This is a genomic window from Glaciimonas immobilis, from assembly GCF_011947285.1.
GTDB classification, from domain to species: Bacteria; Pseudomonadota; Gammaproteobacteria; order Burkholderiales; family Burkholderiaceae_D; genus Glaciimonas; species Glaciimonas immobilis.
The window spans coordinates 115,344-576,716 of sequence record NZ_JAAOZT010000006.1 but is presented as its reverse complement, the minus strand read 5'-3'; the positions used below and the strand labels follow the sequence as shown (position 1 = coordinate 576,716).

At 50.5% G+C, this 461,373-nt stretch carries 358 protein-coding genes, 5 tRNA genes, 1 other RNA gene and 2 pseudogenes (2 of these 366 running past the window's edge); 130 read left to right on the top strand and 236 right to left on the bottom strand.

Going from position 1 to position 461,373, the window contains the following annotated elements; all coding sequences use genetic code 11:
• From HAV38_RS11630 to HAV38_RS11595, 7 genes and pseudogenes are all read left to right on the top strand, one after another.
• Positions 1-845, top strand: the 3' portion of a protein-coding gene (locus HAV38_RS11630) for an ABC transporter substrate-binding protein (protein ID WP_168055505.1). It extends 334 nt beyond the left edge of the window; only the last 845 of its 1,179 coding nucleotides appear in the window; the start codon falls outside the window, past its left edge; the stop codon is at positions 843-845.
• A 63-nt stretch (positions 846-908) separates the two neighbouring features.
• Positions 909-1,829, top strand: a complete 921-nt coding sequence (locus HAV38_RS11625) for a branched-chain amino acid ABC transporter permease (RefSeq protein ID WP_168055504.1) — start codon at positions 909-911, stop codon at positions 1,827-1,829.
• 4 nt (positions 1,830-1,833) lie between these two features.
• Positions 1,834-2,865, top strand: coding sequence for a branched-chain amino acid ABC transporter permease (locus tag HAV38_RS11620; RefSeq protein ID WP_168055503.1), 1,032 nt, complete (start codon positions 1,834-1,836; stop codon positions 2,863-2,865).
• On the top strand, positions 2,862-3,614 hold the full coding sequence (locus tag HAV38_RS11615; protein WP_168055502.1) for an ABC transporter ATP-binding protein: 753 nt from the start codon (positions 2,862-2,864) through the stop codon (positions 3,612-3,614). The genes HAV38_RS11620 and HAV38_RS11615 overlap by 4 nt, the downstream gene beginning before the upstream one ends.
• Positions 3,611-4,321, top strand: a complete 711-nt coding sequence (locus HAV38_RS11610; protein WP_168055501.1) for an ABC transporter ATP-binding protein — start codon at positions 3,611-3,613, stop codon at positions 4,319-4,321. Before HAV38_RS11615 ends, HAV38_RS11610 begins: the two co-directional genes overlap by 4 nt.
• A 213-nt stretch (positions 4,322-4,534) precedes the next feature.
• Positions 4,535-5,500 (top strand): PDR/VanB family oxidoreductase, encoded by a 966-nt coding sequence (locus tag HAV38_RS11605; RefSeq protein WP_168055500.1) that lies wholly within the window; start codon positions 4,535-4,537, stop codon positions 5,498-5,500.
• Between the two features lie 375 nt (positions 5,501-5,875).
• A pseudogene (locus tag HAV38_RS11595) lies at positions 5,876-6,016 on the top strand (IS5/IS1182 family transposase); the annotation flags it as partial.
• Between the two features lie 138 nt (positions 6,017-6,154).
• On the opposite strand, the gene HAV38_RS11590 reads toward HAV38_RS11595, so the two are convergent.
• From HAV38_RS11590 to HAV38_RS11575, 4 genes are all read right to left on the bottom strand, one after another.
• A complete protein-coding gene (locus HAV38_RS11590; protein WP_168055574.1) occupies positions 6,155-7,387 on the bottom strand; it encodes an ice-binding family protein in 1,233 nt (410 codons plus the stop codon).
• Positions 7,388-8,466: 1,079 nt separating this feature from the next.
• The gene (locus HAV38_RS11585) at positions 8,467-8,817 is read right to left on the bottom strand and encodes a hypothetical protein (protein ID WP_168055499.1); all 351 of its coding nucleotides are present in this window, start codon (positions 8,815-8,817) and stop codon (positions 8,467-8,469) included.
• Positions 8,807-9,250: a hypothetical protein gene (locus HAV38_RS11580; RefSeq protein ID WP_168055498.1), complete on the bottom strand. Its 444-nt coding sequence runs from the start codon at positions 9,248-9,250 to the stop codon at positions 8,807-8,809. Before HAV38_RS11580 ends, HAV38_RS11585 begins: the two co-directional genes overlap by 11 nt.
• Entirely contained in the window at positions 9,247-9,636 is a 390-nt protein-coding gene (locus HAV38_RS11575; RefSeq protein ID WP_260326359.1) for a response regulator, read from the bottom strand. The genes HAV38_RS11580 and HAV38_RS11575 overlap by 4 nt, the downstream gene beginning before the upstream one ends.
• 617 nt (positions 9,637-10,253) lie before the next feature.
• Here HAV38_RS11575 and HAV38_RS11570 point away from each other — a divergent pair.
• From HAV38_RS11570 to HAV38_RS11540, 6 genes are all read left to right on the top strand, one after another.
• A complete protein-coding gene (locus HAV38_RS11570; protein WP_168055496.1) occupies positions 10,254-10,679 on the top strand; it encodes a response regulator in 426 nt (141 codons plus the stop codon).
• Between the two features lie 327 nt (positions 10,680-11,006).
• A complete protein-coding gene (locus HAV38_RS11565; RefSeq protein WP_168055495.1) occupies positions 11,007-11,738 on the top strand; it encodes a response regulator transcription factor in 732 nt (243 codons plus the stop codon).
• A gap of 522 nt (positions 11,739-12,260) precedes the next feature.
• Positions 12,261-13,676, top strand: coding sequence for an undecaprenyl-phosphate glucose phosphotransferase (locus tag HAV38_RS11560; RefSeq protein WP_168055494.1), 1,416 nt, complete (start codon positions 12,261-12,263; stop codon positions 13,674-13,676).
• 194 nt (positions 13,677-13,870) lie between these two features.
• Positions 13,871-15,289, top strand: coding sequence for a mannose-1-phosphate guanylyltransferase/mannose-6-phosphate isomerase (locus tag HAV38_RS11555; RefSeq protein ID WP_168055493.1), 1,419 nt, complete (start codon positions 13,871-13,873; stop codon positions 15,287-15,289).
• 300 nt (positions 15,290-15,589) lie between these two features.
• Complete coding sequence (locus HAV38_RS11545) at positions 15,590-16,078, top strand: phosphohexomutase domain-containing protein (protein WP_311734809.1); 489 nt, start codon at positions 15,590-15,592, stop codon at positions 16,076-16,078.
• A 265-nt stretch (positions 16,079-16,343) separates the two neighbouring features.
• The gene (locus tag HAV38_RS11540) at positions 16,344-16,979 is read left to right on the top strand and encodes a phosphatase PAP2 family protein (protein ID WP_168055491.1); all 636 of its coding nucleotides are present in this window, start codon (positions 16,344-16,346) and stop codon (positions 16,977-16,979) included.
• A 160-nt stretch (positions 16,980-17,139) separates the two neighbouring features.
• Here the strand turns inward: HAV38_RS11540 and HAV38_RS11535 are convergent, their stop codons facing one another.
• The 22 genes from HAV38_RS11535 to HAV38_RS11430 form a co-directional block, all read right to left on the bottom strand.
• Positions 17,140-18,303: a DUF1972 domain-containing protein gene (locus HAV38_RS11535; RefSeq protein ID WP_209216721.1), complete on the bottom strand. Its 1,164-nt coding sequence runs from the start codon at positions 18,301-18,303 to the stop codon at positions 17,140-17,142.
• A 99-nt stretch (positions 18,304-18,402) separates the two neighbouring features.
• On the bottom strand, positions 18,403-19,518 hold the full coding sequence (locus tag HAV38_RS11530; RefSeq protein ID WP_168055490.1) for a glycosyltransferase family 4 protein: 1,116 nt from the start codon (positions 19,516-19,518) through the stop codon (positions 18,403-18,405).
• Positions 19,519-19,785: 267 nt separating this feature from the next.
• Positions 19,786-20,979, bottom strand: a complete 1,194-nt coding sequence (locus HAV38_RS11525) for a glycosyltransferase family 4 protein (protein WP_168055489.1) — start codon at positions 20,977-20,979, stop codon at positions 19,786-19,788.
• Between the two features lie 317 nt (positions 20,980-21,296).
• A complete protein-coding gene (locus tag HAV38_RS11520; protein ID WP_168055488.1) occupies positions 21,297-22,502 on the bottom strand; it encodes a glycosyltransferase in 1,206 nt (401 codons plus the stop codon).
• Between the two features lie 315 nt (positions 22,503-22,817).
• A complete protein-coding gene (locus HAV38_RS11515; protein WP_168055486.1) occupies positions 22,818-24,677 on the bottom strand; it encodes a right-handed parallel beta-helix repeat-containing protein in 1,860 nt (619 codons plus the stop codon).
• Positions 24,608-25,381: a glycosyltransferase family 2 protein gene (locus HAV38_RS11510; RefSeq protein WP_168055484.1), complete on the bottom strand. Its 774-nt coding sequence runs from the start codon at positions 25,379-25,381 to the stop codon at positions 24,608-24,610. The genes HAV38_RS11515 and HAV38_RS11510 overlap by 70 nt, the downstream gene beginning before the upstream one ends.
• Positions 25,381-26,601 carry a glycosyltransferase family 4 protein gene (locus HAV38_RS11505; RefSeq protein WP_168055482.1) on the bottom strand — a complete coding sequence of 407 codons (1,221 nt, stop codon included), beginning with the start codon at positions 26,599-26,601 and terminating at the stop codon, positions 25,381-25,383. The genes HAV38_RS11510 and HAV38_RS11505 overlap by 1 nt, the downstream gene beginning before the upstream one ends.
• On the bottom strand, positions 26,598-28,106 hold the full coding sequence (locus tag HAV38_RS11500; protein WP_168055480.1) for an oligosaccharide flippase family protein: 1,509 nt from the start codon (positions 28,104-28,106) through the stop codon (positions 26,598-26,600). Before HAV38_RS11500 ends, HAV38_RS11505 begins: the two co-directional genes overlap by 4 nt.
• Position 28,107: 1 nt before the next feature.
• Entirely contained in the window at positions 28,108-29,517 is a 1,410-nt protein-coding gene (locus HAV38_RS11495; RefSeq protein WP_168055478.1) for an O-antigen ligase family protein, read from the bottom strand.
• Positions 29,518-29,523: 6 nt separating this feature from the next.
• Positions 29,524-30,519, bottom strand: a complete 996-nt coding sequence (locus HAV38_RS11490) for a GDP-L-fucose synthase family protein (RefSeq protein ID WP_168055476.1) — start codon at positions 30,517-30,519, stop codon at positions 29,524-29,526.
• A 7-nt stretch (positions 30,520-30,526) separates the two neighbouring features.
• The gene (gene gmd, locus HAV38_RS11485; protein ID WP_168055474.1) at positions 30,527-31,612 is read right to left on the bottom strand and encodes a GDP-mannose 4,6-dehydratase; all 1,086 of its coding nucleotides are present in this window, start codon (positions 31,610-31,612) and stop codon (positions 30,527-30,529) included.
• Positions 31,613-31,697: 85 nt separating this feature from the next.
• A complete protein-coding gene (gene epsI / locus HAV38_RS11480; protein WP_168055472.1) occupies positions 31,698-32,378 on the bottom strand; it encodes an exosortase-associated protein EpsI, B-type in 681 nt (226 codons plus the stop codon).
• Positions 32,375-33,289, bottom strand: coding sequence for an exosortase B (gene xrtB / locus HAV38_RS11475; protein WP_168055470.1), 915 nt, complete (start codon positions 33,287-33,289; stop codon positions 32,375-32,377). Before xrtB ends, epsI begins: the two co-directional genes overlap by 4 nt.
• Positions 33,289-34,164, bottom strand: coding sequence for a chain length determinant protein tyrosine kinase EpsG (gene epsG / locus HAV38_RS11470; RefSeq protein ID WP_168055468.1), 876 nt, complete (start codon positions 34,162-34,164; stop codon positions 33,289-33,291). The genes xrtB and epsG overlap by 1 nt, the downstream gene beginning before the upstream one ends.
• A 15-nt stretch (positions 34,165-34,179) precedes the next feature.
• A complete protein-coding gene (gene epsF, locus HAV38_RS11465; protein ID WP_168055445.1) occupies positions 34,180-35,586 on the bottom strand; it encodes a chain length determinant protein EpsF in 1,407 nt (468 codons plus the stop codon).
• A 361-nt stretch (positions 35,587-35,947) separates the two neighbouring features.
• On the bottom strand, positions 35,948-36,745 hold the full coding sequence (gene epsE / locus HAV38_RS11460) for a polysaccharide export protein EpsE (protein ID WP_168055443.1): 798 nt from the start codon (positions 36,743-36,745) through the stop codon (positions 35,948-35,950).
• 169 nt (positions 36,746-36,914) lie between these two features.
• On the bottom strand, positions 36,915-37,883 hold the full coding sequence (locus tag HAV38_RS11455) for an EpsD family peptidyl-prolyl cis-trans isomerase (RefSeq protein WP_245182331.1): 969 nt from the start codon (positions 37,881-37,883) through the stop codon (positions 36,915-36,917).
• A gap of 50 nt (positions 37,884-37,933) precedes the next feature.
• Entirely contained in the window at positions 37,934-39,208 is a 1,275-nt protein-coding gene (gene epsL / locus HAV38_RS11450; protein ID WP_168055441.1) for an XrtB/PEP-CTERM-associated polysaccharide biosynthesis outer membrane protein EpsL, read from the bottom strand.
• Between the two features lie 174 nt (positions 39,209-39,382).
• Positions 39,383-40,111, bottom strand: coding sequence for a PEP-CTERM sorting domain-containing protein (locus HAV38_RS11445; RefSeq protein ID WP_209216719.1), 729 nt, complete (start codon positions 40,109-40,111; stop codon positions 39,383-39,385).
• A gap of 306 nt (positions 40,112-40,417) precedes the next feature.
• Complete coding sequence (locus HAV38_RS11440) at positions 40,418-42,103, bottom strand: ShlB/FhaC/HecB family hemolysin secretion/activation protein (RefSeq protein WP_168055439.1); 1,686 nt, start codon at positions 42,101-42,103, stop codon at positions 40,418-40,420.
• Positions 42,104-42,204: 101 nt separating this feature from the next.
• The gene (locus tag HAV38_RS11435; protein ID WP_168055437.1) at positions 42,205-50,499 is read right to left on the bottom strand and encodes a YDG domain-containing protein; all 8,295 of its coding nucleotides are present in this window, start codon (positions 50,497-50,499) and stop codon (positions 42,205-42,207) included.
• Positions 50,500-51,116: 617 nt separating this feature from the next.
• The gene (locus HAV38_RS11430) at positions 51,117-51,677 is read right to left on the bottom strand and encodes a PEP-CTERM sorting domain-containing protein (RefSeq protein WP_168055435.1); all 561 of its coding nucleotides are present in this window, start codon (positions 51,675-51,677) and stop codon (positions 51,117-51,119) included.
• Positions 51,678-52,183: 506 nt separating this feature from the next.
• Here HAV38_RS11430 and HAV38_RS22280 point away from each other — a divergent pair.
• The 4 genes from HAV38_RS22280 (at position 52,184) to HAV38_RS11410 (ending at position 55,877) form a co-directional block, all read left to right on the top strand.
• On the top strand, positions 52,184-52,633 hold the full coding sequence (locus HAV38_RS22280; RefSeq protein ID WP_168055433.1) for a phytanoyl-CoA dioxygenase family protein: 450 nt from the start codon (positions 52,184-52,186) through the stop codon (positions 52,631-52,633).
• Positions 52,634-53,130: 497 nt separating this feature from the next.
• Positions 53,131-53,580, top strand: a complete 450-nt coding sequence (locus HAV38_RS11420) for a class I SAM-dependent methyltransferase (RefSeq protein ID WP_168055431.1) — start codon at positions 53,131-53,133, stop codon at positions 53,578-53,580.
• 920 nt (positions 53,581-54,500) lie between these two features.
• Positions 54,501-54,917, top strand: coding sequence for a Cache 3/Cache 2 fusion domain-containing protein (locus tag HAV38_RS11415; protein WP_168055429.1), 417 nt, complete (start codon positions 54,501-54,503; stop codon positions 54,915-54,917).
• Positions 54,918-55,469: 552 nt separating this feature from the next.
• Positions 55,470-55,877 carry a cupin domain-containing protein gene (locus tag HAV38_RS11410; RefSeq protein ID WP_168055427.1) on the top strand — a complete coding sequence of 136 codons (408 nt, stop codon included), beginning with the start codon at positions 55,470-55,472 and terminating at the stop codon, positions 55,875-55,877.
• Between the two features lie 352 nt (positions 55,878-56,229).
• On the opposite strand, the gene HAV38_RS11405 is transcribed toward HAV38_RS11410, so the two are convergent.
• On the bottom strand, positions 56,230-58,080 hold the full coding sequence (locus tag HAV38_RS11405) for an alkaline phosphatase family protein (protein ID WP_168055425.1): 1,851 nt from the start codon (positions 58,078-58,080) through the stop codon (positions 56,230-56,232).
• Between the two features lie 673 nt (positions 58,081-58,753).
• Here HAV38_RS11405 and HAV38_RS11400 point away from each other — a divergent pair.
• Positions 58,754-59,170: a cupin domain-containing protein gene (locus tag HAV38_RS11400; RefSeq protein WP_168055423.1), complete on the top strand. Its 417-nt coding sequence runs from the start codon at positions 58,754-58,756 to the stop codon at positions 59,168-59,170.
• A gap of 296 nt (positions 59,171-59,466) precedes the next feature.
• On the opposite strand, the gene HAV38_RS11395 is transcribed toward HAV38_RS11400, so the two are convergent.
• The 6 genes from HAV38_RS11395 to HAV38_RS11370 form a co-directional block, all read right to left on the bottom strand.
• Positions 59,467-59,541, bottom strand: a tRNA-Val gene (locus tag HAV38_RS11395).
• A 139-nt stretch (positions 59,542-59,680) separates the two neighbouring features.
• A complete protein-coding gene (locus tag HAV38_RS11390) occupies positions 59,681-61,945 on the bottom strand; it encodes a RelA/SpoT family protein (RefSeq protein ID WP_168055421.1) in 2,265 nt (754 codons plus the stop codon).
• A 7-nt stretch (positions 61,946-61,952) separates the two neighbouring features.
• Entirely contained in the window at positions 61,953-62,303 is a 351-nt protein-coding gene (locus tag HAV38_RS11385; protein ID WP_168055419.1) for a RidA family protein, read from the bottom strand.
• 143 nt (positions 62,304-62,446) lie between these two features.
• Entirely contained in the window at positions 62,447-63,325 is an 879-nt protein-coding gene (locus HAV38_RS11380; protein ID WP_245182327.1) for an alpha/beta fold hydrolase, read from the bottom strand.
• A 224-nt stretch (positions 63,326-63,549) separates the two neighbouring features.
• The gene (locus HAV38_RS11375) at positions 63,550-64,203 is read right to left on the bottom strand and encodes a CoA transferase subunit B (RefSeq protein ID WP_168055417.1); all 654 of its coding nucleotides are present in this window, start codon (positions 64,201-64,203) and stop codon (positions 63,550-63,552) included.
• Positions 64,204-64,297: 94 nt separating this feature from the next.
• Positions 64,298-64,993 carry a CoA transferase subunit A gene (locus tag HAV38_RS11370; RefSeq protein ID WP_168055415.1) on the bottom strand — a complete coding sequence of 232 codons (696 nt, stop codon included), beginning with the start codon at positions 64,991-64,993 and terminating at the stop codon, positions 64,298-64,300.
• Positions 64,994-65,237: 244 nt separating this feature from the next.
• Here HAV38_RS11370 and HAV38_RS11365 point away from each other — a divergent pair, with 244 nt between their 5' ends.
• Positions 65,238-65,798, top strand: coding sequence for a LuxR C-terminal-related transcriptional regulator (locus HAV38_RS11365; RefSeq protein WP_168055569.1), 561 nt, complete (start codon positions 65,238-65,240; stop codon positions 65,796-65,798).
• A gap of 124 nt (positions 65,799-65,922) precedes the next feature.
• On the opposite strand, the gene HAV38_RS11360 is transcribed toward HAV38_RS11365, so the two are convergent.
• Positions 65,923-66,324: an acyl-CoA thioesterase gene (locus HAV38_RS11360; protein ID WP_168055413.1), complete on the bottom strand. Its 402-nt coding sequence runs from the start codon at positions 66,322-66,324 to the stop codon at positions 65,923-65,925.
• Positions 66,325-66,536: 212 nt separating this feature from the next.
• Here HAV38_RS11360 and HAV38_RS11355 point away from each other — a divergent pair, with 212 nt between their 5' ends.
• A complete protein-coding gene (locus HAV38_RS11355) occupies positions 66,537-68,216 on the top strand; it encodes an electron transfer flavoprotein-ubiquinone oxidoreductase (protein WP_168055411.1) in 1,680 nt (559 codons plus the stop codon).
• Between the two features lie 236 nt (positions 68,217-68,452).
• Here HAV38_RS11355 and HAV38_RS11350 read toward each other — a convergent pair whose 3' ends face one another.
• The 21 genes from HAV38_RS11350 to yaaA form a co-directional block, all read right to left on the bottom strand.
• On the bottom strand, positions 68,453-69,781 hold the full coding sequence (locus HAV38_RS11350; RefSeq protein ID WP_168055409.1) for a PQQ-dependent sugar dehydrogenase: 1,329 nt from the start codon (positions 69,779-69,781) through the stop codon (positions 68,453-68,455).
• Between the two features lie 153 nt (positions 69,782-69,934).
• Positions 69,935-70,489, bottom strand: a complete 555-nt coding sequence (locus HAV38_RS11345) for an NUDIX domain-containing protein (RefSeq protein WP_168055407.1) — start codon at positions 70,487-70,489, stop codon at positions 69,935-69,937.
• A 286-nt stretch (positions 70,490-70,775) separates the two neighbouring features.
• The gene (locus tag HAV38_RS11340; RefSeq protein ID WP_168055405.1) at positions 70,776-71,084 is read right to left on the bottom strand and encodes a DUF2818 family protein; all 309 of its coding nucleotides are present in this window, start codon (positions 71,082-71,084) and stop codon (positions 70,776-70,778) included.
• 1 nt (position 71,085) lies between these two features.
• Positions 71,086-72,597 (bottom strand): NADH-quinone oxidoreductase subunit NuoN, encoded by a 1,512-nt coding sequence (gene nuoN / locus HAV38_RS11335; protein ID WP_168055403.1) that lies wholly within the window; start codon positions 72,595-72,597, stop codon positions 71,086-71,088.
• Between the two features lie 68 nt (positions 72,598-72,665).
• On the bottom strand, positions 72,666-74,156 hold the full coding sequence (locus tag HAV38_RS11330; protein ID WP_168055401.1) for an NADH-quinone oxidoreductase subunit M: 1,491 nt from the start codon (positions 74,154-74,156) through the stop codon (positions 72,666-72,668).
• Between the two features lie 27 nt (positions 74,157-74,183).
• The gene (nuoL, locus tag HAV38_RS11325; protein WP_168055399.1) at positions 74,184-76,223 is read right to left on the bottom strand and encodes an NADH-quinone oxidoreductase subunit L; all 2,040 of its coding nucleotides are present in this window, start codon (positions 76,221-76,223) and stop codon (positions 74,184-74,186) included.
• A gap of 235 nt (positions 76,224-76,458) precedes the next feature.
• The gene (gene nuoK / locus HAV38_RS11320; RefSeq protein WP_168055397.1) at positions 76,459-76,767 is read right to left on the bottom strand and encodes an NADH-quinone oxidoreductase subunit NuoK; all 309 of its coding nucleotides are present in this window, start codon (positions 76,765-76,767) and stop codon (positions 76,459-76,461) included.
• 12 nt (positions 76,768-76,779) lie between these two features.
• Positions 76,780-77,415 (bottom strand): NADH-quinone oxidoreductase subunit J, encoded by a 636-nt coding sequence (locus HAV38_RS11315; RefSeq protein WP_168055395.1) that lies wholly within the window; start codon positions 77,413-77,415, stop codon positions 76,780-76,782.
• A gap of 84 nt (positions 77,416-77,499) precedes the next feature.
• The gene (nuoI, locus tag HAV38_RS11310; protein ID WP_168055393.1) at positions 77,500-77,988 is read right to left on the bottom strand and encodes an NADH-quinone oxidoreductase subunit NuoI; all 489 of its coding nucleotides are present in this window, start codon (positions 77,986-77,988) and stop codon (positions 77,500-77,502) included.
• Positions 77,989-78,005: 17 nt separating this feature from the next.
• Positions 78,006-79,073, bottom strand: coding sequence for an NADH-quinone oxidoreductase subunit NuoH (gene nuoH / locus HAV38_RS11305; protein ID WP_168055391.1), 1,068 nt, complete (start codon positions 79,071-79,073; stop codon positions 78,006-78,008).
• The gene (nuoG, locus tag HAV38_RS11300; RefSeq protein ID WP_168055389.1) at positions 79,073-81,418 is read right to left on the bottom strand and encodes an NADH-quinone oxidoreductase subunit NuoG; all 2,346 of its coding nucleotides are present in this window, start codon (positions 81,416-81,418) and stop codon (positions 79,073-79,075) included. The genes nuoH and nuoG overlap by 1 nt, the downstream gene beginning before the upstream one ends.
• 118 nt (positions 81,419-81,536) lie before the next feature.
• The gene (gene nuoF / locus HAV38_RS11295) at positions 81,537-82,832 is read right to left on the bottom strand and encodes an NADH-quinone oxidoreductase subunit NuoF (protein ID WP_168055387.1); all 1,296 of its coding nucleotides are present in this window, start codon (positions 82,830-82,832) and stop codon (positions 81,537-81,539) included.
• Positions 82,829-83,332 carry an NADH-quinone oxidoreductase subunit NuoE gene (nuoE, locus tag HAV38_RS11290; RefSeq protein ID WP_168055568.1) on the bottom strand — a complete coding sequence of 168 codons (504 nt, stop codon included), beginning with the start codon at positions 83,330-83,332 and terminating at the stop codon, positions 82,829-82,831. Before nuoE ends, nuoF begins: the two co-directional genes overlap by 4 nt.
• Before the next feature lie 380 nt (positions 83,333-83,712).
• The gene (locus tag HAV38_RS11285) at positions 83,713-84,966 is read right to left on the bottom strand and encodes an NADH-quinone oxidoreductase subunit D (RefSeq protein WP_168055385.1); all 1,254 of its coding nucleotides are present in this window, start codon (positions 84,964-84,966) and stop codon (positions 83,713-83,715) included.
• The gene (locus HAV38_RS11280) at positions 84,966-85,562 is read right to left on the bottom strand and encodes an NADH-quinone oxidoreductase subunit C (RefSeq protein WP_168055383.1); all 597 of its coding nucleotides are present in this window, start codon (positions 85,560-85,562) and stop codon (positions 84,966-84,968) included. The genes HAV38_RS11285 and HAV38_RS11280 overlap by 1 nt, the downstream gene beginning before the upstream one ends.
• Positions 85,563-85,571: 9 nt before the next feature.
• Complete coding sequence (locus HAV38_RS11275; RefSeq protein WP_014005578.1) at positions 85,572-86,048, bottom strand: NuoB/complex I 20 kDa subunit family protein; 477 nt, start codon at positions 86,046-86,048, stop codon at positions 85,572-85,574.
• Positions 86,049-86,051: 3 nt separating this feature from the next.
• Positions 86,052-86,411 carry an NADH-quinone oxidoreductase subunit A gene (locus HAV38_RS11270; protein WP_108439673.1) on the bottom strand — a complete coding sequence of 120 codons (360 nt, stop codon included), beginning with the start codon at positions 86,409-86,411 and terminating at the stop codon, positions 86,052-86,054.
• Between the two features lie 222 nt (positions 86,412-86,633).
• A tRNA-Leu gene (locus HAV38_RS11265) sits at positions 86,634-86,718 on the bottom strand.
• Positions 86,719-86,801: 83 nt separating this feature from the next.
• A complete protein-coding gene (gene secG / locus HAV38_RS11260; protein ID WP_168055381.1) occupies positions 86,802-87,239 on the bottom strand; it encodes a preprotein translocase subunit SecG in 438 nt (145 codons plus the stop codon).
• Between the two features lie 260 nt (positions 87,240-87,499).
• Positions 87,500-88,246 (bottom strand): triose-phosphate isomerase, encoded by a 747-nt coding sequence (gene tpiA, locus HAV38_RS11255; RefSeq protein ID WP_168055379.1) that lies wholly within the window; start codon positions 88,244-88,246, stop codon positions 87,500-87,502.
• Positions 88,247-88,395: 149 nt separating this feature from the next.
• On the bottom strand, positions 88,396-89,172 hold the full coding sequence (gene yaaA, locus HAV38_RS11250) for a peroxide stress protein YaaA (RefSeq protein ID WP_168055377.1): 777 nt from the start codon (positions 89,170-89,172) through the stop codon (positions 88,396-88,398).
• A gap of 48 nt (positions 89,173-89,220) precedes the next feature.
• Between yaaA and HAV38_RS11245 the strand changes: the two genes are divergently transcribed.
• The 3 genes from HAV38_RS11245 to HAV38_RS11235 all read left to right on the top strand — a co-directional run bounded on the left by HAV38_RS11245 (position 89,221) and on the right by HAV38_RS11235 (position 91,742).
• Entirely contained in the window at positions 89,221-89,673 is a 453-nt protein-coding gene (locus HAV38_RS11245; RefSeq protein WP_168055375.1) for a putative toxin-antitoxin system toxin component, PIN family, read from the top strand.
• Positions 89,674-89,802: 129 nt separating this feature from the next.
• The gene (locus HAV38_RS11240) at positions 89,803-90,987 is read left to right on the top strand and encodes a pyridoxal phosphate-dependent aminotransferase (protein ID WP_375791658.1); all 1,185 of its coding nucleotides are present in this window, start codon (positions 89,803-89,805) and stop codon (positions 90,985-90,987) included.
• Positions 90,988-91,049: 62 nt separating this feature from the next.
• Positions 91,050-91,742, top strand: coding sequence for a glutathione binding-like protein (locus HAV38_RS11235; RefSeq protein WP_168055373.1), 693 nt, complete (start codon positions 91,050-91,052; stop codon positions 91,740-91,742).
• Between the two features lie 99 nt (positions 91,743-91,841).
• Here the strand turns inward: HAV38_RS11235 and HAV38_RS11230 are convergent, their stop codons facing one another.
• From HAV38_RS11230 to greB, 6 genes are all read right to left on the bottom strand, one after another.
• On the bottom strand, positions 91,842-92,573 hold the full coding sequence (locus HAV38_RS11230) for an acid phosphatase (protein WP_168055371.1): 732 nt from the start codon (positions 92,571-92,573) through the stop codon (positions 91,842-91,844).
• Between the two features lie 107 nt (positions 92,574-92,680).
• A complete protein-coding gene (locus tag HAV38_RS11225; RefSeq protein ID WP_168055369.1) occupies positions 92,681-93,373 on the bottom strand; it encodes a TonB family protein in 693 nt (230 codons plus the stop codon).
• Positions 93,374-93,379: 6 nt separating this feature from the next.
• Positions 93,380-93,778: an ExbD/TolR family protein gene (locus tag HAV38_RS11220; RefSeq protein ID WP_168055367.1), complete on the bottom strand. Its 399-nt coding sequence runs from the start codon at positions 93,776-93,778 to the stop codon at positions 93,380-93,382.
• Position 93,779: 1 nt separating this feature from the next.
• On the bottom strand, positions 93,780-94,463 hold the full coding sequence (locus HAV38_RS11215) for a MotA/TolQ/ExbB proton channel family protein (protein ID WP_168055365.1): 684 nt from the start codon (positions 94,461-94,463) through the stop codon (positions 93,780-93,782).
• Positions 94,464-94,561: 98 nt separating this feature from the next.
• Positions 94,562-96,856, bottom strand: a complete 2,295-nt coding sequence (locus HAV38_RS11210; RefSeq protein WP_245182326.1) for a TonB-dependent receptor — start codon at positions 96,854-96,856, stop codon at positions 94,562-94,564.
• A gap of 117 nt (positions 96,857-96,973) precedes the next feature.
• Complete coding sequence (gene greB, locus HAV38_RS11205) at positions 96,974-97,534, bottom strand: transcription elongation factor GreB (RefSeq protein ID WP_168055363.1); 561 nt, start codon at positions 97,532-97,534, stop codon at positions 96,974-96,976.
• A gap of 332 nt (positions 97,535-97,866) precedes the next feature.
• Here greB and HAV38_RS11200 point away from each other — a divergent pair, with 332 nt between their 5' ends.
• Positions 97,867-98,784: a methylglyoxal synthase gene (locus tag HAV38_RS11200; protein ID WP_168055361.1), complete on the top strand. Its 918-nt coding sequence runs from the start codon at positions 97,867-97,869 to the stop codon at positions 98,782-98,784.
• 153 nt (positions 98,785-98,937) lie between these two features.
• Here HAV38_RS11200 and HAV38_RS11195 read toward each other — a convergent pair whose 3' ends face one another.
• The 4 genes from HAV38_RS11195 to HAV38_RS11180 form a co-directional block, all read right to left on the bottom strand.
• Positions 98,938-99,843, bottom strand: coding sequence for a 23S rRNA (adenine(2030)-N(6))-methyltransferase RlmJ (locus tag HAV38_RS11195; protein ID WP_168055359.1), 906 nt, complete (start codon positions 99,841-99,843; stop codon positions 98,938-98,940).
• A gap of 382 nt (positions 99,844-100,225) precedes the next feature.
• Positions 100,226-100,765: a hypothetical protein gene (locus tag HAV38_RS11190; protein ID WP_221313778.1), complete on the bottom strand. Its 540-nt coding sequence runs from the start codon at positions 100,763-100,765 to the stop codon at positions 100,226-100,228.
• 615 nt (positions 100,766-101,380) lie between these two features.
• Entirely contained in the window at positions 101,381-103,120 is a 1,740-nt protein-coding gene (locus tag HAV38_RS11185) for a ClcB-like voltage-gated chloride channel protein (RefSeq protein WP_168055357.1), read from the bottom strand.
• Between the two features lie 195 nt (positions 103,121-103,315).
• On the bottom strand, positions 103,316-103,687 hold the full coding sequence (locus HAV38_RS11180; protein WP_168055355.1) for a winged helix-turn-helix domain-containing protein: 372 nt from the start codon (positions 103,685-103,687) through the stop codon (positions 103,316-103,318).
• A gap of 403 nt (positions 103,688-104,090) precedes the next feature.
• Here HAV38_RS11180 and modA point away from each other — a divergent pair, with 403 nt between their 5' ends.
• From modA to HAV38_RS11165, 3 genes are read left to right on the top strand one after another with little or no spacing between them, the layout of a single operon-like run.
• Positions 104,091-104,846, top strand: coding sequence for a molybdate ABC transporter substrate-binding protein (gene modA / locus HAV38_RS11175; protein WP_245182340.1), 756 nt, complete (start codon positions 104,091-104,093; stop codon positions 104,844-104,846).
• 45 nt (positions 104,847-104,891) lie between these two features.
• Entirely contained in the window at positions 104,892-105,563 is a 672-nt protein-coding gene (gene modB / locus HAV38_RS11170; RefSeq protein ID WP_168055351.1) for a molybdate ABC transporter permease subunit, read from the top strand.
• A 6-nt stretch (positions 105,564-105,569) separates the two neighbouring features.
• Positions 105,570-106,250, top strand: coding sequence for a sulfate/molybdate ABC transporter ATP-binding protein (locus tag HAV38_RS11165; protein ID WP_168055349.1), 681 nt, complete (start codon positions 105,570-105,572; stop codon positions 106,248-106,250).
• A gap of 137 nt (positions 106,251-106,387) precedes the next feature.
• Here HAV38_RS11165 and HAV38_RS11160 read toward each other — a convergent pair whose 3' ends face one another.
• Positions 106,388-108,754, bottom strand: coding sequence for a TonB-dependent receptor (locus HAV38_RS11160; protein WP_168055347.1), 2,367 nt, complete (start codon positions 108,752-108,754; stop codon positions 106,388-106,390).
• A gap of 290 nt (positions 108,755-109,044) precedes the next feature.
• Between HAV38_RS11160 and HAV38_RS21640 the strand changes: the two genes are divergently transcribed.
• Positions 109,045-109,233 (top strand): hypothetical protein, encoded by a 189-nt coding sequence (locus HAV38_RS21640; protein ID WP_209216717.1) that lies wholly within the window; start codon positions 109,045-109,047, stop codon positions 109,231-109,233.
• A 443-nt stretch (positions 109,234-109,676) separates the two neighbouring features.
• Positions 109,677-110,207, top strand: a complete 531-nt coding sequence (locus HAV38_RS11150; protein WP_168055343.1) for a PaaI family thioesterase — start codon at positions 109,677-109,679, stop codon at positions 110,205-110,207.
• A 59-nt stretch (positions 110,208-110,266) separates the two neighbouring features.
• Here HAV38_RS11150 and HAV38_RS11145 read toward each other — a convergent pair whose 3' ends face one another.
• Together HAV38_RS11145 and HAV38_RS11140 are read right to left on the bottom strand one after the other, a co-directional pair.
• Positions 110,267-110,647, bottom strand: a complete 381-nt coding sequence (locus HAV38_RS11145) for a cupredoxin domain-containing protein (RefSeq protein WP_245182325.1) — start codon at positions 110,645-110,647, stop codon at positions 110,267-110,269.
• 2 nt (positions 110,648-110,649) lie between these two features.
• The gene (locus HAV38_RS11140; RefSeq protein WP_168055339.1) at positions 110,650-111,549 is read right to left on the bottom strand and encodes a metallophosphoesterase family protein; all 900 of its coding nucleotides are present in this window, start codon (positions 111,547-111,549) and stop codon (positions 110,650-110,652) included.
• A gap of 188 nt (positions 111,550-111,737) precedes the next feature.
• Here HAV38_RS11140 and HAV38_RS11135 point away from each other — a divergent pair, with 188 nt between their 5' ends.
• Complete coding sequence (locus HAV38_RS11135; RefSeq protein WP_168055337.1) at positions 111,738-112,415, top strand: sigma-70 family RNA polymerase sigma factor; 678 nt, start codon at positions 111,738-111,740, stop codon at positions 112,413-112,415.
• Positions 112,412-113,221: an anti-sigma factor family protein gene (locus tag HAV38_RS11130; RefSeq protein WP_245182324.1), complete on the top strand. Its 810-nt coding sequence runs from the start codon at positions 112,412-112,414 to the stop codon at positions 113,219-113,221. The genes HAV38_RS11135 and HAV38_RS11130 overlap by 4 nt, the downstream gene beginning before the upstream one ends.
• A gap of 125 nt (positions 113,222-113,346) precedes the next feature.
• On the opposite strand, the gene metE is transcribed toward HAV38_RS11130, so the two are convergent.
• Complete coding sequence (gene metE, locus HAV38_RS11125; protein ID WP_168055335.1) at positions 113,347-115,650, bottom strand: 5-methyltetrahydropteroyltriglutamate--homocysteine S-methyltransferase; 2,304 nt, start codon at positions 115,648-115,650, stop codon at positions 113,347-113,349.
• A gap of 142 nt (positions 115,651-115,792) precedes the next feature.
• On the opposite strand from metE, the gene HAV38_RS11120 reads away from it, so the two are divergent.
• The 3 genes from HAV38_RS11120 (at position 115,793) to HAV38_RS11110 (ending at position 118,661) form a co-directional block, all read left to right on the top strand.
• A complete protein-coding gene (locus tag HAV38_RS11120) occupies positions 115,793-116,713 on the top strand; it encodes a LysR family transcriptional regulator (RefSeq protein ID WP_168055333.1) in 921 nt (306 codons plus the stop codon).
• Between the two features lie 68 nt (positions 116,714-116,781).
• Positions 116,782-117,948 carry an elongation factor P maturation arginine rhamnosyltransferase EarP gene (earP, locus tag HAV38_RS11115; protein WP_168055331.1) on the top strand — a complete coding sequence of 389 codons (1,167 nt, stop codon included), beginning with the start codon at positions 116,782-116,784 and terminating at the stop codon, positions 117,946-117,948.
• 137 nt (positions 117,949-118,085) lie between these two features.
• Positions 118,086-118,661, top strand: a complete 576-nt coding sequence (locus HAV38_RS11110) for an elongation factor P (RefSeq protein ID WP_168055329.1) — start codon at positions 118,086-118,088, stop codon at positions 118,659-118,661.
• A 256-nt stretch (positions 118,662-118,917) separates the two neighbouring features.
• On the opposite strand, the gene mmsB is transcribed toward HAV38_RS11110, so the two are convergent.
• The 3 genes from mmsB to HAV38_RS11095 form a co-directional block, all read right to left on the bottom strand.
• The gene (mmsB, locus tag HAV38_RS11105) at positions 118,918-119,811 is read right to left on the bottom strand and encodes a 3-hydroxyisobutyrate dehydrogenase (protein WP_168055327.1); all 894 of its coding nucleotides are present in this window, start codon (positions 119,809-119,811) and stop codon (positions 118,918-118,920) included.
• 140 nt (positions 119,812-119,951) lie between these two features.
• Complete coding sequence (locus HAV38_RS11100) at positions 119,952-121,460, bottom strand: CoA-acylating methylmalonate-semialdehyde dehydrogenase (RefSeq protein WP_168055325.1); 1,509 nt, start codon at positions 121,458-121,460, stop codon at positions 119,952-119,954.
• Positions 121,461-121,609: 149 nt separating this feature from the next.
• Positions 121,610-122,845, bottom strand: coding sequence for an ABC transporter substrate-binding protein (locus tag HAV38_RS11095; RefSeq protein ID WP_168055323.1), 1,236 nt, complete (start codon positions 122,843-122,845; stop codon positions 121,610-121,612).
• A 125-nt stretch (positions 122,846-122,970) separates the two neighbouring features.
• On the opposite strand from HAV38_RS11095, the gene HAV38_RS11090 reads away from it, so the two are divergent.
• Entirely contained in the window at positions 122,971-123,894 is a 924-nt protein-coding gene (locus HAV38_RS11090) for a LysR family transcriptional regulator (RefSeq protein WP_168055321.1), read from the top strand.
• 118 nt (positions 123,895-124,012) lie between these two features.
• On the opposite strand, the pseudogene HAV38_RS11085 reads toward HAV38_RS11090, so the two are convergent.
• Positions 124,013-124,120, bottom strand: a pseudogene (locus HAV38_RS11085) (LysR family transcriptional regulator); the annotation flags it as partial.
• Between the two features lie 57 nt (positions 124,121-124,177).
• Positions 124,178-126,322, bottom strand: a complete 2,145-nt coding sequence (gene ovoA / locus HAV38_RS11080; RefSeq protein WP_245182323.1) for a 5-histidylcysteine sulfoxide synthase — start codon at positions 126,320-126,322, stop codon at positions 124,178-124,180.
• 787 nt (positions 126,323-127,109) lie between these two features.
• Here ovoA and HAV38_RS11075 point away from each other — a divergent pair.
• The gene (locus HAV38_RS11075) at positions 127,110-128,822 is read left to right on the top strand and encodes a peptide chain release factor 3 (RefSeq protein ID WP_221313783.1); all 1,713 of its coding nucleotides are present in this window, start codon (positions 127,110-127,112) and stop codon (positions 128,820-128,822) included.
• A gap of 118 nt (positions 128,823-128,940) precedes the next feature.
• Here HAV38_RS11075 and HAV38_RS11070 read toward each other — a convergent pair whose 3' ends face one another.
• The 6 genes from HAV38_RS11070 to hemC all read right to left on the bottom strand — a co-directional run bounded on the left by HAV38_RS11070 (position 128,941) and on the right by hemC (position 137,086).
• Positions 128,941-130,272, bottom strand: coding sequence for a dicarboxylate/amino acid:cation symporter (locus HAV38_RS11070; RefSeq protein ID WP_168055319.1), 1,332 nt, complete (start codon positions 130,270-130,272; stop codon positions 128,941-128,943).
• A 451-nt stretch (positions 130,273-130,723) separates the two neighbouring features.
• Complete coding sequence (locus tag HAV38_RS11065; protein WP_168055317.1) at positions 130,724-132,028, bottom strand: hemolysin family protein; 1,305 nt, start codon at positions 132,026-132,028, stop codon at positions 130,724-130,726.
• A gap of 653 nt (positions 132,029-132,681) precedes the next feature.
• Complete coding sequence (locus HAV38_RS11060; RefSeq protein WP_168055315.1) at positions 132,682-133,878, bottom strand: heme biosynthesis HemY N-terminal domain-containing protein; 1,197 nt, start codon at positions 133,876-133,878, stop codon at positions 132,682-132,684.
• Positions 133,879-133,882: 4 nt separating this feature from the next.
• Positions 133,883-135,094: a uroporphyrinogen-III C-methyltransferase gene (locus HAV38_RS11055; RefSeq protein ID WP_168055313.1), complete on the bottom strand. Its 1,212-nt coding sequence runs from the start codon at positions 135,092-135,094 to the stop codon at positions 133,883-133,885.
• Positions 135,091-135,879 carry a uroporphyrinogen-III synthase gene (locus HAV38_RS11050; RefSeq protein WP_168055311.1) on the bottom strand — a complete coding sequence of 263 codons (789 nt, stop codon included), beginning with the start codon at positions 135,877-135,879 and terminating at the stop codon, positions 135,091-135,093. The genes HAV38_RS11055 and HAV38_RS11050 overlap by 4 nt, the downstream gene beginning before the upstream one ends.
• Before the next feature lie 253 nt (positions 135,880-136,132).
• Complete coding sequence (hemC, locus tag HAV38_RS11045) at positions 136,133-137,086, bottom strand: hydroxymethylbilane synthase (RefSeq protein WP_168055309.1); 954 nt, start codon at positions 137,084-137,086, stop codon at positions 136,133-136,135.
• 376 nt (positions 137,087-137,462) lie between these two features.
• Here hemC and ppc point away from each other — a divergent pair, with 376 nt between their 5' ends.
• The gene (ppc, locus tag HAV38_RS11040) at positions 137,463-140,345 is read left to right on the top strand and encodes a phosphoenolpyruvate carboxylase (protein ID WP_168055307.1); all 2,883 of its coding nucleotides are present in this window, start codon (positions 137,463-137,465) and stop codon (positions 140,343-140,345) included.
• A gap of 61 nt (positions 140,346-140,406) precedes the next feature.
• Here the strand turns inward: ppc and HAV38_RS11035 are convergent, their stop codons facing one another.
• The 9 genes from HAV38_RS11035 to HAV38_RS10995 form a co-directional block, all read right to left on the bottom strand.
• Positions 140,407-141,555 carry a hypothetical protein gene (locus tag HAV38_RS11035; protein ID WP_209216715.1) on the bottom strand — a complete coding sequence of 383 codons (1,149 nt, stop codon included), beginning with the start codon at positions 141,553-141,555 and terminating at the stop codon, positions 140,407-140,409.
• 128 nt (positions 141,556-141,683) lie between these two features.
• A complete protein-coding gene (gene tssM, locus HAV38_RS11030; protein ID WP_168055303.1) occupies positions 141,684-145,622 on the bottom strand; it encodes a type VI secretion system membrane subunit TssM in 3,939 nt (1,312 codons plus the stop codon).
• A gap of 11 nt (positions 145,623-145,633) precedes the next feature.
• On the bottom strand, positions 145,634-147,010 hold the full coding sequence (gene tssL, locus HAV38_RS11025; RefSeq protein WP_168055301.1) for a type VI secretion system protein TssL, long form: 1,377 nt from the start codon (positions 147,008-147,010) through the stop codon (positions 145,634-145,636).
• Positions 147,007-148,356 carry a type VI secretion system baseplate subunit TssK gene (gene tssK, locus HAV38_RS11020; protein ID WP_168055299.1) on the bottom strand — a complete coding sequence of 450 codons (1,350 nt, stop codon included), beginning with the start codon at positions 148,354-148,356 and terminating at the stop codon, positions 147,007-147,009. The genes tssL and tssK overlap by 4 nt, the downstream gene beginning before the upstream one ends.
• A 3-nt stretch (positions 148,357-148,359) precedes the next feature.
• Complete coding sequence (tssJ, locus tag HAV38_RS11015; RefSeq protein WP_245182320.1) at positions 148,360-148,839, bottom strand: type VI secretion system lipoprotein TssJ; 480 nt, start codon at positions 148,837-148,839, stop codon at positions 148,360-148,362.
• A 201-nt stretch (positions 148,840-149,040) separates the two neighbouring features.
• Positions 149,041-149,523: an Hcp family type VI secretion system effector gene (locus HAV38_RS11010; RefSeq protein ID WP_168055295.1), complete on the bottom strand. Its 483-nt coding sequence runs from the start codon at positions 149,521-149,523 to the stop codon at positions 149,041-149,043.
• A gap of 301 nt (positions 149,524-149,824) precedes the next feature.
• On the bottom strand, positions 149,825-151,324 hold the full coding sequence (gene tssC, locus HAV38_RS11005) for a type VI secretion system contractile sheath large subunit (RefSeq protein WP_168055293.1): 1,500 nt from the start codon (positions 151,322-151,324) through the stop codon (positions 149,825-149,827).
• A gap of 56 nt (positions 151,325-151,380) precedes the next feature.
• Positions 151,381-151,917: a type VI secretion system contractile sheath small subunit gene (gene tssB / locus HAV38_RS11000; RefSeq protein ID WP_168055291.1), complete on the bottom strand. Its 537-nt coding sequence runs from the start codon at positions 151,915-151,917 to the stop codon at positions 151,381-151,383.
• A 357-nt stretch (positions 151,918-152,274) separates the two neighbouring features.
• The gene (locus tag HAV38_RS10995) at positions 152,275-155,199 is read right to left on the bottom strand and encodes a type VI secretion system ATPase TssH (protein ID WP_168055289.1); all 2,925 of its coding nucleotides are present in this window, start codon (positions 155,197-155,199) and stop codon (positions 152,275-152,277) included.
• Between the two features lie 613 nt (positions 155,200-155,812).
• Between HAV38_RS10995 and HAV38_RS10990 the strand changes: the two genes are divergently transcribed.
• The 8 genes from HAV38_RS10990 to HAV38_RS10955 all read left to right on the top strand — a co-directional run bounded on the left by HAV38_RS10990 (position 155,813) and on the right by HAV38_RS10955 (position 165,738).
• Entirely contained in the window at positions 155,813-156,805 is a 993-nt protein-coding gene (locus HAV38_RS10990) for a TagK domain-containing protein (protein WP_168055287.1), read from the top strand.
• 273 nt (positions 156,806-157,078) lie between these two features.
• Entirely contained in the window at positions 157,079-157,588 is a 510-nt protein-coding gene (gene tssE / locus HAV38_RS10985; RefSeq protein ID WP_245182318.1) for a type VI secretion system baseplate subunit TssE, read from the top strand.
• An 84-nt stretch (positions 157,589-157,672) separates the two neighbouring features.
• Positions 157,673-159,553, top strand: a complete 1,881-nt coding sequence (gene tssF / locus HAV38_RS10980; RefSeq protein WP_168055285.1) for a type VI secretion system baseplate subunit TssF — start codon at positions 157,673-157,675, stop codon at positions 159,551-159,553.
• Positions 159,550-160,812, top strand: coding sequence for a type VI secretion system baseplate subunit TssG (tssG, locus tag HAV38_RS10975; protein ID WP_168055283.1), 1,263 nt, complete (start codon positions 159,550-159,552; stop codon positions 160,810-160,812). Before tssF ends, tssG begins: the two co-directional genes overlap by 4 nt.
• Before the next feature lie 3 nt (positions 160,813-160,815).
• Complete coding sequence (locus HAV38_RS10970) at positions 160,816-161,952, top strand: type VI secretion system protein TssA (RefSeq protein WP_168055281.1); 1,137 nt, start codon at positions 160,816-160,818, stop codon at positions 161,950-161,952.
• Between the two features lie 380 nt (positions 161,953-162,332).
• A complete protein-coding gene (locus HAV38_RS10965) occupies positions 162,333-163,016 on the top strand; it encodes a DotU family type IV/VI secretion system protein (protein WP_168055279.1) in 684 nt (227 codons plus the stop codon).
• A 3-nt stretch (positions 163,017-163,019) separates the two neighbouring features.
• Positions 163,020-164,771: an OmpA family protein gene (locus tag HAV38_RS10960; RefSeq protein ID WP_168055277.1), complete on the top strand. Its 1,752-nt coding sequence runs from the start codon at positions 163,020-163,022 to the stop codon at positions 164,769-164,771.
• A 283-nt stretch (positions 164,772-165,054) separates the two neighbouring features.
• Positions 165,055-165,738 (top strand): response regulator, encoded by a 684-nt coding sequence (locus HAV38_RS10955; protein ID WP_168055275.1) that lies wholly within the window; start codon positions 165,055-165,057, stop codon positions 165,736-165,738.
• Between the two features lie 190 nt (positions 165,739-165,928).
• Here the strand turns inward: HAV38_RS10955 and HAV38_RS10950 are convergent, their stop codons facing one another.
• Positions 165,929-166,411, bottom strand: a complete 483-nt coding sequence (locus tag HAV38_RS10950; RefSeq protein WP_168055273.1) for a GNAT family N-acetyltransferase — start codon at positions 166,409-166,411, stop codon at positions 165,929-165,931.
• Between the two features lie 185 nt (positions 166,412-166,596).
• Here HAV38_RS10950 and HAV38_RS10945 point away from each other — a divergent pair, with 185 nt between their 5' ends.
• From HAV38_RS10945 to HAV38_RS22275, 3 genes are all read left to right on the top strand, one after another.
• Positions 166,597-167,652 (top strand): adenosine deaminase, encoded by a 1,056-nt coding sequence (locus HAV38_RS10945; RefSeq protein WP_168055271.1) that lies wholly within the window; start codon positions 166,597-166,599, stop codon positions 167,650-167,652.
• Positions 167,653-168,207: 555 nt separating this feature from the next.
• Positions 168,208-168,465: a hypothetical protein gene (locus HAV38_RS10940; protein ID WP_168055269.1), complete on the top strand. Its 258-nt coding sequence runs from the start codon at positions 168,208-168,210 to the stop codon at positions 168,463-168,465.
• 232 nt (positions 168,466-168,697) lie between these two features.
• On the top strand, positions 168,698-168,952 hold the full coding sequence (locus tag HAV38_RS22275; RefSeq protein WP_168055267.1) for a DUF1488 family protein: 255 nt from the start codon (positions 168,698-168,700) through the stop codon (positions 168,950-168,952).
• A gap of 212 nt (positions 168,953-169,164) precedes the next feature.
• On the opposite strand, the gene HAV38_RS10930 is transcribed toward HAV38_RS22275, so the two are convergent.
• Positions 169,165-169,407 (bottom strand): hypothetical protein, encoded by a 243-nt coding sequence (locus tag HAV38_RS10930; RefSeq protein WP_168055265.1) that lies wholly within the window; start codon positions 169,405-169,407, stop codon positions 169,165-169,167.
• A 298-nt stretch (positions 169,408-169,705) separates the two neighbouring features.
• On the opposite strand from HAV38_RS10930, the gene HAV38_RS10925 reads away from it, so the two are divergent.
• The 7 genes from HAV38_RS10925 (at position 169,706) to leuA (ending at position 176,260) form a co-directional block, all read left to right on the top strand.
• On the top strand, positions 169,706-170,110 hold the full coding sequence (locus tag HAV38_RS10925; RefSeq protein WP_168055263.1) for a DoxX family protein: 405 nt from the start codon (positions 169,706-169,708) through the stop codon (positions 170,108-170,110).
• A gap of 250 nt (positions 170,111-170,360) precedes the next feature.
• Positions 170,361-170,786, top strand: a complete 426-nt coding sequence (locus tag HAV38_RS10920; protein WP_168055261.1) for a MarR family winged helix-turn-helix transcriptional regulator — start codon at positions 170,361-170,363, stop codon at positions 170,784-170,786.
• Positions 170,786-172,603 (top strand): chloride channel protein, encoded by a 1,818-nt coding sequence (locus HAV38_RS10915; RefSeq protein ID WP_168055259.1) that lies wholly within the window; start codon positions 170,786-170,788, stop codon positions 172,601-172,603. Before HAV38_RS10920 ends, HAV38_RS10915 begins: the two co-directional genes overlap by 1 nt.
• A gap of 140 nt (positions 172,604-172,743) precedes the next feature.
• Positions 172,744-173,094, top strand: coding sequence for a hypothetical protein (locus HAV38_RS10910; protein WP_260326375.1), 351 nt, complete (start codon positions 172,744-172,746; stop codon positions 173,092-173,094).
• 555 nt (positions 173,095-173,649) lie between these two features.
• Positions 173,650-173,787 (top strand): DUF3096 domain-containing protein, encoded by a 138-nt coding sequence (locus tag HAV38_RS10905; protein ID WP_168055257.1) that lies wholly within the window; start codon positions 173,650-173,652, stop codon positions 173,785-173,787.
• 450 nt (positions 173,788-174,237) lie between these two features.
• Positions 174,238-174,462 carry a hypothetical protein gene (locus HAV38_RS10900; protein ID WP_168055255.1) on the top strand — a complete coding sequence of 75 codons (225 nt, stop codon included), beginning with the start codon at positions 174,238-174,240 and terminating at the stop codon, positions 174,460-174,462.
• Positions 174,463-174,550: 88 nt separating this feature from the next.
• On the top strand, positions 174,551-176,260 hold the full coding sequence (gene leuA / locus HAV38_RS10895; protein ID WP_168055253.1) for a 2-isopropylmalate synthase: 1,710 nt from the start codon (positions 174,551-174,553) through the stop codon (positions 176,258-176,260).
• Positions 176,261-176,489: 229 nt separating this feature from the next.
• On the opposite strand, the gene HAV38_RS10890 is transcribed toward leuA, so the two are convergent.
• Positions 176,490-177,107 (bottom strand): FMN-dependent NADH-azoreductase, encoded by a 618-nt coding sequence (locus tag HAV38_RS10890; RefSeq protein WP_168055251.1) that lies wholly within the window; start codon positions 177,105-177,107, stop codon positions 176,490-176,492.
• A 221-nt stretch (positions 177,108-177,328) separates the two neighbouring features.
• Between HAV38_RS10890 and HAV38_RS10885 the strand changes: the two genes are divergently transcribed.
• Positions 177,329-178,240: a LysR substrate-binding domain-containing protein gene (locus HAV38_RS10885; protein WP_168055249.1), complete on the top strand. Its 912-nt coding sequence runs from the start codon at positions 177,329-177,331 to the stop codon at positions 178,238-178,240.
• 62 nt (positions 178,241-178,302) lie between these two features.
• On the opposite strand, the gene egtB is transcribed toward HAV38_RS10885, so the two are convergent.
• Both egtB and HAV38_RS10875 read right to left on the bottom strand, forming a co-directional pair.
• Positions 178,303-179,583 carry an ergothioneine biosynthesis protein EgtB gene (gene egtB, locus HAV38_RS10880; RefSeq protein ID WP_168055247.1) on the bottom strand — a complete coding sequence of 427 codons (1,281 nt, stop codon included), beginning with the start codon at positions 179,581-179,583 and terminating at the stop codon, positions 178,303-178,305.
• A gap of 2 nt (positions 179,584-179,585) precedes the next feature.
• Positions 179,586-180,623, bottom strand: coding sequence for an L-histidine N(alpha)-methyltransferase (locus HAV38_RS10875; RefSeq protein WP_245182317.1), 1,038 nt, complete (start codon positions 180,621-180,623; stop codon positions 179,586-179,588).
• A gap of 305 nt (positions 180,624-180,928) precedes the next feature.
• Here HAV38_RS10875 and HAV38_RS10870 point away from each other — a divergent pair, with 305 nt between their 5' ends.
• Entirely contained in the window at positions 180,929-182,719 is a 1,791-nt protein-coding gene (locus tag HAV38_RS10870) for an ABC transporter transmembrane domain-containing protein (protein ID WP_168055245.1), read from the top strand.
• Between the two features lie 50 nt (positions 182,720-182,769).
• Positions 182,770-183,879: an NADH:flavin oxidoreductase/NADH oxidase gene (locus tag HAV38_RS10865; RefSeq protein WP_168055243.1), complete on the top strand. Its 1,110-nt coding sequence runs from the start codon at positions 182,770-182,772 to the stop codon at positions 183,877-183,879.
• Between the two features lie 139 nt (positions 183,880-184,018).
• On the opposite strand, the gene HAV38_RS10860 is transcribed toward HAV38_RS10865, so the two are convergent.
• Positions 184,019-184,954 (bottom strand): LysR family transcriptional regulator, encoded by a 936-nt coding sequence (locus tag HAV38_RS10860; RefSeq protein ID WP_168055241.1) that lies wholly within the window; start codon positions 184,952-184,954, stop codon positions 184,019-184,021.
• 334 nt (positions 184,955-185,288) lie between these two features.
• Here HAV38_RS10860 and HAV38_RS10855 point away from each other — a divergent pair, with 334 nt between their 5' ends.
• The 3 genes from HAV38_RS10855 (at position 185,289) to HAV38_RS10845 (ending at position 188,503) form a co-directional block, all read left to right on the top strand.
• Positions 185,289-185,894: a TetR/AcrR family transcriptional regulator gene (locus HAV38_RS10855; RefSeq protein ID WP_168055239.1), complete on the top strand. Its 606-nt coding sequence runs from the start codon at positions 185,289-185,291 to the stop codon at positions 185,892-185,894.
• Positions 185,895-186,091: 197 nt separating this feature from the next.
• Entirely contained in the window at positions 186,092-187,249 is a 1,158-nt protein-coding gene (locus tag HAV38_RS10850) for an iron-containing alcohol dehydrogenase (RefSeq protein WP_168055237.1), read from the top strand.
• Between the two features lie 225 nt (positions 187,250-187,474).
• Positions 187,475-188,503, top strand: a complete 1,029-nt coding sequence (locus HAV38_RS10845) for an NADP-dependent oxidoreductase (protein ID WP_168055235.1) — start codon at positions 187,475-187,477, stop codon at positions 188,501-188,503.
• Between the two features lie 147 nt (positions 188,504-188,650).
• Here HAV38_RS10845 and upp read toward each other — a convergent pair whose 3' ends face one another.
• From upp to dnaQ, 19 genes are all read right to left on the bottom strand, one after another.
• Positions 188,651-189,301 carry a uracil phosphoribosyltransferase gene (upp, locus tag HAV38_RS10840; RefSeq protein ID WP_168055233.1) on the bottom strand — a complete coding sequence of 217 codons (651 nt, stop codon included), beginning with the start codon at positions 189,299-189,301 and terminating at the stop codon, positions 188,651-188,653.
• A 313-nt stretch (positions 189,302-189,614) separates the two neighbouring features.
• Complete coding sequence (locus HAV38_RS21900; RefSeq protein WP_245182316.1) at positions 189,615-190,079, bottom strand: MerR family transcriptional regulator; 465 nt, start codon at positions 190,077-190,079, stop codon at positions 189,615-189,617.
• The gene (locus HAV38_RS10830) at positions 190,076-190,501 is read right to left on the bottom strand and encodes an integration host factor subunit alpha (protein WP_168055231.1); all 426 of its coding nucleotides are present in this window, start codon (positions 190,499-190,501) and stop codon (positions 190,076-190,078) included. Before HAV38_RS10830 ends, HAV38_RS21900 begins: the two co-directional genes overlap by 4 nt.
• A gap of 366 nt (positions 190,502-190,867) precedes the next feature.
• Entirely contained in the window at positions 190,868-193,294 is a 2,427-nt protein-coding gene (pheT, locus tag HAV38_RS10825) for a phenylalanine--tRNA ligase subunit beta (RefSeq protein WP_168055229.1), read from the bottom strand.
• A 104-nt stretch (positions 193,295-193,398) separates the two neighbouring features.
• Positions 193,399-194,415 carry a phenylalanine--tRNA ligase subunit alpha gene (gene pheS / locus HAV38_RS10820; protein ID WP_168055227.1) on the bottom strand — a complete coding sequence of 339 codons (1,017 nt, stop codon included), beginning with the start codon at positions 194,413-194,415 and terminating at the stop codon, positions 193,399-193,401.
• A gap of 412 nt (positions 194,416-194,827) precedes the next feature.
• Positions 194,828-195,187: a 50S ribosomal protein L20 gene (gene rplT / locus HAV38_RS10815; protein ID WP_168055225.1), complete on the bottom strand. Its 360-nt coding sequence runs from the start codon at positions 195,185-195,187 to the stop codon at positions 194,828-194,830.
• A gap of 23 nt (positions 195,188-195,210) precedes the next feature.
• Positions 195,211-195,408: a 50S ribosomal protein L35 gene (gene rpmI, locus HAV38_RS10810; RefSeq protein WP_168055223.1), complete on the bottom strand. Its 198-nt coding sequence runs from the start codon at positions 195,406-195,408 to the stop codon at positions 195,211-195,213.
• A gap of 241 nt (positions 195,409-195,649) precedes the next feature.
• Complete coding sequence (gene infC / locus HAV38_RS10805) at positions 195,650-196,171, bottom strand: translation initiation factor IF-3 (protein ID WP_108439777.1); 522 nt, start codon at positions 196,169-196,171, stop codon at positions 195,650-195,652.
• Between the two features lie 59 nt (positions 196,172-196,230).
• Positions 196,231-198,138, bottom strand: a complete 1,908-nt coding sequence (thrS, locus tag HAV38_RS10800) for a threonine--tRNA ligase (protein WP_168055221.1) — start codon at positions 198,136-198,138, stop codon at positions 196,231-196,233.
• 499 nt (positions 198,139-198,637) lie between these two features.
• Complete coding sequence (locus tag HAV38_RS10795; RefSeq protein WP_168055219.1) at positions 198,638-200,146, bottom strand: efflux transporter outer membrane subunit; 1,509 nt, start codon at positions 200,144-200,146, stop codon at positions 198,638-198,640.
• 74 nt (positions 200,147-200,220) lie between these two features.
• Positions 200,221-203,316, bottom strand: a complete 3,096-nt coding sequence (locus tag HAV38_RS10790; RefSeq protein WP_168055217.1) for an efflux RND transporter permease subunit — start codon at positions 203,314-203,316, stop codon at positions 200,221-200,223.
• On the bottom strand, positions 203,309-204,472 hold the full coding sequence (locus HAV38_RS10785; protein WP_168055215.1) for an efflux RND transporter periplasmic adaptor subunit: 1,164 nt from the start codon (positions 204,470-204,472) through the stop codon (positions 203,309-203,311). Before HAV38_RS10785 ends, HAV38_RS10790 begins: the two co-directional genes overlap by 8 nt.
• Positions 204,473-204,611: 139 nt before the next feature.
• Complete coding sequence (locus tag HAV38_RS10780; protein WP_209216713.1) at positions 204,612-205,055, bottom strand: hypothetical protein; 444 nt, start codon at positions 205,053-205,055, stop codon at positions 204,612-204,614.
• Positions 205,056-205,373: 318 nt separating this feature from the next.
• Positions 205,374-206,831 carry a sensor histidine kinase gene (locus HAV38_RS10775; protein WP_168055211.1) on the bottom strand — a complete coding sequence of 486 codons (1,458 nt, stop codon included), beginning with the start codon at positions 206,829-206,831 and terminating at the stop codon, positions 205,374-205,376.
• Complete coding sequence (locus HAV38_RS10770; protein ID WP_168055209.1) at positions 206,828-207,496, bottom strand: response regulator transcription factor; 669 nt, start codon at positions 207,494-207,496, stop codon at positions 206,828-206,830. Before HAV38_RS10770 ends, HAV38_RS10775 begins: the two co-directional genes overlap by 4 nt.
• A gap of 475 nt (positions 207,497-207,971) precedes the next feature.
• Positions 207,972-208,217 carry a hypothetical protein gene (locus HAV38_RS10765; RefSeq protein WP_168055207.1) on the bottom strand — a complete coding sequence of 82 codons (246 nt, stop codon included), beginning with the start codon at positions 208,215-208,217 and terminating at the stop codon, positions 207,972-207,974.
• 85 nt (positions 208,218-208,302) lie between these two features.
• A complete protein-coding gene (locus HAV38_RS10760) occupies positions 208,303-208,620 on the bottom strand; it encodes a hypothetical protein (RefSeq protein ID WP_168055205.1) in 318 nt (105 codons plus the stop codon).
• A gap of 227 nt (positions 208,621-208,847) precedes the next feature.
• Positions 208,848-208,924: transfer RNA gene (locus HAV38_RS10755), tRNA-Val, on the bottom strand.
• A gap of 140 nt (positions 208,925-209,064) precedes the next feature.
• A complete protein-coding gene (gene dnaQ / locus HAV38_RS10750; protein WP_168055203.1) occupies positions 209,065-209,811 on the bottom strand; it encodes a DNA polymerase III subunit epsilon in 747 nt (248 codons plus the stop codon).
• Between the two features lie 563 nt (positions 209,812-210,374).
• Here dnaQ and HAV38_RS10745 point away from each other — a divergent pair.
• The 3 genes from HAV38_RS10745 (at position 210,375) to HAV38_RS10735 (ending at position 214,848) form a co-directional block, all read left to right on the top strand.
• Positions 210,375-211,139, top strand: a complete 765-nt coding sequence (locus HAV38_RS10745; protein WP_168055201.1) for a 4'-phosphopantetheinyl transferase family protein — start codon at positions 210,375-210,377, stop codon at positions 211,137-211,139.
• Positions 211,140-211,495: 356 nt separating this feature from the next.
• The gene (locus tag HAV38_RS10740; RefSeq protein ID WP_245182315.1) at positions 211,496-214,663 is read left to right on the top strand and encodes an acetoacetate--CoA ligase; all 3,168 of its coding nucleotides are present in this window, start codon (positions 211,496-211,498) and stop codon (positions 214,661-214,663) included.
• Positions 214,660-214,848, top strand: coding sequence for a hypothetical protein (locus HAV38_RS10735; RefSeq protein WP_168055199.1), 189 nt, complete (start codon positions 214,660-214,662; stop codon positions 214,846-214,848). Before HAV38_RS10740 ends, HAV38_RS10735 begins: the two co-directional genes overlap by 4 nt.
• A 218-nt stretch (positions 214,849-215,066) precedes the next feature.
• Here the strand turns inward: HAV38_RS10735 and HAV38_RS10730 are convergent, their stop codons facing one another.
• From HAV38_RS10730 to epsL (HAV38_RS10665), 14 genes are all read right to left on the bottom strand, one after another.
• Complete coding sequence (locus HAV38_RS10730; protein WP_168055197.1) at positions 215,067-216,188, bottom strand: GumK N-terminal domain-containing glycosyltransferase; 1,122 nt, start codon at positions 216,186-216,188, stop codon at positions 215,067-215,069.
• A 19-nt stretch (positions 216,189-216,207) separates the two neighbouring features.
• Positions 216,208-217,062, bottom strand: a complete 855-nt coding sequence (locus HAV38_RS10725; protein WP_168055195.1) for a DUF535 family protein — start codon at positions 217,060-217,062, stop codon at positions 216,208-216,210.
• A gap of 252 nt (positions 217,063-217,314) precedes the next feature.
• A complete protein-coding gene (locus HAV38_RS10720; protein WP_168055193.1) occupies positions 217,315-218,733 on the bottom strand; it encodes a mannose-1-phosphate guanylyltransferase/mannose-6-phosphate isomerase in 1,419 nt (472 codons plus the stop codon).
• Positions 218,730-219,953 carry a nucleotidyltransferase family protein gene (locus HAV38_RS10715; protein WP_168055191.1) on the bottom strand — a complete coding sequence of 408 codons (1,224 nt, stop codon included), beginning with the start codon at positions 219,951-219,953 and terminating at the stop codon, positions 218,730-218,732. Before HAV38_RS10715 ends, HAV38_RS10720 begins: the two co-directional genes overlap by 4 nt.
• Positions 219,954-220,029: 76 nt before the next feature.
• The gene (locus tag HAV38_RS10710) at positions 220,030-220,767 is read right to left on the bottom strand and encodes a WecB/TagA/CpsF family glycosyltransferase (protein WP_168055189.1); all 738 of its coding nucleotides are present in this window, start codon (positions 220,765-220,767) and stop codon (positions 220,030-220,032) included.
• Positions 220,768-220,867: 100 nt separating this feature from the next.
• The gene (locus HAV38_RS10705) at positions 220,868-222,364 is read right to left on the bottom strand and encodes a lipopolysaccharide biosynthesis protein (protein ID WP_245182314.1); all 1,497 of its coding nucleotides are present in this window, start codon (positions 222,362-222,364) and stop codon (positions 220,868-220,870) included.
• 154 nt (positions 222,365-222,518) lie between these two features.
• Entirely contained in the window at positions 222,519-223,661 is a 1,143-nt protein-coding gene (locus HAV38_RS10700) for a glycosyltransferase family 4 protein (RefSeq protein ID WP_168055187.1), read from the bottom strand.
• Positions 223,651-224,985, bottom strand: a complete 1,335-nt coding sequence (locus HAV38_RS10695; RefSeq protein WP_168055185.1) for a polysaccharide polymerase — start codon at positions 224,983-224,985, stop codon at positions 223,651-223,653. Before HAV38_RS10695 ends, HAV38_RS10700 begins: the two co-directional genes overlap by 11 nt.
• 137 nt (positions 224,986-225,122) lie before the next feature.
• Positions 225,123-225,998, bottom strand: coding sequence for a chain length determinant protein tyrosine kinase EpsG (locus HAV38_RS10690; protein WP_168055183.1), 876 nt, complete (start codon positions 225,996-225,998; stop codon positions 225,123-225,125).
• The gene (gene epsF / locus HAV38_RS10685; RefSeq protein ID WP_168055181.1) at positions 225,995-227,419 is read right to left on the bottom strand and encodes a chain length determinant protein EpsF; all 1,425 of its coding nucleotides are present in this window, start codon (positions 227,417-227,419) and stop codon (positions 225,995-225,997) included. The genes HAV38_RS10690 and epsF (HAV38_RS10685) overlap by 4 nt, the downstream gene beginning before the upstream one ends.
• Positions 227,420-227,560: 141 nt before the next feature.
• Positions 227,561-228,349 (bottom strand): polysaccharide export protein EpsE, encoded by a 789-nt coding sequence (gene epsE / locus HAV38_RS10680; protein ID WP_168055556.1) that lies wholly within the window; start codon positions 228,347-228,349, stop codon positions 227,561-227,563.
• A gap of 362 nt (positions 228,350-228,711) precedes the next feature.
• A complete protein-coding gene (locus tag HAV38_RS10675; RefSeq protein WP_168055179.1) occupies positions 228,712-229,044 on the bottom strand; it encodes a hypothetical protein in 333 nt (110 codons plus the stop codon).
• Positions 229,045-229,174: 130 nt separating this feature from the next.
• Positions 229,175-230,557, bottom strand: coding sequence for an undecaprenyl-phosphate glucose phosphotransferase (locus tag HAV38_RS10670; RefSeq protein WP_168055177.1), 1,383 nt, complete (start codon positions 230,555-230,557; stop codon positions 229,175-229,177).
• 12 nt (positions 230,558-230,569) lie between these two features.
• Positions 230,570-231,796 (bottom strand): XrtB/PEP-CTERM-associated polysaccharide biosynthesis outer membrane protein EpsL, encoded by a 1,227-nt coding sequence (epsL, locus tag HAV38_RS10665; protein ID WP_184013388.1) that lies wholly within the window; start codon positions 231,794-231,796, stop codon positions 230,570-230,572.
• Between the two features lie 1,341 nt (positions 231,797-233,137).
• Here epsL (HAV38_RS10665) and HAV38_RS10660 point away from each other — a divergent pair.
• Positions 233,138-233,848, top strand: coding sequence for a phosphatase PAP2 family protein (locus tag HAV38_RS10660; RefSeq protein WP_168055175.1), 711 nt, complete (start codon positions 233,138-233,140; stop codon positions 233,846-233,848).
• Positions 233,849-234,398: 550 nt separating this feature from the next.
• Here the strand turns inward: HAV38_RS10660 and rnhA are convergent.
• Together rnhA and HAV38_RS10650 are read right to left on the bottom strand one after the other, a co-directional pair.
• On the bottom strand, positions 234,399-234,833 hold the full coding sequence (gene rnhA / locus HAV38_RS10655; RefSeq protein ID WP_168055173.1) for a ribonuclease HI: 435 nt from the start codon (positions 234,831-234,833) through the stop codon (positions 234,399-234,401).
• Between the two features lie 120 nt (positions 234,834-234,953).
• Positions 234,954-235,808, bottom strand: coding sequence for a class I SAM-dependent methyltransferase (locus HAV38_RS10650; protein ID WP_168055171.1), 855 nt, complete (start codon positions 235,806-235,808; stop codon positions 234,954-234,956).
• Between HAV38_RS10650 and gloB the strand changes: the two genes are divergently transcribed.
• The 5 genes from gloB (at position 235,807) to HAV38_RS10625 (ending at position 242,180) form a co-directional block, all read left to right on the top strand.
• A complete protein-coding gene (gloB, locus tag HAV38_RS10645; RefSeq protein ID WP_168055169.1) occupies positions 235,807-236,610 on the top strand; it encodes a hydroxyacylglutathione hydrolase in 804 nt (267 codons plus the stop codon). The two genes, HAV38_RS10650 and gloB, sit on opposite strands and share 2 nt — an antisense overlap.
• Positions 236,611-236,935: 325 nt before the next feature.
• On the top strand, positions 236,936-238,519 hold the full coding sequence (locus HAV38_RS10640; RefSeq protein ID WP_168055167.1) for a transglycosylase SLT domain-containing protein: 1,584 nt from the start codon (positions 236,936-236,938) through the stop codon (positions 238,517-238,519).
• A 256-nt stretch (positions 238,520-238,775) separates the two neighbouring features.
• On the top strand, positions 238,776-239,558 hold the full coding sequence (gene fabI / locus HAV38_RS10635) for an enoyl-ACP reductase FabI (RefSeq protein WP_168055165.1): 783 nt from the start codon (positions 238,776-238,778) through the stop codon (positions 239,556-239,558).
• A 472-nt stretch (positions 239,559-240,030) separates the two neighbouring features.
• Positions 240,031-241,449 carry a DEAD/DEAH box helicase gene (locus HAV38_RS10630; RefSeq protein ID WP_168055163.1) on the top strand — a complete coding sequence of 473 codons (1,419 nt, stop codon included), beginning with the start codon at positions 240,031-240,033 and terminating at the stop codon, positions 241,447-241,449.
• A 374-nt stretch (positions 241,450-241,823) separates the two neighbouring features.
• Entirely contained in the window at positions 241,824-242,180 is a 357-nt protein-coding gene (locus tag HAV38_RS10625) for a hypothetical protein (RefSeq protein WP_168055161.1), read from the top strand.
• A gap of 515 nt (positions 242,181-242,695) precedes the next feature.
• Here HAV38_RS10625 and HAV38_RS10620 read toward each other — a convergent pair.
• The 6 genes from HAV38_RS10620 to edd form a co-directional block, all read right to left on the bottom strand.
• Positions 242,696-243,817 (bottom strand): osmoprotectant ABC transporter ATP-binding protein OsmV, encoded by a 1,122-nt coding sequence (locus tag HAV38_RS10620; protein WP_168055159.1) that lies wholly within the window; start codon positions 243,815-243,817, stop codon positions 242,696-242,698.
• Entirely contained in the window at positions 243,817-244,467 is a 651-nt protein-coding gene (locus tag HAV38_RS10615; RefSeq protein WP_168055157.1) for an ABC transporter permease, read from the bottom strand. Before HAV38_RS10615 ends, HAV38_RS10620 begins: the two co-directional genes overlap by 1 nt.
• A gap of 10 nt (positions 244,468-244,477) precedes the next feature.
• Positions 244,478-245,392 (bottom strand): glycine betaine ABC transporter substrate-binding protein, encoded by a 915-nt coding sequence (locus HAV38_RS10610; protein WP_168055155.1) that lies wholly within the window; start codon positions 245,390-245,392, stop codon positions 244,478-244,480.
• Between the two features lie 87 nt (positions 245,393-245,479).
• Positions 245,480-246,196: an ABC transporter permease gene (locus tag HAV38_RS10605; protein WP_168055153.1), complete on the bottom strand. Its 717-nt coding sequence runs from the start codon at positions 246,194-246,196 to the stop codon at positions 245,480-245,482.
• 502 nt (positions 246,197-246,698) lie between these two features.
• Positions 246,699-247,349, bottom strand: a complete 651-nt coding sequence (gene eda / locus HAV38_RS10600) for a bifunctional 4-hydroxy-2-oxoglutarate aldolase/2-dehydro-3-deoxy-phosphogluconate aldolase (RefSeq protein ID WP_245182313.1) — start codon at positions 247,347-247,349, stop codon at positions 246,699-246,701.
• A gap of 97 nt (positions 247,350-247,446) precedes the next feature.
• Positions 247,447-249,300: a phosphogluconate dehydratase gene (edd, locus tag HAV38_RS10595; protein WP_168055151.1), complete on the bottom strand. Its 1,854-nt coding sequence runs from the start codon at positions 249,298-249,300 to the stop codon at positions 247,447-247,449.
• Between the two features lie 439 nt (positions 249,301-249,739).
• On the opposite strand from edd, the gene pgi reads away from it, so the two are divergent.
• The 5 genes from pgi to HAV38_RS10570 all read left to right on the top strand — a co-directional run bounded on the left by pgi (position 249,740) and on the right by HAV38_RS10570 (position 256,883).
• The gene (gene pgi, locus HAV38_RS10590; protein ID WP_168055149.1) at positions 249,740-251,470 is read left to right on the top strand and encodes a glucose-6-phosphate isomerase; all 1,731 of its coding nucleotides are present in this window, start codon (positions 249,740-249,742) and stop codon (positions 251,468-251,470) included.
• A gap of 65 nt (positions 251,471-251,535) precedes the next feature.
• Positions 251,536-253,008 (top strand): glucose-6-phosphate dehydrogenase, encoded by a 1,473-nt coding sequence (gene zwf / locus HAV38_RS10585; RefSeq protein ID WP_168055147.1) that lies wholly within the window; start codon positions 251,536-251,538, stop codon positions 253,006-253,008.
• A gap of 16 nt (positions 253,009-253,024) precedes the next feature.
• Positions 253,025-253,879: an SIS domain-containing protein gene (locus HAV38_RS10580; protein WP_168055553.1), complete on the top strand. Its 855-nt coding sequence runs from the start codon at positions 253,025-253,027 to the stop codon at positions 253,877-253,879.
• 155 nt (positions 253,880-254,034) lie between these two features.
• Positions 254,035-255,246, top strand: coding sequence for an AGE family epimerase/isomerase (locus HAV38_RS10575; RefSeq protein ID WP_168055145.1), 1,212 nt, complete (start codon positions 254,035-254,037; stop codon positions 255,244-255,246).
• 536 nt (positions 255,247-255,782) lie between these two features.
• Positions 255,783-256,883, top strand: coding sequence for a porin (locus HAV38_RS10570; RefSeq protein ID WP_168055143.1), 1,101 nt, complete (start codon positions 255,783-255,785; stop codon positions 256,881-256,883).
• Positions 256,884-257,319: 436 nt separating this feature from the next.
• Here the strand turns inward: HAV38_RS10570 and HAV38_RS10565 are convergent, their stop codons facing one another.
• Positions 257,320-259,308 (bottom strand): glucokinase, encoded by a 1,989-nt coding sequence (locus HAV38_RS10565; protein ID WP_168055141.1) that lies wholly within the window; start codon positions 259,306-259,308, stop codon positions 257,320-257,322.
• A 164-nt stretch (positions 259,309-259,472) separates the two neighbouring features.
• Entirely contained in the window at positions 259,473-260,948 is a 1,476-nt protein-coding gene (gene zwf / locus HAV38_RS10560; protein ID WP_168055139.1) for a glucose-6-phosphate dehydrogenase, read from the bottom strand.
• Between the two features lie 561 nt (positions 260,949-261,509).
• Between zwf (HAV38_RS10560) and HAV38_RS10555 the strand changes: the two genes are divergently transcribed.
• The 4 genes from HAV38_RS10555 (at position 261,510) to HAV38_RS10540 (ending at position 266,171) form a co-directional block, all read left to right on the top strand.
• Positions 261,510-262,775, top strand: coding sequence for an ABC transporter substrate-binding protein (locus HAV38_RS10555; RefSeq protein ID WP_168055137.1), 1,266 nt, complete (start codon positions 261,510-261,512; stop codon positions 262,773-262,775).
• 276 nt (positions 262,776-263,051) lie between these two features.
• Entirely contained in the window at positions 263,052-264,014 is a 963-nt protein-coding gene (locus tag HAV38_RS10550) for a carbohydrate ABC transporter permease (RefSeq protein WP_168055135.1), read from the top strand.
• Entirely contained in the window at positions 264,004-264,903 is a 900-nt protein-coding gene (locus HAV38_RS10545) for a carbohydrate ABC transporter permease (protein ID WP_168055133.1), read from the top strand. The genes HAV38_RS10550 and HAV38_RS10545 overlap by 11 nt, the downstream gene beginning before the upstream one ends.
• A 116-nt stretch (positions 264,904-265,019) precedes the next feature.
• Positions 265,020-266,171 carry an ABC transporter ATP-binding protein gene (locus HAV38_RS10540; RefSeq protein ID WP_168055131.1) on the top strand — a complete coding sequence of 384 codons (1,152 nt, stop codon included), beginning with the start codon at positions 265,020-265,022 and terminating at the stop codon, positions 266,169-266,171.
• 592 nt (positions 266,172-266,763) lie between these two features.
• Here HAV38_RS10540 and HAV38_RS10535 read toward each other — a convergent pair.
• The 8 genes from HAV38_RS10535 to HAV38_RS10500 all read right to left on the bottom strand — a co-directional run bounded on the left by HAV38_RS10535 (position 266,764) and on the right by HAV38_RS10500 (position 284,024).
• Positions 266,764-268,914: a two-component system response regulator gene (locus tag HAV38_RS10535; protein WP_168055129.1), complete on the bottom strand. Its 2,151-nt coding sequence runs from the start codon at positions 268,912-268,914 to the stop codon at positions 266,764-266,766.
• A complete protein-coding gene (locus HAV38_RS10530; RefSeq protein ID WP_168055128.1) occupies positions 268,911-270,512 on the bottom strand; it encodes an ATP-binding protein in 1,602 nt (533 codons plus the stop codon). The genes HAV38_RS10535 and HAV38_RS10530 overlap by 4 nt, the downstream gene beginning before the upstream one ends.
• Complete coding sequence (locus tag HAV38_RS10525; RefSeq protein ID WP_168055126.1) at positions 270,513-271,076, bottom strand: heme NO-binding domain-containing protein; 564 nt, start codon at positions 271,074-271,076, stop codon at positions 270,513-270,515.
• Positions 271,077-271,494: 418 nt separating this feature from the next.
• The gene (locus HAV38_RS10520) at positions 271,495-271,746 is read right to left on the bottom strand and encodes a hypothetical protein (protein ID WP_168055124.1); all 252 of its coding nucleotides are present in this window, start codon (positions 271,744-271,746) and stop codon (positions 271,495-271,497) included.
• Between the two features lie 358 nt (positions 271,747-272,104).
• Positions 272,105-272,263 carry a hypothetical protein gene (locus tag HAV38_RS10515; RefSeq protein ID WP_168055122.1) on the bottom strand — a complete coding sequence of 53 codons (159 nt, stop codon included), beginning with the start codon at positions 272,261-272,263 and terminating at the stop codon, positions 272,105-272,107.
• A gap of 175 nt (positions 272,264-272,438) precedes the next feature.
• Positions 272,439-272,747 carry a hypothetical protein gene (locus tag HAV38_RS10510; protein ID WP_168055120.1) on the bottom strand — a complete coding sequence of 103 codons (309 nt, stop codon included), beginning with the start codon at positions 272,745-272,747 and terminating at the stop codon, positions 272,439-272,441.
• 12 nt (positions 272,748-272,759) lie between these two features.
• The gene (locus HAV38_RS10505) at positions 272,760-282,110 is read right to left on the bottom strand and encodes a hemagglutinin repeat-containing protein (RefSeq protein ID WP_168055118.1); all 9,351 of its coding nucleotides are present in this window, start codon (positions 282,108-282,110) and stop codon (positions 272,760-272,762) included.
• A gap of 117 nt (positions 282,111-282,227) precedes the next feature.
• Complete coding sequence (locus tag HAV38_RS10500; protein ID WP_245182312.1) at positions 282,228-284,024, bottom strand: ShlB/FhaC/HecB family hemolysin secretion/activation protein; 1,797 nt, start codon at positions 284,022-284,024, stop codon at positions 282,228-282,230.
• Positions 284,025-284,605: 581 nt separating this feature from the next.
• On the opposite strand from HAV38_RS10500, the gene tal reads away from it, so the two are divergent.
• Positions 284,606-285,541, top strand: coding sequence for a transaldolase (gene tal, locus HAV38_RS10495; RefSeq protein ID WP_168055116.1), 936 nt, complete (start codon positions 284,606-284,608; stop codon positions 285,539-285,541).
• 230 nt (positions 285,542-285,771) lie between these two features.
• On the opposite strand, the gene HAV38_RS10490 is transcribed toward tal, so the two are convergent.
• The 5 genes from HAV38_RS10490 to HAV38_RS10470 all read right to left on the bottom strand — a co-directional run bounded on the left by HAV38_RS10490 (position 285,772) and on the right by HAV38_RS10470 (position 290,255).
• On the bottom strand, positions 285,772-286,623 hold the full coding sequence (locus HAV38_RS10490; RefSeq protein WP_168055114.1) for an ABC transporter permease: 852 nt from the start codon (positions 286,621-286,623) through the stop codon (positions 285,772-285,774).
• Between the two features lie 128 nt (positions 286,624-286,751).
• Positions 286,752-287,585 (bottom strand): ABC transporter ATP-binding protein, encoded by an 834-nt coding sequence (locus tag HAV38_RS10485; protein ID WP_245182311.1) that lies wholly within the window; start codon positions 287,583-287,585, stop codon positions 286,752-286,754.
• Positions 287,586-287,724: 139 nt separating this feature from the next.
• Positions 287,725-288,762 (bottom strand): ABC transporter substrate-binding protein, encoded by a 1,038-nt coding sequence (locus HAV38_RS10480; RefSeq protein ID WP_168055112.1) that lies wholly within the window; start codon positions 288,760-288,762, stop codon positions 287,725-287,727.
• Positions 288,763-289,200: 438 nt separating this feature from the next.
• Entirely contained in the window at positions 289,201-289,797 is a 597-nt protein-coding gene (gene recR, locus HAV38_RS10475) for a recombination mediator RecR (protein WP_168055110.1), read from the bottom strand.
• 137 nt (positions 289,798-289,934) lie between these two features.
• Entirely contained in the window at positions 289,935-290,255 is a 321-nt protein-coding gene (locus HAV38_RS10470) for a YbaB/EbfC family nucleoid-associated protein (protein ID WP_168055108.1), read from the bottom strand.
• 367 nt (positions 290,256-290,622) lie between these two features.
• On the opposite strand from HAV38_RS10470, the gene HAV38_RS10465 reads away from it, so the two are divergent.
• From HAV38_RS10465 to HAV38_RS10455, 3 genes are all read left to right on the top strand, one after another.
• A complete protein-coding gene (locus HAV38_RS10465; protein ID WP_168055106.1) occupies positions 290,623-290,973 on the top strand; it encodes a hypothetical protein in 351 nt (116 codons plus the stop codon).
• Positions 290,955-292,400: a hypothetical protein gene (locus HAV38_RS10460; protein WP_168055104.1), complete on the top strand. Its 1,446-nt coding sequence runs from the start codon at positions 290,955-290,957 to the stop codon at positions 292,398-292,400. Before HAV38_RS10465 ends, HAV38_RS10460 begins: the two co-directional genes overlap by 19 nt.
• Before the next feature lie 133 nt (positions 292,401-292,533).
• Positions 292,534-293,904 (top strand): hypothetical protein, encoded by a 1,371-nt coding sequence (locus HAV38_RS10455; RefSeq protein ID WP_168055102.1) that lies wholly within the window; start codon positions 292,534-292,536, stop codon positions 293,902-293,904.
• A 140-nt stretch (positions 293,905-294,044) separates the two neighbouring features.
• Here the strand turns inward: HAV38_RS10455 and HAV38_RS10450 are convergent, their stop codons facing one another.
• Complete coding sequence (locus HAV38_RS10450) at positions 294,045-296,276, bottom strand: DNA polymerase III subunit gamma/tau (RefSeq protein WP_168055100.1); 2,232 nt, start codon at positions 296,274-296,276, stop codon at positions 294,045-294,047.
• 245 nt (positions 296,277-296,521) lie between these two features.
• Here HAV38_RS10450 and HAV38_RS10445 point away from each other — a divergent pair, with 245 nt between their 5' ends.
• Both HAV38_RS10445 and HAV38_RS10440 read left to right on the top strand, forming a co-directional pair.
• Entirely contained in the window at positions 296,522-298,174 is a 1,653-nt protein-coding gene (locus HAV38_RS10445) for an isovaleryl-CoA dehydrogenase (RefSeq protein ID WP_168055098.1), read from the top strand.
• Positions 298,175-298,625: 451 nt separating this feature from the next.
• Positions 298,626-302,957 (top strand): AAA domain-containing protein, encoded by a 4,332-nt coding sequence (locus tag HAV38_RS10440; protein WP_168055096.1) that lies wholly within the window; start codon positions 298,626-298,628, stop codon positions 302,955-302,957.
• A 101-nt stretch (positions 302,958-303,058) separates the two neighbouring features.
• On the opposite strand, the gene HAV38_RS10435 is transcribed toward HAV38_RS10440, so the two are convergent.
• Positions 303,059-303,841 (bottom strand): ankyrin repeat domain-containing protein, encoded by a 783-nt coding sequence (locus HAV38_RS10435; protein WP_168055094.1) that lies wholly within the window; start codon positions 303,839-303,841, stop codon positions 303,059-303,061.
• 349 nt (positions 303,842-304,190) lie between these two features.
• Here HAV38_RS10435 and HAV38_RS10430 point away from each other — a divergent pair, with 349 nt between their 5' ends.
• Positions 304,191-305,162 (top strand): cupin-like domain-containing protein, encoded by a 972-nt coding sequence (locus tag HAV38_RS10430; protein WP_168055092.1) that lies wholly within the window; start codon positions 304,191-304,193, stop codon positions 305,160-305,162.
• On the opposite strand, the gene HAV38_RS10425 is transcribed toward HAV38_RS10430, so the two are convergent.
• From HAV38_RS10425 to HAV38_RS10285, 29 genes are all read right to left on the bottom strand, one after another.
• The gene (locus HAV38_RS10425; RefSeq protein ID WP_168055090.1) at positions 305,141-306,853 is read right to left on the bottom strand and encodes a tannase/feruloyl esterase family alpha/beta hydrolase; all 1,713 of its coding nucleotides are present in this window, start codon (positions 306,851-306,853) and stop codon (positions 305,141-305,143) included. The genes HAV38_RS10430 and HAV38_RS10425 overlap by 22 nt on opposite strands.
• Positions 306,854-307,273: 420 nt before the next feature.
• Positions 307,274-307,347 (bottom strand) — tRNA-Cys (locus tag HAV38_RS10420).
• Positions 307,348-307,543: 196 nt separating this feature from the next.
• A tRNA-Gly gene (locus tag HAV38_RS10415) sits at positions 307,544-307,619 on the bottom strand.
• Between the two features lie 120 nt (positions 307,620-307,739).
• Positions 307,740-308,312, bottom strand: a complete 573-nt coding sequence (gene pgsA, locus HAV38_RS10410) for a CDP-diacylglycerol--glycerol-3-phosphate 3-phosphatidyltransferase (protein WP_168055088.1) — start codon at positions 308,310-308,312, stop codon at positions 307,740-307,742.
• A 132-nt stretch (positions 308,313-308,444) separates the two neighbouring features.
• Positions 308,445-310,301 carry an excinuclease ABC subunit UvrC gene (uvrC, locus tag HAV38_RS10405; RefSeq protein WP_168055086.1) on the bottom strand — a complete coding sequence of 619 codons (1,857 nt, stop codon included), beginning with the start codon at positions 310,299-310,301 and terminating at the stop codon, positions 308,445-308,447.
• Between the two features lie 44 nt (positions 310,302-310,345).
• Positions 310,346-311,437 carry a beta-N-acetylhexosaminidase gene (gene nagZ / locus HAV38_RS10400; protein ID WP_245182310.1) on the bottom strand — a complete coding sequence of 364 codons (1,092 nt, stop codon included), beginning with the start codon at positions 311,435-311,437 and terminating at the stop codon, positions 310,346-310,348.
• Positions 311,434-311,826 (bottom strand): holo-ACP synthase, encoded by a 393-nt coding sequence (gene acpS, locus HAV38_RS10395; protein WP_168055084.1) that lies wholly within the window; start codon positions 311,824-311,826, stop codon positions 311,434-311,436. Before acpS ends, nagZ begins: the two co-directional genes overlap by 4 nt.
• 9 nt (positions 311,827-311,835) lie before the next feature.
• Entirely contained in the window at positions 311,836-312,597 is a 762-nt protein-coding gene (gene pdxJ / locus HAV38_RS10390) for a pyridoxine 5'-phosphate synthase (protein WP_168055082.1), read from the bottom strand.
• A gap of 123 nt (positions 312,598-312,720) precedes the next feature.
• The gene (locus HAV38_RS10385; protein ID WP_311734822.1) at positions 312,721-312,999 is read right to left on the bottom strand and encodes a benzoate/H(+) symporter BenE family transporter; all 279 of its coding nucleotides are present in this window, start codon (positions 312,997-312,999) and stop codon (positions 312,721-312,723) included.
• 12 nt (positions 313,000-313,011) lie between these two features.
• Positions 313,012-313,914: a DNA repair protein RecO gene (recO, locus tag HAV38_RS10380; RefSeq protein WP_375791662.1), complete on the bottom strand. Its 903-nt coding sequence runs from the start codon at positions 313,912-313,914 to the stop codon at positions 313,012-313,014.
• 273 nt (positions 313,915-314,187) lie between these two features.
• Positions 314,188-315,099, bottom strand: coding sequence for a GTPase Era (gene era / locus HAV38_RS10375; RefSeq protein ID WP_168055080.1), 912 nt, complete (start codon positions 315,097-315,099; stop codon positions 314,188-314,190).
• Between the two features lie 45 nt (positions 315,100-315,144).
• Positions 315,145-316,212 carry a ribonuclease III gene (gene rnc, locus HAV38_RS10370; RefSeq protein ID WP_168055078.1) on the bottom strand — a complete coding sequence of 356 codons (1,068 nt, stop codon included), beginning with the start codon at positions 316,210-316,212 and terminating at the stop codon, positions 315,145-315,147.
• A gap of 20 nt (positions 316,213-316,232) precedes the next feature.
• The gene (locus tag HAV38_RS10365) at positions 316,233-316,625 is read right to left on the bottom strand and encodes a DUF4845 domain-containing protein (RefSeq protein ID WP_168055076.1); all 393 of its coding nucleotides are present in this window, start codon (positions 316,623-316,625) and stop codon (positions 316,233-316,235) included.
• A 35-nt stretch (positions 316,626-316,660) separates the two neighbouring features.
• Positions 316,661-317,578 carry a signal peptidase I gene (gene lepB / locus HAV38_RS10360; RefSeq protein ID WP_168055074.1) on the bottom strand — a complete coding sequence of 306 codons (918 nt, stop codon included), beginning with the start codon at positions 317,576-317,578 and terminating at the stop codon, positions 316,661-316,663.
• Positions 317,575-319,368, bottom strand: coding sequence for a translation elongation factor 4 (gene lepA, locus HAV38_RS10355; protein ID WP_168055072.1), 1,794 nt, complete (start codon positions 319,366-319,368; stop codon positions 317,575-317,577). Before lepA ends, lepB begins: the two co-directional genes overlap by 4 nt.
• A 338-nt stretch (positions 319,369-319,706) precedes the next feature.
• On the bottom strand, positions 319,707-320,000 hold the full coding sequence (locus HAV38_RS10350; protein ID WP_168055070.1) for a glutaredoxin family protein: 294 nt from the start codon (positions 319,998-320,000) through the stop codon (positions 319,707-319,709).
• A gap of 301 nt (positions 320,001-320,301) precedes the next feature.
• The gene (locus HAV38_RS10345; RefSeq protein WP_375791663.1) at positions 320,302-321,795 is read right to left on the bottom strand and encodes a DegQ family serine endoprotease; all 1,494 of its coding nucleotides are present in this window, start codon (positions 321,793-321,795) and stop codon (positions 320,302-320,304) included.
• 20 nt (positions 321,796-321,815) lie between these two features.
• On the bottom strand, positions 321,816-322,832 hold the full coding sequence (locus HAV38_RS10340; RefSeq protein WP_168055066.1) for a MucB/RseB C-terminal domain-containing protein: 1,017 nt from the start codon (positions 322,830-322,832) through the stop codon (positions 321,816-321,818).
• 1 nt (position 322,833) lies between these two features.
• Complete coding sequence (locus HAV38_RS10335; protein WP_168055064.1) at positions 322,834-323,472, bottom strand: sigma-E factor negative regulatory protein; 639 nt, start codon at positions 323,470-323,472, stop codon at positions 322,834-322,836.
• A 59-nt stretch (positions 323,473-323,531) separates the two neighbouring features.
• The gene (gene rpoE, locus HAV38_RS10330) at positions 323,532-324,152 is read right to left on the bottom strand and encodes an RNA polymerase sigma factor RpoE (protein WP_168055062.1); all 621 of its coding nucleotides are present in this window, start codon (positions 324,150-324,152) and stop codon (positions 323,532-323,534) included.
• Positions 324,153-324,225: 73 nt separating this feature from the next.
• Positions 324,226-324,765, bottom strand: a complete 540-nt coding sequence (locus HAV38_RS10325; RefSeq protein ID WP_168055060.1) for a hypothetical protein — start codon at positions 324,763-324,765, stop codon at positions 324,226-324,228.
• A 52-nt stretch (positions 324,766-324,817) separates the two neighbouring features.
• Positions 324,818-326,059 carry a beta-ketoacyl-ACP synthase II gene (gene fabF / locus HAV38_RS10320; protein WP_168055058.1) on the bottom strand — a complete coding sequence of 414 codons (1,242 nt, stop codon included), beginning with the start codon at positions 326,057-326,059 and terminating at the stop codon, positions 324,818-324,820.
• A 30-nt stretch (positions 326,060-326,089) separates the two neighbouring features.
• The gene (acpP, locus tag HAV38_RS10315) at positions 326,090-326,332 is read right to left on the bottom strand and encodes an acyl carrier protein (protein ID WP_168055056.1); all 243 of its coding nucleotides are present in this window, start codon (positions 326,330-326,332) and stop codon (positions 326,090-326,092) included.
• A 326-nt stretch (positions 326,333-326,658) separates the two neighbouring features.
• Positions 326,659-327,423, bottom strand: coding sequence for a 3-oxoacyl-ACP reductase FabG (fabG, locus tag HAV38_RS10310; protein ID WP_168055054.1), 765 nt, complete (start codon positions 327,421-327,423; stop codon positions 326,659-326,661).
• Positions 327,424-327,492: 69 nt separating this feature from the next.
• A complete protein-coding gene (gene fabD, locus HAV38_RS10305; protein WP_168055052.1) occupies positions 327,493-328,425 on the bottom strand; it encodes an ACP S-malonyltransferase in 933 nt (310 codons plus the stop codon).
• 193 nt (positions 328,426-328,618) lie between these two features.
• Positions 328,619-329,605, bottom strand: a complete 987-nt coding sequence (locus HAV38_RS10300) for a beta-ketoacyl-ACP synthase III (RefSeq protein WP_168055050.1) — start codon at positions 329,603-329,605, stop codon at positions 328,619-328,621.
• Entirely contained in the window at positions 329,602-330,729 is a 1,128-nt protein-coding gene (plsX, locus tag HAV38_RS10295; RefSeq protein WP_168055048.1) for a phosphate acyltransferase PlsX, read from the bottom strand. The genes HAV38_RS10300 and plsX overlap by 4 nt, the downstream gene beginning before the upstream one ends.
• A 308-nt stretch (positions 330,730-331,037) precedes the next feature.
• A complete protein-coding gene (gene rpmF, locus HAV38_RS10290) occupies positions 331,038-331,220 on the bottom strand; it encodes a 50S ribosomal protein L32 (protein ID WP_014006864.1) in 183 nt (60 codons plus the stop codon).
• Positions 331,221-331,439: 219 nt separating this feature from the next.
• On the bottom strand, positions 331,440-331,934 hold the full coding sequence (locus tag HAV38_RS10285) for a YceD family protein (protein ID WP_168055046.1): 495 nt from the start codon (positions 331,932-331,934) through the stop codon (positions 331,440-331,442).
• Between the two features lie 122 nt (positions 331,935-332,056).
• Between HAV38_RS10285 and HAV38_RS10280 the strand changes: the two genes are divergently transcribed.
• Together HAV38_RS10280 and HAV38_RS10275 are read left to right on the top strand one after the other, a co-directional pair.
• Complete coding sequence (locus HAV38_RS10280; protein WP_168055044.1) at positions 332,057-332,743, top strand: Maf-like protein; 687 nt, start codon at positions 332,057-332,059, stop codon at positions 332,741-332,743.
• A 77-nt stretch (positions 332,744-332,820) separates the two neighbouring features.
• Entirely contained in the window at positions 332,821-333,573 is a 753-nt protein-coding gene (locus tag HAV38_RS10275) for an SAM-dependent methyltransferase (RefSeq protein WP_168055042.1), read from the top strand.
• A 618-nt stretch (positions 333,574-334,191) separates the two neighbouring features.
• On the opposite strand, the gene HAV38_RS10270 is transcribed toward HAV38_RS10275, so the two are convergent.
• From HAV38_RS10270 to HAV38_RS10255, 4 genes are all read right to left on the bottom strand, one after another.
• Positions 334,192-335,142 (bottom strand): S49 family peptidase, encoded by a 951-nt coding sequence (locus HAV38_RS10270; RefSeq protein ID WP_168055040.1) that lies wholly within the window; start codon positions 335,140-335,142, stop codon positions 334,192-334,194.
• Between the two features lie 66 nt (positions 335,143-335,208).
• The gene (locus HAV38_RS10265; RefSeq protein WP_168055038.1) at positions 335,209-335,577 is read right to left on the bottom strand and encodes a Rieske (2Fe-2S) protein; all 369 of its coding nucleotides are present in this window, start codon (positions 335,575-335,577) and stop codon (positions 335,209-335,211) included.
• A 38-nt stretch (positions 335,578-335,615) separates the two neighbouring features.
• Complete coding sequence (locus HAV38_RS10260; RefSeq protein ID WP_168055036.1) at positions 335,616-336,275, bottom strand: HAD-IIIA family hydrolase; 660 nt, start codon at positions 336,273-336,275, stop codon at positions 335,616-335,618.
• A gap of 110 nt (positions 336,276-336,385) precedes the next feature.
• A complete protein-coding gene (locus HAV38_RS10255) occupies positions 336,386-337,471 on the bottom strand; it encodes an RluA family pseudouridine synthase (protein ID WP_375791659.1) in 1,086 nt (361 codons plus the stop codon).
• Positions 337,472-338,151: 680 nt separating this feature from the next.
• Here HAV38_RS10255 and HAV38_RS10250 point away from each other — a divergent pair.
• The 4 genes from HAV38_RS10250 to moeA all read left to right on the top strand — a co-directional run bounded on the left by HAV38_RS10250 (position 338,152) and on the right by moeA (position 345,124).
• Positions 338,152-341,415: an Rne/Rng family ribonuclease gene (locus HAV38_RS10250; protein ID WP_168055034.1), complete on the top strand. Its 3,264-nt coding sequence runs from the start codon at positions 338,152-338,154 to the stop codon at positions 341,413-341,415.
• Positions 341,416-341,915: 500 nt separating this feature from the next.
• Complete coding sequence (moaA, locus tag HAV38_RS10245) at positions 341,916-343,022, top strand: GTP 3',8-cyclase MoaA (protein WP_168055032.1); 1,107 nt, start codon at positions 341,916-341,918, stop codon at positions 343,020-343,022.
• A gap of 102 nt (positions 343,023-343,124) precedes the next feature.
• On the top strand, positions 343,125-343,769 hold the full coding sequence (gene mobA / locus HAV38_RS10240; protein ID WP_168055546.1) for a molybdenum cofactor guanylyltransferase MobA: 645 nt from the start codon (positions 343,125-343,127) through the stop codon (positions 343,767-343,769).
• On the top strand, positions 343,766-345,124 hold the full coding sequence (gene moeA, locus HAV38_RS10235) for a molybdopterin molybdotransferase MoeA (RefSeq protein ID WP_168055030.1): 1,359 nt from the start codon (positions 343,766-343,768) through the stop codon (positions 345,122-345,124). The genes mobA and moeA overlap by 4 nt, the downstream gene beginning before the upstream one ends.
• A gap of 606 nt (positions 345,125-345,730) precedes the next feature.
• Here the strand turns inward: moeA and HAV38_RS10230 are convergent.
• A complete protein-coding gene (locus HAV38_RS10230; protein ID WP_209216708.1) occupies positions 345,731-346,171 on the bottom strand; it encodes a bifunctional ornithine acetyltransferase/N-acetylglutamate synthase in 441 nt (146 codons plus the stop codon).
• 411 nt (positions 346,172-346,582) lie between these two features.
• Complete coding sequence (locus tag HAV38_RS10225) at positions 346,583-350,374, bottom strand: bifunctional diguanylate cyclase/phosphodiesterase (protein ID WP_168055026.1); 3,792 nt, start codon at positions 350,372-350,374, stop codon at positions 346,583-346,585.
• Positions 350,375-350,659: 285 nt separating this feature from the next.
• Here HAV38_RS10225 and HAV38_RS10220 point away from each other — a divergent pair, with 285 nt between their 5' ends.
• Positions 350,660-350,962: a type II toxin-antitoxin system VapC family toxin gene (locus HAV38_RS10220; protein ID WP_209216706.1), complete on the top strand. Its 303-nt coding sequence runs from the start codon at positions 350,660-350,662 to the stop codon at positions 350,960-350,962.
• Between the two features lie 374 nt (positions 350,963-351,336).
• Here HAV38_RS10220 and HAV38_RS10215 read toward each other — a convergent pair whose 3' ends face one another.
• From HAV38_RS10215 to HAV38_RS10185, 7 genes are all read right to left on the bottom strand, one after another.
• Positions 351,337-351,726, bottom strand: a complete 390-nt coding sequence (locus HAV38_RS10215; RefSeq protein WP_168054729.1) for a hypothetical protein — start codon at positions 351,724-351,726, stop codon at positions 351,337-351,339.
• Between the two features lie 449 nt (positions 351,727-352,175).
• Complete coding sequence (locus HAV38_RS10210; RefSeq protein WP_168055024.1) at positions 352,176-352,343, bottom strand: transposase; 168 nt, start codon at positions 352,341-352,343, stop codon at positions 352,176-352,178.
• 301 nt (positions 352,344-352,644) lie between these two features.
• Positions 352,645-354,138 (bottom strand): DNA recombination protein RmuC, encoded by a 1,494-nt coding sequence (locus HAV38_RS10205; RefSeq protein ID WP_168055022.1) that lies wholly within the window; start codon positions 354,136-354,138, stop codon positions 352,645-352,647.
• A gap of 80 nt (positions 354,139-354,218) precedes the next feature.
• Positions 354,219-354,662 (bottom strand): group II truncated hemoglobin, encoded by a 444-nt coding sequence (locus HAV38_RS10200; protein WP_168055020.1) that lies wholly within the window; start codon positions 354,660-354,662, stop codon positions 354,219-354,221.
• A 171-nt stretch (positions 354,663-354,833) separates the two neighbouring features.
• Complete coding sequence (locus HAV38_RS10195) at positions 354,834-357,335, bottom strand: ABC transporter permease (protein WP_168055018.1); 2,502 nt, start codon at positions 357,333-357,335, stop codon at positions 354,834-354,836.
• Positions 357,332-357,916: a DUF4126 domain-containing protein gene (locus HAV38_RS10190; protein ID WP_168055016.1), complete on the bottom strand. Its 585-nt coding sequence runs from the start codon at positions 357,914-357,916 to the stop codon at positions 357,332-357,334. Before HAV38_RS10190 ends, HAV38_RS10195 begins: the two co-directional genes overlap by 4 nt.
• Positions 357,917-358,118: 202 nt before the next feature.
• Complete coding sequence (locus HAV38_RS10185; protein WP_168055014.1) at positions 358,119-358,880, bottom strand: sulfite exporter TauE/SafE family protein; 762 nt, start codon at positions 358,878-358,880, stop codon at positions 358,119-358,121.
• A gap of 27 nt (positions 358,881-358,907) precedes the next feature.
• Between HAV38_RS10185 and HAV38_RS10180 the strand changes: the two genes are divergently transcribed.
• Entirely contained in the window at positions 358,908-359,132 is a 225-nt protein-coding gene (locus HAV38_RS10180; protein ID WP_168055012.1) for a hypothetical protein, read from the top strand.
• 200 nt (positions 359,133-359,332) lie between these two features.
• Here HAV38_RS10180 and aroC read toward each other — a convergent pair whose 3' ends face one another.
• From aroC to HAV38_RS10145, 6 genes are all read right to left on the bottom strand, one after another.
• A complete protein-coding gene (aroC, locus tag HAV38_RS10170) occupies positions 359,333-360,424 on the bottom strand; it encodes a chorismate synthase (RefSeq protein ID WP_168055010.1) in 1,092 nt (363 codons plus the stop codon).
• Positions 360,425-360,498: 74 nt separating this feature from the next.
• On the bottom strand, positions 360,499-361,071 hold the full coding sequence (locus HAV38_RS10165) for a GDYXXLXY domain-containing protein (RefSeq protein WP_168055008.1): 573 nt from the start codon (positions 361,069-361,071) through the stop codon (positions 360,499-360,501).
• The gene (locus HAV38_RS10160) at positions 361,064-362,233 is read right to left on the bottom strand and encodes a DUF4401 domain-containing protein (RefSeq protein ID WP_168055006.1); all 1,170 of its coding nucleotides are present in this window, start codon (positions 362,231-362,233) and stop codon (positions 361,064-361,066) included. The genes HAV38_RS10165 and HAV38_RS10160 overlap by 8 nt, the downstream gene beginning before the upstream one ends.
• Positions 362,230-363,270 (bottom strand): DUF2157 domain-containing protein, encoded by a 1,041-nt coding sequence (locus HAV38_RS10155; protein ID WP_168055004.1) that lies wholly within the window; start codon positions 363,268-363,270, stop codon positions 362,230-362,232. Before HAV38_RS10155 ends, HAV38_RS10160 begins: the two co-directional genes overlap by 4 nt.
• A gap of 2 nt (positions 363,271-363,272) precedes the next feature.
• Positions 363,273-365,168 carry an MFS transporter gene (locus HAV38_RS10150; protein WP_168055002.1) on the bottom strand — a complete coding sequence of 632 codons (1,896 nt, stop codon included), beginning with the start codon at positions 365,166-365,168 and terminating at the stop codon, positions 363,273-363,275.
• Between the two features lie 406 nt (positions 365,169-365,574).
• Complete coding sequence (locus tag HAV38_RS10145; protein ID WP_168055000.1) at positions 365,575-366,030, bottom strand: CBS domain-containing protein; 456 nt, start codon at positions 366,028-366,030, stop codon at positions 365,575-365,577.
• 355 nt (positions 366,031-366,385) lie between these two features.
• On the opposite strand from HAV38_RS10145, the gene HAV38_RS10140 reads away from it, so the two are divergent.
• The 3 genes from HAV38_RS10140 (at position 366,386) to HAV38_RS10130 (ending at position 369,562) form a co-directional block, all read left to right on the top strand.
• On the top strand, positions 366,386-367,717 hold the full coding sequence (locus HAV38_RS10140; RefSeq protein ID WP_168054998.1) for an O-acetylhomoserine aminocarboxypropyltransferase: 1,332 nt from the start codon (positions 366,386-366,388) through the stop codon (positions 367,715-367,717).
• On the top strand, positions 367,718-368,560 hold the full coding sequence (locus HAV38_RS10135) for an alpha/beta fold hydrolase (protein WP_168054997.1): 843 nt from the start codon (positions 367,718-367,720) through the stop codon (positions 368,558-368,560).
• Between the two features lie 528 nt (positions 368,561-369,088).
• Positions 369,089-369,562 carry a DUF3761 domain-containing protein gene (locus HAV38_RS10130; protein WP_168054995.1) on the top strand — a complete coding sequence of 158 codons (474 nt, stop codon included), beginning with the start codon at positions 369,089-369,091 and terminating at the stop codon, positions 369,560-369,562.
• A gap of 189 nt (positions 369,563-369,751) precedes the next feature.
• On the opposite strand, the gene HAV38_RS10125 is transcribed toward HAV38_RS10130, so the two are convergent.
• Complete coding sequence (locus HAV38_RS10125; protein ID WP_168054993.1) at positions 369,752-371,047, bottom strand: YihY family inner membrane protein; 1,296 nt, start codon at positions 371,045-371,047, stop codon at positions 369,752-369,754.
• Between the two features lie 110 nt (positions 371,048-371,157).
• Here HAV38_RS10125 and wrbA point away from each other — a divergent pair, with 110 nt between their 5' ends.
• From wrbA to HAV38_RS10100, 6 genes are all read left to right on the top strand, one after another.
• The gene (gene wrbA / locus HAV38_RS10120) at positions 371,158-371,790 is read left to right on the top strand and encodes an NAD(P)H:quinone oxidoreductase (RefSeq protein WP_168054991.1); all 633 of its coding nucleotides are present in this window, start codon (positions 371,158-371,160) and stop codon (positions 371,788-371,790) included.
• Between the two features lies 1 nt (position 371,791).
• Positions 371,792-372,262: a DUF2069 domain-containing protein gene (locus tag HAV38_RS10115; protein WP_245182308.1), complete on the top strand. Its 471-nt coding sequence runs from the start codon at positions 371,792-371,794 to the stop codon at positions 372,260-372,262.
• A 13-nt stretch (positions 372,263-372,275) separates the two neighbouring features.
• The gene (locus HAV38_RS10110; RefSeq protein WP_375791660.1) at positions 372,276-373,721 is read left to right on the top strand and encodes an FAD-binding oxidoreductase; all 1,446 of its coding nucleotides are present in this window, start codon (positions 372,276-372,278) and stop codon (positions 373,719-373,721) included.
• A gap of 240 nt (positions 373,722-373,961) precedes the next feature.
• On the top strand, positions 373,962-374,333 hold the full coding sequence (locus tag HAV38_RS21895) for a DUF1800 family protein (RefSeq protein ID WP_245182306.1): 372 nt from the start codon (positions 373,962-373,964) through the stop codon (positions 374,331-374,333).
• On the top strand, positions 374,281-374,544 hold the full coding sequence (locus HAV38_RS21890) for a DUF1800 family protein (protein WP_245182304.1): 264 nt from the start codon (positions 374,281-374,283) through the stop codon (positions 374,542-374,544). The genes HAV38_RS21895 and HAV38_RS21890 overlap by 53 nt, the downstream gene beginning before the upstream one ends.
• 326 nt (positions 374,545-374,870) lie before the next feature.
• Positions 374,871-377,288 (top strand): catalase, encoded by a 2,418-nt coding sequence (locus HAV38_RS10100; protein ID WP_168054989.1) that lies wholly within the window; start codon positions 374,871-374,873, stop codon positions 377,286-377,288.
• Positions 377,289-377,337: 49 nt separating this feature from the next.
• Here the strand turns inward: HAV38_RS10100 and HAV38_RS10095 are convergent, their stop codons facing one another.
• Positions 377,338-377,487: a hypothetical protein gene (locus tag HAV38_RS10095; protein WP_168054987.1), complete on the bottom strand. Its 150-nt coding sequence runs from the start codon at positions 377,485-377,487 to the stop codon at positions 377,338-377,340.
• Between the two features lie 373 nt (positions 377,488-377,860).
• Here HAV38_RS10095 and HAV38_RS10090 point away from each other — a divergent pair, with 373 nt between their 5' ends.
• Positions 377,861-378,340, top strand: a complete 480-nt coding sequence (locus HAV38_RS10090; protein WP_168054985.1) for a hemerythrin domain-containing protein — start codon at positions 377,861-377,863, stop codon at positions 378,338-378,340.
• A gap of 286 nt (positions 378,341-378,626) precedes the next feature.
• Here HAV38_RS10090 and HAV38_RS10085 read toward each other — a convergent pair whose 3' ends face one another.
• Positions 378,627-379,517, bottom strand: coding sequence for a LytR/AlgR family response regulator transcription factor (locus tag HAV38_RS10085; RefSeq protein ID WP_168054982.1), 891 nt, complete (start codon positions 379,515-379,517; stop codon positions 378,627-378,629).
• Positions 379,518-379,587: 70 nt separating this feature from the next.
• Positions 379,588-380,628, bottom strand: a complete 1,041-nt coding sequence (locus HAV38_RS10080) for a histidine kinase (RefSeq protein ID WP_168055543.1) — start codon at positions 380,626-380,628, stop codon at positions 379,588-379,590.
• Positions 380,629-381,075: 447 nt separating this feature from the next.
• Here HAV38_RS10080 and argH point away from each other — a divergent pair, with 447 nt between their 5' ends.
• From argH to HAV38_RS10050, 6 genes are all read left to right on the top strand, one after another.
• Entirely contained in the window at positions 381,076-382,470 is a 1,395-nt protein-coding gene (gene argH / locus HAV38_RS10075; RefSeq protein WP_168054980.1) for an argininosuccinate lyase, read from the top strand.
• 317 nt (positions 382,471-382,787) lie between these two features.
• Complete coding sequence (locus tag HAV38_RS10070) at positions 382,788-383,945, top strand: ABC transporter substrate-binding protein (protein ID WP_168054979.1); 1,158 nt, start codon at positions 382,788-382,790, stop codon at positions 383,943-383,945.
• 250 nt (positions 383,946-384,195) lie between these two features.
• A complete protein-coding gene (locus HAV38_RS10065) occupies positions 384,196-385,077 on the top strand; it encodes a branched-chain amino acid ABC transporter permease (RefSeq protein ID WP_168054977.1) in 882 nt (293 codons plus the stop codon).
• 3 nt (positions 385,078-385,080) lie between these two features.
• Complete coding sequence (locus tag HAV38_RS10060) at positions 385,081-385,968, top strand: branched-chain amino acid ABC transporter permease (RefSeq protein ID WP_168054975.1); 888 nt, start codon at positions 385,081-385,083, stop codon at positions 385,966-385,968.
• Complete coding sequence (locus HAV38_RS10055; protein ID WP_168054973.1) at positions 385,968-386,729, top strand: ABC transporter ATP-binding protein; 762 nt, start codon at positions 385,968-385,970, stop codon at positions 386,727-386,729. Before HAV38_RS10060 ends, HAV38_RS10055 begins: the two co-directional genes overlap by 1 nt.
• Positions 386,726-387,439: an ABC transporter ATP-binding protein gene (locus HAV38_RS10050; RefSeq protein ID WP_168054971.1), complete on the top strand. Its 714-nt coding sequence runs from the start codon at positions 386,726-386,728 to the stop codon at positions 387,437-387,439. The genes HAV38_RS10055 and HAV38_RS10050 overlap by 4 nt, the downstream gene beginning before the upstream one ends.
• A gap of 174 nt (positions 387,440-387,613) precedes the next feature.
• Here the strand turns inward: HAV38_RS10050 and pmbA are convergent, their stop codons facing one another.
• Complete coding sequence (pmbA, locus tag HAV38_RS10045; RefSeq protein WP_168054969.1) at positions 387,614-388,978, bottom strand: metalloprotease PmbA; 1,365 nt, start codon at positions 388,976-388,978, stop codon at positions 387,614-387,616.
• Between the two features lie 438 nt (positions 388,979-389,416).
• On the opposite strand from pmbA, the gene yjgA reads away from it, so the two are divergent.
• The 3 genes from yjgA (at position 389,417) to HAV38_RS10030 (ending at position 391,571) form a co-directional block, all read left to right on the top strand.
• Positions 389,417-390,016, top strand: coding sequence for a ribosome biogenesis factor YjgA (gene yjgA / locus HAV38_RS10040; RefSeq protein ID WP_168054967.1), 600 nt, complete (start codon positions 389,417-389,419; stop codon positions 390,014-390,016).
• A complete protein-coding gene (gene mog / locus HAV38_RS10035; protein ID WP_168054965.1) occupies positions 389,997-390,692 on the top strand; it encodes a molybdopterin adenylyltransferase in 696 nt (231 codons plus the stop codon). Before yjgA ends, mog begins: the two co-directional genes overlap by 20 nt.
• Before the next feature lie 210 nt (positions 390,693-390,902).
• Positions 390,903-391,571, top strand: a complete 669-nt coding sequence (locus HAV38_RS10030; protein WP_168054963.1) for an alpha/beta hydrolase — start codon at positions 390,903-390,905, stop codon at positions 391,569-391,571.
• Between the two features lie 174 nt (positions 391,572-391,745).
• Here HAV38_RS10030 and HAV38_RS10025 read toward each other — a convergent pair whose 3' ends face one another.
• On the bottom strand, positions 391,746-391,943 hold the full coding sequence (locus HAV38_RS10025) for a heavy-metal-associated domain-containing protein (RefSeq protein WP_209216704.1): 198 nt from the start codon (positions 391,941-391,943) through the stop codon (positions 391,746-391,748).
• Positions 391,944-392,114: 171 nt separating this feature from the next.
• Here HAV38_RS10025 and HAV38_RS10020 point away from each other — a divergent pair, with 171 nt between their 5' ends.
• The 4 genes from HAV38_RS10020 (at position 392,115) to HAV38_RS10005 (ending at position 396,373) form a co-directional block, all read left to right on the top strand.
• The gene (locus HAV38_RS10020; RefSeq protein ID WP_209216702.1) at positions 392,115-394,712 is read left to right on the top strand and encodes a heavy metal translocating P-type ATPase; all 2,598 of its coding nucleotides are present in this window, start codon (positions 392,115-392,117) and stop codon (positions 394,710-394,712) included.
• A gap of 4 nt (positions 394,713-394,716) precedes the next feature.
• The gene (gene cueR, locus HAV38_RS10015; RefSeq protein WP_168055540.1) at positions 394,717-395,157 is read left to right on the top strand and encodes a Cu(I)-responsive transcriptional regulator; all 441 of its coding nucleotides are present in this window, start codon (positions 394,717-394,719) and stop codon (positions 395,155-395,157) included.
• A gap of 1 nt (position 395,158) precedes the next feature.
• A complete protein-coding gene (locus tag HAV38_RS10010; protein WP_168054961.1) occupies positions 395,159-395,611 on the top strand; it encodes a DUF411 domain-containing protein in 453 nt (150 codons plus the stop codon).
• Positions 395,612-396,004: 393 nt separating this feature from the next.
• Positions 396,005-396,373, top strand: a complete 369-nt coding sequence (locus tag HAV38_RS10005) for a copper-binding protein (RefSeq protein ID WP_168054959.1) — start codon at positions 396,005-396,007, stop codon at positions 396,371-396,373.
• 166 nt (positions 396,374-396,539) lie between these two features.
• Here the strand turns inward: HAV38_RS10005 and purU are convergent, their stop codons facing one another.
• Positions 396,540-397,409 (bottom strand): formyltetrahydrofolate deformylase, encoded by an 870-nt coding sequence (purU, locus tag HAV38_RS10000; protein WP_168054957.1) that lies wholly within the window; start codon positions 397,407-397,409, stop codon positions 396,540-396,542.
• Positions 397,410-397,882: 473 nt separating this feature from the next.
• A complete protein-coding gene (locus HAV38_RS09995) occupies positions 397,883-398,434 on the bottom strand; it encodes a bactofilin family protein (protein WP_168054955.1) in 552 nt (183 codons plus the stop codon).
• Between the two features lie 553 nt (positions 398,435-398,987).
• Between HAV38_RS09995 and HAV38_RS09990 the strand changes: the two genes are divergently transcribed.
• Positions 398,988-399,962, top strand: a complete 975-nt coding sequence (locus HAV38_RS09990; RefSeq protein ID WP_168054953.1) for a thymidylate synthase — start codon at positions 398,988-398,990, stop codon at positions 399,960-399,962.
• 219 nt (positions 399,963-400,181) lie between these two features.
• Here HAV38_RS09990 and HAV38_RS09985 read toward each other — a convergent pair whose 3' ends face one another.
• The 4 genes from HAV38_RS09985 to HAV38_RS09970 all read right to left on the bottom strand — a co-directional run bounded on the left by HAV38_RS09985 (position 400,182) and on the right by HAV38_RS09970 (position 407,921).
• Positions 400,182-401,651 (bottom strand): efflux transporter outer membrane subunit, encoded by a 1,470-nt coding sequence (locus HAV38_RS09985; RefSeq protein WP_245182303.1) that lies wholly within the window; start codon positions 401,649-401,651, stop codon positions 400,182-400,184.
• Between the two features lie 11 nt (positions 401,652-401,662).
• Positions 401,663-403,096 carry an efflux RND transporter periplasmic adaptor subunit gene (locus tag HAV38_RS09980; protein ID WP_168054947.1) on the bottom strand — a complete coding sequence of 478 codons (1,434 nt, stop codon included), beginning with the start codon at positions 403,094-403,096 and terminating at the stop codon, positions 401,663-401,665.
• A 491-nt stretch (positions 403,097-403,587) separates the two neighbouring features.
• Entirely contained in the window at positions 403,588-406,344 is a 2,757-nt protein-coding gene (mdoH, locus tag HAV38_RS09975; protein WP_245182302.1) for a glucans biosynthesis glucosyltransferase MdoH, read from the bottom strand.
• 20 nt (positions 406,345-406,364) lie between these two features.
• Complete coding sequence (locus HAV38_RS09970; RefSeq protein WP_168054945.1) at positions 406,365-407,921, bottom strand: glucan biosynthesis protein G; 1,557 nt, start codon at positions 407,919-407,921, stop codon at positions 406,365-406,367.
• A 118-nt stretch (positions 407,922-408,039) separates the two neighbouring features.
• Between HAV38_RS09970 and HAV38_RS09965 the strand changes: the two genes are divergently transcribed.
• The 3 genes from HAV38_RS09965 (at position 408,040) to HAV38_RS09955 (ending at position 411,593) form a co-directional block, all read left to right on the top strand.
• Complete coding sequence (locus tag HAV38_RS09965; RefSeq protein ID WP_168054943.1) at positions 408,040-408,273, top strand: hypothetical protein; 234 nt, start codon at positions 408,040-408,042, stop codon at positions 408,271-408,273.
• A 232-nt stretch (positions 408,274-408,505) separates the two neighbouring features.
• Positions 408,506-409,012 carry a dihydrofolate reductase gene (locus HAV38_RS09960; RefSeq protein ID WP_168054941.1) on the top strand — a complete coding sequence of 169 codons (507 nt, stop codon included), beginning with the start codon at positions 408,506-408,508 and terminating at the stop codon, positions 409,010-409,012.
• Positions 409,013-409,313: 301 nt separating this feature from the next.
• Positions 409,314-411,593, top strand: coding sequence for an arginine/lysine/ornithine decarboxylase (locus tag HAV38_RS09955; RefSeq protein ID WP_168054939.1), 2,280 nt, complete (start codon positions 409,314-409,316; stop codon positions 411,591-411,593).
• 97 nt (positions 411,594-411,690) lie between these two features.
• Here HAV38_RS09955 and dcd read toward each other — a convergent pair whose 3' ends face one another.
• From dcd to HAV38_RS09940, 3 genes are all read right to left on the bottom strand, one after another.
• Entirely contained in the window at positions 411,691-412,257 is a 567-nt protein-coding gene (gene dcd, locus HAV38_RS09950) for a dCTP deaminase (RefSeq protein WP_168054937.1), read from the bottom strand.
• Between the two features lie 562 nt (positions 412,258-412,819).
• The gene (gene hrpA / locus HAV38_RS09945) at positions 412,820-416,908 is read right to left on the bottom strand and encodes an ATP-dependent RNA helicase HrpA (protein ID WP_168054935.1); all 4,089 of its coding nucleotides are present in this window, start codon (positions 416,906-416,908) and stop codon (positions 412,820-412,822) included.
• A 218-nt stretch (positions 416,909-417,126) separates the two neighbouring features.
• Positions 417,127-418,197, bottom strand: a complete 1,071-nt coding sequence (locus HAV38_RS09940; protein WP_168054933.1) for an XdhC family protein — start codon at positions 418,195-418,197, stop codon at positions 417,127-417,129.
• Between the two features lie 399 nt (positions 418,198-418,596).
• Here HAV38_RS09940 and argA point away from each other — a divergent pair, with 399 nt between their 5' ends.
• From argA to HAV38_RS09925, 3 genes are all read left to right on the top strand, one after another.
• Positions 418,597-419,907, top strand: coding sequence for an amino-acid N-acetyltransferase (gene argA, locus HAV38_RS09935; RefSeq protein WP_168055537.1), 1,311 nt, complete (start codon positions 418,597-418,599; stop codon positions 419,905-419,907).
• 58 nt (positions 419,908-419,965) lie between these two features.
• Entirely contained in the window at positions 419,966-420,238 is a 273-nt protein-coding gene (locus tag HAV38_RS09930; protein WP_168054932.1) for an oxidative damage protection protein, read from the top strand.
• 426 nt (positions 420,239-420,664) lie between these two features.
• Positions 420,665-423,424, top strand: coding sequence for a M16 family metallopeptidase (locus HAV38_RS09925; RefSeq protein WP_168055536.1), 2,760 nt, complete (start codon positions 420,665-420,667; stop codon positions 423,422-423,424).
• A gap of 196 nt (positions 423,425-423,620) precedes the next feature.
• Here HAV38_RS09925 and rpiA read toward each other — a convergent pair whose 3' ends face one another.
• The 7 genes from rpiA to kdpF all read right to left on the bottom strand — a co-directional run bounded on the left by rpiA (position 423,621) and on the right by kdpF (position 434,110).
• Positions 423,621-424,292 carry a ribose-5-phosphate isomerase RpiA gene (rpiA, locus tag HAV38_RS09920; protein WP_168055535.1) on the bottom strand — a complete coding sequence of 224 codons (672 nt, stop codon included), beginning with the start codon at positions 424,290-424,292 and terminating at the stop codon, positions 423,621-423,623.
• Positions 424,293-424,473: 181 nt separating this feature from the next.
• A complete protein-coding gene (gene kdpE / locus HAV38_RS09915) occupies positions 424,474-425,172 on the bottom strand; it encodes a two-component system response regulator KdpE (RefSeq protein WP_168054930.1) in 699 nt (232 codons plus the stop codon).
• A gap of 10 nt (positions 425,173-425,182) precedes the next feature.
• Complete coding sequence (locus tag HAV38_RS09910) at positions 425,183-428,005, bottom strand: DUF4118 domain-containing protein (protein ID WP_168054928.1); 2,823 nt, start codon at positions 428,003-428,005, stop codon at positions 425,183-425,185.
• Between the two features lie 1,409 nt (positions 428,006-429,414).
• Positions 429,415-429,999 (bottom strand): potassium-transporting ATPase subunit KdpC, encoded by a 585-nt coding sequence (kdpC, locus tag HAV38_RS09905; RefSeq protein WP_184013396.1) that lies wholly within the window; start codon positions 429,997-429,999, stop codon positions 429,415-429,417.
• A 59-nt stretch (positions 430,000-430,058) separates the two neighbouring features.
• On the bottom strand, positions 430,059-432,149 hold the full coding sequence (gene kdpB, locus HAV38_RS09900; RefSeq protein WP_168054926.1) for a potassium-transporting ATPase subunit KdpB: 2,091 nt from the start codon (positions 432,147-432,149) through the stop codon (positions 430,059-430,061).
• 51 nt (positions 432,150-432,200) lie between these two features.
• Positions 432,201-434,021 carry a potassium-transporting ATPase subunit KdpA gene (gene kdpA, locus HAV38_RS09895; protein ID WP_168054924.1) on the bottom strand — a complete coding sequence of 607 codons (1,821 nt, stop codon included), beginning with the start codon at positions 434,019-434,021 and terminating at the stop codon, positions 432,201-432,203.
• The gene (gene kdpF / locus HAV38_RS09890; protein WP_168054922.1) at positions 434,021-434,110 is read right to left on the bottom strand and encodes a K(+)-transporting ATPase subunit F; all 90 of its coding nucleotides are present in this window, start codon (positions 434,108-434,110) and stop codon (positions 434,021-434,023) included. Before kdpF ends, kdpA begins: the two co-directional genes overlap by 1 nt.
• Positions 434,111-434,446: 336 nt before the next feature.
• Here kdpF and HAV38_RS09885 point away from each other — a divergent pair, with 336 nt between their 5' ends.
• Positions 434,447-436,618 carry an FUSC family membrane protein gene (locus HAV38_RS09885; protein ID WP_168054920.1) on the top strand — a complete coding sequence of 724 codons (2,172 nt, stop codon included), beginning with the start codon at positions 434,447-434,449 and terminating at the stop codon, positions 436,616-436,618.
• A gap of 52 nt (positions 436,619-436,670) precedes the next feature.
• Entirely contained in the window at positions 436,671-436,943 is a 273-nt protein-coding gene (locus HAV38_RS21635; RefSeq protein ID WP_184013389.1) for a hypothetical protein, read from the top strand.
• 154 nt (positions 436,944-437,097) lie between these two features.
• Here HAV38_RS21635 and HAV38_RS09875 read toward each other — a convergent pair whose 3' ends face one another.
• From HAV38_RS09875 to HAV38_RS09865, 3 genes are all read right to left on the bottom strand, one after another.
• Positions 437,098-438,420 carry a serine hydrolase domain-containing protein gene (locus tag HAV38_RS09875; RefSeq protein WP_168054918.1) on the bottom strand — a complete coding sequence of 441 codons (1,323 nt, stop codon included), beginning with the start codon at positions 438,418-438,420 and terminating at the stop codon, positions 437,098-437,100.
• A 649-nt stretch (positions 438,421-439,069) separates the two neighbouring features.
• Complete coding sequence (locus HAV38_RS09870; RefSeq protein WP_168054916.1) at positions 439,070-439,972, bottom strand: SMP-30/gluconolactonase/LRE family protein; 903 nt, start codon at positions 439,970-439,972, stop codon at positions 439,070-439,072.
• Between the two features lie 24 nt (positions 439,973-439,996).
• The gene (locus HAV38_RS09865) at positions 439,997-440,779 is read right to left on the bottom strand and encodes an SDR family NAD(P)-dependent oxidoreductase (RefSeq protein ID WP_168054915.1); all 783 of its coding nucleotides are present in this window, start codon (positions 440,777-440,779) and stop codon (positions 439,997-439,999) included.
• Between the two features lie 210 nt (positions 440,780-440,989).
• Between HAV38_RS09865 and HAV38_RS09860 the strand changes: the two genes are divergently transcribed.
• Positions 440,990-441,931, top strand: a complete 942-nt coding sequence (locus HAV38_RS09860) for a LysR family transcriptional regulator (protein WP_168054913.1) — start codon at positions 440,990-440,992, stop codon at positions 441,929-441,931.
• A 277-nt stretch (positions 441,932-442,208) separates the two neighbouring features.
• Positions 442,209-443,531 carry an MgtC/SapB family protein gene (locus HAV38_RS09855; RefSeq protein ID WP_245182300.1) on the top strand — a complete coding sequence of 441 codons (1,323 nt, stop codon included), beginning with the start codon at positions 442,209-442,211 and terminating at the stop codon, positions 443,529-443,531.
• A 114-nt stretch (positions 443,532-443,645) separates the two neighbouring features.
• Here HAV38_RS09855 and pabB read toward each other — a convergent pair whose 3' ends face one another.
• Positions 443,646-445,628, bottom strand: a complete 1,983-nt coding sequence (pabB, locus tag HAV38_RS09850; RefSeq protein WP_168054911.1) for an aminodeoxychorismate synthase component I — start codon at positions 445,626-445,628, stop codon at positions 443,646-443,648.
• Positions 445,629-445,973: 345 nt separating this feature from the next.
• On the opposite strand from pabB, the gene HAV38_RS09845 reads away from it, so the two are divergent.
• Positions 445,974-447,368 (top strand): MFS transporter, encoded by a 1,395-nt coding sequence (locus HAV38_RS09845; RefSeq protein ID WP_168054910.1) that lies wholly within the window; start codon positions 445,974-445,976, stop codon positions 447,366-447,368.
• Between the two features lie 50 nt (positions 447,369-447,418).
• Here HAV38_RS09845 and HAV38_RS09840 read toward each other — a convergent pair whose 3' ends face one another.
• The 9 genes from HAV38_RS09840 to rplS form a co-directional block, all read right to left on the bottom strand.
• The gene (locus HAV38_RS09840) at positions 447,419-448,045 is read right to left on the bottom strand and encodes a DUF938 domain-containing protein (RefSeq protein WP_168054908.1); all 627 of its coding nucleotides are present in this window, start codon (positions 448,043-448,045) and stop codon (positions 447,419-447,421) included.
• A 126-nt stretch (positions 448,046-448,171) separates the two neighbouring features.
• Complete coding sequence (locus tag HAV38_RS09835) at positions 448,172-448,702, bottom strand: M48 metallopeptidase family protein (protein WP_168054906.1); 531 nt, start codon at positions 448,700-448,702, stop codon at positions 448,172-448,174.
• 172 nt (positions 448,703-448,874) lie between these two features.
• On the bottom strand, positions 448,875-453,026 hold the full coding sequence (locus tag HAV38_RS09830; RefSeq protein ID WP_168054904.1) for a translocation/assembly module TamB domain-containing protein: 4,152 nt from the start codon (positions 453,024-453,026) through the stop codon (positions 448,875-448,877).
• A gap of 261 nt (positions 453,027-453,287) precedes the next feature.
• On the bottom strand, positions 453,288-455,078 hold the full coding sequence (locus HAV38_RS09825; RefSeq protein WP_168054902.1) for an autotransporter assembly complex protein TamA: 1,791 nt from the start codon (positions 455,076-455,078) through the stop codon (positions 453,288-453,290).
• Between the two features lie 357 nt (positions 455,079-455,435).
• Positions 455,436-456,845 (bottom strand): class II fumarate hydratase, encoded by a 1,410-nt coding sequence (gene fumC, locus HAV38_RS09820; protein WP_168054900.1) that lies wholly within the window; start codon positions 456,843-456,845, stop codon positions 455,436-455,438.
• A 664-nt stretch (positions 456,846-457,509) separates the two neighbouring features.
• A complete protein-coding gene (locus tag HAV38_RS09815) occupies positions 457,510-457,854 on the bottom strand; it encodes a DUF3579 domain-containing protein (RefSeq protein ID WP_168054898.1) in 345 nt (114 codons plus the stop codon).
• A 312-nt stretch (positions 457,855-458,166) separates the two neighbouring features.
• On the bottom strand, positions 458,167-459,123 hold the full coding sequence (locus HAV38_RS09810) for a CobD/CbiB family protein (protein ID WP_168054896.1): 957 nt from the start codon (positions 459,121-459,123) through the stop codon (positions 458,167-458,169).
• 566 nt (positions 459,124-459,689) lie between these two features.
• Positions 459,690-460,361: a CoA pyrophosphatase gene (locus HAV38_RS09805; RefSeq protein ID WP_375791661.1), complete on the bottom strand. Its 672-nt coding sequence runs from the start codon at positions 460,359-460,361 to the stop codon at positions 459,690-459,692.
• Positions 460,362-460,784: 423 nt separating this feature from the next.
• A complete protein-coding gene (gene rplS, locus HAV38_RS09800) occupies positions 460,785-461,168 on the bottom strand; it encodes a 50S ribosomal protein L19 (RefSeq protein WP_108439945.1) in 384 nt (127 codons plus the stop codon).
• Positions 461,169-461,324: 156 nt separating this feature from the next.
• On the opposite strand from rplS, the gene HAV38_RS09795 reads away from it, so the two are divergent.
• Positions 461,325-461,373, top strand: a non-coding RNA gene (locus HAV38_RS09795) — sX9 sRNA (it continues 26 nt past the right edge of the window).

Sequence of the window (461,373 nt, the reverse complement as noted above, 5' to 3'; positions counted from 1 at the left end):
AGATTACCGAAAAAGAAGTATTTTTGCTATCGACCAATTCGGGGCCGTCTCCCCTGGCCGGCGCACAATGTTCGCCTTACCAGTTCGTCGTCTCCTGGCAGAGCGATTTCATTTCAGAGGTAGTGGGTAAGTATGCTACCGACAAGGGCTATAAGAAGATGGTCTTGATGGCCCCAAACTATCAAGGCGGCAAAGATGTCATCGCTGGATTCAAACGTTTCTTCAAAGGGGAGGTATTGGATGAATATTACACTCCACTGAACCAGCTTGATTTCTCCGCTGAAATTGTGCAACTGACGGCCAAAAAACCAGACGCAATCTTTGCCTTCTATCCCGGTGGACTGGGGATTAACTTTGTGCGGCAATACCAACAGGCCGGTCTGCTCAAAACTTTACCTTTACTGACCACCGGCGTGGTAGACGGTACAACACTGCCGGCTCTAAGGGACAGCGCACTGGGAATCGTTGGGGGCGGTTTCTGGTCTCCAGATTTTGACAATCCGGTGAACAAACAATTTGTCGAAGCGTTTGAAAAAAAGTACCAGCGGATTCCGTCCAACTTCGCGGCCCAAGCCTACGACGGTGCCCTGCTGCTCGATTCTGCGATCGCAAAAGTTCAAGGCAAGGTAGCGGCAAACAAAGCGGCCTTTGGGACAGCGCTTAAAGCTGCTGATTTTAAGTCGGTGCGGGGGAACTTCAAGTTCGGTACCAACAACTTTCCTGTGATCGATATGCATATGTTTGAGGTGGTTAAAGATTCCAGGGGGCGCATCAACTTAAAAAGCTTCGCCACTCCCCTAAAAAATCATGGCGATGTTTACGCTGCACAATGCCCTTTAAAGTAGGCAATATTCGCTCCGTGCTCATTAGCTCCGGTGCATACGAATTTGGTACCTTTTGATAAAAATATGACGACATCTCTTTTCTTTGCACAGGTACTGAATGGCTTTCAGTTTGGTGTACTGCTGTTCTTACTCTCTGCCGGCTTAACGCTGGTGCTAGGGATTATGAACTTCGTAAATCTTGCGCACGGCTCCCTGTACATGATGGGTGCTTACTTCGCCGCAAGCGCTTTTGGGTGGACCGGCTCGTTCGTGTTAGCGGGGCTGTTTGCTGTGACAGCTACACTGGTGATGGGCATGTTGTTAGAGCGTTTTATTCTTGGTAAGTTGTATTCACGAAGTCATCTCGACCAGGTGTTGGCGACATATGGACTCATTTTATTGCTGAACGAAGTAGTACGCGGTGTATGGGGTCAGTCGCCGAGGTACATGAGCTTGCCTGATGCACTAACCGGAACAATCAATTTATTTGGGATTTCCTATCCAACCTACCGATTTTTTATTATCGCAGTCGGAGTATTGGTGGGCTTAATCCTTTACCTGGTAATTAACAAGACCCGTGTCGGCATGTTAATCCGTGCCGGTGCGTCCGATCCGATAACCGTCGCAGGCATGGGAGTGAACATTCGACTTATTAACGGACTGGTTTTCGGCGGTGGTGCGGCGTTGACCGGATTGGCTGGATTCATGGCTGCACCGATCCTTTCAGTGCAGCCCGGAATGGGAGAGCCGATCATGATCCTCACCCTGGTGGTCATTGTGACCGGTGGAATCGGGTCAATACGCGGCGCGTTTTACGGTGCATTAATTGTGGGGATTGTCGACACGGTAGGCCGGATCATGTTGCCTACTCTTTTACGCGGGGTATTCGAGCGTAGCACGGCCCAGGCGGCAGGGCCTGCTCTGGCTTCGATGTTGATTTATATTTTGATGGCGCTGGTGCTAGCCTTGCGTCCGCAAGGTCTGTTTCCGGTCAAACATGGGTAAGGTAATGAACACGCACATAATAAAAGAATACCTGGCTAAACATAGTCCGTCAGGCACCTCCCAACCGATACAACTGATCGCGGTAATCTTGATTGTTACGCTTCTGGCTCTCATGCCGGTGGTTGCAACACTGACCGAACAATCGTTCTATCTCACCATTGTCACGCGCATTATGATTTTTTCATTAGCAGCCCTTGGCCTCAATCTGATTCTCGGGTTCGGTGCCATGGTCAGCCTGGGACACGCCATGTATGTGGGCATTGGTGCGTACTCTGTAGGAATATTATCGTTCCATGGCATCGGAAGTGGGTGGGCGCATCTGGGTATCGCCCTTTGCGTCGGGACGCTGTCTGCGCTGCTGGTTGGTGCAATAAGTTTGCGCGTGACCGGCGTGGCCTTCATCATGATCACCCTGGCTTTCGCGCAGATGTTTTATTTCTTAGTGGTTGGCCTTAGGGAATACGGTGGGGACGATGGTCTGCCCATCTCGTCACAAAGCAACTTTGGTATTTTCAGTCTGACCAACCCCACAACTTTGTACTACACGGTATTCGCCATACTTATGGTCACTCTGTATGGATTTCACCGTCTTGTGAATGCGCGCTTTGGCATGCTTATTCGAGGATGCAAGTCCAACCAACGCCGCATGCTGGCACTCGGTTTTCCGGTTTTTCGTTACAAGCTTACTGCCTATGTACTGTCCGCGCAGGTATGTGTCGTGGCTGGCGTGCTGTTAGCCAATTTAACGCGCTTTACTTCGCCTTCGTATATGTCGTGGTCTGCTTCGGGCGAGTTAATCGTCATGGTGGTACTCGGGGGAATCGGCACATTAATTGGGCCAGTGGTCGGTGCAGCCACATGGCTCATTCTGGAGGAATTGCTCACCTCGTTTCGCACTGCGCTACCTTGGGGAATTGATGCAATGATTCGCGATTACTGGCTCGCTGTGTTCGGCATCCTGATCATTGTGGTGACGCTGACACTCAAACACGGTTTGTATGGGACGCTGCTGCGGCGCAGAGAGCATAAACAATGAGCTTGCTATCGGTAAAAGGGCTGGTCAAACGGTTTGGTGGCTTCCTGGCCACTGATCACCTGGATTTTGAGGTGGAACCTGGAGAACTCCATGCCATCATTGGACCCAACGGTGCTGGCAAGACGACACTTATCAATCAGTTGTCAGGAGAACTGCAACCGAGCGAGGGAAGAATTCTGCTCAACGGGCGGGACGTAACCAGGTTACCGGTTAATAAGCGTGCGCTCTCGGGCATTGCACGTTCATACCAAATTACCTCCGTATTTATGGAGTTCACCGTCCTCCAGAATGTCGTGATGGCAGTTCAGGCTGCCGAAGGACACAGTTTTATGTTTTGGCAACCGGTTCTTTCTGATGCGCGTCTGGTGGAACCTGCGCGCGAACTGCTTGCCACGGTGGGATTGGAACAACAAGCAAACATATGCGTGGGAATCCTCGCACATGGCGCACGCCGTCAACTTGAAATTGCTATGACACTCGCGATGCGCCCAAAGCTACTCTTGCTGGACGAACCCATGGCAGGCATGAGCCGCCATGAGTCACTGGCGGTCGTGGAATTGCTGCAAAAACTCAAAGGACGCTATGCTATTGTGCTTGTCGAGCATGACATGGATGCAATTTTTGCCTTGGCAGATCGTATTTCGGTATTGGTCTATGGTAAGCGCATCGCCTGCGGGACAGCTGAAGAGATACGCTCCAACGCCGACGTACGAACGGCATATCTGGGCGATCAGGAGGAAATGATATGACGGCGCTTTTGAATGTCGAAGCAGTCAATTCTGCTTATGATGCAAGTCAGGTCCTGTTTGGTATTTCCCTCGAAGTTCAGGCTCGGGAAGTGATCACAATAATAGGACGGAACGGCATGGGCAAAACGACCACGGTTAAAACGATCATGGGGATGCTTGTTCCTAGTAGTGGATCGGTAACTATGGCCGGCGCGAAGCTTAACGGCAAGCCAACCTACAAAGTTGCGCGCAGTGGGATCGGTTTGGTGCCTGAAGGTCGCCATGTATTTCCCAACCTATCGGTGCGCGAGAATCTCGTTGCCACTGCGCAGAATCGCCATAAGGTCGCGCAACCGTGGACGCTTGATAGGGTGTACCAAATGTTTCCACGCCTAAAAGAGCGCGAGCGCAACCTCGGTGTTAACCTTTCAGGTGGCGAACAACAGATGTTGGCAATAGGTCGTGCGTTGATGACAAACCCTAAGCTGCTCATTCTCGATGAAGCTACTGAAGGCCTCGCTCCTCTTATCAGGGCCGAAATCTGGGATTGTCTGCAACGTTTAAAGGACAACGGTCTTGCGCTCATCGTGATCGACAAAAACATTGGCCCTTTGCTACGCCTTGCAGACCGCCACTATGTCATCGAAAAGGGGAAAGTCGTGTGGAGCGGAACCTCGCAGGCTTTACGTGATAATCCGCAAGTCCTGCATGAATATGTTGGTGTTTAAAATTATGGGTGCTTAGGTGTAATGACAGGCGTTCTTCAAAGTCCGACATTACAAAGCACCTTCGATGCACTAAAAATCAACCAATGAAAAAATTTGAAGTCCGAACTCGACGCCGGGGCTCCGTGCAAATACGTGCTTGATCCACATTCTTTGCTTGAGCGTACTACCTGAGCAGTGTCAATATTTTCGAAAAATGATCTAAGGCTTGCCAATATGAGCGTTCCATTAATTACCGTCAGAGTCGCCCGCAAGACGCAGGAAGCGGTCGATATTTTTACTTTTGAACTTGTCAGTACCGACGGCATACAGCTGCCTGCTTTTTCCGCAGGCTCTCACATCGATGTCCATTTACCGAACGGCCTAATACGCCAGTATTCGCTTTGCAATGACTCTGCAGAGAACCATCGATACGTCATCGGCGTATTAAAGGATTCTTCTACGCGTGGAGGTTCAAAAACGATGCACGACGTTGTAAAAGAAGGAGATATACTTCACATCAGTCTGCCGAAAAACCACTTCCCCCTGACGCATGGGGCTCGCCGAAGCCTGCTAATTGCTGGCGGAATTGGCGTAACGCCGATCCTTTGCATGGCCGAGCGACTATCCATCGCTGGCGCTGAGTTTGCCATGCACTACTGTTCCCGCTCGAAGGAGCGCATGGCTTTTTACGGCCGGATCAAAGATTCCGCATTTACAGATAAGGTTAAGTTTCATTTTGATGATGGTGCTCTGCAGCAGAAGCTCGACATGCAAGCGCTACTCGGAACACCTCTGACTGAAACGCATTTGTATGTTTGTGGTCCTAAAGGATTCATGGACGCAGTGCTTAATACAGCGCGCGCTGCAGGTTGGCCAGAGGATCAATTGCATTATGAGTTTTTCTCAGCCGAGGTGGTCAGATCAGACAGCGACGGCAGTTTTGAAGTCAAGTTGGCGAGGTCAGAAAAAGTGGTACTGGTTCCAAAGGATATGACGGTAATAGAGGCATTGGCTGCTGTCGGGGTATATATCCCGACCTCGTGTGAACAAGGTGTATGTGGGACATGCCTGACGCGTGTGCTTGAAGGAATACCGGACCATCGTGACGTGTACTTAACCGCCGAAGAGCAAGTCAAAAATGACCAGTTTACCCCTTGCTGCTCTCGATCAAAGTCACCGATGTTAATCCTCGACATTTGATGAGAGAGTGAACGAAATCGTCGGTCTGTGAAGTTGCTGGATGGACAAATTAGTGACAGGATTTCCATTCCAGTATTGTACATACCAGTCATAATCGTGGGTCCATTCACGCGCAACAAACAAAATCACGAATTCGCTTAAGCTATTGCCGATGGCAGAGTTGTAGCGCAGATAATCGCCCATAGCTGGGCGGCATATGCACGGCGCTGTGGATGTTGGCGATCATCGTAGGGCTTGGCGTAGTGAGTTTATTGCTGCCTCTGCGTTCGGCGAGATACTTCCGCTCTCGCCGCCCATCCGGCTATGTTGCGCGATGCGTCGGCATAGTTTTGTAGCGTGGCACGGCTTTGTTGCATAAGTCCACCCAGAGTTTCCAACAGCATCGGTGACGCACTGATGCTACCAAAGTTACCCGGCCAAATTCCAGCTACAGAAACCATTATCGCCGTCAGTGGGGATGGTGCGTATGACACCAAAGGCTGCCATGCCGCGATTGCGGCATGCGGTGCAGCAGCGCCATTCGTGTGGCATAAATTGGCACCATGATTCAGGCCTGCGGCGACCAGCATTAGGGTGAGCACAGAGTTGAGAAAAATCCTTAGCGTACTATTTTTCCGAATTCTGTGGCTCTCCAGTTATTGCTTAGTTGGCGAGTTATGAGAGCTTGCGGGCACGGACCATGCAGCCTATTAATGCCAGGCCGCCCAATAGCATGCCGGAGGTGCCCGGTTCTGGCACTGGTGAGGTAACCGCGCTGAGGTGGACTGCAGTGCCACCATCTATTCCAAAATGAGCGTTTATGCCTGTGCCTGAGCAACCGCTTCCGCCGATTTTAGCCGTGTCACCTGCTTCAACATACGAAGTTGCCGAAAATACGCCGCCGCAGGAAGCCGTATCCGCCCTTGTAACCACTGCATTCGCACCTACACTAATGTAAGTCCTGGCAAGAATTGTGCCGATCACATGCGCGCCATCGCCCAGCGATGCATATCCGTTGCTAACGTTCCAGATCACGCTGTCCCCTACACCGGGATTGGACAGCACAATATTGGTAGTGCCACCGAACGCCAGGATGTCAGCAATATTAAAAACCCAAAATTGATTGGCCTTACCGCCCCCATCAAGAGTAAGGGTCGTACCGGCAGTCGTTGACAGGCTGGCCGCGCTATACACCCCGGGCGTCAGTGACCCGCTGGTCACCAGCGTGGGTGTCAGCAGCGTACCCCCTCCCATCTTTTCAAACGCGGTTTGCGCCGTAGTCACTTGTGCCGCGGTCGAGGTGACAGTGTTCTGGATTGATGCTTTAAAATCTGACGGCACGATAGGAGAAGAAGCTAACGTGGTTTTTGTTCCGGTATAACTTGGTGCAGTAATCAGGCCGGTTGCTCCGATAGTGCCCAGGACCGTACCCGATGCACTGACGGTGGCAGTGCCTCCAGACAGCAAATTTCCCTTCAGAACAGCGTTTGCACCAACCGTAGTGACACCGCCCGATGTCATGTTGCCGCTTACGTTCGCACTGTCCCCTATGGTTCCCGCACCGCTGGACTTCAAACTTCCGCCAGTGATGGAGCTCTGGCCCGTAGTCAGCACCCCACCGGACCAGATATTTCCGGTGACTTTTGAAGCCGCACCACCAGCAGTGTTGGCACCTACTGAAACTTCATTACCATAGACCGTCCCGGCGGCACCGACGGTGGCGACATCGCCGGATAAGACGTTCCCGTAAACAATGGAATTGGCACCCTGACTTGCGTAAGTATTTGCAAAAACTGTCAGGCTATCCGCGTTCAAATCGAACATGGTAGCAGTCGTAGCAGTTTGGGAATGGGCGGGAGTGTAGGCAAGCAAGATGAACAAAGGCAGTGCTAATTTGATCGTTTTCATATTATTCGCAAGTTAATTTACTACTACTACTTTTTATTGAGGGACGTTGTTTAAAGTAATTACATCGATTCTTTGCGCGGCTGAAACCTGAACTCCGGTTACAAAGGCTCCTCACTTATTGAAGATGATCGACATCCTTAACTCTTAACTTTTTCCCTGATACAAGCGAATTGTGATTTTTCAATAATAACAAAAAAAGTTATCAAAAAATTGCTCATTTATAATTTTTTACATTGCCTACTGTCTGATTTTTTCTGGTATGTTTCATCCCTTCTCAAAATACGTGCATCGCGCATTCTTAGTTAAGCAAAATTTCCACTTAAACGCTTGTCTCAATTTTTAACACCACCCATGTCGGCATGACCGCAGCGGTCGCACCTGATGATTGTGGCGGCTCAACAAATCAACATTCTGTCATGCACCTTAAAACGCTACACCTGAAAGCGCGGCGATATCTAATGTTTACCAAGGGGGGTCAACGATCAAATCGCTATCAAATCGAATGTGTCCTTAAAACTGTCACATCAGACATCAAGGTCGAATTGTTAATCGGGTGGTAGCGCTCAATGCATTCCTTATCGATGCCAAAACACGCTCCGGTCACACACAAAACCACATGCATCAATGAAGCGCAGATACGTTTGCAGGAAACAGACACGCATTAATCTTGCGTAGCAAAGTAGCTTTATTGACCGGCTTGCACAGCAAACCAGGCACCTTGTATTTCTAATCGTTATCGATTACTTCTTTCACCGCTAGCAAGGTGAGGACGATGACCGGCATCGCGCTTAACGATTCGCAATTATTTATTGGGGTCAAAGCTGAAATACCGTCGATACAAGGTAAAACGATAGCGAGCAAGGTCAAAGATAGTGCACAGTTCGCAACAAGGCTCGCACTTGCAAGCCATCGGGCGCGCGCATCACATCATAGCCGCTGCTATGCAGCGTATGCTCTGGAAGAGCTCCCATAGGTCTCGTCGTCGATAATTAAAATTAATTTTATTTCAGCGGCGCGCGCAAGGCTTCGCTCGCTAATGACAAAAAACCTTTTTTTGATCGCCGCTTATACTGCTATTTTTAGTGCCATCCCATCGGGTAATGGCGGAGCGGGAAGGCAGGCATCAAATGGGCCACCGGTGTAAAGGGTCTTTGCCGACAACAACTGATCGTCACGGCCAAGTAATAATATCTGGCATGTAGCCGATAAAAAATCACTACATTCCGACTCAGCATAAGAATAAATTGCGCGGCCAGGTGCACGTGCCAAAACGACAAAAGTAACGCCTCCGGACGCTCACCCGCAAATATCCTAAGCGCTTGCGGCGCACACCAACTCGACCAGACAGCCAAGCCCTGATCAGCTAAGGTGCTGTGCAAAGCGCTTGCTTCGACCGCCTTATCGGTAACGATCAGCGCTTTAGAAGGCATCGCTATTCCTTGCCAATCTGGGCATGGTCGCGCTAACAGAACCCAGTCCAGGCAGCGCCGCGCTCACCGCTTTTTCCACATCACCAAAAGCTCTTCCAATATGCTCGAAGAGCAAGACTCTTGGATCGTTAGCCGGGGTCATTCCATTAACGCTGGGTACCACCGCTAACTTTTCCATCGCTTCACACAGCGCCGCAAATTGAAATGCACCGATAGCCAGGGCCGAGGTCCGGAGATTATGGGCAAGGATTGAAGTATCCCGCCATTGCTGCAACAAATGCATGCGTCGCATATCCAGCATACCGTCACGTAATGTTTCAAAAAAACGCCCTAAAAAATATACGAGGATCTCCGCATCGGCACCGACAAAATCTCGCAAAATATCGATATCAATGGCGGGTTGCACTTTATGATAGACGCCAGCGATAATCATACTTTAGCAATCAAGCATGCAACGATGCGGCGTATGGCCGCAATTTGGGTAGGTTTCGGTAAATAATCATCCATGCCAGATGCGAAACAAAGTGCCTTGTCAGATTCCGTTGCACTTGCAGTGATGGCGATAATAGGGAGATGTCGACCGGTCATTTTTTCTTCTCGTCTGATTTCTCTGGTCATTTCATACCCATCCATATTCGGCATCTGGCAATCGGCAAATAGCACCAGACATTCATTTTTAGAAAGCCATGTAAGCGCGCTCTCACCGTCCTGCAGCACAATTATTTTCTCGAAACCAATACGCTTTAACTGAAACACTAACAATTGCTGATTCATCTGGTTATCTTCGACCACTACAACCGGAAGTCCGCGGCGCCTCATGGCCCGTCGAAGCGCCGATTGCAACTACCCGTGCAGGTGGGCGCGACACATCGGCCGAGTATTCCCCTTGCGCTTACTCCTTCGCCATGTATTGATTTCATTACCGTAACTCCACTATTTCTATCCCAACTCGCCACTTCCGGGCCTGCTTTCCTGGAAACGATTCGAATGCCGAATTTCTTAAAGAATGCACCTTAGATTCAAACATCCCGGGCGACCCGGGTTATACACACGAAGCAAGCTCAACGGCAACGCTTTACTGTAGCGCTAGTCATTCAAATAGCTGATGTACTTAAAACCGGCAATGTGACTGGCGCATTTTTTTTCGCAGATCAACCATGGCATTCTTGCCTGCGCATGACTCGATTTAGCATAACCTTCAGGTCACGTCTGCCTTTCGGTATTTAGGCTTACTTTATTATATGAATTTTTTACTTAATTAATATACAATAGTAAAATTGTTATTTAAACAAATTTTTACAATTGCCGATTTTATCAAATTTATTAAATTTGTCAATTATGTTAAATAAATTTTTGGCAAACTACTTTGCAGTGTTGTTTTTTTAATAAAGCAAAGATATTCGCCCTACCCTCGCGGTATCGACTCATAACGCTAGATGGTGAAGATCATTAATACTGAAGCGTCCACAACGTCGCCTTGTACCGTAGTGATAGGGGGAAGACAACCCCTTGCTGGTTGTTCTCTGTTGAATGCGCTGGCAGATTTAATGGAAGTGCGCTTCATCATTGCCGACGATGGCCGTCAAGAACTCATCCATGCTGCTTATGATGAGAGCCATGACATCATCATCGCCGACCTTGATATGTACGGACTCGATAATTTCAGGACAATGAATATTTTACGACTCGATCCCATTTATCACGATGTACCAATGGTGGTTAACTCCGGACTAAAAGAGCCCGTTATTAAAAACCGTGGCGGATTAACGCCCAACGTTGCGTATATTCGGAAAAAGAATTTATCGCCCGTTACCCCGCGTAACCTAATAAAGAATAAAAGCGAAAAATGGATAAAGCAATAAAGTACGCATGGCAGGTCGGGTGTTGCACAGACCCGCAACCCCGCCCCGAATGATGCACAATCACAGGTCACTCGCACACCGCCTAAACACTCTTGCCGCGGAAGCAGGACCGCTTGTGGAGGGCAATCTCGTCACATCCACTAGCCGACGCTAGCGAGGAAGGCTGATGTAGCGTTTACTAAATATTACTAAGTTCATAGAAAACTGTGCATAAAACACACTTCCTATTATGCAATAATGTCATGTTTGACGAAATTCGATATTGACGGATATTGGCATCCGAAATACCGTAAGACTTTCACAGCGCACATAATTGGATGGCTTCAAATGTATACGCAGGCTAAAAACACTACGTCAAAGAGAATCCGCATTGTCGTGGTAGAGGACGACGATGCTTTCCGCGAAATAGTAGTCCTCAGTCTCCTCAATCGCGGTTATCAGGCCAGAGGCGTGCACGACAGCGCTGCCCTGTACCGAGACCTCCTGGAGAGACCTGCAGATATCGTGGTACTCGATGTCGAGCTCTCGGGCGATAATGGATTTATGATTGCCCAGCAGCTACGGACCATGCAGCGTACCCGCTTGTTGGGAATTATCATGCTGACCTCGCATAGTGATTTGCAGGCGCGTGTCGACGGACTCGAGAGCGGCGCCGATATGTTCATCACCAAACCGGCCAATCCACGGGAAATTAGCGCTTCCATCGATAGCCTGTATCGCCGCTTGAATCTGAATGTAGAAGTGCAAGGCAGCACGCCATGGAGGTTTGTCCGAACCGAATGGAAACTGATCGCTCCATCAGGTGCTGAAATCACGCTTACCCATCTCGAAACCCTGTTGGTCGATATCCTGGCCGAAGGTGACGGCCGCCCCGTCAGCCGGCGTGCAATCATCTCAACCGCACTCAAGCAAGATCCGCTGGCCTACGATGAACGCAGACTGGAGGCAGTGATCAGCCGGCTGCGAAGAAAAATTGCCAAGTCCTACGGATCCTCCCAGCCGATCAAGGTAGCCCACTCGGTGGGCTATATTTTTGCCGATCCCATTACCCGAGAATAGTAGCGCCGACTACCACCGCTGCACCGCCCCCTCGGCGCCATTCTGCTTAAACAGTGCTGGCTTGAAATCTGGCTGCTAACCACCACTGGCCTTGCCTGGAAAAAGACAAGGCCGCCTTCCTATTCCGCTACTCAATCCCCGGCATCGCCACTTCCTCCCTGGCTTCCCACTCTGGCACGATCCGCCTTCCATCCCCATCCGGGGAGCACTTGCATTAACGGTTCGCATGCAACAATTGTGTCAATAACCGTACCTCCCAACACCCCGCGTCCAAAAATCATCATTTCTTATGTAAATGTCAGCAATCGTAAGAATTCGTAGAGTTGCTGACACTTTGAACGCCTCAAACTTGCTACAAGCTGTCACGAAAAGTATCCCATCATATTTCCCCCTGAGTGCCGTCAAAAGCACATCGACAAAGCAGTAATTCGGGATGGTGTAAACAGAAACGTCACCCGACCAATTACGAACATTTGCTGCACAACGACCCGGCAACCGTCACCAAGAGGGACTTAACATCATATGCCAACTTCAAGCGGCCTTATTTTCAAGCAAGCCTTTGAACTGGAACTATTACGGCGTTTAATCGACGTGGTAGTCCTGGCGGGCGCGGCATTGCTAGCCAATTATTTGCGCTACGGCAGCGCTTTCGGTCCGATTCCACCGGTGCATCTCGTCTTACTTTACCTCAGCTGCGCTATGGTGTTATTTGGATTTCCTCAAAAAGGAATCAGCACCCGCGGGCGCCTCATGCCGCAGATGTTTGTGCGCTTCGCCACCTCTTGGGCAATGATCTTGCTGGCGGGTCTGCTGTTGACTTTTTTCGTTCACCGGGCCAGTGAATTATCGCGACTGTGGCTGCTTTACTGGTACGTGACCGGTTTCGTGTTTTTATCGCTGTACAAGATATTTACCCACGGCGTACTCAGCATCATCCGCAGGCGGGGTTTGAATAGCAAACGGATCATGATCGTAGGTTACGGCCGCACCGGTCAGGAAATGCATAAGCGCGCGCTGCAACACCATGGCTATGGCTATGACGTGACCGCCATCTATGCCGACCCAGCAGACCAGGCAAGCATAGATCTCGACGCGAACTCGCCTACATGCATCAAAAGCCTGGATGCAATCAACGATTATCTGCAAGAAAACGATATCCACGAAATCTGGATAACCTTGCCGATCAGTGCATCGGCGCAACTGCTCGAACTGCAATACCTGCTGCGTAATGCTTTAGTGGACGTGCGCTGGGTTCCCGATATGCTGGGATTCCAGATGGTCAACCATCAGATGGTCGACTTCCTCGGCCTTGCCACGGTGGAATTGAATCGTCCGGTTTCGCATGGCATGCGCGGCGTAATCAAACATCTTTTCGATAAAGTCTTTGCGACGGTAGTGCTGACCCTGTTGCTGCCTGTATTTGCTGTGATTGCAGTAGGAATCAAATGTTCTTCATCCGGCCCGATATTTTTTAAGCAGGCACGGTTAGGTTTTAACGGCAAGAAATTCATGGTCTACAAATTCCGCTCGATGACGATGCACAAGGAAACCGGGGAACTTTGCCAGGCCACACAGAATGACGTACGCATCACGCCGTTTGGACAATTTTTAAGACGCACCAGCCTGGACGAACTTCCCCAGTTCATCAACGTATTGTTAGGCGATATGTCGGTGGTTGGCCCACGACCGCACGCGCTGCAACACAATGTCAAATATGAAGAAATTCTGGAACTCTACATGGCGCGCCATCGGGTCCGGCCCGGCATTACCGGTTGGGCGCAAATTCATGGTCTGCGCGGCGAAACCGATACCTTGGACAAGATGGAAAAGCGGGTAGAGTTCGACATGCACTATATCCACAACTGGTCGCTGCTGATGGATTTACGGATCGTGATCTGGACCGCCTTCAAGGGATGGACGGGTAGTAACGCTTATTAATAGTCCCGCCCCTTCGGGGCCTGTCGCGCACGAAACATCGTTTAACAATTAAAAACGCGTTTAACGCTACCGTGTGGTCGCCGTAACGCTCACTGCACCGATATAAACAGGGACCCCTTACGACCTTCCAGGCTGACCTGATGAAGCAAAAATAGCATTAACAGAATTCTTTACTCTTTTTCGAATCGAATCCCATGAGTCTTCCTCTTATACCCGTCGTACTATGCGGCGGCTCTGGCACGCGTTTGTGGCCCTTGTCGCGCGACACCTATCCGAAACAATTTCTGCCACTGCTGGGGGAAGAAACGCTGCTACAGCAAACCATGCAGCGACTGAGAAAAATTGACGGGATGGGCGCCCCGCTACTGGTATGCAACGAATCTTCGCGCTTCATTGCCGCCGAACAACTACGGGAAATCGGCATAACTGACGCCAACATCCTGCTTGAACCGATGCGCCGCAATACGGCCCCCGCCATTGCGGTGGCAGCGCTGCAAGCAATGGCCCACGGCGATGATCCTATTTTAATGGTCTTGCCGTCCGACCATGTGATCAAAAATCAGGCCACGTTCAGCGCCGCGGTAAATATAGCGAAGCAGGCCGCCGAAGAAGGCAAGCTGGTCACCTTCGGCATTAGCCCGCTGGGGCCTGAAACCGGTTACGGTTATATTCGCGCCGGCACCGCCTCTGCCGGCCAAGCCCAGCCGGTCCTGGAATTCGTCGAAAAACCGGACCGTGCTACCGCCGAAAAATATCTCGCCAGCGGCAATTATTTCTGGAATAGCGGTATGTTTGTATTCCGCGCCAGCCGCTACCTGGAAGAACTCTCGCGCTTTCATCCAGAGATCGTCGCCGCTTGCCAGAATGCGCTAGCGCTGGCAAAAAACGACCTAGACTTTATCCGGCTTGACAGCGCATCCTACATCGCCAGCCCGGATAAGGCGATTGATTATGCAGTGATGGAACGCACCGAATATGCGTGCGTCGTTCCACTTGATGCTGGCTGGAGCGATATCGGTTCATGGACAGCGGTATGGGAAGCTGCGGCGAAAAACGCCGATAACAATGCCACCCATGGCGACGTGATCCTGCAAGATTGCGATAATTGTCTGGTGCATGGTACTACCCGCCTGGTCAGCGCCATCGGTTTGCGCGACATCGTGATTGTAGAAACTGCCGACGCCGTCCTGGTCATGCACAAAGACCATGCGCAAAACATCAAGCAGCTGGTTGAAAAGCTAAGCACCACCCAACGCCCCGAGGTTTTGCAGCACCGCGAAGTAGCCCGACCATGGGGTTCGTACGACTCCATCGGCAAGGGCCCACGCTTTCAGGTCAAGCGCATTACCGTCAAACCAGGTGCCAAGCTCTCGCTGCAAATGCATCATCACCGCGCTGAGCACTGGGTAGTAGCCACTGGCACTGCCAGGATTACCAACGGCGAACAAGTTTATTTGCTGACAGAAAATCAATCCACGTATATTCCGGTCGGCGTTGTCCACTCTCTGGAAAATCCCGGAAAAATCCCACTTGAACTCATCGAAATACAATCCGGCACCTATTTAGGAGAAGACGATATCGTGCGCCTGGAGGATAGATATGGTCGTACCTGAAACTAAAAATGCGCTGAACCAGCAGACTAAAAATCATTGAAGCACCCACAAGTAGGCGAGGAATTTCGTCGCTTGCTGCAGGGTTTACCGCTTAAGTTGGCCGCCATACCTGCCGCCCACAGTGTAGCTGCGCTTGAAATCGATACAGCGGCGGCGTTACTGTCGGCAGCGAACGCATAAACTCTGACCATCGGGTGTGAAGCATCGACTTATTGTCACGTCACCCCAACGCCAACATTTATACGACGAAAATGTACCTGCCGCCCGGCGCCGTGGATTGCCGAACGTGGCGGCAAGCCGATGATGTGCCAGACCGGGCATTCGCTGGTCAAGGCACAAATGCGCGCGATCCGGGCACCGCTAGGCGAAAAAATGAGCGGGCATATTTTCTTCAAAGATCGCTGGTATGGTTTTGACGACGGCATGTACGCCGGCACGCGACCGCTGGTACTACTAAGCGCCACTGACGACCCGTCAGCAACGCTGAACCTATCGCCGCAATCGGTCAGCACACCGGAATTGCATATTGCACTTGCCGAAGGCGAAAATTTCGCACTCATCTCCGACCTGCTGGGCAGAGCGGTCTTCCCCGGTGCCGTCGAATTGATCGCCATCGATGGCTTGCGCGTCGAATACCCGGACGGCTTCGGACTGGCAGTAGCCTCGAATACGACACCGGTAACCGTGATACGGTTCGAGGCAGAAACTGCTGAGGGAGTAATGCGCATCCAGAACGAACTCAAGCGCTTGATTTTGGAAGCCCGGTCGCATGCAATCCTGCCCTATTAGTACAGCGCCCGCACAGGAAGATGTGCGGGACCGTATTTTCAAACTTTGTTGCCACCTCGGTCGCAAGCAACGCTGCACAGTGGCGACCCTTTCAATTTCCCTCTCCTGACTTTTCAGAACCTCGCCTCTCAGTTTGTTTTCAGCAGCAGAAGATCGGGTTCCATTAAAACGGTATACTCAGCTACCGGATGAGGCAGCTTCAAATGATTCATCAATGCGTAAATGTTTCTGACCTGATCGCGGAAATCAAAGCCCGCCTGAACGTATGCTCCCATGGATAAGTATCACCCAACTTGCCGATACCACGGTAATGTTACCGCTTGCAGCAGCATGTGCCGCATGGCTGGCATGTGCACGCGCATGGCGTATGGCGCTCTGGTGGTGTTTCTTGCTCGCGCTCGGACTGGCGCTTGTTACCCTTAGCAAAATCGCTTTCATCGGCTGGGGCATAGGTATTCCAACGCTCGATTTCACCGGTTTCAGCGGCCACGCGATGCGTACGACTGCCGTCATGCCCGTACTGTTTTATTTGCTATTGCAAAAATCGACGGTCGCTACCCGTATATCCGGGGTCATATTGGGGATGGCTCTGGGCGTATTCATGGGCATATCGCGGCTGGCCGTGCATGTACATTCAATGTCAGAAGTCGTCAGCGGGTGCCTGCTGGGCGCATGTGTCAGTATCGGCTTTATTTGGATTTCCCGCACTTTCCCCAAACCCGTCTTGCATCGCTGGCTAATCGTGCTCAGTTTGGTGGTATTGATACCAGCCCCGATGGCCAATCCGGCGCCTACCGAAAGGTGGCTCAACACTATCTCCCTGCTAATATCGAGACATGATAAGCCGTTTGAACGGGGATACTCCGGGAAGACGGCGTGTTGCGGGTTAGAATCGGATTAATCAGGCCACCCCAGCAGTCACGTGCAGCCCGCAACAGAGCAGCTAACAGAGACACAATCGGTGCTACCGGATCGTCTTCTTTCCCATAAACCGGCGAGTGCGAGGTACGTATCCTGATGAAACTGATACACCAGGAAACTGGATTATTGGTTCTCTTTTCCTATGGAACAGCAGTTACATTTTCTTCAATATCTGAATCAGGAATGGTATCGCCCATCGGAAGATACCGTTCGAGCAAGTGTTGATATTGCTTTAAAACGTCCGGCCAGGTGAAAGCGTCTTGAAAGCGCCGCTGCCCATGACGGCGCAAGTCTGCCAGCTTTGCCGGATCTGCCACCAGCGCATCCATAGCGTGACCGAAGTCTGTGGCCCCGTTGAAATACACTGCGCCATCCCCCGCCACCCAGCGGTTAAAACGGTTGTCATGCGCGATGACCGCATTACCCGCACCCATGGCTTCGACCAATGAAGGGTTGGTGCCCCCCACCTGGTGGCCATGCACATACGCGGCGCTATGAAAACGTAAGGCCTGTACCACCGTTTTGTCGTATATCGCTCCCACGAAACGTACTTCATTGCTGGCAGCAGCTAACACCGACTGATGATAGGGATTATCTTGTTGGTAATTACCCAGAACAACCAATTGATAGCCGCGTGGTCGCGCAGAGAAACCTTGTACCACCTCCAGAATTGAATTCTCCGGCTCGGCCCGCGCTATCACGGTCAAAAATCGACCCGACTCCAACCCCAGCGCAAGCACCGGCGCAAGCGGCGCACTGGTCACGCTATCGGCCCCGTAAGGGATGGTAGTGATCTTGTCGGCCGCTACCCTTGACTCTAAATGAGTTTTAATCTGCGGGTGATCGGCCACCAAATGGTTTCCAAGCCAGCAGCCCGCCCAATCGTTGAGCCAGAACCAGATTTTGGCTAATTTTCCCCACTTGACGCGCGACCATTCGATCCCATCCATATTGATCAGATTAGGCACGCCCTTCAAACGCAACAGGCTGCAAAATATCGCCGTGTTGTATCCAAGCGTGAGACACAAATCCCCACGCCTGGAAGCGTGCGCAGTGGCCTTCCAGTCAAATATCATGGTGCATCTGGACCCGCTTTTCGCCACCGGAATACGAACGCGCTCCACCCCATGCCATACATCCTCAACTTTTGTTCCAGCACCCTCTTCCTGGCAATACACCACCACGCGCCAGCCTTGTGCCACAAGATATAGGGCGAGATGTTCGGCAAAAGTTTCAAAGCCACCGTGCGCTGCAGGAATACCACGCGTACCGAGAATACGTAGGGTCCGAACCAAACCACTCATAGTTTCTTACTCCAAAAAAGAATTTTTTATGCTGCTCTACACGACTTACTCAATGTTTTCTACATCACTCAGGCAAGTGCAAACGGGAGCGCACTGCAATTAGCGCCCCATTGCTGCTAGGTAGCGCTCGCGTACCTGACGTGCTGGCGCGTCCCAATTGAACGACAATGCCCGTTCATGGCCAACACAAGAAAGTCGAATACGTTCTAACGGATCAGCGAGCAATTGCTTCATGGCCGCGGCCAGTGGAGCGACCTCATACGGAGAAATCAGCACTCCTGCGTCACCGACAACCTCGGGAATAGCCGTTGTATTACTCACGATGACGGGGACCCCAGAAGCCATTGCCTCAAGTGGGGGCATCCCAAATCCCTCTGCAAAAGCGGGATAGACAAACAAACAGGCATGCCGGTAAAGCACCGGGAGTTCGATATCGGAGACATCCTCGAAAACATGTACGCGACCCCAAAGATTTAACCGGGTAATCGTAGTGAAAACATCGTCAAACTGAAAATCCGGTTGTCCAATTAGTACAAGGGGTAATGCTTCCTTATCGAGCATTGCGTAAGCTTCTACCAAGAGGCGATGGTTCTTCCGTGGCTCCAGACGACCAACAGAAAGAATATAGCCCCCCGAAACTAATCCCCGTTTTTTCAGTAAGTGTTCACCTTCTTTGCCGGGAATAAAACGCGTGAAATCCGCTCCGTTTAACGCAACCGAAATACGACTTTCAGGAATGCCATATAGTCGCTTAATCTCTGAACGCGAAAATTCACTTACCGCAAATACATGCGCGGCATACTTTGCCGCTACCCGCATCAATACGCGGGAACGCAGAACAAATATCCACTCAAAGTATTCTGGATGTGTCTCAAATAACACGTCATGAATAGTCACTATTCCAAGACAAGACAATGGCCACGGAAGAATGTATTGCGTATGAAGGATATCCAGTTCGTACTTACGAGCAAGCCGGGGAAGCTGCCAATAAAGTCTTTTTAACGGATTAGCCTGAGGCATCCTGATACGATGTACGTTTGATGCAGAAAAGGTTGAAGACAAGGTTAGTAATAATTCAGGCTTATCGAGAAAGAGATAAAAATCGATATCCGGCGACTGCGCAATTAGCCTGGAAAACAATTCCAGCACATGCGTGCGGGAGCCTTGAAATTTCCCATCCAAAACATGAAAATCAATACCAATTTTTAGCCTCATAGAGCACTCCGGTCAAATAAGGCCACATTTAGCAGCAAAATATCCGCACAAATAAAACCCTCCTGAACACGAAACCTCCCATGCCAGCGCAAGGCCGCCAGGTTAGAGGATGAAGACATCGAAGCGGCCACGATCTGCCACCACTGAGCTACAAAATAAAGTTTAAGGCAATCAGCAAAACGCTTGAGGCCGCTACGCGTTGCAGGGATTCTGCATGCGCCGGGGCTATGTAAAATCTGCACTAAATTACTCACAATTTTTTCTTCCCTAGGATGTTGGTGTACGGCTTCGTTGTCGATTGTGCGAGGTAGACCAAATCACTTCATTCATTTGCGTCTCGTAGGCAGCTAATGAAAATCGTTCTAGCTGACGAGCGCGACCTGCGTCCCCCATGCGTTGCCGTAAATCCGCGTCGTTAATCATTTTCTCCATCGCCGCGGCAAGCGCGTCCACATCACAGGGATTCACCAGATAACCCGTCTCGCCATGCACCACGATTTCCAAAAGCCCTCCATGGGCCGCAGCAATGACCGGTCGGCCGAACCCCATAGCCTCAATGGCTACCCGACCAAAAGGTTCAGGGCTGGTAGACGGCACGACGACTATGTCGGCAGCAATCCATACCCGTTCAATATCTGCGTGATAGGGAATCAGTACTACCCGCTCAGCGCAATTCATGCGCGTGATGCAGGCGTCCAGATCCCGCTCGTAATGTTCCTGCCCAACGGGCGCCGAACCAACGATGGCCAACCGACCGCTACAAGCTGTTTTAGCAATCAATCGCGAAAATGCATGCACCAGCAGTTGTTGACCTTTCCAGGCGTTGATACGACCCACTAGCACAAACAGAATGTCGCGCTCTCCGGCACCTAGGCTGGCTCGCTCAATCTGACGGTGGACTTTAACTTCAGGTGCTTCATAACCATTCCAGATGACGCAATATTTTTCTGCTGCACTAGGGACGCTGATCCAATCCCGAGTATGGGCGGAGTTGCAAACAACTACCGCAGACAGTTTTGCCACCAGATGGCGAAAACTCCAAGTAAGCGCTCTTGATCCTTCTAGCAGTTCGCGTACATGCCAGACATGGGGAATGCGCCATAAGCGGGCACAAAATGCACCACCCATCACCGCAACCGTATTCGAATACACGAGGTCGAAACTAATGTTGCGGTGTACTCTGGTTAGAAAAAAGACAGAACGTACAGCCCGCTTGGTAAGTCTTAACATACCAAGCGGAGATAACATCGCACGTTCTATTTTGCATACCTCCCCCACTATCACCATTGCTCCCGCGTTTTCCAGTTCCCGGACCAGAATCCCATGTTCAGGCAAGGCAACCGTGAACTCCATATCGGGATTACGATTTCTTACAAAATCCAGTAGTGAGCGATCCGATCCATATAGCTCGGCCGATGAATGGACGACCAATACACGCAATTTTTTTGCTTTGAATTCCATTTACTTACTCGTCTCCGAACTCCAGCCAACCAAAATTACCTTAACCGTCAAATTGCTTTTACGCATTTCCAATAAAAGAAATAGTAATTTTTTTCCCAATAGAAGAGATATAACTACCCTTTCTGGTGCCTTTACAAACAAAATATTTAAAAGGACATTGCATCAATTCTTTTGCCAATTGCATCCACTTTTTCAATCGAAAATCTAACATCCGACCCTTCCGTAAGCACCAGAAGATCGTCCGGTAGCAATCAATAATAATATTTTTAAATTGGCCAACTTGCCATGCGTGACCGGGTAAGCTCTAACAAAAATTATTAAACACCCGTAGCTCTAACCCATTGTGGGACGCCTACCTCAAGCGCATGACCGACGGCGGCAACCGAAAATGTTTCCCGAGCTTCTGCGCGGTCGGCAGCGCTTACGGAGGAAGCATGCAACTCTTCACATACCGCCTTCGCAAACGCTACAGTGCCATCGGCAATCCGAAACAATAATTTAAAAGAGAAAGGTAGCCCGCGCGTACCCTGAGATGTGGTCACGATAGATGTATCAGTCATCAACATATCCAACATCTTCACCTGCACGCCACTACCTGTCATGACAGGATTAACCAGTACCCTGGCACCGAAAAGATAAGGAGTTGAATCTGGTACATCTGCGCAAAGCTCGACATTCGAAACCTTCTGGAGTATTTGACGAACAAACATGGTCGGGTTTGATCCCACTATGCGGCAGGAAATATTCGGAAATTGTTCACGTATTAATGGTAAGACTTCGTTGACTAACCATTCCACGCCACGAACGTTATTCGGTGTTGCAAGATTACCGACGAAAACCAGATCGCAAGGAAAAGTGTTTTCTGGCTTTCCTCTGAAGGCGAGCTCAGGAAGAGGTGGGAGCCAATGCATATGCTGCATTCCCTTTTTTTTCCAAAAATTCAAATCATCAACAGAGATATCAAAAACTGCAGTGGCACGCTGTAAAATTTTTTGCTCAAAATTTCTTAAGCCAATACAAGAAAGATGTAGTGCCAGTCTGTCGCGCCGCCTTACCGCAACGCAGGCTTGACCGCGCATATATATCGACTCCACATTATGCGAGCGATAAAGAAGAGGAATTTTAAAAGCATCCGAAAATCGTTCCGCCAGTACGCCGAGCCAAGGCCCGTCTAACCACAAGGCGTCGGGCTTGAACGTGCGAACGGACTCAAGCATTTTGTTATACGTGTGCGTATCTGGCACCCTGGTTGCGGTGTGCAAAGGACGCCAAAAAGATCCAAGCAGTCGCTTGACGGTTAAGACAAAATTACGTTTGATTGGATATAGAAACTGCGTCGTAACTACGCTTGCAATGACGTCATGCACTTCCTTGGAAGGAAAATCATGTTCGCTGTTAATCGATGCGACAAGCATGACTTCATGTCCTAATGAAGACATGGCCTGAATACGACGCCATATATCGGCGCGCCCGCCCCTGTTCGCAGGAAACGGGATATCGGGAGAAAGTACGACTATTCGCATGAATTACTCCAAACAAGATACGCTTTGCATCTTTGTGGCTTTAAATGAGATTTTGATGTGTCAAACAGCAAAAACCGGCTATTGATGCAATGTTCTCTTATGACCGCAGTAACTAAAACTAACTCGCGTTAAACGTAACAAGTCTCTAAAGTGAATTAACACTAAAGGGGCAAAATTTGTGTGTAATTCCGGTTAGTTCCCTAACTGCGTATAAGGGATGGCTCGGAGCAAGCCTTAAAAGCCATTCTTTTAAAATTATTTGTATGGCTTACATTCCACATGTAGTACGTTCAAATGTATTCTGTTATTTGACATTTATTTGCAACGCCGCACAAATGCTAATGAGCGCGTAGGATCTTCGTTATTTGAAAGAAATGCATTCTTTACTGAATTACATCCAAGCACCAATTCATTTGCACCATTATTTTTTTCTGATGTCACTTTTAATCGTATTTCCATTAAGGTGTCGCGTGTAATTTGATCCGACACAGGTTTCTGTTTAACGAAAGACCAGACAACCTTTTTAGTGAAAATTTCATTATTTTTTATGCTATTAAAAAGCAGTTCTCCGTCAGGAAAATTACCTGAAACTATGGAAACCAATAAGGGCTGATCGGTACCGCCAATAATATTTTGTTCAACAATATTTTGGACCGCATTATGCAGATAAATACCCTGGCTCGCGTCAAATATCACGTTATTTTTAACGTTGACATTTCTTGTAAATTCGTCGAGATAAATTCCAGAAAAATAGTCCGTAACACCAAACTTCACGCTCGTATCACCCCTGACATCGACTATGAGGTTACCGGCAACTTCGACAGGAGGGCGGCGATCTTCCACATTTTGTCTCCATGTATATATGGCGCTACAATCGCTCATATAGCGACAGCTTCCTTTGATAAAGTTTCTGCGTATTTTCGCATCGCCAGAAAATCTTATTCCGATATAAGATGATCCCGAGACTTCATTTTGATCGATAGTCGCAGCCTGCGTTCGATGAGCATTGATGGCAGCAAGGCTAGGTGCTGGCCCCAGGTAAAGACCGGCATTAACAATCTTATTGTGCGATACCATAACCCGCGCTACTTCCGCAAAAAATATTGCATCCAGCCTTACGTCCTGTACACGTGAATTGGTAACTTCCGCATAACTGGCACCGGCAATCGAAATACCATTGCCAGCAGCGCGCATAATCACTACATCGCTAATAATGGCGGTGCTATCCAATTTCAAACTGATCGCATCGCCACCCGCAGCATCGAATGCAATTCCCCTGATTGATACAGACCCTTTGCCGGTAATCTGTAGCAGAGGTCCGGCAGAAACCAACGATACCGGCTGGGCTTTTGTGTTCCGTACAGTTAGAGACCGCCTGCTCTGATCATAGGCCCATCCATCTTCCTCCCCGATCATCCAGGCTTTGCCAGTCAGATAGGCACCCGCTTTAGGCCGCAATGGATACTGCAAAGGCGAGTCAAGCAAACCACCAACCCCATTTACAATTTTTTCTTCGATAAACCATTCTTGCGTTCGAGCGTGAAGGACGGAACCTGCTACATCCTTGCCATTCAATGACAAATGAGCAGGAATACGATCAAACGCGCTCACCGTTTCCGGCGTAAAAATCAAATATCCTTCTTTTGGAAATCGCGCTCGCAGGATCGGGGTATTGCCTGAAAATACCTGCACTACAGGCTTTTCCTGTTTTATCGTTTTTAAACCAGTACCGTTCAGTAACTCAGCCGGTAACCGACCATCAATCACAGGGCGCTGACCAGGATTACAGGTTCCAAACCCATTGATTGCCAAGTTTGTGGCAGCACTTCCTTGGAGCGACAACTGTAATGGCCCCTGAAAACGCTGGCCGCAAGCCAAAAAAATGCGGTTGCTGTCCCTTAACGAAAGCTTCATGAGTGGCGCGAATGTAGCAAACGGACCAGTACTACTCAACGCTGAATTAGCTTGCGCGGCAAGTCCGTCTGCTGCGTCACTTCCCTGGTCTGAAATGTAGTAGTCCATTGACCATGTTGACTGGCAACACAGCCACAGCATCACGGCGGCAAACCACAACCATGAAACTTTGGGTTGTTGTACCGCATTTCTCATGTGGTTTGTCCAAACATGCGCCTTAGCTTTAACTCTACGCGCAACAACAAGTGACCAAGTACCCATTTAGGTCTCGGACAATACCGCGCGCGTACACCGTCACGTTCTGATTCACAACTGACATGGTTCGTAACATGGGTGCCCGCATCGTGAAAAAGTGCAATATCCCTCGGCACATATAGCAGCGGCTTTTGTGCCTTGAAAACCCGGACAAACCAGTCAAAATCTGCGTTGTAGCGCAGGCTGATATCAAAATTACCAAGGTTTGCGAACAACGGCCGTGCAGCAAAAGCAGCTTGGTGGCATAAATCACCAAAGATTAAACGATGGCGCGTGAGCCAATTGAAGCGCTTGCGACGTTGACCCTGCATACCAAAATAAATAACATCCCCATAAACCAACTCTGGGGGGGTGGCAAGAACATTGGCTGCATCGATGGCTGCGGCTATGTCATGAAGCACACCAGAATCCGCAAAGCGATCACCTGCATTCAAAAAAAACAGCCAATCGCCGGTGGCCATGGCAATGCCTTTGTTCATGGCATCATAAATACCTTTATCAGGCTCGCTGACAAAAATATCAGGAGACTGGATGGTTAACCAATCTAGCGTTCCATCATTGGAGGCGCCATCAACTACTATCCATTCATAGTCATCAAAGGACTGTCCCTTTAATGAAGCAAGCGTATCTGGTAAAACGGTTAACGCGTTGTAACAAACTGTAATTATCGAAAATCGCGGCATATCGAAAGGTTTGGATACTAGCTCCATCACGCACTCCTTTTGTTACGCGCATACACTGGCAAGAGCTTTAGCACATGCAGGCGAACGTCGGCAGATTCACCGCCCGTCCGATCTGTAAAGTCATTAGCGGTAAGTAGTGCATCAGTTAAAGTGGTTAAATCATCGAATAGCCGAAGTTGATTACTTTGGCCATAACTTGCCAGTTCAGAGGTACCACCTCGTCTTAACGCATAACAAATTTTTCCTAACCGTAAAGCCTCGATAATAGTGGTGCCGCAAGCCTCCTCCCACATTGAGGGGACAACCACAACATTGGCATTGCGCGTGGCAGCAACCACTTCTGGATATGAGCAATATCCGTGTATCCGGACCAAGCTATCGACATACTTTGCGTCTATCATTTCGCGTAGCGGACCATCCCCATACACATCTACGCGCCAATTTGAAGGCAATCTCGGCTCAATCAAATCCAAGAAGGTAGAGATGCCTTTCCCCGCATCGAGTCGCCCTGCGACATGAATGTGAAACGTTGTGGTGTTCATTTCAGTTTGTTTTGTGAACAAACTCTCACCCAGTAAATCCTCGTTAACAAAATTGTGAATAACGATAGTCTTTTCGAGTAATACTTTTGGCATCGTTAAAGCATAATTTTTTCGCAAAAATTCTGATACAAACACGACTGGATGCAATTCGAAAGCGGCCGAAGTTTCATCGCGATAGCGTTGCACTGCATGCGCACTAAGTTTCGTATGTACCAAGCCAGGGCTGGGATGAATACACTTTGCACATTCTGCAGGAGAACGCTCGACGCAAATTTCACCATGTCTAAACCTTACGTTAGTAATGCAGTCACCGCCTTGATCGTGTCGGGTTTGGACAAAGTTCACCCAAGGCGCGATATAACGGCCGACCATTGGCTGGTGCCCGTGATAATGCACGACGTCAAAACTCTTCGCATAGGACTGGATTTTTTTAGCCATTTTTTTGGCAAAGTAAGGACGCTTCCACGAATTAAAAAAGCCGAGTTGTGACTCTTTCCAGCCCCTTAAAGGGTTTCCAAAAGCCGCTATAAATTTGCCCTGGAATCCCATTTCCTCAGCGCATAAAATATAGCTCGGTGTGTCACAACCCATCAAAGAAACTTCGTGTCCGGCTGCGATAAGGGCATTTCCCAGCGCTATAACGTGCTTGCCCAGGCCACCGAGTGTCTTTGATGGAATGTCCTCTGAAACTAATAAAATTTTCATATCTGGTTCGATTTGCAAAATAGTGCGAGCCGGGAAAAAACGATATTACGGTGCTGTGGAAGGCAAACTTTACAAATGCCACCCACTAATATTAATAATCCCATCAGAGTTCCACAGGCCAGAAGATTCAACCATCCACGGCTTGCAAAGGACGTCAATAAAACCCCAACGATCCCTACAGGTACCAGCACAATTAGCGGCACCAAATATGCTTCATAAAACAAACTGTTAAGCGATACGGGTACCGTACGACCATGAACGTAAATCACAAATGATAAGGACATCACGGCCGACGCTAGCAAATGAGCACCGGCTGCACCTACTATTCCATATCGCCATACGCCTAAAAAAATCAGACCCAATCCAAGTACGGCACGCGCCAAGGCAAATATTCCACTAATCTTTGGATGCCCGATGCCATCATTAATAAGTGTCGGCAAATTAGTCAAAGAATCAATCCATTGTGTAAAGGCGATCATGACCATGACTGTAGTGCCGACACGGGCGAACTCCGTACTCATCCATAACGACAGGATGGGATGGGCAAGCGTGGCCAGCATTAACGCGATTCCGCCGTTAATAAAGAACATATATCGGGATGCCAGTAAGTAATCGCGCTTCAATTCAACCAGACGCCCTTGTTCGGCCAGCGCACTTGCATGGGGAAACATTACCCCTGAAAATCGGAACACCAGCGACATCACGCGATTGGCCAACGTAGCAGGTACGACATAAAATGTTAATGCTGTGACACCAGCACTAGCTCCTATAATGAGTTTGTCGGCAGTGTTATAAGTCAGCGCTGCCAATTTACTAAGAAAAGAATAGGCACTAAACGATAGCAAAGTATTGCGAATTTCAATACTGGGCACTGCCCAGTTAATAAACGGCATAATCTGGATCAGCTTTCGCCATACGACGACGGTCTGCAATATGCTCATAGCCACGCGAAGAAGCACCAGGTCCACCAAATCAAATCCAAAATAAAGCAAGGCGACTGTAGCGAGCGGCACCATGGTGCCAAACACAGCTTCGATTCGTCCAGATATATCAAACCGCATCAAAGCACCGGGTAGGCTCTGCACATAAGCTTGCACTTGTCCGGTAGCAAAGCCGAACGCAGCAATTTGAAGCGCTAATATGGCCTCAGCCTGTTTGTTAGCCGATACTGTAAATACATGCGCCACTAAAAATCGTGCAGAAAAAAACAGGCCCATCATTCCGACAACACCGATACCTACATAGATAAGGAGGCCAAAACAGATTGTTTCATTTAGACGGTGGGTATCGCCGGAGGCATGGTATTGCGCCACATACTTGGTAGACCCTGCTGTAATATTTATATCCAGTAACGCAAAATAACCCACGATGGATGTGATCAGTATCAACAGTCCATAGTCTCCGGTGCCTAGAACCGAAATAATATAAGGAATGGTCGCAACAGCAAGTACAGCAGGAGCAGCTGCTCCCAAAAAATTGAATCCAGCATTGCGTATTAACGTCATGCTATCCCTTTATTTTTTGTGAGATTGTGTAGGCCATATAGGGAAGCGCAAACGTAAATGCCATCAACTGCATCGTTCTAAATTCAATAACCGGCGTTCCGATTAACCAATTTGGTAGCATAAACAATATTCCGGCCAGCCCCCCCATCAGTAGACAAAGTTCAAAAGATGCCATGCCACCTTTTACTTTTAACGAAAAACGTATAACACCAACAAAAGCTGCAAGTGAAATCGCGACACCGAGTAGGCCGCTTTTAAGCGCAAGATGCATCACGCCACTATGCATCCATCCGAAATTACCGTGATGCCAAGCTAATTCTGAAAATCGAAAACCGCTGTATCTGCCCCAAGCGCCCAATCCTAGCCAAGGACTTTCTTTCCAGGTTAAAAAAGCGGCAAAGAGTTCTGAAAAACGACCTGTCGTAAAGTTTAAGCCACCTCCAGATGCGACATCAGGAAACAGTCGCTCTATAAGGGAACCCTGATGAACACTTTGTACAGAACGCTGCAACATTTTATATACCAGCAGCGGTAATCCGCCTAACAAGTAACCAGCGATTAAACGATAGCGCACGTTTTTTTTCTGACAAAAAGAGAACAGCAATGCCGCAAGCGCCAGCCCTCCCCATGCCGTACGACGGCAGGAAAATACGATAATGAATAGCTCAAGCCCGACAATAGCGTAATACGCGATGCGAATAGGTGTTTTAGATATTTGATCGATAGAGAGACGCCAAGCAATAATGAAAAGAGCGAGCATGGCAATCAAGGTATCGTTGATATCGAAGAACGTTAACTTGACATCAATATGCTGAAAATTGGAATAGAAGTTTGCTGGATCCCCACCCAATGCAACAAAACGAACAAGGCCCCAAATTCCGCGCGTTACAGCACAAAAAAGCAAAACGTTAATAAGCTTTTTAAGGTCTTCAGCCTCTTTTACGCAAGAGGTAAAAACGTAAAAGGCAAACATGAAATTGGCGACATTCATCAAACCGCTGTACGCAACAATATCGTACCAATGAACCTGATCGTACATACTGCCGATCAAGATATTTCCCAGTAATATCAGCCCAAAAAGCAAAGCGGGAATTTTCAAATTGTGTGTAATTGGAGGCGTATTAGTCCAGGTGCGTCCTACAAAAGTCTGAACTACCAGGCCGAACAAAAAAATATTAATAGCCGAGAAAAAAAATATACCCGTGCCCCTATTGTAAAAACTCGAATTATCTATCTGATCAACGATACCCCAAGATGCATTTGGAAAATAAAAAAGCAGAGCGAGATAGGCAGCAACGCCCCACCATGGTTTTGTTGCACCGGTGACGACCAAAGTAGCGCCCGCTAAGGCAACAAATAGCGCTAAGAAAAATGGAGCGGCAGATAGTAAATAGGATAAAGTCGCGTTCATGGAAAATTACTCTTTGCCGCCAATGTGACCAGCTATCTTAAAATCCTGGTAAGCCATTGCTAACCCATCCAACAATGTAGTTGTTGCGGTCCAACCCATCCTAGTGAGTTTGGAAACACACATCAGCTTTCTGGGGGTGCCATCCGGCTTAGATACGTCAAAAGTTATATCGCCTTGATAGCCAACAACCTGCCCAATAATTTGTGCGACTTCAGTGATCGTCACATCATGACCAACACCGATATTGATCAACGGGGGCGCGAAAAGACTGCTCTCGATGTCAGCACTTCCAAGCGAATTAGTGTAGGTTTCCTCGTCCTGATTCATCAAAAAAACGCAGGCATCTGCCATATCCTCGCTATACAGGAACTCTCTTCTCGGTGTGCCTGTACCCCAGACTACGACTTCGCTCGCATTCGCTAGTTTTGCCTCATGAAACTTTTTGATGAGTGCAGGTATAACGTGACTGTTAGAGAGGTCGTAATTGTCACCGGGGCCATACAAATTGGTGGGCATTACCGCCAGATATTTAGTCCCGAATTGGCGGTTATAACTCCAACACATTTCAATGCCAGCTATTTTGGCCAAAGCATAAGGCCGGTTTGTCGCCTCTAGCGATCCGGTTAATAAATATTCTTCCTTCATCGGTTGCGGCGCCAACTTAGGATAGATACAGCTGGATCCAAGAAATATCAGACGCTTGACGCTATTTTTGTATGCCGCATGGATAACATTGGTTTGTATCGCCAGATTATCGCGGATAAACGTGGCCGGAAAACTCTGGTTGGCGAGGATGCCCCCGACCTTCGCTGCAGCTAGGAAAACGTACTCTGGCTTTTCGTCGGAAAAAAAAGCCTCTGTAGCGGCCTGATCGGAAAGATCCAGTTCGGCATGGGTGCGCGTATGGGTATTTCCAAAGCCTTTATTTTTAAGGTTGCGCAGTATGGCCGAGCCCACCATACCGCGATGGCCCGCTACATAAATTTTGGCGTTATTTTCCATAGCCCCATTACTCATGATAATCAAAGGTATCAAATCCGTGCTTCTTAACCAATTCGTCGCGCTCTGCACTCTTCATGTCTTCACGAACCATTTCGGAAACTAATTCCTGGAAAGTGGTTTTCGGCGTCCATCCCAGTTTCTCTTTCGCCTTAGTTGGATCTCCGAGCAGCGTTTCTACCTCTGTTGGACGGAAATAACGTGGATCCACTTTGACTATGGTTTTGCCATTTTGATCGATGCCGACCTCATCGATACCTTGACCTTTCCATTGGATTCGCATACCAAGTTCATGCGCTGCGGCATCAACAAAATCGCGTACGCTGTATTGCACGCCTGTAGCAATTACAAAGTCTTCCGCCTGTTCTTGCTGCAGCATTAACCACTGCATTTCGACATAGTCTTTTGCATGTCCCCAGTCACGTAAAGAATCCATATTGCCGAGATAGAGACAATCTTGTAGACCCAGCTGTATGCGGGCAAGTGCACGGGTAATCTTGCGGGTAACGAAAGTCTCTCCACGCAATGGACTTTCATGATTGAATAGGATGCCATTGCAAGCATACATTCCATAAGCTTCGCGGTAGTTGACCGTGATCCAGTAAGCGTAGAGCTTGGCGACGGCATACGGACTGCGCGGATAAAAAGGCGTGGTTTCTTTTTGTGGCGTTTCCTGAACCAGTCCATACAGCTCAGAAGTTGAAGCCTGATAAAAGCGTGTTTTCTTTTCAAGGCCAAGAATTCGAATCGCTTCCAGAATCCGTAGCGTTCCAATACCGTCCGCATTCGCCGTATATTCCGGCGTATCAAAACTGACGGCAACGTGACTCATCGCGGCGAGGTTATAAATTTCGTCGGGCTGTACTTGCTGGACGATGCGTAACAAATTGGTCGAATCAGTCAGGTCACCGTAATGTAAAATAAAATTACGGTTCGATACATGCGGATCCTGGTACAAATTATCAATACGATCGGTATTGAAAAGAGAGGATCGCCGCTTGATGCCATGGACTATGTAACCTTTTTTTAAAAGGAACTCTGCCAAATAGGCACCATCTTGGCCGGTGACGCCAGTAATTAATGCAATTTTAGTCATATGCGATATGTGGATTTTAAATAATACGGATAGAAATAGAGTACTAAGTTTATCGACATCAGGTGCGTCAATAAAAAAAGTTGAACTAACCCAACCCCATTAACCGTTTCGTATTTTGTGATGACAGTTCAATGAAAAGAGAATTGACAAATAAATCTTGAGTCGAAAATGCCCGAGTAGTATCTTTATCTACAGAAGAGACTCTAAAAAGAAGTCCGTCGGGAATGACACCCTTGAGTCCGAATCGGAGTTCAAGCATTTTTTTATCGATCCCGCCGGTAGTAACCTTATCACCAATCGTAGTCCAATAAGTAACTGGTTCAGATCGGCCTATCCGGCTCGTTTCCAGACGGGTAACGACAATTTCACCTTTCGGTGTGGCCAAAACACTTAGGCGATTTGAGTTAATCTGAAAACCCTGTGACGGATAGCACACTTCAGGACGGTGCAATTCCAGGCCGTTTCGCTGATCGACTCCATATGCGATCGATAGCATGACCCTCTCACCTTTATCATTGACGTAAGTCCGCGACAGCGTTTGCGCGTAGAGCTTATTCATAAGTTCCACAGCCTCCGGGTCTACGACCGCCGTCACTGCATTCTTTTCCTCTACCCATCGTCCAAATTTAACTGGGACGATATTCTCAAGATCGAAAGCGGGACGATTTTTTGACAGGAAGTGGGTCGGTGTCATGATCCGCGTAGCACCTGCAGATACGATCATCAGGCAACCTAATATTAGACAAATGAAGAATGGCCGGCTCATGATTGGAGCCTTTCGAGCGCGACATGTTTCGAGGTATGCACTTTCACCATAAATTGCAGCAATGTATCCACACCGACAATTAGCGCTAAAGCGCTGAGAAACAACAGAATTCCCGCAAATCCATGCAAGAACCCTTGCCCGATCGCATCACCAAAATGGTAGGTTATTAAGGTCAACGTCATAACGCGAACGACATTGGCAGTAAACGAAATAGGTATTATCAGAAGGCCCAGCGTTACATTTCGGAAAACCGAAGTGTGCCGTGTGATGTTCAGATAAAACAATCCAAGCGCTTCAAGGCTTAGCAAGGTTTGCAAGCCAGCGCACGCGTCCGCCACCATTAATTGGTATTGTCCGATTTGCAAAATCACCCCGCTGCGTCCAATCGGATATCCCGCATAAAACAAAATATTTTCCGTCACGTACGAAACAGCTATCTTCATGGGCAAAGTCAGTGTCGCAACAATTCCTCCAAATAGTGGAATCATGAATAGCATAAAAAAAAATGGAAACCATTGAACTTTTATCGCACTTGCTCCCCATATGATCAACACAATACCTACTAATAGCACAATAAAAGAAGCTATCTCAAACATCAAAATACCTTGAGAGCGTCCAACGCAGTAGAGCAGCAAACCCAATATGCTGATTGGCCAACCGGCCACTGCGCCCGATTTCCCTTTGCTGGCCTTCAACATGGCGGGCCAGTTTCGGACAATCATCCACAGTGACAGACTGAGAATGATGGGGCCATGCGCATAACCTTCAGTACTCCATATGCCGGTTGCAAGACCAAAAAAAGTTGGGACGTACAGCACCAGCAAACCCACTATCAGGGGCCACCACGCCAACAGCATTTCTTTCCATGGCGAGCAGGTCGTCACACCTTTAAAAGTCTGCGCTTGTGACATTAGAAATCGACCATCACCGAGCCAACCACCTCGACACCAATACGGCTAAACTGATCCGCGGCTGCCTTGATATCGGCATACCTGGTCCGATCTTTACACGCTAACAGCAGGACGCCACCAGCCTTGGCAGCTATCCCTAAGGCATCCGCACCTACCGAGAAGGTTGGAACATCGTAAATGACGATATCAAATAATTTGCTTACACTGGTATTGAAAGCATCAAACGTTCTGCGACTAATCAGCTCCTGTGGATTGGGTGGCAATGTGCCAGCCTGCAGTACGGATAATTTATCAAAGTAATCCACTTCGGCAATCGCGTCCAGATCTGCCCGTCCGCCCAGAATATCCGACAGACCTTGCTTGCCTGAAAGGTTGAATATTTTATGCTGGCGCGGCGTGCGCAAGTTGGCATCCACCAGTAACGTTTGCTCGCCTAGTTGAGAAAAAACGACCGCGAGGTTGGCTGCAAACAAGCTTGAACCGTCACCCGAATTGACACTGACGATAGCCAGAGTTTTGCGGGCGCCGGTGAACCAGCGCAGCATTAGCTGACTCCGGATAGTGCGCAGTATTTCAGCTTGTTCACTAAATGGCTGGTAAATAGTGACCAGTTCAGGCGCGAAGTTTGCCAAGCCAGGTTGTAGATAGGAATAATCAAATTGTCGCGCCAGGACCAGCTGAATGTCAGCCTCGGTAATGAGACCCAGACTTTGCGCCGCTTCACCGAAGCGCATACCCGTTTCTTTTTGCTTGCGCACGATCTCCTCTACATCCGCAAAGGTAATCTTTCCAATGTCGAGCAAAAGGTGGCCTATGCTCGATTCACGTACTGGATTGAACGGTGAGACTAAATCACTCGCGATAGGTTGGTTCATCTGGCGATCCATGATTCAATTGAGTTTTGGGTTGTGGCCCAATACCCGTTTATAAAATTTAATGCGCTGTGGCTGGGGCGAACTCCACTGCAGCACACCGAGTACCGGCACATTTAATATCTCCATCAGATCGTCTATAGAGCGTATGCGCCGGTTCCTTAGCTCGGCCAGCAAACTAAAGGCCAGTCCTAACAGAGTGCCTAAAAAGACCGCAACCAGGGTATTGAGCAAGACTTTAGGACCTGCTGGCAAAATGGGGGCAATTGCAGTAGTAAGTACCGCAATGTCGGACTGGTTAGATTGCCCTTCCATATTGGTCTGGTTATAGCGCAGCGCAGCGCCTTCGTAGGCCCGTTGCGCACTTTCCATCTCGGCCGTCAGGACCTTGAATTCATCCCGCGTGCCATTCAAAGCGATGACCGTACTCTTTTGTGCCGCAAGGGCAGCACGAATTTCCGCTTCACGTTGCTGGAAAATACGGGCATTGCCAGCAACACCACCGCTTGCCAGTTTTATTTGTTCGTCTAGATTTACGCGCAACTTTTCAATTTCGGATTTGGCCGATTTATATTGCGGATGATTGGATCCCAGTTGTTGCGAGGTATCGGCAAATTTAGCTTCTGCAAGCGACAAGGTGGATTTGAGGTTCTGAATTAACGGGTTGGCCAATACATCCGGAGAAACATTGCCATTGCCTTGCGTCTGACGTTGGCGTGAACTGGCTTCCATGGACTGTGCCTGCGCTTGCACCAATTGACTGGATAAATCGCCAAGGCGGGCCGCTTCAACATCAATGCGATTATCTGCGTTCACAATACCGTGCAATTTCTGGTAAGCCGATAATCTGTTTTGCGTGATTTCCAGCTTCTGACGTAACCCTTTGATTTGGTCAGTGATATAACCGGATGCTTTTTGCGAGGGCTCGACCTTGAGCTGGGTACTAATTTGCAAATAAGCTGCAGCAAAAGCATTGGCGATAGTTGCCGTAAATTGGGGGTCAGATCCCTTGAAACCGATTTCGATCACACTGCTTTCTCGCGAAGGTGCAACCTCCATCTTCTTCTGTAGTGCCTCTGCAAGCCAGTCCCGAATAGTGCCCTGTCCCTTGGTTGCTGCAAAAAATTGCGCCTGCACGGCAGGACTATCGATTAGCTTAAGATCGTCGACCACTCTTAAAGCCACAGTGCGGCTGCTGATAATATCGACTTGTGTCGCCATATATCCTGGCATCAGCAGCGCTGGCAGCGCAATTCCTGTCACAGGGTCTATCCCCTTATAGTTGAGAACCAGTGAAGTGGTAGCTTTATAAGTATTGGGCATGATCAGACTCACTAACAACGTAATGACGACGGTGGCCGCCAACGTGATGAGAATGATTTTGTAACGGGCGCGCAGGATAAGCAAAAATTGGGTGAAATTCATTATTTACTCTCGAAACATAAAGGTGCATTCAGGCGGATATAAGACTTAAAGCAACATCAAAATGTTTGAAAAATGCGTGACTTGTATCAATCGCCGATAAGAATTTCAGAAACAAAATGGGCAGTCAGATGCGGTAGCGTGTCATATAGCGGACCTCCGCATTAAGCCTCGCCCATGACAGTGATGTTGATATACGAAAGGATTTAATTATAGGAAATATAAGTATCAGTAAACCTACCAATACCTACCTTTCCTGATATTTCTTCTATTAGCCATGCCTACAATTTATTTACGTTGCGGGTGTCGGTGCGCGGCGTAGCTTTAAGAGTTGGCATGAGAGATTGCCCGCCCTTGCAAACAATCAAAACAAGCTTTCTTGTACATACACGACGTCGTCAGGACCGACCAGATCATCATGCTTCGCAACAATTTCATGCAGCACGCCTTTTTCATCACGGCGTTTCAAACGCACACCGCGTGCGGTTCCGCGCTGGTTCAGGCCACCACCGACCGATAGCGCCTGCAATACTGTCATGTCACGCTCCAGGCGATACGTGCCTGGACGCTGAACTTCCCCATAAATATAGAAGCGCGGTGCGCGCTCGACGTAAATAATATCGCCGCCCGCCAGGTCCTGGTTGGTTTGCATGTTGGCGGAACGGACCATCTCGATCAGATCGATGATTTCTTTGGTGGTTTTGCCGTCACGTGTGCGTAGCAAGGTAACGGTATCCGCTGCATCTGCATTGCCACCACCGGCCAGCGCCAGAATGTCGGTAAGGCTGCGGCGCCCGTCTATCGGATAGCGGCCCGGACGATTGATCTGCCCTAGTACCGATACCTGCTGACTTTGCATCAAAGTGACGATCAAATTGACTTGGGCGTTGTGGATAAAGCTGCCGGTCTCCAGCAAGGTGGCGATTTTTTTTTCTACCTGTGAGGAGGAGACGCCGCCAACCAGAACCTCACCGATCAATGGAAAGGAAATGCTGCCCGCTTCGCTAACGCGGGTTTCGAGTGTCAGATCGGGATGATCAAAGACGGATATTTTGACAACGTCACCGGCACCCAGCTTAACGTCAGCAGCAAAAGCGCTCACGGATGCGCCGCTGATGATACTAAGCAGTAGCGCGAGTATTACAAGGCAATTTTTTTTCATGTTGACCCATTCCATTTCAGCTTTAAATAAGTTAACTGCATATCTTGTTGCGCAAAAAAAGCGCATTTGCTTTCTGAATTTGCATTCCGAATTTGCATTCCAAATTTGCATTCCGCATTTGTTTTCCGCATTTTTTTTCTTTAGATAGTGCGCATATTTACGTAAGCAATCACTTCAGTCCCGCTACACCGCGTGCGATATTACCTGCTGCGTCCGCCTTCGGAACTGGCGCGGCAGCAGCAGCAGCAGCAGCAGCAGCAGGGGCTGTTACATCTTTGTTGATGAGGCCATCGTTGAGATAGGCGATTTTGGCGCCCATGTGCAAACGCGCAATTTCTGCGATTTCAGCTTCCTTGTTTTTTTGGTTGATCAAAAAACGCTCAATCTGCGCTGAAGCAGCTGGTCCGGTGACTGGCGTGTCTTTGATATCTTCAATCGCAATCAAAATGCTGCGCTGACCTTCCTTTAGCGTAAACAACTGTCCTTTGCTCATCGACTTCATGGCTTTGACCACATCGTTGGGCAGGTCTACGCTGGTGCGCGTGACATGGGTAGGTGCAAAGGCAATTTTCTTACTGTCCAGCCAGCTTGCCACCTCATTCAGGGACTTTGCCGTACCCATCAACGCGGTTAGTTCAGGACTCAGATTTTTGGTATCAATGACCAATTCTTTTAATTCAAATTGTTTGCGCAGCGAGAATAAATCAGGATTTTTCTGGTAAAAGCTATCGATATCCAAAGCCGATGGCCTGCCATTATTTGCGATTTTTCTTTGCAAATACGCTTGCGCCAGTATCTGGGCTTTATCGCGCTCGATGGCTTGCATTACCAGAGGATCGCGCTCCAGCTTTTCTGACTGCGCTGCGGTCACCAGTAACTGGCGATCGATCAATCCTTCGAGCACCTGCTTTTTGGTGAAGGTCTGCTGATCACCTGTGCGTTGCAATTCGTCGTTGAGTTGCAATATCGTAATATCTTCACCATTGACGCGCGCCAACGACTGGCCGGGGGCTTTTTCTGTATCGCCGCATGCGGACAAAGTGGCTGCCAAAAATACCAGCAACGCACTACCCACCATACGTCTTGCAGGCAGAACGGCATTAGATAAGCGGAACAGTGCACTAAGGGAATTCGTCAAAACTTCACTCCTTCAACGAGGTAATTAAATCGGGACTGACCATGGCAAATTTAAAACTCATAGTGAGCGTTAACATGCGCGCCATTGGCACGAAAGCCCAATTGGGGGATGGAAGAATTAAGGGTTTCATGGGATATTGCAGCACCTAATTGCAGATGCGAATAAGGCAGGTAAGTCAGCGCCAGCATGGCTTTGCGGTCGCTGTCATTGCGCGTGGACGGCGTCAGGCCGCGTAGAATGGCCACACCGTTATAGGCGCGCTGCTCGACGTTATAAGAAGCATCTAGCCGGACCTTCGACGCCACCGCCCATCCAGCGGTCAGATTCACGCCACGGACCAGTGCATAGTTGGCCGTCAGATCGTAGACCGCACCGATTTCACGCCATACACTCAGGCTTAAGCCGACCTTTCCGGTAAGTGCTAAATTTTCGACCAGGCGGGCATTCACACCATTAAAATTTTGCGCGGTAAACGTGTCATAAGTCCGCTGTACCCAGCCGCCGAGAAACTGTAACCGCGTTTTTCCAGTGGCCTGCCAATCGATTTTACCTTTGACTTCGTTCTGAACATAATTGATACCTAGCACTGCGCCAGTACAGTAACTATCGGGACAACCGCCATGAATATGGCGTAATTGCACACCAACGGTACTGCTGCTGGCAGCCAGGTAATCCAACCCTAGCTCGGCGGTATCCTGGGCCTGATCGCCGCCGCGCAATGCCGCCAGATCGTAGGTCAACAGGTAGCGAGTAAGAGCGCCACGGGCACGCCAGTCTGCACCGAAGCGCCAGGCGGCATCCACCGAGTTGGTCCACTGGCGACGTACATTTTTTTGACGCAGCAGATCAGTTTGACTGGTACGAAATGCGTCAAACGGGGTCAACGATTCCGAATAACTGGTCGATAGATTGCCCTCTATATCGTTACCTACGTGCCAGTTCCAGTTCGCCAGCGCATCCACGCCGGTATTATCAAACTGCTTGAAGTGATTGTAACTGGTGCGATTCAGACTGAGGTCAGCGGTGAAATGTTGCAGACTAATTTGCTTATCTAAGCGTAAGCCACCGGCTGCGCGTCTGACGGTGTCTGCCATCTGATCGCTTCCTTTAGCCGAATTGGCAGCGGAATCATTATGAAAGCGTAACAGGTTATCCTCGTAAAACAGGCCGTAATCTGCGTAAGGTGTAACAACGTTAGGGAGACTGCCGTCGCCCATTGCAGCAGATGCGGGAGTAGCAAAAAGAGAGCTTAAAATGATGGCGCAAAGTGACAGCGCAAAGGAACGAGGAGTATTTTGAAGCGGATACATAATAAATGTGTGCATTGAGTCCAACTGCAAGACTGAAAACCGATCTATGCGTCTGTGCGTGTTTTTACTGACTAGTCAGAAACGACTGATGAGGTAGCGCAAATTGGTAAAAATCTGCGACACCCCCGGTTTACTCGCGCTCACCAACTGTTATGTCGGTTGGCGCTAGCGTCAACCTCACAACGAAAATTATGCGTTTGTTTTTTTCGATGATTTTCGACGTGCCTTGAAGCTGATAAACCCGAGACCCAGAAACATCATCGCGTAGCTGGCTGGCTCGGGAACGGGTGGCGTAGCAATAGGCAAATCCTGGTTAAAAGTTCCTACGGCAGTTCCTAACGTGAAACTGGTCGCAAAAGTTTGGTTTTTTCGAAAACCACTAATGGCCAATGAGATATCACTCTCTTGATTTGGTTTAAAGGTCAAAAAATCTGAGGTATAGGTAATAATTTGGTCAGGCGTTGCCGGATCAAAGTTCAGGATGCGACCACGAGCTGCAATTTCAGGCGAACCTGCACCACTGTTCGGATCCGTTTTAATCGTTACGGTCAGCAGGTTGTTTTTACCATTTAAACTGACATCACGCGTGAAGTGCAGCACTGTGTCGCCGGTGATCGCCAAAACGCCATTGGTACTCGTGTCCGTTGTCGACGACGTCATGGTCAAATGCGCCGCCTGATTTCCGGTCAGTGCTGTAGAAAGGCCTGTGATCAAATATTGAAAATTGACGGCATCGTTGAGCGTTCCAAACGTGCCACCAGTGCTGGTTTTAGTAAAAGCAAAGTGGCTATTTGAGGCGATGTCAGCAAAGTTTGCAAATGACGAGCCTCCGCTATCATCCGCAAATGCCATCGATGTGGCCGTGCTCAACGGAATTGCCAGTAAAAGCAGCAAGAACTTTTTTAAGGTCGGTTTCATATTTTTTCCAAATTTTATTGAAGCATCAATACTGCAGAATCGCTGGCCATGCCATTAACGCTGCACTTTTTTTATCGGGCTTTATGGTCAAATTCGGGTAGTCAATATCAACAATCGATCACCCCATTCAAGCTAAGCGCATATGAATGAAATAAACGCATACCCTTTTTCATTTCTTGAGTATATGCATGAAAAATGTCAGCATTTCTACAAAAACCTACATTTCCTGACATTTGCTAATCGAAGGACAGTGCGATTTTCAGTATGGTGAGAGGCCGCCAATGTTTTCGCACCGCTGGGCGGACTCTACTCAAATCCCTTCTGTATCTGCATCCATAAGCGGGCCGAGTTGTTCGTCCCCACCAGCTTTGGGGTCGCGCCTATAGCGACTGCGACACCCGATGTGATATTCCAGCCTTCGGCCTGGAACCAGTTCAAACCCACGCCGGTACCAGAGATAGTGCCGGCGTTGGTGCCGCTGCCAAACACTGCCTTGTCCACCAGTACCCGGCCACTATCGATAAATGCAATAACCTGCCAGGTTCCGGCAATCCGCAGGCTTAGATTATGGCGCAGTTCCAACGTCGTAAAAATCCCCTGCGCTCCCGCCAGTGCACTTACGTCATAGGCGCGTACGCTGTTAGGTCCGCCCAAGATGAATTGCTCGGAAGAGTCCAGATTGGTGCTGGCCAGCTGTCCAGTGACAGCTACATATAAAGTGTTGGAAGACGACAGTTGCTGCAGTCGCGCCAAGGAAAAAGTCAGCCGGGCATAACCACCCTGCGTGCGCGCTCCGGCAGCGTCGCCGATCTGGGCTAGCGCATTGTCGAACGCGAGATTACCAATTGTGGCACTCAGGTTGAAGTTGCTCACGCCACTGTCATCGCGGCGATCGCCCGCCACGGTCGCAATCACCGCGTTGGTGTGGCGATCAGTGTGGGTATCGATCACGTCGACGTGGTCGCGCAACTGTTTGTGGTCGAGCTCCAGCTGGCCGTAAAGGCTACCGCTGATGCTACGAATGAAAGGGTGGGAAATCTGCAGCGTTTCCACTTCTGCAGTGCCATGCGCCCCCAGAGCTGATAAGCCATTTGACAAACGATAATTCAAGGTAGAAACCGCCCCGCTTACCCGCGTTCCCTGACCGTCTACCAAAAACTGGTATCCCAGGCGGCCATAGTTCAACCCAGGTCCCGAGCTAAGACCGTTGAGCGTGAGCGCATCTCCTTGGCGGAAGGGACTGTTAAGGTTCAGACCGGCGCTTAAGCGTACGCGACCGGTATACCGGCTGCCGGCATTATCAAGGCCAACGTTGCTGCTATACGGTGACCCCGGACTGACATCCACCAGCAAATCGGAACTGCCCACTGTGGCGCCCGGGCGCAAGATAGAATTGACGCGGACCCCGGGTATATCTGCGAGTAGTAACAGGCTGCGATCTAGCGTCTGCTGAACCACCGGAGCACCGGCTTGCAGCGGACTCAAAGTCGCCTTCAAAGGACGTTCAGAGACGCTGCTTGTATTTTGTAATGTGACCACTCCATAGCGGGCCTCCAGTACGGCGATCTGCACAGTCCCGCTGTTAAGCGTCTGGGCTGGAATATAGGCTTGCGCCAACAGGTAACCTTGGGCGCGGTAGTATTCCGTGATGCGGGCGGCCAGCGCATTTAGTTCGGCCAGCGTTAGCAATTTTCCTTCACCCGACGCCACCAGCGCATGTAAGGTAGCCGCAGGCAAGGCGGTATTACCGGTGATCTCGATATGACTGACCAGAAAGGCCGGCGTATCGGGCACCGGATTGAGCACGGGTTGCTCCACGCTCAACTCTCTGCGCAAGGCAGGCAGCGGTGCCGCCGGGGGCCGCACTTCCTGCAATATCTGGCCGCCCCCTATCGGCGCCGCTGCATAGACCGCGCCAAATGGATATACCAACGTCAGGGCAAGCGCCAAACTAAGACGCCAACTCGAACTATCAGGGGTGGCAACGCGCATAGAACGCGTACCTTTACAAAGTAACAGAGTCATGAAATGGCTAGCAGAGGATGGTGGAAACCGTTGATCGCGCATGGATAGCACTCGACAATACCGGAGGATCATGGTTCGACACCATTGGGCAAACGGACCCCGGACTCCAGCACCTGAAGGTCAAGGCCGGATTTGAAATCGGCAAGAGTGCCGTTCGCTTCTATTGGGTTATAACGATTCTTTTTATGATTGCCGGTAAAGTTTGCTACCGCACTTGCCACGCCCACGCCGTAGGGCGTCGGGATGGCATTATCGGTGTTAATGAATGACTCAATGAATGCCACCAGCATCATTGGTCTTGGCGCAGGAATAATGGTAGCGCTGTCGATGCCGCCGATTAAAGTGTAATTACTGGCCAGGCCTGCGCCATCGGCGAGTGCCAGATTGCCGAATCCCACTAGCGGCTGCGTGCCAAGTTCTTTACCAGCGAGAGTGCCGCTGCCGGTCAGGGTCAGGGTTTCGCCCTTTACGCCGGATACTATCCCGCTGGCACCGAAGATACTGGCTTTGGCGGTGCTGGTCCCATCAATAAAGCGGGTGCCGCTGAGATTGACAATAGCAGGGGTGATGCTGGCAGTAGCCGTGGCAGTGCTGTTGACCAGATAATTGCCCGCATCGATCCCGCTGTCAGCGATACCGCTGAGGTTGACGGTTTTTTGCTGCCCTACATTCTTGTTGTTGAAATTGGCGGCAAGCGCCGCAAAAGTCACGTTATCCGTTCCTATCACACCGTTACTGGATAATGTCACGGCAGCGTTCATGGTGCCGTCGTAGACTTTATCGGTCCCGGTAGCGCTCACCGTTATCGCCAGAGGCGTGATAGCGGCGCGGGTCGTGGTCGCGGTATTGATGACGTAATTATTTACATCGCTTCCGCTAGCGGAAATGCCGGTCACGTTCACGAGCTTGCTTTGCCCCACGTTTTTATCGATGAAGTTGGCACCCAGGTTAGAAAACGTCAGCACGTCGTGGTCGAGCACGCCAGTGCTACCCAACGTCACCACATCCGTGGTGTTGGCGTCGTAGATTTTATTGGTCCCGAGCGCGTTGACCGTGATGCGCAATGGCGTGATATTCGCCGTCGTGGTGGTCGCATTATTGATGCTGTAGTTACTGGCGTCGGTGCCACCTATGGTGATCCCTGTGACGCTGACATTCTTATGCTGTGCGACATTCTTGTCGATGAAGCTGGCGGCATTAGCAGCAAAGTTCACCACGTCCGTACCGAGGACGCCAGTACTACTCAGGGACACCGTATCAATGGCGTTGGCGTTATAGACTTTGTCGTGACCCAGGGCATTGACGGTGATGGCGTAAGGCGTAATGTTCGCAGTCGTCACTGCAGTGCTATTACTGATTACGTAGTTGCTGGCATCGTTGCCGCTGGCGCTGATACCGCTGACGTTAACCGTTTTAACTTGCCCAACGTTTTTGTCCGTAAACGTGGCCGCCGTGCCAGCAAACGCCACCTGGTCACCACTATATATGCCAGCACTGGCCAGGGAAACGCCGGCGGTGGCATTGGCGTTATAGACTTTATCGATTCCCGTGGCGTTAACAACGATCGTCAATGGCGTGATGTTGGCAGCGGTCGTGGCTGTCGGGTTAAAAGTATAGTTACCTGCGTCAGTACCACCGGCAGTGATGCCCGTGACCGAAACGGCTTTTTGCTGACCGACATCCTTGGTAGCGAAGGTGGCACTTGCATCATTGAAGTGCACGATATCCGCTGCGAACACACCGGTACTGCCCAATATCACGTTAGTGGCGGTAGTCGCGTCATAGACCTTGTTTTGGCCCACGGCACTGACCGTAACAGCCAGTGGCGTAATGATGACGCTGTCGGTGCCGCCCACCAGCGTGTAATTGCTGGCCGTACCGGTTCCGCTCACGATGGTGAGTGTGTCCAAAGTATGGATATTGCGCTGCCCTACCGACTTGCTGACCAGAGTGCCGCTACCAGACAGCGATAAGTTTTCTTTATTAACACCGGCTAGCAAGCCATTTGCGGTGAAAACGCTGGCACTGGCATCCGCCAGGCCATCATAGACACGGGTGCCGCTAAGGTCGAGCACTTTGGGCGTGATGCTGCCGCTGCCATTATCGCTAGCAGGCAAAGTGTAATTAGTAAGCAAGGTACCGGCATTGGCAACCAGATTGCTGGCACTTAACGCGCCGCTGCTTATGTTCAGGGAGCTGCCGACATTGGCTTGCGAGAAAGTGCCGGTGACACCAGTGGTGACACTGGCGCCCTGACCCACGACGAAACCGCTCAACACGGTGTGCGTGCCGCTGAGGTCAGCAATCGTGGTGCTGTCATAGACTTTGGTTGCGTTCGATGTGGCAGTCAAGGCGGCCGGACTGATCACCGCTGTTAATCCGGCAGGTTGGGTGATGGCATAATTGCCCCCACTTGTCCCCGTCACGGTCATGGCCGTCGTGACCGTGTCCGTGCCGACATTGCCGTAATTACCGAGTATGCCGGTACCGGCATTGCCCAGCGTCGGCGTATCTCTGTTATATAAAGTACCGCTTAAGGTTGCGCCAGTGAGGGTGTCAACGGTCGTGCCATTGTAGACACGCGGCGAGGTTACGACATTTATGACGGTCAGCGGTGCAGGGGTAATTGTCAGTGCGGTGTCGTTGGAAGGTGCCTGAATCAAACTATAGTTACCGTTATTTGCACTCAGGCCGCTTCCGGTAATCGCGTACGAACCCACATTAGTAGTGCTGTTGGCCGTGGTACTGAAAGCCAGAATGCCGGTGGTGGCGCTGTTAACGGACTCGTTATGCACAAAACCCGTTACGGTGCCAGCCTGCACTCCGGGTATCGACAATCCGTACTGATAGGTCGCAGGAGTCGCTACGTAACGCAATATGGCAGGCGTAATATTGCCGATACCGTTATCGCTGGTCGGCAGCGTGTAATTGGTGAGCAAGGTGCCAATATTTGCGATCAGATTACCAGTCGTTAAGGGGCCGGCGCTGATGACCAGGTTATTGCCGACATTAGCCTGCGAGTAGGTCCCGGTCACGCCGCTGTTGACACTAGCCCCCTGGCCGCTGATGAAACCGCTGAAGGTGGTGTTGGCGGCGCTCAGGTCTGCCACGTTGGTGCCGTCATAGGCTCTGCTGGCAACAGAGGTGGCGCTCAGGGTTGCAGGACTGATCAACGCTGTAAGGCCGGTCGGTTGGATAAGCTGATAATTACTGCTGCCGGGACCGGTCAAGGTCATGGCCGTGGTCACTGAATCCTTGCCGGCATTGCCACTGGAGCCCAGCGTTCCGGTTGTAAAGTTCGCCAGTTGCGTGACATCACTGCCATACAAAGTGCCGCTCAAGGTGGCACCGGTTAATGCGTCTGTCGTGCTGCCGTTATAGACCCGGTCCGTGGTGTGGACGTTCAGCACTGTAAGCGATGCCGGCGTGATGGTGCCGTTGCCGGATGCCGATATGGGCAAAATATAGTTATTTAAATTAGTTCCGGCAGCGCTTACAAAGTTGTTTGTGGCTAAGCTTGCCGATACCGGTTCGCCACCTGCGCCCGGCGCAGCATAGCTGCCGACGCTCTGACTGACGGTACCGCCCTGCGATCCGACGAAGCCGGACAGTTGGTAATTGGCGCTGGTTAATGCGGCCGAGGTGGTGCTGTCGTAAGTCTTGGTCGGATTGCCGATGATGATGGCCGTGAGGAGTGCGGGCGTAATCGTGCCAGTTCCGGTGCCGGTCGACGGCAACGCGTAATTGGACAATTGCGTGCCAGGTTTTGCCAGGAAATCGGGCAATACCAGCGTCGATGTGATGCCAACGTTGGTACCGGCATCCGGCGCTACGTAGCTGGCCGTAGCCGATTGCGGCAGCGTAGCGTTTTGACCTGCCACAAAACCGCTCAAGGTGTAATTGGCTGCGGTCAGGGTGACTGAGGAGGAACCGCTATACGCTTTGGTCGGATTACCGATAATGGTCGCAATGATCGGTGCTGGCGTAATATCGGCCGCCAGACCGGTGGGTTGACTTAATACGTAGTTGCCGGCTTGCGCGCCGGAAAGCGAAAATCCGCTGGCGCTGACCGTCAATTGCTGGCCGACATTGACTGAGCCAAAGGCGCCGCTCACGCCTGTTGTGGTCAATGTCACGTTATCCGGTCCTGCTGTGCCGCTCAGTACGCCGGATAAGATCGCGCTTGCATCATTTAAGGTCGCCGCACTGGTGTTATCGTACGGTTTGTTATTCGCACTGACCCCGGTGACGTGTAAAGGTGCCGCAGTGATATTGGCGGTCAGTCCCGTGATGGGTTGCAATACATAGTTACCGAGCGCGCTGCCGGAAATAGAAAATCCGGCTGGCCTCACCGCCAGATTGCTGCCCACGTTGGCATTGGAAAAAATGCCGATAGCGCTGCCATCGACCAACACTATATTGGCAACATCGCTGGCCACCACACCGTTCAATAATGCACGGGCTGTATTGAGGGCATTTGCGGTCGTGGTGTTATACACCTTGTCGGTTGCCAGGACCCCGGTCACAAAAATCGAAGCGGGAGCGATCCGGGCGGCCCCGAAGGCCGTCGCAGGTAACACATAGTTGGTCAGCAGCGCGCCGTTCGGGGTGTAATCGGACGACATCAGCGTGGCGGTGATAGTCTGGTTCCCAACGTTCGTCCCGGAGTAATTAATCAATGCAGACTGATTGATTTGCGCGCTTTCATTGCCAATGAATCCGGAGATAAGATAATTCGAAGCGCTTAAGGTACCGGTGGTCACGCCGTTGTAGGTTTTGGTAGGACTATTAACAATCGCCACGGACAGTGCTACCGGTGTAATGGTACCGGTCCCGTAGGCCGTCGTCGGCAATGTGTAATTATTTAAATTGGTGCCGCTATTGGCGGTAAAGTCCGCGTTTGTCAGCGCTGCGCTCACCGGCTGTGTTCCGGCGTTGACGGTCACGTAATGCCCGGTTGACTGGGTCACCGTAGCACCCTGACCGCTCACAAATCCGGTTAGCGAATAATTGGACGCGCTCAATGTCGCCAATGATGTACCGTCATAAAATTTTGATGGGTTATTGACGATATCGGCGTGTACGCTCATTAAAATGGGCAGAGGTGTAATCGTTCCGAAACCGGCTACGCTGCCCGGCAGCAGGTAGTTCGACAGCAACGTGCCGGGCGCAGCAGTATAGTCGGCCGAAACCAGACGGGTGGACATCGCCTGGATGCCCACGTCGGCGCTAGCGTAGCTGGCATTGGCGTGGTTAACGGTCGCGCTTTGTCCTACAACGAAACCACTTAATCCATAACTGGCGCTGCTTAAAGTACTGGTGGTGGTGCCGTCATATACTTTGACCGGATTATTAATGATGCCAACCACCAACGGCGCAGGCGTGATGATACCGCTGCCGTTAACGGTGGTCGGGAAAGTATAATTTGATAGCAGTGTGTTGCCAGCCGCAGCAAAGTCGGGTGACGATAAAGTCACATGCACTCCCTGCGTGCCGGCATTTGCCGTGCTATAGGTAGCCGACGACGTTTGCAGCACTGTTGCAGCTTCGCCCGGCATAAATCCGGACACAGAAAAATTAGCTGATCCTGGCGTAGCGGTCAAGCTGCCGTTATACACCTTGGTCGGATTACCGGTCAACGCAATCGCCAGGGCGGCTGGCGTAATATCGGCGACCAGGCCAAGTGGCTGCACGATTTGATAATTCGACGCTGCCGACCCGGCAATGGCGAAACCGCTCGCGTTGATCGCCAACGCGTTACCCACGTTGGGCGAGGCAAACGTACCGGTCGCATTCGAGGATGAAAGTACTACCGCATCGTTCAACACGATCCCGGAGAGCACAGCAGCGTTGGTCACCAGCGTGTCGAGACGGGTAGCGTCATACACTTTATTGGTGGTCGTCACGCCGGTGACCATGAGGGATTTTGGCGTAATGCTGGCAACCAGATTCGATGGTTCCACGATTTGATAATTGCCTGCGCTTGCGCCCGACAGGGTAAAACCGCTAACGCTAACCGCCAGCTTGTTACCCGCATCTGGGCTGGAAAACTGTCCACTAGCGCCGCTGCTTACTAAGCTGACCTTGTTTACATCCGCCGGAATAATCCCATACAGCCCTGCATTGGCAATATTAAGCAGGTTCGCGCTGCTACCGTTGTAAATCTTGTCGCTGGAGAGAACCCCGGTCACCTCTAGGGGCGCTTTCCAAATAACGCCGGCACCGGTCGCCGACGCAGGCAAGATGTAGTTGAGTAAGTTAGTGCCACTGCCCGCGCTAAAATTCGGCGAGGAAAAACTTGCTGTCAACGTTTGCGTCCCTGCGTCAGACCCACCATAAGCTATGCTGGAAGGCTGATTCACGGTTGCGGTTTGCCCCGTAACAAATCCGGAAAGCAGGTAATTGGATGCCGAAAGCGTCGCGGTGGTCGTGCCGTCATAAACCTTAGCCGGTGTGCCAATAATCGATGCCCCAAGGACTGCGGGGGTGATGGTACCAATAAGTGCGCTCACGCCGGGGCCACTCACGCCATAACCATATACGGCGATACCAGAAGCATTTTTTGCCAATACCTCTGCGGCTCCGGTCGAGGACGTGACCGCCATGTTGACACCTGCATCCGATGATCCGTAGGTCCCCGCCATGGAAACCAGGCTGTCGCCGTTGATCAGGCCGGTGACGCTGACATTCGAGGCAGTTAACGAAGCGCTAGCGTTTCCGTCATAGGTTTTGCTCACCCCGCCTGCCAGCGCGCTAACGCGCAGAGAAGGCGTTGCGCTATACAGAAATGCATTACCTGCGGCTAGCACCGGCGTGGTTTGATAAGGGGCTGCATATTGAAGAAAATCGGACGTCAGGCCGCCCGTAGTATCGAGTCCAGCACTGGTAGAGTAAACCAACCATCTGCTGCCCGGTGCCGTGACCGCTGCGGCACCTGCCTGATTGATAAAATTGGCCCCGGTCGCGAGGCGCACCCCCGCGTTACCGCTAATCGATGCGCCGCTCGCGATAGTTAAATTTCCACCAATTGCATCCATCACCACAGTACCGGAACCATGCACCGCCGCGTTGACGTTGATTGCATAGTGGGCCGACAGCGTCAGCGTGGTAGTAGGGTTGCTCCAGTTGATGGCAGCGTTAACATTGATATCTCCGGCACCTGGGGCTTGCGTACCAGTTCCACTTGCGCCGTTTGTACCGGTTTGCTCGGTGACATTAGTGCCCAGTGTTAATGCACTGGCGATCGCCGCTGCAGCACTAGTGTCGATGGTCAGATTAGTCGGGTCAATTAACCAGGTGCCGGACTTTCCTTGTCTGGCGCTGGCGGTAATGATGGCATTGTCTGCAATCTTAATTTGCCCGGCACTGGTTTCGATGGCACCTCCATGGCCGCCATTCGGCGCGCTGGCATCTAGTGTGCCGCCGACATTGACCTGACCCGCCTGCATGCCACCGAGTAGCGTAATGACGCCATTATGATCGTTTACGCTACGCGCATAAATAATTCCGGTGTTATTGACCGCGCTGGCCAGCACCGAATTTTTTGCGCCCGCCGTCATGCTGACCTGCCCACCGTCTGCCTGAATCAGCTGGTTATTTTCAACCAGGTTGTTCAGGGTACTTTGATCCACTTGCAGATGCAGCAACTGGTTCGCGCTAAAAGTCAATGTTGCGGCATTACCGCCCGCCAAGGCCACCGTGCCCAGCGCAGCCGTTATAACACCCTGATTCGACACTGTATTGCCGAGCAATGCTACATAGCCCCCGCCGGTGGCCGTGAGCGTTCCTTTATTGACGATAGCGCCAATCCCGGCACCGCTGAAACTAACCGCATTCGCCCCAACCGCGCTGTCGGCTACCTCCAGGGTAGAGGCCACCAGCCCCCCTACGTTGACCTGCGCACTTTGCCCGAAAAGGATACCGTTGGGGTTAATCAGCCATACCTGGCCGTTGGCATTCAGATGCCCGAATATTTCGCTGGCGCTACTGCTTTTAATCCGGTTGACGGCGATCGAAGTCGTTCCGGGCTGAACAAAATTGACCGACTCACCGGCAGCGACGTTGAAACTCTGCCAGTTCAGCGCCAGATTCTGACTGGATTGCTGAATGGTTGTGGTCGTAGCCGTATGACTAACAACGCCGCTGCCGGAGGTAATCTGAGCGCCGAACGGAGCCGCCTGCGCTATGCTCGCGAGGCTCAACGACAGGGACAGCACCACAGTACCCAGACTGTGAGTGCGGCGGCATGCGCGACCGGTGCGACCGGTACGACTAGCCCCGCGCTGCGTACTGCGTGCAAATTCACCAGCGACTATCCATTGGTTAATCGCACGGTTCCAGACCAGACGGTAAATGTTATTCATGGTGATTTTTCAAAAACGTACTTTTAAAATGGAGCACACGTCCGCTCCATTTTAGAAGCTATCCAGCGCGTGCCGATTGCCTTGCGGCCTCGTTCTGTTTGCCTTTTATTACTTTCGTTGACATACAAAATAGATAAAAGACCGATACGAGGGAAGAAAATTTAAGCACATTGTTACCTCGGCGGGTAAGCGTACGCAGCACTGCTATCGGGCATGCTACGGAAAAAAAATCGACCGTTACATAGCACTTGATGTGCCCGGAATGCGCATCGAAATTTTTGGATATGGCAATAATTATATAAATGAAATATTGTCAGCAAACCTACCAATACCTACATTTACTGACAATACGGAAAGTGGGGAGAATTTTTGAGGGGCGAATGAGAAGTGGAAACCAGGCGGGGATACCTTACCCGACACGCATCAACGCTGGCGGGGCGATCAGGTAGCCTAAAGCCGGAACACTGCACAAATTGGACATGCTCAACTTAAAAGGATGTGTTTGGCGATCGATGACAAAAACACGATGACGTTCGCCAACCAATTTTATGCGTTAGCAAAACAAGTCCGTCCAGTTTGACGGGGACAGTTCCTTAACGAAAATTGTCCCCTTTTGGTCAGCAATGCGACATTAGAACCGCCTTACGGCGGCGTGACATGAAACCGAAAAGCCCTAAACCAACCAATAGCATCGCATAGCTTGCTGTCTCGGGGACAGGGGTGATCGCGTGTAAAGTCCAGCTCGCGGAGTTGTTGGAGTAATACTGAGCCGGTGAGCCATTCAGCCAAACATTATTGGCATTGGTTGTCGAAGAATATTGAGCAAAGGAAGCCAGCTCACCTGAATATTGCTGATTGGCGGGATAGTTGACGTCCGTAAATTGGAAATTATTATGCTTCCCGTCGATAGAAGCGACGGCACCGCCATTTTTCCAGGTGCCATTACTCCAGGAAGCGGCATACAAATTTCCATTGTTATGGAATGCCACCCCGTTGAGGCTGGCGGTAATATTTGACAGGCTGGTAATCAAATCACCATTTGCTTCCCCGGTAAATGTCCCTGATGCAATAGCTTTTGGCGAAAATGTAATTGTATACGCATAGGTTTGGGCTGCTTGAGACGCAGAACTGGCCGCTAGAACGCAAATCAAAGTGATGTATTTAAATAAATTTTTCATGTTGGCATTATGAAAAGTAAATTCATAAAATGCAACTTATTTCTGTATTGTATTATTAATATTAGCTGCTGAACTTACGCAGGTACGGCCGTCTGGTGCCTTTATAAATTCCGCGATTCAGTGCCCCATCTGAAACGCTTGCTGTCGGATTGACGTCGGATAAAGGCAAATTTAAAAACGCGGATTCTGAGAAGATGTGATGAGCCGACAGCGGCTAGCTACTTTATTTTTTGCGAATTGCTGAAAGGAGTTGATCAGCCTGCACCGTCCGCTACCAACTCGCTAATAATATGAAATGGATTAAAAAATGAGAAATCTAAGTTATGGATTGATGGCCGATTGTCCGTGAGTGGTTGGTGACGGCTCCCTTGGTCGCTAGTGACGGTTCGGTTCATCCACATTTACACGCAAGGTACGCCATACGTGCTTACCAAACGCCGCGTGAGATGGTATAGAAGCTCCGGCTGGCAGCCGATTACATTGGATGCAAGCCCACCATTTCCGTCATGGGGCTGCGCTGGTCTTTCCCAAACATTGAAACGGGATCGGGTTTGCAGGCGTTCCATCGCGACTACGATGACTGGCGCTTTATTAAAGTCTTCGTGTACCTGACTGATGTAGACAATGACAGTGGCCCGCATGTGTTTGTGCAAGGAACGCATCATGAACACTGCGCCATGCGGCTACGTGGCTACGGTGACGCAAAAATAATGGAGGCGTACGGCGAGGACAAAATCGTAAGCATTACGGGTACTGCGGGATTTGGCTTCGCGGTAGATACCCACGGCATACACAAAGGCATAGTCCCTCGCCAGCGGCCGCGATTGCTACTGCAAATTCAATACTCCTTGCTGCCAGTCTATCTTTATCATTACCGGCCAGGGACGAGCCAGCGGGCATTGCCTTTAGACCGTTATATCAACCGGCTCTTTCCGTCAGATGTGAAAAAATATTGACGAAATAAATTCCCTGTAAGGCAATTATGAATAGGAAAGTACACTGCGTGAAGAGCAGTATTTTCAATCCGTCAAGCCAACATCTTTGCGCTTAGCATCGTTGCTTGCATCATTTTTTCTGGCGTTCCTCGCCTTATATAACGGAGTCAAATCCAATGAAATCTTTGGCAGCGAGCATGCTCATCCAACGACACTAGATTAATGTCAACCCTCCGAATTGAGTCCGTTGTGAACTACTTTGCCAAAAATGGTCATAACAATATAAGGCGGGCCTTTCTGGCGATTTTATTTAAGCGCTGTTCGGATTAGGGGGTTAATTAATCACAAGCTAGGTTGGAGCCGTACATGAAAAATCTTACAGCGCTGACCGAACGTCAAAAAACGAACTTGAGTACCATCGCGCTCATGCAAGAGAAAACGAGAACATAATGTCTTAGCTGTTCTCACTGGACGTTCCAAAAAATCCGACTCGGCGATGGTGGAATACTTACTGGCAAATGTACGACTATCTGATGACGCTCGATTTTAGAGGTAAGCGAGTGCTGATAGTGGGGTGCGGTTTTGGCGAAGATGCACTTCGCATTGCCATGCTCGGTGCCGAAGTATACGCATTTGACCTTAGCCCCGAATGCTTGAACATCGCACGGCAATTGGCGGCCCGTGAAGGCATAAGGGTTCACTTTGCTCAAATGCCTGCCGAGGAGTTGAGCTACGACGATAATTTTTTCGATTATGTTGTAGCCCCCAATATTCTGCATCATGTGGATATACCGCTGGCAATACGAGAAATCAATCGTGTGGCTAAGTCTGGCGCGATGTTAATTGTGGACGAAATCTATTCGCACACTTTCACCAAATTTAATACGAAAGTCCAGACTAGTCGAATGCCTGTATCCAAAGGTGCAAAAATTCATATATGGCAAGCCAAATCCCTACATCACTGTTGACGAGCGCAAGTTGAGTGAAAGGGATATTTTACTGATCACCGCGCCAGTTGCGAAATTTACGATGTTCAAACACTTTAATTTTTGCATTACGCGTATTGTGCCTGAGCGCCATGTGGCCTTAGCCAAAATCGACCGGCTGCTAATGTGGCTCTTAAAACCAATCGGCCGATTTCTGGCGGGCCGCATATTGTTTGCCGGTCTCTTACCCAAATAAAATATTGGACCGGAATGGGACTTAAGGGAGCGGAGTTTGATAAGGCTTACGTCGATAATAAAAATTTATCTTCAGGCTGTCCTGGACGCAATCGACAAGACCTTGGTACCGAGAGTAAGAAAAGCTGATTTGGCGCACCTGCGAAAGAAAGTTGGTTCAGCGAATGATGCGCACTTGAAGCATGCGAAGCATATTCAGCAAGGGTTTCCAAGTATAGAGTCGGAAAATCTATTGCAAGGTCCGGTGGTTTACCGCGGCACGTGGCACGTAAACGTGACCGATTGGCCGGCCAGCATATTCCATCAGCGCTAGAGGTGAACACCTCATAGACACTCCGACATATGGCTACAATTTTCACCAGCTTTCTTATCGATTAAATGCTTGGAAAACCAAGGGCGAACATGTATGCACCAATCCTAACCTATAATCTTGCGTGCCTGAAAGTGCATAAGAAAGGCAGACATTGACAGGCAAAGCGCCGCATCCGATAACACAATTAGACGCATGAGTAACCGGCTACCCGGTGGCTCCAGCATCTATAGCGATCTATAGCAATCGATGGCAATCGAAGGCTGACATGAACTCGAACAACTCGCAAAAGCGTTTCATCGCGCGTACGGTTGCGCAGGTGGTATGGGCATTGGCATGTTTGATTTTTTTCCCTGCTATATCTCAGGGGTAGTCGTTAGAAAGCGTAAAACAAGCAATGGCATCATTGAAGTCCAAGACCGAGAAATTAGGGGCGGCAAAGATAGAGGGGGAGGACATGGTTGTTGGAAAATCCGTCCCCGCATTGTACTTTGGAACTAAAAAAATGAATAACAACTATGCCGTTGTTGATGAAGTCAAGAACGAGGTAAGCAGCACTGCGACGTTATTCGTTAAGAGTGGCGAGGACTTTGTTCGTGTAGCAACGAATGTGCAAAAAGATGATGGATCGCGGGCCATCGGCACCGTATTAGACCCGCAGGGCAAGGCCGTCGCGGCCATTCGCTCTGATAAGTCATACTACGGTGAAGCGAATATCCTCGGGAAGCCTTATGTGACAGGCTATGAGCCGATACGGGACTTAAGTGGAAAGGTCATTGGGATTTATTACGTTGGGTATGCCAAAACGCAATGAATTGGCGATGATTTTGAAGCCAAGCGGTCATTAATTCCCGTCCTTGTTGACGCCCTCGCGCACCTTCATAACCGACTGGGAGTGAAGCGGAAGGTGGTCGGCATATTGGCCAATTAGTCCATGGCCAATAAGCTGAGCCCGGTCCTGCGGCACCCTCAAGTAAGTCTCATTGTCGTTGGGTAAATGTCGCGGCGCCACGGCTTAATATTTTGGAATTTTTCAATGGCGAGTGCGCCCTCCCTGGCCCTTAAACGTTCTAAGCCAATTCCGGTTGTTTGATCCGAGGCTTCCACTGCTCGGATGTGCGGCCGACCTGCATGCGCTTGTGTTTCCACTATGCAGCCCTCGCGGCACGATCATTAATGAAAGTAACATTGACGTCCGCACCTGAATTCAAACTCAAAGTAAATTGATTAAGATCAGCTTTTTTACCTTTCTCGCGGCTGTTTTCTATTGCCTAAGTGCTTATGATGAAGTGAGTAAGTCATTTAATTGACGTGGTGAACAGGGAGTAAAGGGGCAATAATTCAATAATTAAGAAGAGGTAATCAAATGACCGACCTTACCAAAAGGAAAACTTTGATGACGGGACTTGGGGCTATTTCGGCGTGGGTGGTTTGTTCTCCTACCGCAGCGATAGCAGCAGTAGGAGAACAAACAAAAGTTGGAGACGGGGTGACACTAAAAACCTTGGGAGAAGGAAAATCTATGATTCCAGGTTATTCTAAAGTGCAGCTTCGGGAAATGACTTTTCAGCCTGGCGCGGTCTTCGAGATGCATCCCATGACAAATGCAATGATCTGTCACATGCGGGAAGGCGAACTGCGCGTTGACCAAGGGGCTGGAGAATTCCTCGTGAAGAAAGACACAATATGGACTTGTATGGCAGGAGGGAAAGAAGGAGCAAAAAATACAGGGAAAACCGTGGCAATAATGAGCATATCTGACCTAATGACTTGATAAATTTTCATTCAGGCTTGAGCTAACAGTTACCCAATTTCAGGTTGATTATTGTGGGATTAAAACTAAATGAACGAAGAGACTGTAAAACGATTTATGTAATTGCCCATCCTTGATACCGTAACGGGTAAAAACCAACGATGGGCAATTTTATGGACCACGATAAATTAAAAGCATGAGCGCCCGAATTCGCCACGAGCGAAAACGCTGTTAACTCAGCTGGCGCTGAGTGCGGCGGAAGCCGCACTTATTGCAGAACGTATACGCATGAACATCAGCATCGTTAAAAAACTTCAGGTATTCCCGGATATCACGTGAGTATCGGGGTTGTAACCAAATATCAGGCCTAAGGCTATTTAGCGAAACTGATGTCTTCCAGGCCAACGGTCTTGCCAGGAAAACCGGCAGCATCAAAATATCGAGTTTTACCGACCTCTTGATACATCAATATCGTACGCAATCCTTCATCCGATGCAAGCGACCTACGCGTTGTTTTAATCACCCGTGGCATTTTTCCGCTGGGCATTGCCTCGGTCACTACGCGTCCAACCAGTTTTCCTTGATTCGGAATCTTCAACTTAAGGATTGCGGCAATGGTCTTTCCTATATCAGCGTTACTTACCGGTGCAGTGTCCACAAATTGCTTCTTGAAGTCCGGTCCATAACCGGCATTAAAATTGAATGTGTCAGCTCGACTGAAGCTGCCATGCATACCTTGTCCCTGTTGCAGGCCTGTATCGGCAATTTCTACCGCACAGATATTGGCGATATCGCAGCCCGTTGAAAACGATTTGAAATTCACGGCAATCGCGGGCATCGGTGTAATCGCTGAACCTTGTAGGTTAATGTCTTTCAGCGTTAGTGTGCCGGGGAATGTGCCCAGGCGGCTATCGACGAACACGCCACTTACATAATCCTGCGCAAGTAAAGCTCGTACTACTTTTTCGGCTAATTTTTGCGAATCAGCTTGGCCTGAGGTCGACGGCAAATAAATCAGATCAGAGCCACCATTCCCGGCCACGACCACTAATGGCACGTCTGGGTTGTCACCGAGCACGCCATTCGCAAATTTTGAATGAGCATTGGTCGGAATCGGAGCATTCTGCTGGTCTGGATCCCACAAGGCGAAACCAAGTGCATGGGCAAGATCTTTAGCAAGAAAACCTGGCGGCAAGAATCCTTCTGGAACGTCCGGGTAACGTTCCTTCGCGGCAAAGCTAGTAGAACTTTGCTTTGAGATCGTTGAAAAACCATGATCCGCAGAGATCACAATATCGGTGTTTTTGTCCAACCCTAATTCAATTAGCGCGTCACGTATTTCTCGCAAGTTATCATCTGCATTCTTGATCGCGGTAAGTGATGTAGGTCCGTTGATCCCGGGAACCAACTTATTTAAACTATCGCCTTGATTGTGTTGCGTACCATCGGGATCGCGAGACCAGAATACTGCAACAAATGGCTTCTGGTCTTGCTTGAATTTCTTGAGCACGACCTTAGTAAATAACTGGGAAAACCATTTTTGCTGTTCTACGTTTGCAGAAAGCGTTCCTGCCGTGACCGCCGAACCTGACTTTCCGTTGTCTCCACGCGATGGCGCCGTTAATGGCAACCCGGCGGCCAATAGGCCATCTGCTGCCCATTTCGCGATTGGGATTCCATTTTTTGATCCAGTTGAATCATCGGCAATAATGGTTTTTTGTCCTGAACGCTCTGTATGATCAAAAATCAACACTGGCCCAAGTTTGCCAATAGAGGCCGTATTAAACCCTGCCTTGCGTGCCGCCTTCAAAATTGTTTCGGCGTTCAGATAGTCGCCGGCAAAGTGTTCATCAACGTCGCCGAGTACGGGATCGCTTTCCAGGAAGGGCGTAACCGATGCACCAGCGCCAGGTACCGGGTAGCCAGTGTAGATCGTATTACTGAAGTTTCCGGTGTCTCCTAAATAATGTCCTGTTGCCATCGCCGACGCATTTGAAGTCGTAAAGGTGGGAAACAACGAATGACTGTTCGCGAAATTCACCCCAGCATCACGTAGGCTTGACATAGTCGGCGCCGTATCTGGTCGGACCATCTGCGCCCGCAGTCCATCCGGCACAAATAAAATCACATTGTGTGCTTTGTCGGCGGCTTGTGCCCCGTTTGTAGCGACGATGATACTAATGCCAAGAACAATTTTTAACAGCTGTTTAATTCGAAACCTCATTGTGGTTCTCCCGGGCGCGAAAATGTGTTTGGAACATTTCTGCTAAGTGTGATTGGTACACTAAAGTGCATAACGGGGTAATATCCGGCAAAAAAGTAGCGAAATCAAGGGAAATAGAAATCCGGATTGATAAAATGTTTCATTTTTTTAAATAGCACTGCTTGTTATATCTATGTCATGAATAATTGTTAGGCTATGCGATTTGCGAGAACTTTTTTGATTGGCTATGCGACTGTAAGCGCACTATTTTTTATAGCACGACAGCTTAACTACTAAGCCAGAATGGCGAACAACTCTCAATTACTCGATCGGCATTGTCATTCCGCATGATAAAGAGACTGTTAAAAACAGTAAGGTTTTCAGAACATATAACGCAATTTTTGAGGCCCCTGCGCCGAGTGACGACCTAAATCCCCAGCCTTTTTAACAGTCCCAACGCATGAAGCTTATCTTATAAAAGTAGGGTGAAAAACTTGGAAGAAATTGCTTTCGTCTACGAACCACGAGTGGTGTGCTGTACAAAGTGCTAAGCAAAAGGCTCCCATCCGAGGCCGTGCAAACCGTTCGGTGTACAATTTCACATCAGGCAGTCAGGGTTTCGAAACGCCTCATTAAGCGTTGAAGCGGAGTGAGTTCAAGGGCAGCGTCTACTCGGAATTCGGGAGGAGCACACATGCAGGACGGCTTAACTGATGCGGAAGCGATTCTGGTCACGGTGCACCCCAATCGGGAAATTGCAACGAGCCAACGCTTGCCCTACTTCGTGGGCATTTCAGCAATCACCGCTGGAGCTAAAGCCTTATCGATGTACCTCGTCGTCGTACCGCCAGGGGGCCACGCCGCACCTCACGTGCACTGCGGCTACGAGACAGGAATCTACGTGCTGGAGGGGAGTGTCGAGACACGATATGGACCCGGACTATGCCAGTCGGTCATAACCGAAGCAGGTGACTTTCTGTTTATTCCCCCAGGCGTGCCACACCAACCATTCAACTTGAGTGCGACGATACCCGCGAGAGCGATCGTCGCGCGCAACCAGCCCGATGAACACGAGCAAGTTTTACCGTACGATTCGTCTAACGAAGTGTAACAACGGCGACTATGGCATTGATGTGGCGACTAAGAGGGGACGTGCGATACCGCAAACCCACCCGGCACACATTCGCCTCAAGCTTGTTGATGCTGGGCGCGAACCCACTGTACGTTGCAACGCAAATGGCGCACGTGGACACGACGATGATTACGAAGCATTATGAAAAATGGATTGAAAACGGCATTGACGTAGACAAACTGTAGCGAGTTAAAAAAATTTACTGCCAAATCACTGCTACATGACGTTAGAGATCAAGGAGTTATAGGTTAAGTCCTTGATTTATTGAAAAATTCTGGTGGAAAGTGCAAGTTTCGAACTTGCGACCCTCGCAGTGTGAGTGCGATGCTCTACCCCTGAGCTAACCTTCCGTTTGGCAGTTTATGTATCTGTCGGCATCGAAAAATTTCTCGGTATGGTTCTGATGAGTTGCCGAAGACGTAAATTATCGCACAAATCATAGTACGCAACAGCATTGGCATGCACTGTACCGTTGCGTGTTGCCGCACTTTATTGTCGCTTGGCTTCCAAAACCCCAGTGACTTCACGTATCACCGTCAACGCCTTTTGCAATTGCGCAGTGGAGGCAATTTCAGCCGTAAATGCCATTCTCGCGTGGGCTTTAGCGCTTTGCGTACTGACCCCGATTACATTAATTTTTTCGCGTAGAAAAATTTCAGAAATATCACGCAGCAGTCCTTGGCGATCACTAGCCAACACAAAAATATCGACCGGGTACACAGTCTCAATGGCTGGAGCGCCCCAAGTAGTCTGAATGACGCGCTCGGGTGCTTTGATGCGCATTTCAGCGAAGTTTTTGCAGCTTTCGCGATGTATGGAAACGCCTTTACCCCGGGTGATAAAACCGACGATCGGGTCCGGTGGCGCAGGCTTGCAACATTTGGCCAGTTGCGTCATTAAACCATCTGTACCGACCACCAGAACGCCCGTCTTACCGCCATGCTCTACACTGGATGGGCGACTCTTACGGGTGATAGCGGCTTCTTCTTGCTGGGTATCACCGGGCGCTGATTTAACGGCTTCTTCATCGTGCAGCCCTTGTTCTACATGCCGTAAGCTGAATTCGTCCTTACCCAACGCTAACAACAATTCTTCCAGTTTGGAAAAACCTAATTTGCGCGCCAACTCTTCAAGATTGACCGCTGTCTTACCTTCGCGTTGGAGCGTTTTATCAAGAAGCCCGCGACCGGTCGACAGCGTTTCTTGCTGTTCAATTGCATTGAACCATGCGCGTACTTTGGAACGCGTGCGCGTGCTGATAGCATAGCCGGGCGTCAACCAGTCCCGTGATGGCCCAGCATTTAATGCGCCAGTTTTAGCCGTGATGATCTCAACGGTCTGACCATTTTTGAGCACCGTATTCAGCGGCACCATCACGCCGTCCACCCGCGCGCCGCGACAGTGGTGTCCGACGTCTGTGTGCAGGTGGTAGGCGAAGTCAATGGGCGTTGCACCGTTTGGCAATTCGATCACGCGTGCTTGCGGCGTCAATATATAAATATGCTCATCCAGCGTCGCTGATTTCAACTTTTCCAGCCATTCGCGACGGCTATCTTCGTGCCCGGCAACGGCGTCTGCTACTTCGCTTTTCCAGGCTAGCAACTGCCGAAGCCACGCAATTTTTTCATCATATTTTTGGGCGGAAAAGTTTGACCCGCCCGCCTCTTTGTAGCGCCAATGTGCGGCGACGCCGTATTCCGCAAAATGGTGCATGTCGTTAGTGCGAATTTGCACCTCCAGCGCGCGCTCATCCTCCGCCATCACCACTGTATGCAATGACTGATAGCCGTTTGGCTTGGGGCGCGAAATATAGTCGTCGAACTCTTTCGAAATCGGCTCCCATATATTGTGAACGATCCCCAATACCGTGTAGCAAGTCTTGACATCTTCAACGATGACACGAAACGCGCGCACGTCGTAAAGCTCAGAAAAGTCGAGCTCCTTGCCGCGCATTTTGTGCCAGATACTATAGATATGTTTTGGTCGTCCGGATACCTCTGCCTTGATACCAGCGTCGGCCAGTTCGCTCCGCAAACGGGTGATCGCAACCTCAACAAAGCTTTCACGCTCTATACGGCGCTCTTCCAGCATCCTTGCGATGCGCTTGTAGGTGACCGGATCAATGAAGCGAAACGAGAGATCTTCCAGCTCCCACTTCAATTGCCAGACACCCAGACGGTTGGCTAAGGGGGCGTAAAGATCCAGGGTTTCACGGGCATACTGGCAGGTTAAGTCGTTCTCCAGCTTTTGCTCTGCAAAATAACGTAACGCAGCCAGGCGCGATGCTAACCGCACTAACACCACGCGCATGTCGCTGGCCATCGCCAACAACATTTTGCGCAACGTTTCTACTTGAGTAGCGGCTTGTTGTGCAGCGTTCTTGCCGCGCATGACCTCTTGTGGCAAGGTAAAAGTGAACCCGTGCAGGCGCATTAATTGACGCACACCAATAACTAATTCGTGGATTTCTTTACCAAATAACGGTTCTATCGTTGCTAGATTAGCGGGATCAACCAGCGGTAGTTCAAATATCAGACCAGCGATGCGGGTTTCAACATCGGTATTGAGGATCGCTAAAATGTTGGCAACACTTTGGGAGAATTCCAAGGCGGTCTGACCGGTCGTGATGACGTTACCTTCATACAAAGGCGTGACAAACGCCAGCGCCTTTAATACGCGCGCGCTGTCGTCGTCACTCAGCCCAGCGCAAAGCTGGACCTGAGCGGCGTCTTGGGTTGAGGCAATGGCGACCATCGACTATCTACTTTTGAGCGGCAACAATGACAATCTCGACCAAAATTTCTGGTCGCGCCAACTTGGCTTCGACGGTGGCCCGCGGAGGTGAATTTCCTGCAGCGACCCATTCGTCCCATGCCACGTTCATGCCAGCGAAATCTTTAATATCAGCCAAATAAATCTGGCACGAGAGTATATGATCCTTGTCGCTGCCAGCCTCGGCTAACAAGCGATCGATATGGCCTAACGTCTCACGCGTTTGCGCCTCAATATTTTGACTGACGTCTTCCGCCAACTGCCCTGCAAGATAAATCGTTCCGTTAAATATCGCTACTTCTGACAATCGTTTTCCTACATGCAACCGGGTGATGCTCATATTATGTCCTTAATACAAAAAAACGATACCGCTAAAGTATAAAAGTTGAGCTGAAAGCACACGTATAGTAAGCCATCAAATCCTTTGCTGGACGCCATCACCTTAGGAGCGGCGTTACGCATCACCTGCCCAGAAATCAGAACTCAAGCGTAATTTGCGGCAAACAAAAAATCGCTGACTACTGCAATCTGATCTGCATGTACGAACGTCGGCGCATGCCCTACATTGGCAAATTCGACCAGTTTTGCATTAGGACCGCGCTGTGTCATCGATAGCGCGGTTTCGTGCGGCAACAGGTCGGACTGTGCGCCACGTATCAATAATGTGGGGCATTTAATAGCATCATACGCTGCCCACATCATGGTTTCCGCGGCCTTGTAATTCTCGATCGTAGACGTTGCAAAGGGGACTGCCAGACCCAGATCGTAATGGCGTACCCACTCTCCATCTGCATTTTGGCGAAGAACGTCGGCCGCTAACTTATGCCACTCAACATCAGTATGCTCGCCAAAAGTGAGAGAAATCGATTTAATGTAAGCCGCCGCCGTCTCAAAAGTAGCGAACCGCATATCGGCACCGATATAGGCAGCAATTCGCTTCAGTGCGTCGGGATTAAGGTTGGGCCCGATATCGTTGAGAATTAATTTATGGATTGGCGTATCTGGCAGCGACGCGAGTCCAAGACCGATAAGACCACCCATCGAAGTGCCTACCAAATCGACCGTAGTTGCATCCAATCTGGCTAATAAAGTCACCATATCGCTGACATATTGCGGAACGACATAATAGCGTGGATCATGCAAGCGCCCTGACCGGCCACGACCAACCACATCAGGACATACCACGCGATAAGTGTCACATAATGAGCGCGCCAATTGATCAAAATCGCCGGAAACGCGGGTCACACCGTGCACACATAGCAACACGTTTGGATTATGAGGATCGCCCCATTCTTGATATGCCATTGAATGCAGGCCGACGGGAGAAATACATTGAACAGTCTTATGCGAAGGTAAGGTCATTAGCGACGTCCGGTTGGGCATACAAAGGAAAGCCCCTCTATTCTACCGTCGCTAGCGTATAAAATGCTCCAAAATGGCTAATGACCGAATTATTCGCTCTGTTTATCGCCCTAAAAGCACGTGCTACCGCGTAAATTGAGGTGACGAAGTTGCTATGCGGCAGAAGATAAAAGGCAAAAAAAAGCCGACATACATTGTCGGCCCTTGTATTGCAGTCAAAAAGATTAGTTCAAGCTGCTGAAATCCAACTCTGCACCTGTTTTCTCTATCAATTCTTCTTTTGTCACGCCGGTTGCCAGTTCAACCACTTTTAAGCCCTGTGGTGTCACGTCCAGCACCGCAAGATCAGTGATAATGCGGTTAACAACCGCGATACCCGTCAATGGCAAATCACACGCATTCAGAATTTTATGGGAGGTTGTGCCATCTTTAGCTTTAGCTACGTGTTCCATTAACACTACCACGCGCTTGACCCCTGCGACCAAATCCATCGCGCCGCCCATTCCCTTGACCATCTTCCCGGGAATCATCCAGTTTGCTAAATCGCCAGTCTTTGATACCTGCATTGCGCCCAAGACGGCAAGATTGACTTTTCCGCCGCGGATCATGGCAAACGAGTCGGCCGAGCTAAAATAAGACGAGCCTGGCAACGACGTCACCGTTTGCTTACCGGCATTAATCACATCAGCATCGACCTTGTCTTCGGTTGGAAAAGGGCCGATACCTAATAGGCCGTTCTCTGATTGCAACCAGACTTCCATCCCTTTAGGGACGTGATTTGCCACTAACGTCGGCAAACCGATACCCAGATTGACGTAAAAACCGTCCTGCAATTCTTGCCCCGCACGCGCGGCCATTTCATCACGAGTCCATGCCATATCTATTCTCCGTTCTTATACTATTTTTTATCCGAATTGGTGGAATCAAGGCATTGTATGCCTTGAGGCCGAGGCCTTCAAAGACCCAAAAGCCCTACTTGCTGACGGTGCGTTGTTCGATCCGCTTTTCCGGCGACGCATTGACCACGATCCGATGCACAAAAATACCCGGGGTATGGACTTCATCTGGATCGATTTCACCGACTTCGACCAAATATTCAACCTCAACCACAGTGATCTTTCCGGCCATGGCAACGTTAGGATTGAAATTGCGCGCTGTTTTGTTATAGACCAGATTGCCGCTACGATCTGCCTTATAGGCCTTGACCAGAGAGATATCAGCTACAAGCGATTTTTCCATGATGTAATTTTCGCCATCAAATTCGCGTGTTTCCTTACCTTCGGCGATTAAAGTACCAACGCCAGTCTTGGTGAAAAATGCAGGAATACCAGAGCCGCCAGCACGAAGTTTCTCGGCCAGAGTACCCTGAGGCGTAAATTCAAGCTCCAGTTCGCCAGCCAGGTACTGCCGTTCAAACTCTTTATTCTCACCGACGTAGGATGCAATCATTTTTTTTATTTGACGCGTGCTCAGCAACTGACCGAGACCGAAGCCATCAACGCCCGCATTGTTCGAAATCGCCGTCAGATTTTGTACGCCAGAATCGCGCAGCGCTGCGATTAATGCTTCTGGAATACCACATAATCCAAAACCGCCAACAGCGATGGTCTGGCCGTCGCTCACAATACCTGCCAACGCGCTGGCCGCGTCAGGATAAACTTTATTCATACCGCTATCTCCTTTTGAGTAAACTCAGACTATTATTGCTCTTTGATTCGCCTGATAGCATATGATGAACTGGCTGATTCGACAATACCGTAAAAATACGGACCTAATACTCTGGTGAAACAAGTAACGTTAAAATCGCAGACTACAGCGTGACATGTTTCGCGTCATGAATATAATCACACGGCAGCAAGGTGCCCTGCTACAAAGCGCCCTAAATTACCGCCACCTGCCCCGCCTATTGCCAATGAATGCATCCCCAGAAATTGATTATCAAGTCATTTTTGACCACGCGCCGGTTGGCATGTGCGTCTCTAAACACCGTATTATGCAAGTCTGCAATGCAGCGTTAACGCAAATGTTTGGTTACGAACGCGGTGATTTGAATGGCGAGTCATTTCAATTACTTTATCCCACCCCCGATGAATTTGAACGAACCGGTGCCCGAATAGTGCCAATAATGAATGCAAAAGGAAGCTATTCGGATGAACGTATCATGCGCCGTGCCGACGGCGAACTTTTTTGGTGCCACGTTATCGGTCACACATTAGTCCCAGACAATACTCACGCAGCGGGAATCTGGACTTTTGAAGACTTGAGCGGAAAACGCAAGGCATCAGCAGTGTTATCGCCACGCGAGCGTGAAATTGCCGCGCTACTGGTGGAAGGAAAAACAAGCAAGCTGATCGGCAAACAAATCGGCCTGAGCCCACGCACCGTCGAAATGCATCGGGCTAATCTGATGAAAAAATTTACTGCAGCGACGTCGAGTGAATTGGTGCATCGGTTGCTTGGTATAAATGGCTAATTTGTGGGTATCAGAGTTGGGTGCCGCATTGAGACCTGGCCTTTTGCGAGCTGGCACGTCGTGTAATTCAAATTACATCAGGTCCTTAAGTCCGTTGCGAAAACTCCTTTGAAGGTCACGCAAATTACGCCAGCAATGCGCGGACGTGATCCGGCAAAGGAACAGACTTTTCCATCTTAAAATCGATCCATACCAGTTTTGCGGATCCCTCGGCGAAAATAACCTCTGGAACATCAACGCGGCGAATTTCATACGTCATTTCGAAGCTGGAACGACCAATGACACCCATGTAACAAGAGACTTCGACGTCGCCAGGGTACTTGAGCTGGCGCAAAAAACTACATTGCGCATTCACTAGCACCGGCCCTTGCGCGCCGCCAAGCGGATTGTTCAATGATTCCATCCATGCCACGCGCGCCTGTTCCATGTACCGAAAATACACCGTATTATTCACGTGTCCGAGTGCATCCATGTCACCCCAACGAATGGCAACCTTACTCCGATGGACTAATTTTTTACTTTCCATACATTCTTTCTACATTATTTAAACAGCGACAGGTGTGAACGGATGAAGAGTGCATACGCGCCCTTGATGCTTGAACGCAACGTTCGGCGCACGTAAGGCGTCGCGCTTGCTACACGCATATGGCAAAGTCTGGTATTTTGCCGCAATATCCCCGACAATTAGCACAAACAATTAGCACAAACGTTCGAAAATAAAATATAGGTGAAGATACAATGACCGACCAGACGCAAAGTATACTTGAACAATACGGCCCAAGAGAGGCCATGGAATACGACGTGGTTGTAGTCGGAGGCGGCCCCGCTGGCTTGGCCGCGGCGATTCGCTTAAAGCAGTTCGCCTCCGAAAAAGGGAAAGAAGTGTCGGTCTGCGTCCTGGAAAAAGGCAGTGAAATCGGTGCGCACATTTTGTCAGGTGCAGTCATGGATCCGCAAGCATTGACTGAACTGATCCCCCAATGGAAAGAGCTGGGAGCACCGCTAAACACCGAGGTGAGCGAGGACCGGTTCCTGTTTTTGACCGCTACCAAAGCATTTAAAACCCCTAACTGGATGCTGCCGGGTTGCTTCCAGAATCATGGTAATTACGTCATTTCACTGGCGAACGTGGTCCGTTGGCTGGGCCAGCAGGCAGAGACATTGGGCGTAGATATATTTCCCGGCTTTCCTGCCGCCGAGGTGCTTTACAATGATGATGGCTCGGTAAAAGGCGTAGCGACCGGCAACATGGGTCTTGGGCGCGACGGAAAACCGACCGATGCGTTCCAGTTGGGCATGGAACTGCACGCCAAATATACGTTGTTTGCAGAGGGTGCCCGCGGCAGCCTGGGCAAGCAAATCATCGCAAAATACGACCTCAACAAAGATAAGGATCCGCAAACTTACGGTTTGGGGATCAAAGAACTGTGGGAAATCGATCCTAAGCTGCACAAACCCGGCCTGGTGATCCATACGGCAGGCTGGCCACTCGATACCAAGACCTATGGCGGATCGTTCCTCTATCATCTGGAAAACAATCAGGTTGCGGTTGGTTATGTAGTCGGACTTGCCTATGAAAATCCGTACATGTCGCCGTACGAGGAATTCCAACGCTACAAAACGCATCCGGAAATCAGCAAATTTTTCGTCGGCGGCAAACGTCTTTCTTACGGCGCGCGTGCGATAGCTGCCGGTGGTTTGCAGTCACTGCCCAAACTAACGTTCAATGGCGGCGCTTTGATCGGTTGCGAAGCCGGCTTTTTAAACGCCAGCCGTATCAAGGGCAGCCATGCAGCGATTAAGACAGGCATGTTGGCTGCGGAGGCCGCCTTTGCCGCCATCGTCAGCGAGCGCCAGCATGATGAATTAACCGCTTACGCGGACGCGTTCGAAAAATCATGGCTATACGAAGAATTGTATAAAGCCCGCAATTTCAAACCGTGGATGAGCAAGGGCCTGTATCTCGGCACATTAATGGTCGGTATCGACCAGGTGGTATTCGGCGGCAAAGCGCCGTGGACCTTGCATCACACCCACGCAGACCATGAGTGTCTGAAGCCTGCAGCTAACTACGCGCCGATCAAATATCCTAAACCGGATGGAAAACTGACCTTCGACCGTTTGTCATCGGTTTTTATCTCCAATACCAATCACGCAGAAGAGCAGCCGATTCATCTGACATTGAAGGACCCATCGGTACCGGTGGACGTCAATATGGCGCGTTACGCGGGACCAGAGGCACGTTATTGCCCGGCGGGGGTGTATGAATTTGTGACCAATCCGGATAATACCGAAAGGCTACAAATCAATGCGCAAAACTGCGTCCACTGTAAAACCTGCGACATCAAGGATCCGACTCAAAATATCGTTTGGGTTACGCCAGAAGGTGGCGGCGGCCCGAATTACGCGAATATGTAATCCACTTATAGCTATAGTTGGTTATGGTTTCAACTACAGCGCAAAAGAAATAAAAAATAGCGGCCGACTTACCAAAACATGAAATATACACTTCATGTTCTGGTAAAACTGGCCATTATTTTTACGCGGTCTACTTTAGCATTTTGCGCAACAAATATTGTTTAGCCGTGGCTAAAGCCTATACCGAATGTGCCTGGTGAAAATCCGCACGATAAGCAATTTATTTGACATAGACGTTACTTCGCCGGTGTCACCCTCCATATAACGTTGCCAACATCGTCCGCGACCAGCAACGCGCCATGACGATCAACCGCTACCCCTACCGGGCGACCCATCGCGTCGCCGTCGGCGTTGAGGAAACCGCTGAGAATATCTTCGGGCTTTCCGGCCGGAAAACCATTTGCGAACGGCACAAAAATTACCTTATAGCCACTACGTGGTTTGCGATTCCAGGAACCGTGCTGGCCGATAAATACGCCTCCTAAAAAACGCTTGGGCAGTAAGTTACCTTCGTAAAAAGTCAGACCGAGCGAGGCCGTATGCGCGCCTAACGCATAATCCGGTGCGATAGCGCGCGCCACCAAAGCAGGCTGCTGCGGGGTCACCCGAGTATCGATATGCTGACCGTAATAGCTGTAGGGCCACCCATAAAAAGCGCCGTCTTTTACGGACGTCATGTAATCGGGCACCAGATCGTTACCGATTTCATCGCGCTCATTAACGACGGTCCAGAGCGCGCCGGTACGCGGCTCCCATGCCATGCCGTTTGGATTGCGCAGGCCCGACGCAAAAACCCGGGAGCTGCCAGCCGTAATATTGAATTCCAAAATAGCCGCGCGATTGCGCTCGTTCTCGACGCCATTTTCACCGACGTTACTGTTCGAGCCTACCGTGACATATAAACGCGATCCGTCAGGGCTGGCAACCACATTTTTGGTCCAGTGATGATTAATCGGACCTGCAGGCAAATCAAGCACCTTTACGCCAGGCGCAGTTATCTGGGTGTCTCCGGTGCGATAGGGAAATCTTAGTATTGCATCGGTGGTGGCGACATACAAATTGCTCCCAACCAGCGTCATGCCAAACGGCGAGTTCAAATCTTGCAAAAATACGCTGCGGGTAACGATGCCGTCGCCCTGATTGTCGCGCAGCAATGTAATCCGGTTCGCGCTCGGGGTTCCCGCGCCGGCACGCCGCATGACCAGTTTCATGACCCAGCCTTTGATTCCTTTTGCATCCTCTGGTTTAGGGGGCGCATTGGTCTCGGCAACCAAAACGTCGCCATTTGGCAAGGTATACAACCAGCGTGGATGGTCGAGCCCCGACGCGAAGGCACTGACGCTCAAACCTTGACCAGCTTTAGGAGTAGTGCCAGAGGGCCACCCCTTAGCAGGCGCGATATTCACGGTGGGAAACAAGCTATGATGCGGCGCTGGCAAAACTGGCTTGGGGCCGAAACCATCTTGCTCTGGCAAGGTAGCCACTTCCCCGCATGCGCTCAGGGTCACCGCTAGCAGACAAAATGAGATGAGAATCGAGAGGACTGAGCGATAAGGTGAATGCATGGAGCAACTCCGTTTAGCGGGACTTTTTATTATCGAATAAATGCGAGACCTGCGCTAGCGCGAATTGCGACTAGTGCGCCGATCCGCCTTATTGCCTTTTCAGCAAAACCTTGTAAACGGCTAGATAATACGGACTTTTTATCAATTTACTTGCTACAACTTCCAATCACCGGCAACGATTTTCTCAAGCCAGAAAGTGCCAATCACCGTTTTGACGTCAGTGATTTTCCCCTCCTTTACCCACGATAACAAGTCATCCAGTGGCGCTTTGAAGACATCCAGAAACTCTTCATCGTCAAGCCGACGTTCGCCCACTGTCAGTCCGCGTGCGAGAAAAATATCCAGATGTTCGTCCGCGTAAGCAATCGCATTATGAATGGTGGAAACGTACTGCCAGTCGGTAGCTGTGTAACCGGTTTCTTCTTGCAACTCGCGCTTGGCACACTCGAGGGGATCTTCGTTTAGATCAATTTTACCTGCAGGGAACTCAATAAATACACGGTGCAGCGGATAGCGGAACTGGCGCTCCATTAGCACCGAGCCGTCCTCGAACAAAGCCAGAACTACAACAGCACCTGGATGTTTAATGTACTCGCGAATGGTCGGCTTGCCATTTGGCAATGCTACCGTATCACGTTGCACCTTCAAAAAACTCCCGTCGTAGACCAAAGTACTATCGATCTGCGTTTCTTTGAGGTGTTGGTCCATATGAATACTCCGGCAAAAGAAAAAATCGTGGAAGCTCTCAGGACTGGTAATCAGTGTCACTGAAATGCAATGTGAGTGTAATCAACTTGAAACGAACAGATACGCTACAAAGCGTTCACGACTATCCTACTATCGGATAGTCGTGCAACGCATCTGGACGCCAGTTTTACGTTGCAAAAAAAGAGATGCGTCAATCAAGTTGCCGCACCCACCTAGGTCGCCAATGACAAAAACGCGGGGATCGCCTTAAAAGCAAAAGCCGACTGATCGTCGGCTTCATTTCAAGTCAGGCACGTTTTTTCCGCAGATAACGATGTACATAACCGGGAAATGCAAACACCAAAAATAGACATCCCGTTACAACGTAGAACTCCCAGGTTTGCGAGAAGGCATTACCGATACGTGATTCAAGTAAGCGCCCGGTTCCGCCGACAACCCAATACCACACGAACAACTCCACCAGGCGCACCCAGACCGGCTTAGCTGCGCCTGCCTTAAGCGGGAGCACCGCCATCAATCGCTCGTTGACGAACGGCAAATTAGCTGCCAGAAGCGCCAGGACTATGACGGTCAGGCTAGAAAAAGATGCGTTCACTTTAAGACGTCAAACGGCCGACAAAACTGGCCAGCGAGCGAACGATAGCAGTCTGGCTAATGTTCATTAACGTTTGCGGCCATATTCCCAGTGCTAACACTGCGATGCCATTCAGGCTCAGCAACACGCGTGCGTCGCCTTTTGCCACGATCTTTTGCGTGTCTTGTGCGTCATCAAAATACATCACTTTAATCACGCGTAAATAATAGTATGCGCCAATCAACGAGAACAATACCGCCACGATAGAAAGCCAGATTTGGCCAGTGCCTAACACCGCCCGCAGTATCGATAATTTACCGAAAAAACCTATCAAAGGCGGCACGCCTGCCAGCGAAAGCATCAACAACAACATGATCCCCGCAAACCATGGACTACGCTGGTTCAGGCCTTTAAAGTCGTCAATATTTTCAGCTTCAAATCCTGAGCGTGCCAGCAACATGATCACCCCAAACGTCCCCAGCGTGGTGAGTACATAGGTGATCGCGTAAAACAGTGCCGCGCCGTAAGCGCCCGTGGCAGAGTACATGTTGCCATTAACGACGCCGGACATTAGACCCAGCAGCAAGAAGCCCATGTGCGAAATCGTCGAATAGGCCAGCATGCGTTTGATGTTGGTCTGCGCAATGGCGGTTATGTTACCAATCGCCATGGATAATATTGCAAGAATCATTAGCATTTGCTGCCAGTCAACTGCCAACAACAATAAGCCCTCAACCAGCAGACGGAAACAGATAGCGAACGCGGCGAGCTTTGGCGCACCCCCCAATAGCAGTGTCACGGCTGTCGGCGCACCCTGGTAGACATCCGGAACCCACATATGAAAAGGAACGGCGCCCAACTTAAAGGCTAGTCCCGCAACCAGGAAAACCACGCCAAATACCAGCGTGTTGTGCTGGGTTTCAGTCCCGCCACCAGCAATGGCACGGGTAACTTCAATCAGATCAAGCGAACCGGTCGCGCCGTATAACATCGACATACCATAGAGCAGAAATCCGGAAGCCATTGCGCCAAGTACAAAGTACTTCATCGCGGCTTCAGTTGCGCTGGCATTATCTCGGCGTAGTGCAACCAGTGCATATAACGACAACGACATCAGCTCAAGACCGAGGTAAATGATCAGGAAGTTATTGCCTGAAATCATGACCATCTGCCCGAGCAGCGCAAATAGCGCTAGCGGATAAAATTCTCCGCCAAGATGATTATTCACCATCTCGCGCTCACCAATATAGTCACGCGAATAGACTAAAGTCGCAAAAACCGCAATGTAAGAGCAAAGCTTCAGCAGGTGCGCTAAAGGATCACTGACGAACATGTTATGAAACGTGTAGGCCGTCGCGCCCGCATTGAAATCAACGAGCGTCAACCCGAAGCAGACCACCAGCACCAGCAACGTCAAATAATAAGTGATGTGACGTTTTGCATCCGAAACGAACATGTCGATCAGCAGAATTGCGGAAGTCGCAATCAGCAGAAAAATTTCCGGATACACGGGGATCAGATTTATATTATTCATTTATTTGCCGCTTATTTTTTTCGCTAGAGCTAAACGCTATTTGTTTTCTGCTTAGGGACATGGCGTAATCAATTCAATTTGGAGATGGCAACGTGTTTCAACAGGTCAGCCACCGATACTTGCATCGCATCGGCAAACGGAGCCGGGTAAAGACCCATGGCTATCACAGCAATCGCCAGCAAGCCGAGCATGAAAAATTCACGTTTGTTAAGGTCAGTCATTTCTTTGACATGTGGATTGGTAATGACACCAAACACAACCCGCTTCACCAGCCACAATGAATACGCAGCGCCTAGAATCAATGCCGTTGCAGCTAATAGACCGATCCAGAAGTTAGCTTTGACTGCACCCAGAATCACCATGAATTCACCGACAAAACCGGAGGTGCCAGGCAGTCCGCTGTTAGCAAGGGAGAATAATACGAACAGCGCTGCAAAGCGCGGCATCACATTGACCAGGCCGCCGTACTGGGAGATTTCGCGTGTGTGCAAACGGTCATACATGACGCCGATACACAAGAACATCGCTCCGGAAACAAAGCCATGAGAAATCATCTGTACTATTCCGCCCTGCACCGCCATGTCATTAAACACGAAGAACCCGAGGGTAACAAAGCCCATATGCGCAATCGATGAATACGCTACAAGTTTTTTCATGTCGTTTTGCACTAGCGCGACCAAACCAATATAAATCACCGCGATCAATGACAAGGTAATCATGAAGCCGGCCAGATAATGACTAGCATCCGGTGCGATAGGCAACGAAAACCGCAGGAAACCGTATCCGCCCAATTTCAGCATGATCGCCGCCAGCACCACAGAACCGCCGGTAGGTGCCTCAACGTGGGCATCCGGCAACCAGGTATGAACCGGCCACATCGGCACTTTGACAGCAAACGCCATTAGGAATGCCAGGAAAATATAAATCTGAGCTGCCATTGACAAAGGCACCTGATGCCACGCAAGGATATCGAAGCTACCGCCTGAGACAAAGTACAAATACAGCAGAGCAATCAGCATCAATAACGAACCGAAGAACGTGTAGAGGAAAAATTTGATCGCTGCATAGACCCGATTAGCGCCGCCCCAAACACCGATAATGATAAACATCGGCACCAGCGTGGCTTCAAAAAATACGTAAAACAGCATGCCATCCAGTGCGCAGAACACACCGATCATCACACCTGACAATATCAGGAACGCGCCCATGTATTGCGCCACACGCTTTTGAATTACTTCCCACGCCGAGACAATCACCATCACGTTGATGAAAGCCGTCAATGGAATAAACCAAAGTGACAGGCCATCAATTCCAAGTGAATAGTTGATGCTGAAGCGTGGTATCCATGCCGCTTTTTCGACAAACTGCATGCCATGGAAGCTGTTATCGAAATTAGTCATCAACGGCACGGTGACTGCCAGACTGACCAAGGCGCCAAATAGCGACAGCCATCGGACCAGTTGCGGATTATCGTCACGGCCGATTGCCAAGACGAGCACACCAAACGCGATGGGGCACCAGATCGCGAGGCTAAGAAGAGGGAAAGTTGACTGAATCATGGTTATTATTTACTTTACTTCGCCAACTTATTTGGCAAACGGAGACGGCATGAACCAAACCAGGAAACCCAGCACACCAATAATCATCACAAAAGCGTAGTGATAGATGTAACCGGACTGCCAAAGGCGAGTAATTTTCGAGAACCAGTTGACGGCCTTGGCGCTACCGTTCACAACCAGACCATCAATCAGACTACGGTCGCCAACGTTCCACAAACCACGACCAATCAACCGGGCGCCGCCTGCGAAGACGACTTCGTTGAATTTATCCAGATAGTACTTATTGTCCAACAACACAAAAATCGGATGCAACTTTTGCTTGATCGCCGCTGGCACACGCGGATTGACCATATAGAAATAATAGGCAACAACCACGCCTGCAATGGCGAGCCACAACGGTGCTGTAGTCAGACTATGCATGACCATGCTTAACGGACCGTGGGATTCGCTTCGCAATTCTTCCATCGCATGGTGCGCATTATCAACAACGATTACGCCGTTGAAAAAATTACCGTACAACATAGGTTCGATCGCAAAGAATCCGATAACTGCGGACGGAATCGCCAACAAAATCAGGGGCACGGTCACTACCCATGGCGATTCATGCGGCTTTTGTCCGGGAGCGAGACCGTGATGTCCGTGATCGTCAGCCTCTTCTTCCTCATGATGATCATGATGATGGGCCTTACCAAAGCGCTCTTCGCCATGAAACACCATAAAATACATACGGAAAGAATAAAAAGCCGTAACGAAAACGCTTGCCAGCACAGCGAATTTAGCAAATCCGGCACCATACAAATGGGTGGCCTGGACCGCTTCAATGATACTGTCTTTGGAGTAAAACCCGGAGAAGAACGGCGTACCAATCAATGCCAGCGACCCGATCAGGGACGTGATCCAGGTAATCGGCATGTACTTACGGAGACCACCCATGTTGCGCATGTCCTGATCATGATGCAGGCCGATGATGACGGAACCCGCACCCAAAAACAGCAGTGCTTTAAAGAATGCGTGCGTCATCAAATGGAACACTGCGACGGAGTACGCCGAAGCACCCAGAGCAACCGTCATGTAACCCAATTGCGACAACGTTGAATAAGCAACCACGCGTTTGATGTCCGTCTGGATCATGCCCAGAAAACCCATGAAAAGCGCAGTAATAGAACCGATGATCAGAATGAAAGACAATGCCGTATCCGACAACTCGAACAACGGCGACATCCGCGCCACCATAAAGATACCCGCAGTCACCATCGTCGCAGCGTGAATCAGCGCAGAGATAGGGGTCGGACCTTCCATGGAATCGGGCAACCAGACATGCAACGGGAACTGAGCTGACTTACCCATCGCGCCAATAAACAGACAGATACATGCAACCGTCAGCAACATCCAGTCGCTGCCCGGCAATGTCAATTGGGCAAGCGAACCTTTTTGGGCAAACACTTCGGCATAATTCATCGAACCGGAATACGCCAGCAACAAACCAATGCCGAGGATGAAACCGAAGTCTCCGACACGATTGACCAGAAATGCCTTCATGTTGGCGACAATCGCAGTCGGCTTGGTGTACCAGAAGCCAATCAGCAAGTACGACACCAGCCCTACCGCCTCCCAACCAAAAAACAGTTGCAGGAAGTTGTTGCTCATCACAAGCATCAACATCGCAAACGTAAAGAGAGAAATGTACGAGAAGAAGCGGTTGTAGCCTTCATCATCTTTCATGTAGCCGATAGTGTAAATATGCACCATCAGCGACACAAAGGTGACTACACACATCATCATTGCGGTCAGGCTATCGACTAAAAACCCGACTTCCAGCTTTACGCCACCCACGGTCAACCAGGTGTAAAGCGTGCCGTTAAACGATGCACCATCGATCACTGCCAGCAAGGTCTGGACTGAAATGATGAACGCGATTAACACACCTAAAATTGTCACTGTGTGCGAAGTCTTGCGTCCTATCAAATTGCCGAAAAATCGCGTGCCAAACAAGCCTGCTATCGCGGCACCAACAAGAGGTGCCAACGGTACGGCCAGAAGTAATTGTGGGTTAAGTTGCCCCGCCATGATGAACCTTATCTTTATTCGTTGTTCGCTTTAGTCGCGATGAGCGCGCCATTAATCGGCCGTACTTTACGCTGTTACTAGTCTTAAAATCGGCTACCAAAAACGATCATTTGCAACGATCGTTTATTTTGATCATTAATATGGCCTGCTTGATGCTGAGTGTCTATTTTAAACACTCGGCATCAAGCATCTTCTACTCAAAACTTGTATTGCAATGCTGTGCAAAAATGCGGAATTACCCTTTAAGACTATCGAGATCTTCCACATTGATGGTATCGAGATTTCGGAATAGTACGACCAGAATAGCCAGGCCAATCGCTGCTTCGGCTGCTGCAACGGTCATAATGAAGAATACAAAAATCTGTCCTGCGGCATCGCCCAGATAGTACGAAAAAGCGATGAAGTTGATATTCACCGACAACAACATTAATTCAATTGCCATGAGCAATACGATAATATTTTTGCGATTCAGGAAAATACCGACAATCGCGATCGCAAAAAGAATCGCGCCCAGGATCAAATAATGTGACAGTGATAAAGTCATGCGGCGTTCCTTTTATTTTTTCTCTAGCGGCATCGTCGCGGGCGCGTCAAACGGCCGCTGCTCGGATTTCATTTTCACCAAACGTATCCGGTCAGTGCTTTTCGCTTTAACGGCTTCAGACGGTGCCATGCTTTTGGTATCTTTTCTACGACGCAAAGTCAACGCAACAGCGGCGACGATGGCGACCAGCAAGACGACAGCGGCGATCTCAAACGCATAAACGTATTGGGTGTAAATGAGTAAGCCAAGCGCTTTTGTGTTGCCTATGTTAGCGGAGATGGCTGGCACTTCGCTTTCTGGCGCCCAAAATCCCCGTAATAACACTGCGGCCATTTCGAGCACGATAATTACGCCGACGGTCGCCGCAAGCGGAAAGTAGCCCCAAAAGCCTTCTCTCATTTTATCCAGATTGACATCCAGCATCATCACGACAAATAAGAACAACACCATCACGGCACCGACATATACCAGCACCAGCACAATGGCCAGAAACTCGGCCTTAAGCAACATCCAGATACCAGCTGCAGAGAAGAACGCCAATACCAGAAACAAGGCTGAATGCACTGGATTGCGCGCTGTAATAACACGTAAGGCAGCCATAACAAGCACGACCGAAAACGCGTAAAACAAGAATGTCTTAAATTCCATAATCGACCAAAAAAAGTCAGCTAAATAAGCTTCATATTCAGGCGTGAGGATAAACCATCTTCCTCAAGCCAGGAGCAATACCGATTAACGGTATGCAGCATCCGCAGCACGTGCAGCAGCGATTTCGGGTTCGTACCGATCACCGACTGCGAGTAACATCTCTTTGGTGTAGTACAAGTCGCCGCGCTTTTCGCCGTGATATTCGAGAATATGCGTTTCGACGATAGAATCTACCGGGCAGGACTCTTCGCAAAATCCACAAAAAATGCATTTGGTCAGGTCAATGTCGTAACGCGTAGTACGGCGCGTTCCATCATCGCGTTGTTCGGATTCAATCGTAATCGCCATTGCCGGACACACCGCCTCGCACAGTTTACAGGCAATGCAACGCTCTTCGCCATTTGGATAGCGACGTAACGCGTGCAGACCACGAAATCGCGGGGACTGCGGTGTCTTTTCTTCCGGGAACAACACCGTGATTTTGCGCGCAAACAGATAACGGCCGGTCAGCCGTAATCCCTTGAGTAGCTCCAGTAGCATCAAGCTACCGAAAAAATCCTTGATCGCTTCCATTTACAATAAACCTTCCATTACTTCCAGATATTCCACGGACTTTGAATCCAGGCTGCGACGATCACCAAATAGGCTAGCGTCAACGGGATAAATACTTTCCAGCCAAGACGCATGATCTGGTCGTAGCGATAGCGCGGGAAAGACGCACGGACCCAGATAAACATCGATACCACCAGGAAGGTCTTCGCACCGAGCCAGATCCATCCAGGAATGAAATCCAGCAACTGCACGGGCGACGCCCACCCACCCAGAAACAGCAATGTCGTCAGAATCGAGATCAAAATCATGTTGGCATATTCAGCGAGGAAAAACATCGCAAACGACATGCCTGAATACTCGATCATATGACCGGCGACAATTTCGGACTCACCTTCGACCACGTCAAATGGATGACGATTAGTTTCGGCAATACCCGAGATGAAATAGATCACGAATACCGGCAGCAACGACAACCAGTTCCAGGACAGGAAGCCAATCCCTTTGTCGTAGAAGTAACCCTTACTCTGCCCCATGACGATATCAGTCAGATTCAGACTACCCGACACCATCAGCACGATTACCAGTGCAAAACCCATTGCGATTTCATACGACACCATTTGGGCCGACGCCCGCATCGCACCGAGAAAAGCATATTTGGAATTGGAAGCCCAACCCGCAATGATCACACCGTAGACTTCCATCGAAGTGATGGCCATCACAAATAGCAAACCTGCGTTGACGTTAGCCAACACTGTTTCGGGTCCAAACGGCACCACCGCCCATGCTGCAAGCGCTGGCATGATCGTCATGATCGGTGCAATAAAAAACAAATATTTGTTTGCCTTCGAAGGAAGCGTGACTTCTTTAAGCAGTAATTTCAGGGCATCAGCGATCGGTTGTAACAAGCCAAAAGGACCAACACGATTGGGACCAAGCCGGATGTGCATCCAGCCGATCAGCTTACGTTCCCAATACGTCAAATAGGCCACACATAACAGCAAGGGTACAACAATGATGACGATCTTGATAACGCTCCAGATCAAGGGCCAGATGTGCCCTAGATTAGCTACACCGGCGGCATTAATAGTGGAGATAAAATGATCCATTACGCTTTCTCCACCGCGATAGAGCCGAACATCGGCCCGAGTGCTGCAGTCGATGCATGCGCGGCGGCTACGCGCACAACGTTATCAGGCAAACCGGCATCCACTACTGCAATTAACATTGCTATCCCTCGTCCTTGCTTGACGGTGACGCGGTCACCGCTAGCAATGCCTAGCTTTTCGGCCAGCGTTACGGACAACCAGGCTTGCGGATTTTGCCCATCTGCCGTCTTTTGCAATGATGGTGCGCGACGGACTACCGCATCGGAAAAATAGATAGGCACATCTGCGATACGCTCTATACCTACGCTCTCCTGCGATTGTGTCGCCACCGGCATATCGAGGTCCGTCAGATTGTTTAAACGACTTTGAAAGTTTGCTTCTGCAGGATTGCTAGTACCGAGGACTTCCGCACGAATTGCTTCCGAAGTATCGTAATCAAAACCTGTCAAGCCGAGCAGGTTACCTAAAACGCGTAGTACTTTCCACGCAGGTCGTGCCTCACCCAAGGGGCGAACAGTACCATTGAAACTTTGCGCACGACCTTCGCAATTGACGAAGGTACCCGAAGTTTCGGTAAACGGTGCAATTGGCAGCAACACGTCTGCGTAGTCGGTAGCGTGCTTGAACGCAGACAGCATGACAACCATCTCGGCTTGGTCTAAGGCGGCACGTACTACCTGCGGATTAAAGCTGTCAAGTTCAGGCTCAACGTTTAACAAAACATATGCCTTACGCGGTTGCGCGAACATTGATTGTGCGTTGGCGCCCTTGCCTGCCGCGGGAATGGCTTGCGCAAGATAACCACCCACGGTATTACCCGCTTCGGTCATGTAGCCAAAACGTGCGCCCGTTTCTTGCGCGATCCATTGCGCGGCGGCGTGTAATTGGGACGCTTGCGGATGCTGAGCAGCCGCATTGCCTAACAGGACAGCTTTGGCCGAGCCAGATAACAAGCTGGCGGCCGTTTGCGCTGCCACAGCCGACGGAGTCACGTTTTCCAGACCTGCAGGTATCGCAACATTTTTAGCTTGTGCGACTGAAACTGCAACTTCGCCTAGCAAAGCCAACCAAGCCGACGGTGCAGCGATAATCTTGTTGGCAACTGGCATCAGCAAATCGTCATCGGTCGCATGCAGGATACTCAACTTAGCACCGCTCTTGACACTCAACCGTAACCGCGCCGACAGCAACGGATGATCTTTACGCAAAAACGAACCGATCAGAAATGCGCGATCAAGCTCAGCGAACTCGTTGATCGACATACCTAGCCATGGCGTGACCTTGCCATCAAGAGCGAAGTCGGACTGACGCGTGCGGAAATCGATATTCTCGGAACCAAGGCCACGCACAACTTTTTGCAGAAGCGATAGCTCTTCCAGGGTTGAATACGGGGTGCCTAGCGCGGCAATGGCATCTGGGCCGTGTTCATGACGGACATTGCGCAAACCATGCGCAACATATTCCAACGCTGTCTGCCATTCCACTTCTTGCCATTTTCCGTCTTGCTTCAACATTGGCTTGGTCAAGCGCTCGGCGCTATTCAAACCCTCGTAAGCAAAACGATCTTTATCAGACAACCAGCACTCGTTTACATCGTTGTTTTCCAACGGAAGTACGCGCATCACTTTGCCAGACTTAACCTGAACAATCAGATTGGCGCCGAGACCATCGTGCGGGCTGATTGATTTACGACGGGATAACTCCCATGTACGTGCGCTGTAACGAAACGGTTTGGAAGTCAATGCACCAACAGGGCAAAGATCGATCATGTTGCCGGACAGTTCAGAGTTAACCGTCTTGCCAACGAAGGTCGTAATTTCCGAATGTTCGCCACGGCCAACCATCCCGAATTCCATAACGCCAGCAATTTCCTGGCCAAAACGAACGCAGCGCGTGCACTGAATGCAACGCGTCATTTCCTTCATGGAGATTAGGGGACCCGCGTCTTTAGGAGAAACGACCCGCTTTTCCTCTTCGTAACGAGATGAGGACTTACCGTAACCAACTGCCAAATCCTGCAATTGACACTCACCACCCTGGTCGCAAATTGGGCAATCAAGCGGGTGATTAATCAGCAGGAATTCCATCACGCTTTTTTGTGCAGTCACAGCTTTTTCACTTGCCGTGCGCACGATCATGCCCGCGCTCACGGGTGTCGCGCAGGCAGGCAATGCCTTCGGCGCTTTTTCCACCTCGACCAGACACATGCGGCAATTGGCCGCAATGGAGAGTTTTTTGTGATAGCAAAAATGGGGGATATAAGTACCAATTTTATTGGCAGCATCCATTACCATGCTGCCCTCTTGGACTTCCACTTTTTTGCCGTCTATTTCGATTTCGACCATGGCTTTTACTTTTCTTGCCTAAGTATTTTGCTTACTGTTCTGAATTGCGCCATCACAAACACATCATTCCGTTGAATCAATCGTGTCATGGTCACGCATTAAATTTTAGCGCAGTGCCTTAAATATAAGCTGGCACGAGGCAATGCTTATGCTCAATGTGATACTCAAACTCTTCGCGATAATGCTTCAGGAAACCGCGCACCGGCATTGCTGCTGCATCACCGAGCGCGCAAATCGTGCGTCCCATGATATTGCCCGCAACCGTATCCAGCAGCTCGATATCTTCAGGTCGGCCTTGACCGTTTTCAATCCGGTGTACCAAACGGTATAGCCAGCCGGTACCTTCCCGACATGGCGTACATTGTCCGCAGGACTCTTCAAAATAGAAATATGACAAACGCTGCAATGCTTTGACCATGCAGCGCGTATCATCCATCACGATGACTGCGCCGGAGCCGAGCATCGAACCAGCCTTCGCGATGGCATCATAGTCAAGATCGGTATCCATCATGATGTTGCCCGGTATCACCGGTGCCGACGAGCCACCAGGGATGACAGCTTTAATCTTTTTACCGCCGCGCATACCACCCGCGAGTTCCAGCAGCTTGGCGAATGGCGTGCCCAACGGCACTTCATAATTACCCGGCAGCTCAACATCGCCTGAGATAGAAAATATCTTGGTACCGCCATTGTTAGGTTTGCCCAATCCAGCGTAGGCCGGACCACCCATGTTTAACAAAAACGGGACGGCTGCAAATGTCTCGGTATTGTTAATGGTGGTGGGTTTGCCATACAAGCCGAAGCTGGCCGGGAATGGTGGCTTAAAGCGCGGCTGCCCCTTTTTTCCTTCCAGGGACTCAAGCAATGCGGTCTCTTCGCCGCAAATATACGCGCCATAACCGTGAAATGCGTGCAACTGAAAGTTGAAAGCGCTGCCGAATATATTATCGCCCAACGCACCAGCGGCGCGCGCCTCTTCCAGCGCTTCTTCAAAGCGCGTGTAACCGGCCCAAATTTCACCATGAATATAGTTGTAACCAACCGTAATGCCCATCGCGAACGCACCGATCGCCATGCCTTCAATCAGTGCATGAGGATTATAGCGAATGATGTCACGATCTTTGAACGTGCCCGGCTCGCCTTCATCCGTATTACACACCAGATATTTCTGACCGGGGAATTGGCGCGGCATAAAGCTCCATTTCAACCCAGTAGGAAAACCTGCACCACCACGGCCGCGCAAAGAACCGGCCTTCAGTTCTGCAATGATTTGCTCGGGCGTAACGCCGTCGTTAAGGATGCGCTTTAACGCAGAATAACCGCCCCGTTTGACATAATCTTCGTAGTGCCAGTTGGCGCCGTCTAAATCCGCAAGGATAAGTGGGTTGATATGACGATTGTGCAAACTGGTCATTTTGGGCTCGCTTCCGACAACTCCGCTAGCAACCCGTCGATTTTATCGTTCGACATCCAGCTGCACATGCGCTTGTTATTGACCAACAATACCGGTGCATCACCGCAAGCGCCCATACATTCGCCTTCCATTAGCGTGAACTGGCTATCTTCGGTTGTTTCACGGTAATCGATACCTAATTTGTGCTTCAGGTGTGCAGCGGCTTTTTCGCCACCGGACAGCTGGCAGGGCAAATTGGTGCAAATCGTAATCTTGTGCTTGCCGATTGGCTTGGTGTTGTACATATTATAAAAGGTGGCGACTTCTTGCACCGCGATTGCAGGCATCCCGAGATAATCGGCAACATCCTGCATCGTTTCTGGCGAGAGCCAGCCTTTTTCGTCCTGCGCGATCGCCAATGCGCCCATCACCGCAGACTGTGATTGGTCTGAGGGAAATTTCGCTACTTCGCGATCGATCTTTTTATACGTATCTTGACTTAACAACATGTTGTTGACCATTCGTACGCGGTGGTATGCGCTAGTTATTGGTAAATTCACGGAGCACGGCAAAGCGTGCTATTTTAACGAATCCCTGCTTTCACCGCTGGCAATCCTACGGCGCTTCTGAAACGGACTTCGCTTTGTGTTGCGTACGGTATCTTCATATGTTTGCAAAACTTGCAATATTTGCCACATCATCAAATTGGTCCAATCCGTCTTAGATTCCCTCTTAGGGCACTTAGTAGTCTTTAAACCTGCCTTAGAAACCGATTACGCAATGAATATACGTGCTTGTAACGCAACCCTGGTCAGGTAAAAAACCGTTATTTGAAATCATGGGATTAACATATCATGACTTTAAAAAAACCCTCAGATTACCCTGCGATCTAACCGCTTTCTTAGCGATCAATTTCACCAAAAACAATGTCCTGCGTTCCAATGATCGTGACGGCATCGGCAATCATGTGGCCTTTAGCCATCTCGTTCAAACCTTGCAAATGCGGGAAGCCCGGTGCACGGATTTTTAAACGGTAAGGTTTGTTGGCACCGTCGGAAACGATATATACACCAAATTCACCTTTTGGATGCTCGACAGCCGCGTAGGCCTCGCCCGGTGGCACATGGAATCCTTCGGAAAAGAGTTTGAAGTGATGGATCAACTCTTCCATATTGGATTTCATATCGACGCGTGACGAAGGTGCGACTTTATGATTGGTCGTCATTACCGGCCCTTCGTTATTCCGCAACCATTCTACGCACTGTTTGATAATGTGATTTGACTGGCGCATTTCTGCAACGCGCACCAAGTAACGGTCATAACAATCACCATTTTTCCCCACGGGAATATCAAAGTCCAGCAGGTCGTATACTTCGTAGGGCTGCTTCTTGCGCAAATCCCATTCGATACCTGAACCACGCAACATTGGGCCAGTGAAACCCATCGCTTTAGCGCGCTCAGGCGATACGACGCCGACGCCGACAAGGCGCTGTTTCCAGATACGGTTGTCTGTCAGCAAGGTTTCGTATTCATCGACATACTTAGGAAATCTCACCGTGAAATCTTCGATGAAATCCAGCATCGAACCTTGACGGTTTTCGTTAAGCGCTTTGATCGCTTTTGCGTTACGAACAATCGATGCTTTGTGCTGCGGCATCTGGTTCGGAAGGTCGCGATAAACACCACCTGGTCGATAGTAAGCAGCGTGCATACGCGCGCCAGAAACAGCTTCGTAGCAATCCATCAAATCTTCGCGTTCGCGGAACGCATACAACAATACGGCCATGGCACCAACGTCCAGTGCATGCGCGCCAATCCACATGAGATGGTTCAGCAAACGCGTAATTTCATCGAACATGACGCGAATATATTGCGCGCGCAAGGGTACTTCGAGACCGAGCAGACGCTCAATTGCCATCACGTAACCGTGCTCGTTACACATCATCGAGACGTAGTCGAGACGATCCATGTAAGGAACGGACTGCAAATAGGTTTTTTGTTCGGCCAGCTTCTCAGTACCGCGATGTAACAGGCCAATATGCGGGTCGGCACGCTGGATCACTTCGCCGTCCAACTCCAGCACCAGGCGCAGAACGCCATGTGCAGCGGGATGTTGCGGACCGAAGTTCAGCGTGTAATTTTTGATTTCTGCCATTATTTGATCCCGTAATTGTCTTCGCGAATCACGCGTGGCGTGATTTCACGCGGGTCTATCGTAACAGGCTGATAAATCACGCGTTTTTGCTCTGGGTCATAGCGCATCTCGACATAGCCGGAGACAGGGAAATCTTTGCGAAACGGATGGCCGATAAAACCGTAGTCCGTCAAAATACGACGTAAATCGTTATGACCTTCAAACAGTATACCGAAGAAGTCGAAAGCCTCGCGCTCATACCAGTCAGCAGAAGACCATATGCCTGTCAGTGACGCCAAAATGGGCATTTCATCGTCCGGTGCGAAGACGCGAACCCGCAAGCGCCAATTATGCTCAAGAGACAACAGATGCGAAACCGCGGCAAATCGTGCACCATCCCAAATACCGTCACCATAGGTTGAGTAATCAACGCCACATAAATCGATCAGCTCTTCAAAGCGGGTGTCTGCATGATCGCGGAGCACACGCATTGCCGACAGATAATTTGACGCTTTGACTATGATAGTGACCTCACCGAAGGCCACAGCAAGACTTTGAAGGTCATCGCCTAGCGCATTGCGCACGGCGGCTTCAAGGGTTTCAAGTTTGGTCGTCATTCTGTTCTCTTAGCGCGCAATTGTATTGGTGCGGCGAATCTTATTTTGCAGCTGAATGATGCCATACAGCAGCGCTTCAGCCGTGGGAGGGCAACCGGGAACGTAGATATCGACCGGCACAATACGGTCGCAACCGCGCACCACCGAGTAGGAATAATGATAATAGCCGCCGCCATTGGCACACGAACCCATCGAAATCACCCAGCGTGGTTCTGGCATCTGATCGTATACCTTGCGTAACGCTGGCGCCATTTTGTTGCATAGCGTGCCAGCGACGATCATTACGTCAGACTGCCGTGGCGAAGGACGGAAGATTACACCAAAACGATCCATGTCGTAGCGCGAGGCACCGGCGTGCATCATCTCGACAGCACAGCAAGCCAGGCCGAACGTCATCGGCCACAAAGAGCCGGTGCGTGTCCAGTTAATGAGTTTGTCAGCCGTAGTGGTAACAAAGCCTTCGTTTAATACACCTTCAATTGACATGACTTACTCCCAATCCAAAGCGCCCTTCTTCCATATGTACCAGAAGCCGACGACAAATTCAGCGATGAATACCATCATCGTGATGAAGCCAGCCCAGCCGAGGTCACGCATGGCGACACCCCAAGGGAAGAAAAAGGCAGTTTCCAGATCGAACAAAATGAACAAAATGGCGACAAGGTAATACCGCACATCAAACTTCATGCGCGCGTCTTCGAATGCTTCAAAACCGCATTCGTATGGAGAATTTTTTTGAGCATCGGGCCGGTGTGGCCCAAGGATACGACCCAGCAATTGCGGCATAACACCTACCGCAATACCGATCAAAATAAATAATAGTACGGGGAAATAATTTTCGAGGTTCACGATTTTTTGCCAATGGTTTGAACGGTTAGCAGCGTGATAAAATATCCGGTGAGAAGATGTGGCTCCTTAATGTGGTTACATAAGCGCGTTACATAAGCTCATTACATAAGCGCGTTACATAAACCGCAACTCATTTCATCTCGTCACAATCAACTAATCAAACACTACAAGTTCCTCGATAAAAAAACCAGCGTAGGAACAACTTTGCGGACTTCAATAACTTGGTGCCGACGGCGAGACTCGAACTCGCACAGCTTTCGCCACTACCCCCTCAAGATAGCGTGTCTACCAATTTCACCACGTCGGCATAAGGGCATATTTTAACCTGTTTTAGCATTTTTGTTCAATGCACAATTTGATTAAAACCCTGTAATTCGTTTCTTTTTAAACTTATTTCGGGATTTGATTCGATGGATCGGTGCTATGCCCTGCTGAGGCCGCGTTTGACGCTGCCGCTGCAGCACTTGCGGCAACGGTCGCCGATGCAGTAGCCGCTGAATTCGGTGTTGGGACAGTTGTCGATGGGATGGCAGCCGCGGGTGCCGACGCCGCTGGCAAACTATCCATTACACCGCCAGTTGCTGCAGTGCGATGACTACCCAAATACACCAGACCCAGCGTCGCGCAGAAAAAAATCAACGCGGCCAGTCCAGTTGACTTTGACAGAAAATTCGAAGATCCGGTCGCACCGAACAAACTACCTGACGCGCCCGAACCAAACGCGGCACCCATGTCGGCACCTTTACCGTGCTGCAATAAAACGAGTCCGATAATCGTTAACGCAGACAACACTTGAACGACAACGATGATAGTAAGTACTGAGTTCATTTAATGATTTTCCAATGAAGAGATAATTATATTTTTTGCTTTTTTATAGCTTTAGTAAATACTTAAGTAACTGCTGCATGATCGCCAATAATTTGCCGCTATTGCAAGCCGCGTACAAATCGGCAATCACTTTAAAACTAACTGCGACTGCCTTTATTTCGGCATGGTCTTGCTCGCAATTTTTCACTGTTTGCCGATTGCTATCGCCATGTTGTGACCAGCAAAGAAACCGTTGTCGAAGCTTTGGCACCACTCTCTATTTAAGCGGAAGCCGCAATAGAAAGAAAATCTGCAGCTTTTAACGCAGCACCACCGATCAAGCCGCCATCAATATCCGGCATCGCCATTAATTCGGCTGCATTATCCGGTTTCATGCTCCCACCGTACAAAATCTTTACAAGCGACGCAGAATCGCGGTTTTTCAGTGCCACCCGGCTCCGTAGCGCAGCATGTACATCCTGGGCCATCTGCGGGGTCGCGGTCATGCCGGTGCCAATTGCCCAGACTGGTTCGTAAGCGATCACGATGCCGGTTAAGGCTGAAATATCTAACAGCGCCAGAACTGCTTCCAATTGCTCGCTCACCACTGCATCGGTCTGACCAGCCTGACGTTCTGATAAGGTTTCGCCAACACAAACAATCGGCGTCAGACCCGATTTCAATGCAATAACTGCTTTTTGCGCTACTACCTGACTGGTTTCGCCATGATACGCGCGTCGCTCGGAATGGCCGACGATGACGTATTTACATGCAAAGTCTAGCAGCATTGAGGCGGCAATCTCACCCGTATAAGCACCAGCGGAATGCACGGAGACATCCTGCGCGCCCCATGCCAATGGCGTGCCGGTCAACGCGGCCTGACACTGTGCGAGATAGGGCGATGGTACACAGACTGCGATATCGCAATTAAAGTGCCCCAGACCGGCCTTAAGTTCGGCCAGCAACGACGCGTTGGCAGCTAAGCTGCCATTCATTTTCCAATTTCCAGCTACGAGGTTGCGGCGCATTATCGGCGAGCCCACTATTTTAATAACCCGACATTCTAACGCGTGCAGGGTACGACGGTCAAACCGCCGAACTATTAAAGGTTTTTGCCGATCGCCGGAGTACGCCGCAACATGGGCGCCATATCGTCCAAACCCATTTTTACCCTAAGTTAAACGTCAATTCGTCGTCTAAACACCCAACGACCAGCATCAGAATCTTTGGCAACAAATTGATAGCCTTCGACGTTAAAATCCTTTAATTGCTCGGGATTAGTTACTTTATTGACCGTCGCATAGCGCGCCATCAATCCGCGAGCACGTTTTGCGTAAAACGAGATAATTTTGTATTTTCCATTCTTCCAGTCCTCAAAGACCGGTGCGACAATACTCGCTGCCAATACCTTCGGCCTAACTACTTTAAAATACTCGTCCGATGCCAGATTAACAAGAATATCGGTTTTCAGCTTTGCTAGCTCCTCGTTTAAGCCCAAGGTGACGGTGTCGTGCCAGAATGCATATAAATTTTTTCCTCCAGCATTAACTAACTTCGTTCCCATTTCCAGCCGATACGGTTGCATCAGATCAAGGGGGCGCAACATCCCATATAATCCAGACAAAATTCGTACATGCTTTTGGGTATAGGCCAACTCTTTATGACTTAAGGAACCGGCGTCGAATCCGGTGTAGACGTCGCCGTTAAATGCCAAAATTGCCTGTTTAGCGTTTGCCTTGCTAAAAGTCGGCGACCAGGAAGAAAATCGGGTCGCATTTAAGTGCGCCAAGGCGTCGGAAATATGCATCAGACCACCGACTTCAGCGGGCGACAACCTCTTCAACACCTCAACCAGCTCTGCGGAATGCGAAATATAATCTGGCAATGTGTGCAAATCGGTGGTTGGTGGCGTCGTGTAATCCAGCGATTTAGCAGGCGATAAAACAATTAACATAGATAATGTGCATTCAAAAAATAAACTTAGCGAAAAGAATTGTTCACCATGATACCGAAGCGCTTAGTAATCGACACAAATGTCTGCCTGGATCTGTTTGTTTTTCGCGATCCTCGTTGGGCAAAACTATTAAATGCACTGCAATCGGGCGAGGTTGAAGCAGTGACGCGGGCCGACTGTCGCATGGAATGGCAGCTAGTTTTGCATTATGCGCACTTACCTATTACCGACGAGACGCGCCCGGGCATCAATGCCGAGTTCGAGACGCTGATAAAATATATGGATTCCGACCTTTTATCCCCGCGCACCGACATCCGCCTGCCTATTTGCTCAGACCCGGACGACCAAAAGTTTTTAGAACTTGCCTTGGGCGCAAACGCTGCCACCCTCATCACCAAGGATAAGGCGCTACTAAAACTTGCCCGCAAGACCGCTAAAACAGGACTTTTTTCCATCGTTACACCGCAGGCCTGGATCATGCCGTCGGGACAAGCGCTGTAAATGTAGGCTCCCTGTGGCGTTATCGATAAACCGCTAAAATAATCCACTCAATGCGTAGTGTCGTTGCGCTGCTAAAACACCTCCCCTGCACTTATTACGTTGTTGAACCAAGCCAGACACGAGAACCTAATGACCAAGCCAGCGCACCTTAAGCCTATGACACCCCTTGCATTACAGTCAAAACTGCCAGCTGTCGGCACCACCATTTTCACGACCATGTCGGCGCTAGCGAGCGAGAAAAATGCTGTCAATCTGGGACAAGGGTTTCCTGATTTTAATTGTGATCCAGCGTTGGTCGAGGCGGTCAGCGACGCAATGAAAAGCGGGCTAAATCAATATCCCCCAATGGTAGGCATCCCTTCGTTACGCTTGATTATTGCCGAAAAAATTAAAAAATTGCACGGATACGCTTATGATTCGACGACAGAAATCACGATCACGGCTGGCGCTACGCAAGGATTGCTGACAGCGATCATGTGTGCGGTGCATCCGGGCGACGAAGTGATTGTCATCGAACCTGCCTATGACAGCTATGTGCCAGCGATCAAATTAGCCGGCGGAAAGCCCGTTTTCGTTCAAATGACGTTGAGCGCCGATGGCTATACAGTGCCTTGGGACCAAGTCTCGGCAGCGGTGACATCGCGCACGCGTCTTATCATGATCAATTCTCCGCACAACCCTACCGGCAGCGTATTAAGTGCGATCGATATTGCGGCATTAACAGACATCGTACGCGACACCGATATATTGATTTTGTCAGATGAAGTCTATGAGCACATGGTGTATGACGGTCTTGTCCATGAATCCGTCAGTCGTCATCCTGAGTTGGCCGAGCGCGCCTTTATCGTTTCCAGCTTCGGTAAAACCTATCATGTGACGGGTTGGAAAATCGGTTTTGTTGCCGCGCCCGCTGCGCTCTCGGTTGAGTTTCGCAAGGTCCATCAATTCAATGTCTTTACCGTCAATACGCCAGTCCAGCATGGAATTGCCGCATATATGAAGAACGCGGCACCTTATCTGGAATTGTCGGCGTTTTATCAGCGCAAACGCGATTTATTCCGGGCCGGACTGCAAGATTCTCGCTTCAAATTACTTCCTTCGGATGGCACTTATTTTCAGTGTGTCGATTATTCGGCGATCTCCGCGTCCAGCGAAGTAGATTTCGCTACTTGGTTGACGAGCGAAATCGGCGTGGCTGCGATTCCGGTATCGGCTTTTTATTCGACCCCGCGCGAGTCCGGTATTGTTAGATTCTGTTTTGCGAAGCAGGATGAGACCTTGCATAAGGCACTTGCACGCCTGAATACCATTTAGAGCTGCCCCCTACCCACCCGTATTGTTCAAAAAATGATTGCTCACAAGCAAAGGAAATAGCGATGATAGACGTCTATAGCTGGCCAACACCGAACGGACATAAAATCCATATTATGCTGGAAGAATGCGGCCTGCCTTATCGGGTGCATGCCGTCGATATCGGGGCTGGCGACCAGTTCGCTGCCGATTTTTTGTCGATTTCGCCCAATAATAAAATTCCGGCCATCCTGGATGAAGACGGTCCTGACGGAGCGCCTATTTCGCTATTTGAATCCGGCGCTATATTAATCTACCTGGCGGGCAAAACGGGACAGTTCCTTGGCAATACCGACCGTGAGCGGTTTAAAACACTGGAATGGTTGATGTTTCAAATGGGTGGCGTTGGGCCTATGCTGGGTCAGGCGCATCACTTCCGTCTGTATGCGCCGGAGCAGATTGCATACGCGGTGGATCGATATACTAATGAAGCCAAGCGAATATACGGCGTGATTGACAAACAGCTTTCTGAAAATGCCTATTTAGCCGGGAGCGAATATACCATTGCTGATATTGCGACCTTCCCGTGGCTACGGTCATGGAAAAACCAAGGCGTTGAATTAAGTGATTTTCCACACCTGCAGCAATGGTTTAATACCATCAGCCAACGCCCGGCAGTCATGCGCGGCGTGGAAGTACTGGCGAGCCTGCGCAAGCCGCTAACCGGTGACAAAGAGCGTAGCGTTCTATTTGGCAATCAACAGTATGAAAAAAGATAGCTGACGCGATTCTGGACAATCTGTGGCGCTTCCCTATTGATACCGATGGGGAAGGCCACCTTTATCGATAGCACCGTTGTACAGCGGACAGAGCGGAGGTCATTTTTCCTTCTTAAGCTTATCGTCGGTCAGACCCAACTCCTTCCGTAACTCAGCCCTGGCGGTCGCAAATTCTGCATTAAAATCTTCGCGCGTCATTAAATTCGCCGCAATCAATGTTCCAGCAATCCGACCCGCCTCGATATCGGACGGATAGTGCACCCCAGCCACGATCCGATTGTGCGCATATTCGCGCGCGCGCAGCATGATTTCGCTCCGTTTTTCCGGCACCATGTTCGCCAGCACGATACCCATCAATGTCCCGGCTGTGGCATGTCCTGAGGGATAAGATCCTGATGCTGTCATCTTGACTACCGGCTTCACCAGATCACTCGCCAGATAGGGCCGTGGACGCTGCCAGAACTTTTTTGGTGCATCCACAACCGCGCCTTCCGAACTCACGACTCGCGCAAAAAAGGCAGAAAATTTCGGCAAATTCTCGACGTTAAAACGTGGTCCCAAAATATCGGAAAATCGCCCGATATTTTCTACTGCGTCTGCTTGAGCGCGGGCGACCATTTCCGGCGTACGTGTCACCTGTACAGTCAATATTTCGCCTAACTCTGCCTTGGTTTGTGATGATTCACTGGCTGGTGGCGGGGGCAATAGTTTGGCAAGGTCTATCTCCTTTGCGGAAATAAACGGCTCGGCGCCCTTTGCGTGAGTGGGTGCGCTGACGACGCTGAGCGCTGTAATGATAATGAAAACCAACGATGCTGAAAATCGACGCATAGCAATGACCTTAAAAAAATTAACGTAACGTGGACCCAAAAGGCACTGTCGCTGATTTGATATCAAGCCAGCGTTAGTAATTTAATAAACAACCTTAGTCAACATATTTAACGCGTGAACTCGACCCATATCTGGTACAACTTATCGCTGCCGCGCATATCAGAAGGCGGCTCTGGATAGCGCGCGCTCTGTACCGACTGCAATGCAGCCCGATCAATCATTCCAATGGCGCTCGATATCACTACACGGGATTGTGAAGGGACGCCATCGCGCAGATGAAATTCAACCCGAACACGACCAGAAAAATGTAACGCTGCCGCCGCAGGTGGATAGGCAACCGCAGCCTGAACCGCAGCACGAACCTTGGCTGCATATTCAAGACTGACGTCCGTTTTTCCACTTGCTACCGCAGGTGGCGGTGCTGGCGTAGTCGGCACAAACGCGGGTTCAGACATAGCGCTCGGTGCCGGGGAAAGTGGTAGTGGCTCTGCAGTTGCGATTGCCGCCTTTGGTGGCTGGGGCGTTTGTATTTGCGGTTTTGGCGGAACTACTTTGGTAATGGGTTTTGGCTGCGGTCGTGCCACAGGCTTAAGCGGTTCAGGGGGTTTAGGCGTTGGTGGTGCCTCTGCTGGCGGCTTGTCCTCACTGATCAACGTGATCGGCACCGGCTCAGATAACGCAGGTTTTGAGGGTGTTGTCACCAGAAAAATAACGACAACCGCCACCAGCGCAGCCTCAACCAGAACAGCCAGACCAAAAGCTTGAACGGGGAAACGGTGGGTGCTGATAAGTGCAGACATAACGGCCTATTTACCGGTGGCGTTACGCGTAGCAAGACCGATTTCAGTCGCACCACCGTTGCGGATCGCATCGATCACTTCCATCACCTGCTGCAACGACGCGGTCTGATTACCAGCGATGGTGACCGAAGTTTTGGCGCTATCACGCTGCCTGAGTAGCGCGGTTAGTTGTACTGCCGTCAGGGTGTGATTCTCAACCAGCAGCGCGCCATCCGGTGCAATTTCTACCAGCAATTTTGGCGGTGGAATTGTCACCGCTGTCGAACTGGTCGGCAACCTGGTGACATGACCAGACGATGGAATCATGCGTAATGTCAGCATCGCGAAAAATACCAGCAGAAACAGCATGATGTCGATCATCGGAATGATCTCTATTCGGGCTTTTCTTGTTTCAAGATAACGCATTTCAGGCCCTAACCGGCATAACGAATGATTTAACATGAGAGGTACCCGACGAAACCAGCGAAGTCACATTCGATGCCAAACGATCATGGCGGTTCACGAGCATGATCTTGATGGTTTCAAGTTGATGTAAAACGATCCGGACGCGGGTGTGCAACGCATTAAAGAATACCAGTCCGATCATCGCAATCAAGAGACCAGAGGCCGTCGCAATCAGCGCTTCGGCAATGCCGCCGGTAATTTGTGCCGCACCGTTTTGGGCATCACCGAGAACATGGAACGCGTTAAACATCCCTATGATGGTGCCAAACAAACCCAGCAAAGGCGCCAATGTAATCACCGTATCCAGCACCCATAGCGAGCGATCAAGAATAGGGACTTCATGCATGATGGCCTCTTCCAGATGACCTCCGAAAGTCTCACGATCAGTACTGACCGGCTCTTTCTTTAATACGTTGAATAACCGGATATGCGGTAGTTTTGATAGCTTTTGAGGGACTGACCAGATAGCAAGTTGTACGTCTTCTTTTTTTAGCATGGCAATTAGCTGCTCGCCGCCCTGCTGCATATTGGAAAGATGACTAGTCCGTTCAATGATCACCGTTAAGGCTACCAGCAAGAGCAGCAGCATCAGATATAGTGTGCCGCCGGAATCATTGGCTAATTCAAATAGATGGGGAATATTCATGATTAAAATTGGGAGTAAAAACTCTGGTCAACAATCGGAATGAAAAGTCAAATTCACCCATGAGGAAGCCTGGCCTCCCCATGAAATGCATAACAAATTTAGAAATCCAGCGTGAGGGTCAATGACGTACTACGTGTCGGCAGCAAGGTCAATAAATCGCCCGGTGCCGGAACGGACGTTTTTGTGGTCGCTGGCGTTACCCCGACGATGTTCTGCTTATTAAATAGATTGTTGACGCCTAACTGTACCTTGGCTTGCCTGGCCCAGCTGACGGGATGCTTCCATGCATAGTTGACGAACAGGTTCGACAAAATAAAAGGATTAATCACAACGGCTTCGTGCGTGCCACCGTTATCGTTAAACATCTTGCCGACGCGTTTGGTAAACCAACCGCTGTTCCAGGCACCCTGCTCGTAGCTCAGTCCCAGAGTTTCTGTGTCGCTAGGTGCACTGGCCACCCATTGACCGCTGGAATACTTGGCGCTGCCGTATGTACCGTTGATATAAAGGTTAAATCCGCCGCCAAGCATGATGTTGCTTTCCGCTTCGATGCCTTGCGTAACCGACGTTCCGTTAGCATAAAACGTCGTGTTCCCGGTCGCGTCTGTGGAGGACGAATACGCATTATCAAATTTGATACGATATGCATCCACATCGAGCGTGAACCGTTCAGATTTCCAGACTGTTCCGATTTGATAAGTCTTCGTTTTGACCATCGAAGGCAATACCGTGACATTCGCATTTTTGACGTCAAAAACGTTAGTCGGCGGTATTTCGCTTCCAGTCGCAAACTGTGCATAGGCGGACCAGTTTGATTGCAACTTATAGTGCATGTCCAGCGACGGCAGCGCCGCATTGTAGGTGGTCGCATGGTTGATGCCAGGCGCGCCGCCAAGGTTACCGACCGCTTTACCGTTATCGGCAAATTGCGTGAAATCCTGGCGATAAGAAGCGTACTTGATGCCGGGCGTAATTTTCAGATCGTTCGTGATGTTGAACGCGTATTCAACAAATGGCTGCAAAGTCGTTGTCTTAAACTTCTCATGAAAATTTGGTAGCACTGCATCAATCCACGTGCGCGGATCGGAAGGAATCTGGTATCGGTTCGTGTCTGCATATTCCGACCATAAACCGGTGCGGAAAGTCCCCATGCCTGATTCCTGGCTCACGCGCAGCAAATTGCCATAGGTCCGATAGGCATTCAGTTTATCGGTCCCACTGGTCGTCGTGATGGTGGTGCCGTTATAATTTTGCTGGTTGTGATAAGCATAGGTGTACAGCTTGTCGTCCAGCGTCCAGCCGTTGCCAAGATTAGATGTCAACCCAACATACTCAAAATCTGACGTGACGTGATAAAAGTTATAGCCGTAATAGTTGGCCCGCGTCGGATCGCCACTCATTAAATAATTGTTACCATATTGTGCGGCTTGCGCACGCGTTGGTCCCTTGGTGTTCGGCGTATTGGTGTGCAGATCAATGGACGAGGCAAAGAAGGTCAGGGCGGTATTATCGGTAATTGCAAGCTGGTATTTTAGCGAGATCGCATCACGCTTTTGCTTGTTATAGGTCTGATAGCCATCCGACTTCATCTCATGCACATTGAACAAAAGATTAGACGAACCATCAGTACCGAACTGTCCGGTTTCATGCTCAACGCCGATCAGCGACGTATTCCAGGTACCATACGATCCCGTTACGCTAGTCCGTTGTTGCCGATCAAGGTTACGCGATAACAGATTAATTGAACCACCAAAATTGGCCGGTCCGATAGTCGCAGCCGAACCTGGGCTGCGGTCAACGATCGCGCCACCTATAAACTGTGCCGGAAAAAACGCCCAGGTATGATGGGTCGGGCTGTTAGTGTCCTGAAACGGAATGCCGTCGAACGTGACCGAATAATCGCCATCCTGAAAACCACGGAAATAAGTCTTCGTGTCGCCCAGGCCTGGACCGTTGGGGCTATAACTGTACACACCCGGGGTCATTTGGATAACTTGACTAAAGTCGGCGATGGGCGATGTGTAGTTACGAATGAATGACTCGCTCACTTCGGACTGCGCCGAGCGCGCCGTCAGCGAACCTTGGGACGGTGCGCTTTTAGCGGCACTCGGTACGTTCACGGCCTGGCTAGCAATGCCCGATCCATCGGCAGCGCTGACGGCGCCGAGATCAGTAGCTTGCTGCGCGAAGCCTGCAACTGGCGTGACGATGCATAACATGGCGATCGCACGCAAAATATTGATATTGCTTATTGCAAGGTTCGATTTAACGATTGGATTAACGTCGCGCTTGCGGCTTGCTTTGCGGCTTGTCTTGCGGTGTGACTTGATACCGGATTTGACGCTTGGCTGGACGATCGTGTTGAACGCTGGCTTGACACAAGGTGCTTGCATGATGTCTCCTGTAGAAAAGGAGGCATATTAAAGAAGCAATATTTCATCCTCATGACGTTGTCATAAAACAACGTTAGCCACGTGCAAATCCTTCTCGTTACTTTGACTTTCATATTTTTATGCTTCGGGAGCAGGATAACGCACGCTCAATATGTCCAGCTCATCCATTCCCGCCGGGGTCATGAGGGTGACCGACTCACCCTCATGCGCCTTGGTGAGGGCGCGCGCAACAGGGGATATCCAGCTTATTTTTCCGTGCAGCGGGTCTAGTTCATCAATCCCGACGATGGTCACCGTATGTTCTTCACCGGCATGATTTTGGTAGCGTACCGTAGCGCCAAAAAACACCTGATCACGACCATGGTGAACACTAGGATCAACTATCTCGGCTTGATCCAAACGTTTGGTCAGAAACCGAATCCGCCGGTCGATTTCACGCAGCCGACGTTTACCGTAAATGTAGTCCCCATTTTCGGAACGGTCACCGTTGGAGGCCGCCCACGACACAATACGCACCACTTCAGGCCGAGCGTTATCTATCAAATCCAGTAACTCCGCTTTCATGCGGGCATGTCCGGCGGGCGTCATATAATTTTTTGTGCCAGCAGGAATCGGCGGCAATCCAAACTCCAGATCGTCGTCGTCGCCATCGGACTCTTTGACAAAGGCTTTATTCATAATGACTATTGTAGAGCGTTTTTGCCAACACTCGCAACCTCCTCGGCGTCGTCTTGCATCGGTCTGCCGGGACGTACCAAATAAGATTGTTGCATTAAGTAATCGCGAACATAATACGTCTGCACACAACTGCAAATACGGTCTATGAAGCGATGAGGAAATGCGACACATAAGACTATGATGATGCATCATGTGTGGTGCGCAGGCAGTGATTAAAAATCACTCAACACAATCGTCAGCTGGTTGAACGCCATAGGGCATAAAAATAACACTGGGTGTTATCCATCACTCCATTGCACAACTTTGACAATCTTTCCACTGGATAAATCCATATGTCAGTTACCTCCTCCAATATTAGCCGCCGTTACCGTATTGGCCTAGCCTCAAATCGCACTCACCAGGATGCCGCGCACTCCCCGCTCGCACAACTCATCAATGGCAGTCGGGCTGCTATTGAACATTTGCAGCCAAACCTGATCGTTGTGGGACGCACGCTGGATGCCATCAATCAACTCGGATTATTAAATGGTTATCCGCACATTGAGCGTTTTCCGTATGGTCGGCAAGGGGGCTTGATGAAGCTGGTTTCACGCGTGGTGGACAGCGATCCTGCGCGCACACTGGACGCTGTCATTTATCTGATGGACCCGGTAGATCCGTCCTCGACGTTTCCTGAAGCGGTGGCGTTAAAACGCCAGTGCGTGATTCATGGCAAGCCTTTTTTGTCGACTTTGGCTGGCGCACGCGAGTGGCTTGAGCTTGAAGCGACCGCGCAAGGAGCGGCCCGCAACGCTGACCTCGACGTGACTTTTGATTTGGCAAGCGAGGGCATTGCGCTGATCGCGCATGATGCTATGAAAGAGCGCATGCTAGCGATTGCCGAACGTCATTTCTCGTTGCTGGATCAATTTGCGTTTCGCTGTGCAACGGGCACAACCGGCAGTTTGCTCAACAAGTTGGCGCAAAAGATTAAAGGCGAAGAAGCTGGCCGAAATTGGGTGAAACCATTTTTGAGTGGCCCAATGGGCGGTGACGCGCAAATCGCCGAACTGATCCTGGACCGCGATCAGTGCCGGCGCGTACTATTTTTGGAGGACCCTCACGTTGCGCGCCAGCACGAAGCAGACATTCAGTTACTAGAGCGCGCAGCCCGCACGGTGACAGACTACGCGTTGTGTATCAACGACGCGGGATGCGGTGAGCGTTGGCTGGCGTTGTTGCAGCAGCGCGTGGCTATCCAAGCGCGCTAAAACTTCAGTCGGCGCCTACGGCCCGGCGCGAATACCGCTTTGTGCGGTGTTCGCTAAAGGTCAGAGATAATTTTACTAGAGGGAACAGATTGCCTAAAGACGGCGCGACCCGAATTAGGTCGTCAGCAAACCATCGACCTCGGGAAGGGCAAATCAAACCCGCCGTGTTCCGGTATTGACTGCAGCCGTCGCACCAGACTCCAGCGTGAAACCAGCACCGGAATCAGTACCCAATGTCTTGACCAGATACGGCATCAATTCTTTGAGCAATGGTTCCAGCGTGTAAGGCGGGTTGATGACGAACATGCCACTGCTGTGCAAGCCGAATCCATCCGGCGACGGCGTCTTGACAGTCAATGTCACATTTAGCCAACCGTTAGCCTTCAGGCGCTTTAGCTTATCCGGCAATTGACGCGATTCCATGCGGTTCAGTACCGGATACCAGACGGCGTAGGTCCCGGTTGAAAAGCGTAACAATGCGTCTTCCAGCGTATTCTTTACCAGACGATAGTCATCTTTGACCTCATACGGCGGATCAATCAATACCAGACCGCGCCGAGAAGGTGGCGGCAATAACGCCTTCAACCCCACAAATCCATCGCCCTGCGTAATCATGACGCGTTTGCCACGACTGTTGCTATGGCTGCGCTGCGCATCAAGTTTGCGGAAATTGTCGGTGAGAATTTTACTATCGCTTGGATGCAATTCAAAAAGACGCAAGCGATCCTGCTCGCGCATAGTGACATCTGCACAATATGGTGAGCCAGGATAAAAGCGCAGTTTGCCATCGGGATTGAGCTTACGCACCACGTTGACGTACTCGGCCAAGGCTGGCGGCAAATCCTTACGGCTCCAAAGGCGACTGATGCCGGTCTCAAACTCAGCATTTTTGGACGCGTAACCGCCGTCCAATGCGTACACTCCCGCGCCTGCGTGGGTATCAATGACGGTGTAAGCGGTATCCTTTTGGCCGAGGTAATCGAGCAATTGGATAGTGACGAGATGCTTCAACACGTCAGCATGATTGCCTGCATGGAAAGCGTGGCGATAACTCAGCATAAAAATATCTATCTTGGTAAAGGGTGATTCCAACTGCGTATCGACACACGATGACGACAAAATGCTATTTGATTTTGCAAACAAAAACACATGAAACGATCACTGGGCACGACGATTGCCGTAAAAGTACGTTCAAGCAACGCAAGTGCACGTTGTCCTGTCGCACGAGCGAACATCTAAATAAATGCTTTGCAATGGAGAAGTCCAGCATTTTAACAATTTAAGCGGCACGATGGCGGATATCACGCTTTAAGCGCCTTTTTTGCGCCTAGTGTGGCATTCATGTGTGCGTTTTTAAGAGATGTCTCCCTCACATCGCCCCAAAAACACACTAACTCCGCACCTTGATCAGGCTATCCCTACCTTACATTTGGCCGATAAATTAAGCTTCCTCGTCAGATAATGGTAATTTAAACAACTCTTCAACCACCTTCATGCAGACGTCTATATGCCGCGTTCCAACTGCACGAAAAGCGGAGTAACCGATCGCCGCGGAGACCATCTGCCCCGCAATCGGTACCAGCCGGACGGCATTTTTACTGACTACCCTGACACCGCTGCGCATCAAGATCTTGAGTATTAATTCGCGCGTAACCATGCGCCCTACCAATGTGCTGCCTGCACCCACTATAACGCTGTAAATAGCGACTTTGCGGTTTGGATGAAGCATTTCAATCTGCTGCGGCGTCAGGCCGAACTCTGCGTTGATGTCTTCAATCAAACCTGACAACAGATGTATATCAACCGCAATATCCACTCCAAACACTGGCAGCGCCGATGCACCTGCCGACCATAACGCACGGCGAGCAACCAGACTCTCGCAACGCCTGCGCACTGCTTCCAACGCCGCGTCCGAAGCCGGGATAGATACCGGAACCACATCTTTTGAGTGGGCCCGCGCCCGTATCCATTCTTTTATCATGTTGCACCTTTATCTTTCTTTCCTGGCGAAGAGAGCTGCCCCCTACCCGATGGGCATGCTCCCCACGTTATGGTTCATCATAAATCCCGGCAAAAAAATTAGAGAGGTTCCGTCAAAATTAATTCAAAATAGTCCGCACTTACGTAAAAATCGTTTCAGCAAGGAGGATTCCAACCCAGCCGACGCAGACAGCATGTGAGTGCCGGGCCACGTTGGCGGCAAGGAAAGCACAGCGCAGTCGGGAGCGCCCGGAATACACTACCCAACCGTCTCAGGACTTACGCAAAGCCGTCCCAGCAAGGCGTGCCGACGCAGACAGTACGCTAGTACGGCAAGGAAAGCACAACGCAGTCGGGAGCGCCCGGAATACACTGCCCAACCGTCTCAGGACTTACGCAAAGCCGTCCCAGCAAGGCGTGCCGACGCAGACAGTACGCTAGTACGCTAGTACGCTAGTACGGCAAGGAAAGCACAACGCAGTCGGGAGCGCCCGGAATACACTACCCAACCGCCTCAGGACTTACGCAAAGCCGTCCCAGCAAGGCGTGCCGACGCAGACAGTACGCTAGTACGGCAAGGAAAGCACAACGCAGTTGGGGCGGCTTTGCGTAACTCCTAAAAACTTTTTGGATTATCCAGGCGGAAGTACGCCTCTAGCAAAGCACTCTTGAAAATCGCTCCCATCAACACCGGCTCGGCGTGACTACGAACAATTGGCAAACGTTCGCCCTGATGATCCAGAAATAGTTGCAGCGCATTTCCCAATGACATATCTGGCGTAATAATATGCAAAAACTCTCGCCGTAAAAAGTCAGCCGCTACCCTGCCCGCGGTCTCGCCCTTGTCTAATAGCAATGACGTAATATCCTGTAGCGCAACCACGCCGCAATAACGGTTGTCGTCGTCAACAATGTAGATATATTTCACCGGATATTTCAGAAACAGTCGGCTGATTTCATCGAATGGAGATTGCATCGAGAGGACTGTATCTGCGGGCCTAATGAGATCGCACATATGGATCCCGCGCAAGCGCACCCGTTCCTGCGCATCCCGATTGTGCTTGAGTGTAATTTCGTACATTGAATCGCCATCGAGGCTGCGAGCAATAAAATAAGCCACGACGCAAGACAGCATCAGCGGCAGCATCACCGAGTAACTCAACGTCATCTCGAAGATCATTAAAATCGCCATCAACGGCGCGCTGGTTGCTGCGGCCAAAAACGCGCCCATGCCGACAATCGCATACGCGAACGGGGGGGAACTGGCATTCGGTAACAAGGCGTGGACAGCGAGGCCAAACAAAAATCCACTCGCCGCCCCGACAAATAAGGTCGGCGTAAAAATGCCGCCGACAGCACCGGAGCCTGCAGTCACCGCAGTGGCCACGACTTTAGCCACCAGCACCAGTAAAACACTCCACCAAACCCATGAGGTATGCAATAAAGAGTTCACCACCGTGTAGCCATTGCCCCATACTTCCGGCACCCAAACCGATATCAGACCGACTAGCAAACCGCCCAGACCTAACCTGAGTGGAAGCGGTAAACCGGTCGTCTTAAATTGCTTTTTGGCGGAATTAAGCAGATGAAGGAATTGTGGTGCGGCGACACCCGATAAAATCCCCAGCAGGACAAAAAGCGCAATTTCAGCCCCGGCAATCGTTGGAAACACCGGCATTTCATATGCGGGCTTATATCCCGGCAACGCGCGCATCGTGATATTGGCCACCACCGACGCAACGACCACAGGACCAAAACTTTCCATAACGATCGCACCGAGAACGATTTCGGTGACAAAAAAGGCTCCGGCGATGGGCGCATTGTAAGCTGACGTGATCCCCGCAGCCGCGCCGCACGCTACCAATAGCCGCAAGCGCCCGGGCTCAAAATGGGTGATCCGCCCAACCAGAGACGCCGCCAGCGCCGATAACTGGACCATAGACCCTTCACGTCCGATCGATCCGCCGGACGCAATCGTGGCTAACGAGGACAAACTGCGTAACAGGCTTTGCCGTATGGGAATATTGCCGTCCCCAATGGCCACCGCCTCCATGTAATCCGAAGCGGCAACAGCAGGAACCCGCTGCGCCAGCAGCAATATGCCACCGGCGGCGACCCCGCCCGCAGCGGGCAATAATAGGCGCCAAGGCCAGGGTAAACTTTTGGCAATCGCGACAAAGCTACCGCTTTGACCGGTCAACAATAATTGCATGCCAACGATACATTCACGGAAGATGATCGTCGCCAGCGCGCCTAAAAATCCGACAACCACCGCCCATAGCAACATGGAGTGACTTGAAGACAAATGGAATAAGCGCTGAATGCGGATTCGGTATTCAAGGAGCGTTGTCCGCATAAAATGATGAAAGGTTGAAGTGTGAAAATTCAGAATCCAAAGTGTAAAGTTCGAAAGCAGTTTTTCAATAATTTTATCGCACTATAACGCGGTCCGGGAAAGCCCGACTATCGGGCAGATTGCATTAGCCAATGTAAAAATAACAAGGCCCAGACGCTCTACTTGATCTCCCGCGCAGTATGTTTTAGCAACCTGCTACTCTGCAAAAAAAGCCTTATCTTCCGCAATCATTAAGGTTTCAATATAAGCCATGTCTTGCGCTACCGCCTGCGCGGCCTTCAGGCTCATCCGTTCGTAGCGCGTTAGGATCGTGCGGGCTAATTCAGTGATGCGTGCGCCGCCACCATTGGCACCACCCGTTGCAGTTGCGACCAACGGTTGCTGAAAGCTAACATTCATTTCTTCAACCAACATCCACGCCCGCCGATAAGACATCTCCAGCGACCGCGCTGCCGCAGAAATCGATCCATGCTCGGCGATGGCAAGTAACAACGCCGCCTTACCGGGTCCAAACGCAATAACGTCGCCCCGCATTACCCTCAGTCGTATCGATTTAGAATCTATCATCACCCGATTGTAGCAAGCTGAAGAGCGTCCCCATACATCAACTTTTGACTAATTGAAATTATTCCGATTGACGCTCGTTATATCCTGCCATATATTTCGGTATCGTTTATTTCGGTATCGTTTATTTCGCTGTCGTTTTGTGATCCGTGCGTATTTATCCCTAACCTTTATCGGAGAACCCGTCAGACCGTTGAAGCCCCTGCAAAATCAACCGAAACGTCCATTTTGCTTTACTCAAAACGCCAAAGTACTTGATAGGTGCCATGAATGGTTCCAAGTGTTACCAAAAAGTACCTTTTGCAGCTAACTTCGGCTAAGTCTGACAGACTCTTAATATCCGAGCCACGTTATAACCCCTCAACGCATCGCCCCAACCACTCGGAGATATTCAATGTTGCCAGGAATGAAGCGCTTTGCTGCGATTGCGTTTACATCGTTGCCACTCTTGTTCACTACGTCCACTGCACGGGCCGCCGATCTCGTGGTGTCGGCTGCCTCCAGCCTGACCAACGCGTTTAAAGAGGTCGCGCAGGATTTTGAGGTCCAACACCCAGAAACCAAAATCGTGCTGAATTTTGCGGCGTCGGACGTGCTATTGCAGCAAATCATCAAAGGTGCACCAGCCGATGTGTTCGCTTCTGCCGATCAGGACGCTATGAATAAAGCAGAGACAGAAAAAGCCGTCCAGCCCACCAGCCGAAAAAACTTTGCAAGCAACCAGATCGTACTGATCGTGCCAGCAGACAGCAAACTAGGGATCACGACGTTAAAAGCGCTTTTGTCGCCAAACGTCAAACGCATCGCATACGGCAATCCTGCATCAGTACCTGTGGGACGTTACACCAAAGCCGCATTGGAGCGCGACAATTTATGGACTGCCGTCGAAGCCAAAGGCATTCCGGCCCAAAACGTCCGGCAAAGTCTGGATTATGTAGCGCGTGGCGAGGTCGACGCAGGTTTCGTGTTTTCCACCGATGCGGCTATCATGCCCGGGAAAGTAAAACTTGCGGTGCGCGTGCCCGCCGTGACCCCGGTAACCTACCCGATTGCGATCACGACCGATACCAAACAATCTGCGGCGGCTGCACAGTTCCTCAGCTATGTACTCTCGGCCAAGGGACAGGCGACGCTGGCGCGCTTCGGCTTTTTAAAACCGTGACCTGCCTAAAAACGTTATGAACGATTTTCAAATGCATAATTCTCGATGAATGCAGTCTGGGTGCCGTTGGCGCTATCGCTGAAAGTGGCGGGATGGGCAACGCTATTAAATTGTCTATTTGGTGTCGCCATCGCTTATGGGCTGGCGCGCTGGCGCTTCGCCGGACGCGATCTGCTCGACTCCATCCTGACGCTACCTCTGGTGCTGCCGCCCACCGTCCTCGGCTATTACTTGTTAGTCGTGTTAGGACGCCGTGGCGTGGTGGGGGAATGGTTGGAAAAATGGGGTATTGCGCTAGTCTTTACCTGGCAAGGCGCAGTGATCGCCTCCACTATCGTAGCGTTTCCGCTGGTGTTAAAGTCAGCTCGCGTCGCCTTTGAAAGTGTCGATTCCCAATTGGAAAACGCGGCCCGTGTGCTGGGCATTTCAGAAGTAGCCGTATTTTTCAGGATCACCTTACCGCTGGCATCCAAAGGCATTAGCGCCGGGGTGTTACTGGCCTTTGCCCGCGCGCTGGGCGAGTTCGGTGCAACCCTGATGATTGCAGGTAACCTGCCGGGCCGCACGCAAACGCTATCAGTCGCCATATATGCCGCGGTGCAAGCGGGCGACGATGACACGGCCAATTTACTCGTGCTGATCACCTCCGTCACCTGCATCTTGCTGTTGCTGATTGCCGGACGTTTAGTGCCAAAAAGCCAGCGTAGAGCCTATTAAAAATCCATGATAATTCAAGTTCAAATCCGAAAGCAATTGCAAGCCGATGACCGCAGTTTTCAACTGGACATCGACTTCACGTCGGACAGCAAACGCATCGTTTTGTTTGGCCCTTCCGGTGCCGGAAAAAGCTTAACGCTACTCGCCATCGCTGGTTTACTCGCGCCCGATCAGGGCCTGATCCGCATCAATCAGCGCGCACTATATGACCATGAACAAGGCATTAATTTGCCTCCCCAGCAGCGCAACGTAGCGTACCTGTTTCAGGATTACGCCCTGTTCCCACATTTGACCGTGGCGCAAAATATCGCATTTGGGTTACAGGCAGGTTGGTTAAATCCACGCAAGGCAAATAATCATCCTGCGGTACAAAAATGGTTAAAGCTGTTTGAGTTAAACACCACTGCAAAAAGCTATCCGCATCAGCTATCCGGCGGTCAGCGCCAGCGCGTCGCTCTGGCCCGTGCACTGGTGCTGGAGCCGGATATACTACTGCTCGATGAACCTTTTTCTGCACTTGATCCCGCACTACGTGATCGTATGCGTAAAGAGTTGAGCACGTTGCAACAGCAACTGGATGTGCCAATGCTAGTCATCACCCATGATCCCGCGGACGTTACCGTATTGGGGGAGGCAGTTTTTGAGGTTCGGGACGGTAGGATTGCGGCCGCAAACCGCGGATCATAACTCCGGTAGTCGTAATAAGGACAATCTCCTCCCTTACATCTACGGCAACTGATAGCGCCAACGTTTTTTGGTCACCCCAAACGCAGCGCTTCCGGAGAACAGTTAAGAGCGAGGACCGACATCCTCGCTCGCCATCATTAAAACGCTGTCGACATCGCCACATACATACCGCGGCGCTGCCCAAACTGCGGCGCACCGACACCAATGCCCGAACCGTCGCGTATTTGATAGACCCGGTCAAAGACATTAATCATGCTTAGCCGCGCGGTGACTTTACCGATGGCCGAGGCATTAAAGGTATGACTAACGCCCATATTGACTTCGGTGTAGGACGGCAAATGCTGGGTATTGGCGAACCCGCTACGCAGCCCGCTACCGAACAGCGCATCGGCGCTGTACGTCGTGCCTTGCCAGAGATAAGAAACACCCGTTGAGGCGGTCACACTTTGATCATGATCCAGATGCACCCAATGGCTAGCAATATAGTCCAAACTACTCTGCCCAAAATTGTACTGGCTGGAAGTAATCGTTTTCCCCAAGGCCGTAGAGCGCGCTATGTTCAGGTAGGCGCCGAGATTATCGTTCCGGTAGTTCACAGTCAGTTCCAGACCATACACCTTACCTTGCGCGTAATTAAACGGGGTAAACAATAAAGCCGAACCAAACTGGCCTTCGTCAAGCATGCTTTTAACTTTTTTGTAGTAACCATCCAGGCCGATCGTCAAATGTGGCGTCAGCTGATGCACAACGCCAAGATCAAAATAGTCGGCGCTTTCGGCCTGCACCGGGTCGTTCCGACTGGTCGCGGCGGCATTGGTGGTGCCATTAAAGCTGCCTACTGTCGTCGCTGCAATCAACTCACTGGTGGGAGGCGTAAAGTATTTTGCATAGCCGGCATGAAAGGTAGTGCGCGGCGTCATCTGATACACCACACCAACGCGTGGACTAAATTGGCTGGCCGACACATACGCATTTAACCAATCCATGCGCGCGCCGTAATTAACCGTGAACTGGTCATTCAGCTTCCACTCGTCCTGCAAATAGATACCAGTCTGGTTGGTCGTCTTTTGCCCTTGATCGTTGATAGAGAATGGTTGCATGCTGGTTTGATTGCCGTTGGTATCCGCAGTAAACGTTAAGGAATCATTGCTATTTTTGAGACTTTCACGGGTGTAAGAAACGCCCGCCCGAATCGTGTGGGTATCATTCAGACGATAGCTGCCATCAGTCTGCAAACCATTTGCCAATCCGGTCCGCAACACCCGCGAGGCCACGCCCGTATAAAGCAGATCTCCAACCATATCAGGTTCAAACAGCACTTTGGTGTAACGACTAAACGCGGCGACCTGGTAATCAATATCGTTGCCTATCACGCCCTGCACCGCAAGAATGCCGTAACGATTGGTTTCCCGCTGGCGTTCATTCAGGCCTGCGGAGGGATAGTTCGTAACCCCATCAAGCTGAAAGCTGGGTGTTTTTCCTGCAATATTCGGAATCTGAAAACGCCCGTCGGATGTGCCCAGGATCAGACTTACCCGGGTGTCAGGATTGAGCAAATACGAAAAATAACTAAATGCTTTATTTTGCAATGTGCGGTCATGCAAGGCGGTCGAGGTGCCGGTCGGGTTTTCTATACCAAGATTGTTGGCATCAAACGAACCGTTGATGTAATAGCTAAATCCATCGTGCGAACCACTCACATCGCCGCTGATTTGCCGCGCATTATTGCTGCCGAACTCGACTCCGATGTTGCCGCCATTTGCTACTTGACCGGTTTTAGTATGAATATCGACGACACCGGCGGTACGATAACCGTACTGCGCAGGCAGCGCGCCGGTAAGCAGATTCACGCTATCGACAAAGCGGGTATCAAGCGTTTGGCCGAATCCGGAAATACTCTCCGGCAACAATATTCCGTTTAACCTGTATTGCAGGTTAGCATGATCGCCGCGCACATGTAATTGACCGTGAGAGTCCTGGGCCACGCCTGGGGCGCGCAAAAGCACTTCATTAAACGGTGTACTTTCCCCCTGCGGCAGCGCTGCGATGTCTTTAGCGCCAATACGATAAATACTGCTGCCAGTCTCTACAGAAATACCGTTTCTGGCGCGATCAAGCCGCTCACTCGTCACCACAATCTGATCGAGTGTCTCGGCGTTTGTTAACGTCACAGCAACCAGCGGATTCACCGAATTTTCGGCGACAGTGACTGTTTTTTTCTCCGATGCAAAAGACGGTTTATCAACGTTAACGGCATAGTTGCCGGGTTTAACGCCAGGAAAAACAAACTGGCCCTGCTTGTCGCTGGTGGTCGTCGCCACCGTGTGGCCCACTGCATCGCTCAAATCGACCTTTGCATCCGATAATGGACGACCTAAAGCATCGCGAATCGCACCTCTGATCTGTTGAGGCAAAACCTGCGCGATTTGTGCGTAGGCAACGGTGGTGGAAAAACTGGTGGCAAGCGCAACCAGCGCGCTAAGCCTTAACAAGCGTGTATTCATTCTTAAACTCCAAGAGGACCGAACTAATCCGGACGGTGACCGGGCTATCATCGCCAAACTGCATCAAATAGGGATGGGCGTTTATCGCGAAGATAAAACGGTGGCGCATGCGAATGCGGCTTGAGGTAACCAGCGCCTACCCGGGCAGAGAAATAAATTCGGACCTGTAACAGGTAATAAGCAAAAACCAGGATCGGTACCATCACCGCTATCGGTAACAACGAAGGCGGGGCAGGAACATGCGCAGCAAGATCACAACTGGCGCACTCCGCCGATTCTTTCAATAGGTCATGATGATGGAAAGCCATGCCAATCATTTGCACGAAGAGTATCGCCATCGCGCACCGCAACGCTATTTGATAGAAACGCGTTCCAATTCTTCGCCGAACGTGGAAGTCATTCTGTACGATCAACTGCATGGTGCACCCGATAATTTCGTGCTTTTATCGCAAACATCTTGCACCAAGATGTTTGCATAGCCGCTCACATATCGACTAAACGACACCTGCAAGAATGCCAGCATGAGAAATAAAGGGTCGTACATATAGATATCACCGTGGGGGAGATAATAAATAAAGCTAAATTAGCAGTACCGTGACGAGAAACGCCGCATAACCAACCGAACCGCAAGGTCACCTAGTGTAGAGGTGTCTGAACATTCGATCAACATAATTGCAACTGAGTTGCATAAATAATGCAACTCAGTTGCAATTTGACGACGGATCGTCAACCAGGCTCTCTGATAGAATCCTGCGATGCGCGTCAGGACACTACAACCGATTTCTTACTATCCTTAATACGCACAAAACCATCAAGGCATAATCATCGACGCGACCAGCGTACTTTTTTCGTCTGGTTAGCCGCTGCTTTATTTTGATTCCACTTTCCCTCACCGCTTTTTATATAAAATTTAAGGATACAAATGATCAGTCGCGAAGAAACTTTAGCGCTATGGAAGGCGCAAGAGGCAACCGTACGCGCGCGACTCGCCGCGCCCGGGATTGCCACGCTAGCGCAGCTGAAAGAACGTAGTGGAATAGAATTTTTGCAGGACATATGGGAAGGAAAATTACCATCACTGCTCATCGGCGATACGCTGGATTTCGTTCCTGTGGAAGGTGAACCCGGCAGGATTGTGTTTCAGGGCACACCGGGACGGAAGCACTACAACACTTTGGGCAGCGTTCACGGCGGGTATTTTTGCACCCTCCTTGACTCTGCACTGGGCAGCGCGGTGCATTCAATGCTGCCAAAAGGCAGCGGCTATACGACTCTAGAGTTGAAGGTCAACCTGATCCGCGCATTGACCGAAAAAACCGGTCCGGTACGCGCCATCGGAAAAGTAATTCAGGTGGGCAAACAAGTCGGCATCTCCGAAGCAAGTATCGTCGACGTTGACGGCAAAATATACGCCCACGCGACGACAACCTGTTTAATTTTTCCGCTTCCTTAATTTGACCGGATCATGTTGCCGATGTGCCCGGCGATTAAGACGTCGGTGCATAAAAACCCTTACGTGACCACGAGCGTGCCGGTCATATCCTCGTGCCCGGACCCACAAAACAGGTCGCAATGAAAAACAAACTCGCCAACCTTATCTGGCGTGAAACGTATGCGGGATTCTTTCCCAGGAAAGATATCGGTACGAATACCAAAATCGGGGGCATTAAATCCCATTGGCATATCCGCGCTCGTGAACACTAAGACGACCGACTGCCCTTGCTTCAAATGGATGCGATTCGGTGTATAGGTAAATCGACTCGCAATGATTTTTACCGTCATTTCTTGAGGCTGCCCCACAGCACCTTTTGTGATGGTGGCGCCGAAAATGACACTCGCCCCCACACCTGCAGCACCTTTCAAAAACCGGCGACGTTTCGAATTTAAATGCATGATCATCCTTTCGACACAGGGAATTCGGTTAATGTAGGCGCGGAGTTTTTTTGAACTGCTGCAATCGCGCGAAATCCCAGACCGCGATAAGGTTGTGTACTGTCCCAAGGCAGCGGTGCGCGCTTAGGCTGCGATCCTGGTGCCGGTAAAGCGAAGATCAGCGACTTGGCGGAATGGTGGGCGATATGCCCGGTCATGTGATGATTCTCCTGATGTATATGGCCGTAAAATACCGTCACATTGGTATGCGGCATCAATAGCGCTATCGCCTTGGCACCATCCCGGGTGGCCCAATCCCATTGTGGATAAAGATCGAATAATGGCCGATGCGCAAAGACCACGATCCGTGCGTCGGGTGCAAGCTTATCCAGATCGGCCGCGAGCCAGCTTAACTGCTCGTCACCAATGCTTGCCCCCGGATCGGAGACGTTATCGAGCACAATAAAATGCACGCCTTTATGATCGAATGTGTAATGTGTTTTACCAAAATATTCCTGATAAGCGGCACCCTGATCCAGTCCCGCATCGTGTTCGCCCGGCATAAAATATACTTGTTTCACGTTTAGCTTTTCCACGATCTGCTTAAACTCTGACAGTCGCTTGCGGCGCTCTTGCGGGTCGTCAGTGGTATGCGTCAGGTCACCTGTAAATACAATAAAATCCGGCACCTGTTCAAGCGCGTTAACGGCAGCCACCGCCTTTGGCAAGGTGACGCGCGCATCGGGATTGGGCGCGCCTTCAAAGCCCCAATGTGAATCCGACATTTGCACAAAAAAGAAATCGCTGGCTGCATTGCCGGCATTATTTGCGGCGCTAGCCCAACCGCTCAAGCCAGAAGCAAACACCACCCCGCCCAATCCTGCAAGGCGGATAAAGCCACGTCGATTTAGTTGCGTAGTCATGAGAGTGTCTCCGGTCTTTTAATAATCGCCGATCATGTGACCGGTAAAGATATTTACCGAAATCAGACAATCTTTATTCCCACCTACCGCGAATATTTACACAAAAATGTTTTCTGCTATTTGGGGAATAAAATAAGGACTCAAGCGGTATTATTAAGAGAAGACAAGGAGAAGACAGGAAATTCCGCATGACGCAATCGCATAAAGAAGCACGTTTTCAGGCCATCGTGATGCCGCATTTAAACGCAGCATTTAACTTGGCCCGCTGGCTCACGCGTAACGGTCCTGATGCAGAGGACATTGTGCAAGAGGCTTATCTTCGGGCATTTACGTTTTTTGACAGCTTTGTGGGTGAGGATGGACGCGCCTGGTTGCTGACTATCGTGCGGAACACTTTCTATACTTGGCATCAGCAAAATAAAACCCAAAATACTACGTTTGATGAGCAATATCACATTGACGAGGACGAAAATTTTACCGCGTTGCAGGAGCACGACACCAGACGCGACAATAATCCGGAAAGCATTTTGTTGCAAAAAGATAGCCAAAGGCAACTATTGCATGCATTAAAAGCGTTGCCGCTAGCGTTCAGAGAAGTCATGGTTTTGCGCGAACTAGAAGAACTATCGTATAAACAAATCGCCACCATCATTGGGATACCAGTGGGTACAGTGATGTCGCGACTGGGTCGTGGTCGCGAGTTGCTGCAAAAGAAAATACAAGGACTTCCTGTTGATCAGGTGTCGAAGGATGAAGGACGCGATAAAGGTCCAACGGGATTAATTGCACCAATTACACCAAATAAGTCAAATGCACTAACGCCCTCAACAGCAATAACGGCGACACCAATGCAGCGGGAGATATGATGGAACACGCGGAAGTACTTGAACTCTTGCCTGCCTACGTTGATCAGGAGGTAAGCGTATCCGAGACAATCCGGATTGCACGTCACTTGAACGACTGCGTCGAATGTCAGCGAAATTTTGCGCAACAAAGTCAACTCAGCGCGCAACTTAAAGCGCCGGCTTTTCGCTATGCAGCGCCGGCTGATCTCGCCCAACGTATAAATGATGCTTTACCGAAAGATCGCCCAACACCTGCCAAAGCGCAAGTTGGACAATGGCAATTCTGGAAAAATTTCGGTGGGAAATTAAAGTCTGTAAATCGATTCAACATGGGCGCATTGCTAGCTGGATTACTCACATTGTTCTGGAGCATCGGCATGTTTCTGTCGCTGCCCTCGGCGCAAGATCGATTGACCGACGAAATTATCTCCAGCCACGTGCGCTCGCTGCAAGTAGACCATCTATCTGACGTGGTATCCACCGACCGTCACACGGTAAAACCGTGGTTCAACGGCAGGCTGAATTTTTCTCCGCCTGTGATTGACCTTGGGTTGCAAGGCTATCCGCTCATAGGCGGGCGGCTCGACTATTTGAATGGGCATGCCGCGGCGGCGCTGATTTACCGGCGTCAGTTACATCCTATTAATTTGTATGTATGGCCGAGTAATGAACCCGCTGCAGCACTAGTCACGGAGAGTCGCGATGGCTATCATCTCGCACATTGGGTGGCCGGAGGGATGACCTATTGGGCCATCTCTGACGTAGCCTCAGGCGATTTAGCGACCTTTGCAGCGCTATTGAAGACGCAAATTAATCGAGCGGGGTGACATCAACAAACGAGGAAGAGATTTAAGACAGGACTTAATGCGCTCCTGTCTTTTCTCTTTCCGCATCCTCAGATTACTGTACAAGCACTCTGCGCCCCACATAAACTGGTGCGAGACATTTCCGTCTACGCAGCCTTGCGTTCCGCTTCCACCTCTGCCCGCAAGCGCCGCGCTGCTGTTACCATGTTCTCCAGCGCCGCATAAGTCTCAGGCCATCCGCGGGTTTTCAAACCGCAATCAGGGTTGACCCACAGGCGCTGATCGGGAATCACGTCCCGTGCTTTCCGCAGCAAGCGCTCCATTTCATCGACCTGTGCGACGCGCGGAGAATGGATGTCGTACACCCCGGGACCGATATCGTTGGGATAGGCAAATGCACCAAATCCATCCAGCAACACCATATCAGAACGCGAGGTTTCTATCGTAACTACGTCGGCATCCATTGCAGCGATCCAAGGCAAAATATCGTTAAATTCGGAGTAGCACATGTGCGTATGGATTTGTGTTTCATCCGAGATACCGGCGGCGCTGATCTTGAATGCGCGTACTGCCCAATCGAGATAGTGCTTCCAGTCGCACGCTTTGAGCGGCAAGCCTTCGCGGAATGCGGGTTCATCAATCTGGATCATGCCAATGCCCGCTTTTTCCAGATCGCGCACTTCATCACGTAATGCCAAAGCAATCTGCAACGCGGTGGTTTCGCGCGGTTGATCGTCCCGTACAAACGACCATTGCAGCATGGTGACAGGACCGGTCAACATCCCTTTCATCGGCTTGTCGGTCAAGGTTTGCGCAAATTGACTCCAACCCACGGTCATGGCTTCCGGGCGATACACGTCGCCGTAAATGACTGGCGGTTTAACGCAGCGCGAGCCATAGCTTTGGACCCAGCCGTTGGCCGTAAATACGTAACCCCACAATTGCTCGCCGAAATACTCGACCATGTCGTTACGTTCGGGTTCGCCGTGGACCAGAACATCTAGTCCAAGTTCTTCCTGCTTTTGCACCACCAGACGAATTTCGTCGCGCATCTGATCAAGATAATCCAAATGACCGATTTCACCCCGTTTATAAGCGGCGCGCGACTTGCGTATCTCTTTTGTTTGAGGGAAAGAACCTATCGTAGTAGTAGGAAATAGCGGCAACTTCCATTTGGCTTGTTGCTTAACGATACGCGTCTTGAAGTCGCTGACGCGCTCTGCATCGCCCTCTTTTACCCCCGCCAGACGTTTTTGAACTAGCGGATTATGAATCCGGGTTGAGTGCTGCCGACTGAACAGTGCCGCCCTTGAGGCAACAAATTGCGCGTCTGTTTCAGTTGCGCAATATGAAAACTGATCGGTGTTCAAGGCCTCTTTCAATGCAACGATTTCTGACAATTTTTGTGTCGCAAACGATAGCCAGCCTTTTAACTCAGCATCGATCTTCTCTTCATATTGCAGATCAACAGGAACGTGCAGTAACGAGCAGCTAGACCCAACCCACAGCCGATCACCCAATTGCGCCTGCAATGGTTTTAGTCGGGCCAGCGTGCTATCCAGATCGCAGCGCCACAAATTGCGACCATCCACCACGCCCACGGACAAGACTTTGTCCTGAGGCCAGTCTTGCGCAAATGTTGCGAGTTGATCGGGTCCGCGCACCAGATCCAGATGCACGCCCATGACCGGCAACGCGCTTAACAACGCGGAGTGATCTTTGACTTCGCCAAAATAAGTGGTCAACAACAACGGTGGCGAGACCGGCTGGATATCCGCATAAGTCGGCGCAAATGCCTGCACCCACGCACTGTCCAAGTCAAGCACCAGAATAGGTTCATCAATCTGTACTATCTCAACGCTCGCCCGTTGCAAGCGACTAAGCAATTTTTGATAACCTGCGATGACGCTCGGTAAAAGGTCGAGCTTATTGACAAATTCCCCTTTCACCTTACCCAGATAGAGCAACGTCAGCGGTCCTACCAATGCCACCTTGACGCGATATCCTAGCGCTTGTGCTTCCGCGATCTCATCCAGCAGCCAGTTAACGCCGCCGTCAAAGCGCGTAGCTGCGCTCCACTCAGGCACCAGATAGTGGTAATTGGTATCAAACCATTTGGTCATCTCCATAGCAAAGTGTTGTTTATCACCCCGCGCTAACGTAAAGTATTCTGCCAGCGTCAATTGTTGCGGATCGAATCCAAAGCGCTGGGGAATCGCGCCCAACAATGCCAACGTGCCGAGCACCTGGTCGTACCATGCAAAATCACCGACGGTGACATAATCCAAACCCGCATCTGCCTGCGCTTTCCAGTGTCTGGCACGCAGGATTGCGCCGGTTTCACGTAATGCCGCCTCATTCGTGGTGCCCTTCCAGAAAGACTCTTGCGCAAATTTCAGCTCGCGTTGCGCGCCAATACGCGGAAATCCCAAAACGTGTGCGACTGCCATGATTATTCCTTTAAAAACGATAGGTGGTTGCGTGTGAACGCCATGGCTAGCAGTCTCTCGTAATTTAGATTATGATTCAAACGACAAATATTAAGAATCAACTTGAATTTCATTCATAGTCACCATGTTAAGTATCTCGCCGATGCAATCCATACTCGAACTACGTCATCTAAAAACACTGCATGCATTACGTGAGGCCGGCAATCTGTTGCGCGCCGCCACCCTGCTCAACGTCACCCAATCGGCGTTATCCCATCAGATTAAGCAACTGGAAGATCACCACGGCAGCAGTTTATTCGAACGTAAATCGGTACCGGTCCGCTTTACGCCTGCGGGCGAGCGCCTGCTAAAACTGGCCGATGCGGTATTGCCCCAAGTGGCCGAAAGCGAACGCGATCTGGTCCGAATGGCGCAAGGTGTCGCCGGGCAATTACGGATAGCGGTGGAATGCCACACCTGCTTTGACTGGCTGATGCCAGCGATGGATATATTCCGAAAACGCTGGCCCGAGGTGGAATTAGACATCGTCTCTGGGTTTCAGGCTGATCCGGTCGGCTTGCTGTATGAACATAAGGCCGACGTGGCTATCGTGGCCGAAATCGATCAGGACGAGAAAGTCGATTATCATCCGCTGTTCAGCTTTGAAATTGTTGCATTACTGGCGCACGATCATCCGCTGGCCACGCGCGAATTTTTGGTGGCGGAAGACTTTGCGACCGATACCTTAATCACGTATCCAGTGCCAGACGACATGCTCGACGTGGTGCGGCAAGTGCTTAAACCAGCTGGTATCACGACGGACCGCCGCACTACCGAACTGACCGTCGCAATGCTGCAACTGGTAGCCAGTCGACGCGGAATCGGAACCTTGCCGATCTGGGCGGCACAAAATTATTTGAATCGCGATTACGTGCTGTCCAAACGGATCACGCCGACCGGCCTGATCGGTAAACTGTATGCGGCATGTCTCCCGGAGGCTTCCGAAAAGCCGTATTTGGCCGACTTTGTGAATACCACGCGTGAAAGTTGCTATCTGAATCTGCTGAATGTCGAACTACTTTGAGCGGGATGTTAGCCTGCAGACTGACTTAATTAAAACAGCAAAGAATTTGAATCGAAAATCAACTAAACATGCCTCTCCAAAAACCCCAAATAACCTCGTTAGCACTATTCTGTAAAGTCGTCGATAACTTCGGCGATATAGGAATCTGCTGGCGTTTAGCCCGGCAATTAGAACAAGAACATGGCATTGCCGTCACCTTATGGGTGGACGATTTACGGAGTTTTAAACGTATCTGTCCCGAGATCGCCGTTGACCTCGACGCGCAAAAAATTGGTGCCGTGACAGTGCGCCACTGGCGCGATCAAAATGGTGTATTTTCAGCCGATGACGTTGCCGATTGCGTCATTGAGTTTTTTGCGTGCGACATACCGCCTGGCTACATCGCCGCGATGGCACAGCGAACGCCCCGGCCTGTCTGGTTCAATCTGGAAGGTTTGACTGCCGAGGCGTGGGTGGAAGGCTGTCACAAGTTATCGTCGCCGCCAACGCAATCGCTGACAAAATACTTTTTCTTTCCCGGATTTACGGATAAAACCGGCGGCTTATTGTTGGAATCCGGCCTGCAACAACAGCGTGAGTCCTTCCAAAATAACCCTGCTGCGATGCTGGCCTTTTTCGCGCAATTTGGGGTGACATCGGCTGAGATGGCCTCTCTTAAAGTTTCTTTATTCTGTTACCCGCATGCCCCGGTTGCGGCCCTGTTCGATGCCTGGCAGAAATGCGACCAAGCAGTGACCTGCCTGATACCCGAAGGCGTCGCCGCAGAAGCAGTGCGAGCCTTCCTAGGAGCAGAAGCCGGGGTCGGCGCAACGGCGACCCGCGGCGCATTAACGGTGCGCATTTTGCCCTTTGTCCCTCAGGCCGACTACGACAAATTATTATGGGCATGCGATCTGAATTTCGTGCGCGGAGAAGACTCGTTCGTTCGCGCACAATGGGCGGGCAAGCCGTTTATCTGGCATATCTATCCGCAAGACGAAAACTTGCATCACGTTAAACTTAACGCGTTTGTGCAATGCCATACCGCAAGAACCGATAACTCAGTAGCGTTCTCATCAGGCTGGAACGCGGTCACTGGCAATAATGAATGGTCAGAAAATCTGGATGAAAGCTGGCCTCTATTCTTGGCAGACCTGAAAAAAATTGCCTTGATGACTACGGATTGGCAGAACCAAATGATGAAAAATGGTGATTTTACGTCCAATTTGCTGAAGTTTGCCGAAACAGTTCGGTAGCTGATGCGCAAAATTAGGTTAAGATGTAGGGCTAATTTTTAACGCAATACAAAATTCAATCAGACGTGGGCTTGTGGTTTTTTACCAGCGGGCTACAGACGATTCTTAAGTAACCCCCTTTTTTACGACTATTCGCTATGAAACCTGCAAAAGAAATTCGCGTTGGCAACATTATTATGGTTGATAGCAAGCCAATGATCATTTTGCGCTCTGATGTCAACGGTTCAAGCCGGACGGGCTTTACCTATAAGTGGAAGATGAAGAATCTTTTGACTAATAGCCCGCAAGAAAACGTCATGCGTGGCGACGATAAGTTTGATGTCGTTGTCCTCGATAAAAAAGCCGTAACGTATTCTTATTTCGCTGATCCTTTGTTTGTATTTATGGATTCGGACTATGAGCAGTACGAAATCGAAGGCGAAAATCTGGGCGATGCGTTGCATTACCTAAAAGACGGCATGGAATGCGAAGCGGTCTTTTACGATGGCAAAGCAATTTCAGTCGAACTGCCAACGACAATCGTGCGTCAAGTAGTCTATTCAGAGCCAGCAATCAAAGGCAACACTTCAGGTAACGTTCTGAAAGAAGCCAAGATTGAAAACGCGGTAGAAGCCTATCGTCACACCGTCTCAGTGCCACTATTTGTGAGCCAGGACGATATGATCGAAATCGATACACGCACTAACGAATACAAAAAAGTTGTCCGTAATTAATATCGATTGATGATGAACGCGCTGCTGACTTTCTCCAGCTGAGTTGCAAGCTGATTGAGAAAGTCAATGCAGTGCCGAGATAAATAAAATGCCCCGAAGTCGAAAGACTGTCGGGGCATTTTTATATCGAAAATCTTTGGTGATCGCCACCGATTTTATCCGGAATGCGCGGGCAACAAGCCATCAAAAAACACAGCGATTAACAGGCCATCACAAGAGGGCCGGCATTCAGTCACGCGAACGACCAACTTAACATTTACTTCGCCTTCCCCAGCATATTAAAAATGCTGGAAAAATCTAACCCGCCAGCACCGCTCTTGCTGTGGATGTCGTAAAGGTTACGCGCTAACGATCCCAGCGGAATACTGCTGCTGGTTGATAATGCGTTCTCAGTAGCCTGACCCAAATCTTTTAACATCAAATCAACGCCAAATCCGCCGCTATAATCTTTTGATGCAGGCGCATTTTCCATCACGCCGGGACAAGGATTGTAGACTTCCAGCGTCCAGTTGCGGCCCGAGCTTTTTGACATGACTTCCGACAATACTTTTGGGTCCATACCGTTCGCCATACCCAAGCGTATCGCTTCGGAAGTCCCGATCATCAATATTCCCAGCAGCATGTTATTGCACATCTTGACGGTCTGGCCGGAACCGCTTTCACCAGCGTGAAAGATTGCTTTACCCATTATTTCGAAAAACGGTTTGGCCAGGTCAAACCCTGCCACAGAGCCGCCGACCATAAACGTCAACGTCCCCGCCGCCGCACCGCCGGTGCCGCCGGATACCGGTGCATCGACCATCGTAAAACCTTTTTGGCTCGCTGTAGCCGCGACCTTACGGGCGCTCTCCGGTGCAATCGTCGAGCAATCGATTAACAAGGCGCCGGGGCTGGCTTGCGCCAAAATACCGTGGTCGCCAAAGTATGCCGACTCAACGTGGCGACTCGCAGGCAGCATCGTAATAATTGTCTTGGCTGCCTTGATTGCAGATACCAGATCCGGGTTGTTAGTACCTCCTCCGGCGACAAATTTTTCGACGCTGGCGGGCATCAAATCGTGACCGCTCACGCCCAATCCACTGCGCACCAAATTTAGCGCCATCGGCAAACCCATATTGCCAAGACCGATAAAAACTACTTCGCTATCCATATATTTCTCCTTTAGTGCTGAACTTCTTAATTCGACAAAACCGTTAATACGTGTAACGACAATGCGCTCAACTACACCCACCGACCCAACGCCTCATGATTGATCGGCGACGAGAAACACGCAAACTTATACAACCACACTTATTTCATCGAGATCGTCGTATTGATCTGCCCACCATCGTCATCCGGTGCAAACCAACGTGCGGTCACGGTCTTGGTCTGGGTCCAGAACTGGACTGCCTGTTTGCCATTCGGTCCCAGATCGCCGAGCTTGGAAGCGCGTGAACCCGTGAAGCTAAAATAAGCAACTGGTACAGGAATTGGGACGTTGATACCGATCTGCCCGACATCAATCTCATTTTGAAATTTACGCGCCGACCAACCGGAAGAGGTGAAGATCGAGGTGCCGTTGCCGTTAGGATTAGCATTGATAAACGCGATGGCGTCGTCCAAAGTCTCCGTTTCTACTACGCACATCGCCGGGCCAAAAATCTCTTGCGTATAGATATCCATCTCGGCGGTGACGCCAGAGAAAATCGTCGGACCAACAAAATTACCGTCTGGATAACCTTCCACCTGACAATTACGACCATCCAGCAACAGACTGGCACCCTGCTCAACGCCAGTGCCAAGTAAACGCTCAGTGCGCGCTTTTGCGGCTTTAGATACCATTGGGCCAAGATCCGCAGCACGGTCGCTGCCGGGACCGATTTTAAGTGTGCGGGAGCGCGCTACGATCTCGGGTAACCAGTCTCTGGCCTTGCCAACTAGCAGCACCACCGAATTAGCCATGCAGCGCTGCCCCGCAGCGCCAAACGCCGCACCGAGCAGATTGTTGATGGCCTGGTCTTTATTCGCATCTGGCAATACGATGCAATGATTCTTTGCACCCATCATGCATTGCGCGCGCTTGCCTGCTTCGCTGGCGCGGCGATAAATGTGCGTACCGACATTGGTGGAACCAATGAAGGACACCGCCTTGATATCGGGGTGATCGCACAACATGTTGGCAACGTCAGGGCCGCCATGCACGACGTTTAATACGCCCGGTGGCAGACCGGCTTTTTGTGCCAACTCAACCAAAAATAGCGATGCCGATGGATCCTGCTCGGACGGCTTCAATACAAAAGTATTGCCGCACGCGACGGCGACCGGGAACATGAAACATGGCAGCATGACCGGAAAGTTAAACGCGGTGATCCCGGCTCCGACACCAATCGGCTGATGGATGGTGTAGACATCCACACCCGTTGCTGCGTTCTCGGCCAACTCACCTAATTGCAGCGAAGTAATGGAGCACGCGTGCTCAACCACTTCCAGACCGCGCATGATTTCACCCTCTGCGTCCGGCAAAGTTTTACCATGTTCACGGGTAATTAATTCGGCCAGCGGTGCGATATTTTCACGCAGCAACTGCTGAAATTTCAACATGATGCGCATGCGCTGGCTCAGCGATGTGTTGCGCCAGGTACGGAATGCCTGTTTAGCGGTTGCTACCGCTTCATCGACTTCCGCTTTGGTCGCAAAAGGTACGCGCGCCACGACTTCCTGTGTCGCCGGATTGAGAACGTCGCGCCATTCTGTACTGGTGGACTGGACTGCTTTGCCGTTGATATACAGCGGCACGTTAGGAATAGACGATTCGGACATGATTGGTTTCCTTCAATAATAAAAATTCGGACTCTGGAGATGATTCACTTTAAATTGGCACATAAAATCGCACCATACGCCTGCACTATCCGCACCATCCGCACTATCCGCACCATCGGCATAAGCGTGCATAAGCGCCTTTCGACAAATTAACTTTTTTCTTTTGTCAGCGAGCAAGAAGCGTCCATCGGTTTAAACGCCTGATCTGCCGGGATGGTAGATAACAACTTCAGATAATCCCAAGGACCCTTAGACTCCGCTGGCGTCTTGACCTGATACAAATACATATCATGGATCACGCGACCATCGGGACGGATCGAGGCGTTGCGCATGACTGCATCGTGAATCGGTATTTCGCGCATTTTTTTGGAGATAACATTTGCGTCGTGCGATTTGGTCGCTGCTGCCGCCTTCAGATAATGATAGACGCTGGAATACACGCCTGCATGCACCATCGTCGGTTTGTTGCCCTTGTTGAGCGCTTCAAAGCGCTTGGAGAAACTCCGCGTGTCGTTGTCGAAGTCCCAATAAAAACCGTCGGCATATACCAGGCCCTGCGCATCCGTTAAACCCAACGCATGCACATCGGACAAAAATACTAGCAAAGCGGCGAGACGTTGATCCTTGGTGCCGATGCCGAACGAGCGCGCCTGTTTGATCGCATTCACGGTGTCCTGACCCCCATTAGCCAAACCGATCACCTGCGCCTTTGAGTTTTGCGCTTGCAACAAAAATGACGATAAATCGCTGGCATTTAGCGGATGGCGTACGGAACCAACGACTGTGCCGCCCAAACGCTTGACGACGTCGCTGGCGTCCTTCTCCAGCGATTGCCCGAAAGCGTAATCGACAGTGATGAAATACCACGACTTCTGGCCCATTTTGGTCAACGCAGCGGCTGCACCGGCAGCTTGCGAATAAGTATCGAACATCCAGTGAAAACCGTTGGGTGCGCACTCGGCATTGGTTAGCACGGTTGTCGCCGGACCGCTATACATGGCGATGCCACCTTTTTCCCGGATCAGTCGCTGCACCGCCAGCGCTACGGAAGAATTGGTCAGGTCGGCGATAGCGTCAACCTTATCCCGATCCAGCCATTCGCGTGCTTTGGAAGCACCGATATCAGCTTTGTTTTGATGATCGGCGCTGAGCAACGCAATTTTCATGCCTTTGCACTCGGCCTTCATGCAATCTTCTATCGCCATCCTGGCCGCCACCATTGATCCGGGACCGCCCATCCCCGAATACGGGCCAGACATGTCGGTCAGAATCCCTACCTTAAAGACCTCGGGAGCCTGCGCATGCACCAGACTTGCCAAACTTGCGCTGGCTAAAATGACCCCTGCTAATAACGAAAAGCCGCGTGTAAACACCTTATGAGGCATGGTTGTCTCCTTATTTTATTAATATTGTGTCGCCATATTCTGCATGTGCATTATTATTGGGACAATAGAAAATAATCCACAATGGCTTTGCATTTTTACAAAGCAAAAATAAGCAGGAGAATACTTTGGCGGCACTCGATTGGGACAACCTGCGGGTATTTCTGGAACTGACCCGCAGTCAGGGATTGGTTGATGCAGCAAAAAAACTAGGCATTGACCACTCCACTGTTTCGCGGCGTATGCGACGCTTTGAGGAGCAAGTCGGGAGCCAATTGTTTGAACGCAATAATCAAGGTTATGCCCTGACCGCTGAAGGCCATCGCCTGATTGAATACGCGGAGCAAGTAGAAAGTACCGTCTACGCTGCCGCGGAGGAATTGAGCGGGCACAACCGATTGCTATCGGGGCAAGTGCGACTGGGCGCGACTGAAGGCTTTGGCACCTTTGTGCTGGCTCCCCATCTGGCGCACTTCTGCGCACGTCATCCGCATATCAGCGTCGATTTGCTGCCGGTACCGCGCTTTGTCAATTTATCGAAACGAGAGGCGGATATCAGCGTCACGTTGGAGCGACCAAAAAGTGGCAACTTTGTCATGACAAAGCTCGCCGATTACGTGCTGAAAGTTTACGCAACGCCGGACTATCTGGCGAATCACACTACGATACGCTCGACCGAGGATCTCGCAAGTCATCCATTGATTGGCTATGTAGACGATTTAGTTTTTACGGAAGAACTACGTTATAACGAAAACGTCGCGCCGACCGCTTTCCGCGCTTTTCGCAGTACCAGCGTGATTGCGCAATACACGGCGGCGTGTCGCGGGCAAGGACTGGCGATCCTGCCCTGCTTTCTGGCCCAGCAAAGCCACGATCTAATACCGGTGCTGGATGGCCAGGTCGCGATCCAGCGCACGTTTTGGCTGGTGGCCGCAGGAGAAACTCGCAACGTCGCCAGAGTCGCGGCGTTATGGACCTATCTGCGTGATGTGATGGAGCCTAACCGCGCCTTTTTGATGGGAGAGTCGCGTGAAATGGTATGGTTAGAATGAAGCGATCATTAAAACTTCACATCGCAGATTCGCGCACTTTGGCCCACCCTCGTTTATGCATGCATCCATACCTCTCGGTTGCCTGAGATAGTTGCTCAAACAAAGGACCAATTTCCTACAGATAAGCCCTCGCCGCAGGCGTAAGCATCACACGCCGGTTATGCCGCTCAAACAGTGCTGCGTCTAGCCACTCCTGCAGCAGACATACCTGCTGACTAAACCCACCTGCAAAATCGCAACTGAATTATTACCAGGTTTAATGCGGGCGGCCTTGTTAGCTAATCTAGCGTTTGCGCCAGGCGGTTACGTGCGCAACGGTGTGCTGGTGCTTGCGCGCCGTTTCGCGGATTACAAAAGCTATATCCTGCGAAGGACAGGCTTCTTCAAAATTATCTGCCAGCAAGCGTTGTAGCGCCTGATAGGTAGTTAACGCTTCGCCGTTTTCATGAAAACCTCCTAGCCAGTTATTCTTGGGGGTGCACTCCTCAAACCAAGTATAAGGTGAGGATAATAGCAAAATACCCCCTGAACGAATCATGGTAGTAATACTCTGCAGAAATTGTTTCGGCTCATGCAAGCGGTCAATAAGATTGGCAGCTAATACCAGATCGTAAAGGTCTCCCTGGGGTTTCAAGTTGCAAGCATCACCCTGAACGAACTTGATGCGTTCTGCCTGTTTTGGCCCGAGGTCAGAGTCACTTAATCGGATTTCGCAATACTCCAGCAGATCGCCCTCTGTGGGAAATGCGTAGCGAAAATAACCGCTATTGGCAAATTGCTGTGCAACGTCGATAAATCGCGCCGAGTAATCCATGCCGACGACCTGTTCAAAGTAGCGTGCCAACTCAAAGCTGGCCCGCCCGGTTGCGCAGCCCATATCCAGTGCACGTTGACGGCCATTGCATAAACTGGTGGCGATTTCCACTAGTTGTTTGGCATAATTTTGCACGTTAAAGCATACTGCTCCGTACTGGAAGTCGAGATACTGTACAACCATTGCGTCGGTTTCATACGGGTTGACCATAATAGTTTCCTTGTAAGAAGAAAGAGCATAACGAAATCCTGAATGTTGGAAAAAATGGCGGCGAAAAGCATAACGTGATGATTTAATCGCCTCATTGCCAGTAGATATCCAGCTCCCCCCTTTGACGAGAAAGTGTTTACTGTCAAAAGTTGGCACTGAGAAATCGTCGTACAGCGGGTGAACTCGAAAACCTTCGAAGCTATTTATCGGCGTTGTGGTCCATTGCCACACGTTACCCACAATGTCAAAAAAATCGCCTTGGGCAAATGTATCTACGGGGCAAGGGGAGGCCCACTTGGTTAGATTAATGTTACCAGGCGCGTCCTGCCAGTCCGACTGGTCGCCTTGTACCTGCTTACGCAACAGGTACCATTCTGCCTCGCAGAGAAGCTGGAGAGATGTACCGGTTTTGCTGGATTTCCAACGACAGAAAGCCGAGGCCTCAAGCTGATTGACTTCTGCCGGCCAGTCCCAGGGCATGGGTAATTCTTCGCTCATCAATCGTAATTTTAGAAAATCTGGGCAACTGCCTGAACCAATCCAAAAGGTGGGCATTTCCGCGGCAGAAAACTCTCGCCATGCCCAACCTTCATCGTCCCACCAGCGAGGGTTATGGTAGCCTCCAGTCTGTACGAATTCAAAGTACTCTGCGTTTGAAACCACCATTCTGCCAGCTTTAAAAGATTCCACATCCTTGAACTCAATGCCATATTCATTGTCCCAGCCGTAGGTGGCATCGTTTTTACCTTGTCTGACACGTTCGCCTTTTATATCGATAAGGGAATTTTCGGGGACATCTTCACGTTGGCAGCGTGCCTGCGAACAGACCGGCCAATGTGGTTGCGGTTGGACCCATTCAATCGGTAACTGACGGATTAGGACGCTTGAAGTTTCAAGATGAATACGTTCGTGCTCAATGCCCATCATGATTATCCACGCCGGACTATCCCAGCTCACAGGAAGATCGATCCGCATATTCTGAATAAAGTCAATCACCCGTGCGCGTACCTGATCACGGTAGGCCTGCATGGATTGCACTGAGGGCCAGTCGTACCGGCTGTTATCCATATCATCCCAGCTCATTTCATCGACACCAATGGCCACCATTGCTTCGATCTTGTCATTAATACGCTTATCGATCAGGCGACTTGCCAAGAGCTTGTTGATAAAGAAAGCAGCCGTATGACCAAGATAAAAAATAAGAGGATGGCGCAACGGAATGGCTTTATTGTAATAGGCGCGCTCATCGCCCAGACAATCGAACAAGCTTTCATAAAGGTCATAGGTCCGTATGAAGTAGTCCAGAATCTCCCTACGCTTTTGCTGGGGATCATCGCCAGTTAACATTAACGTACGTGTTGGATCAGGCAATCCCGTTACCGTCGTGCGCTTTTGCAGTATCACAATATCCCCTTGTTTATTTCTAACAAAACAATAAAATTTCTGCTTTACTATTCGGGTTCGATGCTGCGTCAGGTTAACGACATTGCGTAGCTGCTAAAACTGGCAAGTTGAAGTAAAAAGTTATTACGTCACAATTCCTTCAAAATTTTGTTCATTGTTATTTGAATATTTAATTCTCTTCAAAAATGGTGACAATGAATTTAAGAATCGAAGCAAGCGCTGTTAATAGCACGACGACTCAATATGCCGATGAGGTGGGATGCACTGTTTAGGATGTGTTGCGAAGTAGGAATGTGATCGCTACACGAGGTGTGGTCAATCAGTAAGCACCATGACTTTATACGCATCTTTCGGCAGGTTTTTCCAGGCTGGAAAGGACGTAGCGACTGGCGGCCAGTGCCGTTGCAAGTGACAACCCTGATTTTCTCTTCTTCACCTGATTCCGGATACCGCATTCGGTGTTGTTGGGGTGAATAGGACACCTGGTCGATAAAGTGGCAGCCACCGTTCGGCAGCGTTCTACAGTCTAACCCAGAGCTATTTTTAGCGCGGTGTGACCGCTAAACTCTAATTGACTGTGACCTGCGATATATCGGGCTCACCTCAACGTCGATTCTCGTCAGTCCGAGCGGCTCCCGATACGTTATAATCGCGACTTCCCGGTAATGCCCACATGCAGCGACCGTTACCGCAGTCCACGCGCATTTTCCCGTTTTTTGAATACTATCAAGGCGAACGACTATGGTCGTTTGAACCACGTATTATGCAACAACCTACGCAAGAAGCTATGCCAGCACCTATTTCCGAACAGCGGCCAGCAGATCAAACCCAACTTCCAACGGCAGGTCAGGCCAGCGAGCAAGCGACTGACGCTATCGAAGTTTCTGCAAATAACGTATCGCTTGAGCAGATTGCCAACGAAGTCGGACGCCGCCGTACCTTCGGCATTATTTCGCATCCTGATGCAGGTAAAACCACGCTGACAGAAAAACTGCTGTTATTTTCGGGCGCGATTCAATTGGCAGGGACCGTCAAGGGCCGCAAAAGCGGACGTCATGCGACCTCTGACTGGATGGAGATCGAAAAGCAGCGCGGTATTTCCGTCGCCAGCTCGGTCATGCAGTTTGAATACCGCGACCATGTAGTCAATTTGCTCGACACGCCAGGCCATCAGGACTTCTCGGAAGATACCTATCGCGTGCTGACTGCCGTTGACTCGGCATTGATGGTGATCGATGCTGCAAAAGGTGTGGAAACCCAGACTATCAAGCTACTCAATGTTTGCCGCATGCGTAACACGCCCATCATTACGCTGATGAACAAAATGGACCGCGAAACCCGTGATCCGCTGGAACTGCTAGATGAACTGGAAACAGTTTTAAAAATCCAGTGTGCACCGGTCACATGGCCCATCGGCATGGGCAAATCGTTCCGCGGTGTATACCACTTGCTGCGCGATGAAATCCTGCTGTTTGCACCGGGCAGTGAAAAGGCCGACCAGACCTTTGAAGTCATTAAAGGTATCGACAATCCGCGTCTGGACGAAATGTTTCCGCGCGAGATTGAACAGCTGCGGATGGAAGTTGAGTTGGTGCATGGCGCGTCGCATCCATTCGATAAGGAAGCTTTTTTGGCGGGTGTGCAGACACCGGTGTTCTTTGGCTCAGCGATCAATAACTTCGGTATCCGCGAAATTCTTAACGCACTGATCGACTGGGCGCAGCCACCCGGCGCACGCGATGCGACCATCCGTACCGTGGCCCCGACGGAGAAACCATTTTCCGGCTTCGTGTTCAAGATTCAGGCGAACATGGATCCGGCCCATCGTGACCGTATTGCGTTTCTGCGCGTCTGTTCCGGCCATTTTGAACGTGGCATGAAAATCAAACATTTGCGCCTGAATCGTGAGATCAAGGTATCAAACGTCGTGACCTTCATGGCATCGAGCCGCGAACAAGTCGAAGAAGCGTTTGCCGGTGACATCATCGGCTTGCCTAACCACGGCAATATGCAGATCGGCGACAGTTTTTCAGAGGGCGAACCGCTGCAGTTCACTGGTATTCCTTACTTTGCGCCGGATTTTTTCCGCGCGGTACGGATTCGTAATCCCCTCAAAATCAAGCAACTTCACAAGGGTTTACAGCAGTTAGGCGAAGAAGGCGCGATTCAGGTATTCAAACCTATCTCCAATAGCGATCTGGTGCTGGGTGGTGTAGGCGTGCTGCAGTTTGAAGTCGTTGCCAGTCGCCTCATGAACGAATACGGCGTGGATGCTGTTTTTGAAGGCACCAGCATAAGCAGTGCACGCTGGATCACCTGCGCTGACAAAAAAATGCTGGCTGATTTTGAACGTTCATCGGCAGGAAATTATCTGGCCCACGACGCCGCGGGCAATCTGGCGTATCTGGCAAGCTCAGGCGTTAATCTGCGTCTGGCACAGGAACGTTGGCCTCTGGTTACTTTCCACGAGACCCGAGAGCATGCGGTAAAGTTGTCTTGATCTGAGATTGCAATTTAGGTAGCGCAGACATAATACAGACGTAAAAAACGGTCCAATGGACCGTTTTTTTATAGCGTCAAGAGCTGGCGGCACCACCGCCAGCTTAAGCCCAGGTCGTTTAACCCTTATAGGCCTGAGTATTATCAGCCGCCGCCAGTTTGGCATTTTGATATTCTAGTTCCTGCTCTGGATTGATCTTTCCATCCAATTGCTGGTGCAAACGGGCCTCGTCCAAATCACCGGACCATTTAGCCACCAGAATGGTCGCTACACCGTTACCAACAGTATTTGTCAGGGCACGTGCTTCAGACATGAACCGATCGATACCCAGGATCAATGCCAGGCCTGCAACGGGCACGTGACCGACAGTCGACAAGGTCGCCGCCAATACGATAAAACCGCTCCCTGTTACACCGGCTGCGCCTTTTGAGGTCAACAAGAGCACTAGTAACAATGTTACTTGATGCCATATCGTTAATGGTGTGTCTGTTGCCTGCGCAATAAATATTGCCGCCATCGTCAGATAAATCGAGGTGCCGTCAAGATTGAACGAGTAGCCCGTTGGAATGACCAAACCTACCACGGATGGCTTGGCGCCGAGGTTTTCCATTTTAGCCATCAAACGTGGCAATACCGATTCCGATGAGGATGTGCCGAGCACAATCAATAACTCTTCTTTGATGTACTTGATGAACTTCCACACGCTAAAACCATTCAACCGGGTAACGATGCCGAGCACAACAAAAATAAACAGCAAACACGTGGCATAAAACAAGCCCATCAGCTTACCCAGAGACAATAATGAACCGACGCCGTATTTACCGATGGTGAACGCCATAGCGCCGAATGCACCAATGGGTGCCACACGCATGATCATGCTGACTATGCCAAACAAGACGTGAGAAAATTTATCGATAAAATCGAACACCAGCGTGCCACGACCACCAAAGCGATGTAGCGCAAAACCAAACAATACTGAAATTAACAGGACTTGCAAGATATCGCCCTGGGCGAAAGCACCTACCAAACTGCTGGGGATAATGTGGGTAAGAAAGTCCACAGTAGAACCCATCGAATTTGGCGCCGTATAGCTAGCAATGGCCTTGGTGTCTATCGTCGTCACATCAATGTGCATGCCGACACCCGGCTGAAAGATGTTGATCATGATCAAACCGACAATTAAAGCGACCGTACTCATTACCTCAAAGTACAACAAAGCCATACCGCCGGTTTTGCCGACTTTTTTCATGTCCTCCATACCAGCGATACCGATCACCACGGTACAAAAAATAACTGGTGCAATGATCATCTTGATCAGTTTAATGAAGCCGTCCCCCAATGGTTTCATGGAAGTGCCGGTCTCGGGGTAAAAGTGACCGATCAGAACACCAATGATAATCGCGGTCAGCACCTGGACATACAGTGATTTATACAGCGGCATTTTTGCCATTTTTATCTCTCCGTTTACACGTATTGTGCTTAGAATTTTCTGCGCGATGAAATTAACTGAACTTTGCGCTCTTTATTGCGCTCTTTAACTGGCGCTAGTCAACGAAAGCAACGCATCCCTCATCTTTCGATTTTACTTTTCAAACCTTTGGACCGGCACAACTGGTGATGCATAATCACACGGCGCAATACCTGACAGACAAGTTAGAGGCTATAAAAATCAGAAAAGTGCGCAACTTTAGCCGAACCAGACGGCAACGTTCAAGCTTTTTACGCGTATATGTGGAAATCACTTAGCAACGCCGCAACAACATCAGGCACTATTCAAACTGTAATCGACACTTAATCGAAATACACATCATCTATGTGCACACATTTTTTCCGGGCTAGTTTCCTGATCACCCCTGCGACTACCCAGGCGTAAAGTCTGGCGTCGCATAATGTGGGTAAATTTACACCTTTGTGGCCGGATATACTTTCACCAATACAATCTTTGGTCCGTTCATCTTCGTGACCACAATATCAAACCCGTCAAACGAGACCTTTTGGCCTTCTTGCGGTAAGTCGCCCAATTTAGCCATGATCAAGCCGCCAACCGAATCAACGTCTTCGATTTCTTCTATATCGCCGCCCAAAATACGCGCCAACGAAAAGATCGGCAAGCTCCCCTTACCTACCAGCGTACCGTCGTCAAGACGCTTCCAATCGTTGTCGTTTAGGCGGAATTCGTCACGAATCTCACCGACCAGTGCGCCTAGCAAATTATCAAGGGTAATAAATCCGCGTGGAATCATGCCTTTTTTGCCGATAATCGCAAAATGCGGTGCGCCGCTACGTACCAGGCGAAATAAGGCCAGTGCCGACATGCGTGAGGAAATGTACTGGACCGGACGCAGGTAATCCTTCAGGCTATCTATAGACTTCCCCTCTTGCTGTGCAAAAAACAAATCTTTCATATGCACTACACCAAGTACGGTAACACCGTCCGTATCAAAGTAAGGATAACGACTAAAACGATTGCGATAAATAATTTGCAAGTTATCCTGAAGGCTCAAGTTGGCGTGCAACGCCGCTACTTCATTTATTGGGCGCAATAAATCCGACACTTCGAGTTCACTAAAATCCAGTGTTTGTGCGAGTACGTTCCACTCTTCGGGTGTAAACCTTTCACCGGAGCGACTGCTTCGCAAAATTAATTTTAGTTCGTCGGCCGAATATTGGGTGTCGTGACCATGTCCTTGCGCCAGCCCGAATAACTTCAACAGACCATTAGCACTCGCGTTAAGTAACCAGATGGCCGGATACATCATCCAGTAGAAACCGTACAGCGGTAACGCGCTCCACATGCCTACCACTTCCGGGTTACGAATCGCCATCGTCTTGGGGGCGAGTTCGCCAACGACGATGTGCAGGAAAGAGATAACAAAGAATGCAAAGATAAACGATACGCCATGGATTAGCTCAACATTTGTAATACCGATCCAGCCGAACACAGGCTCCAGTAAACCGGCGAAGGCTGGCTCACCGATCCACCCAAGACCCAGCGAGGCTAGCGTAATACCGAGCTGACATGCTGACAAATAGGCGTCCAGCTGACGGTGCACGGTGGCCAGGATCCGACCACGGGTGCCATGGGTTTTCGCAATAGCGCGAATCCTCGTTTGACGTAATTTAACTAAACTAAATTCTGCTGCAACAAAAAAGCCATTGAGCGCAACCAAAAATAACGCGGCAATGACCAATAACAGGTTATTCAATGCATCTCTTCCATAATGATATTGAGGAGTCAGTATAGGCGAACGGGGGCCTCAAAGTGTGGGGTGTCTTTGTGGTGAGCTCAAATAAGGTTTGATTATGGGAATAATTGGGGTGCGGTAGACCTGTGCGGTGAACTTGGTGGACGATTGCGGCGGCGTCCTTGCGCCATGGATGAATGCGGGTCTTAGGGGAATTATTAGAGGTTTTGGAGGTTTTAAGAAAACATTAAACCGGAAGTTGAAAACCTTATGAATTTCTTATTTGGTGTTTTATGGCTTTGGTTCTATGCGTTCGATAGGCTCGCTGAAATCGATGAGTTCGATTGGTTCGTACTGAAACGGTTTGTGCTCCGTGGATGCTGGTCGGGAGTGGCCCGACCCAGTCACTTTTTTTTGCTTGGCTAGGCGCCCCCGTAAAATAAGTAACCAAAAAAAGGCGACCGCAGAGGCGTCGCCCGCCGTTGGCGGGTCCCCGATTATTTCGACTATCAGTCGGGTCGAAATACCAATTCGCTAACGCTCAAACATGGTTTCCGACAATTCCCGACTGACAGCCGAAATAACCGGCAACGCCTATGACGGGGTAGGTCAACTACAACCCAACTTCAACGACCGCTGCCACTAAGCCACAAGCGCATCGTAAGCGCCACAAACTACATCATCGTAGCGAGCGCGCATTGACGATAATGATCTGCGGCTTTTTCGGGTTGTTCAAGGCTTTCGTGCAACTGGGCCAGTTTCAGATGGGCTTCTCGCACCGTGCGCGGTTCAATTGCGTTCGACAAAGCTTGTTGTAAATGGCGCTGGGCTTTGCCCCATAGCTTTTGCCTGAGGCAAAATGTACCTAGCGTGAGTGCTAACTCTGGGTCTTGCGGCGCGTTGACCGACCATGCTTCGCAGCGTTCGATTTGTGAGCGTAAGGCTGGGGTTCCTTCGGCTGCGACCGAATCGCGGTAGACGCGCATTAAGCGTACGTCCCAATCAACGCTTAAGGTCTTTTCGACCATATTACGGGCATCGTCTTGCATTTCGCGCTGGTTGAAAGCGCGGGCGGCACGGATGACTAGCGACGGCTTCAGGCGATCCTCTGCAGGAATCGTTTGCCATAGCCGCTGTAAAGACTCGGCGTCATGGGATGCGTCCGCTAACAAACTTTCATAGGCCATCTCGCGTAGACGGCCTGAAAGTATCGGATTAAGTGCGTCGTGCTTATCCAGCGTCTTTACCAGGCGCAGGACTTCAGACCAATTCTTGGCTTGCTGATGGGCTTTCAATGCCAGACGCAACGCTTGAATGTGACGTATGCCACTGGCGTTCAGCTCGTTTACCGTGACCAGCGCCGCTTGTGGTTTATGTTCGTCCACCAACAAATTGAGCGTCGTCATCAGGCGCGCGGTCTTCATCGCTTCTTTGTCTTCAATGCTGGAGAGCCAGATGTCGCGTCGATCAAATTGCCCCATCCGATGCGCGGCACGGGCGGCGATCAGGGCTGCTACGCCGAGGTTATCGTTAAGCTCCGCCGCACGGGTCGCGGACTTTTCTGCCTGGCCGAAACGTCCCTCAAACAGCGATTTCAGTGATTCCCGTAACGCCTTATTGGAACGTTCTTCACGCTTTTGACGTCGATAGGAGATAACTCTTCCAGGCAGTTTTTGGGTCGTCCGGATGGCCCGGACCAATATATAGAACGCGAGGAAAAGCAGGGCTAATAATAGCAATACAAAATTCAACGACAGATCAATCCGCTCGGATAGATAAAACAACGTGACATTACCAACGTTGTAGCGCGCTAACACCGCCAGACCGATGGCGGTGGCTAACAGGGAAATAATCCAAAGAAAAAATCGCATAAACCTATCGCTTGTTTTTGTAGGTACGGATTGCAGCCAGACTGTCCAGTGCAGGCATACTGATGGACAGATTGTTACCTTGTATTTGCTTCAATAGCGCTTGTGCGGTCTGTGTCTGTTTGGCGCGGGTGTCAAAATACTTGGTAATGGTGTCCTGTGCCGCGATCAAATCACTGCGAAAAGCCGATTCATTTCGCGACAATAGACCCAGACGCGCATTCAACAAGCGCAATTTGAGATTTTCACGGGCGTAATAGGCCTGCGTCGGCGACAGTAAAAACGCATCGGGGGAGTTAATAGTACGTATCCGTATCAACTGGCTGACCTCAGTCCACATTTCTGTAGTCCAACTTTTCCAAAGGTTTTTTATTGCGACAGTCCAGTCGCTTGGGGTCTGATCATTAACCGCAACAACTTGACTGGACGCGCTTTTGGCATTCAAATTACTGTTAGTCTCTTTGGCTGTCTTGGTCGACGCGGTGACTGGCGCAATAGCCGGCTGGCTGGCCGCCTGACTAGCCGCCGCTTGTGACTGGACGTCAGACAGTAGCGGAAGATCATCTATTTGACTGATCAAGCTATCGAGACGCACCGCGATACCGGTTGTATCAAGTGTCGGGAGCGCCTTCAGTCTGTCTATATCGTGCGCAATAGCGCTGCGAATGACGAGAAACTGTGGTTTGTCCGAGCGTGCCAGGTTTTTATCCGCATTTTCAAGGGCAATCAGTGCACCCGGTACATTACCGGCTAGCTGCAACTGCTGGCTGGCGGTAGACAAGACATCTTCGACTTCCGAGAGCGCCCAATCGTCACCGTTTTTAGATAAATCCTGATATAACTGCTCCAAAGCCAACTGCTGACTTTGGGCTTCGACTTGTTTGTTCTCAAGTACGGCTACCTTGGCTTGCAACTCTTTGGTACCATCCTGAACCGATTTCACCGCTGATCTGGTATCACTATTGCTGGTGTCCCCTTGTTGCAGGCGATGCGCAATTTCGCTGCGTAACTTGACGTTCTCATTGTGAGAACTCCACCAAAATACGCTTAATAAGACTGCGAGTATTAACAACAATACATAAACCATGCGTAACTGGTTACCGGCACCTTTGCCGTTATTCATAGCGTATGGCTGCAGTACCGGAGTAATTGGCGGCGGCAGGTTAGCAGTGGGACCAGAGGACTGGTGCGAGGCGGGGGTTGATTGCGGTTCATTCATAGCTGGAATTGTAACGCGTCGAGTAGTCGTTCGTCCCCTGAGCCTGTTAATGTAACTGCAGTAAATCCAAGTGCGTGTGCAGTATCGGCAATGCGGGCGTGAGGAACGAGTAAATTTTTCTGTTGGATTTTTACAACACCCGTACCGTTTCCGGCTGTGTTATCCAACGCCTGTACCATCTGTATTAATATTTTCAAGGCTTCCGAACTGGTAATGATCCAGTCATTTTGAGAATTCATCAGTTCTTGCAAACGGGCAGCCACAGCTGGCGTTAAGGTCGGTGGCAAGCGTCGATAGGCGGCCAACGACCACACGTCCACCCCGGCGTCGCGCAAACTGTCGGCCAACAGTTCGCGCCCGCTTTCACCACGGACAATCAGTACCCGCCGGCCGGATAAGGCAGGTAAATCGAGCGCCTGTAACAATCCCTCTGAATCCGTTTTTGCTGCATCGGGGGGACTAAAAATCGTCGCATTGTCAGATGACACACCGTGTCGCTGAAGTGCTACACGGCTTCCTTCACCGACAATCCCGATCGCAACCGCGGATGGCCATTGCGTAATATAGTGGAACGCCGCATCAATCGCGTTCGGACTTACAAAGGTTACTAAGGCAAACCGGTTCAATTGCGCCAGCGTTGCTTGCAACTCAGCGGTATCGGCAAGTGGCAAAATATCCAGCAAGGGAAAAATAACTGGCTCGCCCCCGCGAGCGGAAACTTTTTCCGCCAGCACCGCTGCTTGCGCCAGCGGCCGGGTGATGATGATCGGTCGCAGCTTGTTCATGTCGCCTTCTCCTGATTTGTGCTTCGGTTTTGCGCTTTTATTTGGGCTTGTTTCGCACTTCTGAGTCGTCCTTAATCAAACTTATCCAAGCTCTTAGCAAGGCCCAAATACATGTCATCGCGCCACCTAACCTGCCCGACGTTCTAGCCTCCGTCAACCTGCAACGCCGACCGCCGGAGCGCATCGTCCCTTTTAAGCATCGTCCCTTTTAAGTAAGGCAAATACCTTAGCTGCCTGAAGCGCCTCGTCTGTTTTAGGTGCCCTCTGCCAAATCCTCTTTGCACGCTGCCAGGATCGCAGCCGCACCCTGTTGTGCCAGTGCTGCCGCAATTTTCTGACCCAGCGCTTCCGGAGCGTTCGCAGCACCGGTAATATCTGCGGTCGCAGTGCGCAGTCCGTCCGGAGTGCCGATCATCGCGCGCAAGCGCATATTGCCACCTTCGATAGTAGCAAATGCCGCCAGTGGAACCTGACAACTGCCACCAAAAGCCCGTGACAACGTACGTTCGGCCGTCACCGCCTGCGCAGTTGATAAATGATTTAACGGAGCCAGCGCTGCAAGCAGATCCACGCGACCTTCGCAAATTTCGATCGCCATGGCCCCCTGCCCCGGCGCAGGCAGACTGTGCTCGGGTTCGATTACTACTTTGATTCGTGCGGCCATACCTAGCCGCTTCAAACCTGCTGCCGCGAGGATAATCGCCGCATACTCGCCGTTATCGAGCTTGCCCAGCCGGGTATCTAGATTACCGCGCAAAGGCTTAATGATCAAATGCGGGAAGCGGGCTGCAATTAAGGCCTGACGACGCAAACTGCTGGTGCCCACGATCGCGCCCGGCGGTAGCGCCTCAATCGAAGCGTAGTCATTGGAGACAAAGGCATCACGCGGATCTTCCCGCTCCAACACGGCAGCGAGCGTGAAGCCTGCTGGCAACTCCATCGGCATATCCTTGAGGGAATGCACCGCCAAGTCAGCACGCCCCTCCTCCATCGCTACTTCTAATTCTTTAACGAACAGGCCCTTGCCGCCTACCTTGGACAAGGTACGGTCAAGAATCTGGTCTCCGCGTGTTGTCATTCCGAGAATTTCAATGACGCACTGAGGATATAATTCAGCTAATCTGTCACGGACGTGTTCGGCCTGCCACATGGCCAGACGGCTTTCGCGCGATGCAATTACTAACTTGGAGGGGAGAGATATTTTCAACACGATTTCTTTCACGTTTTATCATAGCGCACGAATTCACTTACTTCCGCAACGTCCGGAAAATTAACTTTATTGCTCAGCCGGGCGCGCGTTGTTAGGTTAAATTCTAGCATGCTGCCCGGTTAGCATTCTAGGCAAACGTAATCAATAGCATGATTTTGCCCTTAAGCGGTCGATTAACTGCGATCATGTCAGTGTTAAAGAGGCCTAAAAAAGGTCGGCAAATGTTTTTTAGCGCCGCAGTATCGTCGTTTGAATCGCGATTCAATCATTTTTTGAGTTAGTGTTCAGGCCTTTGGTTGTAATCGGGCCGACAAGTTATCGTCGGCCAATTTCTATCTATATTTCATTCAGAAAAGCAGACAGCCCGTCCACCATGGCAAAACAACTAACACCATCCGCGTCTCCCGTTCGCGCAAAGAGTTCTGTTCCTAATAAAGACGCACCATTAAAAGAAGACATTCGCCTGCTCGGGCGCCTGCTAGGCGACGTCTTACGTGATCAGGAAGGCGATGCAGTCTTCGACGTAGTCGAAACTATCCGCCAGACCGCAGTGCGTTTTCGCCGTGAGTCGGACCAGCAAGCTGGAGCCGAGCTCGACAAATTACTGAAAAAATTAACCCGCGACCAGACTAACTCAGTCGTGCGTGCCTTTTCATATTTCTCGCACCTTGCCAATATCGCCGAAGACCAGCATCACAATCGTCGTCGTCGTGCGGACCTGCTCGCGGGATCGGCTGCGCAGCCGGGTAGCGTAGCCTACGCGCTCACCAAACTGGATGATGCCGGCGTCTCGGGCGCGACGGTACGCCACTTTCTCAAAGATGCACTCATTTCACCTGTACTGACTGCCCACCCTACCGAAGTTCAACGTAAAAGTATTTTGGATGCCGAGCGAGAAATTGCCCGTTTATTGGCCGAGCGCGATCAGCCGCATACCCAAAAAGAGCTGCGCGACAATACCGAATTATTACGTGGCCGCATCGCGACATTATGGCAAACCCGCATGCTGCGCTATACAAAATTGACGGTTGCGGACGAGATCGAAAATGCGCTGTCGTATCATCGCATCACCTTTTTGCGCGAATTGCCAGCGCTATACGACGATATTGAATCAGAAATCGCCATCCAGTTTCCGACACGTGCCCGCCAGACCGGCAGCGTTGCGCCATTATCCCCTTTCGTACAAATGGGAAGCTGGATAGGCGGGGATCGCGATGGCAATCCCAACGTTAACGCAGGCACAATGCAGCATGCACTGCAACGGCAATCGACCACCATACTGGACTTCTATCTGGATGAAGTCCACGCGCTGGGCGCAGAACTTTCGGTATCAACGCTCATGGTAAGCGTTAATCCAGAGCTGGAGGCGCTTGCCGCCGATTCTCCGGATCTCTCCGACCATCGCTCAGACGAGCCTTACCGCCGCGTCCTTATCGGCATTTATGCGCGACTGGCTGCCACTGCCCGCGATCTTGGCGCAACCAACATCCTGCGTAATGAAGTCGGTCCTGCCGCACATTACGTCACGGCTGCAGAATTTACGCAAGAGCTCCAAATCATCGAAGATTCGCTCATTGCCAATCATGGTGGTGCACTCGTTAAGCCGCGTCTCTCGACGCTCAAGCGCGCAAGCCAGATCTTTGGCTTCCACCTTGCATCGCTCGATATGCGTCAAAGTTCCGATGTCCATGAGCGCGTGTTGACGGAATTATTTTCCCGTTCTAACGTAGAGCCGAACTACAACAAACTGAGCGAAGATAAAAAAATCGCGCTTCTCTTAACTGAACTGCGTAATCCGCGACCATTGTTTTCGCAATATGTTGACTACTCTGACGAGACCACCTCAGAACTCAGTATCCTCCGCATGGCACGCGAAATTCGCCAACGTTACGGTTCACGCGCAATTCGGAATTACATCATCTCGCACACGGAGACCGTATCCGACTTGCTAGAAGTGATGATGCTGCAACAGGAAACCGGTTTGTTACGTGCACAACTTGATGACGACGGTAGCAAAGTCAAGGCGGTCACCAACAGCGAACTGGAGTTGATGGTGATTCCACTGTTTGAAACCATTCCTGACCTGCGTGCCGCCGCTGAAATCATGCAGCAGTGGATGGCATTGCCGCCTGTGGCGCGTCTGATCGTAGAACAGGGCCGCTTGCAAGAAGTCATGCTCGGATATTCTGACTCTAACAAAGACGGCGGGTTTCTAACCTCTAACTGGGAGCTTTACAAAGCTGAGATAGAACTGGTCCGGGTGTTTAATACCGCCGGCGTCAAACTACGTTTGTTCCACGGACGGGGCGGCACAGTCGGTCGCGGCGGCGGTCCGAGTTATGAGGCGATTCTTGCGCAACCACCGGGCACCGTTAACGGCCAGATTCGGCTAACAGAACAAGGCGAAATTATTGCGTCCAAATTCTCAAATCCTGAGATCGGACGCCGTAATTTGGAAACCCTGGTTGCAGCGACATTGGAAGCCAGTCTGATGCCCAACACAGCAATCGGCAAAGAGGCTAAAAAGCTCAGCGAATTTGAGCAACTGATGGACGGCCTGTCTGAACGCGCTTACCAGGCCTACCGCAATTTGGTATACGAAACGCCAGGCTTTACCGATTACTTCTTTGAAGCCACCCCGATTGCAGAAATCGCTGAGTTGAATATTGGTTCCCGGCCAGCATCGCGCAAGTCAACACGCCGGATCGAAGATTTGCGTGCAATTCCGTGGGGCTTTTCATGGGGCCAATGCCGGTTACTGCTCCCGGGTTGGTACGGTTTTGGAAGTGCGCTATCAGAATGGCTCATTGAATCGGATACGAAGACCAAAGCGCAAAAAATCAGCTTGCTGCGAACCATGTATAAGGAATGGCCATTCTTTGCGACCTTACTGTCGAATATGGACATGGTGTTATCAAAAACTGACCTTGCGGTTGCCTCACGTTATGCTGCGCTGGTAACTGACCGAAAATTGCGTAATAGTATTTTTAAACGAATTGCGCAAGAACACGAACTAACCAGTAACTTGCTGTCATCAATCACCGGTACAAAGGAACGCCTGGCAAATAATCCTCTGTTAGGACGTTCGATAAAAAACCGCTTCGCCTATCTGGATCCGCTGAACCATTTGCAGGTCGAACTGATTAAACGCCACCGCAGTGTCACCGCAGCGGGGAAAACCACCGAGGAGCGGGTCAAACGGGGGATACACTTAAGTATCAACGGGATCGCGGCGGGTTTGCGAAATACTGGCTGATGTAAGGATTACCGCTAGGCAAATAGCGTCAGACAGCAATAACAAAGGATCCGGTAAATCACTATATTGGTTTACCGGATTTTTTTATTGCCGCATGCGTCTCTAGGTCAATTCTATTCTGGCCTACGTACCGTCCTTGTTGATCCTGCTGCCAGAACCATGCAGTTCCGTTCTGCGTGGCACAAAGCGGCCAGTTGATCCAGGGTGCATTGACGACACCCTGCAACGCGGCTGCGGGATCGTAATTTCGTGACAAACCTGAGTTATCAAAAACATCCATTCCATCTAGAATGGCCTGCAATAACTTGCTGATTTTGGGGTCTTCCTTGTTTTTCTCCATGCCCATTCGGGTAGTCCAACAGGGTCGGTTAATAGTTGAGGCAAGTCGTGCCAAAAGAACGTCCAAGCTTAGCGGTGGGGTTGATAAAGGAATTTTTTCCGCATTCAATGTAGGGCTTTCGGGTGCCGGTAGTTTTGAATTCTTGCGTGCTTCAAAAGACAGCGCTAACGAAAAACGCCATGGCAAGCGCAAGGGAAAATGTAACACCGAAGAAAAAAATGGAGAGAATCGCGATGCGAATTGCGGGGATTGTAAAGGATCCTTTAATGCAAAATTTGGGGCGCCTCCCGGTAACCGATTCGATCCGCTGGAATGGTCGTCAATTGACCGATCCACACTAACACATGTGAATTCGATGCAGCTACCAGCGTCTAAATCGCTCTGGCCCCGGGCCACTGCGCCGCTCACAACGCCATTAGTATCCTTCATTGGCCGCGCGTATCTTGCCGATAACCGGGCCAGCCAAAACAGACTATTTCTGGAATCACCCAAATGTTGCATAATCCATTTTTCCGATACAGTGCGAAAGATGACGAAAGGATGACTATGACCCATTTTATTGCAAGAATTCGTCATCACTCCCACCACGAAAAAGTCACCGGAAAATGGCAAGGCGCCAGGCGGCAGTACAAAACTCCATGGTAAGTGATGGACACCTACCGCGTGGACACGCGGCACTGTAATTGCGTCTAGTGCGTCCGTTGTGTCTTGTGCGTCTGCTGTGTCTTGTGCGTCTGTCGCACATGTAGCGTCTGTCACCTTTATCTCTTCCATGGTTACCGCGCGATCGAATTCTTGGGCCAAAATCGGGCCTGCACTTGGCATGCGCCTGGTCGCATCAGGCTTGCCAAATGCAGGCAGCGGATGCATGGCAAACCAACACCCCCAATCCTTTATATGTTCAGGTGTAACGCGAGTACAAACAAAATCGTCCGCCGTTGGTAATTTCCCCCAAGCTGCAAATGGCTCTACGTTCGCCTTTGTAAATAAATGAGCCTTCATACAACACCTTTAGGACAATAAAAATTCTTTAACAATCCGCCTGTCAGGGGATTGGGCAAACTGCCACTCTGCAAGTCCAGTACCGTCCGACGACCATCAAATTTGAATTCAACTGACAATCGATTGGACGATGCTGTGTCAATGATATGACCGCGTCCCAGCAAGCGAAATAACGCCCATGGCCCATTAGTTACGACGGACGATGTTTCCGGACTTACACGCGGATTAGCCGTAATTTCCGCGGTAGCACCACCGCGGGGCCCCGGCCAGGTTATTCTAAATGGCACTATCGGACCATGAGAATACACCGATGCCTGCCCGTCGAAATCCATCAAAAGCTGCGTGATCTGCGGATCCAAAGAAGCCACTTTCACGTCCATTTTCCAGGACAGGCGCTTTCCACCAGGCTCCCGAAAGAATACCTCGCGAATCGCAGCAGCGCGCTGAAAAGGTATCAGGTCCGGACCCGGCACGGTCGGCATCGCAGCATTAATGACTTTATAACGCCAAGGCTTGATGCTAGTGTCTACCAACGGGGCGAGATTTTTTTGGAAGAACTCATCAATCAGTCCTCCGTTGGCAAAAATACGACTGAAGTCATCAATATCGACTTCTAGACTGCTCGCCGAAAACGGGTACTTGCCTTCGATCGCAACACGGCAAGCCTGACTGACGCTGGTTTCTATCTGCGTCGACAATAGCGCCACAGCCGCCTTCAATTCTTCAATCTGCAACCGTTTAATACCCCGCCCGACCTTTTCAGTAGCGTGTCCCGCGATACCTGATAATACGGCACGAAACGGTGCCGGCAAGCGCTCTGATTCCGCTTCCAATTTAGTGCCGATATCCGAGACTTGGGGTACGACATTTTTAGTTAGTGCATTGTCGGCTATAACCAGCAATGTGTACTGGTCGTTAAGCAAGCCCATAACGGCATCGAGCTGCAAGGCTTTATTTGTACCTGCCGTTGCCCCCAGCAGCGGTCCGCTACCTGTATCGGCCTGGCCCGTGACCACTTCGCGCAAGGCAGAAAAGCGGTTATCTACTAATATTTTTTCCAGTTTCACGTCCGCACTCGCGATATGTCCATTAGCCGCGCTGCCGACAGCCCTTGCACTCCCAGAGGCCTTGCCTAAAGCTGACATGGCCCTACTGGTTATTGAATCATGGTCGGACAATGCTATTTCAGACAAAGAGGTTTCACGTACAGCAACGCGTGCAAGACGCACCAAGGGAGAATCCGGCGCCGCCAGAATGCGCAAAGCCTGAACATCAAGCGCTAATGCGCCCTCGTCAATTTCCAGACTGCTCGAAAGAGTACGAATGTCATCAAGAAACGTGTGCCAATAGTCCCCATAATCCGTCAAATATTGGCGACGGATATCGTTAATTATGCGATCATTTCTACCTGGGCCACCGGCCGATGAAATCCGAAAGGCTTGCTTAGCGATATTGCGCCGCCCCATTACCCAGTTATCTTCGATAAGCGCCTGCCCGACCAGATCTGGCAGGCGCTCATTAAAAACATCGTGATATCCTTGATAGGTATATAGGCCAGGTATCCCACGCTCAAGAGAAGAATTGCTTTTAAGCGTCAGGATAACTGTAGGCTGTGGGCCGATAGCTTGCAATAGAGTGAAATTATCAGGAGCATCTTTTTCCATCGCTGTGGTGGCGCGCTTATAAAGGCGACTGATAACGGGGTTACCATCCAGAAAAGCCCGTGCAGCGTCGATCAAACTTTCATTTTTGAGCGATGACGGCACTTGCTGCCTTTCTGCCAAAAATGCCTCCAAATGCGGCACCATCACATTTGATCCGCCGAGTGCATCGGCACTATCATAACGTTCCCAATCATGTAAAACCCACCTTCTGATTGACTCTTCGTTAAATTTTTCTTTATCGAATAACATAAGATAAACCATCAATGTGTCATATATGGCCTCTGGCTTTTTCGCCTTAATATTCGCATTCAACGCCACTTCAATCCGCTTGACAATTTGGGGAAGCAATAATTGCTGGCGTAACTGGGCATAGGTCTCATTTCCGCCACTCACAATGACCGGTGCAGCAAACAGCCCATAACGATAAGCGCCGCCCGGATTATCCAGATCAAGATTTTTGTAATTTGCTACATCGCGCGCCGCACCCAAAACGGTTGATATTGCAGAATTAGTTGGTGCTTTGCGATACGTTTCTACCAGACTTTCAAGGTTATCCGCCTTACTTTTAATCGCCTGAAGGTAATGATGATTATTGCCGAAACTTTTCACTAGTGCGCTTCCCAGCCATACAAACAACGTGATGGCAAGCAGATGTCCAACCACGCGCATTAGGCGAAATCGCGCCTCCCAGCGCAAATTAGGCCTGACCAGATGTGCCTCAGGAATAACAACGTGTCGGAATAAATTCTCAAGAAAAAAACTGCGACGATTAATGCTATCAGGCGTACTGCTTAAGTTGGGGCTGCCCACCGGACTATCTTCATCAGGCATAGCGGTCCCCTTCAAACCTCGTTGAAAACGTTGGAATAAAGTATCCTTATCTGCAGCAATTTTCTGCTCTAGCTGCGCTGCGCTGGTGAAATAAACACCTCGCAACGTGCTTCCAAGTTGGGTATTATCGTAGCGGGAATCCATGAATATCTGCTCGAGCATTGGTTTGAGTAAAACTGACAGACTTCGAAATTCTTCCGGCAAGCAATACAGCTTTTTGCGCTGTCCCAGGTCATACTCTTCCTGAAGACGGGTATCGATACCAGCATTCAGGCGCTGTTCCAAAAGTTGCAGCTCCAGCTCACACCTTGCATGTAAATCCTTGCTTTTAGCTGCTTCGCTGTCCTTACGATAGGGCAGCGTAAAACCCCAAATTTGAGCTCGCCATTCGGCGGTCATAGAATGAAAATATTCTGAAAATCCAGGTAATATGTCCATCTTGGTAACCATCACATATACCGGAAAGCGAATACCCAGTTGACTTCGTAATTCCGTTAGTCTGCTTCGCATCGCTAAAGCCAGGGCAAGGCGTTGGTCGGGCCTTTTGGAAATCAGGTCTTTCGCGCTAATTACTAATAATGCACCATTGATCGGGGCACGCGGACGGTATTTAAGTAGCTGACCGAGAAAACCCATCCATTCCGCACCGTTCACATCACTCGCGCCTTTATCTTTGGGGCCGCTTTGTTCTACGTAACGACCGGCAGTGTCAATAAGCACTGCGTCGTTAGTGAACCACCAGTCACAGTTAAGCGTTTGGCTTCGTCCGTCCCACCCTTGTGCGACCGCTTGTTCTGCTACGGGAAACTCCAGTCCGGAGTTGTGGATGGCAGTGGTTTTTCCTGTTCCGGGGGCACCAATCACCATGTACCAGGGCAACTCGTACAGATAGCGTTTTCCTTCGAACAAACGACTTAATCCACCGATACCACGCATCTTCCGTAATTGTTGCGTTGCCTTGGTCACTACTGAACCAACAGCGCGGATTTCATCGCGGGCAATGGTGGCAGGTTTACTTTGTACGGGATGGAAAACTTTCCGCAACAGATTCTCGTCCAGTCGCATCGCCTGCACCAAGCGATATAACCAATAGGCACCATAACATATCGCAATAGAACCAATGACGATTATGCGAAGCCATACCGTTGCCAGAGGCTTTACAAGTCCAATAGATAGTAATGGCCCGGCATGCCAGATCAATAGACACAAGGCGACAACGCCAACAATGCTGGCCGAAAGTTTCAATGACCAGCATAACAAAGCGGATAGTAATACAACGATTAAACCTACCCGAGAAGCCACTCCTGCCATAGGGTAGAGACCGTCAAAACCAAGCAATGGTCCAAGGAACCAGACCACCATGGCCATTAGCCCTAACGCAATAAGCGCAAGTGTATGAGAGGAAAAAATAAAACCAAATATTCGTTTAAGATAAGACATGGGAGTTCCTGTTACTGCTTGACAATGATATCTACGCGGCGGTTGCGCGCACGTCCTGCTACTGTGCTGTTGCTGGCAATCGGCTCTTCTGCACCTCGTCCAATGGCATTAATTCGGCTAGCAGCAACTCCATGTCCGCGTAAATATTCAGCTATGAGCGCCGCGCGTTTCTCGGATAGCACCCCGTTATCAGGAAATTCCGAAGTATGTATTCGCTGGCTATCGGTATGACCGACGATTGTTACCGCGCCATTAACTCTAGCAATTTCAATGGCAACTTTTTCCAGAGAAAGTCCAATTTCTTGCTGCATCTGACTTTGCGCTTTTTTAAACATCACGTCCCCTTTAAAAGTGAGAACACTACGCTCAGCGTCTTCGGTAACTGTTAGCAGACCGCGGTCGATCTCGTCCTTTAACGACACGGACAGACGCAAGGGGTGGGCCTTTCTGAGTGTAGGCAAAGCGAATATCGACAACACTTTTGGCTCCGATTTTTTTGCGACAGCAACAATATTCGTTTCAATCTCGCCACTGATCTCAAGGAGACGGTATTTATAAACTGAGAACAAGCTGAACAAAGTCAACGCCAATACCGATGAGGAGGTCCATATCGGAATGCTACGTAATAAGCGCATACGGCCGGCCGGTTCACCTGTACAGTGCGGCGATAATGCTGGTTTAACCTGATCCCGTGCGCCGTTCAGATACGTCAGCAAGCGCTGACGTATCTGACTAAGATGCCGTCGGCCATCCTCCAGAACACTATAACGACCTTCGAAACCGAGGCCCAAAATACGGAACAAAACCTCCAGCACGTTGCGATATTCTTGAGGATCATTAACCATGCGTCCCACGAGTAGAAAAAATTTCTCCCCGCCGTCGCTCTCCCCTTCAAAAGTAATCAGCAAACTTTTCTGTGCCCATTCTCCGCCCGCCCAATGCGTGCGATTAACGCTTTCATCAAGGGCAGTACAAAGGCAATAACGTACCGCCGCCATCTGCTTCCAGGGCAAATTTGCCTTGTCGCATAAGGTCTGAAAGTCGGTGACCTCATCGGCCAATATTGTATAAAAAGATTCTAAGTTCCCCCCCTCGGAAAGCGTGTCGGGCATGTCCGCGAGTGTGCGCAATAAAGGTCGCGCGGCTTCCAGAAGAGGATTCCCCGCAGCCATGATATTGACTAACCGGCTCTGCAAATTTGTCGTTCGATCAAATGCTTCAAGGGTTTGATTGGCGATATTTTTTTGCTTTTTAGGTGACTCCTCAGCTTCAGATAAAACCGGGCTTAAAACGCTTGTAGAAGGAACGGCCCAAGTTGCATTTTTAATGCCTATATCTGCATCGTTAGCGCCAGGTTGAGCGCTATCATTTTGTTCTGATTTGGTCATTTATTTCGCACCCCCCAGAGCTCTATCTGGAGTTCGGGAAAATGTCCCGCAATATGCATTGCAAGTCCGCCATGTTTTGCGATCTGCTCCCAAAATGGACCCGTACGCGCCAGTTCGAAATAAACATATCCTGCGTTAAAGGGGATTTGTCGTGGCGGGACCGGTAGCGGGTTGAGCGCCAACCCGGGCAAATGCGAACGAATTAGCTCTGGCAACCGTTGTGGGGGACTAATTTTAGTTTGCGCCGAAAACTGCAGTTTCAACGTTTCGGCAGGCATTTGCGCACTTACTGCCAATACCAGACTAGCGTAGCCATTCAACTCCGCAGGCAGCATTGAGGCACTGCGAATTCCATGCGCTTGCTCTATCAAAGGAATCGACTCTGCACTGCGAATCAAAACTTGATTTAGTAGATAATGAATATCATCCACCAGCGGCTTAATGCTGTCGTACAGGTGCATATGATCATAGGCAGGAGCGGAAACCGGTCGACGCGTCTGCGGCCTGACGAAGGTCGATAATTCACCCGCCCACATGATAAACTGCCGGTATAGTTCGACCGGTGCAATCTCACCAATCTGTCGCATGTGCTCAAGCAATGGCTCGTAACGGTTCAAGGCTTGGAGCAGCAGGTAGTCTGCGACCTCAGCGCCGGCACTGGCCCGGCCATCGCTCCCACATAGCCGGGCCGCCAGCGCGTCGGCGCGCAATCGGGCTAATCCATGCAATTGCAGCACCCATTCTCTGAGTAGGTTATTCGCACCGTAGCCCGTCACAGGCGGAATATGGTCATTATCATGTAACGTAACAGCGCCATCTGGTCGTAACGACTTAATGCGCGTTAATGCGATGCCAATCCATGATTGTGTTAGCTCGTTTTCCGGCAGAAGACGCAATCGCAAATGTGCTAGCTGCACCGGCTTAGGGCCTTGTCCAATAGCATTACTGTCGCGCAACTCATCGTCGAAGGCAAGATATCGCGCTAGCGAATCGGCCTGATCATCGAAGGTCGTTTCCTCTGCGTTTGGCAGTAGCAACGGCACAGCCAGATATATCATTTGATTTTGATGTTCAGGCACGATCGTCAGTGGCTGGGGCGGCGGAGAGCATGCTGGCACGTCAAATGGGGTGCCATCAGGGAACACGCCAGACCCTGCTTTTAAAACAAGCTTTCCGTATAACAAGCTCTCACGATCAATGTCATAAAGGTGAAATCCCCAAAAAAATGGACTTAGCGAGACTGCACGCTTGTGCGCAAAATGTTCGAAATAGCGCTCTTGTTGCTGAAACAGTTGCGGGCGTAAAAACAGTCCCTCGCTCCACACTACTTTGTTGTACCAACTCATTTTTTAGTCCAGTTTTGTGATCGAAATGGCTTGCTGATGAATATCTATTTTGAGTTTCGCCTTGTTAGCGGGGATGGCAGCACGATACCAGCGCGCCTCCGGTGCTGGCTCAAGCCGATAGGTCGCACGCCATACCGATTTTCCCAGTTCGCGAAACCCGGCTATTACGCCTATCGTCGTAGTTTCCGGATGTGCTTTACGCTTGATTAGCTGGTTGCTGTCAGGCCGTAAAATAAACTCATCGGTCGCTAGCAAATCCGCCGCTAAGAGGCTTTTCCCGTCTCGCTGTAAAGAGAAAAAATCAGCGGCCTCGAAAGTGGTCCCGGATTTTAGTTCGTATACCCGGACCATAATGGGAGCGGCCAGCCCTCGGTCGGTCGTATTAACATCCTTGCTGGCTTCGATTTCCAAATCGATTTTAATTTGTTCCTTTACCACTGGACCGGTACCGCAGGCTGCTTGGGACAGAATTAATAAGAGCACGCCGAGTGCTCTTAAGCGGACAAACTGATAACGGTGTTTAGCAAGTAAATCTAAATACATCTGTAATGAATTTAAGGTGAGAGACGAAATACCGATAGACAAATTGCTTGGAATAATCCAAGCCATCTGCCCAACGGCGCTTTTTGGCCGAAAAAATCAGTCGACACACACGGCCCAAAGGACTGCACGAGAAGGAATCAATTAAGCGACATTCTTTTTGATATCAAAGGTTGCAGTAATCGCTCCGCCACTACCACCTTGGGCGTTCTGCACAACATATTCGTGCTTGAATCTTGAGAATGCCAAACGGACGTCTTCCTTTGGTCGCGCCTCATCATCGCTAACGCCAGAAGGCGCAACGTGCGTAACCAGTACGTCATTCATAGTGAGTTTTAAATACTCCAAAGGATCGCCCCCTGCTTTACGAACAACTAATACTGCTTCATCAATGTGCTTACCGCTCAGGCAATATTGGATAAGATTAGGACTGGCGCGATCAATGAAATGTTGAAACTCCAAATCATCAACCGTGGCCTTTCCTGCACCCCCGCCAGAACCTGCATGCATATTCGATTGTTGCGAAACACTCCACGACCAACTTAATAATTCGATTTCAGCCTTGTGTGTTTTATCGCTGGACTCTCCATCGATACCATTAATCTTTAAAAACATATCTTGTGCCATTAGTGAAACTCCTATTTCGTTGGTAAAAATGATGACTTTGTTAATTACGATCTGCTACAGCGCTTAAAACGGAGGAGGCGCTAAACTAACTGGCGACCTCATTGCCATTTTTATCAATGTCAATGAAGCCCCAACTCAGCCGCGCAAGTGAAATTCCCTCAATATTCCAAACTTCCATTTTTTGGCTAGTAAACGCGTTGACCAAGGCAGCAACGCCGGGCAGCTTCAAGCATCAATCCGCGACAACTGCACTGAGGGTTCTTTCCGTCGCTGCGGTAGTCATACCTAGTCATACCTTTAGCTATGCTGCCTCCTTGACTAAAGGTAGTTTCGCAACGAGTCGCAATGACACGGTCAGACCTTCCAGTTGAAAGTGCGGGCGCAAGAAAAACTTAGCCTGGTAGTAACCCGGATTGCCCTCGACGTCCTCGACCACTACTTCGGCAGCAGCCAATGGACGACGTGCTTTCGTTTCCTGAGAGGAATTTGCCGGATCTGCATCGACGTAATTCATTACCCAGCCGTTCAACCATTGCTGCATTTCTTCTCGCTCTTTGAACGAGCCAATTTTGTCTCTAACAATACATTTCAGGTAGTGAGCAAACCGAGAGCATGCAAACAGATACGGCAAGCGCGCCGACAAATTTGCGTTGGCTGTGGCATCAGAATCATGATATTCAGCTGGCTTTTGCAGAGATTGCGCGCCTATGAATGCGGCATAATCCGTGTTCTTACGATGAATCAGGGGTATAAAACCGTTTTTAGCCAGCTCAGCTTCACGGCGGTCAGAAATCGCGATCTCGGTAGGACATTTAATGTCAACCCCACCGTCATCGGTAGGAAAAGTGTGGCAGGGAAGATTTTCGACCACGCCGCCGCTTTCAACACCCCGGATCAAAGTACACCAGCCATAGCGTTTAAAAGAGCGATTAATGTTTACCGCCATCGCATAAGCCGCGTTCGCCCAGACATAATTGCGATGATCGGCCCCGTCGGTCGTTTCTTCAAAATCGAACTCGTCGACGGGATTGGTGCTGCTTCCATATGGTAAGCGAGCCAAAAATCGCGGCATAGTCATACCGATATAACGCGCATCCTCAGAATTACGCAGCGCATTCCAAGAAGCATATTCCAGGTTTTGGGTAAATATTTTAGTCAGGTCACGAGGATTTGCCAGCTCTTGCCACGAGTCCATTTGCAACACCGCTGGTGATGCCCCTGTAATGAAGGGCGAATGCGACGCTGCGGCGACCTTAGCAATGGAAGCCAACAAGTCCACATCCGGCGGCGTATGATCGAAGTAATAATCAGCAACCAGACATCCGTAGGGCTCTCCGCCTAGTTGGCCATATTCCTCCTCGTAAATTTGTTTAAAAAATGGACTTTGATCCCACGCCACGCCTTTGTAACGCTTCATGGTGCGCCGCAATTCATCCTTAGAAATATCCATAAATCGAATTTTAAGATTTTCATCAGTCTCTGTATTGGTGACCAAATGATGCAACCCGCGCCACGCACTTTCAACTTGCTGAAATTCAGCGTGATGCAAAATCAGGTTGATCTGCTGTGAAAGTTTTTCATCAATTTCAGCGATGATCGCCTGGATGTTCTTATAGGCATCGTCACTTATCGTGATGGCATTAGCCAACGCTTGTTCGGCTAGCGTCTGGACAGCACTTTCCACTGCCTCGCGCGCTTGATCGGTTTTCGGTTTAAATTCCCTGGACAGTAAAGTACTGAAGTCAGACTGCGCCGCTGCAGCATTTTCTGCAGCGGGACCTTGGGTTTCACGCACGGCCATATTTTCCTCTTTAAATTGGTTCGTTATTTTTTCCAGGACGCGAACTACCCGGATAATTAATCTGGAGATGGAGGATCGTCCGGTGTGGTGGCGGATTCCGGCTTAGGTCCTTTAGCCAATGATTTAAGTAAACCGGGATCTTTCAAAACACTGATAATCAAACTTTCTGCGCCCGACTTTCCATCCATGTAAGTTTGCAGATTGGCTAATTGGGTACGCGCTTCGAGCAATTGGGCCAAGGCCGAAACTTTCAGAGCAATAGCAGCAGGAGAAAAATCCTCGATATTCTCGAACGTGAGATCAACCAATAGCTGACCGCCCCCCGTTAACGTATTCGGCACCGATAATGCAACCCGGGGTTGCATCGCCTTCATACGCTCGTCGAAGTTATCAACGTCGATACCGAAAAACTTTCTCTCACCTACTGACGGCAACGCGTCTACAGGATTCCCAGATAAATTAGCCAGAACGCCCATTACAAATGGCAGCTCAACCTTCTTTTCGGAGCCATAAATTTCTACCTCGTACTCGATTTGCACCCGGGGAGCTCGATTTCGCGCGATAAATTTTTGTGAACTATTGGATATCGACATAACGCCTTTCTAAATGTTGATTATAAAAATACTACTCAAAGGTACACGGCCACAAATCATAAGAATACTGACAACAGCCTGCGGGCTTCTTTACAGCGCAATACTTGAACTGAATGAATTTACTAACTACAAGCAGCAAATAAAAACTTAAAAATAGCGGTTGCGCTTTTCTTATGCACAACCATTTTTACGTAAAAAAGATGAATAATTAAAGATGGAAAATCGGTGCACCTAAAATTTTTGGCGACGTCAATCCCTGCGCAAAAATCGCATGGAAAAAACAGCAGTTGAATTGATATGAATCTTTCAGCAAACGTACGTAAGACTTACGCAAGCTCAAGAAAAAAATTTACTAACTCAGGCGTTGCAGTCTGTACGATAAACGAACGTGTCTTGGTCTACATCTATCCAGATGCGCTTAATGGGTGCGTCTTTACCCTGCCCTATCAGCCAGTAACGACTAAGTTCAGGCAATATTCGTTGCTCAATAAAGCTGATCGGCATTCGTGCACCTGACTCAGCACTCAGAGACTGTGCCGCTATAAATGTTACCAACCGTTCGCTATAGTTCAACGTTATTTGGTGATTTCGGAGCATCCGCTCACAAATACGTTCCAAATGAATCTGTATGATGTGCGTAATAGCTTCACCCACTAATGGGAGAAAGGGGACAACGCAAACCCGTGCGATAAAAGCGGCAGGAAAAGCTTTCAGCAACTCTGGCTGAAGGGCCGCTTGCAAAGTTCGAGTATCCGGAATATGTGCTGGATCAGCGCACAATTTTGCGAGCAAATCGCTTCCAATGTTGCTGGTCAGCAGGAGTACAGTGTTTCGAAAATCAACATGACGGCCTTCACCATCTTCCATTCCTGCCTTATCGAATACTTGATAAAAGACTTCATGGACGTCTGAGTGCGCTTTTTCGACCTCATCAAGTAAAACAACACTATATGGCCGGCGCCGAACTGCTTCAGTCAGCACACCTCCCTCACCGTAACCGACATATCCAGGTGGAGCACCTTTGAGGGAAGATACCGTATGCGCTTCCTGATATTCATTCATATTAATGGTGATTAGATTTTGTTCACCGCCATATAATATTTCAGCGATCGCGTGCGCTGTTTCTGTCTTTCCCACCCCTGAAGGACCCACCAACATGAAGACCCCTATTGGTTTATCCGGGTCACCCATGTTGGCCCGCGCGGTATGAAATCGCTCGCTAATAACGGAGATGGCGGAGGGCTGCCCAATGACACGTTTCGCTAATTTCTGGCTTAACTCCAGAACGACTTCAATTTCATTTTTGAGCATTCGCCCGACTGGTATGCCAGTCCAATCGGCAACAATAGACGCGATGACCGACGCGTTAACTTCGGATTGTATCAAGGGCCGATCTTGTTGATAATCAGCAAGTTCGGCTTCTAATTTTCGTAGACTATCTTTGCTTGCCGCTTCGATCCCCATTGTTTTTGGGCAATCTGTCACATGTAAGGCAATATGCGCGCCCTGCAGGTGCAGCCTATTGCTTAACGCAACGGGTTCTACGATATCCAACGGCATAGTCGAATCATCCGCGCCAGAAAACTTTGTTATTTGCGTTCCCGAGACCGTACTTTCTTCTCTATGGGTAAATGCAGAAGTGATAGGACTAGTTATAGGACCATTTATAGGATCATTTATTGAACCAGTTACTACATTAGTTTTCACAACTGCCTGCGCAGAGGCATCATTTATCAGAGCGTGCGTACTTATTACCTGACGGACGGCCAAAATACGCCGCGTAAGACTTTTTTCCCTCTCCCAACGTGTCTCTTGCGTGCGAACTTCATCCTCAATCTGCACGATTTTTTTCCGCAGCTTGTGAACTTGCTCTTCATCACATTTTCCGAGGCGATGTTCTTTTTTTTGCATATCCAGTTCGGACTGGACAGCACTCAGCTGGAACTGCAACATTTGCAGCGGTGCAGGAGAGGCATGCAAAGCTACTGCAACTCGTGCGCATGCGGTGTCCAAGAGACTAATTGCCTTGTCCGGTAATTGGCGGTCTGGTATATATCGATGTGAAAATTTAACCGCTGCCACCACGGCCTCGTCCAAAATCAAGACTCCGTGGTGCGTTTCCAATATATCTACTAAACCGCGCAACATTGTTATGGCGCTAGTAACTTCTGGCTCCGGAACTTGAAGCACTTGAAAGCGACGGGTTAACGCGGAGTCTTTTTCTATATGTCGCTTATATTCGATCCAGGTAGTAGCCCCAATGGTGCGCAGAGCTCCCCTCGCTAACGCTGGCTTCAATAAATTAGCTGCATCGCCTGTGCCAACGTTTCCACCCGCACCGATCAGCGTATGCACCTCATCGATAAACAGAATAATTGGCGATTGAGAGGCAATTGCTTCATCTAACACCCCCTTCAACCGAGTCTCGAATTCCCCTTTAACACTAGCGCCCGCAAGTAATGCCCCCATGTCAAGCGACAGCAGACGTACATGTTCGAGAGCAGGAGGAACCTGACCATTAGCTATAGCCAGCGCCAAACCTTCGACTACCGCTGTTTTTCCAACCCCTGCGTCACCGGTAAGAAGCGGATTGTTCTGCCTCCGTCGCAACAAAATATCTATCATGGTCCGAATTTCGTGTTCACGACCGATAACGGGATCGATTTTTTTTTCTCGTGCCAATGCGGTCAAGTCAAAGCAATAACGCGCAAGCCACTTCTGATCCGATCTTTCCCCTGCGGTTGTAAAGCGAGCATCGTCGAATAATATATCGTGCTCGGTATCGTATAAATTTGAGGCCGAGTTGCGGCGCAGCGGTACGTTCAAATCTGAAGCCAGCAATTTCTTTAATTCTTGAATCTGAATAGATTGGAAATTTGAACAGATATCAAGCAATATCCGGCGTAGATCAGTTGTTGATAGCAAAGCGAGTAAAAGGTGACCGCACCTTATTTCTACGTCGTCGAATTCTATTGAGGCGGATATCCACGCACGCTCGATTGCAGTATCGATGTGGTGGGAAAAGTCATTGATCGAAGAGGCACCTGAGGGCAACCGATTAAGCGACTCAGCAACGCTATTTTCCAACAGATCGTTATCTAATCGAAAATGTCGAATGATGCTTCGCATGTCAGAATCGTCCGATGCCAATATCTGATGCAACCAATGTCCAAGCTCGACGTATGGATTTCCGCGCAGCTTACAAAATAACGTTGCCCCCTCTATGCTTTTGAAAAGTTTTCGATCAAGTTTTGCAAATAGTACCTGGCGAGAAAAATCCATGAATTCTGTGTTCTATAATTTAAATTTTAAGGGTCGGAACCACCACGGAACGTTTGCTCATAATCTTTCGTGGCCCGTTCGATCCCTTGCATAGTACACACATGCAGACAAATTTAAGACTAAGAATATTCTGATATTTATTTTTTCAGACATCTTTTCCCCAAAAATAAATGAAAAAATAAGGGGAAAGAAAATTTGTTTTAGCCAATGAAAAACGGACTTTAGTCTTCCAAATTTGTTCGATCATTTAGCCGTATTTTTTTCTGAAAAATAAAATACTTTTATAAATATAAGAAAGTTCTTACCTCCAAAGTATTTAAAATTCGCCATAACTCGTCATAATTAGGGCAATAGATATTTCTCTTCAAAAGCAATTTAATATTTTTTGATATCTAAATTATGGCTATGGAAATTTTCCTTAGTGATTTTCAATTTTTTTGTACTGATAAGCTTGTAGAAGAAGGAGGATTTTCCATATTTCAATCGGATGTCATATCTTTTACCGGTCAGAAACAATATAACTTTCAAGACATTGCGAGCTTCGGTGACGCACCTAATGGAACACCATATCGAAATAAATGTGGAGTAAGAATATTAACGTGAGATATATAAAATGATCGTTAAATTAGCGCGTTATGGCGGAGAGCTTCTCATTGGAGAGGTGCCGATATCGGTTGCTGTCAAAGACTGTATTTTTATGCCTGCAAACGGGGTACTCGCTTCGAGTGATGCCTCATTATTGGTAAAGGCGAAAGAGTTTGTTCGATTTTTTTGCGTAAAAGGTGTGCCGATGATAGAAAATAAATGCGCGTTATTTTCGTGTTACGTCAACGATCTGGCGCTTCCAGAAGGCGGGCTGTTATGTCTTAATGACGACGACGTAATTGAAGCAGGAGTCGGAATTTTGCTTTTTGAGAAGTGGACCAAAGGTGTACCTGCTACCGATGAATTAATTCGTCGTCCCTCCACTGACGATGTTAGGAATATCGCTCCGCACGGAGAAATGGCCACGCAGTCAGAACTCGCGCCGGACAGTGATCTTGATCTCGCTTCGTTGCTCGCATTAAATGGCCCGGCATTAATACCAGCAAGAAAAAAATATTTCGGTGCGTCTGAAATGATTTCCGGACGATCCGCTAAGGAAGACTGCACTGGATTCGCTTCGGACCGATCGCCCGTCAAATTTGACACGGACGATCCGTTAGCGGCTTTGTCAAAGGAATATTTGGAGACTTTACGGGGCGGAAGTACTAACCGTTCTGAACGAACGACGGTCCGACAAAATTACCAAATGGCTCCGATACCTCAGGACCCGTTTTCTGGGTATGAGGAAGCTGTCTGTTCCGGTTCTCTGCTTAATGATCTTCTCGGAAGGAGCGCATCTATCAACGCCGTGCTTTCGGAATTAAATCATTTCAATGGTGACGCATTCTTTTCCGATCGGCAGCCACATGAAATACTAAGCCTGTTTGCACCGGACGGCGCTCCCATTCGGCTCACCCCGTATACCGGACAATTAAGTCAACGAGAACACCATATGATTAGTCTGGATAGCCACTTCCAAATTGCAGGAACAGTGATTGATGTAAAAGTGATTACCCCATGACATCTAACCGCCTAATACCTGGCGCATCGAACAGGCCTTTCGAATTAAAGATATCGAATATATTTTCAGGTACAGAGCCTTTAAGTCATGTACCACAACGCTACTCTGCGCCTTTGCGTAAGCGTCTCCGGTCATTGGAGGGGGTTGTATTTTTATTACAAGGCGTTGATGGCAATCCCGACCAAACAACCGGAACGATTGCTGAATTCCAGAATTTCGGACTCATAAATATGGCCGCAAGCAATGGCAATGGAGGAATACGGTCGGAATGCAATGATGAAGCACAAAGATAAGCGACGCGAGTTTCCCTATCTCCCAACGCTGATTGACCGGCTACTGGATGACGCACCTGGTCGTCAGACTGAACCCTTTAACGAAAGTTTATTTGACGCACAAGCCATGCGCACCGCCATAAAGCGCGATCTGACCTTGCTGCTAAATACGATTAATCTTAATGGCGAAATTGATATAAATACACATCCTGCTATATCAAATTCAGTCCTAAATTACGGCATTCCTGCTTTTGGGGGAGGACATATAGCGGACCGTAATTGGATTAACGTGGGGGTAATGATCCGTAAAGCGGTGCTAGATTTTGAACCGCGCCTGATACGCGAATCAGTCTCAGTTAGCCCGCTTAAAAACGTTAGCGATTCAAACCATTACAACGTGCTGACATTCGCGCTGTCTGGGTTAATCAAATGGTCCCCTTATCCCCTTGAGTTCCAGATTCAGACCGCTTTTGATCTTGAAACGTCAAGAATAAACTTGTTGGAATCTTAGTTTTTTAGTCCCTGTAACTATCCGATTTCTTGGCATGACGGAAATAATTTAACCTAGGCAGGCGATTACGCCTGAGAGTTTTTAATGGATCCAAAGTTTCTTAAATACTACAGTCGCGAACTAACTTATATGCGTGAGATGGCTAACGAGTTTTCGACACAGCATCCAAAGATTGCGGGCCGACTCGGGATGCAAGGGATTGACGTTGCCGATCCTTACGTCGAACGTTTGATTGAGTCATTTTGTTTCTTATCCGCACGCACTCAACTGAAAATGGATGCCGAGTTCCCGCGTTTTACGCAACGTCTACTGGAGGTTGTCTATCCAAATTATGTTGCGCCTACTCCCGCAATGGCGGTCGCCCGCCTACGCCCCAGTCTGACTGAAGGAGACGTCCTTAATGGTTTTAAAGTACCTCGGCATAGTACATTGAAAGCCAACATACCTATGGGAGAGAAAACCGCTTGCGAATTTCGAAGCGGCCAGGACGTCACTTTGTGGCCTGCCGAAATAGTAGAAGCGAAGTTAACCGCAGTGCCTCCAGACATACCCGACCTAGAGCGCCATCTCCTGCCGCAAGCGAAGCTACGTGGCGCACTACGCTTACGACTACGTACTATAGGCGACGTACAATTTTCTCAACTCAAAGGCCTCGACCGTCTGCCGGTGTTTATTAACGGCGATGAACGCATTGTTTCCCATCTGTTTGAAATGATACACGCGGGAACGGTAGCGTCTGTGGTTCGGCGTCAGGGCGCACCAAGGGGCGAGGGCTATGTCGTCTCAAAAGACGCGATCGGATTTGACGGGTTGAGTCCTGATCAGGGCCTGCTACCGCTAACCTGGAATACCTTTCACGGGCATAACCTGCTGCATGAGTATTTTGCCTGCCGTAATCGCTTTTATTTCTTTTCAATTAACAATCTGAGTAAAGGGTTGAGCGAGGTTCAGAGTAATGAAGCAGAAATCGTAATCTTACTGGACCGGCTACCACTCTCGTTGGTAACGCACGTAGACGCCTCGCGCTTCCAGCTTTTTTGTACACCCATTATTAACTTATTTCCAAAACGGACTGATCGGATTGAGGTCAACCGGGCCCTGACAGATTTTCATTTAATTCCCGATCGCAGCCAGCCCCTTGACTATGAAATATTTTCGGCATCTCGCGTGCTAGCACAGCACGGCCAAAATACGGCTGAAATTGCTTTTAATCCTTTATATCAAACGCTGCATAGCGATGCCGGTAACAATGGGCGCTACTTCTCGGTAAGGCGTGAGCGACGATTAATATCTGTTGATGCTCGCAAACAAGGTGCGACTACGGATCATGTCGGAACAGAAGTTTTTGCCTCACTGGTGGATCAGGCCGAAGCGCCTTATTCAGACGATATACGGTATTTATCGGTCGACGCATTAGTTACCAATCGCGATCTGCCGCGTCTGATACCGAAGAACGGAATAAACGATCTGAATATGGCGGAATCAATACCCGTTGATGGCGTTACGCTAATTTCGCCCCCGAGTCCCTCACGTGCACCTTTCGCGCAGGACGAGACTGCGTGGCGTTTGATCCGCCAACTAAATTTTAATTACATGCCGTTGTCCGATCTCGACGATGCTGTGGGCGGGCAAGCATTACGCAATATGTTACGTCTGTTCGTTGCCTCTGGAGACCGAGAGCAAAATGTCCAAATCGATAGTTTGATCGGTACCAGCACTAAACCGGTGGTGCGTCGTCTTCCCGGAAATGGATTACTTGTGTACGGTCGCGGCGTAAACTGTACTTTAACGATTGATGAGACGGGGTTTTCTGGTGTTAGCCCCTATTTACTTGGCGTCATACTTGAACATTATCTGGCACGACATGTCGCGCTGAACGTATTTACCGAGACCGAGCTACACTCTGTTCAACGCGGTTTGATAGCGCGCTGGCCTGCGCGCATGGGCGGAAGAGGCACGGTATGACGGCATCGCTAGACGGCAATGTAAGCCCTGAATCGACTAGTCAGTCCGCAAACATCAATGGGCGCATTACCAGCCGGACTGATAACCCCTGCAAAAGCCATGAGGATAACGTTAGTGTGCGACCTGATCAAGGCATCCATCGCCCCATAAATGGCAAACTTAATCAACATGGCATCGACCATGGCGGTAAGGATGAAAATGAATATCAAAGTGCGCATGAAAATAAGTACCTAAGTAAAAAATCGCGACTCCAGGCATCTAGTGCATGGTTTGACCAAGCAGCGCCGTGGAAATCAGGATTTTTAAGTTTGTTGCGCGCCGTCGCTGCACGTGATGCGGCGAGCCCACTGCCAGGAATGGCAGCTCTGCCGCATGAAGAGTCTTACCGGCTAGGCCAGCAGCCGACAATGGCATTTGCGCCACGTGAAATTTCATCAATTGGAGTGCGACACGGAAAGCTCGATATTCGTCTATTTGGGTTAGGTGTCTGGGGCGCACAAGGGCCGCTTCCGCTACATCTGACGGAACTTGCCTATACTCGGACCGTTGGCCATTCGGATCATACTTTGGTTGATTTTACTAATCTATTCCATCATCGTTCCCTATCGCTATTTTATCGCGCCTGGGCTTCGTCGCAAGTCACTGCAGCGCTTGATCGTCGAGATAACGAAACCTTTTCGTTTTACATAGGCAGCCTGATGGGATTAAACCCAAAGGAAGCTGAACGCTCATGTCTTCCGGTACATGCACGACTTGCCAGTTCTGCGCATTTGGTACGCGAAGCGCGCAACCCGGACGGCATATCAGCAACCCTCGCCAACTTTTTTGGGGTGCCGATCTATATCGAGGAATACATCCACCAGTGGATCCATATCGGGAAGGCTGATCATAGCCATTTGGGCGTTCCGGATCGCTCATCTTTTTTGGGTGAAGGCGCACTCTTGGGTGAAATGATCGCTGATCGCCAGCACAAATTTCGCCTTGTAATTGGACCGCTCAGTCTGGATCAATATCTGCGCTTTACACCGCAAGGAAAAGACTTGAAAGTATTGATGGAATGGGTACGCGCTTTTATCGGATATGAATATGCCTGGGACGTAAAGCTACTTGTCAAACCCGATGAAGTGCCTTCCGCGCGTGCCGATGCCGCACAAAAACTCGGTTACTCCACATGGCTCGGCGATTGCACCAGCGCGCAATTCGTAACCGGTATGGTATTTGAACCTGAACAACATGACATTCCAACTCATAAGAATTAATTAATGCGCTCTAAAAATAAAATCGCCCCATTCCACTATTGCGCACTCATCGAACCGGTCTGCGCTAATATGCCCTGCGGCCCGAATCTGGAATACGATCCTGCCTTTTTGTTATTACAATCGATAACGGCCACAAGGCCAGATATACAATTTGGCGATTTCGTAGGTACGCCCGCTCCAATTAATTGGGGCGAAGTAGAGCGTAATTCCCTCGCCCTTCTCCAGCGAACAAAAGATGTTCGCTTGATCATTTTGCTAATACGTAGCGGTATTAGGCTAAGAGGCGCGGCTGGATTACACGATGGCCTGATGCTACTCGATTCGATGCTGGAACAATATCCTGAAGACTTGCATCCTACGCTGGTTTTTGAAGGCCAACGGGATCCTTTAATGCGCGCCAACGCTTTAGCCGGGCTAGCCGATCATAGCGGGGTACTCACTGACATGCGCAATATATCGCTACCGAAAGCGGCAGGCCTGAAGCTTCAGCTTCGCGACATAGAAAGCGCGTTGTCGTTGCCTCGGACTAAGGGCGCGTTGCCAGCAGAAGGGATTAATCGTTCACTCAAAGAACTCGCTTTTAAGCGCGATCACCATTTTCTTGCACTTGTCGAGGCAGCACAAATTACCGACAATATCATATGTTCTGTTAACGTCACGTTAGACGATTGCGCGCCAGATCTATGCGCGCTATACGGTTTGTTAAGGCCATTTTTTCGAGCAAATAATCGAGTCGACGAGAGTGCACATGCAACAATGCAGGCCGAGGCTGTAGCACCAATATCACCATCGGCAAGCGTCGCTGAAAATAACGATACTGGTGTGGATATCGCTGGGCAGTCCCAGGCTAGTCAAGCGCCAATGAGGGGAAGCGACATACCGTTAAATATTTCAAATATTTTTGACACCCCACAAATAGAACATGAACGCACCAATATTGGACAACAGCAAATCACTGATCGCTGGTCGGCGCTCGTAGCGCTGCAAGGGGTACGCGACTGGTTTGAGCGAAATGAGCCGAGTAGCCCAGTGATTGTTTTGTTGCGACAAGGCGAGCGGATGGTGGGAAAAAGGTTTTCCGAGTTAGCGCACATCATTCCTTCCGATTTGCTGGCCAAATGGGACGCACCCGATAACTAGTGCCGACACAACAATTGAAGAAGACCACGGTCATTCGCTTACTGAAACAATATGGATCGGCGTACACAAGTCGCGTTCACATCCGGCACATCCGACGTTTACATTAGCACTACGAACGACGAGCGCAGCAGTATTTCGATTGAGAGATTTAAGAACCTTGTCACGATCTTACTACGAGAACGAGAACAAGAATAAACGCGTGTAGCGTTTACAATCCTCATGGTAGCAAGACCGCGCCGGTTTCACCATCCCTCCCATGCGACGGCCGGTTGCGGAGAGGGCGACGACATGTGCATTATTAATTACCGGTTCCACTAGCGGTATGAGAGCCCGAGAGACCGGAGCATCTTTACCCCCGCTAAATATCGCTATATAAATTTATGATTTCTTCACATTCACGCCAGTCTTTACGCACCATGCTGCTTGACACCGGTCTGCTGCTCGCACTGCTGTCGCAACAGGCCGAAATTCTCTCGATAGAGATGTGGCGCTTGCGCTTATTCGGCATGGTCGAACAACTCCGTACTAGGATGCGAGAAGCGGGCTACGATCAGGTATCTATTGATGAAGCCAGTTATGCGCAATGTGCACTTTTGGATGAAATTGCGCTCCGCTACTTACCTGATCGTGAGCGCTGCGAATGGCAAAGTGAGTCGTTGGAAATGCATTTTTTTGGCACTTCAGAAGCTGGCACACTTATCTTTGACCGCATTAACGCTCTATTGTTAATGGACACGCCGCAGTTGGGACGCATTGCGCTTTACGATTATGTCCTGGGACTGGGATACGGTGGACGTTATCCTGATCGCGCCGACCCGGAGCGCCAGCGTTTAGTCGCAGGGCTGATCCGATCCACTGAAACAATAGTGTCCCCGGAGCTTGCCCAGTCGTGTGTGCACCGACCTTCGCTATCCGCCAAGACTATTTCACTGCTCCGCTGGACCGCGGTTGGCGCTACTTTAAGCGTATCTTTTTGGTGCCTACTTGCCTGTCAAGCAAACTTCACCATTGATAAATTGTCGAATTTCCCAACTGAGCTGTCGTCTATATCGAAGGAAGGATAGGGCATGCGTCATATGTCGCTCCGCTTAGCGTTACTGAGCTGGTCCGTGGTCTTACTGGTCAATCTGATGGTAATTTGTCTCGCGCTTTCTTCTGAGGTAAAGTGGCTGATTGCTATAGCTTTCGGTATTAGTATCTTGACGGTAGCTACCTCGCGTGCTTTTGCAAAAATAAATCCTGCTCCAACAGGGTCCGATGGCAAAGGCAATTTATCTTCAGCCTCCACGTTGCTGTTAATCGTTGTGACAGGTCCTCATGCAAGGGCTTTATTTTCTGATAGCGGAACTTCGGAAATGATCCGACAGAGCGTGAGCGCGGTCTGGTTATATGCAGAAACGCCAACCCAACTCCAGACGGCAGTCACATCTGCGTTGGTCCGCCATGGCCGCCTGCCCGATGCTGTGTTATTACCTGTGCTATCCGACTACCACCCCGACGACGGTACGCTGCGTGGCGAATTTGCAGAATGGCAGCGAGCCTTAAGCGCAATTGCAAGCGATTTCTGTATTGAATTAACTGACGCGCACGACAGTGAATCATTCGTGCCACGCAGCGCTTCCAATGGTGTATCAGGGCAGTCTGTAAGCGCACTGCCTTGTTATGTGGCGATCTACGCAAAACTGGCCGGGCAACGCGGGTTATATGCTTCCCATAGCGCGACATGGATAGGACAAAACTGCGATACTGGAACAACACCCACTGATAGACACGATTTCCGCCAAAGCGTGCAACAGATCAAGCGCTTGCTTGTGCACCGTGACTTATCGTCCATTGCTGCGGTAGATGCCAGAAGAAATACGCTGGCGCAAGCACTCCTGGAATGGTTAAACGAGACCGCAATAACGACGACACTAACTAAGTTGACATGCACGGCTCCTCTGTTCCCAGCGGGCGTATGGCTCGCCGACGTGGAGCGAACACCCGCTCGCTCTGGAGCATGGTCTCGCTGGTTGACGAAAAAGACGGGCTTACAACCTGTGCTGGCGAAGTCATTTGTCGAACCGTTTCCTTTACCCGATTTTTTACCACTTGCAAGTACGCTTGAAAAGCGCAGATATCCCGAAAATGTGATGCCAGTCTGGCAGGGCCTTTTTTATGCGGCGTGGTTAGGAATGTTGGCACTATGCGTCGCATTTGCTCTGTCCGCGTGGAATAACTACCAATTCGCCAGGGACCTGACCAATAAGCTCAATGTGTATTGGAATACACCTGCTGGCCTCCCCGATGCAAGACATAACGCAATACAAGTTCTGATACAGAAGCAAGAGAAATTACATTTGCTTTTGCAAAATGGCGTGCCATACAAGATGAGATGGGGCTTCTTTCAAGGCGCCCATTTTGTGTCGTTGATTGACACTGCAATAGCAAATTATAAAAATACAGAACCGATAATTCTGACTTTTAACTCAGTGCTACTTTTCGATACAGGTAATGCAGTTTTAAAGGAGGGCGCAGCGCCGTTATTGCATCAGGCGCTAGCGTGGCTTGCGAAAAATCCCAAAAAAAATGTGCTGATTTCAGGCCACACAGATAATATCGGTAACCCGGAAAGCAACGTCCGTTTATCCGAGGCGCGGGCTCGTGCAGTACGCCTTTGGCTCGTGAAAACATCGGCGTTTCCGATTACGCATTTTGCCATTCAAGGCTTTGGAGATACCCGCCCCCTCACTGGCAATACTTCCGACGCCGAGCGTGCAAGTAATCGCCGTGTGGATATTACGTTGGTACCAGATTACGTTGGTGCCAGGGCGTCATAAAAGCGTAATTTACCAGAAAAATAATGTTTAATATGTGCTTTTGTGCGGGCAGTTCGTCCTGTCCGGAAAATGACGGCTTTGACGCACAAAACAGGTTTATCGGTATCGACAAATCCTGCATTTTGGCAAAATATGACTAATTAAGTAAATACTTATGCCATCCCAGTTTATTCTCGAAAAATATAGATAATTCTGTGTCGTTTCAAGAAAATTCTCGTATTCGCGAAATGAAACGAAAGATAGAGTGCTACCCAGAGATAATTATTAACAAATGGGGGGGGAAATGCAACAAGCGAACTTTTCATCAGGGCCCACAATCCGCGTGGTCATTGCCGACGATCATCCTGTTACGCTTTCCGGCCTGTATATGCTGGCGCAGCAATGTGACAATATGGTCGTCACCGGACTTGCCAGCAGCCCAGGAGCTATTTTTGAATTACTGGTGAAATGGGACTGCGACGTATTGGTCACCGATCTTTCGATGCCGGTTAACAACGAGATTGATGGGATGGAAATGATACGTCAGATACGGACGCAGTTTCCCATGGTAGCGGTGGTCGTATTGACGGCAATGAAGAAAGCGTCGCTTTATCATGCGTTACTGACAATCGGGGCGCGGGCAATTGTTCACAAAGGAGGCGAAAATTCAGAAATCGTAGAGGCAATCAATCAAGCCTGCCGAGGGCAGACATTTTTGGGAAAAAGTTGCGCTGAACTATTAAAAATGCGTCAGTTGGTGACAGTCGTTGCAAATGACCATCAACAAAACCTGACACCCCGGGAAGTAGAAGTATTACGGTATTTTTCAAGAGGAGCCTCGGCGCGTACCATATCCAAACGAATGGGCCGCAGCATTAAGACTATCAGTCATCACAAGCGCGCAGCGATGGAAAAGTTGCGATTAGACAATGATCTCCAACTGATGCGTTTTCTTTCCGATAACGGGTTCGAAGATGTTAAAAACTAGCTCGGCCTACGATATGCGCCGTTTCCCTGAGGCTACCGAACGCCGCTCACCGAGCTGATTGCGCGGACGTGGTTTGATGTGAGTGGCGGGCGAGGCCGTCATGTTCTTAGACCACTCCGGTTTCTCCGCGCCATTATCGCCGACTTGGGTCCTCCTGCTGCAGATCGTGATCGTGATCGTGAGCGGGCGCTTATAAAGTATGCTGTAAGAACATCGCTTTGCCCATTTCCGGGTTCAAATCATACCCGACAAACCCGCAAGATCGGTAAAGCCCGGAGGCGCGCGTGTTCCCCTCCAGTACCTCCAGCGTCACTTTGCAGCATCCGAGATGATTTGCTAAGCTGATGACCTTTTCGATTATTTGGCGGCCTATGCCCTCCCCACGAAACGCTGGAGCCACGACGAGATCGTGAATATTTAACAGTGGCTTGCATGAAAATGTCGAAAAACCTTCCAAACAAATCGCCAGTCCCGCCGGCACGCCATCAACAAAAGCGATCATTGTGCGGATGGCTCGCCTTTGTTTGAGCGCCGCGATCAGATTTTCTTTCGTAAAAACAGTGAGCGCTTGATTGCCTCCCATTGGGTCTAATGCAAAAGCCTCCAGCAGCGCAATAATTGCTTGCGCGTGGAAAGGATCGTTTAAATCGGCAATAATAATGTTGGTTTTCATGTTTCGTACTTGTGGTGTTCCGTCAGATTACTGGCGCGAAAATTTTCCGTCGGCGGTAAATAAAATTTTTCACTATAAATCATGACCGCACTCCGATTCTGTAGAATCCTTTTATATCCGACACTTACGTCCGAACACTTATACCTCATCCTTGTTATCCTAATGTATGAAAATGTAGAGAACCTATGACTATTGCCAGCATCATTCCGACCCTCGCTCCCGACCTTCAGTCATTCATTGAAGGTTTGCCAAAAGCAGAGCTGCATTTACACATAGAGGGAACGCTAGAACCCGAGTTGCTGTTCGCGTTAGCGCAACGAAACCAAGTCAAGTTGGCGTACGCGACCATAGAGGAGCTGCGCGCCGCATACGATTTTAGTGATTTGCAATCGTTTCTGGACTTGTATTACGCGGGTGCGGCGGTGCTGCAAACCGAGCAAGATTTTTACGAGATGACCGCCGCCTATATCTTCCACTGTCAGTCAGATAATGTGCGCCATGCTGAAATTTTCTTCGACCCGCAAACCCATACTGAACGCGGTATTGGCATTGATGTCGTGTTTGCCGGTATTGCGCGCGCGTTGCGTGAGGCCCGGGATACGCAGGGGTTTAGTAGTGCAATGATTATGTCTTTTCTCCGCCATCTATCCGAAGAAGAGGCGTTCGCGACGCTCGAAGCTGCGTTGCCGTTACGCGAGCAATATCAGGATTTGTGGATCGGTATTGGTCTTGATTCTGCCGAGCGCGGCAATCCGCCGGAAAAGTTTGCCAAAGTATTTGATCGCTGTCGTCAACTTGGCTTCCGACTGGTGGCCCATGCTGGCGAAGAAGGTCCTCCTGCGTATGTCCGCGACGCGCTGGATGTGCTTCACGTCGAGCGCATTGATCATGGCGTTCGCAGCGAGGAGGACCCTGCATTGATGGCGAGGCTAGCGAAACAACGCACACCTTTGACCGTGTGCCCGTTATCTAATTTAAAGCTATGTGTTGTGAACAATATGGCGGACCATAATCTGGCGCGCTTGCTTCACGCTGGTTTAACCGTGACGATCAACTCCGATGACCCCGCTTATTTTGGCGGCTACATGAACGCTAATTATTTGGCGGTGGCGACGGCGCTTCGGCTTAGTCGTGTGGACATCATCGCGTTGACTCGTAATAGTTTTGAAGCGAGCTTTTTACCTGAAGCAGATAAACAGCGATTTCTCGGCGAATTGGACGCTTATTGCATGGCGCAATAGAAACCTCCTCCTGTAAAATCCTCGTTGCAGGCTGAGATGATTAATTATTTATAATTTATCCTCCTACAGAACCGTATGTTCTCATTCCGTGGATCGCGTAAATAGCCCCGGCGAAAAGTGGGCGATCCTGCCTGAAGTATGGGCTTACCCTTAAAAGCTGCTGAAAGTATCCGCCTCAACCTTATCAGGTCCGTCTTCTTTCCGAGCTAAGTAGTCAAGCGGGGCGGCGCGAATAAGGTGACTGGGCTTGTTAAGTGCAATAGGCAGTTACTTGCAAGGGTCAACCGTCAAAAAAAAGCCCGCATGACCTTTCGGTTGCGGGCTAAATCCAAACCTTAGGAGGTGTTGGAGGAGACAGGTATAACTATATCGATTCTAACGATTTATGTATGCTTCATTATTCGAATATCTGATATTAAAAAAATGTATAACTAAAAGGTCTTTGAAATTTTCTCCTCTTATTTTTTCGCGAAACGAGAGAAACGTTGCGTCCGCAGAACGGTCATAGTTACACGAACTTATTCATATATTGCCTGGCATTTTAAGGAGTATCGTATGAACGACAAGGAAAAACGCGACGCCTATGCAGACGAATTAAGACGCCGCTATATCGAGTACACAGACTGGGCGCTGCAGCATTGGCCTGTCGAATCTTTTCCGTTGATGGAATCCGATTTCTCGGCGTCGGGGAGAGAGTTGAGTGAAATTCTTGGCGCGAAACTCGCAAAAGGTGAGCATGAGGGCGGTAACGATGACTCCCCTGCCGAGCATGAGCCGCAATATATCAATGTCACACCCATGCCCTGGCCTTGAATTTCTTGCATGCATTATATTGCGATAAAGGCACTAGTGTTGTCGGAACTTGCTACATGCGGAAAGTTGAGATAAGTTCCGCTTATTTTGATATGACTTCTTGCTAGCAAGCCGTTTTTCGCGCAAGATAAAAAAAGGGTCAAAGCGTGCCTTGCACAACCCGCAACCATCAGTACAAACGATAACGTAGCTGGTCGCATTGGCATTTCGAAATCGCAATGGGGAGATTACGATGGACAACGTAGTAGCTGCTCCGCGCCTGACGCGCGCTGGAATTCTTTTTTCGGTCACGGTCGATTATCGCCAATACCTATGTCTGGTACCCGCAGCAACCCTCGCCATACTATCTCATTCTAAAGATCCCAAGCTTGACCTCTTGATTACATACTGCGCCTTTCGGACAAAGATAGAAGGTGTTGCGCGGCGTGTTATTAACGCTGGGGTGGCAGGGGTTCCAGTTGTTGTGAGTAGTATCTACTTTCATTGATCTGGCGGTGCGTGAGCCACTCTTCGAACCACTTTTTTCAGTCGATCACCAGGGTCGATCCAGCTGACGGCTTACACGGTGCCCGGGCTCTGCTTATGCAATACGGATAACATGCGAGTTGCTTACTCGCACGATCTGCCAGGCGTCTGTATCAATATTTATATTGACCTTGGCGAAACGCAATCAGCTTAGTTGGCGATCAGTGCGTTTTATTAAAGCGCATGGTACGCCGCTATTGCTGAAGTCACGGAAACGGAAGATACCACCCCGACTTTCGGAATGACCGGCACCCGCGGGGTGAGTGTGGGCGGAGCAGATTGAGCCGGTCTGATCACGCTAGGTGACGGTGCACTAACCGTCTTTGGCAATGGCGCTTGTTTTTCCTGACAACCGGTCAGCAACCCGACTATTCCCCCAATCAAATACATAACTGCCCCCGTCCGATGCACTGTCATATTAATTTCTCCGTAAAACGAAAACCATTATTCCGACCATTGTTATCATTGGACCGCCATCTCAGCAATGGTTCCAGAAAAAAATTGCAATGATGGCGGTTCTGTGATCCATGATAACGCCACGAGAAGTACTCCCCTGCCTCACCCTCGCTGGAAGCAATGCGAAAAAATTACAAAAAAATAGTCTGTCAGAACAAGGCTCTATCGGTTCCTTTTAAATACGCGCTGTGGAATTACGTATGTTTACCACCAGAGAGTTTTTAATTAAACTATGTAGACCAAATAAAAAAGGACATTTATGCGGAACACAGACGACCTTGGTAAATTTATTCTACGCGCGACCCTAGCGATATTGATTCTTTTCCATGGCATTTCAAAGATTTTTAGCGGCCCCGGCTATGTTGCTGGTTTAGTAAGTAGCGCGGGCTTGCCACCAGCAGTCGCCTATTTGGTGTACGTCGGGGAAGTACTGGCTCCCCTAATGGTATTGCTTGGCATCTGGACACGGGTCGGCGCGTTGATCATCGTTGGGAATATGTTATTCGCATTTTCTTTGGTGCACAGTAAACAACTACTCACATTGTCCGAAACCGGCGGGTGGGCGCTAGAACTTCAAGGCTTTTACTTATTCACTGCACTTGCGGTTTTGTTACTCGGTGCCGGGCGCATGAGCGTGGGCGGGATCAGTGGCCGCTGGAATTAAATGGGTCAACGATCCGCAATCGATCTGCGACAGCGTAGCGGGTTACTAAGTTAGCCCGAGGAAAGAAAAAGGACAGCGCCTGCTGATCCACATTAGCGTTGGGACCTAACCTAAATTACCTTCGCTTTCTGAAACCCGCTTTATGGCGGGTTTTTCACATTCTTTTTATATTATTTTCGGTTTTCAAGTGCAGCGACAATTTATATCGTAATTTGATATAATTCCATTTTTCCGCCATTCAACACACTAAATGACAACCGATAAAGTTACCCCGCTCACGAAACAGGACTTCGAAGCTCTTTCGACCTTTCGCTATCAACTACGCAAATTTTTGCGCTTCAGCGAAGAGGCCGCTCAGAACAATGGTGTCACTCCCCAGCAATACCTTCTTTTGTTGCACGTCAAGGGTTCGCCCGGACGTGAATGGGCCACTATCGGCGAGCTAGCGGAACGTTTGCAATCACAGCACCACAGCGTGGTTGCGCTAGTGTCGCGCTGCGAAAAACTGTTGTTAGTAAAACGTCGCGCCAGCGAAATTGACCGGCGGCAGGTAAATGTCTATCTATTACCCGCTGGCGAACGTTGCCTGGCCACGCTCGCCGGGCTTCATCATAATGAGTTGAACACCTTGAGCGATACTTTTAGAATCCCGAATATTAATGCGAAGCAGTCCTGATGAAGACATCTAAATTTGCGCCCTCTCACTCCCCTCTCCATCACTTGAGACGCGATTTTTCCGCTGATCCACGTCTGCTAAAAATCTCGTTGATCGCAGTCCTCATCGGTGGTTGTGGCACGTTGTCAGCATTCGTCTTGCTCGCCTTAATCCATCTGTTCACGAATTTATTTTTCTTTCAAACCTGGTCGTTTGCTGCGCGTTCTCCGGCAGAACATCATTTGGGTGCATGGGTAATCTTGCTGCCGATTATCGGCGGGCTGATCGTGGGCTTGATTGCGCGTTTTGGCAGCGAGAAAATTCGCGGTCACGGCATTCCGGAAGCGATTGAAGCCATCCTGTTTGGCAAAAGTAAAATGTCTGCCAAGGTCGCGATTCTGAAACCTTTATCGTCCGGCATAGTGATCGGAAGTGGCGGACCGTTCGGCGCGGAAGGACCGATCATCATGACCGGCGGTGCCATCGGATCGTTGATCGCGCAGCATTTCCACGTCACCTCCGCCGAACGGAAAACTTTATTGGTCGCTGGCGCTACCGCGGGCATGACAGCTATTTTTGGCACGCCAGTTGCGGCCGTGTTACTGGCAGTCGAGTTATTACTGTTTGAATTGCGACCGCGCAGTTTATTGCCGGTGCTGGTTGCCTGTACCGTGGCCGGCTTTACCCGACCATTACTATTGGAAGCAGGCCCGCTGTTCCCGCTTCAAACCGGTGCTGTCGGCATCGCCACCATGTTCTCCTGTGTCATTGCAGGAATTTGCGGTGGGGCGCTCTCAGCCTTCATGTCAACGGCCTTGTACAAGATTGAAGACCTGTTCGGCAAGCTACCAATTCACTGGATGTGGTGGCCTGCAATCGGCGGGCTGGCCGTGGGTATCGGCGGCTATTTCGAACCGCGCGCTTTGGGTGTCGGCTATGACGTCATCGGCGATTTGCTCAATAACCATTTGGCATTGCAAGTCGCCATGAGCCTGTTACTGGTTAAGGCAATCATCTGGATGCTGGCGCTTGGCTCGGGCACTTCTGGTGGCGTGCTCGCACCGTTGTTAATTATTGGAGCGGGACTAGGGACGCTGCTCGCACCTTTACTACCCGGTGGCGATGTCCATTTATGGCCGCTGGTGTGCATGGCAGCGGTGCTGGCGGGTGTACTGGGTGCGCCACTGACTGCTGCCGTATTTGCGTTCGGGTTGACGCATGATACTAACGCACTGTTACCGTTATTATTAACCTCAGGGGTCGCTTATGGATTTACGGTGTTAACCATGCGTCGCTCTATCATGACGGAAAAAATCGCCCGCCGCGGTTTTCACATCTATCGTGAATATGGGGTTGATCCTCTGGAAAGGCAACACGTGGAGGAGCTACAGAGCAGTGTCGTATCCTCGATACCGTCACACCTCAGCATTGGCGAGACTTTGGTACTGCATTTTGGCTCTGATCAAAAATTTCGCTCTTATCCCGTTGTCGATGCAGAACATCAGTTCCTCGGCATGATAGATCGGGCCAGCATCAGTCCATTGGCCGATCCTACCCAGTCTATTGCGACGATGTTACCCCGACCGGACCAACAGCATCCGCTGATCGTGGCGCTGCCAGGTGAAACCTGTCGTATCGTCGCTGCGCGCATGGCGACCCATCATCTGGAAAGACTGGCGGTGGTGGCGGATAGCGATACAAAGCGCCTGATTGGGATTATTAGCCGCAGTGATCTGATTAAAACTTACCAATCTTATTTCGATGATGAGCAAAAGCGTGAGCGACTGTTTAGTGCCGCGCCCGGGGTTGAGCCAGTTTCAAAAAACATAACTTTATAGCCGTGATGATCCAATCAGCGCCATCGCTACCGCCAAAAAAACTATTTAAACGCTTGCATTCAAACCCGCCAAGGACAATAATATAAATGAGAATCATTACTATTTAAATCGGTAACCTGTAATTTGATAAGGAAGCTAACTTGACCAATCCAGCGACATCCGCAAGCCAAGTGGGAGAGCCGAACACCCTATTAATCGACATCAACGCCAATGATATTGCGCCCGAATTGTTAGTCTCTGCCGTATTGCAGCGCATATCGCAATACAACACGCGCAGTGGTGATCCCGCTCACTGCGCGCAATCCGCGGCGACGATTGAATATCATCTTCACACACTTTCGGAACTACCGACGCTGGCACCGGTACTGCGCGCAACCTGTCAGCAGTTATCGGAACAATGGGCACTAGTTGCGGAACGGGCCGCACCGAGCCAACCTCGCTCCGCTTCAACATTTATAGCGCGCCTGATTTCGGGTTCACGTCCGGATTGAAAGACCTTGTCTATGCTTCTAAGTGTCTTTGAATTTTAGCAGTTGAGCAACTCAGCAATTGGGCAACTGCGGCAACCCAATTCCCCGGGAAGGGAGTAATGCCGCCTTATCTTTTTTTAACAATGTGCCCTTGGTTAGTTCGGCCATAGGTAACGCTATGGGTGACGTCGCCTATGCGGGGACCTGTAAAAAAGTGTAGGTGGTTGTGTCCTTTATCGGCAGTAGCCATACCGTTAATTTGCATAGGAATACTGTCTATACTGATTAATGTAGTAGCCAAGCCGATTTTTTATCATGTTATCTCCGCTTTTGGCCTTCAGGCCCCTTCACTTATGCGGAGTTGCTACAGCTAATCTGCTAAAACAAGGCTCCTTTAGCAATTAATTAACTCTCAAGACTAAATCTTACAGTCATATGGCAACTTGTCCTACATTCAATCCTATGTGAAAACCGTATATTCTTTCTCATGACATTGCAGTTTGGCAAATGTCATAGTTCTCCTTCTCTGTGAGGGTATTCGCGGTCCGCCCGAGGGCATCTTTGAAAGAACAAAGCATGAATATCGGTCTCCACCTGACTCCCATAGTGTCGCTGATTGCTGGCGTTTTAATTCTCGCTATCCCCCGGCTCCTCAACTACATCATCGCATTATATTTGATCGTGATCGGACTAATAGGATTATTTGGCAAGTAAATCCCGCCGTTTGAAACCTGCCGCACGTGCCTTTACGGGCGCCGGAAAAGTGCTGCCATTTAGCGCGACGATGCCTGCACATATAGGCGGGACTTTCCACAAGTTATCTCACAGCCAATATCCCAAGCTCTGCAGTGCAGCTCCGATCTAAATAGATTGGCATAAACGCTTGACATACCTGTTGTCTATCCCCTACATTAAGGCATGTCTTACGCAAAACACTCCTCCCGCTCTCTGTCGCGCACAACTGGCTATCTGCCAGGACTGCTGCTGCTACTGCCGCTACTAGCGCTATCGCTACTACGCGCAATTTGATCTCGACCAAGTTTTAACGAGATTGCTCTGGCTAAATGTTAGAAAAATAATTACCTTAAGCCAGCAGCAAAAATTACACCAAATATAGTAAGCAGAGATTCTGGAAACAGATCTCGGATCTGAAAAGCAAACAAAATGTCTACCAAGCCCAACTCGTTCAACGTTGTTTTCCTCGTTACCCTTATCTTCAACGTTCTCTGCAGCGCCAATTTCATTAGCGGCGCATTAATCGCCGGATTAATCGCCGCATTAATGGCCGCATTAATCGCCGCATTCGTCGGCTCGCTAAATACGCCGCTTGCGCGCGTTCGCCACTTCCGACTGCTAAAGCTACCGATCGGTTGCCTGGCCTCGCGTTAATTAGCAAGTGGCCCGTCAGACAGCCTTTTTGCCACACCAGTATTTTCGAGATATCACCGAACTATTACAGTTTCAATAGAGGCCCAACATGATGTTGCAAAACCCAGCTACTAAATACCGCCCATTTCCGCCGATCCCATTGCGGGATCGCACGTGGCCTGATCAAGTCATCAGCGTACCGCCAATCTGGATGAGTACCGATTTACGTGACGGTAATCAGGCACTGATTGAGCCGATGGACGCGGAGCGCAAAATGCGCTTCTTTGAGTTGCTGATCAAGGTAGGCCTGAAAGAAATTGAAGTAGGATTTCCTTCGGCGTCGCAAACCGACTTCGATTTTGTCCGCAAATTGATCGAAGAAAACCGTATCCCCGACGATGTGACCATCATCGTATTGACGCAATCCCGGGACGAGTTGATCCGCAGGACGGTTGACTCACTCAAAGGCGCAAAGCGGGCGATGGTGCATCTCTATAATTCGGTCGCGCCAGCCTTTCGTAAAATTGTCTTTAAGATGTCACGCGATGAAATCAAGGATATCGCCATCGCCGGAACAAAATTGGTCAAAGAGTTGACCGATGCCATGCCAGAAACGCAATGGCGATTTGAATATTCGCCCGAGTCATTCAGTATGACCGAACTGGATTTTTCCAAGGATATTTGCGACGCTGTCTCTGCGACCTGGGAGGCCACCCCATCGCGTAAAATCGTATTCAACCTGCCAGCCACGGTTGAATGCAGCACACCCAACGTCTACGCAGATCAAATTGAATGGATGCACCGCAACCTGAGTCGCCGCGACGCCGTCATTATCAGCGTGCATCCGCACAATGATCGTGGCACCGGCGTTGCCGCTGCAGAGTTGGCCGTGATGGCAGGCGCTGATCGCGTGGAAGGCTGTTTGTTCGGCAACGGTGAGCGCACCGGCAACGTCGATCTGGTCACGTTGGCATTAAACTTATACACGCAGGGCGTCAATCCTGGACTGGATTTTTCGGACATCGACAGCGTGCGTCAATGCGTTGAGGATTGCAACCAGCTTCCCGTCCATCCGCGCCATCCGTATGTCGGCGATCTGGTCTTCACCGCATTTTCCGGCTCGCATCAGGACGCTATCAAAAAAGGTTTCGCGGTCCAGCAGGCCGACGCCATGTGGGAAGTCCCCTACTTGCCGATTGACCCGATTGATCTCGGACGCAGCTACGATGCCGTGATTCGCGTCAACAGTCAGTCCGGCAAAGGCGGTATGGCTTATTTGCTGGAGCAGGAATATGGCCTCGTTATGCCACGTCGCTTGCAAATCGAATTCAGCCGTGCTGTCCAAAAGGCGGCGGACTCGAGCGGCAAAGAGATTGCATCCAGCGACATCTATCGTATTTTCAAGGAAGAATATCTCGACAAACAAAGCCCTTACGTCTATCGCGCGCATCGTATGACTGAGGACTCAAGCAAGGCCGAACCAATTCAGATCGAAGTTGATATCATGCGCGACGGTCAGCCGCACACCATGCACGGCACCGGAAACGGTCCGATTGATGCGTTTGTTGATGCTTTGGGACTGGACGTTAAGGTCATGGATTTCCATGAACATGCCATCAGCGCTGGCGCGGACGCAAATGCTGCCAGCTATATTGAACTGCGACTCAACGATGCACCGACTGCCTTTGGTGTAGGTATTGATGCCAACATCGTTACAGCATCATTCAAGGCCGTGCTGAGTGCAATCAACCGTCAGATTGACATTGCCAGCGACGCCGCCAATCAAGCGATCGAACAGCGCTCAGAAGCCGCGGCATAATTAGTTAATTAGTTTAGTAATGACGAAGGCTGGCTCGGCGATCCCGGGACAGCCTGAACCTGAATCCTGCAGTATCACCCTACTCGAGATTAACAGGAATAACAGTGCAGAGGCGTTTTGCTATTACCCATAGCAAAACGCACACCCTCGTTGAAAGATGTGCGTTTGGGGCATTGATACCACCACCGCTTGTAGACTATTTACTTCAACGGCTGAACAACCGCAGACTTTACGCTACCGCAACAGCCGTTTTCAAAGCACTAATATTCACCCGTGCGGCAGCAAAACCGGCTTCTTTTGCCTCTGCGCCGTAATTCAGACCTTCTGCACGCACTACTTCGATATCTGTGATGCCAAGGAACCCGAAGACGACTTTCAGATAGTCTTCATGCGCGACACCGCTGGGCGCACCGACGTGTTTGCCACCGGACGTCAAAACGATGATGACGCGCTTACCTTTAGCCAAACCTTCAGGACCGGTCTCAGAATAACGGAACGTCACGCCTGCCACACAAATTTGATCAATCCATGCTTTCAGCTGGGTTGGCACGGTGAAGTTATACATAGGGGCACCTACTACAATCACATCCGCCGCCATGAATTCATTCAATATCGCTTCACCTAAAGCGATCTCTTGCGTCTGCGCAGCGCTACGTTGATCAGCCGCTGTGCCCTTGGCGACAAACGTGCTGCCAGACAAATGGGTAGTGACATCCAGGCTTAGGTCCCGATAGACCACTTCAACATTCGGCTCATCGGCCTTCAGATTGGCAACCACTTCACGGGTCAATGCACGGGAGGCTGACGCGTCGCCAAGAATACTCGAATCAATATGCAATAGTTTCATGATATTTCCGTTCAAAAGATTAAGACGCTACCCAAGACTGGTTACCTGCAGATGGCGACCGATAATTCGATTCGCACCAGAGCACGGCACAAAATAGTGAATAGATTTTGATAACGCCCATTGGCGCAAGGTTTGAAAGGATGGTACGCGCTTGCATATATTAGAACTAGCCAGCAATATTGAGATATATTGTTCTATATAAAGAACAATGAAAGCCTGTTGTGAACGACCTGAATGACTTATATTTTTTTGCAAACGTTGTCGAGGAAGGCGGATTTACTGCCGCCGGGCGGACGCTTGGGATTCCAAAATCCCGCTTGTCGCGCCGGATATCTGAACTTGAAGCGCGTCTCGGCGTGCGACTACTTCAACGCAATACGCGTGGGATTGCACTCACCGATATCGGCAATCGCTATTACAAGCAATGTCAAATCGTTCTGGCTGCGGCAGAAGCTGCGGAGAATGCGGTCACCAGTTCTTTAGCAGAACCGAGTGGTCACGTGCGGGTAAGTTGTCTGGTCCCGATTGCGCGGGAACAGTTGACATTTGCGCTGCCACTTTTTTTGGAGCGTTATCCACGCGTAAGCGTTGATCTTGTCATGACCAACCGGCGCGTTAACCTGTTGGAGGATGGAATTGATATCGCCATCCGGGTGCGCACGCCAGAGGAAGAAGACCCTAATCTGGCAACCCGGAGGTTGCGTCACACCGAAGCGTATCTGGTTGCGTCACCGGCCCTGATGAAAAAATTTGCCTCACCGGAGCATCCCAGGTCGTTAACGAAATTTCCTTTTCTGGGCGCGATCAGTCAGGATCGACGCGCGCATTTTTCCATGTTGGGTCCCAACCATGAACGCTATACTCTGGTCGTGGAACCACGTCTGGCGGTCGAAGATTTTATGATCCGCAAACAGGCTGCATTAAGCGGACTTGGTATCACGATGCTGCCTTTGGAAAACTGCGAGCAAGAAATTGCTTGTGGCGAACTGGTCCGCGTATTACCGCAGTGGGTCTTGCCGTCCGGTACGTTGCAACTGGTGTACCTGACACAGCGCGGTCTGCTGCCTGCTGTGCGTGTCTTCATCGACTTTTTAATCGCGCAATTGTCCGGGCAATCCAATACGGAAAGTTGATGAAACACGCAAGACCAAGCGCAATGCACACTCACAAACGCCACTTAAGCGCACCCATGTCGTCAGGATTTGGCTAAACGCAATCCACTAAACTGCCAACGTGCAGTAGCAGGGAAAAAATTGCGATAACTCAAGCGCGTATGCCCAACTGGCGTCACACTAGACGATCCACGCAAGACATATTGATTCACCATGAATTTTCCGTTGTACTCGCCCACGGCTCCTTCGAGCGCGGTGTAACCCGGATACGGTGCATAGCTGCTAGTCGTCCATTGCCAGACGCGTCCAAAGTAATCGGTCCCCTGATGGTCAGCAATTGGCGTGTTACCGGCGGCACTCTCCCACTCGGCCTCGGTTGGCAAACGTGCCCCGGCCCAACGCGCATAGGCTTCCGCCTCAAAAAATGCGATATGGGCGACCGGCTCATCCAGCGCAATTGGTTGCAATCCGCTCAGGGTAAACTCTTGCCAGGTGGCGTCAAATTGTGAACGTAACTCGTGCCAATATAACGGATGCGACAATTTTTCTTGCGTCACCCAGTCCCAACCTGCCGCAAGCCAGAATAGCGAGTTTTTATAGCCCCCGTCTTCGATAAAGGCCATAAATTCACGATTGCTGACCAATCGCGACGCGATGGAGAACGGCTCGACAAATTGACGATGACGCGGCGTTTCGTTATCGAAAAAAAACCCCGCACCATCATGTCCAATTTCTACAATCCCGCCGTCGAACCTTTGCCACTGCGCGGCTTCCGAGCCAGATGGCACCGGTTGCTGCACATGCTCGAACATGGCCTCCACCGATTTGTAGGGCGGCTTTAAGGGGTTCATCGAAAACAGGTGTTTAATATCTGTTAGCAACAATTCCTGATGCTGCTGCTCATGATGCAGTCCCAGTTCGATTAACATTGCCAACGTCTGGATGCTGTCCTCCGGCCAGGCCAAAGAAAATAACTGTTGCATGCGTTGATCGACGTTCTGACGATATGCCCATACTTCACGCAACGTGGGACGCGTTATCAAGCCGCGTTGCGCACGTGGATGCTGCTGACCGACACCGTCGTAATACGAATTAAACAGAACGCGGAACGCCGGATGAAACGGTTGAAAATTCGCCTCAAACCGCTCCAGAATAAATGTCTCAAAGAACCATGTGGTATGCGCCAGATGCCATTTAACCGGGCTGGCATCCGGCATAGACTGTACGCAGCAATCCTCATCCTCCAACGGTTGCGCCAATGCCGAGGATTCTGCGCGCATCCGGTCAAACTTGGTCGCCAACGTCGCGATATCCAACAAATGTGATGACGGCGCAATGACTTTTGCAGCTTTATTCAAACCCATCCTTATCCTCCTTGCGCGTGACAGACCATGAACCACTCATGCGGGTCGCACCAGGTATTAATCTGTCTAAAGCCGGCTTGCTGTAACAAAGCGATAAAACTCTGCCGGGTGTATTTGTAACTACTTTCGGTGTGAATCCGTTCGCCCGACCTGAAATGGCGCAGGCCGCCGTTTTTCCAGCGTACGGTGACCTCGCGCTTTGCTTCAAGATGCATTTCTACACGATTTTGCTGAGGGTTATAAAAGCCACGATGACACCAGCCGGCGAGATCAAAATCAGCACCAAGCAGGCGATTGATATGCTGCAATAGATTCAGATTGAAGGAAGCCGTGACACCTAGTGCATCATCATAAGCGGCATCCAGAATCGGCTTGTCTTTGATAAGATCAATCCCAATCAACAAACCGCCATTGCTGTTATTGGCGCCCTGGTTGGCGCTGTGGTCACGCTTCTGGCCATGTTTGTGATCGTGTTCATGCCCAATTGCCTTGCGGATGCGCATTAAAAATTTTAACGCTTCCAGCGGGGTGAAATTGCCAATCGAAGAACCGGGATAGAAAAACTGGCGGCCCTCGCGTGAGATGGATGGCGGCAATTCCAGTTCGCTAGAGAAGTCCATACCAAGACAAGTCATGGCAATATGCGGAAATTGCTGCTTCAACCCTCCTACCGCTTCTTGCAAAAACTTTTCAGAGATATCGATCGCCACATAGTGGCTGGGCTGCAAATCGGGAAATAGCTTCGCTGCCTTAACGCAATTACCCGCACCGAGATCAATCAATGTCGCTCCGACGCCAACTGCCTGCGCTATCTCCTGGGAGTACTGCTCAAAAATAAACGCTTCAGTACGAGTAGGGTAGTATTCAGGCAGTTCACAAATTGCTGCAAATAATCGTGAGCCCAGAGTGTCGTAAAGGTATTTCGGCGACGTGGAGGCCTGAGATGCCATTAATCCAGCCGTAAGTTGCGTGAAGACAGCATCCTCAATATGGCGTTCTTGTGTGCAGTTGTCCGGTTGCTCCGGTTGTTGTTGAGCCAAGAATGTCTCCTAAAGATTGATTTATCGCACTAAGGCGTCCGAATATAAGGAAATATTTAGCGAAATTTGAAGCCGGACCCCACTTAAGGATAAATGATTACCGACAACTCTGCGTTGCGTCGCAACATCTACTACACTAGCAAACTAGTGTGAGGTCCGGTAACGGTAGTGTTTGTATAATTTATCAGAGTATCGACATTCAGATCAAACAGTTGGTTCAAATTTGATAAAGCGTGACTAAAAGTCCTGTCCATAAGATAGCGCATTACAAAATACATTAACAATGAGCAACAAATAAAAGCAACATGACAACGACAATCAAAGAACCTCAAAAACGTAGCCTGGCAACACTTGCCGGTTTAATACCTTACCTTTCTCCGTATAAACGTCAATTTGTGCTGGCAGGTATTTTTCTGCTAGTGGCCGCCGCGTCTACGCTAGCCATTCCCTACGCCTTTCGCCAGATGATAGATCTTGGCTTCGGTGCTAATGGCATCAAGGATCCTGCCCATATTGATCTATATTTCCTCGCGCTGTTCGGCGTTGCCTGTGTCATGGGAGTCGCTACCGCAGGACGATTTTATATGGTCTCGTGGCTTGGCGAGCGCGTCACCGCGGATTTGCGTAGTGCGGTCTACTCGCACGTGGTAACGCAAAGCCCACAATTTTTTGAAACCACCAAAACCGGCGAGGTACTCTCGCGCATTACCACCGACACTACGCTGATTCAGGCATTGGTGGGTACCAGTATTTCGATGGCGTTGCGTAATGGCCTGCTATTTGTCGGTGGTCTTATCATGTTGTTCGTTAGTAGCGTCAAACTGACCTCAATTATTATTGTTATGCTGGCGTTGGTGGTGCTACCGATCGTCATATTCGGGCGACGCGTGCGCAAACTGTCCCGTGCCTCACAGGATCGCGTGGCCGACGCCTCTGCGATGGCGGGCGAGATATTAAATGCGATGCCAACGGTACAGGCATTTACCCATGAAGCCATTGAGGGGAAACGCTTTAGCGTAGCGATTGAAGGTGCGTTCGGGACCGCAATGGAACGCATCCGTGCGCGCTCTTTGCTGACCATGATGGCGATTTTGATGGTGTTCGGCGCTATCGTATTTGTCCTCTGGCTCGGCGCGCATGCAGTCGTGCAAGGCAAAATGAGCGGCGGCGAACTGGGGCAATTTATTTTGTATGCTGCGTTGGTGGCAGGATCAATTGGCGCTTTGGCAGAGGTGATGGGCGATACTCAACGCGCCGCCGGTGCAACCGAGCGTTTGCTGGAGTTACTGTCCGCGAAATCACCGGTGCAATCAATTTTGGTACCGGAGAAACTGCCGCCACGCACAGCGCAAGGCGCATCGGTCACGTTGGAGAATATAGCGTTTCATTATCCTTCACGACCGGATGCCGCATCGCTGTCGCAGTTCTCGCTTGACATCCGCCCGGGTGAAACCGTGGCCATTGTCGGGCCGTCCGGCGCAGGTAAAACTACTTTATTCCAACTATTGCTACGCTTTTATGATCCGCAGCAAGGTAGTATTAAACTCGATGGCGTAGATATCAAATCTCTCGATTTACACACCTTGCGCGATGCTATCGGTATCGTCCCGCAAGATACCGTTATATTTTCTGCCAATGCAATGGAAAACATTCGCTATGGCCGGATCAATGCCACCGATAAAGAGGTCATTGCCGCGGCCACAATGGCAGCGGCAGACGATTTTATTGTGCGCCTTCCTGAGGGCTATCAATCTTTCCTGGGTGAGCGCGGTGTACGCTTGTCAGGTGGACAGCGCCAGCGTATTGCGATCGCCCGGGCGATGCTAAAAAATCCACCGCTACTATTGCTCGATGAGGCGACCAGCGCGCTGGATGCAGAATCCGAACGTGCTGTTCAAGGTGCACTGGAGGCCGCAATGGTCGGGCGCACCACGCTGGTGATTGCGCATCGTCTGGCGACAGTACAACGCGCAGATCGCATTATCGTGCTGGAGCATGGTCATATCGTTGAGACCGGCAATCACGCTTCATTAGTCGCACAAAATGGCCTGTACGCCAGCCTTGCGGCATTGCAATTCAATAATGGTCTAGAATAAATTTAATCATTGTCATCATTTTCAGCGATGCCATCCCCATGGAGTTAGATATGAACAAACTATTTTCCCCTTTATCCCTACGCAGCGTGACGCTGCCGAATCGCATCGCGGTCGCCCCAATGTGCCAGTATTCCGCACAGGACGGGTTTGCTAACGACTGGCACCTGGTACACCTGGGCAGTCGTGCCGTTGGCGGCGCGGGACTGGTTATTTTCGAGGCGACGTCAGTGGTCCCGGAAGGTCGGATCACTGCGGAAGATTTGGGCATCTGGAAAGACGATCACATTGCCCCACTGCGCCGTATTACGCAATTTATTGAACAGCAAGGTGCGGTTCCGGGCATTCAGCTAGCCCATGCCGGACGCAAAGCCAGCACGTGGCGACCGTGGGCGACGCAACAGGGCAGCGTCTCATTAGCAGACGGCGGCTGGGAAACTGTCGGGCCATCCGCATTGGCATTTGATGATAATTATCGCCCGCCACTTGCACTCACCGTCGAACAAATTGCCGGCGTCGTACAAGCTTTTGTTGATGCGACGGAACGTGCGCATGAGGCAGGTTTTAAAGTCGTGGAAATTCATGCCGCGCATGGTTATTTGCTACATCAATTTTTCTCACCGTTGAGCAATACGCGTACCGATCAGTACGGCGGCAGCTTTGAAAATCGCACGCGTCTGGTCATGGAAGTGGTGGCCGCAGTACGTAAAATCTGGCCTGCAGAATTGCCGTTAATGGTCCGCGTGTCTGCCACGGATTGGGTCGAAGGCGGCTGGACCGATGACGACACGGTGGCGTTAAGTTGCTTGCTGCGGGATGCAGGTGTCGATCTGGTCGATATCTCAACCGGTGGTAACGCGGCCAAAGCGGAGATTCCGGTAGGCCCCGGTTATCAAACACAGTTTGCTGCGCGCGTCAAAAAAGAGGCCGGTATTGCCAGTGGTGCGGTTGGCATGATTACCGCGCCAATTCAGGCTGAACATATTTTACGTACAGAACAAGCCGATCTGGTGTTGCTAGCGCGTGAACTGCTGCGCAATCCGAACTGGCCGCTACATGCCGCCGACGCACTCCACGCAGAAACTCCGTGGCCACCGCAATACGCACGCGCCACGTCACGCAAAATGCCGTTGCGGCCATCCATTGATTATGGCGATGAGTAAGTGTTGGTCAGCTTGTATAGGTAAGTAGGAAAAAGTAGCACGGCCGGACCAGCGCGCTCAGTATCAATAAGCGCTGTCCGGCATCAAGTTGCCGACATCAAGTAGCTGACATCAAGTAGCTGACATCAAGTAGCTGACATCAAGTAGCCGACATACCGAGTCCTACTGCGACTTCGGAGATCAAGCGGCGCAACCAGACCACATCCGGCGCGACATGTGAGCGCGTATGCCACAGCATATAAAAGCGCATCTTCGGCATTTCAAATGGCAGCGGAAATACCTGAATCGGCCAGTCTTTAACGAAGTAATTGGCGAACTGGCGACCGGTCGTAAAAATCAAATCGGATTTTGCTAATACATGCGGGACCAGTGCAAAATATGGTATCGCCGCCTGGATATTCCGCTTCAGGCCCTGCTCTGCCAACGCTGCATCAATGCCGCTGCGATGCCCTTCGATGTATGGCGTCGGTGCCAGGTGCGGCATCTCAACGTAATACTTCAGCGTCAATCCTTTTTTGGCGACCGGATGATCGCGGTGCATCATGCAGACTACTTCATCCTCGAACAATTGGGCCAGATGCAGATGTTCCGGCGGATCAGGCCAGTTTCCAATGACCAGATCAAGCCGTCCGGTTTCCAGCGCATTCGAGTAATCCAGTCCAGCGTCTAGTGCATGGACCATTAAACTGGCGCCCGGCGCGCGTCGACGTACCTGTTCAATGATCGACGGTATTAACAATACATTGAGATAATCGGGCGTGCCGACATGAAAGACGCGTCCAGTACTACCGGCCTCAAAAGCGGCTACTGGTGCACCGATTTTTTCGAAGACATCCAGACCTTCTTTTGCCAACGTCAGTAATTCCTGACCACGTTCGGTCGCGACCATACCGGTTTTGCCACGCACTAAAATTGCGTCGCCGGTTAATTCGCGCAAACGCTTTAATGTGTTACTGATGGTGGGCTGGGATTGGCCCAATTTGATCGCCGTGCGCGACACGCTTTTTTCTACCAGCAACGTGTGCAGGACGCGAAGCAAATAGGTATCGAGGTGATGATTAGCGCGAGAAGTCATGAATGATGTGGTCAGAAGAAATTAAAAAAACGGAACAAGCATCAAGTCCAGATACCGGCCAACACTACCAAAAAAATCTATTCGCTACATACAATAGGATAACGGATAAGTGACTCGCTAAGTATATTCGTGTCCGCACAACCATAATTGGTTTGAGACCCATTCATTCCGCAGCTTTTTGCTGACAATCTGGGGCGCTCAATTACGAATTTAGAAATCACGATGGACTTCAAGTGGTTAAATCGCATTCTTTCAGTATGCTCCTGTGCTCTACCATCTCGAAACAACGCTTAGTTAGACGACCGGTCTAATTTAGGCTATACTCTTTATCAACATGAGAGCCACCTACCACATTACCAAACGCCATATCCTCGACGCCGGGCAGCAAATTATTGCGGTCAAGGGCTTTGCTGGGGTGGGCCTGAGCGAGATTTTGCTAGCCGCAGATATTCCCAAAGGGTCGTTCTATCATTACTTCGGTTCGAAGGAACAATATGGATGCGCGCTTCTGGAGCAGTATTTCGATGATTATCTCGAGAAGCTTAAGCTGATATTGGGCACCACGGATCATGTCACGAACACGGAATCTGCCCGCTCCCGCTTATTAAGTTACTGGGGCGGATGGGTGGAAAGCCAATCTTGCTACGACCTCAAAGGACGGTGCATGGTGGTCAAGTTAGGTGCTGAGGTAGCAGATCTATCCGACGCTATGCGCATTGCACTTTGTGAAGGTACACACCGAGTGATGGCGCAGTTATCCATTTGTATCGCTACCGGGATCGCAGAAGGATCGTTACGACCTGAACTGGACCCGGCCAAAACGGCCGAAATGCTCTATCAAATGTGGTTGGGGGCTAGTCTGCTTGCGAAGTTACAACTTGCTAGCGCACCGCTGGAAAATGCGATGGAGACTACAAACAAGGTTTTAATGCATCCATAGGTGTCCTATTCTTTTATTCGTGGCATGTTTATAAAATGCCGCATTTCTTTCATCTCACTTTTCGACACATACGCATCAGTTAACTTCCAGCAAGGCAACGCGATTGCTCTGCGAGTTTTTCACCTTCATAAATTAGACGACCGGTCTAATTAACTGAGTTACGTAGATCGTTACGTAGATCAACAATAGAGGAATACATGTTTAATTTCGAATTTTATAATCCAACAAAAATCGTCTTTGGTCGCGATACTGTCACCAGGTTATCAACGTTAGTACCGACAAATGCCCGCGTATTAATTTTATTCGGCGGTGCCAGCGCCCAAAAAAACGGCACCCTCGATGAAGTAAAAGCGGCACTTGGCACCCGTGAAGTACACGAATTTTCCGGAATCGAACCTAATCCATCCTACGAAACCTTAATGCGGGCGGTCGAGCATGTTCGCCGCGAGAAGATCGATTTCTTATTGGCAGTCGGTGGTGGATCGGTTATCGACGGCACCAAATTTATCGCGGCTGCCGCCAATTTTGACGGTGAGCCGTGGGATATCGCTGTCAAAGGTGGCGCTAATATCACCTCTGCCCTACCCTTCGGCGCAGTACTGACATTGCCAGCAACCGGTTCAGAGATGAACAACGGCGGCGTCGTTACACGCAAATCAATTCAGGCCAAACTTGCGTTTCACAGCCCCTTGGTTTACCCGCAATTTTCAATCCTTGATCCTAGTAAAACGTTCACGCTGCCACCGCGCCAGATTGCCAATGGCGTAGTTGACGCGTTTGTCCATACTATGGAGCAATATCTGACTTATCCAGTCAATGGGCAAGTTCAGGACCGCTTTGCCGAGGGCTTATTGCTAAGCCTGATTGAAACCGGACCGCTGGTTCTTGCTGAAACAAACGACTATGACGCACGCGCCAACTTGATGTGGGTTGCGACGCTGGCACTGAACGGTTTGATCGGCGCTGGCGTGCCGCAAGACTGGGCGACGCACATGATCGGCCATGAACTGACCGCACAATATGACATCGATCACGCCCGCACCCTTGCTATCGTGCTGCCATCGCTGCTAAACGTACAGCGCGGGAACAAGCACGCCAAATTGCTGCAATATGCGGCCAGGGTATGGAACATTACCGAAGGCAGCGAAGAGGCACGGATTGATCAGGCGATCCAAAACACGCGTGATTTCTTTGAAAGCATGGGAATCAAAACCCGCTTGGGCGACTATGAATTAGGCCAGGCGGCGATTGATATCGTGGTGACACAACTGAGTGCGCATGGCATGACAAAGCTGGGCGAGCATAAAGATATTACGCTGGAAGTCAGCCGTAAAATTCTTGAAGGCGCTCTGTAACAAAGAGGATAGCTGATCGCACTGGCGTTTGGGCCGTAATCGATTGACCACCTGCTGGCCATGACTAAAAACGGCGCTATCGTCAGCACGCGATGAAGGATCTTTTTTGGCATAAACTAGTGCGTAACTACTGCATTGGCAAACTTATGCCGCTAGAAACAGCACTCTTCCCATTCTGGAATGCCAAGTCCAGACGTTATCAGCTCACATTTACCGGAGACCTTCATGCCGCAAACCAATAACATCAATCGTCGCATCGTCCTGGCGGCGCGTCCGCACGGCGCACCGACCGCAGAAACTTTTCGGCTAGAGGAAACTGTCATACCAACGCCCGCAACCGGCCAGCTTTTGCTCCGTACGATCCATCTCTCATTAGATCCTTATATGCGTGGCCGAATGAGTGATGCGCCCTCATACGCACCGCCGGTGGCCGTGAACGAGGTGATGGGCGCTGGCACCGTAGCCCGCGTGGTAGCGTCCTTCCACTCGGACTATAAAGTCGGCGATCTGGTGCTGAGTTACTCTGGATGGCAGGATTATTCGGTATCCGATGGGAGTGGACTGATTAAACTGGATTCCAGTCTTATTAAGCCATCGCATGCATTGGGCGTAATGGGCATGCCCGGGTTTACCGCGTATGTTGGCTTGCTCGATATCGGTCAACCGAAGGCTGGCGAAACAGTAGTGGTTGCTGCCGCCACCGGCGCGGTTGGTTCGTTAGTGGGGCAAATCGCTAAACTCAAAGGCTGTCACGTCATCGGCATCGCTGGCGGTGTGGAGAAGTGCAAGTATGCGGTCGAAGAACTCGGATTTGACGTTTGCCTGGATCATCGAAGCAGCGACTTTCCGCAGCAACTGAAAGCGGCATGCCCCAAAGGCATCGACGTTTACTTTGAAAACGTAGGCGGAGCGGTGTTCGACGCGGTGCTGCCGCTACTGAATCTGTTCGCTCGGGTACCTGTTTGCGGCTTGATTGCGAATTACAACGCGACCGAACTTCCAAAAGGACCGGATCGTTTAGCCTTACTGGCCCGCACCGTTCTGACCCGCAGCCTGAAGATACAAGGTTTTATCAACTCCAACTATCCGGAACGTCACGATGCATTTTTACGTGAAATGAGCGACTGGCTAAAGACAGGCAAAATAAAATATCGCGAGGAATTTGTTGAAGGACTGGAGAACGCACCGCAAGCGTTCATCGGGCTTCTGGAAGGCAAAAATTTTGGAAAGCTGATTATTGATGTGGCCGAATGAGGTGGACGAATGAGGTGGACGAATGAGGTAGCCAGTAAGTTACCTACATAAGGCTGTAAATAAAAAGCGCGCACTCCGGTAAATCCTTGAATGCGCGTTTTTTTATATCGTGACTGGTGGTTTTTTATTACAGAACCGTACAGCGCATTATTTCGTCCCAAAAATCCGGTCTCCCGCATCACCTAAACCGGGCACGATGTACGCGTGCTCGTTCAAGTGCGAATCCAGACTCGCCACATATAATTTCACTTTAGGATGCGCATCCTGAAACACTTGTACGCCTTCGGGGGCTGCAACCAGTGCCAGAAAAATAATTTGTGCATCAGTCACGCCGCGCTGCTTAAGCACATTGACCGCATACACGGCAGAATTGCCGGTCGCCACCATAGGATCACACAAAATGAACGTACGCTCAGCCAGATCCGGCAGGCGCACCAGATACTCCACCGGCTCCAGCGTGGCAGGATCACGGTAGACGCCAATATGCCCAACCCGCGCCGATGGGACCAAATCCAGTAAACCATCGCTCATGCCAATACCGGCGCGCAGAACCGGCACCACCGCCAGCTTGCGCCCAGCGATGACCGGTGCTTCCATACTTTGAATAGGGGTCTCAATGCGCTGTGTGGTTAGCGGCAAATCTCGGGTAATTTCATAACCCATCAACTGCGTGATTTCGCGCAGCAACTGACGGAAAGTACGCGTCGACGTGTCCTTACTCCGCATATGCGTCAGCTTGTGCAGGATCAGCGGATGATTCAAAATAAATAAATTGGGGAAGCGTGGATCGCTAAGCATAATGATGGGATGGGGCGATAAACGGTTGAGAATAAACGGTTGCGCGAATGCAGCTATTGAATCTGGCGATAGTCTGCGACACCGCTTGCGTAGCGTTAGATTAATAATGAAAGCGAGAGAACACAAGCTTAATCCCCGCTTAATAACCGCACCTAAAACTATTACCTACGCAGCATGAGCGCGACCAATCGGTCTTAATAATACCGGCAAACCAAAACAATTTAAGCGACTGTCACCGAACTTATCGCCCCTGGCTCGTCGTTATCATAGGTAAGACCATCGCGTCGGGCATGACCGCGGCCAAGTAGTACAACTACTCCGAAAGGGTTTTAGTTACAGGCGGGGTCGAGGGCACCGCTACAGGTACGAGTGTTGTTGCCGGTACGGATAACGTCAATAACGCTAATATCTGTTCCAGTTCATGGCGCACTTCTATCAGATCTATTTTATTTTTCGCTGCTGCGGCAGCGGCAGCCATCGAATCTTTTTCTGCTTGCGCCATCCGACCATCAAGCTTGTTACGTGCTCCGCTAATGGTAAAACCCTGCTCATACAACAGTTCACGAATACGGCGAATTAACAGCACTTCATGATGTTGATAATAACGACGATTGCCGCGCCGTTTGACTGGCTTGAGTTGGGTAAATTCTTGCTCCCAATAGCGCAAAACGTGCGGCTTGACGCCACAAAGATCACTTACTTCACCGATGGTGAAATAGCGCTTGGCGGGAATAGGCGGTAAGACAAATACCTCAGATTTACTAATACGATCGTTCATGGATTAGCTTGAAGAGCTAGGGAAAAAGGTTGTTGAGAGGTCGCTTCGACCATGCCCTTGAGCTTTTGACTGGCATGAAAAGTGACTACACGGCGCGCAGTAATAGGAATTTCTTCCCCAGTTTTAGGATTGCGACCTGGTCTTTGTGGCTTATCGCGCAATTGAAAGTTGCCGAACCCAGACAACTTAACCGCTTCACCACGCTCCAATGCATTACGCATCTCGTCGAAAAAAGTCTCGACCATGTCTTTGGCCTCACGCTTGTTCAGACCGACCTGTTCAAATAAAAGCTCAGCCAACTCTGCCTTGGTCAAGGTAGGCAAATCTTTTTCGGCCTGAGAACGTGCTTGCGCCTCGCGCATTGCACGGTTCAGGTCGGCATCCAGTACGGACTCAAACTCAACTGCCTGCATATCGTTCATTCTCTTGTTCTCATCTGTTTTACGAATCACCACTTCCACCCGAGCGCATCTGACCGATGCGACTCTTCAGAACGGTGTACAGCTCCTTATCCGCATTGCAGCCTTACTTGATCGCCGGTTGAAGTGCTAAGCATCATGCACTTCAGCATGGTTTTAACGGGGCAATTTATCCACACAGCCTGACGATAAAACGGCTTAAAGAAGCTTACCAGTGACGCCTACTTTAATTAACAACGTAGGTCGATTTGATGAACATCGCCTCAACGAATTAATAATCTTACGGGCTTGCTTTTGCTGGCGCATTTGCTCGTATATTTGCCCAAGCAATTAACGATGTATGTGCTTACGCCAGACTTATGCTTTGCCTTAACTACGCAGTCTTGCTCCGTCTAGCTTGCTGACTGCCGTAATCAATGCTGTCATTGCGGCCTCTACTGTATCGTCCTGCAGGGTATTTTCAGTATCTTGCAACGTAAACCGGAAAGCAAGACTTTTTTCGTCATTTTCCAATCCCTTGCCATGATATTCGTCAAATAAAACAAAGGCTTGCAGTATTTTACAAGCGCTGTTCGTATCCTTCTCCACGGCAAATATATTCATTAAATCCTGCGCAGAAACGGCTTGTTTTACCACTACCGCTAGGTCCCGGACAACGGCAGGGAATTTGGAAATTTCAACATATTTTGGTACGGAGCGCTGCTGCAAGGCATCGACTGCTATTTCAAACACCACCGCTGCCAATGGAAGTTCGTATTTTTGCTGCAATCGCGGATGCAGCTCGCCTATAAATCCCACTACCTTTCCATCAAGCATGACCTCAGCGGAGCGGCCCGGATGCAATGCGGGATGTTGAATTTTAGCGAAGCCTAATATTGCCGGAGAAAACAATGCCTCAAGGTCGGCCTTTATATCAAAGAAGTCGACCGCGCGGCTCGCTTGCCCCCATTGCTCTTCTACAAGCGCGCCATAGGCTAAACCAGCGACATGTTTTGGCTGACTGAAACCCGCAACAGATAATGGGTCATCTTGCACGTTTGCATCGCGCAGGAATACGGTACCAGATTCAAAAATACGTACGCGGCTAGCTTTGCGGTTCAGGTTGTATTTTACGTTAGCAACCAGACTTCCGATCAGCGATGAGCGCATCACGCTCATCTGGCTAGCGATAGGATTCATTAATTTGATCGGCTGCGTGTTAGCGGCGAAGTCAACTTCCCATGACTCTTCGACGAAGCTGAAGTTGATCACTTCCTGATAGTCGAGCGCTGCCAGCTTATGGCTAATGGCGAACAAGGAACGGGTATTTTCTGGCGCGATAAACATCTCGTTTGGCGCTACTGGTGGCAATGCAGGAATGTTTTCAAAACCGTACACGCGCACGATTTCTTCGATCAAATCTTCTTCGATTTCAATATCGAAACGGTAAGATGGCGGCGTCACCGAAAAAATCCCGGCTTCTTGCGTAAAGGTAAGTTTGAGCCGCGTGAAAATATCCGCGATCTGGGCATCCGTCAACGCAACGCCTATCACCTTGACTGCACGTGCGGTGCGCACCGTGACCGGCAAGCGCAATGGCAGGTTTACTTGCTGGTCATCGATCGGACCGATCTGCGTTTCTGCCTTACCGCAGATGTCGATCAACAACGCGGTGATGCGTTCAATGTGCTCAACCGTCGTCGCAAAATCTACCCCCCGCTCAAAGCGATGCGCGGCGTCGGTCGAAAAATTAAAACGGCGGGCACGACCTTGTATCGCTTGAGGAAACCAGAATGCCGCTTCCAGATAAATATTCTGTGTTTCTAACGAGACCGCTGTAGCGTCGCCGCCCATAATGCCGGCCAATGATTCAATTTGCTGCTGGTCCGCAATGACGCCTATCCACTCATCAACGCTGACGGTATTGCCGTTCAGTAATTTGATTGACTCGCCAGTTTTACCCCACCGTACATCCAGACCGCCATGGATTTTGTCCAGATCGAATACGTGAGTTGGACGCCCTAGTTCAAGCATGACGTAGTTGGAGATATCCACCAGCGCCGAGATCGAGCGTTGACCGCTGCGCTCAAGGCGTTGCTTCATCCATTGTGGTGTCGTAGCTTTTGCATTCAAGCCGCGAATAATCCGTCCCGAAAAACGACCGCATAAATCAGGCGCAGAAATGGTAACCGGTAATACTTCAGTAGTATTCGCGCTGACGGTCTGGTAAGTCGGCGAGCGAAGCGCAGTCCCGGTCAACGCGGACACTTCACGCGCAACACCCAATACTGACAAACAATCGGCTTTATTCGGCGTTAATTTGATCGTAAATGTAAGATCGTTTAATTCATAATAATCGCGGAAGTTCATGCCGACTGTTGCATCATGCGGCAACTCAAGCAACCCATCATTTTCTTCCGACAGCTTTAACTCGCGCGCAGAACACAACATGCCATGCGATTCAACGCCCCGTAATTCACCCACTTTGATTTCAAAAGGTTTTCCATCGGCACCCGGCGGCAACATTGCTCCCGGCATGGCGCAGGGAACCTTAAGGCCAGCGCGCACATTCGATGCACCGCATACGATTGTCAATGGGTTACCGGTACCGACATCGACCTGGCAGACATTCAGACGGTCCGCGTTTGGATGTTTGGCGATTTCCAGCACGTGCCCGACCACAACATTCGTGAACGGTGGCGCCACAGGAGAGATCTCTTCGACCTCCAGACCGGACATGGTCAGCAAATGGGATAACTCGTCCGAACTCATGCTCGGATCGACCATGGAACGCAGCCAGCTTTCAGAGAATTGCATAGGTAAAACCTTCAAAAACCTTTAATCATGGAAGACCCGGATTACGCTGCCCTGCGTGCAGGCGGCATATAACGTATCCGAGACGTCTGGGGCTTGCTTGTTTTTTAATTGAACTGCTTCAAAAAGCGCAAGTCGCCTTCGTAGAATAGACGCAAGTCATTGATGCCGTAACGTAGCATCGTGAGGCGCTCAAGGCCGGAGCCAAACGCAAAGCCGATGTACTGCTCCGGATCAAGTCCCATGTTCCGCACCACGCTTGGATGGACTTGACCGGCACCGGACACCTCTAGCCATTTGCCCTTGAGCGGACCGCTTCCGAATGCAATGTCAATTTCAGCAGAAGGCTCGGTAAATGGAAAGTAGGACGGTCGGAAACGGACTTGCAAATCGTCAGTCTCAAAGAATGCTTTGACGAAATTCAGATACACGCCCTTCAGGTCGGCAAAGCTGATGTCTTCGGCAATCCACAAACCTTCAACCTGATGAAACATCGGCGAATGGGTGGCGTCGCTATCAACGCGATAAGTACGACCCGGCGCGATTACTTTGATCGGCGGCTTGTGCATGCGCGCATAGCGGACTTGCATCGGGCTGGTGTGCGTACGCAGCAACAATGGCTTGCCTTGCGTGTCATTGCCTTCGATGTAAAACGTATCCTGCATTGAACGGGCAGGATGGTTTTCCGGGCTGTTCAGTGCCGTGAAGTTGGTCCAGTCGGTTTCGATTTCGGGGCCGTCGGCCACGTCAAAACCGATAGAGCGAAAAATCTCTTCCACCCGTTGCCAGGTGCGCATCACCGGATGGATACCTCCAACGCCGCGGCCACGACCCGGCAATGTGACATCAATCGCCTCGGCATTCAGGCGCAGCTGCATTTGCGCGTCTGCCAGCGCATCACGGCGCGCGGTCAGCGCGTTCTCGATTTGCTGTTTGGCGACATTAATGACAGCCCCCTGCACTTTGCGCTCGTCTGGTCCTAGCTTACCCAGGCCTTTCATTTGCTCGGTGATTTGACCGGTCTTGCCAAGATATTTGGCTTTGGCGTTTTCCAGCGCAGCCGCATCGATTGCGGCGATAAAATCAGCCTGGGCTTGCGTTACAAGTTGTTCTAGGGAGTTCATGCAGTTTTTCCTGCTCCAATGGGAAGCCGAAAAATTCCAGTAAAGATTAAAAACAAAAGGAATTCAAGAAACCCGAAAAACGCAACAAGCCAAAACAATTTGGACATTACGTGCGTTCCAGAAATCGCGGTTTGAGGGAGAATAACGCTAGGGCAATCATATTACCCCAGACGTTCAGACAGTTCGACCGCAATAGCTACCGAACATCACTTCCGCCTTACCGAACTTTCATTTCTAAAGAAAACCGGAATAAGAAGCCATTAAGAAATCAATAAAAAACAAAGCGACAGTTAAAAACACAAGCGGGGCATAAGGTCTTCACCTCTGCCCCGCTTGTGATTGCTATGCTGCACCAGTCAAGGTCACGTTAGTCACCTTGCCGTACGCCACATAAGCAAAACTACGTCGTTTATTACGCAGCGATGATGGCTTTAACTTGATTGACAATCGCAGCAAATGCTGGCTTGTCCATCACTGCCATATCGGCCAGGACTTTACGGTCCAGTTCGATAGAGGCACGTTTCAGACCATTCATGAATACGCTGTATGTTACGCCATGCTCACGAGAAGCGGCGTTAATACGGGCGATCCACAATGCACGGAATACGCGCTTCTTGTTACGACGGTCACGATACGCATATTGACCAGCGCGCATAACTGCTTGCTTGGCAACACGGTAAACTTTACTACGACGACCGCGGTAACCCTTAGCAAGGGCTAAAACTTTTTTATGACGGGCACGAGCTGTAACCCCACGTTTTACTCTAGGCATAGTAACTCCTTAATAGTGTGAGGTTATGAGTTCGGCAACATTGCGCGGACGGATACCATGTTTGTTTCATGGACACCGACTGAACCACGCAAATTACGTTTGGTCTTGGTTGTTTTTTTGGTCAGGATGTGACGTTTGAACGCTTGACCGCGTTTAACAGTTCCACCCGGACGGACGCGAAAGCGCTTCTTAGCACCGCTTTTCGTTTTCATTTTTGGCATGATTCTATCTGTCCTTAAGGACAGCTCCTTTTTTAACATGATTGCAGGTGGCAACAATCGTTGCACTTGGATGCCTACTCTCACTTGTTTAAACCTGGCCACCCAAATTCCATGACCAGATTTGCAACGGAATCGCATCCGTTGCTTTTGGGTTATCCAAACAATAATTTGCTCGGATAACCACAAATAAAAAGAGAAATTAATGCAATGAATCACTTCATCGCATTAACGCCGCTTTCATTTATTTCTTTTTCTTGGGGCCAATGATCATGATCATTTGGCGCCCTTCCATCTTCGGCCACTGCTCTACCTGTCCGAATGGCTCCAGATCAGATTTCAAGCGTTCCAGCATGCGCACACCGATATCCTGATGGGCCATCTCACGACCGCGAAAACGCAGGGTGATTTTGGTTTTATCGCCATCTTCCAGAAACTTAGTCAGATTGCGCAGTTTGATGCCGTAATCGCCATCATCGGTTCCCGGACGGAATTTGACTTCCTTAACCAGAATAACCTTTTGCTTCAACTTGGCTTCGTGCGCTTTCTTCTGTTCCTGGTATTTAAATTTACCATAGTCCATCAGACGCGCTACCGGAGGCTGTGCAGTCGGCGCAATTTCCACCAGATCTACGTTAGCTTCCTCAGCCAAACGAAAGGCTTCCGCCAAAGAGACGATACCGAGCGGTTCGTTTTCGACGCCGCTTAGACGCAATTCAGGTGCTGTTACTTCACCATTTATGCGATGTGACTTGTCCGTAGCTATTGCAGTTTCCTTTAAAAATCAAATAGATAAGCCGTGCTACCACGCTATGGGTTCTTGATTCAGGCTTTGGTGTCGACCTCGATTTTGAGGCGCTCTACCAATGCGTCAACTGACATGACACCTAAATCGACATTACCCCGCGCACGCACGGCCACTGTATTTGCATCACGCTCCTTATCACCTACAACTAGGATATAGGGCGGTTTTTGCAAAGAATGCTGGCGTATTTTATAGGTAATCTTCTCATTACGCAAATCTGACTCGACTCTAAACCCTTGTTTCTTGAGCATTTGTGCAACAGATTGGACGTATTCAGACTGCGCATCCGATATATTTAAAATCACTACCTGAACCGGTGCCAGCCAGAGCGGCATCGCGCCGGCATGATTTTCAATCAAAATACCGATGAAACGCTCGAGCGAACCGACTATTGCCCGGTGCAACATCACTGGCACTTTGCGGTTGTTGTCCTCTGTCACGTACTCCGCACCCAAACGACCCGGCATCGAAAAATCGACCTGCATCGTGCCACATTGCCATGAGCGACCAATCGAATCCTTCAGATGGTATTCAATCTTAGGACCATAAAACGCGCCCTCACCCGGCAACTCTTCCCATGCAGTGCCAGACGCACGCAATGCATCGCGCAACGCGTTTTCGGCAGTATCCCATACGTCGTCCTCGCCTACCCGCTTGTCCGGGCGCAAGGCCAGCTTCACGGCGACTTCGGTAAAGCCGAAACGGTCATAGACTTCACGGACGACTTTATCAAAGGCGGCGACTTCGCTCTGCACCTGTTCTTCGGTACAGAAGATATGACCATCGTCTTGGGTAAAACCGCGCACGCGCATCATGCCGTGCAACGCGCCCGACGGTTCGTTGCGATGGCATTGTCCAAACTCACCAAACCGCAACGGCAAGTCGCGGTAACTATGCAACGACGAGTTATATATCTCCACATGGCCGGGACAATTCATCGGCTTTAGCGCATAGCTGCGATTTTCAGACTCGGTGGTGAACATGTTGTCGCGGTAGTTTTCCCAATGTCCGGTTCTCTCCCAAAGCGAACGATCCAGAATCTGCGGGGCCTTAACTTCTTGATAGCCATTATCCTGATAAACACGCCGCATGAACTGCTCAACCTGTTGCCAGATAGTCCAGCCTTTTGGATGCCAGAATATCAAACCCGGCGCTTCTTCCTGCATATGAAATAAATCCAGCGCGCGGCCGAGTTTGCGATGATCGCGCTTTTCTGCCTCTTCCAGCATATGCAAGTAGGCTTCCTGATCTTCTTTTTTGGCCCAGGCAGTGCCATACACCCGTTGCAGCATTTCGTTTTTGGCGTCACCGCGCCAGTAAGCGCCCGCTAACTTCATGAGCTTGAACACTTTTAGCTTGCCGGTAGACGGGACGTGCGGGCCGCGGCACAGGTCGGTGAAATTGCCTTCTGTGTAAAGTGAGACCTCTTGATCCGCTGGAATTGACGCAATCAGCTCTGCCTTGTAAGCCTCGCCGATTGACTTGAAGTACGCGACCGCTTCGTCCCGCGGCATTACTGCGCGGGTCACTGGCTCGTCTTTTTTGGCTAGCTCGGCCATTTTTTTCTCGATGACGATCAAATCCTCGGGTGTAAATGGGCGCTTGTAGGCGAAGTCGTAATAAAAACCGTTTTCAATCGCCGGTCCGATAGTCACCTGCGCATCGGGGAAGAGTTCTTTGACCGCGTAAGCCAGTAAATGGGCAGTTGAGTGGCGAATCACGTCCAGGCCTTCAGCATCTTTATCTGTAATAATTGCCAGCGCGACATCGCGCTCAATCAGATAGGAGGTGTCGACCACGACGCCATCGACTTTGCCAGCCAGCGCGGCTTTTGCCAGTCCGGCTCCAATACTTGCCGCCACCTGGGCGACTGTCAGCGGCGCGTCATATTGACGCTGGGAACCATCGGGAAGTGTAACTGCTACCATTTTTATGTGCTCCAAATCAATCATCGCTTGTATAGAAATACAGCGATGTCGCATTAAATTAAATAATTTGACGAAGATGGGTAAAACCGGTCAAAAATGTGGGCGAAAAAAAACGCGGACCAGCCGCGCTTTTTCGATAGTGAAAAAGACCTCGACTAGAGTCGCGCACAAATTGTGGTGGTAGTTCGCGGTGTCATAACCAGAATGCCTTTCTCGCTCTTATATAGGATGTTGATTAACGCTAGTTTGATGTACAGCCAATTCCGCTCATTTGGAAATGACAACACCAAGACTGTACCAAGTCAGCACGCGCAACAATTATCCTTCGAATGATACCAGAAAATACAACCTGTCAGGCAGCAACAATATCGGATCGGGATATTTCCTGTGAAAAATTTTTAACAAGTCGCTTTGTAGCGTATCCCCATCGTGAAAGCCCGCCGTCGCAACTACCCTGACGCTCGCCGCTTGCTTCGTTATGGATCGCTTGATCGTAAAACTATGGCAACGGTTTGCTTGACGGTAATTTCCCATCCACTACGTTATCGTCCGTACGATTCCACCAGCCGCCGCCCAAGGCCTGAAACAACGCAGCAGTATCGGCAAAACGCGCGGCCTGCGCCTGCGCCAGATTAATCACCGCCAGTTGATAAGTGAGCTGCGCGGTCAATAGCGTTTGGGGGCTACTCGCCCCTAACTGCACCGATTTACGAGAAATCTCCAGACTTTTTGACGCTGCGCGTTCTGCCGCAAGCTGGGCTTTGAGGGTCTGTGCATCGTATTGCAGCGCCCGCAAACTATCCGCCACATTTTGGAATGCCAGAATAACGGTGCTGCGATATTGCGCGGATGCCTGCTCCATTACCGCTTCCGCTGCGCGCTTTTTATGCAATAACGCCCCACCAGCAAAAAGCGGCTGCGTTACACTTCCGGCAAGCGCCCAGAATCCGGTTCCACCCGCAAATAGATTGCCGAGCTGAGTCGCCGAACTGCCAATGTTGGCAGTCAAGGTAATTTGCGGGAGCATATTGGCTGTTGCTACGCCTACAGCTGCGGAAGCCGCGTGCAACTGCTCTTCCGCTGTCCGCACATCAGGTCGTTGCCGCACCAGATTAGAAGGCAAGCTGACCGGTAATTGCTGCGGCAACTGCAATTGCGACAGAACAAATTTTTCTTCCAGTTCCTGACTCGGAAGGCGCCCGGTAAGCGCCGTCAGTCGGTTGCGCTGTATCGACAACGCGTTTTGTAGTGGTGGCAATGTCGCCTGTGTCTGCGCCATCGCTGCGGCTTGGGCGGCCACGTCAGCTTGAGAGATATCTCCCAGTGCGTACTGTCGTTGCAGCAAGCCTCGCAAAGTAGTCTGACTGCGAATAGCCTCCTCTGTCGCGCTAATTTGGACCCGTAGCGATGCCTCTTGCACGGCCGCTGCAACCACATTCGCGGTCAGAGTCAAATAGGCCGCTTCCAATTGAAAGCGCTGCTGCCTGGCTTGTGCAATCAGATTTTCTGCCTGACGTCTATTACCACCGAACACATCCGCACTATACGAGACGTTGACTTGGGTGGTATACAAATTAAATACCGGGGTCTCGGACTGAATCGGCGTCGTCGGCACCTTCTGACGGGCGGGCGAAAAACTGGAATCTACGGCAGGAAAATAACTGCCACGCTGCACGGCGACTTGCTCCTCGGCCGCACGCAGCGCAGCCTGCGCCGATTGCAGATCTGGACTGGCCTTGATCGCCTGTGCAATGACCGCGTTCAATTGTGCCGATTGAAACAGGGTCCACCATTGCGCTGGTATATCCATGCCCGCCACAAATTGTTGTTCCGTACCGCCGGTTGTGTCAGCGGAAACGGTGTCTGAACGCAGCGGTTCCCTGGTATAACCTTGCACCGCTGGCGGGTCGGGCTGTTTAAAGTCCGGGCCTACCGTGCACCCTGTCAGGGCCAGAGCGACTGCCAATATCGAGGAAGAAGCAATGGACTGTAAAGTGATTTTCTTCATAATTAACCTATTCAATCTTTTTCGGTCTGATGGTCCGAATTCTTGCGTTGCAAATCGAGATCAACGACCAACGATCAACGCCCGTCAGGGATCAGACTCACTCCTTTGCGACGTTCGATCCAACGCTCCAAAGAGAAATAAAGTGTCGGCAATATAAATAGCGTCAACAAGGTCGCGACGATTAAGCCACCGACCACCACTGTCGCCAGTCCTCGTTGCACATCCGTACCGACACCGGTCGCCAGCGCCGCCGGTAACATGCCGACCGATGCGACGGTGGCCGTCATCAAAACGGGGCGGAATCGCTCTAACGCACCGGTTAATACGGCGTCCGTTAATGCCAACCCCTGCTGCCGGACACGGTTAATGTTGGATACCATAATGATGCCGTTCTGTACTGCCACCCCAAACAACGCGATAAAGCCAACGCCAGTGGCAACGTTGATGGTATTGCCTGTGACCCGCAACGCGATCAATCCACCTAGCGCGGCTAACGGCACCACCCCGAGGATTAATATTGCCTGTCGCAATTTGCCGAATCCGGCATATAAAATGATTGCCATCAAACCCAGAACCAAAGCCAGAACAACCACCAGGCGTGCCTGCGCGCGCTCCTGATTTTCAAACTGCCCGGCCCACTCCAGGCGATATTTCGAGTGATCGAAACGAACATCCTGTGCCACCCTGGCTTGCGCTTCCTTAAAGTAAGAAAGCAGATCGCGATCTGCATAATCCAGCCGCACAGTTAATTGCCGATGGGTACTCTCATGCGTGATGGTGCTCTCGCCGGTACCGGCGTGAATATGCGCTAATTGCGACAAAGGTATCCGGGCACCGTTAGGGGCAGTCAAGACCAAATTACCTAAAGCCTCGGGGCCGCTGCGATTGCCCTTAGGGAAGCGCACCGTCACGTTATGGACCCGATCAGCCACGTACATTTGCGTGACCGGGGCGCCACCGATACCGGTCTGAATCAGATTGGAAATATCGGCGATGTTGATGCCTAAACGTGCTACAGCCTCGCGGTCAATGTCAATTACCATCTGTGGAACAGGTGGCTCCTGAAAAATCGACACATCCGCACTACCTCTGACGCCATGTAAGACATCGACAACCTGATTACCGATTCTACGTAACTCCTTAAAATCCTCGCCGTAAATTCGGATCACAAGCGGACTATGCGCGCCACCCACGGCATCGTTCACGTTATCGCTAATCGGCTGACTAATCCCGATTAAAAAGCCCGGCAATTGCGTCAACCGTGCGTTTAGACGACGCACGAATTCGGCTTTATTTTCTCCGTCGGGCCAGGTGCTATATGGTTTTAATCCTACCGGCACTTCCATGTGCGACGGCGTCCAGGCATCTGTGCCGTCATCACTGCGGCCCAATTGCGTAACGACGTAAGAAATTTCAGGAAAAGAAAGCAGGGTACGCCGCAATTCCGCCGCCATCTCGCTGCCTTTTTCCAACGACAGACCGGATGGCAATTGAACCTGCAACCATAAAGTGCCCTCGTCCATTTGTGGCATAAATTCGCGCCCGGTGGCTGCACCCAATACGATCACGCCCACCAATGCTAGCGCGCCAATTCCGAACGCAATTGATGGCTGCTCTAACAGTCGCCCTAGCGTTTGGCGATAGCCTGCACTTAACCACTCCAGCGGTTTATTGTGAAATATTTTGCGAGGCTTGCGTAACGCCATGTAAGCCAGTCCAGGCACTAATACGATGCTGCAAATCAGTGCGCCTATCAACGCGTAACTGACGGTAAAAGCCATCGGCGACAACAACTTGCCCTCGGCCCGCTCAAATGCAAATAATGGCAGATAGGCGCTAATGATAATTAACGTCGCAAAGAAAATCGGCTTGATGACCTCGGTCGTGGCAGCACGCACCTCTTCTTCGTTTAACTCCTCTGTTGGTCGAGCCTCACGCCGCCGTAAAATCGCTTCCGTGACGACAATCGCCCCATCGACAATAATGCCGAAATCGATTGCGCCCAGGGAGAATAGATTCGCCGGCATTTTGGTCGCATACATCATAATAAACACTGCGACCAGCGCCAGCGGAATAGTCACCGCTGCGACCAGCGCACTGCGCGGACTGCCGAGAAATAGTATCAAGACAATGCACACCAGCCCAATGCCCTCAATGACTGTGTGACTCACTTTATGGACGGTTAACTGAATCAGTTCATCGCGGTCGATGTAGGGAACAATCCGCACGCCTTGTGGTGCCAGTTGCTTCTGCAATTGTGCGACCTTAGCGTGCACGTCCTTGATTACTTCCGATGCATTCTGGTATTTCACCAGCTTGACGATGCCCTCTATCGTGTCCGGATTATTGTCCTTACCGAGAATACCCTGACGTTCCTGATGGCTATATTGCAGCTTGCCCAGATCGCGTACCAATACTGGGACACCACTAAATTGCTTGACTACGACATTGCCAAGGTCTGACAAACTGCGCATCCTGCCTATACCACGCACCACATAGCCCTGCTCGCCGCGTGTGATGCGACTGCCACCCGCATTTGCGTTATTGCTGTTGATGGCGGTCGTTACATCTGATAGTGAGATACCAAATCGCTGCAACTGGTTTTGATCTACCTCCAGCTGATATTCCATGGTCAGCCCGCCGAAATTAGCGACATCGGCAATGCCGGGAATCTGCCGTAATTCCGGCATGACTATCCAGCGCTGAATCTCCGATAATTCCTGCAGATTCTTGCTATCCGACTCAAGCGTATAGCGATAAATTTCTCCAGAAGGCCCACTGACCGAATCAAGGGTTGGCGTAATGCCGCTGGGAAGGGTCGCCTGCGTCATCCTCTCGGTAACGCGCTGACGCTCGAAATAGTCTTCCGCACCGTCCTTGAAGGTCAGTGTAATCAGAGACAGGCCGAACGTGCTGGATGAGCGCATATGGACCAGGCCGGGCGTGCCGCTTAATTGGCGTTCCAGCGGGATGGTAATTTGCTGTTCGATTTCTTCTGCGGCCAGACCGGGCGCCTGGGTGGTGACCTGTGCCGTGACGTCGGCTAGTTCTGGGTAAGCCTCCACCGCCATGCGCGTCCACGAATAATAGCCAAACAGCGCCACCAATATCGTCACCAGAATCACTGCATAACGCTTTTGCAGACAATAGCGAACGACATTATTAATCATTAAGTAGCACTCCGCCCTGAATTACAACGCGCTCACCCGCTCTCAACCCTGTTTGAATCCGGACGCTGCCGTTTCCTTCGCGCCCGAGTTCAACTTTACGCCGGATGAACGTCCATGACGCGGTCTCGACAAAAACGGTGGTATCGTCGTTATTCATCAATAATGCCGACGTTGGCACCACCGGCGCGGCGGTTTGCGCTACGGCAAAGGTCGCAGTGGCAAACATGTTCGGCTTCAGTTTTCCGTCAACATTGGGCATGCTGATGCGTACCAGCGCCCGGCGCGTATCCGGCTGAAGAACATCACTGACAAATTGGACATTGCCGTTGAGCTGTGCGCCAGCATATGCGGGCAAACGAATGGTGACCGATTGTCCGGTCCTCACCGATGACAGCAAATTCTCCGGGACATTGGCGGTAATCCAGACGTTCTCCAGATTTGCTATCGTCATCAACACGGCGCTCGGATCGTTGAGACTTTGACCAACGCCGACCGACAGAGCAGTGACGCTACCGGAGGTCGGTGCGAGGATATTGAGTCTGCGTCCATTGCTGTCAGCGCTTATAGTACCCAATGACTTTAGGCGCGTATCAGCGCGGGTAAACTCTGCCTGCGCCTGACTATTGGCGCTTTCGGCCTGCTCAAAATCCTTGGCTGCGCCCGCTCCCGCGTCTTGCACGCCGCGTTGCCGTTCAAGGCCTTTTTTTGTCAGTTGCAACGTATCGTGTGCCTTCTGCTGATCCGAGGTCGCCTGGGCAAAATCGCCAGACGTCATCACCATCAGCAGCTGTCCTTTTTTAACGTGATCGCCCAACCCGACCTTTAGTTCCAGCAACTTTCCGGTTGCCGGTGGCACGATGTTAATGGTCTGCGCCGGATTAGCCTCTACCTGCGCCGGTAACTCGACTGTATGCGCAGTATCCATGGCTGACACCGGTTGAACTACAATGCGATCACGCAAAGGCGAATGAAACGGCACGAATATTTGCTCATCAAGTCGAACGAAATTGGGCGTGGGTGCCGCATCTATTTGGGCTGCGCGGGCGACATCTTGCGCGTTATTGCCAAGAGTAAGCCAACCGATGCTAGCGATGACTAAAACGACGGCGGCGAGTACGAACAATGGTTTCTTTGGTTGTAAAAGAATCTTTTGCATGATGGGGCTTAATTAAAAAATCGTTGTGCCGTCCAACGGGTGTGCGGTCAAAAGCAGCTTTTTACCGCCTTGATGCCATCCAAACGAAGAGCGAGAGCCGATGTGTGGAGAATCCTCCAACCCGGTTTTGGGGATTTCATTAGGGAGAATCCGACTTTTCTACATTTACTTTATTGATCGGCGGATGATCGGCACTAACGTTAGTAGTCATGCTAATTAACGACGACTTCAATACATCGGACTGTCCGGAGCGTGTATCAAGAACCACAAAAGCGATTTTTTCTGCGCTAAAAAATTGGCTTATTTGCTCCTGAATGTAGGTATTTTGGTCGCCCTTCACATTCAACGAGGTCCATGAAGCCGGTTGCAAATTAAAGCCGACAGTGTGCGCACCGACGTGCGTATCAATCATCAAATAGGTCATCGGCGCCAGAATGCCGGCCAATTTGCCATCAAAAAAAATCTCAGTTTTCTGTTTTGGCGCCATGGTGCCAGGCCGTATCAAGTAGATTCGTGCTGCACCGTCGGTGGGCGCGTCGAACTGCTTGGCGTGCGCGTCCTCGGTCTGGCTAGCTAACGGCACAGTTACGCATTCCATGTGATGTAAAAATCGGCGGCAAGGCACCATTGCCTCTTGCGCATATGCCGAAGAAAGGACTGACCCATCAGCCAGAAGCAAGACTATGCCGAGGAAAGCGCAAACGAAATGAAGATATCGATAAGTCATCTGATTAGAACAGGCTGAAGTGAGGTTGATAACGCAGAAAAAATATCTAAATGATAATATTTCATGCGATCCTTTTTGGGACAACGCTACAATACCTGCCGATCCTGTCAATCACCTGAAAGAAACCTGACAAAATCCTGACAAACGCCCAGTCTCACGGTTCGGTATTATTTTTCACAAAGGCTGCAATCTGGAGATAGTGCCCAGAATGGGGAAAGGAAAGTGCACTGAAAAAATTGTGCCAGTGCTTGTTTCAGTGGTCGGGCATGCGTTTGCGCCGATGTCGGGGTCTTCGTTGATGCCATAGTTGGTGACATTGTTATTAGCTGGCTCAACCGTAATTCTGGCGCCATGGTCTTTAGTAATGTCCCGCACGATCGCCAGGCCAAGCCCGTTGCCGGCGATATTGTCATCGATGCGATAGAAGCGGGTAAAAATCAACTCCCGCTCCGAGGCAGCTATGCCTGGCCCCGAATCTTCTACTGAAAATACACCGCCGTCCTTGCCCTGTATGGTACTGACCGTAACGGTACCTTTAACCGGCGAATAGCGGATAGCGTTGTCGATTAGATTATCGATCAGGTCACGTAACAGAAACGGCTCGCCCATCACTCTGGTGGTTTGCAGGTTGAAGCCAATATCGATAGCTTTTTTGTCTGCCTCTTCGACAAAATGCTGTATTGATTCTTCTACCAACTTGTTCAGTTCCACGACTGCCAGACGATCCTTCTCAAACTTGGTTGGCTCGGCCCGCGCCAGCGCTAACAACTGATTGGTCTGGCGTATCATCCGCTCGGTTGACAATGCCATAAGCTTGACAGAATGCGCCGTCTCCGGCTCACTGGCATGCTTGATCAATAGCCATTCCAGTTGTGTTCGGAAACCTGCCAGCGGCGTCCGCAACTGATGGGCGACATTGGCCAAAAAGTGTTGCTGCCGTTGCGCGCCGTTTTGCACCTTGTTAAGCAAGCCGTTGACGGCCTTAACCACTGGCCCAAGTTCCAGCGGCACGTTGTCCTCATCCAGCGCCGATAGATCGTCATGATTGCGCTGATTTAGATCAAGCTGCATTTTTTTTAGCGGCAACAAACCCTTGCTGACAGCAAACCAGATAGTGGCAACCAGCATGATCGCGAGGAAGGCCTCAAGTAGCGATAGCGTTAAAAAAATGACAGAACGGATATGTTTGCGTTTTCGTAGTGTTTCGGCGACGCCAATGAAAACCTGCTGTTGTCCGATCGTCGTCTGTAGTGCCACGATGCGCACCGGTTCGCCACGCATTTGACCGTCATAGGGCGCTGGCTCGTTGACCGCCTTCTGCTGCGGCAAACCAGGAAAGTCGGCATCGCCCGCCAGCAACTTGCCATCACCGCTGCGTACGACCAGATAAATCGCGTCAAAGTGATCGACCCGCAACACCTGCTCAGCTTGTTGCGACAAATTGATCTCCACCTGCCCATTCACCTCCCGCAAGCGCGGAATCATGGCCCAGCCCGCATCTGCCAGACTTTGATCAAAAGCAATCTGTGCCGGAACCCAGGCCAGCCAATAACTGACGCTCGCCCCGACAAAATTAACGATCAGCAATGGCACGATCAGCCACATCAGCAACTTGATGCGGATACTGTTCATGAATCGACTTTTTCAAGCATGTAGCCAAACCCGCGGATGGTACGGATTTCGATACCGGCGTCTGCGATTTTCAGCCGAATGCGTGAGATATACACTTCGACCGCATTTAATGTCAGCTCCGCACCCCAAGGCAAAATCGCATCGATGATTTGCTGGCGCGAGACCACGCGTGCGGCTTGTTGCAGCAAATATTCGAGCACGGCCCACTCCCGCACGGACAGTTCTATTGACTTGCCATTTATTTTGGCACGACGAGAAGAGGTATTTAACGACAAACCACCCAGATGCATTTCCAGCGGTTGCGGCGCGCTGCGGCGTAATAGTGCGCGTACTCGCGCTACCAGTTCTTGCGTCGCAAACGGTTTTACCAGATAGTCGTCCGCACCGATCTCCAGACCGTAGACCCGGTCCTGGACAGAATCACGCGCCGTCAACAGCAACACGGGAACGTGACTGCCGCGCGCCCGCAGGCGGCGCACGACTTCAAAGCCATCGATCCCCGGCAACCCGATATCCAGTACGACGACGGAAATTTCTGTGCGCTGAAGCAGCGCGTCTGCGTCTGTGCCATTTTGCACCACATCGACGACCATTCCATGACCCTTGAATATCCGCAGGATGCCATCTGCAAGTACTGAGTCGTCTTCTACCAATAGAATGTGCATAGTCTTATTGTGGTTTAGAGAGGGCGCGGCAGGCGTAACGCGATGCGCCGGCCACGATAATAAAGGCCAATTCTAATCTGTATCGGTGATTGGTAGTGCGGGGACTATAGGATGCCGCCTGTAGCCTTCTATTTACTCACGTTACAGTTATCACTTCAGCTGATCGCAGCAGAGACCATAACTGTCGCCAGTGCCATCGCTTTTGCACTAAGAGGTTTACGAAGTAGGCATCCCATTGCACTATCACCTGGCCGACGGGCCGGTGGGGGGTCTATCTAAGAGCGGACGGTAGGCGATCAAAATATTTTCCTAACGTGCGAGAGCCTTCCGGGCGTTTTCGGCGTAGCCACCGACGGGAAGAAAATGTTAATCGTGCAGGTAGTCCCGCCATCATAGCGCTGAGGCATCTGATGGTATCTTAAATCGAATGAATTGATTCGGGCCGTGGACTGAATCAATAGTAACCGCTATCGGTTCAGGATTTAGAGGAATTGCATTGATTGATCATCTCGGTACCGACCTTGTGCGCTTCTTGCTGCGCCTCGTCCTGCGTCGCAAAAACGTGCTCCACAGAAACCCGCTGATTCGGAAAAATGTTATTGCGGTGCATGGGGTTGGGTGACGGTGCAAAGACGGTGAGATATGCCGCCCAATGCTCACTATCGGGCAATAGCACTCCTGAATATTCGATTTCGTACTGGCCTAGGGTCTCTGATGGCATCTTGATCTCCTCGTTGTTACACGATCCTACCATGGAAAAAACAAGCCCACTTTACGCCATACGCTAATAGTAGTTCAAGGGCCGTTCAATGCGTCGCAGTTTTTCTCTTCGTCATTAATTTGCCGATCAAGCGCCCGGCGATCCAAGACAGGGCCACACCAACCCCAAAAACCGTAGAATTTTCCCACAGCGTGGTGTCGATAATTGGTGGCAAAACTACTTTATACAGCAGTACAAACAGACCAATCACCACCCAGGATGCAATTTGTCCGTAAAATTTGGAAACCAGCGGCTTTTTTTGCAAATCCAATTCCGCGCTCTCGTGGCCGGACAGTTCGCTACCGCATTGAATACACCGAAGATGGGCGGCGATATTATCGGCCTTACAGTGCTGACAAAACATGATGGTTCCTGATCTTTATAGGAGAGATACTGCGGGGGACACTCCGCGGGGGAGACTCCGCGGGGGAGACTCCGCACAAGAGATAGTGCAGGAGAAATACCGAGTGAGATGCGTGAGCGCATAAAAACCAACAATACCCTACTCCAGCCGACCATATTATGGCGGTGCTGTGCGCTCATTGGCCTGAAAATGAAAAAGGCCTTTCCGAAGAAAGACCTTTTATATTCTGGTGGGCGGTGCAGAATTCGAATCTGCGACCCCTTGGATGTCGACCAAGTATTCTAACCAGCTGAACTAACCGCCCGTTTGCAACAGGACGAAATAATACAACAACCTTCGCATCTGTACAACCTTATTTTTAACTTAATGTAAAACTCGCTGAAATCCGCGCTTCAAAAACTAACGCATGCCCTCGTCCAAGGACGACCACCGCTTGGATTTTAACTATTCCTGCGCTACCTCTGCAGGCAGCTTATGCCATACGCACAGGCCTCTGACCTCTTTATTAAGGGAAACAAGCACATCCTCATGGAGCAAGATCTCTTCAACGCTGGCGAGACGCACAAAAATTTCTTCGAGGGGAGCCAGCGGCAAGCGGGCGCCATTTTCGCCGGTATCATTTCTATCATCACCAAAGTCGATACTGAAGCTATTCTGACCGCGCGTCATCGCAAGGTAGACTTCTGCCAGCAACTCGGAATCCAGCAACGCACCGTGCAATGTTCTATGCGCGTTTGAAATACCGTAGCGATCGCATAATGCATCAAGTGAATTACGTTTTCCTGGGTACATTTCTTTCGCCTGCACCAGCGTATCGATGACCCCGTCAATCTCACCACTCAATACCGCCATATCGAGCCGCTTGAATTCAGCGTCCAAAAAACCCATATCGAACGGTGCATTGTGAATGATCAACTCTGCGCCGCTAATGTATTCTTTGAATTCAGCGGCAATCTGCCGAAATTTTGGCTTATCGCTTAAAAATTCGGTAGTCAATCCGTGGACCGCCAATGCGCCCTCTTCAGAATCCCGTTCAGGGTTGATATATTGATGATAATTGTTACCTGTCAAACGCCGGTCTATCATTTCAACGCAGCCAATTTCGATGATCCGGTCACCCGTACGCGGATTGAGGCCCGTGGTTTCGGTATCTAAAACAACCAACCTGCTGCCTATTTTTTGTAACCCCATTAAACGCCCCCAAAAAAAATTTCATTGCTATATTGTAGCAAAAAAAGGGCATTATCCACCTACAAGGCTACCCCCTAAACTCGCCGCCGTTTCCATGATCCAATAAAATTGGATCACCCATACAATTAGCGCGTGCGAACAATTAATTGCCAAAGCCCACCTTATTTGGCAAAGAGGCGTCAGGGAACCGACGTGTGGAAAGCAGTAACATTCCGGAGATCAGGGCGCTTCTATCTGATTCATCTGATCGTAACGTCATCCTTAAACTTTGATAACAAATGTATGATGAAACTGGTTCTTCAGGTAGCGTCGAATAGAGATTTGCACTGCCTCTCTGCCCGCTAAATAAAAAATCAGTGGCAATCAAATAGCGTTCAATATTTTGCTTAGGTCAGTGAAACTGACGGGCCTACCGTTGATACTTAACGCCGGGCAAGTTAGAAGAGTCTTTCACCGCTTACTTCCACCTCGCCCAGCGCTTTGGTTCATTCTTAGCACGCGTAGCATCGATACTTTGGCATAAATTAAGCCAAGGAAATAATATAAAAAAGTGGAGAAATCGGATGCCCTGCCTTCCAACATTTCCCGTGATATGGATTGCCAATCTCCAGCATATTGATGAAAATGCGCGTCATCTGCTTGCACTGTTGACCCCTGCTGAAAAAGCGCGCCGATTGTGTTTCCGTCAGGTCGCGGATCAAAAGCGTTTTATGGTTGGTCGCGCCTTGACCCGGCTTGCTATCTCCTCCCAGCTTAGATGCCCGGCGCAGGAAGTTAACATCGTGCTGACGCGCAACGGCAAACCAAAACTTGATCCTAATCTCACAACACTGACCTTCAGCATCGCTCACAGCGGCGATCTTGTGGTTGTCGCTCTTCTGGCACGAGGTGCAGTGGGGGTCGACGTGGAACGATTTGCGCCTGAGGTTGTCCCAGAAGTTTTAATACCGATGGTGTGTAGTCTTTTGGAAGCGAAAGAAATAAGATCGCTTCCCACCCACAAGCAACGGGTCAAACGACTTCTCTCTCTTTGGACGCTCAAGGAAGCTTACTTAAAGGCTATCGGAGTTGGACTTACCACCGATCCACGTAAGGTAACGTTTAATCTGGACGCTCAATTGCAACCCACGCTACTTGCCCCACCCGAAGGGGATTTGCCCGACCAGTTCGCGCACGGATGGAAATTTATCGTGATGCCGGATTATGGAGAATATGTGCTTGCGCTCGCTGTGCAAAACATGCATCGCGACGCTGGTTCAACCCTCACGCCTTGCTGGCACGATGCCGGTATCCTGCTCGCTTCGGCGACGAGGCCATTGAAAGAATGATGGGCGAGCGGACTTGAGTTGAAGGGAAGAAAACTGGCGACAAGGAAAATATCACATTAATATAAATATTTCTTTTTTAATAACTTCAGCGTAATATTGTCAATATATTATCAATATTGCGTTGAGCCATATCACTGGTTACGACGTAAGAAGCTGCTATCCCCTATGGGGATTTACCGGTCAGGGGATCCACCAGTAGTCTGCGTTAAACCACATCCTGAGCACGAGAACTGCCGTCCCCGGGCTTTGAGTAAAGAGCGAATCGCTACGCGCTGCAGGAAAATATTGATTTATAGCAACAATGAAGTAATTTTCGTTCGAGTATATAGATTCGTCACCCGATACCTGGAGCCAAAATGGAAAGTTCAGCCTTCTTAGTTGAGAAATACGGCCTAGATACCAGCCCGTACTCAACCACGTATCACGCTAGGCAGACACTCGGCCTTTCGTCGCAGATGACTGACTTCACGCATTTTCTTGAAGCAAACACCGGTCAAATCTTTCCTAATTATCAGGTCCTCCATGATTATTCTGTACGCGAGTATGCAACCTTCTGGGAGTGCTTCTTGCGATGGTCGAAAGGATTGGCCTGGTCAGGCAGTATGACACCGGTATGTGTGGGAAAAGACTGCGAGCACGCTGAATTCTTTCCTCAGGTCAGGCTGAATTACGCAGATAACTTGCTCAATCTGACAGTGGCTGGAGCCGATGCTCCGGCATTGACGGCATGTCATTGGGATGGACGCCGGGTGCAGCTGACCCGAGGTGAACTGCGCAACAGGGTCGCGCGTCTGGCGCAAGCGTTATCGGCACTGGGTGTGCAAGAAGGGGACCATGTTGTCGGCCTGATGCGCAATGATGAACAAGCGGTCGTAGCGGCTCTGGCAATTACTGCCCTTGGTGCGACGCTATCGACAGCGGCAACCGAAATGGGCTTCGAAACGATCCTGGATCGCTTCCTGCCGCTAAACCCGCGAGTATTATTTGCGCACGTTACAAACAGGGCCTGCGATACCGGCGTGTCGCTGGCGGATAATGTTACCGCCCTGGCTAACGCGATGCCGTCATTGCACAGCATAGTCCGACTTGACGAAGGTATTTTACCGAACACAATCGCTCAAGCGATCTACTCGCTGGAATCGTTGTGCGAGATGGGTGATGCTAGCCGTTGCGAGTGGCAGCGCTTTTCATTTAATCAACCGCTTTTTATCATGTTCTCGTCGGGCACCACTGGCAAACCAAAATGCATCGTGCATGGTGCCGGGGGTACTTTGCTCGAACATCTCAAAGAGCATCGATTACACAGTGACTTGCGGCCAGGTGAAAAACTATTCTTCCACACCAGTTGTGCCTGGATGATGTGGAATTGGCAGTTATCCGCTTTGGCTTCCGGTGTTGAAATCCTTACCTTTGATGGACCGATCTCCTCCGCCAATACCTTATGGCAGCTCGTCGCAGATGAGAACGTTACCGTCTTTGGGACCAGCCCCGCTTATCTGAAGATGAGCCAATATGCAGGGCTTGCGCCAGGACTGCAATTCGAGATCGGCGCATTACGCGCAATTTTGTCAACTGGATCGGTACTGTATGACGCCCAGTTCGACTGGGTGCATGATCACGTCAAGCCGCTGCCGTTGCAGTCGATTTCTGGGGGGACCGACATTTTAGGCTGCTTTGTACTAGGAAACCCTGATCTGCCAGTAGTGACAGGTATGGCGCAATGCAAGAGTCTTGCTCTCGATGTGCAGTCTTGGCAGGAGGGTAAACGCTGCGATGGGGTAGGTCAGTTGATATGTGCTAACCCATTCCCCTCCCGTCCGCTGGGATTTTTTGGCGACGCCGACGGCACACAGTTTCATGCGGCCTATTTCGCCGAAAATCAAGGGGTTTGGACTCACGGAGATTTTATCGAGTTTTCTGAGGAAGGCGCAGCGCGAATGCACGGCCGCTCTGACGGTCTGCTGAATGTGCGCGGCGTGAACGTGGGCCCGGGGGAAATCTACCGCATCTTGAATGACCTTGCTTTTGTCCGCGAGGCAATTGTCGTTCAACAGCAACGTTCAACAATATCGGCTGGCTATGCCGACAGGCCTGAAGCGCGCACGGTGCTACTGATAGTCTTACAATCTGGGGTTAAACTGACCAGTGCACTGGCCACTCAAATACGCCGCGATCTCGCTCAGCGTGCCTCGTCGGCGCACGTTCCGGACCAGATCATTGCAGTTGATGCGTTGCCGGTCACGCATAGTGGCAAACTGTCAGATAAGGCTGTACGTGACGCCGTCAACGGTTCGGCCGTCGTGAATGCAGCGGCATTGCGAAATCCGGAATGTCTCAAGGCAATCCAAAATCATCCGTCGTTGCATTTGACAGGGGGAAAATTGCCTCCAGTCGGCACCAGCCTCGAACAGCTCGAACGCCATTTGATCGCGCAGTGGGAAAATGTTTTGACGATAGCGCCCATCGGACGCGAAGAAAATTTCTTCGATCTGGGCGGTCATTCGTTATTAGCGGTTCGATTGCTCGCAGAAATAAATCGCTCTACCGGTCACGTCATAGCGCTGCCAACATTTCTCAACGCACCGACCGTCGCTGGATTAGGCGCGGCAATCTTCCACAGAGCGCAGACGTTGACTGTGCCGGTGCCAGTGCTCATGCGTTCTGGTAGTGGCACCCCCCTGTTTCTCGCACCTAGCGTGAGCGGCTCTATCATGGAATGCTGGACATTGATTAGTACGCTTCAAACTCAGCGTCCGGTGCACGGTCTGCTGGCGCAAGGTCTTGATGGCGAACAGCCAGTGCAACTTCGCGCGGAGGATATGGCGGCCAGCTACATCGAACAAATACGTATTGTTCAACCGAGTGGCCCCTACACACTTATCGGTTACTCGTTCGGCGGCCTGATCGCCTTAGAGATTGCGCAACAGCTGCAACGCTGTGGAGAGCAAATTGAACTGCTCTGTTTGCTTGATACTTATGTGCACAAACATTGGCTGCCACGGAGTGCGCGCCTGCGACATTTGGGCAAATCAATCAAACGCCACTATCATTCCCTGAACACGGTACCCGCATCTCAAATTCTCTCTTATTTGATGGATCGGATGCCACGGCCTTTCGGACTCATGGCGCAACGCACCGATGCCTTTACCATGGGGTTGCCACCGGCGCTAAGACGCGTGCGCGAAGGAATGTGGGCGGCCATGAAGGCTTATAAGACGCCTCCTTATGACGCAAGCATTGTCGTCTACCTGCGCGCAGCAATACGGCAAGAAGAGTGGGGAAATCCCATAATCCGGTTGCGCCACCTTGCGCAGGGTGGGTTAGCGATTGTAGAGGTACCGGGAGACCATAATAATATGCTAAGCGAGCCGAACGTTCAGGTCGTGGCTGCAGCGTTGGATCGCGTGCTCAATGGAGATTTATGTTTTATTGAAACGAATAAGTATAGTTTTAGCGAGTCCGTAAACCTGAGATGGTGGCACCAGCTCAAACGCAGATTAAGTCGCAGTTGGTTATTGGATTGAGCCGCTATCAAACGGTTAATCAATTTGCCCGGAATTTTGTCAAAGCAGGTTGTATTAACCGTGATTTATTTCAGGCTTTGAGTGAAGGTGTTCTGCAAAAGGGCGTAACTTTCCCATTGCTTTCCAATATCATGCTGCGTGAATTTGGTACATGGATAAATAGGAACTATCTCGACACACCATGAACCGTGTACCGGCTGAATATGATGGAACACCTACGGCAACCTGGCGGGTGGGCTGCCTCACATCAGTAAAACGACCATAGAGCAATGATGTTTAGCAAATCGAGTGGTACTGTCTTCTGAAAGTTTGGCTTTTCGCTTACGCATAAATACCGATATGGTTGTCGGTCATTGATGCGTAACTATATCAATGCTCCAGATCCCGATTACCAACCGATGCATTACATAGCCAGGTCGGACAATTTCGTGTCATTGAATGTGTCTGGTTGAAGCAACCGCTCTACTACTTCCGACCAACGCAGCGGCGTTCTTTTAGGTGGTATTCGCGGCGCAACCAGTGCTGCGCGCATGGCGCTGACGATTGAGTCGGCGTTACCCGGAGCGTACCCAAAGCGCGATGCATAGTCTCCCACAATTGCCTCCGGGCATACCGCTGGCAATGTAAAAAATTCGTATTGCATAAGCTTCATCGACGTGTCCGATAAATAACGCGGCACATCCTGTGACCGGTACGGCGCAATACCGATCGTGGCATGTTTAATGTAAGGAAGTGTGCTCTGATGCGGCATTTCATCATGCACCACAACATTTTTTCCATAGCCGGGTTCGACGCCTTTGCCTGACCCGATGATATGAAATGTGACATCCGGGAACATAGCCGATGCGACCACAAAAAAACCGGGATCGAATAGCATCGAGCCAACGGATACCGCATGCAGACCGGAGGTATACGGCGATGGATCAGCATGATCTTCGACCGAATAATCAAAACCGTGCGGCACCAGATAACAGTTCGTCCTACTTGCCAATCCTTCCGCCATCAAGCGCGACGTGAGGCAAAGCGCATCCATTTTCGGCCCGACCCGAGCAAAAGTAGTCTTTACATAGGATGCGACATTGATGGTATCAAGATCGTCGGAGGCGAGATAAATCGTCCTTGCTTGCGGATTGAGCTGTTGCACCAGGTCAAAGAAAATCGGTGCAATACCGCTTTCAAAAACCACGACTTCTACACTTTTTATCCACTCCACCAAGACCGGACTAGGACGGGCAATGTAACGTTCGAATAGCATCTTTTCGATCGGGTAAAAAATATTCTTACGCATATTGATGGGATGGATAATGGTCTTCCAAAGATAACAATTAACGCCTTCGTGCCTCTCGACTTTATTGGCGAGACCATTCAACGAATTCCGTGGGTCCGATTTCAATTGTGAAAGAAAACTGTATTGACACGAAAAAAAATTGGTCGGACCATACTTCGCCAATTCGGCTGCGATGAAATGCATATTCACCTTCCGCCGCGATCTGTAATCATGCGCTGTAATCACTAACGATCTCATTCTATTGGCTCCTATTGAATCAATTCTGTAAAACGGGTAGCGATTTCTCGTCAATTACCCCAGCTGGTTCAGCTTCTTTTACAAAAAAACGTTCCATTGCAAGTGCCACGTTCTCACTAATGTTATTTTTAAAAGCACGTTTTTTTTGAGTCCGTTTCCGATGCTTCATTTCAATCATGGCCAGCGGTTTTTCTGCGAACGGAACGGGGATTTCATAGTAATTTGTTCCTGAAACAAGGACGCCATATTTTTCGAAAAAATTGTTATATGAAAAGTAAAATCGCTTGCCCTGTGAGATTTGATTTTTATTGCCAATACCGACCATCGTCTTAAAACCAAGCGCGGTCGTCACGCCGCTCATCGCCGCCATCAATAATTGAGCGGGTTGAATATCATGGCAAACTTTGGTGGCCAGTTTCACATTGTCAAAATCATGCATCCCCTGCACGCTAGAAATAAATATAACGTTTTCATCTTTGAGGCAAAAAGGCGTCCCATTAGAAATCACAAAAATAATCCGATAGATACACACTCCATTTATTTTAAAGATCAAGCATAAATCACCTTCATAATCTATCGTGTGTGGAAAGCCAATCACTATTTCACATAAAGTATCGTTGATTTGTTGCGACCATAAGGGTACCGGGAAATTATAAATATCTTCCAAAAAATTGATTTTAAAATGTTTTTGCAAATACAAATAATGCCCCGTCAATATCGCAAGACTATTTTTCATTGAGATATCAAAGGAAATGTAATCTCGTAAGTATTTGTAAGACAGTTCCGGAATATCGAGAATCAGCTTGGCCGTCTGAGGATGACTAAGCGTATTTATAAGTTTAAGGTGCCGATTAATATTAAGTAATAAGAACAAACCTCTTCGCCAGGTTTGTACGGTTAAAATAGATCTCCTTTTTACGATATTTCTTGTGATAACTGAAGTGGTTAAAAAAAAAGATCTTTAAATGAAAGTTTCGAATTTAATGACATAATTTATCTCCTGTAAGGTCAACAATGCGCTTCACCATTTGCTTCTTTACGGTTAAAAAATTTAATAATCACCTGCGTTTTTACGTTTAAATGTCTGATGCTGCCGGGCAACATCAACGATCACTTTCAGACTTCATCAAAGGCGTTTGTATATATCTTCAAACCGCACAATGTCATCCTCGCCGAGATAGCCGCCAGACTGGACTTCGATCAAATGTAATGGCATTTTTCCAGGATTTTCCAGCCTGTGCTTTACCCCAATCGGGATATAGGTGGATTCATTTTCGGTCAGAAGTTTTTCCTCATCGCCGCAGATAATCCGTGCGGTACCGCTCACTACCACCCAATGTTCGGCACGATGATGATGCATTTGTAGCGAAAGTTTTCCGCCGGGGTTGACCGTGATCCGCTTAACCTGATAGCGGTCTCCCATATCGATGCCCTCGTAGCTGCCCCAAGGCCGGTAGACGCTGGCATGGCGCATATATTCACTGCGACCTTGTTTCTTAAGGTCTTCCACGATCTGCTTGACGTCCTGTACGTGATCTTTGTGTGCCACCAGTACTGCGTCCTTGGTTTCTACTATGACCAGATCTTTGACGCCAATGAGCGCAACAAAACGGCTTTCTGCGCGTACCATCGCGTTACGGACCGTGTCGGTATAGACATCTCCACGCAGCACGTTGCCGTCTGTATCGGGTTCCAGAACGGACCACAGTGCGGTCCACGAGCCAACGTCATTCCAGCCAATGTTTGCGGGCACAACCACGGCATGTTGCGTATGTTCCATGACAGCATAGTCGATTGACTCCGATGGACAGGCTGCAAAAGAGACTTCATCGAGGCGGCAAAAATCCAGATCGTGGTATGCGCCATGGAACGCTTGCTCACAGCTATCAGCAATCGCTGGTCGAAAGACGCGTAATTCGGCGAGGTAACGGGTAGCCTGAAATAAAAACATGCCACTGTTCCAGCTGTATGCGGGATCGGCAACAAACTTCTCAGCGGTGGTACGATCCGGCTTTTCAATAAAGCGCTCCACCGTGTAACAGCCGGTATCAATGTCACTCGACCTTCCCCGACGAATATAGCCATAGCCGGTCTCAGGTCCGGTTGGCACAATCCCGAAAGTCGCTAGGGCGCCTTGCAGAACTGGTTGTAATGCGCATTTCACTGCAGCATGGAAAGCAGCCGTATCGGCAATTACATGGTCGGCAGGCAGTACCAGCATGATGGCTTGCGGGTCTCGCTTTAACAAAAAATGCGCCGCTGCTGCGACCGACGGTGCGGTATTTCTCCCCTCGGGCTCAAGCAATATTCCGCAAGGTTTAATGTCAATGGCGCGTAATTGCTCCGCAACCAAAAACCGATGCTCGTTGCCGCAGGCCACCAACGGTGGCATCAATTCGGGCCATTCTGACACACGCAGCAAAGTCTCCTGCAGCATCGTATGGTTGGAGCACAACGGCAACAACTGCTTGGGCAACGCTTCACGCGACAACGGCCACAAGCGGGTGCCGGCACCGCCAGCCAGAATCACGGGATAAATTTTCATACATTGCTCACACGATTGTCGATCAGACTGACTGCGGACAACGTACTCTCTGTAGTGGTTATATTCCCGCCCTTCTCCAGGAGGACCTTTTCATCAGGAAGAAACTTTTTTTCTTGTAACTGATGCCGTGCATCACACCATGCATGCTTTGTCGCCGCGGCAGAGCGCGACATTTCCCCGGCACGATTTACGCTAAATTCCTTTCTCACAACCATTTCTTCCAGATAGGCATCAGGTAAGATTCGGGTATATTCAAACAAAACACTTCGCACCACCTCTGCACCAGAACATATATGGCTGCCATGCCCTATCCAGGTCGGTCCGATGATGGTGCAGCCCGACTCAATCAGGCAACCCGCCCCGATATAAACAGGTCCTTGAATGGTTGCACCATGCCAGTCGATGCGGGTGTTGAGGCCAACCCAGACGCCGTCAACGACTTGCGTTCCAGGCACTTCCAACTGCGCGACTTCGCCTGACAAAACACTTTGTAGCACGCTCCAATAATCGGTGACCGTGCCTATATCGATCCAGTTGAAAAACCGCTGCTGGGCGTAAAACGGCAATCCTTTTTCCACTAAAAGGGGAAACAAATCTGAACCAATGTCGAACGGCCTGTCCACCGGTATCAACTCGATGGCTGCGGGTTCGAAGATATAAATGCCTGTACTAGCGAAATTCGAAAGCGCATCTTCCTGCGTCGGCTTTTCCTGGAACGACTTGATCCGTCCTTGGGGGTCGGTCACTACGACGCCGTAGTTATCGACTTTATCCCAAGGCACTTCCTTGGTGATAACGCTGACCATTGCACCTTTTTGCTTATGCTCCAACAATGCGGAAGTAAGGTCCAGATCGATTAAAGCGTCCCCGCAAATCACGATCGTCGTATCGTCGAAGAAGTTTGCAAATTCCTGGATCTTTTTGATGCCGCCCGCCGATCCCAACGGCACCGGAATTACTTGTCCACTCTCATCGGTATAGCCTTCAAAGGAATAGCCGATCTGAACACCAAACTGCGTCCCGTCACCAAAATACTCTTCAATTTTCTGATGCAAATAGCTGACATTCACCATAATGTCGTGTACCCCGTAACTGGCCAGAAACTCGACCAGATACGCCATCACCGGCTTGCCCAAAATGGGGATCATCGGCTTTGGAAGATCGTAGGTAAGTGGGCGAACCCGAGTGCCTTTGCCTGCTGCTAATATCATTGCTTTCATTTTTGCTCCTAATTGAAGGTGACCGAAAACGGCATGAAGGCTTCACTAGCTAAATATCGATTGCCCTTTTGTCCGCTCAAATATCTTTTCGATACCTGCTGCACAACAACATAAATCGCATAATGTCAATGGTGTAACGGCGCACTAAACGGCGTGGCTCCAAACAAAGCCGGTAAAACCATTCAAGCCGCACACGTTGCAAAAAAGCAGGCGCACGCAGTTTTTCGCCGCTCCAGAAATCAAACAAAGCGCCAACCCCAATTACCAGGTTTGCATTGAGCAGATCGCGGCTGGCGAGTATCCACTCCTCCTGCACTGGATTGCCTAGTGCCACAAGTACCACCTCGGCCTGCGCAGCGTTAATGGTCTCAATCAAATCCTCAAAATTTCTATTTAACCCGGCATATCCATCGCAGGTACCCACCACTGTTTGTCCCAGGTTCTCACGCGCGTGTTGGGCGGCTTTGGCGAGAACTTCAGGTTTGCTTCCGATCATAAACACCCGCAGTGATCGATTAGATCCGGAAAAAAAATACGGTATAAAGTCGGTGCCATTTAAATTTTCATCAAACTTTTCCTGGGCGAATAAAAATGCTGCTATATCCATTCCAACACCATCGTTCACGATGATCACAGAATCGGATCTCATCCGGTCCAGAAGATAGCGGCACTGAACGATAAAATTCGTATTGGCAAAAAAAAGCGTCATTTTTTTATTTACTCTGACGGTTCGCCTCAGCACTGCTGCCAATACAGGCGAATTAGTTTTCAACACCGGATAACCAGCGATCGGAATCATTTTTTCTAGTTTCATGGCTCAACTTTCTAAACCGCAAAATTTTTTGACCGAAAAAAAAGGTGAGAAATTTCATCTACCTCTTTTGCCCTTAAAAAAAGAATAAAAATTCCAACTCTCAACGCATGAAGAATCGGGATAATCGGATAGGTGATAACCACATTTCAGGTAACGATCCATTGACCGCTCTAATCCGCCATCCAGTAATCGCAACCATCAACGGATACAATAAACTCGCAAGAAAAGCGGCCCCCACTATCAACGTGGGATGGTTTAAGCGATCTGATATAAGCAGTAAATAAATGCTTAAGCCAAGATACAAAATGATGCTCCCTACCAACGGCGGAGCAAATGCGTATAACGTTTGATGTGTTTTGAGGCCGAGTGCGCGATTAACCGCTATTTGCGAAATCGGAAACAACAGCACGTGGGCGGCGCAAAACGACAAACTCATTCCAAGCAGGCCAAATTTATAGAAAATGGCAGAGAGTCCGGCCGCAAGGGCTAATTTTGCGATACCGAGCACCACCGGAAAACAATTTCTTCCGATTGCAAATAAGAGATATTCATTTAAATCAACAACTGATGCGACCAAACACAGAATGGCTAATGCGCTGACTGTGGGCGCGGCAGGCAACCACTTCGGACCAAATACAACGACTATCAGGGGTTTTGCTAATTCGGCCTGAAAACAAAGCAAAGGGGCCGCACAAATTAGCGTGATCCCGAGAATTTTTAAATAGCCAAGTTGCAACGTGCCTTCATTCGACTGTGCTTCTGAAAATATGGGTAGCGCTACCTTGTGCATCGAACTTGAGATAACCAGATACACTGACGAGGTCATCCGCTTTGCAAGATTGTAAAGGCCGGTCGCATAGGGTCCCAAGAAGACGCTAACCAATAAGGAATCGCCATTAGCATTGACAAAGTCCAAAAGCCCTGCAATCGATACCTGCCGCGAATCGGCCCAAAATAAACGGATCAATCCGCCATCAAAAACGAGACGCGGTACCCATCGGCTTTGCAGCACCACCAGCAACAGCGCCAGACCTGAAGCAATTACCTGTTGCACTACCAATGACATGCCACCCATGCCGTTGACCGCCAGTGCGATACCTACGATACCGCCGAGCGTGACGGAAAGAATTGATCGGATCGCTAACTGACGGAACATCATGTTGCGCACCAGACGCGCCTCGTAGGCGCGTACCAAACCGAAGAAAAAAACTGAGATACTCATACCTTGCAAAACTGGCTTGAGTTCCGGCGCCCGAAACAATGTTGAAACCGTGCCCGCAGAACCAAACATTAAGCCAGCCAATATCAAACCGGTAACTGTGCAGTAAGTAAACACCCAGGAATAAAGCTTGTCGTCAGGGAGAAGGGAACGAACCACAGGCATCGCAATGGCATCAAATATGACTAATCGGGAGAACAAAATAAAGAGGTGGGCGACTGTCAACAAACCGAATGCATCGGGTGCCAGAAAACGCGCCAATATGGCAAAAATAATAAACGAAAGAACCTGTTGGGCGAGATTATCCAAGATGGACCAGGTGGATCCAGATAGTACGTTGCCGTGATTATTGTCCTGCTCCATAATATTATTTTCCAAGTTAACTTCGCAAAAAGAAATTTAGAACGAGACTGTCCCACGGCGGCATGCGCTGCCGGCCTTTTTCCTCCTCATTAGCATTACGCCCTATACCCTTACATGGCGCTTTTTAGAATAAAGATTTGTGGCATGTCTTAGTTGCCGCCTTTCCACTTCATCGTGAATAGTGAAATTTCCGACCCGCGAGGCGCGTATAAATATCCGCATATTTATCGGCAATCTGTCGCCAGTTGTAGCGCTCTGCGAACTGCTGCGCCTGGTTGCGTCGTAAAGCATAATCGGAACGGCCAGCTGCATGCATTTTCACCAGTGCTTCGACACTATCTCTAATGTTTTTCGTATTAACAAGCAGTCCAATTTTTGACTGCGAAACGAGATGGCGAAACGGCGGAATATCGCTTAATAGCGGTATCAAACCAGCGCTCATCGCTTCGACCGGGGCGATACCAAAACCTTCGTGCCGCGACGTACAAATAAAGTAACTCGACTGTCCTATCAATTCCGCCAGTTTTAAATCAGAAGGATTCGGCACTATCTGAACTGAGCCGGCCAAGTTATGCTGCGCCACCCAGCGATGAAACTCCGCTGCTGTGTGGTCGTACTCTCGCCCAGCTATAATCAGCTTCCAGCCTGCCTGCCGTGCAACGAGCTCTTTGAACAGCGCCAACGTTTCAAGCAAACCTTTATTAACCGACCACCGCCCGAAATAGATTAAGGTTTGGGACAGCGTAGCCGACGCCTGGTTGCTGTATTTTTCGACGTTGACGCCATTTTCAATTACCGTTAACGCGGATGGCTTAACAATCTTTTTAAAAATTTCGCCATCGTTCTCGCTGGTTGCAACGATCTTGTCGTAGATCATCGAGGACGCTCGGGTGATTGAGTTAAAGTAGATTTTTTTAAGTGTTGATGCAAATGACGTATGAAAGAATCCCCCGTGAGTAGAGGCAACCAGAGGCCGGCGGTGAAGTAGTTTGGTGAACGCCATATAGTCGAAAAAGAAATCGATCCCGTGGACGTGAACCACATCAGCATCCGCGACATGCTGCAAGACCTGAGGACATAACGGGTATCTGCTGGTACCATGAAACGGTAACCGGACCACGCCCACCCCATTTACTACTGCCTCCCGAGGCAGCAATTCGGTGGAATTTTTGAATAGTCGATTGAGCGTAATAATCTTTGGGCGCTGGTCGTGGTGGTCACGCTGTTGTCTGGAGATATTCTGCACCACGTCTTCCATGCCACCAACGGAAGGCGAATATTGACGCACGATGTGCACGACACTAATAGACATTTTTCGACTCCTTACGTGCTTCGGCGAAGGCTAAGGGATAGCTATTACGACGACTAAATATTGCTGACGATGTTAACGTTTCAGACTGCCTGGGAGCTTCGTTTTTTCGCCCTACGAAGCAGCCCACCAGAAACCATAAAATGCCAGCGGTCTTCAAAGCAAACAGTGAGGTACCACTCACGCATAATATCAATGACATATAGAGTGTGATGTAGGCTCGAAATCTATTGCCTCTCTCATCCTCCATCTTGAGCATCCAAAATGTGATCCACAAAAAGAGGCACAGCACCACCCCCAGTCGCGTTAATAATGCCGAGTAACCCATGTCTCCAAAACCGATATTAAATCCCTCAATGCCGAATAACATTCTTACATCAAATGTTAGCAACATCCGTCCGCTTACATATAACCGTCCAATAATGTTGTCACCGTATTTTGTATTAAAAAAGAGCCCGATCACCACCAGCATAATGATGCTAAGTAATGGCAGAGAGATCATCCAGGCGTTGGTCCGGTCGAACGGCAAGCAGCGCATCAGAACTAATGCTCCGACAGTAATGAGGCCGTAACGCGAGTCGCTCAACGCAATCATCGTCGCGGCCATTGCCAGGAAAAAAAACATATCTTTAGCCTCATCACGTCGTTTCGACAAACCCCATGCAGCGATGATGACGGCGAAATTTCCTAGCGATACTGGCTCTAAAAATATTGATGAAACCCGGTGATTTCCCAGCAAAGACGGCAAAATAGTCCTGCCTATTCCTTCAGGGCGAATGCCGTTTAACCCCAATACGCTATCCTTCGCCCAATTGGTCCCGGCCGTCAAACCACCCTGACTAACGTAATATGAAAAGATATTAAACATGCGTGAGAATGCCTCCAGAAACCACAGTTCAAAAAAACCGAAAACTATTACCAGAACCGCCATTACTTTCAGCACACGATTAGCATATTTAAGGTCACCGATTTGGCGACCCAACCCAAAAAAAAGAATCGGAATCATTACGTCGCGAAACCCCTTCGGATCAATCTGATTGCGGATAATTGCAATCAAAAACAGATATGCTGCTACCAGCAAGGCCACCGCAAAAAATGCCAACCGAATACGCTTTAGCAAGACCGTCAGACAAGCCAGGTAAATCACGGCTTCGGTCAACGCAACGCCGAGCATTGAAATAGGATGAACGTTGGTATGCATTGCACATAGCGTTGCCTGATACGTCAGTGAAATGATCAAAATCCAAAAGACCAGACTTTGCCCTGCTGGCAACTCCAAATCAGCCGGTGGAGAAGAATGATTTCTGTTTCCGAGAAAAGAGTTCATACGCTTACTAGCCTATCGTCATTGAACAAGTAGTTAAACGAGAAACACAACCGGTTGGCGGCACAACCGGAGCAGCTAAAATTTTTTCATGCACTAAAACCTTCATCACGGCCACGCCAGAACTGAACCGGACCACTTCAAAAACTTACCATCACCGATCCCACAATCTCGGTCCCGCTGCGCCGCAGCTGACCGCTGAATACGGTAAGATCAGCAACTCGAGTGTGATTTTTGCGCACCACCAGCAGCGCGCCGCCAGCACGTGATGCGATGGTTAAACAGTCCGTTGCGCTCAAAAATGCAGGCGTGTCATATAAAATAATGTCAAAACAATCGCATAATCTTTCATTCAATACACCAAACGCCGATCGATTAAGAAGTTGCTGCGGATTTGGCACGCTTGAGCCCGCCGGCAAAATTGAAAGGTCAAGAAACGTCTCAGCTCTGATCAGCAAGTCAAGTCCGGCGTGCCCTGCCAGAGCCTCGCTTAAACCGCGTCTCCCATCGAGACTAAATATTTTGTGCTGACGTGGATGCCGCAAATTGGCATCAACCAGAAGCGTGGGATTGCCTAATTGCGAGAACACCACGCTGAGATTGGCTGCAAGCATACTAGTACCGTCTCCTGGGTTCACGGTGACAATGGCCAGCTTCTTATGCCCAGTGGCAAACCATCGCTGCATCAGCTGGTCGCGTAGATTCCGCAACATTTCGACTTCTGCACTAAATGGTTGAGACGCAGCCGTCAGTGGAGGGGGATAGGTCCCAGAATTCACCGCATGAAACGGGTAATCAAGTTGATGTGCACGAATCTGCTGAATGTCGGACGCGCAAACCAGACCGAGACGTATTGCCGCATCACCGAAGCGCAGGCCCTCTTCATTTTGCAAATGGCGTACGCGTTCAGCCTGTTCATGGGTAATTTTTCCTTGCTTTACCAGCATGCTTCCAATATTTGCATCTTTTGTAATCGGCGCTGCGGAGCCGATGATCGAAGTTACGGGATTGGTCATGTCGATTCGCCTTTCCAGCCTAAAAGTGAGCGGCGCAAAAATACAAGGTGGTTGTCACCGTAACTGCGCCTTGGTTTCTCTGCGACTATGGTTCCGAGCATTGGTGCATTGAGCAAGTTGGACAACTCATCTGCAGTTCTGACACGACGATTGAACAATTCCGCTAATATCGCCAGTGCTAACCCGAGCATGGTTCCCATCAAAACCGCTAACACGGTGTTTAGCGGTAAATTAGGACTCACCGGAAGTACTGGGACGACCGCCGGATTAAGTACGGTGACATCGGATTGATTCGATTTACCTTCAAGTTCAGTCTGGGTCAGCCGCAGATTTGCCGCGTCATAGGCGCGCTGTACATTGTCGACATCCTTAACCAGCACCGCCATCTCGTCGCGGGTCCGATTGAGCTGCAACACTTTATTAGTTTGCGACCTCAACGCGGCGCGCACTTCCGCTTCCCGTTGGCGTAAAATTCGGCCGTTGTTTGCAGTCCCATTATTTGTCGCGCTGATGTTACCGTTAAGCTCTGACCGAAGGCGGTCCACTTCCGCTTTGGCGGCCTGATATTGCGGATGATTTTGGTCAAGATTTTGTGATAACAGCGCGAATTTTCCTTGTGCTTGCGCTAAGGCCGCCTTTAGGTTTTGAATCAGCGAATTACCGATCACGTCAGGGGAGTCTCTGCCACCGGCACTCATGGCTTGGTTGCCGCGCGACGAGGCCTCAATTGCCTGTGCCTGCGCCTGCACTAATTGTGTCGACAATTCATTGAGTCGGTTCGATTCAACATCAAGATGATTATCGATACTCACCAAGCCATGCTGTTGCTGGTATTGAGAAAGCTTATTGCGGGAGGCTTCCAGTTCGGTCCGCAAGTTCTTGACCTGAACAGCAAAATATCGTGATGCCTGTTGCAATGGGGTGGTTTTAATCTGGAGATTAAGTTGCTGGTAGGCGGTAGCAAAGCCATTGGCAACGGCAGCCACGAAAGCAGGATCGCCCCCTTTGCCGACGATTTCCAGCATACTGCTTTCTCGGGTTGGGGTTACCTCCACCACTTTTAATAACGAATCTGCCAGATATTCGCGGATCGATCCATTCCCGTAATTAGCTTTTTCGAAGCGCTGTAACATAGCGGGATTGTTCGCCAATCCCAGATTGTCGACAACTTTCAGTGCTACGGTTCTGCTGGTAATTAGGTCTACTTGGGTGGCCATGTAGCCGGACGCCAATTGGGTCGGCAGTACCTGACCTGACACTGGATCGGTTCCTTTGTAGTTCAATAGCAGGGTGGTCGCGGTCTTATACGTCTTAGGCAAGAGCAGACTGACTACGACCGTGATAGTCACCGTGATCAACAAGGTCAATAAAATGAGCTTGTAGCGATCACGTAAAATAGATAAAAGTTGAGAGAAATTCATAAAACTACCTCTTATACATAATTACAAGAATTTACGGTGATCATGCCGTGTAGCTATGCGCGTTATGATCGTGGCCGTTGCATTTAACGCCGCTGCCGAAAGGTACGATAGACGTGGGATCTCCACTATTTTCGGCATTGCTTAAAACATGCTCTCTTTAACGTATACGACGTCGTCCGGTTGAAGTTCCATGCCGTTTTTGACATCAATCATATTCACAGTACCGCTCGTATCCCGTCGCTTGATGCGTAACCCTCGTTCGGTTCCACGGGGGGTTAGGCCGCCACCAATGGAGAGCGCTTGTGTCACGGTCATATTGCGCTCAAGCCGATAGCCTCCCGGATGCTGCACTTCTCCATAAATATAAAATTTGGGAGCGCGTTCTACATACACTATGTCGCCATTAAGCAAATCCAAATTGCTGTTCATGTCGGATGACTGAATCATTTCAACCAAATTAATCACTTGCTTATTGGTTTTTCCCTCACGTGTACGTATCACGGTGGCGGTATCGCCACCTTCTGGCCCGACTCCGCCTGCCACCGCCAACATATCCGTCACGGTGCGTTTGCCGTTAATCGGGTATCGCCCTGGACGCAGTACCTGTCCCAGTACCGAGATCAGTTGGCTCTGCAATTCCGTGACCATGATATTCACTTCTGCCTTGCGCAAAAATCCACCCGTGGTCAACAAGCCGGAGATCTTCTTCTCGGCTTCCGCGGTCGACAGCCCACCAACAGTGACGTCTCCAATCAAGGGAAATGTAATATTTCCGGCTTCGCTTACCTTGGTATCCAGGCTTAAGTCAGGGTTGCCGAATACTGAAATTTTCAGCGCATCACCCGCGCCCAACGGAAAATCGTTCGCTGAAGCTGATAAGGAAAATACTGCTAGCAACAAGGCCAGCATCGCGACGTAAAATCGGTTCATCATTGTCCTCGTCCACTTAAGTTATATCTTGAAAAAAAATCTGGAATAGTGCCATTTTTAATACTCGACCTTCTGTGTCGCATTGTTCATGTCATCGCTCTTCGACGACAATTTTTTCGACAAAAGTCTCCCGGACAGCAGTTACGCTGTCTTGGGTAGATCAACTTCAGCCACCACACATTGTTAATATTATTTGCGATGCTCTCAAGATTTCGCAACGGAGAATTTCCTGCGATGCCTTTAAATAAAGCGATTGTCAGTACCCTTAGGCTCAGTATGCAAACGGAGACGCATTTTTATATCTTGAAAAAAACCATGCAGCGACCGGCTCCAAAACGTAATTTCCGCATAAATATTTTTGGCTAAAGGTACCGGATCAGGACCGTAAAAAAATTAGGTGCATGGTATCTATCGGCCTTGTCGGAAAAAGCAGACTTTCCCTCTTCAACAAGGTCTGCTGCTTTAACAGATAAAAAGGATCCTTCCGATGCGGTTGTAACGACTAACGCTTTAGCTTCTACACGAATTGTTCGAGCGGCAATTTCTGCGCCGCCCGTCGCAACATTGCTGTCCATACCCGGCACACGCGGCAATGCCACGGGGCGGTGCGTCATTTGAAAAGTAGGTATCGCTGCCAGCAAGCTACCACCTTGCACGGCGAGTGCCAGAAACGCTGTCAACACGAATTTGTTCATAATTCTTCTCTTTAAATATTTCAACATCACATCATGGCGATGAAGCTTTGGAAAAAATCAGGCGTATTTCTGACATTCTGTAATTCAGTACCAAAGCGGAATTCTCTATGCCGTGCATCTATACTGCCGGTTAATATGCGCTACCTTTTTTCAATACTTCCTTTACGGTCCGGGCGATAATCAGCAGATCGAATGCAAGCGACCAGTTCTTCAGATACTCCAAATCGAATTGAATACGCAAACGCATCTTTTCGATAGTGTCGGTCTCTCCACGTAAGCCGTTAACTTGCGCCCACCCAGTGATACCGGGCTTCACCTTATGTCGCAACATGTAGCCTTTAATCAGCTTGCGATACATTTCATTGTGAGCCACTGCATGAGGGCGCGGACCGACAATACTCATTCGACCTTGTAAAACATTAATGAACTGCGGTAACTCATCCAACGAAGTTCGCCGTAAAAAAGCGCCTAACCGGGTGACTCTTGCATCATTTTTTTTCGCCTGTGCGATCACCGGGCCATCCTCACACACTGCCATAGAGCGAAATTTATAAACAACAATCTCTTCGCCATTTAATCCATAACGACGTTGCGCAAAAATGATGGGGCCTGCGGAAGTTAACTTGATACCTATGGCAATGAACAACATGATCGGTAGCAACATGATCTGAATTAGAAGTGCCAGAACAATATCGCTGCCGCGTTTCACCAAACCGTTCCCCCCCATAAAAGGCGTTTCGCACACGCCAATTACTGGGATTCCTCCTACGTGAGCTAAGCGTGCTCCCATCAAATCGAAGGTGTAAGTGTCGGGAATAAAGTACACCGACGCCGTCGTATCACGCAACACATCCAGAAGAGTCAAAATGCGAGGATTAGGCGACATGGGGAAACAGATAAAAATTGTCTTTATCTTGTGCAAGCCGACGTAAGCCCCCACATCCTCAAGCGCTCCAAGGTAAGCGCAATTAAGTCCGGCTGGGCGCGCAGATTGATCACGATCGTCAAAATATCCGCGCACCTCTACACCCGGATTTCTGGGTGACTGTAGTCGCCTGAGGACATCAAAACCCGGGTCATTGGAACCGATGATGACGGCGGACCGAATTGCATGTTCTTTTCGTGTATTGAATACCAAGTCGTAAGCAGCAAACCGACTGAGTAATAGCGCGAAGGGTGTTAGCGTAATCCAGATCAATATGACACTAGCAGAAAATTCATGCCTTAATTCGGTAGCTTCCCCAATCAGCATCAACATAAAGACGATAACTGCCCATCCCAGAAAAATATCGCCTGCATAAGCACGTCGCCCTCCTGGGTGTTGCGTGCGATAATTATCAATCCGGTCATACGTGTACGAAGATATAAAAAAGGCAAGAATCAACAGCAGTAGATAACTCCCGGTAAATAACTCACCTTTCAAGCCGATGATCAGATACAACAAACCAAGAATGATCATCGGGTCAAGCATGCGCTTGAAAAATGAAACCATTGGAATGTCATTCTCTGTCATTTTCCCTCCCCTTTAGAAGATATAACGCGTGTTGAACATCACGGCATTGCTTGAGTATCCGCCGTTAAAATTCGACACCGTCTGGGTGCTGCGACTCGCAGATAACTGCACATCCCAACGTTGCGTCGGCTGGTACACCAACGTCAAGGCGAGATTGCGCAACGCGTCGTTTTGATCCGCTCCTAGTGCACCCGAAGCGGTCGAGTGACTAAAGTCTCTTTTTTCGTATTTATATTGCGCTACGAGGCGGATTTTTTCGGAGTAATGCCAACTTGCGGCAGCACCAGCACCACGGTTCAGAGAATAGATGGAGGTAAGGTCGTCCACCGCACCGATCTGGCGCCATGCCGAAACACTTACATCAACTTTAGAGGTCGGCGACCAGTCAACAGAGAGCCGGGAATTAAATCCGCTGAAATCGCGCACTGAAAATGCATCCTGTTTGCGGCGCACCCACCCCCCTAAAAAATGCATATGGGTGATCCCGGTAGCCAGCCAGTCAATCTTTACTTTCGCCTCATTCTGGTCATAACTATTGTTAAGGAGTAGATTTCCATTTTGCTGGGGATTCGGAAAACTCGCGCGTGTATGCCCCAACTGGAGACCAAAGGTACTGCCAGTTGCAGCTAAATAATCAATGCCAATAAGTTCTTGGTTCTGCGTATTATTAAGCGCGTTCTGCGATGCCAGATTGTAAGACAGATCGGTATGCACCAGTCCGGCGTTGACTCGCCAGCTGGGGTGGAAGAGCCACGCTGCATCTGCATGCTCATTGACCTGCTTGCGGGTATTTTGTGCCAGTTGATGGAAATCAATAAAAGGTGTGAGGCCTTCAGAATAGCTAGCACCAACATTACCCTCAACGTGACTACCTGCATGCCAATTCAAATTGCCGCTGGCATTCTTATCGACGTGATTAAGTGTAGAGAATCTGTTGTAATCAACTTTAACCAAATTTAAATTGGCGTTGATACGCTGCTGTCCGATTTTTTCGTCGAGAGCCACACCGGCTTCCGCCCTCCGCGTTACGTCTGACAAACCGGTTCCTATTCCGATAGCCTGACCGGCGGCCTTGTTCCGTAAGCGCAGCACATTGTTATCATACGTAGCGCCAAGACCCACATACGGTGTAATGGCGTCAGGCGGCAAAATTATAACTTCGGATAGCGGTATGACGTCTGTCGGAACCAGATCGTTGGTAGCTGCGGACGCCGTCAAACAGGAATATAGCGGCATCATGAAAATAAATTTCCATGACACGCTTTTATCACGGGGTATTTGTTTAAAACATTTATTCATTTTCTTACCCTCGTAATCCAGCGGATTAAATCAAAAAAAACATGATATTAGCTCTAACAAATAATTTCTATACACCCCTCTCTATCGTAATGAGGTATCTGTAATAGCAATAATAACGATTGAAATCATATGTTATTGGCGACATGTGAAAGTAGAGAGCAGACATTAAAAATTAAGAAAATACGAAATCCAATCAATTTAAATTGATATTATTTATAAATTGTTTTTGGAGAGGTGTGAATGATAAGTCATGACGATAAGTGCCTTTTAAGCACAACCCAACACTTATCAAAATCGTCAATATTCTAATCTACTTATAATATTTCCAGCTCTCGCTGGAATACAATTATTTTATATGCATCAACTAATTAAACAAATCTTAAACAGTATTTTACTACTGTCTAAATCTAAACGTTCAATTTGAAGCCGCCCCTTACGAAAAAAATGGCCCTTGCTGCCAAGCAGCGAATTAATCAATGTATTATTTTTTAAGTGTGACAGAAATAATAGTGACATAGATAAACATTGACATAAATAAAGTTTAATTACTAAAAAAACATCTAATGTCAGTAGAATATAAAAAAATTCGTAAAATAACAAGGTTTTTTTAATTTATAAAAAAACAATTTAAAGTTACTCTATAGAAATTTTGAAAATAGCACGTCTTGACGTCAAAATTGCGTTACCAATATTTCATTAATAAAAAGAAATTTTTCTAATTTAAAAAATTAATAATTCAAATACCTGAAAATAATGTTTCCACTCGGACTTTTTTTTACTTTTTTGTAATGTGAAATTCTCATATATTAAATTTAGGCAACAATGCTGACGCCTAACAATATTTTCCCCTATGCAATTTGATTATTTTTTTGGAAATTTTTCCTAATTGTCGTATTCTTACTTTATGCTATGTAATGGACAAAGATGCTCGACACCACTTTTACAATTGAATATTTATAATCAAATTGCCTTAAAAATTGCATTTAATGTTAAAGATAGCCCATTAAAAGTACGATTTTTAAATACCATTCATTGGTTTATGAATAGTAATTTAGGGTAGCAATATGCCACGCCGTTAGGATAAAAAAGTGATGCGTCAGGCTTATCGACTGGTTGTTCGAACATTTCAAAAAGGCATTGCAGTTCGCAATTCTTTTATATGCATACGCGAAGACCAAGACGACAGGGACGTTTTGCAGCTATTCGTATTTTTTAAAAATATTAAAAAATGTAAATACTTCAAAAAATTTGTTGAACTTTTTTAAGGGAAAGGTGGGAAAAATGTGGAACAATTCTTTAAATTTGGCGGTATTTAACTGGCTTAGCCAATACACCACCGTCTCGGCAGCCTTTAATCAAATCCTGCATTACATCGCTGGTTCGGACCTGGTAAAAGGATTTCCTTTTATGGGAGTCATTTGGTTCTTTTGGTTCCGTGATATTGACTCAAAGTCTAATGGACGCCGCACCATTATCGCGACGCTTATCGGGTGCATCATCGCTGTAGGTATTGCGCGAAGCGTCAACAATCTCGGTCCATTTCAGCCGCGTCCCATTGCCAATCAGGCGCTACCGCATCTTAACTATGTGGGTTTGCCACAGTCAGAAACTCAGGATTTGTATATATGGAACTCATTTCCTAGCGATCATTCGGCGCTGTTTTTTGCATTAGCCACAGGCATTTTTTTGCTTTCCAGACGCTGGGGTATTTACGCTTATTTTTATGTTTTGCTATTTATTGCGCTGCCGCGAATTTATTTGGGTTTGCATTACACGACTGATGTCTTGGCTGGTGCATTTTTGGGTACAGCATTTGTATTTTTGTGCAACCAAATGCGGTTCATTCGCCTTTATGACGATCAATGTACTGCGTTGGCGCAACGCTTCCCTGCCGCCTTTCAAGCTATTATTTTTATCTGTGGTACTGAAATTTGCCTAATGTTTTATGACGTCCGACTGCTTTTTCATGGATTATCGAAGTACATCCATTGAAGCAAAAAGCCCTCTTCAGGGAGTAAGGAGGGACTATTAACAAAGGGGGGGATTAGATCATGCCCTTGTACATAAATCAGGTTTAGCGTTTGCCGAGTTCATTTCGCGCAACGCTTCAGCGACCGGTCATTCCCCCCTCCAAATCGCCTTCCCGCCTGGGTCGCCCTCGCCTTTGCGCGCCACAAAACCGCCACGGTGCACTGATACTAAGCACGGCATTCAATCCCGGTAGAGCTGGTAGCGGATGTTGGGGTAATGTATCGCTGGCCCTAAGTCCCGCCAGACATAGAACCACGGGCGCCCTTTCCCTTCGCAGTCGAAGCTGCCGCAAATCGCCCACTCAATATCCTCGCTCGTCGGTGTAGGCGTGCTTGGTTACGATTTGGTTGTGCGAATTCGGTTGCTGATCAGTCTACTGGTGCTATTTTCGGCGCGTCACCTGAAAGATAAGAGTTAACGGGAAAATAGGGCGGCAGCGGCAAAAATTGCCAAATTAAAGTCATCACAGATCGGACGTTGCGCAAGCGAGAGTTGTGTAAAAGGGCCTGGGTTATGAGACGGCGATAACCCCGCGATTAGCCAGTTGGTCCGCGCGTTCATTCCCGATATGCCCGGCATGCCCTTTGATCCATCGCCAATCCATCTGATGCTGCGCCTGTGCTGCATCCAAAGCCTGCCACAAATCGACATTCTTTACGGGTGCTCTGGCAGCGGTCTTCCAGCCGCGCGCTTTCCAGCCGTGAATCCACTCGCTTATACCCTTTTGAACGTACTGACTATCGGTGTGGACGGTGACCTCGCACGGCTTGTTCAGTGCTTTCAGGGCTTCGATCACGGCCAGCAATTCCATACGGTTATTGGTGGTATTACGTTCACCGCCAAATAGTTCCTTTTCGCTACCGTTAGAAATTAATAGCGCACCCCAGCCGCCGGTACCAGGATTGCCTTTACAGGCGCCGTCTGTGAATATTTCAACTTTATCCATGCTTATATCTGTTCGTCTGTTGTGGGAATGAATGAAAATAAACTGGGTAGTAATATGCTTCAAGTAACCAGAGTGCGGTAGCGGTCTTTTGCCAAACATCTGCGCGACTAAACTTTGAAATTATTGCTCGCCCGATTTATGCGTTCTGTTAGTCGCAGGAATGCCGTTAGCAGCTTTGATCGCTTTTTTGCTGAAAGCGGGGCCAATCAGGTGCATTCCCTTAACCCGTTTAATCGCCTGCACTATATAGGTCGCGCCAAAATAGGGCCACCAGCGGTTACCTGCCTTTTCCATAAATGAAAACCGGTTCAGCCATTTGGTTGTCGAACAAGGTGGCGCGTAACACCCAAATCGACCGCGGTTGACCTCCATATTCAGTAACTTCAGCCAGTCTTTAAGGCGCAGCAAACTGATGAACTCAGCATTTTGTGGCAAAAAATGCGCGCCCGACAAGCGGCCGGTCGATTGCTTAATTCCCCATAAACTGGCCGGATTGAAACCGCAAATAATGACTTGCCCCTCAGGAATCAATACGCGTTCCACCTCGCGCAACACCTGATGCGGCTCGGCGGCAAATTCCAGTACATGCGGCAGTACAATCAGGTCCAGACTTTGAGAGGCAAACGGCAAATCGGCGAAATCATGGGCTATAACGATTTTAGTCCGGCCTTTGGAAAGCGTCTCGATCCTGCCCTGATGCTGATCGTGGCCTTGAGGCTGATCGCTGCCCTGCCCGGCCATCGCTGATTTCCCATCATCGACCAGCTCATTATCGCTCAACCATTTATGCCGCATGCGGTTGGCGCGCAGAGCGTCGATTTGTGGCAGACCGATTTGCATTGCGTTAAAGCCGAAAATATCTGCTGTCATGGCGTCCAGATGCGCCTGCTCCCATGCCAGCATATACGCGCCAATCGGCGTTTGCAGCCAGGGACCCAGCGCTATAATAGAGTTTTTTGAAGACGGATATTCCATGACTGCCTTGTTAAGTAACGCGTTGAGTGTAGTGGCAATTCCGGCATTCAATGATAATTACATTTGGCTCATACACGATGGGCGCTATGCGGCGGTAGTCGATCCCGGCGATGCAGCGCCAGTTATTGCTGCGCTCAAGACCTACGGACTCGAATTGAGCGCTATTTTACTGACACATCATCACGCTGACCATGTTGGTGGAGTGCAAACTTTATTAGAGCATACTTCCGTCCCGGTTTTCGCACCCGCGCGCGAAGTGATTGCAGATGTTACCAAACTATTAAAACAAGGCGACGTAGTTGATGTGCCGCAACTGCCGTTAAGGGTATCCGTTTTGGACGTACCAGGCCATACTAACGGTCATATTGCCTATGTTGCCGAGCAACAAAAGTGGTTATTCTGTGGCGATACCTTGTTCGCCGGAGGGTGTGGACGTCTGTTTGAAGGTACGCCAGCCCAAATGATCACATCGCTGTCCAAGCTGAGCACGTTACCGCCGGATACCCAAGTATTTTGCGCCCATGAATATACGCTGTCCAACTTACGTTTTGCGCAAGCGGTCGAGCCGGGAAATATGGCCCTGACGCGCCGAATCGCCACCGAACAGGCCAAGCGCGATCAAGACATTCCGACAGTGCCCTCCAGCATAGCCGAAGAAAATGCCACCAATCCTTTTTTGCGTTATCAAAAACCTGAAATTATTGCCAGCCTGCTTAAAGAAGAGCGCTTGGCAATAAACGACAAAGGCAATCCGGTTGCGGCATTTGCGGCCCTGCGTTTATGGAAAAACAACTATAAATGATAGACACCTCAGCTCCCGCATGTGCCACTGCAGGATTGGCTATGAATCTTTATCCGGTATTCTGACCCGTTTGTAGCCCTGCTTTGTCTCGTCTCATTCACATTTTCGCAGCCAGCCTCACGCACGGCCTGCCAGAAGGCGGTGCATTGCAGCTGGCGCGGAACACGCTGGAAAGTCGCACATTTATTAAAACGCTATAAATCAAATACTTAAGACGCATTAATAGCGTAATTTTTACTTGACGCACCAAAAGCGGGTTACGTACACTACACTCTACCGTTTCTATCACTGGTCGCATTGTGGCCAGTCACGCACAAAAGACCCCATGCCATTTAAATTCAAGACGCTTGCTCTTGCCGCTATCGCTTTTTTCGGCAGTCCGCTGTTGGCTCAGGCCAGCGACATTTCCATTTACGCCCCCACGTTTAGTTTAATCGATGCTACCAATCCTGCTGCTGGCGTTATTGGCATGACGCAGGTTGACGTTTGGTCCCGGATCCGAAAAGGTTTCAGTATCCCCGATCTGGATAGCGCGCAAGTCGCCTCTCAGACCGAATTTTACAGTTCGCGTCCCGACTTTTTTGAACGTACCACGTTACGCGCCTCTCCCTATTTGTTTCATGTAGTGCAGGAGCTTGAAAAAAGGGGCATGCCGACAGAATTGGCTTTGTTGCCTTTTATTGAGTCGTCCTTTAATCCGCAGGCTTTTTCGAGCGCTAAAGCAGTAGGTCTTTGGCAATTCATGCCAGCAACAGGGCGAGACTTCAATCTAAAACAGGATATGTTTAAAGACGACCGGCGTGATGTCCTGGCATCGACCGACGCGGCCCTGACCTATCTGCAAACGCTCTTCGGCATGTTTGGCGATTGGCAACTGGCTTTGGCCGCATACAATTGGGGTCAAGGCTCGGTACAAAAAGCCATCGACAAAAATCAGGCCGCCGGCCTACCAACCGATTTTGCAAGCCTTGCGCCGTTAATGCCACTGGAAACGCGCAATTACGTGCCTAAACTACAAGCAGTAAAAAACATCATCGCAGCGCCAGAGGCCTACAACATTGCGCTACCAAAGATCGACAACGAGCCGTATTTTGTCACCATAGGCAAAACCCGCGACATAGATGTCAAGGTTGCAGCGCAATTGGCTGAACTGTCACTTGACGACTTCAAGGCGTTGAATCCCCAATTTAACCGACCGGTCATAGTTGGCAGTGCGGACACCAAGATCCTGCTGCCGCAATCCAATGCAGAAAAGTTCAAGAAAAATATTGCCAAGTGGACCCACTCGCTTTCCTCCTGGACCTCGCACACGGTCGGCAGTGCGCGTGAACGGATTGAGGCCATTGCTGCCAGATTTGATACCACACCAGCGATCTTGCGTGAAGTGAATCACATTCCACCGCGGATGGTGCTAACGGCAGGATCAACCATTCTTGTTCCCAAGACGGATACCGACTTTGGAGATATTACCGCTGCGGTCGCAGATAATGCCACGATGTCGGTGGCCCCGGACACCCCGGAAACACGTAGGATATTTGTAAAAGTCGGCAATCGGGATACGCTGGCTTCAATCGCCAGACGTTATAACGTCAGCGCAATGCAGGTCAAATCGTGGAACAATTTGCGTCATGACACCGTTAGCCGCGGTCAGAGTCTTCAACTAAACATCGCCAATCGTGCCGGTGGCAATGGCCACACCATCCAGCGCGCATCAGGTGGTACGCAGTACCATAAAGCAGTGCTGGTGAATCGCCACGGGCAGCGCCAGGAACGTATCGTGAAAGTTTCTGGCCCAGTAAAAAAAAACATTAATACCCAGCGCAGCACGGCCGTCGCCAGCAAAAAGGCCTCAGCAGCAGAGGCTCGCACTGAACTAATAGCCTCAAACAGAAGCAACGGGAGACAATGATCGCGAGGATTGCTACCTCATTACCCGATCAGCAGAGTACATGAAGACAATCATCAGAGGCCTGTTGCCCTGAGGGCGATGAACCCCTACAATCTGGCCCAGTTACCGTAACATCTTTCGCAAAGTGCAGTTATATGCGCAGACTAGCCCGTGATTATTATCGAGCAGTCGTTGCATACTACGATCGCACGATAGATACAATCCGCACCGCACAACCGCGCCGCCGAACCTAGAAGCGCGCATATTTGGAGTCAACATGGCATTTCTGCAAGGAAAAAAAATTCTGATCACCGGTGTATTATCAAATCGGTCAATCGCCTATGGAATCGCACAAGCCTGCAAGCGTGAAGGCGCAGAACTTGCCTTTACTTATGTCGGTGACCGCTTTCTGGACCGCATCACCAAATTTGCCGCCGAATTTGACAGCACACTAATTTTTAATTGTGATGTGGGTAGCGACGAGCAAATCAACGCGTTATTCGCTGATCTTGGCAAATCGTGGGATCACCTTGACGGTTTGGTGCATGCCATTGGCTTTGCACCCGCAGAATCTATTGCTGGCGACTTTCTGGAAGGCCTGTCGCGCGAAGGTTTCAAGATCGCCCATGATATTTCTTCTTATAGCTTTCCAGCGATGGCCAAAGCAGCGTTGCCAATGCTGCGTCCAAGTTCGGCATTGTTGACCTTGACGTACTTAGGTGCCGAACGCGTAGTACCAAACTACAACACCATGGGCCTGGCTAAAGCGTCACTAGAAGCTAGCGTACGTTACCTTGCCGAATCATTGGGGCCAAAAGGCGTGCGCGTTAATGGCATTTCTGCGGGACCAATCAAGACTCTGGCAGCTAGCGGCATTAAAGGCTTTGGTAAAATCTTAGGGTTTGTCGCGGATCACGCACCCTTGCGCCGTAACGTCACCCTCGAAGACGTCGGTAACGCATCAGCTTTTTTGCTGTCCGATCTGGCCGGTGGCATCACTGGTGAAATTACTTACGTTGATGGCGGATTTTCTAAGGTGGTCGGCGGTATTTCCGAGTAAATACTATCGCTTGCCATGCTGATTACAAAACGTCCGACATTCTCGGACGTTTTACTTTGAGCAAAATTTTTCCGCTAGCGCTGGCAACAAGCCGGTGTGCAAAAACCATACCTATTTATGTGCACTAGCAACAATTGGCGTGTAATAGTGCCGGAAGTACTGTATTATTATGTGCTGCGTTGCAATAGGACGCATGCAACGATTAAGTAAGCAGATTTAATCGTTAAAAAACAAAAACAAGTAGCTGCGCAAGCCTAAGCATGTTCTGCTTTAATTAGGACATTGCATTGTAAAAGCCCTCCCGCCTTGTGTGTCGTTTAACTGACACCGTCCCGGCGCAAAGCTTTTGTGCCGAAATTTCTTTGTCATTTCTTAGTCATTTCGTTGGTTGGCGTTGCTTTTTTGCGTTCGTTGCATTTGTCGTTTTTGCGGCTCTTTGCAATATCGCGCTGAACATTACGAAAGAAAATAAATGACATTTGAATCACTAGGCTTACACGCGTCCGTTATCCAAGCACTGACTGAAGCCGGCTACACAAAACCAACTAGCGTTCAGGAACAAGCCGTTCCAGCCGCTATCGAAGGTCGCGACCTGATGGTATCCTCGCAAACCGGTTCCGGCAAAACTGCAGCTTTCATGCTGCCAGCTCTGCATAAATTCGCGTCTGAGCCTGTAGTTGATCAAACCGGCAAAACCCCAAATCAAGAAATGCAGGCATCGCGTTCACGCGGTGACCGCCCACGTTTCAAAGCTGCACAGCCAAAAATGCTGGTATTAACACCAACACGTGAACTGGCATTGCAAGTGACGAGCGCTACTGATAAGTACGGCTCACACATGAAACGCATCAAAGCAATTTCTATCCTTGGCGGTATGCCATATCCGAAACAAATGCAATTGCTGGCTAAAAACCCAGAAATTCTGGTCGCTACACCTGGTCGTCTGATCGACCATATGGAATCCGGCAAGATCGATTTCTCACAATTGCAAATTCTGGTACTCGACGAAGCTGATCGTATGCTGGACATGGGTTTCATCGACGATATCGAAAAAATTGTCGCTGCTACACCTGAGTCACGTCAAACCATGCTGTTCTCCGCTACGCTTGATGGCGTTGTCGGTAACATGGCAAAACGCATCACCAAGAACCCAATGATCATTCAGATCGCTGGTTCGGCAACCAAGCATGAAAACATTCAACAAAAGGTTCACTTTGTCGACGATCTGTCGCACAAGAATCGTTTGCTGGATCACCTGCTGCGCGACGAAACTATGGATCAAGCAGTCGTATTTACTGCTACCAAGCGTGACGCCGACAACATCGCTGACCGTCTGAACATCGCTGGTTTCGCTGCTGCAGCATTGCATGGTGACATGCATCAGGGCGCGCGTAACCGCACGCTGGACAGCCTGCGTCGCGGTCAAGTCCGTGTGTTGGTAGCAACCGACGTCGCCGCTCGCGGTATTGACGTTCCAGCGATCACCCACGTATTCAACTACGATCTGCCTAAGTTCCCGGAAGACTACGTCCACCGTATCGGTCGTACTGGTCGCGCTGGCCGTAACGGTGTTGCCGTGTCATTGGTCAACCACGCTGAGAGCATGAACGTAAAACGTATCGAGCGCTTCACTAAGCAATTGATTCCGGTCGATGTCGTCGTTGGTTTTGAGCCAAAGAAAACAGCGTCCGCACCACGTTCAGGTCAAAAACCAGGTGGCTGGAAACCAGGTGACAACCGCAGCGCGCCAAGCAAGCCAGGTGGCCGCACATTCAGCAAGCCAGGTGCTCCACGTCGTGATGGCGCTGGTGCAGGTGGTGGTGCTGGTGGTGGTTACAAAGGTAACCGTACCAATGACAGCAGCACACGTCGCTCGTTTGGCGATCGTTAATTTGAGATTTACAATTGGTTAGTGGGTCAATCGGATATTGATTGCTGCGCTATACGAATGAGAAACGGCCATCGGATTTAATTCGGTGGCCGTTTTTTTATTGAAAACTTGGTGGAGCGTAGCGTTTGGTCGCCGTTTTTTATACGATTTATGTTTTGTGCATACGGGTCGGAATGGATCGACAACAGTCGCTTTTTGCTTTGTTTAACTGCTGCGCCGTAGCTATTTAAAACAGTTTGCGCTCCGTGGGTGCTGATGGTACGGCCCGACGGTAGTCCATTTTTTTGCATGAACTTTAACGACAACGGTCGTCGTTATTTAAAACGGTTTTTTCTCCGTGGGTGCTGGTCGGGGGTGGCCCGACAGCCAGTTACTTGTTTCTTGCTTCGCCAAGAAAAAGTAACCAAAAAGAAGGCGACCGCAACGACGCCGCCCTTCGGGTCCCCAAATGTTTCAGCCGCCAGTCGGGTCGAAATACCAACTCGCCTTTGGCTCAAACATGTATTCCGACAATTCCCGACCGACGACTGAAACATTCGGCAGCGCCAATGACGGGGTACTTCAACAACCGCTTCAAAAACAACCGCAACGTCAAAGGTGGCTGCGCCTGCAACGTCAAGAGCAACTTCAAAGGTGGCTGCGCCTGCAACGTCAAGAGCAACTTCAAAGGTGGCTGCGCCTGCAACGTCAAGAGCAACATCAAAAGTCCCTGCCCCGCCCAGTCTCCTTAGGATTTACAGCAGCAACTCCCAATACCAAGGCTGCGGTTATTGACGTTGACGTACCCCGTCATAGGCGATGCCGGTTATTTCTACTGTCAGTCGGGAAGTGTCAGAATATATGTTTGAGCGTTAGCGAGTTGGTATTTCGACCCGACTGATAGTCGAAATAATCGGGGACCCGACCAAAGGGAGGACAGCGCCTCTGCGGTCGCCTTTTTTTGGTTACTTTTTTTGGTGGGGTGCGCCTAGCCAAGCAAAAAAAAAGTAACTGGCTGTCGGGCCACACCCGACCAGTACCCACGGAGAAAAACCGTTTTGAATAACGACAACCGTTGTCGTTAAAGTTCACGCAAAATATAGACTACTGTCGGCCACACCCAACCAGCACCCACGAAGCACAAGCCGTTTTAAATATGGACGACTGTAGTCGTTAAAATTAAAAGTAAAAACTTGAGCGAACGCGGTATTAGACCGCCATATTATGGTCGAAAAAAACGCCATCGTGGCCAAACCAAAACCCCACTCTATTTAACCCGCGTCCGCCCAGAACTCAAATAATCCGCAATAGAATCCTGCGTAACCTCACCTAAATAACTACTATCATGATCAATCACCGGCATCCAGCTAGTGCTATGTTTATACATTTTTGAAAGCACCACCCGCAGATTTTCGTCTGGTGTTGCGCTGACCGGAAATGGTTTTAATTTTTCAGAACAGGCACCTTGCGCACCCCGTGCATCACGACGTGACACAAAACCCATCGCGTGGTTATCCACATCGGTCACCGTGACGTAGCGATAATCGTTTTCGTCCATTAGTCCAAAAGCGGTCGCCAATGTCGAATCGTCACGCACGGTGGCGGAGGTTGTCGCCGCATCGCCGGCACGCACCAGTAGCAGACGTTTTAATGTCGCATCCTGCCCAACAAAAGAACCAACAAACTCGTCTTTCGGACGCGCCAAAAGCGTATCAGGATGATCAATCTGCACCAATTTTCCGGCGCGGAAAATCGCAATTTTATCACCCAATTTGATGGCTTCATCTATGTCATGACTGACCATGATTACCGTCTTGTTGAGCTGCCGCTGCATCATGAAAAACTCGTTCTGGATCGACTCACGATTGATAGGATCCACAGCACCGAACGGTTCATCCATCAACAACACCGGAGGATCGGCAGCTAATGCACGAATGACCCCTATGCGCTGTTGCTGACCGCCCGATAATTCGCGGGGGTAGCGCTTTAAGTAAAGTTTTGGATCAAGTGCTACCATCGCCATCAATTCGGTTGCGCGCTCGCGGCAACGCTTTTTATCCCACCCTAGCAAGCGTGGCACGACGGTAATGTTCTCTTCGATAGTCATGTTCGGAAACAAACCGACCTGCTGAATCACATAACCAATACGACGGCGCAGGGTGACTTCATCAATATCGGTGGTTTCTTCGCCATTTAACAATACGCGACCCGAGGTTGGTTTAATGAGGCGATTGATCATTTTGAGTGTCGTGCTCTTGCCACATCCGGAAGGTCCGAGGAACACGCATATTTCACCCTCGGCAACGGTCAGGCTTACCTCATTAACGGCCTTTACTTTGACGCCATCTTTTTGAATAAAAACCTTACTTAGTTTTTCGAGTTCAATCATTATTTCTGCATTCCTTTCGGTGTTAGTACGCGCTGGAGCCACTGCAACAAGGCGTCGGCGACTATCGCCAAGACACTGATTAATACCGCACCAACCACGAGTTTTTGCATATTACTTTGACTGATCGCGTGCAAAATCAGCACACCTAAGCCGCCTGCACCGATCACGGCAGCAACCGCCATCACGCCGATATTCATCACGACGGCTGAGCGCACGCCCCCCAGAATCACCGGCACCGCCAACGGCAAATCGACCAGACGCAAGCGCTGCCAAAAGGTCATCCCAATGCCGATGCCGGCTTCCTTGACACCCTCTTCGATACCGTCAAGCGCCAAATAGGTATTACGCATAATCGGCAACAGGGAATAAAGAAATACTGCTGTGATAGCTGGTAAAGGCCCTAGTCCCTGACCAAAACGTGAGAACACCGGAATCATTAGCCCGAATAACGCGATTGATGGCAACGTCAAAATGACAGTCGCCAAACCCAGCATCGGACTGGCTAATCCTCGGTGACGAATCATTACGATCCCGAGCGGTACCCCAACTACGATAGCCAATCCAACGGCAATACTGACCAACATCAAATGTTGCAGAGTGAGATGTAAAATCTCAGGCCACGCGCCGGAAAGATAGTTAAATAAATTCATTTTGTATCCCTCACATTAAACCCTGAGCACGTAAAAAATCCGCAGCAACCTGCGCTAACGGCTCTTGATCAATATCCACTTGCTTGTTCATCGCTGCCATTTTTTTGGTGTCAATTACCGCAGACAAGGCATTCAGTTGTTCGGCAAGCTTGGGATTAGCATCAAGTACGTCTTTGCGCACCATCGGCGCTGCTGTGTAAAACGGAAAAAATCCCCGGCTATCTTCTAACAGTGTCAGATTAAAACCTTCAATTCGTCCATCCGAAGCATAGGTCAAGCCGACATATAGTTGATCATTTCTTAGCGCCGTATAGACCAGACCCGGATCCATTTGCTTAATTTCACTGCGATCAAAAGACATGCCGTAGAGGGCGGACATTGGCTTTAAACCATCAGGGCGTGAAGCGAATTCAAAATCTACGCCGAATAAATGTTGTCCGTCTGGATCTTTCACTTTGTCGGAGGCCATTTTTTTTGCGAGATCATCGATGGTTTTTAAGCCGTCTTCTTCAGCGCGCTTGGTCGGCACCGCTAACGCGTAGGTGTTATTCAACCCCGACGCATTGAGCCAGACCAGGCCCTTGGCACCATCCAGTTCCTTGACCCGTGCATACGACTGCTCGGCGTCAAGCTTTTCGTTGATTTTATTGAAAACGATTAACGAGCTACCGGTGTATTCCCACACGATGTCTAGTTGAGCGCTCTCTATTGCCTGGCGCATGATGGTCGATCCCAATCCATTTTTGAGCGCAACGTCGTATCCTTTTGATTGCAAATACTGTTGCGTCATAGATGATAAAAGTAACTGTTCGGTAAAGTTTTTACCGCCGACCACCAGAGTCGCGCTAATCGCGGGAGTCACCAGCGCCAGACTCAATAACCCCAAAGTCAGTACTAACAAGTGCCTTAGGCGTAAAAATTTCATAAATTTTCCTTCTAATAGATGCCGACAAATCGTATCCGCATTAATCATTTAGCGACTACTGCCAACTCTGCAATGCCTGCAAAATTGCTAACGTAACAAACCGCGCTTAGTGAGATAGGCGTTGCTGGCGATTGATACCACCGCATCAAGCATCAGTGCCAACAGTGCCGTTGCGGTCGCACCCAGCAGAAGCTGATCCTGATTGTTCAGGTAGATGCCGGGAAAAATAATGCTACCGAGGCTTTCGCCACCGATCAAAATTGATAATGGCGCGGTGCCGACGTTGATAGCGAGTGCAGTACGAATACCGCCGACGATGATCGGAATCGCATTAGGTAATTCGACCCGGAATAGAATTTGATAGGGCTTCATCCCAACGCCTCTGGCCGCATCGCGCAGAGCAGGCGGTACCTGTTTTAGCCCTTCGTAGGTATTGCGCACGATGGGCAGTAACGACGCCAGCCATAATGCAATGATTGACGGTTTGTCGCCGATACCAAAAACTGCCAGCGCCAGCGCGAGTACCGCTATGGAGGGGATGGTGTTGCCGATATTAAATATCTGCATGAATTTTTCAGCGTGGCGCGCCACTAGCGGGCGGCTAAGCAAAATTCCTGCAGGCAAGCCGGTAGCAAGGGCCAATAACATTGACCAGCCAACCAGTTGCATGTGACGCATTGTGTAATAGATCAAATCACCCTGGTAATGCTGGATTGCATCAATACCGACCGTCCAGCCGATACCCGCCACAGCCATTAAGGTGACTGATGCGCCGACGATGGCATTACGATAGCGATTCGCCATGTTTTACTCCATTACTGCCAGACGAATTCAAGACGCAGAAAAATCTGGGCCAAGATGCGCGAGCATGACAAACAAGCTGTCAATTTATTTATCCCACTCCGACTCCCGAAAGGATTGTTCAGAATGAGGCGACTGCCGCATTGGGGCGGCACACTGAGTGCGAGGAAAACCTCGACGTATGCTGAAACTCTGACATTAGTCGGAGCATGAGACGACCCGCTGATGCAGGTCATGAAGCTAGATTACACCGTTTTGGGGCGGCATAATATTTCAAAGAAGAAAAATTATAGCGGTTTTACTTGATAAAGTCTAGTAATGATTCGTCTGAAAGCTATTACCGAAATGTCTAATGATGATTGAATAGATAATTTTTCGGACGAAAAATTGGGAAGAAAAGAAAGAGAGCGCAAAAATACCGCGTTAACCACCGGTACTTAAGGAAGACAAGCAGGAATAATCTCGCCAACCGCGACCTCAAGCGGTCCCAGTTGGCACTTTAAAATCAGGCCGCGCGCAGCTGACTGGCCGCTACAGCCAATGCCGTTATGCGCGCCCAGTCACCCGAGTCCAGTGCGTCTTTTGGCGTCAGCCATGATCCGCCGACACAAGCGACGTTTTTACATGCCAGAAACTGCGCCGCTGTTTGTTGCGATATGCCACCCGTCGGGCAAAACATCACGTCACCCAAGGGTCCGGCAAGCGCGTTCAGCATGCCGATACCGCCTGCCGGTACCGCAGGGAATAGCTTCAGCTGGCGGAATCCAGCCTCCCGTGCAGCCATCACTTCCGAGGGCGTCATTACACCGGGCAATAACGGCAAACCGCTCGATTTTGCGGCAGCGACTAGCGCCGAGGTTAAGCCGGGCGATACGCCAAATACTGCGCCGGCATCGCGCGCGGCAGCAAACTCTTCCGGCTTGGTCAAGGTACCGACACCAACAATCGCGCCTGGTACTTCCGCCATCGCCCGGATTGCTGCGAGACCGTGCACAGTGCGCAGCGTCACCTCTAGCACGCGTATCCCACCGGCAACCAGCGCTTGTGCGAGTGGCACGGCATGGGCGATATCATCAATGGCTATCACAGGAATCACCGCCGAGGTGCGCATGATATCCAGCACCTCGTTGTCATATAAATACATGGAAGATGTCATTTATTGCTTTCTAATGTTCGTCAAAACTGCTCAATTTGTCGGCCGAAAATCCACCGGCCAGAGATTGTATGCATTAGTGCATACAGTGTGCTGCATGCTATATAGCAATCGCGCCGACCGGTTTCATCACAGGCGGCAGATCAAAGATGGTTGCGCCCTCTTCTGCTGCGCTCACCGTATTGCGGAACATGGCAAATAATTCGCGCCCCATCCCTACCTGATTGGCATCCAGATTGGTCGATTGCAATTGCCGCAGCGCCCACTCCTGGGCTGGCACGATAGCCTCAAGTATGCCGTGCTCCGCATCCATTTTGATCATGTCGCCGGTACGCACCAGCGCTAACGGACCGCCGGCAGATACCTCCGGCGTTACATGAATTGCCGCCGGCACCTTGCCCGACGCGCCCGACATGCGACCGTCCGTCACCAATGCAACATGGCGTCCTTTATCTTGCAATAAGCCGAGCGCAGGTGTCAATGCATGTAATTCCGGCATGCCGTTTGCACGCGGTCCCTGAAAGCTTAATACAGCCACAAAGTCGCGATCCAGTTCACCGGCACGGAACGCCTTCATGAAGGCGTCCTGCGACTTGAAAACTATCGCGGGGGCTTCCACTATCCAGTGTTCTTTCTTGACCGCTGAAATCTTGATCACGGCGCGCCCAAGGTTACCGGTCAGTAAGCGTAGGCCGCCGTCCGGCGCAAACGGCGCGCTAGCAGTACGCAAGACCGAATCGTCGCCGCTTTTTTCGGGGGCGGCTTTAAACACAACCTGATTGCCCTCCAAAAACGGCTCAGCGCAATGCGCCCGCAAACTGTCACCCAAAATTGTCGTTACATCCTCATGCATCAAGCCAGCGTCCAGCAACTCGCGGATCACAAAACCCGTGCCCCCAGCTGCGTGAAAGTGATTAACGTCCGCATCGCCATTCGGATAAATCCGCGTCACCAGTGGTACTACTGCAGAGAGCGCATCAAAATCATTCCAGTCGATGATAATCCCCGCCGCCTTGGCAATCGCGACCAGATGCAGGGTGTGGTTGGTCGACCCGCCGGTGGCCAGCAACGTGACGATGGCATTAACGATACTCTTTTCACTCACTACGTGCCCAACCGGACGATAGTTGCCGCTATGGTCGGTGATTTTCAACGCCTGACGTCCTGCTTCCGCGGTCAAGGCGTCGCGTAAAGGAGTGTTAGGTGTGATGAACGCTGAACCCGGGAGATGCAAGCCGAGCGCTTCCATCAACATTTGATTGCTGTTGGCGGTGCCATAAAAGGTACAGGTTCCGGCGCTATGATAGGACTCTGATTCAGCCTCCAGTAGTCCGGCGCGGTCCACTTTTCCTTCTGCGTACAGTTGACGAATTTTGACTTTTTCTTTATTGCTCATGCCGCTGGTCATGGGACCGCCCGGAACAAAAATTGCCGGCAGATGTCCAAAATGCAGCGCGCCAATCAGCAGTCCTGGCACGATTTTGTCGCAAATGCCAAGATACAATGCAGCATCAAACATATTGTGGGAGAGTGCAATCGCGGTCGCCATGGCAATCGCATCCCGCGAAAACAAGGATAATTCCATGCCCGGCTGTCCCTGCGTAACCCCGTCGCACATCGCTGGCGTGCCACCTGCAAACTGCGCTACACCTCCTGCTGCGCGTACGGCATCCTTGATAATTTGCGGAAAATTTTCAAACGGCTGATGGGCCGACAGCATATCGTTATAGGAAGAAACAATCGCAACAGAAAGATCCTTATCTTGTTTCAATCGCAATTTATCATTCACTGGAAAGGCTGCAAACCCATGCGCCAGGTTAGTACAGGATAACGCCCCGCGCTGCACGTCTTGCCGCCGTGCGATTTCAATCCGCTGCAAATAGGCACTACGATACGGTTGGCTGCGCGCGATAATTCGCTCGGTAACTGCTGCAACGCTGGCTAGAACAGACATGTTTTAATCCTCGAAAATAAACTGAAAAATGTAGACGGAATTTCACTGAACGAAGCTCGCGAATGCAAAACGCACTATAAACGCCGCATAAGCCTGAATCAAAGTAAATCCACCTTGAATTCATTAATCCGTAATTTTACTACAAATAATGTAGGCAGCGGTATCATTAGGTATTTATCCCCGTATCAATGTCGCTAAAAAACTGCCATCCTATAGCGAAAACACCAAAATTTATGCATTATTATCGTTTTTGATTGTGCTTTTTTTGATTAAAACAACTTTCATACCTATTAAATATAACGTTAAAAGAAGGCGGTAGCACCCTAATATTACGTAAAGTCCCACAGTTGACAGGATTAAATCAAGAATTTTTTGTAGTGAAGTTACCACAAAGTGTTGTATAGTTACATACAATTCCAGCCGCCATGAGAGTTCAGATATGTCCACGACACCCTATTCTGCGCAACACATTTCCAGCCTAAAAGCCGATACACCTTCCTTTTTGGCGCTGCAGGAACACTACGCTGCGACAAAAAATATCCCCTTACGCGCGTTGTTCGATGGCGATCCAGACCGCTTCGCCAGTTTCACTGTTGAAGCAGCAGGCCTGTTTTTAGATTATGCCAAGAATACGCTGACCAGCGAAACCATGTCCCTGCTTTTTAATCTGGCCCGTGAACGCCATGTTGAAGCCCGCCGTGAAGCGATGTTTGTCGGGGAAAAAATCAATACGACCGAGCACCGCGCCGTATTGCACACTGCGCTGCGCACGCCGTGGCCGCCGAGTTCTGCTGCTGCCGCACTGGTCGTGGATGGGCAACAGGTCAATGCCGATGTTCACGCTGTACTGGAGCAAATCGCGACATTCACCGAATCGGTACGTTCGGAAAAATGGCGGGGCTACAACGGCAAGCCAATTACCGACATCGTCAACATCGGCATCGGCGGCTCAGATCTTGGACCGAAAATGGTTTGTCAGGCGCTACGACCGTTTCAGCATGCACGTTTGACGATGCATTTTGTGTCAAATGTCGATGGGCACGATATCGATGCCGTCTTATCGAAAATAGACCCTGCAACTACGCTGTTCGTGATCGCGTCCAAGACCTTCACGACGATGGAAACCATGATGAACGCGCATAGTGCCCGGCAATGGTTCCTGACGCAGGCAGAAACTGCTACCGAAACCGATCTGGCACATCATTTTGTGGCGGTCTCTACCAATACCGAAGGCGTCAAGGCGTTCGGCATTGATCCCCAAAACATGTTCCCGTTCTGGGATTGGGTGGGTGGGCGCTACTCTGTCTGGTCGTCAATCGGCCTGTCGGTCGCGCTGGCAATCGGGTTTGAGCGATTCAGCGAATTTCTGGCTGGCGCGCATGCGATGGACAGTCATTTCCGCAGCGCGCCGCTCGAACAAAATATGCCCGCTATTCTTGCGCTGGTCGGCGTCTGGCAACGCAATTTCTGCGGCAGCGCGTCGTTATCGATTGCGCCTTACCATCAGGATTTAGGAAATTTTCCATCGTACTTGCAGCAACTGGAAATGGAAAGTAACGGTAAGCGTACGGCGCTCGATGGCAGCCCGGTGGAGGTTAACACTTGTCCGGTAATCTGGGGCAACGTAGGTACCAACGGACAGCATGCTTACTTCCAGCTTTTGCATCAGGGCACCGATATTACGCCGGTTGATTTCATTGCCGCGCTAGCGCCTGAGCATCGCCTGCCGGGCCATCAGGCGGCGTTGCTGGCCAACTGCTTTGCACAGTCAGAAGCCTTTATGCGTGGCAAAAGCGCTGACGAAGTGCGTGCAGAAATGCAAACCAAAGGCATGCCAGAAGACCAGATAACGGCGCTGTTACCGCATCGGACTTTTCCTGGTAATCGTCCTAGTAATACCATCTTGATGCAAAAGCTGACCCCCGCCGCGCTCGGCGCTTTAATCGCCCTGTATGAGCACAAGGTATTCGTGCAAGGCGTGATCTGGGGCATCAATAGTTTTGATCAATGGGGAGTAGAGTTGGGAAAAGTAATGGCCACGCATATTCTCGATGAGTTGAATACCAACGCAACCTGCGATTCGTCGGTCGGCAAGCACGATAGTTCAACCAATGGTTTAATAAACCGTGCTCGTGCAGTATTAATGGCCGCCAAAAGCGACGCCGCGTAGGGTCGGAGCATCGTCAAGGAAGACTTTTTAAATCAGACTTAAAGTAAAACGGACAATCAAAAATTATGGCATTAGCAGAATTTGATCTGGCAATCTTTGGTGGCACCGGCGATCTTTCGATGCGTAAATTGCTACCGGCGATGTACTCGCGCGATCGCGCCAACGACTTACCCCCAAACGCACGCATTCTATGTATTGGACGCCATGAACTGTCGAACGACGCATTTCTTCAGCAACTGGACAAGGACGCCCGCCCTCATATTTCGATGGAAATATTCGAGCCGGCCGTCTGGGAGCGGCTTTGCAAGCGAATTCAATATGTGGCCATGGATGCCACAGACGCCAAGTCGTATAAGGCATTAGTGGCCGCCATGCGCCCCGATCCAACGGTGACTAATGTATTTTATCTGGCGACCCCTCCAGCGTTGTTTTCTAAAATTTGCCGCAACCTGTCAAGCTCCGGCCTGGCAACGCCTAATTCGCGCGTGGTACTAGAAAAGCCATTGGGACGAGACTTGGCGAGCGCCAAGCAAATCAATGCTGAAGTAGGGAAGATATTCTCTGAATCACAGATTTTTCGGATCGATCATTATCTCGGTAAAGAGACCGTTCAAAATCTGCTGGCCCTGCGTTTTGGGAACGTGCTGTTTGAACCATTATGGCGTCGCGAATGGATTTCTGACGTGCAGATTACCATTGCCGAAGAACTGGGCGTGGGCAATCGCATGGGTTATTACGAAAGCTCGGGCGCGCTGCGCGACATGCTGCAAAACCATTTGCTGCAATTACTCTGCATCGTCGCCATGGAGCCGCCGGTGTCGATCACCTCCGATGCGGTGCGCGATGAAAAGCTCAAAGTTTTGCGCTCGCTAAAGCGTTTTACGCCAGTCAGTCTGGCCCAAAATGTTGTGCGAGGTCAATATCGCGCCGGACATGTAAACGGTATTGCAGTACCGGGTTATCGCAAGGAACAAGACGCCGATCCGCACTCACGAACAGAAACCTTTGTCGCGATTAAAACTGAAGTCGATACCTGGCGCTGGGCAGGCGTACCATTTTATCTGCGCACCGGCAAACGCATGGCCGATTCTCTGGCCGAAATTGTCATCAGATTTAAGAAAATTCCGCATTCCATTTTCACTCAGCCCAATAGCAGTTTTGAATCTAATTGTCTGGTGATACGGTTGCAACCGGACGAAGGCCTGCACCTGAACCTGATGGCTAAAACGCCCGGCGACGGTATGCGTTTGAAGCCAGTTGAACTGGAACTGAACTTCCGCGAAAGCTTTAAAGCACCGCGCATGGAAGCTTACGAACGACTGTTGCTCGACGTGCTGCGCGGTCAATTGACTTTGTTCATGCGTAGCGATGAGTTAGAGGCAGCATGGGAATGGGTTGAGCCGATTCTGGACTATTGGGAGCAGGAAGAAAACGAGCCTATTCCCTACAGCGCCGGTACCTGGGGACCTGCTGCGGCCAGCGCATTAATTGGCCGCGACGGACTGCAATGGCGCGAAGAAGCGTTACCGGAAGTGTAGGAGCATCACCTTGGCAATGCTACTAGACGCTATTCGCACGCAAATTGACTTACTCTCCAAGTCGGAGAAAAAAGTCGCCCTGACGATCCTCGACAACCCGCAACTGGCGTTGTCGGAGAACATCACTGCGCTGGCAAAAAATGCGTTGGTCTCGGAACCGACCGTGGTCCGTTTCTGCCGGGCGGTGGGTTACGAAGGCTGGCATGATTTCAAGCTAAAGTTAGCGCAGAGTCTGGCGGTCGCCCTGCCGGGCGCTAACGAAATGCTGGCGCAAGATGATATCGCCGCCGATCTGGTGAACAAGATTTGCAGTCGCTCCATTAATACACTGCTGGACTTACGCAATCATCTCAGTCCCGATGCGATTCAACGTGCGCTGGATGTTTTGCTAAAGTCCAACAAAATTGAATTTTACGGTCAGGGAACTTCCGGTATTGTTGCTGCCGATGCGCAACATAAATTTTTCCGCTCTGGCGTGCCGACGGTCGCCTATTCCGATCCGCATATCCACAGCATTGCAGCGTCGCTGTTGCAGCCCGGCGATGCCGTCGTCGCCATCTCACAACGTGGCGGCAATGCTGCATTGCTGCGTAGCGTTCAACTGGCCAAAAAAGGCGGCGCCGACGTTATCGTACTGGGGCCTAGTGGCACACCGCTGGCGGAACTGGCGACAGTGCTGGTTCCGATCGATCTGAGTTTTAATACTGACCCCTATACCCCCATCTCAGCCCGCTTAGCGCATCTGGTCGTGATTGATATTCTGGCGGTCGGCCTGGCGCTCAAGCGGGGTCCCGAATTCCGCAAGAAGATGCAAAACGCGCAAAAAGCCCTGCAACAGTTCGACATGCAATTTGATTCGTTCTTCCGTTGATTAATCCTGACGGAAGAGGCCTTGCAGAACTTTTTGTCGGTAACAGCTTCTTATCACGTAAGGTCTGCAGTAGGTATCCTTGACCTCACGTAGCGTAAGGACAAGTACGACCCCAATAGGTAAGAGAACACAAAATAAATTAAAAGAGACAAGCAATGACAACACCATCTGAATTTAAAGATCCGACTTTCTTACGCACGCAAATGCGCCGCGACATTGCTTTTTTTCATCCGCGTGTAATTGATCCTGCGGGTGGGTTTTTTCATTATCTGAATGACGACGGCAGCATCTATAATGCCGAAAGTCGGCATCTCGTAAACAGCGCACGGATGGTGTTTTGCTATGCACTGGCGTTTCGGCTGGACGGAAAAGAAGAATACCGGGAAGCTGCCCGTCATGGTCTGCGCTTCATTGAAGAAAAGCATAAGCAGCCGGACCACGGTGGTTACGCATGGGTCCTGGAGAATGGCGTCCCAGCTGACCGCACCCAGCACTGCTATGGTCTCGCGTTCATATTGTTAGCCCACGCACACGCACTAAAAATCGGCATAGCGGACGCCGCCGCCGGAATCAGCGCCACGTTTGCGTTAATGGAATGTTTGTTCTGGTCGGAAGCCGACGGCCTCTACGCAGACGAAGCAACGCCGGAGGGCGTGGTGTCATCCTACCGCGGTCAGAACGCCAATATGCATAGCTGCGAGGCATTAATCGCTGCATTCGAAGCCACAGGCGAGACAGTCTATCTGCATCGTGCAGAATTGCTGGCCCATAACATCACCATCCGCCAGGCAGTGCTCGGGAACGGATGGATATGGGAGCACTATCACACCGACTGGAGCGTGGACTGGGAATATAACCGCAACGATAGCAGTAATATGTTCAGGCCGTGGGGTTATCAGCCAGGTCACATGACCGAATGGTCCAAGTTATTGCTATTGCTGGATCGATACCAGTCGCGATTGCAACATGGTGGCGATTGGTTAGTCGATCGTGCACAGGCGTTATTCGACGTAACCATGCCGCTGGCGTGGGATAAGCAACACGGTGGACTGTTTTATGGCTTGGCACCGGATGGCACGGCCTGCGATGACGATAAATATTTTTGGGTACAGGCGGAGTCTCTGGCGACGGCTGCATTGCTTGCACAAAGAACGGGTAATCCGGTTTATTGGGATTGGTACAACAGGCTATGGCGATATAGTGCCGATCATCTGATCGATCAGCAACGCGGTGGCTGGTATCGCATTTTGCATCGAAATAACCAGCGCTATGGACCGGAAAAGCCGCCCCATGGCAAAACTGATTTCTATCATCCGCTGGGCGCCTATCTGGAATCACTCTATGCCCTAGGATCCGAACTGGCCTAATCAAGACTAAGCATAGCGCCCGCCGCTATGCTCCTCTCTTTGTCGCGCTGACAGCGCGCGCGGTAATGTTTGTGGATATCTGAACCAACAACCTTTATTTATCGCCATTTACCGGGCGATGCTTCCTATCGGGCAGGGCACTTTCCAAACGACTACTTTCAATTGGCGAAAGCTAATTCCTGTTAACTTCAACTTCGGTAACACACCAAATGTATTAAAGCTACCTGTAGTAAAAATACATGTCAAGGGCCATTGCCAGATCCGACATCAATAACTCTCCCAGACCGATAACTATTTGCCTTAGTGCGATCACAGTATTGATATTCGTGCTCTTTTACAAGGTCCAATGTGCAGCTTTTTAGCAACAAAAATATAGTAAAACTACATAAATAAACAAATAAAGGGCATTTCCGTTTAAGATCAGCACCAACAAAGCGATACAAGCTTTGCCATTTTTTGTATGCAAAGATTAAAAATTTCGGGCGATTAGACTCGAAAAGCGGTGGTTCACACCACATGTTTACCTAGGAGATGAAATGAGCAAAACTGTTTTGAAAAGTCTGCGTACGGCTTCATGCCTGCCAATGGTAAAGCCATTAGCAGCAGCAATCATTTTAGCCGCCACTTGCGCCGGCCAAGCACAAGCACAAACTAACGTCACCATCTATGGTCGCGTAGATGCTGGTATCGATTACAACAGCAATCAGTACAACGCAGCAAATGGTCAACGCGGTTCAAAATGGGGCTCGGGCGGCAATAGCTGGGGTACCAGCATGTTCGGTTTCAAAGGTGTTGAAGATCTTGGCGGCGGTTTGAAAGCCATCTTTACTTTGGAAAACGGTTTTAATGCTGCTAACGGCCAAACTAATGGTGGCGGTTCTACCCTTTGGTCACGTCGCTCGTATGTCGGTTTAGTCGGTGATTTCGGTACCGTTAAACTCGGTCGCGACCTGACCCTGCCAAGCGACATCGTCTGGAGCCTGGACCCGACTGGTCAGCAAAATATGGGTTCAGCCACGTTGGTTAAAGGCCGCAACTGGCCACAAACCAGCAATCAGGTTCAATACATTTCTCCAAGTTTCGGCGGCTTTACTGCACAAGGGGCATACGGGTTCGGTGAAGTTGCAGGCGCAACCAAACCGCTTAGCAGTAGTGGCGTTGCCCTTTCTTACGTACAACCAAGCTATTCAGTAATTGCGATGTACGACGTTGCCAATGACAACAAGGGCCAATTTTCGACCTTGTTTACCAATTCTAAAGAATTGACTTTGGGCGGTACAGTTAACATCGACAAATTGAAATTGTACGCAGCTTACCAAAACCTGTCGGCACCGCAAACTGTCGCTGGTCCCGATAAAGCGAACCATTTCTGGGTTGGTGCCAATTATCAATTGACGCCTGCACTCACGTTGATCGCTGCTGCTTATCACGTCAAGTTGAACCAAAATGTCGGCAGCGCCAATTTATTCATGCTGGGCACCAACTACAGCTTGTCTAAACGCACGCTGTTATACGCAAGCATTGGTACTGTACGCAACGGTTCAAACACAAACTTTCAAGTTGAAACCGGTAGCGGTACCGGCTTGACTGGTCAAAACCAAAACGCGTTTTACACTGGCGTCAGTCACTCGTTCTGATAGCAACACCCGGGTAATCCTGACTACCGCGTCGCTTGAGCTCGGCGCGCTGGTTGGTTTTATCTTGTAAATTTGCCGATTAGTGGCAATAGCAAGACGTCCCTGGGGTATCCCCAGATTCTGCCCATTCGATTTGAGTGGGCATTTTTTATGGGCGAGCCGTTTCTATGGAATGTCTTAGTTTGCGCTCCCCGCGTCAATCAAAAAGCAAGTGGGTCTTTCGGCATTTTCAGGGGAGTTAATTACGCACTAGCAGGCATGGGAACGGGATCAGAGCGCAGCACGTGCAGCTACCGTATTGGCCTCCATCTGTAGAACCCAACCCCACAATAGGTCGTTAATTGTTCTAGTGTGAGGCAGGCACGCTATCGCGCTGGCCAGGCAAACCGCCCAGAGCAGACCCGCGCTGGCATCCGGTCCAGGCATTGCATATCACTTACTTGGTGTGCGAAATCAAGTTTGGCGTCACCAGATTATTATCACCTGAGGCGGAAGGCCCTTCTTCTTTAGCGGTGACTTTATCGCTGGCAACATCACCCTGCGTTGCAGCGGTATGCGCCAGAATCCCGCGCTTGGCCTGGCGCTGAAGTTCTGCAAACGGACTCGAACGATTCATAGAGATACCAACTGCCAGGACGTCGATCAGCAACAACAACAAAATTCGCGAAACCATCGGAATATGCATGTTGCTGCCTTCATCGTGCTCTACCGCTAATGTGTAATCGGCACGCTTTGCCAATTGCGAGTTACTGGGTGCCAGCGCAATAATAGTCGCACCGGAATTAACTGCCATCTCTACCGCAGGCGCCAGATGACGCAGGCGACCGGAGTTAGAAATAATAACGGTGACATCGGTACTTTTGAGTAATGAAGCGGAGATTTCCTGCAACTGCGGATCGGTATAAGCCGACGCAGGAATGCCCAGGCGGAAAAATTTTTGTTGTGCGTCTTCGGCCACCAATCCGCAACTACCGAAGCCGTAAAACTCTACGCGAGAAGCCTGACTGAGTATATCAATGACCTTGCTCAACGTGTCCGCGTTAAGATTGTCGCGCACCTCCATCATTGCCGAAATGGTGTTATCGATTACCTTCACCCCCACATCCAGGGATGAATCACCCACGTGCACCTGACTGTGCGCTACCGGTACGGTACCGGTGACCCCGGATGCCAGTTTTAGCTTAAAATCCGCCAGTCCCTGACAACCCATCGTGCGACAAAATCGGATAACAGTTGGTTGACTAACTTCTGCACGGCGTGCAATTTCAGAAATCGGCTCGCTCATGACCGCACGCGGATGCGCCAAAATCAAACTGGCTACTTTTTGTTCTGCTGGCGAGAATTGTGGACGTGCTTTCCGGATTCTTTCCAGAATTGGGACAGCATTACCACCACCCAGATGTTCGGCCAATATCGCAGCAACCCCGACAAAAGCAGGATAAGGTGCGGTGATGACATAGGTAGGAATTTTGGCCATATAACCCTCGAAACGGCCTTTGCTTTCAAACCGGGCGCGAAACGGCGAGCTAGCAAAATACTCACCCAGGCGCGGTACCACGCCCCCGCCGATATAAATACCGCCCAGCGTCCCCAGCGTCACTGCCACGTCCGCAGCGACCGTGCCCAGCATCGCGCAAAAACACTCTAATACTTCGTGGCATAACGCGTCGCCTCCCGCCAACGCACGTTCAACAATTTGTGCGGTGTGCAATGGTTCAGGATTCATTATTCCGCGCATGTCGGCCAGCGCCATATAGGTCATTTCGATGCCTGGACCGGATACGAGGCGTTCGGCTGAAACATGAGAATAGGTGCGCCAGCAATAGGCCAGAATCGCCGCCTCGCGCGCATCTCCCGGCGCAAACCTGACGTGACCGCCTTCACTGCCCAGCGCAATCCAGCGACGTTCGGATGGGATCAGACCACCCACGCCCAGGCCGGTGCCAGCACCAACCAACCCGACCACGCCACCGGCAAGCGGTCGCCCGCCGCCGATTTGCACGCAGTGTGTCTGCTCCAAATGTGGCAATGCCATGGACAGCGCTGTGAAATCATTCACGACCAGTAACGTGTCCAGATTGAGACGCCGCCGGGTTGCTTCGATCGAAAAGGCCCAATGGTGATTGGTCATTTTGATTTCGTCGCCTTGCACCGGATTGGCAATGGCGATCGCAGCATGACGTACCTGCGCATTGGCACCGAGGGCAAGCTCATTGGCAGCATGGTGGACCAGATAGGCCTCAACCGCTTGCGCAAATTCAGCATAATCGGCACAGCGCAAAGTCTGTATCGCCTCAATTTGTCCGGGTGCCCGCTCCAGTGCGAAACGGGCGTTGGTTCCGCCCACATCCGCTAATAAGCGCGGGCCGTCCAGATACCCATCGGTTGGTATAAAACTAGCATTTACGCCTGTAGATGAAGCCATGACAAAAAACTTTCATTTAAAACGTAAGATTTAATAACTTAAAAATAACTGAAAATTAATCTTAAACATTAAACACTGCAATTAATTTGAGAACTGATTTGTAGTCCAGCGAGCAATAGTTGCCTGCGACGGCCTGACAAACATCGTTCTGACTTCAGGTATCTTCAACCGTCTTCAGGCCATTGTGCGCCCGCACGTGCCATCATCGCAAATGACGCCGTGGGTCCCCAACTGCCCGCCATATAAGGTTTGGGCGGCGAGGCGGTGGATTGCCAGTGGTGCAATAAAGGTTCGACCCACTTCCAGGCAGCCTCTTGCTCGTCCCTGCGAACAAACAACGACAAATTACCACGAATCGCATCAAGCAATAGCCGCTCATAGGCTTCTGCCCTGCGTTGTTTAAAAGCCTGATCGAATGATAAATCCAGCGCCACGGGCTGCATGATCATGCCATCGCCCGGCTGTTTTGCCAGACAATGGAGTTGTATGGATTCGTCCGGTTGTAGCCGAATCACCAGCCTATTGCTCACGCTCCCTGAACCAAAAGGCATCGGTAAGATAGCGTGTGGTACCGGCCTGAATGTGATGACAATCTCTGCTGCACGATGCGCCAGGCGCTTTCCGGTACGCAGAAAAAATGGGACGCCGGCCCAGCGCCAATTGTTAATCTCGGCATGTAATGCCACAAAGGTTTCAGTCTGCGAACGGGGACCGATGCCGGGTTCTTGCAGATAACCCGGTACCGACTGGCTATTGACTGCACCTGCGACATATTGCCCCCGCACCGCACGCAACTCCAGGTCCTCTGCAGAAAATGGCCGCAGTGCGCGCAATACACGGACCTTTTCATCGCGTACAGCGTTGGCATCGAAAGAGGTCGGCGGTTCCATCGCGACTGTGCACAACAGTTGCAGCAAGTGGTTTTGCACCATATCGCGCAACGCACCGGTCCCATCGTAGAACTCTCCGCGCCCTTCTACGCCTAACTGTTCCGCTATCGTTAACTGGACGTGGGCGATCGATTCACGCCGCCAGAGCGGTTCGAATAAACTGTTGGCAAAGCGCAGCGCAAGCAGATTCTGTACCGACTCTTTACCTAGATAATGATCAATCCGATAAATCTGGTCCTCAGAAAAAACCCGCGCTACTGCATCATTAATAGCGTGTGAAGAGCGCAAATCATGACCAAGTGGTTTTTCTAATACGACCCGGGCCTGAGATAAATCGACGGTACTGGTGGCAAGATTGGCGCAAATACGTTCAAATAAAAGCGGCGAAGTCGCCAGATAAAACACCGATACCACTTTGCTTTGCGCCAGCAGCTCGGCCAGGCGCTGATAACCGGTAGGCTCGACCAGATCCAGCGCCAGATAATCGATGCGCGCTAAAAAACTCCGCCATGCAACATCCTCTATATCAACGGACGCGCCGCCTCCTTTCACGTGCGGAGCCGCATTTTTGCTTACCCAATCCAGATATTCGTCTCGGCTGAAAGCTTGCTTTGAGACACAAATAATGCGACCGGTTTCATGCAGTTTGGCATCCCGATGCGCGATAAAAAGGGCCGGAAGAATCTTCCGCATCGCTAAATCGCCAGTTCCGCCGAACAGCGTGAAGGTAAAAGGGGGTTGATTTTGCATTGTGAATTTGTAATAAATAAAAAACTTATATTGCAATATTAATGTAGCATTACTACAATTACAAGCGACGAAAGAGATGTTTGCTGAGTATTGTCAGTTTAATTCGACTTTTTATGTAGTTTTACTAACTTTATCTAGCCTGCCCTTTCGCAAGAGGACCTGATTGGTAGGCATGGTGGCAGCTTGTCATCGTTATCAGAAACAGTTAATGTCGGCGGAACGGAAAACTTAGCATGCAAAAATCTAACAACAACAGGATCGCAAAAGATTGTTGGACTCGCAGAGTAAGTTATTCAAGTGGCGCCCCTAAAGAGCGCCACGATTTAAACAGAAAGCTTTGATTTTTTCGGCAGGAACCTATGCATCGCCCCTTGGCGGCGGAAAGAGAGCACAACGCCGCTGCGACGATTTTGCCTAAGTCCCTGTAAGTCCTACAGTAGTAAATGGTGTGGCGCAAACCCACCATCAGTGGATAGATGTTTTTCAGACCGTGTAGCGTCAGGGAATTGGCAAGCGTGGAATGAAAACATCTTAATTAGCGTTTTTAATAAGGAGACAAGTATGAAACTGCAGCAACTCATTAAAACCACAATGGTCACAACGGTCACAGCAACAGCACTGTTATCAGCATCTGCAGCAGTCAATGCCGCGCAAGTTGAAGTGTTGCATTACTGGACCTCTGGCGGAGAAGCCAAATCAGTCGCAGAACTGAAAAAGATCATGGAATCCAAGGGCATCACCTGGAAAGACTTCGCGGTAGCGGGCGGTGCCGGAGAAAACGCGACCACTGCGCTAAAAGCACGTGTCATCGCCGGTAGCCCTCCGACTGCAGCGCAGATCAAAGGACCGTCCATTCAGGAATGGGGCCAGGAAGGCGTGTTGGCTAATATTGATGCCGCTGCGACTGCTGGAAAATGGGACACGTTGCTGCCTAAGGTTGTCTCCAACACCATGAAGTACCAAGGCCATTATGTTGCGGCGCCAGTCAATGTCCATCGGGTCAACTGGCTGTGGGTCAATCCAGAAGTCCTGAAGAAATCAGGCGCCAAAACGCCAACCACATGGGCGGAATTCTTTGATGCCGCTGACAAAATGCAAAAGGCTGGTTTTATAGCAATCGCCCACGGCGGTCAGCCTTGGCAAGATGCTACCGTATTTGAAACCACCGCTTTAGGCGTCGGCGGTGCTGACTTCTACAATAAAGCGCTGGTAAAACTTGATCAGGCCACCCTCACCGGCCCGACCATGATCAAGACATTTGACACCCTCGGCAAAATCAAAACTTACATCGATAAAAACTCACCGGGTCGCGACTGGAACCTGGCAACCGCGATGGTCATCAATGGCAAAGCCGGAATGCAATTCATGGGTGACTGGGCCAAAGGCGAGTTTACCGCTGCTGGCAAGCAGCCTGGCAAAGACTTCCTGTGCGTCCCGGCACCAGGCACTGCTAAATCTTATACCTATAATATTGACTCCATCGCGATGTTCAAGGTAAAAAGTCCTGAAGAACAAAAAGCGCAGTTAGTATTGGCAACGGCGATCATGAGCCCTGAGTTTCAGGAAATTTTCAATCTGAACAAAGGTTCGATTCCTGTCCGTCCAGATGTTCCACGCAGCAAGTTTGACAGCTGCGCAATTGAATCAATGGACGATATGGCTGCCGCCAGCAAAGCCAACACACTGGAGCCAAGTATGGCCCACGGCATGGCAGTCAGTTCAGCCGTACAAGGTGCGATGCTGGACGTGATTTCCAAGTTCATGAACTCGACCATGACATCGCAGGCGGCAGCGCAGGCATTGGCAAAAGCAGCAAAAACCCGATAATCCCCGGATTATTGATAAGCTTCATTTACCATTAAACCTTGCACATGATTAAGCGCGCATCACTCACTCCGCCCTTAGAATAACGGGCTGAGTAGTTGAAACGACATGCAACAAATTAACGTGTAAGCTATTTTGTTATAAAAACTTGACATCGGCACCCTTACTACAGGGTGCCGATGTCTGCCACGATCTCGGCGTCCGCAACTATTGCGTTTTCAATTTTGCAATATTACGGGCACCGATGATTTGGTTATGATCCTGCATCAGGAGACACGTATGTCCGATCAAATCCTCCCCTATACAACTGTATCGGTCGGGAGCACATCCAAACCGTCAAAAAATCTGGCACCGCGAGGGCGCATATCTGCTATCGCGGATAACTGGTTACCGCGACTGGTATTGTCGCCGACCATTATTATTTCTCTTGTATTCGTCTACGGCTTTATAGCGCTGACAGGTTGGCTATCGCTCACCGATTCGCGCATGATGCCCAACTACACGCTCGTTGGTTTCCATCAATACACCGACCTGTTCGGCCTTGACCGCTGGTGGGTCGCAGCAGGCAATCTCGGCATATTCGGTAGCCTGTTTATTCTATTTTGTCTGGGTATCGGCCTGTTCATGGCGATCCTGCTGGATCAAAAAATTCGTGCGGAAGGTGCCTTGCGCGCCATTTATTTGTATCCGATGGCCCTGTCGTTTATCGTCACTGGTGCCGCATGGAAGTGGATTCTGAATCCAGGACTCGGTCTAGAAAAAATGATGCACGACTGGGGCTTCACGCACTTCACGTTTGATTGGCTGGTGAATTCTGATTTTTCAATTTATACAGTCGTGATTGCCGGTGTGTGGCAGTCATCTGGTTTTGTCATGGCATTGTTTCTGGCCGGACTACGCGGAATTGACGATAGCGTGATTAAAGCCGCGCAAGTGGACGGCGCAAGTTTGCCCACTATTTACCGGCGTATCGTTATTCCCGCCCTGCGGCCAGTATTTTTCAGCGCGTTATTAATCTTGGCCCATATCGCTATCAAGAGCTTCGATCTGGTGATGGCCCTGACTGCTGGCGGTCCCGGCACGTCCTCTGACGTACCGGCGATCTTCATGTATCAATACTCATTTTCGCGCGGTCAGCTAGGCCTTGGTGCGGCGTCGGCAATGATGATGCTGGCAACTGTGATGGCGGTGCTGGTGCCATTGATGTATCTGGAAACCAAAGGAGCGCGCAATGGCCGCTAATCACAACAGCAACGGCAGCACCGTTCACCACGCGGGCGCACGACTCACGCCGGGCCGCATCGCCATCTATGTCCTGCTTATTTTTGTCGCGGTTTATTATCTGATACCGCTGTATGTGATGCTGAGTACCTCGGTTAAGACGCTGGAAGAAATTCGCACGGGTAATCTACTCTCATTACCGCACTCGCTCACCGGCGCGGCCTGGAGCAAAGCCTGGGGCCATGCTTGCACCGGGGTTGATTGCAACGGGCTGGCGCCCTACTTCTGGAACTCGCTCAGAATGGCGATCCCGGCCGTGCTGATTTCAACGCTGGTCGGCTCGCTGAACGGTTATGTCCTTGCACACTGGCGATTCCGCGGTTCAGAAATCGTATTTACTGCGCTGATGGTCGGCTGCTTCATTCCGTTTCAGGTCGTGATCCTGCCAATGGCACGATTGCTAGGCCTGGTCGATTTATCCAACAGCACCAGCGGTCTTGTGTTTGTTCACATTGTTTATGGCATCGCGTTTACCACTTTATTTTTCCGCAATTACTACATCACCGTGCCCGAAGAACTGGTCAAGGCAGCGAGGATTGATGGCGCGGGTTTCTTCATGACCTATCGCAAAATCATCTTCCCGCTATCGCTCCCGATATTCATGGTGTGCTTTATCTGGCAGTTCACGCAAATCTGGAATGACTTTTTGTTCGGCGTCGTATTTGGCGGATCGGATGCCAAACCGGTCACCGTGGCATTGAATAATCTGGTCAATACTTCGACCGGCGTTACCGAATATAACGTTAACATGGCGGCGGCCATCATCGCGGCATTGCCAACGTTGGTTGTCTATCTGCTGGCAGGAAAATATTTCGTACGCGGGCTAACTGCCGGGGCTGTAAAAGGCTAATCAGCCTACGGCAGTACGCCGCCTTAACGGCTCACAAAAATGGGGTGAGATTCCCTTTACTTAACAGTCCACATAAAGATGTTGGCTGTAGAGAACGATCAGGAGATGGAGTAGAGATGGCTAGTTTATCAATTCGCAATGTGCGCAAAGTTTATCCTAACGGCAACGAGATTCTGAAAGGAATCAATCTGGAGATAGAGGATGGCGAATTCCTGATTTTGGTCGGTGGTTCGGGCTGCGGGAAATCCACATTGCTCAATATGATCGCCGGTCTGGAGACGGTTTCCGAAGGCGACATCATGATCGGTGAGCGCCGCGTCAATGACATCGCACCCAAAGCCCGCGATATCGCGATGGTGTTTCAGTCGTACGCCTTGTATCCAACGATGACTGTACGAGAAAATATTTCGTTTGGCTTAGGTATCCGTAAAGTCCCAAAAGCCGAACAGAAAAAAATCGTCGACCGTGTAGCGCAGACATTACAAATCACACATCTGCTCGATAGCAAGCCAGCGCTATTATCCGGCGGCCAGCGTCAGCGCGTCGCGATGGGCCGTGCGATTGCACGCGATCCTTCGCTGTTTTTATTTGACGAACCGCTATCTAATCTCGATGCAAAACTCCGCGTCGAAATGCGCGCAGAAATCAAACTGCTACATCAACGCCTTGGCAGCACCATCGTCTACGTCACGCATGACCAAATCGAGGCCATGACCTTGGGCGACAAGATCGCCGTGATGAAAGACGGCATCGTCCAGCAGTTCGGTACGCCGCAAGACATCTACGACAACCCCCAGAACTTGTTCGTCGCAGGCTTCATCGGCTCTCCTTCGATGAACTTTTTGAGCGGCAAACTGGTGGCGCATGGCAGCAACGGTGGCGCGGCATTTACTCTGGAACATGGCGGACAAACGACCTTGGTGCCCTTGCCATCAACCCACGCAAATATCCCGGCAATTGCTGAATCGATTGGAAGCGATATTGTCTTGGGCATCCGACCGGAACACGTCACAGACGCGCTCAGCGCCAGAGGCTCGGAACTTAATGGCGCTCACCAGGGCTATCGTCCAAGCGAAGTATCGTGCACCATCGAACTGACCGAGCCAACCGGCCCCGACACACTAGTCTTCACGCAATTCAACGGTGCACGTATCACCTGCCGCACGCATCCGCGCGCCGCGGCAAAGCCGAAACAAGAGATGCAACTGGCTTTTGATTTGTCGAAGGCGGTATTTTTTGATCCGGTGTCGGAACGTAGGATCGGGTGATGTTGGGAGATGTTGGAAAATTTAAATGTTCGTAATCAGGAAACGGTCGGCGCCGCAAATTAGCGCCTGACCGGCCATCACAACTAGCTACTAGTACTTAGCGCCCGTGAAGGGTGTCCTGAAATTTGTGCAAACGATTTTGGTCAATCTTAAAAAATCCGTTCTTCAAACTATATAGCAAAAGTGGTTCAAAGCGGCTTTCCAATCCCTGATGAGCATCGTCGAATCTTCACGGATATGTCCGGCATGCATCCGTTCAGGTTCGGCGGCAGTATCGTTGGCTTGCCGGAATACCTGCCGCCAGGCAACAATATGCCCACATACAGACTCTTGCCACGAAAATATCCGCCCACTCCGCCTCGTTCGGTATCGCCGTTTCAAGCATGGCCGCAAACTTGTCGGAAGAGGACTAATCCGCCGTATTCTTTCTGTCACCCCTTAACTACTTCAACAGATCAGTTAAAGCAAAGCATTTCAGGGGCTTTGCAAGACGTCTGGGATATTCTAAAACGGTATTCATGAACAACGCATTGGCTTTCTTGTGCTGCGTGCGCATCAAACTAACCAACGATTGCGATAAGAGTAATTCGATTTATACATTGACCACATCCTGGTCCAGCAATCGTTCAAATTGTTCGGGCGGCACAGGGCGCGAATATAAATATCCTTGGCAATAGTCGCAACCAGCGGCAATCAAAAAGTCTCTCTGCTCAACAGTCTCAACGCCTTCTGCAATGACTTTCAATCCTACCTTATGGGCCATTACGATAATGGCTGTTGAAATCGCCCTGTCGTTCGTATCCGTGGCGAGATTCGATACAAAAGATTTATCTATTTTAAGGTAATCGATATCAAGTTTTTTTAGGTACGACAATGAGGAGTATCCAGTGCCAAAATCATCTACAGCCATCTGTATTCCAGCAGCACGATAGCGACGTAACTTATCAGCTATTTTAGCGTTTTCTCCCATCAGTAAACCTTCGGTGATTTCAAGTACAACGCGGGTACCTGAGAGGCCGATTTCGTCCAGATGCGCCAGCCACTCGTTCCCCTTCTGATGATCTTCTTTCTTTAATTGCAAGGGAGATATGTTTATACTGACCTGAAATTCACCCGATCGCCGTTCAGTCCAGCATTTGGTCCAGCGGACTGCTTCTTTAAAAATCCACTCACCAAGCTCAATGATCAGGCCTGTTTCTTCTGTCACAGGAATGAATTCAACGGGTCCTAAGATGCCGCGTTCCGGATGGTTCCAGCGCACCAGCGCTTCGGCCTTGTGGATACGACCACTTACCATCTCTACAATCGGCTGGAAATGGAGCACAAATTGATTGGTCTGAATCGCGCTACGTAGTTCTTTAATCAGACTCCTGCGTTGCAGGGCGGCCTCCTGCAACGCAGGAGTGAAATAATTAAAACAACTACCCCCATTTTTTTTCGCAATGTACATCGCCTGATCAGCATTATTGAGCAGTTGGGTAGCGTCTTTTATGTCCTCGGAATAAAATGAAATCCCTATACTGGCCGAGATGTAGGCAATATCAACGCCTAACATATAAGGCTGCGTCAGTTGATCGATAATTTCTTGAGAAATCTGCTCGATCGGATTGATTTTTCCTATTTGGGTGAGGATCATGACGAATTCATCGCCTCCCAGACGCGCAACGATATCCGAAGAGCGCGTCAAAGCGCTAAGACGGCATCCGGTTTCCTTCAAAAGAAGATCGCCGGCTGCATGGCCGAGCGTGTCATTTATCTCCTTGAAATTGTCCAGGTCAATGAACAACAGCGCCATAGAATGAACAGCACGATCATGATTTTTTATCTCCCGCTGCAAGTACGCATTAAACATATGCCGGTTGGGTAACCCGGTTAACTCGTCGAAGTTAGCTTGCCTCCAGATTACTTCTTCAGATTTCTTTTTATCGGTAATGTCGGAAAACAGGGTGACATAGCCTTGCAAAGTCCCAGTCTCATTTTTAAGGGTATTAACAACCATCCATTTGGCGTAAGTTTCACCGCTTTTCCGCTCGGCCCACAATTCCCCGGCCCAGGAGCCTCCAATCTTGAGCGACTCCAGCATGCGCGCATATTGAGGGCCTTCCCGAAACACTTTATTGAGCAAACCGGATGCTTTACCTTCAATGTCATCAAAACTATATCCCGTGATTTTGGTAAAAGCAGGATTAATTGCCAACGTCCGGTATGCGGTATCCGACAATAGCATCCCTTCTCCGCTATTCTGATGCACCAATGAGGCTACCCGCATGGCGCCGCTCAAGCGTTCGCGTTGCGTTATTATTTCTTGTAGCACTGTATTTTGAGCGGATAGTTTCTGTTGAATTGCCCGGACCCGCAGCTGTGTATGAATACGCGCAAAAACCTCTTCGATTTGGAATGGCTTGGTGATGTAGTCGACGCCGCCGACGTCAAAACCTTGGATTTTACTCTTTGTGTTTGTCAAGGCTGTCATGAAAATGACCGGAATGTCCGCGATATCATCGATAGCTTTCATTCGACGGCAGGTTTCAAAACCATCCATACCAGGCATCATCACATCCAACAAAATGAGATCGGGGCGCATGTACTGAGCACGCTTTAACGCTTCGTCTCCATCCTGGGCCGTTAGCACGTTGAAGCCAATTTCTTCCAAATAATCTACCAGAACCCGCAAGTTTGCCGGTGTATCGTCGACGATCAAAATTGTCTGATTTTGTAATGCAATTTCTACGATCGGCATCATTTTGAATCTTTCGCGACCATATGCCGTTCAATCAACGTCAGGATTGCCTTGGTTTGATAATCATTAGCCAGAACACACAGCTTCTCACCAAACATTCGGTAGCGCGTATCGCGCTCTATCATTTTTTGAGCGTACTTAATAATATTGCGGACATTACCAGCTAAGGCTAGCTGATAGAGTTTTTCAATTTCATCGGCCCGCGGGATGATCAGGCACTCCGGCGATTCGATGACCGCCTGCCCATGGGACATTTGTGAAGTAGAGGCCGTGTCAAATTCGCCATCTGTGTCGATCCTGTCCATCAGTAGTTCGAACCAGAAAATACTACCTTTTCCGACTTCACTTTCAACATGCATATTGCTCTCCATTAGTTGGAGCAAATGTGTGCTGATAGATAGCCCCAGCCCGGACCCGCCGCGCTGATTTTTAAGATTACCGACCTGTTCAAAAGGGCGAAATATTTTTTGTAAGTGATCTGGCGCAATACCGATGCCAGAGTCCTCGACTTCAAACCGGAGGCATACCTGACCACGCTCCAGCGACTTACTACTGATCCTGAAAGTGATTTGCCCCGACTCAGTAAATTTAACTGCGTTACTTAGCAGGTTAAGAAAAATCTGACGCAGGCGTAGTTCATCGAGTCGTACCGTTTTTGGAAGATGTAATCCTATTTCGATTGTAAACACCAAATCTTTTTGCTGCGCCTTCACACTAATCATTTGTGTAATAGCTTGTAGAAATGGTTGCAAATCGAACACTTTTAAACTCAATTCAAATTTTCCGGCTTCAATTTTTCCTATATCAAGCAGGTCATTTATTATCATTAATAAATGTTCGCCACTTTGGTAAATTGTGTGCAATCCAGTGAATTGACGCTGATTTAGATGTGGATCACTTTGAAGGATTTGGGTGTAACCCAAGATTGCATTGAGCGGAGTACGCAACTCATGGCTCATGTTTGATAGAAATTTACTCTTTGTGCTGTTCGCTACTTCGGCCTTGTCTTTCTGAATCGCAAGCTCCGCCGTTCGCTCCTGGACACGTTGCTCTAGTTTCTGATTCAACACTTTCAACGCCAGCTCGACCTCATCACGCACCTTGACCTCGCGCGCCAGACGCTCGGCCAGATGGTGCAAATCGTGCATCATCCGCGCTTTAGCTTCTATCAAAAATAGGAAGTCTACCGTCGAATCATGCAGTGCAAAATCGTTGAAGGACAAACCCAGGCTCTTTACACTTTGCACGTCGCTGACGAGCGGGGAGCCAAGAAAAAGCATTAAATTACCCTGACGGCGATTTAAAATCAGCATTTGTCCTTTGAGAATGTGCTTGGATTCAAGGCATTCGACCAAAAAAACAGAAAACAACTGACTCGCGATAGAGTCAAAGTTCATTGATAGTCCGGTCGGTGTGTCAACCCGAAATAAGTCTTGAACGACTGCGCCGCATACAACGGAGGATGAAAGACGGTTAATATTTTCTCCATGTTGCACAATTTGGCCGGTATTATCGAAAATCACATGGAACGGAAATACTGCTGGCATCAGTTCAGGTGGTATGCCATGCAGCAGCGCTGGCGCTGAATTTTTTTTACCCATCTACAAGATGGCGGACTGTGTGCGGATCGCGTATGTAACTACGAATTCTTCATAATTTAATCCTTGATCGGCACCACGTACATGATCAATGGTGACATCAGTATTGAAGCGCTCACCCAAGCCTGTTAGCAGACCCTTGACCATCGGCGCATAGCCATTACGCGAAGAGCGATAATGAAGCTTGAATGCGCCCGGCGTTTCATCAGTAACAAGAAACGAGGGTGGTTTCAGGTCTGGCATCCATAGACCGATACGCGCATGCATGTTATTCAGATTTTTTATAAACGCCAAAAAATCTTGCCCTGACATATCCAAAACGTAATCATAATTGCGACTAGCGAATCCCACCCAATATTGGCCAAACCCCGCCAAAATATCGCTGGGACTCAAATGCAGAATAGCGCTTGCTGCCCTCACCAGCTTGTCTGTTACTTCTTCAGGATATTGATCCATTGAAACAAACACATCGACTACGCCTGCCTCTAAACGAATTTTTTCCCATATGGCTTCGCCGTGCCCTTCCACAACCATTTCTTTAACAGCCTGATTTATAAGTCCATACATTTAGCCATCCTTCACAACGATTAACTGGTCTTATTGGTGCAATACCGAATGCCCCGTCAGAAGAAAAAATCAGCGCTAAACTACCAGAATCGGTGACCGCTTCTCGGGACTGCACCTACAGCTACGGGCAGCAAGGGTAAACGGGGAAATCCGACCACGCTAGAACCACGTTAAGTAAAGTTTACTCAAAGCATCATAGTGCAATTTTAAAATACCTGCATAAATTATTATGCACATATAGAATATTTTATATGTTGAATATTAACGACGAGCAGAAGGAATCGCCTAAAACGCAGGGTCTGACTGAAGGTGTATTGGTACACACTCTCAAGCATCCAAAATTTTACCGATGATCGTCGCCGGGGTACCGCCTTCGGTTACACCATTGGTAATCATCTACATGCTGTCCCTCTGCTCTTCAACCTGCTTTACAGTATGTTTTCCGTTGCTGCCCGCCGGCAGTTTTTTTTACTAAAGTTTTCTCGGTCGGATGCAACTGCCGATTTTTCTGATCCGCAATCACCCACACATTCGCACCAATCCCGGCATCCCTGCTCCCTCCCCCCGCCAGCGCCCCCGATGCCGCACCCACCAGCGTGGCACCCAGATTCATCATGTCATTAAAATCCTGTGAACCGGGTGTATAGCCCTGACTGATTAAATAATCCACCGGCACCATCGCTTAAAGACGAAACAAGACAGCTACTTTTTAGCTCATTGTTAGCATCAGGACTGACTTTGGGGCGACTGTTCAACGAGCCCAAAAATGCAATAAATACTGCACTCAATCCTAAACCTAGAGGCAAAAAATGACTAGCAAAGTCGAATGTGTATCGGCAAAGAAGAATCTAAGTGTTTCACTCCCTCTTTGGTATAGATAGAAAGGCCAAGAAGTAATGTCGTGCGAACTAAAGCCGTGACTAAAAAAACTACCCAATACTTAAACCGGCTCAACCATTGTGCAGTCCCAAGGCCAAACAGACCGCCAAATATCCCAGACCAAAAACCGTCAACAAAAGGGGCTCCGATTATTGGTTAGCAGATGAGTTAATCACTGCCTGCGCCGCGCTGCCAGCGGCTTTACCGGCTACCCCGCCATTGACGCGAATGATAAACCCCGGCAGTGTTGCTAAATTTGTGATCGCGTTCGGCACACCCGCCCAGCCAAACATCGCCGTACTGTACATGCCAGTTCAACCCCCGACTGTCATAGCAGTCGCTAATCCAGGATAAGAAAAACGTTGATCGAAAGCTTTTCTAAAAGATGTGTTTTATTAAATATGGAGCTTAAAGCTACTCCACCTGTATAAGAAGCTCCCCCAGTCTCCAAAGCCGTCCCCATCAAAAAAATAGAGCGAAGTACTACGAATCATTTTTATCGTCTTCACTTGATTTTTTTGAAGTGCCTAATACACCTACGAACGCGACGAAGAGCATTAGCAAACCTATTCCTACAGAAACAAGAATAAGATCAGGAGCAATGATATTTTTTAGCATAATTTGAGTGGCAATCTTTAGCCCTTTTGTATAAATTCCTGCTACATACAACCCAATATAAGTGCCTGCCATTCCGGTTAAAAAAATTACCCAATATTTAAATCGATTCATCCATTGAGCAATCCCAGGGCCAAACAATCCACCAAATATGCCATGCCACAAACCGTCAAACATGATGGCCTCCTATCACTGGTTAGATGGTTTAACAGCAGCTTGCGCTGCACTACCAGCAGCTTTACCTGCCACGACACTATTGGCCCTAATAATAAAACCAGGCAGTGTCGCTAAGTTCTTGATGGAATTTGGTACACCAGCCCAACCGAACATCGCAGTGCCATACATACCAGTTAAACCACCAACGGTCGTTGCGGCAGCCAATCCAGAATATGAGAATCGTTGATCAAATCCGGTACTAAAATCTTGACCTGTCCCAAATAGTCTTTCGTAGACAGCGCCAGCCGCAGCCGAACCCGTATAAGATCCACCTCCAACCGCCATCCCCGTCCCCAAAGCTGTCCCCATCGAATACGCCGCCGCAGCAGCCTTATAAGCGGCATAGATTTCCGCAGCCGAAGCAATTCCTGCGGCAGTACCCGCAAGCGCAGCCGCGGTAACCGTCGCCTTACTTGCCAGTTCTCGAGTAGCCAGGTCCCGATTAATTGCCGCAGCAACATCGCCATCCGCTGGCTTGTTCGCTGCGCCATAACCTGCATACATATCGGTATTCCCTTTCTGTTTGGGGGTTGCATAGAACATAAAACCAGTACCGCTAGTGCCTTCTAATGGCAGCAAACCACGCCCTGCTTTATTTAAAAAGGTATAAGCACTTTGATCCCACGTGCCAGACGAGCCAGACTGGACTTGCCGATCTGCCTGTGCTGTTAATTCTTGTTGCGCCTGCTCAATTGAAATTCCTTTTTTTAGCGCATAACGTGATGCATTACCTTTAATCCACTTTTTCTCATCAGGATGCAATTGCCGATTATTCTGATCAGCAATCACGCCCACATTCGCACCAATCCCAGCATCTCTCGCACCTCCCCCGGCCAGCGCCCCCGATGCCGCACCCACCAGCGTGGCACCCAGGTTCATCATGTCATTAAAATCCTGTGAACCGGGTGTATAGCCCTGACTGATTAAATAATCCACCAGCACCGGCACCATTGCTTCATGCGTCATCCCGGCTGCCAGGCCAGCGGCGGCACTGCCACCACCGATCCTGGCTTCGATTAATCCGACGATGCCATGCAGCGCGATCTTTTGTGGCGAGCCATCGGCCCACTTCCCTTGTGCCATATCTCCGACCATGTTGGCAAGTACGGCACCAACCAGACCGGCGCTGCGCTGGTCTTCTTGCGCTTGGTGTTGCTGGCGTTGCAGGTCTTGTGCCTGTTGCAGCGTCAGGGTGTTGGTCAGCGCGCCGTTGGCGGTGCTGGCGTCGCGTTCGGTGAGTGTGGTGGCGGTGGTTTCGCTATTGGCGTCGGTCGCGGCATCGCCACTGCCGGTGATGGTGATGGTGGCGGGGCTGATGACGCTGTTGGTATTGCTGTGCTGATCGTTGTTTTTTGGCATGCCTTTGCCGCCGTTGAGGTTGCCGAGTACATTTTGCATGACGTTGCTGGCGATGCCGCCGGTGGAGGCGCTGATGCTGATGGCCTCGGCTTTGGTGTGTTGTTGGTTGGCGAGGTCGCGGCTGGTGAGGCTGGCGGTGTGCAGGCTATTTTTGTCGACGCGGGCGGTGCTGGTGAGGGCTGCACCGGTCAGGTCGGTGTTGCCTTTGACATTGATATTAAATCCCCCCGTTCCGGCGGCGATGCCGCTTTGGCCGACTGCGCTTTGGTAGTTGTGTTCGACCTGTTGGCGCGCGTAGTTGAGGCTGCCGCTGAACATCGATCCGGCACAGATCGGCGGGATGCACAGACTGAGGCTAAAGCCGCCGTTTTCTTGTTTGCTGTCGAAGTTGCTGAGGTCTTGCTGGGTCAGGATGTTGAGGTCGCCGGCAATGTCGGCGTTGATTGTGTTGCCGGCGAGTTGTGCACCGCGCATAGTCAGATCGCCGCCGCTTTTGATGGTGAGGTGGTCGGTGGCGCTGATCTGGGTGTTGTCGTAGTTGGTCTCGTGTCCGCTGGCGTGGCCTTTGGAACCGGATGCGCCGAGCTGGAAGCTGAGTCCGGTTTGCTCGCCGTTGGAGCCTAACGTGGCACCGATGCCGGCATTGCTGCCGCTGTTGGTCGATTGCAGATCGGTGCTGTTGGCGGCGGCGATCAGTTGGATATTTCTGGCCGCGTCGAGACTGATATCGTTGGCCTGTAGTTTGGCGCCTTCCATCAGGATATCGCCGTCGCGGCTGGTGATGTTGATGGTATGGGCTTGGGCTGTGGTGCCACGCGCTTGCGTGGCGCGGTTCTTGCTGTCCTGCTTGCTTTGCCCCACCCCCAGACTGACGCTGACGCCGAAACCGGCACCTTGCGCAGCGGGTTTCTCTTTGGCCAGCACATCGGCGGTGGCGCTGATGCTGTCACTGGCGGCATCGACCGCGCCGGGCAACGCCCCGGCGAGTTTGTAGGCGTCATAACCAGCTTTGAGGGCCAGTGCGCCTTGGAGGCGCGTATTGCTGGTGTGCTGACTTTCGGCGACCATGTCGCCGATGCGGGTGACGGCACCACCGAGTGCGCCGGTCAGACTGCTGCCTAACGTGACGCTGTGGGTTTCGGCATGGGATTGATTGTTGCTGGCGTTGTGGATGGCCTGCAGATCAACGGCGTTACCCGCGATGTTCAGGCTTTCCTGGGCCAATAGCTCCGCACCTTGGGTGATGACATTGCCTTGGCCTGTGCCTCGATATTGGCGGTCCAGTCCGGCTTGCAGGCTGAGGTTGCCGCCGTTGGCTGATAGCAGGCTGGTGCTGTAGTCGGTCGCTTCGGCGGTGTTATTTTGCAAGGCGCTATTGGTGCCGTAATTGGTGAAGCGGGCATTGGCGCCGCCTGTGATATCCATGCGGGTGCCACTGCTATGACTGCTGGCGTCGGAGGTTTCTGTGTTGGCGGCGGCGAGGATGTTGATGTTGCGTCCGGCGTTGATGCCGATGTCCTGATCGGCAGTAATCACGCTGGCGGTGACGCTGGTATCGCGACCGCTGCTGATGTGCACGTTGGCGCCGCTGATGTCGCTGCCAATCTGGGTGACGCTGGTGCCGGTCTGGGCCTGATCTTGGGCGGTTTTGCTGTAACTGAGACCGGACATGAAATTGGCTGCCAGACCACTGCTGGTTTCTTCCGCGGAGAAACTGTTCTGGGTGGTTTGTTGCGCGCTGGTGATGCTGACATCGCGACCTGCATTGAGCGTGAGATCGCTGGCGGCGATCACCTGACTGCCCTTGACCGTGATGTCACGCCCGGATTGCATGGCGATGGTGTTACCAGTGAAACTGCTGCCGATCGCCTCGGTGGTCTGGTCGTGCGCTTTGGAACTGCTGCTGGACGACGACATGATGCCTTTGGAGGTTGTATGAATCGCCTGATCCATGCTGCTGTCTTGTCGTGCCGTGGTTACCGTGATATCGCGTCCGGCTACCGCAGCCAGTTGCTCCCCGGCATTAACCGTGGCGGCACTGGCATTAATATCCTGCCCCGCAATCAGTGCCAGATTACCGCCCGCGTTGATACTGGTGCCGTTGACCTGCGTCTGGCTGGCGTCGAGGTGATTCTGGTCGTTGTAGCGGATGTTGTCGGTGCGCTGGGTGGTGACTGTGTTCAGGCTGAGATCGCGTCCGGCGCTGAAGCTGGCGTCGCCACTGACGTTGACGCTGGCGGCGCTCAGGGTGACGTCGCGTCCGGCCTGTACGGCGAGTTGGTCGGCGTTGATGCTGGCAATGTTGCCTAATCCGATATTGCTGCCGTTTTTGCTGCTGGCAGTGGTAGTGCCGGTACGTAGCGTGACGTCGCGTCCGGCCAGGATGCCGACGCGATGACCGCTGATATTGCCGCCATTGTTGAGGATGTCGTTGGTGGCGATTAAGTGGGTGCTGCCTGTTTGGCCGGTACTGCGCAGGTTGCCGCTGTTGGCGATGTCGGTGGCGTGGACGATCAGGTGGTCGGTCGCTTGCAGCGTGCCGCCGTTATCCAGACTGCCGTGCACGCTGAGGTCGATATCGTGCGCGGCCATCAGGGCGCCGGTGGGGGCGATGTCGCCAGCGCTGGCGCGGCTGAGGTAGACCACTGGCGCTAATACCTCGGTCTGACTGCCATCCGGCAAGGTGACGGTTTGCGCCACCAGCCAGACGATGTCGGCGGTGAGCGCGGCCATTTGGGCGGCGGTCAGTGCGATGCCGGGGGTAAGCTGGAACGCCTCGGCACTGGCGATACCCGCCTCCATTAAGGCCTGATATTGCGTCTCGTTGTTGTGATAGTTGCCCAGAAAGCGCTTGCCGGTGAGTTGGGCGATCTGGTCGTTGATTAGCTTTTGTTCATAGAAACCATCGCCCAGCCGTTTCTGGATTTTTTGTGGATCGAGCGAGAGGCGGCTCAGCATGTAGTCGCTGGAAATAAACTTTTTATAGTTAGTGAAGGCCGGATCGGTCTCGATCAGATACGCTTGGCCTGGCTCTTTATGCACAATAAACAGCGCGTTGTTGGGCAGTATCAGATCCGGCAGTGGCGCGATTGCATCGCCGACGGTTTGATGACTGCCAGCGGTGTCGGTGCCGGTTCCCGCATCACCGTCTGCTGCGTCAACACCATGCTGTGCACCCTCGCCTACGCTATTGTCCGCGTCATTAGCCGACAGGTCGCTGCCGTCGACGGCGGGGAGTGCGTTGGCGTCTACGCCATTGCCGAGCGCGTGATTAGGGCCGGTGACCGGCTGGGTATTTTCCTGTTGGGTCCAGACCTGCAACGCCAGCGGGACGGAGGGTAATACTACGTCATAGGCCGCACCGTTGTTATCATATTGATAGTGATTATCATGATGCTTGCCACTGACCCAGTGGTAGTAATTTTGCCCGGCAGTCATGGCGTTGGTGGTGCGGATTTCTCCGGCAGCGCCCAGATTGTGGATCGCGTCGATATTGCCGCTGAGTGTGCCACCGGCAATGATGATGCTTTTATCGTTGGTGACTGTACCTGACAGGCGCATGTTGCCGCCTGAGGTGATGGTGCCAGGGTCGCTATGCGTGACTACCGACTGCTGAACGGTTTGGCGATAATCGCGCTTGTAAAACTTTTCAAAGCGATCACCGCCGGGGACAACCAACACGATCCCGCCTTTGCCGCTATCGCTCCAGCTGATCTGGTCGGGACGATACCAGACGTCGCTGTTCCAGGCGCGGTATTCTGTGACCTGCCGGGTCTGCGCCGGATCGGTGGCGAGGGCGGTGGTGAAGTGATTGTTCTCATTGATCAAGGTGGCGGCATCAATGGTCAGTGCGCCGCCAGCATCGATGGTGGCCGACGTATTGCGGATCATGGCGGCGTTGCAGATCACAGCATCCTCGGGATTTAAAGCGCCGCCCAGCACCATGTCGCCCATGCTTTGAAATAACGCATGCTCGCGGTTGATGATGGTTGCGGCACCGATGTGTAAGGTATTGCGCGACGCAATGACGCCGGCTTGCTGCGTCTCATTGTCGATATCATTGGTCACGGTTTGCGCACCGAGCACAATCGCGTTGCCATAAATACGTCCGGTATTGTGTAGGCCATGCACCGCGCGGATCACGACACTGCCGTCGCCGCCATTGATCAGGCCAGTGCGTTGGTTGTCTATATTATTGGCGTTCAGGCGCACATCGCGAACGGCTGCGAGACGTCCGCTGTTGATCAGATTGCCGGTGGTGGTCAGCGTCAGATCGCGGTTGGCGACGAGCAGATTAGCGGCGGTGTTGTGATAATTCCCTTGCAACTGGATCAGCGCGTCCTGACCGGCGATAACTGCACCCTCGCCCGCTAGCGTGGAGGCGCTAATGTGCACATTGCGGGCGCTGCCGATAGTGCCGGCGCTGTTGGTCAGCGTGCCGCTGGCGGAGATGGTAATGTCCCCAATGTTTGCGCCTTCACCACCCTGACCGCCTTCACCATTCTTGGGCCTCCCTTTTTCATCGTCTTTAGCATCGGCGCTGCCAATCAGACCAGCGCTATTGTCGAGGCTGGCGACGGAGAGCGCGATATTACCTGCCGCTCCGATATGACCGCCGATATTGGTAAGCGTGGTGCGATGCTCGCTTGCATCAAGTTGCAGGTTTTTGCCCGCATACAGGTTGCCAGCGTTATTGCTCAGATGATCCTGCGTATCAAGGAGCAGGTTGCCCGCAGCGACGATCTGCCCGCCGGTGCTGTTGTCCAATTGACCGCTGGTCAGTGTGACGTCGCCATTGCCGCCGATGGTGCCAGCCGTGGTGTTGATGATATTGCCAGCGCTCTCGATGTGCGTGAGACCGGTGCCGCTGTTGGCAATCCGTCCTGCGCTATTATCAAGGTTGCTACCGGAGACTGTCAGAGTGGCAGCGCTGCCATTGGCCTCAATCCGGCCCTGCTGGTTGCGAATTGCACCGGTGGCGCTGACGTGAACGTTGGCCCCACCCTGGATCACGCCTTCGGTGTTGACGAGGCCGCCCTGTTCCGAACCACTTGCTGCACCACCCTTCAGCGTCAGCGTCAGGTCGTTGTCAGCGTAGAGCGTGCCGCCGTTGTTATCGAGACCGCCAGCATGCAGGTCGATGGTGCCAGCGCTACCGATAAAACCGCCAACCCCGTTGGCAATCCCGTTATGAATACCTTGCGCGATCCATAGCGAAAGTCCGGTGGGGCGCGTGCCTTGCGCTACGCTTTGGATCGTGCCGCTGGCATTTTGCAGACTCTGGCCAATAATACTCAGACCGGTTTGCGTACCCTCTATTTTGCCTGCCGTATTATTGATCGCCCCCGCTGCATTGATCGTCAGGTAACTGCCGCCGATATAGCCGCCAGCGCGGTTGTCCACAGCGCCTAGCGTCGCGGACACGCTGGTGCGGCCTTGCGCAAACATCGTGCCGCCCTGATTATCGATGCGAGAGGAGGTAATATTCAGTTGGCCGTTACTGCCAATACTACCGCCCTCGTTGTGCAATGCAGAAGGGCCATAAACATTGATACCCAGCCGACCGGTGCCCGCCAGCGCAATCGTGCCGCCGCGGTTGTCGAGTTGCTGCGGACTGAGCGTCAGATCATTGCTATTACTCTGAATTACGCCATCCTGACTGTTGTCGAGCAAGTCCGCGATATCGATAATGCTGGCAGCGGTGCCCAACTGGGTGATATGCCCTTGCTGGTTATGCAAATTAACGCTTTGGAGCGTCAGTTGATCGGCATTGATCAGACCAGCATTGTTGTTGAATTGGGCGATAGTCGCGTTAATCTGCGCGGCATCCAGACTACCTTGCGCATTGATCGCACTGTCCGCCCGGAGCTGCAGCGTCTGTCCTGACGCGAGCCGTCCGCCACTGTTATTGAGTTGATTTTTGATGTAAGCCGATAGATGTTTACTAGCGGTGATGGTGCCACTATTGCGCAGGTTAGCGGCACTCAATGTGACATCGCCATTGCCGCCAATGACGCCGTCTGCGCCATTGGTCAGTTGACCGGTGACGGCCAGTGTCAGTCCATCGGTATTGAGCGAGACCAAATGGCCAGCGCTGTTATCAATATCGGTGGCGCTTAATTGTAGCGCCTGCGCAGCCTGGATGCTGCCGTGGGTATTATTCAGCGCTCCTGCCGTGTGTAACGCGACGTTGCCGTTGGCCATTAACCGACCGCGCTGATTATCGAGGGCGGCAGCGCTAATTGCGAGATCGCCATTGCTGACGATACTCCCCTGCACGTTATGCAGCGCGTTGCTAGCGATGCGCAAGGTACCGGACCCAGCGTGCTGCAGCGTGCCGGTGGTGTTGGTCAGATTACCAGTGTGTAGTATCAGGTTCTGCGCGTTGCTCGACAGGTTGCCGCCCGTGTTATCGAAGTCTGCACTGGTGCTGATCAGTGAGTCGCCGTTACCCGATTGCGTGAAGATGCCATCCCGATTGGACCACCGTGCTGATCGACTATCGAGTTGCGCGGTGTGCACCACACCATGGTCATTGATCACCGTCCCGCTAGCGTTAAATGTCGTCGCACCAAGCGCCTGCAAATTGCCACCGGTATGATCGATATCCCCGACAGTCGCGGTCAGTGCAATGTTGCCCGCCGCGCTGGTTCGGGCATGCGCCAGATTGAGGCTCCCTCCGGTGATGGCGATGTTGCCGCCAGCACTCTGCTGACCGGTCACCGACAATACGCCGCTGGCGCTCAACTGTAAGCTTCCCGGTTGCGTTGCATGCCCGGACGGATCGATCCCGGCCGCCAGCGAACCGCTCGAGTCTAGTTGGGCGGCACGGATCGTCAGATCTTGTTGTGCGGCCAGCGTGCCGGTATTGCGAACCTGTCCGGCGCTATTCAGCCGGAGTTGTTGCTGTGCGTATATCGTGCCGCTATTGGTGACGTCGTCATCGCTGCGAATCCCGATGTGACCGCTGGCGTGGGTGTTGCCGTTGAGCGTCACCTTGCCGCGGCTGTCGATGCTGATATCGCCCGCTTGCGCCGCCAGCGTGCCCATGCTGGCAACCCCGACACCGGCTTCGGTACCGATGAGATGAATCTTGTTGGCATACATACCGCCAAGTTGCGCCACGTCAATCGCGACCGTTGGCACTTCGCCCGCGGACTCAAGGACTTGCACGCCCAGATCGGCATAATTTACCTCATTCGCACCGGCCACCACGTTGAGCCGATTGGCCCAGAGCTGTCCATTGACGCGCACACTGCGCGTGATCAGATCGAGCTGATCGGTGTTACCGCCTTGCAAACCATTGACCGTAATCGCGCCGCCGACGACGCGAAACGCACGCAAACTGCCATCGCCGCCGAAGACCGGTGCACCAGTGGTCAACACGCCACGGGTGGTATTGATAAAACCGCAGCCACTGCACGTGATGCCATTCGGGTTGGCGATAATGACCTCGGCACGCTGTCCGGCCACTTCGGTATAGCCCGATAGTTGACTGCGACCGGCGCCGCGTACCTCGTTGAGAATGATGCGGGCGCTGCCGCGGGATAATGCCGCATTGCCATCAATCAGACCGCCCTGTTGAGTGGCTGTAATGCCGCGGGCATTGTTGAGAATCGCGCCGTTGGGTCCGACATTAAACTGCTGGTACTGGTTATGACTTAGCCCCGCCGCGTTGGGTGCCGTGATTTGCACTACTGGTCGTCCGTTGGCGGTTTGATCGACAGTCGGACGGTGTGCGCCAGCATTCGGATCGGCCACGATTTGGGCGTGGACGATGGTGACACTACCGAAGACCGCGGCGATGAGTACGCGCAACGTGATCAACCTAAAACTGGGCGAACGGACCGTGCCAACTGTACTGGCAGCGTTACCGGACTTGCCACCACCCGAGACATTTTCTGCGACGACCGTAGGGCGACCAAGAGTGCGATTAAAGATAACGCGATAGGCTAGTTTGTTCATGCAGTGTCCAATTCTGAGAAAGCGCGACCAAAGCACAAGGACCGGCGATGGCGTTTGAAAGGTGCACAAATGATCACGGCCGCGTTTAACGGGGCCGGAACACTGTTACGAGTGTGGTTAATATTGATAGCTCAGGCTGAAACCGAGCGCCGGGGTCGCAGTGTCAAAACCTGCAGGTTTGTAGAGTGACCAACTGGAGAACAAGTCGTAATTGAAACCACCATATCCGCCACGTACACCGACCACCGCGCCCGCGATCTTGTCGCCCAACAGATACTGCACACTGGGGCCGTATATTTTGCCGACGTCGATGCCCAGGTACGCCGACTGACCGCTTTGGGCGAGCGGGATATCGAGTTCATTGCGGAAGAAGAAACCCCTTTCCCCTGCCAGCGTCAGTTCGCCATCAAAACCGCGCACGGTATAGCGATTACCGATCGATAATTGGTCGGTCACGTATAAAGGTGAGCGCGTATTTTGAGCACGTAATGTGCCGATATAAGTGAGCGGTTGGCGCGCGATACTGAAAGGCACAACCAAGGTCGCGTCGAGGCTTTGCAGGGTGTAGCGGAACGTTGGATCGGCGTTGCTGCGCCACTCCTCGTCGGCCTGACCGTTAAACCACGAGACGCCCCAGCGATTGGCGAAGGTCAGGTCAAGCTGGGCGTTGCCGAAATAATGTTGATGGACCCAGGCCAGTTCAGCGAAGGTCGTATTGCGCTTCTGCCCATCGATTTCGGTCTCGTCGATATAAGCGTGACTCCAGCGCTTGCCGACTTTAAATTGCCAGCTATTCTTTTGAGATTGGCTGCGTTGAAATAAATGGTCTACCGTAAATTCCAGATTGCGTGACTTGCCCGCCGATACAAAGTTTTGATATGTCCCTGCAATTTGCTGATGATAATCAAGACTGCTGGCGCTGAGCGCATAGCGCCAGTAACCGACCGGTACCGCATAATAAAGACTGTTACCGCTACTACCATGCTGACCCGCCTTGCGGTCGGCATCGGTGTTGATGCCGATATTGACCATATCACTGAGGCCGAGCGGATTATCGACGCTAACATTAAAACCCGCCTGCAACTTGCCCGTACTTTGTGCACCGCTATCGTCCACGTGCCCGCTCAATTTCCATGCTTTGGCGCGCTCGACAGCCACCATAACGTCGCTTTGACCGGGCACCTGGCCCGGCACAATTTTCATATCAACGTCCTGACTTGGAATACGCTTTAGTTGCTCTAATCCTTGCTCCAGATCGTGCAAATTTAGCAAGCGGCCGGGACCGGTAGGAAACGCATTTCTTAGCGTTCCATAAGTTGCCGGATCGGCAAAACGTAATGTCTTAATCACGCCCGGCACCAAGGCGAGCGTGAGAGTGCCGCCAGATAAATCCTGTGCAGGAATGCCGATGCGCGTTGTGCTGTAACCGCGCTGCAAAATCAGATTGGTCAAGCGTTGAACGATCACATTCAAGCCGTCTTTACCGACGCAAGTACCGGCATATTGCTGCAAATAGTCCTGAGCGAACCGAAACGGATCCAGTAATAAAGCGCTCGCGCCGGTTACTTTAGCGGCCGCAGATAGTTGCGCTGGCACGGTGAGTGAAAATTGCTGCACGATAAAACAAGGCGACTCGACCGGAAGCGACAATGCATCAGCAGTATCACTACCGGCGACAGCGCCGTTATCCAGCGCGACTTTGGGCGCGTGCATGGCGCGCTGGCGCGCCTCGGCTTCGGCCTTACTGCGGCGACGTTGTTCTTCGGTGGACGGTGTTTGCAGCGGTTCGGCAGCCTGGGCGCAAAAGACAAAAATAGTGCTACTTAATAATAAAGATTTTGCAAGTTGAGGAAAACTAAACCATACGGAGGGAATATCAGAGTGAAGGCCAAAGGCCTCATGAGTCTTTTTCAAATGCAACCTATTTGTAAATAACCGGGACGCATTATTTTACAAAGTGGGAATGCCCAATTGATATGAGATAAATCTGAAAATGATGGGAGAATTATCTACAAATACTACAGACTTATCTGTAGGCGGCAGAGTATTCTGTATGGGACAGCATTTTCGTTTCACGCTATTCGCCTCGACGTTTTCGGTCCGGGCATCGCGACAGTCTTGATACCATGAAGATTTGAGCGCTACACGGATCAAATCACATCCCAGCAGTAAGGTCGCGAATCAATCCTTTGCACCGGATCATGCAAAAATCACACGTTACTTTGCTGCAATATGGTAGTGAGGCCTGGCCTGTTAGACTGGAGGACCGCATTAACGTCTGATAACGTGTGATTCGCCGACCATAGAGGAACTAATAACGCCATGAAAGACACTTAACTGTTAAGGTTGCCGATGTTCGCAGTTTGGCTTACGATGAATTTTGCGTAGAATAATGCCGTGCACGCGCCGCCTGCAAATCGCCGTTAAAGACACTTGGAAATCTGCGCATTTAAAAATTCGACATCTCGATTAACCTAACCGCACCGATACCTGCCATGAACCAACTAGAACAGCTCAAACAGTTCACCACCATCGTTGCTGACACGGGCGATTTTCAGACGATGAAAGCGTTCGCGCCGCGCGACGCAACCACTAATCCGTCCCTGATTTTGAAGGCCGTGCAAAAAACGGACTATCAACCGCTGATGGCGCAAGCGGTGCGTGACCATGCCGCCCTGTCAACGCACGATATCATTGACCAATTACTGATCGTATTCGGTCTGGAGATTTTGAAAATCATTCCGGGCCGTGTATCCACCGAGACCGATGCACGCCTGTCGTTTGACACGCAGGGCACGGTCGAAAAAGGCCGCAAGCTGATCGGATTGTATGAGGCGGCAGGCATTAATCGCGAGCGCATACTGATTAAAATTGCATCGACCTGGGAAGGCATCCGCGCCGCCGAGGTATTGGAAAAAGAAGGTATTCGTTGCAACCTGACCTTGTTGTTCTCGCTACCGCAAGCGATTGCTTGTGCCGAAGCAAAAGTGCAGCTTATCTCTCCTTTCGTTGGTCGTATCTATGACTGGTACAAAAAATCTACGGGGCAGGAATATACGGGCGCGGATGATCCTGGCGTGCAATCCGTCAAGCAGGTATATAACTACTTCCGCAAATTCGGTTATGCCACCGAAGTCATGGGTGCAAGCTTCCGCAATACCTCCCAAATTATCGAACTGGCCGGCTGCGATTTGCTGACCATCAGTCCTGACCTGTTGAAAAAACTGGAAGAAAGTAGCGATCCAATCGTCCGCAAGCTCAGCGCCGACGCTTCAAGAGAAGCGAATATTGAGAAAATTAGCCTGGATGAATCCGCATTCCGGAATATGGTAAATGATGATGCCATGGCTACCGAAAAATTGGCGGAAGGCATCCGCCAATTTAGTGCTGATACGGTTAAGCTGGAGCAGTTGATTGAAGCGTTGCGTTAAAAAATGCGAAGCATGTTTGTGGCTGGCTTGCCAGCGACGCTCAGTTCCTCCACCTCGAATTATGCGGACGTTGTGCCGACGTCCGCGGTAGTAAGCGCAGAATATCAGGGCGCTATCCGCAGGGGATGGTAGAAAAACTCACCCCATCGAGGGAAGAGCAAATCGATTGTGCGGAAGGCTCCGTGCTAGCATCTACGGAGCACTAACCGTTTAACCTATCGACCCATCGCTTAAAGCCGCTCAGTATCTCCTCCCTTGGGCTGCCACTTCATCAACCGCTTCTCAATCAATCCAACCACCGAATCAAGTATCAAAGCAAAAGCCGTCAACACCAAAATCCCGGCAAAAACAGTATTAATATCAAACGCCCCTTCAGCCTGCAAAATCAGATAACCCACCCCACGCGCAGAACCCAAATACTCACCCACGATGACACCCACAAAAGCCAGCCCAACCGAAGTATGCAAACTAGAAAATACCCACGAAGTCGCCGATGGCAAATAAACCGTCCGCAACAACTGGCGCTGGTTGGCACCTAACATACGCGCGTTCGACAACACCACAGGGCTGACTTCCTTCACGCCCTGGTACACATTAAAGAACACAATAAAAAAGACCAATGTGACCGCCAATGCCACCTTGGACCAGATGCCAAGGCCGAACCACATCGCAAAAATCGGTGCCAGAATCACCCGTGGCATAGCGTTGGACGCTTTGATATACGGATCCAGAATTGCCGAAGTCAACGGCGACAGAGCGAGCCACAACCCTACGCCCAAACCCAATACAGTACCGATTCCAAACGCCAGCATGGTCTCGGTCAACGTCACCAGCAGATGAGAGTAAATCTCTCCGGGAAACGTTAGGGTGAACCATGTGCTATCTGCAAGACCCACATCCAGACTACCGCTGCCGACCGTAAACCATTGCCAGATGCGGATCATCACTTTGACGGGTTCGCCAAAGAAAAACGCTGTCTGCGGGTTACGCGTAACCAGATGCCAGACTGCAAAAAAAATGACCAGCACTAGCGCCTGATAGAGACGCATATTTTTGTAATTGGGTTTAATCGCTTGCCACATGATGTCGTACTCTTTCTTATTTGATTCGTCACAAGAACGTTCTTGAACCCTGGACCGTCCTATTGCGACTATCGAAAATTTACTTTATCAGTCGACTATTTCAGTCTGCCCTATTCCGTGCGCCCAATTCAGGCAATTTTTTTCTGTTGCTGATAGCCTTTCAGGACTTCATCGCGGAGCACGCTCCATATCTGCCGATGCAGTTCGACAAAGCGCGGATCGGTACGAATTTCTGCCACATCGCGTGGACGTTCCAGATCAATGACGAACTCACCTATCGGGTGGGTGCCCGGCCCTGCGGACAGGACAATCACGCGGTCCGACATGGCAATCGCTTCATCCAGATCGTGGGTGATGAATAGCACGGCTTTCTTTTTTGCATTCCACAGGTCTAGTACTTCGTTTTCCATTAACTGGCGTGTCTGGATATCCAGTGCTGAAAAAGGTTCATCCATCAAAATGATGTCAGGGTCAAGGATCAACGTTTGCGCCAGCGAAACGCGCTTACGCATACCGCCCGAGAGTTGATGCGGATAACGATCGCCAAACCCTTGCAAGCCCACCCGGGCCAGCCATTCCTCGCCCAGCTGCTTTGCCTGCGCGTCGTCCATCGCGCGATACTGCAAACCTGCGATGACGTTTTGTAGCGCGCTGCGCCATGGCATTAATGCCTCTGACTGAAACATATAACCGGCACGCTGGTTAATTCCGGCTAATTCTTTGCCGAACACTTTCACGCTACCAGTCGATGGTTGTAGTAAGCCGGCACCGACGTTCAGCAAGGTCGATTTACCGCAGCCCGTTGGCCCTACCACGGAAACGAACTCACCCGGGGCGATGGATAAGGTGGTATCTGCAACGGCGGTATAGCGCTGCGAACGATCATCCTTTGAAATGAATGTGCAGCTGATATTGTCGAGAAACAATGCTGGTATCGACGAATCTGGTGTCATAGGTGGCATGGCGCAAGCCGAAAAAATCACGATTAAAATAGATGCATTAGATACAAAAATAAATCGCCCTGCGCTCCTTTTTTTCGGTGCAGGGCGATTTAATATTTATTGCGGCACTTACTGCAATTTATGCAGCATGCCGAATTGTTTATTTATACTTTTGGTCAGCTTTATCTACGAACGCATTCGTGTAGGTTGTAGATAAATCTATTTTTTTATCAGCTAACGTCGGATCAAAAGACTCTAGCGTATGTAATGCTGTAACTGCGCCCCCTTCAGGGAATTTACCATCTGGCGAGATCGCCTCCCGCACTTTGGTAAAGGCAGCGATGTACAACGGGCGATCACCTAACAAATAACTTTCCGGCACGGCCTTGACGATATCTTCAGGAGCGGCCTTTTGCAGCCATCTTAATGCACGTACCATCGCATTAGTTAAGGCCTGCGTGGTATTAGGATATTTTTTGATAAAGTCAGCCGAAGCATACAAGGTCGCCGCAGGCATCGGACCGCCAAATATCGCATTGGTCTCTTTTAATGTGCGGGTATCGGAAATGATCCGGATCTCGTTTTTTTGCTGCAACATAGTGATCAACGGATCCAGATTGGCGATGGCGTCAATTTGCCCGGAGCGCAAAGCCGATAACGCACCCGCCGATGCACCTACACCAATGTACGAAACGTCAGTCGGTTTCAGGCCGCCTTTTGCCAACACAAAATTGCTCATCATGCTGGTAGAAGAACCTGGCGCAGTGACGCCAATTTTTTTGCCCTTTAAATCCGCAATCGTTTTGTAGTGTGGCATGGTCTTGTTGGACACCGCCATGACAATTTGCGGCGCACGGCCTTGCAATACAAAGGCTGTGATAATCTGGTTTTTGGCTTGCATACTGATGGTGTGCTCGAAGGCGCCGGAAACGACATCTGCACTACCACCGATTAGTGCTTGCAATGCTTTTGCACCGCCAGCGAAATCGGAAATTTCAACCTGCAAACCTTCATCTTTAAAATATCCCAGCTGTTCGGCAACCGTTAGCGGCAAGTAGTACAGCAAATTCTTACCGCCGACCGCGATGGAGACTTTAGGTTTTTCTAATGTCTGGGCGAATAATTTGCTATTAAATGTCAAATAACCCGCCAGGAACAGGCAGAGTGCGATACCAAACTGTTTCCAGTTAAATTTCATTTTGTCTCCTCAACTTGATAGGTGCGTGATGCGTAATTATTACACCATAAGATTACAACATAGCGATAACAAAACACCGTTTAATCAGTTATCCGCCACGCTTAACGGCGGCTTTCAGTTAGCGCTCCGGCTCTAAGGCTTGCACAGAACGCTATTTTTGGCTTGTTATTAAAACGCGTGAACCTGACCTTTTTTATGTTTTAATTGCCTCGACATAATACCGCAGGCATCTTTAAAGGGTGACTTGAAATTATTTCACGAACTAAACGGTGGCGGCTCCCACCGCGACTTCCTATATCTTGCATACGCTTTTTGATATTCCACGTATTTAATGACATAAGGTGGCGGTAACGGCATTATCCCTCATGTTAAAAATTAATTATTTCACAACCTCCTGTTATACCCTTTTTATGTTTGCTTGGCTCAGAACACTCAAAATCAGGTTGCTCGACGGTCCAACATGGCGCGGGCGATAGTTCCCGCATCGACATATTCCAACTCACCGCCAACCGGTACGCCGCGTGCCAGGCGGCTCACCCGCAGACCCCGCGCCTTCATGGTTTCACTGATGTAATGCGCCGTGGCTTCCCCCTCATTGGTAAAGTTGGTCGCCAGCACGACCTCTGCAACCGTGCCGTCAGTCGCTCGAAGGATTAATCTATCGAGTTGAATATCCTTGGGACCGATACCATCCAGCGGCGATAATCTGCCCATTAAGACAAAATACAAGCCTTTATATGTTAACGTCTGCTCGATCATCAACTGGTCGGTTGGGGTTTCCACTACGCACAACAACGTGGCATCGCGCTCCCCGTCGATACATACTTCGCACAAGTCGTTCTCGGTGAATGTATTGCACATAGAACAATGCTGAATTTTTTCGACCGCTTGGGTGAGTGCGCGACCAAGTAGCGCAGCACCATCGCGGTCATGCTGCAATAAATGATAGGCCATACGTTGCGCCGATTTGGGGCCTACGCCCGGCAGATGACGTAAAGCTTCTGTTAATAGCGCGAGACTGGATGGGGTTTTCACATCAGACCTTAAAAACCAAAACAGGTCTCACGACCCGTTGGCATATTGCATATAAATGTGGGTCGCCACCAAATGCGGTAACACACCCACAGACGCCCGCTCGTTGCAGATCGTAATTGCAGACCGAAAACAGATTCTTAGAATGGCATTTTAAAGCCGGGTGGCATTCCTGCGGTAAGGCCTGACATTTTTTCGGCCGAGGTTTCTTCCGCCTTACGCACTGCGTCATTGAAAGCGGCGGCGACCAAATCTTCCAGCATGTCCTTGTCCTCAGCCAGCAAGGACGGATCGATGGTGACGCGTTTAACCGCGTTTTTGCAGGACATGAGAACTTTGACCAGACCACCGCCTGATACGCCTTCGACATCAATCAAGCCCAATTGATCCTGCGCTTTTTTCATATTGTCCTGCATGGCCTGGGCTTGCTTCATCAAGCCTGCGAGTTGACCTTTCATCATGGTATTTCTCCGGTAAGTCTATGTTAGTAAATTTAATGACATCAAGATAAATGATATCAAATCGAGGATATTAAGTATTGGAACTCAGGATTTACGTCAGCCACCGATTTTACATGCCACGGACCGGATTGACACACCAAAGCTTCATCCAAAGCGCGTAAAAACTGCATTGAGTACAAATAATGTGAACGCCAATTTTCACCAAGACCCTTATTGGCTAAAACCCTACACATTCATATTGGCAAAACCGAATAGATGTACTGATATGTCAACGTGACGATTTCTGTGGATGACCGTTTTTTGATATCAGCAAGTGCTTTTATGCTGAAAGAATGCGGTATCGAAATTAACATCGAAGTAAAAAAATATGTTTCCAAATCCCGTATTTCAGGCTGCGACACCAACACCAACTATTAGACCTATTTCACCGGAAGCACCAAAGACGCATCCAACGCTCGCAACAGCCGCCACGGGTGTGCAAAATGTGCCCGCACTTTTCACCACAGGAGGGGATGCATCGACAAATACTCCCAACGTAGATTCTCGCAAAAGCCAGGGAGAAGCCCACGCATCTAGTATAAAACTGCAAGATTTATTTGCGGATACTGAGCTCACACGAACTTTTCAAAGTGAATTTGCAGAAGCACAAACAAATATTTTTTCGGAAACTGAGACGCAGACTTTGACGCCCATGAAAATATGCAGTGGCCGGACCTGAAGTTGTTGCCATCTGCATGGCGACAACTTGAGGCCGAAATAGATAGTACTAAAAATACCCAGTCTGATCAGGTTTTAGAAAAAATTGAACTGGCAACCTTCACGCAGAGAGTAAAAGACACCCTAACTTTAAGACAAACGACCTTATTTAAAAAAAACAAAGCCATTGAAAGAAGGCAAGAAAAGCAACTCGATATAGCGATAAACCAGATTGACCAGAAAAACAAAAAATACATTCTCACCGATATTGAGTTCAGTCTGCGCAATGGCACGATCCTTAAGAACGAGACTCCTGAGCACTCTGGAATTTTGCTGGCCCCCCACGTGATAGCAGAGCTGGGAGTTCTTCCGTTGATACCGTATTTTACCCTGATAGATAGCCAAAATAGATCATGGCATTTTAAACCTGAAAGCGCGGGAGAATCCGATATTGAGCTTCATGATGAATCCCCGACACCCGGCGAAATTATCATTAAGCTTCCCCGACCGCAGACGGCGCATATGGCGGAAATGATACGACCGAATGCGGCGCTTGCGGAAGAGGCTATATCTGGGACACTACCACTAGCTTATGGCCCCTATTTTGTATGCCTGGCACCGGCGCCAGGCAGTTCAGAGACGTGGCAAGAAATTCCCCTCCCCAAACCAAGCCGATTTGGGACCCCGGAGAAATTGTTTGAGGCACTCAGCACGGGCCTAACCCTATTCAGCAACAGCAAAAATTTGTCTGTCAATATAAATGCTGATGTTTTGCGTAAGCTCACCTACAGTACGTTCGCTGCAAAAACAGATACACTTGAAATGGTGGCGGCGCGACACGAAGAGGAGGTGCGTTATTTAGAAGCGGACGCTATTCTATGGCACGGACTCAATGCTAATCCGGCCACCGGGGGCAAAAGTTTTAAACTACTGGATACTGCGTATACCAAGGTCTTGTCCAAATTACCTAATGAAGAACACCGGCGGGCACGGTTATTGACGCAAGACAAATACCACGGGTGCAGCGTCAATAAAAAGTTAGCCGAACTCGTCCGGACATCTTCTACTGGGCCCTCCTCTTCTCATCCTGTTCGACTTAATCCAGTCCTGGATCGCATTTTATCCAGGCATTTGAAAGAGCTTCTGAATTTGCTTAAAGCTGGCCACCTCTCCTCTGAGGAGTTGACCAAAAGTTTAACAGAGGGAGGGATCGAATCGCTAAAAAGCACCCTCGACTTAGTATCGTGTTCGCTAGCGTTATCTACCTTGCGTATTCAAATACGTAAACAGATCTTCCCGATTCCGGTATCGTCAGCATCAACAGACTTGGTCCCAAATACGGCAACGGCTGTGGATGGAACGATGGAAATGAAGTCCCAGCGTCAATCTGAATCACAACGCGGCCAACTCTGGAATAAATTTTTTTCTAAAAAAGGCACTAAAAAATAAACCCTTAAATCGGATGCAATACATTTGGTGAAATCTCGAGCTCCGCCAAAATAAGGCGCACGGAGCATAGCAACCAGAATGGTTTTTGTGCTGAAAGAATGGCGAATCCAAATTAAAACCGGAGTAAAAAAATATGATATCAAATTCACCCCCTACATCACCGCCTTCGACACCACCTATAAGACAAAATGAGGTTGCAAGCTGTTCATCTGATCCTCAAACGCTCGCAAGATCTATTCAGGGTGCGGTGAGTGTTAGCGACAATTTGTACTCCGGGAACGTATTCTTGCCGGCCCAGTATATTGATAAAGCGATGGATCAAAATGCGCGGTTAATTAGATACGCCACAGATAAGCGCCACGTAGAAATGGAAATGCAGCACTCTGATCCTCTGACCAGCGTCAGAGAAGAGCGACTAACTATAACCATCAACCGGATCGACCAGGACAATAATAACAATACTCTCCGCGATATTCAATACAGTCTGCGCAATGCAACGATCCTTAGGGGCCAGAATCCTGAGCGCTCTGCACTTCTTCTGGGCCATCATGTGATTGGCGCACTGATAAATCTTCCGTTAACGCAAAAGATTGTTCTCATCGATAAACAGGACAGATATTGGAGTTATTGGTTTGACACCAGTAAAACACCCCATGTTCTCTTGCGGGAAATATGCCCGGTACCTTCTCCTGGCAATATTCTCATTCTGCTTCCTCGACCGACTAAAATAACCACGAGTCCTACGGTTGAAGGAGAAAACCGTGCTACGCAGCTTCTCGAAAATAGTACTACTGAAACCAGGCCACCAGCATATGATCCGTATTTTGTGTGCCTGGTACCGGCGTCAGTTACACAAACGAAGTGGATAGAGATTCCTCGCGCCGAACCAACGCAATATGGTATTACAGAGCAATTGCCTGATGCAGTCGCCACTGGCGTCAACTTATTCACCAGCAGTAATAAATTGCTAGCCCCCTCTATCGATGCATTTACTTTGCGTAGCGACATTTATGAGAATTTTCTGCTGCAAAATAATGTTCTTGAATCCGTGTCAGCACAGACCAAACAGGATAGGGATTATCTAGAAGCCAGCGATATTCTATGGCGCGCACTCAATGCTGGCCCGGACCTCACGAGTATTGATATCCTTGCTAGTTACTATCACGCTGCCGTCGAAAAAGTAATTGGTTCACAGAATTTGCTGGCACAACTCTTGACTATAGATCAATTCGAGGGGCGGAACATCAGTCAGCAGCTATCCATCATGTCCGAAAATTCTTGTACCGACTATTCTTGTCAGCCTCCTAAACTCAGGGCAAGTATGGATGACCTTATATCGCATCATTTGAAATTACTATTGCGTTTGTGTGAAGGTGGTACTCTCCCTCATGAAGACTTGCTGAAAAGTTTTAGAAAAGGAGGGGACGCATCGCTAGAAAATTTATTCACAAAAGTACTGTGTTCACCCGAATTAGATCAGTTGTATTATCGCGTAACGCACTGATCGGCCTTGAGAAATCATGAGGGTACTTATATCGCCCTGTGTTCCGGTCTCGGACGGCAGCGAACTACCGGCCGTACTAGCCCTCACAAGAACCGCCATTGCGCGGATCTGCCGATCATCACGCTGTTGTTACGTTGTTGTCAAAGCAACGGCTTGACCGACCCCGGCACTATCGCAGCACCGAATTCGCGAATCATGCTCTGAATAAACGGATCATTTTTTGCGGTCTCTTCAGCCAGTCGTTGTCGCTCTGCCTGTTCTTCCATCGCCTTGACGTTTGCTGTGTAACGGACGTTACCAATTTCAGTTTCTACCCGCACCGGACGACCAAAGCGGTCAGTCAGCGCAACCGTCAGCTTTTCGACATTGCCTGGCATACGTAACGTTTCAAGCGGAATCCGCAAATATATCTGGATTGCCGCACCGCTACTATCAAACCGCAGTAACTCACTTTGCTGCGCCAGTTGATGGGCTACGCCACGCACTGGTAAAGTCGCTGCGAGTGCCGGCCAGTTGCCATCCCATTCCAAAGACGGATCAGGTTGGTAGACAAACGGGTCCGCCGCCTCCGATGATGATGATGATGATGATGCGCGAACAGATAGCGGCGATACCGAATCCATACTTAACGTCGCAAGCGGACGAACCGGTGCGGACGGTGAACGTATTTGCGTCGGTTCCGCCCTGCTTGGGGTTCTTGAATCCGCCCTTGCTTCTGTGCTGGCATCGGCTCTTGAACTCGTCCGTATCATAGACGGAGGCTCTTCACGCGCATCATAGGATGACCCCGATGCATCATTATCTGGCAAGTCTGTCGGCAGTGGAATATCCTCTTCCCAAGGCGGCGCTGATGATCCTGATGATGTTTTCTGTGCCTGCACTGGTTTCGATACCACTACAGGAGTCGACACTGGCGGCTGCGCTCTGACCACCATCTCCGGTGCGCTTTCTGGCGCTGCAACGGGTGGCGCATAAGGCACTGCGGTGGGACGTTTACCCGCCGTACCGCCGCGCGCTGCTGCTAACGCGGCCATCCTCGGACTGAGATTGCTGTCTACCCGAGGCGCTGGCGCACTGGTGGAGGCGGCTTGCGGGGCACTACTTAGGCGCGCCGCAGGAATCGTGGGTGCTGGAGTGGATGCTGGTGTGGGTGCTGGGGCTACTTGCATTACAGGCGGCGTTGGCACTTTCATCTCGACCGGCGGCAGTGCTGACGGACGCGATGACGCAACTGCTCGCCGCGGTGCTGCCGCCAATACGCCATCACCTCCAGCTTGCGGCCTGAACGCCAACATGCGCAACAGCGTCATCGAAAATCCGGCGTACTCGTCCGGTGCCAGCCCAAGCTCATTGCGGCCGTGCACGACGATCTGATAAAACAACTGGACTTCTTCAATATCAAACTCGGCGGCAAGACGGATCACGTCTTCGCGCTCTGGCAAGTCTTCTGCCAATGCCGCGGGAACGCTTTGGGCTAACGCGACCCGATGCAATAATGTGCCGAGGTCCTGCAATGCGGCGCTGTAAGACAGACTACGGATCGCCATTTCATCAGCGACAGCCAATAACCCTGCACCGTCATTAGACGCCAGCGCGTCCAGCACCCGGATCAAGTAGGTCTGGTCGAGCGCGCCTAGCATGCCCTGCACAGCATCCAACGTCACCTTGCCAGCGGCGTAGGCAATCGCCTGATCGGTTAACGATAAGGCGTCGCGCATGGAGCCGTGCGCACCTTGCGCCAGCAGACGTAAGGCAGGTGTCTCAAATTCAATTTGTTCCTGTCCCAGAATATCGTCAAGATGACTGACGATATGCCCCGGAGGCATCTGTTTAAGGTTAAATTGCAGACAACGCGACAGTACCGTAACAGGAATTTTTTGGGGATCGGTAGTCGCCAGGATAAACTTGACATGATCTGGCGGTTCTTCCAGCGTTTTCAACATTGAATTGAACGCATGGTTGGTCAGCATGTGAACTTCATCGATCATGTAGACTTTGAAGCGGGCATTGGACGGTGCGTAGACCGCCTGCTCCAGCAACTGCGCCATCTCATCCACACCGCGATTGGACGCAGCATCCATTTCAATGTAATCGACAAACCGGCCAGCATCAATCGAGACGCAAGCGTCACATACGCCGCAGGGTTGCGCCGTGATGCCGCCGGTACCATCAACGCCTTCGCAATTTAAGGCCTTGGCGAGTATGCGTGACAACGTAGTTTTACCAACGCCACGAGTACCGGTGAACAAGTAAGCATGATGCAAGCGCTTTTGCTCCAGTGCGTGTGTTAGCGCCCGCACGACGTGCTCCTGACCAACCAGGGTGTCGAAACTTTTGGGACGGTATTTACGGGCAAGGACTTGGTATGACATAAAGTGGCAGGCGCACAATGCTGGCTGTTAAATTCAAACATCATTTTACCTTAGAGGAAGCGATTCCAAGGTTTTTAAGCAATGCCCCACATCCAGTCGGTCTGACGGCACCGTGGGACTGGCAAACAATGCCAATTCGGTCTACGCTAAGGAGGTAAAGACGCGCAATGATTTCCAAGTATTTGTATGGACTTCATTTGTGATTCCGTTCATGCAACTCTGATAGCTGTTCTTCAGGAGATTCTATGCAGATCGCCCCGCATGATGCGAATAATCAAGTCACACCGCTGACTGGTAACAATTTGTTCAGCGACGATCTCGCGTTGACGGAGGGTGTCCTACGATTAAAAGCTGGCTGGCATAGGGCGGCATTAGCCCGTTACGGGTCCAAACTTGGAAGTAAAGACGTCTGGGAACTGGCCGAACTGGCAAATCGCCACCCGCCTGAGCTGCACAGCTACGACAAAACCGGTAACCGGATCGATGTCGTGGAATTTCATCCGTCCTGGCATACGCTTCTGGGCATGTTACGGCGCGAGAACCTGCATGCGCTGCCCTGGAGCAACGCAAGAGAAGGTAGCCACCTGGCACGCGCCGCTGGTTACTATTTACATGCGCAGGTGGAGGCTGGATCGCTTTGTCCTACCACCATGACATTCGCATCGATTCCGGTCTTGCAAAAGGAACCCGCGCTATTTGCGGCATTGCAAGCCAAATTATATGCATGCGAACACGATAGCCGTGACCTGCCGCTAGGACAAAAAAACGCCATGCTGATCGGCATGGGCATGACCGAAAAACAAGGCGGTTCGGATGTGCGATCCAACACCACAGTGGCGACGCCGATCCCTGGTGGCGGTGGCCGCGGGGCGGACTACACGTTGACCGGCCATAAATGGTTTTTTTCCGCGCCGATGTGTGATGCCCATATGGTATTGGCACGTACAGAATTAGGGCTAAGTTGCTTTTTTGTGCCGCGCTGGCGACCCGACGGCAGTAAAAATGCCATTTTTATCCGGCAACTTAAGGATAAACTAGGTAATCGCTCCAACTCCAGCAGTGAAGTCGAGTTTGAGGAGGCGTTCGGCATCATGGTCGGCGATGAAGGACGCGGGATCGCCACCATCATCGAAATGGCGAATCACACCCGTCTCGATTGCGTCATCGGTAGCGCTGGCCTGATGCGACAAGCGTTGGTACAAGCGTTACACCACGCCCGCCATCGTCATGCTTTTGGGGCCGCGCTAGCAGAACAGGCGCTGATGCAAAACGTTTTGGCTGATCTGGCGCTGGAAAGCGAAGCTGCCACGCTATTAATGCTGCAACTCGCCAGTGCCTTCGATGCTGCCGACGATCCTTTGCAACGCGCATGGCGCCGCATCGTCACGCCCGCCGCCAAATTCTGGGTATGTAAGCGCGCCCTGGAATTCTCGGGCGAATGCATGGAAATCTGGGGCGGCAACGGTTATGTCGAGACCGGCCCGATGGCGCGTTTCTATCGGGAAGCGCCGGTCAATTCAATCTGGGAAGGTTCAGGCAACGTCATGTGTCTGGACGTATTACGGGCAATCGGGCGCGAACCGGAAAGTTTTGCCCTATTGCTGGCACATCTGGACGCCATCGCCAGCGCACATGCTGGATTGCACATTATGCTGGATGGCCTGAAAGGATTACTCGCCACCCCGCCCGAGGAGCAAGAAAGAAATGCGCGAAGATTTGTGCAGACGCTGACGCTCACTGTGCAAGCCGCACTCATGGCGCAACATGCGCCGCAGAAGATTGCCGATGCTTTTATCGAGAGCCGTTGCGACGCCATGGGTGGTCGCGTTTATGGCACGCTAGCGTCCATAGCGGGTGCCAGTTTGCAAAAAGAGATTTTGGCGCGCGTGATGCCGTGAGTGGCTTCACCTATAGATTCATTCGGTCCAAAAGCGGCGAGAGTTAACACGTCGTTTTTGATATCACCGACTGAGTTTTAGGCCCAGCACCCGCTCGAAGATATCCAATCTTATACTGTAGTACCTGACGCCCGTTTTACCGATACCACAGCGCTTTTACAAGCCATGAGTAGCAGTTAGCGAATGAATAAGAAGTAACATAATTCACCATCTTCATCGCCACTGCCGCTACAGCCAACTCCCAACCAACCCAGTAAACTGTCCCAGAAAAGGTTAATTACTGGTTGTTTCTGCGCTTAAAGAAAGCAGTGACCTAAGCATAAAATTTCCACAAATCAACGCTTCCCGCATTTTACCGGTCATCCATGAAGTTAAACCACTGAATTGTGTAAAATGCCCGGCTTACAAGACTTTCAGCTTTCTGCGACCAGAGGCAAATAAAAGGAAAATCATGGAAGACGCGTTAAAGAAAAAGGGCACGAAACAAGAACCTGCAATGGTGGCTCCCAGCATAGACGGCATAAAGGGCTTTGCTCGCCGTGTACTACGATATTTTCAGGATTTCATCGAGACTGATTTTAAGCGGCAACAAGCACCGCGCCGTCGCGTCATTCTAAAAAATGATGCAGGCTTTCGTCTTGGTATTCCACTACGTAAATATGCGATGCTTTTCGACGCTGTCTGGTCGGCATCGCGCCATTCGCTGGCACAACCTTTTGAAGTGCGGATTCCTAAAGGGCGCTACACTTCCCCGCTCTCGCTGACGTTGCGCGACCTGATCAAAAAACAGGTCGCCATGGTGGACGATGAAGAATTCAACAGCATCCGTGATCTGATCATTACATTTGCAACCGAACATCGCGTTGCAGGCGCCAAAGATGCAGAAAAATTTGTTGACGATGTCGCGCTGCAATTCGTCGCACAAGTCGGTGAGCGCATTATCCTCCAACTGCTTGCCGTTCTGGAAGAACCGTTTCGCCAAAATGCGTATTCTGCTATCGAATCCATTTACGATATCGAAGCCGACCTGACAGAAGCGATCACTGCTGCGCTCAACGCACAATTGCCGCGCGCATTGACCACGCTTATAGCTTCGGGTGATGCGGAACCGCTGCGACAGATTTTTGACGAGTTTTTTGCGCCGGATGAGGTGCGCGCAGCGTTGTCAGATTTTTTTGAACAGTTCTCAACTGCCGATGTATTTCTGGAATTGCGCGATCTTGACAATACACTTCGTACAGCCGAAGGCCAAAGCCTTTACCTTTATATGGCCGACGTGCGGTTTGGTACCGCGACCTTTCCGCTGTTTTATATCCCGCTGGAACTTCGGTACGATGAATCCACAACCTCTTTTGTACTAAAAGCCGATCCCCATCTATATATCAACAAGCGTGCGCTGGACTGGATCGCACAAGAAATCGCGGCCCAATCTGGCCGGACTTTTGTATCCCCCGCGCACGAGCGGATCATTTACCTCTCTGAGAATGAAAACTTTGCAGAGGCAGCGATCAGGCAAATCAAAGCGATGATTCCATCGCTTGATGTTGCTGCCAATCTGGACTTGACGACTAACCGCCTGCATACCGCAGAGAGCGCCAGCGTACGCATGTCCAACGCATTATATTTAGCCGTGTTCGATAAAGCGGACGAATCGATACTTGGTGATTATGAAGCGCTCCTGACCGCCGTAGAAGGTGAGTCGAAGCTCGCCGCCGGGATGTTTGAAGACATCATCCGCAGCATGATTCTGGACGAACCTAAAAATGCCAATCCACAAATTGATCGTACCTGGGACAATATCGCAACGCCGGATCGACTGATCGCGCCCTCGCCTATTCCGGTCAATGAAGAGCAGCGCAAAATCCAGATTGCATTAAATACCGAGGGTTGTCGCTTCATCGTGGTGCAAGGTCCGCCGGGTACAGGTAAGTCACACACCATCTCTGCGCTGGCTTTCGACGCAATCCTCTCAGGAAAAAACATCCTGATTTTGTCCGACAAGGTGGAGGCGCTTGACGTCGTTGAGGACAAACTGGCCGCTACGCTAGCCAAGGTACGGCATGATGAAAATTTCTCTAATCCCATCCTGCGGCTCGGCAAGTCTACCGCCTATTCAAAGCTGATTTCCGCGTCGAATCTGGAGCGCATCAAGGAACAGGACCGGTCGCAGCGGGCCAACGCCACGCGATTAAATGAAGAAACGCAGGCGGTGCATGAAACCCTGCGCGCTAACGTTGTCGCAACCATCTCCGCGTATGCAAACGTCAAGATAAAAGATGTTGAAACACTGACCTTGCTGGAACGAAAAATCGAAGTTGCGTTTCCTGGTATCACTGAGAGCTTGCAAGACTACCTGACGCAAGAGCAGATGAATGCACTGGAAAATCTGGTCGCCGCATTACAACTGGACCAGATCGCCAGCGTAAGCGCCGCACTTGCTCCGAGCGTTTCAACTGCCATCGAAATTTATACAGCAATCCGGACCTTGCTACTCGCAAAGACAGTTCTTGAGGGGGGAATCGACATCTCGGCACTCGCGCTGTTCAACGATTTGTCGCCAGCGCACATCGCGCCACTGACCGCATGCATTGTGGAGTATGAAAATGCGCGCTGGCCAGTTTTTGGATATTTTTTTACCAGAAGCAAAGCCCGCGCAATTGACCAGCGCCTGGCGACTACGCTCCCCTGCAATAACGCGCTGGATCTGTACACAAAAATAGACGCATTAAAATCTATCGTAGCAACGCTTGCCAGGTTGCAATACCATGCTGGTCAAATGCATTTGGATGGCACGCACGCGATAGCAGCCTACGGGCATCTCGCCGCTGGCAGAACCGTTCCGCCCGCGGCAGAGAATGTTGCTGCCTTTATTGCTGGCTACATAAAAATATTTCCCGACCATTGGCCTACTGACGACATTGCCATCGATAAGAAGATCGCGCTGGCGTACCAATGCGCATCTTACGCGATACAATTTAATAGAATTTCGGCCACGATGAACTCGGCACCGGTGTTTGATTACGTCGGCGAGAAGTCGCAACTTGAGACGCTCCATGCATCACGCATGAGCCGCGAGATTGATCGCAAGTTCGTCAATTTTGTCGGTGAAAATCGGGCATTGGCCAAGTCAATCGGCGAGGTAATCAAATCTAAGAAGCAATTCCCGACCAACGAATTTGAGCGCTTCGGTGAAGCCTTCCCTTGCATCATCGCTGGGGTGCGCGACTATGCCTCTTACGTTCCGCTGAAGGGAAAAATATTTGATATTGTAGTCATCGATGAAGCTAGTCAGGTCTCGCTGGCGCAGGCGTTCCCTGCTTTACTGCGCGCTAAACGCGTGGTCGTATTTGGCGACGAGCGCCAGTTCTCCAACGTCAAGTCGCAACAAGCTTCAAAGGAGCGCAATGCCACCTATTTGACGGAAATGGAAACCTACTTCAGGCGCAACATTTCCGACGCATCGGACCGCATTGAAAGGCTCAAGCAGTTCGATGTCAAAAAGTCTGTACTGGACTTTTTCAAGCTGATCGCGAACACTGAAATTATGCTGAAAAAGCATTTTCGCGGCTATCAGGAACTGATCAGTTTTTCCAGCGTAAACTTCTACGGCGGTCAACTACAGGCAATCAAAGTCCGATCCAAACCCCTGACCGAGGTCTTGCGCTTCCATGAACTTGCACCTGACGGAAGGGTAGAAAAGCACCGTAACGCCAATTCGGCTGAGGCCGAGTTTATACTGGCGGAATTGCGCAGGATGGTGGATCAAGGTGACAAGCATTCGGTTGGCATCATCACGCCATTCAGAGAACAGCAAGAGGCGATCTCGCGATTGCTGTTTAATGACGCATACGCCGAGCGTTTTCAATCCCTTCTACGTTTGAAGATTATGACCTTCGATAGTTGTCAGGGTGAAGAGCGCGACCTGATTATTTATTCGATGGTCGCTACCCGCGCACACGACGGACTCAATTACATTTTTCCTGCATCACTGGAAGACCAGCGCGAACGTATCGAAGAAGCATTAAAAGTCCAGCGCCTGAATGTCGGATTTTCGCGTGCGAAGGAAGGGATGCTGTTCGTCCTCAGCAAGCCTGTCGCCGAATACAAGGGAAGCGCCGGACGCGCCATTCGCCATTTTGAGCAGATATTGCAGCAGCGCTCAACCCCAACCGGCGGTGCCACTGAGTCACCGATGGAAGAAAAGGTCTTGCAGTGGGTGCAGCAAACTGCGTTCTACCAAATCAATAATGACGATGTTGAACTGCAGACGCAATTTCCGCTCGGCGATTATTTGCGCCAATTAGACCCATCGTATAAACATCCGGCATTTCGATGCGACTTTCTTCTGACGTACTCGACTGGCGGCGGTTATATCCGGGTGATTATTGAATATGACGGTTTTGCCGAGCATTTTGTCAATCGGGATAAAGTCACCGCACACAATTACGAGCAGTTTTATCGTGAAGAGGACATCGAACGGCAACTGATCATCGAAGGCTACGGCTACAAATTTCTGCGCATAAATCGGTTCAACCTAGGCAAAGACCCGGTGGCCACCCTATCCGACCGGCTATTTCAACTGGTGCACCAAGCCTCTCAGGAGCGGCCACAAAACGCAGTGATTAAAAAAATTCGTGCGGATGCGGAGGATCTGTCAGACAAATCCTCTAAGCTCTGTCCAAAGTGCGAAAAAATCGTTGATGTTGCCGACTTTTTTGACCCGACACTCCGCAGCGGGGCTGGCGGATACGGCAGGGTTTGCATGTCTTGTAAACGGGCTTGAATACGGGCGTGAATACGAGCTTGAATACGAGATTAAAACGTGCGCCGGAGAGCGCATGTACCATCCTGACACCCGCCGTTGCCATTTGTCCTCAAGGATGTTCAACATTTGGGATGCGTCTTCGCAGCCGCGACCCATTTAATGAATGCGACGTTTCCGAAAATAGTGGCTAGATGAAGCGGTGTATGACCTTGCAAATCTGTCGAATCTAACTGGGGGCTGGCAGAAAAAATCATGCGTAACGTAACGTCATCATCGACAAGTGCAGCATAATGCAACGCAGTCTTTCCTTTCGAATCTTTGACGTTAATATCAGCGTCGTTGTTGGCGATCAAACGCATCAGACGATCAAGAATCGCATACCGCTCTCGCAGTCGTCGTCGCCCGACATCCAATCGAAGAGCAGCGTCTTCCGCCAATTCTTCGGTAATTTTAGCGAGATTCAGCATTAAGGGCGTTTCACCGCGACGCGTGGTCGCGCAAGTGTCTGCACCGGCGTCTATAAACATCTCTACGCGATCTGAATTTCCTTGCAGCACAGCTTCATGGAGCAATGAGTTACCGCCAAGGTTTTTTTCGTTGAGGTTTGCGCCTGCGTCGATCAGTGATTGTGTGCAGTAACCGCCGCGCGCAGCGTCAAGGTGAATTAACGATAAACCGAAGGGCTCTTTTAAATGCACGCTCGCGCCAGCGGCAATCAGAAAATCGGCGAACGCTATTTCGCCATTACCGACAGAGATCGCGATTGGAGCGCCGTTGAAGCAGTTAACTTCTGCACCTTGATCTAAAAGCGTTTGCGCGTACACAAAATCTGTTTCCTGCGTCGCCAGAATGAAGCTGTGGTTTAGTGTTTCCAGGATGGGGTTTACGATTGGGATAACCACGATTAATCCTATTTTTAGTTCAGTATGGACAGATTGCTGTTTATATCACGTTGTTGGCGTTGTTTCTGAAATGCGCTACTTTCACTTCGCACTATCAAGTTTAGTGCGTATCGTCCGATTTAAATACCCTGCCTGATCCCGGCATGCCGCCGTTTTTTACGAAAGCCAAATGATCGGATTCTACGGTGATGATCGCGTACAATTAGCTCAAGACGAACCTGTTTCTGCTTTTCATAAGTATGATTTTTCGTGCTGTTAGCAGGCACGAAATTAAGGCCGGGTAATGGCTTTTGCACCGGAATATCCTTGGTGATCGCTGCGAGCGATAGTGACGAGAAGTGTACGATATATGTCAATAGAGAAAATGTCGGTAGCAGATAATCAGGTACCGCCTCCGGCGCATGCATCGTCACGTTTACCGCCGCCTCTGCCGGGATTAAAGTCAAGCTCGCCCGAGGACGCTATCGCCAAAAAGCAGGCGCGCGAAAGAAAGGATGCGCTAGTGCGCGGCGTCACTTCCGTACCAGAAATGCGTGAAGCGATAAGGCACATTGGACGCGACCTCCCGGCTATTTCCGCAGTTCCGCGCGTGGGCCTGCTTGACACTGCGGCGTTTCGCACGCGTGCAGCAATAGGATTGCCATTCGTGATCACGGGGCTGGTCGAACGATGGCCGCTGTCCGCCCTCACACCGCAAACGCTGCGCGATCGCTTCAGCCACTTGCAGGTGCGCGCACGCGTGGGCGACTATGTTAATACTGCGTTTGCGCGTGATCGGGCCATGCAGGATATGTCAATGCTTGCGTATCTCGAACTTGTCTCTACTGACCCACAGGACTTGCCGCCCTATCTGGGCAATCTGGAATTACGCGAACTAAACAGCATGTGCTATTGGCCTGCTTATTTTGGCAAGATGGGCCCGCCTCGCTTTTGGCTTGGCCCAGCAGGAACGGTGACGCCACTGCATTGCGACTATGACGATAATATTTTTGCGCAGATCTGGGGGACCAAGCGCGTTTTTCTGTCACCGCCGCACCACGACGAATTTCTTTATACCTGCGAGGCCAACGCGATCTTGTTTGGCTCTCCGTTTAACCCCGAAGCACCGGATTTCGTGAAATTTCCGCTGGCTCGTCAGGCATCGATGATCGAATGCATCATGCAGCCTGGCGAGCTTCTGTATCTGCCAGCGGGGTGGTACCACCAGGTGCGCTCGTTGACGTTTTCGCTTTCGGCGAATCGATGGGCCAGAGCGCTGCCGTTAGCACTGAACGGCGACACATCCCTGCAGCGCCCAGCCTATTGCGTTGCGCAGGTATAGCTTGCCGCCACATTCACATCGCCGCTACTACTGTATCGCGGAAATGCCGGATACTCGCATAGTGGTCGGGTACGGCCAGGAACGCCAGCGGTATCGGCCACCACTTGGTTAACCGGCACTGTCCCTTTCTCGACCCAGCCCTCAAGCGCAGTCACCGAATCCCAGGCAGCATTGAACACGCTGCTAACAGCATGGCCATACCCCGGGATCTCATAATACCTGGCGAAACTATCAACACGACTACCGCCCATGGTATTGCGAATCCGTGTCCAGTACTGCTCCGTGGCGCGCGTGCTGACTAGCGCATCAGCCATGCCGTGTGCCATCAGGATTTTGCCTCCCTTGTTCTGGAATGCAGACAGGTCAGTTTTGTTGGCATCCTGAATCCCGGTTAGCTCTACAATGCGCGACTGGTATTGGCCGGGATTCTGTGGATCGAGACTGAGGGAGTTGAAGTTGGGGTTCCGCGTCACAAAGTATCTGACCCACTGATCCCAAAACGTGCTGCCATAGGGCGGGCTAGTGGTGGCGGTCACCGCTGGCATCGGATTGGCAGGCTGCTCGGTACCGAGCGCCAGAGTCAGCACGGTTGGCTGCAAGGGACTGGTGCCGGGATTGCCAAAATCAGTGCCCCAGGTATTGAAGCCCGGATAGGTGGTTTCACCACTGGCCACAGCGTAGTTCAGTTGCAGCGGCGTATTGGTCACGTTGAATGCTGCGATCTGTGCATCAGACAGGCAGCTATTACCCGCCTCTTGGCCACCCGCGCAACGGATCGGCACGCCCTTTAACGTTGCTGTCGTCGGATCGAAAGTAGCATTGCAGGCCGTGATGTTGCTAATCAAACCGTCACGCACACCGTCGAGCGCATCGCATGCTTCGATGGCGGCGTCATATAGCACTTTGCGTTTTTCGCGGCTCGGGTAGGCACCCGGCTGGGCCAGCGCGCGCGCTATGCGTCCGAACTGCAAGTCCAGAGTTGCGGCGTTCCAGGCTGGATAGAGCACGATGGCACCGTCCCAGTCCTGAGGCCAGTTACTTACGGCCAGCAAGGCTTCGCGTCCACCGGTCGAGCCACCCGCAAAATACGATCTTTGCGGATTGCTGCCATAGCGGACCTTGATAAGTGCTATGGCGACATCACGCGTTTTTTTAATCGCATCGCTTGCGAAATTTTTGAGCGCTTCGTCGTTGAGTCCGAAGGAGCCGTCGCGACTAGTTGTGGCATTGGCCTGGTGTCCGGAATCACTACCGAACGTCGCATAACCACGCCCCAGCGGCACCTGTTTGTTGGTTGGACCGGCCGGTACATTGCCTGTACCCGTAGAAATCGTCCCGTCATAGCCGCCTCCGCCGAACATCATCGCCTTGCTGTTCCAGTCTACGGGAAGGTTAAGTTGGAACTTGATTTTTGGTGCCATCGGATCCACTGGATTGATATCGCCAAGTACCTTGCAATATCCGCCAACGGCAGAAGCCCCCGTGCCCGCCGCAGGCACGACTGCAACACTAGTGACAAGGGCGCCAGTTGTCGGCAGGCCAACCGACGAAGCCTGGACGGTCCTGCCGTTGAGCTGGTCGCAGGTTAATGGTGTGTGAGTCACAAAGGCCCCATTGCCGCCGCCGCAACCTGCGAGGCCGGAAGTTGAAATAACGGCAATAAAAAAAGGATGTTTAAGAAACAGATACATGTCTCGCCCCTATAACTGGGTCAGTTGGTTTTTTTATGTAGTCAGCTGGAATCGCTCTGCTACTTGATGATGGGCAATCCAAGCGTTCGAACGATTATAAAACTTTTATATTTTATAAATTTAACCAATTAAAAGTAAATTATTCAGAGGCGGCAAGAACCGCTCGCTTCGCAAGCTTGACCGCTGTAAGTTACTAAATCGACGGCAAAAACGCCCCCAATGGAGATTAGCTCCCATTCAGAAAGCGGATTGCCTATTGGAAATTTAGCAGCAAAACGCATCAACGCCGTTTTAAAATTAGTAGAACAGGTGTTTGGGGATGGTACGAACCCATTTTTCAGGGTATTGAGGAAAAATGAGAAATCTTTATGTCGCGCTAGCAATTGATTTCGGTAAGCAATTGCTATTATTTAATAAAACTGGAGGCGGGGATCGGAATCGAACCGACCTAGACGGCTTTGCAGGCCGCTGCATAACCTCTTTGCTACCCCGCCATTACTTAAATCAATAACTATATAACCAGCAAAGGCTTACTGCTTTGGCTGCCTCCAACTTCCGAGCATGCAACACCGGACCGCATCTATCGCTGAAGTACAAGTGCGATAGTTACTTTAACACCCTTCGATACCTTAAAAGAATGCCAATCCAGACATTAAAAAAGGAAGCTTTTTGAGCTTCCTTTTTTGAATTTGGAGCGGGAGAAGAGGCTCGAACTCTCGACCTATACCTTGGCAAGGTATCGCTCTACCAACTGAGCTACTCCCGCATTTTCTTTTGTGACCGCTGCGCTGTCTTGCAACACTTACTAGAGAGACGCCATTATAGATGGTCTAAAAATGATGTCAAGCGTTTTACAGGTTCCTTTTTCAAAAATTTCTAAACACGCTTATTGCGCTTTTTCTTTGATCAACGGCCATGCTTTACGCAAATAATAAAACATCGACCAGACCGTCAATATCGTAGCCACTAACATCAAGGCGTGTCCAAGAAAACGGATATCAATGCCGAATATGGTACCAGAGTACAGGAGCACGGGAATAGCCGTCATTTGCGCGGCTGTCTTGATTTTGCCCAGTGAGCTGACCGCCACTGATTTGGAAGCACCGATTTGCGCCATCCACTCGCGCAGCGCGCTGATGGTGATTTCGCGCCCAATGATAATAAACGCAATGACCGGGCTTACCCGATCCAGATTGACGAGCACAAGCAGCGCTCCGACTACCATCAATTTATCCGCTACTGGATCCAAAAAAGCGCCAAACGCTGAGGTTTGATTCCAGCGCCGCGCCAAAAATCCATCGAACCAGTCCGTCGCCGCCGCCACAACAAACACGATCGCCGATCCCAGCCCGATATCACTCGCAGAAAACCCAAAATCGGGAAGATAAAACACGCCTACGACCAGCGGAATCAATGCGACGCGTAACCATGTAAGCAGAATTGGAAAATTAAAAGGCATAGATGTAGTGTAATGTTGTCGCCAGGTTATGCTCAGCGTATTCGGTTACCAGAACTAATTATCTAGGAGTATGGTGCCAGATGGGAAATAAAACACGTATAAACCATCCTAGTGAGCCCCCCGTTGACACTATCAGTGCAACTGGCGATAAATATCCTCTGCCAGTTGGCGGGAAATGCCTTCCACAGAGGCTAAGTCTTCAACTGTAGCATCTGCCACAGCCCGCCAGCCACCAAAGCGAGCGAGCAGCTTTTGACGCCGCTTGGCACCGACGCCCTCAATCTCCTCCAGCCGGGAGGTCTGACGCGTTTTGGCGCGCTTTGCCCGCATGCCGGTGATGGCGAACCGATGTGCCTCGTCGCGAATTTGGGCGATCAGCATGAGCGCGGCGGATTCCTTACCCAATTCACGTGGGGCGCGCTCATCGGCGAAGATGAGCGTTTCCAGACCCACTTTGCGTCCTTCGCCCTTGGCAACACCGACGATCAAGCCGATATCAAGTCCCAGTTCGGCCAGCACCTGGCGCGCCATCTCGACTTGCCCCTTGCCGCCATCGACCAGCACGATATCGGGCATTGTGCCGCCGCCGTTGACTACTTTTTCGTAGCGACGCATTAGCACTCGTCGCATCGCCGCATAATCGTCACCGGGCGTAATGTCTTTAATATTGTAGCGGCGGTACTCACTATTTTGCATTGCATGATGGTGAAAAACAACGCACGAAGCCTGCGTCGCTTCGCCAGAGGTATGACTGATATCGAAACACTCAACGCGCAGGACATCAATGTCCGGTATGTCGAGTGTCAGCACATCGACTAGCGCACGCGTGCGGGCCTGCTGAGACCCCTGCTCCGACAGCAATCGTGTCAGCGAAATTTCTGCGCCTTTTTGGGCCATATCCAGCCATTGTCTGCGCTGACCTTGCGGTTGGAATACCAAATTAATGCGATGTCCACATTGCTCCATCAATGCCAGCATCAACGCTGGCTCATCGATAACCAGATTAAGAATCAGGGTGCCGGGAATAAACGTATCAATGTAGTGTTGCGCCAAAAATGCCTTCATAACCGAGACGTCCACAGACTCGTCGGTATTGATCAAGGCGCTCTCCACATGCGTTGGAAAATACGCGCGATCGCCGAGATGACGGCCGCCACGTACCATCGCCAGATTGACGCAGACCCGACCGCCCTGAACGAATGCGGCAATAATGTCGATGTCGCTGTCTCCAACGGTTTCCATGCTTTGCTGGTGTAAAACCGTGGATAACGCACTGATTTGATTGCGGACAACGACTGCCTGTTCGAACTTCAGCTCGCTGGCAAATGCGTGCATTTTCTCATTTAGTGTGGCCATCACTTCGTTCTGACGACCGCGCAGAAATTTGGCGGCATTCTCGACGTCCACCGCGTAATCTTCCTGGCTAATGAGGTTGACGCAAGGCCCGCTGCACCGCTGGATCTGATGCAGCAAACAAGGACGTGTGCGATTGGCAAATACCGAATCTTCGCAGGTCCGCAACAAGAATACTTTTTGCAATATCTGTATCGACTCTTTTACCGCCCAGCCGTTGGGAAACGGTCCGAAGTATTGATTTTTTTTATCAACACCACCACGATAATATCCCATGCGCGGATATTCCTGCCCGCTGATCTTAAGATAAGGGTACGATTTATCGTCGCGAAAAAGTATGTTATAGCGCGGCTTTAGCGACTTGATTAAATTATTTTCGAGTATCAGCGCCTCGGCTTCGCTGCGCGTGACGGTGGTCTCCAGCCGGGCGATCTTCTGCACCATCAAGGCGGTGCGTGGACTGGCGAGATTTTTCTGAAAATAACTCGACACACGCTTTTTTAGTTCGCGCGCTTTCCCAACGTACAGGATGTTGTCCGCTGCATCGAAATAGCGATACACGCCGGGCAAATTCGGCAATTTAGCGACGGTCTCTAAGACGATCGCAAGAGGATCGGGAAGATCGGGATCAGTCATAATTCAAAAAATTCAAAAAAATTCAGCAAAGTTCGGCAGGATTCTTATTGCGGGAATGCGTCTGTTCGCGCGGGTACAAGCGATGTTACAAGCGATGTTATGAGTTCACGGGCGACCAGGTAATCACCGTTTTTTGGTAACGCATTCCAGTCTAACGCGAGGCCCTGCGGCATCAATGCCGCACGCCTGGACGCGCTGGCATCGGACGCAGGGGTTTGTGCCGCGCTTAATCCTTCCAGCAGTTGGTCGGCCTTGTCAGGCGAGTTGCAAATCATAACGACATCGCAACCGGCGGCTAGCGCCGCGCGTGCGCCATCCAGAACAGAACCGGCAGAACTCGCTGCGTCCATGCTCAGATCGTCGCTAAAAATAACGCCGTTAAACCCAATCTCTTTGCGCAGGATCGTTAGCCATTTTTTAGAAAATCCCGCCGAGTGCTTATCCACCTTGGGATAAATCACGTGCGCTGGCATTACCGCCGATAAGCTCATGCCCAGCCAATCGTAGGGCTTGATATCCTCGTCCATAATCTGCTGCAGCGTACGTTGATCCAGGGGAATCGAGAGGTGAGAATCGCCCTCTACAAAACCATGTCCGGGAAAATGTTTTCCGCAATTTGCCATCCCCGCCAATCTCAGACCATGACTTAAACTTTTTGCCAATAAGGTCACCACGCGCGGGTCGCGATGAAACGCACGGTCGCCAATGACGGTTGACCCGCCATAATCCAAATCCAGTACCGGGGTGAACGATAAATCGATACCGCTCGCGCGCAGTTCGGCTGCCAACACAAAACCGACGGCGGTCGCTGCTTTGGTCGCCGCCAACACGTCCGTATCCCATAAAGCGCCAAGTACACGCATTGCCGGCAATCTTGTAAAACCGTCAGTTCTGAAACGCTGCACGCGACCACCTTCATGATCCACCGCAATCAAAATATCCGGACGCTCCGCGCGAATAGCGGTGGTCAGTGCCGTCAGTTGCGCGCGATCCTGAAAATTACGAGTGAACAAAATCACTCCGCAAGTGAGCGGATGCTTAATGCGTCTGATGTCATCGGCGCTCAGGGTGGTGCCGATCACGTCGAGCATTATCGGACCAGGTGCACGCTGCTGGGTTTTGTTCAAAATAATCATATTTTTTCCACGATAACAAAAGCGACTGCATACTCGACCTCATCAGTGAGCGATACCTGCGCGGTCAATCCGTTCTTTTGCATAAATTCTTCTAGCACACCGCTGGTGACGACTACCGGCTTGCCATTCGGTGCGTTCAGCGTTTGCATCGCGCGCCATGTCATTGGCATCCTCAAACCTATCCCAATGGCTTTGGAAAAGGCTTCCTTTGCCGCAAAGCGTGTCGCCAAAAATCGTATACCACGGGCTTCTATTTTAGCTTTTCGTTGGTGATATTTAACGAGTTCTTCCGGGCCCAAAATTCTTTCCGCAAAGCGATCGCCATTACGTGACAGCGCCGCTTCGATACGTGAAATCTGGATGATGTCCGTGCCTATGCCGTAAATCATGAAGCCCTTTTAATTTTTTTTCAGCCGTGCCTGAACCATCAACGCTTTCATTTCGGCAACAGCAGCCTTCCAGCCGACAAACACTGCATGCGCAACAATCGCGTGACCGATATTGAGCTCCGCGATCTCGGGAATCGCAGCAATCGCCTGCACATTGGTGTAATGCAAGCCATGTCCTGCATTGACCTTCAGTCCCAGAATAATACCTGCGTGTACCGCACGCTGCACTCGCGCCAGTTCGCTATTTTGCTCACTCACGTTTGTCGCTTCTGCATAGCGACCGGTATGCAGCTCAATCACCGGCGCGCCTACGTCTGCTGCTGCCTGTATCTGATCGGCATCAGGGTCAATGAACAGGCTCACCCGGATTCCTTCCGCCTGTAGCTGGCGCACTGCGGACTGGACTTCAACAAAATATTTCACCACGTCAAGGCCACCTTCTGTGGTCAGTTCGTGTCGCCGCTCTGGCACCAGACATACGTCTTGCGGCTTGATTTTACAGGCAAAATCGATCATCTCTTGTGTCACCGCCGCCTCCAGATTCATGCGCGTGCGTAACAATGGACGAATGATTTCCACGTCGGCGTCTTTAATGTGCCGGCGATCTTCACGCAGGTGCAATGTGATCGCGTCTGCGCCTGCCTCTTCGGCCTCTAACGCCGCGCGCAAAGGGTCTGGATATGCTGTGCCGCGCGCGTTGCGTAAAGTGGCGACGTGGTCGATATTAATGCCGAGTTCAATGATCGTTGAGGCGGGACTTAGATAGCTCATCAGATTATGGGGCGCAGATAAAAAGGGGTGGGTGGACACAGTGCTGGCAGCAGCGAACCGAGGTACGGCTTGCAATATATTTTAAGACATATCTCGCAAGCACAACGCGTAAAAATCCTGTCATTATTTTTGGCGGCGTGCGATTGGTACTGCCCCATACGATGACGCAGCACCGAGCGTTGACCGAGCGGTAAGCACGGGCGTTTTATAGCGCAATGACAGACCGATACATGTCACCCCCATTCCGAGGCCAGGCACTAACATCCATGAGCTAATTTCCGCCGGGGTCGCGCCAGCAGTTGCCGCTGCCTGAAAAATAATCACAGCAGAACTAGTGACGCCCACCAATACCGTGATAAAGCCAGCAACCAACGTTGACCAGGGATAATCTTGCATTGCCATTTTTTTGCTGCCCTACAATTGCATCAAATCGATCAAAATTTGACGCGTGTTCAGCGGTGTCCCGCCCAGATGATAAGCCAGCAAGAAGCGCATCAACACTTTACTTTGTGCTTGGGTAGTACTGTCGCTGTAATCCTCGCGTGCCATGTCCAGCAACGTTTTACCGCTAACCGATGGCCAACGGTCGGAGACGCGTGCCACACGCGGCCCCCGCTCGGGATCGACAACGTAATGGATGTCAGGCTCTACCGGCTGCCGCGTCACCGTACAAATTGTAAAATCTCCAGATACACCGGTATCTTTAAGGAGCGCTCGCTCAAACTGGCGCAGAACGATAGGCGCAGGCTCCTGATGGCCTAACTTATTTAATGTTGCAACATAATGATTAAACAAAGTCGGGTGGGCGTCGTCGCGCGCCAGCAGTTTCACCAGCAATTCGTTCAGATAAAATCCACACAATAACGCGGACTTTTCAAGCGGCAGCATTCCACCCACCCATTCGGCAGCGGTGAGTGTCCGGATTTCCGATCTTCCGCTCCAACTGAGCGTTAAAGGCTGGAACGTTTGCAGTACCCCTCGCAGCTTGGACAAAGGGCGCTTGGCACCTTTAGCCACTAATGCGATGCGCCCGTAATCACGGGTAAAAACGTCTAAAATCAGACTGGTTTCGCGGTGCGGATAGCTGTGCAACACAAAACCTGGTTGTGCTGCGATCCGCGATTCGGCAACGGGACGCGAGTTACGTCGGGGGATGGTGGAGCGGGGTGCTTTTTCGCTTTTGGCGGTAGCTTTGTTATGTGCTGTGGAAATGGAGGACGGGGATTCCGGCTGTGATTCCGGCTGAGAATCAAGTTGTGATTCCGGCTGTAAATCAACCTGTGATTCAGGCGGCGCTGAAGCAGAATCCCCAGTCACTAAATCTGTTGCGGGTGCGCTGAAGGAATGAAGGGCTTCCTCTGCCTGTGCATTGGCAATCGACGCGGGAAGTTTATCCAAGTTTGAACCGACGGCCGGATTTGAATCTGAAATTAATTCTGATTCAGGAGCAAGAGTTGCTACAGGCTTCGTGTATTCGCCATCGCCAATTATACGGACGCCGTCGCCAGCCATTGTAGCGGGCTGTCCTGCCGTCGGTGCGGCAACCACATCGATAATCGCATCAACTGTGATAGCACTCATACCTTCAATTTACTCGTAACCGTAGGCGCGTAATCCGGCTTCGTTATCGGCCCAGCCAGATTTTACCTTGACCCAAATTTCGAGATAGACCGGACCGCCAAAAAGACGTTCCATATCGAGACGTGATTGCGTCGAGATATCTTTCAGGCGCGCGCCCTTTTGTCCTATCACCATGGATTTATGGGTATTGCGCTCGACTAAAATTGCTGCGAATACACGTCGTAAGTTACCCTCAACTTCAAATTTCTCGATAAGAACGGTACTGGTATAAGGCAATTCATCGCCGACAAACCGGAACAATTTTTCCCTTACAATTTCCGCTGCGAGAAATTTTTCGCTACGATCAGTAATGTCGTCCTCGCCAAATACCGGCGGATTAAGCGGTAAATACTTGCGGGTTTCGGCCTGCAAGTTTTCCAGCTGAAACCGCAATTTTGCCGATACTGGCACCACAGCGGCAAAATCACGCATTGCGGCTATCTTTTGCGCAAATGGCAGTAATATCGCCTTGTCTTTGACGCGATCCGACTTATTAATCACCAATATACAAGGCACACTGGTTGGCAACAGCTCAAGCACCTGTTGATCGGCCGGTCCAAAAGTGCCCGCCTCAATCACAAACAATATGACATCAGAAGCTGTCAACGTGGTCGTCACGGTGCGATTGAGGGTTTTATTTAGAGCATTGGAATGACGGGTCTGAAAACCCGGCGTGTCGACGTAGACAAATTGCGTATCCGGCAAGGTCTGAATGCCGGTGATACGGTGACGGGTCGTTTGCGCTTTGCGCGAGGTGATACTGACTTTGGCACCGATAAGTTCGTTCATCAAGGTCGACTTACCGACATTGGGACGACCTACGATAGCAATGTAGCCACAACGAAAGTCAGCTGCGGGTGCCTGGGATACGGAATCTGTCATGCGGTTGTCGATTTACTCGCGGTAAGTGATAAGTTATTGGTACTGCTAACGGCGTGCTGCAACAGGCGTTTTGATAGCCACCGTTGCTGTTGCTGCAGTCGTAGTTGGCGCGGTCGCAGATGCAGGGCCTGCCGCTGGCGCCGTCGCTGCCGTCGTTGTTGTCATTGCTGCTGTCGTAATTTCCGGTGCAGATGGTGCCTTTAATGCTGGCGCCGTCTCCGCCCCTGAAATCGCGCTAAGCGGCGCGCTTGCACATGTGTTGGTAGCAGACGAAGCCATCTTGCTCGCCTTTGCGGCTTCGTTTTTACCCTCTTTAATTGCTGCGTGCTTCAATTGCAATAGTTCTTTAGCTGGCGCGTCCGGCTGAATGGTTGCAATACCAGCAAGCTTCAACTGTGAAGTTCTGGGCTTACTTTTTCGTGCTGTTCCGGGCGATTTTATAAATGCATGCTGCACCGCTTCGAGCGCTAATTTGGCGGCGGCCTGCTCACCTGCCCGGCGACTTCCGCCAGTGCCGAATACCTGGATTTCTAGTTTTGGCACCAAACATTCAATCTCAAACTCCTGATTGTGAGCGGCACCATGGGTCGCCACGACATTATATTGTGGCAATGCTATTTTTTTACCTTGCAGATATTCCTGCAACAACGTTTTTGCGTCTTTGCCTAATGTCTTTGGGTCAACGGTATCCAAAATAGGAATATAAAGCGCACGAATCGCGTCGCGGGCGACATTAAATCCGGCATCGAGAAAAATTGCGCCGAATAACGCTTCCAATGTATCGGCCAGAATGGAAGGTCGGCGAAATCCACCTGACTTCAGTTCCCCCTCACCCAGACGCAAGAAATGCGACAATTCAAGACGCTGCGCAATTTCGTATAAGGATTGTTGCTTTACCAAATTGGCCCGCACCCGCGACAAATCACCTTCATCAATCTTGGAGTAGCGATCGAATAGTAACGATGCAACAACACAATTTAAAATCGAATCGCCCAAGAACTCCAGTCGTTCGTTATGCAATGTGCTATGGCTGCGATGCGTCAAGGCCTGCTGGAGTAACGTAGCATCCTTAAAAGTGTGGCCTAGCCGATTTTGCAATAATATTACGTCCATTTAATCTGCAACTTACTCCATCAATTGATGGTTTTTTTGCTAGTTGACCTAGCAGTTGTTCCCGAATAGTCAATCAATAAACTGACCGGTGCAACGAGTGGAATAGTTTTTTGATAAGCAAAGCTAATTTCAATATCCTCGCCATTCTTAGTAATGCCCAGATCTTTGCCGTGCAAAGCATCAATGTAGCCGACCTCAGCCTGTCGATCAAAAGCATCCTGAATTTGCTTTACGGTGCCACCATTGAGTTTAACCGAGGCTATGGCTTTTTTTATTGACATATACTCAATGACCGTAGGGACGACCTTGGCAGTCATCATCGCACCGAATCCTAAAATTGCCACCCATACGATTAATCCGAATAGTGTAATCCCCTGCTGCCGACTCCTACGTTTCATGGCAATTTTTGTCATTCAGCTACTCCGATGGTCAGTTATTTTTGAAATATTTAATCAAAAAAAGTACCAATGCGCTTGAGATTGCCAAGATTCATCCATACCAAAAATGCTTTTCCGACTATATTCTGATCCGGTACAAAACCCCAGTATCGACTGTCTTCGCTATTATCCCGATTGTCACCCATCATGAAGTACTGCCCGTCAGGAACGGTGCAGGCGAACCCTCCAGGATTGAACGAGCAATTATCCTTAAAAGGAAAATCTTGTACTCCGCTTAGATTAATTGGCGGAGCCTGTTCGACTACAGCAATCTTATGGTCCACACTGGACAAGTTTTCTTTAAACTGTTTTGAATAGTTCAGGCTGTCATCATTAAGGTAATCTGGTAGTGCTGTATAGGTAAGCGCGGTCCCATTAATGGATAAGCGCTTGTTTCTATACACTATTTTATCACCTGGAACGCCAACCACGCGTTTGATGTAATCCAGCGACAAATCCTTAGGATACTTGAAAACCATGACGTCACCACGTTGTGGAGAATTTATATCAATGATCTTTTTATTAAGTATTGGCAAACGAATGCCATAGGTAAATTTATTCACCAAAATCAAATCACCCACTAATAGTGTGGGCACCATCGAACTGGACGGAATTTTAAACGGCTCATACAGAAACGAGCGCAAGAAAAACACCATCGCGATAACAGGGAAAAAACTGCCTGAATACTCTACCCAGGTTGGCTGACGCAGCAAGTTCGCCTCTAGTTCAGCACGCCCACTGCTTTCTAACTTGATGCCTTCGGCGCGCAACTTAACATTACGTGCATCAAACGCAGCCAGTGCAGCATCTGCTTTGGCGCGCCGTTGAACGCGCAAATAAAAACGATCCAAAAACCAAATAATCCCTGTTAATACCATCAGCACAAAAAGAATTAATGCGAAATTACCTAAAATCGATTGCAATGTCATTTGTCATCCACTTGTAAAATTGCAAGGAAAGCTTCTTGTGGAATTTCCACCGAGCCGACCTGCTTCATGCGTTTTTTTCCTGCCTTTTGCTTTTCCAACAATTTACGCTTACGGCTAATATCGCCACCGTAACATTTTGCCAGCACGTTTTTACGCAACGCCTTAACGTTTTCACGCGAAATAATATTGACACCGATCGCAGCCTGAATCGCAACATCAAACATCTGACGCGGAATTAACTCACGCATCTTGGCGGCTACCGCGCGACCGCGATGATTGCTGTTGGAGCGATGCACGATAATCGCCAACGCGTCGACCTTCTCGCTATTAATCAGCATGTCGACTTTCACTACATCGGCAGAGCGGTATTCTTTGAACTCGTAGTCCATCGAAGCATATCCACGCGAAGTCGATTTCAAGCGATCGAAAAAATCCAGAACGATTTCGGCCATGGGCATTTCGTAAATCAACTTCACTTGTTTGCCATGGTAATGCATGTCTTTTTGTACGCCGCGCTTCACAGTGCATAAGGTGATAACCGACCCGACGTACTCTTGCGGCATGTATAAATTAACGGTAACAATCGGCTCACGCACTTCTTCGATCTTGCTAGGCTCTGGCATTTTTGATGGATTATCAACCATCAGGATAGAGCCATCGCGCAGCACGACTTCATAAATAACTGTCGGTGCGGTGGTGATCAAATCCATATCGAACTCGCGCTCCAGGCGCTCTTGCACGATCTCCATGTGCAGCAAGCCCAGAAAACCGCAACGGAATCCAAAACCTAAAGCTTGCGACACTTCAGGCTCGTATTGTAACGCCGCGTCATTGAGTTTAAGTTTTTCCAGCGAGTCGCGCAAAGCGTCGTACTGATTCGACTCAACCGGGAATAATCCGGCGAACACCTGCGGCTGAACCTCCTTAAAACCGGGTAGTGCGGACGCGGCTAGATTGTTTGCCAACGTTACCGTGTCGCCCACCTTGGCAGCCTTCAGCTCTTTAATGCCCGCGATGATGAAGCCCACCTGACCTGCGGACAAGGTCTCGCGTACCTGCATTTTTGGCGTAAATACGCCGATGCTTTCGGTCAAATGCTGCGACCCTGCCGCCATTAACTGAATTTTATCTTTAGGACGCAATGTACCGTTGACGATACGTACCAGCATCACGACGCCCACATAATTATCAAACCATGAGTCAACGATAAGCGCTTGCAAAGGCGCGTCAGTGTTGCCCTTCGGGGCCGGTACTTTAACAATGATGGTTTCTAAAATCTCGCGTACGCCTAAACCTGTCTTGGCCGAACACTGCACAGCATCGGATGCATCAATGCCGATGACATCTTCAATTTCTGACTTGGCGTTCTCGGGATCTGCAGATGGCAGGTCAATTTTGTTGAGAACAGGGACGACCTCGAGTCCGAGATCAAGAGCAGTGTAGCAATTGGCTACAGTTTGCGCTTCAACGCCTTGGGATGCATCAACCACCAATAACGCGCCTTCACAGGCGGACAGGGAACGGCTGACTTCATAACTAAAGTCCACATGTCCAGGGGTATCGATCAGATTTAGATTATAAATCTGCCCATCCAGCGCTTTGTACGACAATGCCGCCGTCTGTGCTTTGATGGTGATACCGCGCTCGCGCTCGATATCCATTGAATCGAGTACTTGTGCGCCCATTTCACGGTCAGACAAACCGCCACAAAACTGAATGATGCGATCTGCCAGAGTAGATTTACCGTGGTCAATGTGAGCAATGATGGAAAAATTACGGATGTTGTTCATTAATGTTCGTCGACGCAATGCGATTACAAAAAAGGCGCTCCGAACCGGGCATTTGTCGCCCAGGCGAGCACCTTTTATGGCAGGTTATTCAATCGCGCCATTTTACCGGATTTCAAGGGTGAAAAACCGACAAATCACCGGTGTGAGGGTTCTGGACGACAGATAGGCTAAGAAACACGTCATTTGGGCGCTCCGTATGGGATACGCTCCTCTTCTCTTGGAATGGTTCAAATCTCCATAGAGGCAAAACAAAAAAGCGTCGCGCGCAAAAAACTGATAAGGATTCTTCCGCCCAACGCCGGAACAATATCAATAAAACAAGTTACCGCACGAGGTGGCTAAGCCTTCAGATACGCATTGACCTTTTGTTTATCCAAAAAGTAGTGACACAGCCGGACGGGTACCTGCCCCATTCTGGAGCCCAGCAGTACCGGCACCAGTTCATCGTAAAGAGCGACCAGTTCGGGATCGCTATCGACGTCGATTTGCTCAATGGCATAGTCGGCGTCGACGTCAAGATTTCGACCCTCCAGCATCTCTTGCTCCGCACACAGCGCTATCAAGGCCTGGAGCATATCGTCGCATAAATGACAATAAGATCGCCCATACAGCGTAAATGCGATTTTTGCCATAACAACCCTTAAAACCTCGTCCTTTTGTTTACCGAGGACGGCGGAATCCATAAAAAGATGCGCGACGGTTAAGAATTAGCGCTACAAAATTCATACAAAGTAAAAAGCTGCAAACCAGGAGGCCTGCAGCTTTCATGACAACAGATTTTGCCAAGGATATGGCATTAAAACCTAACTTAATGCCCCATGTTCTCTCTGCTTGACTACCTGGCTTTCCGCCTGTTCAAGTCCTTTACCGGTCACTGCCGATCCCCCTTGGCTACCCTCGGTTTATTTGCAAGGTGCCGGCAACGTCACCTAATTAATTACTTGGACGTAAAGTGACAAACTGCGAGGACTCGCCGCGACGGACCAATATGGCAGCCATTTTCTTTGAGTCCAGTTTTGCAACCATTGCATTGAATTGCTTGGCGTCCTTCACGTCAGTATTGTTCAACTGTTGAATGACATCGCCCACTTGTAACCCGGCCCGCGCAGCGCTGCCTTCAACCGATGCCACCAGCACACCAGAATTCCCTTGCACTTCTTTCTTTTTATCTGCAGGCAAGTCGCTGACAACGAGACCCAACGCGTTCGCGACCGGGGCTGCCTTGGCAGGCTCTGCGCTGCTATTAGGAACCTCGTCCGCTTTTTCAGGCTTATCCGCCTTCATTTCAGTGATCGTCATCGAAATATCGCGACTGGCACCTTTGCGCCAAACGGTCAGGACGCCGCGCGTTCCCGGCTTAATGTTACCGACTATGCGTGGGAGATCGTTTGCCTTCTCGATGACCGCGCCATTAAATTTAAGGATGATATCCCCTGCTTGCACTCCAGCCTTAGCGGCTGGGCCATCGGCCTCGACACGTTCGACTTGCGCTCCCTGCGCTTTCGGCAATCCCAACGACTCAGCCACGTCTTTGGTGACCTCGCCAATTTGTACACCGATACGACCCCGCGTTACCCGGCCGGTTGCTTTGAGCTGCTCGGACACCCGCATCGCCTCGTCGATAGGCACAGCGAAAGAAATCCCCATAAATCCACCTGAGCGGCTATAAATTTGAGAGTTGATGCCGACAACCTCCCCGCGCATATTGATTAACGGCCCGCCGGAGTTACCTGGGTTTACCGCCACGTCGGTTTGAATGAGCGGCAGGTAGTCGCCCGTGTCTCGTGCTTTCGCAGAAATAATGCCGGAGGTGACGGTATTCTCAAGATCAAAGGGAGACCCAATTGCCAGGACCCATTCGCCAGCCTTGATTTTGTCTGAGTCACCCATCGTCAGGCGTGGTAAATTTGTGCCTTCGATTTTTAGCAAAGCCACATCAGTACGGCTATCCGCACCAATTACCTTTGCTTTGAATTCACGCTTGTCGGTGAGCTTTACATACACTTCGCTGGCGCCATCAACGACGTGGGCATTCGTCATAATGTAACCGTCAGCAGAAATAATAAAACCCGACCCTACGCCACGCGGCACTTCTTCAGGTTGCGTCTTGCCGCCTGGCTTTGCTCCCTTGGGCACTAGCGCTGGCGGCTTAGCGCCATTTTGAGGCACGCCAAAGAAGCGTCGCAAAAACTCTTGCATCTCTTCGTCGTTCGGCTGGCCCACCGCGACCTCCGCTTTGGCTAACTGGGTAGTCCGAATATTGACGACAGCAGGACCGGCTTTTTCCACGATTTCAGTAAAATCAGGCAGTCCCGCCACCGATGCAGCGACCGCCGCAGGCATCACATTAAATATGACGGGAACGACAAGCGACGCGGTAGCACTGAATACAAGTGCAGATAAAACGTGACGAGCGGTGCGGAGCATTTTCATAAGGTATATGCGTCTCATTTATTTTTAAGTTCGATAGAATTGGCAACCTGGCGGATTGCTACGGCAGGCACTTCGCCGACAATCGTAAGCCAAAAATCACCTTGACGTTTTCCAACAATATTTAAAGCACCTTGCTGCATCGCCCCCTCTGTCCGACTTAGGGTACCGGGTTCAATGAAGACGGAAATGGCGGCTAATCCATCAGAGAAAACGATTTGCGACACTTCGCGACGATTAGGCGGACCGCCCGCATTTGGCGCCAGCGCATCAGATACTATACGCTTTAATTCACGAATCTTCTTGAACCCCGGTGGCATTCCAGAGACCGACCACTCATTGAGATTTGCCGGACTCATCGCAGTATGCTCTACATGCCAGCTACTCGTATTGCCGAAGCTGGATTTGATGCGTCCCGCTGAAATATTCCCGATGGTAATTTCAGTAAATGAGATTTGCTCAACAATCTCGTTTTGGGTGTTAAGAGTCTGGGCGCGCAGTAGTAACCCGGATTTTTTTTCTGCCCACAGCTTATAGCCGTAACGCATCTTATCTTTTGGTTCCAGCAGTACCGCCTGACAATCGTGTCCTGCAACGCGCCCGACCTCACCCAGTTTTACATTGTAGTACGCGGTCAGATCGCTTGGAATGGAGGCCAAAATAGCGGGGAATACATCTTGCGTGACCCGTTTTTCTACCAGTAATGTTTTTGTTTCCGGAATGAAGCAGGTGACGTCTTCGTTATGCCTGATGTACTCACGTTGCTTTCCATCCAGCACCTCCAATTTTTCAATTTCATTATGTCCCTCCAACAAGTGCGTGATACGGGAGGTACGCATCTGGTTTGCCTGTTGATAGACAAAAGTACCAGAATAATTAAGCTTTTGCGCTGCGGACTGAATCCTTTTTAAAAGAGTCTGCGCCTCACGGTTGCCTTCCACCTTTTCTACGGCTAATCCTTCCGCTTGCGCGGAAAGAGCCAGAAACGCCGACACCACAACGAGGAACCGGAACAAAACCTTAGTCTGCCGCATATTAATTATTAGCATCAAGGGCAAAGGTAGCTGAGCGAGCGTATTGCGTAGTGTTATAAAGCGATGGGGAAAACCGCTGGTGTGCAGAGAGATATTCATCAATACGCGGATCACGTAAAACTTCGTTATCAGCTAAGGCTACGGCAACCGTTTGAGTTCCAAAGCCGACATTAATATTCGATGAGGGGGCCAGTGTCATTTGCACTGCAGAAAGCATCGCAGGTGTAAGGGATTGACTATTGTCATTCATCATGTGCGGAATGGTTATAAAAGCTACCGCCGCCACCGCGGCCGCGGCCGCCATACCCGGCAGAGCAAAACGCCTTAACGAGCGGGTGCCGGTTGCAGCAAAGCCAGCATTAACAATGTGCTCCTCTACAACCGGCGCACCCGGCATTGGTGCCACAATCATCGGAGGCTCGGCGTTAAGGCGGTCAAACATGCGCGAAGTAAAGTCCGGGCTTAATGTAATCGCCATGTCGTCCGAGCGCAGAATATCACCGATCTGGTGATAGACATCCCATGTAGTACGACTTTCGTTTTGACGTAACGATACCAATGCCATATCCATAAAAGCACTGGATAACTCACCATCAGCCAAGGCAGAAATTTGCTCTTGGTGTAATTCTTTGGTATTCATAAGTCACCTAGTTAAAACCTGGCCAACCCCTTCGTTCCCGAAAACCGCTAATTCGCTTTTTACCAACGTTTGTCGATCGCTGTACCCAACAACGGTCGCAACTTTTCTGCGATAGCTTCTCTTGCTCTAAATATTCTGCTGCGTACTGTCCCTATCGGGCAGCCCATGGCTTCAGCAATTTCGTCATAACTCAATCCTTCGATTTCGCGCAAGGTGATCGCTGTCCGCAGTTCCTCGGGCAATGCTTCCATCGCAACATTCACCGTCTGAGCAATTTGTTTGGTCGCTAACAACGATTCAGGAGTGTTTATATCTCTTAGTTGCTCTCCGTCGTCAAAAGTTTCTGCATCTTCAGAATTTGATTCCGTTGAGGTCGGCGCCCGACGTCCCTGCGTCACCAAATAGTTCTTGGCGGTGTTGATACCGATTCTATATAACCAAGTATAAAACGCCGAGTCACCCCTAAACTGAGGAAGTGCACGATAAGCTTTAATAAACGCTTCTTGCACAACATCCTCGGCTTCTGCCTGATCGCGTACGAGGCGCGACACAAGACGCATCAGCTTGCGTTGGTATTTAATTACCAGTAGCTCGAACGCCTTTTTGTCGCCACGTTGCACGCGTTCAACAAGCAGTTGATCAATTTCGCGTTCTGTCGTCAATCGCCGTTCCTTTTGCATTTACTTTTGCAACATGCGCGCATGACCGAAGCATGGACCCAGTGCAATTCAATAAGTTCAACCCGGTGGCTGCTCATATCTTACTTTCTTTTTGACCGTTTGCATGACCGCGACTGGCTGACCAGCGACACGCTACGGACAACGCTCCGAACACCTGTTTGGAAGCACAATCAGGTAGTATAACCACAGACTTGATCCGCCCATCGATATGCTGAAAGCGCAATAACAGTAAATCAGTCCAAAGCGTGGACCCGCGCGATAATTGCACCACAACCGGCTGCGGAACGCGATTAGCCACGTTGGTGTACGGCAAAATTTCACCAATCTTGAATTGGCCTTCGCCAGTTACAAAAATATGCACTGTCTGTCTGGATTTTATATAACACAGCCATCCTGCTACGCTCGCCAGCAATCCAGTCATTCCGAGCGCAAAGCCAATTACAGTGTCAAGGCGACCGATTCCTCCAAAACTGACAAAAATACTAATGAGTGCTCCGTTCAAAGACAACACGGAAACCATAGCAAATAAAATTTTGGACGGAAGAACCAGAGCCGACATTGCAATCGACATTTTAGGGTGATATGGCGGGACGCCGAGCGGGGGATTATGCATTAATCCTCAATCAAACGTCGTCAGACGTCCGATTGAGACATTATGGCGCTGCTTAAGCTTTACCAAAAACTAACGTACCGTTGGTGCCACCGAAGCCGAACGAGTTTTTTACCGCTATATCAATCTTCATGTCCCGCGCTGTATTGGCGCAGAAATCAAGATCGCACTCAGGATCCTGATTAAAAATATTGATAGTCGGCGGAGAGACCTGATTATGCAAAGCCAAAACCGTAAATACCGATTCCAGACCGCCAGCACCACCTAATAAATGACCGGTCATCGACTTGGTCGAGTTAACCACTAACTTATAAGCATGATCACCAAACGCAGCTTTAATGGCATTCGTTTCATTTTGGTCACCTAAAGGGGTCGACGTGCCATGCGCATTCAGATACTGGACCTGATCACCGTTGACACCCGCGTCGCGCAGGGCTGAGGCCACACACCGACGTGGGCCATCCAGATTAGGCGCGGTGATGTGATACGCGTCGCCACTCATCCCAAAACCGAGCAGTTCCGCATAAATCGTAGCACCACGGGCAATTGCATGCTCGCGTTCTTCAAGTACCAACACGCCTGCGCCCTCACCTAAAACGAAGCCGTCGCGATCCCTATCCCACGGACGGGAGGCAGTCGAAGGATCATCATTACGTGACGAGAGCGCTCTTGCTGACGCAAAGCCACCCAGCCCAAGTGGGGAAATACTGGCCTCTGAACCGCCAGCAATCATCACATCGGCGTCGCCGTACTGAATCATCCGTCCAGCTTGTCCGATGCAGTGCAATCCGGTAGTACAGGCAGTGACTATCGCCAGATTGGGTCCCTTAAGACCATATTTGATCGACAGATTACCGGAAATCATATTAATAATTGACGCCGGAATGAAGAAAGGACTAATGCGGCGCGGGCCCCGATTGGTCAACTCTGCATGGGTGTCCTCAATCAGCGGGAGCCCACCGATGCCAGAACCAATGATGACGCCGATACGCTCGGCGTTTTCTTCAGTGACTTCCAGGCCACTGTCCTGCATCGCCTGAATACCTGCTGCCATCCCATAGTGGATAAAGGTGTCCATATGCCGCGCATCTTTAGCGGGCATATAGTCCTCAACATTAAAGCCCTTAACTTCTCCCGCAAAATGCGTAGAAAAAGCAGAGGCATCAAACTTGGTAATGGTTGCAATACCTGATTTACCTGTCGTGACTGCATCCCATGCGTCGGCAATAGTATTGCCGACCGGTGAAATGCAACCCAGGCCAGTTATCACAACACGACGTTCACGTGAGCGACTCAAACGATTCTCCTGGATGCGTTCAAAACTGGCTTATGTCGCTTTGACATACGCCTTGGCATAGTCAATAGCCTGTTGCACAGTAGTAATTTTTTCGGCTTGTTCGTCAGGGATTTCCATTTCGAACTCGTCTTCTAATGCCATGACCAATTCTACGGTATCAAGTGAATCCGCGCCTAAATCATCTACAAACGACGATTCCAGTTTGATGTCAGCTTCTGCGACGCCCAATTGTTCAGCGACGATTTTCTTTACACGTTGTTCGATATCAGACATGTGATGCCTCCAGTTATTAGGTTACATAAAGTGCGCGCATTTTAGCAGATATGCGCACATAAAATTTACTTTTAGTATCGGCGGTTAAGAAATAACCAACTACTGCCAAAAGGTCTTAAATTTACTACTTGGTAACTTAACAGATCAGTGCGTGGCTAAAATCTCTTGCATGAATCCTAGCCATTCCCTCGAATATGTCTACATTGCGCTAAATCCAGGACAGACGAATCCGTTTTTTACCCCAGGCGGTCTTTATTGCATACATTGCGCCTCAATAACGCCATCGTTGTGCATCAATTTCGCAAAAATTAGGCGTTAATTAGGCATTAATTACAATACATGCCGCCATTAACATGCAGGGTGGTGCCTGTAATGTAGCCAGCCTGGGCTGATGCAAGAAAACTCACCGCCGCAGCAATATCTTCTGCCGCGCCGAGACGACCCAACGGAATTTGCTGCAACAATCCTGCCGTTTGCTGCTCACTCAGCGCTTTGGTCATATCGGTATCGATGAAACCGGGTGCTACGCAGTTAACGGTAATATTGCGACTGCCAATTTCACGGGCTAACGCACGGCTCATCCCAGTCACGCCGGCTTTAGCCGCTGCGTAATTCATTTGGCCAGGATTTCCGGTCGATCCCACCACCGATGTAATATTAATGATGCGACCATGCTTGGCCTTCATCATTCCGCGCAATACTGCGCGCGATAAACGAGCCACTGCGGTCAGATTTGTGAGAATGACAGCATCCCACTCTTCGTCCTTCATCCGCATGGCCAGCTGATCATGCGTAATGCCTGCATTGTTCACCAGGATCGCCAGCGAGCCGAATTCTTTTTGCACCATATCGACGACAGCTGCACACGCAGGTGCATCATTAACATTCAAGACAACGCCCTTACCACCGCCAAGTTCGTCGCTGTTCAGATACGCGGTAATAGCCGTTGCACCCGCTTCCGAAGTCGCCGTACCTACTACCGTCGCGCCACGGCGCGCTAACTCAATGGCGATGGCGCGTCCAATACCACGCGAGGCACCTGTAACAAGCGCTACCTGACCTTGTAAATTTTTTGTATCCGAGTTTTGCATATTAATCATGAATGTGTATGACGCTTATTTAGATACGAATTCTATATTCATTCGAACAATTATTGCGCCTTAATTAAGTAAAGCCAGCACTTTTTCCATAGAGGCTTGATCAAAAATGGATTCCCCTGTCATCTCCGGGTTAATTCGCTTTGTCAGGCCAGCCAGAACCTTGCCCGGCCCACACTCAACGATTTGAGTTATTCCCTGAGCGTGCATTTTTTGAATCGTTTCCACCCAGCGCACAGGACTTGCCGCTTGCCGCACCAAGGCGTCTTTAATTGACGCTGCATCGACCGGACATGCAACGTCGACGTTATTAATCAAGGTGATCTGTGGCGCAGAAAAAATCAAGTCTTGCATGTACTCGCGCAATCGATTCGATGCGGGCACCAGCAATGATGAATGAAATGGTGCCGAAACGGGTAATGACAAGGCACGTTTAGCACCTTTTGCCTTCGCCCCCTCGCAAGCACGCTCTACCGCCGCCTTGTGACCCGCAATGACTACCTGCGCAGGCGCATTAAAGTTTACTGCCTCGACGACTTCGCCCTGCGCAGCCTCAATGCAGATTGCGCGTACATCGTCATCCGACAAACCGAGAATCGCTGCCATACCGCCCTGTCCGACCGGCACGGCTTCCTGCATCGCCATAGCGCGAAAGCGAACCAATGGCACCGCGTCTTTAAAACTAATCACACCAGCGGCGACCAGCGCCGAATATTCACCTAGGCTATGTCCGGCCACCAGAGGCGGCGCTTTGCCTCCGGCGGCAATCCACGCACGGTAAAACGCCACAGCGGCCGTAAGCATCACCGGCTGTGTGTTGGTGGTGAGGTCAAGATCTTCCTTTGGCCCTTCGGCGATCAACTTGCCAAGATTAAACTGCAACGCTTCTGAAGCTTCGTTGACGGTGTCACGCACAATCGAATTGTCGGCAAAGCCACTTAACATACCGACCGCTTGCGAGCCTTGACCGGGAAAAACAAAAGCAAATTTAATCATACGTTCTAGTAAAAATTAATAAATTAATTGCGTGTACGGAAGCACAATCAGATAAAACGTCAGATGGATCAGCTAGTTCTATCGGTCGCACCTGGCAGTATTCGCCGCTGCAATCCGCAGCCCATATCACATCTTCAGGATTGCGCTGATCATATTCGATTTTTATCCACATTACATTCGCGTTATATCCGGGTTACATCCGTGCCACGATAGCACCCCATGAAAAGCCACCGCCGACGGCTTCCATCAATATAGTCTGACCAGGCTTAACGCGACCGTCACGCACCGATTTATCCAAGGCCAACGGGATCGATGCGGCCGAGGTGTTCCCATGCTGATCAACTGTTACAACCATCCGCTCTGGCGGCAAGCCGAGTTTGCGGGCAGTACTTTGCATAATGCGGATGTTAGCTTGATGCGGAATCAGCCAGTCGACTTCTGCCGCAGAAACGCCTGCAATAGCCAATGCTTCAGTCGCTACTTTTTCAAGCACCGACACCGCCAGCTTAAACACTGCAGGTCCGTCCATGTACAAGAAAGCGCTGCCATCAACTGCGCCGCCAGTGAGACTACCGGGAACGCACAGGATATGCTTGTAACGACCATCAGCGTGGAGCTTGGTCGCCAGAACGCCCGGTTGTTCCGAGGCGGTCATAACAACAGCGCCCGCGCCATCACCAAACAACACACAAGTCGTCCGATCTTCAAAATTCAGTATCCGCGAAAACACTTCAGTACCGATAACCAGCACATTTTTGTGCGTGCCTGCTTTAATAAACGCATCCGCGATCGACACGCCATAAACAAAGCCACTGCATACTGCCTGAACGTCAAACGCCGCGCCGCCTGTGGTAATACCCAGCTTTTCCTGGACCACGCATGCAGTGCTAGGAAAGCCGCCCAGATAATCGGGGGTCGACGTAGCCACGATAATCAGGTCAATGTCGTTGGGCTGCATGCCCGCCATTTCCAATGCATGTTTTGAGGCTGCAACGGCAAGATCGCTGGACTGCACATCCGGCTCGGCGTAATGACGCGCGGAGATACCGCTACGCGAAAATATCCACTCGTCGGAAGTCTCTATACCCTTGCTGCCGAGTTGGATTGCGAGGTCCTGGTTCGTCACACGTTTTGGTGGCAGATAACTGCCAGTGCCCACGATTTTGCTATAAATAGTCATGCTGTTTTCTGTTGGGGTGACGCAATTTGGGATGAATCAATATTGAGACCTGGACCTGTCGGACTTGCGGTGCCTTCCAGCCTGGTGGGGATTGGTTCCGGCGGCGGCATTAACGCGGCAATGGTCGTCGTAATGCGCGATAGCACATCATACTTGGCGGCATCGAACGCACGCTGGATTGCCCATTCATAACCATATGCATCCGCACTACCGTGGCTTTTGAACACCAGTCCACGTAAACCCAATAAGCTTGCGCCATTGTAGCGCGATGGGTTGAGGCGGCGTGAAATTGCCTTAATCGCGCTGCGGGCAATTAAGGCTCCGAGCATGTTAAGGATACTGCTTTTAAATTCTGTCGTCAGCACACTTTTAACCAACCGCCCAAGACCCTCGGAAGCCTTCAAAGTTACGTTACCGACAAATCCGTCACAAACGACGATATCGGTCGTTCCTTCAAAAATATCATTGCCTTCGACATTCCCGTAAAAATTAATAAGACCTTTTTCATGATCGGCACGCAATAACGCTGCGGTTTGCTTGACCATTTCGTTGCCTTTGATATCTTCTTCGCCGACATTCAGCAATCCGACCGTGGGCTTGGACTTGCCTTCCATCGCGGAGACCAGCGCTGAGCCCATCAATGCAAATTGGTGTAAATGTTGCGGCTCGCAGTCGACATTGGCGCCGAGGTCGAGCATATACGTAGGTCCATCTTTTTGATTAGGCAGGATCGTACAGATCGCCGGGCGATCAACGCCCGGAATAGTCTTGAGCAAATAACGCGAAACCGCCATTAGCGCGCCGGTGTTACCGGCGGACACGCACGCGCGTACCTTTTCTTCTTTGATTAGTTCCAGCGCGATACGCATGGAAGATTTCTTTTTGCGGCGCAACGCGGTTTCGACAGAGTCATCCATCGTTATCACTTCTTCTGCGTGCACAACCGATAGGCGCGAGTGCGACTGGGCTTTATACTTTTTAAGTTCGGCCCGAATTTGCTCCTCCAAACCGACCAGTACTAATTCACACTCCGGTTCGCGATTGGCAAACGCAATGGCGGCAGGCACCGTAACCGACGGGCCATGATCACCACCCATGCAATCGATAGAGATTTTAATTGTCATTATTTTGATTCATTGCCATTTCCATCCGACATTATGGGGCAGATTTGGCAAGGAAACTGTCGGACTTAAGGGTAATCGACTGCAAAATGATCTGGACGGTCCAAATTTTACCGGCTTCTTTACCAATAGCCAGCTTTTGCGCCGTCGAACCTGACAAAAGCTGCCCTCGTCCAGATCATTTTTCGCTTCGCCCCCCTTTAATCCGACAGTCTCCTCGAAACCGCCTCTCACAATTTCTAATTACAAAAAGAAAAGCGGCACCACTGAGAACCCCAATGATGCCGCTTTTATACTCAAAACAACGAGAATTACTCGTCGTTCTTAGTCTTCAAAACTTTACGGCCACGATAAAAGCCATTTGGGCTGATATGGTGACGCAGATGTGTCTCACCTGTAGTTGGCTCGATTGCCAGTGGAGGTGCTACTAAAAAATCGTGAGCGCGGTGCATGCCACGCTTGGATGGGGTCTTTTTATTTTGCTGAACAGCCATGATAACTCCTGAATCTAAGATCTAAAATTTTAACATAACTGGACTTACTATAGGAAATCCAGAAATTCCTGCCGCGTTCGGGCGCGGACTCCCTTACTCTTACTCATTGCTACACTTAATGCCCCACTTCGTCACGTTCGGTACTACGCAACATCACAACTGTGACACTAAGCGCAACAACGTTACCGCAATCTGGAACCACAACTTAATACAACTAAACTACTTTAAATTCTTTAACATCGCAAAAGGCGACTCTTTTTTTCCGCGCTTTAAGGCTTCGAGGGCAGAAGTGTCCGGACATTCGGTATGTTTAGGCGACAGCGGCATAGCCAGCAATGCCTCATCCTCCACCAACTGAATAATATCCAGTGCTTTAGATCCGATAATGACATCCACCTGATCATCATCCAGCAAAGCGTCAATTTCGTCTGCGCTTGCCTCGTCTTTTGCCAAAATTAACGTCGACTCTGAGTCGACATCAAAAGCAAATGGGGTCATACAGCGTTGACAAATAATTTGCAGCGTGCCGGAGACGGTCAATGTCAATTGCGGGTGAGCAACGTGGTTTGCACCACCAATCAACACCCAACTTAGCGTACCCGAGGGGTCGGCCAACTCTTCTGCCAGTCGCGTCAGGTCTGTTACAGGCATCGCACCTTCACGACGTTCTTTCAGGCGGGAAAACTCAAACGCGTCGATAACAAAAGCACTCATAGGCCAAGCCGAACCCTGAAAACCTGCGATAATAACAGCCTTTCCCTTTATCAGTCAAAGTGTTAGCGCGCTTTTGTTGGGCAATCACACAAAAAAGCGTTAATTTTCGCAATTTTCGTCCCATGACCTCTTTGCAATCGTTTCCACCTTCACCGATCATACAGTCATCATTTTCCTATACCGAACCCGCCTTGACACCCTCCCCCGTACTGACTCCCCGCCTGGTTCTTGGTTCCAGCTCCATCTATCGTAAGGAATTATTAACCCGTTTGCGACTCCCGTTTGATGTCATTGTGCCAAATATCGACGAAACTGCATTTACGGGCGAAGCACCCGAAGCGACCGCCCTGCGATTAGCGCAAGAAAAAGCGGTTGCGGTGGCATTGATTGCGCCAGGTGCCCTGATTATCGCATCGGATCAGGTCGCCACACTCGACGGCGCGCAGATCGGAAAACCGGGCAACCACCGCAATGCCTTGCTGCAATTACAGAAAATGCGCGGTCGGCGCGTGGTTTTTCACTCTGCACTATGCCTACTGGACGCTCGCTCACCTTTGGCAGCCCCAACCGTTCAACTTGAAAACATACAAACCTTTGTCACTTTTCGAGACTTACCGGACGCTGAGTTAGACGCTTACCTGCGTCTGGAGCAGCCTTACGATTGCGCCGGAAGCGCCAAAAATGAGGGACTCGGCATTGCTATCCTCGAAAAAATCGAAAGCACCGATCCTACTGCGCTGACCGGATTACCGCTCATAGCGCTTACCGGCATGCTCCGCCGTGCCGGGGTCGGTTTTTTCCACACGTAGGTTCAGCGTAATAATGTAATTCCATTTGAAATCATTCGACGCCCATTCAAACATACACTTAATAAACAAAGGCTAGCATGGCAGGTATCCTGTATTTAATTCCCAATACCCTTGGACAGAGCGACGCCGATAATGTCGACCCGCTGGCGTCGGTTATCCCGATGGAAGTTCAGGCCATTACGGCGAAACTCGGCTACTTCGTCGCAGAAAATGCGAAAACGGCGCGTGCATTTTTAAAGTTAATAAACGCCTCGCATCCCCTCACGCAAGCGCTGCAAACAATTAATATCGCCGAACTGAATGTCAATACGCCGATCACGTCCCTGCCCGCATTATTGGCACCCCTGCTGGCCGGTGAGGATGGAGGTCTGGTTTCTGAAGCGGGCGTTCCCGCAGTGGCGGACCCGGGGGCAAATCTGGTCCGCCTGGCGCATGAGAACGGCATTAGGGTGCGGCCACTCGTCGGCCCGTCGTCATTATTGCTAGCCGTGATGAGTAGCGGTTTGAACGGGCAGAGTTTTGCTTTCAATGGCTATTTACCCATCGATGCTGAACAGCGAATCAAGCGCATTAAAGCGCTGGAACTGCGCTCCCGACAAGAGAAACAAACGCAGCTTTTTATAGAAACACCTTACCGCAACGGCGCCATGCTGGAGGCGCTCAGCGCGCACTGCCAACCGAACACACTCATTTGCGTTTCGACGGATCTTACATTGCCGACCGAGACCATAAAAACGCAGACGGCTGCCCGCTGGAAGGCTGCACTGAACTCAAACAAAGGTCCCGACTTTCATAAAAAGCCAACGGTGTTTTTGATACTTGCAGAATAATCGTACCTTCGAACTATCAATCCGCGCTATCAATCGCGCGACGAATCCGAGCGATCGTCCAAAATATTTTAAATCACATTATCAGCCAACTCATAGCAGCGTTTATAGCCGCCGCATTTTCTAAAGCTGTGTAAAGACATTGTCAGGAACCTGCAAACTGTTTTCAGTGCAGTTATGAATCTGGTAGGCAGCGCTATGTAGCGGATTGAACTAAAAAAATAAAAGCGCCCCAAAATGCAAAACGGCGACAGTATTGCGCTGTCGCCGATATTGCGTGTCTCGAAAGACATATTCTTGAAAAGTCGAAAACTTTTCGGGGCCGCATCTAAAATGCAGTGTGGGTTCGGCGTTCAATCGTCATTCTAGTGCAAGGGGTGTATCGCTCTAGAGTATTCAATTTTAGTACCGTCAAATTACTGTTGAATGGCTACCGATAGTGTGGTTTCTATATTCGCCTCCTCAAATAATTATTCTTAACGTATCTTCACTATACGCCATGATCATGAAAGTGCAAGACAACTTATTTATAAGCCGTCTTTCTCTGCCTGATTATTTGAGTAATTATTTATATAATATCAACCTGGTCATCGAAAAACGCTTCGAAAAATTCACATGAGGTTATCGTAATGATGGCTTCTGACTACTCATCATCGACCCAACTACTCCAGCGCCAACTGCCACGCCAAACTTCTTGAGAACGCGCTCTGGCAAGCCTTCGCTCTTAGTGTAATCAACCACATCTTCCGCTTTTACGATATCGCGAGAGACGCTTTCGACTGTTCCGTAACCGTCTGCCAGGCCCATATCAATGGCTTTGCTGCCGATCCAGAATAAACCTGAGAACGTCTCCGGCGTTTCTTTTAAACGCGCGCCGCGACCCTTACGTACGACATCAATAAATTGTTGATGAATATCGGCCAGCATGACTTTGGCAAAACCTTTTTGCGCTTCGCTCATCGGACTAAATGGATCAAGGAAGCCTTTATTTTCGCCAGCGGTTAGTAACCGTCGCTCAACACCTAATTTTTCCATTAAACCTGTAAAGCCAAAACCGTCCATTAATACGCCTATCGAGCCGACGATGCTAGCCTTGTTGACATAAATTTTATCGGCTGCCGCGGCGATGTAATAACCGCCTGAAGCGCACATTTCGTCTACGACCACATACAACGGCTTCTTCGGATATTCTTTGCGCAGGCGAACGATCTCATCATTGATAATCCCCGCCTGGACCGGACTGCCGCCCGGGCTATTAATCCGCAATATCACGGCGACAGAGTCCGTCGCAGCAAACGCGTTATCCAGGGCTGGGATCAGGACATCCGCGGAGCCGTTGCCGTCTGAGTCGATGGTACCGTTTAACTTGACCAACGCTGTATGACGTCCCACCGTTGGTGTGTCGGCGCTTTCATAATGCGCCGCGTACCAAAAACCAAAACCGATCAAGCAGAAGGTCGCCAACTTAAAGAAAATTCCCCAACGGCGGCGTGCCCGCTGCTCTCGCAACGATGCAGTCGCCAACTTTTCCAGCAAATCTCGTTCCCAACCTTCTTTTTTCGGAGTTTCCATATTCTCGATATCGCTTTTACAAATTGTTAGTACGTATTCACGTAATCCGGTAGTTTACCGGGGTAATTAGTCTGGAGCATTGGCATAGTCGTCAGGCCGCCAGAATACCTGATTCTCAATTTCTTCCACCGCGAGCTTACGTAAACTCGCGCCACGGCAGGGTCCGCCAACGCATTTGCCCTGATCCGGCGTATAGACCGCGCCGTGCGTCGCGCACATTAACAATAAACCACCAGACTCAAAAAAATCGCCTTCATTCCAGTCCAGTTCAATTGGAACATGCGCGCAACGATTCAAATAGCCGTGCACCTTCTCCTCATAGCGCACCACAAAAGCGGTCATCGCTACACCTTTGACTTTGACCGGAAAGCGCACTCCCATCCCCCGCTCAATAAGATCGGAGGAAGCGCACACAGGTATCAAGGTAGATGACATATTGGCAAACTTAGAATTGCAGTGATGTCGCACAATCGTCAGGCATTATCATTAAGCCACGCATGCAGTTGTATTGCCGCGCTCGCGGTAAAGATCGGCTCCAATGGGGTCAGCTCGTTCACCGGATGTGCGCCATAATCCACCGCAATCGAGGCCGCGCCAGCGTTAATCGCCATTTGCAAATCGTGCGTGGTGTCGCCGATCATGACTGTGCGCTTCATATCCTGACCCAACTCGCGCGTCAATTCCTGTAGCATGGCCGGATGTGGCTTGGAGAAAGTCTCGTCAGCGCAACGGGTAGCATCGAACAGCGATAACAAATTAGTGCCATGTAACGCCCGATTTAGGCCGACCCGACTTTTACCGGTCGCCACCGCTAAAAAATAACCCTGCTGCGACAAATCTGCCAACATTTCTGGCACCCCATCGAATAAGATCAAATCCTGGTCCTGCGCCAGATAATGATAGCGGTAACGTTCTACCAGTCGCGGGTATAGATGCTCATCCAATCCCGGCATTGCCATCCTTATCGCCTCGGATAATCCCAAGCCAATTACATGCGAAGCAGCCTTTCGATCAGGAATCACCAAACCAAGATCTTTTGCTGCGGATTGAATACATTTTACGATCGTTCCGGTGCTGTCCATCAGCGTACCGTCCCAGTCAAATACAATTAAATCGAATCTTTTTCGCGCCATATTTCTGACAGTATGTTGCCAGCTCCTTAGTATTTCTTTGACAATGATGTCGAGGACGATCTTGATGTTGAGGATTGCTAATCGCGCTCGTCACGCCCAAGACTACCATTTTAATCGTCTTGCGCTAATTCTGCTGCCGCGCTCGTTTGCGGCAAGCTTTTGAGAAAACGCTCACATTCTGGCGGCAAAGGTGCTTTTAACGTGACGGCTTTGCCCGTTTCCGGGTGTGCGAACGTGATCTGATAGGCATGTAAAAACATACGTTTAAAAGCGACCCGCTCGCCATCGGCTTTCTGCAACGCGCGGTTTAACGAAAAATCACCATATTTATCGTCGCCCGCTATGGCAAAACCACTCGCAGCCAAATGCACCCGAATCTGATGCGTTCGCCCGGTTTTCAGCTCGGCCTCCAGCAACGCAAAATCACCGTATCGACGAATCAAGCTGAATATCGTATGCGACGCCTGCCCACCCTCCTGAACTCGCACGCGACGCTCGCCGTCTGCTGCCGTATATTTATGCAAAGGCAACTTTACGTGTTGACGGGCGTTTTTCCAGTCGCCATGCACCAGTACCAGATAACGCTTGTCGGTATCGCCGTCGCGCATTTGCTCGTGCAAATTTGTTAACGCAGAACGTTTCTTGGCTAACAATAGAACGCCCGAAGTGTCGCGGTCCAGTCGATGCACCAATTCCAAAAACTTGGCATCTGGACGCGAAGCTCTTAGTTGCTCAATGACACCATAGCTGACACCGGAACCGCCGTGCACGGCAACGCCGGCAGGCTTATCGATGACAAGCATTTGATTATCTTCGAGCAATATTTTAAATTCCGCGCCCGGTGCTGTTTTTTCGGCTCTCTCGGCGATCCGGATCGGCGGCACCCGCACGATGTCCCCCTCGATCAAACGATATAACTGATCAATACGGCCTTTGTTGACACGCACCTCGCCGGAACGTAGCACGCGATAAATATGACTTTTGGGCACTCCCTTACAAATACGTAAAAGGAAATTATCGATCCGCTGTCCGGCCTCTTCGTCCGAAATCGTTATCAATTGCACCTGCAGCACCTGAGGAGCCACTTCCGGCGGCGGTGCCACCTCAATTACTTTAGGAGTCCGGATAGGTTTGACGGCCTCAATGCGCTTGCTTTGAGGGCCAGTTTTATATTTAGTAACGGCTGGGGTCCGCACTACTGCCTTGCTCTGAGTCCGTCCATCACGACGGCCCTCAGCCCTTACGCCAGAAAATCTCGCTAAGTCCTTCATTTTGAATATATAATTGTTTCACAGCAGTGACAAACCGCTGTTGGTGTAAGAATAAAAAGACCATTCTACACAGGGGCGTCTCCACCAGCCTCGCCAATTTGCAAATTTGATGGAAAAATGTGTACGCATCACCCCTGCGCGAGTCAAGGTCGCACCGTTGTTGTCATCGGATAGCGCGCACGGATGTTGGACAGTATGTTTGGATGAATAGGATAAGTCTGATGAGAGTGATGCACGTTTCAGAAATTTTGAGACGTTAGTATCGAGCTCATTAGTAGATGTAGTGAACGTAACGCCAGTTTTTGCTGAACGAATGGTTTTCATTAACCCGCCAGGCCGCTCGCCCCCAGACCTTATGCTCTTAATGCGTAGTTGCGCTAAGTATGACTCTGGCCCGGTGTGCGGTGGAACCGCTCAGCAAGCGGCATCACTACATTCGCGCCCCGTTGTGCCCTCAGCGCCATCGTTGCACTGACACACCAAGGCAATTCCCTCCCCCTGAACACTCCTTCCTTGCGTACATCCCTGTATTCCGCCGTGGATATGATTGCTTAATTGCAACATTGAGCGGCACTAAAAATGGCCCCAGGGTCAGGAGTGAAAAAATGAAACGCATGTTGTTTAATGCTACGCAGCAAGAAGAATTGCGCGTAGCGATTGTTGACGGGCAAAAGCTCATCGACATCGATATCGAAACCACCGGACGCGAACAACGCAAGTCCAATATTTACAAAGGTGTGATTACCCGTATCGAACCGTCGCTCGAAGCCTGCTTCGTCAATTACGGAGAAGAACGCCACGGCTTCTTGCCGTTTAAAGAAGTCGCCCGCACCTACTTTAAAGAAGGCGTCGATGTCCGCAGCGCCTCTATTAAAGAAGCATTGCGCGAAGGCCAGGAAATCATGGTCCAGGTCGAAAAGGAAGAACGCGGCAATAAAGGCGCCGCGCTGACGTCTTTCGTGTCGCTGGCTGGTCGCTATCTGGTCCTGATGCCTAACAATCCGCGCGGTGGTGGTGTATCCCGTCGCGTCGAAGGTGAAGATCGTCAGGAACTGCGCGAAACGATGGACAAGCTGGACCTGCCGTCAGGCATGTCAGTCATTGCCCGTACCGCCGGTATCGGCCGCAATGTTGATGAACTGCAATGGGACTTGAATTACCTGATGCAGTTGTGGCGCGCTATTGAAGGTGCTGGCACGCAAGGCAACGGCGCGTTCCTGATTTATCAGGAGTCTTCGTTAGTCATCCGCGCAATTCGCGATTATTTCCAACCGGATATCGGCGAGATCCTGATCGACACCGATGAAATACACGAGCAAGCGCAGCAATTTATGGCGCACGTGATGCCGGACATGGTCCATCGGGTCAAGCGTTATCATGACGATGTGCCACTATTCTCGCGCTTTCAGATCGAACATCAGATCGAAACCGCGTATTCGCGCACGGTTCCGTTGCCATCTGGCGGCGCGATCGTCATCGATCATACCGAAGCGCTCGTATCAGTCGATGTCAACTCGGCCCGTGCAACCCGCGGCAGCGATATCGAAACCACCGCATTCAATACCAATTGCGAAGCCGCCGAAGAAGTTGCCCGCCAATTGCGCTTGCGCGATCTGGGTGGTCTTATTGTTATCGACTTCATTGACATGGAGAACTCGAAAAATCAGCGCGAAGTTGAAACACGCCTGAAAGATGCACTGCGCTATGATCGCGCGCGTGTACAAATGGGCAAGATTTCACGTTTTGGTTTGATGGAGTTGTCGCGTCAGCGTCTGCGTCCGTCATTATCCGAAGGCAGCCATGTAACCTGCCCACGCTGTAATGGCACCGGTCACATCCGCGATATCGAATCATCTGCGTTGCAAGTCCTGCGTATTATTCAGGAAGAAGCGATGAAAGAAAATTCCGCTGCGATTCACGTTCAGGCTCCGGTGGATGTTGCAGGTTTCCTGCTAAACGAAAAACGTGGTGAGATACTCAAGATTGAAACCCGCCATCGTGTTGCCGTCATCCTGATTCCGAACAAGCATCTGGAAACCCCGCACTACAAGCTGGAGCGTTTGAAACATGACGATCCACGCCTGGAAGAAAGTCAAGCCAGCTACGCGATGGCAGAGCAAGCCGATACCGACATCGGTTACAGCAAGCGCCAAAAAGAAGAAGGCAAACCACGTCAGGAAGCCGTTGTTAAGGGCATTACACCTGACACTGCACCTATCGTTGAGCGCAAGCCAATTGTGATTGCACCAATTATTGTCCCAGTGGCAGCAGCCAGTGAAGGTTTGCTTGCCAAAATCATGGGGTTCTTCTTTAAAAAGCCAGAATCGACTGAAATTGCTCTCGCACCGGTAGCCACGGTAGCAAAGCCATCGCGCGAACGCGGCACCGATCGTAATGGTCGTGGCCAGCGCGGTCGCAATCGCGGTGGTCGTAATCGTGATCGTGATGAGGAAGCCGCGCCGGTTGAAGCACGCGAAGAAAGCGCTAACAACGCCAAAAAGCCTGTCATGGCGGAGACCGTAACGACTGCCGCTCCGGAAGCCAAAACGCAACGCCAACCACGCCCACCGCGTGAGCCTAAAGAGGTACGCGAGCCACGTGAAGCGCGTGAACAACGCGAGCCACGTGAATCACGTGAGCCAAGCGAAGGTCGGCAACGAGGCGAGCGGACGCCACGTCCACCACGCGAAGAGCGCAAAGAAGTCACAGGCGAACCGAAAAAAGAAGAAATTCTCTTGACCGCGCCGGTTACGGAAGCAACTATAGCAGTCGCGGCAGTTACCTCAGAGAAAATCAATGACGCAGACACGCTGGATGCGGGCGCTGTCCGTGCCGAAGGCGATGCGGTTGATGGCGAAGAGCCCCGCCGCCGCCGCCGTCGTGGCGGTCGTAACCGCAACCGTCGTGACCGTGACGACACTGAGACTGGTGCAGAAGGTAGTGAAAACTTCCTTGAGACCGGCGCGGATACTGCAGACGATGCAGAAAACGCTCCTGCCCGCCATGCAGTTATGCCTGCGGTAACTCGCACAACTATCGCTAATGAGGCGGTCTTCTCTTTTGCTCCTGCGTTGGCCCAGGTAGCGGAAATAGCTGCACCACCAACGACCGAAGTCGTCAGTTCTGCGCTGCCACCTTCGGTTCCTCATGTAGCGGCAGAGGTACATGAATCGACACCTGCGACACCTGCGACACCCGCGGTATCAGAACTATCAAACGCACCATCAGCGTTGGCGGCAGCTATCGCAGCACCGGATGCTCCTCAACACGTAGTTGGCGCTACTGAAGTTGCCAGTGCGTCAGCCTCACCGGCTGTATCAGCTCACGCAGTCAGGGCAGACATAGTACCAGCGCCAGTTTCTGAGGTCGCCATTGCACCACTCAAGGTGATTACTGAAAGTTCCGCACTGGTAAATGCTGTTGAGGTTGGGGAGGTTAGCGCGGTTGCCGAAGTTGCGCAGACACAAATCAACGCTTCGCCGGTTGCGCTGGATGCTCCTGCAACGCCGACAACTGAAATTCCCGCTCCTGTGGCAGAACATTCAGCCCTTGTTGCCGCTACTGAAGTCGTTGTGACAGAAGTTGAGGCGGTGCAAGGTGCGCTTGCAGTTATTTCGGCATCGGCTCCGGTATCAGAGTCGACGACGTTAGTCGCTCCGTCCTTCGCATCTTCAGTCCACGATCTGGAAACAGCATTAGAGTCTGCTGGCTTAACCTTAGCAGGAACCGATCCAGCCAAACTACGCGCAGCGCAAGAGGCAGCAGCAAGGATTGTGGTCGCACCCCGCGCTCCTCGTGAACGCAAGCCAAGACCAAAGTTGGTTGAAGAACCATTGGTTCAGATCGAAACTGAGCTAAATCGGCAATAACTTGCTGACCTGCAAGTCAGGTAGAAAAGTTAAATAACGGGATAGCGGTCGTCGCATAAACGACCGCTTCCATACACTTTAGCTAAGTCTGTGTTTTGAGGTAAAAAGGGAGTGTATTCAACTCCCTTTTTTAACGTCCAAATTTCCACTCCGGCAGCTAATAATTGACACCCGTGGTATCGTCTGTAATACGTTAGTGACATTTGATCAAGTTGACTGCGAAATCTGCGTAATCTGTTAATCCAGGCTATTAATTTAGTGCGCTAATCTGCCCACAGCGGGAGATAAAGCAAACTGTCCGATTCGCAGTACAGGTAGCGCAGGTAGGACAGGGACATAAAAGCTGCACCAAAGACAATAAAATTTGTGTGAAAATAACAATCATGATATTTGAGACCGTACTGCGGTGAGTAAAGTAGTACCGACGCAGCATCCACCGGCAATAACAATACGCCCGTTCCTTATTCGTAAAATATTTAAGATAACCCCAGATAGACAATATGACTAAAAAAGTCATCCCATTAATTGATCACCGTCTGCTCGCACCTGTCCTCCCAACCCAGCTTGAGACGCCAACCGGCCTGATCATGGACGCAGCGGGGAGGCCGCTGCATGACTTGCGGATCTCCGTCACCGATCGTTGCAATTTCCGTTGCGTGTATTGCATGCCACGAGAAGTCTTTGATAAAAACTATGCATTTTTGCCGCATACAGCGTTACTGTCTTTCGAAGAAATTACGCGGTTAGCAAAACTTTTTATCGCACATGGTGTAAAAAAAATTCGCCTGACCGGCGGCGAACCTCTTCTGCGCAAAAATATTGAGAGGTTGATTGAGCAACTCAAACGATTGAGGACACCAGATGGACAGGATATTGATCTGACGCTCACTACCAACGGCTCGCTATTATCCAAAAAAGCGCAATCGCTGAAGGACGCGGGATTGAACCGCGTCACCGTTTCACTTGATGCGCTGGACGAAGTAGTATTCAAACATATGAACGACGCCGACTTCCCTGTGGCGGATGTATTGCACGGATTAGATGTCGCGCATCAGGTAGGACTAGGGCCGATTAAGGTCAACATGGTCGTCAAGCGCGGCGTCAATGATCAGGAAATTATTCCGATGGCGCGCTATTTCAAGTCGTCTCCATTCATTCTGCGGTTCATCGAATACATGGACGTCGGCGCATCGAACGGCTGGAAAATGGACGAGGTTGTGCCGTCAGCAGAAGTCGTTCAACGCATCCAGAGTATATTCCCGATGACGCCCTTACCCGCCAACTATACCGGCGAAACGGCACAGCGATGGCATTATGAGGACGGCGGCGAGGCCGGCCTGATTTCTAGTGTAACCCAAGCGTTCTGCAGCGATTGTAGCCGCGCTCGCCTCTCTACCGAAGGTAAGTTGTACACTTGTCTATTTGCTAGTGAAGGGCACGATTTACGCGCCTTATTGCGTGGCGTCGGCAGTGATGCCGAAATTTCCACCGTGCTCGGGCAACTGTGGCGTGTGCGAGATGACCGCTACTCAGAACTCAGAACGCTGAATACCGATGGCTTGACCCCAGCGAGAAAAAAAGTAGAAATGTCTTATATCGGGGGATAATTCCTGATGCTCCATCCGAGCGGCCTCCCTTTAGAGCGTCGCTTTATCAACCTTGCCCTATCGCCCTCACCACAACTAGCGGCCCCCTCGCCGTCACCGACTATGCAACGCAATCTCATCACTGGTTTGATACTCGCGGGTGGACGCGGCAGCCGTATGGGCGGTGTGGACAAAGGTTTGCAACGCATAAATAACCGATCCATGGTCGCGCGCGTCATGGCGACGCTGGCGCCGCAAGTCGGGTGCCTGCTCATTAATGCCAATCGTAATCTTGACGCTTACGCGGCACTCGGCGTACCGGTGTGGCCCGACGCAAACGACGACTTTGCAGGCCCATTGGCCGGCTTATTGGCTGGTCTGCAACACTGCCACACATCGTATCTGGCGACGGTTCCTTGCGACTCACCTTTTCTGCCCACTAATTTGATCACTACCTTATCCGAGGCATTGGAGAGCGCTAACGCAGATATCGCGATAGTTGCTACCAAGGTTGCTACCGGTGTTGGGACTCATCGGCGCTTGGAACCTGATGCTAAAAATAATCATGGAATGCAGGCTCAGCCCGTGTTTATGCTATTGAATACCAATTTAGTAGACGATCTAACGACATATTTAGACGAAGGTGGGCGCAAAATCGAAACCTGGTACCAGCGCTTAAATTACGTCGAAGTACTTTTCAACGACGAAATGCCATTTCGCAATATTAATACGCCCGACGATTTACGTGAAGCAGGTAATCACCAATGAACAATCCATCCAATACGCCAGCGGCGCCATCTCCATCAGCGCTGAGTGCAGCAATCAGTTGCGTTTCCGATTACGATTCCGAAGCGCTGCCGGTGAGCCACGCGCAAGCAATTATCCGTCGCTGCATTACGCCGATTAATGCGATAGAAAAAGTTGCCATTCGCAGTGCTCTTGAGCGCATATTGGCAGCCGATATTATTTCGCCAATCAACGTGCCTGCCTATGACAATTCAGCGATGGATGGTTATGCGTTTCATAGCGATAGCTTGCGCCCGGACGATGGCAATTTGAGCGACACCGTACTCACGATTATCGGTACATCGCATGCCGGACGCGCGTTTGAGGACGCCGTTGCACCAGGCCAGACAATCCGAATTATGACGGGCGCGTTAATGCCTGAAGGTCTTGATACCGTAGTGCCGCAAGAGTTCGTCAGCGTATCTGCCTGCGCCGCCTCGGACCCGTTGCAGGCGGCTCGGCTTTGCATCACCATCCCTGCGGGCACGGTAAAAGCGGGAGCCAACCGGCGTCTGGCGGGTGAGGATCTGCAGGCAGGCGCTGCCGCACTCCGAAAAGGGCGGATTCTGCGCCCTGCTGACCTTGGCTTGCTGGCGTCATTAGGCATCGCCGAGGTGCCCGTGCAACGGCGTTTGCGCGTCGCTTTTTTTTCCACCGGTGACGAGTTACGCTCGGTCGGTGAAGTGCTTGATCCCGGTTGCGTATATGACTCCAATCGCTACACGCTCTATGGGATGCTGCAACGGCTTGGGTGCGACGTCATCGACATGGGCGTCGTCGCCGACGATCCAGCGGCGCTGGAAGTGGCGTTTAAAAGCGCGGCCGACAACGCCGATGCGATTATCACTTCGGGTGGTGTCTCGGTGGGGGACGCGGATCATACCCGCCAAATGATGGCGAAGTTGGGCGAGGTCGCGTTCTGGAAACTCGGCATGCGACCGGGTCGTCCGCTGGCATTTGGTACGATTAACAGTGCTAATAAGCCGGCAGTGTTTTTTGGCCTTCCGGGTAATCCGGTGGCGGTAATGGTGTCGTTTTATTTTTTTGCACGCGAGGCGTTGCTGTATATGATGGGCGCGCAATCGGTGCCGCTACCGTTGATGCCGGTTGCTTCTGCCTGCGCTATTCGGAAAAGGCCGGGACGTACTGAATATCAGAGGGGAATTTTGGCGCGGGATGTTGATGGGGAGTGGTCGGTGCGGCCTACTGGGGCGCAGGGTTCTGGAATTTTGCGGTCAATGACTGAGGCTAATTGTATGATTGTTTTGGGGCATGATAAGGGGGATGTGGGTTTGGGGGATTTGGTGGAGGTGATTTTATTTGAGGGGTTGATTTGAACGATAGCTAGTTTTGTAGTTCGATTGTTCGATTGTTCGATAACTGAGACGGTTTGCGCACCGTGGTTGCTGGCCGGGAGTGGCTTGACAGCCAGTCACTTTTTTTGCCTGACTAGGCGCCCCCGCAAAATAAGTAACCAAAAAAGGCGACCGCAGAGGCGCTGCTCTCCCGTTGGTTGGGTCCCCAATTATTTCGACTATTATTCGGGTAGAAATACCAACTCGCTTCGCTTGTATGGTGTAACCAGGCACTTTCTGCGATGCTAGAAGGTGTCGGGGTGGAGGGACATCGCTTACGATCCATCAACCCAGTGCTCGACATTGATCGCGATGCGCCATCGCTGTGACCTCAACGACGCATCGGCACAAAGGCGATGCAATTGACGAAGTTAGCGGCCGCGATCATGACGTATTTATCGGTTGGTTCAGGGACAATGGGCTTAGCCACTCTGTGGTTTCTGACGTTATGAAGGCAAGTAAATATTGCTCTGGATGTTTGTCGATATATTGACAGTTGGTTTGCTGGGATATTAAAAACCTCACAGATCAAGTAAGAGCTGTGAGATGCAATGTTTTTTCATTGGTTCGTTTCAAAATATTGATTACTCACGTCGTGTAATCTGCATTAATCCTGATATATTCTTCTGAGAGGTCGCAACCATAAGCGGTAAAAGCGCCCGAGCCAATATTCAGTTTAATAGAGATAATAATCTCATTACCTTTCAAGTAGTTTCTCACCTGCTCCAATTGTTCTTCACCCGCTTGTTGGGGATAAGCTTCGGTTTCTCCGAAAAAAATCTGGGTACGTTCTGGCGTAATGTCTAAATCCTCTTCCCACTTACCAACTCCTTTGACAAACACCGAGTATGAGAAAACTAATTTATCTGAATTTGAAGAGGCGCTGGAAGCGTCGTGGCGCGAATGGCTTTTGTGCGTCGATTTGCTCAACGTGGAGGTTTTAGAGCGAAATCCATGGTGCTTGCGCATCCCTCCTAGAGCGCATACAAACTTATCAAAATAGAAATAAAAATAAAAATAAAAATGCACTATCAACTATTTTACATAATTACGTCGCAACTGCCGTAACTCTATGTTTGAAAAAAGAAGTGAGTTTTCGAAAGCGACAGAGCGTCAACTTGTTAGCACTTTACTTCGTTTTTTATCAACTTTACTACGGCTGACAGTTCAAGACCGTTATCACTTCACCTTACTGGCTCAATCTGGTCGCGAGTCGGGTGGGACTTCTGGCCGCAACTGAAATGGTACGATCCACTTTGAAATTCACACTTGCCTTCGTAACGACAGAAACCAAAGAGTGGTTAAGCCGAATCGCCCCTGAGCAAACCGACAAATACGTCACGCTAGCTGCCGCTAACTTTGTCAATTGCATCGCCTTGTACAGATGCCCCTTTCAGGTCACGGCGATTGCGCAACGCGATAAACTCCGTGTATTGTGGCTTATGGATCGCTCACGTTTGCTATACACAAATTATCGTGTATGAACGCTTCGAGCTTTTTTATTTGTATAGGACAACTAAAGTAATATCCTTGATATGCATCACAGCCTTGCTGGGCCAGAAAGCTACGCTGGGCGTCCGTCTCAACACCCTCAGCGACCACCTCTAAACCTAAACTTTTTCCCAACGCGATGATGGTACGAGCAATGGACGCGTCGTTCGGGTCGATCAGTACATCCTTAACGAACGAGCGGTCAATCTTCAATTGGTCCAGCGGCAAACGCTTTAGATAAGTAAGCGAGGAATAACCTGTTCCAAAGTCATCTAAAGATAAAGTGATTCCTTCCGATTTTAGCTCGATCATTTTGGCGATGGTTTCCTCCATATTATCTACCATCAAACTTTCGGTAAGCTCAAGCTTTAGCCTCCTCGGATTGGCACCTCTGAAATGCAGTACGGACTTTATCTGAGCGACAAAGTCCGGATGACGAAACTGCCTAACGCTAACATTTACTGCGATAGTGAGCTCGGATGTTTCCATGTGGCTTGCCCAGGCGGCTAATTGAGCGCTTGCGGTTTCTAAAACCCATTTACCCAAAGGCATAATTAAGCCGGTTTCTTCTGCTAATGGTATAAAGTCAGCAGGAGAAATTATTCCGAGACGAGGATGCTGCCAGCGCACTAACGCTTCGGCGCCGATGATTTGACCATTGTTGTTAATCTGAGGTTGGTAACAAACGAAAAACTCATCCCGTCGCAACGCTTGGCGTAGATCTGCCTCCAAAGCTGCGCGAACGATGAGGGCAGTCTCCATTTCAGGGTCGAAGAACCGCATCGCATTGCGCCCCCCCTTTTTGGCTTCATACATAGCGAGATCAGCGCGTTTCAAAAGTTCACTGACAGGATCACGATCGTCGCAAAATAAGGTGATACCGATACTGGAGGTACTGTGATGCTCTAAGCCTGCGATCTCATAAGGATGGCTGAGAATGCTGAGAATTTTTTCGGCAATGATTTTCACTTGAATACAGGCTTGTGTCGGATTAGTATCTAATTCGAGTAGCATAACTACGAATTCGTCCCCTCCGAAGCGCGCCACGGTATCGTTAAGTGATGCTATGCTAGCAAGCCTTTGAGCTACTTGTTGTAGTAACAAATCGCCTGTGCTATGCCCCAGCGTGTCGTTGATAGTCTTAAAGTTATCCAGGTCAATAAACAACAATGCTCCGGAGTGCTGAACGTGACATCCTAATAATAGCGCTTTGTGAAGGCGATCTATTAAAAGTGCCCTATTAGGAAGTAGCGTCAGCGGATCGTAATATGCAAGATGCTGAATTTCACGCTCAGCTGCTTTGCGTTGAGTAATATCCGTATCGATAGCAAGGACTGACAGCGGATGGCCATCGTCACCTCTCACCAAAGTCCATCGGCTTTCCACTGTCAATATACTGCCATCCTTGCGGCGCTTAGTGATTTCTCCACTCCACTCTCCAAGTTCGATAACGCTTTTGGTGGCGGCGTGGAAGGACTCGGGCTTGTCCGATAGAAAATTAATGGTGCTATTGAGGGCCTCTTCTTGTGTCCATCCATAAAGACGTTCAGCGCTCTTATTCCAGAATAAAATATTCTCGTTAATCCCGCTGACAATAATGGCGTCCTGCGCCTTATCGAGCAACGATGCTTGATCTAGAATCCGGGTATCGGTTTCCTGGCGCTCCATTTCAGAAGCAGCTCGTGCGGCGAAAATTTGAAGAGTGTTTGTGATGAAATTTGCTTTTTTTAGCGCTTCTGTAAACAATACGACAAGCAAACCGATAGGGTCTCCTTTCGAATTAAAAAGTCGACGACCTACATAGGCTTGCACGTTGAGGACTCTTAGGAAAGGAGAGTGACTAAAATCCATAAAAGCTTTTTCAGATACAACAAAGCTATCAACTGTTATTAGCTTTTCACCGGGGCTACCCTCAAGGATGCAATCAAAATTATTTATGATGAGGCCATCCATTACTACAGCTATGGTTCGCATAGAAATCGGCTCACCAGGAAGGAAGCGTGCAACAAAGCCGGCACTTCCTCCTAGCGCTTCCGTCATATTGGTGGCCAATTGCTCAAAAAATGCGGTGCCATTGCTGGCAGATACACCTACCGCGATGTTGAGTACGGCTGTTTGAATTTGTCGTTTTTCCTCTTGTAGCCGAATACTAACAATGCCGAACGCCAGATCGTCTGCTAATTCTTGCAGCAGCTTAGTCTCATCGTTAGATACGCTTAAAGCGTCACCTGAATATAGGACGAGAACACCGAAAGTGGAGCCCTTGTCGCGGAGTGGCAAGCAAATGGCTCCGTAGCAATTTTCGCGTTGCAAATCTGATAAGCATGACAGGAATTGAATGTCTAGTTCCCTACCGCTGACTATTACTGGCGCACCGCTGTGAATAGCCTGCAGGGCAGGGCACGAATCCTTCGAAACATTGGATTTAATTTCTGCGGGGGCGATCTCACCATGGTCGCTGGCCATAGCAGCATACGTAATTGTTCTTGCTTCATCGTCCTGTGCAAATCCCACCCATGCAAGAAGGTAGCCCCCGACGTCCACTGCCGTGCGGCATACTTGCAAAAGCAAGTCGTACTCGTTTTCGGTCCTGTTCACCGCTTCGCTACATCGACTCAGCATTTGTAACGCCCGGTTGGTCCGGAGCAGTTCAAGTGAAGCCATTTTCCGCTCGGTAATATCGGTGATGGACCCCGCTAAACGTAACGGCGTACCAACCGAATCCAACGCTGACTGGGCACGCGAGCGGATCCAGCGTAACTTGCCGGTTCGTGTAACAATTCGAAACTCTATGTCGAATGAAGTACTGTCGCGCAGATAATTATTCATCGCTACCCGCGCTAAATCTACATCTCCTGGATGAATATATTGAACGAAATTATTTGGCGTATATAGCAACTTTTCGCCATCTTGTTCGATTAACTCCTTAAAACGGGGAGAATAGTAGACACTTTTTGCCTGAATATCCCAGTCCCATAACCCGTCGCTCGTGCCGCGCATAGCTAAATCGAGACGTTCCTCACTTATACGAAGTATGTTGGCAATTTTCTCGGTTTTTAGCCACTTCCTCCTTAAAATAAAAGCAACGAACACCGTCAAGATCAAAGTAATGACGAGCATGACCAACATAAATATATGTTGAAAGTCACGTGCCCCTCTTTCCGAGTTGAAGGAAAATGCTTCTTCCAACAAATTAAGGTGGATGTCAATCTGTTTTATATGGACGAGGCGTGCTTCTTGGGTAGCAGGGTCAAAACGTCTTGACACATACTCCCCATGCATCCGGTTTGCAACTGTTTCGAGTTCCGCTATATATTCGTCCCCCTTTTCCCAGATTGCAATTATTTTGCGGATATAGGTTATGTGGGAAAAATTGCGGTAGAGTCGTATCAACCCTTCAATATCATCCTCATGGTTGCGACCTTTGAGGAGCCCTTGACGTGCTGCACTAAGATTTGGAGGAATGGTATTCAAAGCTAACCGAGCCGTCCGGTCCCCCACTGGGACTGCTATCCAAAATAAAAATTGCTGATAATCGCGTTCGTCATGGGAGGCGGCGTATTCCACCAATTTTAGAACTGCCTGCTTCTGTGCTTTAGAGTAACTTCTTTCCGCCTCCGTAAAAGCATGCATAGAAGACAATACGTCCATGCTGTAAAGAACCCCTAAAAGTAGCAATATGACAGTACTAAGAAATGGAAAAATCACTTTTAGCCAGCGCCAATTTGCATAAATATTCAAAAGCACCTTTTAGTTTAGAAATTTCTTCAGTAATAATATGGCATTAGCTCAAGTATGTTCCCATTTGCATCACGAGCAACAGATACTGCTACTCGGAATGTACACTTTGTAAAATGCGAATAGCGATGGATGATAATGCAATATGTCAATATTCTTAGAAGTATTTTATGATTATTTTAAATAATAAAGGTATAAATGCCGTCGAGGATCTCAATTTTTATCAGCTTTCCCGATCGTTAGAATTCGCCCGAAGCCGTACCATATTTCGCAGTAAGCGGGGCGAATTTGCGCTTCCGTCCAGCCATTACTTACGCTGAAATGCGTTATGGGCAAATTGGCAAGAAGCCGTCATCAAAGCATAAAATACTGGTTGACGAATTCGTTAAGCGTTTGGATGAGATCTTGCCGTGGGACCAGGCCGCCATGGACGCGACGGCAGAGGTGAATATCCAACTCACCCAGGCAAGATCGGTAATTGGCGAAAACGACACCGCTATAGCCGGTCAGGCGATTACTTCGGGATGTATGCTGGTCACAAACAATGTGCGTGAATTTAGCCGCGTTCCAGCTCTTCCTTATGAAGATTGAGTTCACTAAGGAAATTGATGCATGAAAGAACGGATTTAACGCCAAAAGGAGCTGAACTACTGAGTGGATTAAGGTGCTGCAGCGACCATGCAAAGTCCCATATGAGGATCATGGTAAGCGTGGGATTGAAATTTTCTGCTGAGGGGACAAGTCTTCCACTTGCGAAAGTCGTTTCTATCTTCTCAACTCACCACCAAAAGCAGTGGAAATTTGATGATTTCGCCAACATGCTCACTTCAACACCTGAACGAAATCGCGCGCGAAGCTTGGACGAGCAACTACGACCGTGTAAATGTACTTTCAAAGAGCGAAATGCTGTACCTTGCCTTGGCGTCCGGTCGCATGCGTGAACTAACTCCCGATGACTTTATAGCTTACGCAGTTGACCGAGTTGGTGCGGAGTGGATGTCGCACATGCTCAGCGTTTGGCGCTCCGACTCGCAACCTAATAAATGATGACTGCTTCGACAACAAGTAGAAAAATTGATTACAGCATTAGAATGGACCGGGGCAATTTTAGGGCTGATGGACGCTCTTTTACTTGCCACTAACACCCGCGTTTCGAAGTATGGCACCTTCGCCCGTTTTTGTATCGACTTTTTTGGTGGGTTCGCGATGGTAATGGCGACGGGATCACTAGCAGGAAAACTTTCTTCCAGCGCTTCGTCCAACGCATTATCGACATCGCTCTTCACCTCCGGTATGGCATCGCCCTCTTTGTGGTGAGGGTTGACGTTAGGATGGGCAATCGGTTCGGGATTCATTTTTTCTGGCTCCTCGCTATAACTGACCTTGTTGTGTTAACCGCTGACTCGACTATAATCCACCGTGCTAATTTGGATTAATCCATGTCGAATCTTTGCAATCTCGGTACGATATCCATCGACTTGATAATCCCATGGATACGGTGGCATTGAACTTTTTTAAGTAGGCGTTCTCCATGCGCACGTAATTCAATGCGTCGAGAAGTTCCTGCCGAGTACGCGTTTAATCATCTAGTGTTGGCGGTTCGAGTTGCAGAAGCGATGGCTTTGTCATTTTTTTGCAATGATTGGTCGGTCTCGAAGATAAGGCGTCTATCCCACCTTCATTATATTGACGTCCCCAGTGACCAATAATGTCAAATCTACGAATGTCAAACAAGGCAGCTGCCTGTCAATAAGTGAGTGACTCTTCTCGTACGCGTTGCATCACCGTCATTTTAAACTCTACGCTATAGCAAGCTCGCTTCTTTTCTTTGATACACGCGATATGCCGCCACGCATTTTCGTAGCGATGAAACATCAACACCGTGCCGCTGTGCGGTATCTGTGAGACCCGACTGATCAGAACAGTAATCTTCGATGACCGCCAGTTTTAACTGCTCGGAATATTTCCCCATAAAAATATCCTAAAAGTTGATGTCTAACTTTTGGTGTGCAGTTCAGTTTAGACTGTTGCTGCGGTGATGACATCAGTCATTGCGTGCTCCTTTGTTAGTGGGCCGCTACCGTGTCGGTCATCAAGTAGCCCATGTCGTGCATCATTTGGGTCTCGACGGTTAGGTGTCGGATAATTTCCCCTATGGCTCCAACATGTTTTACGGGAGGGACAGGTTAGAAGCGACTGCGACTGCAACGGCAACCGCAACCGCAACCGCCACTCCAACCGCAACCGCAACTACAAAACTCAGCCAAGCCTGATCAACTTTCCTCGTCCGGCAATTGCTCCGGATCTTTACCTAGTATTAGTTGCGCGGTTTCGCTTGGTAATGCTTCTACCGATTTCAATTTACGGGCCATCTGCCGACTGCGAACTTCGGCCTGATCGATGTTTTTGGCTGCACGTTCCAGAGTTAATTTGGTTGCTGCCAGTACGTCGCCGAACTTGGTGAATTCGGTTTTCACTGCACCTAGTACTTGCCATACTTCCGATGAGCGTTTTTCTAACGCCAGGGTTCTGAATCCCATTTGCAGACTGTTAAGCAACGCCGACAATGTTGATGGGCCAGCGATGCTGATGCGGTGGATGCGCTGCAAATCATCGGCTAATCCGGGGCGGCGCATTACTTCTGCGTACAAACCCTCGGTGGGTAAAAACAGGATCGCAAAATCGGTGGTTAATGGTGGCGATAAATATTTTTCAGCGATGGTTTTTGCCTCGCCCCGTACTGCGCGCTCCAACTCACGCCCGGCCACGGCGACGCCATCTGCATCTGCGCGGTCGGCCGCTTCTGATAGTCTTTCGTACTGCTCCTTGGGAAACTTGGCGTCTATCGGCATCCAGACCGGTGTATTGCCGTCATCGTTGCCGGGCAACTTAATGGCAAACTCCACACGCTCTCCGCTGCCCGGAATGGTCTCGACATTTTTTGCATACTGCTCTGGCGTCAGCACTTGCTCCAATAACATTTCAAGCTGTACTTCGCCCCAAGTGCCGCGGGTTTTAACGTTGGTCAGGACGCGCTTCAAATCACCTACGCCTATCGCTAGCTGCTGCATTTCACCCAATCCCTTATGCACTTTTTCCAGGCGGTCAGAGACAATCTGAAAGGATTCACCCAAACGCTTCTCTAGCGTGGCATGAAGTTTTTCGTCCACGGTTTTGCGCATTTCTTCCAGGCGCAAACCGTTATCGTTTTGCAGATCCTTGATCTTCGATTCCAATGTCGTGCGAATCTCGGTCATTCGCTGCGCATTGGATTCGGTCAACGTTGCCAACGTTTGATTTAAGGTATCGCCAAAACGCTGTAAAGAAAGTGCCTGCTCCTCACGACTGGTCTGCGCCTGCTGATTCATCGCCAACCGCATACCGTCAAGTTGCTGCGCATTGGTTTCATTAAGTCGCACCAGCTGTTGGGCAAAGGTATCGATCTGACTATTTTGGAACGTCGCGACACTGGTCATCTGGGCCACCAGCGTTTGTTGCAACTGACCAAAATTTACGCCGATTTCCTGGCGCGTACCCTGCGCGCTGGTTTGCACCTGATCGCGCAACTCTCGCGCATTACGGTCGTTACGCTCACCGATGTCTTGCTGGCGCCGTAGCAGTTCATCTTTTAACTGTGACAACTGGACTAGTTGCGCTTCATTACCCTCACTACTTTTATCGCGACCGTTGCGCCAAATTGTTGCTATCTGAAGAATAATGATAATAGCTGCAACAAAGAACAAAACAAGCAAATCGGTTAACGTCATGGTGTCGGTTCAAAGTCATTTCAAAAGTAAATGCAAAAAAGGGCTGCACTGGCAACCCTCCGATAAGGTAGGCAACCAGATTATGCCGGTGCCTCGGTGCCGTCCACCTTGTCGGCTTTGTTGCGCATCCAATCTGCGGTATCAAAGAACGAAGACATCAGCCGTTCCTGTAACGTCTGTTCCAATCCGACGTCCTGCATAGCCAGCGCCATACACCGTAACCACTGATCGCGTTCCGGCGTAGAAATGGCGTATGGTAAATGACGCGCCCGCAAGCGCGGATGACCAAATCGCTCGACGAACAAATCCGGGCCACCGCTCCATCCAGATAAGAACCAATAAAATTTATCTCTGGACCCGTCCAGCGAGGGCGGATGCAGGATTCGGATTCCTGAAAACACAGGTTCCAAATCCATCAAATCATAAAAGCGGTCAACCAATTCTCGCAAGCGCTCCGCGCCTCCGATCAATTCGAAGATAGAGGGTGGGGTCGATTCAAGGGAAGAATTGTTTTCAATAGTCATAGCAAAGAATGATAACGCAACCAACGGTGCGGTTGCTTTTTAAAAGTGCGCATTTCACCTACTTAGCCGAGGGAAGCTCTTACTGGAAGCTATTACTGAAGTCCGCTGTGTGACCTGCTGTTATCGCCAAACAGAATGCGGTCCCAACGTACCGCACCGCACCTGCACCAATTAAGCCTCCCGCAATGTCTCCAGAGGTGGCCGTGACAACACGCCGCGCAGGCTTATCCATCCGCCCAAAAACGTGCAAGTCGCCCCGATTACCATTCCAGCGATCCAGATGAACGGACTAAAAGTCCAGGTAAAACTAAATACATAATGCGCCAGCGCCCAGCCAGTCGCCGCTGCACCGGTGGCTGCCAAAAATCCGGCAAGACTACCAATCAGCGCAAATTCAATCCACTGCGCATGGGACAATTGCCTGCGCGTCGCACCCAAAGCCCGCAGCAATCCGGCCTCGCGCGTGCGCTCGTCCTGCGAACTTAACAACGCTGCGTACAGCACCAATCCGCCAGATGCGAGGGTGAACAAAAACAAGAATTCTACCGCTGCCACCACCTGATCAACCACGTCTTGAAGTTGTTGAATAATGCTGCCGATATCGACCACCGTCAGGTTCGGAAAATCGCGCGTCAACTGGTTACCAAGATTGCCGTGCAAGGGGGGCAAACGAAATGCTGTTATCCAGGTTTGCGGCGTATTCACCATTACTTTTGGATTGAGGATTACAAAGAAATTAACCTGCATCGATCCCCATTCCAGTTTGCGCAAACTGGTAATCGGTGCGCTCACGGTCTGACCGGCAATATCGAACGTCAGTTTGTCCCCCAACTTGAGGTGCAAGGTTTTTGCCAGTCCCTCTTCTACCGATGCCTCGGGCTGATCGTCTTTATACCAACGACCTGCGACAATTTGATTTTTTGGCGGCACCGCAGCCATCGTCGACAAATTGAATTCGCGCTCTACCAATCTTTTGGCGCGGTCATCCTGATAAGTATCGGGCTTGATAGGATTGCCGTTAATCTCTATTAATCGACCGCGAATCATTGGATATAGATTAGGCTGCGTAATATCTGCGGCGACCAGACGGCGATTGATATCGGCAAGCTGGTCCGGTTGAATATTAATGACAAATCGATTTGGCGCATCGGCGGGTGTTGATTGTCGCCATGCACCGATCAGATCTCCCCGAATCACCGTGAGTAACAAAAGCGCCATCAGGCCCAATGCCAGCGCGACGATTTGTACTATCGTCGCGCCCGGGCGACGTTGCAAACCGGTCAAGGCAAAACGCCAGCTGGGGTTCTGCAAAGCGCCGCGCAAGCGCCGTAAAGATTTCAGTGCCAGCCACGAGCTAAACCCAAAGACGATAAAACAACCTAAAAACCCGAGCGCGGTCAGCAAGGCTAACTTGGCATCGCCAGCTTGCCACAGCAACAAACCGACAAAGGTAAGCGTGCCCAGTCCATAGGTTGCGACGACAGCGACCTGCGGGGCGTCCTGCTCTCGTCGGATGACGCGATTATGCGGAACATTTCGCAATTGCAAAATCGGCGGTAACGCAAAACCTACCAGCAGCAATAAACCGGTGACCACGCCCTGCACACCCGGAACGATACTGGCCGAGGGCAAATCGTGCGAGACAAACTTCCCCAATGACTCCAGCAACACAAAGTGCGCGACATATCCGACCAGCGCACCGATGATGCTGCCTATCAATCCAATTAATAGGAATTCATACAAATATAATTGCGTCACTTGATTCTGCGTCAATCCCAGACAACGTAGCATCGCGCAGGCATCCAGATGACGCAACATGAAACGTCGCGCTGCCATAGCGACCGCAACGGCTGCTAACATCGCCGATAACAATCCCACTAACGATAAAAATTGTTGCGCCCGATCCAGCGTCGCCCGCATTTCGGGACGTCCGGTTTCGAGCGATTCTATCCGCACGCCTTTAACATTGTCACGAGCGATTTCAGTCTCTACCCAAGCTTGAAAGGCCTGAACCTGGGGCACTGCTCCGGAGAGTAATAACCGATAGGTGACGCGTGAGCCGTCTTGTACTAAATGGGTGGACGCCAGATCGGCGAGCGCCAGCATCACACGCGGCGAAAAATTGACAAAGCCGCTGCCACGATCCGGTTCGACGGAGAGAATATGCGCAATCGTAAACGTGCGGTCCCCTAACTTGAGGTGTGCGCCTACCTGAATGTTTAATGCGGTAAGAATATTGGGGTCAACCCAGACCGTGCCCGCAGCCGGGATGGTACGCGTTACGCTGTCGGGTCCGCCTGCTGTGTTGGCGATACTCAGCGTGCCACGCAATGGATAGCCAGGCGATACGGCCTTCAGTGAAGCCAGTTGGGATCTGGCATCATCGCCGTCGCCAGCGAGCGCCATGCTAGGAAATACTACTGTGTCGGCAATGGTCAAACCACGCCGTTGCGCCTCTGCCCGCCACCCCGAACTGAGGGGCTGATCGGCGGCGACCAGCAGATCGGCCCCCAATAACTGGTGGGCATCGCGCGTCAGTCCGGCGCGCATCCGGTCGACGAAAAATCCTACCGAGGACAATGCCGCTACCGCCACAATCAACGCCACTAATAAAAATCGTAACTCACCCGCACGCCAATCGCGTTGCGTCATCCGCAGAGACTGCAAAATCATGTACTAAGCCTTTGAAAAACCCAGCGCAGACTACGCCACAACTTGGGCAATAACCAGATTGCAAAAATGAAGAATACCAGCAAAAACCCAAACAGGATCCAAGGGTGATAAAACGCTGCCCACAACACGCCAAGTACGCTAACGTCCTCTGTAAAGGAAGCCGCCCAATTGCTTAAAGGCTCGGGGGAGGTATTGATCATTGCACGGCTACCGGCCTTGGTCGCATGCGCACTGGCCGCGAAGGTGCCGCCGACCAGCGCTGCGGCGGTGGTCCATGCAGGATCCGTATTTCCCATCGCGGCGGCACTTAGTACTGCACCCGCTGGAATCCGGATGAAGGTATGAACTGCATCCCAGAGGGAATCTAGTCCTGGGATTTTATCTGCCAGGAACTCCACGAGCATTAATAAGCCGGTGATGCCGAGAATCCAGGGCGACTGTAATACCTCAAGCGGATGGGGCAACATAATCCATCCCAAACGCCCGAACAAACCGGCGATAAACAACGCCATATAGAGGCGCAGGCCGCTGGCCCAAGACAATCCTCCAGCCATCGCAGCAGTCGAAAGTGTATCAACCATCTCGTCTCCTCACTGCAATAAGTGGGCACTAAAACGTTGAATTAAGCATCCTTATTGCATCATTTGGCAAATTAAAACTTAGATAAAACGTGCGGATAACTCCAAAAATATAAAATATTTTAACCCACGGAAGGACGGCAAGCGTTGCGTGGAGCTCCGTGCACCTGTTTGATCAATGAGCGCCAACGAGCGTCAACCCGCGTCAACCCCGCAACATCAACCAGCCCGCCAACACGATCAGAGCGCTACTAAAACATAACCGCAGACGGCGCTCAGGCAGCCGATGCGCCAGAGCAACGCCGGACGACACACTCAATATACCGCCGATAGCCAGAGGCAACCCAATCTGCCAATTCACGTGCCCCGCGTAAGCAAATGTACACAATGCGACCACCGCACCGGGCGACACCAGCGCCAACGCCATTCCCTGCGCAGCCGTTTGCGTCATACCAAAAAATGCGACTAGCGCCGGCGGTGCGACCACCCCGCCGCCAACACCGAAAAATCCGGAGACTGCTCCACCAATGACTCCAACGACGGGCAAATAGTTCAATCCCAGTGCAGTTCTGGTCGGGGTCAGCGGTTTTCTGCTCAGCAAATTCCATAACAGGTAGCAGCCCAATATCCCCATGAAGACCGCGAACGCAAAATGCAGCGTACTGCTAGCAATCACGGTGGCATACCACGCAGTTAAGTAGGTCACGAGCATGGCCGAGCCGCCGAGCATGCTGGCTGCACGCAAGTCCAGTTTATTGCGTTGGCGATAACGCCAAAATCCGATTAACACATTAGGCGCGATCATGACTAACGCCGTACCTTGCGCTAGTTGCTGATCCATCCCATAAAACATACCTAGTACCGGAATGGCAATCAGGCCGCCGCCAATCCCGAACAGACCACCGACGCCGCCCAGCGCCACGCCTAGCAAAAGATTGCCGCAAAAAGATAACAATAAATCAAACATATTTGGTGAGAGGACCGGCAGGATAGGATGGCAGAATTGCCGCAAGATATTACAGAAAATTTTTTAATTTATTTCTTAAAGAGTAAAACACAACGTATTGAACCAGAATTTGTGAAAACTCTACTTACTTTCAAATTGCCGAACGGCAGATTGGTAGTGGCGACGGGCATTGTCCCAACTGATATGAAAATAGTGATTAACCGTATGCATTTTTACCGCTCTTCTCGTGTATGCCAAAGACGTAACATGTAAATAGTTGATTCCTGGCGTTCATAACGCATTTCATACTGCCCGACCAATATGCGGCGCACTTCGCGCGGCTTGCCTACCGGGAAGAAAAGAAGCGCCGCTTACTCAATGACAGCAGCGGTCTTCGCAAGAAGCAATCGATTTGAAAGAAGTCCGGTTTTATTTCGGCTTATTTACTTTGGCTGACTTTACTTTGGCTGCTTTTACTTTCGATTGACTAACAGCGGCACGCTCACGTCAGCGCACTGCGCACGGTGCCGCAGCGCATGATCCATCAATACCAGCGCTAGCATCGCCTCGGCTATCGGCGTTGCCCGAATCCCGACACACGGATCATGCCGACCGAAAGTTTCCACGATTGTTGGTGCGCCTTGCTTGTCGATTGAACGGCGGGGCGTGCGAATACTAGAGGTCGCCTTAATCGCGATTGTCACGGTAATATCCTGACCGGTTGAAATTCCGCCCAATATGCCTCCTGCGTTGTTGCTCAAAAATCCGTCGGGGGTGATTTCATCGCCGTGGACTGATCCCTTTTGCACCACCGCTTCAAAGCCGGCACCTATTTCAACCGCCTTGACTGCATTGATACCCATCATCGCGTAAGCGATATCGGCATCCAGTCGGTCATATAACGGCTCGCCCAAACCAACCGGGACGTTGGACGCCACTACGTTGATGCGGGCACCGCACGAGTCGCCGTCTTTGCGCAGCGCATCCATGTACTCTTCCAGCGCGGCGATCTGGCTGGTATTCGGTGCGAAGAATGGATTCTGCGGGACATGTTCGAGCGATTCAAAAGCAATTGGAATCTCGCCCAACTGGCTCATATAGCCATTGATCACCGTGCCGTATTGTTGCAGCAACCATTTTTTGGCAATCGCTGCCGCCGCCACCGAGGGCGCGGTTAAGCGTGCAGAAGAACGGCCGCCACCACGTGGATCGCGTATGCCGTATTTTTGCCAATAGGTGTAGTCTGCGTGGCCGGGACGGAAGGTCTCGACAATATTACCGTAATCTTTACTGCGTTGATCCTGATTACGAATCAGCAACATGATCGGCGTGCCAGTGGTTTTACCTTCGTAGACGCCGGATAAAATTTCTACCGTGTCTGGTTCCTGACGCTGGGTAACGTGACGTGAAGTCCCGGGTTTGCGGCGGTCGAGGTCAATTTGTATATCCGCTTCTGACAATTCCAGGCCGGGAGGACAACCATCGACCACGCATCCGATGGCGGGTCCGTGGGATTCACCAAAATTGGTAACGGTAAATAGCGAGCCGAAAGTATTGCCGGGCATGGTAATCCTGAATAGTTATACTTTAAAGGATAATTTTACCAGTGCCGATGACACTACAGTTAGTTGCACACCGGTTACGGGGATTTTTTGGCTGTTTTAGTGGACGTTTGTGCCAAAGTTGGCGTCGATGGGCGTATCAGCACGCGCTTTTCATCTTGCAAACCGACTAATAGCGCCTGTCCGTCTGGCGCAACACGGAACTGGCCATAACGGGCGGCGGCAAAAGCTGCGCCTTGGCTGCCCTGAAAAGAATAAGCATCGGCAACCACTTTTACATGGCCTTTTCGCACCCGGTATTCAATTAAGATCTGATTTTTTGCCAACGGCTTGCCATCATCGATCCGGACAAATGTGGCCGGTAAATTCGCTGCTTCATCAGAAGGCAAGGCGATAACCGCCTTGCCAGTCGCTGGAATGGACGCGGATGAAGCCTGTATATCCCGGGATAATTGCCAATCCAGCGCTATGTAATTGCTTTGCATTAACGACCGCGGGTCCACTGGCTCCATTGCCAACGATATGCTGCGGCCGTACTTTAGCGTCTCTTCTTTATGCCAGATTGCTTGATTGATCGCTGCCAGTATTAGCATCAGGCCGATCAATATCAAGCCGCCCCGGTTGTTTTTGACGATTGCCTGATCAAACATTTTCTGCCTCCGTAGTCACCTCTGGTATTGCTCCGGTTCCTACCTCAGTTGATAAGCGGGAAAGGATGTAATAAGCCACCAAAAACGCCACGCCCGTCAGCATCAGGCCGATAGACTTGAATACCAAAGTCATAGGCAAAGAATAATAGAACCATGACAAATAACCGAACGAGGCCACAATGCCAGCGATCATCAACGTCCGTCGGCCGCGCGCAAAGCCAAGCAATATCAACATCACCCCCAGCTCCAACCCCATAATCCAGCCACCAAGAATCGCCAATGCCAGCCCACTGGCAAACGCAACCATCCGCTGTACTCGCGGCAATGGATGCGCTAATTGCGCCACCACCGTTAAAAATATTACCCCAACGATGACCGGCTCAAGCAAGCTTAGCCATTGGTCCAGGCCGCCACCCAAGAAGCGATACCGGTTATCGACTCCTCCAGACGCCAGGAAAGGTGTCGAGGTCGCCAAAATCACCAGACCTGCCAGTGCCAGCGACAAGCCGCTAACAATCGGCAAATAGACATGACGTAAGCGGACTTGCCAATACGACTCATCCAGCCAAAGAAGCGCTACCAACGCAGCACAAACTGGCAAAACCGGGCTAAACCCACACCCTATCAGGCAACCGCATTGCAAGAACAATACGGACGAGAAGGTGGTCAGCAAGCGAAGCAAAAACCCTGGTATCAGCACAACTAACATTATTTGAACCAAGGCCACACAAAACCAGGGCCATGCGATGTTGTCACCAAAAGTGTGCACTAACCAAAATCCCGCGATCGTCTGTCCCGCCATACCCAGCCCGAATGCGACCTGCCTCCATAGATCGTTACTGCCAAAGCGGGTAATAAAGCCCGCTATGCCGATCAATATCCCTCCCATTAGCGGCACCGCGAATTTCAAATCCAGCCAATCAATAAACAAAAATTCTGAAAATATCATGAAGAAAAATGCAGTAAAACAACCGCATAGACCCAACATCAGGTGCATATACCATGGCGCTGACGCCTGCGCCGGCAGAGCCAGCGGCACCTGATCAGTTAATACCCAACTTTCGGCATGTAACTGCTGCCAAAGAAGAGTGGGCTCCCATTGTAAATGTTCACTCCCGGCGACTTGATCCGTCCTTGCGGACGGCGAGGAAACGTTGTTCAAATCCGCTCCTCTACCCGCCATTGACGTTGCAGGCGGGCAAACCACAGCGAGGCGGTGACCAGAGCAATCATTAGAAATAAACTCAGAGATAGCAAAGAAAGAGTGCCGTCTTTATCAAAAAGAAAAAGAGTAAAATTTATTATTTGCATGGCGCCAATGGCAATCAATGCAAAACAACAGCCAGTCAACAATAACAAATCGCGCCGACGAAAATACAAAACATAAAATGCGGCGGTCACGACCAATATCACCAGCGAATTGCTAAACATGACGCCACAGGCCAATGTGAGAAGCGTCGAAAACCGCATAAAGTAACGGTATCGCCAGGCATAGCTCGCAACAGTAGAATCTGGACGCTGCCGATGAAAAACAATTTCGGCAGTTCCCCATATCAGCAGGTTAAGCCAGAATAATATATCGTACAAAAAATCCTTAGGTCCGAGAAACCAGAATATTTTGATTTGGTCTAGCGCTGGATAGAGCATCAATGTGACATTTAATAACGTCAGCCACAGACACCACGCTATATTTAAACGCGAGATTAAGACCCATGGAAAAATTAAAATACTCCAGGTCAGGAAGAGCTGGTAAGGATCGGCTCCAGTTTGATAAGTCTGTCCAAAGTAAGCCAACAGCGCGCCGCAAGACAACATCGCCGCGAATAACGCGGCCTGGCCTTTGCGGGTATCGAGCGTGTAGCGATGCGCCGACAACGCCGCAGCGATCAAGAGCCCTTCAAGCAAAGTGAACTTGGCAAATCGTGGCAACACTGACCAATTAAAAGCGAACAAAAAAATGATGCCGGCCACCAGCAACAAAGCCCCGCCAAACAAAAAAAATTTCTGAAGAAAATAATTCCAGTCTGCTGCTTTCGGTAACTCGCCTGACAACTGCAAAGCGCGCTCTGCGGCCATTGGCGATAACTGTTTATCCAACAACCAGCCCGTAATAACAGTCCGCACAGGACTACTAAAGCGCGACGTATTTGATAGCTTTGCCTGCTGTTGCTGCCGAGTGTCGGTTGGCGTTGTCGACATCGTCACTTCCACTCACCGCGCAGAGTCTGGACTTGCTGTTGCAGGTATTCTGGCGTCGCATCGATAGGTCCAACGGCTTTTCCTACCACCAGCTCCAGCAGGGACAAAGGGCCGCGTTTAAAAGAGCGACCAAATGACTTACCCTCGCCGCGCGTCCAGATACTGCCCCACAAGCCACGCAAGGCCATCGGGATGACGGGAACAGGCGTGCGCTCAACAATTCTGCCAATACCATTGCGGAACAAATTCATCTCACCGTTGCGGGTTAATTTCCCTTCGGGGAAAATACACACCAGATCGCCATCTTCCAGCGCTGCAGCGATATCGGCAAAGGCTTTCTCCATCAATACCGCATCTTCTTTAAATGGCGCGATGGGTATCGCTTTGCTGTTTCTAAACAGCCACGCTAACACCGGTATTTTAAAAATCTGGTGATCCATCACAAACCGGATTGGTCGTGGACTGGCCGCCATGATGACAATGGCATCCACGTAACTGACATGATTACAGACCAGCACAGCGGCGCCCTCTTCCGGAATTCTGTTGATATCAACCGTACGTATACGATGAATCGTGTGGATCAGAATCCAGGCCATAAAGCGCACCAGATATTCGGGCACGACAGAGAAAATATAAATGGCGACGATGGCGTTTAGGATAGCAGTCACCATAAATATTTGCGGGATAGTCAAACCCGCTTTTAACAAAATCATTGCCAGCAACGCGGCGACCACCATGAACAGCGCATTCAGGATGTTCATCCCGGCTATCGTGCGCGATAGGTGGGCGGCATCGCATCTGGTCTGAATCACCGCGAATAACGGGACAATGTATAACCCGCCGAATAGCCCGATCATCAGGCAATCGAACAAAATTCGCGTACTGCCATGCAGCGCAAAAAATCCGATAAAATCCACGGTCGCTGTATTGGTATATCCCAGACTTGCAAGAAATAAATCAAAGCCAAATACGCTTAAGCCTATCGATCCGAATGGGACCAACCCGATTTCTACTTTATTACCAGAAAGGCGCTCGCACAGCAGCGATCCACTGCCGACGCCAAGTGAAAATATAGTGAGTAACAAAACAAAAACGCTATGGTCGCCGTGCAGATAATTTTTTGCGTATAGCGGAAATTGCGCCAGCATAATCGCGCCATAAAACCAAAACCATGAGTTGCCCATCATCGCCAGGAACACCGGGCGATTTTGGCGCGAAAAGCGCAGGTTGCGCGCGGTCTCGGTAATCGGATTCCAGTTAATTTTTAACGCTGGTTCCGGCGCTGGCGTGAGCGGAATCCGAAGGCTGGAAAGCAAACCGATGATGGCGATAAAGAGCGTACCGCCGGCGACTAACTCCAGCCCCCAGGATTTATGCACCACTAATACGGCACCTAAAATTTCCCCTAACAAAATGCCGACAAAGGTGCCCATCTCAATGACGCCATTGCCTCCGACCAATTCATCTTTTTGTAACTGTTGCGGCAAATAGGCGTATTTAACAGGCCCGAATATCGTTGAATGTAATCCCATCCCCACGATGGCGCTAATCAACAGCCAGAGGCTATGCGTCATCCAACCGATCGCCGCCAACGACATGACGGCGATTTCAAATACTTTTACATAGCGCACGATGCGGGATTTTTCAAACTTGTCCGCAAGTTGTCCTGACGTTGCCGAGAACAATACAAATGGCAAGATGAATAATCCCGGAATAAGATTGGTCAGAAAACCGGGATCCATGCTGGTCCAGCTTAATGCGTCATAAGTCAAAATTGTGAGCAACGCGGTTTTAAACACGTTGTCATTAAACGCGCCAAAAAATTGCGTCCAGAAAAATGGCGCAAAGCGACGTTGACGCAACAGAGAGAATTGATTGGGACGACTGGTTGGTGGCATGGTGATCGTTAAATATATTACAGCGTAGGTACCTAAACGATAAGCGCTATAGCGGCAAGTACTAAAGCGGAGTATGGAACGGAGGAATTAATTGTACGTTGACTGGTCCGCCGGAGGAATAAGTCGCTTCCCTAACTTTATGAATTATTTTCCGTATATAGATGTTTTGAATTTTGGTACCTGATATGTCTGCCTGCCTAAAACCGACCGTTGACCCCCACCGGGCAAAACTAAGACAAAATATAAGACGCTTCCACCTCAGTACAAAATATAAATACAAAAAAACCGTCAGTAGCGCGTATTTGCTGATGACGGTTTTTTGGGATACTCTGCGTTGTCACGCAGACTCACGGGCTTTACAACGCGGCACCCCATAATGATTGATGATGCTAACTAATGGAGAGAATCAATCGTCAGGGGATGATTCATTAGAGGGCCAATCCCGGATATAGGCTTTCAGCATTTTGTTTTCAAAGCCTTGCGCATCCAGAACCGCCTTGGCAACGTCGTAAAATGACATCACGCCTAGCAGGGTTTTGGCGTCCATAACCGGAACGTAGCGTGCGTGGCGTTCCAGCATGATACGTCGCACCTCGTTAACTTCGGTGTCTGGCGTAATCGTAATTGGATGGTCATCCATGTGCTTTCGAACGGTATTGTTACCGACCTGACCGCCGTTTGCATGAATTACTTTTAATACTTCACGGAACGTTAGCATGCCCACAAGTGTGCCGAACTCCATCACGACCAGTGAGCCGATATCCTTTTCGGCCATCGTATTGGTGGCCTCAATTAGTAGTGTCTCCGGTGTCACCGTGTAGAGGATGTTGCCTTTGACTTTGAGTATCTCAGAAACTTTCATTGGGTCATCCTGCCTTTGCTTGTTATGCTTGTATCGAGGAATCTAACAGATTTGGTTTTCAGCAAAAAAACTTGAACAAGCGCTATTTTTATCGATTTTTTGATCAATAGTCGGCTATTAATTCAAAATATCGAAAAATCTGGCTTTGCTCGTTAGCTTCAATGCTTCGTTACGTATCGTTCAGATGCCTTGAATGTAGCTTAAGCCCGGCGAAAAATCTAGCACTGACTGTAATGACGCGTGTAATGACGCGTGTGACGACGCTTGTAATGAGGCGTGTAACGGCGGGAATTCCAGTTAGAAAAACCTTCGACGTCTATATTAATCAAACAGATAAATAGGAGAAACTGCCCTTATGAGTAACCCAAGATCACCTGGTTTTGATACTTTATCGCTCCATGCAGGTGCCGCCCCCGATCCTGCCACTGGCGCCAGAGCGACCCCAATTTACCTCAGTTCGGCCTTCGTCTTCAAGGACTCCGACCACGCCGCCTCGTTGTTTAACATGGAGCGCGCCGGTCACGTGTACTCGCGCATATCGAATCCCACCAACGCCGTGCTGGAGGAACGCATCGCCGCGCTCGAAGGCGGGGTTGCAGGCATCGCGGTCGCCAGCGGCCAGGCCGCTCTGCATCTGGGACTGGCAACAATTGCAGGTGCCGGGTCGCATATCGTCGCCTCGCGCGCATTGTATGGCGGCTCGCATAATCTGCTTTCCTACACCCTGAAGCGTTTCGGCATCGACACCACGTTCGTCGACCCGCGCGATCTGGACGCCTGGCGTGCGGCGATTCAGCCCAACACCAAGGTCCTCTTTGGCGAGACGCTCGGCAACCCAGGGCTGGATGTATTGGATATTCAGCGGGTAGCAGCACTGGCGCATGAGCATTTCTTGCCCCTTTTAGTCGACTCAACCTTTACTACACCTTATCTGCTACGCCCTTTCGATCACGGCGCCGATCTGGTGTTTCACTCGGCTACCAAATTCCTCTGCGGTCACGGCACTGCTATTGGCGGCCTGCTGGTCGACGGCGGCACTTTTGACTGGCAGGAAGCGTACAACAAAACTGGCCATTTCGCGGAACTGTGCGCGCCTTATGATGGCTTTCATGACATGGTGTTTGCCGAAGAGTCCACAGTAGGCGCGTTTGCTCTCAGAGCCAGACGCGAAGGTTTGCGTGATTTTGGTGCAGCGATGAGTCCGCATAACGCCTTTGCCATCTTGCAAGGCGTAGAAACGCTGGCGCTCAGAATGGAGAGGCACGTTGCCAACACCCGTAAGGTGGTTGAATTTTTACTTGAGCAGGATGTAGTCGAATCAGTGGCCTACCCTGAGCTCACGACCCATCCCGATTACGCACTCGCCAAACGGCTGCTACCCAAAGGGGTCGGTGCCGTATTTACCTTCAATTTAAAAGGGGATCGCGCAGCAGGACAACGGTTCGTTGAGTCACTGAGGATATTCTCCCATCTGGCCAATGTAGGCGACGCCAAATCATTGGTTATCCATCCTGCCTCCACCACGCATTTCCGTGTGCCCGCCGACCAGCTTGCGGCATCGGGCATCGGCGAAGGCACCCTTCGGTTATCGGTTGGACTGGAAAATGTCGACGATCTGATTGAAGATCTGACGTACGGGCTAAAAGTGGCGCAGCGCGCACCGGGTCGGTCTAAAAAGGGAGCTTAAATGATCATAAATATTCAAGGCAACGATACCTATTGCTACACGGGTGGCAAACCTTTCGATCCAAATTTACCTACCGCGGTGTTTATCCACGGCGGACTAAACGATCATTCAGTGTGGGCCTTGCAATCGCGCTATTTTGCCCATCACGGATTTGGTGTGCTGGCGCTAGATTTGCCCGGACATGGGCGCAGCCTTGGTGCCCCCCTGACAACCATTGAGGAAATGTCCGATTGGATGCTGGAACTGCTCAGCGCTACCGGCGTTACCAAGGTCGTGTTAATCGGCCATAGTATGGGATCACTGATCGCTTTGGAAAGCGCATCCCGAAGCTATTACCCGGTCTCGGTGCGCGGCATCGCACTGCTCGCCACTGCTTATCCGATGAAAGTTTCGGATGAACTTCTGCACACCGTCAGCAATGATCAGGCGACGGCCATCGCCATGGTAAATAAATGGTCGCATGGCGGATTTGTCCACAAACCGTCCAGTCCGGGTCCCGGCTTCGATGTTTTGGGCTGCAGTAAGCGGCTGATGGAGCGCTTAGCGCAACAAGACCGGCAAAACCCCGCCAAGTTGAAAAGAGCAAGTTCAGTTTTCCATAGCGACTTTACGGCATGCAACATTTATAAAAATGGTGCTTCCGCGGCGCTGGCCATTCGCTGCCCGACCTTGTTCTTGCTGGGCAAACGGGATGTCATGACACCGCCGCGCGCATCACCTGCTTTGGCTAGCGTTATCGCCCATGCCAAAGTGACCCTCGTCGATAGCGGGCATGCAATGATGGCCGAGCAACCCGACACGGTATTGACGCATTTATTCGAATTTGCCAAAGATATTACTTGAGAGTGCAGGCTTGCCTAAGTGAAAAATGTGACATTAAAGATATGCACAACGGCATTACATATTGGTATTAAAGTTACGCAACGTCGTTCCAGTAACTGTTTCGCCGACCATGCGAATCGCGACATTGCGTAAATTATAAACCGCGTAAGTGAAAGCCCCGCTGGGCCGCCTGCTAATCCCGAGTTATTAAAATAAAAGCAATTCACTATGGGGCGATTGGGAAATGTACGCGCAAATGCTGACCGGAAAAATAACTTTTAAATAATACTGTCGTTATTATCATTTATTAAGACCATATCTGTGGTGCCAAAACAACCACGCGGTATAGAGGTCGTTATCACCAGAATAGATGCTTGTTGGTTAACGTATCGGAATGTATTATTACCCCTATGCAATATGCGTCATTTGCATGATCTATCTCGTTTACAAGGTTTGCATCGAGTTCAATAATCACGTTTTAATATGCATCGGTCAACGCTTTTAAATAGTATGCTGAATGCAATTCAAACAACTTTTTGGAGAAGCACAATGAAAATAACGCTCACGATGATCGCTTTAACCGCAGGACTCACCTTTTCCAGCATTGGATTTGCGCAAACTGCGGCACCTACCGGTGCGCCAGTGGGCACTTCGGGAATTTGTAAAGACGGGTCTTATTCTGCTTCGGCGTCCAAAAAAGGCGCATGCGCGAACCATGGCGGAGTCAAAGATTGGTACGCTACGGCTGCCGGTGCCAGCCCGGCGGCAATGAATGCGGCGCCTGCAGCACCGGCGCCTGCCGTAGCAGCTGCAGCTGCCTCCCCCAACAAAACTCCTAATCTTCCGGCACCTACAGCCGCGGTCGGTGGCGGCGCTGGCAAAGTCTGGGTTAACACTAGCTCCAAGGTTTACCATTGCAGCGGCACTAAATGGTACGGCACCACCAAAGCCGGATCGTATATGACAGAAGCCGCCGCCAAGGCCGCCGGGAATCGCGCAGATCATGGCAAGGCTTGCTCCTAGCACTTATTAGGGTCTGACTGCACAGACGTGAGCTGAACTATACAGAGTGAACTGAAGTAGACAAACGCCCTGCATGCTGGGGCGTTTTTTTGCCGGGCGTTAGCGAGATTATTGGCTACAAATCCGCATTGATACGCATAAATAGGTTTAAGCACGTTTGAACGCTTGCCGCTTGATTTTTGCGCCGACTCAACTACCGTCTCCCTGCTTCGGCTCCGCTGGCTTTCCAAAGTAATGCGCCAGCGACTGGTTCAGCCCCGACTCGATCGTTTGCTCCACGCGCTGGGCCAGCGGTGGCGCTTCAATAGCGTTCGATGCCGTGTTGAACACAAAGAGTCGATATACCTCCGCCAGCATTAAGCTATCCGGATTGGTCAGCAAGGACCATTGATCCATATTAGATAGCGCATGGCGATTCCAGCGTAAGCGTCTGGGCAGCGTCTTGCTAATCCGCCCGACCCAGCCCTGCTCCAGCATCTGCTGCAGCAATTGTTCCGATTCATCAAAACCTAATCGGGTCGCGCGCCGAATCTGCGTGGCACTAACCGCAGAGGACCGGTTGGCTGTTCTTGCGTCCAACAACACTTGTAAAATAGACATCGCATCCACGAAGGCACTCCCGGGCGTGGGAATATGCCACCAGCGCTCATGCTTGATTACCGGCAACGCGGCCACTATCAGCGCGCCAATTAACGTAATCATCCACAACATGTAAATCCATAGCAAAAATATCGGCAGCGCGGCCAAAGCCCCATAAATCACCGTATAAGTAGGGAATTTAATCACATATACGGTAAAAATCCGCTTTGCCACCTCAAAGGCGATACCCGCAAAGAGGCCGCCCCACACTGCATCACGCCAGTTCACGAACCGATTCGGAACGACGATATACAGCCAGGTGAATGCCACCGTAGTTAAAGAGATTGACGCCACCGTATAAAACCATTTGCCTAACCAGCCAATAACCAGTCCAGTGGTAGCCTCGGTCAGATAGGACGTGACCGTAATCGAAATACCGATCAATAACGGCCCTAAAGTCACCAATGCCCAGTAAACGAGTGCACGCTGTACAAAGGGTCGTTGGGTTTTAACCCGCCAGATGCTATTGAAAACCTGATCGACAGTGGACATTGTCATGCCGGTCGTAACGATCAGCGCGACGCCGCCGACCGCTGACAAGCTGGCAGACTTGCTAGCGAATTGATTTAAGTTATTTAAAATCGTATTGGCGATCCCTCGCGGCATCAGATTATGCACAAAATACACCTCGAGCGATGCGCGAAAAGTGCTGAATAACGGAAAAGCGGTAAAAATCGCCAGAGCGATGGTCAACATCGGCACCAACGCCAGAATCGTCATAAAAGTCAAACTACTGGCAACTTGTGGCAAGCGCTCTTCACTCAGGCGGCGGCCGGCAAACCGAAATAAATCCCGGAGTTCGGACCACGACAAACCACGAAGATGCGAAAATTTAAATGGAAACATATTTCTGTTGTGACCTTTACAGGCTGACCATGACATCACTGCACTTTAGATGCGTACAGTCGCAATCACGCAACGTAAAGTGTTGATAAAGCGTCCTATAATACCAACCTATGAGCTCAACTCCCCAATCCCCCAATAGCAACCGCAAAATCATCGTTTTGGTTTTGTACTACTCGCGCCATGGTTCTACCAGAAAATTGGCAGAATTTATCGCGCAGGGCATTGACGCCACACCCGGATGCGAGGCGCGCCTGCGCACCGTGCCAGCGGTCTCCAGTGTCACCGAAGCGACCGAATCTTCCGTTCCGGATGAGGGTTCACCGTATGTCGAATTATTGGATCTGGAGCAATGCGCGGCACTGGCGCTAGGTTCCCCAACCCGGTTCGGCAACATGGCGTCTGCCATGAAATATTTCTGGGATGGCACTAGCTCCCAATGGCTCGGCGGGGCACTCGCAGGCAAGCCGGGCTGTGTGTTCACTTCTACCGGCAGTCTGCATGGCGGTCAGGAGTCGACCTTGATGTCGATGATGACGCCGTTATTTCATCACGGCATGCTGGTAATGGGCTTACCTTACACCTTGCCGGAACTGATGACGACCACCAGCGGCGGAACACCGTATGGCGCTAGTCACTGGTCTGGCATGAACGGGCAACATCCTATTTCAACCGAAAGCAGAATTTTGGCAATCGCGCAAGGCAAACGGCTGGCTGAGACAGCGCGCAAACTGCAAGGTGCATGAAATGAAAAAAAACGTCGGAAATCACATGATCTCCAATAGCATCTCCAAGGCCTACGACGCGCAAGTATCGACGCGCTTGCGGCCATGCCGCTGGTGCTACTTTGGCAGCGCCGTAAGTTTAATTTTGCTTATCGCCCTGTGTGTCGCCTGGGAATTATTTTTAGCGCCGTTGCGCCCGGGCGGGTCATGGATGGTTCTCAAAGTTCTCCCGCTATTACTCCCTTTGCGCGGCGTTCTGAAGCGAGACGTGTATACGATGCAGTGGTCATCCATGCTGATACTGATCTATTTTGCAGAAGGCATTGTGCGGGCGATTAGTGACAAGAGTTATTTATCTGCAATGCTTGGGTGGGGTGAAGTGGCCCTGACGTTCACATTTTTTGTTTGCGCAATCATGTATTTGCAACCGTACAAAAAAGCGGCTAAAGCAGCGACCAAACAAGCCATTGAAAAAGCCTCTCGCATTAAATAATGAAAATATTCGAATGACTATTTCAGCTAAGTTGATGCGTAGCACGACAGATTTTTCTGACTTCATCAGCGCATGCATAGCGGCTATCGGAAATGATTATGTACTCACTGCCGAACCGGAGAAGGCATCATTTCTGACCGATCAGCGGCGCCGCTTTACCGGTCAGGCCATCGCCGTCGTCAAACCCGGCAGCACCGCAGAGGTCGCCGCGATAGTACGCTTATGCAATCAGTTCAACGTGCCGATCGTACCTCAGGGTGGCAACACTGGCTTGGTTTTAGGTAGCGTACCGGACCGCAGCGGCAACGCGATAGTACTGTCTTTAGGTCGCCTGAACCGGGTTCGTGCGGTTGATCCGGTCAATCATACGATGACGGTTGAGGCAGGATGTATTTTACAAAATCTGCAAGAGGCAGCGCTCGCGGTTGAACGCTTATTACCCCTATCTTTAGCTGCCGAAGGCAGTTGCACCATCGGCGGAAACCTCGCCACCAACGCCGGCGGCACCGCAGTTTTACGTTACGGCAATACGCGCGAATTGTGTCTTGGGCTGGAAGTTGTAACGGCGCAAGGCGAGATCATGGAAGGATTACGCGGATTGCGTAAGGACAATACCGGTTATGATCTACGCGACTTATTTATCGGAGCCGAAGGCACGCTGGGTATCATTACCGCTGCAGTGATGAAAATATTTCCTGTTCCCAAGGCGCAATTAACCGCGCTGGTTGCGTTGCAAACGCCTGCTCAGGCGCTGCGCTTACTGACACTGGCGCAAGGCCATTGCGGGGCCGCGTTAACAGGTTTTGAATTGATGTCAGACCTATGCCTGCAACTAGTCGCCAGACATATGCCGCAACTGACGTTCCCCTTCTCTGCCCGACATCCTCATTACGTTTTACTTGAACTTTCTGATAGCGAATCAGAGGCCCATGCCAGCACAATGCTGGAATCCCTTTTGGCTAGTGCTCTCGAAAATAAAATTTGTCAGGACGCTGTGCTTGCGATCTCGGCCGCACAATCAAAAACGCTATGGCGCTGGCGCGAAAGTATCTCCTCGGCTCAAGCCAGGGAAGGCAAGAATATCAAGCACGATGTCTCGCTGCCAATTTCTCGCATTGCCGAATTTATTACCGTCACCGACGCATTACTTCAAGCAAGCTTCCCCGAATGCCGCAACGTCACGTTTGGCCATCTGGGCGACGGCAATTTACATTACAACGTGTCGCCAGCAATTGGATATTCTGAGGAATTATTTCTTTCACACCAGTCCAGTATCAATTTGGTCGTGCATGACAGCGTTCATCAATTTGGTGGATCAATTTCGGCCGAGCATGGCATCGGCGCATTGAAACGGGAAGAATTGTTGCGTTACAAATCAGCGGTCGAAATAGGACTGATGAAAACGATCAAGCAGGCGCTGGACCCGCACAACTTAATGAATCCCGGCAAGGTTATCTGAAATACCTGTAACCGTATCCTGCGCGTATTCTGCGCGTATTCTGCGGCTTTTCTGCCGCGTCGATCCAGTTGCCCTTTACACTGTGTTACACAGCGCTTGTCTACCAAAATACTCACTGTACGTTATGCGTAATGACCCCGCCTCGTAACCTCCAATAGAGCGACGAGTCCAATGCGTTTCTTTTTTCAGCAGACCAAGCGCTAACGGATAACGAAAAAGCACTACACGTGTTGAGCCGCCTTGCTTACGGACCGCGTCCAGGAGACATCGTTGCAGACCCATCAGGCGCGTTTGTGGCAGGTGACAAAAAGTCCGCGCCAGTTACAAGAGGTGATGACAGAATTCTGGTTCAATCACTTCAATGTTTTTGAGGGCAAAGAATGGGTCCGTTACTGGAACGGCGAGTACCAAAAAGATGTACTACGTCCCCAGGCGCTGGGCAACTTTCGGCAATTGTTAGGATCGGTAGCCCATCATCCTGCAATGTTGTATTACCTGGATAACTGGCTCAGTAGTGGCGTCGGCACACCGGAAGCTAAAGGGCGCGTTAAAGGCTTGAATGAAAATTACGGGCGGCGCCACGCCGGTGGTGAACGTCAAGCCCGTCGATAACACGTTGAACCAACTAGGGCAACCGCTGTATGGCTGGCTGACTCCCGAAGGTTATAAATTTTCTGAAGAGGCATGGCTGAACCCGGATGCTCTATTACGTCGCATAAATTTTGCCAGTAGTTTAAGCAATGGAAAATCGACTTGCGGACAAGTAATGCTGACAAGTGCGTGGCAATCGTCATTATATTGCGGTCTAAAACAGATTTTGTAACACCCAGGTTAATTTTTGAAGCTCCTTCGACCTCTGAAGGCGCGGTTGGGAACGGACCAATTATTTACTATATTCAGCTTAATAGCTCGCTGTTATCCACGCGTCCGTACAACACCATACACGCAATTCCTACAAAAAAATCAGGGTTTTTCTGATAACAATTCATGGGCTTCGGTCTAAGCTACCGCCATTGACCAATGTTAGGTGGCGTGCGGGGATTTCGTAAAAAATCCACCACAGCCCATGCATTGGTATCCGTGTTATTCGTGCGCTTCCCCTTTCGCTGCAACAACTTGATTGCCGACATTTACTTACGAGGTACATTCATGGTCACACGCAAAAAAAGCCCGTCTTCAGTTGAAGGTGCCGGATCAGTTATGAGCACGGTTTCCGGCCCTTCTAATGCGGCACCGCCAACCAGCGTGGGAAGCAAGGAAATTGGGCCCACCAAACTGCTCGAAAAGGTCGTCAGCGGTCAGGGCCTCGCCGCTCAAATGGCCGCTAACCCGAACAAGGCAGAAGAATACGGCGTAGGTGATGTTGCTCCGATTCCTCCACTCGGCGCAACCAGCAGCCCGGTGAGTGCGTTGGCGACTGCCAGCACCGCTACCGAAATTAACGCCTCACCGAAAGTAGGTAAGGGTCAGCCTGTCATCGGTGCTAATCCTACCAACGGTCCTCTTGATCGGGTTCGGGTTGATGCTGGGAATCAGGTGCTCACCACCAACCAGGGTGTTCCGGTGGCCGACAATCAACACTCCCTTAAGATTGGGTTACGCGGCCCGACAGCATTAGAGGACTTTATTCTGCGTGAGAAGATCACGCATTTTGACCATGAGCGAATTCCAGAGCGCGTGGTCCATGCGCGTGGTTCTGCTGCTCACGGCTATTTCGAGTCCTATCAGGATCTTTCCGACCTGACACGGGCGGCACCGTTTGCGCAGGCAGGAAAACGTACCCCGGTATTCGTGCGCTTTTCTACCGTGGCGGGGGAACGCGGATCAGCCGATACCGTGCGCGATGTCCGCGGTTTTGCCGTGAAATTTTATACCGACGAAGGCAACTGGGATCTGGTGGGCAATAACATACCGGTATTTTTTATCCAGGATGCGATGAAGTTCCCAGATCTGGTCCATGCTGTCAAGCCCGAAGCGCACAACGCCATACCCCAGGCATCCTCGGCGCACGATACCTTTTGGGATTTTGTCTCGCTGATGCCTGAATCCACGCACATGTTGATGTGGATCATGTCGGACCGGGCGATTCCACGCAGCTATCGCATGATGCAAGGGTTTGGCGTGCATACGTTCAGACTGGTGAATGCCGAAGGTAACTCCGTGTTCTGCAAGTTTCACTGGCAGCCAATTGCAGGAACCCATTCGCTGGTCTGGGACGAAGCCGTAAAGATTGCAGGGGCTGACGCTGACTTTCATCGACGCGATCTTTGGGAGGCGATAGAAGCCGGTGCCTATCCGGAATGGGAACTGGGGCTGCAAATATTTACCGAGGCGCAGGCTGAGCAATTTGGCTTTGATGTGCTTGATTCCACTAAGCTCATACCGGAAGAAATGGTAAAGGTGGTGCCGGTCGGCAAGTTGATATTGAATCGCAATCCTGATAATTTTTTTGCAGAAACTGAACAGGTTGCCTTTTGTACCGCGCATATTGTCCCAGGTATTGATTTCAGTAACGACCCTTTGCTTCAAGGTCGCATCCATTCGTATATTGATACCCAACTCACCCGCCTTGGTGGTCCAAACTTTCACGAAATCCCCATTAACGCGCCGCTGGCACCAGTCTTCAATAATCAGCGCGAAGGAATGCATCGCCAGGCGATCCATCGCGGCCGCGCAGATTATGAGCCAAACTCGTTAGGCGGCGGCTGCCCATTTCAGGCTGGCATGAAGGGTTTCACGTCCTTCCCTGAACCGATCGCTGCCGATAAAGTGCGAGGCAAAGCAGAACTTTTCGCCGATCATTATTCTCAGGCGCGGTTATTTTGGCAAAGTCAGACACCTTCCGAGCAAGCCCATATTGTCTCGGCTTTCCGATTTGAGTTGACCCGCGTGCAGACACCTGCGGTACGGAAACGGGTGGTCTCAATGCTGGTGAACGTCAATCCGATCCTGGCAGAAGAAGTCGCCCTGGGGATTGGCATCGATGTCCCGCCTGCGATGCCACTCGCTTCAGAACTGCCCATACCGGAATATGAGCACTCCCCAGAATTATCGTTGATGTTTCGCCCGGGAGAGATCGGTATCCGCACGCGGCGTGTCGCTATCCTGATCGGGACCGGCGTGGATGCTGAAACAACCAAAGCAATCTACGCTGCCCTGCTGAATGAGGGTGCTGTACCGCGTTTGGTCGGCACCCAGCTCGGCAAGGTTGCCACCAGCGATGGCAGCGCACTTGATGTAGAAATTTCTAGCGAGGCCTCACCTTCCGCGCTTTACGACGCCGTAGTGGTACAGGCAAATGCATTGGACGATAGGAATCGGGTTAAAAATGCCCGGACATTAGAATTCCTGCGCGATCAATATCAACACTGTAAGCCGATGCTGGTCATTGGAGACGGTCCCACGGTGTTAGCAAAAATTGGCGTACATCAAGCCGACACTACCGATCCAAGCTTTGTCCATACTGGGAATCAAACCTTGGCGCTCGCCCTGGATACATTCATAGCGGCATTGGCCGGACATCGCTCACCGGCCCGTGAAACGGAGGCAATACCGCCAACGGTATAAAAACTGGCGAACTCCCCGTAAAAGCCGTCTACGCGGGGAGCTCACCACGCTATTGCGCATTTAGTTCCGCAGGGATCCCTAGTGTGCGAGGGGTAGAACCACCTGTTCCGGGTACAGGATCTCCGATAGGTGTAGGCGAAGTGGGCGTTGGCAGGGTTGGCGGCACCTCAACAGGTGGGGGTTCTTGATGCATGGTCATAATCGCTCCTTAGGTGGTGTGCTTGGGAAAATCGACCTCTAGCGCAGAAATATGCAGTTGGTGGGTTAACGATATTTCCTTGAACCCGTGGCCCCATATTGTTTGCGTCTTTTAGTTTGCGTCTTTGATAGTGGATGGCGATGCAGCGCTATCGGTACGAGCCCAACATAGTTTTTGCAACCATTCAAAGGTATCGGCCATTGGCTGATTTCCATGTAGGGAAAAAGGAATTAATACTTACCACTAACTGCGGGATGTCTATGAATTGGCTGCCGCCCCTAAGTATTTTTGTAAATTCACGTAGTGCAATAGTCACGGTCCCGCCTTATTCAATCATTTAGCAGGGCCTTTTTTTAATTCTAAAGGAGTTAACATGGAAACCAAAACCGCTACCAAGTCCCGTTTCAAAGATGCGACTACGCTCTTGGTTCACGACCATAACAGCGTCAAGGCAAAATTTAAAGAATTTGAATCCATGGGCTCACGCGCCCGCGTGGGGAAGAAAAAACTTGCAGACGAAATTTGTACTGAACTCACCATTCACGCAATGCTAGAGGAAGAAATTTTCTATCCTGCCGTCCAGCAAGAAGCCGAAGACGGTCCGGCGTTAATTGAGGAGGCTACTGCAGAACATGCCGGTGCCAAAGCACTGATTGCCCAAATTAAAGCGATGAGCGCTGATGACGAAAGTCTGACCGAGACAGTCCAAAAGTTATCAGAAGAAATTGCGCATCATGTCAAGGAAGAGGAGGGTGAAATGTTTCCTAAAGCCCGTGCTTCCGGCCTCGATCTCGTTGCATTGCGCGATCAAATGTTAGAGCGCAAAACCGAATTGAGTGCAGAAGAACTATGATGATGCATATTTAGTCTCCATCACGATCTTAACCACGATATTAAACCAGCGTCAGGTGGTGATAAATGGTGCCGAAAAACCGGAATAGTTTTGCGTCTATGAGGGTTTTAAGCACTATGTTTTAAGCACTATTTATCATCCCCTCCCGTCCGTGGAGTGAGTTCGAGAACAGCTTTAAGAACCATGGTACGGAATAAGAGAATTACGCCGGGTCCGCTTTGCGGTTTACATCGCAGATTCGGTGTAATTTTTAACCCATGCGCTGGCCATTAATACGCCCCTTGGCTCATCGCACTAACGCTCTGATCGCGCTCCACTGGCGCCGCGATATCGGCAATCTCTGCGCAACGTCGCGCAAAATCACTTGCCAACTCTCTTGAACTCCTGACACGGCCTTATTGCTTAAGTCATCGCCATCCGCTCCCGGCGCACCGCGTTCAACGCCGATTATCGCATTTCGCGCAACTAGCGCATTACGATGTACCCGTACAAAATGTGCCAGCAATTCTTCCTCAATGGACACCAGAGAGTCTTCAATCAGGTATTCTTTTTCTTTCGTGCGCAGGACGACGTATTTTAATTCTGCTTTCAAAAATCGCACTTCATCGACGGCCACTAACAGCACCCGTCCGCGCACTTGTACTGAAAAATGCGTGCGCACACTTGCAACATGCCTCGCTATTTCTGATGTCCCGTTCTCAAGTCTGTTTACAGCCTGCTGAAATCGCATTTGCGTCGCACGCAAAATTGCTTGCTGCAAGCGGGTAGCCCGTACCGGCTTTAACAAATAATCAAACGCCTGCACGTCAAATGCCTTCAGCGCGTAATTCTCGTAGGCTGTGACAAAAATAATGATGGGCATTTTATCGGCACCCGACGACGTGATACGTTTTTCGTTATCGCCATCGCTACTATCGTCGCCATTGCACGTGCCCCGGTCTTTGGTGTGTATCCGAATCAATTGCTCAACCAACTGTAAACCGGTCATTCCCGGCATTTGGACGTCTACCAACACGACGTCAGGACGGGTCAGGGCGATGCCCGCGAACGCGGCGTGTGCGTGCTCTGCTTCACCGACCAGCATATGCGGACACACGGCCGCGATATCGGACAGGACCGTGCGCAGTCTGGCGCGCGCGGGCGCTTCATCATCAACTATATATATTCGAGGAATCATGACACCGATGGTAAATTAATCTCGGTCCGCCCGCCCATATAATTTCCTGCCAATAATTATCAAGCGCGGATTATTCATCGATGGGTTGGGTTTTCATATAAGGAAATCGCACCCGGACTTCAAATTGCCCGGCTACGATCGCCGTGGTCAATTGACCCTCGACGTCATACAACAAAGCCAGACGTTCGCGGATATTTTTGAGCGCCATCTGACTGCCATCGGAGAGGGCCTCTCCTGTCTGCGAGTGGTAAGGATTAGTGACCACGATTTCGATACGCTCCAGACGCCGCTTAAGCTGAATCCGGATTACCGACGTGGACGCGCTTGGCTGAACGCCGTAATGGACTGCATTTTCTACCAGCGGCTGCAACAATAACGTCGGAATCTGTGCGCTAGATATCACCTCATCGTCCATTCCTTCACGCTCCCATTGCACCTTCAAACGGTCACCCAGACGGATATTTTCTATCGTCAAATATTGACGGCACAACTGGAGTTCGTTTTCCAGCGTCGTCATGGCCCTCGGGTCGCGCATCAACACACGAATCAAATCTGCCAGATCTTCGAGCGCGGCTTCGGCCCGTCGTGGCTCAGTGCGGATCAGCGACAACACAGCGTTCAAACTATTGAACAAAAAATGCGGTCGGATGCGCGCCTGCAGAGCCTGCAAGCGCGCCTCTACTAGCACTGGCGAAAAAGCACGCCCACGCAACTCAAAATAGTGCTGCAAGGCAATTCCAAAAAATGCAGCAATTAACACTGCGCCGACTAGCGACATGTCCATGAAACTATGCAGAAACCAATCGTAGCGGGACATCCACAGAACCACGCTTCCGGTCACGACAGCAGGAACCACAGCGCAGAGCAGGCGTTGCGCCCACAGCGGAAGCCCATACGCTAGCCGTCCTATTCCGCAGAGGACGAATAAGGATACAAAACAGGCCAATTCGACCAACATTGAGGACTCTACAAATTGCATCAGGACCGACGAAAAGTCTATGCCGCGTAACAAGGTTTTGGCCAACAAAACTGCGTTTACTGCAATCAGCGTCCGGCAGACGACGCCAAGATTGCAACAATCGGGAATAACGATCTGCTGTTGGGGGTCCATTGGCCGTGGCTTAATAGATGCTACTGATGCTACTGATGCTGCCGACGCTACTGGCTCAATTGCGATACCTGGATCATGTTTACGCATGCACAATGGTGTCATAAAAATCGTGGAAGGTAGCGTAAAAGAAATAACGATCCAGCGTTCTTACGGTGTTATTCCCACAAATTACACAAAATATATGATCAAATTTACAATTTATAGCCATCAATTTCACCACAATCTGCGGAAACGATGGTAAAGCGCACAGTTCATAACAGGTCAATCTACGGAAAAATGCAGGCTTGTTTTATAATCTCGCATTAAACTCAACGAAAAACGCATTAGTTTTTCTTCTGTCATCTATTTACTTGCTAGAAAAGCACAGTGCCATTGGGCAATTTTTGCGTAAGTCTTAATAGTAAGCCTTAATATTTACCTTATACCTCACACGATTGACTCGATACCATGACAGAACAATTCTCAAAAAAGGCCGAAGCCTGGTCCGCACGCTTTTCCGAACCGGTGTCCGACCTGGTTAAACGTTACACTGCTTCAGTATTTTTCGATAAGCGTCTGGCAGAAGTAGACATTCAAGGTTCATTGGCACATGCGGACATGTTGGCGCATCAAAATATTATTACGGCAGAAGACTATGCCGCGATTCAAAAGGGCATGGCCCAAATCAAAGAAGAAATCGCTGCTGGCAAGTTTTTATGGCTGCTCGATCTTGAAGACGTCCATCTGAATATCGAAAAGCGTCTGACCGAGCTGGTCGGCGATGCGGGTAAGCGCTTACACACAGGGCGCTCCCGTAACGATCAAGTCGCCACGGATATTCGCTTATATTTGCGCGGCGCAATTGATGACATTTGCGGTCTGTTGCGCGAACTTCGCCTTGCTTTGCTTACTTTAGCGGAACAACATACCGATACGATTCTGCCCGGCTTTACCCATATGCAAGTGGCGCAACCGATCACTTTCGGTCATCACGTGCTGGCATATGTCGAGATGTTTGGGCGCGATACCGAGCGCATGCAGGACTGCCGCAAACGCGTTAACCGCTTGCCACTTGGCGCAGCGGCATTGGCTGGCACCACGTTCCCGATTGATCGCCATCACGTTGCGGCTACGTTGGGCTTCGACGATGTCTGTCGCAATTCGCTGGATGCAGTCTCGGATCGTGACTTTGCTATTGAGTTCTGCGCCGCTGCCGCGTTGGTAATGACGCATATCTCGCGTATGTCCGAGGAGCTGGTCATATGGATGAGTCCCCGCGTCGGCTTTATTGATATCGCCGACCGCTTCTGTACTGGCTCATCGATCATGCCGCAAAAGAAAAACCCGGACGTACCAGAACTGGCGCGCGGCAAAACCGGTCGCGTAAACGGTCATTTGATCGCGCTGCTGACTTTGATGAAGGGCCAGCCACTGGCTTACAACAAGGATAACCAGGAAGATAAAGAGCCTTTATTCGATACCGTCGACACGCTGACCGACACCCTGCGGATTTTTGCTGACATGGCGGGCGGTATTACCGTCAAACCGGAGGCGATGCGCGCTGCGGCATTGCAAGGTTATGCCACAGCAACTGACCTCGCCGACTATCTGGTCAAACGTGGCTTGCCGTTCCGCGATGCGCATGAAGCGGTGGCATTGGCTGTGCGCCATTGCGTGGATCAAAGTATCGATTTAAGCGACATGACATTAGAGCAGCTGAAGGCATTTTCTCCATTGGTTGAGGCCGATGTATTTGAAGTCTTGACCCTGGAAGGCTCTGTCGCTGCCCGGGATCATATCGGTGGAACCGCACCCCGCCAGGTTCGTCTGGCAATCGCCTACTTGCGCGAGCAATTGGGCTAAAAGCACGATCAAACTCCTTTATAATTTGCAATGTTGATACGCCTGTGTGGGTATCAACAGAAAATGCGCTACAGCAGTACACGCAAAAAAAGATAATATCTGAGACGCAACATCAGACGCGAACTAAAACAAAACGCAAGTGATGCCAAAAAATAATGTCTGCATTCGTCCGTTTTCATTGCTCATTGATTGATTTGCCCACTCGTGGCCGCGTGTACTCCAGCGCGGCTAAATAAGAACGCGCAAATTAATATTGAACATAATTTTTTGCACGTTCCTTAATGTTCAACATTCCCTGCAATCTGGAGAGTATAAATATGAAACTAAATACATTTTTAAAGACCATGACGGCGCTGGTATTGGGCGCGACTCTGGCACATTCAGCTCTTGCCGCCGAAGTGAAACTCGGTCTGGCTGCGGCCCTGACCGGGCCGGCAGCTAAATACGGCGTCGCCATCAAGAACGGTTTTACGCTGGCGGCTGAAGAGATCAATGCCAAAGGCGGCGTGAACGGCAACAAACTATTATTGGTCATCGAAGACGAGCAAGGCAAAAAAGAAGACGCCATCAACGCTTTCAAAAAGTTGATCTTTCAAGACAAAGCATTATTAGTATTCGGCCCTACCCTGTCCAACTCGGCGTTTGCCGCTGACCCCATCGCCAATGCCGCCAAGGTGGTTGCTTTCGGTACCAGCAATACCGCGGATGGCATCACTGCCATGGGCCCTTTTACCTTCCGTAACTCAGTCATGGAAGCCGACGTGTTGCCAGTGACAACACGCGCTGCGGTCAAACATTTCGGCATCAAAAAAGTCGCCGTCATTTATGGTAATGACGATGCGTTCACCAAGAGCGGTTACGACGTCTTTAAAGCCACGCTTGCCGAACAAAAAATTCCGGTAACGACGACTGAATCTTATGCCAAAGGCGACGTTGACTTTAAAGCGCAACTCACCAAAATCAAAGCCTCCAATCCAGATGCAATTGTCTGCTCTTGCCTGACCGAAGAAGCGGCAAACATCATTCTGCAGACCCGTACACTCGGCATGAAGCAACCGTTCATCGGCGGCAATGGTTTGAATTCGCCCAAGCTGTTCGAGATTGCCAAAGGTGCTGGCGACGGCACTATCATGGGCAGCCCATGGTCGGCGGAAAACATGACGCCTGCCAACAAGGCATTCATGGCGGCGTACAAAGCAAAATTCAATACCGAGCCGGACCAGTTTGCGGCACAAGCCTATGACGCGATGTACATCGTCGCGGCGGCATTGAAAAATGTCAAACTAACCAATGCGCTGCCAGCAGACCGTATCGCGTTACGCAACGCTCTTCCGGGGGTCAAGATTGCCGGAGCGACTGGCAATTTTGCTTTCCGCAAGGCACCCGCAGCCGGTGGCAAAGAAGTCGGTTATGACGCGCAGCAAGAAGCGATTGTCAATATTGCCGAAGGTGGCAAATTCGTTCTGATGAAATAAATCGGTTCCTTCCGCAGACGCGCAGAATGTTAACGGGCGAAATATTAGCCCCAACCACATCAGCGCGGCTTCGGTGGATAGACAAACGAAGCAGTAACACATAACAAGAATAAGCAAGAGTAATTACCGATACAGGCACACCGATAAACCGTCGTTGTGCCTTTCGCTTTAGTGTTCGCCCTCAATAGCGTTCACCTTGAATTTGATTTTGCTTTCCTTTTTTGGTGCGGTTTGAATAAAGAAACTCCTTATGCTTGAACAACAACTTATTAACGCTTTATCGCTGGGTAGTGTGTACGCACTATTTGCGTTAGGTTTTACGCTAGTATTTGGCGTTCTGGGCGTGATCAACTTATCGCACGGCGCGATTTTTATGCTGGGTAGCTATGTTGCGTTGATGCTGGTCGAACAGCTCGCGCTGCCGCTCTGGCTGGCGATGCTGCTGGCGATGCTGGCCTCGGGCCTGATCGGTCTGATCGTGGACTACGTCGTTCTGCGACCACTGCGCAAACGCAACGCCCCTCACCTGGCCCCTATGATTGCGACGATTGGTGTCGCTATTATTTTGACCAATCTGGCGCAAGGTTTATTTGGCGCGGAAAATAAACGCTTCCCGGTAGGGATCATCCCGGAAGACAGTTTTACTTTTGGTAGCGTGCATGTGACCGCTGTGCAGATTGGGATCGTCGTAGTTTCTTTTGTACTGATGCTGGTGTTATTGGGCGTCATGCGCCGCACGCAGTTGGGTCGTGCATTACGCGCGATTGCCGAATCGCCAAAAGCTGCTTATCTGCTCGGTATCAATGTCGAAGGCTTGTTCTATCTGACCTCGTTTGCAGCCGCAGCATTAGGTGGCGCAGCGGGTGTGCTGGTCGGTTTATCTTTCAACGCGATTACCCCGTTCATGGGACAACCGATGCTGCACAAAGGTATCGCTGTCATCATTTTGGGCGGCATGGGCGACATTCGCGGCGCGATGATCGCTGGTCTGTTTCTGGGCTTTGCCGAAGTGTTGACGGTAGCCTATCTATCAAGTGATTTCCGCGATGCCGTCGGGTTCGGTTTACTGTTTTTGATCTTGCTAGTCAGGCCGTCAGGCATGTTTGGCAAAGTGCTGGAAAGAAAGGCGTAACCGATGGGATTCATGGAATGGTGGGACGGATTTTGGGCAACTTATAACACCGTCGTTTTCAGTATCGGCGTCAACGCCATGCTGGCTCTGTCGATTTATGTCACGTTGTCGTGCGGATTGTTGTCGCTGGCAAACGCCGCTTTTATGGGTATCGGCGCCTATAGCGCAGCCCTCATTAGCATGAACACGGGTTTACCTTTTCCTGTGGCGCTGGCAGTTGGCGGTGCTTTACCAGCACTGGTGGCGCTGATAATCGGCATCCCTACCCTGCGTTTGTCCGGCGTCTATCTGGCCATGGCAACGCTGGGTTTTGGCGAAGTCGTGCGCGTGGTCGTACTGAATATGAACATTACCGGCGGTCCGATGGGCCTCAATGGGATTCCTGCTATCACCGAATGGTGGCATATCGTTGTGCTGCTCGGCATTACTTTGTACCTGCTGGCGCGGATCAGACGATCAAAAATCGGCCGTGCGTTTGAAGCCATTAAAGAAGACGAGATCGCGGCGCGCCTGATGGGTGTCAATGTAGCGGGCTACAAACTGCTGGCGTTCGTCATTGGCGCAACCATCGCTGGCGTAGCAGGCGCGTTGAACGCCCATTACACATTCACTATCGGGCCGGGAAATTACGCGTTTGAAAACGCCGTCGAGATTTTGACGATGGCAGTTTTTGGCGGCACCAGTAATCTGATCGGCCCGACTATCGGTGCGACCTTGCTGACGTTGTTGCCTGAAGTACTGCGCCATTTTAAAGACTTCCGTTTGGCTGCCAATGGCATCATCCTCGTATTGGTCATTCTGTATCTGCCAAAGGGCATTTGGGACCCGCGCCGGATGCGCGGTTTCTTCTCTAAAAATAAACATCCCGATTCAACAGGAAAGGTGCGCTGATGCTGCAACTAAACAATATCAGCAAAAGCTTTGGCGGCCTGCAAGTATTGCAAGGGGTGAATCTGACCGTCCCACAAGGCGGCATATTCGGCCTGATCGGACCCAACGGCGCTGGCAAAACCACCGTATTTAATTTGGTCACAGGCTTGCTACGCGCTACCAGCGGCAACATTGCATTTAATGATCAGGATATCGGCAAGGTCGCACCGCATAAAATTACCGAACGCGGCATCGCCCGCACTTTCCAGAATATTCGCGTATTCAAAGAAATGACATTGCTGGAAAACGTCGTCGTCGGCATGCACGATCATATGAATTACGGTCTGGCCAGTTTACTGTTAAATCTGCCCGGCTATCGCAAGATTGAGTCAGCCGCACGCGAACGCGCACTGGAATTATTGTCATGGGTGCGCTTGGATCATAAAGCCCATTTACTCGCAGACAGCTTGTCCTATGGCGAGCAACGCAAACTGGAGTTCGCCCGCGCACTGGCCACCAAACCCAAATTGTTGCTGCTGGATGAACCCGTCGCTGGCATGAATCCATCCGAAAAAACCGAACTGATGCGAGAGATTCTGAACATCAAGGAACGTGGTTACAGCATTTTCATGATCGAACATGACATGCGTTTTGTGATGGGTTTATGTGATCGGATTGCGGTTCTCAACTTTGGCCGCATTATTGCCGAAGGCACGCCCGGTCAGATCAAAAATAACCAGGAAGTCATCGAGGCTTATCTGGGCAAGGAAGAAGCAGAATGAAGCCCATCTTAAGCGTGCAGGATCTAGCGGTGTCTTACGGCCATATAGAAGCGGTAAAAGGCATCAACCTGACCCTTAACGAAGGCGAAATCACCGCGCTGGTGGGTGCCAATGGCGCAGGGAAAAGCACGACTTTATTGGCGATTTCGGGCCTGCTGAAACCGACGCGCGGCAAGGTGCTATTGGGCGATGCTGATCTTACCCGGCTGTCCCCACACAAGATCGTGCAAAGTGGTGTGGTGCAGGTAGCCGAAGGCCGCGCTATTCTAACCACGCTGACCATTGCAGAAAATCTGGTTCTGGGAGCTTACACGCGCAGTGACAAGGCCGAGGTTGCTAAAGATCTTGCGTGGATATATTCGTTGTTCCCGGTACTGCAACAGCGCAAGGAAGGCCTGGCAGGTAATCTCTCGGGTGGCGAACAGCAAATGCTCGCCATAGGCCGCGCGTTGATGGCAAAGCCGCGTGTGCTGCTATTGGACGAGCCATCGATGGGACTCGCGCCGCTGATGATTCAGGAGATATTTCGGATCGTTCAGGAGATCAATCGCACCGGCCTGACCATCCTTTTGGTAGAACAAAATGTACGTCAGGCGCTAAGGATTGCGCAACGTGGGTACGTGCTCGAAACCGGGAAAATTGTGCTGGCCGATACCGGTACAAACTTGCTGCACAATCCGAAAGTATTGGAAGCTTATTTGGGTGGTTGATTGATGAAGAGTGCCGATGCAGGACCAAAAAAGGTCATCGGTTGCAGTGATTGCAGTTGAAATTGAATATAGTTGAAATTGAATGTGGCCTGCTCCGCGTGATCCGCGGATCAGGCCATATTTACAACGAAGGCCGACTCGAAACCTACCGACTTGGCACGCAAAAAAATCTACTTAGTTCCCCGCCACGACCATATTTTCAACCAATATTGATCCGGTCAGGCTACTTCCGCGTGTCAAGGTATCAGCGCCAATCGCAACAATCTGCGCCAGCATATCCTTCATGTTTCCGGCAATCGTAATCTCTTCCACCGGATACTGAATGACGCCATTTTCCACCCAATAACCGGATGCTCCGCGCGAGTAATCGCCGGTGACATAATTCACGCCGGAACCCATCAATTCGGTCACCAGCAAGCCGGTATGCAACTTTTTCAACATCGCTTTAAAGTTGTCGCTGGGTTTGGTCAACGTCGAAGTCAGCGCCAGATTATGCGACCCGCCTGCATTACCGGTCGTCGTCATACCGAGCTTACGCGCCGAATAGGTCGATAGAAAATAGCCCTGCACAACGCCGTCCTTGACCACGTCACGGCGCTGGGTTTTGACACCTTCGTCATCAAACGGTGCAGAACTGACTGCGCCGATAATATGCGGATCTTCGACAATTTGAATATGCGATGCGAACACCGATTTACCCAGTGTATCCAGCAAAAAAGTTGACTTGCGATACAGCGCACCGCCCGATACCGCTTGCACAAAAGCGCTCAACAACCCTGACGCCAGTGGCGCTTCAAATAACACCGGACATTTTCGGGTATCGAGTTGCCGTCCATTTAATCGTGCAAGCGCGCGCTCTGCGGCATAGCGGCCAATTGCTTCCGGTTCAGCAAGTTTTTTAGGATCGCGGACAGAGGAATACCAACTATCACGCTGCATTTTTCCGGCCTTGCCTGCGATCGGAGAGACTGACAACGTGTGGCGCGAGAACGGATAACCGCCCATGAAGCCGCGTGAGTTGGCGCTGACAAATTGGGATTGTTGCGCGTAGACGCCTGCGCCTTCGCTATTGGTGATGCGCTTGTCGACGGCAAAAGCTGCTGCCTCGCAGCGCTTCGCCAACGCGACCGCTTCTTCTGTGGAAATATTCCAGGGCGTACATAATTTGAGATCTCGCGGTGCCATTTCCAGCATATCTGCATCGGGCAAACCGGCGCAATCGTCTTCTGCAGTAAATCGCGCGATGTTATACGCGGCATCGACGGTGTCTTTGAGCGATTGCACCGAAAAATCAGAGGTGCTGGCATTGCCACGTCGGGTATGGCGCTCTTCGCCCAGATACACGGTGACGCCCATGCCTTTATCTTTATTTTGCTCGATAGTTTCAATCCCGCCCTTGCGCACGCCGACCGACAGGCCGCTACCTTCACTGATGTCAACGGCGGCGTTGGACGCGCCTTTCTCGCGGGCATAGCGCAAAACGTCCTGCGCAAGCTGTTGAAGCTGATCTTGAGTATGGAGAAATACGGATGCGCTCATGTGCTGGTTTTCTTTAAGGTGGGAAGTAGGGGCGGAAGTTAATTTCCTACATACAAAAACTTTCGCCGCGATCAACATATAGTTTAACTCACTCTCTCGGATAACTAATCCACGCGCTGCAAAGGGCTATTTTTGCCATTATTATCAGATTGCAACATACCAATTATCCAGACTGTTTGACGGCGCAGGGTGCCGCATTTATCCACGCATTTATCCAGTTAGGGTCGGCAAGGCCCGGGTGATAGCCAGCATGCCGCGCCCAAAGCCCGTCACTGATTCGGCAAATGATCACTAATTGGACTAATATTCCAACAATTCAAGGGCTTAGCGTCTGTTTATGGTATGTCAAACCTACCAAAAGCCGCGAATAGCGACAGGTCATGCCCTAAAGCGGTTATCATAGCAATCGTTTAAAGAGAATGGTTTTACCCAACAATCATGCCAAATCCAAATCGCGGCTCTTGTGGTTTTCAGTCCACCGAGTTCGAACAAGAATACGACCGTCCATCCAAGTCCCAACTTAAGCGTGAAATGACAGCGCTACAGAAGCTGGGCGAGGAGTTGATCGCTGAATCGCGCGACCGCGTCAAGCGTGTGCCAATGCCGGAAGATGTGCGTGAAGCCATCCTCATTTGTCAGCAAATCAAGGATCATGAAGGCCGTCGCCGTCAAACCCAGTATGTGGGCAAGAAGATGCGCACGCTGGAAGAGCACGAAATCGCCGATATCCAAAAAACACTGGATAGCTGGAGAGGTTTGTCCAAATCGGATACTGCGGCCATGCACGCCCTCGAGCGTCATCGCGACCGCTTGCTTAAAGACGATGGGGCATTAACAACTTTGTTGGCGCAACATCCGGATCTGGACGTGCAGCATACGCGCACGCTGATTCGTAATGCGCGCAAGGAACAGGCTGAAAATAAACCGCCTAAGGCTTATCGCGAGATATTCCAGCTCCTGAAACAGTTGCAAAAGCCAAATGCAGACGATGGCGATCAAGTAATAGGTGACGATGACGATGAGAACGACGGCTATTAAATCTACTTCTACTGTTGCCTCTAATACCGCTTCTGCTTCGGCGGTCACTGGATCGGTCATCTTTAATACGGATGCTGGTTCCCGCCGACTAAAGATCGGATTGGTCTCGATTTCCGACCGCGCCAGTACCGGCGTGTATCAGGATCAGGGAATTCCGGCCCTGCAAAACTGGTTTAGCGCTGCGCTAACCAGTAAATGGGAGACCGAAACCCGCCTGATAGCTGATGATCAGGCGCTCATCGAGCAAACCTTGATTGAGTTGGTCGATCACCTGCATTGCGATCTGGTATTGACTACCGGCGGCACAGGTCCGGCACGGCGCGATGTTACACCGGACGCAACGCTGGCGGTGGCGACCAAAGAAATGCCCGGCTTTGGCGAGCAAATGCGTCAGATAAGTTTGCATTTTGTTCCAACCGCGATTCTGTCGCGACAGGTGGCCGTCATCCGAGAAGTACAAGATCATGCGGCGCTGATTCTCAACCTTCCCGGCCAGCCTAAATCCATCAAAGAAACGCTGGAAGGCCTTAAGTCCTCCAACGGAGAGCAAAAAGTCCCAGGCATTTTTGCCGCGATCCCGTATTGCATAGACCTTATCGGCGGCCCCTACATTGAGACCCACGCTTCGGTTTGCAAAGTGTTTCGGCCGAAATCGGCACTACGCCCGACCACGTAAAACTAATGTACGCGTCGCTGGCCCTTCTGTAGACCAGTGGACTAGTAGACCAGCCAAATTAAGACATTCAAATGTCATTTGAATGTCTTTAATGTTTTTATATTAATAGCTTCGTATTGGTATCATCTGTCTCAACGATACCATCAGTTAGTTCTGCACCTCGTTATTTGACCCCATCGATCCTTCATCATAAGAACCTATTCCGGCGCCATGACCACTCTCCTCCCGACTCAAGAAATTACGACTTCCGCCAATCCGACCGCTAGCGTTATCTGGATGCATGGTCTCGGGGCCGATGGCTCTGACTTTGTACCCATTGTCAAAGAACTGGATTTGCATGGCTGCCCCGGAATTCGTTTCATTTTTCCCGATGCACCGACTATTCCGGTGACGATCAATAACGGTCATGTAATGCCTGCGTGGTATGACATTTTCACCGCTGATTTGGTACGTCGTGAGGACGAAGCAGGATTGCGCAAGTCGCAAGCGCAAATCGAGGCGTTAATTGCCCAAGAGATTTCTCGCGGTATTGCGGCGGATAAAATTGTCGTTGCCGGGTTTTCTCAAGGTTGCGCGATGGCGTTGCAAACCGGTTTGCGCTATCCAGAAAAATTGGCGGGATTAATGTGCCTGTCCGGTTACTTGCCATTACGTGACAAGGTAGGAACCGAGCGTGCAAGCACCAATCAGGACACGCCTATTTTTATGGCACACGGCAGCGCTGACCCCGTGGTCACTTTGGATCGCGCCGAACAATCCCGCGATATTCTGAAACAACTAGGCTATCAAATAGAGTGGCATGCGTATCGCATGCAACACTCGGTGTGCGCGGAGGAAGTCGCCGATATCGGTAGCTGGTTACGTAAAGTATTAGCGTAATTTCCCGGCATAAATTGCGTCAAATTTATATACAGGGGGTGTGCGCTTCTCTGCTACGCTAATAAGTTATTATCGTCAAATATCTCTGAGCGGTCCGCGCATTAACGGCCCTCAGAGCCAGTACCTCGTAAGCGCCCAAATCCTCTTGTATGTGCAGTAACCGCGCCTAACCGGTTAAATCCGGGCGGCGGAATAACCCGCCTCTTGCATAACGGCGATAAGCCGGTCCACGTTCAATCGGCTCTCTATCATGACCTTGCGTTCTGGAATCTTTGTTTCTACCGTGGCGCCAGGGTCCGAAGCGATAATCGCCTTGGTTATCCGGTTTACGCAAGCACCGCAATGCATCTCGGGCACGTTAAATTCAATCATCGTCACTCTCCCCGTTGTCTATGTCGGAATCAACTATAAACTATCCCCCCGTGGGAAGGTCAATCCCTTATAACAAGAATGAATGTACTTTAGCTTGACCTTACCACCATAGGAAGGTGCATCATCTCATTATCGGCACAACCAGCGTGCTATCTCTGATCACACCTAATTATGCGCAATCAAGCAAACACCGCCGCCAACACCCTAACGCTGAACGAATTTCAGCTACCCATTGAGGGTATGAGTTGTGCCTCATGCGTTGGTCATGTAGAAAAAGCATTGAGCAAGGTCATCGGCGTCACCCAGGTCAGTGTCAATCTGGCGACGGAGTTGGCGACCGTGTCATCCAGTGCCGAGACAACTGTCAGCCAACTGGTCGCGGCCATAGAAAATGCTGGCTACGACGTCACACAGCAAGAGGTAACGCTTGCCGTCAACGGCATGAGTTGCGCCTCTTGCGTAGGCCGGGTAGAAAAGGCGCTCCTCAAAGTACCGGGGGTTCGGTCGGTCGCCGTCAATCTGGCGACCGAACTTGCCACCATCGAGACGGTCGGTGGAATACCTCTGGAACGTCTGCTGGCCGCGGTTGAAACTGCCGGATATGACGCACACTTGAAGAGCGATGCCAATAACGATTCTGGCACGTCACCAGTATCCAGCACGCAACGACCAGCGGTAATGAAGCGCCTGGAACTGCCATCCTGGTGGCCGGTCGCAGTGGCGGCAGTCCTTACCGCACCGTTGATACTCCCTATGCTATTGATGTTGTCTGGGCATCACTGGCAGCTGTCAGGCTGGTGGCAACTGGCGCTGGCGACTCCCGTCCAGTTCTGGCTGGGCGCACGATTCTATCGCGCCGCATGGCGTGCGCTGAAGGCTAAAACTGGCAACATGGATTTGCTGGTCGCGCTGGGCACCAGTGCTGCGTTCGGCCTATCTCTTTATCAATTAATGGCACCCGGCATGGGCGCGCAAGAACATTTGTATTTTGAGGCGTCGGCCGCCGTGATGACGCTGGTGTTACTCGGCAAATGGCTCGAGAAGAGTGCGAAACGCCAGACGGCCGACGCCATCCACGCCTTAAATGCGTTGCGTCCGGAACACGCGACTGTCCGTCGTGACGGCGTAGATCAACAAATCGCGATCGGTGCCGTGCGGCTGCATGATGTGGTAGTAGTGCGGGCCGGTGAACGGTTTGCGGTCGATGGCAAGGTGCTGGATGGCAGCAGTCATGTGGATGAGTCACTGCTTACCGGTGAAAGTCTGCCCTTACCCAAACAACCCAATGATCAGGTGAGCGCCGGCGCCATCAACGGCGAAGGCGTCCTGCTGATCAATACTACAGCGATTGGCGCCGAAACCGCATTGTCACGCATCATTCGCATGGTAGAACACGCCCAAGCGGCCAAAGCGCCGATTCAGCGACTGGTTGATCGGGTCAGCGCTGTGTTCGTTCCGGTAGTGCTACTGATCGCGTTAATGACGCTATTGGGTTGGGGTTTGAGCACTGGCAACTGGGAGCAGGCAATCTTGAATGCCGTTGCCGTTCTGGTCATCGCCTGCCCTTGCGCACTTGGTCTGGCAACCCCCACTGCCATCATCGTTGGCACGGGCGCGGCGGCGCGCTATGGCATTTTAATCAAGGACGCGGAAACACTGGAAATAGCCCATCGCATCAACGTTGTTGCTTTCGATAAAACCGGAACGCTGACCATTGGCCAGCCGACGCTGATCACTTGTCAGTCGGTTAAAGGCATGCAGGCAGGCACCCACTCCGATACAGATTCAGATACTGATGCAACCACCGCAACCGTACTCGCCGATCAGGAGTTGCTGGCGCTAGCGGCCGCGGTCCAGCACCACAGCGAGCATCCTTTGGCGCGCTCCGTCACATTTGCCGCAGCAGCAAAAAATCTTTCGTATCCTTTAGCCACAGAGGTGCAAACCGTTGCAGGTCGGGGAATACAGGCGCTGGTCGATCAGCAGCGTTGTTATCTGGGAAGTTCACGCTGGATGCGAGAACTTGGCGCTGACATGAGCGCTCTGGCGACAAACGCAGAGGTATTGGAAGCCAGTGGACACACGATTTCATGGCTGGCGAGCAAGACTGCCACTCACTCTGACAAGCCAGTTATTCGCGGCCTGCTGGCATTTGGCGACAGCGTTAAACCTTCGGCGCGGCTGGCAATTGAACGATTGCATCAGCTATCTATCCGCGTGGTCATGTTAAGCGGAGATAACTGGGGCAGCGCCAATGCAATCGGCAAACAACTGGGGATCACCGAGATCCACGCAAATATTTTACCTGCGGACAAAAGCAATAAAGTCGTTGATCTTCAAACTGGCGGCGCGATCGTGGCAATGGTCGGCGACGGGATCAACGACGCTCCAGCGTTAGCCGCCGCCAATGTCGGCATTGCGATGGCGACCGGCACTGACGTAGCGATGCACGCGGCAGCTATCACATTAATGCGAGGCGACCCGGCGCTGGTGGCAGACGCCATTGCCATCTCACGCCGCACGTACAACAAAATACGCCAAAACCTGTTCTGGGCATTTGTCTTCAATGCAGTCGGTATTCCGCTGGCTGCGCTGGGAATCTTAAATCCTGTGCTGGCAGGCGCTGCCATGGCGCTCAGTAGCGTCAGCGTGGTGAGCAACGCGTTGTTGCTGCGACGCTGGCAACCTCAGCAAACGATGCAGAAAAATACCCAAAACGCGCAACAGAACGCTTTAATTTCACCCCACGAAGGTCGCCATGCAAACTGATCGCATGACTATCGGAGGCGCTGCCGAAGCATCGGGTGTCTCTGCCAAAATGATTCGCCATTACGAAGAAACCGGTCTGATACCCGCAGCGATCCGTACGGACGCCGGGTATCGTACCTACAGCGAACGCGATGTACATTTGCTGCGCTTTATTCGCCAAGGCCGCGTGTTGGGATTTTCCATGAAACAAATCACTGCGCTTATCGGGTTGTGGCTCGACCAGTCCCGGCCCAGCAGTAAAGTCAAACAATTGGCGCGGGAACACTTACGCGAACTTGATACAAAGATCAGTGAACTGCAAGCAATGAAATCCACACTGGAGCGTTTAGCGAATAACTGTCATGGCGACTCCCGTCCTGCGTGCCCGATTCTGGACGGACTGGCACAGGGCATTATGCAAGAACATGGCCTGATACATCAGAAAAATCTTAATCAAGGAAATTAATATGCTTCGCCGTCGCTTTAAATCGCTAGCCGTACTCATACTGTTGCTAACTTTTAATGCCGCTGTTTTTGCAGCAAAGCCCGTCATCGACGTTTACAAAGATCCCAATTGTGGATGTTGTACCGAATGGATTAAAAACCTGGAAAGTAATGGATTCTCGGTCAATGCGAATAATGTCACCGACACGTCTGTGTATCGAAAAAAGTGGCACATGCCAGAGGCGCTGGGTTCATGCCATACCGCGACCATCGGCGGCTATACCATCGAGGGCCATGTTCCTGCCCAAGATATTCAGCGCTTGCTGAAAGAGCAGCCTAAAGCGATAGGACTCGCGGTTCCGGGCATGGTAATGGGTTCGCCGGGCATGGAGGGACCGCACAAAATGGCTTATGACGTATTACTGGTAAACGGCGATGGATCGTCTTCTGTGTATCATCATTACAAAGGCGATTAATCGCGGCCCGGCCTAACGCTGGCCTGTTCAGGGTACAAAAGGTCACCACGCCATCGCCTGTTATAAATACGACAATTCACGCATCATCACATGAAACACTAAGGTGATAACCATAACCGGACCTGCCCGGCGCTGCTAACCACCTGCGATTTTCCGCAAGTCGTAACCACCTGTAAAACCACTATGATGTTGATACGCAATCGCCGACGATGGTCAAAGTGTCGCGAAAGGCAATAATGACGATCGTAGCTAAACGGCATGCTCGATAGATCAATTTCGATGTTTTAGTACTTCAATATCGAATGCAATATTTTTTCCCAGCCGAAGAAATTCTGCTGCACATCATATCGCCCGAAACCGCCAGCACCTTCTTACAGAAAAGGATAATTACCGATGAGTCATCTGTATATATTGAGCAACTTTATAGTGATCACGTTCACGTTGTTGGTGGGAGTGCCATTGACGAGTATGGCGGCCAACACGTTAGGTGGATCGGCCAGGAACGTAGAACTGAGTCAGCCGAACGACAATTATGCATTACCGCTGGTGTACGGGCAAATTATCACCGTTAATCCTCTGGTCAACACTATTACGATAAAGCATGACCAAATTCCGAATTTTGGAATGCCGGCAATGACGATGTCATTCAACGTCAGCGATCAGGAAATGCTCAAGGAGTTTAATGCGGGCGATGCGGTAAACTTTTCGATTGGCAAACGTAACGGCGCACTAACCATCGTGAGTTTAGAGATGAATTCCTAAAACTATAACGGAAGCAGATTCTGCTTCCGTTTTAATGAATTTACATTCAGTCTTTACAGTTGGGCTCCTCGCGAGTCCGCGCTAATGCAGCAACGCGTGATTTATAACCAAAACGGCGCAAAGCAAGAAGAATAGTATCCGAACAGAACGACTTTAGCGGCCAGCGTTATCTGAATACGACGGTTTTGTTACCATTGAGCAAAATACGATGTTCAACAAACCACTTTACCGCACGTGCTAACACGACCGACTCGACGTCTCGCCCAATCGCCGTCAACGTGTCAGGCGCCATCGCATGATCGACGCGCGCCACATCCTGCTCGATAATAGGCCCTTCATCTAAATCCCCGGTGACAAAATGCGCCGTGGCGCCGATGAGTTTGACTCCTCTGTCGTGCGCCTGATAATACGGCCTTGCACCTTTAAAACTGGGTAGAAAAGAATGATGAATATTAATCGCACGCCCTTTCAAGGCGATGCACAACGCAGGCGACAAAATCTGCATGTATCGCGCCAGCACTACCAGATCGACGTTATTTGTTTCCACCAGCTCCAGAATGCGCTTTTCTTGCGACAGTTTAGCCTCGCTAGATGCACCATTTGCTAACGGCAAGTGATGGAAAGGAATATTGTAACTGGCTGCCAACTGATAAAAATCGGTGTGATTCGAAACAATGGCGGGAATTTCTACTTCTAGCAATCCGCTTTTGTAGCGGAACAGCAAATCGTTGAGACAATGACCTATCTTGGACACCATTAGCAACATGCGCGGCTTCTTGGCCGCGTCATTGAGTTGCCATGTCATTTGCATGCTGGTCGCCAAGGCAGCAAAAGCAACGCGCAATACCTCATCTGCAAGCGTTGGATTTTCTGACGAAAAATGCACGCGCATAAAGAATAAGTTCGATTGCGCATCGCCAAATTGCGCAGAATCGATGATATTGCAGCCATATTCTGCGAGGAATCCGGATACCCGATGAACGATGCCGCGTTGATCAATGCAGGATAAGGTGAGAATGTATTCTGGATAGCTCATGGTTTATTTTTGTTGGTATGTTAGCCATCGCACTACGATTACCTGGAGCCGAGGCGAAAAATGCCATTGTCGCACGCTTGCGCCAGACAAACAAAACCCGAGCAAACTTTAACGATTGCCCGGGTGTCACTTGATGCCTAAAACGGGGAGCGATATTGCCACAAAATCTATGACTGCACGGTGCATCCAATGAATGCAACGAAACAAGAATGCAACGAAAAGAAGAGCTGATAACAATTGTTGGAAAACTACCGATGGATGTCCCGCTACGCAAGGGCGCTTTTCACATGATTTACATTATCATCAAGATCAAGTGATTTTCAAAAACGTTATCGACGTCTTCCGACGCCAAGGCCTCACATTGAGGTAGCACCAATCTCGCAAACCTCTACATTTGTGTGGCCGCGATCACTCATGCAACATGCATAAACAATTATCAACGTCGCATACCGCCAGGCGCTACCAAAATGATATTAAATGCTGCTAGCGGCAATCGCTACCGGTGGAGTTGCGAGCTTGGCAGGACCCGTTCCGACCTGCACTTCGCCGATTAACTGACCGCCTTCTTCGATGACGACTTTACCGTAACGAATTTTGCCAGAAACTTTACCTGTCGCGTAAATAACCAGTTTTTCGCGCACGGTCAGATCGCCGTCGAATTCGCCATGGATTTCAGCTATTTCGATTTCAGCAGATCCCTTAAAGGCACCTTTTTCAGCGATATGAATTACCCGGGAATTCATTGTCGCTTCAACCCGACCTTCGACAACCAATGTGTCGCAATCGGTAATTTCAACGCCTTTAAGCTTAATATTCGGACCCACAATCAGCTTGCTGCCGCCTTCGCTCACGCTTGACGCACTAGCTGGGTGCGAAGCAAGCGAAGAACTACCTTGAGAAGAAAGTTGACTACCCGGCTTTGGAAAGCTTGATGAGGAGTTCGACGACAGATTGTTAGTCGCGGAAAGCGGGGAAGTGGGTGTTGGTGTTTCGCGCTTACCAAAAAGCGTTTCTGAACGAAGCATAATATCTCCTGAAGGTAGTACGTACTATACGCTTTACGTATGCCATGACGCACGGATTAAAAATAATTAAACCAGATCTTCCCAATCACCCGCTGCCCAACAAACATTACAGTATGTATTGCATGCCTCGTGTCACAGGTTTGGTTTCACTAGGGTTGTCACATTGCTAGAGCCAATTTTATAAACAAAAATATTGCTGGATCAAAAGACTCCGGGTTGGATGCAGATAAATCTTAAAAAGTTCATGTTTTCCTGCATTGTTTTGTAACAATGACCGTCATGCCAGTATAGACGCGGGATTTCGGCGGGCAGATTTCTGGACTGCGGGTAACCCTCAACCAAGCTGGATTGGTTGAGGGTTATCGAAAAAGGATTATTGGATAAGCTCAATTATAAATGAGCGCACTGTCAAATACCTTAAAACTTGGCCTTGGTGCGCAATCAAAACCGATATTGGCAGCGACAGCACCGGTCTTTCGCTATACTTGGCGATCGCATAAAATAAACCCTGCGCGGCATTTTTCGCCGCATGGTAAGCCGGAGAATAAATTAAATGAAGCAGTATCTCGACCTCGTACGGATGGTTTTGGACAACGGAAGCTGGCAAGAAAATCGCACTGGTATCAGAACCTTAAGCATGCCAGGCGCAATGATGCGCTTTGATCTGCAAAAAGAAGGGTTTCCGGGCGTGACCACTAAGAAGCTTGCGTTCAAATCTGTTGTTGGCGAGTTGACAGGATTTTTGAGGGCGTCTCGGAGCGCTGCTGATTTTCGGGCTTTGGGATGTAAAGTATGGGATCAAAATGCCAACGAAAATGCTGCGTGGCTGGCCAATCCGTATCGACTCGGCGAGGATGATCTGGGGCCGGTCTACGGCGTCCAGTGGCGGGCGTGGCCTGCCTATAAAGCCATAGAGACCAGTCACGCTGCGCAAATCGCGGATGCACAAGCACGAGGATTTCGTCTGATATCCACCTTTGAAGATGCGGGTAAAGAAAAGGTGCTGCTGTATAAAGCAATCGATCAATTACGTGAATGTCTTGACACCATAATACAAAATCCGGGCAGTCGTCGTATTTTATTTCACGGCTGGAATTGTGCAGATCTGGATGCAATTGCTCTTCCTGCGTGTCATTTACTGTACCAATTTTTGCCAAATGCGTCGACCAAAGAAATCTCGTTATGCCTGTATATACGCAGCAACGACATCGGTTTAGGTACGCCTTTCAATCTGGCTGAAGGTGCGGCGTTGTTACATCTGGTCGCAAGATTGACCGGTTATACGCCGCGCTGGTTTACGTATTTTATTGGCGACGCACATATTTACGAAAATCATCTCCCCATGCTGGAGGAACAACTTCAGCGGACTCCTTACCCTGCTCCGCGGCTGGTGATATCGGACCGCATTCCCGCATTCTCACAAACCGGGAAGTACGAACCGGAATGGCTGGAGAAAATTGAACCGGGTGATTTTTCTCTGGAGGATTACCAGCATCATGCGCCACTCACCGCGCCCATGGCGGTGTGAAGACTGCAGCTGACAACTGGCAAGTCGAACGGCCGCCTGCGAGTGAGGTACAGTTGCGCGCTCAAAATGGGGCCTTCGTGCCTACTCATCGCACGATGAGCTTCCAGCATTCGATGCTGCGCCGCTATTTAATCATCGTCTATTTGCGCTTCGTCAGCAAAATCATTAAAAATTACACAAGCGCGCTATCAACAGCAAAAAACCGGAAACCGCCCGGGATCAAGGCCCACTGAGAACCGGTGGGCTGGCAGCGACCGCCCCATGACTGGTATCCTCCTGCCAGCCGCCGCCCAAAGCCTTGTACAAAGAAACCGTAGCTTGCAAACGCTTCAACTTTAACTTGCCAAGCTCATTTTGCACGTCTGATAACGCGCGCTGGGTGTCGAGCACCGTCATCAAATCTTCAGCGCCGACTTTATAGCGGATTTCTGACAAATTGAACGCAAAACGGGCCTGTTCCATTTCTGTCGTTTTTAAGGTCCGTTGCTCGTCCAGACTTCTGATCTGACCCAGCACGGTATCCACTTCAGACAAGGCGGCAATAACAGTAGAGCGGTAAACCTGCACCAGCTCCTGCTTTTGGGCGATCGCTAAATCGCGTTGATTTTTAAGTAAGCCCGCATCAAAAATTGGTGCCACCAGCGACGCACCGACATTCGCGAGTAAATTCGGGCCGTTAAATAATGATAGTAAAGCGCTACTTTGTGCACCTGTAGAACCGGTCAGCCGGATACTGGGAAACAGCGCCGCCCGGGCTACGGCGACGTTCGCATTGGCAGCCGCAAGCTGCGCCTCGGAACGGCGGATGTCTGGGCGCCGAGAGAGTAATTCCGATGGCAGCCCAGGCGTTACGTCAGGCAGACTGATGGTGTTGAGGCCGTGGTCTGCGACTTTGAAGGTTTGCGATGAGCGTCCAAGCAAAATCGCCAGTGCAGACTGCGCCTCGCGCTCCTGTTGCATCAGGTCTGGAATCGCGGCCCGCTGCCCCGCGACTGCGGAACGCTGCCGCGCAAGATCCAGCGGCGAGGCGGCACCCGCATTGCTTTGCGCCTCGACCAGTACCAGTACTCTGACTGCATTTGCCACGTTCTCACGCGAAATATTCAGCCGATCATGTAATGACAATACCTGTAAGTAAGTTGACACAATGCCGCTCGTCACCGTCAGTGCAACGGTCTGACGATCATAACGGTTTGCTTTTAATGAGGCCTCCGCTGCCGCAAGGCTTGCCTTATTTTTTCCCCAAAAGTCGATTTCGTAGCTTATCTGTAACAAGCCGCTGGTTGAGGTGTTCGCGCTACCGTTATTACCCAGAGGCAAATCCCGGTTGCCGCCTGCAGAAAACTCGGCGGATGGTAATAATGGCGCACCTGCAATACGCGCCTGTGCTTCGGCCTGTCGCACGCGCGCGAGCGCCGCCGCAATTTCAAGATTGCTGGCCTGGCCCTCTTTCACCAACTCGGTCAGTTCGGGGCTACCGAAGCGATTCCACCAATCGTTATCCGGCCACTCCTGATCTGCTGCTTTTCCGCTCAGCGCCCAGCCAGCAGGCATTTCTACCGCCGGTGGCGGCTCTGAGATCGGAATATTGTGCGCGCATCCGGCCAGCCCAGCACATAACAGGCCGAGCGCGATCGACGCCACCCGGGCGGGTAAGAAAAGTTGCATATCCAAAATTGAAAAACGCATAGTCCGTTCCGTTAATGCACGATCGACGCCGCGCTTGCTCCGCCAGAGGGCGCAGCGCCCGGCACAGTACCCTTGGAGGGCGCGACCAGCGTTGAAAATGACGCTGCCGCCGCCCCTTGCTTAGGTGTACTCGTTGTACCGGTTGGATTGGCTGGCACCGTTGGAGCAGCTGGCAAAAGCGTGCTGGCCGCAGGTGACGCTGGGGGGCTCGGTTGTTTGGGCTTGAGCAACACAGCCGGTATTGGACCCACCAATAATTGATCGCCCACCGCCAGACCGGAAATTACCTGCACCTGATGCTGATTGCGTATGCCGATTTTGAGCTTACGGCGGCTCAGTTGCTGATCGGCGTCCAGCACATTAGCATTATAAAATCCGTCATCGTCCGTCTCGCCTAATAGCTTTATCGGCAATAATACAGCGGCTTTCGCCTGTGACACGATGAACTGAACTTGCGTGCTCATCCCGCTCATCAGTTCCTGTTCCGGATTGTCGACTTCAAACAAAACATTATAAAAAGTTTGCTTGCCTTGTTCGCCCGTCCCATCCGCCGGAACCGGGATCACCTGACGCAACTTGCCCGACCACTGCTTGCCGGGATAGCCGGGTGTCGTGAAGTTGGCGATCATTCCACGTCGCAAACGCGTGACATCTACTTCCGCGACCCGCGCCTGGACGGTCATTTTAGTCAGGTCGGCAATACGCATCAACGCTACTGCCGGGGCCGGAGCACCGACCATTTGGCCCGGACGTGCATTCAATGCGACCACGGTACCAGATATTGGTGCCACTACTTGCGTGTGCTGCCGGCTATCCTCATCCAGTTTGAGCGTGGCCTCCACTTGACGAATTTGCGCATTGATGGCGTCTACCCGAGCACTGGCCGATGACATGCTCATGCGACTGGACTCGAAGGACTCTTCTCGGGTGGCATTTTGCGCCTTTAATTGCGTCTGGCGCTTGAATTGCAACTCGGCAAAGTCCATCTGCGCACGCTGATCTGCTAGCTCGGCCTGCAGCCGCGCCATTTGCGCCCGATTGGTTTCTGCCTTTGCAGGCTGTAAAGTTGGTGTAATTTCAACCAACAACTTACCCATTTGTACCGTATCTCCCACGCTGACGAGTACGTCTTTGATCTGACCAATCACCTGCGCATTTGCATCGGCATATTTATATAATTGCAGTTTTCCTGCGGCTTCGACGATCTGTTGGATGTCGCCGCGCTGGATGGTGACTGTATCAAATTTAATCGGCGCAGGAGGTCCCATCGGCGCTTGAGGCGCTATAGTCGGCGCCAACTTCGGTTGGTGCAAGACTTGCGCTAAAACAACGCCCGCGCTTAATACAACCGCTAGCGCCACCGCTGCGACGAGGCTGCTTCGACGAAATAGTCGGCGCCCATTACGGGACGACGGAGGTGAAACATTAGTCAGATTAACAATCATTGGCGGTTAAAAATTAGCAAAAAATAGCGGCGTGGAGAGCGAATGGCCCATGATGACTTAATGTCCTCCACGGGCAGGTAAAGGGTAAGGAAACCGTTAGAACAAGCCCAATTAAATTGGGGAAAAATAATTTTTATAAAAAACGAAAAATACAAATCGCGGCGCACTTAACGCCTAGCGTATTTTATTCGGAATTGCCTATCTCTCCACAATAAGAGAATGATTTTAAGATAATAAATCGGGGTTTTCGTACGGTCCTCGCGGCTGGTTGTACTGTAATCACCATCATACGGCGTTAGTACCAGTCCTCTTTCAAGGACCGTGCAAAGCTGCGGCGTGGATAACTTTGCATTGCGCTGCAAACAAGTATCGTGATCTATCGGAAATTTTTAGTTGGATTCATTTTAGCCGGCGTGTTGCAAACCGGCATGGTGCGGGCGATCTTCAGGGAGCGGCTCTCCAGTAAAAGGCGGCACAAAATAGTTTCAGTATCACGACATAAAGTGCGGGTTACCGGGCTGGATACGGGCGAGGTACGGCATTGTCTGCGTCATTTCGCGCCAATGGCGATGCGCGTTCGGAGAGCTCCACACCAAAAAATGCAACCGTGACAAAATCAAGGGATTGTCTAATAAAGCACTTTTTTCGCTTGACGATAAGCTGTTGGGGCCTGCGCTTAAGGCGGATTGGAGCAACTCTGCGTGGGCAACTAAACTGGATGCGGGACCATGAGGTCGGGCGGTGACGGCGGCACAGACCAATGCATTCATTGTCGGATCAATCACCGCTTCGTTAAAACCGGCCAGCCGTTTCCCTGCCTCGTTATAAGCAGTAGTGGCGGCGAGTTCGGGCGGCAAATCAACTTCTTCTGGAATCACAAATAGCTGCGCATGTCGAAAGCTGCGACCCAACGAGACTCTGCTAGAGTAAACAGATAGTGGAATCGACACCACCAAGGATCCAACAATCGGCAACAACCACCACAAAAAGGACGGTTCCAGCAAGAACACGCCGGTGCCCCACACTACACCAAGCGCTGTGTGCCAGCCGTGGCGCGCAACCGCTTCACTCCAACGGGTTTCGGTATCCTCCCGCGGCGGCGATTTCCAGCTGATGGCCCAGCCAAGGAATGCACCTACAACAAACCATGTATGAAATAACATTCTTACGGGGGCCAGCAGCATTGAGAACAACAATTCGATCACCATGCTGATCGCTAGCCGCAAAGCACCGCCAAATTCGCGCGCGCCTTTGGTCCAGATTAAGATAACACTTAGCACTTTTGGCAGAAATAATAACGTTGCTGTCGCACTAAATAACGTTAACGCTTTTTCGGGATGCCATTCCGGCCATACTGGAAATAACTGTCCGGGCGTTACAAAATATTCTGGCACAATCAAGGTGTGCATCGCCAGCAACACGGTGGACAATACTAAAAATCCAAACCACAAGGGTGCCGATATGTACGCCATTACACCGGTAACAAACACTGCCCTGTGAACACCATGCATGCCACGCGCCAAAAATAAGCGGAAATTCATCAGGTTGCCCTGGCACCAGCGGCGGTCGCGTTTTAGTTCATCCAGCAAGTTAGGCGGCATTTCCTCAAAGCTGCCTGCGAGGTCATAGGCTATCCAGACGCCCCACCCGGCACGTCGCATCAACGCTGCCTCGACAAAGTCATGCGACAGAATTTCACCCGCTAGCGTGCCTTCCCCGGGCAACGGTGCCAGCGCGCAGTACTGCATAAAAGGTGCCAGACGGATAATGGCATTATGGCCCCAATAGTGGGACTCGCCCAACTGCCAATAATGCAAGCCAGCGGTAAATAGTGGTCCGTAGACCCGGGTTGAAAACTGCTGTATGCGCGCATATAAAGTATCGCGGCCCGCAGCGCGCGGCGCAGTCTGAATAATACCCGCACTTGGATTAGCCTCCATCAAACGCACCAGCGTGGTCAGACACGTGCCACTCATGACACTATCCGCATCCAGCACGATCATGTAGTCGTAATTTGCGCCCCAACGTCGACAAAAATCATCGATATTGCCGCTTTTGCGCTTGACCCGGCGACGACGGTGGCGATAAAAAATTCGCCCAAAGGCACCTAACGTACGAGACAGCGTGACCCACGCGTCCAGTTCAGCAGTACAGATATCAGGATCACCGCTATCGCTCAATACATAAAAATCAAAACGCTCTAGTTCGCCGCCTTGCTTCACCGATTCGAACGTTGCACGTAAACCGGCAAATACCCGAGTAACATCCTCATTACAGATAGGCATCACAATGGCCGTTCTGGTATTGGCGGAAATCGGACCCGGCACCGCATCCTCACGCGAGATTACATACCGGTCAGTGCCCCGCATCAATACCAAAAATCCGGCCATCGCAGTCCAAAATCCGGCGGAAACCCAACAGAACAAAATGGCAAACAACGCCAAAGTCAGCATTTCCATTGGTTTGGCACCGTGATACGGTAACACCGCGCTCATGAAATAAGTGGCAACTACCGTTTGCGCCAGCATCATGAATACCAATACCAGACGACGCAGGCTACCGTTGTGACGCAAAATATCGCGTGACTCTTGCTGCGGGTCCGCGACTACATGTTGCTCCACACTGGTCTGTTGCGCCGCTTCATGCGCAGTAGCGCGCCTTCTGGATTTTAAGCTCGGGCGACGATCGAAGGCACGATTGGCGTTCTCAATCCAGCGCACTATCGGATTTAATGTACCCCATGGGCGCGCAACTATCGGCGTGCGGTTAATTGGCGGTGCAATCGTAATCCGTGCCCGACCAAGCGCGTCCGTTACGACTTCAGGAATAATATGTGCCATATTGGCAGGGTCTGGTGCCAGGCGATCTGCGCGCAATGTGTCAGTTACAGCAGCGGCCGCATCCGATACATCCGTAACGTCCGACACGTCCGACACGTCATTGCAATGATTGCCAATGGCAGCATTATCAGAGTTACTGTCTGGATTGCCATCGATTGTATTAAGTTCGTCCTTGCGCGCTGGCATACCGTATGCCAACTGCAGACGGTTGGCAACGGAGGCATACGCCGGATTATCTGCAAAAGCAGGATCCTCGGCGCCAGCCAGCGCCAGATGCAGCGCTGCCAACGGTTCCGCGCCCGTTTCAGAAGCGGCGCAATGCAGCCGTTCCGACAGCAACACGCGCTGCCGCGACGACAAGGGAAGGCGCTGGAGATAGGCTTCACCAGGTGAGTGTTCATCTATCACCGGCAATACTGCCTTGTGCACTAGTTGGGCGGTAATATGTAGCTCCAAGTTTCAGATAAAGTTGTATTGCCATTACGCAAGAAAGCGCGTAACTCGACCGGTTTATTTTCTTCGTTGCGACGCACCTTAATGTTGATGCGCCAGCCTCCGGTAGCATCATTGCGGATGGCTTCGCTCTTCAATAGCTTCCCGTTATCGTCAACGCTAACAACCGCATCCAATTTGACATTGTCGGCCAATTTCTTAAATGCGGGCCCTTCAAAGTCTACCAACAAACCAACGCTGTCGTCAGGTTTAGTCTGAAAACCGTTACCCCGGCGCGTCTGGGTTACCCAAGATAACGGAGAACCCTTCTCGACGTCCTTTTGCCACAAAATGGTGTACTCAACGTTAAACGGTTGCCCGGCTTTTGGCATTACGTCGGGTACCCAATAGGCCACAATATTATCGTTGGTCTCGTCCGGTGTAGGGATTTGCACCAACTCTACACGTCCGGAACCCCACTTGCCTTTCGGTTGTATCCACGCGCTTGGACCTTTTTCGTAGCGCGAATCGAGATCCTGATACGCTGCAAAATTACGCTCGCGCTGCATCAGTCCAAACCCCACCGGATCACTAAGGGTATAGGACGTTACGAGCAGGCGCTTTGGATTTACCAGTGGACGCCATATCCATTCTCCGGTACCGGAAGCCACCAGCAATCCATCAGAGTCATGCACCTCAGGCCGATAATCCTCGACAGGAGAGCGCTGGTTCTTGCCATATAAGAACATACTCGTCAACGGTGCTATTCCCAACTTCGCCACACTCTCCCGTAAATATAATTGCGCCTTGACGTCAATCGCTGTATCAACACCCGGCTTAAGCGTAAAGCTGTAGGCGCCCGTAACCCGTCGGGAATTAAGCAGTGCATATATCGTTACCTGTTTGTCGCCAGCTTTGGGCCGCTCAATCCAGAACTCTACAAACTCGGGGAATTCTTCACCCGAGTTGAGTGCTGTATCTACCGCCAGCCCGCGTGCCGATAATCCGTAACGTTGATCCTTGCCAATCGCACGGAAGTAACTGGCACCCAAAAATGATAATACCTCGTCCTTATAATTACCGTTATTGAGCGGATAATGGACCCGGAAACCAGCAAAACCGAGTGCGCGCAATTTGTTCGGATCGAGTTTATTGGCCCCGTAGGTAAAATTATTAGGATCGAAACGGATCTCCCGGACGTTTTTACCGATGATTTCATTCATTTTCACGGGTTCGTTAAACAGATGTCCCTCATGAAAAAATGCCAGATCAAATGGCAATTTAGCATTTACCCAAGGAGATTTTTCCGGTTTGAATCGAATGTCGCGGTACTGCTCCAGGGTCAGGTCATCCAACTCTTTGGGTATGTTACTGACTGGCTTCACATACGCTTTGGCGGATAATATTTTAGCGCGTTGGGCTACATCATTGAAATCAAACGCGGCTGCATTCAGACTGGTGAGCATGACACCGACAACGATGAGTGCCGAACCCACCTGTCGCGCCAATTTGGCTGCAATTTCGCTCGCGGGATAAAAAGACTTTAAAAGCATTGGGTTCCTATTTGGCGTTGCATGAGTAAGTGAGATCAACAACCGATCAAGAATTGATCAACCACAGCTAACTTATCGCTACTCTCTAGCGATATTAGCCCACTGCAGAGAATTGGTTATGATTTCTCGCAAACCGTTTGTGAATGCTTATTTAGATGATTCGCCAAAAAAATATTATTGGTCTGCCTTTATGTTTGGCACTGTAAAATCACGCTACTCCTTCCAAAAGAAGGAAAAGCCGCTTACTTGCCATTTAGCAAATTTACTTACCGAGATAAGAGCGGGGCCAGCAGACAAAGTTCCATGCAACATTTATAGTAAAATTGCCGGAGTTCATTTTGGTCGTCATTAGGCACCAAATTTCGCCTTATATTAAAACCATAAATTCAAGACTTAAATGCAAGACTTGAATCAAAGACTTAAATGCAAGACTTGAATCAGAGACTTAAATTCAAGCGACCCATAGCATTTTTCAGCGGTCAATAAGGCTAAATTTCAAGTTTATTCTGTTGCATTGCTGCAAATATTGCAACTACCTTATCGGTTTTCTTTTAACTCTGCTATTCATTAGATTAGCGTCCTTTATGGCCTTCATGCTCACTATCATCGTTGCTACCGACGCCGACAACGGCATTGGCATACAAAACGCGCTTCCCTGGCATTTGCCGGAAGATCTGGCCCATTTCAAACGCACCACGTCCGGCCATCCCATTATTATGGGTCGCAAAACTTTTGAGTCTATTGGTCGCCCTTTGCCCAAGCGGCGCAACATCGTTATTACACGTGACTTGACATGGCATCATGACGGCGTTGAAACGGTCCACTCGATCGAAGCGGCGATAGCGCTGGTCAACACGGCGAGTCCAGCAGAGTCGCCTACCGAAGCATTTATCATCGGCGGAGCAGAAATATACGCGGCCACGCTTCCTCTTTGTACGCGCTTGCTGGTCACTGAAATCGAAAAACGTTTCGATTGCGATGCATTCTTTCCGGCCCGCAATTCCCAACAATGGCAAGAGGTAGCGCGCACGTCGCACCACTCTGAGGCCCAGGATTTTGACTACGCCTTCGTAGCATACCAACGTGCTTAACCTGCGGTTCACTCTACAGAATCAGGAATCTACGTTTTAGCTACCACCACTTCGGCTGAGATAAAACATAAACGCCATTTTCGTCAAAATCTAAACTACCATTTTGTCCCATTTCACCCTAATTTTCCACATATCTGCGAGAATTCGACTTTCTGTTTTTCTGAACCAGGTTTTCCTGCCGCAGGGTAAATGCGCGATGCATAGCATTGTTCGCACCTTTACTAGCTAATATCGGCGTTACAGTACGCAACATGCTTTAATTTTTCTTTTTTTCTACTTACACCCGTCTCCCGGAGACCTCATGAAATTTCGCTTTCCTATCGTTATCATTGACGAAGACTTCCGCTCAGAAAACACCTCCGGCCTCGGTATCCGAGCCCTCGCCGATGCGATGGAAAAAGAAGGAATGGAAGTCTTGGGAGTCACCAGTTATGGCGACCTGTCCCAATTTGCACAGCAGCAATCGCGTGCTTCGGCCTTTATTTTATCCATCGACGATGAAGAGTTTGGTGCAGGTTCATTTGAAGAAACCGACCATGCGTTGAAATCGCTACGCGCTTTTGTCGAAGAAATCCGTTATAAAAACGCCGACATTCCGATTTATTTGTACGGCGAAACCCGCACCTCACGCCATATCCCCAACGATATCCTGCGCGAATTACATGGTTTCATCCACATGTTTGAAGACACGCCCGAGTTTGTCGCCCGCCACATTATCCGTGAGGCCAAAGCCTATCTGGATGGCCTGTCGCCACCGTTCTTCCGGGCGCTGGTGCATTATGCGCAGGACGGCTCATACTCGTGGCATTGCCCGGGACATTCGGGTGGCGTTGCGTTTTTGAAGTCACCCATCGGGCAAATGTTCCATCAGTTCTTTGGTGAAAACATGTTGCGGGCCGACGTCTGCAACGCCGTTGAGGAACTCGGTCAATTGCTGGATCACACCGGCCCGATTGCCGAATCCGAACGCAACGCAGCGCGCATCTATAATGCCGACCACTGTTATTTTGTGACCAACGGCACCTCGACTTCAAACAAAATGGTCTGGCATTCCACCGTCGCTCCCGGCGATATCGTGGTAGTTGACCGCAACTGTCACAAGTCGATTCTGCATTCGATCATCATGACCGGCGCAATTCCAGTGTTTTTGATGCCGACGCGCAATCACCTCGGGATTATTGGTCCGATTCCGCTCGAAGAGTTCACGATGGAAAGCATTCGAAAAAAGATCGAAGCCAATCCGTTTGCGCGTGAAGCACTGAATAAAAAGCCGCGCATTCTGACCATCACCCAATCGACTTACGATGGCGTTATTTATAACGTCGAGACATTACAAAAAATGCTCGACGGCGAGATAGATACCTTGCATTTTGACGAAGCCTGGTTGCCGCACGCCACGTTTCATGACTTTTATAAAGACATGCATGCAATAGGCAAGGATCGTGCACGTGCCAAGAAATCAATGATTTTCTCCACGCAATCGACCCATAAATTGCTCGCCGGATTATCCCAGGCGTCGCAGGTGCTGGTACGCGAGTCAGAAACAGTGCAACTGGATCAGGATGCCTTCAACGAGGCCTATCTGATGCACACCTCCACCTCGCCGCAATATTCGATCATTGCGTCTTGCGATGTCGCAGCGGCGATGATGGAAGCCCCGGGCGGCACCGCGCTGGTAGAAGAAAGTATTCTTGAGGCACTCGATTTCCGCCGGGCAATGAAGAAGATCGATCTGGAATGGGGCGCGGACTGGTGGTTCCAGGTGTGGGGGCCGAACTCGTTCGCCGAAGATGGCATCGGTTCTCGCGAAGACTGGGTGATCAAAGCAGAAGACGACTGGCACGGGTTTGGCAATCTGGCACCCAATTTCAATATGCTGGACCCGATCAAGGCCACCATCGTGACCCCGGGTCTGTCGCTTGACGGTCAATTCGGCGAAACCGGCATTCCAGCCTCTATCGTCACCAAATATTTGGCAGAGCACGGCGTTATCGTAGAAAAATGCGGTTTGTACTCATTTTTCATCATGTTCACCATCGGCATTACCAAAGGCCGGTGGAATACGTTGCTCACAGCTTTACAGCAGTTCAAAGACGATTACGACAAGAATCAACCTATCTGGCGCATTTTGCCGGAATTTGCGCGTGCTAATAACGGTAGAAATTCTCGCTATGAGCGCCTCGGGTTGCGCGATTTGTGCCAGCAAATTCATGAGACCTACAAGGCCTATGACATTGCTCGACTGACCACAGAAATGTATCTCTCTGCAATGCAGCCTGCGATGAAGCCTTCAGATGCGTTCGCCAAAATGGCCCATCGGGAGATTGACCGCGTACCGATTGACCAACTCGAAGGCCGGGTTACTTCTATCCTGTTGACGCCATATCCGCCGGGCATTCCGTTACTGATCCCGGGCGAACGCTTTAATAAGACGATCGTGGACTACCTCAAATTTGCGCGAAATTTCAACGAGAAATTTCCTGGATTTGAAACCGATGTCCATGGCCTGGTGAAACGCGAAGTCAACGGCAAGCGCGATTACTTTGTCGATTGTGTCCGTCTGGATGCGACACAGCAATAACAAATGGCCATATCAAATTTGATATGGCCATTAATCTTAATTTTTCCGCTCAAACTGCGCGACTGCTATCGCGCAGTCTTCCGCTCTCCACATTACTTTAGGCCTTCGGTAACGTAACGCCGCGCTGCCCCTGATATTTTCCGCCGCGATCTTTATAAGACGTTTCGCACACTTCGTCGCTCTCAAAGAACAACACCTGTGCGCAACCCTCGCCCGCGTAAATCTTCGCTGGCAAGGGCGTGGTATTCGAGAACTCCAGCGTCACATAGCCTTCCCATTCTGGTTCAAACGGCGTCACGTTCACGATGATCCCGCAACGCGCATAAGTAGATTTACCCAAGCAGATGGTCAGGACACTACGTGGAATCCGGAAATATTCGATAGTCCGCGCCAAAGCAAAAGAATTAGGTGGAATGATGCACACGTCACCTTTAAAATCGACAAATGATTTTTCATCGAAATTCTTTGGATCGACAATGGTTGAATTGATATTGGTAAATATCTTGAATTCATTGGCGCAGCGAATATCGTAGCCGTAGGATGAGGTTCCGTAAGAGACAATCTTATTGCCGTTTTCTTCGCGCACTTGCGTCGGCGAGAACGGTTCGATCATGCCAGTTTCCGCTGCCATGCGACGGATCCATTTATCGGATTTGATAGCCATAATGTTTTCTTCTTTGTAAGGATGGTGCAAATTCGCACTGAAAATGGTGAGGTATTTAGCAATAATGGTGGGTACGTCGCCAATTGCTAATGCATTAGCAGCCCAGACAAAAAAATACTTAATTATCCAGGAGATAAATGGTAGTCATTACATACACCGCGACGAAACCTGCAGATCAGCCATTTCGGCACAAAAATGACGAATGAGATAAATGATGAGTTGCCTGATTTTACGCGAATCATCGGCAATACAGGCATCAGATTATGAAGTTAAGGGTGGTTATTGAATATCGTTTTAATCGAAAATATATGCGAAACTATGTTTTCTAACTAAAAACGAGAGCGGATAATCAAAAATGAGCAATTTGGCAGGCTGCAATTGGTTGGCAGAAACTCTCCATATTGGGCCGGTGCAGCCGTTCCGTGTCATCAGCGGTTTTGGAAGTTCCCGTAAAACGGTCTAAAGCGCGGCTTTTCCCCGCTATTACCCCAACGCTGATGCAATCAGTAGAGATATGCAGCAGTGTTCCATTCTGCTAACGCAAATGAAGAATAACACCGCACTAACGCTGCATGGTCTCCCACACTTTTTGCAAGCGTTTTACCGAAACCGGCATCGGTGTCTTCAGTTCTTGTGCAAACAATGACACCCTAAGCTCTTCCAGCAACCAGCGGAATTCCAGCATTTTTGGATCGCCACCCTTTGTCTGCCGGTCTTTTTGGGCGCGTTGCCAAGGCGTCGCTACCAACGTCCACTCGGCCAGCGAACGCACATCACGACTCGGTTCTGCGCGCAACTTCTCCAAACGTACGCTAATTGCCTTTAGATAGCGCGGAAAATGCATTAAGTTAGCATAGTCGTTCTCTGCAATAAAACGCTTATTGACCAGCCCGGCAATTTGCCCCTGAATGTCGGTAACCGCGGCTGTGTGCGCTTTCACGCCCTGCAGCTTCTTAGGCAATCCATGATACTCCGTCAGTATTAATGCGGTCAGGCGTGCTATTTCATTACACAGCAAACCCAGACGCGACTTGCCTTCGTCTTTGCGCTGGTTAAATTGTTCGGCACTGGTTGGCAACGGCAATTGCATGCAGGCGCGCTCCAAGCCTGCAGAAATGATCTGATCACGTAGTTCCTCCTGCGATCCAAGCGCCATAAATTGCATACCCATCTGCTGCAAGCCCGGGATATTTTTTTCCAGAAACTTCAGTTGCTCTTTTAATTGCAACGCAAAGAGCCGACGCAAACCCAATCGGTGTATCCGCGTCGCTTCGTTCGGATCATCGAACACTTCCAGATCGCAATAACTAGTCTTATCCACCAGCGCCGGAAAACCAATTAACGTTTGTTTCCCCTGCTGAATCTCCAGCAATTCCGGCAACTCACCAAAACTCCAGCTGGTCAGATTGCTGTAGGCCGCGATGCTGTTACCGGATTGCCCGCCAGCGCTTGCCGTCTCCTTCTTGCTGAGGTGGTTTGCAGCTGCTGCTACGGAAGAGGAGGACTGACCAGTCGGTGTTCCTGCGGCTGACGCGTTCGCAGACTCATTCGACCCAACCACGGTTTTCTCAGCTAGCTTCTGAAAGCTCTCGCGTGCCTGTCCGCCCAATTCGGCTTGCAATGCGGCCAGATTGCGTCCCATGTCCAGTTGCCGCCCATGCTCATCGACTACCTTGAAATTCATCGTGTGATGCGCGGGCAATGTCTCTACCTTAAAGTCGGATATGCGCACAGCGACGGTCGTCTCGGTACGTATATCGGCAATCAACGCATCGAGCAAATTGCCATGCCCAAACGCGCTACGGGCCTGTATACGTTCGCAAAAACCGGCTGCATAATCGGGCAGCGGCACACAATTGCGGCGTATTTTTTGCGGTAACGATTTGATTAAAAGATGCACTTTTTCTTTTAGCATGCCAGTAACCAGCCAATCGCATCGATCTGCGTAAACTTGATTCAATGCGTACAGCGGGACGGTTAATGTGACCCCATCGCGCGGCGTTCCCGGCTCGAAGTGATACGACAATCCCATCTCAATTCCGGCAACCCGCATCAACTTGGGAAACAGATCGGTCGTTACGCCAGCAGCTTCATGCCGCATCAGATCGTCGCGATTAAGATACAGCAATGTTGGATTTTTCGGGGTGGTGTCCTTCAGCCATTTTTCAAAAGTAATGCCATTGCAGATATCGACCGGAATCAACTTGTCGTAAAACGCGGCGATCAATTCTTCATCGACCAGGACATCCAGCCGCCGCGATTTGTGTTCGAGGTTTTCGATCTCGCGAATCAGTTTTTGATTATGTGCAAAGAACGCTGCGCGCGTGTCGTATTCGCCACCGACCAGTGCGTCGCGGATAAAAATCTCGCGCGCTTCTTTGGGATTAATCAGGCCAAAATTTATTCGGCGCTGGCTGTACACGACCAGGCCGTACAACGTGGCGCGCTCCGATGCGGAAACTTGCGCCATGCGCTTTTCCCAGCGTGGTTCGCCGTAAGATTTTTTCAATAAATGGGCGCCAACTTTTTCTAGCCATTCCGGCTGAATTTGGGAAACACAACGCGCATACAACCGCGTTGTATCGACCAGTTCGGACGCCATCACCCACTTGCCTGCCTTCTTCGTCAATGACGATCCCGGCCAGATATGAAACTTGATACCGCGCGCGCCCAGATAATGCGGGTCATCATCCGCCTTGAATCCGACGTTACCCAGCAAACCGGTCAGCAACGCTGTGTGCAAGTTATCGTAAGTAGCGGGTGCTTCGTTCAGGCGCCAGCCCTGTTCACGGACAATCGTCAGCAGTTGCGAATGCACGTCGCGCCATTCACGCAAGCGCATTTGCGATAGAAAATTAGCGCGGCAGTTATCTTGCAACTGACGATTGGTTTTCTTGTGCTCAATGGCTTCTTCAAACCATTTCCATATTTTTAGATAGCTCTGGAATTCTGATTTTTCATCGGCGAATTTTTTGTGAGCCTGATCAGCCGCAGCTTGCGCATCCATCGGACGGTCGCGTGGATCCTGCACCGATACCGCCGCGGCAATAATCAGCATTTCGGTCAGACAAACATTATCCAGCGACGCCAATATCATGCGACCGACACGCGGGTCCAGCGGCAATTTCGCCAGCTCACGACCGGTTTTGGTCAACTGGTTGTTGTCATCCACCGCGCCCAGCTCTTGCAGCAATTGATAACCGTCAGCAATCGCCCGCCCCGGTGGCGGCTCAATAAATGGAAACGTCTCCACATCGGTCAAATGCAGTGATTTCATACGCAAAATTACCGACGCCAGCGATGAGCGCATGATTTCTGGCTCGGTAAATTTTGGGCGCTGAAGGTAATCCCGCTCTTCATATAACCGGATACACACACCGGCCGCGACCCGACCGCAGCGACCTGCGCGCTGGTTTGCCGCCGATTGCGCAATCGGTTCAATCTGGAGCTGCTCAACCTTATTCCGATAACTATAGCGCTTGACCCGCGCCAGCCCGGCATCGACCACGTAACGAATCCCCGGAACGGTGAGCGAGGTTTCGGCAACGTTGGTCGCGAGGACAATGCGACGTGCGTTAGAGGCCTTGAAGACGCGCTCTTGCTCTTGCGCCGACAACCGTGCAAACAACGGCAATATCTCGACATGCGGCGGATGATGCTTGCGTAGTGCTTCCGCGGCATCGCGGATTTCGCGCTCGCCGGGTAAAAATACCAGCACATCGCCGGAGCCGACCCGCGCCAGCTCATCTACCGCATCGACCACGGCATCCATCAAATCGCGTTGATCGCGTTCCCGCTGCGCGCCGCTGACTGGTGCGCCGCTGGCGCCGCTGCCAGCGTTCGGCCTTGTAGAAGTCGTCGCAGGATTAACCCCACTGCGATCCGCGTTATCGACCGGGCGATAACGCACCTCCACCTCGTATAAACGTCCTGACACTTCGATCACGGGCGCTAGTTTGTCGCCATGGCCAAAATGACGCGCAAAACGCTCCGCATCAATGGTCGCTGACGTGATGATTAACTTCAGATCAGGCCGCTTCGGCAGCAATTGCTTTAAATAGCCGAGTAAAAAATCAATGTTCAGGCTACGCTCATGCGCTTCATCGATGATGATCGTGTCGTACTGCCACAACATCGGATCGGTATGCGTCTCCGCCAGCAAAATCCCGTCGGTCATTAATTTGACCCACGATCCTTTGGTCAATGTGTCGTTAAAACGTACTTTAAAACCAACATGCTCGCCCAGCGGCGAGCCAAGCTCCTGCGCAATCCGCTTGGCGGTCGATGACGCAGCGATCCGGCGTGGCTGGGTATGACCAATCAGCCCATTAAGGCCGCGACCCAACTCAAGGCAAATCTTAGGTAACTGGGTGGTTTTACCCGAGCCAGTTTCACCGCACACGATGATCACCTGATTGGCCTTCAGCGCCTCCGCAATTTCAGCGCGGCGTCCCGACACCGGCAAGTCCTCGGGGTAGACAATTGGCGGCAACGGATTACGTTCTGGCGCAATCCTGCTTTGCGTGCGCTGTCTAGAGTCACGCGACTGCGGCGGACGTGGCGAATTTTTCTGAGACGATGGCGTTTCAGGGCGTAGCGACCGGGCTGAATCAGCGGGCTGCAAAGGTGGGTTGGATTCTGGTACTGACATGAGGACAGGATTATACAGAGCGACGACGGGTTATGCGCGGACTGTATGCCTGGCAAATGTGGCGTATGGCGAGATCGGCTTGCATGCGGCTATCAGCACAACACGCATAAAGACTTCCGCTATCAAGCAACAGTGAGGACGCAATGCGCAAGTCCCGCTCATTCTATACCCATCAAAGAACCCCACCGCACATATTATTGCTACGGGGAAAATACCTCCTATTGCATCACCTCGTGGTTCGCCTCGCTAAAACTGATCGTGTCTGTCAAAAATAACTCAGCAGATTCGTCCGCAATCCTTCCCACGGCACAGGTTGACCCAGCTTTAGCGATCAGATCGCGATTACGCAATGCGATCAGTTCAGCCAGCACCGAGACCGCGATTTCTGCTGGCGAACGACTAAAAATAGGTAAGCCGATCGGTGCGTGCAAGCGATCTACTTGTTCTTGCGTCACGTCCAGCATCAACAAGCGCTCCTTGCGAGCCACCGTGCTGGCCATCGAACCAATCGCGCCGACATAGAAAGCATCCGTTTTCAACGCCTCCATCAAGGCCATGTCATCCACCTTTGGATCGTGACTCAGCGCGACAATTACCGTCCGTTGATCGGGTGCAAACGCATGCACTGCATCATCCGGCATGCCGTCCAGCCACTCAACTGCGGCGGCGGAATTAGGCAGGCCGTTGGTTTGCCAGTTACGCCTTTGCTCCTCGCGCGGATCGTTGACATAGACCGAAAAATCCAGTGCCGGGGCCATTTGAGCCAGATATTCGGACACCTGCCCCGCACCGATGATCAACAAGCGCCAATGTGGACCGAATACCTGCACCAATTCGTTATCCCCGAAACGTACTGTGAAGTCCGCGCTTGCCGGTTCGATCAGGGCCAGGCCCGTAGTCAGGTTCAGCCTACGTTGAACCAAACGCCGGGAAGCTACCGCCGCCAGCAATGGTTCCAGCGTGGAGGCGTCGGCGAGCGGCTCAACCACCAACTCCAGCGTGCCGCCGCAGGGCAACCCGAAACGGCGCACTTGTTCGGCGGTGATACCATAACGCACCACCTCGATCTGGTCCGGAAAAAAAGTCGCAAAGCGCAGCATCAAATCGTCCTCGACGCAGCCTCCGGAGACCGAGCCCGTAAAATCGCCCTCCGCTGTGATCGCAAACAGCGATCCGAGCGGACGTGGGGCGGAGCCCCAGTTGCGGACCACCGTCACCAACACCACCCGCTTGCCCTGCCGCAACCAGCTGACCGCGCTATTCAATACCTGATAATCGACTGCATTCATGTTAACTTTCGCATTTTTTACCTGATAATTGATAATAAATGCAGGGAGCGTTGACCCGGCAAAATATCCCGAGCGTCGCTGCTGTGCATTTATAGCAACATCCACTATCGCAAGTATGTTACTAAAACGCTAGCATATAGAAGAGTGCCCCTTTTCACAGGCGAAACAAGAATTAGCTTCGTTCCGGTCTATCGAACGAACAAATCGGTACCGATAAAATTACTTGTCTCCATCGATCAACATTGTCGCCAGAACCACCGAATTCATTCGAGCAGGATACGGATCAGTAGTCCGCGATCAGCCGATATCATGCGCCCCGGCAAAAAAAGAGCGTAAATCAAGGCGCACCCTCATCGGTCAGGTACGCCTCGCTTCCATGGTGTGTATATAATGCACACCATGGAAAACACCTCCGAATTCGTCCAGTGGCTACGCTCAGTCGCGCCCTACATTCATGCCTTTCGCGGCAAGACCTTTGTCATCGCCTTCCCCGGCGAACTCGTCATGGCGGGCGCGTTGCCCGTGCTGGCGCAAGATTTGTCCCTGTTACACGCTTTAGGCATCAAAATCGTCATTGTGCATGGCTCCCGACCGCAGGTTGAAGAACAGTTAGCCCTGCGCAATGTGGAAACCCGGTTCTCCAATGGCTTGCGGATTACCGACATCGCCGCGTTGGAGTGTGCCAAAGAAGCGGCTGGTGAGTTGCGCCTGGATATTGAAGCCGCGTTCAGCCAAGGCTTGCCGAATACGCCGATGGCACACGCCGCGATTCGGATTATTTCGGGCAATTTTGTCACCGCCCGCCCACTCGGCGTGATTGACGGTGCCGATCTTCAGTTGACGGGTGTAGTACGTAAGATTGCTTACGAAACCATTCATCCCATTTTAAGTGCAGGCAATCTTGTGTTGCTGTCACCTTTGGGCTTTTCACCTACGGGCGAAGCGTTCAATCTGACCATGGAAGACGTGGCCGTTGCTGCGGCAATTTCATTACGCGCAGAGAAACTGATCTTTATCAGCGAAACGCCGCTAATGAAAGACGCTGGCGGAACAGAAATCCGCGAACTATCATCACATCAAGCCCAAGCCGTACTCGATAGCGGTTGCCTGCCGTCCGACTCAGCGTTCTATTTGCAGCACGCCATCAAGTCCTGCAACGCAGGTGTGCCGCGCGCGCATGTGGTTCCCTTTGCGACGGATGGTTCAGCTTTGCTTGAACTATTTACACATGACGGCATTGGTACCATGATTACGTACGAGAATCTGGAAAGCCTGCGCGAAGCGACAATTGAGGACGTCGGCGGCATCCTGAAACTCATTGAACCACTGGAAGCCGACGGCACGCTGGTCAAGCGCGGACGCGAATTGATTGAGCGCGAAATTCATTATTTCTCAGTCATTGATCATGATGGCGTGCTGTTCGGTTGTGCCGCGCTGTATCCGTTTCCCGATGAAAAAATGGGCGAAATGGCGTGCCTGACCGTCAACCCGGAAGTGCAAGCCCAAGGCGATGGCGAAAAAATTCTAAAACACATGGAAAGCCGGGCGCGCTCCGCCGGACTGACCAAATTATTCGTATTGACGACGCGTACCTCACATTGGTTTTTACGCCGCGGTTTTGTGAGTGCGACGGTCGACGACCTGCCAAAAAATCGGCAACACATGTACAACTGGCAACGCAAATCGCTTGTATTAATAAAGCAACTTTGATCAAACACCTTTGATCAACAACTCTGATTAAACAACTCTAAGTAAATAAAGGAATTTTATGGGACGCACTATTCATTGCATCAAACTCGACAAAGAAGCTGAGGGACTGGATTTTCCACCGTATCCGGGCGAACTGGGCAAGCGGATTTTTGAGAGCGTTTCAAAAGAAGCCTGGGCAGGATGGCTGAAACATCAAACCATGCTGGTTAACGAAAATCGCCTGAATCTAGCCGATATACGTGCGCGCAAATATCTTGCCACCCAAATGGAAAATCACTTCTTTGGAAGTGGTGCCGACGCCGCCGTCGGTTATGTACCACCGACCGAATAATCAAACCCAAGTTTCACTTACTTCCGCTACCACCGCCATGCCGATCAAGGGCTGATCTTCGCGAGTGGTAGCGTTATAATTGTCCGCTCACGACGCCGCCGTCATTAGCCTTAGAAACGCAAGACATTCCCAAGAAGCAAATATTTAACGAGCAATAATTAAGGCTGTCCATAGCTGGTTCACTGCAATTTAGTTCACTATCGTCTCCCATAGAAGTTCCACACCCGGCGGCTTGATCGACCCATTAACCTGCCCTGTGTCGCTAACGTCACAAACAGACTGCCCCCTGTTATCCTTCCATCACGCAACCCACTGATCGAAACCGACATGCCTTTAACCCAGCTAAGCCTTCCCATCACCTTCAATGCCGATGCTACTGCAAAGGGCATCATTGCCAGATTGCGTGCCAGCGCGCTGTCCGGGGCCATGACGTTGATGTTAATGTCTGTCTTCATGCTCGCCGATGCACAAACGCCAGCGCCAAACATAACCGCGACTATAGCAGCGCCAGACATCACACACTTTGCCAATATAACCAAAGGTCCTGCGGCTGAAGGCATTACAGAATATCGCTTCAGCAACGGCTTCAAAGTTTTACTCTTACCGGACGATACCAAACCCACCGTTACGGTAAATATGACGTATCTGGTTGGCTCCCGGTTTGAGAACTATGGTGAAACCGGGATGGCGCATTTACTAGAACACATGATGTTTAAGGGAACGCCCAATCATCCTGCAATTCCGAAAGATTTCGGCCAGCGCGGCATGTCGTTTAACGGGACTACTTCACTTGATCGCACCAATTACTATGAATTTTCGCAAGCAAGCGATGACAATTTGAAGTGGGCGATCAATCTGGAAGCAGACCGCATGCTACATTCATTTGTGGCCAAAAAAGATCTCGATAGCGAAATGACAGTGGTCCGCAATGAATTTGAAAAAGGCGAAAACTCACCGGTCAGCGTCTTGTTCAAACGGATGCAGGGTGTCGCCTTTGACTGGCATAGTTATGGCAAACCCACTATCGGTAATCGTAGCGATGTCGAGAACGTCAAGATCGAAAACCTTCAGGCGTTCTATCGTATGTACTACCAGCCCGATAACGCGGTGCTATTAATTTCGGGAAAATTCGATCAGGGTAAGGCGTTGAACTGGGTCAATGAGGCGTTTGGAAAATTGCCTAAGCCGACCCGTAAATTACCGGAATTCTGGACTGTAGAGCCGACCCAGGATGGTGAGCGCAGCTTTGTGATCCGGCGCGAAGGCGATATCCAGATTGTTGCCGTGGCCTATAAGGTCCCCAGTGAACTCCATCCAGACAGCAACGCGATGTCTTTTGCTGCCAGTATATTAGGCGACACACCCAATGGACGGCTGTACAAAGCATTGGTCGAAACCGGCAAGGCCACCTCGGTATTCAACTATGAAATGACCGGTTACGCGCCGGGCTTAATGATTCTTGCAGCGATCGTCAAAAAGAATGAGCCGATCGAGCCGGTGCGTGCAGCGCTGGTCGACGCGGTGGAAAAATTTTCTGCAACGCCGCCAACGCCCGAAGAAATGGATCGGGTAAAGCGCAGCACCGCTAACAGCTACGAGAGCCTGCTCAACGATCCCCAACAACTCGGTATATCCATGTCGAGCGCGATTGCGCTAGGTGACTGGCGTTTACTTTTTCTGGGACGCGATCAAATTAAGCAGGTGACCTCACCCGACGTTGCTAGCGCTGCCGCACGCTATTTCAAACGCGATAATCGTACGGTCGGCATTTTTCAGCCGAACGAAGCGCCGCAGCGCGCCGAGGTTCCCGCAGCGCCGCCTTTAACCGATGTCATGAAAGTTTACAAGCCGCAACAAGGCATGGCGAGCGGCGAGGTTTTTGATCCGTCACAAGCAAATATTGATGCGCGTACGCAGCATATGACTGTTGGCGGCCTGAAGTTGGCGTTATTGCCAAAAAAAACCCGCGGCGAAACTGTCTCAGTCCACCTAAAATTCAACTGGGGAGATGAAAAATCGCTATTCGACAAGAACGCTATCTCTGACATGACCGGCGCCATGTTGCGACGCGGCACTACAACCCTGAATCGCCAGCAACTGGCTGATGCTTTTTCTCAATATAAAATAAATGGCGGCCTGTATCAATTTGAGACCACGCGCACAAATCTGGCTGATGCGATGAAATTGGTCGCCGATGTGTTGAAACATCCGCGCTTTGACCCGGTCGAATTTGAACGTTTGCAGAAGGAAGTTATCGTCGGTCTGGAGAGCACACGTAACAACCCGGGCAGCCGCGCTACTGAGGTGATGTCACAGCATTACAACCTGTATCCGCAAGGAGCCTGGATGTCGGAACCGACCATCGACCAAAGGATCGCCAGCTTCAAGGCAGTCAAACTGGCGGACGTCGTTGCCTTTCACAAAGCATTTTATGGTGCGTCAAACGGCGAAATGGCGATAGTTGGTGACTTTGACACGGTCGCTATTACCAAGGTGGTTCAGGCCGAGTTCGGCGCCTGGAAGAGCACGGTGCCCTACCAGCGCGTGATACGTAAAAACTTTGATGTTGCTCCCTTTGCGGAAATCATCAACACGCCAGATAAGGAAAACGGCATCTATATCGCACGCCTCAATCTCGATATGCGCGATAGCGACCCCGACTATCCTGCTTTACTAGTAGCCAATTATTTGTTTGGCGGCGGCAGTCTTAAATCGCGTTTGGCCGATCGCATCCGTCAAAAGGACGGACTGTCATACACGGTTGGCTCCTCGTTGGGAATCAGTGCGATCAGCCGCGCTGCGACCTTTAACATTCAGGCAATCGCAGCACCGCAAAACCTCGCGCGTGTCGATCTCGGCGTGAAGGAAGAACTGAACCGGGTGCGTAAAGAGGGCTTCACCGCTGAAGAACTGGCACGCGCAAAATCGGGCATGCTGCAAGAAAATATACAGGCCCGCGCCCAAGACGCTGCGGTCAGTGCGGCATGGGTGAAATTGATGGATCTGGACCGCACCTTTGCATGGAGCAAAACGCTGGAAGATAAGATCAGCGCATTGACTTTAGATCAGGTCAACGCCGTGTTCCGCGAGCGGATTGATCCGGCGAAGTTAAGCGTCGTCATTGCGCGCGATGAAGCCAAGGTAAGTAATATTACGGTCGGCGTACCGACGGCTATCAAGCCATAAGCCACGATTGGGATGATTGAGATGATTGAGTAGCCTAATCGAGATTCTGAGCAAGGTCTGAAACAGTATCAGATGTGGCGACTTCTTCAATCTGTATCCATAAAAAATCCTGCAGCTTGTGACGCTGCAGGATTTTTTTGCAACTAAAGGATCAGTTGAGATCGCCCCAGGAACAGAAATTTTTTAACCGTACAGGTTAAAACGTCAGCGTCTTAACGCCGTCCGGCATTCCCAGCAAGCAGACGTTAGCGCCCTGTTTGGCAAACAGACCAACCGATACGACACCGATGATCTGGTTAATATGTGCTTCCATTGCAACCGGATCAACGATTTTGAGGCCATACATATCGATAATGACGCAACCGTTATCGGTGATAAGCGGAATGCCATCCTTAAAGCGCAAACGCGGTTCCCCGCCCAATTTTGCCAACTTGCGCGCAACCACGGCCTGCGCCATCGGAATCACTTCAACCGGCAGCGGAAACTTACCCAGTACATTGACCAGTTTGGAGCCGTCGGCGATACAAATGAATTTATCTGCCACCGATGCGACGATCTTTTCACGCGTCAGTGCAGCGCCACCGCCCTTGATCATCGCGCCTTGCGCATTCACCTCATCCGCGCCGTCAATGTAGACGGGCATGGACAGCACCTGATTCAAATCGAACACTTCAATATCATGGCTACGCAGGCGCGCAGCCGTGGCTTCAGAAGAGGCTACAGCACCCTTGATCAGATGCTTGATTTTAGCCAGTTCATCAATAAAAAAATTTGCAGTTGAGCCGGTGCCAACCCCAACAATGTCGCGTTCCACGACATATTTAATTGCTTCGCGAGCAACAGCTTGTTTCAGTTCGTCCTGCGTCATAGCGGCCATGGCAATCTTCCTGGAAAGGAAATAAAACGCTATTTTAACCAATCATGGGGCCAACCGGTCAATGCTAAGGATTACGTATTATGCAAATTGATGCTTATAGCTCTGATTGTCTGCATGCAATCAAACACTGAGCAAACAATGGAGCGCAGCCTCCTGGCCAGTCGTCCAACCTCTAGACCGACAACATGATCCGATATCCAACCGCCGTTTCGGTGAGTAAATATTGCGGCTGGGCGGGATCATCTTCTAGCTTATGGCGCAGGTGGCCCATATAAATGCGTAGATAATGACCGTTTTCGGAGTGCGATGGCCCCCAGACTTCACGTAATAACTGCGGGTTAGTCACGACCCGCCCGGCGTTGGTCACCAAAACCGTCAGCAATCGGTATTCAGTCGGTGTCAGATGGACCGGTTGCCCGGCCTTTGTGATCAGTCGCGCCTGCTGGTCCAGCGTTACATCCCCAAACCGAATCAGTCCATCCGCACTCGCCAAAGGCAGATGCTGCCGACGCAATGTGGCCCGCACGCGCGCCAGCAATTCACCAACGCCAAACGGCTTGCTCAGATAATCGTCTGCACCGGCATCCAGCGCCTTGATTTTATCGTTTTCACTGACGCGGGCCGACAAGACGATGATTGGCACCTTGGACCATTTTCTGACGTCAAGAATAAAATCGATACCATCCCCATCGGGTAGGCCCAGGTCAAGAATCACCAGATTCGGCTTGCGGGTGCCGGTGTCTATCAAGCCTCTATGGAGCGTGTCGGCCTCATGAATCTGCCAGCCCTCATCTTCTAATGCCGCACGCACAAAGCGCCGGATTTGCGGCTCGTCTTCGACCAAAATCGCTACGGGTTGTGATTGGCTCATGGTGCCTACTCTATAAAGATGGTTCGACCGGATAGTACTCACCATCTTCCGGATCCGGCATGCTTGGCGGTACGCCCAGTGGTAAGGTAAAGGTAAACGCGGCACCGTCTGCAGCGCCATCGGCGGCGGTAATTATGCCGCCGTGGGCCTCGACGATTGCCCTGCAGATCGCCAATCCCAATCCGACGCCCGGTTTGGCTGACTCGCGCTCGCCGCGTGTGAACTTATCAAAGATAGCCTCCTCCATCCCGGCGGGGAGACCGGGGCCATGATCCGCCACGGTGACGGACAAAAGGCGGCCAGTGATCGCTGCGGACAACATGATAGCTGAAGATGCTGGCGAGTATTTAGCCGCGTTTTCCAGCAAATTACACAGGACGCGTTCAATCAGCACGGCGTCAAAGCGCACCAACGGCAGATCATGTGAGACCTGCGTTTCTACCCTGTGGCCCATCAGCGCCAAAGTGCTGGCGCGTAAGGCGCTGCCGACCACCTCCTCAAAAGGTTGCCATTGCAGGTTAAGTTTGACTTCGCCACTTTGGATGCGCGCCATGTCCAGCAAATTGGTCACCAGTGCACTCATGCGCAGCGTCTCTTCGTGCAGCGCGATTGCGAGTCCTTGCTGCGCGCTTTGCAATGGCGGCCTGGTCAGCACCAGCGACTCGGACAAACCGACTAACGCAGTCAGTGGGGTCCGCAAATCATGCGACAACGCGGACAATAATGCATTACGCAATCGTTCCGATTCCATTTTTATTAAGGCATCTTGCGCCACCTCAATATAATGCACGCGCTCTAAAGCAATCGCAGCCAGCGCACCAAAAGTATAGAGTTGCTGCTGCTGCTCCGGGATCAATAGCCAGCGACGACTATGCGGCAATATCGCTAGCACACCGCGTGTGCGCATTGGTGCTACCAACGGCAGATACAGGCAATTACTAGCAGGCAATGTGTCGGTGCCGATACCGGCATTTTTGGCGTTATCGAATGCCCATTGCGCGATGCCGATATCCAGCGATGCATGCAGCGCAGATTCGAGTGCCGCATCCTCGCTGGCCGGCACGTTCTGTGATGGCGCAACTTGCAAGCGCCCCTCCAGGTCCGGCACCAATAATAGCGTTTGGGCATTAAAGGTCCGTTGCAAAAATTTTCTGCTGGTCTCCACTATTTGCTCGGTCTGCAGTGCGCCCGATAGAGCGCGCGAGAACTCAAATAATGCCCGCGAACGTGTCTCCCGATACGACGCAACGCGGGCCTGATACCGCAGGCCAGTAGTCAAATGGGTGATGATCAAACCGACGGCCAACATGACAGCAAACGTCATCAAGTACTGGAAATCACTCACCGCAAACGAAAACCGTGGCGGTACAAAAAAGAAATCGAAGGCCCCAATACTTAACAACGCAATCGTTATCGCGGGTCCGCGTCCAAAGCGCACGGCGATTAACACTTCGGCCAATAAATACAGCATAACGATATTGGCCAGATCAAAGTAAGGCAATATCGGTGTCGCCAATACTGTTACCAGTATCGTCACCGCCACCGCCCAGACATATCCCGATGAGCGCGTCTTCTCCATTAACCGGTGTGGCTTGAGGGGCGACACTTCACTTGCTGAGGAATGTGGCGCGGCGCCGGAAGATCGCTCTTTGCTTTTGGCGCGAATCGAAGGCTGCCCTATTTCAATAAGGTCTATGTCTTTAGCTTGTGCCGCGATTTTGGTGGCAAAATTACCCTGCATTGACCAAAGTGCGCGCCAACGCCATCGTCCGTAATGCTGGCTGCGTCCGACGATAATTTTTGAAATATTATTACTGCGGGCAAATTCGGTGATCACTTCGGTGACATCGTTGCCCGCCAATACGGCTGTCGTAGCGCCCAGATTTTGCGCAAGCTTGAGCGTCTCCAGGATTGCTTCGCGTCGCGCAGAGGACAAACGCTGCAGACGCGGTGTCTCGACGTAGACAGCGCGCCACTCACTATTTAATTGCGTAGCGAGACGTGCGGTACTGCGGATCACATGTTCCGCGTTAATCGTGGGGCCGATGCAAGCTAACAAAGCTGTATCGGTCTGCCAGACGGTATCGATCGATTTTTCGATCCGATATGCCTGCACATCACCTTGCAGCCGGTCGGCGGTGCGACGCAACGCCAACTCACGCAAGGCAATTAAATTGCCTTTACGAAAAAAATTACGGGATGCCCGTTCGGCTTGCGGCAGTTGATAGACCTTGCCCAGTTTCAAGCGCGCTAGCAACTCATCGGCCGGAATGTCGACCTGAACGACTTCATCGGCGGCGTCGAAGACGGTGTCGGGTAGGGTCTCCGCGACGCGGATACCGGTGATGCCGCCCACGACATCGTTTAAGCTTTCCAGATGCTGAACATTGAGCGTCGTGAATACGTCAATACCGGCGCTGAGTAATTCTTCTACGTCTTGCCAGCGTTTGGGGTGGCGTGAACCGGGGGCGTTGGAGTGGGCCAGTTCATCTACTAATATCAGCGATGGTTTGCGAGCTAGTGCGGCGTCCAGATCGAATTCTGGTAATTGTTTGTCGCGATAGGTTAGCTGTTTTAGTGGGAGGATTGGGAGGCCGGTTAGTTGGTTTGCGGTGTCGATGCGGCCGTGGCTTTCTATGACGCCTGCTAGTACTTCCCGTCCTTCGGACTGGAGTTTGTGGGCGGCTGTGAGCATGGCGTAGGTTTTGCCCACGCCAGCTGAGGCGCCGAAGTAAATTCTTAGCTTGCCGCGGGTGGCCTGGAGTTGCTCCGATTGGATGCGGGAGAGGAGTGCGTCGGGGTCGGGGCGGGTATTAGGAGTTTGTTGGGACATTTATGATGTCTTGGTTGTTAGCGGGTTATTTGGTGGTTGTTTAGGGTAGTCTTTTTTTGGCTGATTTTGTGGGAAATTGGTTAACGGTCCTTCGTCAACTTTGCGATTGTTGGTTACTAAGTTGGCTGGTGCTCCGTGGATGCTAGTCGGGGGCGGCCCGACAGCCAGTGTCTTTATTTTGCTTGGCTAGGCGCCCCCCGCAAATAAAGGCACCAAACAAAAGGTGACCGCAAAGGCGTTGCCCTCCCTTTGGTCGGGTCCCCGATTTTTTCGACTATCAGTCGGGTCGGGGTACGTCAACAACAACCGCAACCGCAACCGCCGCAGCCTTGTTAATTGGAGGGTTGATTGCCTTGGCGATTGAGAGCGCGAATAGATTAGTACCTTTCTCTCATTGTTTTAGTCATCAGACGGGAATGGAGCGCCGCCGACGTTGACCCATTTGGTTGGTTTGGTTGGTTTGGTTGGTTTGGTTGGTTTGGTTGGTTTGGTTGGTTTGGTTATTCGATAGCTAAAATGGTTAGTGCTCCGTGGATGCTGGCCGGGAGTGGCCCGGCGGCCAGTTACTTTTTTTTGCTTGGCTAGGCGCCCCCCGCAAATAAAGTAACCAAAAAAAAGGCGACCGCAGACGCGCTGCCCTCCCGTTGGTCGGGTCCCCAATTATTTCGACTATCAGTCGGGTCGAAATACCAACTCGCCTGCGGCTCAAACATGTATTCCGACAATTCCCGACTGACAGCCGAAATAACCGGCATCACCTATGACGGGGCAGGTCAACAACAACCGCAACCGCAGCAGCCTTGCTAATTGGAGGGTTGATTGTCTTGGCGATTGAGAGCCTGAATAGATTAGTGCCTTTCTCTCATTATCGTGGTTACAGTCCTTGACGTTGCCGTTGCTGTTGCTGTTGCCGTTGCTGTTGCGGTTGCGGTTGCCGTTGAAGCGGCCCTTGACCTACCCCGTCATTGGCGCTGCCAAGTGTTTTAGTCATCAGACGGGAATTGTGGGAAAACATGTTTGAGCGAAGCGAGTTGGTTTTTCCACCCGACTGATGACTAAAACGCTTGGGGACCCGTAGGGCAGCGTCTCTGCGGTCGCCTTTTTTTTGGTTACTTATTTTTGGCGAGACAAAAAAAGTAACTGGCTATCGGGCCACCCCCGATCAGCATCCACGGAGTAATAACCATTTTAGCTATCGACATTCACCGCATCGCCGAACATGAAGTAGGCAAATGGCTTGCAATGAACCATACAATCTCAAACATGTATTACGAAAATTCCCGACTGACAACCAAAATAACCGGCATCGCCTATGACGGGATAGGTCAACTGCCACTTCAACGGCAACGGCAACTACAATTCGATGACTTCTTATTGCAGGCGCAATATCGACCAAATTTATGCGTTAATCAATGTTTTTGGTCTAATGCCAGATTAAGTTCCAGTACGTTGATTCTTGGTTCGCCTAAAAATCCCATGCTGCGGGTCTCTTGCTTTGCTTCGATTATGGCGCGGACTGCATCAACGCCCAAGTTACGTTGCCTGGCTACTCTGGCGGCTTGGTAATACGCTGCGGCCAGGCTGATTTCTGGGTCCATGCCGCTGCCTGAGGCTGTTACCAGATCTACCGGGATTGGTAGTTCGTTGGTGGGATCTGCTGCTTTTAAGGCTGCGATGCGGCCTTTTACTGCGTCGATCAGAGCTGGGTTGCTGGGGCCGAAATTAGAACCACCGGATGAGGTGGCGTTATAGGGCATAGGGCTGGTGGCGGACAGGCGGCCCCAGAAATATTGCGGGGCGGAGAACTCTTGGCCTATTAGACTTGAGCCTACGACCTTACTGTTTTGAATGATTAAACTACCGGCGGCTTTGTCTGCAAAAGCGACTTTGCCTATGCCTGTTACTACAAGCGGATAGATGATGCCGCAGATGAGCGTCAGCACGGTGAATAAAACCAATGCAGGACGCAGGATGGGACTCGACTTGACCGACATATCTTGCATACCGGGGACACCAGAGGTAACGGCGGGTGAGGTTTTCATTAATTATTCTCCTAAACCAGATTGAGTGCAGCCAACAACATATCGATCAACTTGATACCGATGAACGGCGCAATGATCCCGCCTAAACCGTAAATCAACAGGTTACGGCGCAATAACGCCGCGGCACCGACAGCGCGATACTTGACGCCTTTTAGGGCCAGCGGAATCAAGGCTACGATGATCAATGCATTAAAGATGACCGCTGACATAATCGCGGATGAGGGGCTTGCCAGATGCATGATGTTGAGCGCTGCAAGTTGCGGATACGTGGTCACGAACGCGGCTGGAATGATGGCGAAATATTTAGCAATATCATTCGCAATCGAAAACGTGGACAACGCACCGCGCGTCATTAACATCTGTTTGCCGATCTCTACGATCTCCAATAACTTGGTTGGATTGGAATCCAGATCGACCATGTTACCGGCCTCTTTGGCCGCCTGCGTGCCGCTGTTCATCGCTACCGCGACGTCAGCCTGCGCTAACGCCGGGGCGTCATTGGTTCCGTCGCCGGTCATCGCTACCATGCGGCCTTCGGACTGATAAGACCGGATGAGTTTGAGCTTATCTTCCGGTGTCGCCTCCGCCAAAAAGTCATCCACGCCAGCTTCTGCAGCAATCGCTGCAGCCGTGAGCCGATTGTCCCCGGTGATCATGACGGTTTTAATGCCCATCTGGCGCAACTCGGCAAAGCGCTCTTTGATACCGCCTTTTACGATATCCTTGAGTTCGACTATACCCATTACAACACCGTTGTCCACCACCACTAACGGCGTACTTCCACGACGAGCGACGTCATCGACACTGCGGGCGACTTCAGCCGGAAAAGGTTGGCCTAGCGATCCGACGTATTTTTTCAACGCTTCCGACGATCCTTTGCGGATCAGACGATCACCAATATCGACGCCGCTCATTCTGGTTTGCGCGGTGAACGGTACAAATATTGCATGAAGCGCGCCCATGTTGCGTTCCCGGATATTAAAGCGCTGCTTGGCCAACACCACGATGCTGCGACCTTCCGGAGTCTCATCTGCCAGCGATGCTAACTGAGCGACATCGGCCAGTTGCTGCTCGGAGATTCCTGGCGCGGGGATGAAAGTGGAAGCCTGACGATTGCCGAGGGTGATGGTGCCGGTTTTGTCCAGCAACAACACGTCAACATCGCCCGCGGCTTCAACGGCGCGACCGGATGTGGCGATCACGTTTGCCTGCATCATGCGGCTCATCCCAGCGACACCGATAGCAGAAAGCAAGCCGCCGATGGTAGTTGGTATCAGACACACGAGCAAAGCGATCAATACCGTAATAGTGATTGGCGTACCGAATTTGGCGGCAGCGACACTAAACAACGAGAACGGCAATAACGTCACCGTGACTAATAAAAATACGATGGTCAACGCCACCAGCAGAATCGTCAAGGCGATTTCGTTCGGTGTTTTTTGACGTTTAGCACCCTCGACCATAGCGATCATACGGTCCAGAAATGCCTCGCCGGGATTAACTGAAACACGCACGACCAACCAATCGGACAGTACGCGCGTACCGCCGGTGACGGCCGAGAAATCGCCGCCGGATTCGCGAATCACCGGTGCCGATTCGCCCGTGATGGCGCTCTCGTCCACCGATGCTACGCCTTCGATTACTTCACCGTCCACCGGAACGACATCCCCGGCCACGATTAACACGACATCACCTTTACGCAATTCACTCGCAGAAACTGGCGACCATTTACTATCGAGGCCATTTTTTGCCGTAGCGTTAAGCAATTTTTTTGCCGAAACAGTCTGTTTTAAAGCTCTTAATGATTCGGCTTGCGCCTTGCTGCGCCCCTCTGCCAACGCCTCAGCAAAGTTGGCAAACAGGACGGTAAACCAGAGCCAGACCGAAATAGAAAGAATGAATCCAGGATTCGCCTCGCCTTTGCCAAACAAGGCTTGAAAAAACAATAACGTGGTGAGAATACTGCCAACGTAGACGACGAACATCACCGGATTACGCAACTGCGTGCGTGGCGTGAGTTTCTGGAACGATGCGACAATTGCAGGACCAAATAGCTTGGAATCAAACAACGTTAATTTACTGCGAGCATTATTGGAAGACATGATGTTCCTTAATATTGATGGGTGACCACTGTGCGGACTACGTCCTGCACACTAATGCGCCAGCACTCCCGGACCCACCATTTGCAGATGCTCAACAATCGGACCTAACGCCAATGACGGTACATAATTTAATACACCCACCAGCACCACGATCCCAATCAGCAACACAACAAATAACGGACCATGCGTGGGCATCGTCCCCGCATTCGGTTCCAGTCTTTTCTTTGCAGCGAGTGAACCGGCAATGGCCAGAATCGCGATAATGATGACAAATCGTCCAAACCACATAGCGATCGCCAGTGCGATGTTGTAGAACGGCGTATTGGCTGACAAGCCGCCAAACGCACTGCCGTTATTATTGGCGGCAGAGCTAAAGGCGTACAAAATTTCCGTGAAGCCGTGCGCGCCGGGATTAAGAATGCCCGCCGTACCCGCGCTCCCCATCACCGCGATAGCTGTGCCGCCAAGGACCAGCAAAGGCACCGCAAGAATCGCAATCGATGTCATCTTCATTTCGAATGACTGGATTTTTTTACCGAGATATTCTGGCGTGCGACCGATCATCAGACCGGCAATAAAGACCGCCATAATCGCAAACACCAGCATGCCGTACAGTCCGGAACCCACACCGCCAAAGACGACCTCGCCCATCTGCATTAAGGCCAGTGGAACCATTCCCCCTAATGCGGTAAAGGAGTCATGCATCGCGTTAACAGCACCGCATGACGCAGCGGTCGTGATGGCAGCAAACAAGGCGGAGGCGCTGATGCCGAACCGGGTCTCTTTGCCTTCCATATTGCCGCCAGATTGCAATAGGCTATGGGCTTGATCAATCCCTAACGCATAGAGGCCGGGGTGAGATTGCTGTTCGGCGATCAAGACCACGACGGTCATGATCACAAAGATGACGGTCATCGCCGCCAGGATTGCCCAACCTTGACGAATATCTCCCACCATGCGGCCAAAAACAAAACACAAAGCGGCGGGAATGAGAAAAATTGATAGCATTTGCATGAAGTTCGACAAAGGCGTCGGATTTTCATAGGGATGTGCGGAATTAGCATTGAAGAAACCGCCGCCGTTGGTGCCGATCATTTTGATCGCCTCTTGCGACGCGACCGGACCCATCGCCAACGTTTGGGTTGGTGTGGTCAACGTCTCCATTACCGGGTTACCGCTACTATCCTTCATCGGTTGGCCGTCCGCGCCCGCTTTTGGCTGCTGATAAGTGACGGCTTGTACCAGTGACACGTCTTTATACGCATCAAAGTTTTGAATCACTCCCTGGCCCATCAAAAATACTGCAAACACCAGCGACAATGGCAACAACAAATACAACGTGGAACGCGTTATATCGCGCCAGAAGTTACCTAGCGATTGCGATGAGTGACGTGAAAACCCGCGAATCAATGCAAATGCCACCGCAATCCCGGTCGCTGCAGAAAAGAAATTTTGCGCCGCCAGCACCAGCATCTGCGTCAGATAGCTCATGGTGCTCTCGCCGCTATACGCTTGCCAATTAGTATTGCTAACGAAGCTCACTGCCGTATTAAACGAAGAATCAGCAGAGACGTTAGCGAAGTGTTGCGGATTTAGTGGCAGCCACGCTTGCACGCGTTGCAACGCATACGTGGCGAGAGCGCCGATCGTATTGAAAACCAATAGCGCGAGCGCATAGCTCTTCCACGTCATCTCGTCGCCAGGCTGCATGCCCGCCAGGCGATATAGGCCCTGCTCAAAACGGACTAACCAGCCAAAACCGGGCATTGGGGCATCGCCCGCGATCCGGACGATCAATTTAGCCAACGGATAACTGAGTGCCAGCAGGACGACCAAAAACGCTACGAGTAGCAACACTGATTGGGAAGTCATCAAAAGTCCTCCGCGTTCAACAACGCCAAAATCAAATACACCAACAGCGCAATCGTAACGACCGCCCCAAGAACGTAGAACGGGTTCATTTTCGATCCTCCAGCTTTTTACATCCCACCGCCAGCGCCCATGTCACGCCAAAAAATACCATGATCGCGGCGATGAATAGTCCGTCCATTAGCAAATTCATTATTGCCCTCATACACATTGTTTCGATGATGACAGGCTATCGGGAACGTTCTAAAAACGGTATAAAGACTCTGGCGGAGGGTGTAAACAAAGTGTAAAAATGCGGATAAAAATCCTATCGCACGATCGAATTACCTGGGCCATGACCTAAATATGCTGCCCTAAGCAGGAACGTTGGAGTAAAGCGACGTCTGCGGTACACTTCTTGCGTTGCCGCCATCGCTACGAGACTATTTATGCATTACGCCCTGGATTTGCGGACATTTATTTTCAGTCATTATTTTTATACCGGCCTGCGGATTGCTACCGGCGTAGTCGGCTTGACCTTGCTAGTGTTGCCTTTCACCGATTTGCCAACCGCAATGACGGTGTGTATCGGGGCGCTGTCGACTAGTCTGATGGACTTGCCCAGCACCTTGCGGCACAAATTCAACGAGATGCTTTCGAGCGTTTTGCTCTGCACGATAGTGACGTTGGTTATCAGCCTGTGCGCCCCGTTACAATGGCTGCTGAGTATCATGCTGGTGTTGGTCACATTTTTGGCCAGCATGATGGTGGTGTACGGTAAAAAGGCGATGCCACTGCAGTTTGCGGCGCTGTTCGCCATGACGTTGTCGATGGGAAACACGGTTTCTATCGGTGGCGCGTTTCTGCATACCGGCGTGTTCTTCGGCGGCGGTATGGTGTATCTCGGCTACTCAATGGTTGTATCGTGGTTTTTGCGGCAGCGTATTAAACAACAGATTCTGGCGGAGGCGTTATTCGAGCTGGCACGCTATCTGGACATCAAGGCCGACTTTTACGATATGCACGTAGAGTTGGACAATCAATTCAATCGGCTAGTGCGTCAGCAAATTGTACTGGCCGACAAACAACAGGCATCACGCGACCTGATTTTGCGCGGTAAAAAAAGCCAGCAAAATGCGATTTTGGTGCAAGTACATTTCGGCATGTTCGATCTCTATGAACATATATTATCGACGCACACAGATTATATAGAGGTGCGCAACAACTTTGCCGATGCCGAAATCCTTACCTACTTCCGCGACCTGATCAACAAGGCTGCCAAGGACATTGAAACCATCGCTTACGCCGTTACACGTAAACGCGCGTCCTTCCCCACCATCAGCTACAAGGCCGAATTCCGTGCAGTGGAAGTCGAGCTACAGCAACTCCAGCAGGACAGTCTGGCCGGTAAAATACCGGAAGTAGCCATGGACCTGATCCGTGTTACCTATAACAAGATATGCGACACCATTGACATGATCGGTGAACTGCATCGCGCCACGCAAGGCACGCAGGGCGAGTTGCCCGATATGCTGGGCGCAGACATGACACCGTTTCTCACCCAGCAAAAGTATCAGTTAGGCGTACTGATCGCTAATTTACGCTGGCAGTCACCGGTATTTCGTTTTGCATTGCGGGTGGCAATGGCGATTACGGTTGGTCTGCTAGTTGCAGAGCATTTGCCCTATACGTCTCATGGCTATTGGATCGTGCTCACCATAGCGATCATTCTGAAGCCCAGTTTTAGCCAGACCAAACAGCGCCGCAGCGACCGTCTGCTGGGCACCCTGATTGGCTGCGTAGCGACCGCGCTGATACTGCATTTTGTGCATGAGCCGGTAGCGCTTCTTGGCTTTATGTTTATCGCCACCGTCGCCGCACCCGCGTTCATCTACGTCAAATATCGCTATACCGCGATTGCCGCCAGTATGCAGATACTGCTGCAAATCAACCTGGTGATTCCTAGCAGTGGTCACGTCATCGGAGAACGTTTGTTTGATACCATTATTGGCGCCGTCATCGCCACCGCGTTTAGCTTTGTGCTTCCAAGTTGGGAGTATCGGACACTGCCCCAACTGGTGCGCCGCGTGCTCACCAGCAACAAGGGCTATCTTACTGCGGCCAACAATATGTTGCAGGCAAAAACCAAGGACGATTTTATTTATCGAGTCTCGCGCAAACGTTTTCTCGATAGTATTGCCGATCTGGTGTCGACGCTGGTCAGAATGCTGGATGAGCCCGCCAGCAAACATCGTGCAGTTGAAGAATTGAATCAATTTATCGTACAAAACTATCTGGTCATGGCACATATCGCCGCCATGCGTTTGCTACTCAAACGCAATCAGGATGATTTACCACGGCCAGAAGTGAACGCGCTGCTGGAATTAGCGACCTCGCATGTTTGCCTGTCATTAAGCATCGCAGAACAAGTCCTGACGCCAAAAAGTATGCCTGCGTCGCGTGCTGATGAGACAGTCGCCGAGGCGGTCAACATTACCGCCGAAACTACGTTATGGAAAGGTTGGTGGCCGCTTCAGCGACGCGTGGAATTGCTGTATCAGGACGCCGACAAAATCTCTTTACGGAGTGCAGATATTGGCCGGATATTGGGCAGAGGCTGATTCCAAAAATTAATCAGCAAACGCCCGATTGGTTTGGATGAACGAATATTAAGTGAATGCTGGCGTCAAGGACGCACCGGCGCCAGATGGTGACTTGGGCGGATATGATAGGGCTGATTCACCGCATCTGCAGGATCATCGTGCCGTCAAGCGCGTGACCAAACCGACGCTCAACTTTAAATTATTTCGGTCCACAAAAAACGCCCTGCCTGGCATCGAACGCATGCACATGATCCGTAAGCAGCAGTGCATGATGGAAGGCGTCGATGAGATGTCTTTTGCAGACCACTTTTATGCTTTAGCAGGGCAAGTCCGTCCAGTTTGAAGGTGTACCAAGCACCTGCTAAAAGTCCGATTTATCCTTGCTAGCGCGAAAGAACCCAAACATATCCCAAGCCTTTGAAATCATTGGTGACATGGCTTGGTACCCCTTCAATATCATTAAAATGAAAGGGCGATCTGGGCTTATCTATACGCGTTTATTTGTTGATTGCGGCGTACACCAACTGCTTAATCAGACGGCGATAGCCCGGACGACTAGGGCCGGGTGACTGCATCATCGTAACCACTGCCAGATTTTGTTTGGGATCTATCCAGAAGAAAGTACCGGCGGCTCCAGCCCACATATATTCGCCTTCCGATCCTGGAACGCCCGCCATACCCGCGCCTTGACGTACCATAAACCCCAATCCGAAGGTATAACCGGGAACTCCCATCAGCAATTCGCCGGGACCGGGTGACGATACTACCTTGCTGCCCAGATGATCTGATGACATCAGGCTGACGGTTGTGGGGCTTAAAATGCGTTGACCATTTAACTCGCCGCCCTGCAGCATCATTACCGCGAAACGAAGATAATCGCTTGCGGTAGATACTCCACCTGCTCCACCGGAAGCGTTGGAAGGAACAATTGTGAGATCAAGGAGTTTATTGGGGGCACCGGTGGCTGGATCGATTGAGAGTGGCTGGGCCATACGGCCGATGTCTTTTTGCGGTACCTGAAAGCCGGTATCGACCATCTTAAGAGGTGAGAATAATCTTTCCTTTAAATAGACATCCAACATTTTGCCGCTGGCGGCTTCCACCACCCGCCCTAAAATATCCACGGACATGCTGTATTCCCACGTGCTTCCTGGCTGTGTGGAAAGGGGTGCTTTTGCGATGCCGGTTACTTCCTGTTGTGGGGTGACTTTTCTATGATCGTAGTCCGTGCCTTTTTCTTCGTAGACTCCCGCGTCGATGTAAGCCGCTTTGATGATTGGATTGCGGGTAAGTTCTGCATACGCGATGCCTGATGTGTGACGGAGCAAATCTTGCACCGTGATAGCCCGGTTGGCTGGAACAATCGTGTATGTTGTGACGCCGGCGGCATCAGTTTGTGCAACGCTGACGCCCATCTTCGTAAACTCAGGAAGAAATTTTGAGATGGGATCGGTGAGTTGGATTTTTCCATCCTCGACCAGCATCATTGCCCCAACCGATGCTAAAGGTTTGGTCATCGAATAAATACGGAATATAGCGTCTTTTTTAAGAGGTGTTCCAGCCGCTTTATCTTGGTAGCCGATGGCTTCTGAATACGCTAATTTTCCGTTACGCGCGATCATTACCACTACACCGGGAAATTTTCCTTGGTCCACCTCATGCTGGAGGGTTAGCTTAAGCTTCTGTAGCTTTGCGGACGATAGCCCTACTGTTTCGGGCACGACCACGGGGAGGCCTTGCGCTTGCACCGTGACCGTGTTTGCAGCAAATAAAAGCACGAATACAAATTGAATTGCATTTTTGATAGAAAGTTGTCTCATCCCTGTTTCCTTGTTATTTTAAAAATATCTACATCAAACCGACATACAGAAGTGAGCGAGGTCTGCATATACCAGAAACCCGCGTATTCAGATGCCCTTTGCTGACGAATGAAGCCACACCAATGGAAACCAACCAACGTGGTCTGAGCAAGACATGCCAGAGTTGTGCTGGTGGGTATCTGATAAGAGTGTCCCAACGTAGCGCCACTTGTGTTTTGCGGGAAATAAGCGACTTTTATTAAATTTTATGAAATCGATTATGCGCACCGCGGGTCTAGTATAGCGACGACATGATGATATATATACATTGAAAAACCAATGAAAGTCGATATTTTTTTTGATATGTCGCACACGATACCCTCAGGGCAATCGCAGGAAGGATCAGGATAGACGCTATTGCATTGGCAACCGGCGAAGGTCTGTGTGATTACTTGGGGAGTTTGCGCGGATGAATCTGATCGCAGGCCATCTCATTGCTGAGCAAATTTTCAGAACGGTGGTAGATCGTTACGAAAGGCGCAATCCCAGCAACCGTGAAGTCGACATCCGGCGCGTACATCAAATACCGGGCTTGCGATCAAAACTCATTCGTCATGCAGCATTACCGGACGCGGTATTTTGTTGCGCTCGTCGCGCGTTTATTACGGTACTACTTACCCCGAAACCGCCCTTCCGGCAAGCCATGCACATCATCCAACCGTATGCTAAAAACGCCACCAGCCTGGGGTTCGCTTGCTAACGCTTGTTCCGACAAGTCTTCACGCGCGGTGGTAACAAATAGCGTCGACAAGTCAGCGTTGCCAAACGCCACGCAACTTGGTTGGGATACCGGCAGCGCGATGATGCGGTCCATGCGGCCGTCGGGTGTAAAACGCACGACGCGATAGCCGCCCCATTGGGCGTTCCATAAACCGCCTTCGCTATCGATGGTCGAGCCGTCGGGTGAACCCGGCTGGTCGTGCAAGTCTGCAAACAGGCGGTCATTGGCGAAAGCGACCACAGGCTGCGCGGTATCCAATGCCTCGTAGTCACAGCAGCGAATAGTGTTGCTGATCGTGTCGCAGTAATACATCGTTGCGCCATCCGGGCTAAAACAAATACTGTTGCTAATAACGACGGGTGAGAGCGGTAGGCGCTCCAGAGTTAAATCGGCGTTCAGCCGGTAGAAACTGCAATTGGGGGTGCGATCAACGGCATCGGATTTGGTGCCGAACACAAAACGACCCTGCCGGTCGCAACGTCCGTCGTTAATGCGGGTTGTTGCCAGCCGGGCTTCTACCGCGACAATTGGCGTAACTTCGCCAGTGGAAAAATGAAACCATGCTAGCTGAGATGCCAGGCCAAGCAGCAATCGGTCATCATCCAAAGTGAGCGCAAAGGTAGCCAGCATTTCGGGCATTGCCCAGCTTTGCGTCTCGCCGTTTGAGGGCGTATGGCACCATAGTCGGGACGCCAGTATGTCGGTCCATAACAGTCTGCCGGAGCGCTCGCACCACAACACGCCCTCGCCTAGCAAATGTTTTCCATCAACTAATAATTTTACCGTCGTCATGCTGGCTCCCTTTACGCTACGCGATCAAGACCAGCCAGCGTCTACAATAAAGTCTTGGGCCGTGCACATTTTGCTGTCGTCGGCAGCAAGAAATAATGCCATCCGCGAGATATCCGCCGAATCAAGGCGCGCCTTGAGGCATTGCATTTGGTCGATCTCGCGCTCACCAGCATCGTCGAGCCACAGTTTTATCTGCTTTTCTGTCATGACCCAGCCCGGCACCAATGTGTTGACGCGGATATTATGCGGCCCTAAATCCCGCGCTAACGTGCGGGTTAAGCCTTGAATCGCTGCTTTTGATGTGGTGTAGGCAGGCATGCCGCCGGTTTTGTTTTTCCAGCTGATCGATCCAAGATTGATAATCGATCCGCCGCCGAGCGTTTGCATATCTTCGATCACAGCCTGGACGGCAAAAAACTGATGGCGCAAATTAACGGCCATGCCGTTATCCCAACTGGCGACGGTGGTTTCTTCAATGCTTTGGCGCTGATCGTTCGCAGCATTATTGACCAATGCCGAAATCGGCCCGAAATGCATGCGCGCTGTGTTGATCGCAGCTTGAAGTGCGGGGATATCGCACACGTCACATTGCAAAAAGAGCGGCGTATGGCGCGTCCCCTCACCGACCACCGATGCGATCAACGCATCTGCGGCCTCGCGATTGCGCCCAAGGAAGCTGACCTTGGCACCTTGTGCGACAAATTGCGCGACCATGTCGGCACCAATACCGGTGGTACCCCCACTAATTAAAACCGTGCGGTCTATCAGGCTAGGGTAACTGGCGTAGGATGGGTTTGGGCTTGTCATATTGTTGTCTCCTGAGAAAAATACATCGCGTGGGCTAGCGCCCCATGGGGTCAGCGCATGGAATAGGCAATCCATTATTGCCCTATTGTAGAGAGATATGCGATATCTTTCTAATGAATTATTCCGCCCAATCAATACTGAATTTGGTATCATTTCCTGTCACGCTAAGACACATGGCGGATAATTATAAATAATTAATTCGGGACAACTATGTCACACAGCGATAGCAACTGGTTTCTCCGTGCACGCCTTAAAACGCGCCAACTTTTGCTTTTAATTGCGTTGGACGAAGAGCGCAACATTCACCGGGCCGCGGAAGCGCTGAACATGACGCAACCGGCCGCGTCCAAACAACTGAAGGATCTGGAAGACATGCTGGATGTCCAGCTGTTTGAGCGACTGCCGCGCGGTATGCGTCCGACAATTTATGGCGATGCAATGATTCGGCACTCGCGCATGGCATTGACCAGTCTGTCTCAGGCGCACGATGACATTACCGCACTTAAATCTGGCTTGTCGGGTCAGGTAGACGTCGGTGCCATTTTGACACCAGGAATGAATCTACTCCCGGCCGCTATTGCACAGGTCAAACAACATTCGCCCATGTTACGGATTGGGATCGAAATCGAAAGTAGCAATATCCTGCTGGAACGCATGCAACGAGGATCGCTGGACTTTATGGTGGCGCGTATCCTCGATCAAGAGGACAACCGCAACCTTGAATACGAAGAGCTGGCAGATGAACCGGTATGTGCGGTCGCCCGCATTGACCATCCCCTGCGGCATGCCTCCAATCTGCAATTAAAAGACATTGCCGATGCAGGCTGGATACTGTCGCCGCGTGGCAGCATTCTGCGTCATCGCAGCGATATGATGTTTCACAAAAATGGCTTGCCCCCGCCGTCAAATGTGGTTGACACCACCGCCGCACTGGCGATCATTAGTCTGCTGCAGCAAACGGACTTTTTACATGTGATGCCGGTCGAGGTATCGCGCTTTTATGCACAACTCAATGTGCTGGCAATTTTGCCGATTGAACTGCCGTGCAAAATGGATGGTTTCGGCATCATCACCCGCCGCAACCATATCCTGTCGCCGGGTGCAAAGATTCTGCAACAGGCAATTCGCGAGGCTGCTAAAACGATCTATTAAGACCTTATTAAAGCCTGCACCACTGAATCCACGTCACCAGACAGGTAAGAAGCCCGAAGGCGTGCATCAGTAATAGCAAACCGGTGCTTTCTCCAAATATTGCGTCCTGATGTTATTGCGCCGGAGCAGGCCCCACGCCGCACCCGTTGCGATGATTGATGTACCATACCCGTTGGTCACGTACCTGTTATGAGACCGGTGTTACGGCGACATTTGATACCGCTGTCGATCCGTTTAGGGTCATTTTTATATCCTCGAATAACAACAAGATTGCCCTATGATCGCCATTGACCCGCATTCCCTCACTATCGCCGCGCAACCGCTGATTCAGGTCGGCATGTCTCTTCCCGAAGTCAAATGGCCATATCTGATTAGTCTGACCCGGCTTGGACTAGCGCTGGCGCTGGGTCTGTTGATCGGCTTAGAGCGGGAACGGCGCGGCAAAGAAGCGGGACTGCGCACCTTTGGATTAATCGCTCTGCTGGGAGGTATGGGCGGAATCCTTGGCGATACTTATGCTTACCTGATCCTGGTGATGACCGGCGGCCTGACCGTGTTTCTTAATTTACAAAGGCTACGTACACACATCAGCACCGAGCTGACAACGTCGGCGGCGATGCTGATTACGTGCGTGATCGGCATCCTGTGCGGCAAAGGTCATACTGCAACGCCCGCATCCGTGATGGTCATCGTGACGGCACTGCTGGCCTGGAAAGATCGTCTGGCGGGATTCAGCGTGGGATTGACCGAGGCCGAAATGCGCTCGGCGCTGATGCTGGCGATTCTGGCGATTGTGATTTACCCAGCATTGCCGATGGGGTCAATCGGCCCCTGGAATCTGATCGAACCGCGGGCTGCGTGGGTGACGGTGATCCTGATTGCCGGGATTGGCTTTATCAACTACGTTCTCTGGAAAATTTACGGCACGCGGGGCATCGCGCTGGCCGGCTTTTTGGGTGGACTGGTAAATAGCAGTGTGACCGTTAACGAGATGGCGTCGCGGGCCAAAGACAATCATCCGGAGACCGTGAGCGCCGCCTATCGAGGCATTTTGCTCGCCACCTCCGCAATGACGATCCGCAATGCTTGCCTGTTATTTATTCTGGCCCCGGCTGCGGCATTGACTGCGGCGGTGCCGTTCTTTTTGATGCTACTGGTCAATGCAGGTTGGTTTTTCATGGACCGCAATGCCCATCGCACTACCGACCACCAGACCGAACCGGGCGAGTTGCCAATACCATTTTCGGTGACCGCAGCGTTAAAGTACGGCTTGCTATTTTTGATATTGCACCTGGCTGGCGTGCTGACCCAAAATTACTTCGGCGAGCTTGGCTTTTATGCTGTGAGCCTGATCGGTGGCGTTGTGTCCAGCGCGAGTGCGGTGGCGGCAGCGGCCAGTTTGTTGACCAACAATGCGATATCGGCACACGTGGTATCGACCGGCGCGGTGATCGCCTCGCTGGCCAGCGTACTGATCAACCTTCCGCTGGTTTTGCGTGCGCGCAATCGCGGATTGACCGTGCGCCTGTCGCTGGCGATGGTGTCGATTTCTATCGTGGGTATACTCGGGGCGATGGCTTCCGCACACATCTGCCGCTGATGGTTAAGGAGTTCCCGGTATTGGCGCAGTTCTATTAAACGACCCGCTAGCATGGCTTGAAAATCGCTTAAAAATGACGGCCGATAGAGACGAATGAATAAGGCGAGGTTAGCCTTACCAAATGATCTCCGCCATCATCACGCCGCGCAGTGCATTACAAACCATAATCTGTTCAGCAGATTGCAAATCTCCGCGGGTGAGCCTACGTTCCGTCGCACTCCATAGTGGATCTTCAAGGATCACACCGCGCATAATGCCGGGCAGCAAACCTGACGTCAGCGGCGGGGTAAACCAGCGGCCTGCCAGTTTCACAAATACATTGCTGCGGCCCCCTTCCGTCAACTCGCCGTTCTGATTAAAAAATAGCATGTCGAATGCATCTTGCTGCTCGGCTGATCTCCACCCCTGATCATAACGCTGCCGCAATGTCGTCTTGTGTCGCAAAAACAGGTCTTTTTGCTGCGTCGGATCGGGGGAAATAATTACCTTTACCACCCCCGTCAACGCTGCCAGCGGCGCGCTGGTGATGGAAGAAGTCCCGTCTTCGGCCAGGCTAAGTCGCAATCGATAAACGCCTCCCGTTGCTAAGCCAGTGCTGAAGGTTGAAAGGTGATCATCCAAACGCTTACGTACCTGTGCCGCATCAAACACAAACCCAAAATAGGCCGCTGAAGTCTGTAATCGTTTTAAGTGACGGTCGGTATAGCGACAGCCTTCTTTGGTTGCATACATCGTTTCAAACAAAGAAAAATCAGGACGCAATCCGGTTAAAAATGCTGCTTTTAATTTGCATTCGGCGTACTCGTCCGATGCGACGCTATCATGCACGATGCCCGCACCGACGCCCATCTCACCCTGGCGAATACCGCGTTGATCCTCCGCATCCAGCAACAATGTGCGTATCGGCACCGATAAACAAAAGTCGCCAATCTGACGATCCTCGACCGGCGCATCAAACCAGCCAATCGCCCCGGTATACAAGCGACGCGGGGCAGTCTCCAACTCGGCAATAATCTGCATGCTACGTATTTTTGGGGCACCGGTAATGGAGCCGCACGGATATAGAGCAGTCATCAGTTCGGTCAAACGGATATCGTGGCGTAATTGGGCCTGCACGGTGGAGGTCATTTGCAGCACCGTGTTGTAGCGACTCACTTCGAACAGTGCGGGCACGCGCACTGACCCGGATTTTGCCACGCGACCCAGATCATTGCGTAACAGGTCAACGATCATCAGGTTTTCAGCGCGATTTTTAGGATCCGTGGCGAGGGCGGCTGCCGTTCGCTGGTTCTGCGCATCGTCATCGCTGGCGGCGGCGGTGCCTTTCATGGGTCGCGCCGTAAGTGTGCCGCCGTCGTTCCTGACAAATAACTCCGGTGACAACGAGAGCACCGCCCGGCCATCCGGCATTGCTATCAGTGCGCCATAAGGCACCGGTTGGCGTGCGCGCAACTGGTTATATAACGACAACGGACTGCCATAAACATCGAAATGCAGGCGATAGGTGTAATTTACCTGATAGGTGTCACCCGCTGCGATATACGCGTGGATTTGGGCGATTGCCTGATTGAAGGCCGAAGCTGCAACATTGGCGCGCACGTTGGCGATGCCGGATGCAAGCTCGGATATCACATTTGTATTGCGCATCGCCGGGTCTGATAGCAGTTGTTGGCTATTTAATTCGCCACTCAATGCGCTTGACTCTTTCGTTACGCGTTGCTCAAGCCATGCATCGACCTCAGATGCAGTCAATTTTTGACTAGTCCCAAATACCAGTATCTCTGCTAATGGGGCATCGCTTGCCGTTCCGTCGGAGCCAACCGATCGAACGCCGTGTATAGCCGCGCCGAGTTCGTAGCTAAACAGTGTCACCACGTGTAGTCCATCGCGCAGTGCTTCTTGCATCTGGTCGAGCGACTGGGCTAACTGTTCGGCACCCTGACAACGCAACGTTCCCCGATAATCGGTAAAGAGACGCGAAACCGCAACGTTCCGGTCAGCGCCGCGATCATCGAATAACGCAAAACATTCTGCTTTGGGCAAGGCGCTACTGCCGTTGAAAGCCAGCGCTAACGAGGTATCAATACCTAAAGTCATAAGTTACAACTCGACATTCAAAATGGCGTAAACAGAAGAAAAGGACGGCTCCGCGTAAAACCAGCATCGGTGCCAAAGACGTAATTTTACCGAAAAAGCCTTTATAAAGCGTAATTTATGGGTTGGGCACAATTTAGGTAAAGCTTATTTACAACCTATGTCGGGCTTATGTGCAGCTCATGGTTAGCCGAATCACGGGTGACGCTATGTGCAAGGGGCCTAGGCAATCGGCGGTTATGCTAGCTGAACGGCGAGCGACGCGCCAAAGCGCTATACTGAGCGTCCTTAAATATGAGCTCTCCGGCGCAATCCAGCGTGCAAAGGACGCCCGCCCCCACCTCGCTCATGGCAATATCTCGCGTTTTTCTTACACCGCTCATCGTCGCCTGCGCGCTCTTTATGGAGAATATGGACGCGACGGTGATTGCCACCTCATTACCTGCGATGGCGCTCGACATGGGTGAGAACCCCATCGCGCTGAAGCTGGCCATGACCTCCTATCTGGTCGGTCTGGCGGTATTTATCCCCATCAGCGGCTGGATGGCAGATCGGTTTGGCGCCCGCACCGTTTTTCGCACTGCCATCGGCGTGTTCATGTTTGGCTCAATACTCTGCGGCATATCGCACACGCTGGCCGAGTTTGTCGCCTCGCGTTTTTTTCAAGGCATGGGCGGCGCGATGATGGTGCCAGTCGGACGCCTGGTGATTTTACGTACGGTATCCAAAGCTGACTTGGTAAAAGCGCTCAGCTACCTGACCATTCCAGCGTTGATCGGGCCGGTGATCGGGCCACCGCTGGGCGGCTTCATCACTACTTATTTTCACTGGCGCTGGATCTTCTTTATCAATATTCCGATCAGCATTTTCGGCATTTACCTCGCCAATCGGTTTATTCCAAATCTGCGCGAAGAAGGCACCGTGCCACTAGACTGGATCGGCTTTATCCTTTCTGCCGTGGGCTGTTCCTGCCTGATGTTTGGTCTCGCCAGTGCGGGTCGCCATCTGGTCGAAAGCGATGTCTCGCTCATTTATGTGGTGATCGGTAGCCTCTCGTTTGCAGCTTATGTCTGGCATGCGTTTCATTGCGAACACCCATTGCTGAATCTGCGCTTGTTATCGATTCCCACCTTGCGCATGAACATTTATGGTGGCTCATTATTTCGGATTGGGATCGGCGCATTGCCGTTTTTGTTACCGCTATTATTCCAGCTGGGGTTTGGCCTGTCACCGTTTCAGTCTGGTTTGCTGACTTGCGTGTCGTCCATCGGTGCGATGTTTGTCAAGACCATCACGACCTATGTTTTGAAACGCTTCGGCTTCCGTAACGTGCTGATCTATAACACTTTGTTTGGCGCAGCTTCAATGGCGGCGTTTGGCGCACTGACTGCGGAAACCCCGCATATCATCGTAGGTGCATTGTTGCTACTCGGCGGTTGCATCCGCTCAATGCAGTTCACCAGTATCAACGCGATTGCTTATGCTGATATCAAACCCTACCAAATGAGTCAGGCCACCAGTTTGACCAGCGTTGCGCAGCAACTTGCCATCGGCATGGGCGTGACCGTGGGCGGCTACGTGTTGCAAGTCTCTAACCGGATGCAAGGCCACGCCACGATTGTCAGCTCAGACTTTTGGCCGACATTTATCACCATCGCAATCATTGCCGCGATGGCGCTGCCGTTTGCATGGAAATTAAGGCCCGATGCTGGCGAAGAAATGACCGGGCGTCGCGCTTCCTGAAGACCAAGACGACCATGACCATGACGGTGACGGTGACGGTGACGGTAGCACTATACCCGTTGCCACTCCAGCAACCGATTATTGGATGGCATAGCATGATCGGCCGCCAGAACCAGATGGCTCTCGGCGGCCAGCAAGATTAGTTCTGCCATGTCCCGTATGCCCATATGCGCCGCGTAGCCCTTCAAGCTGGCGTCAAATACGGCGTTGCTCGGGCTGGTAAATTGACCGTCCACGTTAAACGGCCCATAAGTCCAAAAAACACCGCCTGTCGTCAACACCCGTCCAACGCCTAAAAACATATTACGCACTTGCGGCCACGACATAATGTGGCAGGTGTTGGCGGTAAACACCGCGTCGTAGGTTGTAGTGAGCGCCTGTGACCAATCCGGTTCTGCCATGTCCAGCGCTAGCGGTGGCAATACACCCGATAGAGCGGCTTCTTGCTGCCATGCCAGAATGCTGGGATGATTGGCGGCTAAATCACTGGTCTGCCAGATGGCAGCCGGGAATTGCTGTGCAAAAAATACCGCATGTTGACCGGTGCCACTGCCTATTTCCAGCACCCGTTGCACCGTGCTGGCCGAGGGCATGCGCGCTTGCGATAATTTGCTTGCCAGCACTTCAGCGATTGGATGACGGTTGCGCTCGCAAGCGAGGGAAAATTGTTTGCTCATGATGGTCTTTTCGGTTCGAACAGCTCGCTATCATAGCGGAAGCCGCCACTGAGTATTGAGGATAACCGATCCGTGGTCGGTCCTCCAGATTTCAGCACACTTTAGCGTAAATGCAGCGCTGTAAGTTTAAAATAAAATGACCTGATCCGCCATTTCTGGCCCGCCTTTATTCAGCGCCCGATAGGTTAAGAAGACCCGTAAATCAAACTCAAGTTGATGATACTCCGGCAACATATATTCGCACAGCTTGTAGAACGCTTTGTTATGGTCCTGCTCTTTCAAATGCGCCAGTTCGTGCACGACGATCATCTCCAGAAACTCTGGCGCCGCTTCTTTGAACAAAGCTGCCACCCGGATCTCCTTCTTGGCCTTTAGTTTCCCACCCTGAACCCGGGAAATCGCAGTATGCAGACCCAACGCTTTATGCGTCAGATCAAGGCGACTGTCGTAAAGGACTTTATCAATGTTAGGTGCATTCTTTAAATACGCCTGCTTTAGCGCCAAGGTGTAGGAGTAAAGCGCTTTATCGTTCTGCACCGCATGCTTGCCGGGATAGCGTTTAAGCAAATACTCACCCAAACGTTTCTGCTCGATGAGTTGGCGAATCTGGTCCTGCAATGCGACCGGATAGGCCTGGAGATATTTTAGTGGCGTCATAAAGCGGTGATATTAGGGTAAAACCCAGTTAATAGCAGATAAAAATACGTTCAGCAGCACGGTTTCAAGCTTGCCCTGCGGACCAACACGCTCAGCAAGATTGGTGGAGAGCGCGCCGCGCCATTGATTCGCTATGGAAGCGCAAAAGTGTAGAGCATGGCCACACCTTACGCTATTTTGTATTGTCGCCAGATTTATCGACAAGGCCGGTCACCTCGGTCACCTTCTTGGGACCCCACAACTTATCAAAGCGATTGGTAAACAAGACATCCAGTCCATTGATCGTGCCTCCCCTTAACACCATTGACCAGCGGCGCGAAAATTGCCATGTCAGTTTTAAAACACTGGCGGCACCGGATAGACTTTGCTCATAGCCGATGTTGATTTTTTCGGTGATGGCTTTGCCAATATTTACCACCTGTTCATTGACCAGACCTGACTCGCTGGTACCGATGGAAAACTCATCCAGACCGATTCCCCGTGCAATCTTTTTACCACCGTAATTTCCTAATAACGCGAGCGCTTGCCCTGCGGCCTGGCGCTGGCCCAACGCGCTGCTGTCGCTGCCATGACCGAACATCAGCCAGGATAATTTTTCTTCATCTGACACATTGGGCTCCGACACCAACTTGACCCTTGGCGCGGATGCGTAACCGCTGATTTCTGCACCTGCCTCCACGTCCTGATTGCGCCGCATTGCCAGAATATTGATATTAGGATTATTGATTGGCCCCGTAAAGTTAATCAAGCCGCGCTCTATTGCCAGTTTGCGGCCGAATACCTCGTAGGTACCATCCGTTACCCTGATGGTACCGCTGGCACGCAATGCGGAAAAAGGCTCGCTATGCACCAACATTGTGCCTCCTAAACGCAAGTCGGCACCACTACCCCGGAATCTAAAATCGTTGCCGAAGTCGACCGCTATATTCATTATTGGCGACAAACTACCGGCGGGCTTTTCTGCCGTTTTCTTTAATTTGGCTTTTTCCGTCAGCGGCGTGACGTTGGCTTTGCCGTCCTTGCGAACAATGACCACATCAGCACCAAGCGTCGGCGCGCTAGTCTTGGGCAAATCGAACAGCGCCTTATCAATCGTAAACTTTCCATCGACATGCAACTGCTCGCTGACGTTGGCAACTTTCGCCTGACCGGACAACATGAGCTGCCGATCGGGGCTGGCAAAAAGCTGTAGCCGATCCGCGACGATGGTTGCAGTGACGTCTGGATTGGATTTTCCTAATTGGAGGCGACCATTGGCACGTAACGTTCCATCACCGCCGTGAAACTCCAGTTGCTGCAAGGTAATAATGTTTTTATCAAGATTCAGGCGGGCAACACCATCCCGCAATTTTATACCTTGATCGTATAACGTAACCGCCAGATTATTTCCCGCAACCGTACCCGAGACGGTCGGTTGTCCCAATACACCTGCCAGCGTTACATCCAGCGCGAGATTGCCGTCCAGACCGACTTGCGGACCAATTAAGCCGCCCACGGTTTTTAATTGCGGGACACTGGCTTTTACCGTACCCGATAACGTAGAGCTATCGTTAATCGTCAATCCGTTATCGAGGTGAATAAGACCCAATCTGAGTTGCCCGCTGGCAGATCCAATTTTGGACGCGGCCAATGCTGTATTCAGATTGGCCTGCGTTCCTTGCAAATCCGCGCGCAGGCGTAGTTCCGTCAGTCCCAGTGGGATGTCTCCGCGCCCGGATTTGATACGGATGTCACCGCTGCGGCGATTAAGCTCAAAAAATCCGGTAGCGCGATCCGACAACCCAAAATTCCAACGGCTGTCGAGGACCAGATCGGTCATCACCGGAAACTCTTTGCCGGTAAACTCATGCGCCAGATCCATGAGCGTGCGCACATTGAGGGCGTTTATCGCGCCCGCCGATTGTATGCGCCCATGGTCGATACTGAGATTCTTAAGATCAATGACGGCGTCGGCAATCGTTAAATGCGTCGCCCCCACACTGAGCTTATTCGCGGACGCGCTGATCGACACAGGTTCACCTAGCGCAATGCGTGGCATGCCTTGATTTTTTAATTCGGTTAGCGTGCCCTGCCAGCCATAACCAGCATCGCCTTGACGCAACTTACCCTGCGCTCCCAACGTCAGCGCCAAGGGCTTTTCGCGTACGGTGCCGACCGTTTCAAGCTGCAGGCGATGATTGCCGAAGGTTCCTGCAAGATTGGCGTTCAACTTACTTAACGCGATATCCGGCCCACGATAACCACGTGCGTCAACGCTAAGACGAAGTCGGTTAGCAGGCGCAGCGATATCGGCGCTGACATCGGCCTGTATGTCCGCTTGCCCAGATAAACTGTCTATCTGCTGCGCGCCAAAATGTATTTTTTCGGCGCGATAACTGGCGGTAACAGCGGGCCTTTTCAGGCTGCCGGTAACCTGTCCATCGGTATGGAGTGCGCCGGATAAGCCAAAGCCTAGTCGGTCCAACTGTGGCGCATCCACAATAAAATTAAAATGATCGCCGGGCATCCCAAAATTGCCCTTAAGTTGCGCGTTGTTTCCGGCAACCGAGAGTTGCATTTCACTTGGCAGCAAACGCTTGTCGACCAGATTAATCGTTCCACTACCTGTCATCGGCAGATTGTCATACTGGCTGTCAAGAATGTTGAATTTTAGCTTCAGGTGCAACGCAGGTGATAATTTTCCATTGGCCTGAAGATCCATGTTGATACTGGCCGGAACCACTTTAGCCGGTTTTGCGATCGCCGGTTTTTTACCTTTCACGGTTGCCGCGGGACCGCTTTTTATCCACAAAGCGGGATCGAAAGCGCGTAGCTTAGCATTGAGGTCGTAAGCCATTGCCTCGTTGCGCGCCACATTTCCATTAACGTTGAGGTGGGCAGGACCGGCAACCAGTTCTACCCGCCGCAGGTCAATTTTTTTAGGATCAATCAGCGACTCAAGACTGACCGAGAGATTTTTGTCGGCCAGTTTCAGACCAATTAATTGCGTGTCGGGAGTGAGCTTGATGCTGAGCGGTCCTGCCAACCGCGACGGTTGCAGCCTGGCGTGCAACGCATGTAAATTAAGAGCGGCAACATCGAACGTAAATTGTCCAGATTTTTTATTTTCGCCCTCGGTGTGGTATTCGCCCTTACCACTAAGTGATCCCTTATCCAGTAACTGAATGTGCAAACTGGAGAGTTGTTGCGACTTCGCGTCCAGCCGCACTTGCGCGTCAATAGAAGTCAACGGCAAGCGGTCTTTATCCAATGCGCCCGGCATTGCGTTGGTAATCCGCAGTGGTCCGCTCACCGCCAGCAGCGCTAAATCAACACTGGTAAGAGATGCATCTGGTGGGCTGGCCGCCAAACCCGGCGCTTTGGTCGCGGCAGTCGCGGCCGTAGCATTAGTGGCGGCTGCAGTGGCGGAGACCGGTGCCAGATCGGCCTGTACCTTCAGGTCAGCCGATGGTGCGCCAGCACTGAATAATTTGGGGTTGATGTGATCAGCGCTAATCTGTATGCGTTGAAATGGAATCGGCGCAAACGGCGTGGCTGCAACGTTAACGTTGGCGCGTAACTTGTCGCCAGTTCCCAACAGCGCCACATTCAAGGTCGGTAGCGTCCCGGATACTTTGGCATCAAGCTGAAATTTTTCGTTCGCATAAGCGCCTTGCAGTTCTGCGCCGCCCGTCACTACAAACGGCGCTAGCCCTTCCAAATGCAGGTTGGCACTCACGCTGCCGAATGCGGTATCCACATGCTCTACAGTTACGAGATGATGCACCCCGTCCGATTGACCGCTCAAAGACAAATTGCTTAATTCGGTGGTGGATAATCCTTGCATTAACGAGAGCTTATCAAGCCTGATGTTTTGCAATGACAATGCTAAAGGCAATGTTAGCCGGGTGGGCAGCGTCAACGGCGTAGCAGGCTTAGGCTGCATGCGTGCATCCACGGTGCCAACGTGAAGATGGCTAACGCTTAATTTTAAGGGTGAGAAGGTGAGTTGCCAGCGTCCATCAATCTTGTCGATAGAAAATTGCTGGGTCGCATCGCGGTACTTGACGTTCTTGAGGCGGATGCCATCTTCCAACGTCCCGCCGACCACCTCGCCGGTCAAATGATTCTGGGATAACCAGGTGGCCGTTTTCCATATGGCTTTGGTGCCGGATTCAGAGCGGATACCAATCAGCAGGACGACGACGAGCAGTACTACCATTAAGATTAGCATCAACACTGCCGCGCCTATCCTCTGAAAAAATACAAACCAGCGACGGGCTTCCTTTCGCGGGGAGGTCGAAGTCGGCGCAGGCGTACTAGATGGGTCGGTCGGTGGCGTCATTACGTTGGTCATCTTTGGTGAGGCAATATTTCCTGCAATAAACTGGTGAAAATTATTTAAAGAAAATTGTTTAAAGGAAAATGGTTAAAAAAAATACCCGAACCAATAATGCATCATAGAGATTACCGATTTTGCAGCGACAATTAGTACCGTTCGTCACGGCATGATCATTTGGCTGATGGTCGTTTAAGTCTTTCCGGGACATTCATTACGGCCTTGCGGAAGGGGTTGATCGCCTTAGGAACAAACGATACCGGATGATCAGAAAGCGATCCCTAACGAAATGTGTGGTCGAATGCGTCGATCTTGCACGCCGTACGCCAAGTCTACATTTACCGGCCCCACGGGACTGCGCCAGCGCGCGCCAACACCGGTACCAACCTTGATCTGCTTGTCAACCCAGCTATTAGTCGCCGCGCCAATATCATAAAATACCGCCGCCCCCCAACTATGATTAAACCAATGCTGGTATTCGGCGCTGGCGGTGACCATATATTTGGTTGGATAAACCCTGCCTTTTTGCGTATTGCCAATGCTTTCATAAGCATAACCGCGTACCGACTCGTTTCCACCGGCACGAAACAATAGCGATGCTGGCACTTCGGCGCTGGCACCTTTGGTGAATATCGCTCCGCCCTCAATGCGAAAAATCATTATGTCGCGCTTGGCGACCGGAACATATTTCTTGTAGCGTAAATAGGCCCGAAAAAAGCTTTGATCGGTCAGGACTCCCTTCAAGGCGATACCAGTCTGTACCGAAAATATATCGCCATCGGTCGGAAAAATCTGATCGTCTACATCCCGTCTGGTCCAGCTAAATCCCGGCACAAGGGCCTGATGCTTACCCGGCAAAACCACGGTATTTGGGGGCAAGACCGCCCCATCTGTTTGTTGCAAAGAATCACGATAAAAATCTAGCGTCAATGCCGTGTCATAATTTTCCAGAGAGCGTGCGCGCTTGAACCCAATGCGCTGGCTGCGTAAATCGACACCTTGAAGCGTCGTGCGATCATATGCACCATTGATGCCGTTGACGAAACTACGCTGGTCCGGCGGCATATTCAGGGAGAGTGATCCATACTGGCGTCGCTGCTCAATCTTGGCCTGACTATCAAATACCCAGGCATCGCCAAATACATTGTAATTTGAGTACCCGCCCTGCACCTGTGCCCCTGTATCTGTCGCATACCCTATCCCGGCCCGCACCCGCTGCGTCGGAAATTCAGTAACTTGCACCTTCACTGGCGTCAGCGCCGGATGTGCGGGGTCGTCGTCAATGCCTACTATGACGTTCCCGAAATAGCCGGTATTTTGTATTTGCCGCTGCAAATAGAGCAAACGATCAAGGTCGTAATTTTCACCAACGCTTAATGGATTCACGTTATGAATGATTTTATTGGGATAGCGTTTGGTACCTGTGATTTGAAGCGGGCCTAACGTAAACGACGGTCCGCTATCGTATGCAACCGATAGTTGGGCAGCGTTATCGTCAGCTTCTATCCGCGCCTCGGAATGCGTAATTTTGGCGGAAGGAAATCCCTTGTATTGCAGCAGTTGTAAACTATGCTCTTTGGCTGCGTCCCAATCGCTCTGGCGAAAGGGCTGACCGACCGGCAAGCGCCAGTTGCGCTGGATACGTGGTATCCGCTCCGGCACTTCAGTTACCACTTTACCCATCACCTCAACTTTTGCGCTGGCAACTATCGTGCGTTGATGTGGATCGACTTTGAGGTGAATAACTTTTGTCGCACCGGGATCGACCGTCACCGTCGTGGTGGGCAAAAAATAACCTTCAGTGGAGGTCAGTTGCGTGACCTGGTCGTTCACGGTATCAAGCATGTATTTTAGCTGGTCATCGCTGAGGTCGTCCCGGTCCTTATAACGCACCAAGTCCAGATGCTGCTTAAGTAGAGCGCTGATTTCTTTCGGAGCCTCAATCTCGACTTTATAGGCGGCCCGGGCGTCCGAAGGATTTAACCAGAGCAGGATCAACAAAACACCGCAAAGCGGATAGTTGAAACATGCCACGGGCCGGATGTGAGTCAGATTCATACGCACCGGTCCAAATAGAGATCAAGGATCAATGCTCTATCGCACTTGGTACGCTGCGCTGATAGTAAAAGTAAAAACATAGGCAGTCAGGATTTAACATAAATTTCGGTCGGGGCTACTATGGTATTCGAACAATTGTCGAGGCTCATACAGGGCTGAACGACATCAACTCCGCCTCATTTCTTCATGTATCAGCAAGATCTGCGATCACATCTGACAAATTCGATTGTCCGTATAAAACAAACAAACTGATTTGAGCTGCGTGGTACCTTTTTTAAGGTCTCACCATCATAACGTCTGGCCTCATTTAACGCCTCCCAAAACGCATTTCTTATTCTAATAACTAAAATTGTCGCATTATCGTGGAGAAGTCATTGTAGACGGCTGGACCCAGGCAGCAAACTCTTCTTCGGTAACGTAACCCAGAGCAAGTGCCGCCTGCTTTAACGTACTACCGTCATGATGCGCATGCTTTGCAATTTGGGCGGCCTTGTCGTAACCGATATGCGGTGCTAACGCTGTCACCAACATTAGTGAACGGGACATCAGTTCAGCAATGCGATCCTCATTGGCCGCAATACCGGATGCACAATGATGATCAAAACTATGCATTCCATCTGTCAACAATCGCACGCTTTGCAGAAAGTTATGGGCAATCAGCGGTTTAAAGACATTCAGTTCAAAGTTACCGGAAGCGCCGCCAAAATTAATCGCGACATCATTACCGAACACCTGGCAGCATAGCATCGTCAACGCTTCACATTGGGTAGGATTGACCTTGCCCGGCATAATCGAGCTACCTGGCTCGTTTTCCGGGATGCTGATTTCTCCCAGTCCCGAACGCGGGCCCGACGCCAGCCAGCGAACGTCATTAGCAATCTTCATCAATGCTGCTGCCAGTGCCTTTAACGCACCATGCGCCGCCACCAACGCGTCGTGCGCGGCCAGTGCGGCAAACTTATTCTCGGCAGTAATAAATGGCGCGTTCAGCGCCTTGGTTAATTCGGCAGCAACGCGTGCACCAAACTCCGGATGCGCGTTCATGCCGGTCCCTACCGCGGTACCACCAACGGCAAGCGCATATAACCCGTCAAGCGAGGCGGTGATGTTGCGGTCGGCAAAATCAAGTTGCGCAACATAGCCCGAAAACTCCTGTCCTAGCGTCAGCGGCGTAGCATCCTGCAAATGGGTACGACCGATCTTGACGACATCGGCAAATGCTTGCGATTTCTTATGCAGCGTGTCGCGCAATGCTCTTAATGCTGGTATCAACAACTCGCTGATGCCAAGGACCGCGGCAACATGCATTGCGGTGGGGAAAATATCGTTCGATGACTGACTTAAATTCACGGCATCGTTAGGATGGATCAAACGCGCTTGACCGCGCTCGCCGCCGAGTAGTTCCGAGGCGCGATTGGCCAGCACCTCATTCATGTTCATGTTGCTTTGCGTACCCGATCCGGTTTGCCATATTGCTAAGGGGAACTCGTGCGGATGCTTGCCACTACTGACTTCTTGCGCTGCTTGCATGATGGCCTTGGCATTTTTAGACGGCAACTCCCCCAAATCCATATTAACTTGCGCGCAAGCGTGTTTGACATAGGCCAACGCAGTGATTAACTCAACCGGCATCCGCTCGGTAGAAATATTAAAATGCGCCAAAGAGCGTTGCGTCTGCGCGCCCCAAAGACGCTCTGTCGGCACCTCAATATTGCCAAAGGTATCTCGCTCTATTCTGGCACGGGCATTGGCACTGGCACTGGTCATCGTTAGCTCCAATAATGATAGGCATTGCTGAAATTTAATGGTCTGTGTATAAGTGGCTGGCAGGTCTAAAGTCTCACAAATTCTCGAATGTATGTAAACATATGTGAATGCATGATACCGAGCGACGGTCGCGATAAAGCGGCAATTATGGTCTGATTAGTTTTGTAGCAGTTCACTGCAGGGATTAGCAAGACACGCTATGCACGTGCAGTTACCGCGCTTTTTTGACTCCAAAGCGCTCTAGACGTTCCCGTCCTAGCGCGTATCTTGTGGGAGCATTGAAAAATGGTCATTAAAGAGAATTGCCGGCGCTTGCGTATGGACATAATTTAAGGTGTCGAAACGATCGGATGGCGCGCAATTAAACAGGAGTCACTCTACATATCGTGGAGACAATATTCGGACATCCTTAATTATCTGCAATAAATCACCGCAAGGAAGCAATATTTTATTTTAACTTGCGCAGGTGGCTTTAGGCGCTCATGCGTCAACGCGCAACGCGCAACGCGGAATTATCAGCGCATATGTAGCGACCAAAGGTGAGCTGTAAGCGGCGACTTATAGGTGGGCAGCTACCGGTATTCATCTATAAAACAAGACCATAAATACGGTTTGCAAACCGGGACTATATCTCGGTGCCAAAAATCAGGAATAAAAATGAGGCCTATTTTTCAAGCTGATCAACATCAGGCAAAAGACAGGCATGTACTATTTGCAGATCATTATCTTTAGCAAAATCGACCACAAAATGATAGGCCAATGGCTCTATTTCTCGCAAGTCTTCGTTCACTACCACCGACCGTATGCCGTTCAAAACCGTTGGCAAGACATAGGGGGAATATAAAAGATGTGCATTACGTCCGCCCGTTACCTGAGGGCGAAAACATGACATTGCGCCACATAGTCGCTCAGCCCAGTCGCTGGGGCGGAACTGTCTTCCGTCGGACGTTATGCCCTGAATAAAGAATTCCCGGGCGGGCAAACTTGGGGGTTTAATGGTATCTGCCATGCGGCTAGCTCATTTCTTTGACACTTACAATAGACTTTTTCGGAACCTGGTGCACCCTGTCTTGACGGCGCTCGCTACGGTTCAGAGTAAAATCTTATAAACATATTCTCAGCATCCTCGTGAGATGAGAGCAAGGGTTTTATGTAATTGAGGTGTTTACACCAGTTGCGTGCATACCCGCGTCAATTAACCAGAATTTCGGTTGAGGGCCGGTCGATTAACCCAATCTACAATTACGCAATCAATTCTTACATATTATATCTTATAGAAGACCACTCAAAATCCACAGGTTGAATTTTGACCCAAATCCTGTCAACCTAACCAGACTCCAACCGAGAAAAGTAACAACAAAAACATCCATAAAAGCAACGCGCGCCATACTAAGCCAACGGTGCTTTGCAAAGCACGTGGCGTCGGCAAGTCACCTGGCGGGCTGTCAGTTTCAATGCCGGTAGAGTCCACAGTCGCGGCGTCAATCGGTAGGAAAGCGCTCGCACTCTTGTCTGGCGTTCCCAAGAGGATGCCCATCGCCCCGCCACCCGCCGACAAGATGATGCCATCGGTTTCGCTTTTCCAGCGATCCGCAAAATTGCGCCAGGCGAAAATGGCATCCTCAAAATTACCAACGACGGCGAAAGCGGCGGCTGTCAGGCGCGCAGGAATCCAGTCTATCCAATAAAAGGCCTGCGTTGCAAAACGACCGAACTCTTCATTTCGCATGTGGTCGGGCTCGTTCCATGCACGCGCCAGATATTCGGCAACCCGATACATCACCGCACAAGCTGGGCCAAGTGGCATCAAAAACCAGAAGAACACGCCAAATACGTTTCGATGCGTAGTAATCAATGCCTTTTCCACTGCAATGCGAGAAATCTCGCCAACGTCCATATCGCTCGTATCCTGCTTGGTCCACTCAGCCAGTAAGGTGCGGGCCTGGGCATCGTCGCCCGTATTTAGCGCCAGCTGGATTGAAGTAAAGTTATGGCTGTAATGGCGAAAGCCCAGCGTTAAATACACGATTACCACGTTCCAGATGAATGCTGCCCAAGCGCCGATGTGCATGCACACCCAATAAATCAACGCAGTAGGAACCATCAACGCCAGCATTACGCAAAACCAACCCAAGCGGCCATGACGAGCGTGACCGGCGTTAAACCAACCTTCCACCATGAGCGAAAAATGCTTAACCCAGGTATATACCGGATTGTCCGCACGGAGCGGCTTCAATTGCTCGATCAACAACGCAAACAAAATAGAGAGAAAAGTCATCAAACAGCCTTAAAGGTCAGCAAATCAGTCAATAAATTCTGCTGCATACGCATGAATCGGTAGAATTTCGTCGGTAGGCAATAAATTGGTCAATACTTGCTGTGGAAGGTACGAGTTGCCATGCTATCCGTGACACCTTCTCCAGAACATCCAGTTTCACAAATTTGCAAAAACGTTTACTCAAATAAACAATAGTTCCTACGATAACGCAGGCAAGTGGCAGAATCAAATTTGTGCGGCATTAAACGAGGATTTATTTCTCAATGCGGTAAAAAAGGCGCAATTTTGAGGCCGCTCAATGAAAACTTTGCGTTTTAACAGGCTAAAAAACTTTCACAAATTATTTTAATAAGCTTCGCGACGGTGCCACACAGAAAAACGCAAAGCGTACAGGACGCACAATCCCTCTGATGTGGTTCCGCTCTGGTAGGGAAGTCAAATGGACTCCTTTAAAAAATAAGAATCAAAAAAAAACGTACCACCGGGACGGTGTGAATTTCCGCTTAGAGCAGATGGCGGAAGGACAAATATCGATAGCAGCGACAATCCGCCGCCCATGGTGGAGTTTATGCCCGGAGAAAATGAAACAAATTTCTTAACATCGCCGCGGTCGCGCCCCAGATAAAAAATCGCTCATAAGGCATCGCATAAAATGTGCGCCGATAGCCATCGGGCAAATCGAATGTGCGCAACTGGTGATTAAGGCCGTCCATCAAAAAAGCCAACGGGACTTCAAAAATTTCGGCCACTTCGTCGGGATTGGCGCGCAATGAAGCCGGCGGCTGAATCAGCCCGGCAACCGGCGTCACGCGATAACCGGTGCCGGTAAAATATTCGGGCAAGGTCCCGATCACCTCTACATCGCTACGCATTAGTCCAATTTCTTCTTCCGCTTCACGTAATGCGGTCACAATCGGTGACCCATCGGTAGAGTCCGTCCGTCCACCTGGAAAGCTGACCTGCCCTGCATGATCGGTCAGATGCGCGGTGCGCTGTGTGAATAAAAGTGTCGGGCCTTCCGGGTGCATGATGATGGGAATAAGCACAGCTGCCGCGGTTGGAGAAGGTGCGCCGGGGAGCTCACGTGGCTGTTGGCCTACGTTTTCGGGTAGCCAAAGCGGAGGTTGCGCAAACCTTTGACGCAACCAGTCGGCATTCATCCTATCCGGGGCGAGCGCCAACTCACCTGCGACGGCATCCACCGGCATCATTAAAGGATCGAGAGTGAGTTTAACCAAAACAACTCCTATTACACGTCACATTACGTTTTATTGCGGTTGGAGAAGCGCGGATAAAGAGTTACGAAATATCGTTATCGGTGAAGTATCGCATCGATAACAAATATAAATGTAACGCAGCAGATATCTGCCTTTGCCAGGTCTATTGACACCAAAACAGGTAGGAAGCAATCACGGCCAAAATTGTTCAACAATACCAAAAACCGTTATTCAAAAGCAGGAACATTAAAATGCGGAACCCCATACTTCCATGTACCAAACATGTGCACCAACCAAAAATCGACGCTAGACTGCAAAAGGCCAATGCCCCGTCCTAAAATGCGGCATTGTAGCAACAACCTACTTTAGGACGGGACACACATAACAAAGAAGGGCACCTGGTGGCGCCCTTCTTTATATGAACCAACTGCCAGTCTTAACTGTTTACGCTGCTGTTTTAGCGACAGTACGACGTTGTGGCAATTTTTCTTTGATACGCGCCGATTTACCTGAACGTTCACGCAGGTAGTATAGCTTAGCGCGACGTACATCACCGCGACGCTTCACTTCGATCGAAGCGATCAATGGTGAGTACAACTGGAATGTACGCTCAACGCCTTCGCCGGACGAAATCTTACGGACGATGAAGTTGGAGTTCAAACCACGGTTACGACGTGAAATCACAACGCCTTCGTAAGCCTGAGCACGTTTGCGCGTACCTTCGACTACATTGACGCTAACGATAACCGTATCGCCAGGTGCAAATTCAGGAATGACTTTACCCAAACGGGCGATTTCTTCTTGCTCAAGTTGTTGGATCAGATCCATTTTTAGCTCCATATACCATCTTGCTGACGCTATGTGCGGTGCACTGCTCAGTAGAGGATGGGGTTAAACATGCGACCGGTTGGTCGCTCTTCTTAAAACCGCTCACGCCCTGACTGCGCGGACGTGATTTGATGCTAAATGGTGCTCGAAATCCTCATGGTCTCAAGACCACTCCGGTTTCTCCGCGCCATTTACCACCAACTGA

Coding starts and splice junctions, on each gene's coding strand:
- HAV38_RS11625 (WP_168055504.1), top strand. CDS start 909: ATGACGACATCTCTTTTCTTTGCACAGGTACTGAATGGCTTTCAGTTT.
- HAV38_RS11620 (WP_168055503.1), top strand. CDS start 1,834: ATGAACACGCACATAATAAAAGAATACCTGGCTAAACATAGTCCGTCA.
- HAV38_RS11615 (WP_168055502.1), top strand. CDS start 2,862: ATGAGCTTGCTATCGGTAAAAGGGCTGGTCAAACGGTTTGGTGGCTTC.
- HAV38_RS11610 (WP_168055501.1), top strand. CDS start 3,611: ATGACGGCGCTTTTGAATGTCGAAGCAGTCAATTCTGCTTATGATGCA.
- HAV38_RS11605 (WP_168055500.1), top strand. CDS start 4,535: ATGAGCGTTCCATTAATTACCGTCAGAGTCGCCCGCAAGACGCAGGAA.
- HAV38_RS11590 (WP_168055574.1), bottom strand. CDS start 7,387: ATGAAAACGATCAAATTAGCACTGCCTTTGTTCATCTTGCTTGCCTAC.
- HAV38_RS11585 (WP_168055499.1), bottom strand. CDS start 8,817: ATGCCTTCTAAAGCGCTGATCGTTACCGATAAGGCGGTCGAAGCAAGC.
- HAV38_RS11580 (WP_168055498.1), bottom strand. CDS start 9,250: ATGATTATCGCTGGCGTCTATCATAAAGTGCAACCCGCCATTGATATC.
- HAV38_RS11575 (WP_260326359.1), bottom strand. CDS start 9,636: ATGAGGCGCCGCGGACTTCCGGTTGTAGTGGTCGAAGATAACCAGATG.
- HAV38_RS11570 (WP_168055496.1), top strand. CDS start 10,254: ATGGTGAAGATCATTAATACTGAAGCGTCCACAACGTCGCCTTGTACC.
- HAV38_RS11565 (WP_168055495.1), top strand. CDS start 11,007: ATGTATACGCAGGCTAAAAACACTACGTCAAAGAGAATCCGCATTGTC.
- HAV38_RS11560 (WP_168055494.1), top strand. CDS start 12,261: ATGCCAACTTCAAGCGGCCTTATTTTCAAGCAAGCCTTTGAACTGGAA.
- HAV38_RS11555 (WP_168055493.1), top strand. CDS start 13,871: ATGAGTCTTCCTCTTATACCCGTCGTACTATGCGGCGGCTCTGGCACG.
- HAV38_RS11545 (WP_311734809.1), top strand. CDS start 15,590: ATGATGTGCCAGACCGGGCATTCGCTGGTCAAGGCACAAATGCGCGCG.
- HAV38_RS11540 (WP_168055491.1), top strand. CDS start 16,344: ATGCTCCCATGGATAAGTATCACCCAACTTGCCGATACCACGGTAATG.
- HAV38_RS11535 (WP_209216721.1), bottom strand. CDS start 18,303: ATGAGTGGTTTGGTTCGGACCCTACGTATTCTCGGTACGCGTGGTATT.
- HAV38_RS11530 (WP_168055490.1), bottom strand. CDS start 19,518: ATGAGGCTAAAAATTGGTATTGATTTTCATGTTTTGGATGGGAAATTT.
- HAV38_RS11525 (WP_168055489.1), bottom strand. CDS start 20,979: ATGGAATTCAAAGCAAAAAAATTGCGTGTATTGGTCGTCCATTCATCG.
- HAV38_RS11520 (WP_168055488.1), bottom strand. CDS start 22,502: ATGCGAATAGTCGTACTTTCTCCCGATATCCCGTTTCCTGCGAACAGG.
- HAV38_RS11515 (WP_168055486.1), bottom strand. CDS start 24,677: ATGGGTACTTGGTCACTTGTTGTTGCGCGTAGAGTTAAAGCTAAGGCG.
- HAV38_RS11510 (WP_168055484.1), bottom strand. CDS start 25,381: ATGGAGCTAGTATCCAAACCTTTCGATATGCCGCGATTTTCGATAATT.
- HAV38_RS11505 (WP_168055482.1), bottom strand. CDS start 26,601: ATGAAAATTTTATTAGTTTCAGAGGACATTCCATCAAAGACACTCGGT.
- HAV38_RS11500 (WP_168055480.1), bottom strand. CDS start 28,106: ATGACGTTAATACGCAATGCTGGATTCAATTTTTTGGGAGCAGCTGCT.
- HAV38_RS11495 (WP_168055478.1), bottom strand. CDS start 29,517: ATGAACGCGACTTTATCCTATTTACTATCTGCCGCTCCATTTTTCTTA.
- HAV38_RS11490 (WP_168055476.1), bottom strand. CDS start 30,519: ATGGAAAATAACGCCAAAATTTATGTAGCGGGCCATCGCGGTATGGTG.
- gmd (WP_168055474.1), bottom strand. CDS start 31,612: ATGACTAAAATTGCATTAATTACTGGCGTCACCGGCCAAGATGGTGCC.
- epsI (WP_168055472.1), bottom strand. CDS start 32,378: ATGAGCCGGCCATTCTTCATTTGTCTAATATTAGGTTGCCTGATGATC.
- xrtB (WP_168055470.1), bottom strand. CDS start 33,289: ATGTCACAAGCGCAGACTTTTAAAGGTGTGACGACCTGCTCGCCATGG.
- epsG (WP_168055468.1), bottom strand. CDS start 34,164: ATGAACCAACCTATCGCGAGTGATTTAGTCTCACCGTTCAATCCAGTA.
- epsF (WP_168055445.1), bottom strand. CDS start 35,586: ATGAATTTCACCCAATTTTTGCTTATCCTGCGCGCCCGTTACAAAATC.
- epsE (WP_168055443.1), bottom strand. CDS start 36,745: ATGAAAAAAAATTGCCTTGTAATACTCGCGCTACTGCTTAGTATCATC.
- epsL (WP_168055441.1), bottom strand. CDS start 39,208: ATGCACACATTTATTATGTATCCGCTTCAAAATACTCCTCGTTCCTTT.
- HAV38_RS11445 (WP_209216719.1), bottom strand. CDS start 40,111: ATGAAACCGACCTTAAAAAAGTTCTTGCTGCTTTTACTGGCAATTCCG.
- HAV38_RS11440 (WP_168055439.1), bottom strand. CDS start 42,103: ATGCGCGTTGCCACCCCTGATAGTTCGAGTTGGCGTCTTAGTTTGGCG.
- HAV38_RS11435 (WP_168055437.1), bottom strand. CDS start 50,499: ATGAATAACATTTACCGTCTGGTCTGGAACCGTGCGATTAACCAATGG.
- HAV38_RS11430 (WP_168055435.1), bottom strand. CDS start 51,677: ATGAAAAATTTATTTAAATACATCACTTTGATTTGCGTTCTAGCGGCC.
- HAV38_RS22280 (WP_168055433.1), top strand. CDS start 52,184: ATGGGGCTGCGCTGGTCTTTCCCAAACATTGAAACGGGATCGGGTTTG.
- HAV38_RS11420 (WP_168055431.1), top strand. CDS start 53,131: ATGTACGACTATCTGATGACGCTCGATTTTAGAGGTAAGCGAGTGCTG.
- HAV38_RS11415 (WP_168055429.1), top strand. CDS start 54,501: ATGGCATCATTGAAGTCCAAGACCGAGAAATTAGGGGCGGCAAAGATA.
- HAV38_RS11410 (WP_168055427.1), top strand. CDS start 55,470: ATGACCGACCTTACCAAAAGGAAAACTTTGATGACGGGACTTGGGGCT.
- HAV38_RS11405 (WP_168055425.1), bottom strand. CDS start 58,080: ATGAGGTTTCGAATTAAACAGCTGTTAAAAATTGTTCTTGGCATTAGT.
- HAV38_RS11400 (WP_168055423.1), top strand. CDS start 58,754: ATGCAGGACGGCTTAACTGATGCGGAAGCGATTCTGGTCACGGTGCAC.
- HAV38_RS11390 (WP_168055421.1), bottom strand. CDS start 61,945: ATGGTCGCCATTGCCTCAACCCAAGACGCCGCTCAGGTCCAGCTTTGC.
- HAV38_RS11385 (WP_168055419.1), bottom strand. CDS start 62,303: ATGAGCATCACCCGGTTGCATGTAGGAAAACGATTGTCAGAAGTAGCG.
- HAV38_RS11380 (WP_245182327.1), bottom strand. CDS start 63,325: ATGACCTTACCTTCGCATAAGACTGTTCAATGTATTTCTCCCGTCGGC.
- HAV38_RS11375 (WP_168055417.1), bottom strand. CDS start 64,203: ATGGCATGGACTCGTGATGAAATGGCCGCGCGTGCGGGGCAAGAATTG.
- HAV38_RS11370 (WP_168055415.1), bottom strand. CDS start 64,993: ATGAATAAAGTTTATCCTGACGCGGCCAGCGCGTTGGCAGGTATTGTG.
- HAV38_RS11365 (WP_168055569.1), top strand. CDS start 65,238: ATGAATGCATCCCCAGAAATTGATTATCAAGTCATTTTTGACCACGCG.
- HAV38_RS11360 (WP_168055413.1), bottom strand. CDS start 66,324: ATGGAAAGTAAAAAATTAGTCCATCGGAGTAAGGTTGCCATTCGTTGG.
- HAV38_RS11355 (WP_168055411.1), top strand. CDS start 66,537: ATGACCGACCAGACGCAAAGTATACTTGAACAATACGGCCCAAGAGAG.
- HAV38_RS11350 (WP_168055409.1), bottom strand. CDS start 69,781: ATGCATTCACCTTATCGCTCAGTCCTCTCGATTCTCATCTCATTTTGT.
- HAV38_RS11345 (WP_168055407.1), bottom strand. CDS start 70,489: ATGGACCAACACCTCAAAGAAACGCAGATCGATAGTACTTTGGTCTAC.
- nuoN (WP_168055403.1), bottom strand. CDS start 72,597: ATGAATAATATAAATCTGATCCCCGTGTATCCGGAAATTTTTCTGCTG.
- HAV38_RS11330 (WP_168055401.1), bottom strand. CDS start 74,156: ATGATTCAGTCAACTTTCCCTCTTCTTAGCCTCGCGATCTGGTGCCCC.
- nuoL (WP_168055399.1), bottom strand. CDS start 76,223: ATGGCGGGGCAACTTAACCCACAATTACTTCTGGCCGTACCGTTGGCA.
- nuoK (WP_168055397.1), bottom strand. CDS start 76,767: ATGACTTTATCACTGTCACATTATTTGATCCTGGGCGCGATTCTTTTT.
- HAV38_RS11315 (WP_168055395.1), bottom strand. CDS start 77,415: ATGGAATTTAAGACATTCTTGTTTTACGCGTTTTCGGTCGTGCTTGTT.
- nuoI (WP_168055393.1), bottom strand. CDS start 77,988: ATGGAAGCGATCAAGGATTTTTTCGGTAGCTTGATGCTACTGGAGCTA.
- nuoH (WP_168055391.1), bottom strand. CDS start 79,073: ATGGATCATTTTATCTCCACTATTAATGCCGCCGGTGTAGCTAATCTA.
- nuoG (WP_168055389.1), bottom strand. CDS start 81,418: ATGGTCGAAATCGAAATAGACGGCAAAAAAGTGGAAGTCCAAGAGGGC.
- nuoF (WP_168055387.1), bottom strand. CDS start 82,832: ATGACCAGTTTGCACAATCGTCATATCAACCCACTTATCCTTGCGGAT.
- nuoE (WP_168055568.1), bottom strand. CDS start 83,332: ATGGTCAACAACATGTTGTTAAGTCAAGATACGTATAAAAAGATCGAT.
- HAV38_RS11285 (WP_168055385.1), bottom strand. CDS start 84,966: ATGGCAGAAATCAAAAATTACACGCTGAACTTCGGTCCGCAACATCCC.
- HAV38_RS11280 (WP_168055383.1), bottom strand. CDS start 85,562: ATGACGACCAAACTTGAAACCCTTGAAGCCGCCGTGCGCAATGCGCTA.
- HAV38_RS11275 (WP_014005578.1), bottom strand. CDS start 86,048: ATGTCAATTGAAGGTGTATTAAACGAAGGCTTTGTTACCACTACGGCT.
- secG (WP_168055381.1), bottom strand. CDS start 87,239: ATGAACTCAGTACTTACTATCATCGTTGTCGTTCAAGTGTTGTCTGCG.
- tpiA (WP_168055379.1), bottom strand. CDS start 88,246: ATGCGCCGCAACCTCGTAGCTGGAAATTGGAAAATGAATGGCAGCTTA.
- yaaA (WP_168055377.1), bottom strand. CDS start 89,172: ATGTTAATTGTTTTATCGCCTGCTAAATCGCTGGATTACACGACGCCA.
- HAV38_RS11245 (WP_168055375.1), top strand. CDS start 89,221: ATGATACCGAAGCGCTTAGTAATCGACACAAATGTCTGCCTGGATCTG.
- HAV38_RS11240 (WP_375791658.1), top strand. CDS start 89,803: ATGACCAAGCCAGCGCACCTTAAGCCTATGACACCCCTTGCATTACAG.
- HAV38_RS11235 (WP_168055373.1), top strand. CDS start 91,050: ATGATAGACGTCTATAGCTGGCCAACACCGAACGGACATAAAATCCAT.
- HAV38_RS11230 (WP_168055371.1), bottom strand. CDS start 92,573: ATGCGTCGATTTTCAGCATCGTTGGTTTTCATTATCATTACAGCGCTC.
- HAV38_RS11225 (WP_168055369.1), bottom strand. CDS start 93,373: ATGTCTGCACTTATCAGCACCCACCGTTTCCCCGTTCAAGCTTTTGGT.
- HAV38_RS11220 (WP_168055367.1), bottom strand. CDS start 93,778: ATGCGTTATCTTGAAACAAGAAAAGCCCGAATAGAGATCATTCCGATG.
- HAV38_RS11215 (WP_168055365.1), bottom strand. CDS start 94,463: ATGAATATTCCCCATCTATTTGAATTAGCCAATGATTCCGGCGGCACA.
- HAV38_RS11210 (WP_245182326.1), bottom strand. CDS start 96,856: ATGCAAGCACCTTGTGTCAAGCCAGCGTTCAACACGATCGTCCAGCCA.
- greB (WP_168055363.1), bottom strand. CDS start 97,534: ATGAATAAAGCCTTTGTCAAAGAGTCCGATGGCGACGACGACGATCTG.
- HAV38_RS11200 (WP_168055361.1), top strand. CDS start 97,867: ATGTCAGTTACCTCCTCCAATATTAGCCGCCGTTACCGTATTGGCCTA.
- HAV38_RS11195 (WP_168055359.1), bottom strand. CDS start 99,843: ATGCTGAGTTATCGCCACGCTTTCCATGCAGGCAATCATGCTGACGTG.
- HAV38_RS11190 (WP_221313778.1), bottom strand. CDS start 100,765: ATGATAAAAGAATGGATACGGGCGCGGGCCCACTCAAAAGATGTGGTT.
- HAV38_RS11185 (WP_168055357.1), bottom strand. CDS start 103,120: ATGCGGACAACGCTCCTTGAATACCGAATCCGCATTCAGCGCTTATTC.
- HAV38_RS11180 (WP_168055355.1), bottom strand. CDS start 103,687: ATGATAGATTCTAAATCGATACGACTGAGGGTAATGCGGGGCGACGTT.
- modA (WP_245182340.1), top strand. CDS start 104,091: ATGAAGCGCTTTGCTGCGATTGCGTTTACATCGTTGCCACTCTTGTTC.
- modB (WP_168055351.1), top strand. CDS start 104,892: ATGAATGCAGTCTGGGTGCCGTTGGCGCTATCGCTGAAAGTGGCGGGA.
- HAV38_RS11165 (WP_168055349.1), top strand. CDS start 105,570: ATGATAATTCAAGTTCAAATCCGAAAGCAATTGCAAGCCGATGACCGC.
- HAV38_RS11160 (WP_168055347.1), bottom strand. CDS start 108,754: ATGAATACACGCTTGTTAAGGCTTAGCGCGCTGGTTGCGCTTGCCACC.
- HAV38_RS21640 (WP_209216717.1), top strand. CDS start 109,045: ATGATGATGGAAAGCCATGCCAATCATTTGCACGAAGAGTATCGCCAT.
- HAV38_RS11150 (WP_168055343.1), top strand. CDS start 109,677: ATGATCAGTCGCGAAGAAACTTTAGCGCTATGGAAGGCGCAAGAGGCA.
- HAV38_RS11145 (WP_245182325.1), bottom strand. CDS start 110,647: ATGCATTTAAATTCGAAACGTCGCCGGTTTTTGAAAGGTGCTGCAGGT.
- HAV38_RS11140 (WP_168055339.1), bottom strand. CDS start 111,549: ATGACTACGCAACTAAATCGACGTGGCTTTATCCGCCTTGCAGGATTG.
- HAV38_RS11135 (WP_168055337.1), top strand. CDS start 111,738: ATGACGCAATCGCATAAAGAAGCACGTTTTCAGGCCATCGTGATGCCG.
- HAV38_RS11130 (WP_245182324.1), top strand. CDS start 112,412: ATGATGGAACACGCGGAAGTACTTGAACTCTTGCCTGCCTACGTTGAT.
- metE (WP_168055335.1), bottom strand. CDS start 115,650: ATGGCAGTCGCACACGTTTTGGGATTTCCGCGTATTGGCGCGCAACGC.
- HAV38_RS11120 (WP_168055333.1), top strand. CDS start 115,793: ATGCAATCCATACTCGAACTACGTCATCTAAAAACACTGCATGCATTA.
- earP (WP_168055331.1), top strand. CDS start 116,782: ATGCCTCTCCAAAAACCCCAAATAACCTCGTTAGCACTATTCTGTAAA.
- HAV38_RS11110 (WP_168055329.1), top strand. CDS start 118,086: ATGAAACCTGCAAAAGAAATTCGCGTTGGCAACATTATTATGGTTGAT.
- mmsB (WP_168055327.1), bottom strand. CDS start 119,811: ATGGATAGCGAAGTAGTTTTTATCGGTCTTGGCAATATGGGTTTGCCG.
- HAV38_RS11100 (WP_168055325.1), bottom strand. CDS start 121,460: ATGTCCGAATCGTCTATTCCTAACGTGCCGCTGTATATCAACGGCAAA.
- HAV38_RS11095 (WP_168055323.1), bottom strand. CDS start 122,845: ATGCCTCATAAGGTGTTTACACGCGGCTTTTCGTTATTAGCAGGGGTC.
- HAV38_RS11075 (WP_221313783.1), top strand. CDS start 127,110: ATGCCAGCACCTATTTCCGAACAGCGGCCAGCAGATCAAACCCAACTT.
- HAV38_RS11070 (WP_168055319.1), bottom strand. CDS start 130,272: ATGGCAAAAATGCCGCTGTATAAATCACTGTATGTCCAGGTGCTGACC.
- HAV38_RS11060 (WP_168055315.1), bottom strand. CDS start 133,878: ATGCGATTTTTTCTTTGGATTATTTCCCTGTTAGCCACCGCCATCGGT.
- HAV38_RS11055 (WP_168055313.1), bottom strand. CDS start 135,094: ATGAATGAACCGCAATCAACCCCCGCCTCGCACCAGTCCTCTGGTCCC.
- HAV38_RS11050 (WP_168055311.1), bottom strand. CDS start 135,879: ATGAACAAGCTGCGACCGATCATCATCACCCGGCCGCTGGCGCAAGCA.
- ppc (WP_168055307.1), top strand. CDS start 137,463: ATGGCAAAACAACTAACACCATCCGCGTCTCCCGTTCGCGCAAAGAGT.
- HAV38_RS11035 (WP_209216715.1), bottom strand. CDS start 141,555: ATGCATCCGCTGCCTGCATTTGGCAAGCCTGATGCGACCAGGCGCATG.
- tssM (WP_168055303.1), bottom strand. CDS start 145,622: ATGTCTTATCTTAAACGAATATTTGGTTTTATTTTTTCCTCTCATACA.
- tssL (WP_168055301.1), bottom strand. CDS start 147,010: ATGACCAAATCAGAACAAAATGATAGCGCTCAACCTGGCGCTAACGAT.
- tssK (WP_168055299.1), bottom strand. CDS start 148,356: ATGAGTTGGTACAACAAAGTAGTGTGGAGCGAGGGACTGTTTTTACGC.
- HAV38_RS11010 (WP_168055295.1), bottom strand. CDS start 149,523: ATGGCACAAGATATGTTTTTAAAGATTAATGGTATCGATGGAGAGTCC.
- tssC (WP_168055293.1), bottom strand. CDS start 151,324: ATGGCCGTGCGTGAAACCCAAGGTCCCGCTGCAGAAAATGCTGCAGCG.
- tssB (WP_168055291.1), bottom strand. CDS start 151,917: ATGTCGATATCCAATAGTTCACAAAAATTTATCGCGCGAAATCGAGCT.
- HAV38_RS10995 (WP_168055289.1), bottom strand. CDS start 155,199: ATGGATTTTTCTCGCCAGGTACTATTTGCAAAACTTGATCGAAAACTT.
- HAV38_RS10990 (WP_168055287.1), top strand. CDS start 155,813: ATGATCGTTAAATTAGCGCGTTATGGCGGAGAGCTTCTCATTGGAGAG.
- tssE (WP_245182318.1), top strand. CDS start 157,079: ATGATGAAGCACAAAGATAAGCGACGCGAGTTTCCCTATCTCCCAACG.
- tssF (WP_168055285.1), top strand. CDS start 157,673: ATGGATCCAAAGTTTCTTAAATACTACAGTCGCGAACTAACTTATATG.
- tssG (WP_168055283.1), top strand. CDS start 159,550: ATGACGGCATCGCTAGACGGCAATGTAAGCCCTGAATCGACTAGTCAG.
- HAV38_RS10970 (WP_168055281.1), top strand. CDS start 160,816: ATGCGCTCTAAAAATAAAATCGCCCCATTCCACTATTGCGCACTCATC.
- HAV38_RS10965 (WP_168055279.1), top strand. CDS start 162,333: ATGATTTCTTCACATTCACGCCAGTCTTTACGCACCATGCTGCTTGAC.
- HAV38_RS10960 (WP_168055277.1), top strand. CDS start 163,020: ATGCGTCATATGTCGCTCCGCTTAGCGTTACTGAGCTGGTCCGTGGTC.
- HAV38_RS10955 (WP_168055275.1), top strand. CDS start 165,055: ATGCAACAAGCGAACTTTTCATCAGGGCCCACAATCCGCGTGGTCATT.
- HAV38_RS10950 (WP_168055273.1), bottom strand. CDS start 166,411: ATGAAAACCAACATTATTATTGCCGATTTAAACGATCCTTTCCACGCG.
- HAV38_RS10945 (WP_168055271.1), top strand. CDS start 166,597: ATGACTATTGCCAGCATCATTCCGACCCTCGCTCCCGACCTTCAGTCA.
- HAV38_RS10940 (WP_168055269.1), top strand. CDS start 168,208: ATGAACGACAAGGAAAAACGCGACGCCTATGCAGACGAATTAAGACGC.
- HAV38_RS22275 (WP_168055267.1), top strand. CDS start 168,698: ATGGACAACGTAGTAGCTGCTCCGCGCCTGACGCGCGCTGGAATTCTT.
- HAV38_RS10930 (WP_168055265.1), bottom strand. CDS start 169,407: ATGACAGTGCATCGGACGGGGGCAGTTATGTATTTGATTGGGGGAATA.
- HAV38_RS10925 (WP_168055263.1), top strand. CDS start 169,706: ATGCGGAACACAGACGACCTTGGTAAATTTATTCTACGCGCGACCCTA.
- HAV38_RS10920 (WP_168055261.1), top strand. CDS start 170,361: ATGACAACCGATAAAGTTACCCCGCTCACGAAACAGGACTTCGAAGCT.
- HAV38_RS10915 (WP_168055259.1), top strand. CDS start 170,786: ATGAAGACATCTAAATTTGCGCCCTCTCACTCCCCTCTCCATCACTTG.
- HAV38_RS10905 (WP_168055257.1), top strand. CDS start 173,650: ATGAATATCGGTCTCCACCTGACTCCCATAGTGTCGCTGATTGCTGGC.
- HAV38_RS10900 (WP_168055255.1), top strand. CDS start 174,238: ATGTCTACCAAGCCCAACTCGTTCAACGTTGTTTTCCTCGTTACCCTT.
- leuA (WP_168055253.1), top strand. CDS start 174,551: ATGATGTTGCAAAACCCAGCTACTAAATACCGCCCATTTCCGCCGATC.
- HAV38_RS10890 (WP_168055251.1), bottom strand. CDS start 177,107: ATGAAACTATTGCATATTGATTCGAGTATTCTTGGCGACGCGTCAGCC.
- egtB (WP_168055247.1), bottom strand. CDS start 179,583: ATGGGTTTGAATAAAGCTGCAAAAGTCATTGCGCCGTCATCACATTTG.
- HAV38_RS10870 (WP_168055245.1), top strand. CDS start 180,929: ATGACAACGACAATCAAAGAACCTCAAAAACGTAGCCTGGCAACACTT.
- HAV38_RS10865 (WP_168055243.1), top strand. CDS start 182,770: ATGAACAAACTATTTTCCCCTTTATCCCTACGCAGCGTGACGCTGCCG.
- HAV38_RS10860 (WP_168055241.1), bottom strand. CDS start 184,954: ATGACTTCTCGCGCTAATCATCACCTCGATACCTATTTGCTTCGCGTC.
- HAV38_RS10855 (WP_168055239.1), top strand. CDS start 185,289: ATGAGAGCCACCTACCACATTACCAAACGCCATATCCTCGACGCCGGG.
- HAV38_RS10850 (WP_168055237.1), top strand. CDS start 186,092: ATGTTTAATTTCGAATTTTATAATCCAACAAAAATCGTCTTTGGTCGC.
- HAV38_RS10845 (WP_168055235.1), top strand. CDS start 187,475: ATGCCGCAAACCAATAACATCAATCGTCGCATCGTCCTGGCGGCGCGT.
- upp (WP_168055233.1), bottom strand. CDS start 189,301: ATGCTTAGCGATCCACGCTTCCCCAATTTATTTATTTTGAATCATCCG.
- HAV38_RS21900 (WP_245182316.1), bottom strand. CDS start 190,079: ATGAACGATCGTATTAGTAAATCTGAGGTATTTGTCTTACCGCCTATT.
- HAV38_RS10830 (WP_168055231.1), bottom strand. CDS start 190,501: ATGAACGATATGCAGGCAGTTGAGTTTGAGTCCGTACTGGATGCCGAC.
- pheT (WP_168055229.1), bottom strand. CDS start 193,294: ATGCAATTCTCTGAAAGCTGGCTGCGTTCCATGGTCGATCCGAGCATG.
- pheS (WP_168055227.1), bottom strand. CDS start 194,415: ATGAACTCCCTAGAACAACTTGTAACGCAAGCCCAGGCTGATTTTATC.
- rplT (WP_168055225.1), bottom strand. CDS start 195,187: ATGCCTAGAGTAAAACGTGGGGTTACAGCTCGTGCCCGTCATAAAAAA.
- rpmI (WP_168055223.1), bottom strand. CDS start 195,408: ATGCCAAAAATGAAAACGAAAAGCGGTGCTAAGAAGCGCTTTCGCGTC.
- thrS (WP_168055221.1), bottom strand. CDS start 198,138: ATGGTAGCAGTTACACTTCCCGATGGTTCCCAGCGTCAATATGACGCG.
- HAV38_RS10795 (WP_168055219.1), bottom strand. CDS start 200,146: ATGAAGAAAATCACTTTACAGTCCATTGCTTCTTCCTCGATATTGGCA.
- HAV38_RS10790 (WP_168055217.1), bottom strand. CDS start 203,316: ATGATTAATAATGTCGTTCGCTATTGTCTGCAAAAGCGTTATGCAGTG.
- HAV38_RS10785 (WP_168055215.1), bottom strand. CDS start 204,472: ATGCAAAAGATTCTTTTACAACCAAAGAAACCATTGTTCGTACTCGCC.
- HAV38_RS10775 (WP_168055211.1), bottom strand. CDS start 206,831: ATGAACAGTATCCGCATCAAGTTGCTGATGTGGCTGATCGTGCCATTG.
- HAV38_RS10770 (WP_168055209.1), bottom strand. CDS start 207,496: ATGCACATTCTATTGGTAGAAGACGACTCAGTACTTGCAGATGGCATC.
- HAV38_RS10765 (WP_168055207.1), bottom strand. CDS start 208,217: ATGCCATCAGAGACCCTAGGCCAGTACGAAATCGAATATTCAGGAGTG.
- HAV38_RS10760 (WP_168055205.1), bottom strand. CDS start 208,620: ATGTTTTGTCAGCACTGTAAGGCCGATAATATCGCCGCCCATCTTCGG.
- dnaQ (WP_168055203.1), bottom strand. CDS start 209,811: ATGGGGTTACAAAAAATAGGCAGCAGGTTGGTTGTTTTAGATACCGAA.
- HAV38_RS10745 (WP_168055201.1), top strand. CDS start 210,375: ATGCCCTGCCTTCCAACATTTCCCGTGATATGGATTGCCAATCTCCAG.
- HAV38_RS10740 (WP_245182315.1), top strand. CDS start 211,496: ATGGAAAGTTCAGCCTTCTTAGTTGAGAAATACGGCCTAGATACCAGC.
- HAV38_RS10730 (WP_168055197.1), bottom strand. CDS start 216,188: ATGAGATCGTTAGTGATTACAGCGCATGATTACAGATCGCGGCGGAAG.
- HAV38_RS10720 (WP_168055193.1), bottom strand. CDS start 218,733: ATGAAAATTTATCCCGTGATTCTGGCTGGCGGTGCCGGCACCCGCTTG.
- HAV38_RS10715 (WP_168055191.1), bottom strand. CDS start 219,953: ATGAAAGCAATGATATTAGCAGCAGGCAAAGGCACTCGGGTTCGCCCA.
- HAV38_RS10710 (WP_168055189.1), bottom strand. CDS start 220,767: ATGAAACTAGAAAAAATGATTCCGATCGCTGGTTATCCGGTGTTGAAA.
- HAV38_RS10700 (WP_168055187.1), bottom strand. CDS start 223,661: ATGTCTATTAGTGTCGTGCACATCGTGCGTCAATATTCGCCTTCCGTT.
- HAV38_RS10695 (WP_168055185.1), bottom strand. CDS start 224,985: ATGAACTCTTTTCTCGGAAACAGAAATCATTCTTCTCCACCGGCTGAT.
- HAV38_RS10690 (WP_168055183.1), bottom strand. CDS start 225,998: ATGACCAATCCCGTAACTTCGATCATCGGCTCCGCAGCGCCGATTACA.
- epsF (WP_168055181.1), bottom strand. CDS start 227,419: ATGAATTTCTCTCAACTTTTATCTATTTTACGTGATCGCTACAAGCTC.
- epsE (WP_168055556.1), bottom strand. CDS start 228,349: ATGAACCGATTTTACGTCGCGATGCTGGCCTTGTTGCTAGCAGTATTT.
- HAV38_RS10675 (WP_168055179.1), bottom strand. CDS start 229,044: ATGAACAAATTCGTGTTGACAGCGTTTCTGGCACTCGCCGTGCAAGGT.
- HAV38_RS10670 (WP_168055177.1), bottom strand. CDS start 230,557: ATGACAGAGAATGACATTCCAATGGTTTCATTTTTCAAGCGCATGCTT.
- epsL (WP_184013388.1), bottom strand. CDS start 231,796: ATGATGCCGCTATATTCCTGTTTGACGGCGTCCGCAGCTACCAACGAT.
- HAV38_RS10660 (WP_168055175.1), top strand. CDS start 233,138: ATGTGGAACAATTCTTTAAATTTGGCGGTATTTAACTGGCTTAGCCAA.
- rnhA (WP_168055173.1), bottom strand. CDS start 234,833: ATGGATAAAGTTGAAATATTCACAGACGGCGCCTGTAAAGGCAATCCT.
- gloB (WP_168055169.1), top strand. CDS start 235,807: ATGACTGCCTTGTTAAGTAACGCGTTGAGTGTAGTGGCAATTCCGGCA.
- HAV38_RS10650 (WP_168055171.1), bottom strand. CDS start 235,808: ATGGAATATCCGTCTTCAAAAAACTCTATTATAGCGCTGGGTCCCTGG.
- HAV38_RS10640 (WP_168055167.1), top strand. CDS start 236,936: ATGCCATTTAAATTCAAGACGCTTGCTCTTGCCGCTATCGCTTTTTTC.
- fabI (WP_168055165.1), top strand. CDS start 238,776: ATGGCATTTCTGCAAGGAAAAAAAATTCTGATCACCGGTGTATTATCA.
- HAV38_RS10630 (WP_168055163.1), top strand. CDS start 240,031: ATGACATTTGAATCACTAGGCTTACACGCGTCCGTTATCCAAGCACTG.
- HAV38_RS10620 (WP_168055159.1), bottom strand. CDS start 243,817: ATGATTGAACTCGAAAAACTAAGTAAGGTTTTTATTCAAAAAGATGGC.
- HAV38_RS10615 (WP_168055157.1), bottom strand. CDS start 244,467: ATGAATTTATTTAACTATCTTTCCGGCGCGTGGCCTGAGATTTTACAT.
- HAV38_RS10610 (WP_168055155.1), bottom strand. CDS start 245,392: ATGAAATTTTTACGCCTAAGGCACTTGTTAGTACTGACTTTGGGGTTA.
- HAV38_RS10605 (WP_168055153.1), bottom strand. CDS start 246,196: ATGGCGAATCGCTATCGTAATGCCATCGTCGGCGCATCAGTCACCTTA.
- eda (WP_245182313.1), bottom strand. CDS start 247,349: ATGACATCTTCCATGTATTTATATGACAACGAGGTGCTGGATATCATG.
- edd (WP_168055151.1), bottom strand. CDS start 249,300: ATGTCTGTTCTAGCCAGCGTTGCAGCAGTTACCGAGCGAATTATCGCG.
- pgi (WP_168055149.1), top strand. CDS start 249,740: ATGTCCACGACACCCTATTCTGCGCAACACATTTCCAGCCTAAAAGCC.
- zwf (WP_168055147.1), top strand. CDS start 251,536: ATGGCATTAGCAGAATTTGATCTGGCAATCTTTGGTGGCACCGGCGAT.
- HAV38_RS10580 (WP_168055553.1), top strand. CDS start 253,025: ATGCTACTAGACGCTATTCGCACGCAAATTGACTTACTCTCCAAGTCG.
- HAV38_RS10575 (WP_168055145.1), top strand. CDS start 254,035: ATGACAACACCATCTGAATTTAAAGATCCGACTTTCTTACGCACGCAA.
- HAV38_RS10570 (WP_168055143.1), top strand. CDS start 255,783: ATGAGCAAAACTGTTTTGAAAAGTCTGCGTACGGCTTCATGCCTGCCA.
- HAV38_RS10565 (WP_168055141.1), bottom strand. CDS start 259,308: ATGGCTTCATCTACAGGCGTAAATGCTAGTTTTATACCAACCGATGGG.
- zwf (WP_168055139.1), bottom strand. CDS start 260,948: ATGCAAAATCAACCCCCTTTTACCTTCACGCTGTTCGGCGGAACTGGC.
- HAV38_RS10555 (WP_168055137.1), top strand. CDS start 261,510: ATGAAACTGCAGCAACTCATTAAAACCACAATGGTCACAACGGTCACA.
- HAV38_RS10550 (WP_168055135.1), top strand. CDS start 263,052: ATGTCCGATCAAATCCTCCCCTATACAACTGTATCGGTCGGGAGCACA.
- HAV38_RS10545 (WP_168055133.1), top strand. CDS start 264,004: ATGGCCGCTAATCACAACAGCAACGGCAGCACCGTTCACCACGCGGGC.
- HAV38_RS10540 (WP_168055131.1), top strand. CDS start 265,020: ATGGCTAGTTTATCAATTCGCAATGTGCGCAAAGTTTATCCTAACGGC.
- HAV38_RS10535 (WP_168055129.1), bottom strand. CDS start 268,914: ATGATGCCGATCGTAGAAATTGCATTACAAAATCAGACAATTTTGATC.
- HAV38_RS10530 (WP_168055128.1), bottom strand. CDS start 270,512: ATGGGTAAAAAAAATTCAGCGCCAGCGCTGCTGCATGGCATACCACCT.
- HAV38_RS10525 (WP_168055126.1), bottom strand. CDS start 271,076: ATGTATGGACTTATAAATCAGGCTGTTAAAGAAATGGTTGTGGAAGGG.
- HAV38_RS10515 (WP_168055122.1), bottom strand. CDS start 272,263: ATGTACAGTACGGCGATGTTTGGCTGGGCGGGTGTGCCGAACGCGATC.
- HAV38_RS10510 (WP_168055120.1), bottom strand. CDS start 272,747: ATGTTTGACGGTTTGTGGCATGGCATATTTGGTGGATTGTTTGGCCCT.
- HAV38_RS10505 (WP_168055118.1), bottom strand. CDS start 282,110: ATGAACAAACTAGCCTATCGCGTTATCTTTAATCGCACTCTTGGTCGC.
- tal (WP_168055116.1), top strand. CDS start 284,606: ATGAACCAACTAGAACAGCTCAAACAGTTCACCACCATCGTTGCTGAC.
- HAV38_RS10490 (WP_168055114.1), bottom strand. CDS start 286,623: ATGTGGCAAGCGATTAAACCCAATTACAAAAATATGCGTCTCTATCAG.
- HAV38_RS10485 (WP_245182311.1), bottom strand. CDS start 287,585: ATGCCACCTATGACACCAGATTCGTCGATACCAGCATTGTTTCTCGAC.
- HAV38_RS10480 (WP_168055112.1), bottom strand. CDS start 288,762: ATGAAATTTAACTGGAAACAGTTTGGTATCGCACTCTGCCTGTTCCTG.
- HAV38_RS10470 (WP_168055108.1), bottom strand. CDS start 290,255: ATGATGAAAGGTCAACTCGCAGGCTTGATGAAGCAAGCCCAGGCCATG.
- HAV38_RS10465 (WP_168055106.1), top strand. CDS start 290,623: ATGTTTCCAAATCCCGTATTTCAGGCTGCGACACCAACACCAACTATT.
- HAV38_RS10460 (WP_168055104.1), top strand. CDS start 290,955: ATGCAGTGGCCGGACCTGAAGTTGTTGCCATCTGCATGGCGACAACTT.
- HAV38_RS10455 (WP_168055102.1), top strand. CDS start 292,534: ATGATATCAAATTCACCCCCTACATCACCGCCTTCGACACCACCTATA.
- HAV38_RS10450 (WP_168055100.1), bottom strand. CDS start 296,276: ATGTCATACCAAGTCCTTGCCCGTAAATACCGTCCCAAAAGTTTCGAC.
- HAV38_RS10445 (WP_168055098.1), top strand. CDS start 296,522: ATGCAGATCGCCCCGCATGATGCGAATAATCAAGTCACACCGCTGACT.
- HAV38_RS10440 (WP_168055096.1), top strand. CDS start 298,626: ATGGAAGACGCGTTAAAGAAAAAGGGCACGAAACAAGAACCTGCAATG.
- HAV38_RS10430 (WP_168055092.1), top strand. CDS start 304,191: ATGTCAATAGAGAAAATGTCGGTAGCAGATAATCAGGTACCGCCTCCG.
- HAV38_RS10425 (WP_168055090.1), bottom strand. CDS start 306,853: ATGTATCTGTTTCTTAAACATCCTTTTTTTATTGCCGTTATTTCAACT.
- pgsA (WP_168055088.1), bottom strand. CDS start 308,312: ATGCCTTTTAATTTTCCAATTCTGCTTACATGGTTACGCGTCGCATTG.
- uvrC (WP_168055086.1), bottom strand. CDS start 310,301: ATGACTGATCCCGATCTTCCCGATCCTCTTGCGATCGTCTTAGAGACC.
- nagZ (WP_245182310.1), bottom strand. CDS start 311,437: ATGATTATTTTGAACAAAACCCAGCAGCGTGCACCTGGTCCGATAATG.
- acpS (WP_168055084.1), bottom strand. CDS start 311,826: ATGATTTACGGCATAGGCACGGACATCATCCAGATTTCACGTATCGAA.
- pdxJ (WP_168055082.1), bottom strand. CDS start 312,597: ATGAGCTATCTAAGTCCCGCCTCAACGATCATTGAACTCGGCATTAAT.
- HAV38_RS10385 (WP_311734822.1), bottom strand. CDS start 312,999: ATGGCAATGCAAGATTATCCCTGGTCAACGTTGGTTGCTGGCTTTATC.
- era (WP_168055080.1), bottom strand. CDS start 315,099: ATGACAGATTCCGTATCCCAGGCACCCGCAGCTGACTTTCGTTGTGGC.
- rnc (WP_168055078.1), bottom strand. CDS start 316,212: ATGGACGTAATATTATTGCAAAATCGGCTAGGCCACACTTTTAAGGAT.
- HAV38_RS10365 (WP_168055076.1), bottom strand. CDS start 316,625: ATGACAAAAATTGCCATGAAACGTAGGAGTCGGCAGCAGGGGATTACA.
- lepB (WP_168055074.1), bottom strand. CDS start 317,578: ATGACATTGCAATCGATTTTAGGTAATTTCGCATTAATTCTTTTTGTG.
- lepA (WP_168055072.1), bottom strand. CDS start 319,368: ATGAACAACATCCGTAATTTTTCCATCATTGCTCACATTGACCACGGT.
- HAV38_RS10350 (WP_168055070.1), bottom strand. CDS start 320,000: ATGGCAAAAATCGCATTTACGCTGTATGGGCGATCTTATTGTCATTTA.
- HAV38_RS10345 (WP_375791663.1), bottom strand. CDS start 321,795: ATGCTCCGCACCGCTCGTCACGTTTTATCTGCACTTGTATTCAGTGCT.
- HAV38_RS10340 (WP_168055066.1), bottom strand. CDS start 322,832: ATGCGGCAGACTAAGGTTTTGTTCCGGTTCCTCGTTGTGGTGTCGGCG.
- HAV38_RS10335 (WP_168055064.1), bottom strand. CDS start 323,472: ATGAATACCAAAGAATTACACCAAGAGCAAATTTCTGCCTTGGCTGAT.
- rpoE (WP_168055062.1), bottom strand. CDS start 324,152: ATGCAAAAGGAACGGCGATTGACGACAGAACGCGAAATTGATCAACTG.
- HAV38_RS10325 (WP_168055060.1), bottom strand. CDS start 324,765: ATGCATAATCCCCCGCTCGGCGTCCCGCCATATCACCCTAAAATGTCG.
- acpP (WP_168055056.1), bottom strand. CDS start 326,332: ATGTCTGATATCGAACAACGTGTAAAGAAAATCGTCGCTGAACAATTG.
- fabG (WP_168055054.1), bottom strand. CDS start 327,423: ATGCAAAACTCGGATACAAAAAATTTACAAGGTCAGGTAGCGCTTGTT.
- fabD (WP_168055052.1), bottom strand. CDS start 328,425: ATGATTAAATTTGCTTTTGTTTTTCCCGGTCAAGGCTCGCAAGCGGTC.
- HAV38_RS10300 (WP_168055050.1), bottom strand. CDS start 329,605: ATGACTATTTATAGCAAAATCGTGGGCACTGGCAGTTATCTGCCACCA.
- plsX (WP_168055048.1), bottom strand. CDS start 330,729: ATGACAATTAAAATCTCTATCGATTGCATGGGTGGTGATCATGGCCCG.
- rpmF (WP_014006864.1), bottom strand. CDS start 331,220: ATGGCTGTTCAGCAAAATAAAAAGACCCCATCCAAGCGTGGCATGCAC.
- HAV38_RS10285 (WP_168055046.1), bottom strand. CDS start 331,934: ATGAGTGCTTTTGTTATCGACGCGTTTGAGTTTTCCCGCCTGAAAGAA.
- HAV38_RS10280 (WP_168055044.1), top strand. CDS start 332,057: ATGACCTCTTTGCAATCGTTTCCACCTTCACCGATCATACAGTCATCA.
- HAV38_RS10275 (WP_168055042.1), top strand. CDS start 332,821: ATGGCAGGTATCCTGTATTTAATTCCCAATACCCTTGGACAGAGCGAC.
- HAV38_RS10270 (WP_168055040.1), bottom strand. CDS start 335,142: ATGGAAACTCCGAAAAAAGAAGGTTGGGAACGAGATTTGCTGGAAAAG.
- HAV38_RS10265 (WP_168055038.1), bottom strand. CDS start 335,577: ATGTCATCTACCTTGATACCTGTGTGCGCTTCCTCCGATCTTATTGAG.
- HAV38_RS10260 (WP_168055036.1), bottom strand. CDS start 336,275: ATGGCGCGAAAAAGATTCGATTTAATTGTATTTGACTGGGACGGTACG.
- HAV38_RS10250 (WP_168055034.1), top strand. CDS start 338,152: ATGAAACGCATGTTGTTTAATGCTACGCAGCAAGAAGAATTGCGCGTA.
- moaA (WP_168055032.1), top strand. CDS start 341,916: ATGACTAAAAAAGTCATCCCATTAATTGATCACCGTCTGCTCGCACCT.
- mobA (WP_168055546.1), top strand. CDS start 343,125: ATGCAACGCAATCTCATCACTGGTTTGATACTCGCGGGTGGACGCGGC.
- moeA (WP_168055030.1), top strand. CDS start 343,766: ATGAACAATCCATCCAATACGCCAGCGGCGCCATCTCCATCAGCGCTG.
- HAV38_RS10215 (WP_168054729.1), bottom strand. CDS start 351,726: ATGAATCCCGAACCGATTGCCCATCCTAACGTCAACCCTCACCACAAA.
- HAV38_RS10210 (WP_168055024.1), bottom strand. CDS start 352,343: ATGGGGAAATATTCCGAGCAGTTAAAACTGGCGGTCATCGAAGATTAC.
- HAV38_RS10205 (WP_168055022.1), bottom strand. CDS start 354,138: ATGACGTTAACCGATTTGCTTGTTTTGTTCTTTGTTGCAGCTATTATC.
- HAV38_RS10200 (WP_168055020.1), bottom strand. CDS start 354,662: ATGACTATTGAAAACAATTCTTCCCTTGAATCGACCCCACCCTCTATC.
- HAV38_RS10195 (WP_168055018.1), bottom strand. CDS start 357,335: ATGATTTTGCAGTCTCTGCGGATGACGCAACGCGATTGGCGTGCGGGT.
- HAV38_RS10190 (WP_168055016.1), bottom strand. CDS start 357,916: ATGGTTGATACACTTTCGACTGCTGCGATGGCTGGAGGATTGTCTTGG.
- HAV38_RS10185 (WP_168055014.1), bottom strand. CDS start 358,880: ATGTTTGATTTATTGTTATCTTTTTGCGGCAATCTTTTGCTAGGCGTG.
- HAV38_RS10180 (WP_168055012.1), top strand. CDS start 358,908: ATGGCAGAATTGCCGCAAGATATTACAGAAAATTTTTTAATTTATTTC.
- aroC (WP_168055010.1), bottom strand. CDS start 360,424: ATGCCCGGCAATACTTTCGGCTCGCTATTTACCGTTACCAATTTTGGT.
- HAV38_RS10165 (WP_168055008.1), bottom strand. CDS start 361,071: ATGTTTGATCAGGCAATCGTCAAAAACAACCGGGGCGGCTTGATATTG.
- HAV38_RS10155 (WP_168055004.1), bottom strand. CDS start 363,270: ATGTCGACAACGCCAACCGACACTCGGCAGCAACAGCAGGCAAAGCTA.
- HAV38_RS10150 (WP_168055002.1), bottom strand. CDS start 365,168: ATGCCACCAACCAGTCGTCCCAATCAATTCTCTCTGTTGCGTCAACGT.
- HAV38_RS10145 (WP_168055000.1), bottom strand. CDS start 366,030: ATGAAAGTTTCTGAGATACTCAAAGTCAAAGGCAACATCCTCTACACG.
- HAV38_RS10140 (WP_168054998.1), top strand. CDS start 366,386: ATGAGTAACCCAAGATCACCTGGTTTTGATACTTTATCGCTCCATGCA.
- HAV38_RS10135 (WP_168054997.1), top strand. CDS start 367,718: ATGATCATAAATATTCAAGGCAACGATACCTATTGCTACACGGGTGGC.
- HAV38_RS10130 (WP_168054995.1), top strand. CDS start 369,089: ATGAAAATAACGCTCACGATGATCGCTTTAACCGCAGGACTCACCTTT.
- HAV38_RS10125 (WP_168054993.1), bottom strand. CDS start 371,047: ATGTTTCCATTTAAATTTTCGCATCTTCGTGGTTTGTCGTGGTCCGAA.
- wrbA (WP_168054991.1), top strand. CDS start 371,158: ATGAGCTCAACTCCCCAATCCCCCAATAGCAACCGCAAAATCATCGTT.
- HAV38_RS10115 (WP_245182308.1), top strand. CDS start 371,792: ATGAAAAAAAACGTCGGAAATCACATGATCTCCAATAGCATCTCCAAG.
- HAV38_RS10110 (WP_375791660.1), top strand. CDS start 372,276: ATGACTATTTCAGCTAAGTTGATGCGTAGCACGACAGATTTTTCTGAC.
- HAV38_RS21890 (WP_245182304.1), top strand. CDS start 374,281: ATGAAAATTACGGGCGGCGCCACGCCGGTGGTGAACGTCAAGCCCGTC.
- HAV38_RS10100 (WP_168054989.1), top strand. CDS start 374,871: ATGGTCACACGCAAAAAAAGCCCGTCTTCAGTTGAAGGTGCCGGATCA.
- HAV38_RS10095 (WP_168054987.1), bottom strand. CDS start 377,487: ATGACCATGCATCAAGAACCCCCACCTGTTGAGGTGCCGCCAACCCTG.
- HAV38_RS10090 (WP_168054985.1), top strand. CDS start 377,861: ATGGAAACCAAAACCGCTACCAAGTCCCGTTTCAAAGATGCGACTACG.
- HAV38_RS10085 (WP_168054982.1), bottom strand. CDS start 379,517: ATGATTCCTCGAATATATATAGTTGATGATGAAGCGCCCGCGCGCGCC.
- HAV38_RS10080 (WP_168055543.1), bottom strand. CDS start 380,628: ATGGACCCCCAACAGCAGATCGTTATTCCCGATTGTTGCAATCTTGGC.
- argH (WP_168054980.1), top strand. CDS start 381,076: ATGACAGAACAATTCTCAAAAAAGGCCGAAGCCTGGTCCGCACGCTTT.
- HAV38_RS10070 (WP_168054979.1), top strand. CDS start 382,788: ATGAAACTAAATACATTTTTAAAGACCATGACGGCGCTGGTATTGGGC.
- HAV38_RS10065 (WP_168054977.1), top strand. CDS start 384,196: ATGCTTGAACAACAACTTATTAACGCTTTATCGCTGGGTAGTGTGTAC.
- HAV38_RS10060 (WP_168054975.1), top strand. CDS start 385,081: ATGGGATTCATGGAATGGTGGGACGGATTTTGGGCAACTTATAACACC.
- HAV38_RS10055 (WP_168054973.1), top strand. CDS start 385,968: ATGCTGCAACTAAACAATATCAGCAAAAGCTTTGGCGGCCTGCAAGTA.
- HAV38_RS10050 (WP_168054971.1), top strand. CDS start 386,726: ATGAAGCCCATCTTAAGCGTGCAGGATCTAGCGGTGTCTTACGGCCAT.
- pmbA (WP_168054969.1), bottom strand. CDS start 388,978: ATGAGCGCATCCGTATTTCTCCATACTCAAGATCAGCTTCAACAGCTT.
- yjgA (WP_168054967.1), top strand. CDS start 389,417: ATGCCAAATCCAAATCGCGGCTCTTGTGGTTTTCAGTCCACCGAGTTC.
- mog (WP_168054965.1), top strand. CDS start 389,997: ATGAGAACGACGGCTATTAAATCTACTTCTACTGTTGCCTCTAATACC.
- HAV38_RS10030 (WP_168054963.1), top strand. CDS start 390,903: ATGACCACTCTCCTCCCGACTCAAGAAATTACGACTTCCGCCAATCCG.
- HAV38_RS10025 (WP_209216704.1), bottom strand. CDS start 391,943: ATGATTGAATTTAACGTGCCCGAGATGCATTGCGGTGCTTGCGTAAAC.
- HAV38_RS10020 (WP_209216702.1), top strand. CDS start 392,115: ATGCGCAATCAAGCAAACACCGCCGCCAACACCCTAACGCTGAACGAA.
- cueR (WP_168055540.1), top strand. CDS start 394,717: ATGACTATCGGAGGCGCTGCCGAAGCATCGGGTGTCTCTGCCAAAATG.
- HAV38_RS10010 (WP_168054961.1), top strand. CDS start 395,159: ATGCTTCGCCGTCGCTTTAAATCGCTAGCCGTACTCATACTGTTGCTA.
- HAV38_RS10005 (WP_168054959.1), top strand. CDS start 396,005: ATGAGTCATCTGTATATATTGAGCAACTTTATAGTGATCACGTTCACG.
- purU (WP_168054957.1), bottom strand. CDS start 397,409: ATGAGCTATCCAGAATACATTCTCACCTTATCCTGCATTGATCAACGC.
- HAV38_RS09995 (WP_168054955.1), bottom strand. CDS start 398,434: ATGCTTCGTTCAGAAACGCTTTTTGGTAAGCGCGAAACACCAACACCC.
- HAV38_RS09990 (WP_168054953.1), top strand. CDS start 398,988: ATGAAGCAGTATCTCGACCTCGTACGGATGGTTTTGGACAACGGAAGC.
- HAV38_RS09985 (WP_245182303.1), bottom strand. CDS start 401,651: ATGCGTTTTTCAATTTTGGATATGCAACTTTTCTTACCCGCCCGGGTG.
- HAV38_RS09980 (WP_168054947.1), bottom strand. CDS start 403,096: ATGATTGTTAATCTGACTAATGTTTCACCTCCGTCGTCCCGTAATGGG.
- HAV38_RS09970 (WP_168054945.1), bottom strand. CDS start 407,921: ATGCTTTTAAAGTCTTTTTATCCCGCGAGCGAAATTGCAGCCAAATTG.
- HAV38_RS09965 (WP_168054943.1), top strand. CDS start 408,040: ATGATTTCTCGCAAACCGTTTGTGAATGCTTATTTAGATGATTCGCCA.
- HAV38_RS09960 (WP_168054941.1), top strand. CDS start 408,506: ATGGCCTTCATGCTCACTATCATCGTTGCTACCGACGCCGACAACGGC.
- HAV38_RS09955 (WP_168054939.1), top strand. CDS start 409,314: ATGAAATTTCGCTTTCCTATCGTTATCATTGACGAAGACTTCCGCTCA.
- dcd (WP_168054937.1), bottom strand. CDS start 412,257: ATGGCTATCAAATCCGATAAATGGATCCGTCGCATGGCAGCGGAAACT.
- hrpA (WP_168054935.1), bottom strand. CDS start 416,908: ATGTCAGTACCAGAATCCAACCCACCTTTGCAGCCCGCTGATTCAGCC.
- HAV38_RS09940 (WP_168054933.1), bottom strand. CDS start 418,197: ATGAATGCAGTCGATTATCAGGTATTGAATAGCGCGGTCAGCTGGTTG.
- argA (WP_168055537.1), top strand. CDS start 418,597: ATGGAAAACACCTCCGAATTCGTCCAGTGGCTACGCTCAGTCGCGCCC.
- HAV38_RS09930 (WP_168054932.1), top strand. CDS start 419,966: ATGGGACGCACTATTCATTGCATCAAACTCGACAAAGAAGCTGAGGGA.
- HAV38_RS09925 (WP_168055536.1), top strand. CDS start 420,665: ATGACGTTGATGTTAATGTCTGTCTTCATGCTCGCCGATGCACAAACG.
- rpiA (WP_168055535.1), bottom strand. CDS start 424,292: ATGACGCAGGACGAACTGAAACAAGCTGTTGCTCGCGAAGCAATTAAA.
- kdpE (WP_168054930.1), bottom strand. CDS start 425,172: ATGAGCCAATCACAACCCGTAGCGATTTTGGTCGAAGACGAGCCGCAA.
- HAV38_RS09910 (WP_168054928.1), bottom strand. CDS start 428,005: ATGTCCCAACAAACTCCTAATACCCGCCCCGACCCCGACGCACTCCTC.
- kdpC (WP_184013396.1), bottom strand. CDS start 429,999: ATGTCGGTCAAGTCGAGTCCCATCCTGCGTCCTGCATTGGTTTTATTC.
- kdpB (WP_168054926.1), bottom strand. CDS start 432,149: ATGTCTTCCAATAATGCTCGCAGTAAATTAACGTTGTTTGATTCCAAG.
- kdpA (WP_168054924.1), bottom strand. CDS start 434,021: ATGACTTCCCAATCAGTGTTGCTACTCGTAGCGTTTTTGGTCGTCCTG.
- kdpF (WP_168054922.1), bottom strand. CDS start 434,110: ATGAACCCGTTCTACGTTCTTGGGGCGGTCGTTACGATTGCGCTGTTG.
- HAV38_RS09885 (WP_168054920.1), top strand. CDS start 434,447: ATGCATTACGCCCTGGATTTGCGGACATTTATTTTCAGTCATTATTTT.
- HAV38_RS09875 (WP_168054918.1), bottom strand. CDS start 438,420: ATGAGACAACTTTCTATCAAAAATGCAATTCAATTTGTATTCGTGCTT.
- HAV38_RS09870 (WP_168054916.1), bottom strand. CDS start 439,972: ATGACGACGGTAAAATTATTAGTTGATGGAAAACATTTGCTAGGCGAG.
- HAV38_RS09865 (WP_168054915.1), bottom strand. CDS start 440,779: ATGACAAGCCCAAACCCATCCTACGCCAGTTACCCTAGCCTGATAGAC.
- HAV38_RS09860 (WP_168054913.1), top strand. CDS start 440,990: ATGTCACACAGCGATAGCAACTGGTTTCTCCGTGCACGCCTTAAAACG.
- HAV38_RS09855 (WP_245182300.1), top strand. CDS start 442,209: ATGATCGCCATTGACCCGCATTCCCTCACTATCGCCGCGCAACCGCTG.
- pabB (WP_168054911.1), bottom strand. CDS start 445,628: ATGACTTTAGGTATTGATACCTCGTTAGCGCTGGCTTTCAACGGCAGT.
- HAV38_RS09845 (WP_168054910.1), top strand. CDS start 445,974: ATGGCAATATCTCGCGTTTTTCTTACACCGCTCATCGTCGCCTGCGCG.
- HAV38_RS09840 (WP_168054908.1), bottom strand. CDS start 448,045: ATGAGCAAACAATTTTCCCTCGCTTGCGAGCGCAACCGTCATCCAATC.
- HAV38_RS09835 (WP_168054906.1), bottom strand. CDS start 448,702: ATGACGCCACTAAAATATCTCCAGGCCTATCCGGTCGCATTGCAGGAC.
- HAV38_RS09830 (WP_168054904.1), bottom strand. CDS start 453,026: ATGACGCCACCGACCGACCCATCTAGTACGCCTGCGCCGACTTCGACC.
- HAV38_RS09825 (WP_168054902.1), bottom strand. CDS start 455,078: ATGAATCTGACTCACATCCGGCCCGTGGCATGTTTCAACTATCCGCTT.
- fumC (WP_168054900.1), bottom strand. CDS start 456,845: ATGACCAGTGCCAGTGCCAATGCCCGTGCCAGAATAGAGCGAGATACC.
- HAV38_RS09815 (WP_168054898.1), bottom strand. CDS start 457,854: ATGGCAGATACCATTAAACCCCCAAGTTTGCCCGCCCGGGAATTCTTT.
- HAV38_RS09810 (WP_168054896.1), bottom strand. CDS start 459,123: ATGACTTTTCTCTCTATTTTGTTTGCGTTGTTGATCGAGCAATTGAAG.
- rplS (WP_108439945.1), bottom strand. CDS start 461,168: ATGGATCTGATCCAACAACTTGAGCAAGAAGAAATCGCCCGTTTGGGT.